The following is a 461,373-nucleotide window of genomic DNA, read 5'->3' as shown; positions in this document are numbered from 1 at the left end:
CCGCCTACAAGGTGATGCCGATCATGGCCAACTCGGTCGTGACGCGCGAACTGACCGATGACGAGATCGCCGCCTGCGGTTTTCGCTCCACCCTGCTCACAACCGACACGCGCAAGCTGCGCTACTACTACCGCTATCTGCCCGAGAAGCGCTTGCAGATCGGCACGCGCAGCGCCATCACCGGCGGTGATGCAGACAACCCGAAGCATCTGCGCGTGGTCCAGGAGGCCATTGCGCGCAAGTTTCCGGCGCTGGAGGGTATCGAAACGCCCTTCTTCTGGCACGGCTGGATGGATATCTCGCACGACATGATGCCGCGCATCGTTCAGCCCGATCCCAAACAGCAGGTGTTCTATTCACAAGGCTATTCAGGCAACGGCGTGTCCTTCTCCGCCTATGCCTCGAAGCAGCTTGCGAACCTGATTGCAGGAAAAAGCCTGGCTGACAGCGACCTGCCGATCTTCAGCTCTCCGCTGCCGAGCCACCCGCTCCGGCCGCTTCGGCGACTTGGGCAGCACGCGCTTTATACCTACTTCTCCTTGCGCGACAAGTTTGCCTGAGCGCGCAGGGATGGCGGGTGTGTTTTGAAACCCGCCACCCGTTCGGACTAATTGGGAGATGACCACCGACATCCAGTTGTGACACCGCAAAACATGCTCCGCGAACAATAAGGCGCCAGCCGAAAAGGCGCCCCCGAGATCTCGCGGAAGTACGTCCTCAAGAGGAGACAACGATGAAAACCATAATTAGACAGAGTCCGCCCAGCAGCAGTTTGACGACGCGGCTATTCGGCGAATATGACCACACCCTGTTCTGGCCGGTACTGACGGTCTACGTCGCGATCATGGCCTGTGCGCTGCTCATGCCCGAGAGCACGGGCACATGGCTGGTGAGCATCCGGAACTTCCTGATCTTCAACTTCGGCTGGAGCTTTCTGCTTGGCGTTGGCATCACGCTGTTCTTCTGCCTGTATCTTGCCATCAGCCCCTATGGCGACCTGAAGCTGGGCAAGGACGATGCCGTGCCCGAGTTTTCGTTCGGTTCGTGGGTGTCGATGCTGTTCTGTTGCGGTCTGGGGATCGGATTCGTGTTCTTCAGCGTCGCCGAGCCCCTGACCCATCTGCACGAATCCTCTCACGTCATCGACATGGGCGCTGCCGGGCAAGCTGCTGGCATTGCCAAGGCGGTGCAGATCACACTGCTCGACTGGGGCATGCATGGCTGGGCCTTGTACGCCGTGGCGGCCTGGGCGATTGCCTTTCCCGCCTATCGCCTCGGCAAACCGCTCACCGTCGCGACAGGCCTGTACGGCATCCTTGGTGACCGTTGCAACAGCAGCATCTGGGGCCGTCTCGCCAACGGGCTTGGCATTCTGGGGACGATCGGCGGTAACGCCACCATGATCGGCCTCGGCGTTGCATCCATCAGCTACGGCATTTCCACCTTGTTCGAGATCGAACTGGGCAACTTCGGAAAGGTCATGGTCATGATGGGCGTCATCGTGGCCTATGTCGCATCGGCTGCAACCGGCGTCGAGAAGGGCATCAAGATGCTGAGCGTCGCCAACATGGTGATTGCAGGCCTGATCGTACTGGCGCTGCTCCTGTTCGGAAACGCGCCCATTCACTACCTGCTCAACCTCACCACGCAGCAGTTCGGTGACTACTTCGGCTCCATGCTGACGATGTCGTTCTGGAGCGATGCCGGCAACGTCCAGCAGCGCGAATGGCTTGGCTGGTGGGTGATTTTCTACTGGCTCTGGTACGTGTCCTACATTCCGTTCTGCGGCGGCTTCATCGCGCGCATCTCGAAAGGCCGCACGCTGCGGGAGTTCGTCTTCGGCACCACCTTTGTACCCATGGTACTGGCCATCATCTGGTTCAGCGTGTGGGGGGGCTCGGCTGGCTACACCGAGGTAAACGGCATTGCGCCCCTATGGGAAGGCGTTCAGAAGAACCCTGAGGCCGGTGTGTACATGCTGCTCAACAGCATGCCTCACGGCTGGTGGCTGAGCCTTGCGGTGCTGTTCTGCACCATCGTGTTTGCCGTAACAACTTCCGACTCGGCGTCATTCTTCGTGGCCATGCAGGTCTCCAACGGTGAAGAGAACCCGCGGGTGTCGATGCGTCTGCTGTGGGGCGTGGTGATCGGGCTGACCGGGATCGTATTCCAGCTCTCCGGTGGCTTCACCGCAATCAAGTCACTGGCGATTGTGGTCGGCGCGCCATTCTTCGTGGTTGGCATCGCCTACATCGTCTCGGTGAATCGAATGCTCCGCATGGCCAAGGCGGGGCAGATGGAGCCGCACCCCGGCCCGGAACAACAGCCTGCCGCCCCGCACCGGGGACCGGCGCAAGGCCATCTGGTGCCAAGCGTTGGCGCCGCGTCCTGACGGCCTGCAAGCCCTTCACTCCACACGCAATGCGCCCACAGGGCGCAACACGAAAACAACTTTATTCCAGGAGCAATGCTGATGACAGAAGCAGAATTGAACGATCTGTTCGACGCCTTCAACCGGCACGACATCGACGTGATCATGCCCTACTTTCACGACGACATCGTCTTTGACACCGTCTCAGGCCCGGAAGCCTACGGCACCCGGATTGTCGGCAAGGAGGCCGTCAAGGCCCAGTTCGAAGCCACCTGGGGTGCGATGCCCGATGTCCAGTGGCTCAACGGGAAGCACTACTTCGCGCAGGAACGCATCGTGTCGGAATCGACCTTCATCGCCACTCAGGCCGATGGCCGCAGACACCACGCCGACAGCGTGGACCTGTTCACGCTGAGTGACGGCAAGATCATTCGCAAGCAGGCCTTCCGCAAGAACCGGCCGCTGCTCGATCCCGCCTGACGCGGCTGCCGCGCCCGTTGCACGCAATGCGAAAACGCCCCGCTCGCCTGCATGGAGTCATCTCCCATGCAGGCGAGGGGCAAACGAACCAATCCAGCCCCATAAACGGACACGCCATGTCACACAAGTTCGAAGGCGGATGCGCTCACATCCGCACCCATTCAGATCACGCACCGATCGACAACCACATCTGCCATGGCGCCGCCACCCAGCGCGTTACCGGCCAGGCGTCGGCACAAGTCGCCTATTTCAACCATGACGAACTCGTCGTCGAGAACATCGATCTGGTCGAGCGTCAGCCTTTCGACAGCGAGGACCCATCGAACCCGCTGGTGTTCGCAACATGCCGGACGTGCAACGCACCGATCATGATCGGTGACAAGCTGGGCCGCATCCGCGGGGTCATTCCCGCACTGATGGGCTACGACGCATCGTTTCCTTCGGCGACCTATCACGCCAACAGGGGTCCGGCAGCAAGCGGGACGGCGCCGGATGACGGCCTGCCCGTCCACGCAGGCCTGCGCCCCGACTTTGTCTGGCCGCCCGAAATGTAAGGCGAACGGGCGACCGCGGCCGCCCACGAAATGCAGCATCTGACCTGATCCGCCGTATGCACCCGCATGCGGCGGTTTCCATTGCAGCGGGGCATCAACCCGATATGCAGGAAGGCTCCAGGTCGAGCCAGGCACAGAACTCGGTTGCCGCGGCCGACAGCGGTTTGTCGCTCCGCCACGTGAGGTAGTAGCCAGCATCACAGCTGATCGGTGCGTCGAAAGGGCACACCAGGAACGGCTCAAGCCTTGAGCCACTCACAAAATCGTCGTAGAGCAGACAGGCGCCGATCCCCTCGATGGCCATACTGGCCGCAATGGCATAGCTGTCGACATGGATTCGTGCCGGGTGCTCGGCGGTTTCCGGGCAATAGATACGTTTCCAGTCGAGCCACCCATTCGGCGTGCCGAGCACATCGATCAGCGCGGTCTGCTCGAAGCCGTCCGCGCTGCGAAGCTTGTTTGCAAGCGATATCGAGCAATACGGGCGCAAGATCCGGGGCAACAGACTACGCGTCTCAAACCCCGGCCAGCTGCCAGTTCCGTAACGAATCTCCAGTTCCGTGTTGGCCGCCTCGTACTCGAGGTCCCAGTTCGTCTGCAGCATGCGCACCGAAAGCTGCGGGCGGTGAGCGATGAAGCGGCCAATCCGTGGCGCGAGCCAGAGCTCGCCGAAGGTATTGTTGACGTGCAGCTCCAGCACACCATCCGCCGAGGAGCTGAAAATACTGCTCATGCCCGCGTTGAGCCGCTGCAGACCTTCCCTGACGACGTCAAGAAGCGCACGCCCCTCGGTGGTCAGCTGCAGCGAGCGCGTCTTGCGCAAGAACAGCTCCTTGCCAAGCTTGTGCTCAAGCAGCTTGATCTGCTGACTCACGGCGGACTGGCTCAGGTTCAGCTCTTCGGCCGCGAGCGAAAAACTCAGGAGCCGCCCGGACGCCTCAAAGGTACGAAGCCAGTTGAGCTGAAGGTTGCCGATATTCATGGGCCAGCGCTCCGTCTAGCAGGTTGTCTTGTTACTGCCGCTTTGGTTCTGCACTTCACGAACATCAAGCAGAAGCAACAATAAAATGGAACTTTTTGTTCCGAAATTTACTTTATGGTATTCATGGAGCAGTGTCAAACCTTCGTCACGTCCGATGCTGCTCACGGTCCGCGCGTCCCCGTGGATCCGGGCGCCCGCAGCGCTATGAATTGACTGATAAGATCCCAATACAAGGCTCTTTGCGCATCCAATCCCCGCACCCTGCAAATGGACGTCCCTCCGCACGACAGGCAGTGCTTCCGCTGCACGCACTACTTCATCACCCACGATACGGCCCTGCCTTATGGGTGCCACGCCCTGCATTTCAAGAGCCGGACTCAGCCGTGGCGCGAGGTGCTGGCTGCGTCCGGCACGCCATGCCAGTACTATTCGCCGAAGCCGTGCACAACGCGTGGCACGAAAGCATGACCTCGACCCAACACGACCACCACCGTGGCTGAACCAAGGCTGCGGCAGGTGGTCACTCAGCTGATCCCAAGCATGATCCACATCACCAGGAAACGACGATGACCCGCACTCGCCTTCTCGCACTCTGCGGTAGCGCCCGCCAGGACTCCTTCAATCGTCGCGCCCTCGCGGTGGCCATCAAGGGGGCGAAGAATGCCGGTGCCGATGTCACCTTCGTCGAACCGCGCAACTTCGTCATGCCCCTCTACGACGGCGATCTCGAAGCCAGCGAGGGTTTGCCCGAGGCGGCGGCACGCCTGCAGCGACTGTTCGCCGAACACGACGGCGTCATCGTCGCCACCCCCGAATACAACGGCTTCTTCACCCCGCTGCTGAAAAACACCCTCGACTGGGTGTCGCGTCCGCTGCCTGACGGTAGCGGCAAGCCTGGCACCATTCACCTGCGCGGCAAGCCTGCCGGCCTGATCACCGCCTCGCCCGGCGCACTGGGCGGCATCCGCGCGATGCAGCATGCGCGGCTGTATCTGTCGAACCTGGGCCTGGTCGTCGTCCCCGAGCAGGCCGCCGTTCCTGCTGCCAACAAAGTGCTCGGCGCCGATGGCAGCATCGCGGACGACCGCACCCGTGACATGCTCGAAGGCGTCGGTGCCGCCGTGTGCAATCTGGCCAACGCAATTGGCCGCAACGCTGGCTGATCCCGCCAAGCGGCCACGGCCGCGTATCACCGCCTCACGAATCGCAGGATGCGCCCCGGCGTCCTCGCGCAACCGCTGCCGCCTGCGCCAACACACCCAAACGGCCGTCGTTCCGGCAGGCGCAGAAGGCCCCTGACCAAGGATTGTGTCACCCAGAAGCCACCTCTAGCAGCCCCTCTGCATGCAGGTCGAACACCAAGAGAATGGCCTTAGCCGACGCAAGGCTCTTGCAGTGATCATCGGACGGGTAGGGGCCAGCGTCGATCATGGGGCTACCTGCTGCCGGCAATCGCCAAGCGCAGCCGTTGCCTCGCACTGAATGCCGTCCCCAAAAATCTGGCCGGTAGCGGGCTCGAAACGCGGCCGGCGCACTCACACCAGAAAGCGATCAAACTAACCCATAAAACGATATTGTTTGCCAGTAGGGCGAACGATAGAGTGGTATTCCAGCAGGCTCAGTCAAAAACGTTGCCTGCCATCCGGGACCTTCCGCCGCGGGATCCGCAGCTAACGGGAAACGTGGCATCCAAACCGCGCCACGCAGTCCCTGTCCCGCCAAACACCCTCAGGTGTTTTCGAATACAAAAAGAACCATGTCCGGCCGGCCGGGCTGCGACCGTCTGCTGGCCGCGGCTTGTGCCACCCCTGAACCGAGGAGAAAACCTTGACGATTTTCAACCCCACCACTGCGCTGCGCGCGGCCTCTACAGCCATGTTGCTGACGCTCGGCCTCAGCGCATCCGTGTACGCAGCCGGATCCCCCGCACCTGACGACAAGGGTCGTCACTTCTACGAGAAGGTCTGTTCGCGCTGCCATGAAACCGACATCGGCCCCGTGCTACTCGGCCGTGACCTGCCGCCCGCGTTCTTCACCACCATGGCCCGCTCAGGCCGGAACGCCATGCCGGCCTTCCGGATATCTGACGTCGATGACGAGACCCTGCAGGCTGTCGCGGAGTATCTGTCGAAGAGCAAAGCCAAGCCTTGATGGAGATCAAAGCCATGAACAGTATGCGACGCGAAGTACTGAAATCCATCGCCGCGGCTAGCGTTGCGATCCCTGCAGCAGCAAGCGTCCCCGCTTCTGCGGCCGGGCTGCACCGCACCGGCGCCGGCGCCTCAAGAATGACACGGGTGCTACCCGTCATCGCTGGCCTGCCACTCGATGCCGCCTTCGTGCGCGGCGTCATCACGGCAAGTGAGCGTTCGGCGGCGACGGTGGCGCCAACACAAAGCATCGGCAAGCTGGATTCTGCGGCGATCGCCGCGCTGACAGTCGCCAGTGACGGCAGGCCCACCACCATTGTCGGCCTCACCGATTCGGCCACGGCCATGCTGGTGCTCGGCCACATGCGCAGCAAGAACGCCACCGTAGTGGCCATGACCCACCACCGCCTCGCGCACGAAGCCAACGCCGCAGCCTGGGCCGCACACATCGGCGAGCTGGCCGTGGCCCAGGCATTGAGCCCTGCAGCCCTGCTCGCCGGTGCCGCCGACGACGGCGCGGCCGGTGCGGCCTACGTGCCGGACGGGATCTCCTACATGTCCTTCACCTGCGTCATCTGAACGGAGCCACCATGACCAAGTACACCATCCTGCCGAAGGACGTTTCCGAGAGCGACTTCGATGCCGCCGTCAAGGAATTCACCGCCATTCTGGGTGCCGACAAGGTGCTGACCGCCGGCGACAAGCTCCAGCCCTACAGCAAGATCATGCTGGCGGTCGAAACCGACAAGCACGCCGCCTCTGCCGTACTGCTGGCAACCACCGTCGAACAGATTCAGGCCATCGTCAAGGTCTGCAACACCTACAAGATCCCCATCTGGACGATCTCGACCGGGCGCAATTTCGGCTACGGCTCGGCCGCCCCGGTGGCGCGCGGCCAGGTCATTCTCGACCTGCGCCTGATGAACAAGATCATCCACGTCGACCCCGAGCTGTGCACCGCGCTCGTGGAACCGGGCGTGACCTATCAGCAGCTGTATGACTACATCGAAGAGAACAAGCTGCCACTGATGCTGTCCTTCTCGGCACCGTCGGCCATCGCCGGCCCGCTGGGCAACACCATGGACCGCGGCGTTGGCTACACGCCTTACGGCGAGCACTTCCTGATGCAGTGCGGCATGGAGATCGTGCTCGCCAACGGCGAAGTGCTGCGCACCGGCATGGGCGGCGTCAAGGGCGACAAGGCCTGGCAGGTCTTCAAATGGGGCTACGGACCGACCCTGGACGGCATGTTCACCCAGTCCAACTACGGCATCTGCACCAAGATGGGCTTCTGGCTGATGCCCAAGCCGCCGGTGTTCAAGCCGTTCGAGATCCAGTTCGACGAAGAATCGGACATCTCCGAGATCGTCGAGATGCTGCGCCCGCTGCGCATCGCCCAGATCATCCCGAACTCGGTCGTGATTGCAGGCACCCTGTGGGAAGCCGCCACCTGCAACACCCGCCGTTCCGACTACATCACCACCCCCGGCGCCACCCCCGACTCGGTGCTCAAGCAGATCCAGAAGGACAAGCACCTCGGGGCCTGGAACGTCTATGCCGCGCTGTACGGCACCCCGGAACAGGTCGAGGTCAACTGGAAGATCGTCACCGACGTGGTGGCAAAGTCCGGCAAGGGCCGCGTGATCACCAAGGAAGAAGCGGGCGACACCCAACCCTTCAAATATCGCTCTGAACTGATGTCGGGCGTGCCGAACCTGCAGGAGTTCGGGCTCTACAACTGGCGCGGCGGCGGCGGCTCGATGTGGTTCGCCCCCGTCAGCCAGGCCCGCGGCAGCGAGTGCGAAAAGCAGATGGCGATGGCGAAAACCATTCTCAACAAGCATGGTCTGGACTATGTCGGCGAGTTCATCGTCGGCTGGCGCGACATGCACCACGTCATCGACGTACTGTTCGACCGCAGCAGCGAAGAGGAAACCGCACGCGCCAATGCCTGCTTCAGCGAACTGCTCGATGAGTTCGAAAAGCACGGCTACGCGGTATATCGCGTCAATACCGCCTTCCAGGAGCGCGTGGCGCAGTCCTACGGCACCGTCAAGCGCGATGTGGAACGCGCCATCAAGCGCGCCCTCGACCCGAACGGCATCCTTGCCCCGGGCAAGTGCGGCATCAACATCTGAGCACGGAGAACCATCTCATGACACACACCAGCCCGCCGGTTGCCTACACCGGCTTCGACCAGCAGCCCATCGCCGGTCAGTGGCGCGCCGGTCGCTCCGAGCGCCGCCTCGCCGACACTAACCCCTTCAACGGCGAGCAGCTGACCGAAATCCAGCTCGCCAACATCGCCGACGTGGACGACGCCTATGCCGCCGCAGCCCGTGCCCAGCGTGAATGGGCTGCACGTCTGCCCGACGAACGCGCCGACGTGATCCGCCGCGCGGCCGACATTCTTCTGGCCCGCGGCGCGGAAGTGCAGGAATGGATCGTGCGCGAATCCGGCAGCACGCGCTTGAAGGCCCTGATCGAGTGGGACAGCGCACGCCGCATCATGGTGGAGTCCGCCACTTTCCCGAGCCGCGTCGAGGGCCGCATCCTCGCCGCCGGCGTTCCGAACCAGGAGAGCCGCGTCTATCGCTCGCCTCTGGGCGTGGTGGGCGTGATCAGCCCGTGGAATTTCCCCTTCCACCTCTCTGCACGCTCGATCGCCCCGGCGCTAGCGCTGGGTAACGCCGTGGTCGTCAAGCCGGCCAGTGATACGCCGATCACCGGCGGCCTGTTGCTGGCCAAGATCTACGAAGAGGCCGGCCTGCCCAGCGGCCTGCTCAGCGTCGTCATCGGTGCCGGCAGCGAGATCGGCGACCACTTCGTCGATCATCCGGTACCCAGCCTGATCTCCTTCACCGGGTCGACCGAAGTCGGCCGCGGCGTCGGCCGCCTGGCTGCCGGGGGGCGTCATATCAAGCGCGTCGCCCTCGAGCTCGGTGGCAACGCACCGATCGTCGTGCTGGACGACGCCGATGTTGCCGTGGCCGCCAACGCCGCCGTGGTTGGACGCTTCCTGCATCAAGGTCAGATCTGCATGAGCACCAACCGCGCCATTGTCGACGCCAAGGTGTACGACGCCTTCGTGGCCGAAGTCCAGCAACGCGTCGAAGGCCTGAGTTTCGGTGACCCTGCCGATCCCGCCACCGTCGTCGGTCCGCTGATCAATACCAAGCAGTGCGAGGACGTCGTCGCACGCATCGAGCGTGCGAAGCGCGATGGCGCCCGCCTGGTCGTGGGCGGCGAGGTCAAGGGAAACGTGGTGCCGCCGCACGTGTTCGCCGATGTCGACCCGACCTGCTCGATCGCCATCGACGAGACCTTCGGCCCGGTGCTGCCCATCATCAAGGCACGTGACGAAGCACACGCGCTGGAGCTCGCCAACCAGTCCGAGTACGGCCTGTCGAGCGCGGTGTTCACCGCCAATCTCGAACGTGGTGTGCGCTTTGCACGCGGCATCACGGCGGGCATGACGCACATCAACGACATGACCGTCGACGACCAGCCGAACGCCCCCTTCGGCGGCGAGAAGAACTCCGGCCTCGGCCGCTTCAATGGCGAATGGGCCATCGAGGAGTTCACCCGCGCACAGTGGATCACGCTGCAGCACAAGCCGCGCCCCTACCCCTTCTGACCGTCCGGCGGCCGTCGGCCGCCTCCCGATAGCAGCAGACCGCACTGCCTGCCGTGCCCCCACGGCAGGCAGGCGCACGCCTGTGCCTGCCGCAACCGGAAGCACCACACCCATGGAGACAGAAAATGAGAAAACTCAGCCACAGCCTCGCCGTCTGCGCCCTCGCCTGCCTGGCCACCACCGCCACCGCCAAGGAAGGCGCCGATCAGTATCCCAACGGTGCCGAAAACTGGCTCGCCGGCGCACTGCCCCCACCCGGAACCTACTACCTCAACTACTTCGGCTATTACAGCGGAGATCTGCGCAATGGCGACGGCAAGCGGGTGTCCGGCGCAAGCGCAGAGGCCTGGTTCAATGCCTTCCGCGTGGTGCACGTATCCGGGCACAGGATTCTTGGCGGCAACTGGGGCTGGTACGCCATCCTCCCGGTGGTGTCACAGAAGGTCTCGCTGGGCAGCACGAACACCGTTGCCGGCCTCGGCGACGCCACCTTCGATCCTTTCGTGATCTCGTGGCACACGGACAACTGGCACTGGGCCACGGGCATGAGCATCAACCTGCCCACCGGCCGCTACAAGGAAGGCGACCCGACGCAGAGCATCGGCGCCAACTACTGGAGCATCGAACCGCTGTTCGCGGTGAGCTACCTCAACAAGGACGGCTGGGAGCTGTCCGCCAAGTTCATGTACAACATCAAGTCGAGCAACAAGGACTTTCGCCTTGCGCCCGGCGCAGAAAAAATGGAATACGCCTCGGGCGACGAGTTCCACGTCGACTACCTCGTGGGCAAGCGCTTCGGCGCGTGGGGGGTCGGGCTTTCGGGGTATTATCTGACGCAGATCAATAAAGACAAGCTCGAAGGCCACACCTTGGCCGCCAACCCCGGTGTCTGGTCCGAGGGTCGGCGCGGGCAGGTGTTCGCGATCGGCCCGAGCGTGACCTATACCAATGCATCAGGCGTGCATTTCATCGGTCAGTGGCAGCGTGAAACCGGGGTTGAAAACCGCTTCGGCGGTGACAAGCTCTGGTTCAAGGCGATCATGCCGCTGTAGGCGACGATCCAATCCGTCGCCGGGTGCAGCATCAGGTCCTGCGCTGCACCGCACCGAACGGGGTGTGCTGCCTGTATCGCGACCATAACGGGAGACAGATGCAGCACGCCCCACTGCTCATCAACAACTGCGACGTCGCCGCCAGCGGCAATGCCACCTTCGACTGCTGCAACCCGGTGAGCGGAGAAGTAGTCACTCGCGCGGCCGCCGCCACAGTGGCCGACGCCACCAGCGCAGTCGATGCCGCTGCCGCCGCATTCACCCCGTGGGGCGAAATGCTGCCCGCGCAGCGCCAAACCCTGCTCCACACCGCCGCCGATCTGCTGATCGAACGGGCTGATCGTTTTGAACAAGCGATCACCGCCGAAACCGGCACCACGACTTCATGGGCGCGCTTCAACTGTCAGCTCGCGGCCGATATCCTGCGCGAGGCCGCGGCCATGGTCACCCACGTTCAGGGCGAGATCATTCCCTCCAACCGCGCCGGTTCGATCGCCATGATCGTGCGCCAGCCCGCGGGCGTAGTCCTCGCCTTTGCACCGTGGAATGCGCCCGTGCTGCTCGGCATTCGCGCAATCGCAATGCCGCTTGCGTGCGGCAACACCGTCGTCCTCAAAGGCTCGGAACTTTCCCCCCTGACCCACCGCCTGATCGGCGAGGTGCTGCGCGACGCCGGCTTTCCGCCAGGAGTGTGCAACATCGTGCTCAACGCACCGGCGGATTCCGGCGCCGTCGTCGAAGCGCTGATCGCCCACCCCGCCGTGCGGCGGGTGAGTTTCACCGGTTCGACCCGCGTCGGGCGCATGGTGGCGGAGCTCTGCGCCCGCCATCTCAAGCCCTGCCTGCTCGGTCTGGGCGGCAAGGCTCCGCTGCTGGTGCTTGATGACGCGGACATCGACGAGGCCGTCAAGGCAGCCGCTTTCGGCGTGTTTTTCAACCAGGGACAGATCTGCATGTCGACCGAGCGCATCCTGGTCGACCACCGCGTCGCCGACGACTTCACCGCACGCCTGGCGGAACGTGCCCGCAGCCTGACTGCCGGCGCCTCCGGTTGCCCGCTCGGCTCAATGATCAGCGTCGAGGCGGCCGAGCGCATCCGCCAACTGGTGGTCGATGCCGTGAACAAGGGCGCAGAGCTGATCGTCGGCGGCGATATTGCCGGCAGTATTGTGCAGCCGACCCTGGTCGACCACGTCACCCCCACGATGCGCCTCTACCACGAGGAAACCTTCGGCCCCATCGCCGCGGTCATGCGTTTCGACGATATCGAAGAGGCCATCTCGATCGCAAACGACAGTGACTACGGGCTGTCCGCGGCCGTGTTCGGACGTGACACCCTGCGGGCCTTCCAGATCGCCAAGCGCATTGAGTCGGCGATCTGCCATATCAACGGGCCCACCGTACAGGACGAAGCGCAGATCCCGTTCGGCGGCATCAAGGCCAGTGGCTGGGGACGTTTCGGGGGCAAGCCAGCCATCGACGAATTTACCGAACTGCGCTGGATCAGCATCCAGACCCAGCCGCAGGATTACCCTTTGTGACCGCCTGACGTGTTACCCGCCGCCGCAATCGACACCGCCCATTACCGCCGCTACATCGAGGCCAACGTGTCACTGCGCCGCTTCCCGAGCGGGCTCGGCACCCGTCGCCACGCCTTGTGGAGCGAACGCGGCGGGCTGCCGCGCGCGTTGATCCTGTTGAGTACCGGCCGCGCCGTCCTCTCCGACAGTCAGGACGAACTCGAGCTCAACGGCCCTGCGCTTGTCCTCCTCTCCGTCCGGCCCCAGCACTTCATCCGTCTCGCGGCCGGCACACCGGCGCTGGTGATGTCGTTCTCCGATGTGTTTGTGGTGGATGCCATCGGCAAGGGCGCGGAATCAGTGCCGCTGCGCTATATGGCCGAACGCCCCGTGGTATCGAGCACGGTGCAGGACGCCGACCTGTTCGAGGATGTCACGCACGCTTTTCGCGCCATCGAACGCGAGCTGGCGCGCAGCGAGGACGCCTCGTGGCGCTTTCTTACGGCACAGCTGGCCGTGATCATGATCCAGTGCTGGCGGCTCTCCGGCCTCGAAGCCGCCGGCAGGCAATCCACCAGCACCCAGGGCGCCATCCTGATGCGCTTCCGTCACATGGTCGAGCTTCACTTCCGCGAACACTGGCGCATCGCCCAATACGCCGAAGCGCTGGATATCTCACCCGACCGCCTCCACGACATCTGCGTGCGCACGCTGAAGCGCACGCCGCTCGACCTCGTTCACGACCGTCTCGCTCATGAAGCCTGTCAGCAACTCGTGCGCTCCGGCCTGAGCATCGAACAGGTCGCCGAAGATCTCGGCTTTCGCAACGCCACGCACTTCAGCCGCTTCTTCCGTATCCGCACCAACAGCACACCGGCCCGTTACCGCAACAGCGTCGTACGCAATCGCAGCGACAAAAGTGCCACGATCGAACGCAGCTTTGCCGACTGGCCCTGATCAGAGCGTCACTGCACCATGCCGCACACCCACCCGATTGAAGCGTAAGCTAGCAGGAACGTTGAGCCTGATGCCCACCAGCTGCGCACGACGGGCAAGGTCGAATCAAACATCCGCCAAGAGGTCTTTCAGGTCTGCCTTCATCACTGTGGAGATTTTCCATGGCCCATCCCCGCCGTCCCCTTCTGTGCGCAAACCTTGACGACGATCGACCTCTCCACAGCATGTTCGAGAGCCCCGGCGCGTTGGTTGCAATGCGTTTCCACGCGTCCCGCCACCCTGAGCGCTGACGCCGCAACTCACCCGACTTTGCCGCCCGTCCCATTGCCGCCAGCAGCGGCGTCATGACAACCGAGGAGTTGAACCCATGAATCAGGAAAGCATCTGGAGCGCCCGTTACCGTGACGCAGGCGACGACTACCTGTTCGGCACCGAGCCCAACCGCTTCCTCGCCCACCGGCTCGACCTGCTGCAAAGCGGGCGCACTGCGCTATCGGTGGCCGACGGCGAAGGCCGCAACTCGGTCTGGCTCGCCGAACAGGGACTTGAAGTCACCGCCATCGAAATCTCCGCCGTTGCCGTGGAAAAAGCCCGCCACCTTGCCGCTGGCCGCAAGCTCGACGTCAATTTCATTCAGGCCGACATGCTCGCCCCCGGCTGGCCGCCGGAAGACATGCACAACGCCTTTGACTGGGTCGTCGGCATCTTCATCCAGTTCGTCGGCCCCGCATGGCGCGACAAACAGTTCGAAGTCATGAAGCGCCTCACCCGCCCCGGCGGCCGCATCCTGCTGCAGGGCTACACCCCCAAACAGCTCGAATACAAAACCGGCGGACCCTCCGCGGTGGAAAACCTCTACACCAAAGACGTCCTGCGCGAAGCATTTGCAGACTGGGAGATCGAGGAACTGGTCGAATACGAAGACGATGTCCAAGAAGGAAAAGGCCACAAAGGCCGCTCTGCACTGATCGGCATGGTCGCGCGCAAGCCCGAGTAAGCCAGCCGCGCGGGGGCGGCGGCCACCCCGGTCACCGCCCTGCGCCCATCCGCAGACTCGCCTGCCCCCTACTTGCGCCCCTTGCCTTTGCGCTCAAGCTTTCGCCAGTACTGAAACTCCTCTTCATGGACCTCGATATCGAGCTCCATCACCCGCATCTGCAAGCGCTCCTGCGCGTCCGCCACGCCCTTGTTGTAGATCGCCGGACCGATCTCTTCGATAAAGAAACCCAGCAACGCCCCCGCTGCGATGTTGCCAATCGGCTCGTCCATGTTTTCGCTGAAATAGCGCTCGATTGAAGCAATCGCTTCGGCGCGGATGTCCTTGTTCAGCTCGATCGCCATATGGCCTCCCATTCGAACGCCGCCGCACGGACACCCCGGCAGCATGCGTTCACTTTACGAGTGTTGCGACAGAGCATCGTGATCCTGCGGGGAAAAGACTCATTGTGCGGACGACGCACATCCATCATGGCCGACTATTGAAGGAGGACTTGTCGGCCAGTCCGGTCGTTGTGGCATCCTTCCACTTCGGTCAGTAATGCATCGCTTACCCGCCAGTCGTCCATGAGTCGCAGTGAATTGCGGCTTCCCGATCTAATGAACCCACACTTCTAACCCATAGTGGCTATACGGATGTCAAAAGTGCCGCGCCTGGAGGAGACATTTAACCCAATTCAGGCTATTAACAGGGTGATGCAAAAGTCAGTGAACGATCCATCAAGCTGCTTGTCATAGAACCATCTCCAAACTCCTTGTACTGCAACGATGCGCGGCCAACTCGACCCCCAGTCCTCGATGTTCCATTATTTCTCGCCGGAATCGCGTGTGCCTGCCGATCATCCGCTGCGACGGGTGAAGCGTTTGGCGGATCGAGCCCTTGGTTTGATTTGCGCGGAATTGGATGCGCTTTACTCGTCGGTCGGCCGTCCGTCGATTCCGCCAGAGCGTCTGCTCAAGGCGCAATTGCTGATCGCGCTGTATTCGGTTCGCTCCGACCGGCAGTTCTGCGAACAACTCGACTACAACATCCTGTTCCGCTGGTTCCTCGACATGGATCTCGAGAGTCCGACGCTGGACCAATCGAATTTCAGCCGTCTGCGTGAGCGCCTGGTCGCCACTGACGTAGCCCGACGCTTCTTCGACGAGGTCGTCAATCTGGCCCGGAAGCAGAATCTGCTGTCCTCGGACCATTTCACGGTAGACGGCACGCTGATCGACGCCTGGGCCTCGTTCAAGAGCTTCAAACGCAAGGACGGGACCCCGCCCAATGACGGTGATGATGGCACGGGGATGGTCGACTTCAAGGGCGAGAAGCGCTCGAACGCCACGCATCAAAGCACAACGGACCCCGAGTCCCGCCTCATGAGAAAGGGCAACGGCCAGCCGGCCAAACTCAGCTACGGCGGACATGTGCTCATGGAAAATCGCAACGGGTTGTGCGTCGATATCCTCATCACCGAATCGATTCAGGCCGAGCACCGTGCGGCCCGGCAGTTGCTCACGCGAGCGCGACGCAGGCACATTCACCCCGAGACACTGGGTGCGGACAAGGGCTATCACGTGAAGGCGTTCGTCGAGCATCTGCGCGAGCATCAGATCCGTCCGCACATTGCACGCATCAAGGGTCGGAAGACACCTGGACTGGATGGGCGAACCACCCGGACCGAGGGCTACCGGGTCAGCCAGCGAAAGCGAAAGCGCGTTGAGGAAATATTCGGCTGGTTGAAAACGGTCGGCGGGTTGAGAAAAACCCGCTTCATCGGCCAGGCGAAGACCCAGATGGCGGCCTTTATTTCCGGCGCTGCATACAACCTGCTCCGAATCGCGAAATTGAGCGTTACGGAGGTAAAGGCATGAGTGCAGGCGCACAAAATAGCCTTCGCGGCCGCCGTTGCGGCCACGAAGGCTATTCGAAAGTGGCGAGAAAGCTATTTCGGAAAACGATGTCACGATGAAATTCGACCTGAACCTCAATGCTGACGCGGAATCGCCGGTTTTTGCATCATCCTGTTAAAACTGGCAGGCGGAATCGGCCTGAGTCGGTGTAATGAAAAGCATAGGTACCTCTACGAGGACCGACTGTATGCACTTGGGAAAAACCTTACACTACGCATATATAATAACTGATAACTCCTGTATGAATAATTCATATCTATGGATAATCTAAATGGCTGAAGTAAGCAAACCCTTCAGGGTGTTGTGCTTGGACGGCGGCGGAATGCGCGGGGTCTACCAGGCTGCATATCTAGCGACCTATGCCGCCCGCGTGGCCAAGGCTGATCACCCGGGGGAAAGTACGCTCGATATCGGCAGTGCTTTCGATTTGATCGTTGGCACCAGTACGGGCGGCATCGTGGCTTGCGCGCTCGCCAAGGGTATTTCCCTTCAAGACGTGCAAGATCTGTACTTGGAGTACGGTGGCAAAATCTTCCCGCACCAGTGGGCGCGAGCTCTGCCGATCATTGGTAACTACGTAGTCCGGAATCTCGGTATTGGCCTGCGATGCGGTGAAATCGCGTTACGGGAAGCGCTAGAAGCTAAGTTAGGGAAAAGCACCATCGCCGAGGTCTACGAAAAGCGTGGCATCGCGCTGGCAATCCCGACGATCGACATCAACCGGCACTCCGCTGTCGTCTTCAAGACCAGGCATCTCAGCAGGCTTAATGGCCGCGACGACCTGCGCACGCTGGTGGATGTGTGTATGGCTACTACCGCAGCGCCTATCCTGCGTTCGATGGCGAAGCTGGCTGAGCCTGGCGGAGACGGTGCGACTACTGCAACCTACGTCGACGGCGGTTTGTGGGCCAACAACCCAGGTCTAATCGGGATGATGGAGGCGGTCGAAATTCTTCATGATCTGAAAGAGCAGCGCCCTATCCAGCTATTCATGCTGGGCACGCTGCCCGCGCAGGGGGGAGAAGAAGTCTCCGATCGAGCTCGTTATCGAGCAGCCCCTGGCTGGAAGTTTGGTTTGAAGGCCATTGAGGCCGGAATGAACGCTCAGGCCGTCGGGTACAGTTACCTAACCAATAAGGTTGCTGAATTGCGCCACGACGGAAGTTTTGCTTACCGTCTGCCTGCTCAGTGTCCATCAAAGGCGCTGCAGGAGTATCTGTCTAACATGGACGACGCTCGGCCCAAATTGCTGAATGCGCTCGCACGACAAGCAATCTCTGACGTTGACTATGCATGGGCAAGCCAAGCGCAAAACCCTCACATGAAGGCCTTCCGGGCCGCGCTGTCTGAATCCCAGCCTCACGCACCTACAAATATGGAAGAGAAGCATGACTGACATCAACTGTGACGGCGACATGACTGGCTACCATCGAGACGAGGTCACCCTAGCGCTTAGCCAGCAGAAGGACATGCGCGGTCGAAGGGACAATGGCCGGGACCGTCTGCGCAAAGGCCTCGACACCGCAGGCAAGCCGCAGCCACGCGAGGTGCACTCTCAGGGCTCGTATCAGATGCGCACCATGGTGCAGGACCCTGGCAACGACTACGACATCGATGACGGCGCCTATTTCTGGTCCGAGGACCTGAAGGATGACGACGGTGTGGAGTTGACCCCGCTGGAGGCTCGGCAGCGTGTGTGCGACGCCTTGAAGTGGGACGGCCGCTTCAAACAGGAAGCTGAGGTCAAGAACAACTGCGTTCGCCAAGCTTATGCTGCGGGTTATCACATCGATGTGCCGGTCTACCGCATCGTGACGGAGAAGGACTGGGCTGGAAACGATGTCGAGAAGTACGAGTTGGCCAGCGGTAACTCGTGGCTCATTTCAGATGCACGTGCCGTCACGAAGTGGTTCAACGACCAAGTAGGCGAGCTCAACTCAGGTCAGGCCGACGGCAGCCAGATGCGGCGCATCACCAAACTGACAAAGAAATTTGCCCGGCGCGTGGATTGGAAGGCGAGCACGACCAGTGGGATCACTATCTCGAAACTCGTCGTCGACCATTTCGTGGCCAACGCGGGCCGCGACGACAAGGCGTTGCGTCAGACCTGGCAGATGATCCACTCGGCCCTGACCTTGTCAACCCAGGTTGCTCATCCTCATCCGATTGTGACGAAGAACCTGGCGGAGCAAGGCGATGACCAAGTCACGTACTTCCGGGACTGCTTAAAGGCGGCGCTGGACACCCTCAAGGTGCTCGACCGCGACGACTGCACGCGCGCGATGGCCCGTGAAGCCTGGGATAGTGTGTTCGACACGAAATTTTTCTCCAACCGGCCTGATCCCGATGCCGCCAACAAGGGGTCCAGTCTAGGTTCTATCATGACTGTCACATCGGTAGAGACCGCCCGTCGCGAGGACGGCGGCGGGCGTTTCGGCTGAATGGCGTCTGCAGAAGCTATCGCCACCATCGAAGTCGAGCTGGACCAGTGGTGTCCAGGTCACTGGCGGCGGCTCACCTTCGAGGAGATGCAACCTCACCCTCTGTCGCTGTTCTGCATAGGTTGGCGCATCGAGCTCACAGAGGGAATTGTCCGTCCACCGGCGGTGAGCCACTTCCTGCTTGTCGTCGATGGGGCGTTTCCGAATTCCCAGCCCAAGGTGCTGGCGCCCGACATGGGCAGCGACTATCGTTGGCCCCACGTCGAGCCCAAGGGACTCTTGTGTCTGCGGCCTACGTCCATCGTCGCGCCCGTTGGTGAACGTGTCCGCGCTAACCTCGACGATGCGTTGGAGCTACTCAACTGGCCAGACGACAAGTGCGTGGCCGAGTTCGAGCGCGAGTTTGGCTCGTATTGGGCTCAACAAGCCATTGCGCCGGATGGGAACCTACGACTGCTGAGCCTTGTGAAGCCGGGTGGTAAGCCGCGTCAGCTGGCCTTCCATCTAGACACGAAGCTGGGTCGAATCTTGGTAGCCGACACTAAGGTGGAGGTCAAGGACTGGCTGAGGAATATCGGTGCCCAGGCCAGTGACCAGAATATTCTGCCCGCACTTCTTCTGAAACTGCCTCGTCCATGGCAGCCCAGCGGTTTCCCACAGACCGTCGGGGATGCCATCCGCGGCATCCCCGAGGAAGCGTTGCGCACGACCTTGCTGCCCGATCGCAAGTCCCTGTTCCTTTTCGAGGCCGAAACACCTACCGGCCCAGTCTTCGCGGCGGCTCTCGCCAGCGGCGCCAAGAGCTCCAAGATCAAGAACGGGTTTCGCAGTTGGGCGCAGGTGCCCTTGGACCACATCAAGCGAGCCATGGCACAACAGCGCGTCGAGCGAGTCGTGGTTAGTCGTGTCGATGCACCATGGATTCACGGCCGTGGTCATTCGCCTGAACAAGCCGATCTGCGAGCCCGCAGAGTTGCGATTGTGGGATGCGGCGCCGTGGGTTGCGAAATCGCTGAGTTGCTGGCCAAGGCGGGCGTTGGTGAACTAACGCTGATCGATAGCGACAACTTTCTCTCCGCCAACGCTGGTCGTCACCTGCTGGGTCTCAGCTACCTGGGTTGGAACAAAGCCAAGGGTGTGGCCACCGAGTTGCAGCGCCGATTACCTCACCTGAAGATCGGCGCGATCCACCGCAACAAGTTTGAGCGTCTTACAGCGTCGGAACTCGAGAAGCTCGCCGGCGCCGACATGATCGTGACCGCAGGCCTCGACATCGAAGGCGAAGCGGCGGTAAATGCGTGGCGTCACACTCTGGACCGTCCTCCGGCTTACCTGAGTACTTGGGTTGAGGCGTACGCCATCGTCGGGCACGCCGTGCTGCTGTACGGCAAGGATGATCTCATGTCGGCCTTTGAAGCCGAACGCCCAGGTTTTCGGTTGACCGATTGGCCGTCCGGCGCAGGCGAGGTAATCGTGGAGGCTGGTTGCGGCAACGTATTCCAGCCTCATGGCGCGGTAGATCTCCAACCAACCATCGCCGTGGCGACTAAGCTTGCTCTGGATGCGCTGCTCGGGCGTATTCCAGAGTCCTGCAGGCGTGTATGGTTTGGAGACCGAGATGCCGTGGAGGCAAATGGTGGCATCGCCCGAGAAGGCTTCACCGAAGTGAACACAATGCGGCAGATTCCATGGTGACCTTGCGTCGTCCAAATGGCGGTGGTGCACATTACCTAGTCGGCCGGCTTGAATCAGTTGTCCAGCAGGTGCGGATAAGCGCTGACGCCCTGATGCATATGTATCGCTACCGGCAGTGCTCACCTTGGGCAAAGGAGGCCGGCGGCCAACTGTTCGGAACCATCAGCGCTGAACAGATTCTAGTTACTACCGCGACTGGCCCGTATGCCCGTGACGAACGGTCGCGCTACCGCTATCGATCCGACCCCGCCGCCGCCCAGCACGCCATTCTTGCTCAGGCTGAGGCTGGTCTGCTCTACCTCGGAGAATGGCACACACATGCCGAAGATAACCCCGATGCCTCGGGCTTAGACGGTGAAGCCATGCACCTGCTCCTCGCCAAGTCCCAATTGAACAGCAACGCGCTCCTAATGCTGATTGTCGGACGGAATCTCACGGTCGATAGCCTTGGACTGTGGAGCGTGACGGCAGAGCGCGTAGATCAATGGCATCTGGAATACATCATCACTTAACCCCAGAGGCCGCCTGTTCGGAACGACTTCGATAGCAGCAGGTGATTAGATCCCACACCGCCTCCTTGTCATTTAGCGGTGAGACCTTCCTGTAGAGTTTGCGAAACTTGAATTACCGGAGTGACATTGTAGTCATTGAGCAATCCGGCCTGCGACACGGAACAACTAGAGCCTATTTGCCTTGCCGTAGTTGTGAGAACGGCGACAAACTCACATAAAGCCGCCCGAGCGTTCCCACATGCCCAAGGTCGGCTTTGGCCGAGTAGCGGTCACTGCAAAGGCAGCCGATTGCGAACCGCCTTGAACCCCTACTCAATCTGAACGCTGTAAACGGCAATCCACCTCGCGAACAAGCGCTTCCGCTAATTCAATTAGCCGGGACGCCTTTCTGGCATTCCATGCAATACACACTCCCCTGAAATCGCCCCTTGTTCACCCAGCAGAACTTCGCAACCGCGTAACTCACTGCTGCAGAACACTTTACGCATTTCAGCTTCGACTCTCGACGCTCCTGGGCCTTAGGTGGCTGTTCGGCTGTCTGCACAGACTCCGCTACCGGTTGCAGTTCGGCTGCGCTAACCGGTTGCTGAGCAGGTAGGGAAACAGTTGCGGGAGGTCGTACCTCACGCGAAACTCCGAACCGCGCATGCCAATCAAACACAACAGGCTTGTGGATCGCTGCTAAACGCCGCGCGAATTCTTCGACCGTCTCACTGCCAACCACTTTGGCCAGGGTCAGCGGGTTGTTGTCCGCATCAATCGACTTGTCGATACGTGACTTGATCTGATCGTTCTTGATGATCGCATCAAGGCCGTCCAGCTTTGCCGAAGGGCGGCTGATCCGAGCGCGTTTGGAGACCAGGATCAAACTGACGAAGGTCGGCTTGATCGTAAATCCGAGTCGAGTAGGCGGCTTCACCAGCCCGGTTTTGAAAACCGACTCCAGCACGGTGATGTGTTTGCGGTTCTGCTCAATCGGGGAAGGGACGCCGTAGGCTTTACCACCATAGAACGCCGAGCACTCGCCATGCTCGTTGATTGCGATGCCCTCGGCGAAATGCTTGCTCTCGCACACCCAGAGCTCCAGAAACCGATTGACGAGCAGGTGATCGATCTGGGCAACCCGTCCTTCGCACTCGATACGCAAATCATGGATGATCATCCAGTTCTTCGAGTTGCCGTAGTGGAAGTTCAGTTCGTAAGCTGCTTCCTCTTCGCCCTTGAGACCCGCCTGAATATTGCGAATCTCCTGCTGTATGCGTTTGCGCTGATCGTCTGTGACATCAGGTCGCCCCGCGAGTGACCTGAGAACTTCGAGATCGGCATTCCTACCTTCTGCTTCCTTGATGATCATTACTTACCGATAAATGCGATATGGAAACCCAATGAGCGTATCACGGAGCATTGGGCAAGTGACTTATCTCGACTCGGACGCCCCTTCGTAAGCCAATAGGCTGTGACAGACATCACGCCTGCGCATGAGTTGGAGAGGCACTTCACCGCGCAACCGCGCGCAGATACGCCCTTGCTGCGCCCCGGACCTGCTACCGCTTCGCAACCGTCCGTCACAACACAGTAGGCATGTCGCCGACGCTGCGCATCTGCAATCAAACGACTCTGACCCCTTTGAAATTACAGCACGGCACACTTCGGAGTGTATCCATGCTGTGCGGGTGTTTTACGTCATGCACGATACATATCCCAGCCGGAACCCGCTGTTCGTACGAGGCCGATCGAGACCATGACGCGCACCCTCCTCTTCGTCGATGCCGACAACCAGTCTCCCGCGCTCGTGGCACCGCTGGCGCGCGTCTTCAAGTCTTTTGGGCGCAGCTGCACACAGGCGATCGTGGCGGGCAACGGAAAGGGTGACCGTGTGCGCGGCTGGGAGCAGGCTTTGCAGAGCGAAATACCCGGCATCGAGGTCCGTTGCCATGTGGCACCGGTGCGCAAACAATCGGCAGATGTGCGATTGATGTTCGAGCTCGCGGCCGTGCATTACGGCGAGGCAGATCCCGCGACGCTGATCGTGGTGGTGTCGCGCGACGACCTGCTGGTTGCCGCCACCGAGTACCTCGCATCGCAAGGTCACAATGTGCTGATTGCGCTCGGCGCAGCGCCAAACGCCGTTGCGCCGGTGACCGACCTGCCCCTTGTTTCTCTGCCTCTGCCCAATACCCCGGCTCCGGCTCCTGTTCCAGCGCCTGACGTACCAATCGCCCAGAACGCCAGTGCGACAAACGGTTTGGACAGGAATATCGTTGCCGCAGCTGTTGCCAGGATTCGGCAAGCGCTTGCTCCTAACAAGCAGGGGGGCTATGCCGCGTCTGCCGTAGGGCAGGTACTCTCGAAAATGGGGCACGACAAGGCGACCCGCGACAAGATCGTGCGCGCAATCCCGAACCTGAAGGAAACCGGCGTTGGCGGTGACAAGCGTCTGATCTTCTGAAACCTCAGGCTCGTACCCAGCACCGCAGCCCGGACACGAATGACGGGCAGCGACTCTCATCCCTTCTGGTACAGCGGCTCCAGCGAATCAAACGACTCTGACCCCTTTGAAACTGTTCGTTTAAGTCGTTTTTGGTAATTCGTGATGAATTTACCGGGTTTACTGAGCGCAAATCGCTACACTTTCGCCATACCTTGTCATAGCCGGCAGCGAAGTGTCGGGGGTCGTGATTGAAGATGCTTCACGCTCACGATCGAGCCCGCGCTGCCATCCAATCCGCCCTTATTGCTGTCATCGACTCCATGGGAGTACTCATGCTCAAGAAAATCAAGATTGCCGCCGCCGCCCTGCTGATTGCCGCCTCTGCATCCGCCAATGCGACCGTCGTGTCGTTCTCCGTAGACAATTACGGCCCCAGCTATGGCAGTTTTGCCGGGGCAGACACGAACGCGAACGGCATCCTTGCCCAAGACGAACTCACCTCGTTCGTGTTCGACCATCTGGTATATGGCCACCACGTAACCCTGTCGACGCTGTTTGGCTTTGGCGACTTCGATCTGGTCTCGAACACCTGGCTGGCAAATGGCTCCGGCTGGGGCACTAACGGTTCGTTCTTCAGCTGGAACGGTGGCTCCAACTCGGTTGACGGAACATGGGCGAACGTCAGCACGTCTATCATGCAACTCGATGCACGGAACAACGTGCCGGAACCGGCTACGCTGGCATTGCTGGGCATCGGTCTCGCAGGGATTGTTGCGGCCCGTCGCAAGAAATTCGCCTGACTTTTACGCGGCAGGCTTGAGAGGAGAGCGAGTAGCCCGACAAACACTTCAGCCTTGTCGATAAAGCCTCTCGAGCACCGCCCGCATATCCTCTGGCAAATACCCCCAGCCACGCTCGGCAATCCGGTCCGGAATGCCGAACAGCGCTTCTGCCACGCCGCCCGCGATGGCGGCCACGGTGTCGCTGTCGCCGCCGATCGAGATTGCGTTGCGGATGGCGTCCTCGAAGTCGGTTGCGGTGAGGGCGCACACCAGCGCCTGGGGGACGGTTTGCTGGCAGGTTTCGTTGAAGCGGTAGGTGGGGCGGATGTCGTCGACGGTGCGATCGAGGTCGTAGCCGAAGCGCTCGGTGATGGTGCTGCGGATCTCGGCGGGTGCAAGCCGCTGGCGCGCCAGGAAGATGGCCAGCGCGGTGGCTTCTGCGCCCTTGAGGCCTTCCGGGTGGTTGTGCGTGACTTCGGTGGCCGCCTGCGACAGTGCGGTGACTTGCTCGACAGTTTCTGCAAGCAGGCCGGCGGGCGAGATGCGCATTGCGGCGCCGTTGCCGAAACTGCCGTAGGGTGAGGCGTCGTCCGACTGCAGCCACTCGCCGAACATGCCGCCCCAGCCGCCGTTATGCCAGTAGCGCCGCCCCCAGTCCTTGAGCGCTTCGGCCGGCGGACGCTTGTTGATGAGCGCGTCGGCCACGGCGATGGTGCATACGGTGTCGTCCGTATAGAAGGCGCGGGCGTGAAAGAAGGGGTCGAAGGTTTTGGCGCGATGATTGTTGAACTCGTATACCGAGCCGACGATATCGCCAATGATGGCTCCCAGCATGATGTGATGTCCTTCGGTTGGGTGGAGAGGCTGTCGCATGAGCCGACGGCATGTTTAGCGCCATTATCTGCCCCCCGCAGGCTCGCCGAATGAGCCTGTATCCGGACACGAAGCAGCAGGAATCGGTCAGGCCTGCAAAGGCCGCCACCTGTCGACCGCACGATTGCACCCCGCACAGCGATAAATATTGCTTATCAGTCGATAGAAACGTTTACGCGGCTGATTGTTGCGCCGCACAACACTCTCCACTAGTATTTGAACCGTCTCCTCCACCCTCCTCCTTTGGTGTGGATTTAGCCCGAGCCCGAAAGCGCTCGGGCTTTTTTCTTTTGCGCTTCCGATCTGCGGTGTGTGGCCGCCCTGGCGCCGAGCCGGACATCGCCGCAACGCATCACTGGCGGTCACGAAAGCTGGCCTAGAATGTACCGGCACCTCCTTCCTGACCCGGATTCGCACATGCGGGCAAGGGCAAACCGATCACTGCAGGAGCATTCACATGGGCTTCATCACGACCATTTTCATCGGCCTGATCATCGGTCTCATCGCGCGCGTGCTCAAACCGGGCAACGATCAGATGGGCTGGATCATGACCATTCTGCTGGGCATCGGTGGCTCGATGGTGGCGACTTACGGCGGGCAGGTGCTCGGCCTGTATCGCGCGGGCCAGGGGGCGGGCTTCATCGGCTCGGTGATCGGGGCGGTGGTCCTGCTCGCGGTTGTGGGTGCGCTGCGCAAACGATGAGAACCCGGTGCGGCAGCCTGCTGGACTGCTGCACCGTTTCAAGCGGCTCGCGCCCGGATCAGCCGTCCGAGGGCGGGATCAGGACGAAGTTGCCGACGTGCTTTTTCTCGAGAAACTCGCGCTGTGCGTCGGCAATGCCTTCGAGCGGGAAGGTCTTGGCCACGATGGGCCGCAGTTCGTTGCGCTCGATGTAGCCGATCAGGTTGGGAAAGACCGGCTCGTCCCAGGCCGTGCACCCGATCAGCCTGAGGTCCTTGAGGTAGAAGTCGCGCATGTCGAGCGTGACCAGCGGGCCACCGATGGCGCCTGAAGACACATAACGCCCGGCGCGCTTCATGACCTTGAGCATGCTGCCGAATGTCCCCCCCGCCACGTTGTCGACGACCACATCGACTGCGTTCTCGCCGAGGCTGGCAACGATGTCGTCACCGCGCGCGATCACATGATCGGCACCGATCGCACGCACCTGGTCCATTTTTGATGCGCCCACGATGGCGGTCACCGTGGCCCCGCGCCGCTTGGCCAGCTGCACGACCGCCGAGCCCACGCCCCCCGATGCACCGGTCACCAGCACATGGTCTGCACTGCTTACCTGCGCGCGATGCACCATGTTCTCGGCCGTCCCGTAGGCGCAGGGAATCGTTGCAAGCTCGGCATCGCTCCAGCCGCTCTCCACCACAAACACTTCCGTTGCAGGCACTTTGACCCACTGGGCGAAGGCGCCGTCGAAATCGGAGCCCATCCACACGGTGTCCATCGACCCGAAGCCGTCCTTGCGCATGCACGCGCGGACGAGCACCCGCTTGCCGATGAGCGCTGCATCCACGCCTGGCGCAACCGAAGCGACACGGCCGCAGCAGTCCGTACCCTGGATGAACGGAAACGGCGTGCCCTCGTTCCAGCCACCATCGGCCCGCTCGGTGGTCTCCGCACTGGCGGTTTCCTCGGTCCTGCCGGTCACGCTGGATGAATACCAGCCCAGACGGGTGTTGATTTCCGTGTTGTTGACGCCTGCCGCCAGCACCTGCAGCAGCACCTCACCCGCGCCCAGGGCGGGAACCGGCACGTCGCAATACACCAGCTTGTCGTAACCGCCATTTCCGACGGTCACGACGGCCTTCATCGTGCGGCTCACACCCGTCGTATCAAACCGGTTCTCGCCTTCCTTTCCACTCAATTCCTTCGTCATTTGCACCACTCCATTCCAGCAACCCTCGCCTTCAGGCGCCCGGGTTCATTAGCCGTAACAGTGTCCCAGCAAAAGCGCTGCACCGCAAAAACGTAATTGCAAATGCGACCTCTTCTCATTACTATTCGATCCACTCATGCGCCGTGGCGTTGCACCTTCGGTGCCGAACACGTCCGCCATGCGACGGAAAACAACTTCAAGAGGTTAAAGATGCAAGTGCTTCGCCCCCGTGCCCTTCCCCTGTTCGCCGTTGCCCTGCTCGGCACTGCCAGCCTGGCGCATGCCGAGCGCCCCCTGAGCGTCGATGACGCGGGCACGCTCGACAAGGGTGGCGCCAAGCTGGAGGCTGGCTGGTCGAAGGACGACGAAGCCAAGGGCTACGACGCCGCCGCCGGCTTCAGCCCGATCGAGAACCTCGAGCTCGAGATCGGCTTCGGGCGTTCGCGCGATTTCGCCACCGCCGGAAACGAAGCCACCAACGGCCACGGCCTCGCACTGAAGTGGGTGCCGCTGCAATCCGAAACCGGACTGTCCGCGGGTCTCAAGTACGAGTACGGACGCGACCGTACCGAAGGCGAGTCGGCCTACGTGAATTCGCTGACCGGCCTGCTGACCTGGACCTTCGAAGGCGGCCAGAGGGTGCACACCAACCTTGGCCGTGAAGTAACCCGTGAGGATGGCGACACCGACGCCGTGAACACCTGGGGCGTGGCGGTCGATCTTCCGCTCACCGAAAGGCTGAGCTTTGTGGCGGAGACCTTTGGCAACGAGGACAGCCGTCCGGACCGCGCCGTCGGCCTGCGCTACGAGATCGTCGAAGGCGTGAAGATCTCCGCCGCAGTCGGCCACGGCAACGATCGCAGCTTCGCCAACGCCGGAATCGGCTGGGAGTTCTGATCCACCAGCGCATGCCCGACCCGGCGTCGGGCGTGCGCCCCTGTTCACGCCCCCCGACAACGCACAACGGAGCGAACCCAATGCGCCTGATCACCCTCGTTTCCGCGCTCGCCGCACTGCATTTCTCCACCGCCACGCTGGCCGCCGAGACAGTGACCGCGCCGCGCGTCCTCGCTCACTACGGCGAGCTCGTCCACGCCACCTACGCCGATGCCCATGCCGGCGCACTGGCGTTGCAGAAGGCGGTCGACGCCTTTGTCGCCGCACCGTCCGAAGCCGGACAGCTGGCAGCCCGCAAGGCCTGGCTCGCTGCACGCGAGACCTACGGTCAGACCGAAGCCTTCCGCTTTTACGGCGGCCCGATCGATGGCGAGGACGGCCCCGAGGGCAGGATCAACGCCTGGCCGATGGACGAGGCCTATGTGGACTTCGTCGAGGGTGCAAAGGACGCCGGCATCATTGCCAACCGCACGATCCCCATCGACATGGACACCCTCTCCGGCCTGAATGAGAAGGACGGCGAAGAGAACATCTCCACCGGCTGGCACGCCATCGAGTTCATGCTGTGGGGCCAGGACCTCGACGACAACGGCCCCGGCCGCCGTGCCTACACCGACTTCGTCGACGGCAAGGCGCCCAACGCCGACCGCCGCCGTGCCTACCTGAAAGTCACCACCGACCTGCTGGTGAAGGATCTCGGCGACCTGGCAGCAGCCTGGGCACCCGGCGCCGACAACTACCGCAAGGGCTTCGTCGCCGACGCGGGCAACGTCGCCAAGGTGATCTCTGCCCTCGGCATCCTGTCGCGCGGCGAGCTGGCCGGCGAACGCATCGAAGTGGCGCTCGACTCGCAGAACCAAGAAGACGAGCACTCGTGCTTCTCCGACAACACTCACCGCGACGTCGTGGCCAACGCCACCGGCATTCGCAACGTATGGCGCGGCCAGTACGTCCGCGCCGACGGCAGTGTGCTCAAGGGGCCGGGCGTGCGCGACCTGGTATCGGCGAAGAACAAGGCCGTCGCGAGCCGCGTGGATGCCCAGATCGACACGTCGGTGAAGGCCGCGGAAGCGATTCCCGCACCCTTCGACCGCGCCATCCTGGTCGGCACGCCGGGGCGCAGCAAGGTCGAGGCCACCGTCGTCGCGCTGAAGAAGCAGACCGAAGGCCTGGTCGAAGCAGCTGCCGTGCTCGGCATCAAGCGTCTGAACACCGTCGCGCCCAACTGAACGCCCAGTGACCGAGGGTGCTGACGCGGCCACGGGCTGCGGTCTGCACCCTCTCATCCGGCGCCCGCCTCCTTCCCCCTCGCTTTCTGCTTCCGCGCCCATGAAATCCAGACGCCTGCTCCTTGGTCTCGGCGTACTCGCCGCCACCGGCATTGCCTTCGCCGCCGTGCAGTCGGCTCGCCCGACGATTGGCTACGAACCGGGCGAAGAACGCCCCGGCGGCGCCACCACCACGCCCGACCACGGACGCAACGCTTTTTCATATCCGGCGGCAAACCTGTCGATGGACCGGCAGACTGCGTTCTTCATCGGCAACTCGTTCTTCAAGAAGAGCTGGGTCGGCGCACCGGCCTCGACCTCGGGTCGGGACGGGCTCGGCCCGCATTTCATTTCCCGCGCCTGTGCCGGCTGTCACGTGCTCGACGGCCGCAGCGCCCCGCCGGCGGTGGACGCCAACGGCGTCAGCACCGAGCAAGCGGTGGGCCTGCTGCTGCGCCTGTCGATCCCCGGTGACGGTGGCAAGGACGGTGTGGTGCCCGAGCCCACTTACGGCTCGCAACTGAACAATCAGGCCCTGCCCGGCATCCGCCCGGAGGCCCTGATCACCGTGAGCTACACCGAGGTACCCGGCCGCTTCGCCGACGGCACGCCCTACAGCCTGCGCCAGCCCACGTACACGCTGAGCGAACCCGGCTACGGTCCGCTGCACCCGCAGACGCTGATCTCACCGCGCATTGCCCCCCAGGTCATCGGCCTCGGCCTGCTTGAGGCCATCCCCGAAGCCCGACTGCTCGAGATCGCAGCGCGCCAGGCCGCAGACCAGGCCGGCATCTCGGGCCGCCCGAACCGGGTGTGGGACGCGGTGCGGCAGGACTGGGTCGTGGGGCGTTTCGGCTGGAAAGCCAACGTGGGCAGCGTCGCACACCAGACCGCCGCCGCCTTCAACGGCGACATCGGCATCACCTCCAGCCTGTTCCCGCACGAAGAGTGCACCACGGCACAGCAGGACTGCCGCGTGCGACTGCAGCAGGAAGCCGCCTGGCGCAGCGAGCGTGGAGAGCACCGCACCGACATCGACGACCGCTCGCTCGATCGCAGCATCTACTACACCACCACGCTCGCGGTACCCGCCCGGCGCACACCGGCCGACCCGCAAGTCCTCGACGGCAAGCGCATCTTTCATCAGGCACAGTGCGCGAGCTGCCATGTACCGAACCACGTCACTGGCGACTCGGACGCCTTCCCGGAACTGGCAGGGCAATCCATCTGGCCATACACCGATCTGCTGCTGCATGACATGGGTGAGGCACTCGCCGACAACCGCCCCGACTTTGCCGCCGACGGGCGCGAATGGCGCACCCCGCCGCTGTGGGGCGTCGGCCTGATCCAGACCGTGAATGGTCACCAGACCCTGATGCACGACGGCCGCGCGCGCGGCGTGCTGGAGGCAATTCTGTGGCACGGCGGCGAGGCGGAAGCGGCCAGGCAGCACGTGCTGGGCCTGAATGCTGCCGAGCGCGATGCGCTGGTCCGCTTTGTGGAGTCACTATGATGTTTACCCGGTTTCGTACCAGCCGTTTCGGCCTGCCCTTCGCCGGCCTGCTGTTTTCGCTTGCCCTGCCTGCCCACGCCGCCGCGCCGGCGCCCATCGTGATGCCATCGCAGTGGATGAGTGCCCTGGCCAGCCAGCGCCTTGCGCCAGGCTATCGTCACTTCGGTGACAAGGTGGATGCGCTGGCGAGCGCGCTCGCCGCAAGCTGTGAGGGTCAGCCCGCCGCAGCCGCGGCTGCCCGCCAGCGCTGGCTGGAGGCTGCGCACGACCTGCGCGAACTGAGCCCGCTGCCCATCGGGCCGGTGCTCGAGTCGCGCCTGCTGCGCCGCATCGACTTCTGGCCCACGCGTCCGGCGCAGATCGAAAGCTCGATCGCGCAGTATGCAAGGACGCCCGCCAACACCGCGCGCATCGGCCTGCCAGCGCGCGGCCTGCCTGCGCTTGAGTACCTTCTGTTCGACGCCGAACGGCCGGCGCTCGCCGACGACGGCCCCGCCTGCCGCTATGCCGTGTGGTTGGCCCGCGACACGGCTGCGGGCATCTCCGCGACCGTATCGGCCTGGCCGGACTGGATTGCCGGCCTCGCCGAGGCCGAACCCGAGCGCGAGGCACGCCTGCTCGCCGACGGCATCAACATCCTGATCGGCAGCACCGAAACCCTGCGCCTCAAGTATCTCGAAAAGCCCCTGCGCCCGCACACCGGCCCGGCGGAAACCGACGCCTGGCGCAGCGGGTCCGCACGTGCCGGCCTGATGGCGTACTTCTCCGGCCTGCGCGCCGGCCTGCAGGGTGACGAGGGCATGCCCGGGCTCACCGCAATGCTGCGCGGACGCGGACTGCTGACCCTGGCGGAGCGCCTCGACCAGCGCATCGACGCGGTGCACACGGCGCTGGCAGCGCTGCCCCCGGACTTCGCTGCCGACGCTGCACGCCCGCAGACTGACGCCCTGGTCAGCGAACTCAGCCGCCTGCAACGCCTGCTGGCCGAGGAGCTTGCCGACGCGATGAAGGTCAGCGTCGGCTTCGGAGAGAACGATGGCGACTGATCTGCAGCGCCGCCGCCTGCTGGCCGCCCTTCCCGCCGGCTTCATCCTTGCGCATCTGCCCGCGCCTGCACGTGCCGCGTTTGCCGACGAACCTGCGCTGCTCACCTGCTGGGCCGACTCGCCCTCCCGCCCGCGCCACTTCTTTGCCGGGCGCAGCACCGACATCTCCCACGCATTCGAGCTGCCCGCACGCGGTCACGAACTGGCCTGGCATCCGTCGGGCGACGGCTCCGCGGTGGTCGCCGCGCGCCGACCGGGCCGCTTTCTGCTGCGCTGGGACGTGGCCAGTGGCCGGCAGCTGGCCGCGTTCGACGTCTATGACGCCGACGAGGACATCCGCCTCGAGGGCCATCTGAGCTTCAGCCGCGACGGACGCCTGCTGTTCGCCACCGAGAGCGAACTCATCAATGGTCACGGCCGCGTGGGCGTGTACGACGCACTCACGCTGCAGCGCCTCGCCGCCTGGCCCACCGGAGGCATTGGCCCGCATGCGCTGATGCAGCTCGCCGACGGTCGCATTGCAGTCGCCAACGGCGGCATCCTGACCCTGCCCGAGACCGGACGCCTCAAGCGCAACCTGGACAGCATGGACCCGACCCTTGCGCTGCTCGACCCCGAAGACGGCCGCGTGCTCGCGCAATACCGCGTGCCGGACCCGTGGATGAGCGTGCGCCACATCGCACAGGCGGCCGATGGCCGCATCGCAGTCTCGCTGCAGAACGAAGCAGGGGATGCGGCAGACACGACCAGGGCGCGGCCACTGTTCGCCCGGCTCACGGACGAGGGCTTGCGCTACGGCACGGCAACGCCCGAGGTGCTCGCAGCCTGCGGCGGCTACGCCGGCGACATTGTCGCGATCGACGGGCCGACAGGCCCCGTATTCGCGGTGAGTTGCAGCGTTGCCGGCACGCTTGCGCTATGGGAGGCGGACGGCAGCTTCATCGGCCATCTGCCCACACCCGGCGTCTGTGCGCTGACCACCACGCGCGGGGGGCTGCTTGCCACCGGTGACGGCGGCGACCTGTGGGCAGTCGCACCCGGCGAAGCCCGCGCCCAGGCGCACTGGCCACACGCATTCGCCTTCGACAATCACGCGCGTCCGGGCTGATCGTCCACGCCTGCAGCAGGCACTCAGAACACCGACAGGCCGGTGCGCGCGACGAACATTTCAAGCGCCTTCATGCCCAGCAGCGAGTTGCCGGTCTCGTCCAGTCCCGGCGACCACACGCACAGGCTGAGCGTATCGGGCAGCACGGCCACGATGCCGCCGCCCACCCCGCTCTTGCACGGCAGGCCGATGCGGAAGGCAAACTCGCCGGCCGCGTCGTACGTGCCGCAGGTGAGCATCAGCGAGTTGATGCGTCGTGCCTGGCGATCGGAAACCAGCGCCGAGCCATCGAGCGGATGCGCGCCGTCATTGCACAGGTAGCCGATGGCCCGGGCAAGCTGCACGCAGTTCATTGCCACCGAGCACTGGTGAAAATAGAGATCGAGCACCGGCGCAACATCGTTGTCGATATTGCCGAAGCCTTTCATGAAGTTGGCCAGCGCGATGTTGCGAAAACCCGTCGCTGCCTCCGACGCGGCCACCTCCTCGTCAAACGCCACGGCTTCGCCGGACAGGCTGGAGAGCAGCGCGAGAACTTCGGCCCGCCCATCGCCGCAAGTGCTCACCAGGCGGTCGGCCACTGCAATCGCCCCTGCGTTGATGAAGGGGTTGCGTGGCACGCCGTGTTCGGCTTCGAGCTGCACCAGGGAGTTGAACGGGTTGCCCGAAGGCTCGCGCCCGATGCGCTGCCACAGGACCTCGCCCAGGTTGCGCATGGCGAGAGTGAGCGAGAACACCTTGGAGACACTCTGGATGGAGAACAGCGTCGTCGCATCGCCCGCACAGTACTCCGCGCCCTCCCGGGTGCGCAGTGCAATGCCCAGCTGATGGGGCGAGACCCGCGCCAGGGCGGGGATGTAGCTCGCCACCTTGCCGGCGCCGAGTTCGGGTTTGAGCGTGCTGACGATGTCGTCGAGTACGGGCTGGAAGTCCATCGTCCTGTCCTTGCGAGTGAGGTGCGGCAGAATGGTGCGGACGCTCAGTGCCTGGGGATACCGCTGCGCACCGTATAGACATACAGCGCCTCGACCTGTTCGCGTGCCCACGGCGTGCGCCGCAGAAACTTGAGACTGGAGGCAATGCTGGGCTCGTGATTAAAGCAGCGGATGTCGATCTGCTGCCCGAGTTCCGCCCACGTGTAGTAGGTCAGCAGTTCGTTGAGGATCTTCTCCAGGGTGAGGCCGTGGAGGGGATTATTGGGCTGCGCGTCTGCCATGGGCTTGTCTCGGATCGGGGCAGGCGAACGATAGCAGCCCCCGGGCTGCGCCCCAAGTTTTCAGCGGGCGCGCCGGAACTGACTATGCCCAGGTATCGATCACGCCACCCGCGGTTCCGGCGGGCGCCGCGGGCACGGGCGGCAAGGCCTCGAGCAGCTGCATTGCGCTCTGCTCCTGGATGTCCATGGCTTTCTTGAGCACCGACATCGACACTTCCTGCTGCAGCTGGGCCGCGGAGTTGGCACTCGCGGCGGCGGCGATGGATGAGACATCCATGTCGCACCTCCTTGTCTGATTCTGGCGAACACGCCGATACCGGGCTTAACGGCAGTGCGCAGAAGAACTTGAATCGCCCGTCACCGTGACCTTGCGCACCAAATTGGTGTTTATCCGAGTACCTTAGTCGGGATAGCACGGGTAACATGACGGAATCGTTCGCGGGCACCCTCGCCCCGCCCGCCGCCAATCGAGTCAGCCCCCGCACAATGATTCTGATCCTCAAGTCCTTCCGTTCGCTTTACTTTGCCACCCTGCTGATGCTGCTGGGCTCGGGCCTGCTCAGCACTTACCTGGCCTTGCGGGTCGCGGCAACGGCAGACGGCCTGTGGGTGGGCGCCTTGATGACGGCGAACTACGTCGGTCTGGTGCTGGGCGGCAAGGTGGGACACCGGCTGATTGGACGCGTCGGTCACATCCGCGCCTATGTGGCGTGCGCCGGCGTGGTGACGGCGGCCGTGCTCGGTCACGGCCTGACCGACTGGCTGCCGGCGTGGCTGACGCTGCGCATGGTGATCGGCCTGTGCATGATGTGCCAGTACATGGTGATCGAGAGCTGGCTCAACGAACAGTCCCATGCCGAGCAGCGCGGCCAGGTGTTTTCCGGATATATGGGCGCCTCCTATCTCGGCCTGATTCTGGGCCAGCTGGTACTGGTGGCGCACCCCGAGCTCGGCCTGGAGTTGCTGATGCTGGTCGGGCTGTGTTTTGCCTTGTGCCTGGTGCCGGTTGCCCTCACCCACAAGCTGCACCCGGCCAAGCTGCACCCGGCGCCGCTCGAGCTGCGCTTCTTCTTCAAACGCGTTCCGCTGTCGCTGATCACCATTCTGGTCGCCGGCTTGCTGATCGGCTCCTTCTACGGCCTCGCACCGCTCTACGGCACGCGCATGGGCCTGACGACCGAGCAGGTCGGTCTGTTCATGGGTAGCTGCATTTTTGCCGGCCTGCTCGTGCAATGGCCGCTGGGCTGGCTGTCGGACCGGCGTGATCGCGTATGGCTGATCAGCCGCTGTGGCGCGGTGCTGGCGGTGTTCGCCCTGCCGCTCGCAGTCTTGCCCGAGGCGCCGATATGGCTGCTGTTCGCGGCGGGCTTTGCCGTGTGCATGCTGCAGTTCTGCCTCTACCCGCTTGCGGTTGCGCTCGCCAACGACCACGTGACCGCAGACCTGCGGGTATCGCTCACCGCCATGCTGCTGCTGACTTTCGGTGTCGGCGCCAGTATCGGCCCACTCCTCGCCGGCGTGCTCATGCGCTTTCTGGGCGCCAACATGCTGTATGTCTTTGTGGCCGTCTGCGCGGCCGTGGTGGCATGGCGGGTGCAGCCCAAGCGTGCGACCCACCTGCATCAGGTCGACGACGCGCCGCTGCATCACATCCCGATGCCCGACAGCACCAGCAGCTCGCCGCTGGCCGCAGCCCTCGACCCGCGGGTCGACGAGCAGATTGCGCAAGAGCAGATGCAGCATGCCGGGCCGGAACAGCAGACGTCCCCCCCGACCGACGAACCCGTCGAGCGGCCTTCAGGCAACTGACGCCGGGCGGGTGCCCTCAGCCTACACCGCGAGACCGACTCAGAGCTGGTTTGGGGGCACGATGCCGTGGCGCTTCATGCGGCGATAAACCGTTGCACGGCACAGCCCGAGCTCAGCCGCTGCCGCAGTCACGCACCACTTGTGGCGCTGCAACGCTTCGAGCAACCATTCCCCCTCACGCTCGCTCCAGCGCGGCCCCGAGCCGGCCATGGACGACATCGCAGTCGGCGCTGGCGCCTGGGGCGCAGGCCTGTGAGCAAGTGACGGCTCCATCAACTCATCGGGCAGATCACACACCCGAATCCGTCCGCTATCGCTGACCGCCAGCGCAAAGCGCAGCACGTTGCGCAACTGGCGCACGTTGCCCGGCCAGGCATGACCGCACAGCAGGGCCATGGCCGCCGGATCGATGTCGGCTTCGCATCCCATCTCGGCCGCTTCCTCGGCCACGAGCAGGTTGATCAGGTAGGTCTTGTCCTCACGCATCCTGAGTGCGGGCAAATAGAGCGTCGCGCCACACAATCTGTAGTAGAGATCCTCGCGGAACAGACCATCGGCAATCAGCTTGCGCAGGTCACGGTGCGATGCAGCCACCACCGTCAGTCGGATCGGCTGCGCCTTGTCGCTGCCGAGCGGGGTCACCTCCTTCTCCGCCAGCACACGCAGCAGTCGCGTCTGCAGGTGAATGGGCATGTCACCGATTTCGTCGAGGAACAGGGTGCCGCCGTCAGCCTGGGCAATCAGCCCCTTCATGCCCTTGCTGCGCCCGCCGGTAAAGGCGCCGGCGGTGTAGCCGAACAGTTCGCTCTCGATCAGCGACTCGGGGATTGCGGCGCAATTGATGGCCACGAACGGTTTGTCGCAGCGATCGCTCGATTCGTGCAGGGCCTTGGCCACGACCTCCTTGCCGGTCCCGGTTTCGCCGTGCAACAGAATGCAGACCGACTTGTTGACCAGGCGCTTTGCCTGCCTGATCAGGCGCTGCATCTGCGGATCATCCCCCGCCAGGCGGTCGAGCGCGGGCGCGCTCACGTCCGGCTCGGCCATCTGCGCCAGCTCCGTCCTGCGACCGGGCGCGACGCTGGGCGAAATCACATGGGCGTAAAACACGTCGTGATCGAAGGTGGTCAGGGCCGTGCGCTCGTTCAGTAAGGCATTGCGCCCGATGCGCCATACCTCGGCACTGCCTTCGCGGAAGATCGAATCGAGCGAACTGCCCACGAGCGCGCAGGACACGCCGCGGTCACTCCCGGCCCTGAGCACGCGGCGCGCACCATTGTTGGCGCCGACAACGACGCCGTCGGCATCGAAAGCCAGCAGCATTTCACCGCTGGCATCGACCATCGGCCACGCCGCACCCAGCCGCAACACGTAGGCTTCGTGGAAGAAACGCATGAAGTTGGCGTCTTCGACCATCTTGGCGTACATCACCGTCAGCTGCAGCGCGAGGTGCTGGCTCTCGCGCGGTGAGGGTGAAGTCAGCGCGGAGATGTCGAGCACCCCGAGCAGCGCCCCGGTCGGATCGAACAGCGGTGCACTGTTGCAGGTCAGCGCGATGTGCGACGAGTCGAAGTGGTCGATCTGATGGCAGGTAATCGGGCTGAGATCGGCGATGCAGGTGCCCACCGCGCAGGTGCCTGCCCGCGCTTCGCTCCAGTCGGCACCGAGGTAGAGACCCGAGCGTCGGAGCTCTCCCTCCCAGCGGTCATTGCCGATGAAGTCCACCGTCACGCCGCTTGCATCGGTCAACAGCAACACGTAGCCGAGATCGCATACCCGCTTGTAGAGTTGCTCCATGCCCGTACGCGCCACCAGCAGAAACTCCTCGATCTGCTCCCGGTGTTCGCGCAGCTGGCTGCCTTCGATGATGTGTGCGGGCGTCGGCCGGGTGGGGTCGAGGTCGTAATCTTCGATGCAGCGCCGCCAGGAACGCTGGATCCGGTCTGCGGGTACGTCATTGTCCCGGGTCACGGACAGCACCCGCGAAATGTGATCGCGTTGAGCAAGTTGCATTGCCAATGTCTCCTCCATGCGCGCCTTTGCGGGAGAGTCCCCCAGGCGTCGGTCGTACGTCAGGCCGGTCGAACAGCCTGCGTCGTCATCTCTTCATCTTATAACATTCGTAACATTCCGCCGGCGCGCCGACGCCAGTGAGCAAAGCTGCGCAGCACGGGCAATCATGGCAGGACCTGCATCAGCGCGACGCCGCGTTCGATCACCCAGAACGAAGCGATCGCCGTACACGGCAGGGCCAGCACCCGGCCATTGGCAAAGTGTGGGCTTCGCCAGTAGCGGCGCAGCAGATAGAGCACGGGTGCCGCAACGAGCGACAGGGCGATCTGGCCCAACTCAATGCCAAGATTGAAGCCGACGATCAGCCCCGCAAGATTGCCGGCCAGACTCGCAGCGGCGTCGGTCAGCGCGAACGAGAAGCCGAAACCGTGGACCAGCCCGACGCAGAAAACCGCAGGCGCGAGCAAGGGTTTCTCGCGCCCGCTCATCACGCGCCAGCCTGCATACACGATGGACGCCGCGATCGCCACCTCCACCCCGGGCGCAAACCACGCAAGCGCATTCAGCCCGCCCAATGCGCCAGCGCACAGGGTGATCGAGTGCCCCAGCGTGAAGGCGAGCGAGGTGCGTGCAAACTGCGCAACGCTCGATGCACCGAGCACCAGCAAGAGGATGAGGAGCACATGATCCAGCCCGCCGAGCACGTGATGAACACCCCCTTCGATGAAGTTGAGGAAGCCTGGCTGCGGTTCTGCCGCCTGCGCGCCGCCACCACCTGCAGTCGCCGCCCGCGCCGCCTCGATATCGAATGTGGAGGACAGACTGCCCACGCTCTGATGACTGCCGACACTGCTGTCCTCGCGATGGATGCGCACGATGTTGACAGCACGCTCAGCCAGCTCAGGCCACTCGAGGGGACTGCCGGACAAGACCGACTGCACCCCGGGCAGCGGGCGCGGAAAGCGCAGGCGCATGCTGACGACCGCGTCAGCCAGGTCGACCGAGACATCGTCGTACACGGTCACACCATCGCCCACGTTGCGCTCGATCGCTGGCAGAAAGGTGAAGGGGTCGCGCGCAGTGAGGGTGTCTATGCGCGCCCCTTCCAGGCTGCCATACGCACCATCGATCTGCAGCGCGCGACCGAGACGCGCCTGCAGCAAGCTGGTGTCGCGACGCAGGGCGGCGCCATCCACCACAAGTTGCCCGCGCTCATCGGTGTCGAGGAAATGCGGTGGCGGCTGGCCACCACCCACCGACCAGTCGTGCGGCAGCAGCACCATGGCCAGCGGCATCTGCACATACACCCGCAGCGCGCCATCGTGCGGCACGACGTGGACGATGCGGGCCATGAAGTCCTGGAAGTGAGCCCTTGCCATGGAGCTGCAGGACAGCACCATGGCAAGGAGCAGCCAGACCAGCGTACGGCCCGCGCCGCACGCCGGCCGCGCCCTTACTTGCGCGGGTCCCACAGCCGCTCACTCGTGGTGAGTTCGTAGGCGCGCCCGTCCGGCGCACTCACGAGTTCCAGCTGCATGCCCCAGGGTGACATGAAGTAGATCCAGGTCAGCCCCTTGAGCGGCCCGTCGGCAAACAGATGGGGTTCGCCGAGGAACTTCACTCCCTGTGCCTTCATGTCTGCCATCGCCGCCTTGATATCGTCGACATAGAAGGCGATGTGATGCCCGCCGATGTCACTGTTCTTCGGCCCTTGCTTGCGCTGATCTGGCGAGGTGTATTCGAAAATCTCGAAGTTGGTACCGTTATTGCATCGCACGAGGTGGGCCACCGGAATCTCGGCCCGCGGATTGACGTTGAGGTTCTCCTTCATCCAGTCGTCCTTGAAGGGGCCAAACGGACCGATGGTGAAGAAGGCCTTGCAGCCCATCACGCCCACGAAGAAATCCACTGCCTGCTGTGCATTGGGCACGGTGAAGCCGAAGTGCTCCACGCCGCGCATGCCGGGGACGGCTGCGTGCGCGGCCGGCAAGGTAGCGGCCAGGGCAAGGGCGGCCACGCAACGACGGAACAGGCGACCACTTCTGGAGCTGTTTTCGAGAGTCATTTGAGAGATTCCTTTTCTGAATTGCATTTGTCATCACTTCCACGCGAGCGGGCTTGCCGCTGAAAAAACGGGGGCTCCTCAAGCAGGCCCCCCAAGCTCACGCGAGGAGGAAAGCGTTCATCGATTTCGTGATCCGGCGTGCGGGCAGCACCCGCCCGCCTTCTTTCTGCAGGTGCTCAGAGTTCGCGACGCTTCATCGCCCCGGCGATGTATTCCGCCTGCCGGACTGCAAGGGCGACGATGGTGAGCGTAGGGTTGGCCGCGCCACTGGAGGTGAACTGGCTGCCGTCGGACACGAACAGGTTCTTGATGTCGTGCGTCTGCCCCCATTTGTTCACCACACCATCACGCGCCTCGGCGCTCATCCGGTTGGTGCCCATGTTGTGGCTGGCCGGATAGGGCGGCATGTCGATCACGCGAGTGGCGCCGATGGCTTCGGACAGCTTGCGCCACTGGCCGAGGCCGTGGCGGCGCATGGCGGCGTCGTTGGTGTGGTCGGTCTTGGTGACGATGGGAACCGGCAGCCCGTACTGATCCTTCTCGGTCGGGTGCAGGGTGATGCTGTTTTCCTCCTGCGCGAGGTCCTCGCCGCACACCCACACGCAACTCATGTGGTCGTACTTCTCCAGTGCGGAGCTGACCTCGCGGCCCCAGCCGCCGGGTTTCATGAAGGCGGCGGCGAAGGGCAGATGCAGGGCCAGGCCTTCAAGGTGGTAGCCACCGACGAAGCCACGGTCGGGTTTGTTGGCAACCTCGTCTGCCACCACCGCACCGATATCGAAGCCGCGGTACATGTACACCGGCCCGGGATTGATGGTGAGCGCCGCCGCCGTGGTGTGGTTCATGTAGTTGCGGCCGACCTGACCCGAGGAGTTGGCGAGGCCGTCGGGGAACATCGAGGATGCCGAGTTGAGCAGCAGGCGTGGCGACTCGATGGAGTTGCCGGCAACGCACACCACACGCGCCTTCTGAAGATGCTGGCGTCCGTCCTTGTCGGCATAGAGCACGCCGGTGGCCTTGCCGCTGCTGTCATGTTCGATGCGCAGCACCATGCTCTGCGGCCGCAGTTCGGCGTGACCGGTCTCCATCGCACGCGGGATCTCCGAGTACAGCGTCGACCACTTGGCGCCGATCTTGCAGCCCTGCATGCAGTAACCGATCTGCTGACAGGCCGGACGGCCGTCGTAGGGGCGGGAGTTCGACGCGACCGGGCGCACGATCTCCTTGTAGCCGATCTTGCGCGCACCGGCCTCGATCACCTTGTAGTGGTTGTTGGGCGGCATCGGCGGCAGGCCGCTGGCCTTGGTGCCCGCCACCCCCATCTTGCGTTCGGCGATGTCGTAGTACGGCGCCAGTTCTTCGTAGCTGATCGGCCAGTCGAGCACATTGGCACCCGGCACGTGGCCGTAGGTGCTGCGGGTCTTGAATTCGTGCTCCATGAAGCGCAGCGCCAGGCCGGACCAGTGCATGGTCGAGCCACCCACGCCCTTCACGATCCACGCCGGCAGGTTGGGATAGGTTTCGGTATGGTGCCAGCCGCCGGCCGAGATGCGCTTGTCGAGCCACGAGATCTTGGCAAACATGGCCCACTCGTCGTTCTCGAAATCCTCCTGGGTGTGGTGCTTGCCCGCCTCGAGGATCACCACGTCGATACCCTGCCGGGTCAGTTCGTCCGCAAGCGTGCCACCGCCCGCGCCGGAGCCGACGATGACGACGACGCTGTTGTCGTCCTTGGAAAAGGTCTTGCTCATGTCTCTTGTCTCCGTCTGTTCTTATGGATGTGCGGGATCAGGCCTGGGGCAGCCAGTCGATATCGTCGAAACCGCGATCGACGTAGCCGCCCTTCTCCCACGACGAGCCCTCCTCGCCGAACAGCGGCCATACCGCCTTGTTGTTGTAGAAGCCGGTCACCATGTCGCCCTTGATCTTCTGGAAGAAGGCGCCGCGCTCGATCGCATACAGCAGACCCAGACGTTCGGTTTCGGTGGGAACGTCGGCATAGGGCTTGCTGAAGCTCGCCATGGCGAGGCGGTCGAGCTGGGCGACGCCGTCGAGAATCAGCTTCTTGAGCGCGGGGTCCTTGGCCGCCATCGCGTCGTAGGGCTCGATCGCGAGCATGTAGTAGCGATCCGAGATCCTGTCGTGGGGGAAGATGTCGCGCGCCATGACCAGCAGGGTCTTGCCCGGACCCGCGCCAAGCTGGGTGAAGCCCGCGGCGAGGGCATCACGCGCAGGCATCATCAGGCTGCCTGCGGACAGCGCGGTCACGCTCGCCGCCGCCACGCCAGAACCTTTGAGAAATCCGCGCCGGCTGACGGTGATCCGTTTTTCAACGACGCGCATGCCCTGCGCTGCAGGGGTGTTGCGGTGTTCGTCCTTCATGATGTCTCCTCTTGTTTTGTACTGCCTGGTCGTAACTTGGGTTTCGCGGGGTTCAGGCCGCCACGGAATGGGTTGGGAGCGGGTTGGAAAGCGGGACCGGGTGCACACCGAGCACATCGGTCAGCATCTGGTGCAGGGCCGAGGCGAAGCCCTCGACCAGCGGCGCTGACCCGAGCGCTTCCTCGCACGACGTCGTCCGACGTTCCAGCGCTGCCCTGTCTCCGGCGGGGCGGTCGAGGGTGTCGCACAGCAGCGTCCAGTCCGGGCGCGCAAGCAGGGTGCCCGAGGTGAGCAGCACCCCGTGGCGGCGGCGCAGCTGCGCGAGGCCGACGATCTTGCGACCGTCGACCACGACCTCCCACGGCGACAGGCCGCCGAAGCAGGCCCAGCCCAGGGCGGGATCTGCGGTGCTGCCACGCACGTCGGCAGGCGACAGGGCGTGTGCGGCAACACCCATGTCGCGCAGCAGGCCCGCGATCAGCACCCCCAGCCAGCGGTAGCTTGTGACCGTGCCCCCCGCCAGCAGCCGGTGGTCGGGCGGCAGCAGGATGGAAGTGCTGAGCATCCACGGCCCGGTGAGCACCGCGCCGCCACCCGAACTGCGCTGGACGAGCTCGCAACCGGAGGGACGCGAACGTGCCTGATTCAGCAGTGCCGCCTGTGAGCAGCCGAACACCACGCCCGGCGCGCGATAGGTCCACAAGCGCAGCTGCGGTTCGCGCACGGGTGCCTGGAGCAGTGCCTCATGCCAGCGCTGCTCGTCGGTACTGCTCACCATGGCAAGACGGGGCTCGGCGTCGTACATCACAGATCCGCCGACTCGATGCGGCGCGCGAGGTCGCCGAGGAAAAGCGCCGCCGGGTAACCATCCACCGCACGGTGGTCGAACACCAGGTGCAAGCCCATCATCGGTGCGATGACGACTTCGCCATTGCGCACCACAGGCTTGTCGAGCACCCGTGTCACCCCGAGGATCGCGACCTGCGGCGGATTGATGATCGGCGAGAAGCTGTCGATCGCGGTCGTGCCGAGGTTGGTCACGGTGAAGGTGCCGCGCTGGTAGTAGCCGGCACCGAGCGCCCCTGCCCGTGCACCGGAGGCGACCTGCCTGAGCGCGTCCGAAAGTGCCGGCAGGGCAAGCCCATCGGTATTGCGGATAACCGGCACCATCAGGCCGTCGTCGAGACTGACGGCGACCCCGATGTTGATCTCGGGCATGAGCTCGACCGCCTTGTCGCGCATCAGCGCGTTGAGTCGCGGATGTTCGCGCAGGGTGAGGGCAAGCGCACGCAGCACCAGTACGGTGAGCGACACCTTGTCGCCGGCTGCGGCGAGGTCGCGGCGCAGCGCCTCGCAACGGCTCACATCCACCTCGACCGAGTGCAGAACGCGCGGAATCTGCCAGCCCTGCCCCATGTTGCGGGCAATGGCGCCGCGCAACCCGGTGAGCGGAATCATCTGCGCAGCCGGCACGTCGGCTGCTTGCACAGTGCTTGCGGGGGCATTCATGATCAGCCCTCGATCACCGCAAGCACCGCGCCGCGACCGAAGGTGTCGTCGACTGCGACCTTCAGTGCGGCCACCTTGCCGCCGCAGGGGGCAAGGATCTCGTGCGTGGTCTTCACCAGCTCGGCCACGGCCAGGATCTGCCCGGCCTCGACACTGTCGCCCTCGGCCACCTGCCACTCCTCCAGCAAGGCCTCGGTTCCCTCTTCCACATCCGCCCACACGGCGTCGTCCATCACGATATCGGTCATGTGTGTTCTCGCTTTCAGTTCAGGTTGAGTTGCATCAGGTCGCGCACCGCGGCGGCAATGCCATCCACCTGCGGAATGGCAAAGTCTTCGAGCGGGCGGCTGAAGGGAATGGGCACATCGGGCACGGCCAGGCGGCGGATCGGCGCCTTGAGCTTCACGCGGTCGAGATGCTCGGCGACGATCGCCGCGATCTCGCCGGAGAGCCCGAAGGACAGGTAGTCCTCGTCGGCCACCAGCAGGCGGCCGGTCTTGGCCACCGAGCGCAGCACGGCCTCCCTGTCGAGCGGCACCAGGGTGCGCAGGTCGATGATCTCGACATCGATGCCTTCGGCGGCGAGCTTGTCCGCTGCCAGCACGGCCTTCTGCACCATCTGCGACAGGGTGACGATGGTCAGGTCGCGGCCCTCGCGCACCACCTTGGCCTCGCCGAAGGGGATGGTGTAGGGCTCGAGCGGAACGGCGTTAGTGCTGCCCTCGTAATAGGACATCCACGACAGCCCCATGATGCCCTTGTGATACATGAACACCACCGGGTTGTCGTCGCGGATCGCCGACGTCATCAGGCCCTTGGCGTCATACGCGTTGGACGGCACGACGACCTTGAGGCCGGGCACATGGGCGAAGATGCCGTAAAGACATTGCGAGTGCTGGGCGGCGTCGTTGTAGCCACCGCCGATGCCGGTGGTGATCACCACCGGGTACTTGGTGTTGCCACCCGACATGTAGGTGTTCTTGGCGAGGTGGTTGTAGATCTGGTCGAAACACACGCCGAAGAAATCCACGAACATGAGTTCGGAGATCGGCCGCAGGCCTTCGGCAGCGGCGCCGATGGCCGCGCCCATGAAGCCGGTTTCGGAAATCGGCGTATCCATGATGCGGTCGGGGCCGAACTTGTCGAGCAGGCCGGTGGTGGCGCTGAAAATGCCACCGTACTTGCCCACATCTTCACCCATCACGAACACGCGCTGGTCGCGCTCCATCTCCTGGGCCACCGCCTCCGAGATGGCCTGCGCCATGGTCAGGGTGCGGACTTTGGTTTCTGTTGTCATCGCTGTTTCCTCTCGTCGCGGGTCCGGTTCAGTCGGCAAACACGTGAAGCAGGGCTTCGGACGGTTCGGGATAGGGGCTGTTGCGGCCAAACGCATAGGCCGCCTCGATGCGCTCGCTCACGGCCTTGCGCAGACTGGCATCGCTGGCGTCGTCGAGCAGGTCGCGTGAGCGCAACAACGCGCCAAGCGCCGGGATGGGGTCGTGGGTGCGCAGCTCCTGCGCTTCGCCCTTGGGGCGGTAGGTTTCGGGGTCACCCTGGAAGTGGCCGAGGTAACGGTCGGTCTTGACCTCGATCAGCGTCGGGCCTTCGCCACGACGCGCCCGTGCAACGGCCTCACCGGCCGCACGGAACACCGCGACGGCGTCGTTGGTCTCCACCAGCACGCCGGGCATGCCATAGCCGGCCGCGCGCACGGCGTTGGATTCGACCGAGGTGGAGTCGTGCTTCTCCACCGAGATGCCGTACTTGTTGTCTTCGCACACGAAGATCACCGGCAGCTTCCACAGCGAGGCCAGGTTGAGCGCTTCATGAAAAGCGCCCTGGTTGGCAGCGCCTTCACCGAAGAAGCCGATCGCGACCCAGTCCTTGCCCAGCTTCTTCGCCGCCAGCGCCGCGCCGCAGGCCTGCGGTGCCGAAGCACCGACGATGCCGCTGCAGGAGAACTTCACCGCCGGGTCGAACAGGTGCATGTGCCCGCCCTTGCCGCGCCCCAGCCCGGTGGCCTTGCCGAACATCTCGGCGGTCATCGCGTTCAGGTCGACGTTCTTGGCAATCGCGAAGTGATGCGGCCGGTGCGCGCCAACCACGGAGTCTTCCGTCTTCAGGTGGGCACACACGCCCACTGCAACCGGCTCCTGTCCGGCGGCGAGGTGCATCTCGCCCGGCACCGGGCCTCCACCGATATCGAAGGCGAGGCCTTTCTGAATCTTGGGGGGGAGCTTGCCCTCGAGATAGACCTTGGCCATGGTCTCCTCGTACTCGCGAATCTCCACCATCTTTTCGTACATCCACAGCAACTGTTCGGATGTCGGGTCCATAGCAGGTGTCTCCTCTAAACGTCTTGTTGGCCGGCGAATCGCCGTGTTTCGCATCCGGCCCCGTCAGCGGCCGGCTTGCCCTTCGTCATCGCAAGAGCAATGCCAGGCGCCGACCGACAGCCAAAGAAACGCCTCAACACCTTGTTTTAAAAGACTTCAAGATAATTTTTTCGGCACACGTCGAAGCGCGACGGAGTCCGATGTGTCGCAGCGACAGCGACAGGTGTCGCAGCGCATTAAACGGATGTCCGCCTGGCGCTACGTGTCCTCGGCAGGGACGAGGACGGGAGATCGAACAGACTTGCCCGGTCCTCCCGAGGGTCCGCCAGCAGCCCCATGGCAACGCCAGAACGCACGCCTGTGGACGTAACGGCTGTAACGGATGTCGCACACAAACAGCGACAGCTGTCTCTGTGCGGAGACAGGAAAGAATAAATTAAGCCATTGTTTTTATTGATTAAGTTTTGTGGCAGGAAAGTTGCGTAGTGCTCGCCGTGCCTGGCTTCAACGCCTGGCACGACCGCGATGACAGTCGCAGGCCTTCGTGGCGACCGTTGCCGGAAAAATCAAAAAATCAGGAGACAAAGGATGTTCGGACTGAGCTCTTCCCCACCAGCCCCGAAACGCATGGCAGCCGCACTGGCCATGGCAGTCGGGCTGGGCTGCGGCGCACCGGCCCGGGCCCAGGTCACGTTCGACGTGATCGGCCCTCATGAATACGAACTACCGGTCGGCTTCAAACCCTTCAACGTATTCGTCCAGTACGCGACCTTCCAGGACAGCACCAGACGGTGGGACTCGCGCAGCAAACGCAAGAACACACCTGATACGGACGTCATCGTAGGTCTGTCCAAGTACGTCCATTTCTGGTCACCGGAATCGCATCCGGATATCGGCATTGCTTACGAGATCATCGTCCCGGAAGTGAGCATCCGCAGCAGCTCCAACCACACCTCATCCAGTGGTATCGGCGATCCGCTCACTGGTCCGGCGATCTGGTACAAGCCCTCCGCCAATGCCACCCTCGGCTTCCAGACCTTCATGCAGTTGCCGGTCGGTGACTCGGACGTCGGTGGCGGCGATGTGTGGAAGAACTACTCGAGCCTGTTCTGGGACCTGCAGCTCGGCAAGGTGAGCTACACCGCCGATGCCGGCTTCGTGTTCTTCGGCAAATCCACCGACGCTGACGCCACGCCCGGCACCATCTTCCATACCAACCATCGCCTGGGCTATGCCATGGGTGATGTGGTGGAACCCTTCGTCGCCCTCGACTACGAGTCGCAGGCGGCATGGACGAACAAGGCCACTGGCGCGCGCAACCCACGCAATCACGAACTCACAGCCGGTCTGGGCGTGATGTTCAAGTACTACGGCAACCAGTCGCTGACGCTGCGCTACTCCGGCGGCATCGAGGGCAAGAACCGCGCTGCGACCGACAGCCTGAATCTCAAGTACGCCTACGCCTGGTAAGCGGCCTGCGCTGCACCTGACACCGGCCCGGCTCGACCCGCGCCGGGCGCAGCCGACCACACCGGAAAATATACGGAGACATCATGAAGCCAAGCACCCGCCTCGCCCCCCTCGCTCTGTCCCTGGCCTGCGCCAGTGTCATCGCCGCAACCAGCGCCGACCCCGGCTCGGTCGACCCCGACAACTGGCCGCAGTATCACCGCACTTCCAATGCCTGGCGCTACAGCCCGCTGACCGAGATCAACAAGGACACCGTCAAGAACCTGAAGGTGGCGTGGATTCACCAGCCAGGGAATATCACCCACGGCTTGCAGGCCACGCCGATCGTGATCGACGGCGTGCTGTACTACATCTCGGCCAACAACAACGTGTGGGCGGTCGACGCTGCCAGTGGCAAGACCCTGTGGCACTTCGAGCCCAAGCTCGACCCGCTGTCAAAGCAGGTGTTCTATGCAGCGGCCAGTCGCGGTGTGACCGTAGGCCGTGGCAAGGTCTTCCTCGGCACACTTGATGGGCGCTTCGTCGCCCTCGATCAGAAAACCGGCAAACAGCTTTGGTCCACCCAGCTCACCGACCTCAAGACCCAGTACGGCGCGCTGTTCTCGGCGCCGCCGCAACTGGCGGGAGACGTCCTGTTCGGCGGTACCACCGGCGGCGATCAGCCGATCGCGGGCAAGATCTACGCGGTGAATGCGGATACCGGCAAACCGGTATGGAATTTCGAGATCATCAAGGACGACCCCAAGAGCTGGCCCGGCGACAGCGGCAAGGTCGGCGGCGGGTCGGCCTGGATGCCGGGCACCTACGACGCCGAATCGGACACGATCTACATCGGCACCTCGAACGCGGCGCCCGACTACTACACGCCGGGACGCGAGGGCGACAACAAGTACACCGCCACCCTGCTCGCTCTCGACCCCAAGACCGGCAAGCTGAAATGGCATCGCCAGGAGATTCCGCACGACACCTGGGACTTCGACTCCGCCTACGAGGCGCTGGTGGTGCAGAAGGATGGCAAGGATGTGATCGTCCATCTGAACAAGAGCGGCTTCGTGTTCGTGATGGACAAGGCTGACGGCAAGCTTGAGAACGTGTGGCAGTTCGCCGAGAACATGAACTGGGCCAAGGGCATCGACCCGAAGACCGGTGAGCTCATCGAGCCGCGGCGGCCGCAACCGGGCAAGCGCGAACTGTTGTGCCCCAACCTGCTTGGCGCACGCAGCTGGAACCACGGCGCCTACAACCCCGGCACCGGCCTGTGGTACTCGCACGGCATGGAAGTGTGCAACGAAGTGGTATCGGGCAAGGACGATCCGGCAAGCCTGCGGGCGATTTCGGCGCTCTCGCTCGGCATCGACGAGATCAAGCTGGTTGCGCCGCCGGGCGGAAAGAAGCCTGACGGCCGCCTCGATGCGCGCGACCCGCTCACCGGCAAGCTGAAGTGGAGCGTGCGCTATGAACTGCCACCACTGAGCAGCGTGCTCACCACCGCTGGCGGGCTGGTGTTTACAGGTGACATGGAAGGCCATCTGTATGCCTACGATGCCGACAACGGCAAAGCCTTGTGGCAGTTCAGTGCCGGGTCGGGGGTACGCGGTGGACCGGTGAGCTACGCGGTCAATGGAAAGCAGTACATCGTGATTCCGACCGGGCTCGGCTCCCACGCCCCCGGCTTTCTCGCCGGCGCCTTCCCCCAGATCAAGGATCTGCCGGGCGGCGCAGCCCTGATCGGCTTCACGCTCGATTAAGGCACCCGCCCATCTGCAGGGGCCGGCGATGTCGCTCGCGCCCCTGCGCAGACCATTACACCCGAACGAATGGAGTTGCACATGAACCGGAATGACCGCTCATTTGCCCTGACCGCCATGGCCCAACGCAATTCACTGGGCCTCTTCGCAGCCACCCTGCTTTCACTGTGGGCTGTCACCCCCGCCTTCGCCGTCGCTCCGCCTGCCGACAGCTCGCGCACACAGCAGGCAGCGCCCGCTCCCAGGGGCGGCGCAGTATTGCCATTCGACCTCAAGGACCCGGCCCGCATCGAGACCGGGCGCAAGCGCTTCGCAAAAACCTGCGCGGGCTACTGCCACGGCCACGAAGGAATCGGCGGGCGGGCCCCCGACTTCAAGGGCCGCACCGACCTGAGTGCCGAAGAAGCGTTCAAGACCATCTCGGAAGGACGCCAGACAGCCGACGTCATGCCGCCCTGGGGCGAGGCGTTCTCGGAAGAGCAGATCTGGGAGCTCGTGGCCTACCTGAAACACCTCGGTCGCCAGTCCGTCGATTGAGCGGCGCTCCCGGCGGACTGCGTCGCCCGGAACCCGTGGCGCTCAGCGCTTCTCACCCACGGTCACAGCGATGCTGCCCACACCGGCGACACCGCCCTCGAGGCGGTCGCCGACCTTCACCGCTCCCACCCCGGCAGGCGTGCCGGTAAAGATCAGGTCGCCGGCTTCGAGGGCGAAATAGCGCGACAGGTGGGCGATCACTTCGGGCACGCTCCAGATCTGCGAGGAAAGATCACCCTGCTGGCGGCGCTCACCGTTGACGTCGAGCCAGATCTCGCCGGCGGCCGGATGGCCGCTGCCGCTTGCCGGCACGATCTCGGAGCACGGCGCCGCGGCGTCGAAGGCCTTGCCGATCTCCCACGGACGGCCCGCTTTCTTTGCCGCGCCCTGCAGGTCGCGCCGCGTCATGTCGAGACCGACGCCGTAGCCGAACACATGCTCAAGCGCGTCTTCGGCTGCGATGTTGCGCCCACCGCGACCAATCGCGACGACGAGTTCGATCTCGTGATGAACATCGTTCGATTCGCTCGGATACGGAAACACGCTGCCCGATGCGATCAGGCTGTCCGGATGCTTGGTGAAGAAGAACGGCGGCTCGCGGTCGGGATCGTGGCCCATTTCGCGCGCGTGGTCGGCGTAGTTTCGGCCCACGCAATACACACGGCGCACCGGAAATCGCTGCGCGCTACCGCTCACCGCAACACTGGGCACGGCCGGGGCGAAGACATACTGCTCATTGTGATCGGATGACACTTCGGGAATCTCCTCGTTTCAGTTGGTACGGACGCGCTCACAGCCGGACAGGTTGCGGCCCTGTTCGCGCGTGAATGTTTTGCGGGAAGCGTTCGTGCCTCGAACCGGGTCCTCGAGCACGAACCGGATGCGACTCACGGTGCGGACCGGGGCGGATTGCGCCCCGGACTCGCCACTGCACAAGTCTATCCGCGTATGGATTCGTTTCGCACCATTTGGCGGGAACATCAGCGCGACTCTCCACTGCAAGTGGAGCACCTGGCGGCGACAAAAATGCCGCCGGACCAAACCGGACGCGAAAAACGCTGTCAGACTTTGAACCTTACGGATTCAAGACTGACACCATGCCCATCTCCCCTTTCATTGCCGCCCACGCCAGCAACCCCGACTGGCGTACCGCACTGCATCGCTGCCTGGAACAGCTGACCCGCGCTGCGAAAGCGGACGCGGGTGCTGCGCCGGTGGCCGAGTACACGCTGGGCTGGTGCTATCTGACCGACCCCTTTGCCGATGCGGCAGAAGCGATTCTCGCCGAACTCAGGCAACACCTGCCCGGAGTGAGCTGGGTCGGCACGGTCGGGATCGGCATCGCCGCCAGTGGCGTTGAGTACATCGACGAGCCCGCCATTGCCCTGATGCTCGCCCCCATGCCGCGCGCCTCCTTCAGGCTGTTCTCCGGTCGCCAGCCCTTGCCGATGACGCCGGAAGCCGGCGCGTTCAACGCCCACACCGCGCTCGTACATGCCGATGGCACCACGCCCGACCTGCAGGAGTTGCTGCCCGAGCTGGCCGAGAGGACCGCGACCGGATACCTGTTCGGCGGGCTGTCTTCGGCGCGCACCCATACCTTGCAGATTGCCGACGCGGTGCTCACCGGCGGTCTGTCGGGTGTCGCCTTTGCCGAGGACGTCGGCCTGCTGTCGCGGGTGACGCAGGGCTGCCAGCCCATGGGGCCGGCACGGCAGGTGACACGGGCCGAGGACAATAACGTGCTCACCCTCGACGGCCAGCCGGCGCTTGCCTGCGCCCTGCAGGATCTGGGGCTGGCGAACGACCTCGCTGTCGAGGAGATGGCCGAAGCCTTGTCCTCGACCCTGGTCGGACTGTGCCGCAGCAACGACGACCAAGCCTCCACGCCGGCCCGCTTCGGCCCGGACACCCTGGTGCGCCACATCATCGGTCTCGATCCCCGCGCCCGGGTGCTGGCCATCGGCGACGAGGTTGAGACCGGCGCGCAGCTCACCTTCTGCCGCCGCAACCCCGAAGCCGCACTGGAGGATGTTCGCCGCATCGCGACCGAGATCAGGGATGAGCTCGAAACGAGCAAGCAGCGCGCCGCCGGTGCCATCTACGTCAGCTGTGTCGGCCGCGGCGGCCCACACTTCGGTACGCCGGATGCAGAGCTGTCCGCCATCCGCGACGTGCTCGGCGAGCTGCCGCTGGTCGGCTTCTTTGCCAACGGCGAGATCGCGCGCGACCGGCTCTACGGCTACACCGGGGTACTGAGCGTCTTCACCATGCCGGCGTGATCTAGCGCCGGCGCGCGTACAGCCAGCCAAGGCTACCTGCAAGCAGAATCACCAGGGCGATCGTGCCCTCGTGCTGCCGGGCTTCGTCGAGCAGGTTCAACAGCGCCAGGCCAAAGGCGTAGCCCAGGCCGGTAAACAGCGATGCCCACACCAGCGCAGCCAGCAGGTTGAGTGCGACAAACTCGGCCAGCGGCACGCGTGCGATACCAAGCGCCACCGGCCCCGCGACCCGCAGGCCATAGGAGAAGCGCAGCGCGAAGATGAGCCATCGACGGTGACCGAGCAGGCGCGGACGCAGCTTCTCGACCTTGTTCGCGACCGCAGGAAAGCGGGCCAGCACGCGCTCACCGCGCCAGCGCCCAAGCAGATACCAGCCCTGATCCACGAGTGCATTCACTGCCGCAGCGAAGAGCGTGATCCCCCACCATGAAGCGTGCCCCTGGTGCGCTGCGTAGCCTGCGAGGACGACGACCGTCTCACCCTCGAACAGCCCCCCGAGCAGGACAGCCAGATAGATATGGGTTTGCAGCAGCAGGGCGAGATCAGGCATTCACACTCGACTCTGAAAGTTCAGTGCCACACCGGGGTGGATTGCCGGACCGGCATGGTGGCACAGGATCGACTGCGATAAGCTCGGACACATTCAGCCCGCCCCATCCGCAATCGCCGCAACACCGCTTATCCTGACATTCTGCCCCCAATGTGCAGTCGCGGGTGAGCCCCCCTGAAGGAAGATCCATGGAGTTCGACCCACGCCAGTTTGCCCCCGCTACCGAGCGCAATCGCCACCTAATCCTGCCCGTCCTGCAGCGCGTGCTGCCCGCCGCGGGGACGGTGCTGGAGATCGGCAGCGGTACCGGCGAACATGCGGTGTACTTTGCCCAGGCACTGTCCCACCTGAACTGGCAGCCGAGCGACACGAATCCTGCGGCGCTGGCATCGATCAGGGCCTGGACCGAGCACGCAGGCGCAGGAAGCGTCGCCGCACCGCTCGCGCTCGACGTGCGCGCGCCGACGTGGCCGCTCACCCGGGCCGACGCGCTGGTGTGCATCAATGTGATCCATTACTCGCCATGGGAAAGCACACCCGCCCTGCTCGCGGGGGCAGCACGGGTGCTGCCAGAAGGTGGCATCGTGTATCTGTACGGCCCTTATCGGCGCGAAGGTCGGCACACCGCGCCGAGCAACGAAGAGTTCGATGCCTGGCTCAAGAGTCGCGATCCGGAATTCGGTGTGCGGGATATCGAAGCGGTAGAGGCTGAAGCAGCCGCGTGCGGGCTGTGCCTCGACGAAGTCATCGCCATGCCGGCGAATAATTTCAGTCTGATCCTGAAACGTAGCTGAGCACTTCATCCGGGGGCGCAGAGCCAAGCCTGCCACCCCGGATGAAGCTTCAAGACCTGAGGGCTCAGGCCTTGGGCATGCGGCCCATCAGGTAGAACTGCTCGTTGGGCGGCGTACCGGTGAGGTGCACCAGACGGTTGCTCATGCTGAAGAACGCGGTAATCGCGCCGATGTCCCAGATGGCCTCGTCGTCAAAGCCGTGTTCGCGCAGCGCGTCCATATCGGCAGCTTCGATTTCTCCGCCACGGGTCGACAGCTTGACCGCGAAATCGAGCATCGCGCGCTGGCGCGGCGTGATCTCGGCCTTGCGGTAGTTGGTCGCCAACTGGTCGGCAACGCGCGGGTTCTTGGCGCGAATACGCAACACCGCGCCATGCGCGACGACGCAGTACAGACACTCGCTCACGCCCGAGGTGGCGACCACGATCATCTCGCGCTCGGCTTTGGACAGGCCGACATCCTTTTCCATCAGTGCGTCGTGATAGTCGAAAAAGGCGCGGAACTCGGCCGGACGATGCGCAAGCATCAGAAACACATTGGGAATGAAGCCAGCCTTTTCCTGCACCGCCAGAATCTTGTTGCGGATGTCCTCGGGCAGCTCGGTGAGCTCGGGAACGGGGAAGCGGCTGATGGAACGATCGGTCATGCGGTTCTCCTCACAAAAAACGTGCCTGTAATTGTTATAGGCGACAGAAAAATCAGGTCACTGACGCTACGGCGGCCGCGCACACTGACGCGGCCACCGCCTCCGTCACTACGGCTTGATCAGCGATTTACATCGACGACGACGCGACCGCGGATCTTGCCTTCGAGCAGCTCGGAAGCCGCCGGGATGGCATCCGACAAGGCGATCTCGTGGGTAATGAGATCGAGCTTGCTGACATCGAGGTCACGCGCCAGGCGGGCCCAGGCTTCGAGGCGGTCGGCGCGCGGGCACATCACGCTGTCGACACCGGCAAGGGTGACGCCGCGCAGGATGAAGGGCGCCACGGTGGAGGGGAAGTCCATGCCCTGGGCGAGACCGCAGGCCGTGACCACGCCGCGATAGCGGGTGCTGGCGCAGACGTTGGCCAGAGTGTGGCTGCCGACGGTATCCACCGCACCGGCCCAGCGCTCTTTGGCCAGCGGGCGGCCTGCCGCGGAGAACTGCGCGCGGTCGATGATCTCTGCCGCACCGAGCGACTTCAGGTAGTCCGCTTCCTGCGGACGCCCGGTGGAGGCCACCACGGTGTAGCCGAGCTTGGCCAGCAGGGCCACGGCCACGCTGCCCACGCCGCCATTGGCCCCGGTCACCAGGATTTCGCCCTTGTCCGGGGTCACGCCGTGGCGCTCGAGCGCCAGCACGCACAGCATCGCGGTGTAGCCGGCGGTGCCGATGGCCATCGCCTGCTTCGGCGTAAACGCTGCGGGCAGCGGCACCAGCCACTCGCCCTTGAGCTTTGCCTTTTGCGCCAGCCCGCCCCAATGCCCTTCGCCCACGCCCCAGCCATTGAGCACGACTGCGTCGCCCACGGCGATGCCGTCATGGCTGCTCGACTCGACGGTGCCGACCAGGTCGATACCCGGTACCAGCGGAAACTTGCGCACGACCGGGCCCTTGCCGGTAATCGCGAGACCGTCCTTGTAGTTCAGCGTGCTGAACTGGACGTTGACGGTCACGTCGCCCTCGGGCAGCTGTGCCTCGTCGATGTCGCTCAGCGTGGCGCGATAACCGGCGTCGTCCTTCTCGATCAGAATGCCCTTGAACATGTATTTCTCCTCCTGTGGGTGTGCTTATGCGCCGCGCGGCAAAGCCGCGAGGAAACCTTGGTAAAAACGATCCAGCGGATCGGCGTTGCGCACGAGCTTGGCTCTGAGCACCGCGCCTTCCCAGCCGATCCAGAAAAACTCGGCAAGTGCCGACGGATCGGCATCCGGCGCGAGCTGTCCGCATTTTTTCGCCGCCTCGAAGCAGGTCGCAAGACGTTGCTGCCAGTCGCAGAACACCGCTTCAAGCTGAACCCGGTAGCTCTCATTGAGCGCACCCAGCTCCTGCCCCAGGTTGCCGATCAGACAGCCGCGACGAAACTCGAAGCGCGACATGCCCGCTTTGGCGTCCGCCACGAAGGCCGAAAGACGTTCAAGCGGCGGCGTGTCTTCGTCCAGCAGCCAGCGATCCAGCTTGCGCGCAAAGTAGTTCGCGTATTGCGCAATGACGGCCGCACCGAACTCTTCCTTGCTGCTGAAGTAGTAATAGAACGACCCCTTCGGTACCCCGGCACGCTTCAGCACCAGATCGATACCGGTGCTGGCAAAGCCATGCTCGGTCAGGATCTCGGTGCCGGCGCGCATCAGTACCTCGCGGGTATGGTCGCGCGCGCCCTCCTGGCGTGGGGGGCGACCGCGTCGGCGAGCAACAGTGGCTTCAGTCATGTTTTTTATAATAGACCGGTCATTTATAAAATCAAGAATAATTTTCAAATCGCTTGAAAAAACGCATGCGCATACCCCATCGATGCTGCTACGCTCGCCGCCGCTCAATGCAAAACAACTAACCAGCGCAAAGGAAACATCCATGACCCGACTCTTCAAATACGCCCTGCTGACCGTGCTGATCGGCCTGCTCACCGGGTGTGCATCGCTGCAGTCCACCCGGGCGCCTGACGCAGATCTGTCCCGGATCAAGACCATTCATGTGCAAAAGCTGGAAGGGGAGGATGCGGACATCGACCTGCTCATCGCCAAGCGCCTGACCGCGCTGGGCTATCAGGTCACCACCAGCGCCGCCGCGCGGCCAGATCACGAAGTGGATGCTACGCTGACGTATGTGGATCGCTGGATGTGGGATATCACCATGTATCTGTTGCGGCTCACGATTACGCTGCGTGACGGTCGCGAGGACACAATCCTTGCCGTCGGCGAATCCTACCGGCCTTCGCTGCAGCGACGCTCACCCGAGGTCATGGTGGAAGAAGTGCTCGACGACATTTTCCAGCGCAAGGCGGAAGCAAAATGAAAAAGCAGCTGATAGTCGCCATCATGGCTGCCGCGGTCGCGGCAGGCTGTGCCACACCATCCACGATCGAAGGCATGGTGGTTCAACAGGCACCCACCACCAGCGCACGCAGCACCGAGGCGGTAAACGTCACGGTGATCGGTGGCAAGGACACCAGCACACTCGGTGCGTCGCAGATCTCCAGCGCCGACTTTGCCGCGGCCCTGAGTCAGTCCGTGATCGCCGCAGGCCTGTTTCCGCGTGCCGGCGACGCTGGCGCCACCGGCTACTCGCTCGAGGCCTTCATCGCCACCCTTTCTCAGCCCATGTTCGGGATGTCCTTCACCGTGGAGATGGAAGTCAGCTACAAGCTGATCGATCGCAGCACCCGCAGCACCGTGTGGGCGCAGTCGATCAAGAGCGCCCACACCGCCACTTCCGGCGACTCCCTGGTTGGCGTCACCCGGCTGAGACTGGCAAACGAAGGCGCGGCGCGCAAGAACATCGAAGCCGCCATCGCCGCCATGGGCAAGCTTCCGCTGCGCTGACAATCACCCGGCCATCAGGCGGCCCGCTGCCGCGGGTCGCTAGCGCTTGCCCCAGATGTTCTCCAGCTGGGCATCGCGGCCGCAGCCGCGACGGTAGTAGTTGTAGCGCAGCGGGTTCTTCCTGTAGTAATCCTGATGGTATTCCTCGGCCGGATAGAAGGCGGAGGCTGCGAGGATTTCGGTATGGATGCGCGACACCTTGCCGCTCTTGAGCAAGGCCTCCCGGCTGGCTTCGGCCACCGTACGCTCGGCTTCGTTCTGCCAGTAAATGCCGGAGCGGTATTGCGAGCCGACATCGCAGAACTGGCGGTTTCTTGCGGTCGGGTCGATGGTGCGCCAGAAATACTCCACCAGCTGCGGATAGCTGACGCGGGCGGGGTCGTAGACCACACGAACCGCCTCGGTGTGACCGGTATTGCCCGCACTGACCTGCTCGTAAGTCGGGTTGACCTCCTTGCCGGCGGTGTAGCCCGACTCCGCCGAGATTACCCCGGGGAGCTTCTCGAAATCGGCCTCGGTGCACCAGAAACACCCACCGGCGAAGATCGCCGTCGCGGTCGCTGCCGGGCTCGTCACCGCGCTGCCGTCGGCGGCAAACGTCATCGTCGCAGCACCACTGCCGATCAATGCAGCCGTCAGCGCAAGGGCTGCTGTGTTCCGCTTCATCGATGTCACTCCTTGAATTGATCCATGGGTTCGCTTGAGGCGGCTACTTCGCGGACGAAGGCGCTGTGCCCTGGCCCTCGCCGGTTTCGGAAGGCCTTTCGTCCGGGCCCACAGCAGGCGTATGCATGAGCGCATCGAACTCGGCCTGACCGAGATAATCGAGATCCCAGTGCGAGGTATGCGCAAGCTTCACCTCGTCCTGAATGATGCTGAACCTGCGCAGCTTTCCCGGCATGACCATGGTGACGCTCTCTGGTGAAGTTACCGGAGTGCGACCGCCGGAACAGGGCCTTCGTTCCTTTCGCCCTGACGCTGCCACCATTGTTGCCGCGACCGGCGCATCAATCTGTGCTGATTGGTGTCAGCGTTCACAGCCCTCTGCGGACGCCCGCGCTAGAGTGGGATCATTGATCACCCGCCCACGATTGCGCCACGATGCGTACTGCCACCCAACTTCTGACTGCGAGCGTGCTGCTGTTGTGCACCGTGCCCGGCTTTGCCGGCACCAGCGGAGCGGGCGGCGATGCGCCTGCGTGGACGGACGAACCCCCGGTGCTCGCACGCATGCTTGAAGACGGCTACCGCGCAGAGCGCAACCGACTGCCTCAACTGGCGGCCGACCGCTATTGCGCCGCCGCGCGCTACGGCAGCACCGAAGCACAGTTCCAGTTGGGCCGCCTGCTGCTGAAGCACCGCAGAATGGCCGACCAGCCGGACAATGCGATGAACCTGCTGGCGCTGGCCGCCCGCCAGGGCCATGAGGCCGCGCAGACCTTGCTTGCGAGTGGCAGGAATGCAGTGGCTGACATCGGCAACGACCTGCCGGACTGCCTGTACTCGGGCGAGACCGGTTCGCTCGCCGACACCGGGGCAGCAGTGCCGCATGAAGTGGTGGAACGCTTCGTCGCCTCCCTGTCGATCGAACGCCGCCGTCATGCGCGCCTGGTCCAGCGCCTGGCGCCGGGCTACGACGTCGATCCGCGGCTGGCTCTGGCCATCGTGCGCACCGAATCCAACTTCAATGCCAACGCCCGCTCGCCCAGGAACGCGCAAGGCCTGATGCAGCTGATTCCCGATACGGCCGAGCGCTTCGGCGTGCGCAATATCATGGACCCGGAGCAGAACGTGCGCGGCGGCCTGGCCTACCTGCGCTGGCTGCTGCGGCGTTTCGAGGGCGACGTGCTGATGACAGCGGCCGCATACAACGCCGGCGAAGGGGCTGTCGAGCGCTATGGCGGCGTGCCGCCCTATGACGAAACCCAGGAATATGTGCGCCGCATCATGGCGTTCTATCGCGCATCGCAGCACGAACAGCCAGCCCTCCGCGCGCTTGCTTCCGCGCCGCCTCAGGAAAGCTGAGCGCCGGCACCCTAAGCGCATGATGCTGCCCGCGTGCGCGGGCGGATCTCGTCTCCGACTTGCATTCCGCAGTTATGCGAGGGATATTTGCGTCCTCTCCAGTCAGATCGACCACCATGCGCATGGATCCACCGCTGGACAAAGCAGGAGAGGACTTGTCGGCTCAGCATGCAGCAGCCTGCTGGGAGCCGGCTTCGAACTTCATGCTGGCAGAAGGCATCGACAGTTGCCCGATTCCGATCTTCGTCCTTGATCGCAACCATGTCATTGCGCACTGGAACCGTGCTCTGGCGGCCCTGTCAGGCCTTCCTCCGGAGCGCCAGATCGGCACCCGCCACCAGTGGGAAGCCTTCTACCCCAGCGCACGTCCGACCCTTGCCGACCTTGTACTGGACGGCGCACTCGAGGACAAGGTCGGCCAGTTCTATCACGAGAAGTCCCGCCGCTCGCCACTGACGCCGGGCGCCTTCGAGGCGGAGGATTTCTTCCCGTCCATCGGCGACGGAGGACGCTGGCTGTTCTTCACCGCGGCACCGCTGCGCGACGAGTCGGGCGAAGTCGTCGGCGCGATCGAGACCCTTCAGGACGTCACCGAACAGAAGCGCGCCGAGCAGGCCTTGCGCGAAAGTGAGGCGCGTTACCGCCTGCTGAGCATCACCGACGGACTCACCGGCCTGTACAACGCCCGCCACTTTTTCGCCCGCCTCGAGTCCGAGTGCGAACGTGCAAGCCGCTACCGTCAGCCGTTGTCGATGCTGCTGCTCGACGCCGACAACTTCAAGCAACTGAACGACACCTACGGCCACCTGGAAGGCGACTGCGTGCTGCAGGCGCTGGCAAAAGTCATCTCGGACAGCACCCGCAGCGCCGACACCAACTTTCGCTACGGCGGTGAAGAGTTCGCTCTGCTGCTGCCGGGCACCGGACTGGACGAGGCGGAAAGACTGGCCCACCGCCTGTGCTCCTCATTTGCCAGCACGGCCGTGGTGCTGTCTTCAGGTATCGTGATCCGCTGCACCATCAGCATTGGCGTGTCGCAGTTTCGGCCGGGCGAGAAGCCCGCCGCTTTCATGCACCGTGCGGACCAGGGCATCTATGAAGCCAAGGACCGGGGGCGCAACTGCGTTGTTGCCATCAATGCAGATCCGCCGGGCTGAGACAGGGCACGCAAAAGGCTGCGCACATCTTGCATGGCCGGTGCTATGGCCTCACTGAGGCATGGGTGATAAAATGCGGCCTGTTTTTAGGGTTTTTGCCCTGATGCCTGTCAAGGTGCGGCTTTTCGTGCAATGTTTTTTGGCAGGCAGGCGGTCTGAAATGCTGCCTGGGGCCCAAACACGCTTTCAGCGGAACCGCTTCTGAGGCGGTTTTTTTGTGAGCGGAAAACCGTTTCCAACTTTTTGCTTTGCCTCGCGCCAGTCAAAGGATCCAGCATGTCGGTACATCGCGCCCAGAACGCCGCCCAGCGGCCCTCCCGCCTCGCCCTGCCGGTTATCGCCGTCGCTGCAGCCGTGCTGCTCGCAGGCTGTGGCCAGCAGAACAAGGTTGATCCGGAACTCACCGCGACGCTTATCCAGCCTGTCGCCAAACTCGAGGTCAAGGTCTCCAAGGTTGCCCCGGGCAGCCGCACCGGCGAGCAGATCTACAAGGCCGTCTGCGCCAGCTGCCACGACTCCGGCGCACTGAACTCCCCCAAGACCGGTGATGCCGGCGCCTGGGCGCCCCGCATCGCGCTGGGCTTTGACGGCCTGACCAGCTCGGCCATCGCCGGCAAGAACAGCATGCCCGCACGCGGCGGCGCAAGCGACCTGACCGACACCGAAGTGAAGCGCGCAGTGGCCTTCCTGGTGAACCAGGCAGGCGCAAACTTCACCGAGCCGCCGGTCGAGCAATAATCGGGGCCTGGTCCCGGAACGCAGAAGGGCAGCCGCTGGCTGCCCTTTTTTGCGCCCGCCTGCCGCCCCGACCGGCACGGCACAGCGTCAGGCGCCGGGCTTGCTGCGCGCTTCGAGCATGGCCATCAGGTTGGCCGCACGGGCGCGCCCTTCCTCGTTCGACACCGGGCCGCTCTTCTTGCGGTCGTTGATCCGGATGTCGCCCCCCATCTCGGCAATGAATCTCGAGGGCTCGCATACGCGCACCTCCTTGCCCGCCTTGCGCCGTTCGCACCAGGTGATGTTGAGGCTGCGCTGCGCACGGGTGATGCCGACATACATCAGGCGCCGCTCTTCCTCGACCTTGTCCTCGTCGATGCTGCTCTGGTGCGGCAGGAAACCTTCTTCGACGCCGATCAGGAAGACATGCGGGAACTCCAGCCCCTTGGACGCGTGCAGGGTGGCGAGCTGCACGCCGTCAAAGTCGGGATCTTCCTTGTCCAGCATCGAGATCAGCGCGATGGTCTGGGTCAGCTCGATCAGGTTCTTGCCGTCTTCCGCGCCCTTGCGTCCGAGCCAGTCGACGAAATCGCGCACATTGCTCCATTTGGTCTCGGCCTCGCGCGTCGTGCAGTGCTCGAACAGCCAGGCCTCGTAGCGGATCGCGGTCAGCAGGTCCTCCAGCAGTTGCGCCGCCGGCTCACGCGTGGCGCGGTACTGCATGCGATTGATGAAGCCGGCGAACTGCTGCACGCCTTCGAGCTGCTTCGGATTCAGGTGCTGCGCCGCTCCCTCCTCGAACACCGCGGCGAACAGGCTGATGTGACGGTGACCGGCATAGTTGCCCAACGCTTCGATCGTTGCCGCCCCGACGCCGCGCCTGGGCACGGTGATGGCGCGGATGAAGGCAAGATCGTCGTCCTCGTTCATCAGCAGACGCAGGTAGGAGATCAGGTCGCGGATCTCGGGCTTGTCGAAAAAGCTCTGTCCGCCTGAAATCACGTAGGGGATGTGCTGGTTGCGCAACTGCTGCTCGATGATCCGCGCCTGATGATTGCCGCGGTACAGGATCGCGTAGTCCTTGAAGCGGGTGCGGTTCTCGAACTTGTGCGCGGTGATCTTCATCGCCACGGTTTCGGCTTCACGATCGGGGTCGGGGCAGTTGGTGACCACGATCTGGTCGCCAATGCCGTGCTCGGACCACAGCCGCTTCTCGAACAGCTTTTCGTTGTTGGCGATCACCGTGTTGGCCGCTTCGAGGATGCGGCGTGACGAGCGGTAGTTCTGCTCGAGCTTGATCACCTTCAGCTTCGGGTAATCAACCTGCAGCAAGCGCAGGTTCTCGACGTCGGCGCCGCGCCAGGCATAAATGGCCTGATCGTCGTCGCCCACCGCGGTGAATGCGCCACGCACGCCCGAGAGCAGGCGCAACAGGCGGTACTGCGCACGGTTGGTGTCCTGGTACTCGTCCACCAGCAGGTAGCGCAGCCGGTTCTGCCAGCGTTCGCGCACCTCGGGGTTTTCGTCGAACAGCCTCACCGGCAGCGAAATCAGGTCGTCGAAATCGACCGCCTGGTAGGCACGCAGCGTGCGCTCGTACTCCTTGTACAGCAGCGCCGCGGTGGAGGCGATCTCGTTGTCGGCCAGTTGCGCGGCCTCCTCCGGCGTGATCATCGCGTTCTTCCACGACGAGATCTGCCACTGCATCTGCTTGGCGATGCCCTTGTCGTTGTCGCCGGACACGTCGGAGACGATCTGTACCGTGTCCGAAGAATCGAGAATGGAAAACTGCGGCTTGAGCCCGCAATGCACCGCTTCCTGGCGGATGATCCGCACGCCGAGCGCATGAAAGGTACACACCGTGAGACCGCCCGGCACGCGACCGCCCATCAGGTGGGCGACACGCTCCTGCATCTCCCTGGCCGCCTTGTTGGTGAAGGTGATCGCAGCGATGTTCTTTGCGCTGATCCCGCACTCGTTGATCAGGTGCGCGATCTTCTGCGTGATGACCCGCGTCTTGCCACTGCCCGCACCGGCGAGCACGAGACAGGGACCGTCCAGATAGTGGATGGCTTCACGTTGGGGGGCGTTGAGGAGGGCTGACATCTGAAGGGGACCGGAAAAGCAATGCCGCCCGGACAGGCGGCATTGCGGAAGTGTACCCCAAGCCTTGCTCGCGCGCTGCCGGCGCGATCAGGCAGGCGGCTCAGAGTGCGCCGAAGATCTTCTTCGCCAGACCGCCAACCGCACCGACCGGGTCCTTGCGGATCGCACGCTCTTCCTCGGCGATCATCAGGTACAGGCCGTCGAGCGCCTTGCGCGTCACATAGTTCTCGATCTGCGCATCCTCACCCTTCACCAGACCGATACCGGCCGCCTGACCCGCCAGCTTGTTGTACTGCCCGGACAGCTCGAGCTTGTCGGTGCTCTTCTTGACCGCCGGCAGGAACAGCTTGGTGAGCTGGTCCTGGGTCTTTTCGCGGAAGTAGTTGGTCACCGAATCGTCGCCACCGGTCAGGATGTTCTTGGCGTCAGTGACGCTCATCTGCTTCACCGCGTTGGCCAGCAGCGTCTTCGCCTCGGGTACGGCGGCTTCGGCTGCACGGTTCATCGTGGTCACGAGTTCGTCGAGGTCCTTGCCGCGCCCGGTCATGCGGATCAGCGGCTCGGCCTGGGCCAGCCCGTCGGGCAAGGGAATCTTCACCTTGTCGTTATTGAGAAAGCCGCCGTTACGGCCAAGCAGTTCGACTGCGCGGCTGGCGCCCTGGCTCAGGGCCTCCTTGAGGCCGCCCGATGCTTCACTGTCAGTGAAACCGGCGAGTCCACCTGCGGCCCATACCGGCGCGCTGATCACCAGAAACGCGAGCGTTCTAAAAAAGGTACGCATGCCATCCCCCTCCAGCCATCGTTATCAAGCGTATCAGTATGCCGCACCCGGCTTTCACTGCAAGTACGGTATTTCCCGCCCACATGAAGCAAGAGCCTTTAACTCACTCCGATCTGGGGGCGGAGGCCACCGGCACCGCTATTTCATGTATTTTCGCAACAGAGGCAAACCAATCCGCGTGATTGCCCTCCAACATAACAAGAATTTACGGGACTCTCGACAAGACCGCAGAACATGCTGAAAACGACTCTATCACTGGTGATCGTACTACTCGCAAGCTCGGCTTCCCATGCGCAGGAGCGTCTCAGCGTTGGCGGATGTGACATCCGTCGTGGCACGCTGTGTCCTAACCTGAACCTGAACGGTGCCGAACTTGCTGGCGTCAATCTGATGAACTCGCAGTTCACCCGCAGCAGTCTGGCAGGCGCGAATCTGCATGGCGCAAACCTGAGCGAGGCGAACTTCTCCAGCACCGACCTGCAAGGCGCGGATCTCGGCGAGGCGGTGATGGTGCGCATCAACCTCCGGGGTGCGCGCCTCAACGAAGCAAACCTGGCACGTGCAGACCTGCGCAATTCGATCCTGCAGAACGCCGACCTGAGGGGCGCTGACCTGACGGATACAGTGCTGGCAGGCGCCTACCTCACCAATGCGCGCCTTCAAGGCGCGAAGCTGCTGAATGCGGACATGCAGCGCGCCAACCTGAGCGCAGCTCATCTCGACGGCGCCACCCTTGTCGGCGCCGATCTGCAGGGCGCCAACTTTACCCGCGCGTCACTGATCGATGTCGACCTCACCGGCGCAAAGCTCAACGGCGCAATCTTCCGGGGCGCACGGACTACAGGCTGCATCGGCTGCCCGGACCGAGCCACCAACTGACGTAAATAAGCCCCGGACTCCGCGCAGGAAGTCCGGGGCTTTAGCAGACAATTCTGGCGACAGGCCGGAAAGCTCAGGCGACGCCGGCGCCGTGTGCCTGCTGATCGGCCCAGTAGCTCGAACGCACCATCGGTCCGCAGGCTGCGTTGCGGAAACCCATCTTCAGCGCTTCGGTTTCGAACATCTTGAACGTGTCAGGATGGACGTAGCGCAGCACCGGCAGGTGACCGCCCGAAGGCTGCAGGTACTGACCGATGGTCAGCATGTCGACGTTGTGCGCACGCAGGTCGCGCAGCACTTCGAGGATTTCGTCGTCGGTTTCACCCAGGCCGACCATCAGGCCGGACTTGGTCAGCACGTCGGGATGACGTGCCTTGAACTGCTTGAGCAGCTCGAGCGAGTAGGCATAGTCGGAGCCGGGACGGGCCTGCTTGTACAGACGCGGCACGGTCTCGAGGTTGTGGTTCATGACGTCGGGCGGCGCCTGGTCGAAGATGTCGAGCGCGATGTCCATGCGCCCGCGGAAGTCGGGCACCAGCACCTCAATGGTGGTCTTGGGCGACGCCTTGCGGGTCTCGCTGATGCACTCGACGAAGTGCTGTGCACCGCCATCACGCAGATCGTCGCGGTCGACCGAGGTGATCACTACATAGTTGAGGCGCATCGCGGCAATCGTCTTGGCCAGATCGACCGGCTCGTTGACGTTGAGCGGGTCCGGACGACCATGACCGACGTCGCAGAACGGGCAGCGCCGGGTGCAGATGTCGCCCATGATCATGAAGGTCGCCGTGCCCTTGCCGAAACACTCATGAATGTTGGGGCAGGAGGCTTCCTCGCACACTGTGTGCAGCTTGTGCTCGCGCAGCGTGTCCTTGATTTCGTTGAAGCGCTCGGCCTCGACGCCGGCACCGAGCTTGATGCGGATCCACTCGGGCTTCTTCAGGCGCTCGGCGGGCACGATCTTGATCGGGATACGGGCCGTCTTGTCGGCACCACGCTGCTTGCGAACGGGGGTTTCCATGGTCTCTGTCTCTATTGTTGGGAATTCATCAAGCGCATTGTGCCCTTCAGGGCGCCGCACTCATAGCGGGAGCATCCGCAGCCGGACTCACGGGCGGCGGCAGCAGGCGGTCGAGGTGACCGAGCAGGCGCTCACCCGCACCCGCGACGGTTTCGATCACGCCGAAATCCCGCAGCTGCACGGTCTTGAGCCCCTCGTAACCACAGGGATTGATCCAGCTGAAGGGCGTGAGATCCATGTCGACGTTGAGGCTCAGGCCATGATAACTGCAGCCATTGCGCACCCGCAGGCCAAGCGCAGCCACCTTGGCACCGTCGATATACACACCCGGCGCGCCATCCTTGCGCACGGCATTCAGCCCGTATTCGGCCAGGGTATCGATGATCGCCTGCTCCATCAGTGACACCAGCTCGCGCACCTTGAGCCGGCGCCGGTGCAGGTCGAGCAGCAGATAGACCACCAGCTGGCCGGGCCCGTGATATGTAATCTGACCGCCACGGTCGATCTTCACCAGCGGAATGCCGGCGTCGTTGCGCAGCAGATGCTCGGGAAGCCCGGCCTGCCCCAGGGTGTAGACCGGTGGGTGTTCGAGCAGCCAGATTTCATCCGGGGTGTCATCACCGCGTCCGGCAGTGAACACCCGCATCGCCTCGAGTGCCGGTTCGTACTCGACAAGACCGAGGCGCTTGATGATCACAGCACCACCTTGACCATCGGGTGCGCCGTGAGCTCGCGATACATCGAATCGACCTGCAACTGCGATACCGCACGGAAGGTGCAGGTGATCGCAAGGTAGTTGCCCTTGCTCGAGGGCCGCATCTCCACGGTCGCCACATCGAAATCCGGCGCATGGGTCAGCACGACCGCGGTCACCGCCTGGGCGAAACCATCCACCCGCGCGCCCATGATCTTGATGGGAAAGTCACAGGGAAACTCGAGCAGCGTCTGTCGGGTTTCTTGCTTGTTCTGATCATCCACTACGCATCACCGTATTCTTGAAGTCCTGATACCACGCATACATCTGCTTCCCCAGCGGGCCCGGACGGCCATTGCCGACCGCTTTGTCATCGAGCCGGGTAATCGGCAGCACTTCCTTGGTCGACGAGGTCATCCACAGCTCATCGGCATGACGCACCTCGTCTTCGAGAATTTCACGCACCTCATGCTGCAGGCCGTGGCTGACGGCGAGCTCGAGCACCACATCGTAGGTGATGCCGGGCAGCATCAGGTGGCTCTTGGGCGGCGTCAGCACCACGCCGTCCTTGACCATGAAAATGTTCGACGACGACCCTTCGGTCAGGAAACCGTCCCGAAACAGGACGGTTTCGACGCACCCCTGATCGATCGCATGCTGACGAAGCAAGCAGTTTGCGAGCAGGGCCACGGTCTTGAGGTCACAGCGCAGCCAGCGAAAATCCGCTGCGCTGACGCAGGCCACGCCTTCTTCGCGCTGATAGTCCGGCGGCGTGATCAGCTGTTCGCTCATCAGGAACACCGTCGGCCGCATCACCTTGGGAAAGGCATGATTGCGCCTGTCGTCCGCGCCGCGGGAGACCTGCAGATAGACCGACTGGTCCTCCCACACGTTGCGGTCGATCACCTCGCGAATGATTGCGGCCCACTCGTCAGGGCGATGCGGATTTGGCAGGCGGATGGAAGCCAGCGTGTTCTCGAGACGGGCGACATGCTCCTCCAGACGGAAGGGATGCCGCGAATACACCGGGATGACCTCGTAGGCACCGTCGCCGAAGAGAAACCCGCGATCCATCGGCGACACCCGCGCTTCGTCGAGTGGCTGATAACGTCCGTTCAGATAACACAGGCTCACAACATCCTCCACTACTCCCCGGTCGCTCAGAGGCTCTTGATCCACAGTACCAGCGCGTCCCAGAAGCGGCCAAAGAACCCGGCCACCGGCACGTCCTGCAGTGCCACGACAGGATATTCTCCCAGCACCTTGCCGTCGACACTGAGCTTGAGGGTGCCGATCTCCTGGCCCTTCTGCAGCGGCGCGAGCACTGGCTGCATGCTCTCGAGCGTGGCTTCGACCTTGTCAGCCTGGCCCTTGGGCAGCGACAGCACGAAATCGCTGGTGAAGCCCGCCCCCACTTCGTTCTCCTGGCCTTTCCACACGCGGAACTGCGACAGCGCCTGATCGGCGGAATAGAGCTTCACCGTGTCGAAGAACTGGAAGCCGAAGTTGAGCAGCTTGAGCGACTCCTGCGCACGCACGGTATCGGACGACGCACCCAGCACCACCGAGATCAGGCGACGCGGGCCGCGCAAGGCGGTCGACACCAGGCAGTAGCCAGCGGCGCTGGTATGGCCGGTCTTCATGCCGTCGACCGTGCCGTCCATCCACAGCAGGCGGTTGCGATTGGGCTGCTTGATGTTGTTGTAGGTGTACTCCTTCATCGAGTACAGCTCGAAGAACTCCGGGAAATCACGAATGATCGCCGACGCCAGCAGCGCGAGGTCGTTCGCGGTGGTGTACAGCGCGGGATCGGGCAAGCCGGTGGAGTTGGTGAAGTTGGTGTTCGTCATGCCGAGGCGCTTGGCTTCGCGATTCATCAGCGCGGCAAAAGCCTCTTCACTGCCGGCGATAAGCTCGGAAAGCGCCACGCAGGCGTCGTTTCCGGACTGCACGATCACGCCGCGAATCAGCTCCTGCACCGTCACCGGCTTGTTGGGCTCGATGAACATCCGCGAGCCTTCCTGGCGCCACGCCTTCTCCGACACGTTCACGGGCTGCTCCGGCGTGATGCTGCCGGACTTGAGCGCGGAGAACGTGAGGTAGGCAGTCATCAGCTTGGTCAGCGATGCAGGCTCAATACGCATGTCGGGATCATTGGCAGCGAGCACCTGACCGGTGCTGTGGTCCACCAGCACCCACGCATTAGCCGCCAGCGCCGGCGCAGGAATGGTCTGGGCGGCTGCCACAAGGGAAAACAGCGAAAACAGGAAAGCAACTAAAAAACGCATCGGAAATGACCAGGTAATTGGAAGGACGGGCGACCCGAAATTATAGGACGCTGCCGGAGAGCTGACCAAAACGGACAGTTTTTGTTTCAAGCTCGGCAAAAAATCAGCGCACGACGACGAATGGTTTCATGTTCAATGCCGCTGCGATGCGGTCGGCAGCCGAGCGAGCCTCATCGACAGAGGCGTAGGGACCGGCATGGAGCCGGAAACGGCTTCCATCGGCAAACAGCTCAAGACGATCGGCAAATGCGCTCATCTGCTCTTCAATGGTGGCACGAAAGCCCTCGGCGTTGTCGAAGGAGGCGAATGCGCCCAGCTGCAGAAACACCCCGCTTCCGGCGGAAGACAGTTGTTGCACCGGCGCAAGCGGTCGCGGCGCCACGGCCACCGCCGGCGTCACCACGGGCCGCGGCGGGTCGCGGTTGGTCAGCGGCGGCACCGGATCGGCACTGGCCACCATCGGCAGTTCGTCGGGAAGGATCTGCTCGACCTCGACTTCGGTACTGCCCTGGTTGATGTAACCGAGCTTGTAGGCGGCCGTATAGGACAGATCCATCAGGCGGTCCTTGTGAAAGGGGCCGCGATCATTGACCCGCACCACGACCGAGTTGCCGGTTGCCAGGCTGGTGACGCGCGCATAGCTTGGAATCGGCAGCGTTGGATGCGCGGCAGTCATTGCATACATGTCGTAAGGCTCGCCGCTCGAGGTGGGCTGCCCGTGGAAGCGACGCCCATACCAGCTTGCCCGCCCGCGCTCGCGATAGGGCGCAAGCTCGGTCAGGGGGACATAGTCCTGACCAAAAACGGTATACGGCCGGTTGGCAAAACGGTGCAGGGGCTCAAGCCGCGGCGATGCATCGGGCACCGCCTCGAGGTTCGACGGCGGGGTGTCGTGCGGGCCATCGTCCTTGTAATAGCCACCGCCGCGACGCCCGGACTTTGCGGACGATGCGGTTTGTCCGGCATCGGGCGTCTGTGCCTGCGACCCGGACGGGCGCACCGGCGTCTGCCCGCAGGCGGACAGCAGGAGGGTCGCCGCCGCCAGCAGCGCCGCAGTAACAGGGCCCCGGCAGGACATGGTCTCGCGCGCTGCCGCGCACGCAATTCGCATGTTGAGGATCATCGGATCAGCCTTCAAGTCTTGTTCACAAGCCTGCTGCGGTGAACGCTCATCAGGATACCTATCCCCAGACTCAGGGTTACCAGCGCGGTTCCCCCGTAACTGATGAAAGGCAGTGGCACGCCCACGACCGGCAGGATGCCGCTCACCATACCCATGTTCACGAAGGCATAGGTGAAGAAGATCATGGTCACCGCCCCGGCGAGCAGGCGCGTACCCAGCGTTGGCGCCCGTGCCGCGATCAGGAAGCCGCGCGCAAACAGCGCCAGGTAGATCATCAGCAGCACGAGCGCACCGATCAGGCCAAACTCTTCGGCAAGCACGGCAAAAATGAAGTCGGTATGGCGCTCGGGCAGGAAGGACAGATGGGTCTGAGTGCCATCCATCCAGCCCTTGCCCATGAGCCCACCGGAACCGATGGCGATGGTGGACTGGATGATGTGGAATCCCTTGCCGAGCGGGTCCTGCGTCGGATCGAGCAAGGTGCAGACACGATGCTTCTGGTAATCGCGCATCCCCACCCATTCAACGCCGGGCTGACACAGCGTGTCGCCAAAGGCCACGATGGAGCCGATGCCGACGATGCCCACAACGGCAACCGGCACGATCAGCTTCCACGTCAGGCCGGCAAAGAAGATCACGTAGAAACCGGCCGCCGCCACCAGCAGACTGGTACCGAGGTCCGGCTGCTTGACGATGAGCCCGACCGGAACCGCCAGCAACAGACCGGCGAAGATGAATTCACGCCAGCCGATGCGCCCCTCACGCTGCTGAAAGAACCACGCCAGCATCAGCGGCATCGCAATCTTCATCAGCTCCGAGGGCTGGATGCGGGTGACGCCGATATCGAGCCAGCGCTGGGCGCCTTTCGACACCTCGCCAAACAGTGCCACGCCGACCAGCAACACGACGCCCACCAGATAAAGCGGCAGGGCGAGCGACAGCAGGCGCTGGCTCGGCAGCCAGGCCGCAAACCACATCACGCCGACCGCCACCGCCATGTGCGTCATCTGCGAATCGAGTCGCTCGGGCGAGGCGCTCGACATCAGCACGAAGGCATAGCCGAAGAGTGCCGCAAGAATCAGCATCAGCACCGGATCGATCGGGCGCAGAAAGGCCTGCAGCAGCCGCAGGGGGTGGAAGCGGTTATCGCTCAATCTGCACTCTCCACCGCATCGACATCCTCCGGCGCCGGCTGGTTGGGACGCTTGCCCAACAGGTGATAGTCAATCACCTGGCGTGCAATCGGTGCCGCCGACTGCGAACCGAAGCCGCCATTCTCGACCAGCACCGCCAGGGCGATCTTCGGCTTGTCGGCGGGCGCGTAGGCGATGAACCAGGAATGATCGCGCAGACGCTCGCGAACCCGCCCCTCGACGTATTTAGACCCCTTGAGCGAATACACCTGCGCGGTGCCGGTCTTGCCGCCCGACTCATAGGGTGCGCCGGCAAAGGCTCGCGAGCCGGTGCCAACCTTGTTGACCTCCACCATGGCGCGTCTCACGGCCGCCACGTGCTCCGGCTTGAGCGGGATCTGGCGCACGGGCTCGGGCTCCACCACCCTCTTTTCCCCGGTGCGGCTGTCGATGACATGACGCACGAGATGAGGCCGGAACACCTTGCCATCATTCACCAGCGCCGCCACCGCATTGGCCATCTGCAGCGGTGTGTAGGCGTTATATCCCTGCCCGATGCCGACCGAAATCGTGTCGCCGCCATACCAGCGCTGCTGTTCCGGTTTGCGGAAGCGCTTGCGCTTCCAGGCCGGCGACGGCAATACGCCCTCGGCCTCGCCGGGCAAATCGAGCTCGGTTCTCGAGCCGAGGCCGAACTGGCCCATGAAGTTCGCAATCCCCTCGATGCCGAGGTCGTTGGCCAGCTGGTAGTAATAGGTGTTGCACGACACCACGATCGACTTGTGCAGATCCACCGTGCCGTGCCCGCCAATCTTGTCGTCCATGAAGCGGTGGCCGGCGAAGTTGAAGTAGCCCGGATCGGAGATCGCCTGACTCGGCGTGCGCTTGCCCGTCGTCAGCCCGGCCAGCCCCATGAAGGGCTTGAACGTAGACCCGGGCGGATAGGCGCTGTAGATGGCGCGGTTGAGCAGCGGGTGGTCGGGCGAATCGTTGAGGCCCTTCCAGTCCTGGGTGGAAATGCCGTCCACGAACAGGTTGGGGTCGAAGCTGGGCGCCGACACCAGGGCCAATACGCCGCCGGTGCTGGGATCGATCGCGACCAGCGCGCCGCGACGGTCGCCGAATGCCGTTTCGGCAATCTTCTGCAACTCCATGTCGAGGTTGAGCTCAAGGTCGCTCCCGGTTACCGCCGGCGTACTCGAGAGCCGCCGCACCGCCCGCCCCCCGGCATTGACCTCGACCTGCTCGAAACCGGTGTTGCCGTGCAGCTCGGCCTCGTAGGACAGCTCCAGGCCACTCTTGCCGATGTGGTCCGAGCCGCGGTAGTTGGCTACGTCGTCGCGCTCTTCGATACGCTCGACGTCACGCTGATTGATGCGCCCGATATAACCGACGACATGCGATGCGCTGGCGCCGAGCGGATAGTCGCGAAACAGCCGGGCCTGCACGTCCACGCCCGGAAAGCGATAACGCTGGGCGACGAAACGGGCGACTTCCTCGTCACTGAGGCGATTGCGGATCGGCACGCTCTCGAAGCTGCGGCTTTCTTCCAGCAGCTTGCGAAAGCGTCGGCGATCGCGCGCATCGATGGGAACAACTGCGTTGAGTGCCTCGATGGTCTCTTCCAGGCCGTTGGTGCGTGCCGGCGTGATCTCGAGCGTGTAGGCGGCATAGTTGCGCGCCAGCACGACCCCGTTGCGGTCGACGATCGTGCCGCGGTTGGGCACGATCGGCAGCAGCGCGATGCGGTTATCCTCGGCACGGGTATGAAAGTAGTCGAACTTCTGTACCTGCAGGTAGTAGAAGCGCGATGCAAGCAGGACGAAGCAGACCAGTGCGAACACCCCCGCCACCAGCACGCGCCAGCGAAAGCGTGATGAGTCCTGCTCGGGGGCATGAAATGAAATCATGTCACCGGGCATCAGATGGGCCGGTTGTCGTCACGGTCGGCAGGCTGGTACTGCGGCAGCAGGAGCAGATACATGAGCGGCCACCACAGCAATACGCCGGTGAAGCTCGACAGAAAATACGACCAGCCTGGGAACTCTGCCCCGGCAATCAGCCGCACGGCCACCATCAGCGCCTGCGAAACCAGCAGCATCGGCAGCACGTGCAGGGCCTGCTGCAAGGCCGAAAACCACATCAGCCGGCGCGCCAGGCCGTTGGCAAGGTAGGCGAGCACAACATAGGCCAGGGCATGCTGCCCCATCGCCGCGCCCTGCCCGATATCGACGAGCAAGCCGAAGAAGAAGCCCGCACCCATGCCGATGCGCAGCGGCTCGCGGATACACCAGAAGGCCAGCACCAGCGCGACCCAGTCCGGCACGCCGGGAAGGCGGCCGGTGGGCACATAGACCAGGCCGAGTGCAACCAGCAGGCTGAAATGGATGAACCACAGCCTGACCGGCAACAGGATGCGACTTGAACGATTGGTCGGCTGCATGTCAGGGCGCCGTCACAGGCCTTGCGGGCGGCACGGCGTCCTCATCCGCCGGCCGCGGCGGCGGCAGTACCTGACGCCCGAGCACCAGTACCTGCGCGCTGCGCTCGACCCCGGCCAGCGGGCGGCACATGATGCGGGCGAAGGCATCTGATTCGCGGTCAACGGACTCGATTTCGGCCACCGGCAGGCCAGGCACGAAAACACCATCCAGCCCCGAGGTCACCAGCATGTCGCCCGCCTGAATGTCGGCGGTGGCAATCACGAACCTCACTTCGAGCCGCCCCTGTCCGATGCCAAACAGCACCCCGCGCAAGCCATTGCGCAGAACCTGCACCGGAATCGCCTGATTGCGGTCGGTCAGCAAGGTGACTTCGGACTGGATCGGATACACACGGGTCACCTGGCCGAGCACACCGGCAGCGTCCACCACCGCCAGGCCGGCCTCGACCCCTTGCTGCGCGCCACGATCGAGGATGACCTTGCGTGCAAACGGATCCGGTGCGTCATACAGGATATCGGCGGCGATGCTGCGCACGCCCACACGCTGGGACATCTCAAGCAAGCCGCGCAACTGGGCGTTCTCGCGCTCGAGGAGTTCAAACCGCAGCAAACGCTCACCGCTGCCAAGCTGCTTGCGCCTCAGGTCGGCATTCTCGAGCTGCACGCGCACCAGGGTCGCAAAGTACACCGAGGCATTGCGCACGAAGTCAGCCGGTGTGGCAGCAGCCATCTGCAAGGGGTAGGTCGCGACGGACAGCCCCTGCCGCAGCACTTCGAGATAACGAAAGCGCAGATCAGCCACCAGGATCATCAGGCACAGCGAGACGAACAGCAGCAGGCGGACCAGCGGTGCCGGTCCACGATTGAAGATAGGGGGCGGTTGATGGCCGGCGAAGGTCATCCGGAACGTCCTGGTTCAGCAAGGGCCCGACGACAGCACCGTCGGGCCCTGCAGGTCAATCCGAGGTGAAGATGGAGCCAAGCTTGTCCATCTTGTCCAGCGCCATGCCGCATCCGCGCGCGACGCAGGTCAAGGGTTCTTCGGCGACGATGACGGGCAGGCCGGTCTCTTCCATCAGCAGACGGTCGAGATCGCGCAACAGGGCGCCACCACCGGTGAGCACCATGCCGCGGTCGGCGATGTCTGCGCCCAGTTCCGGCGGGGTCTGCTCAAGCGCAATCTTGACCGCAGAAACGATCTGATTGAGCGGCTCGGTCAGCGCCTCGAGAATTTCGTTCGACGAGATCGTGAAGCTGCGCGGAATGCCCTCGGCCAGGTTGCGGCCCTTGACTTCCATCTCACGCACCTCGGAGCCGGGGAAGGCCGAACCGATCTCTTTCTTGATGTTCTCGGCAGTGGTGTCGCCGATCAGCATGCCGTAGTTGCGACGAATGTAGTTGACGATCGAATCGTCGAACTTGTCGCCGCCGACGCGGACGCTGCCCGCATAGACCATGCCGCCAAGCGAGATCACGCCGACTTCGGTCGTGCCGCCGCCGATGTCGACCACCATCGAGCCGAGTGCATCCGACACCGGCAGGCCGGCACCGATCGCGGCAGCCATCGGCTCCTCGATCAGGTACACCTGCGAAGCGCCCGCCGCCAGAGCGGCGTCGCGAATGGCGCGGCGTTCGACCTGGGTCGAACCGCAGGGCACACAGACGATGATGCGCGGACTGGGCGAAAGCAGGCGCGAGTCGTGCACCTTCTTGATGAACTGCTTGATCATCTGCTCGGTGACGACGAAATCGGCGATCACGCCGTCTTTCATCGGCCGGATCGCCGTGATGTTGCCCGGCGTCTTGCCGAGCATCTGTTTGGCCGCAGAGCCCACTGCCTGAATGGTGCGCTTGGCATTGGGGCCGCCTTCGGTGCGGATGGCCACAACCGAGGGTTCGTCGAGCACGATGCCTTTGCCACGCACGTAAATCAGCGTGTTGGCGGTGCCGAGGTCGATCGCTAGATCGCTTGAAAAATAGGAACGCAGAAAACCGAACATTGGGGATTCCGAAACCGGTGAGAAGATGCGCCGCAGGGGGCCGGCCCTGAGCAGGGCCAAAGGCGATTATGATAACCTACAAACCTTTGTGGATTCAGCAGGTTTTGTTACTTCATGTCGCTTACCAATGAACAGGTCGGGCGCATCGCCCGTCTAGCCCGTCTTGCGATTTCCGAAACCGAGATCGATGCCACCCGCACGAAGCTCGATGGCATTTTCGGCCTGATCGAGCAGATGCAGGCCGTTGACACCACCGGCATCGAGCCCATGAGCCATCCGCAGGAGCTCGCCACCCGGCTGCGCGACGATGCCGTGACCGAATCCGATCGCCGCGCCGCCTTCCAGGCCGTCGCTCCGCAGACCGAGGCCGGGCTCTACCTGGTGCCCAAAGTCATCGAATGAACCTTCACGGGGCGCCCGCGACACATCATGTGCCTGCAGGGTGCATCCCGTGGCCATCCTATCAGCAAGCAGCCACGACATGATCAATGCGTCACTCTCCGCCCTGCGCAGCGCGCTGGACGACAAGCAGATTTCCAGCGTCGAACTCGCCGGGCTCTTCCTCGACCGTATCGAGGCCCGCAACCCGACGCTGAACGCCTTCATCACCATCGACCGTGAGGGTGCGCTGGCCGCCGCCAATGCCGCCGACGCGCGCATCGCCCGCGGCGAGGCCGGCCCCCTGACGGGCATCCCGCTCGCCCACAAGGACGTGTTCTGCACCGAAGGCGTGCTCACGACCTGCGGCTCGAAGATGCTCTCAAACTTCGTCAGCCCCTATGATGCGCACGTCGTGTCGCTGCTGAAGAATGCCGGCGCCGTCAGCCTGGGCAAGACCAACATGGACGAGTTCGCGATGGGCTCTTCCAATGAAAACTCCCATTTCGGCCCTGCGCGCAACCCGTGGAACCCCGGCCACGTGCCCGGCGGCTCGTCCGGTGGCTCGGCCGCAGCGGTCGCAGCCCGCATGGTGCCGATCGCGACCGGCACCGACACCGGCGGCTCGGTGCGCCAGCCGGCCGCGTTCACCGGCGTTACCGGCATCAAGCCGACTTACGGCGCGGTCAGCCGTTACGGCATGATCGCCTACGCTTCGTCCCTCGACCAGGGCGGCGCATTCGGCGCCTCGGCCGAAGATTGCGCGCTGCTGCTGTCGGCCATGACCGGCTTCGATGCGCGCGACTCCACCAGCCTCGACCGCCCGACCGAGAATTACGCTGACGCGCTTGCGCCTGCCGGCTCGGACAAGCCGCTCGCGGGCCTGCGCATCGGCCTGCCGCGCGAGTTTTTCGCCGACGGCATGAGCGACGAAGTGCGCGCCGCCATCGACGCCGCCATCGAGCAATACCGCGCACTCGGCGCCACCACGGTCGAGGTCAGCCTGCCCAACGCCAAGCTGGCCATCCCCGCCTATTACGTGATCGCGCCCGCCGAAGCCTCGAGCAACCTGAGCCGCTTCGACGGCGTGCGTTTCGGTCATCGTGCCGCCGAGTACGGCGACCTCAACGACATGTACTGCAAGAGCCGCGCCGAAGGCTTCGGGGCCGAGGTCAAGCGCCGCATCCTGGTGGGCACCTATGTGCTCTCCCACGGCTACTACGACGCCTATTACCTGCAGGCGCAGAAGCTGCGCCGCCTGATCGCCGAGGATTTCCGCAAGGCGCTGAGCGAATGCGACGTCATCGCCGGCCCCACCAGCCCGACCACCGCGTGGGCGCTGGGCGCGATGGGCGACGATCCGGTGCAGATGTACCTCGCCGACATCTACACCATTGCGGTCAACCTCGCCGGACTGCCCGGCCTGTCCCACCCCTGCGGTTTTGGCGCCGGCTCGCTGCCCGTGGGCATGCAGCTGATCGGCAATTATTTTGCCGAAGGCAAGCTGCTCGCGACCGCCCACCAGTACCAGCAGGCGACCGACTGGCATCTTCAGCGCCCCGCCGATGTTCTGTGAGAACGCAATGATCCACCGCCTGCTTTCCCGCTACCTCACACCGCTTGCAGCCACGGTGCTGATGGCCGCCTGCGCCACCCCGACGGTCTACCAGCAGGACACCGGTACCGTCATGGAGCACCCGTCCGAGGCCGGCGGCCGGCTCAAGCCGATGCCGATCCGCCCGCTCAACGTGCAGGCCGACTGCCGCTTCAAGGACGAAGTCGGCTACAGCGGAAGTGCGCTGCTTGACGTCAGCTACTCGGAAGTCAGTCGCTTCAAGGCCTCGGTCAGCGTCCCCAAGCGTGGCAGCTGCCACTTTGATCTCGCCGACTTCGAGCAGGTGCGCAAGGAGCCCCACGTCGAACTGCGCGCGCGGGACGGCTGCGTCGTGCGCATGTGGGAACAGGGCGACCAGGTCACCGTCGCCTTCGCCCAGTGCGCCAGCCGCTGCGATCGCAACACCTTTGACTATGTATGGCCCATCCTGGTGGATCGGCCGAGCGGTCGCTGCAACTGACCGCCAGCAATAACGGATACAGACATGAGCAGATCGGATTGGGAAGTCGTCATTGGCCTGGAAGTTCACGCCCAGCTCAACACCGCTTCCAAGATATTTTCCGGCACCAGCACCGCCTTCGGCGCCGAACCCAATGTGCAGGCAAGCGCGGTTGATATCGCCCTGCCCGGCGTGCTGCCGGTGCTCAACCGCGGCGCGGTCGAGCGTGCGATCCGGCTTGGCCTCGCGCTCGGCTCGCACATCGCGCCCAAGAGCGTGTTCGCGCGCAAGAACTACTTCTACCCCGACCTCCCGAAGGGCTACCAGATCAGCCAGTTCGAGCTGCCGGTGGTTCAGGGCGGCACCATCACCATCCGCGTCGGCGAGGGCGAATCCGCCTACGAGAAGACCGTACAGCTGACCCGCGCCCACCTCGAGGAAGACGCAGGCAAGAGCCTGCACGAAGACTTTCACGGCATGAGCGGCATCGACCTCAACCGCGCCGGTACGCCGCTGCTGGAGATCGTCTCCGAGCCGGACATGCGCTCGTCGGCCGAGGCCGTGGCCTATGCCCGCGCCCTGCACGCGCTGGTGCGCTGGATCGATATCTGCGACGGCAACATGCAGGAAGGCTCCTTCCGCTGCGACGCCAACGTCTCGGTGCGCAAGTGGGGCGCCGAACAGTTCGGCACCCGGCGCGAGATCAAGAACCTGAACTCCTTCCGCTTCCTGCAGCAGGCCATCGACTACGAGGTGCAGTGGCAGATCGACACCATTGAGGACGGCGGCACCATCCAGCAGGCCACCGTGCTGTTCGACCCGGACACCGGCGAGACACGCATGATGCGCTCCAAGGAAGATGCGCACGATTACCGCTACTTCCCCGACCCCGACCTGCTGCCGCTGGTGATCGACGAAGCCTGGATCGACCGCGTGCGCAGTGAAATGCCCGAACTCCCGGTGGCGATGAAGGACCGCTTCATCGCCGAACTCGGCTTGTCGGCCTACGACGCTGCGGCGCTGACCGCCTCCAAGGAAATCGCAGCCTATTTCCAGGCCGCAATGGGCGCGGCAGGCAGCACCAACGCCGCCCAGGTGGCCAAGCTGTGCGCCAACTGGATCATGGGCGAGCTCGCAGCACGCCTGAACAAGGCCGATCTCGACATCGCAGCCTCCCCGGTTACGCCCGCCCAGCTCGCCGGGCTGGTGTCGCGCATCGCCGACAGCACCATCTCCAATGCCATCGCGCGCAAGGTGTTTGAAGCACTGTGGAATGGTGAGGGCGCGAGCGCCGACGAAGTCATCGACAAGCAGGGCCTGAAGCAGGTCACCGACAGCGGCGCGATCGAAGCCATGATCGACGAGGTGCTGGCGGCCAACCAGAAATCGGTCGAGGAGTTCCGCGCGGGCAAGGAGAAGGCCTTCAACGCGCTGGTCGGCCAGGTGATGAAGGCCAGCAAGGGCAAGGCCAGCCCGGCCCAGGTCAACGACTTGCTGCGCAAGAAGCTCGCCGGCTGACCCCGCTGCACTGATGCCTGAGACGCCCGACTGCCGCCATGGCAGCCGGGCGTCTTTCATTGGCGAGGCATGTTTCGGCGGCCAGGCGAGCAACGCCCGTTGCTCGCCGCTTCGCCCTCCCCCCCGCTCCCGGATTCCTTTTCGCGCCGGGGCTGACTATGCTTCACAGATGTCATCAAGCACCGGAGCCGACATCATGCGCACCTCGTCATCCCTTCTCCTCACCTTTGTGCTGAGCACCACATGGGTCGGCACCAGCCTTGCCGAAATGCCGGCGGACATGCCCAAGCGAAAGCCCGGCCTGTGGGAGATGAAGACCTCAATGGCGGAGATGGGCGGCATGGGGCAGACCTTCAACATGTGCGTCGGCCCCCAGACTGACGACCTCATCGCGCAGCAGGACAGGGGCGAGTGCGCACAGAAATCCTACCGCCGCGACGGCGACCGTATCCTGTTCAAGGCCGTGTGCAAGGTCGAGGGCAGCACAGCCACGATAGAGGGTGTGTTCTCGGGCGATTTCGAGAACCGCTACAGCGGCGAGATCCGCAGCACCTACGCGCCGCCACTGCAAGGCATGAAATCCATGACGGTGAAGCAGGATGCGCGCTGGCTGGGCGCCTGCCGGCAGGGACAGAAGCCCGGCGACATCACGATGCAGGGCATGAACGGCATCAACGTCGAGGAGCTGATGAAGAACATGCCGCGCGCGCGCTGACGTCTGCTTCGCGCTGCCGCACCAGGCCGGTCCGGCCAAACCACAGACGACCACTCACGGGTTGAGGAAGGTCAATGCGCATCCCATTTATTCGGTACATTCTTATATGCTTCAATACTGACGATACCGGTTGAGCACAGCCGGACGCAGCGTGATGGAGACACAATCATGCCGGACCTGACAGGAGTGATCGACTGGCTGGGCGAGGATCGCAGCCTTGCGCTCGGCGGGTTGCTGATCGGCGCCCTTTTCGGCGCCTTTGCGCAGCGCTCGCGTTTCTGCCTGCGGGCAGCCGTGGTCGAGGTGGCGCGCGGACAGCTCGGCGCCAAGCTCTCGGTCTGGCTGCTGGCCTTCTCCGCGGCGATCATCGTCACGCAGCTGCTGCATCTCACGGGACGCTTCGACACCGCCAACGTACGCCAGCTCGCGAGCCAGGGCAGCCTGTCTGGAGCGCTGATCGGCGGCCTGATGTTCGGTACCGGCATGATCCTCGCCCGTGGCTGCTCCAGCCGCCTGCTGGTGCTGGCGGCAAACGGCAACCTGCGCGCACTGCTCTCCGGACTGATCTTCGCGGTCACCGCACAGGCGTCGATGACGGGCATCCTCTCGCCCGTGCGCGAAACCATCGGCACGTGGTGGACGATTGACGGCGGCAACGCCCGCGACCTCCTCGCCTACGTCGGCATCGGGCACGGCGGCGGTTTCGCCTTCGGTCTGTTGTGGTTGCTCGCAGGCGCCTGGTTTGCCAGCCGCCACCGCATCACCGCCTGGGCCTGGGCGGGCGGCCTCGGCGCCGGCGTGATGGTGGCGCTCGCGTGGTGGTTCACCTACGAGATGTCTTCGCGCACCTTCGATCCAACCCCGATCAAGAGCCTGTCCTTCACCGGCCCCTCGGCCGACGTGCTGATGCTGGTGCTGTCGCCGCCGGGCAAACTGCTCGACTTCGACCTCGGCATGGTGCCTGGCGTCTTCCTCGGCTCCTTCCTTGCCGCCCTGCTGAGCCGCGAGCTCAAGCTCGAGGGCTTTCAGGGCGGACACGCGATGCGCCGCTACATCGTCGGCGCCCTGCTGATGGGCTTTGGCGGCATGCTGGCCGGCGGCTGCGCAGTGGGTGCCGGGATCTCGGGCGCATCGGTGTTTGCGGTAACCGCCTGGGTGACGCTGTCGGGGATGTGGGCCGGCGCCAGCCTGACCGACTGGGTGATCGACCGCAAGCTCGCGCCCCACCTGCCGGCCACCGCCGTCAGCCCCTGAAACGGCGACCCGGGCAGCGCAACGCTATAATCGGAGGCATACAAAGAAAGCAGGAAATGCCTCCCCATGTGCCAGCTGCTCGGAATGAACTGCAATGTGCCGACCGACATCTGTTTTTCCTTCGCGGGTTTCCGCGCCCGTGGCGGGCTGACCGACCACCATCGTGACGGCTGGGGGATTGCGTTCTTCGAGGGGCGTGGCGCGCGCGTCTTTCTCGAGCCCTGCGCCAGCGCCGACTCTCCGGTCGCCGAACTGGTGCGCCGCTACCCGATCCGCTCCCTCAATGTCATCGCCCACATCCGCAAGGCGACCCAGGGGCAGATTCGCCTGGAGAACACCCACCCCTTCCAGCGTGAGCTATGGGGGCGATACTGGATTTTTGCCCACAACGGCAACCTGTGTGGCTACCAGCCGTCGCTCTCGGGACGCTTCCTGCCGGTCGGCTCCACCGACTCCGAGCATGCGTTCTGCCATATTCTCGATGCGCTGGCCCAGCGCTTTCCCGACGCTGCGCCCTCACCGCGCGAGTTGCATGCGGCATTGAGGACGATCTCCATCGAGATCGGGCGCCACGGCGAGTTCAACTTCCTGCTCTCCGACGGCGACTACCTCTTTGCACACAGCTCTTCACGCCTGGTCTATGTCATACGGCAGTCGCCGTTTCCGGTGGCCCACCTGTCCGATGAAGACCTCGCCGTCGACTTCAACGAGGTCACCACGCCCGACGACCGCGTGGCAGTCATCGCCACCACGCCGCTGACCGACAACGAAACCTGGCAGTCCATCCCCCCCGGCACCCTGCAGGCCTTCCATCTCGGCGCGCCTGTCGCACTTGGCGAAACCTCGACCGTCGCAGCGGAAATCGGCACCGGACTGCCTCGAAGCGCGTAAATCTTCCTTATCGGTGCAATGCAGACGCGCTAAAGTACGGGCTTGCGAGCTTGTTGCCGGATTGAGGTTGTAATGGATTGCCCACTATGCAGCAGCACCCGAGACAGGATCATCTGGCAGGACGAGTTCTGCCGCGTCATCGGCGTGGACGATGCCGACTATCCCGGTTTCTGCCGGGTGATCTGGAAGGCGCACGTTGCCGAGATGACCGATCTTCGGCATGCTGATCAAGCCCACCTGCTCGACGTCGTACTGGCGACCGAAAGTGCGCTTCGCGCCCTGATGCAGCCGGCCAAGATCAACCTTGCGAGCTTTGGCAACATGGTGCCGCACCTGCACTGGCATGTGATTCCGCGCTTCACCGACGACCGCCACTTCCCGGAGCCGGTCTGGGGGCGCGAACAACGTCCCGGCCAGCCCCATGCTGCACCCAATGCTGCCACACTGGCGTCCACGATCACCAGCGAACTGCTTGCACGCAACGCCGACTGACCACCGCCGACATCCGCATCCGGAGTTTCTATGGACTACCGCAACCCCGCCGAATGCCTGAGCCTGCTGCCAAGCCTGCAGTTGAGCAAGGTCGACGAGACCCATGCCGTACTGTCGAAGATCATCGGCGGCCTCCTCGACGCCCTTCCCGCCCCGAATCAGCATCTTGAAGTGCTTGAGGCTGCACGCCCGGTCATTGCCCGTATCCAGGCCGACATGAGCAGCCGCTACGCAGACCACCCGCTGCCACCGGACAGCGAAGAGAACGGCACCCTGCTCGAGGTCGTCAAGCTGTGGCACAACCTGGCCCGCTCGTATGCGCAGATCGCGCGCCACGACGCGCAGATGGGCACGCTCGAGGATCAGCGCGCCCTGCTTGCTCAACGCCGGGTGCACTACGCCGGCCAGGTGCTGATCGAGTATTTCCGGGCACACCGCTCCTTGCCGGCGGGACTCTGGACCGAGGTTCACGAGAGTTTTGCCGCGGCCGAGAGCACCGGCCTGCTCCGGGCACGGGTCTCGGACCCGCTCAATACCTTGTGGAAAGCCCAGAGCGCGATGGAAGCCTACATCGCCATCCTGCTGGTCGATCTTGCCAACCCGTTCGGCCGTACCGGCCATGAACTGCTCTGGATCTGCCGCTGGGCGCAGCGTTTCGCGCCGTACTGCAGCCTGGACGCCGAGACCGAAGGGCGCAAGCCGACGGTCTATGGACTCGACCTTGGCGCAGACCACGGCCTGCGTCCGCTCGGCCTCCTGAACAAGAGCATCGGCTTGCGCAGTTTTGATGGCGGCAAGCTGGCGGGCCAGATCCAGGCCGTATTCACCCAGTTCAAGCAGGGCGTGACGCCCGCCTCGCTCGGGCTTGGTGATGACTGCACGCTCGACGGCAGCGCCCGCCTGCTGGTCTCGCTCTATCGCCCGTGGGGCCTGGCCTCGGCCGGACGTCGCTTTCCGCGCCGCGGCAGCCGCGGCCAGGTCGAGCTGACCAGCGACTGGCTCGCCATCGGCTTTCACATTCAGGGCAGACTGTTCGAACAGCCGCGCAGCTACGGGCTGACCACCAGCTTCAAGAGCGACATGGCGCTGATGACCTTCGGTGAACGCGCACCGGAAGCCCCGAGCAAGCTCCACGGCGCCAATCATCGAAGCGATGCCGAGAAGCTGGGCCTGGTGTGCGAGCGCTGGAACCTGCTCGATCAGTCAGTCGGTGGCTTCCGCCTGGAGCAAAGACCGCACGCGGAGCGGCTGGAGCACCATCAGCTGGTCGGGCTCAAGCCGCTGGACGGCGAGTACTTTCTGCTCGGTCAGGTCAGCTGGCTGATGTACCGTGACGACGGGGTGCTTGAGATCGGCGTGTATGTATTGCCCGGCGTGCCGCGCGTCGTGGCAGCCCGGCCCCTCGCATCCCGCCCGGGGCAACGCGAGCCCTACCAGCAGGCCTTCCTCATCCCGGCCAACAAGGGGCTCAAGGTTGAAAGCTCGCTGATTCTGCCCGCCGGCTGGTACCGGCAGAACCGGGTGGTGGAAGTCTTCGACGGCGGCAAGAGTGCCCAGTTGCGACTGAGCAAAGACGCACTCAAGGGCGCCAATTTCGACCAGGTGCGTTTCGACGCTATCGCGCCGGAAGCGCCATAAGCCTTGCGGGGGGCAGGCGGACACTGAACACGCTGCCTTCACCCTGCTTGCTGCTGACCCTGAGCTCGGCCTGGTGGCGCGTCAGGATGTGCTTGACGATCGCCAGACCGAGGCCCGTGCCCCCGGTTTCGCGCGAGCGGCCGCGGTCCACACGGTAGAAGCGCTCGGTCAGGCGCGGAATGTGCTCCGGATCGACGCCGATTCCGGTATCCCGCACCGAGAACTCCGCGCCTTGAGCATCAACACGCCATAAGAGATCTATTTTTCCCCCCTCTGGCGTATAGCGCACCGCATTGCTCGCCAGATTGGCGAACGCACTGTGGATCTCCTTGCCGCTCCCCAGCAGCACACCGTCACCTTCCATCTGCAGCGTCACCGTGTGGCGACCGGCCGACAGCAGTTCGGTGTCCTCGCGGATCTCCTCCATCAGCTCACCGACGTCGATTCTTTCTTCTGCCGGGGCAGGAGCCCCCGTTTCCAGCGCAGACAGCGTCAACAAATCCTCAATCAGCCGCCCCATGCGGGATGACTGATCCAGAGCGAGACGCAGGAAGCGCATCACGTCCTCGCGCTCATAGTCGTCCAGACCGTCGACCAGGGTCTCGAGAAAGCCACCGATGACGGTCAACGGTGTGCGCAGTTCATGCGACACATTGGCCACGAAGTCGCGCCGCATGGTTTCGAGACGCTCGAGTTGCGAGATGTCGCGCGACAGCACCATCTTCTGGTCGTCGCCGAAGGGAATGACCTGAACCTGCAATGTCAGGCCACTGCGTCGCCCTGCTGCCATGACCAAGGGCTCGTCGTGGTAACCGGACTGGAGATAATGAACAAACTCGGGCTGACGAACCAGGTTGGTGACCGGCGCGCCGATGTCATGCGTGTGATCAAGCCCGAAGTGCTGCTCGGCCTTGAGGTTGATCCACTCGATGGTGTCATTGTCGGAGAGATAGAGCACTCCGTCCGGCATTGCCTGGCTGGCGTCGTGGAAACGCTCCAGCGCAGACGAAAGGCGTTCGCGCATGTCGTAGGACACTCGCGAGCGGCGATTCAGCTCGGCGAAAACCTGCCCCCAGCTGCCCCCTGCGCGCGGCACCGGTGTGCCAATCGGCTCCCGGCTCCACATGACGAGCCGGATCAGGTTGTGTACATGCCAGCCGAGCAGGAGCAGAACACCCAGGATGAAGGCCATCAGGCCCCCGGTCGTGCCGGCAAAAATGGCGATCACAGCCGAGACCAATGCCAGCAGACACAGCGCCGACAAAACACCGGTCCATAGATAGCGCACGGGTCGAATGATGATGCTCCCTGTTGGCCGATGCCGTTCGATTATCGCACGACGGGCGGCAGCTCTGCCTGCGCCGAAAAGCGATAACCACTGCCGCGCACGGTCTGCACCAGCGCGTCGTGACTTGAGGGCTCGAGTGCGCAGCGCAGGCGCCGGATATGCACATCGACCGTGCGCTCTTCGACGAAAACGTGATCGCCCCACACTTGATCGAGCAACTGTGCCCGCGAGTGCACCCGCTCCGGGTGAGTCATCAGAAAGTGCAGCAGGCGGAACTCGGTGGGGCCGAGCGCAAGCGCCTGCTCGCCGGCCGTCACGCGGTGCGTCTCGGGGTCGAGCCTCAGCCCCCCCAATTCAACCGGGTCCTCGGTGGCCTGCGGCGCACGCCTGCGCAGCACTGCCTTGATGCGCGCGACCAGTTCGCGCGGGCTGAAAGGCTTGGTGATGTAATCGTCAGCACCGGTTTCGAGCCCACTCACCTTGTCCTGCTCCTCGCCGCGGGCGGTCAGCATGATGATCGGGATACTCCGGGTGCGCTCGTCTGCGCGCAAGCGGCGCGCGAAGTCCATACCGGAAGCGCCCGGCAGCATCCAGTCGAGCAGCACCAGATCGGGCAAGGCATCGCGCACGATACGCTGAGCCGTCTCGGCGTCCGCAGCACGCACAACATGGTGACCTGCGCGCGCAAGGTTCGCAGCGATCAGTTCCTGGATTGCAGGTTCGTCTTCGACCAGCAGGATATTGGCAGGCATAAGCAGTGGCTCCCTTTGATGCTGCAAAGTGTATTTCAGCAATTTGAAGGTTTGATGACACGTCATCACACTGAAACAGCGCAACACGCGCCTGCTGCTACGCAGCCTGTGCGGCGTCGGCCTTGGCCGCGGGCCGAATCAGGTATCATTGACCTCCCACATTGAGGCATTCCGTGATGGCCGGACTCGACAAGGACACCCCCCTTCCCACCGCAATCACCTTGCACCGCAAGTCGCGCAAGCTCGAAATTGCGTTTGACGATGGCAGCCTTTTCGAACTTCCCTTCGAATATCTGCGCGTCTATTCGCCCTCGGCCGAGGTGCGCGGTCATGGCGCGGGGCAGGAAACACTGCAGCAGGGCAAGCGTGACGTCGATATCGCCTCACTTGAGCCGGTCGGCAATTATGCAATCAAACCCGTCTTTGACGACGGTCACGACAGCGGACTCTACTCCTGGGATTACCTCTACCTGCTCGGCCGCAATCAGGCCGAAATGTGGCAGGACTACCTCGAGCGCCTTGAGCGGGACAACGGAACCCGGGATCCGGCACTCGTCCCGCCGGCAGCGCCCAAGGGCGGCTGCGGCAGCCACCATCACTGATATCGCCATGAAAGAAAACACCACTCACTTCGGCTTCGAGACAGTCGCCGAAGAGCAGAAACAACGAAAGGTCGCCGAGGTCTTTTCGTCGGTCGCACAAAAGTACGACGTGATGAACGACCTGATGTCGTTCGGCCTGCATCGGATCTGGAAGGCGTTCACCATCCAGATTTCCGGTGTTCGCACCGGTGACCGTGTCCTTGACGTTGCTGGCGGCACCGCCGACCTCTCGCTCGCTTTCGCGCGCAAGGTCGGCGAACGCGGCCAGGTGTGGCTGACCGACATCAATCACGCGATGCTGTCGCGTGGCCGCGACCGCGTTGTCGACAAGGGCTTCTCCCTGCCCGTGGCGCAGTGCAATGCCGAAAAGCTGCCCTTTCCGGACGACTGGTTCGACTGCGTCACCGTCGCCTTCGGACTGCGCAACATGACCCACAAGGATGTCGCCCTGGCCGAAATGCGCCGCGTGCTGCGTCCAGGCGGACGCCTGCTCGTGCTCGAATTTTCAAAGGTGTGGAAACCGCTTGCACCGGTGTATGACCTGTACTCTTTCAAGCTCCTGCCGTGGATGGGCAACAAGGTCGCCGACGACGCCGACAGCTACCGTTACCTGGCCGAATCCATCCGTATGCACCCCGGTCAGGAAGAACTTAAGACCATGATGGAACAAGCTGGCCTTCAGCGTGTCGACTACTTCAACCTCAGCGCGGGCGTCGTTGCCTTGCACCGTGGTTACAAACTTTGATCAACGGAGACCCCAGAATAATGAAGCACCTCTTCCTTTCCCTGATGATGGTGATTTTCACCTTCGGCGTTGCGGCACCGGAAGCCGAGGCCAAGCGCCTTGGCGGTGGCAGCAGCTTCGGCATGAAGCGCTCGACGCCGCCCGCAGTGTCGCCCACGCGTCCGTCTGCAGCTCCTCCTGCAGCCGCCGCAGCACAGCCCCGTCGTTCGTGGATGGGTCCGATTGCCGGTCTGGCAGCCGGTCTCGGCCTCGCCGCACTGTTCTCCAGCCTCGGCATGGGTGAAGGTTTTGCCAACTTCGTCATGATCGCCCTGCTCGCGGTCGCCGGCGTGATGCTGTTCAAGTTCCTGTTCCGTCGTGGCGCTTCTCCGCAGGCCCGGGGGATGCAGTACGCCGGTGCGACTCAGGGACAAGGCGCAACGCCTTTCACTCCGCAGAACGCCTCAGCAGCACCTTCGAGCGGCGCAGCAACCAGCGGACCTGTTGCATCGTCCGCCGCATCGAACTTTGATGCCGAAGGCTTCGCCCGTCAGGCCAAGCTGAACTTCATTCGCCTGCAGACTGCCAACGATTCGGCAAACCTTGAAGATCTGCGCGAGTTCACCACGCCCGAAGTGTATGCAGAGATCAGCATGCAGATCGCCGAGCGCGGCGACGCGACGCAACGCACCGACGTCGTTGAGCTCAACGCAGAAGTGATCGAGGTTGTCGAAGAAGCTGATCGCTACATCGTCAGCGTTCGCTTCACCGGGCTGCTGCGTGAGGATGAGGCTGCAGCACCCGCTGCACTCGATGAGGTCTGGCACCTCGTGAAGCCGGTCAGCGGCGATGCAGGCTGGCGTGTTGCCGGCATTCAGCAAACCAACTGATTCCACTCACACGAAGAAACGGGGGCCCAGGCCCCCGTATTTACATGATCGACAGCCTCTTTCTCTCTGGCGCCAACCACCTGCTTGCCCAGTCTGGCTGGGCGCGCAGCCGACTGCAGCCGCATGCTGGCAAACGGGCGCGGCTGGACGTCTCCCCGGTTTCAATCGACTTCTCGATCACAGCCGAGGGGCACTTCGCTGCCAGCAGCAGCGATGAATCACCCGATGTAAGCCTGCAACTGCCGCTGAGCGAGTCTCCGCGCGCACTGAACGGTGGCATCGAAGCCTTGATGTCCCAGGTACGGATTGCAGGCAACGCAGAGTTCGCCGACGCGCTGGGCTTCGTTTTCCGCCACCTGCGCTGGGACCTCGAGGAGGACCTGTCCCGCGTCGTAGGGGATATCGCTGCACATCGTATCGTCAGCACCGGCGTTGCCCTTGGCAAGGCACAGCAGCGGCTTGCCACAAGCCTCACCGGTAACGCGGTGGAGTACCTGACCGAGGAGCAGCCGATACTGACCTCGAAGCCGATGGTCTCGACCTTCGATGATGACATCCGCGCCTTCCGCGACGCGGTGGCACGGCTGGAAAAACGCATCGACCGCCTTGGGCAGCGCGGCAAAATCGCGCGACGCTGAACAGTCACGGGAAGCGCCACGCAACTGACGGACGTAAAAAAGGCAGCCGGATCGGCTGCCTTTTTCGTCACCTCGCCGCATGCAGCGCGGCACAGTGATGCTCAGTTGCGCTTACGCAGCTTCTGAATTGCTGCGATCTGGGCGATCGCTTCGCTCAGTTCAGCCTGAGCCTTGGCGTAGTCAAGCTGGGCGCTCTGGTTGGAAAGCGCTTCTTCTGCCTTGCGCTTGGCTTCCAGTGCCTTCGCTTCGTCGAGATCCTTGCCGCGAATCGCGGTGTCCGCCAGCACGGTCACCAGACCGGGCTGAACCTCAAGGATGCCGCCAGCAACAAAGACCAGCTCTTCTTCCGCCTGATTCGGAACCTTGACCCGTACCGCACCCGGTCTGATCCGGGTCATCAGCGGCATGTGTCCGGGCAGGATGCCGAGTTCACCCGCCTCGCCAGGCAGCGCGACGAACTCCGCCAGCCCGGAAAAAATCTGCTCTTCCGCACTGACGATGTCTACGTGAACCGTCATAGCCATGGTATGTCCTCTTCAATTCCGCGCGACGGAGATCGCCGCGCGGGTGAGCGAATTACTGGAGCTTCTTCGCTTTCTCGATGGCCTCTTCGATGCCGCCGACCATGTAGAAAGCCTGTTCGGGCATGGAGTCACACTCGCCGCTCACGATCATCTTGAAGCCCTTGATCGTGTCGTTGAGGGTCACGTACTTGCCGGGCGAACCGGTGAAGACTTCCGCAACGTGGAAGGGCTGCGACAGGAAGCGCTGGATCTTACGCGCACGGCCCACGGCGAGCTTGTCTTCGGGAGACAGTTCGTCCATGCCCAGAATCGCGATGATGTCACGCAGTTCCTTGTACTTCTGCAGCGTCTGCTGAACCTGACGAGCCACGTTGTAGTGCTCTTCACCCACGACCAGCGGATCGAGCTGGCGGCTGGTGGAGTCGAGCGGATCGACGGCCGGGTAGATACCCAGTGCGGCGATGTCACGCGACAGCACGACGGTGGAGTCGAGGTGCAGGAAGGTCGTTGCCGGCGACGGGTCGGTCAAGTCATCCGCAGGCACATACACGGCCTGGATGGAGGTGATCGAACCAACCTTGGTCGAGGTAATACGCTCTTGCAGACGGCCCATTTCTTCAGCCAGCGTCGGCTGATAGCCCACGGCAGAAGGCATACGGCCAAGCAGTGCGGACACTTCGGTACCGGCCAGCGTGTAGCGGTAGATGTTATCCACGAAGAACAGGATGTCGCGGCCGTCGTCACGGAAACGCTCGGCCATCGTCAGGCCGGTCAGCGCCACGCGCAGACGGTTGCCCGGGGGTTCGTTCATCTGACCGAACACCATCGCAACCTTGTCGAGAACGTTGGAGTCCTTCATCTCGTGGTAGAAGTCGTTACCCTCACGAGTACGCTCACCCACACCGGCAAACACGGAGAGACCCGCGTGCTGCTTGGCGATGTTGTTGATGAGTTCCATCATGTTCACCGTCTTGCCCACACCGGCGCCACCGAACAGGCCTACCTTACCGCCCTTTGCGAACGGGCAGATCAGATCGATAACCTTGATGCCGGTTTCGAGCAGTTCCACGGAAGGCGAAAGTTCGTCGAACTTCGGAGCCTTCTGGTGAATCTGACGCAGCTCATCGCATTCGATCGGACCAGCTTCGTCAATCGGGCGACCCAGCACGTCCATGATGCGGCCGAGGGTGCCTTCACCGACCGGAACCGAGATACCGGCGCCGGTGCTGCCAACCTTCATTCCGCGGCGCAGGCCATCGGAAGAGCCCATCGCAATGGTACGCACCACGCCATCACCGAGCTGCTGCTGGACCTCGAAGGTCAAGCCGTCTTCGGCAAAGGAGTTGGCAGCGTCTTCGAGCTTCAGAGCCTCATAAATCTTGGGCATCGCGTCGCGCGGGAACTGAATGTCCACCACCGCGCCGATGCACTGAACGATCGTACCAGTACTCATCGTTTTTCCTTAATTCAATAATCCGTTAGACCGCCGCGGCGCCGCTGACGATTTCCGACAGCTCTTTGGTGATCGCGGCCTGGCGGGTCTTGTTGTAGACCAGCTGAAGCTCGCCAATCACGTTCTTCGCATTGTCGGAAGCAGCCTTCATTGCCACCATACGTGCGCTCTGCTCGGAAGCCATGCTCTCGGCCACTGCCTGATACACCAGCGCTTCGACGTAACGCACCAGCATTTCGTCGATCACGACTTGCGGATCGGGCTCGTAGAGGTAGTCCCACGACGTGTCGGGGGTACCCAGCTTTTCGCCGGTCAGCGGCAGCAGCTGTTCGAGCATGGGTTCCTGCTTCATCGTATTGATGAAACGGGTATAGACCACGTAGACCGCGTCGAGCTCGCCGTTCTGGAAAGCATCGAGCATCACCTTGACCGGGCCGATGAGCTTTTCAAGGTGCGGCGTGTCGCCCAACTGCACGACATGCGAAGCAACCTTGGCGCCCACCCTTTGCATGAAACCGAAACCCTTGTTGCCGATGCAGCAGGCACGGATCTCGGTTGCACCAGCGGCTTCCCATTCCTTCATCGCAGTCACGGCTACGCGCTGGACGTTGGTGTTCATGCCGCCACAAAGGCCCTTATCGGTCGTCACCAGAATCAAGCCCACCCGCTTCACCTGGTCCTTGCGGACCAGGAAGGGGTGTTGGTATTCAGTTACATTGGCCTGAGACAGGTTCGCGGCGAGTCGGCGGATCTTTTCGGCATAGGGTCGGGCGGAGCGCATCCGGTCCTGCGCTTTGCGCATTTTGGATGCGGCCACCATTTCCATGGCCTTGGTGATCTTGCGCGTGTTTTGCACGCTCTTGATCTTGGTACGGATTTCCTTACCGCTAGCCATATTCCGTCTCCGTCCGCAGCGTTAAGCCCAGCTCTTCTTGAACTCGGTGATCGCAGCGACCAGAAGCTTTTCGCCGTCGGCGTCGAGTTCCTTGGTATCGGCGATCTTCTTCACGAGATCAGCGTTCTTGGTCTTGACGAACTGCTGCAGGCCGGATTCGAAGGCCAGCAGACGCGGCACGTCGACATCGTCGAAGTAACCGTTGTTCACCGCGTACAGGGTAATGGCCATGTCCGAAATCGACAGCGGCGAGTACTGAGCCTGCTTCATCAGTTCGGTCACGCGGCGACCGCGCTCGAGCTGCTTGCGGGTTGCGTCGTCGAGGTCGGAAGCAAACTGGGCAAACGCTGCGAGTTCGCGGTACTGCGCCAAGTCGGTACGGATACCACCGGAGAGCTTCTTGATGACCTTGGTCTGGGCCGAACCACCGACTCGCGACACCGAGATACCGGCGTTGATAGCGGGGCGGATACCGGCGTTGAACAGGTCGGTCTCAAGGAAGATCTGGCCGTCGGTAATCGAAATCACGTTGGTCGGAACGAACGCGGAGACGTCGCCGGCCTGGGTTTCGATGATCGGCAGCGCGGTCAGCGAACCGGTCTTGCCCTTGACTTCACCGTTGGTGAACTTCTCGACGTAGTCGGCGTTCACACGAGCGGCACGCTCGAGCAGGCGGGAGTGCAGATAGAACACGTCGCCCGGGTAGGCTTCACGGCCCGGCGGACGGCGCAGCAGCAGGGATACCTGACGGTAGGCCCAGGCCTGCTTGGTCAGATCGTCATAAACGATCATCGCGTCCATGCCGCGGTCGCGGAAGTACTCGCCCATCGTGCAGCCGGAGTAGGCCGACAGGTACTGCATGGCAGCAGATTCGGAAGCGGTTGCGGCCACGACGATGGTGTATTCCATCGCGCCGTTTTCTTCCAGCTTGCGCACCACGTTGGCGACGGTCGAAGCCTTCTGACCGATTGCAACGTAAACGCAGAACATGTTCTGGCCTTTCTGGTTGATGATCGCATCAACCGCGACGGCCGTCTTACCAGTCTGGCGGTCACCAATGATCAGCTCGCGCTGACCACGGCCGATTGGCACCATGGAGTCGACCGACTTCAGACCGGTCTGAACCGGCTGGGAGACGGACTGACGCTCGATAACGCCCGGCGCGACCTTTTCGATCTTGTCGGTCAGCTTGGCGTTGATCGGACCCTTGCCGTCGATCGGCTGGCCCAGTGCGTTCACGACACGACCGATCAGCTCGGGGCCGACGGGCACTTCGAGAATGCGGCCGGTTGCCTTGACGGTGTCGCCTTCGGTGATTTGCTCGTATTCGCCGAGCACAACGGCACCGACGGAGTCACGCTCGAGGTTGAGCGCGAGGCCGTAGGTGTTGCCGGGAAACTCCAGCATTTCGCCTTGCATGACGTCGGTCAGGCCGTGGATGCGGGTGATACCGTCCGTGACGGAGACCACCGTACCCTCGTTACGCGACGTGGCGGCGAGCTGCAGGTTCTGGATCCGGCTCTTAATCAGGTCACTGATTTCAGAGGGGTTGAGTTGCATAGATGTATGCTCCTAGTTCTTAAGCGCAGCGGCCATGTTCGCGAGCTTGCCGCGGACCGAGGCGTCGATCACTTCGTCGCCAATGGCGATGCGGACCCCACCGATAAGCTCGGGGTCGATACTGACACTCACGTCGAGCTTGGTCTTGAAGCGGGCTTCAAGATCAGCTTTCAGCGAAGCCAGTGCGGCATCGTCAAGCGGGAAGGCTGAGGCGATTTTTGCCTCAAGGACGCCCTCATGTTCGTTCTTCAGTGCAACGAACAGGTCACGGATCTCCGGAAGCACTTGCAGACGTTCTCCTTCCACGAGTACGCGGATGAAGTTCTGCTGTTCGGCGCTCAGATCACCAGCAACTTCCAGCATCAGCTTGTTCAGCTGTTCGCCGGAAAACTTGGGATCATTGAAGAGCGCCAGCATTTCGGAGTCGGCCGCCACGGAGGCGAGCCGATCCAGCACTTCCGACCAAGGCCCCAGCGCACCTGCCCCGCGAGCCAGCTCGAAGGCGGCATCGGCATAGGGACGCGCGATGGTGACATTCTCGGCCATGACTTATTGCAGTTCCTGTTTCAGGTTGGCAAGCAGCTCGGCATGCACCTGGGTGTTGATCTCGCGGCGCAGGATCTTCTCTGCACCGGCAACAGCCAGATGGGCGACCTGGTCGCGCAGGGCTTCCTTGGCGCGCTGGGCAGCAGTGCCGGCTTCGGCTTCGGCTGCTTCACGTGCGGCGGCGATGATGCGGTTGGCTTCGGCACGGGCCTCGTCGACCAGTTGGCTCGCCTGCTTTTCAGCAGAGGCGCGCACATCACCCGCGGATTCGCGAGCCTTGCGCAGTTCCTCGACGACCTTCTTTTCGGCAAGTGCCAGGTCCGACTTAGCCTTATCCGCAGCTGTCAGCCCGTCTGCGATCTTCTTCGCACGCTCGTCAAGTGCCTTCACAATGGGCGGCCACACGAATTTCATCGTGAACCACGCCAGAATGAAGAACACAACGAGCTGAGCTATCAGAGTTGCGTTCAAATTCACTGTTCTTGGCCCTCAGGTATGTTGAGAGGAACTCGAACCGATTAAAGCTGGAACGGGTTGGCGAAGGCGAACATCATGGCGATACCAACGCCGATCAGGAACGCGGCATCGATCAGACCAGCCAGCAGGAACATCTTGGTTTGCAGGGCGTTCATCAGTTCAGGCTGACGTGCCGAAGCTTCGAGGTACTTGGAACCCATGATGCCGATACCGATACATGCACCGATGGCGCCCAGACCAATGATCAGACCGGCAGCCAGAGCAACAAAACCCAGAACGTTTTCCATGACAACTCCTTACTAAAGGTGATTGAGTTTAAAACTAGGTACTGCGAGAAAAGATTAGTGACCTTCGTGAGCCTGACCGATGTACACCAGGGTCAGCATCATGAAGATGAATGCCTGCAAGGTGATGATCAGGATGTGGAAGACCGCCCAGATCGAGCCTGCGACGACATGACCCACGAAACCGAAAACGGTTGCCGTGGAGCCGAGCAGCGCGATAAGAATGAAGATGAGTTCGCCAGCATACATGTTGCCGAACAGTCGCATGCCGTGAGAAACGGTCTTGGCAACAAATTCGATGATCTGCATTGCGAAGTTGATCGGGTACAGCAGCGGATGGCTGCCGAAAGGCGCGGTGAAGAGCTCGTGAATCCAGCCCGACAGGCCTTTGATCTTGATGTTGTAGTAGAGACACAGCAGCAGCACGCCGGAGGACATGCCGAGCGTGGCGGACAGGTCGGCCGTGGCTACAACACGCATGTAGGCGTGATGCGGATCACCACCAGCAGAGGCATACACGCCTTCCCAGATGCGCGGCAGCAGATCAACCGGCAGAAGGTCCATTGCGTTCATCAGGAAGATCCAGACGAACACGGTCAGCGCGAGCGGAGCAACGAACTTGCGCGACTCTGCGCTGTGGATGATGCCTTTGGCCTGATCCGCGACCATTTCGACCATGAGTTCGACGAACCCCTGGAAACGACCCGGCACACCCGAAGTGGCCTTGCGTGCGGCAAGCCACAGCAGGAACACGGTGAGCAGGCCAATCGAGATCGAGTAAAACATCGAATCGAGGTTGATGACGCTCCAGTCAATGATGTTCTTTTGAGCGTGACCAGTTGTGTTGAGGTGCGTCAGGTGATGAACGACGTACTCGGATGCGGTGGGTGCGTTGCCAGCCATAGTCAGGTCTTTACCAAAAATGCAAATAAATTCGCTTTCAGTGCCAGTACCAGCCCGATCAGAAGAGCGCCCCAGTGGACGTCTGCATAGACGGCAAGTACTAGCCCCAGTAATCCGACAATCGAGGCGAGCTTGATAAACTCACCTGCAACAAAGGCGGTCACAGTCGCTGTGCCGTTGCGACGTGTCGTCAGCATCAGCCGCCAGGCGAAGAACCAGCTGGGCACAACACAGGCCAGCCCGCCGGATGCGGCAGACACCGCGCCACGCACCCCGAAAAAAACGGCCGCAATGGCCGTTGCCAGAATGGTTGCGCCTAGCTGCAGCAGGACTGCCTTGTGCATCCGTTCCTCACCAAGCGGCGCGCACACAGCCGCGCCCGCCTAAAAATCCCGGCAATACTAGGGGTTAACCGTAGTAAAGTCAATTCGTGCATGTGCAAAAACAACGGCCCGGCGAATTCGCGGGTTCGACACTTATATAAGATAAATCATTGCATTCATTGAGAGATTTGATGCAGTGCACGAATATGAAAACATGAATCCGGACTATCCACGCCACATCAACCCGCCCATGCAGGACAGGTCGGCAACGGACATCCATCATAGGCCCGAATACCTGCGAGCGGTGATTCAGCGCGGCCTTTCTGGCGTGCGCTTCGACCCCTCTTCAGAACGACGCTTGGCCTGGGACGCACTCGAGCGCAAGGGCGTGCGCGCATGAGTCATCAGTTCTCTCTGCTGCACACACGGCGCTTCCTGCCTTTTTTTCTGACGCAGTTTCTCGGCGCCTTCAACGACAACCTGTACAAGAACGCCCTTGTCGTTCTGCTCACCTTTCATGCGATGCGTTACACCTCGCTGGCACCTGGCATTCTGGTGAATCTGTGCGCAGGGCTGTTCATCCTGCCCTTCTTCCTCTTTTCCGCCACGGCCGGGCAGATCGCTGACAAGTACGAAAAGAGCCGGCTGATCCGCATCACCAAACTGCTTGAGATCGGCGTCATGCTGCTGGCAAGCCTTGCCTTCGCGCTCGACGCACTGTCACTCATGCTGGCCTGCCTGTTCCTGATGGGGGCGCAGTCCGCGCTGTTCGGCCCGGTCAAGTACGCGATCCTGCCTCAGCACCTCGCGGCCGACGAACTGATCGGTGGCAATGCGCTCGTCGAATCCGGCACGTTCGTCGCCATCCTGATCGGCACCCTCGTCGGTGGCGTACTGATCAGCGTACCCGGCGGGAGCGCGTGGATCTCTGTCGCTGCCTTGCTGCTGTCGATAGTTGGCTATGTTTCGAGCCGGGGTATTCCGGTCGCACCTGCGGCCTCGCCCGCGCTGCGCATCAACTGGAACCCGCTCACCGAAACCTGGCGCGGATTTCAGTTCACAAGGCTCAACCGCACCGTATTCCTGTCGATTCTCGGCGTGTCGTGGTTCTGGTTTTACGGCGCGCTCTTTCTTTCGCAGTTTCCGGCCTATGCCAAGGATATGCTCGGCGGCGACGCACATGCCGTGGTGCTGCTGCTTGCCGTGTTCTCGATCGGCATCGGCCTGGGTTCGCTGCTGTGCGAGCGCCTCTCGGGCGGCAGGGTTGAACTCGGCCTGGTTCCGTTCGGCTCGATCGGTTTGACCCTGTTCGCCCTCGACCTGTGGTGGAGCAGCCCGCTCGCGGTCGCCGGCGGCACTCCGATGCCACTGGCTGATGTACTTTCAACGCCGGGCGTGTGGCGGGTTCTGCTCGACCTCATCGGGATCGGCACCTTTGGCGGATTTTTTATCGTGCCGCTGTACGCGCTGATACAGAGCCGCAGCGAGCAGGCCCACCGTTCCCGCATCATTGCCGGGAACAACATCCTCAATGCCCTGTTCATGGTGGTCGCGGCCGGCATGGGTGCCGGCCTGCTGGCCGCCGGCTTCAGCGTACCGCAACTCTTTCTCGTGACCGCCGTACTGAATGCTTTCGTGGCGCTCTACATCTACGCCCTGGTGCCTGAATTCGCGCTGCGTTTTCTGGTGTGGCTGCTGGTTCATACGGTGTACAGGCTCAGGACGAAAGACATTCGGAACATCCCCGCAAGCGGTCCGGCGGTCCTGGTCTGCAACCATGTAAGCTTTGTCGATGCAATGATCATCATGGCGGCATGCCCGCGTCCGGTGCGCTTCGTCATGGACCACCGTATTTTCTCCATGCCGCTGCTGTCGTTTGTCTTCCGGATCAGCGGAGCGATCCCGATCGCCCCGGCGAAGGACGATCCCGCCATGCTGGAGCGCGCTTTCGACGAGGTCGCGCGGACGCTGGAAGCCGGTGACTTAGTAGCGGTGTTCCCGGAAGGCCGGATCACCGACAATGGCGAGCTTTACCCCTTCCGCCCGGGTATTCGCCGCATTGTCGAACAGACGCCGGTACCGGTGGTGCCGATGGCATTGCGTGGCCTGTGGGGCAGCACTTTCTCGCGCAAGGACGGTCCCGCGTTGTCGCACCCGCTGCGACGCGGAATCTTCAGCCACATCGAACTCGCCGTGGGCGCCCCGGTGCCGCCTGCAGCGGCACACCCGGAATATCTGCAGCAACAAGTGAGCGCCTTGCGCGGCGACCGGCGCTGAAGGCAAAACAAGGACGATTTGATGAGTTTTTTCTGGTGGGTTGCCGCAGGTGCGATGCTCGGCCTGCTCGACGGCGTGGGTGTTGCGTTTCTCGGTGCAGTGCTCGGGGGCATGGTTGCGAGCCTGCGCAAGGAACGCACGCAGACACTGGCCCGCCATGAGAGCAGGATTGCCGCTCTCGAACGCGAGCTCGACGCGCTCAACATGCGGCTGGGCGAGGACGGCGGCACCGTGATGGCGAGGTCCTCCGCACAAGAGACTGCGACGGCGCCCGCTGCAACATCGCTTTCCGGCACAGGGCTTGAGGTCCCGGCCTCACCGGACGCGCACGGCGTCACGGGTGAATTGGGTAAAACCAACGCGCGCGTACGGCCGGCGGACTCGGATTCGGTCCAGGCCATCGACACGCCTCTGCCACAGGCGACCGCTCGCAGCAGGGATCAGGCAACGCAGATCGACCTCGACGCCCTTTATACCCGCTGCCGTGACTGGCTTTTCGGCGGCAATACGCTGGTGCGCACCGGCATCCTGGTGCTCTTTTTCGGCCTCGCCTTTCTCGTCCGCTATGCGATGGAGAACGCGATGCTGCCGCCCGAACTGCGCCTCGCCGGCATCGCCTGCGTGGGGATCGCGCTCGGAGCAGTCGGCTGGCGCCTGCGCCATGTGCGCCGCGGCTATGCGCTGAGCCTGCAGGGCGGCGGGATTGCCGTGCTCTACCTCACCGCATTTGCCGCCCTGCGCCTGTACGGAATCATGCCGGCCACCACGGCCTTCGCCGTCATGCTCGCGCTGGTGGGTGTCGCTGCCTTTCTTGCCATCCGCCAGGACGCGGCCATCCTCGCCATCATCGGCAGTGCCGGCGGATTTGCCGCCCCCATCCTGGCCTCGACCGGCAGTGGCAGTCATGTCCAGCTGTTTACGTATTATGCCCTGCTCAATGCCGGGGTGCTGCTGCTGGCCTGGCGCAAGGCATGGCGCGGGCTCAACCTCACCGGTTTCATCTTCACCTTTGCCATTGGTCTGGCCTGGGGCGCGCGCTTCTACCACCCATGGCACTTCAACACCACCGAGCCTTTCCTCCTGCTGTTCTTCCTGATGTACGTGGCAGCTGCGGTGAGCTACGCATGGAAGCAGGCCCCGGCGCTGCGCGACCCGGTCGACGGCACCCTCGTGTTTGGCGTCCCGGTAGTCGGCTTCGGTTTGCAGGCCGCACTGGTACACGGCATGCCCTACGCCCTGGCCTGGAGCGCTGCCGCCGTGGGTGTTTTCTACCTCGTGCTGGCAGCGGCGCTGAAGCGCGTCCGCAAACCCGATCTCGAACTCCTTGTCGCCAGCTTCGTCGCGCTCGGCATCGCCTTCTTGAGCCTTGCGATTCCGCTCGCATTCGACGGGCGCTGGAGCGCTGCAGCCTGGGCGCTCGAGGGCGCCGCGCTGTGGTGGATCGGCCGGCGCCAACAGCGCCGGCTGCCGGCGGCAAGCGGTCTGCTGTTGCAGGCTGGTGCGGGCGTGCTGTTTGCTGCTGACCTGGCTCAGCACAGCGGGCTGCGCAACCTGCCCGTCATGAACAGCGCTTTTCTTGGCAGCACGATGATTGCAGGCGCGGGTTTCGTCAGCGCGTGGCTCGCTGCACGCCAGCCGCAGGCATCGAAATGGTCGCAGCGGATCACGCATGCGCTGCTGGCCTGGGCATGGCTGTGGTGGCTCGGTGGCGCCTGGGCCGAGATCGACACCCATCTTGCAACCGGCTACCAGCCCTCAGCAGCGCTCGCGCTGTTCGCACTCAGCGGCGCACTTGCATGCGCGCTGGCACCCAGGCTGACCTGGCCTGGCCTGCTCAGCGCCGGCCTGCTGCCGCTCGGCGGCATGATGCTGGCACTGGGCCAGACCATTGCTTATGGTGTTCCGCCCTCGGGCTTCGGTGGCTGGCTTGCATGGCCGCTCGGACTCGCACTTCACGCCTACAGCCTGCGCGCAATCGACAGTGGCCGGCTGGACCGTCCGGTGCTCACCCTCGCCCATGCTGCCGGGGTGTGGGTGCTGGCCCTCGCCCTGTCGCAGGAAGCCGGCCTGCAACTGGCCAGCATGGCCGTCGGCAACGGCTGGCAGCTCGCCGCCCATGCGCTTCCGCCTGCACTGTTGCTGGCCGGGATTGCCCGCATGGCGCAGGATGAGAACTGGCCAATGCGGCCGTGGAAGGATGCATATCAGCTGTGGGGTGCAGGGCCTCTGGCGCTGGTGCTGGGCCTGTGGTCGCTCGGGGTCCATTCGTATGGCGACGGCAGTGCGGCCCCCTTCGCCTATCTGCCGCTGCTCAATCCGCTCGACCTGACGCTGGCGATCGCACTTGGCGCCATCGCATGGTGGCTGCGGCGGGGCGAGGCCGAAATCACCAGCGTCGCCGGCCCCTTGATCCGCCTGCAGGGCGCGCTCGGGCTGGTCGCCTTCATCGCTGCCAACGCCGCACTGCTGCGCGCAATGCATCACATGACGGGCGTCCCGTGGACGCTGTCGCAGCTCCTGGGAGACGACACCACCCAGGCGGCGCTGTCGCTGTTCTGGGCCATTCTTGGGCTGGGACTGATGCTGCTCGCCAACCGCCGCGCAAGTCGTGCGACCTGGCTTGCGGGTGCCGGCCTGATGGCAGCGGTGGTGTGCAAGCTCTTCGTGGTGGACATGGCGGCCAGCGGCACGCTGACGCGCATCGTGTCCTTCATTGGCGCCGGCATGCTGTTGCTGGTGGTGGGCTACTTCTCGCCGCTGCCGCCCAGACAGGATGGTGCGGAACAGGCCGACACCGAGGGCTGAAAACCTGCAGGCGAACGGGGCCGCATGCGCTCAGCGCAGGCGGCCGAGCAAACCATCGAGCTGGTCCAGACTGCCGAAACGAATGGTGACCTCGCCCGCGCCTTTCTTGTTGGCCTTGATCTTTACCGTTGCACCGATGGTGTCGGCGATCTCCTCTTCGAGGCGGACGAGGTCGCGATCCACGGGCAGCGCGGCTTTTTTCTGTCGCGGATTCAGCGTGTGCTGCACCAGACGCTCGGTATCGCGCACCGACAGTTGCTTGGCGGCGACCAGATTGGCAAGCTGAATCTGGCTGGCACCGTCCAGCGGCAACAGGGCACGGGCGTGACCCATGTCGATGTCACCCGCCATCAGCAATTCCTGCACCGGCTTGGCAAGGTTGAGCAGGCGCAGCAGGTTTGAGGCAGCCGGGCGCGAGCGCCCCACCGCATCGGCAGCCTGCTGGTGGGTCATGGCGAACTCGTCGATCAGACGCTGGATGCCGCCGGCCTCTTCGAGAGGATTGAGGTCTTCACGCTGGATGTTCTCGATCAGCGACATCGCCAGGGCGGCTTCGTCGGGGATCTCGCGCACCAGGCAGGGCACATCGTCCAGCCCGGCAATCTGCGCGGCCCGCCAGCGCCGCTCACCCGCGATGATCTCGTACTCATCCTCGCCGATCAGGCGTACCAGGATGGGTTGCATGACCCCCTGGGCCTTGATCGAGGCCGCCAGCTCTTCCAGCGAGCCCGGGTCCATGCGCGTACGCGGCTGATACTTGCCCGGCTGCAGCGCATCGGTGGGCAGCGTCTGCAGCTCGCCCTTGTCGGAGTCGTCTTCGCGGTTGGCGGCCAGCAGCGCATCGAGGCCGCGGCCGAGGCCTTTGAGTTTGGGTGGGCTCATGCGGTCGTCTTTGTTTTGGAGTGGCTCATTGAATGGCGGGCAGCGTCTCTCACAAGGTCTTTACGCGCTCGATCATCTCGGCGGCAAAGGCCATGTAAGCCTGCGCGCCCTTGGCCGACTTGTCGAATACCACGCCGGGCATGCCGTGGCTGGGCGCTTCGGCCAGGCGCACGTTGCGCGGCACGATGGCGGTAAACACCTTGTCGCCAAAGTGCCCCTCGAGCTGTGCCGAAACCTGCTGCTGCAGCGTGACGCGCGGATCGAACATGACCCGCAGCAGGCCGATCACCTTGAGATCGCGGTTCAGATTGGCATGCACCTTCTTGATCGAGCTGACCAGATCGGACAAGCCTTCCAGCGCGTAGTACTCGCACTGCATCGGGATGATCACCCCGTGGGCGGCACACAGGCCGTTGAGCGTGAGCAGCGACAGCGAGGGCGGGCAGTCGATCAGAATGAAGTCGTAATCGGCATCGAAGGGCGCGAGCGCATCCCGCAGACGCTTTTCGCGCTTGTCGAGATTGACCAGTTCGACTTCCGCACCGGCCAGATCGCGGTTGGCGGGAAGGACGTCATAGCCACCGGTGGATGAGTTGACGCGCACGTCGGCAAGCCCGGACAGCCCCACCAGCAGGTGATAGACGGAGGTGGTCAGGCTGCGCTTTTCCACCCCGCTGCCCATGGTTGCATTGCCCTGCGGGTCGAGATCGATGAGCAGGGTGCGCTGACCAGCCTGATGCAGGGCAGCAGCGAGATTGACGCAGGTGGTGGTCTTGCCCACCCCGCCTTTCTGGTTGGCTACACAGAAAATACGAGCCATGGTCGAGTTCAGAAGCTTCCGGTTGCAGGACGCGCACACGGTGTGCGCGTCCTCAAGTGTAGTTCAATGCGGCAGCGCAGCACGCGCGCCGGGCGTAATTTAAGCAGCATTTCCTGCAGGAATACGGCGAATGATCAGCAGGTGGCGCTCGGCATCCAGCCCCGGCACCGTGAGCGGATGCACCTCGCTCAGCGCCCATCCGGCTGGCAACACCGCAAGCTCATCGGCCGGATGCACGCCCTTCATCGCATACAGCGCACCCCCCTCGGCCACCAGATGACCCGCCAGATTGACGAAATCGGCCAGGCTGGAGAAGGCGCGCGAAATGACGCCGTCAGCCGCGCCACCCGGCAGGCGATCGGGTTGTACCTGCTCGACGCGGGCGTTGATCACGTTGAAGTTGCCCAGTTTCAGCTCGATCTTGGCCTGTTGCTGGAACGTTGCCTTCTTGTTGACCGTTTCCACCGAGCTCACCACCAGCCCGCTGCGCACGATGGCGAGCGGAATGCCGGGCAGCCCGCCGCCCGAACCGATGTCGGCGAGCTTGCCCAGATCGCCCACCCACGGCAGCACGGTGAGTGAATCGAGCAGGTGATGCGTAATGACTTCACGCGGATCGCGCAGCGCGGTGAGGTTGTAGACCCTGTTCCATTTCAGCAGCAGTTCGCCGAACGCAAGCAGGCGATCGACGGTTTCCTGCGGCAGCACAAGGCCGAGCGCCGCGATGCCCTCGTTCAGTTCGCGGGCGTGGGAAGCAAGTGCACCGCTCATGCCAGCTTCCGTCCGTCGTCGGCACGTGCAGCCAGATCGCGGCGCTTGAGCCACACCAGCAGCAGTGAAATCGCCGCCGGCGTGATGCCCTGAATGCGCCCGGCCTGGCCGATGGTTTCAGGTTTGTTGAGGTTGAGCTTCTGCTGCACTTCCTTCGACAGCCCCCGCACCTCGGCATAGTCGAGATTGGGCGGCAGCAGAGTGGACTCGGCCTGCAGCTGACGCGCCACCTCGTCGTCCTGACGGTCGATATAACCCTGGTACTTGGCCGCAATTTCCAGCTGCTCAACCACCTGCAGATCGGCTTCCGGCTGCTCCGGCGCGCCCGGCAGGCTCATCAGGGCTGCATAGCTGGTTTCAGGCCGGCGCAGCAGTTCGAAGTAGCGGTACTCGCGCTCGAGCGGCTTGCCGAACACGCGGATCTGGTCTTCAGCCGGAATCGCATCCGGGCGCGCCCAGCTCGACTTGAGGCGGGCGGATTCGCGTTCGATCGCCTCGCGCTTGGTGCAGAAGGCCGCCCAGCGCACGTCGTCTACCAGGCCGAGCTCGCGGCCCTGCTCGGTGAGGCGCAGATCGGCGTTGTCTTCGCGCAGCTTCAGGCGGTACTCGGCACGCGAGGTGAACATCCGGTACGGCTCGGCCACACCCCGCGTGATGAGATCGTCGACCAGCACGCCGAGGTAGGCCTCGTCGCGGCGCGGACACCAGGGCTCGCGCCCCTGCACCTGCAGCGCCGCATTGGCACCGGCCAGCAAGCCCTGCGCCGCGGCTTCTTCGTAGCCGGTGGTGCCGTTGATCTGACCGGCGAAGAACAGCCCGCCGATGGACTTGGTCTCGAGACTGCTCTTGAGGTTGCGCGGATCGAAGTAGTCATATTCGATCGCATAGCCCGGACGCAGGATGTTTGCATTCTCCAGCCCGCGGATGCTGCGCACGATGTCGAGCTGCACGTCGAAAGGCAGCGAGGTCGAAATCCCGTTGGGGTAGATCTCGTGCGTCGTCAGCCCTTCCGGCTCGAGGAAGATGTTGTGGCTGTCCTTGTCGGCGAAGCGGTGGATCTTGTCTTCGATCGACGGGCAGTAGCGCGGCCCCACGCCCTCGATCACGCCGGAATACATCGGCGAGCGGTCGAGGTTGGCGCGGATGATGTCGTGGGTGCGGGCGTTGGTGCTGGTCATCCAGCACGGCAGCTGTGCCGGATGCTGGCTGACCGAGCCGAGGAAACTGAACACCGGCTCAGGGTTGTCGCCGGGCTGCTCGCTCATCACCGAGAAATCGATGCTGCGGGCATCGAGCCGCGGCGGCGTGCCGGTCTTGAGGCGGCCCTGCGGCAGCGCGAGCTCCTTGAGGCGCTGGCCCAGCGATACGGCGGGAGGGTCGCCCGCACGGCCGGCCGAATAGTGCTGCATGCCGACGTGGATCAGGCCATTGAGGAAGGTGCCCGCGGTCAGCACCACGGTGGGTGCCTCGAAACGCAGGCCGATCTGGGTGACGACGCCGGTGACGCGGTCGCCGATCACGGTGAGGTCATCCACCGCCTGCTGGAACAGCATCAGGTTGGGCTGGTTTTCCAGCCGCTTGCGGATCGCCGCCTTGTACAGCACACGGTCGGCCTGGGCGCGGGTCGCGCGCACCGCCGGCCCCTTGGAGGCATTGAGGATGCGGAACTGGATACCGCCCTCGTCGGTAGCCTGCGCCATCGCACCGCCGAGCGCATCGACTTCCTTGACCAGATGGCCCTTGCCGATGCCGCCGATCGACGGGTTGCAGCTCATCGCCCCCAGAGTCTCGATGTTGTGGGTGAGGAGCAGCGTCTGCGCGCCCATGCGCGCTGCCGCCAGGGCAGCCTCGGTCCCGGCGTGACCGCCGCCGACCACGATGACATCGAAACGGGTGGGATAGAGCATGGCGCGCTCCGCGCAGTAAACCTTTTGGGAAGGGGCGAGATTCTACGCTTTCGAACCGCAAAAACCTAGCACCTGCGTTCCATGTTCCACGAAATAACCATTTTTAAACATGGTTTTATACTTCGCAGCGAGATGGGTTCCGCAACTTCGTGCCAGGCTGTCGCGTGCTCAGTCCGGACTTGATGTGTCGTCGGAAAACTCATTGGCAATGCGCTTGAACTCGTCTTCCACGGCAAGAAAAGCATCCACGATTGCGGGATCGAAATGCCCACCCCGACCGTCCCTGATGATCTCGGCAGCACGATCATGGGGAAAAGCAGGCTTGTACACCCGTCGGCTGATCAATGCATCGTAGACATCGGCCACCGCCATCAAGCGCCCCGGCAAGGGTATCTGCTCACCCTGCAAACCGTGAGGGTAGCCCGTGCCATCCCAGCGCTCGTGATGACTCAGGATCAGTTCGCGCGCAAGGCCGAGAAATGAACTGGTGCCGAGGCGTTCTTCGGCCACCTCAAGCGCCTTGCTGCCGTACAGGACATGCTGCTTCATCTCCTCGAACTCTGCCGGCGTCAGCGCGCCCGGCTTAAGAAGGATCACATCGCGCACGGCAACCTTGCCAATATCGTGCAGGGGCGCGCAGCGATAGAGCAGATCGATGGTCTCCTCGTCGAGGACCGTGCGATAGCCATCCAATTGGCTCATGTGTTCGGCGAGCACCCGGACATAGCGCTGTGTCCGCTTGATATGGCCGCCGGTTTCCGAATCGCGGTACTCAGCCAGTGTTGCAAGGGCCTCGATCGTGACCTGCTGGGTCAGGGCCAGTTCTGCGGTGCGAGCCTGGACGAGCGCCTCCAGTCCCCGTTCGTAGCGCTTGAGCGCCAGGTGGTTGCGCACCCGCGCTTTCACCACCACCGGCTCGAACGGTTTGCGGATGTAATCCACCGCGCCCAGCGCGAGGCCATTGGCCTCGTCGCCTGTCTGATCGAGGGCCGTAATGAAAACCACGGGAATATGCGCAGTCGCCGAATCACGTTTAAGCCTGCGGCAGACCTCGTACCCGTCCATGTCCGGCATCATGACATCCAGCAGAATGATGTCCGGCTGGGGCGAGGCATGGGCGATCTCCAGCCCTTTCCTGCCCGACACGGCGGCGTGCACGACGTAATCCGCGCGCAGCAACTGCCGCAGCAGTTCGATGTTCTCTGGGGTATCGTCAACAACCAGAACGCTCTGCTTGTCTGTGCATTCGATTGTCATTTCATGTACTTTTCAACGTGACCTGCTAGCGTAACCTGAATCGGTGATCCAAGGCATCGGCCAGTTCGTCGAGTACGATCAAGGCGCCCTCAAAGTCGAACGCCCGAACGCACTCGTCCAGTCTCGCCAAGGGCTCGACTTCAGATCCAAGCCGCGCCTGCAACGCATCCAGCTCCTCGACCGCGTCGGTATTGCTGGTCGCCAGCAGCTGACGCAGCCGGACAAGATGCACCTGCAACGCTTCATGGTCCAGCGGCGCTGCGGGGGCATCCGGTACCCGCACAATCCTGTCCAGGCCATCGATGACTTCCGATAGCGTGCGCTCGACCGCGGCAACACAGCGCTCGATGAGATCTCCTTGGGCCGCATGCCTGCAGGCCATCTCGAGCTCCGTCGCATCTGCGGCAAGCGCGGTCGCGCCGATTGAGGCCGAGACGCTCTTCAAGGTATGGGCCAGGCGCGTCGCCGTCGCCTGGTCTTCGTCGGCGAGTGCGGTGCGGAATCGCGCAACGAAGTCCTTCTGCCCCCGCAGGAAGAGCAGCAGCAGTTTGCGATAGGTACGCTCGTCGCCATTCGACACGGCCAGTCCCGCCGCCGTATCGATGCCCGGCAAGCTCACCGAAAACGCTTCACGCTCCTCGCTGCCAGGCCTGACATCCACCCTTGCACCGACGCGAACCTCAGGATGAATCCACCTGGCCATCGTCATGAACATCTTGGCCACATCGAGCGGCTTGTCGATCTGGTCGTTCATCCCCACGCCAATCGCCTTTTCGCGATCACCTGCCATGACATCCGCAGTCATCGCAATGACGGGCAAGTCCTTCCATCGCGGATCAGCGCGAATGGCCCGGGTCGCTTCGAAACCGTCCATCACCGGCATCTGCAGATCCATCAGCACGCCATCGAACGCCTCACGCGCCAGCCACTCCAGTGCCTCGCGCCCATCGTTGGCGATGCGGGTGGAAATCCGCGCGTTGGTCAATAGATCGGTTGCGAGCTCCTGGTTGAGCTCATTGTCCTCCACCACCAGCACATGCGCGCCCCGCAGACGTTCGATCACCGCTCTGTTCTCGGCGTCACGCATCGCCCGATGGGCTCGCACCGGCACCTTGTATCCGTGGACGCGCTGGATGGCATCGAGCAGCGACGACGGCGTCACCGGTTTTGCGATCACCTCGTCCACGGCGGCATCCGCAGGCACTTCGTCAGGATCGCGTGCGGTGACCATGATCACTTTTGGCTGCTGCTCATGAGCCCATTCGGCACGGATACGGCGCGTGCATTCCAGCCCATCCATGCCGGGCATCACCCAGTCCATGAGCACGAGACCATACGGCGTTCCGCCCCGGCACGCGGTGTCGATCTCCGCAAGCGCCTGTTCGCCGCTTGCCGCGGTGCGAACCCTGAAGCTCAGCAGCGTAAGCATGGCGCTCAGAATATCCCGCGCACTGCTGTTGTCATCGACGATCAGCACCCGCATGCCCTTGAGGTCGTCGTCCGGCTGCAAGCGCTCATCCACGGCATCGGCCCGGCAGGGCAGCGAGATGGTGAAGTGGAACTCACTGCCCTGCCCTTCCACGCTGTGCACGCCGATATGCCCGCCCATCATCTCGACCAGGTTCTTCGAGATCGCCAGCCCCAGCCCGGTTCCACCAAAGCGGCGTGTTGTGGAACTGTCAGCCTGCGTGAAGTGCTTGAACAGCTGGGCCTGCTGCTCCGGGCTGATGCCAATCCCCGTGTCGCGGACGGAAAACCTGAATGTTGCCCTCTGTGCGTGCGCAGCGACACCGGTGCCGCCGGCTTCAGGCAGTCCGGGCTCACGGGAAAGCACCTCAACCTTGAGCACGACCTCGCCAGACTCGGTGAATTTCACCGCGTTGTAGCCCAGATTGGTGAGCACCTGGCCGATTCGCAGCGGATCGCCTGCAAGCTGCTGCGGCACATCGGGCCGAACGTCCAGCAACAGTTCAAGCCCCTTCTGCTCGGCCTTCAGGCCCACCACGTTGGCAAAATCGGTGAGCACATCCTGCAGACTGAACGGCACTTCCTCGAGCACAAGTCTGCGTGCCTCGATCTTGGAAAAGTCGAGAATGTCATTGATCAGCCCCAGCAGCGATCCTGCAGAACGCTGCACCCTGACCAGATAGTTGCGCTGACGCGGCGTGAGTTCGGACTCGAGCACCAGATGCACCATACCGGTGACGACATTCAGCGGTGTACGGATCTCATGACTCATATTGGCCAGGAAGTCAGACTTGGCCGCATTCGCTGCATCCGCCGCCTGCCGGGCCTTCTCAAGCTCGATTTCTCCCTGCTTGCGGCCCGTAATATCAAGCATCGCACCCAGCATGCGAACGGGCCTGCCAGCATCGTCGGGCACGACCTGTACGATCTGTTCGACATACCGGCGCGCGCCCGTCCCCGCCTGCACGATCCGGTGTTCGAACTGCAGCCGTCGTGACGAATCGAGCCACGCGCTCTCGAGCGCTGAACGGACCCTCTCCCTGTCGTCCGGATCCACTGCATCCAGAAAGTGCGCCCAGGTCGGCGCAAGCGCATCCGGTTCAAAGCCGAAAATGCGAAACAGCTCTTCCGACCACTGTTGCCGATCATCCTTGCGCGTCCACACCCAGCTCCCCAGATGCGTCATCTCCTGCGCGCCCTCCAGGATGGTCCTGCTCTCGGCAAGTGCCTCGGTCGTAGCCGACAGTTCTGCCGTGCGCTCGACGACTCTTGTCTCGAGTTCGCTCTGTATCTTGCTCAACTCGGCAGTGCGTTCAGCAAAGCCGCGCGCCAGCGCCTCGAGCTCGTCACCTGTGCCCAGCGGAGCGCCAAGCGCCTCAGCCGCATCGTTGGAGGTGACGCGCCGGTAGAGTTCAAGAATCGGACGCGCGATGGAGTTTCCGATCCACGCCGAGACAAAGACCGCGATCAGGGTCAGCACGCCGCCCAAGAGCAACAGACGCTGCGTGACGGCCCAGACCGCCGTGTTGCGGACGGATTCGGGCACACCGATCTCGACCTCCAGCCCGAGGTCAAGAAGCAGGGGCGTACGTGCGTCCGGACGGAAGCGCTGGCTGATGTAAGACGGGCCTTCGACGTGATTGAATGCGATCAGCTCACGCTCGCCATCGATCAGACGAAAATACGCTTGCGGAAGATCAACCTGATTGCGCCTGCCGATTGCACCAAGATCGAACTCAACGACGACTGCGCCCTGCACGGTCTTGTAGAAGTAGATGGGTACTGCCACCACCAGACGGTCTGCTTCCGGCCGTATGAACAAGGCCCGCTTTCCGAGCGCCAATGCGCTGCGCAATTCGCGCGAGGCGTTGTAATCGACCACGCCGCTATCGGTCTGGAACACCGGCCGGCCGTCAAAATCGACCAGCGAAAACACCGCTACATCGCGCCCTTCAGCAAAGTTTTCCGTCAGTTTAGGCAGGTAGGTGCTGCGCCCTTGGGCATCGACGAGGCCGTTAACGACCAGCTGGTTGTCGGCAAGGCGCTCGGTGTTCTCGACCAGATACGCAATCCGCTGCTCCAGCAGTGCCTGCGTCGACCATCCCGCGCCCTGAAGCGTTTGCTGCATCTGACGTTCGATGTTGCTGTCGAGCAGCACCGCGACGAGCGCGGTCGCCAGAACCATGGTCGCGGCCACGAAGCCAGCAACCTGGAGCACCAGCCTGCGCTTGAGACTGCGCCCGAGGTGCGCGCCGGAAGACGAAGCGGATCGTTCAGTATCCATCACAGCGTTCGTCCGGGTCATTGGTCGGCACGCACGATTGCACCATTGCTCGCATAACGTGCCATATGAAAGTTCTCAACCCCCATTGCGTCGTGGCGCCGGGGCGAGAAGGCCGGCGCATACCGTCGCACCGCGCCCTCGAAGGGTGGCAGGGATTCGAGGGCGCGTTGCACCGCGGCATGCTCGGTCGTCCCTGCCTGCTGAACCGCCAATGCAAGAAGATGTACGCTGTCATACGCCTGCGCAACGGCCTGCGGCACCGGAACATCCTGGTTTGCGTCCAGCGCGTAACGGGCACGGTAGCGCTGCTCCAGCGCCCGGCTCGCGGCTCGGCTGTTGCCGACAAAGGTGAAGGTCTGGAAGAAGCTGAGATCCACCTTTGCCAAAGCCTCGCTGTTGTCGCCCCAGAAATCGCCACAGCTGATGCCCCAGTGCGATACGACGCGCGTCAGCACGCCACGCTCGGCCAGGCGCTTCACAATCCGCCCGCCCTCATCGGGCGCAGCGATCATCATCAGTACATCCGCGCGGCCTTGCTCCACCCGGGACACCAGCAGCTCGAAATTGGTCTCACCCCGATTGAAGCTCTCTGCCGCCACGAAATCGAGCCCCCGTTCCTTGAGCTGCGTGCGCATCGACTCAAGGTTGCCGCGTCCCCACAATGAGTTCTCGAACAGAATGGCCGGCCGCCGGCCATGGCGAAGTACGTGCTCAATCACGAAAGGCGCAACAAGCGTATCGGAAGCAGACACGCGAAATACCGGATCGGCCGCGCGATCCAGGGCAATCACCTCCGAGGCAGCCGCCCAGGGCACGACGAAAGGCAGCCCGGCCCGGCGCACGACATCGCCTTGTGCCACTGCGACGCTGGACTGCACGCCTCCAAGCACACCGACCACATCCGGACGGGAGGCGAAATATTCCATGTCGCTCACGCCCAGACTTGGCAAGCCCTTGTGATCGCGTGCAATCAGTTTCAGCTTCTTGCCCAGCACGCCGCCGGACGCGTTGATCTCGTCGATCGCCAGTGCCGCTCCGCGCCTGAAGCCCAGACCGGCGCTGCGACACTCCTGCGAGAGATCGGCATCCAGCCCGACGACAATTTCATCACCACGACCATACTTGCGATCAAGCAACTCCTCGGACAGGGACAGCACATCGGCGCCGATCACCTCCTCGAAAATGCCTGGAATGTGCTCGGTCGCAGCCGCAAACTGTGCCCGCTCCTGTGCGGTCAATTGATGGATCGAGACACCAGACTGCCGAATGGTCTCGAGCAGCGCCTCCTCGCGCCGACGGGTTTCGGCGCGCTCCCATGGCGTCAATTCACGCGCGGTGTCGATCAACAACTTCTGTTCGTTCGCGGACAGGCGGTCAAACACCTGCGCACTGATCATGAAGATGTAGCCCAGATACCCGTGGCTGCTCAATGTAAGGTGCGACTGCACCTCGTGCAGGCCCATGCTGACGATCGCCACCAGGGGATTCTCCTGGCCATCCACAGCCTGATCGGCCAGCGCCTGGCGGGTCGCATGAAAGTCGATCGGAATCGAATGCGCCCCGAAGGCATGGAACTGTTTCATCAGCAGGCGGCTTTTCATGATGCGGATATTCATGCCCGCAAAATCCGCGGGGCTGCGCAGCGGCCTGTTTGCGGTGAAGTGCTTGAATCCGTTCTCCCAGAAGGTGACACCGATCAGATCAATGTCGCGCAACTTTCCGAGCAGAATCTGACCGGGCTCGCCGTCGAGCATGTCGTACAGGTCTTCGCGCGCAGGAAAATAGAATGGCAGGTCTGCGTACTGCATGGCGGGCACCGACACGCTCACCTTGGCTGTCGGGATCAGCAGGATGTCGAGTTCGCCACGACGCGCCATCTCCAGCATTTGATCGTCGGTACCGAGCTGCTGGGCGGGAAAAACCTCCACCTGCAGCTGTCCGCCGCTACGCTCGGCAACAAGCGCTGCAAAGCGCGCCGCCGCCTGATGCAAGGCACTGTCTTCAGGAATGTTATGGCCGAAACGCAGCACATCGATTGCGGCAGGCGCCCCTCCATTGCTCAAGACGGGTTCGGACTCGTGGCGATACACCAGCGATGTAGCCAGGAGCAACGCGCTCAACAGGATCAATCCGATGACGGCTGCAACAGGATTCTTGAACATGACACCACTCCGGCCGGGACGGCACACGCACACCGTATCTCGCCCGGCAAAGTCCTTATCGGGGCCAAGGTTATCACTTTACGCATAGCAGTCACGGGAACATTCTCACGCAATGCAATCGATCAACCGGGGCATTGAGGGCGCACACGAACCGCCGTCACCACCCCGGCGATCAGCAAGGCAATGCCGGCCAGCGTCAGTGGCTCCGGCCAGACGCCGCGCAGGATGTAGGCGTAACTCAGCGCAGCAAGGGTTTCGAAAACGATCAGCTGACCCACCATCGCCGTGGGCAGGCGCTGGCTGGCCTGATTCCAGCACAGCGTGCCGAGCCAGGAGGCGAGCAGCGCAATCGCAAGCATCAGACCAAGAAAGAAGGCCGGCCGCGGCCCGAGCGGCATGGGAAAGCTGCTGTCGGAAAGCGCCATTCCGCCCCACAGCAATACGTAGCCCGCCAGCGCCAGCGGCAGCGTGGCCAGCCCCTGAGCCGTCGCCCATACGCGCGGGCTGCGGCCTGGATGCTCGCGCAACCAGTCCGCATTGCGGATCGGATACCAGGTCCAGCACACCACCGCGCCCAGACCGAGCACGCCCCCCAGGAGGTAGCGCCCAGAATCGGCATCGGCGTCCGCACGCAATGCGTCCAACTCCACCTGATTGACACAGGCAATTCCGACGGCGATCACCAGCAGGGGCAAGGCCAGCCGCGACCACGGCAGGCGCCCGTCCCGATCGCCGTTACGCAGGTTCGACACGATGGCGATCACCACCGGCAAGGTGCCGATCAGCATCGTCGGCAAGGGGCCGCCGGCGCGCTGAATCGCACTGGACAGAAGGAAGTAGTAAAGAAGGTTGCCGATCGCCGCCAGCTTGAGCGCATCCTTCCAGTCGGCACGCGTCAGCCGCGCCAGGCTCCGGCGGTCAATCCACGCCAGTGGCAGTGCAATCAGACCAAAGGCGAGATAACGCCCGACCACCTGCAAGGCCGGAGGATATTCCTCCAGCAGCATGGGGCCGACAAACACCAGCCCCCACAACAAACCTGCGCCGAGGGCGTACAGGACACCAAGCCACATATCGATTTTCCGCTCGAGACCCTACCGCCGCTGCATGGGCGCAGATCGCCATGTCATTACGGACGGATTCAGGCCGGCGAACATAGCATGCCAATGCCCGCAGTGACTCAGGCCGCCCCCGGCCCCAGTGGCAGCGCAGTCTTGTCGATCACCCGGCGCAGGACGAAGCTCGAGTGCACGCCCGTCACGCCGGCAATGCGGGTCAGGCGGTTGAGCAGCAGCTCCTGATAGGCGTCCATGTCGGCCACCACCACCTTGAGCTGATAGTCGGCTTCCTGACCGGTAATCAGCAGGCACTCGAGGACCTCGGGGATGGCCGCAACCTGCGACTCGAAATTGACGAAGCGCTCGGGCGTATGACGGTCCATCGAAATGTAGATCAGCGCCATCAGCGACAGGCCGAGCTTGCGCGCATCGAGCATGGCGCGGTAGCCGGTGACCAGGCCGGACTCTTCCAGCGTGCGCACCCGGCGCAGACACGACGAAGGCGACAGGCTGATGCGGTCGGCAAGGTCCTGATTGCTGATACGGCCTTCGTCCTGCAACACCTCGAGGATCTGGCGGTCGTAGCGGTCGAGCTGCATGCAATGTCTCCGATCGCGTTTCAATCGGCAGATTCTTGCATCAAACCCGAGCTCAATGCACTGATCGCGAAAAAATCACCGGCCTGACCAACTGCGACTCAGCCGGGATCACACCCTTGCCGCAGATCCCGTTCGACGGCAATGACAATAGACGAACTGCTGAACCGCACCCGAGGGCGTCGCGTGCGCCTCCCGTTCATGTGCAAGCAGTTCGAACGGTGCGCCGAACGTTGCATGCAATTCACTGGCGCTGTAGCGCATGACCGGCAGCCCGCTGCACTTTGTCGGTCCATCTTCGGCAAAGGTCGCGACGATCACGTGGCCATCGGGCTTCACCACCCGCAGTACGGTCTCGATATAGGCATGGCGTTCCTGCGCCGTGGTCAGGAAATGAAAAACAGCGCGGTCGTGCCAGATGTCGATGGATTGGCTGGGCAGACCGGCGTTCGTGATATCCGCTGCCACCCAGTTGATCGTGTGCGCAGACTCGCCGAGCCGTGCCCTGGCGACCGCGAGCGCCGCTTCCGAGAGGTCAAGCACGGTGAGTGCCGAATAGCCCTCCCGCAGCAAATCGTCGACCAGCGTCGATGCCCCGCCGCCTACATCCAGCACCGCTGCCGATCGCGGCAGGCCGGTCTCGCGGATGAGGCGAAGGGAACGCAGCGCGTGATCCTGAAACCAGCTCACGCCTTCGGCGGGAACGTCCGAGTAGACCTTCTCCCAGTGCGCCCGGGATTGCATTGACTGACCCATTGATCACCTGTCCGTGTTACATCAGATCGAGCGGGATTTTCAGGTAGCGCACCCCGTTGCTCCCCGGGGGCGGCAGATTGCCTGCGCGGATGTTTACCTGTATCGCGGGCAGCATCAGCTGCGGCAGATCCAGGGTGGCATCGCGCTGCGTTCTCATGGCAATGAACGCCGGCTCGGTGATGCCATCCCCGACATGAATGTTCTGTGCCCGCTGCTGCGCCACGCTGCTGAGGCCGCATGCCTCGCGCCCTGCCGTCGGGTAGTCATGGCACAGGTACAGGCGAGTACTGGCAGGCAGCGCCAGCAGACGGCAGATGGAGCGATACAGGGTGGCGGCATCGCCCCCCGGAAAATCGCACCGTGCCGTGCCGACATCGGGCATGAACAGCGTATCGCCGACGAACACCGTGTCGTCACCGACCTGGTAAGCAATGTCTGCTGGCGTGTGACCGGGCACGTGCAGCGCCTGCGCCGGAAGCGGACCGATGCTGAAGCACTCGTCCGCCGCAAAGAGGTGGTCGAACTGCGTGCCCTCGCAGCTGAATCCCGGCCCCAGATCATAGACGTCGTGAAAGACCTGCTGAACCTCGCGAATACGGGCGCTGATGCCCACCTTGCCGCCAAGCACACTGCGCAGATAGGCCGCGGCAGACAGGTGATCGGCATGCGCATGCGTTTCGAGCAGCCACTCGACCTTCAGCGCGCGGGCGCGCACGAAGTCGATGATCCGGTCGGCACCGCTGGTGGACGTACGCCCCGAGACCGGATCGAAACCAAGCACCGGGTCGATGATTGCGCATTCGCAGCCGGCACCGGCGTACACCACGTAACTGAACGTACCCGATGCGGCGTCGAAGAATGGCTCTGCGAGCGTCTTCACGAAGAATGTCCTGCTGATTTATGGATGTTGTGCATTGCCTTGAAGCAACGGACCGAAGGCCAACGCACGGATCAGTGGTACGAAACGCCGCACCACCGATCCGCGAACAGGCGTCGATCAGTAGGTCTTGTACGGCAGGAACTTGCCGGACATGTTGATGCTGACGCGGTCACCGGCGGGGTGGGGCTCGCGCTGAAGGTCCATCTTGAAATCGATCGCCGACATGATGCCGTCGCCGAATTCTTCGTGGATAAGCTCCTTGAAGGTCGTGCCATACACGCTGATGAGCTCGTAGAAACGGTAGATCAGCGGATCGGTCGGCACGGCAGTCGGCAGCGAACCCTTGTAGGGCACGGCCTGCAGCACGGGAATGGCCTCGGGCGGCAAGGCGAAGATGTCGGCAACAATCGCAGCCTGTTCCGCGGTGAAAGCCATCTGCCCCAGACAGGCCGAGGTCACCCACTCCTTTGCCAGGCCGATCTTTACGGCCACATCCGCCCACTTGATGCCCTTGGCAATCTTGGCGGCCACGATCATTTCGGTAACGTCATTGCGGTTCATGTGATCTCTCCTTGAGGAAACTACTGATTAACAACTTTCTTGAGCTGCGGGACCGGACGTGCGGTTTCGGGCGCCAGTGCGGCCTGTTGCTCCTCGGCCAGCCCCGGGCGCACCACCGGCGGGTGTTTCGGGTCGTACTGGGCGAGCTCGCCGCCACCTGCATAGTCCTTCGATCGATTGACGAGGAAGTCGACCAGGTGATTGCGAATCCGGTAGTACTGCGGGTCGTGATGCATTTCGGCGCGGGTGCGGTTGCGCGGCATCGTGATCTCGACGATCTCGGCAACCTTCGCCAGGGGACCGTTGCTCATCAGGATCACCTTGTCGGCGAGCAGGATGGCTTCGTCCACATCGTGGGTGATCATGAAAACGGTCTGGTGCGTGGCCTGCACGACCTTCAGCAACTCGTCCTGAATGGTGCCGCGGGTCAGCGCATCGAGTGCGCCGAAGGGCTCGTCGAGCAGCAGCATCTTGGGCTGGATCGCAAATGCGCGGGCGATGCCTACGCGTTGCTTCATGCCCCCGGACAGTTCGGCCGGCTGCTTGTGGATGGCATGCCCGAGTCCGACCATTTCGAGGTATTCGGTGCAGTGTGCTGCGATCTTCGCCTTCGACCAGTCCGGCCACTTCGACTTCACCGCAAACGCCACGTTACCGAGCACCGACATCCACGGCATCAGGGCGTGGCTCTGGAACACCACCCCACGGTCCAGGCTCGGTCCCTTGACCTCGCGGCCATTCATGATGACCACGCCGCCCGAAGCCTCTTCGAGGCCGGCAAGCACATTCAGGATCGTCGTCTTGCCACAACCCGAATGCCCGATGATGCAGACGAACTCGCCCTTTTCGATTGAAAAATGAATGTCTTCGAAAACCGGCGTACCGACTTTTCCGTCACTGGTCGGATAAGCCTTTTTCAGGCCTTCCACGCTGAGATAATGATTGGTCATGGCATCAGTCCCGGTAGGTGACCATCTTCTGCAACACACCGAAGGCGAAGTCGAGCAGCATGCCGACGAGGCCGATCATGGTGATTGCAAAGATCACGTTAGGCAGGGCGAGGTTGTTCCACTCGTTCCACACGAAATAGCCGACCCCCGTTCCGCCGACCAGCATCTCGGCTGCGACGATGACGATCCAGGCAATGCCCATGGAGATGCGCATGCCAGTCAGAATGGTCGGCGCTGCCGCCGGCAGGATGACCTGGAAGGCCTTGCGCATCGGGCCCACTTCGAGCGTGCGCGCCACGTTGATCCAGTCGCGCCGCACCGACGCGACACCAAACGCGGTGTTGAGCAGCATCGGCCACATCGAGCAGATGAAGATGACGAAGATGCCCGACACGTCCGAGTCCTTCAGCACGTACAGCGCCAGCGGCATCCACGCCAGCGGCGAGATCGGCTTGAGTACCTGGATGAAGGGGTTGAGCGCCCGCGTCATCAGCGGCGACATGCCGATGATGAATCCAAGCGGCAGGGCCACCAGGGTGGCGAGGAAGAATCCCGCGCCGACACGCATCAGCGAGTAGGCGATCTGGATGCCGATCCCCTTGTCGTTGGGGCCATTGTCGTAGAAGGGGTCGGACAGGAAATGCACGAAGGTGCGCCCGACCGCCGACGGCGTCGGAAAGCCCTCGGCCTTGCCCGCGCCTTGCCCCATCAGGGCGGCGTATTCCGCGTCGGCGGCGGACACCACTACATTGTCCGACGGCAGCGTCGCGTAATGCCAGATGCCAATGAAGCAGGCAAAGAGCACGAGCGACAGCAGTGCGGCACGAATAGGCAGGTGCTTGTTCATGGCCGCACCCCCTTGCCGCAGGGTGAAAGGACGTCTGCCCATCCGTGCTGACGGGACAGTTCCGGCGCATCCGGGCGGATGTTGAGTCGTTGCGAACTGGCTGACATGATGGTCTCTCTGTTATGGAGTGGGTCCGGCGTCACGCCCCGGCTGAAAGGCCTTTCAGGTAGGCCTCGGGCTGTGCAGGATCGAACTCCTTGCCCAGAATCATGTGCTTCTTGTAAGTCTGCGCCGGCGCCTCCAGCCCAAGCTCGGCCATGCGCTTCTTCGCATCGGTGGCGAGATACACGCGCTCGGCGATGTCCTGGTAATTCACTTCGCCCTTGATGTAGCCCCAGCGCTTCATCTGCGTCAGCATCCACACCCCCATCGAATGCCAGGGGAAGGGATCGAACGCAATCCGGTTGGGCTCGCTGAGCACATGACCAAGACCATCGGCATAGCGCCCCACCAGCACCTGCTCCACGACGGTCTGCGGCTGGTTGAGGTAGTTCGCCGGCGCGATCATCTCGGCCACGCCCTTGCGGTTCTCGGCCTTGTTGACGTATGCGGTGGCACCGATGATCGAGCGCACGAGCGCTGCGAAGGTGTTGGGGTTCTGGTTGACGAAATCCTCGGTCGCAGCGAAGGCGCAGCACGGGTGGTTGTCCCAGATCTGGCTCGTCAGCAGGTGAATGAAGCCGACCTTCTCATAGACCGCGCGCTGGTTGAACGGCTCGGCGACGATGAAGCCGTCGAGGTTTCCGGAGCGCATGTTCGCAACCATGTCGGGCGGTGCCATCACGCGCAGTTGCACATCCTTGTCCGGGTCCAGACCATGGGCGGCAAGGTAGTGACGCAGCAGGAAGTTGTGCATCGAGTAATCGAACGGGATCGCGAACTTCATGCCCTTCCAGTTGCGGGGGTCGCGATTGTTCTTGTGCTTTACATGGAGGGTGATGGCGTTGCCGTTGATGTTCTCCATCACCGGCATCACCATCGGCGCCGCGGTCGAGCCTGCGCCGAGCGAGATCGCCAGCGGCATTGGCGACAGCATGTGCGATGCGTCGAATTCCTTCGCCAGCACCTTGTCGCGCACAATCGCCCAGCCTGCCGTCTTCTGCAGCGTGACGTTCAGCCCTTCACGACCATAGAAGTCGGCGGCGCCGGCAAAGATGATCGGCGTCGCGCAGGTGATGGGCAGGAAGCCCACCGTCAGATCCTTCTTCTCCAGCGGCCCGGCCTTCTCCAGCGTCATGGCCTGGAGGTCGGAAATCGGCATCATGCTGGCAATCGCGGCCATCGCCGCATTGGCGCCAACCGCCTTCAGAAACCGGCGACGGGTCGCGTCCTGCGGGAATATCGCACGCACCAGCGCGGCTTCAACGAAATCGGTGGAGAGGCTTTCGGCCTTCTCGCCGCGCAGGCTGCGCGCGCGTGCCGCTTCGGCATCATGTTCGTGCTGGCTGCCATGCTGACCACAGGAGCAGCGACCGAGTGCGACATCGGCCGCATAGGGGCGATAGAGGTTTTCGTCTTTCATGGCTGGGCACCTTTTCTCTGGAAGGGAAAAATCTGTTGTCGTTCGAATGCTGGCGGCGTCAGGCGGCAAGGCGCTGGCGCAGGCTACCTGCCTCCAGCCTTGCCACCACCTCACCGTTGCGTCGCTGGTTCATGCGCAACATGTCGGCGGTTTCCTCGACCACCACCCACTCCCCGTCCGCGCAGGGCAAGCCATGCACCACGACCGGAAGCGATTTCGTTTTGAGCCGTATCACGGGTTGAACATGCGCATAGCCCGGGTGCTGACGGCCAAGCAGGTCATGCGCAATGGCGGCGGCCTGTTTGGCGATCGGCTCGATGAAGCGGCAGGGCATGCCGACCAGGCTGACGCAGTCGCCCAGCGCATACACGTCGCTGGCACTGGTTTGCATGCTGACCGGATCAACCACGATGCCGCGCTCGAACTCGAGCCCTGCAGCGCGCGCAATGCGGTCTTCGGTGACCAGGCCGGTTGCCGCGACAACCTCGTCGGCATCGATGCGGAGGCCGCCGGCAGTGACGATGTGCTTGCTGCCATCCGCCGCAGGGGTGACTGAAGCAACCTGCGCCGAACCAATGAATTCGACACCAAGCGCTTCAAGACTCAGGCGCAGGCGCTCGCCGGCGAGCGGCGGCAGCAAGGCCGCCAGCGGCGTGGCCTGCAGGTCGAGCAAGGTCACGGCGTGGCCGGCACGGGCAAAGTCTTCTGCAAGTTCGCAGCCCACCATGCCGGCGCCGATGATTGTAACGCGACGCTTTCCCGATACCAGCCTGGCGCGCAGCCCCGACCAACCGGCAAGGTTGTTGACCCGCCAGCACACGTCGGCAGGCAAGGCGGCAGGCAGCGCCGGACGCGCACCCTGCGCAAGCACCAGTTTCGTGAATTGAAGCGTTCCACGGGACGTACGCAACTGGTGCAGCGCGGGCGACAGGCCGACCACACAGGTGTCGGCCAGCAAGCGCACACCCAGACGCGCGGCCGCTGCAGCTGCACTTTCGCGCACCAGGTCTTCAGGCGCATGCCCCCGGCTCAGCGCAATCGACAACTCCGGCTTGTGATAGCGATCTCCGTTACAGGCACTCACCAGCGTGATTCCGATTTCGGGATCAAGCGCGCGAACCGCCTCCGCAACCGACCAGCCGGCAATGCCGGCACCGACGATGACGACACCCGCAGTGCGGGAGACCGCGACGGATGCACATGCGGGGCTCTCCATTTCGAGTCCGGCGTACGGCTCGAAATCGTTCTTCATGACGCCGCACAGCGGACACTCCCAATCGTCGGGGATGTCCTCGAAGCGGGTTCCGGGCGCCAGTCCGCTATCGGGATCGCCTTTTTCTTCGTCGTAGATCAGGCCGCAGGCGCGGCAGATGAATTGCTTCCACGCGGATGTCGATGCGTTCATGCCGGCATCTCCTCGCGCGACAGACGATCCATCTCCCAGCGCAGATGCTTGATTGCGGGGGTCACGATGGCAACGAAGTGCGCCTCGCGGATACGGCGCTGAGGCCCTGAACTCATCAGGTAGCCGCGCGCGCCCTGATGCATGAGGGCCGACTGCGACGCGCGCAGCGCGAACTCGGCACCCTGGGTGCGGGCATCGAGCACATCGAGAAGATAGTCCTTGCTTCCGTCGTAGGGCGTCAGCGCAAGCTTCGCCACCCGCGCGCCAAGCTCGTCGAACTCGGCCTGCAGTTCATCGGGGCGGTCGTGCAGGAAGCTGTTCACATGCCCAAGCAGCGGCTCCACCTCCCTCATCGAATCGATGCTGCCCTGCGCCACCCCCACCGCGATACCGGCCTGAAGCAGCACGAAGGCTGCCCGGATGCGGGCGATGAAGGGCTTGGCGGGGTCGGCGATCATGTCGTCTTCGCCAACAAAGAGGTTGTCGAGACGGACGCCCCAGGTGCTCGTGCCCTCCATGCCCGAAAACTCCGGACACGCGCGCAGCACGACGTCTTCGGTGCAACGCAGCATGAACATGATCTCGTGCGAACGGCTGCCGTCGTCACGATAGACCGCTGCAATCGCGCCACAGTACTGCCCCGGGGCAATGTGGCTGACCCAGGGCAGCGCGCCGCTCACCCGGTAGCCACCGGCCACCTTGGTGGCACGCAGCAGCATCTTCTCGATGCCGGCAAGCGCCTTCATCGGGTTGGAGAGCGCCGTCCCGCCGAAGGTCTCGCCGAGCGTGTGAGCGCGCAGCATCTCGCCAGTCAGCGCCGGGTTGCCCGACTGCTCCATGTACAGGCCGCATACATCGTGAGCCCAGGTCAGGAACCCGGTCGATCCGCAGCTGCGGCTGATTGCGCGCATCGCGTCGATGGCGAGGCCATAGCGGCAGCCGCTGTCTTCAAGGTGGGCGCCAAACGCCCCCGCCCGGCCGAGTGAGGCCATGATCTCGAGCGGATAGTGGCCTTCGTGATCGATACGGTACGCCGCATCGGACAACGGACCGTTTGCAACCGCAGTCACGCGTTCCATGACCTGTGCATCGGTCCACGACGGTTCGAACACAGATTGGCTTTCATCGGCAGGATTCATGGCTTTTTCTCCGGTTAAGGCTGGCTGGACGAGGCGTGGGGCCCTCAGTCGGCCAGGCCGATGGTGAAAGGAATCGGGTTGCGCATCGTGTTCGCGACCGGCGAGTAGTAGTTCGCATGCTTGACGATGTCGTCGAGCTCTTCGCGGCTGGCATCGCCCTCGATCACGACCTTGACCCGGATGTCCTGGAAACCCATCTCTTCGGGCTTGCGCTCCGCGCCACCGGCACCCCAGGCGGCCGAATTGCCGATGTCGGCTTCGAGAAAGACCTCGAGGCGCGACAGCTTGACCTCACGATGGGTGGCCACAGCCGTGATGCCGACACTGAGACAGCCGCCGAGCGCGGAGAGGACGATTTCGCCCGGTGCCGGTGCGGTGTTCTCGCCAAACAGGTGCAGGGGCTCATCGACCACCACCGGGTTATGGATCCCGACAAAACTCCACGAGCGGAACTGCCCCTGCATTACGGTATGAACCTTGTTGGTACCGCGGCGCTCGGGGTTCTCGCGACCCGAAGCGGCGAATTTCAACAGCCCGTCGCGATCGATCGGACGAAGCTGGGTTTTGACGGTTTGGGGATTAAGGGTCGTGGTCGTCAAGGCGTTCTCCTGGGGAATTGGACGGCGGATTTGCTACCGCACTCGGTACATCGCAAATTCGATGGACTCGACATCCCTATCGCAACGACCGTGCCAGAAGAACAAAAAACTTTTTAATTCGTTGATTTTTATCAAAACATGACGATTATTGATGTGATTGTCATCGTTTGAGCATCTGATGACAGTCACTGACATTGTTAACAATGTCGACATTTTGTGAACACTTCAGGCGCGGGCGATCGCTGTCCTTCCAGTCGGATCCATCACGCATCCAGCGCCAGCTTCTGCCAGCGATAGGCAAACTGACGCGCAGTCATGCCCAGCGCCTGTGCTGCGCGCGACTTGTTTCCCCCACACTGGGCCAGCGCCTGGCGCAACTCGGCTTCCGAATGTGATCCTGCGGGCGCGTAGGGGCGAACGTTCGGAAAGGTGCCCGAGTGCGCAGCCGCTCCTGCACCCGGAGCGGACTCGACCAGCGCCTTCGCTGCCGACACTGCTTCGCCGCTGGGCATGAATTTCTCGATGTCGGCGAGGCCAACGATCGGCTTCTCGGCCAGCAGGACGATGCGCTCGATCAGGTTCGACAGTTCGCGGATATTGCCCGGCCATGAGTACGCTTCCAGCCTGGCAATCGCCTCCTGGGTCAGGTTCACGCTGCGCTGGTTTGTCTGGTTGGCCCGGCTCATGAAATTGAGGGCCAAGGCACGAATATCGCCCTTGCGCTCCGCCAGTGAAGGCAGCCGGATGGGAATCACGTTCAGGCGATAGTAAAGATCCTGCCGGAACAGCCCCCGGGCCACCTCCATTTCGAGATCGCGGTTCGTCGCCACCACGAGGCGGACGTCAATGCGGATCTCGCGCTTGCCGCCAAGATGAGTGATCGTGCCTTCCTGCAAAGTGCGCAGCAATTTGCCCTGCATCGATAGCGGGAGTTCGCCGATCTCGTCGAGAAAGATCGTGCCCCGGTTAGCCTGCTCGAACAGTCCCTCGCGGTTCGTGCTGGCGCCGGTAAATGCGCCACGCTCGTAGCCAAACAGTTCGGACTCGAACAAGGTATCGGGGATCGCCGCGCAATTCACCTTGATGAAAGGCGCGTCGCGGCGCGGACTTGCAAGGTGCAGGGCGCGCGCAAAAAGCTCCTTGCCCGTGCCCGATTCACCCAGCAGCAGCACGCTCGCAGTCGAGTCCGACACCTTCTCCAGCTCGGAAATTGCCCGCAGCAGCGGGGGCGACGTGCCGATGATCCCGTAGCGGGCGGTCTCGTGCTCGAGGGCATGAATCAGGATCTGGTTCTGTTGCTCAAGTTCGCGGGTCTTGGCCTCGAGCATCGCCTGCAGCTGCAACAACTGCCCTGCGAGCGTGGCCAGGATGCGCAGGATCGAGAGGTCGTCGGCAAGCGCGCGGCTGCGCGTGCGAATGCGGTGACAGGCCAGCACGCCGATGGTTTTCTGCTCGATGCGGATAGGCAAGGCAATGAAGGAGACCGGCCCTGAAGGCAGACTTTCACGCTCGACCGCACGCCCAAGGAAGTTCTCGTCACGATCGATGTCCTGCACGATGATGAGCTGACCGTGCGCCAGCACCGCCCCGGTGACGCCTTCTCCGGGCAGATAACACCCGCGCTCGACCTCATGCCGGGTCAGGCCGTAGGCGTAGCGAATCCGGCTCGATTTGCCGTCATCGTCGAGCAGGACGATTCGCCCGCGGTTGAGGCCGAGCAGTTCCGACAGCAAATGCAGGGTCTCGCGCAAGACGACATCGGGCGAAAGGCTCTTGCCGACGAGGCCCATGATCTGCTGCATCAGCAGCATTTCCTGTTCGCGCCAGAACGAGGGGGAACTGTCCAGATCGGACTCGGTAGGCTGTGCTTGCTCCATTAGTAACTTCTAACACGGCTGCACGCCACAAGCCAATGCCCCGGCAGGACAGGAAGGAGCGGACACCGTCGCAGCAAGGGCGGAAATCGACCTGTCATCACGAACGAAATCACACGCGCAATGACGATCTTACACACGGAAAATCAGTGAATCCCGTCTTGAGTGCACAATATTCTGTTTCCTGCACAAAATACGAAATTTTCTTCTCCATTCAATCTGATTTTGTCCCGAACTTGCAATCGTCTGCCGCGTGCTCCTGCGTAAGATTCTCCCTATCGCCTCAGGGCTCAGACAGATCGAGGAACACGCCATGATGTTGCAGGATCCAGCCACCAAGTACCGTCCCTTTGCACCGATCCGGCTCGCCGACCGTCAGTGGCCGAGCCGCGTCATCGACAAGGCACCGATCTGGATGAGCACCGACCTGCGCGACGGCAACCAGGCGCTGTTCGAGCCGATGAACGTCGAGCGCAAGATGCGTATGTTCCGCACCGTGTGCGAGATTGGCTTCAAGGAGATCGAGGTCGGCTTCCCCTCGGCCTCGCAAACCGACTTCGACTTCGTGCGTCAGCTCGTCGAGGGCGGTCACATTCCCGCCGACGTCACCATCGAAGTGCTCACCCAGGCGCGTGAAGACCTCATCCGCCGCACCATGGAATCGGTGCGCGGTGCGCCGCGCGCCATCATTCACGTCTATAACGCAACGTCGCCGACCTTCCGCGACGTCGTGTTCGGCATGAGCAAGCCCGAAGTGATCGCGCTCGCCGTATCGGCCGTGCGCATGATCAAGCAGCTCGCCGCCGAGCAGCCTGAAACCGAGTTCATGCTCGAATACAGCCCGGAAACCTTCTCCGCCACCGAGATCGACTTCGCTGTCGAGGTGTGCGATGCGGTCACGGCTGAGTGGGGCGCGACGCCCGACAACAAGGTGATCCTCAACCTCCCGGCCACGGTCGAGGTCGCCACGCCCAATATCTATGCGGACCAGATCGAGTGGATGCACCGCAATCTCGCCCGTCGCGACAGCGTCATCCTCAGCCTGCACCCGCACAACGACCGCGGCACGGGCGTCGCCGCCGCCGAGCTCGGTCTCATGGCGGGCGCCGACCGCGTGGAAGGCTGTCTCTTTGGCAACGGCGAGCGCACGGGCAACGTGGACATCGTCACCCTCGCGCTCAACCTCTACACCCAGGGCATCAACCCGGGGCTCGATTTCTCCGATATCAACGCGGTTGCACGCACCGTCGAGTACTGCAACCAGCTCCCGATCCATCCACGCCACCCCTATGTGGGGGATCTCGTATTCACGGCCTTCTCCGGCTCCCACCAGGACGCCATCAAGAAGGGATTCGCTGCTCAAAAGGCCGGCGCCCCGTGGAACGTACCCTATCTCCCGATCGACCCGGCCGATGTCGGCCGCAGCTATGACTCGGTGATCCGGGTCAATAGCCAGTCGGGCAAGGGCGGCATCGCCTACCTGCTCGAAACCGAATACGGCATCGCCATGCCGCGTCGCCTGCAGGTAGAGTTTTCACGCGAAGTGCAGAAAGTGACCGATGCGAGCGGCGGTGAAATGGCGGCAGCCGACATCTGGGGGCTGTTCTCGCACACCTATCTCGAGACCGACACACCGGTGCGCTATTGCGAGCATCACCTGTTCGAGCATGGCGCTGCACAGGGCATCCGCCTCGTGGTCGAGATCAGCGGCACGCGGCACATGCTGGCCGGTGAAGGCAACGGCCCGATCGATGCCGCAGTGCATGCCTTGCGCACCGTCGGCATCGACGTTCAGGTACGCAGTTTCGAGGAGCGCTCGGTGGCCCCGAGCGAGGACGGCGGCAATGCGCAAGCCTGCGCCTTCGTCGAACTCTCGGGGGCCAGTGGCGGTATCGACTGCTATGGCGTCGGCATCGACACCAACATCGTCACTGCGTCCATTCGCGCCATCGTCAGCGGTGTAAACCGGCTGGACCCGGCTGCCGCCGGCAACCCGGTCGCGCAGGCAGCCTGAACGGCAACGTCAGCCCGAACACCGGCGGGCCCTCCGCGGGTGTTCGGGAACCGCATGTGCCCGGGCTCCACACCACGGGCACATGCATCAGCAGGGTGGAAACAAGGGCATCCAGCAGGCCAGGGCGTCGTCACGCGGATCCCCGCGCTCCACTGAGCCGTCCTCCAATGGCAGACGCTTTTTTGCCGCCTCCGTTTCGGCTGCCGAAAACCAGCCTTGCGACCAGCGCTGTACCTGCTCCAGAATTTCCAGACGCATTTCACACCTCCTGTCTCACAGACAAGGACACCGCGCACCACGCAAGGCGATGCGCTCGGGAACCCGCCCCAGATCGGTGCAGGCCGGCGGAAAAATGGCCTGCTGAACCGCGCCGGCAGGGCGAGCACCCTTTTCCCAAGCACCATTTGTACCAACATTTCTGCGCGCAGCGGCCGTCTCTGCCTGCGCATCACAGTACCGGCTGAGGGCTGAGCGTGACGGCCCCGCCGCGTCCGCGGCCGCCGGCACCCCGGTAACGATCTCCGGGCCACGGCCTTCCCACCTGGAACGACCGGCCTGCTTCCTGCTTTAACGGCGTGCGCCTGCGCACCCGGAACGGCGTGCGTGGCGCATTTGTGACCCCGACCATCACATACGCCGCTGCCATGCACATCCACGCCCGCGCCCTGAAGTACTTCGACATGATTCGCCGCTGCGGCTCGATCCGCGAAGCGGCACGGCGACTGCATGTCGCCTCATCGGCAATCAACCGCCAGTTGCTGCAACTGGAAGAAGCCATCGGCTCGCCACTGTTCGACCGCATGCCGGGTGGCTTGCGTCTGACCGCCGCCGGCGAGATCTTTTCGCGCCACGTCATCACCGTGCTTCAGGACGAGCACCGCATGGCGAGCGAGCTCGATGCACTCAAGGGAATCCGTCGCGGCGAGCTGTCGATCGCGGCCATCGAAGGCGTCAATGCCGACCTGCTGCCCAATGTGCTCGAGCGCATGATGAAGCGATACCCGATGCTGCACATCTCCGTGCGCCCGGCGGGTTCGGAGGTTGCCGCTGCCGCAGTCGCTGCGGGCGATGCCGACGTTGCCATCGGCTACTCGATCGAGCGCAACGAAGCCCTGCGCCAGTGCGCACTCGGCCGCTTTCGTCTGGGGGCGATCATGCCTGCCGATCACCCACTGGCCTCCAGGACGAGCGTCAGTTTTGCCGACTGCGCGCGCTACCCGCTGATTCTTGCCGGCAAGCCGCTTTCCATTCATACCCAGCTGCGTCCGCTGCTCTCGCACCACCGCAAACCCATCACCGTTCTGATGGAAAGCGCCTCGGTGGAACTGGCCAAGAGCATGTGCCTGCGTGGCGTCGGGCTGGCCTTCCAGACCCGGATCGGTATCGAGGACGAGTTGCGCGAAGGCCGCCTTGTGCATGTGCCGCTGATCGCTGCAGGACCGGTCATCTCCGACCTCGGCATCTACGTTCGTAGCGGCCGCTCACTGCCCCCTGCGCTGGATGCACTGATCCGCGTCCTGAGCGAGGAAGTCGCCCGCTGCGAGGCGGACGAGCCCACGCTCAACCCGCAAGGGCCGGCCTAATCCATGCGTGCGCACCATCATTCCGGGTGATGCCGTTTCGGCATCACCCCTGATCAAATTTGACGCTATCGGCAGCATCGGAGCGCCGCATAGGATGAATGCAACACCACTCACGATTGAGCGCGCGACATGCAGGCAACCGACTCCAACGCACTTCCGCTGATCGATATTTCGGGCCTGCACTCGCCCGACCCGGTGCGCCGCGCCGCGGTCGGCCGCGAATTGCGTGCAGCCTGCGAAAGCAGAGGGTTCTTCTACCTGTGCAATCACGACATACCCGCCACCCTGGCGGCACAGGTGTTCGACTACAGCGAGCGCTTCTTCGCCCAGCCCGTCGATGCCCGCCTCTCACTCGACAAGGCCCATTCGAGTTGCAACCGCGGCTACGAGCCGCTGCGTGGGCAGACGCTCGAAGCCGGCTCGCCACCCGACCTGAAGGAAGGGTTTTACATCGGCATCGAGCTCAACGAGGACGACCCGCGTGTGCGCAGGGGCAAGTTCAACCACGGCCCCAACCAGTGGCCGGCAGAGCTGCCGGGATTCCGCCCCACGATGGAAGCCTACTTCTCCGCGTGCCATGCGCTCGGCGCCCTGGTAATGCGCGGTCTGGCGCTGTCGCTCGACCTGCCCGAAGATCATTTCGACGATTTCACCGCAGACGCTTCGGCCACGCTGCGCCTGTTGCACTACCCGCCCCAGCCGCCAAACCCGGAGCCGGGTGAGAAAGGCTGCGGTGCGCATACCGACTTCGGCGCCATCACCCTGCTGTTGCAGGACGAGGCCGGCGGCCTGCAGGTGCGCGACACCGAAACCGGCGACTGGATCGACGCCCCACCCGTGCCCGGCGCCTACGTCGTCAACATCGGCGACCTGATCGCACGCTGGACAAATACCCGCTACCGCTCGACCGAGCACCGCGTCATCAACGCCTCGGGGCGCGAGCGCTACTCGGTTCCGTTCTTCTTCACCGGCAATCCCGACTACCTGGTCGAGTGCCTGCCCAACTGCCTTGCACCGGGCGATGCACCGCGATTCCCGCCAGTCACCGTCGAACAGCACATTGCCGAGTGCTATCGCCGCACCTATGCCTGAGGAGCACGCATGACCCGCACGATGATCCTGATTCACGGGGCCTGGCAGGGGAGCTGGTCCTTCGCCAGCTGGCGCCCGCTGCTCGCCCGTCGCGGCTGGACTGCACATGCGGTCGATCTGCCGGGCAATGGCTGGGGTGAGGAGACACCTGACGCCGCCTCGCTGGACGCCTACGTCGAACACGTCGCGGCCTGCATCGAAGAGATCGGCGAACCGGTCGTGGTCCTCGGCCACAGCGGCGGCGGCATCGTCGCCTCGCAGGTGGCCGAAGCGATACCGGAGCGGGTGGCCTGCACGGTCTATCTGGCCGGCATGATGTTGCCATCAGGCATGTCCTACGCAAGCCTCGTCGAGGTCTGCAAGGCCGAGCACCCCGAGCTCGACTTCGCCGGCGTCGGCCCCCATCTCGAATACTCGGCCGACGGGCGCTACAGCGCGGTGCCGCCCGAGGTCGCTCAGCGGATCTTTCTGCACGACTGCGCCCCATCCGATGCCCGCTATGCCGCCAGCCTGTTACGCCCCCAGGCAGAACGCGGCCGGATCATGGCGCCAAGCCTGTCGCCGAACCGCTACGGCAAGGTTCCCCGGATCTACGTCGAAGCCACACAGGACCGCTCCTTGCTGCACGCCAGCCAGCGCAAGATGCAGGCCCTCAGCCCCGGCGCCATCCGCGTCAGCCTCGACTGCGGCCACGTTCCCCAGCTGGCCGCGCCGGAGCGCCTGACCGAACTGCTGTGCACCGAACTCGAACAGCTGCTGCCCTGAACAACATCACCATAACCGCCCCAACCACAGAGGAACACTCATGAAGCCGCTTCTGAAAACCGTCGCCTCCACCCTGGTCACTCTCGTCGCCTGCAGTGCATTTTCCGCGAACGCGGCCGACAAGGTGGTTTTCCAGCTCGACTGGGTGCCCGGCGGCGACAAGTCCGCCATCTATTCCGCGATCAACCACGGCTTCTTCAAGGAAGAAGGCCTTGAAGTCACACTGCAGTCGGGGCGCGGCTCGTCCGACGCCATCAGCAAGCTTGCCGCCGGCACCTCGGATGTCGGCGTCGCGGGTATCGCCGCACTAATGACGGCTGTGGCCGAAGGCAATGCGCCGGTAAAGGCGGTGATGTCGATCTATTCCAAGGAGCCGGACGCACTGCTCACGGTCAAGGGCAGCAGCATCAAGAGCCTCAAGGATGTCGCCGGCAAGACCATCGCCACCGCCACCTTCTCGTCCTCCAACGCACTGTGGCCGGTCATGCTGCAGCAACAGGGCATTGATCCCGCGCAGGTCAAGCTGCTCAAGGTGGACCCGACCACCCTCGCCCCGATGCTGGCGCAGGGCAAGGTGGATGCGACCATCAACTGGATTACCGTCGCCCCCGGCTTCGAAGGCGTGCTCGCACAGACCGGCAAGGAGCTCGCCATCCTGCCGTGGTCGGACTACGGTCTCGACGGCTATGGCTGGAGCATGATGGCCTCGGACAAGATGATCAAGGAGCGCCCCGAAGTGCTCAAGCGTGTGGTCCGCGCGATGCGCAAGGCCTTCGACTACGCGCTGGCCAACCCCGACGCCTCCGCTGCCGACCTCAAGGCCATGGTGCCGGAAGTCGACGTCAAGCGCGCCGCCGCCGAACTCCGCGCCTCCGCACCGCTGATCAGGAACGAAGTCTCGGCCAAGGACGGCATGGGGGCCTTCGAGCCCGGCCTGCTCAAGACCACCTGGGTGTGGGTTGCCAAGTCGATGAACTACCCCGAGAACAAGATCGACCCGGAAATCCTGGTCGATCGCAGCTTCCTGCCCAAGTAAGCAGCCCTTCCGCAACGGCGTGCCGCAGTCCGCGGCACGCGCCCCCCTGGATGAAGCCGGAGAAGTCCCTGATATGGGAAACGTGATCGATCTGACCGATGTGTGTCAGACCTTCGTGTCGAAGGATGGCAGCCGCATCGTCGCGCTGCAGGACGTCGAACTGGGCCTGCGCAAGCACGAATTCGTGTCCATCATCGGCCCCTCGGGCTGCGGCAAGTCCACCATCCTGCGCCTGGTGGCGGGGTTGCTGCAGCCAACCAGCGGCACGGTCTCGATCTTCGACCGTCCGGTGACCGAACCCCGCGACGAGATCGGCATGGTGTTCCAGAAACCCACACTGCTGCCGTGGCTCAACGTACTCGACAACATCACCTTTCCGATGCGGCACAAATACGGCCGCGTCGACGACCGCGACACCGCGCGCGCGCATGCCCTGCTCGACATGATCGGCCTGCGCGACTTCGCGGGCAAAAGGCCGGGCGAGCTCTCGGGCGGCATGCAGCAGCGCGTGGCCATCGCACGCTCGCTGCTGCACGACCCCGACATCCTGCTGATGGACGAGCCCTTTTCCGCGCTCGATGCGCTGACCCGCGACGAGATGAGTTTCGAGCTGCTGCGCATCTGGAGCGAGCGCCCGAAGACCGTGGTGTTCGTCACCCACTCGATTCAGGAAGCCATCCTGCTGTCGGACCGCATCGTGGTCATGAGCGCACGTCCCGGGCGGGTTGCCGAGATCATCGATGTGCCGCTGCCCCGCCCGCGCAGCCTCGCCACCCTGTCCGACCCGGTGTTCACCGCGCTGGCCAATGAAATTCGCGTGAAGGTGTTCACGCGCAAACCGGAGTAAGGCCATGCAATCGCTGACGCGTTTTGCCGACCGCTTTGCGCCGGCCCTTGCCTTTCTCGGCGTGCTGCTCGCCTGGGAAGGTGCGTGCCGTCTGCTCGCGATCCCGATCTACGTCCTGCCACCGCCGACCGCCATTCTCGCGTCCACCGGCGAGATCGATGCCGCGCGCTGGGGGGAACATCTGTTTGCCACCATTCAGGTCGCCATCGCCGGCTACCTCGTCGCCATCCTGTGCGCGATTCCACTGGCCATCGCGATTACCGGCTCACGCCTCATGTCCCGCACCCTGCTGCCGTGGCTGATCATCATCCAGTCCACGCCGATCGTCGCCATCGCGCCCATCATCGTGGTCACGCTGGGTGCAGGCATGGTGCCGCGCGTGGTCATCACCACCCTGATCGCCTTCTTCCCGCTGGTCATCGCCACCGCCACCGGCCTCGCCTCGGTGCCGGATGAGCTGCTTGAGCTGTCGCGCTCGCTGCGCGCCAGCCGGTCGCGCGAGTACTGGCAGATCCGCATGCCGTACGCGATGCCGCATATTTTCAGCGCGCTCAAGGTGGCAATCACGCTGGCGGTGATCGGTGCGGTGGTCGCCGAATTCGTCGCCGCCGATGTCGGACTCGGCTACCTCATTCTCTACGCCACCTCCTCGTTCAAGGTCCCGATGGCCTTTGCCTCGCTTGCTCTGCTGGTGGGCTGCAGCCTGTCGCTGTACGGCATCATCGTGTTGCTGCAGCGCACGCTGTGCCCGTGGAGCCTGAGCGACAGCGGCGCAAAATGAGTCTGAGCGTCCTCCACCCCTCCACGCCGGCAGAGGCGGCGGCCGCACATCGTGACCCTGCGACGGCCTTCATCGCAGGCGGCACGGCGCTGCAGCTGAGCTGGCGCAGCCCCGCCCCTGCGCTGACCCTGATCGATGTGCTCGCGCTCGAGCCTGTGCACGGCATCGCGCTGCAGGCGGACGGCAGTCTGCGCATCGGTGCGGCCGTCAGCCTGGAAACGCTGCGCACCCACGCGACGGTGGCTGCGCGGGCGCCGCTGCTCGCCATGGCCTGTGACAGCCTGGCCGCACTCGCGGTGCGCCACCTCGCCACCCTCGGCGGCAATCTCGGCTGGCGCTTCGGCGACACCGTTGCCGCACTGCTCGCGCACCGGGCCGAAGCCGAACTGGCGGACGGCCGGCGCCAGGCACTGTCCGACCTGCTTGCCCACGACCGATTGCCGCTGATCCTCGCGCTGCACCTGCCGCCGCCGCACCCGGAAGAGCACCATTTCTACGAGAAGGTCGGGCACCGCGCCGCTTTCACGCCGGCCCGCATTGCGCTGGCCGTCGCGGTCTGCATCGGCATGGACGGCCGCCTGCAGGACACCCGCATCGGCCTTGCCGGTGCCGGCCTCAGCGGGCGCCGCCTGCTTCACGCCGAGGCCTGGCTCAACGCCTGCCAGGCTGCCCGTCTTGGCGCCGCGGACCGCGGGCTGCGCGCTGCAGTGGCCGCCGACCTCCCTGCAGACCCTGCGTCCGCCCGCCTTGCAGCCCGCATCCTCGGCGGCCGGTTCGGGCGTCTGCAGGCAGGCGACGCTGCATCTGAACCGGCGACATCCCCATGAATCAGCGTCCACACCTTGTGATTGAACACCGCGAACTGCTCGCCCGCGCCACGCCGCGCCCGGACGCGGCCGCGAAACTGGCCGCCACGCCCTTTCCCAGCGACCGCCAGCATCCGCAGGCCTTGCATGGCGCCATTCTCGGCAGCCCACATCCGCATGCACGCATCCTTGCCATCGACACCGGCGCCGCACGCGCGCTGCCTGGCGTTCATGCCGTCCTGACCGCCGCCGACGTTCCAGGCCAAGGCAGTTACGGCCTGCGCCACATCGACCGGCCGGTGCTGTGCGCGGACAAGGTGCGTTGCGTCGGCGATCCGGTGGCGATTGTCGCTGCCGACACGCCGGCACAGGCACAGGCCGCACTGGCGGCCATCCGCGTCGACTACGAAGTGCTGGCGACCGTGGACGATCCCGTGTGCGCGCTGGCTGAGGACGCAGCGCCAGTGCATGCCGGCGGCAACCTGCTGCACGCCATGACTCACGACCGCGGCGACCTTGCCGCTGCCGAAGCCGCCTGCGCACATGTGGTCGAGGCCGAATACCGCAGCCCGCGCCAGATGCACGCGTATCTCGAGACCGAAGGCGGCATTGTCGAACACGATGGCAACGGCGGCCTGATCGTCTGTTTCGGCTGTCAGAACCCCGAGCGCGACCGCCAGGTTCTAGCCGCCATCCTCGGGCTCCACCCCGACACAGTGCGCGTCGTCGGCACCCCGATCGGTGGCTCCTACGGCGGCAAGGACGAACTCACCATCCAGCCGCTGGCCGCGCTGCTGGCCCTCCATACCGGGCGCCCGGTGCGCCTGCATCTGAGCAGAAGCGAATCGGTTGACCTCGGAGTCAAACGCCATCCGATGCAGATCCGTCTGCGCACCGGCTGCGACGCTGCTGGCCGGCTGCGCTTCATGGTCGCCGACATCCTCGCCGACACCGGCGCCTACGCGACGCACGGGCCCGAAGTGCTCGATGCGGCGGTGGAGCATGTGTCTGGCCCCTACCAGTACGACGCCGTGTCCCTGCGCGGCCGCCTCGCCTATACCAACAATGGCATCGCCGGCGCCTTTCGCGGCTTCGGTGCGGTGCAGGTGCAGTTCGCACTCGAACGCCAGATGGACGTGCTTGCCGCACGTGCCGGGCTCGATCCGCTCGCGTTCCGCGCGCTCAACCTCGCAGCGCCGGACGCGCCAGGCCCCCTCGGCCAGCAGGTGCTGCCCTTCGACGGTCCCGCACGCGCGCTCGATGTGCTGCGCACCCACCCCCTGTGGACAGCGCCGCGCAGCCACACTGACGGACGCTATCACTACGGCACCGGCCTCGCCCTCGTTCATCGCAGCGACGGCTTTGGCAAGGGCGGACCGAACACTGCCCGGATCGTGCTTGGCCTCGCCGCCGACGGCAAGATCGAACTGCGCACCGGCTTCACCGAAATGGGACAGAACCTGGTCGGCGCCATCCATGCGCTGGCGGCCAGCGCGCTCGGCTGTGCCGAGGACGATGTCCGTCCCGTCATCGGCGACACGGCGCACACGCCGGACAGCGGCCCGACCGCGGCCTCGCGTGCCACCGCCGTGCTCCATCGTGCCATGCAGCAGGCGAGCACCGACTGGAAGCAGCGGATCACCGTGGCCGGCGCGCGCCTGCTCGGCGTCGCCGCGGACAGCCTTGTTCCCGCAGCGGGGGGGCTGCGCGACCATCACGGCACGCTGTGCATCAGCTACCCTGCGCTCGCCGCCGCACTGGCGCCCGCAGCGAGACCGCTGCTGACCCTCGTCATCGCTGCCGAAGAGACACCCAGCGATGTTCCCGCCGCGCACTACGTCTTTGGCGCCAGTGCCGCCATCGCCCGGGTGCGGGTTGACGCATGGACGGGGCAGACGCGCGTCGAACACATCGCGCTGCTTGCGGCGCTCGGGCCGGTGGTCTCGGCCCAGGGCTTTCTCGGACAGATGGAGGGCGGCGCGCTGATGGGCCAGGGCATGGCCACGATCGAAGACCTGCCCACGCATTCGGGCCGCTATCAGGCACGCAACCTGGACGCCTATTTCATCCCCACGCTGGCCGACGCCCCTGCAATGGAAATCATCGCCGTCGAAAACCTCCCTGACGATGACCCGGTAGGACCACGCGGCGCAGGCGAGATCAGCGTCAACGTCACCGCCCCGGCGATAGCCAATGCGATTGCCGCGGCCACCGGTTTTGCGGTGCGCAGCCTGCCGGTGAAGCCGGACGACATACTCGACTACCTGGAAAACACCCCATGAGCACCGTACGTTTCAAGCTCAACACGCAGGCAGTCAGCGTCAGTTGCGCACCCGACCGCAGGCTGCTCGACATCCTGCGTGAAGACTTCGGCCTCATTGCGGCCAAGCCCGGTTGCGGCGTCGGACGCTGCGGTGCATGCATGGTGTGGATCGACGACCTGCCTGCCAATGCCTGCCTGGTAATGGCCTTTCGTCTCGAAGGTCGCAGCGTGCGCACCTATGAAGATGTCGCGGCAGACGCCGCGAGCGCACCGGTGCGCGACGCCATTGCCCGCTGCGGCGCACTGCAGTGCGGCTACTGCACCCCCGGCCTGGCCATGACCCTGACCCACCTGCACCAGCAGACACCGCGGCCCGACCGCGAGCAGGCAGCCAGCCTGCTCAGCGGCAACCTGTGTCGCTGCACCGGCTATGGCGGCATCCAGCGCAGCATCGAGCAGCTCTTTCCCGCCACACCACCGCTTTCCGCTGACAACTCCGGAGACAGTCAATGAGCGACCAAACCGTCGTTTACCCGCCGCAAGGCCTCACGCCGACACGGGAACAGATGATCCGGCACCTGCGGCGATCCAATGAGGTCGCGCGCCGCGCACTCACCCTCGGCCACCATCCCTTCGGTGCGGTGCTGGTCGGCCCCGACCAGGAAACGGTGCTGCTCGAGCAATGCAACATCGACACCGTCAATCACGCCGAATCCACCCTGGCCCGTGTGGCCGCCACCAACTTCAGTGCGGAATTCCTGTGGGGCTGCACCCTGTACACGGCGGTTGAACCCTGCTGCATGTGCGCCGGCACCGCCTACTGGGCCAACATCGGCAGAGTGGTTTTCGGCATGACCGAACACCAGTTGCTGCAGGAAACCGGCAGCCACAGCGAAAACCCGACCATGAGCGTGGCCTCGCGCTATGTATTCGACCACTGCCAGAAAGCGGTCGAGCTGATCGGCCCGGTCGCCGAGATCGTTGACGAGACCGTCGCCATGCAGCGCGCCTTCTGGGCAAGCCGCTGACAGTGAGGGCACCGGCGCATCGATCTGGTGCGGCGCCGCTCGCATCGCCCCTGATCAGTGCTGTCAGCACGGGCGCGTGAGCGGCACCTGCCCGGTTCTGCTGCGATCCGGCCCCGCAGCCATGTGGAACGGATTCTGCTAAGCAAGACATAAGAGTAGAAGCGTTCAGCCCCCTCAGCTGCACCTGACAGGCAGCCCGAGGGTCGGTCGGAAATTGCTCTTGGAGTCGGTGCGATGCCGCATTCGGACGAATGCAGGCTGCACCGGGATTTTCTTCAAGATGCCTTGCGATGCCGACCGCAGCGAACGCCTGCCTTCCATGCCGTCGTGCGTCCAGGGCTTCAGCCGCCCCGCGGGGCACAGGAGCATGATGATGAACGCCCAGACCACGCCTTACACCCTCGACGAACTCAAACTCGAATCACGCATGGGTGCCGTCGGCACCGAAAGCCGCACTCGCGAGATCCGCCGTATCGACCTTGGCGATTTCGATCGTCGCAAGTCCGAGATTGCCGATCAGCTGTGGGATGCCGCCGTGGAGGTGGGTTTCTTCCAGCTGGTAAACCATGGCATCGACCTCGTCGAAGTGAAGCAGGCCTTCGCCACCGCCGAGCGCTTCTTTGCCTTGCCCGCCAGCATCAAGGGCAGATCACCACTGGTGAAGGGGTGCAATGCCGGCTGGGAGAGCCTGGCCCAGGTGCGTCCCTCGACCGGCACGCCGGACCAGAAGGAGTCGTACCAGATCACGCTGCCGCACATGGCCGAACTGTGGCCGGACGAGGACGCACTGCCCGGCTTTCGCACCACCATGCTGAATTTCGAGGCTCAGTGTCGTGAGCTCGGCATGAAGGTGCTGTCCTGCTTCGCCGACAAGCTCGGCTTTGACAGCGATTTCTTCACCCGCGCGCACGACCCCGCAGCGGCCGACTACCAGAGCACCCTGCGCCTGCTCCACTACTACCCCGTTGCTGCCGAGTTCAGCGACAGGCTCGGGCTGTGGCGCGCCGGCGCCCATACCGATTTCGACTGCCTGACGCTGCTGTTCCAGCAGGACGGCCAGGGTGGCCTGCAGGTCTGCCCCGGCAAGGAAGCCGACGCACAGGAATGGACGCCCGTCGAACCCGCAACCGGCGTGATCACCTGCAACATCGGCGACATGCTGATGCGCTGGAGCGACGACCAGCTGCCGTCGAATTTCCATCGTGTGCGCGATCCGCAGCCGCATGAGTACCAGGGCGACCGCTACAGCATTGCCTTCTTCTGCCAGGCCAACCGCAGCGCCGTCATCGAAGGGCCGGGCAGAAAGTATCCGCCAATCACTGCGGGCGACTACCTGCAGCAGCGCATCAACGCCAACTTCGCGAAATACTGATTCTTCAGCGCGTGCACGCTGCCAGGGAACGGACGACCTGCACGCGGTACTCACGCGTGTGGCCGATCCGGCGGCTGATGCAGCCAATGTACCAGCCCTGTTTCGAAAATGGCCGGAAGCCATGCATCGTTCGTAATACACTCCCACGATTAACCCCAATCTGGGCAGTGGATTACAAATGACGCTGCTTTGACCGGGGCAACCCAGCAGGGGAACGGACGATGGATTCATTTCAGTGGGACGAGAATTTCGTCACCGGCATAGACGAAGTCGATACCCAGCACATGGAGCTGGTACGCATCATCAACCGCATTGGCGATGCCTTGTCCAATGCGTCCGCAGCGGGCCCGGAATCCCTTTCAGACCTGATCGACGAACTCGCTGCCTACACACGTTTCCATTTTGCGGCAGAAGAGTCGATGATGGCCGCGCAGGGTATCGACCCACGACATCTCGAATCGCAGTCCCGCGAGCACGAGAGCTTCGTCGATGAGATTGTCCGTATTTCGCAGACGGAGATGACCCCCGAACTCTCGAGTCGTCTGCTCAGTTTTCTCATCCACTGGCTGGCGTACCACATCCTCGGCTCCGACCAGTCGATGGCCAGGCAACTGCGCCTGATCGGCCAGGGCCTCAGCCCGGAAGAAGCCTTGTCCGAAGATGCCCGGCTCGGCACCCGTGCCACCGAGCCACTGCTTGCGGCACTGAGCGGCCTCTTTGCCCAGGTGTCGCAGCAAAACCGCGAGCTGCACGAGCTGAACCAGACGCTCGAGGCGAAAGTCGCAGAGCGCACGCGCGAACTGGCCGCCGCCAACAAGAACCTCGAAACGCTGTCGCTCACCGATGTCCTGACCGGCCTGCCGAATCGGCGCCATGCGATGCATGTCCTCGGGCTTGAGTGGCAGGCCTCGGGTAGCCCGCTTTCGCTGATGATGATCGATGCGGACGGATTCAAGACCGTCAATGACACCTGGGGACACGAAGCCGGCGATACGGTATTGACCACGCTGGCAAGAACGCTCGCAGAATCGGTGCGCACCGACGATATGGTGTGCCGCCTGGGTGGCGACGAGTTTCTCGTGATCTGCCCCCACACGCCACTGCAAGGCGCGATGCAGCTCGGCGAAAGCCTGCGGGCGAGGGTTAATGCGCTGCGGGTCGCCGCCGGTGGTGGCGAGTGGCCGGGCAGCGTGAGCATCGGCGTTGCCTCACGCACGACCGCCATGCTCGCCCCTGACGAACTGATGCGGCGTGCAGACGAAGGTGTTTACATGGCGAAGGCACGTGGACGAAACTGCGTGGCAAGCGCCGACCTCCCCACCGGACAATCATGAGCACGCTGACACTCACCCAGTTGTATCGCTACCCGGTCAAATCCTTGCGCGGCGCGCAGCACCCGGCGCTCGACATCGGTGCGAAGGGCTTCAGCTTCGACCGCCACTGGATGGTCGTCGACGCGCAGGGACACTTTCTTACCCAGCGCCAGTTGCCGAAAATGGCACTGATCGATACCCGGATCGATGCCGCTGGCGTGCTGACGCTGAGCGCGCCGGACATGCCCGACATCACGCTGCAGGGAACGACACAGCAGCGCATTCCAGTCACGGTGTGGGAAGACACGGTAGAGGCGGCCCTGGCCGATCCGGCTGCAGACGCCTGGCTGAGCCGCTTTCTGGCGCAAGCTTGCCGCCTGGTGCAGTTCGCCGAGGATGTTCAGCGCGCGCTCGACCCCGACTACGCCGCGCCATCCGATCAGACCGGCTTTGCCGACGGCTTCCCCTTTCTGCTGATTTCGCAGGCCTCGCTAGACGATCTCAACGCACGGCTTGAGCAGCCGCTGCCGATGCAGCGCTTCCGCCCCAACCTGGTGGTGAACGGCTGCGAACCCTTTGCCGAAGACACCTGGCGGGTGATTCGCATCGGCGGGGTCGTCTTTCGCGTGGTGAAGCCCTGCGCACGCTGCGCGATCACGACAATCGACCCCGAGACTGCGCTGCGCAGCCCCGAACCCCTGCGCACGCTGGCAGGCTACCGGCGGCACAACAACATGGTGATGTTCGGGCAGAACCTGATTCACGACGGCCCGGGGCGGCTGGAAGTGGGGATGGCGGTCGAAGTGCTCGAGTAAGCCGCCCCCTTGCTTCAGTTACTGGGGCGCAAAGCGTCCGCGCAGGTAGGCGATGATTTCGTCCGACTCGTACAGCCACTTGCTGTTGCCCGCCTTGTCGGAAACCCGCAGGCAAGGCACCTTGGCCTGGCCGCCGCCGCGCACCAGTTCCTCGCGGACGCTGCCCGGGTGCTGCGCATCGCGACGTTCGATCGGCAGCGAGAGACGACGCATCTCCTGGCGCACCTTGATGCAGAACGGGCAGGTCTTGAATTCATACAAGGCCAGCATGCCGCATTCCTTATCGACCTTGCCCTGCTCTTCCGCCGGGCGTGACACGCCCTTGGGCCGGGTGATCATTTCCCACAACAGAATCATGGGTCCGATGACGAGACGCAGGGTCTTGAAGAATGCTCTGATGACAACTTTCATGATCGTTTTCCGATAGATGGCAACGCCCGCCTGGGCATGCACGACACTGCCTGCAGGCGATAAAATTCGAACAGGGCGCCGAGAATAGAGGAACACGCGGGATTTTGGTGCACTGAAATCGGCAACAGACGGCTGCCTGAGTCAACGTTTTCAGCCGGATATTCATTCACCATTCTCAGGATGATCGTTTTTTTATCGCATCAGGTGGGTTCAGCCATTGCGAGCCGCAGCCGGCGCACCAGTTCGTCCATCTGCGTTTCGTCGACGTTGCCGTAACCCAGTACCAGCCCGTTGCAGCACAAGGGCGCGTGCGCATAGTGCGACAGGGCCCGCACCCCGAGCCCGAGCCGGGCCGCACGCCGCGTCACCTCGGTATCGCGCAGCGCGGGTGGCAAACGCAGCACCAGATGCAGGCCCGCCGCGCCGCCGTCGATACCGAGTTCCGGACCGGGCTGACGCAGCAGCGCCGCACGCAGCGCACGCTGGCGCAACTCGTAGTGCTTGCGCATGCGGCGCAGATGGGAGGTGTACTGGCCACGCCGGATGAAATCGGCCAGCGCCACCTGTTCGATGCCCTGGCCGGCGCGCACGGCTTGCCCTGCGGCGTGCGCAAATGCATCGGACAGCGCCGGCGGCAGCACCAGATAGCCAATGCGCAGGCCGGGGTAGAGGGTCTTGCTGAACGTGCCCGCATACACCACCGCCGCCCCCGGCTGCAGTCCATGGAGCGCAGGCAGCGCCGGGCCGCCGCGTTGAAACTCGCTGTCGTAGTCGTCCTCGATGATCCACGCACCGGCCGCACGTGCGCCTTCGAGCAGGGCCAGACGGCGCGCGAGCGACATGACGTGCCCGCTGGGATACTGATGCGAGGGCGTGACCATGATCAGACGCGGCGGATGTGCGTGCCAGTCTGCCGCGGCCGGCGCCAGTCCGTCCTCATCGACCGCCACCGCGTGCAGGCGCAGGCCGGCCAGGCCGAGTGCGCCGCGCGCCGCCAGATAACCGGGGTTCTCCACCCAGGCGGTGTCGCCACTGTCGGCGAGCAGCCGCGCACACAGGTCCAGCCCCGACTGGGTACCGCTGGTAATGATCACCTGCCCGGGAGTGACGGCAAAGCCGCGCACGGTGGAGAGCTGTTCGGCCAGCGCGGCCCGCAGGACCGGCTCGCCGCCATACGGCGTATGACCCAGCTGGCGCGCACCCGCCTCGCGCCACGCCCGGTCCAGGCTGGCCCGCCAGCTGCGAAAGGGGAAGGCACCGAGATCGAGCGCACCGGGCGCGAAGGGCAGGATGTCGGAGTCCGGCCCGTGCTCGGGCTGACGTGAGGCTGCGGCACGCACCGACAGACCGGGCAGGGCCACGGACTCGCCGTGCGATCTGCGTGCGGACGCATCGGGCAGCGTCAGTTGCGCCACGCGGGTGCCATGACGGTCGGCCTGCAGGCAGCCCTCCGCGCTCAACTGCTCATACGCGAACAGCACCGAGTTACGCGCAATGCCCAGACCGGCAGCAAGGCTGCGGCTGGAAGGCAGGCGCGCGCCGGCCTTCAGCTGGCCGCTCAGAATGGCCTCGCGCAGCCGCTGATACAGCAGGCGCTGGCGCGGCACACCCGGCGGAAACGGTGGGGCCAGCAGCCAGTCGAGTTGCATGGTGGCTCCAATCCAAATGAATCTGGTGGCACTACTGATGGTGCCACCAGCAGCATATGCTGGACGCTCACCTCAAACAAGCGTCAGGCACCCCGACATGAACACGCCCCCAGCCCCTTCCGAGCGCACCCGCGTCAGACGCCTCCCGGCGCGCGCCCACTACGACAGCGAGACCATCAACGGCATTGTCGACGCCGCCACGGTGTGCTCCGTCGCCTTCCAGTGGGAAGGCTCCGTCCATGCCCTGCCCACCATCCACTGGCGCGAGGGCGAGCACCTCTACATCCACGGTGCCAAGGGTTCGCGCATGCTCAAGGCGCTCACCACCGGCCAGGCCTGCGTCACCATTGCGCTCGCCGACGGGCTGGTGATGGCGCGCTCGGCCATGCATCACTCGATGAACTACCGCGCGGTGGTGGTCTATGGGTGTTTCGAACAGCTTGATGAGCCGGACGCCAAGCTCAACAGCCTGCGCGCCCTGATCGAAGGCATTGCGCCGGGGCGCTGGGAACAACTGCGCCCGATCACCGGCAAGGAACTCAACGCCACCACGGTGTTGCGCATCCCCCTGACCGAGGCGTCGGCCAAGATTCGCGCAGGCGGGGTCAAGGATGATGAGGAGGATCTCGGCTGGCCGGTATGGGCGGGTGTCATTCCCCTGCAGACAGTGCGCGGCACGCCCGTTACCGAGCCCGACAGTGTCGTGCGCGATGCTCCCGCCAATGTGCTGAACCCGGCCGCGCCAGTGGTCTGATTCAGCCGCAGGAAGGCAGCGCCGGATCGAGATCGGCGGCCTGATCGACGTCGCGCAGGATGCGGTCATCGTGCCAGTCGAGCAGGCGCACGTCGGCCTCCTGCAGCAGGTCGCGCGCGCCACGGTCACCCTCCAGCGCGGCAAGACGGCGCCCCCATGCCGCACCGAAGCCGACCGGATGGCCGCGCCGGCCGCCGTGCATGGGAGCCACCACCGTGTCGGGCCGGTCGATGGCGGCGGCCACCCTGCCAACCGCGGCCGCGGGCAACCAGGGCATGTCAGCGAGCGCGATCACCCAGCCGGCAGCATCCGCACTGGCCGCCACTGCCGCCGCCAGCGCACTGCCCATGCCCTGCTCGGCGTGCGCGGTTTCCAGGATCTCGCAGCCTGCCAGGCGCAACCAGTGCACCCGCTCCGCCTGCCCCGGACGCACCACCGCGAGGCTGCCGGGCAGGGCCGCGCACAAGGCAAGGGCGCTGTGCCAGATCAGCGGACGACCATCCGCCAGGCGCGCAAGCAGCTTGTCGCGCCGCCCTTCGGGATCGAAGCGGCGGCCGTAACCTGCCGCAAGCAGGATGCCGCGCACCGTCACTTGCGGGCGCAGGCGGACAAGGCGTTTTCGGCCAGTTCGAGTGCGGCCTTGGCCTCTGCCACCGGCAGGACCCGCTCGGGCACCACACCGTTCTTTACCGCGACCAGTTCAGCCGCGATCGAGACCGCAATCTCGCCCGGCGTGCGACTGCCGATGTACAGCCCGGCCGGGCCGCGCAGGGCTGCCACCTGCGACGCGTCGAGATCGAACTCGCGCAGACGCTCGCGCCGCACGGCATTGTTGTGTCGCGAGCCCAGCGCCGCCACGTAGAAGGCAGGCGAGCGCAGCGCCTCCATCAGCGCGAGATCGTCGAGCTTGGGATCGTGGGTGAGTGCGATTACCGCGGTGCGCGCGTCGGGGCGCATGCCGATGACCACATCGTCGGGCATCTCGCGGGTGAGCACGGTGCCCGCTACGTTCCATTCCTCGGACCACTCTTCGCGCGGATCGCAGACGGTGACGGCGAAGTCCAGCGCGAGCGCCATCCTTGCGAGGCTGGCCGCGAGCTGGCCGGCGCCGATCAGCAGCAGGCGATAGCGCGGCCCGAACACGCTCACCAGGGTTTCCCCGTCGAAGCCCGTCGCCTGCTCGGGATGCGCCGGCGCCAGCGCGCTCCTGCCACTGGGCAGATGCAGGCTGCGCTCCACCAGTTCGCCCGCCGCCAGCCTGGCCAGCAAGGCGTCGAGCGGTGCCGGGTCGGCCAGCGGCTCCAGCACCAGTTCCATGGTGCCGCCGCACGGCAACCCGAAGCGGCGGGCCTCCTCGGCACCGACGCCATAGCTCACCCTGCATGCCGTTTCGGGCATGCCTTCGGCGCGCAGGCGCTGCATGAGGTCGTCCTCGATGCACCCACCCGACACCGACCCCACCGCACGTCCGTCTTCGCGCAAGGCCAGCAGCGCGCCTGGCGGGCGTGGCGACGAGCCCCAGGTGCGCACGACCGTGGCCAGCAACACCCGTTTTCCGTCTGCGAGCCATGTTCTCGCACGCTGCAGAACTTCCAGATCCAGACTATCCATGCCCTTACCCCATCTCAAATCGGTACAGAACCTGGCGCGCCCGCTTCGGCAGAAGCTGGCGGCGGTTCAGGTCGAGCCTTCCTGCAGCAAGAATCGCTCCGGGAAGGCATCCGCATCAGCCTTGCAACGGCGTGCGTGGCGGGCCCGCACTTGCACACGTGGTCGAGTCGACCGCAGCGGACGACATTCAGGCCGGGCGCCTGGTCACCGCATTGGACGAATACGCGCCGACGCTGGGCGCGGCCCATCTATACTTTCCCGGTACGCCCAACAGGCCGGCACGGCTACGGGCGTTCATCGACTACTTCCAGGCCGCCAACTCGGCACGGCGGGCGGCCTGACACCTGCCGCATGGCATCTGAACGGAGCACCGCGTGGATACGGCCGAAACAATCTGCACCTTCTGGTTTGGGACCGGTTCCGACGAGGCCGGCATCATCGCCAGTCAGTCCGCACTGTGGTGGCGCAAGCGCGACGAGGTCGACACCGCGATCCGCGAGCGCTTCGAGCACCGGGTCATCCAGGCCGGAAACGGTGAACTCGACGCCTGGCTGCAAACGCCACGCGGCCGCCTCGCCCTGATCCTGCTCACCGACCAGTTCCCGCGCAACATCTACCGCAACAGCGCACGCGCCTTTGCCTTCGACGCGCGGGCCCTGGGCTGGAGCAAAGGCGCGCTCGCCCTCGGTATCGACCGCCAGTGTCGCCCCATCGAGCGCGTGTTTCTCTATCTTCCACTCGAGCATTCCGAAGACCGCGACGACCAGGCCGAATCGGTGCGACGCTTCGAAGCCCTGGCGGCCGAAGCCGGCCCAACAGTGAAGTCGTCTTTCGACGGTTTTCTGGACTTTGCCCGCCGCCACCGCGAAATCGTGGACCGCTTCGGTCGCTTTCCGCACCGCAATGTGGCGCTGGGACGTGAGTCGACAGCCGTCGAGAAGGCCTTCCTCGAACAACCCGGCTCCCGCTTCTAGTACTGCACGCTGGCGCCTGCGCGTGACAAACCCCACCCGCCCCAATCCGGGCTGCAAGCTGCACCGCCATCGCGCAAGGGCAAAGAACGACGCCCCCATTCATATACAATCATCCTCCGCGTCACCGCCCGCAGCGGTAGTACTGACGCTTACGTCCATTCAGGAGACATATTTTGGGTGAACATGCAATGCTCACCATCGCAGCAATCACCTTGCTCGGTGGTGCTTGCCAGTGGCTCGCATGGCGCTTGCGCCTGCCCGCCATTCTCTTTCTGCTGATCACGGGCATCGTGGTCGGCCCTGGCATTGGATGGCTCAAGCCCGACGAGCTGATGGGGGAACTGCTCTTCCCCTTCGTTTCACTGTCGGTCGCCATCATCCTTTTCGAAGGCGCGCTGACACTCAAGTTCTCCGAGATCCGGGGGATGCAGCATGTCGTGCGGCGTTTTGCCACCAGCGGCGTACTGGTGACGTGGACGGTAGCAGCACTGGCAGCACGCCTGATCGCCGGTTTCGACTGGGGCCTGGCTATCCTGTTCGGCGCCATCATGGTCGTGACCGGCCCCACCGTCATCGTGCCGATGCTGCGCACTGTGCGGCCGACGGCCCGCATCGCCAACATCCTGCGCTGGGAAGGCATCGTCGTCGATCCGATCGGTGCGCTGCTTGCGGTGCTGGTGTTCGAATTCGTCGTGTCCACCGAGGCCGGTGGCGCGCTGAGCGCAACCATCCTGCTCTTCCTCGGCACCATCGCCATCGGCACCATTTCCGGCCTGGCTATCGGTTACCTCATGGGCGAGGCCCTGCGTCGCGACTGGCTGCCCAACTACCTGTTCAACGTGGCCACGCTGGGCGCCGTGTTCTGCTGCTTCGCCTTCTCCAACGCAGTGGCGGAGGAATCCGGCCTGCTCGCGGTGACGGTGATGGGCATCTACCTCGGCAACCGCAAGGGCGTGCCGATCGAAGAGATTCTGGCGTTCAAGGAAAGTCTTTCGCTGCTGCTGATCACGGTGCTCTTCATCCTGCTTGCAGCACGCCTCGACTTTGCCCAGCTCGAAGCGCTGGGCTGGGTGGTGGTCGGGGTGTTTCTGGCCATCCAGTTCATCGCCCGTCCGCTCAAGGTCATGTATTGCACCTGGGGCTCCGCCATCCCGTGGCAGGAGCGTGCCCTGCTGGCCTGGATCGCACCGCGCGGCATCGTTGCCGCGGCGGTGAGTGCGCTGTTCGCACTCAAGCTCGAACAACGGGGCGTGGATCAGGCGGCCCTGCTGGTGCCGCTGACCTTCGTTGTCATCATCGGCACCGTGGTGCTGCAGAGCCTGACGGCGGGCAAGCTCGCCAACGTGCTCAAGGTGGCCGAACCTGAACCGGCCGGCTTTCTGATCCTCGGCGCGAATCCGCTTGCACGCAAGCTGGCGCAGGCGCTCGAGCAGCAGAAGATCCGGGTCCTGCTGTGCGACACCCTGTGGGACAACGTCAGCCGCGCCCGCATGGCCGGCCTCAAGGCCTACTACGGCAACCCGCTGTCCGAACACGCCGAGGTCTATCTCGACACCACCGGCCTCGGGCGCATGCTGGCCGTCACGGCCGATGCTCACCTCAACGCACTCGCCTGCAACCGCTACAAGGGTGTATTCGGCGCGAAAGACGTCTTCGCGCTGCGGGTTGGCGGCGCGACGGGCACCAACGGCCGCAGTGACACGGCACGCGAGGGACGCACCGCCTTCAGCGACAAGGTCGGTTACATCGACCTTTCGCGCCGCCTTTACCGCGGTGCCGAGATCCGCCGCACGACCTTGTCGGAAGCCTTCACCATGGAGCACTTCCGCAACATGCATGGCGACCATGCCACGCTGCTGTTCGCGATCGACCCCAAGGGCCGACTCGAAGTCTTCTCGGCAGAAAATGCGCTGGAACCCGGCCCGGGATGGGCCGTCATGGCACTGATAGACCCCGCATCCGACAAGACTGGCGGCACCGCAACCACCGATGCGGAGAAGGCCAGCGAACCTGCAGTGAGCTGAGCGTTTGCGGATACAGGGGCGCGGCCGGCCAGTGGACACGGATCGCGCCCCTTCTCTTCATGGCAGCGGCGGCAGGCAGCATCTACACTGAGGAAGTTGTCTCGTGAAGGACGCCTTTCGGCCACCGCTATCGACTCGGAGCTGCCATGACCTCGCCGCCCCAGAAAACGGAATCCGTCTTCGCCACCCTTCCCACCGTGCTGCAAACCATCGACGGCACACTGACGGTGCCGACCGAAGACGATGAGCTTGCGATCATCGCCTATGACGGATTTCGATATCTCACCGCACTCGGCTTTGTGCGTGGCCAGCCCGCCCTCGCCCTGCTCTACGAGCTCGACATCGTGCACCTTGGCACCCAGCCGGGCAGTCGCATTACCGACTTCCGGATCTACGTCCGGCTCAAGGAGCGCGTCCGCACCGAGATCGACCACACAGGCGCGGTCGAACTGATCGCCAGCGCGCTGGCGCTTCCCGCCGCAATCGAGGTCTCTGCCGAGCAATGGGGGCAGCTGTTCCCGCAGGTGCAGCAGCAGATGCAGAACGAACTGCCACAGTGCCCGCCGTCGATCCGGGCCATCCTCCACCCCGCCCCCGAAAAACCCCATCCGTTCCACGGCGGGGGACATTCGTTCAGTCTGTAGCAGGCGGCGACATCTCGTCGCCACCGGGGAGCGTCGTCAGCCGCGCAGCTTCCTCAACTCGACCTCGGCCACGTCGACCCGCACCGTGCCCAGACCGACGAGCACGCTGGCAAGCGCCGCGACCTCATCGCCCACGGCACCGGCCATCATTGCGATGTTTTGTGCGTGCAGCGACATATGGCCCTTCTGGATGCCGGTGGTTGCCAATGCCTTCAGCGCAGAGAAATTCTGCGCCAGGCCCACCGCGGCAATGATGCGGGACAGCCTGTCGGCCGAGGCGACGCCAAGAATCTTGAGGCACGCGCGGGCGGTGGGATGGAGCTTGGTCGCTCCGCCAATCAGGCCAACGGCCATCGGCAACTCGATGGTGCCGGCCAGATCTCCTTCCGCGGTGACCTCCCAATCGGTCAGGCTTCCGTATGCGCCACGTCGCGCCGCATACGCATGGGCACCGGCTTCAACCGCACGCGTGTCATTGCCGGTAGCCAGCACCACCGCCGAAATCCCGTTCATCACCCCCTTGTTGTGGGTAGCGGCCCGGTATGGATCTGCGGCCGCAAACTGGAAAGCACTGATGATGCCGTCGCGCACCGCAGCCCCCCCGATCGCGTCGCAGGTCCACACAGCCCGTGCGCGTGCAAGGCGGCGATCGGCCAGATTGGAGAGGATGCGCAGATACACCCGGCCGCCACACCAGACCTCGATCTGGGGCGCCAGCTTTTCCGCCATGCTATTGACTGCATTCGCACCCATTGCGTCGCGGGTGTCGACGATGAGATGAGTCACCACCATCGGCCCGCCGGCCGATTCGATAATGCGCACCTCCACATCACGAAAACCTCCGCCCAGCTTCACCAGCACCGGATCACAGGCGTCGCATACCGCCTTGATCTCTTCGCGCCGCTCCAGAATGCGGATACGGGCATGCACCGGGTCGCTCACCCCTACAAGCTGCACCTGGGCAATCATCAGCGTGCCCGACATCGAGGTCACGAAACCACCGCTGTCATAGCACTGGCGCGCCGCATTACACACCGCAGCCACCACTGACGACTCCTCGGTTGCCATCGGCACGAGGATGTCCTCGCCATCGACACGCATATTGGTCGCCACGCCCACCGGTACGTTCATGGTGCCAATGACGTTCTCGATCAGGTGGTCGGCCAGATGTGGGTCAAGGTTTCCCATATTGGCGAGATGTCCGACCTCGACCGCGTCCAGTCCGCTGAAGCCGGCAACGAAGTCGAGGCGTTCGCGCGGGCTCTTCTTGTGGAAGCCCGACACGCGTGAGGTTTTCTCGGGTGTGCTCATTGTGGATGTCTCCAGTCGATTGATGGGGTCGTGCGTCAGCCGGACGCCAATGCGGGGAGCCAGGTAACCAGCCCGGGGAAAGCCGCGCAGATAAGCAGGGCGAGGATCTGCAGGTAGAGGAAGGGCAGGATGCCGCGATAGACGGTGCCCATGCCGAGATGCGGAGGCAGTGGCCCCTTGATGTAAAACAGGGTGTAGCCGAAGGGCGGGCTGATGTATCCGGTCTGGATGGTCAGCGCATACAGCACGCCGAACCAGATCTCGTCGAAGCCGAGCAAGCGCACGATGGGAAGAAACACCGGCACGGTAAGCAGGATGATGCCAATCTCGTCGAGCACGGTGCCGAGGAAAATCAGGATCAGCATCATCACGCCGAGCACCACGTACGGGTGCACGTCGAGCGTACGGATGAAATTGAGCAGCGTGTCGGCCCCACCCAGACCGGTGAAGATGGCGACATATGCCTTGGCGCCGATCGTGATCCACAGGATCATTGAGGTCGCTTTCAGGGTCTCGACCGCGGCGCCGCGCAAGCCTCCCAGCGTCAGGCGCCGGCACAGTGCGGCCGACACCATCGCGCCGAACACGCCAACTGCGGCAGCTTCGGTGGGGGTCGCGACGCCGAAGAAGATCGAGCCGAGAATCATCACGATCAACAGTGCTGGCAGGATCAGCGCTTTCAGGCTGGCAAGCTTCCTTGCCAGCGGCACGCGCTCGGTTGCCCCTGGCGGCACTGCCCCCGGTTTCAGGTAGGCAACCGCTATGATGTAGGCAATGTAGAGTGTCGCCAGCAGCAAACCTGGCATGAGGCCCGCGATCAACATCTTCCCGATCGAGACCTGAGCGGTGACCGCATAGACGATGGTCAGCACCGAAGGGGGAATCAGGATGCCGAGCGTCCCCGAGGCGCAGATCGTGCCGGTCACCAGCTTGGGGTCGTAGCCACGTTTCAGCATCTGCGGCATGGCAAGCACAGCCATCGCCGTCACCGCCGCGCCGACCACGCCGGTCATCGCGGCCATCACCACGCAGATGACAACGGTGCCGATTGCCAGCCCGCCGCGCACGCGACCGAACCACAATTCCATTGCCTCGTAGAGCGCCTCGATGATGCCCGAGCGCTGGAGGATGCTTGCCATCAGGATGTAAAGAGGGATTCCGAGCATGGCTTCGGAGTGCATGGTGTCGAACACCTGCAGCACCATCAGCACAACGGCGTCCGGGTTCCACAGCGTCACCGTCAGCAGCAGCGACAAGCCGCCCAGAACGAATGCGATCGGCAGGCCGGACAGCATCAGCAGCGTGAGGCCACCGAACATGATCAGCAGGATCAGGTTGGGCGTCATGCCTGCACCTCGTCCTCATCCGGGCGCGATGACGGCTCCCGGAACAGCAGGCACAGGAACTCCGCCAGGCTTTGCGCAGCGAGCAGGCTCACAGCCAACGGAATCGAAAACTTCACCGGCCAGATCTGCGGGTTCCAGGCCGAGAAGGAGGTCTCGCGGAACGCCCAGGACTGCATCGCAAGCGGCAGGGAGTAGTACAGCAGAATGGCGCAGAAGCAGATGATGACAAGGTGGTTGAACAGGTCCGACCTGCGCTTCCACGCGGGCGAGAGGGCGCGGTGAACGAGGTCGAGACTGACATGTCCGCCCAAGTGCAGCAGGTATGGGCCACCCAGCAGAAAATACGGGCCGAAGATCAGTGTGGCGAGCTCCATGCCCCATACCGTGGGTGCATTGAAGACATAGCGGGCCACCACTTCATACAGCATCACCGGAACGATCACGAAGGCCAGCAAGGCGACCCCCATGAACAGCAGACGATTCACTCCGGTGATGGCCTTCACGTAAAGGCGTATCACTTTGGGCACGATAATTCCCGGAACAGGTTGGGCGGGGGCCCTGACGGAGCCCCCGCAGATTCGACAGGTCAGGCGCTACGGCTTGCGCTCAGGAAAGCAGGCCGAGCTGCTTCATGAAGGCCATCTGGCTTTCCAGAATCTTCACCGCAATCGGATCGTTCTTGGTGGCTGCCTTCCACGCCTCGCGCGCCTTGACGCGCCCGGCAGCGACTTCCTTCGGGTCGAGCGAGGTCACCTCTACGCCCTTGGCCCTGAAGGCCTCGATTGCCTTGCCGTCCGACACCATGATGTGCTGACGCAGTGCAGAAGAGGTTTCGCGCGCCGCAACCGCCAGCGCGGCCTTGAACTCTGCCGGCAGACGGTCGTACGCGCCGCGGTTGGCCACGTAGCTGGTCGCGGTGGTCGGCTGATGCGGGCCGGGCATCACGATGTACTTTGCCACTTCGCTCAGGCCGGCCTCGAGGTTGGCCGACAGATCGCCACGGTCGGCGAAGTCGATCACACCCTTGTCGAGCGCCGAATAGACCTCGGCGGTGGCCATCGGGGTCACCGCAACACCGAGCGCCCCCATCACGCTCGACGCAAGACCGACGAAGCGGCCCTTCTTGCCGCTCATGTCGGCCAGCGTGCGGATCGGGAACTTCGAGTGGATCGGCTCCGGCCCATACACCGTCGGCGCAATGTAGAACAGGCCCGCGGGCGCATAGGCCTGGCGCGCGAGCTCGAGGCCACCAAGTTCGTAGAACCAGGCTTCGAACTGGTCCGGCTCGGGAAAACCGAAGGGTACCGTGCTGGTAAATGCCAGCCCCGGAATCTTGCCGGCCTCGTAACCATCGAAAGTCTTCATCAGCTGGAATGCGCCGCCGCGGACCGCATCGAATGCCTGATTCGCCGGGACCAGCTGACCCGCGGAGAAGAGCTCGATCTGGAACTTGCCACCAGTCAGCTCGGCGACACGTTTTACGAAACGCTCCTCGAATTTCTGCGGCGTGGTGCCACCGTCCCAAAGCGCCTGCATGCGCCAGGTCACCGTCTCCTGAGCCAGCGCAGGGCTACTGACAGCCATATTGGCTGCCGCGCCGACCGCGCCAATACTCAGCGCCTTGAGTGCATTCCTGCGAGTAATGACTTTCATGCTGTTTACTCCTCCTTTGGCTTCCGCCCCTTGCGGGCAGACTTCCGGGTGGCGTGAAACCACCCATGACTTGCGTAGAACACCGGCCGGGCGAAACTCGAGGTCGCTTTTTGATAGCGGGTCCGGCGTTCAATGTCTCTGATTTTTCGTTTTGCAGATCATCTACAATGAACAGGGACAGTTCAAGGGACACTTTATTGAATTGTCAAACAACTGTCCCAGTTGAATAAGAGTGACAGTTCAGGCGAAACAGCGTGAATTCCCGATGCGCTGGCACGGAGGAAGCTCATGGGACGTACCGATGCGATCATGGAAAAGCTCAGGGCTCAGATCGAAAGTGGCTTGCTCAGGCCCGGACACCGGCTGCTATCGGTTCGCGCTGCGGCGGTCGAAGCTGGCGTATCCAAGAACACCGTCGCCGAAGCCTATGACCGGCTCGTTGCCCAGGGGCTGTTGAGCTCGAAGCAGGGCTCTGGCTACTTCGTGACGAGCGGACGCAGCCTGGCCTCGGGTACGCCATCTGCGCATATTGCAGAGGCAATCGACTCTGCCTCGCTGCTGCGCGAGCAACTCGTCCGGCACTACGCCGTACGCGTCGGTGACGGCCGCCCCCCTGCGGCATGGATGGGTCGTCTCGACTTCGGGCGGCAGCTTGCTCAGCTCAAGTCCGGTCTCGACACCGAGGCCGACCACGGCTACAGCAGCCCATGGGGCTACCAGCCGCTGCGCGAACGCCTCGCACTCATGCTGATCGAGCGCTCGATTCACGCCTCCCCCGACCAGGTTCTGCTCACCTACGGTGCCAACCACGCACTCGATCTGGTCAGTCGCCAGCTCCTGGAGCCGGGCGACGTCGCGCTTGTCGACAGTCCTGGCTACTACCCCCTGTTCGGCAAACTGCACCTCGGCAAGACCCGAACCATCGGTGTCCAGCGCCTGGACGACGGCCCCGACCTCGATGATCTGGTGCGCAAGTGCGAGATGTTCCGTCCCAAGGTCTTCTTTACCCAGTCGCTCGCGCACAACCCGACCGGAAGCGCGATCTCGCTCCCGGTCGCGCACCGGCTCCTTCAGATTGCAGAGCAGTACGGCTTCTACATCGTCGAAGACGATCCGTTTGCGGACATTCTTCCGGCCGCCAGCCCGCGCCTGGCCACGCTCGATCAACTCAAGCGCGTGGTGTACATCGGGACTTTCTCCAAGACGCTCTCTGCCAACCTGAGGGTCGGCTACGTCGCAGGTGAAGCCCGGCTGATGGAAACGCTCTGTGACCTGAAAATGCTGACCGTTGTGAACACGTCCGATCTGCTTGAACGCATCGTCTTCAACATGATCTCCAGCGGTCAGTACCTGCGTCATCTGCGCCGCCTCAAGCTGCACGTCGAACAGGCTACCGAGAAGGCCATCAAGGCGGTACGGGGCGCGGGCATTCATCTGCCCTATTCCGCCAATGGGGGCTACTACCTTTGGGGCGAACTCGGCGAGGGACAGGATGAACTTGCGCTGGCACGCCGTGCCGCCAAGGAGAGCATCTTTCTCGCCCCGGGCTCCATCTTCCGGCCGGAAAAGTCCGAAGCGCCCGCTGCAATCCGTATCAACGTCGCCTACGCGTGCAACCCGCAGTTTCTGCAGTTCATGAAGACGGCACGGACCTGAAGCGCTGCACGCACTCAACCCTCCTTGCCCGGCGTGCGGTCCAGAATCTGTGGCACCAGTCGCTCGGAGAAGCCGGCGAGGAAGGACCAGAACAGGAGCTTGGCCACATCCGCACCGCTTGACGGGTAGGTTTCGGAGAAGAAGCGCTTGAGGTCCGCGGTGGTCGGGACCGGCTCCGAGAAGGGGTGGCTGGAGAAGGACGGAAACATCGAACCTTCAATCACCCCGCTGAGAAAACCGATGTACAGCACCAGCGCGAAGATGCCGCCATACACCGGGATCAGCAGGACCTGACACCAGGATTGCGACAGCAACTCCAGTTCTTCATCGCCGAACTTCCTGAGGCGCTGCTGGATACTGACGAATCCGCCCAGCAGGCCGCAGCCGAAGCATGCCCATGACACCATGAAACGCTCTTCGCGCAGCAGGGTGAGACCAAACAGGCCAACGACGAAGAACAGCGCAATCCCGGTCAGGATGATGAGCCGCCGGGTGATTCTGAGCAGTTTTTCGGTTCGGGTCATTGAGACGCGACACCGCAGGGTGCCGGATGGGGGGCTGATCCTTTCAGCATAGCCCCACCGAACCGGCTTTCAAGGCCGCGCTGGCCCGTCGGCGCTCATTCGCGCCAGAATGGCTTGTCGGCGGAAAAGCGTGCCTGCGTGCGACTGATGCCGACATCTCTCAGCACTGCGTCATCGAGACTGCGCAGCTCGCGGCGCTGACGGGCCCGGGTCTGCCATGTGCGCAAGGTGTCGTCTAGCGTACCGAGCAGGGCGGCCAGCGTGCTGCGCAAGGCGGGCAGGCGGCTGACGGGAATCATGCGGGCGTGGGTGATGGGGCTCATGGTGCGTCTCCTTCAGGGCATCGGTGATGACTGCATCCTGGCGTTCGCACGAAACACAATCCAATCGTTTTTCGGGATTCGCGTGTTCAGGAAATGTGATGGCGTCGTCGGCCGGAGTGCGCTTTACTAACACCTGAGAAACCCGCATCCGGAGTGACCGACGTGGAGCTATACCACCTGAAGACCTTCGTCACGGTGGCCGAAGAGAAGCACCTGACACGTGCCTCAGAGCGCCTGTTTACAAGCCAGCCGGCGATCAGTGCCCATATCAAGGCACTGGAGGAAGAGCTCAACCTCACGCTCTTCGACCGCACGCCAAAGGGCATGCAGCTCACCGCCGCCGGCGAGCAGCTGCTGGATCGCGCGCAGCGCACGCTGGCTGCTGCAGGCGACTTTCTGCATCATGCCAAAGGCATGCAGAACGAGCTGCTGGGCAGCATCCGCATCGGCCTGAATACCGATGCGGAATTCCTGCGTCTGGTCGAACTCCAGGCCGGTTTGCGCGCGCACTATCCACAGCTCGATCTCGAATTCATGTCCGGCCGAACGGGGAACAACATCCCTGCCCTGAGGGTCGGCAAACTCGATGCCGCCTTCGTCAGCGGCGACTGCGACGAGCCCCTGCTTGACTCCCATGTGCTGCGCGAGGAGGAAATGGCGGTGGCGGTGCCAAATGCACTGCGCGATCAGATCGCCTCTCCCGACATCCCGGCACTCGCGCGCCTGCCGTGGGTCTACACCTCGCCGGACTGCGCCTATTACCAGCTGATGCAACCGCTGTTCGAATCGCACTGCTGCATGCCGGTCAAGACCATGATGGCCGACCAGGAAGATGCCATGCGCGCCATGGTGGCAGCGGGCGTCGGGCTCGGCATCATGCGCCGCTCCGATGTCGAGGCCGCCGAGCGGGAAGGCAGGATGCACGCCTTGCCGATGAAGCTGCCCACGATCAGCCTGCGCTTTGCCTACCTCCGGAAGAGGGCGAACGACCCGATCATCCGCGCCGTCGTTTCGGAGCTTTCGACGATCTGGGGACTGGCGCCGGAGCAGCAGCGTCAGGCGGTCTGAGGCCGACCGCCGCCGCCCCGGCAATCATCACGCACATGGCTCCGACGCACCCAGATGCGTCTGCGCCGCCTCGAAATCAAACTGCTCGAGCGCGGTCATGAACGCCCCGAATCCGGAGCCAAGCGCCGAGCCCAGCAAGGCCGCGTTCTCGCCAGCCAGTTCCAGCGCCCTGCTGTCGCTGGCTGCGAGCAGCGAACGCAACTCGGTGATGACATCCGCGAGCTGTTGCGGGTCCACTGCGACCGGCGGGACAATCGACTCGGCAGCTTGAGGCTGGACACCCAGCGCACGCCGCAGCTCGATCAGGTCGCTGGCGATGCCGTCGACCAGTGCAGCGTCCGGCTCATCGCCCGCATGGAGTGCGGCCTCGATCTGCGCCGCGCGCCCCGCCACACCCACCACGCCGAGGTTCGCCGCAACGCCTTTCAAGGTATGCGCGAGGCGCAGAGCAAGCGCACGCTCGCCGGCAGCGAGCCGCTCTTTCATCTGCACGATATCGGCGGCATGTGCGTCCGCAAAGCGACTCAGCAGACTCAGGTACTTGGCCGAGTTGCCGCGCAGTGCGGCCAGACCGCGGGTAACGTCGATTCCGGGCAGGGTGGTCAGGAATGCGAGCGTCCCGCTATCGATCGCGGGCGCCTGCGCGCCCAGTGGAATGGCATGATCCGCCTGAGGCGGCAGCGGCGGACGCGCCGGCAACCATTTCAGCAGTACGCCATACAGGGCATCGGGCTCCACCGGCTTGGCAACGAAGTCGTCCATTCCGGCGTCGAGACAGGCACGACGGTCTTCCTCGAAGGCGTTCGCCGTCATCGCCAGAATGGGAATTTTCGCCCAGCCCGGCAGCGTGCGGATTGCCTGCGTCGCATCAAGACCGTCCATCAACGGCATCTGGATATCCATCAGCACCAGATCGAAGCGCGTCGCGCGCGCCTTGCAGAGCGCATCCAGGCCGTTCTCGGCGGTGTCGACGACGAGGCCGACACCGTGCAGCAGCTCAAGCGCCACCTCGCGGTTGATCTCGTTGTCCTCAACCAGCAGCAGCCGGGCACCGGCATGGCGGTGATGCAGCTCCGCTTCGCTCGGCACCGGCGGCGGCTGGTTGAATTCCGGCATGACGCCGTAGCCGCGACCCAGCATGACATCGAACCAGAAGGTGCTGCCCTTGCCCGGCTCGCTGTGCATGCCGACCTCGCCCCCCATGAGTTCTGCCAGGTGACGGGTGATCGCCAGCCCGAGGCCGGTACCGCCATGCTTACGTGTGGTGCTCGAATCTGCCTGCTCGAAAGGCTGGAACAGGCGGGGAATATTGTCCGCACTCACGCCGATACCGGTGTCTTCCACCTCGAAGCGCACCCGCAGCATGTCGCCGTGCTCCTCCAGCAATTGCGCGCGCAATTCGACCCCCCCGGTAGCGGTAAACTTGACCGCATTGCCTGCAAGATTGAGCAGGGCCTGACGCAGGCGCGTCGCATCGCCACGCAACCACAAGGGCACGCCATCACCATCCACCGACACGCTCAGGCCCTTTGCCTGCGCCGCATCGCCAATGAGGGAACGCACGTTGTCGAGGACGGCACTCAGTGCGAAATCCTGCTGTTCGAGCCGTAACTTGCCAGCTTCGATCTTGGACAGATCGAGAATGTCATTGATGATCGACAGCAGGTGGTGCGCAGCCGAGCTGATCTTGCCCAGTCGCTCCACCTCGGTCGCCCTCACGGCATCGCGCTGCAGGATGTGCGTCAGGCCGAGGATGGCGTTCATCGGCGTTCTGATTTCGTGACTCATGTTGGCCAGAAACTCGCTCTTGGCGCGGTTGGCGGCCTCCGCCTGCGTCTTCGCCGACATCAGCTCGGTCGTCCGCACATTCACCAGGTCTTCCAGGTGCGAGCGGTACTGGTCCAGCTCAACCCCGATGCGCTTCTTCTCGGTGACGTCCTCCTTCACCGCAACATAGTGGGTCACACGCCCGTCGGGCTGGCGCAAGGGCGTGATGATGGCGAACTCGACATATTCGGAGCCATCCGCACGCTTGTTGATGAACTCGCCCTTCCACGGACGCCCGTCAACAAGACCCGACCACAGGCTGTCGTAGCTGTCTTTCGACGTCTTGCCCGACTGCAGCACGCGCGGGTTCTGGCCGATGACCTGCTCACGCGTGTAACCGGTATTGCGCAGAAAAGTCTCGTTGACGTACTCGATCTCGGCATCGAGATTGGTAATGACGATGCTCTCGGGGCTTTGCTCCACGGCCTGCGCCAGTTTGCGCAACTGGGCTTCTGCCGCCTTGCGTTCGGTGATGTCGAGCACCGTAAAGGTGACGCCCTGCACCTCATCATCCGGGTTGATCGGGGTACTGCTCAGAACCACGTCGAAAACATGGCCGTCCTTGTGCTGGAAGCGCGTCTCGACTGTGCCGGTTCCCCGCTCTTCGATCTGGCGATACTTTACCGTCCCGACGAATTCGTACTCCTCGTCGTTCGGATACAGCATGCGTGAGGGCTGACCGATCAGTTCGTCGCGGGTATAACCCGTCATGTCGGAGAGCGTCTGGTTGGCCTCGATCAGGACCCGGTCCAGCACGACCCCGATCCCGGTTGGCGCCGCGCGGAACAGACTGCGCAGCTTCTCTTCGCTGCGCCGCAGCTTCTGCTCGGCACGGCGCTGACTGACGATGCGCCAGATCGTGTTGGAAATCAGCTGAACCGTTTCGACGTCCATGTCGGAATAGGGCGTTTCCTTGTTGCCGACACCGGTCAGCATGCGCACCAGTCCATCCTCAACGACCGGCACACTGATCAGACGCTCAAGATGCGCATGGCCTTCAGGCAAGCCGCGGCGCTCAGGCGCAGTGGCGTAATCGTTGAACATGACCGGTGCGCGCGTGCGCAAGGCATCGGCCCAGATTCCCGCCTGGCTCACCGGATAGTGCTTGTTGAACACCGCATGGCAATAGTGCTCAAGCGTGGCACGCGACCAGGTAACCAGTTCGATCGTCTCCTGGTCGTCGTTGACGAAGTGGATGAAGGCAATCCGGCTGCCGGTCAGCGCTTCGGCAAGCTCCTGCCCCCGTTGCAGGAAGGCCACCTCATCCAGGGTTTCCGCGATCCTTGGCAGTTCCAGAAGCGCCTCGGCACGACGCGCCTCCCGCTCAAGCGCCCCTTCGGCGGCCTTCAAGGCAGTGATGTCGGTATGCGTCCCCATCAGACGCAGGGCGTCACCACTGTTGTTGCGTTCCACCACCTGGCCCAGCGACAGGATCCAGATCCAGGCACCGCTTGCGGTGCGCTGGCGAAACTCCACCCGATACTCGGCGGATTCTCCGGCGAGGTAGTCGTCGAGCGTGTGGACAACCTTGTCGAGGTCGTCCGGATGCAGACGCGCCTTAAACGCATCCAGGGTCTCATGGAATGTGGCCGGGTCATGGCCGAGCATCTGTGCATACTCCGGACTCACCACTGATTCGCCGGTATCCACGTTCAGGTCGTAGATGCCCTGCTTGGCGGCACGCAAGGCCAGTTCCAGACGCTCATTGACCACATTGAGCGCCTTGAGCGAATCCTCTGCCTGCGCGCGCGCAGCACTGGCATCTTCCAGAAGATTCAGCGCGGCAAGCCTGGCTTCCTTCTGACGCAGCAAGGCCTGCTCGTTCTCCTGTAGACGGTGACGCTCAGTCTCAAGCAGACTGGCTTCCGTCGCCTTGCGCGCGGTGGCATCGATCACGATGGAATACAGCAGCGCCTGTTTTCCCAGATGGACAGGCCCGGTATAGACATCGACATCGCATTCCGTACCGTTTGCGCGGCGGTGCCGGAACTCGAAATGACTGCGCTGAGCGAGTCTGGCCCGCTGCATCTCCGCTCGAATGGCTTCCGGCGAGAGGGAGTTCAGATCGCTGACGTGCATGGTCTTGAGCCGCGCACACGACCAGCCGTAAAAGTGTTCGGCCGCCGGGTTCGCCTCGACGATGGCGCCATCGTCAGGGTTAATGACGAGCATCACCAGGTGGTTGTTGTTGAACAGGCTGCTGAAATGCGTCTCGCGCTGCATCATCACCCCCAGCTCACGCTGGCGCTGCAGGCGATCGATCAGCAGCAGGCCCAGCGCGAGCGTGATGAACGGGTAGAACAGCATGACTGGCAGTCCGGCAAGGCCAAGCAGCGTGCGCGCCATCTCCCATGGCAGCAGTGTCAGCGAAACGAACAGGGTCAGGTGCACCACAATGCCGAAGATGGTCAGCTGCTGCCAGCTCAGGTCGGCAAGCGACGTCCGCCACAGGCGCCGAAAGCCGAGTCCGAGCGCGCCGGAGAGCACGATCATCACAATCCCGGCCGCGGCGCCCGTCCCGCCGAGCGACAGACGGAACGCTGCTGTCATCGCCACCGCGAGCAAGGTGGGCAAGGGGCCAAAGAACAATCCGCAGATGGCCAGCAGAACCGAACGGGTATCGAAGAACACGCCCGGAATCAGCGTGTTGCTGACACCAATCAGGACGATCCCGATGACCCCGACCCCGACCCCGATGACGACGCCGGAACCGACCGACGTACTCGACGGCCAGCCCGAACGGTCACGCAACGCGAGGTCGACCAGCTGCACCAGGCTGAGCAGCAGCGCGGCATTGATGAACAGTGCAAGGCTGACACCCCCCCAGGTCGGAACAACCGCGCTCACGGCTGCGCCTCCGCCGACGCGTCCGGCATCGCCTGCGCATCGGTGCCCGCCTTGAACACGGCAAGGCTGTAGGGCTCAGGACGTCCAAGCGCCGCAGAGAGGGTGTTCACTTCGCGCTTGAGACGGATCATGTCCAGTTCCCGTCCGACCATCGCGAGGTTGAAGCGGGTGAGCTCATCATTGCTCCGGCTCAGGGCGTCCTCGAAGGTCTTGCGTTCAGTGATGTCCCGCGAGATGCCGTACATGCCGATGATCTTGCCTTTGTCGCCGTACAGGGGGCCCTTCACGGCAAGAAACACGAAGGATCCGAGCGGCGTATCGAACGCTTCCTCGTAGGTGAACACGCGCCCCTCCCGCATGACCTTCTGGTCGTTGGCCATGATCTGCCGTGCATGCTCGGCCGGAAAAATCGTCGTGTCGGTGCGCCCCAGCACCTCCTGAACCGCCTTGCCCGTCACCCGCTCTGCAGCGTGGTTGAACAGCAGATAGCGTCCCTCCAGATCCTTGGCAAAAATGGCATCGCTCGAACTGTCGGCGACCGTCGAGAAGAGCTTCAGCGACTGCAAGCGTCCATCCTGTTCGCGCTGCATCGCCTTGGCCCGCATAATCGCGCCGCGCTGGTGATAGAGAAACAGCCCGGTCAGCATCATGAAAAACAGCAGTACGCCCACCAGCGTAATCCATAGTGCATCGCGCCTGGTCAGCGCGTAGAGCTCGCTCCAGTCCATTTTCGCCAGCAGGTACCAGTCGGTTCCGTCGATCCGCTTGCCCACCGCGAACACCGCCTCTGCACGATAATCCTGGCCTTCGACGAGACCGTTTCCGGCCTCCGGCAACTGCAGGAAACGGCTTGCCATGAGCTCACTGTTCGAAAGCGGCATTCGCAGGCGCACCGCAGAATCCGTCCGGTACTTCAACTCGTTGAGGTAGAGCACATCCTCGCCGTCACGACGAAAAAGCACGATCTCGCCACTTGAGGTCGGTATCGGCCAGGCCAGCAAGTCGGTCGGGGGGAAGCTCGCGGAGTTGGAGCTCACTACGACTGCAAACCCCGGATGGCCCCGCATCGCGTCGACTGGCACGACGAGATCGAAATGGACAATGCCCTTATCATCAAGATAGGGGCCAAGATGGGCAGGCTTCCCGCTTTGAACCACCTCGCGCAACGCGGCCTGGTGTCCGGCATCCTTCCATGGCTCAAGGCCAGGGGTATTCAGGACCACATCGCCCCGATCATCGAGCAGCAGCACGCCGCTGTATCTTTCCAGTGTGCTGAACGCGCTCAGACGGTTCTGAATACGCTCACGACTCGCCGCACTGCCGGAATCGTGCCACTGGTAGTAGTCTTCAAGAAAGTTCTCGTTGCGGCTGAGGATGCGGGCATCGTCAAGGCGCTCGTCAAGCCAGTTGGTAATCTGGGTGGCCTTGAGGTTGGCAATGGCCTGCAGACGCGCAACCTCGATTTCCTTCTGCTGCTCGACGGAAATGGCGATGGCGATCACGGTCAGGACGGCGGTCACCAGCATCATGACGACGACCGGCAGCACCGGGATGCGTGCCCTTGCCACCGTCTCCTTCTCCGGGCCGTCAGGCAGACGTCCGTCTAGTGCATCCATGGCTCACACTCCGTGCATTACCTATGCGTGAAACCAGCGCGCAGCGCGCCGTCGGGTTCCGGCTCAGGCTGCCACAAGCCGGGTTCGTTCACACTGCAACCGTGACGCCGTGTCCACGTTCCGGGTCCGCATCCCGCTGTGCGATTTCGACAAGCACGTCAAAGATGTCCATGAATGCATCGGCGACATCCGGATCGAAATGACTGCCGCGTCCTGCGGCAATGATCTCCCGGGTTTCGACAAGCGACATTGCCGGCTTGTACACACGTGGCGTCACCAGCGCATCGAACACATCGGCCACCGCCATCAGCCGGGCCGAGACCGGAATCTGCTCACCCGCCAGGCCGTCCGGATAACCGCTGCCGTCCCATTTTTCGTGATGCCAGTGCGCGATCTCCTTGGCCAGGCCGAGAAAGGCCACGGGACGGGCCGCGTCGCGCTCGGCCATTTCTATCGCATTCGCCCCCATGGCGGCGTGGGTCTTCATGATCGTCCATTCGTCGGCCGAGAGCGGACCCGGTTTGCGCAGGATCTGATCCGGAATACCGACCTTGCCGATGTCGTGAAGGGCGGCGGAGCGATGCAGCAAGGTGATGTAGCGCTCGTCGAGCGTGGCCGAGAACCGCGGATGCTCACGCAGGCACAGGGCCAGCTCCTTGACGTAATTCTGCGTGCGCAGAATGTGATTGCCGGTCTCGGAGTCGCGTGTCTCGGCCAGATGGGCGAGGGCACGGATGCTGACCTCCTGCATGATGTCATTCTCTTCCAGCCGGCTCGCCACCTCTGACTCCAGCCAGGCATTCTGATTCGACAGCAGATCACGCGCCTGCTTGAGTTCCAGCTGGTTCCGCACCCGCGCCAGCACGATGGGCTGCACCAGCGGCTTGGTGAGGTAGTCCTGTGCGCCCAGATCGAGGCCGCGCAGCTCGGCTTCCACACTGTCCATCGCGGTGACGAAGATTACCGGAATATCCCGTGTTGCCCGGTCTGCGCGCAGGCGTGCAAACACTTCGTAGCCGTCCATTACCGGCATCATCACATCGAGCAGGATCAGGTCCGGAAGCGGCTCGCTGCACGCAATGCTCAGGGCCTTTTCGCCCGATGTGGCAACGCGGACCCGATAGAGCGGCGACAGCAGCGCATTGAGCACAGTCAGGTTTTCGATCGCGTCGTCGACGATCAGGAGGGTGGGTGGCTTTTGCAGCAAGATAATTGCTTACACATCGAGTCTAATGACTGAACTATCCCGGCAACCGGGCCAAATATCAATTACATAATGATCTGTTGATATCGCGCCCCCCCTGGCGCAGCAATCGGGCCGCGGTCACCGCCATGCCGGCGCCCCCGCACCGCTAGTACTTTTCGTCAGCCTTGAGCACTTCGATGCATTTGAGCACGCGCTGCGCACGCCCGGACAGCGGCCACTCGGCGCGATGCAGCAGCCATAAGGTATCGACCACCTGAGGCTCGCGCTCCACCACGCGGATCGTATCGGCACGCGCAAATGCCTTGCGCGCAAAGCGCGGAATCACGGTAAAGCCCAGGCCGCGTGCAACCGGCTCCAGAATGAGACCAATCTGATTGGTGAAACCCCTGCACGGCAGGCTGCGCACACCCGGACTGCCCGGAAAACAGCGGCTCAGCAGGCGTCCGGCCATGGCCTCGCCATCGGGGTGATCGATGAAGCCAAGGCGCACCAGATCTTCCCAGCTTTCGACCGCCGCGCCGGCGGGCACGACCAGCTCAAGCGGCTCCTGCACGAAGGGCTGAACGCTCAGGCGCGGATCGTCCGGCTTCAGAGTAACCAGGCCGAGCTCGTAACGGTTGGCCAGCACCGCCTCGATGACTTCGCTGGTTGGCGCAAAGCGCTGGCGGATGCTCAGACCCGGATGCGCGGCCTGCAGATCGAGCAGCAGCGGATACAGCGCGAGACCGATGCTGCCCGGACTGATCAGGCTGATCTCGCCGTGCTCGGCGTCGGTGCCGGACAGGCGCAGCTGCAGGCGCTGATCCGCGGTGGCGAGCTCGCGACAGTAGTCGAGCAAGGCGTGACCGGCGGGGGTCAGCTCGACGTGGCGCGGGTGGCGGACCAGCAACTGCCCGAGCGCGTCCTCCAGTCGCTTCACATGCTGGCTTACCGCGGCCTGAGTCAGGTCCAGGCGCTCGGCCGTGCGGGTGAAGTTTCCCAGCTCTGCCAGCGTGGCAAAACTGCGCAGCCATTGAGGGCTAAGCATAATGAACTCTTATCAAACCGATAACATCTGCCTTGTTCTTATTATGCCTGCGTCTGCCTAGACTACGCGCCACGTACTCAACAAGGAGCTCAGCATGTCTCAGGTCTATCCGCGCAGCTTTTCCCATATCGGCCTTTCGGTCACCGATCTCGACGCCGCCGTGAAGTTCTACACCGAAGTCATGGGCTGGTATCTGATCATGCCGCCCACCACCATTACCGAAGATGAATCCCCCATCGGCGTGATGTGCACCGATGTGTTTGGCGCCGACTGGAAATCGTTCCGCATCGCCCACCTGTCCACCGGCGACCGCATCGGCGTGGAGATCTTCGAGTTTCGCAATGCAGTGAAGCCGGAGAACAACTTCGAGTACTGGAAGACCGGCATTTTCCATTTCTGCGTGCAGGATCCGGATGTGGAAGGACTGGCCGCGAAGGTCGTCGCCGCAGGCGGCAAGCAGCGCATGCCGGTACGCGAATACTTCCCGGGCGAGAAGCCCTACCGCATGGTGTACATGGAAGACCCCTTCGGCAACATCCTGGAAATCTACAGCCACAGCTACGAACTGACCTACGCCGCAGGCGCTTACCAGTAAGCTCAGTTCCAGCTATCCCCCCAGCCGTCGAAACTGCCGCGCGCATGGAAACGGCTGGCCACCTCCGCCAGCGCCGCCGTCATCGGTGCATCGAAGGGGCTGTGGCCTGCGTCGTCGATGAAGCGCAAGCGGCTACCCGGCAGCGCATGCTGAAGCTTGCGTGCGTTGGCAGGGCGGCAAACGAAGTCGAGACGGCCGTGCAGGATGGCGACCGGCATCCCTGCCATTGCCCCGGCACAGCGCAGCGCCTCGGCTTCGCCGATGAAGCAGGCATGGGCCAGGTAATGGGCCTGGATGCGGTACTTGTCGAGCGCCACGTCGAGCGCATCGGCCGATAGCGGCTCCTCCGCCGGCGGCAGACGGCCGGGGCTCGACAGCGCGGCCTCCCATTGCATCCAGCGTTGCAGGGCCCGTGCGGCAGTCAGACGGTCCGGCGAGCGCAGCGCGTCGAGATAGTGCTGCGCGATGTCCTCCTGCCCGCTTTCGTCGAGGTAGTCGGCGAGGCGCTCCCACGCCACGGGCAGCAAGGCAGCCGCGCCGCGGAAGAACCAGTCGAGATCGTCCTGCCCGGTGAGGAAGATGCCGCGCAGGATGGCACCGCTGCAGGCATCGGGATGGCGGGCGCAATAGACCAGCGCCAGGCTCGACCCCCATGAACCGCCAAACACCAGCCAGCGCTCGATGCCGAGATGGCTGCGCAGGCGCTCGATGTCGGCGACCAGGTGGTCCGTGGTGTTGGCTGCAATCTCGCCGCGCGGCGTGCTGCGGCCGCAGCCACGCTGATCGAACAGCACCACGCGAAACAGCGCGGGATCGAGCAACTGACGATGGCGCTCGCTGCAACCGCTGCCCGGCCCGCCATGCAGGAACAGCACCGGCATGCCATCCGGCGCGCCGCACTCCTCAAAATAGACTTGATAACCGTCGCCCACGTCCACATGGCCGTGGTTGAAGGGCTCGATCGCATCGAACAGGGCGCCGGCGGTGGGTTCGTCGGCGGCAGGCGGAATGGTGGGAAGGGTCATTGTCAGATCATATCGTGCCCGGTTACGGATTGCTCGGGCTGCAAGGCTGCGTTCCGGTGCGCTGCGGACAATCTCCAGAAAATCGCTAGATGGCTTTCAAGAGATGCGCGATGCGCGCCAGCGCCCGGCGGCGCACCATGCAGTCGTGCCCTGCCATGCCGGCAGTCACGGTTCAGAAACCACACTGGAGACACGCCATGAAATGGGAAACGCCTGCAGCTTGCGATTTTCGCTTTGGTTTTGAAATCACGATGTACATCGCCAACCGCTGATGTGCCCCGGTGGGGCGGGCAGGTCGGCCGCCCCACCCACGAATGAATCGGGAGGCCGCGTGAGAATACGAGTACTCGGTGCCGCAGCTGGCGGTGGATTTCCGCAGTGGAACTGCAACTGCCCCAACTGCGACGGCCTGCGCAAAGGCAGCATCCGCGCCCAGGCCAGAACCCAGTCGTCGATTGCAGTCAGCGGCGACAACGAGCACTGGGTACTGTTCAACGCCTCCCCGGATGTACTGCAGCAGCTGCGCAGCTTCCCCGAACTTCAGCCCGGCCGCGCCCTGCGCGACACCGCCATCGCCGCCATCGTGCTCATCGATGCACAGATCGACCACACCACCGGCCTCTACATGCTGCGCGAACATCGCCAGCCGTGGCCCGTCTGGTGCACGCCCGGCGTGCGCGAAGACCTGTCGGTGGGCAACCCGCTGTTTGGCGTGCTCGGCCACTATGCCGGCATCGACTGGCATGAGGTGCCGCTGGCCGGCGCCTTCAGCATCGAGCGCGCCGCCGGCCTCGGTTTCGAGGCCCTGCCGCTGACCAGCAACGCGCCGCCCTACTCCCCGCACCGCGACCGTCCGCAGCCGGGCGACAACATCGGCGTCAGCCTGATCAACACGAAAAACGGCAAGCGCGTGTTCTACGCCCCGGGCCTCGGCGAGATGGAGCCGCATGTGTGGGCCGCGATGGAACGGGCCGACTGCGTGCTCGTCGACGGCACGCTGTGGACCGACGACGAGATGATCCGCCTCGGCGCCTCGCAGAAGACCTCGCGTGCCATGGGCCACCTGCCGCAATCGGGCGCGGGCGGCATGCTCGAATGGCTGGATCGCCTGCCCGCCACCACGCGCAAGGTGCTGATCCACATCAACAACACCAACCCGATCCTCGACGAAGACAGCCCTCAGCGCGCAAGCCTGAGCGCGCGCGGCATCGAGGTCGCTTTCGACGGCATGGAGATCGAACTGTGATCGCATTCGACACCGACAACACCATCGAACATATCGCCGACATCAGCCTTGCCGCAACGCAGGAGGCGCCGTGGTCGCCGGCCGAGTTCGAAGCCCTGCTGCGCGAGAAGGGCACCAGCTACCACATCCATCATCCCTTCCACCTGATGATGGCCGCGGGCGAGCTCACGCCAGCGCAGCTGCGTGGCTGGGTCGCCAACCGCTTCTACTACCAGATCGCGATTCCGGTGAAGGACGCGGCGATCCTCTCCAACTGCCCCGACCGCGAGATCCGCCGCGAGTGGATACAGCGCATCCTCGACCACGACGGCTACCAGATCGGCGGCCTGGAAGACGCCGGTGGCATCGAAGCCTGGATCCGGCTCGGCGAAGCGGTCGGCCTGAGCCGCGACGATGTCACCTCGCTGCGCTTCGTCGCCCCAGCCGCGCGCTTCGCGGTCGATGCCTACATCAACTTTGCCCGCCAGCGCCCGTGGCAGGAAGCCATCGCCTCCAGCCTGACGGAACTCTTCGCCCCGCACATCCACCAGCAGCGCATCGACACCTGGCCCACCCAGTATCCCTGGGTCGACACCGAAGGCCTGCAGTACTTCAGGAACCGCCTCACCCAGGCACGCCGCGACGTGGAGCACGGCCTGCGCTTCACCCTGGAGTATTTCAGCCAGAGCCGGGCGATGCAGCAGCGTGCGCTCGACATCCTGCAGTTCAAGCTCGACGTGCTGTGGGCGCTGGCCGACGCCATCATGCTCAGCCAGTGCGAAATCGAGATCAAGGGGCCGAAGGCATGAGCACCGCGACACCGGAACGCGACATGCTCGCGGCCATGCCGCGCGTATCGAAGAAATTCCGCCTGCAATGGGAAGACGCGCAGCAGGCCTGGGTGCTGCTCTACCCCGAAGGCATGGTGAAGCTCAATCAGAGCGCTGGCGAAATCCTGAAGCGCTGCAGCGGCGAGCAGACCGTGGCCGCGCTGGTCACCGACCTCGAACAGGCCTTCGACACCACCAAGCTGCAGACTGACGTGCTCGCCTTTCTCGCCATGGCGGAGCAGCAGCACTGGATCGAGTACTGACATGAACACGCCCGCAGCCCCGGAACACGCCAGCCCGCAAATCGGCCCGCCGCTGTGGTTGCTGGCCGAACTCACCTACCGCTGCCCGCTGCATTGCGTGTTCTGCTACAACCCGGTCGATTTCGCCCACCACCCCGACGAGCTCTCCACCGACGACTGGCTGCGCGTGCTGCGCGAGGCGCGTGCGGCAGGCAGCGTGCAATGCGGCTTCTCGGGCGGTGAGCCGCTGTTGCGCGACGATCTCGAAATTCTGGTGGCCGAAGCGCACAGGCTGGGCTTCTACACCAACCTGCTCACCTCGGGCGTCGGCCTCACCGAAAGCCGCGCCGCCGCGCTCAAGGAAGCCGGTCTGGATCACATCCAGCTCTCGTTTCAGGACTCCACCCGCGAGCTCAACGATTTCCTGTCGCACACCCGCACCTTCGAACTGAAGCAGAAAGTGGCCGCCATCATCAAGGCCAATGGCTGGCCGATGGTGATGAACTGCGTGATCCACCGCCTCAACATCGACTACATCGACCGCATCATCGACATGGCGGTGGAGCTGGACGCCGAATACCTCGAGCTCGCCAACAGCCAGTACTACTCGTGGGCGCTGCTCAACCGCGACCAGCTGCTGCCCTCACGCGAACAGATCGAACGCGCCGAGCGGGTCACCAACGCACGCCGCGAGCAGTACGGCGACCGCATCCGCATCTTCTACGTGGTGCCCGACTACTACGAGAACCGTCCCAAGAAGTGCATGAACGGATGGGGCAACGTCTTCCTCACCGTCACCCCCGACGGCACCGCCGTGCCCTGCCACACCGCCGCCATGCTGCCCGGCCTGAGCTTTCCGAATGTGCGCGACATGGACGTGAAGCAGATCTGGTACGACTCGGAAGGCTTCAACCGCTACCGCGGCGACGGCTGGATGAAAGACAGCTGCCGCAGCTGCCCGGACAAGGAAAAAGACCTCGGCGGCTGCCGTTGCCAGGCCTTCATGCTCACCGGCGACCCGGCGGCCGCCGACCCGGTATGCGACAAGTCACCCCATCACCACGTCGTCACCGCCGCCGTCGAACGCGCACAGAGCGGGGATCGACGGCTGCACGAAGCACCGCTGGTGTTCCGCAGCCCCGAAGAGTCGCGCAAGCGCCCGGTGCTGAGCGACTGATCTGACGCCCCTGTGCAGACATGGCCACCTTCTCCTGCAGCAGCAAGGCTTACTCGTGTCGCAGCGCCTCGATCGGATCGAGCTGTGCCGCCCGACGTGCCGGGAAGTAGCCGAACACCACGCCAATCGCCGCCGAAAACAGGAAGGACAGCAGGTTGATGGAGGGGTCGAACAGGTAGTCGATGTTCATGACGCCGGACAAGGCAATGGAGGCCGCCGCCGCGAGGAGGATGCCGATCACGCCCCCGAGGCTGGAGAGCACCACTGCCTCGATCAGGAACTGCAGCAGCACTTCGCGTTCGAGTGCGCCGATGGCCAGCCGGATGCCGATCTCGCGGGTGCGCTCGGTGACCGACACCAGCATGATGTTCATGATGCCGATGCCGCCTACCAGCAGACTCACCGCCGCCACGGCCCCCAGCAGCATGGTGAGGATGCGGGTGGTACCGGTGAGGGTTTCGGCAAGCTGCCGGGTGTCCATCACGCGAAAGTTGTCGTCCTCGTTTTCGCCGATGTTGCGGCGTTCGCGCAGCAATTTTTCGAGCTGGGTCTTGATGGCATCGACCGCATCCGTACTGCTGGCGGAGACCATCAGCATGTTGATGTCCTGGCTGCCGCTCAGCCGGCGTTGCACGGTGCGCAGCGGCATGACGATGGTGTCGTCCTGGTCCGAGCCCATCGCCGACTGCCCCTTGGACTTCAGCAGCCCGATCACCTCGCAGGCGAACTGACTGATGCGGATCTCCGCGCCCACCGGATTCTGTGCGCCAAAGAGGTTCTCGCGCACCGTGCTGCCGATCACGCACACGGCCTTGCCGGACCGCTCTTCTGCGTCGGTAAAGCCCCGCCCGGCGACCAGTTCCCAGCCCGCCGCACTGAAGTAGTCGTTGCTGGTGCCAGTCACCATGGCCGACCAGTTCCGTGCCTGATAGACCACGGTCGCCCCACTGTTCGCCACCGGCGCCACGGCTGCGGCGCCGGTGATCTGGTTGCGTATCGCCTCGACGTCGGCGGCCTTGAACTTGGCCGCCTCATCGCTGCCCGGTCCGAAGCGCTGCCCCGGGCGCACCATGAGCAAGTTGCTGCCCATGCTGGCGATCTGATCGGCTACCGAGCGCGTCGCACCGTTGCCCAGCGTCACCATGGTGATGACCGCCGCCACCCCGATCACCACCCCGAGAATGGTCAGGAAGGAGCGCATCAGGTTGCGGCGGATTGCCCGCATCGCCAGCAGTAAGGTATTCCACAGCATCAGGCGCAGGCCTCCTGCCGATGATCGCTGTCCACCCGACCATCGACGAAGCGCACCACACGTTTCGCGTAGGCGGCCATGTCCGGCTCGTGGGTGACCATGAGCACGGTGATGCCGTGCTCGCGATTGAGGCCCGCGATCAGTTCCATGATCTCCTGGCTGTTGTGGGTATCGAGGTTGCCGGTTGGCTCATCGGCAAGCAGGACCTTGGGACCGGTGACGATGGCGCGGGCGATGGCAACGCGCTGCTGCTGACCACCGGAGAGTTCGTTGGGCGCGTGGTCTTCCCAGCCCTCGAGCCCGACCTGCTTGAGCGCGGCGCGCGCAGCGGCGTGACGGGATGCTGCCGGTTCGCCGCGATAGATCAGCGGCAGTTCGACGTTCTCCAGCGCGGTGGTGCGCGACAGCAGGTTGAAGCCCTGGAACACGAAGCCGAGAAAATGCCGCCGCAGCAAGGCCCGCTGGTCGCGTGTCATGCGCTCCACGTGCACACCCTGAAACTCGTAACTGCCTGCCGTCGGCGAGTCGAGGCACCCGAGAATGTTCATCGCCGTCGACTTACCCGACCCGCTCGGCCCCATCACGGCGACAAAGTCGCCCTCGTCGACGTCAAGATCGATGCCCTTCAGTGCCTGAAACTCGGCCGCGCCGCGCCCATAGCTGCGGGTGATGCCCGAGAGCCGGATCAGCGGCATCGTGGAGCCCGTGCCGGCGCTCATTTCGCAGCGCTCACGGTTTCGGTGATCACCTGCGTACCGGCCTGGAGCTCGCCTCCGGTGATTTCGGTGAAGCGACCGTCGGTCACGCCTGTGCTCACCTCGACCGGCACCGGATTGCCATCGCGCAACACCCACACCTGCTGACTGCCCTCCTTCAGCACCACCTGCTGCTTCGGCGGACCGCCCGGCGGACGCGGCATCAGCGAAGACAGGATGCCGCCCCGCGACTTCCCGCCAGCCTGCTGCACCGGCGGCGTGAAGCGCAGTGCTGCGTTCGGCACCAGCAGCACGTCATCGCGGGTGATCGTGGTGATCTCGGCGGTGGCGGTCATGCCCGGTCGCAGGCTGAGATCGTCGTTGCTCACCTGCAGCACTGCGGGATAGGAGATCACACCATCGGAATCGGTGGCATTGAAGCCGACCCGGGTAATCGCGGCCGCAAAACGCCGTCCCGGCCAGGCATCCACCGAGAACGTGGCCTTCAGCCCGGCTTTCACCTGACCGACGTCGGCCTCGTCGACGTCCACGCTCAACTCCATCCGCGCCAGATCCTCAGCCAACGTAAACAGCGTGACCGCCTGCAGCGATGCCGCCACCGTCTGGCCCGGGTCAACGTCGCGCGCCAGCACCACGCCGTCGATCGGTGAGCGGATCGTGCCCTTGCCGAGGTTGGTGAGGTCGGTCTGCAGACTGGCCTTGGCTTCGGCGATGCTGGCGCGCGCACTGGCGACAGTGGAGTCGGCGCGTTTCACGTCGGCCTCGGCCACCTCCATTTCGATCCTGGAGGGCACCTTTCCACCCGAGAGTCGCGATACTTCACGGTAGCGGTCAAGCTTGGCCGCCGCCTCCTCCCGCGTTGCCTGCGCCTGCACCAGGCTGGCCTCGGTTACCGCCAGCGCCGCACGCGACTTGGTCACATTGTCCTCAAGCTTGGAGAGATCGAGCCGGGCCAGTACCTGCCCCTTCTTCACGCGATCGTCGTCGTCGACCAGCACCTCTGCAACCGTGCCCGACAGTTCGCTTCCCACGCTGACCTGATTGGTCGGCTCAAGGTTGCCCGTGGCCGATACCGTGACCACCAGCCCGCCGGTTTCCGCCGCCTGGGTGCGGAACTGCGGCAGGCCGGCGTCCTTGCTGGCACCGAACATGAACCACGCAAACACCAGCGCCACCACCACAAGGAGCGCAATCAGCCAGCGCTTTCCGTGCGCCTGACCACCGCCACTTCCACTGCCGGCCAGAATTGCGTTGAGGTCGGGCGCCTTCCCATTGCCGGCCTTGCCGGATACGTCATTCATGATGCGGTCCTGGTATCTTGAGCGGAATCTGTCGGCGACCAGCCGCCGCCGACAGCCTTGTAGAGCTGGATCTGTGCGCTGGCGAGCTCCCCGGTGCTGCTGGCGAGCTGGTCTTCGAGGCTGAGCAGCGTGCGCTGGCTGTCGAGCACGTTGAGGAAGTCGGTCAGGCCCGAGGCATAGCGGTGTTCGGCGATCTGCAGCGCCTCACGTGCCGAGGCCGTGGCCTGTATCAGCTGCGTGCGCCGTTCGCCGGAGTTCGCCACTGCAACCAGTGCGTTCTCGACATCTTCAAGCGCGGTCAGCACGGCGCCCTGATAGGCGAGCCGGGCCTGTTCGAGCAAGGCGTCCTGAATTTCGATGTTGGCTGCGATGCGCCCGGAGTCGAAGATCGGCGCCGAAATACCGGCCAGCAGCGATCGCGTCACCGACCCCGTACTGCCGAGTGCATCCAGGCTGAGCGCACTGAGGCCGAGCGAGCCAGACAGGCTGAAGCTCGGGTAACGTGCCGCCTCGGCTTCGCCCAGGCGCGCCGTCTGTGCAGCCGGCCTGCGTTCAGCCGCGCGTACGTCCGGGCGCTGACGCAGGGTGTCGGCCGGAATCCCCACCGCCATCGATACGACGGTCTGCGGAATGTCGGCCTCCGTCAGCCTGGAGGCCAGCTCACCCGGTGAGCGCCCGAGCAGCACCGCAAGCCGGTTCTGCGCTTCCGTCACCGCAGTGCGCAGCGCTGGCAGGTTGGCACGTGCGCTTTCCAGTTCGGTGCGCGCCTGCGCCGCGTCGAGATCGGACACCAGACCGGCCTGTCGCCGCCAGCGGGTCAGATCGAATGTTTCACCACGCGCCGCCACACTGGCCTCGGCAACCGCGAGCCGGCGCTCGCCGGTGCGCAGTTCGACGTAATTGAGCACCACTTCGGCCACCAGCGACACCCGCGTGTCACGCAGGCTCTCGGCACTGGCACCGAGATCGCCCTCTGCCGCCTCTGCCCCGCGCTTCAGGCCACCGAAGATGTCCGGCTCCCAGCTGGCGTCGAAATCCGCGCTGAAGAGATCACTCGTGGTGCCGCTGCTGCTCTCAGAGCTCGTCCTCGACCGGCTCGCCGAACCCGACGCCGTCAGCGACGGCCCCAGCGCCGCGCCGGCCAGCGTGCGTCGCGCGCGCGCCTCGCGCAGTTGCGCCCGCGCAGTCGCCAGATCGAGATTGGCAGCCAGTGCGTCGGCGACCAGCCCGTCGAGGACCGGGTCCTGATACTGCCGCCACCATTCGGCCAGCACGGTCGCGTCCGGCGCCTCCACCTCACCGGTGGCAGACCAATTCGCCGGAACGGCAGTCTGCGGCTGCTGATAGTCCGGCCCCACGGTCATGCACCCGGACAAGGTGAGCACGGCCGCCAGCGTCAGCGCAAAGCGAGTGGTACGCGATGAAGAGGAAACAGTTTCAGGGATGGGCCGCAGCCCGGCAGAGGCAATCATGGACGTTCTCGCAATGTTCACCCTGCGCTGCCCGCATCGCCAGAACGACGAAATGCAGCAGAAACGCGGGGTTTGACGCGAAAATCTTACAGCCCATATCCCCCGCGCATTGTGTTGGAATGTAGCGAATTTGTAGCGACTGACCACCACGTCACCGTGTCGCGCCGTTTTCTCCCCGGTCTTGAACATTTCACTTGCCACACACCGGCATTTCTCGTCTATAATCCGCGCCCTTCAGCACCCTTGGCGCGTCGTTGGCGCGCACTGCCCGATGAAAGTCGGCAGCGGAGCAGAAGCCCTGGTGGTGAAATTGGTAGACACGCTATCTTGAGGGGGTAGTGGCGAAAGCTGTGCGAGTTCGAGTCTCGCCCAGGGCACCAACAGCAGCAAAGAGCAGTACGACTAGAGCCAGATCACCCGCACACGGGAATCTGGCTTTTTTCATTGCAACCATCCGGAGCAGCAGATGCGAGTACAAACGAATTCGTCCGACGTTGGCCGCTGCGGCTGTGGCCGTCGCGAATACTGCGACGGCAGCCACGGCCTGACCGAAGCACAGTGGCAGGCGCTGAAGGCCAAGGAGCGTGAAGCTGCCGGACAGCAGCCTGCCAGCGCCGAACCGAAGAAAGCCGGCTAAGCGAACTTTTCCTGCTTGTAATCAATCTCGTCACGATCGTCCGCCGCTTTGGACATGAGTTCAAAGTTGATTCGCAGCAGCGGTATGTCCGTGTCGTCGGCCTGACAGGTATCCAACAATTTCTCGAGCACCTTGCGCGTCTTGCTGATGCGCGGCGAGTAGTTCGACAGCTGGATGTTCTCGGCTAGGATTGAAAACAGGGTCTTGTTGTCGGTGCTCAGCCTGGCGTAGGCCTCGAGCGCCTTGTTGTGAAGGTCGGACTCGTTCTGCACTGCGTGGTCGCCCGACAGCGCGCTTTCGGTCTTCTGCAGCCGATGGGAAAACGCGAGCTTGATGTGCTCCGGCCTGGGCAGGTTGTCGATGAGGTCGACCAGGAACAGCACCCCGCTGTTGAAGAACGAACGCTCACCCGACTTGCTGCGGGTTGCATTGGTCATCAGGAAATAGCCGGCCAGCAACACCTCGAAACTCAGCCCTTTGACGGGCTTCTGCGCCTCGTTGCGAAAATCGTCCAGCTCTGAAACATAGAGGCAGAACGGCAACAGCGGATGAATCCGGTCACTCGACTCCGAGATGGAAAGCCCGATCTCCTGCAGGTCGAGTCGCTCGGTGATCTCCATCTTCGCGTCGCCGAGCCAGTTGAGATCGTCTCCATCGCCAAAGTGCCCCTGAAAGAAGCCCTTGCGGCACGACTCCAGCAGCAGGCTGCGCCGCCCCGGCTCATGCACCGAAACGTGCCAGGTCTCGTTCACAACCGAGTACTTGAAGGCCTGATCAATGGACGAGACGAGCTGGCTGATATGCGACTTGATGTCCGCGTGGATGTCGGTCAGCACATCGGTGATCCTGTTTCTGTTCTGGGCCAGCATGTCCTGAATGTGGGCGCGCCGATGGTCGTGATCGATAAAGTTGAGCACGCCATACTTTCCCGCTGTTTCCTTGTTCAGCAGCGCATAAAAGGCTTCTTCGAAGCGATTTGCCGCAGAAACGAGCTGATTTGCCGACTGCGTGATCTCGTAGTAGTTGTCGATCAGCTGCTCGTGCAGGCCTTCGTAGTAGCTGTGCGTTTCCTGCGCCTGCTGCTTGGCTGCGATGTCCGTCGCTTTTGAAGCGATGGCGATCGCCACGTAGGCACCGGAGAAGGCGATGGGCAGCCCGAGGATCAGGTTCAGGGAATCGGAGATGCTCGACCAGCGCTCGACACTGAGAATGCCCGGCAGATCTGCACTGCTGCCGAGAAGCAGCGTGACCGCAACAAACAGTAGAAACGCAATGATCAGGAAATAGAGAATCCCGAGCCTGAAATTGCGGAAATCCGTGTTCTTCGTGTTGGCAATGAAGTTCATGATGACTTGCGGCTGTTTCTGCGCTTGATGTCGATCAGCAACTCAAGCTGCTGATCCGGATCCATTCTCGATATTTCGTGCTGGATATCCGATTTGTAGTCGATCAAGGGCAGACGCCCTTCTTCAACCGCCGCGCGCACAACCGCATCATTGGAATCGATCAGCCGGACCATTGAATGCACGACTCTCTTGATCTGCTTGATCGTGATGCTCGCGTCTTCCAGCGGCATGTCCAGAATCATCCGGATCTCGCCATCGCGATGGTCGTAATCGAAGAAGCAGAGCTTCTGCTCAAATGTCTTCCGGATCGCGACCTCAAAGAATGCGCGTCGATGTGCGGTGTTGATGCAGTTGTAGAGTTTGGGAACGATGACCTTGATCAGCTCCCCGTTCTCCTGCACCGTGAACAGAATACCGATGTAGTTGTCGCCATCCTTGTCCTTGTATTCCTTGGTCGGAAAGCCCGCGTACAGATAGCCCTCATTGGCATTGCCGCTCTCAACGGACAGCTTGTATTTCCAGCCAATTTCCTTGAAGAGTGCTTCAAGCTCCACGATTGTTGTAGCCACAGCTCAGGATTTCCCAGGTTCGTACAGTACAAAAAAGTTCAGCCCTGGCCTTGGGCTCAGGGCTGAACCTCGATTCAGTCGATCAGCAAGGATCAGATACCGGAATCGTTATCAAGCGCATGCAGTTGAGCCAACAGCTCCCGACGCTTGCGTTCCTTCTCATCCACAGCGGCGTCTGCCACGCCAAGAACGGCCTTCATTTCGGGGATCAGCGTTGCACTCTTGGCGATAACGCCCAGCATGCGCACAAACTGCTTCAGGGTCAGGTCTCCGTCTTCAATGGGGACGGAGATTGACAGGTGGTGGTCGTGATCGTCCGGATCGTATTCCCACGCCCCGATCTTGCTGCTGTAGTTCGCATTCAGCATCCAGGCCAGCAGCTTTGCACGCTTCTCTTCGCTGGCTTCGGCCACGAGGTCGTCCAGATGCTTCACCGTGCGAATTTCCAGAAGTTCGCCCTCCTCGGTCAGAAGGATGATGACCATCACCGCATTCGGCTGCTCACCAAAGGAGGTGATGATGGATTTCTCATCCCTGACCTTGTAGTTGACTTCCATCTCATCCAGATAGGATTCGATCCTGCTCAAGCTGATTGCCATCAGTGATTCTCCATTAATTGATTCAAGCTGCGTTCATCAAGAATTTCGTCGATCAGAACCTGTTCAGCCACGGCCACAATGCGTGACCAGTGCTGATTCACGAGACTGTCGGTCTGCTCGGTCGCGGCGCTTATCCATGCCGCGACCCTGCTCTCCAGCACACTCTGGAATACCGGGGATCGCGTTTTCTCCTGCAGGGCCGCGCTGTTCACGTTGTACAGCGCGTCATCCATGCCGAGCTCCCCGATCGCGAACCATGCGTACTGCATCACCTGCCTGAGATCGCCGGATGCGCCGCTGTCGAGCCCCTTCGCCCCGAACTGCTTCACCTGGGCCGCACGCCCTGCGAGCGCGACGCAACTCATCCGGAACAGGAAATCGCGGGTGTAGTCGTGCTCCTGCTCGCTGTCGTAGGACACCATGCCGAGAAAGCTGGACCGCGCCACAACCGTGATCTGCTCGATGCGGCGCTCCGGGAGCAGGGTCCGCGAGATCACCGCGTGCGCAGCTTCGTGATAGGCCGTTTCTCGCAGGCGGTCGTGGCAGAAGGCCAGATCCAGGGTTTCGCCATATTTCTGCAGGTTGATCTGCTCGATCAGATGCGCTTCGCTCAGCGTGGACAGGCCTTCACGCAGCGCGAGCAGAATCGATTCGCGCGTGATCTTCTCCAGATCCGCACCACTGAAACCGGCCGTCAGCATGATGATGCGGTCGATGTCGATGTCCGGACCGAACACCGGGTTCTTCAGCATGCGTTCGATGAACCAGCGCCGTGCATCCTTGTCGAGGTTTGGCACCTCATGATGCAGGTCGATGCGCCCGGAACGCAGGATGGCAGGATCGATCAGCTCCTTGCGGTTGGTCGCCGCGATGATGAAGATGTCGCTGTCACCGTTATTGAAACCGTCAATCTCGACCAGCATGCGGTTGACCAGCGCATCGGCAAGCGGCCCGCCCACGCCCCGGCGTGGCAGTGCATCCACCTCGTCGATGAAGATGATGGCGGGCGCATACTCCCGTGCGCGTGCGAAGAGCTTCTGAATGAACGCTTCATTGAGCAGGTCGTTACCCGAACAGGCCAGGAAGGGCAGACCGGCCTCATGCGCGAATGCCTTGGCCAGCATGGTCTTGCCGGTTCCAGGCACGCCGTACAGCAGCATCCCCTTCGGCGGCTTGATGCCTTGCGCGGCAAGCAGGGGGCGGTTCCTGACCAGATTGACGACTTCCTTCAGCCTGCGCTTGATCTGCTTGTGGCCGGCGATGTCGGCAAACGAGACTTCCGGCAGATCGAGCTGGATGCCCGACGCATCGGAGAAATCATCCTGTTTCGACAGCTTCTCGATTCTTGCCCGCGAATAGCTCAGGATCAGCCTGCTGCCGTCGATCTCGATGTCGTGATCAAAGTAGATTTTCTGGTGCTTGGTGGCGAGCTGATTCGGTACATGCTCGTAATCGAGCCCGGCAAGAAAGCTTGTGGCGGCCTCACCGAGTCTGAGTTCGACCGTTTCAACATCGACGTCCTGATGCAGGAGCAGGTAGTCGGTGACGGGGTCGAACACGTAGTCGCTCAGGCGCGACTTCAGTACGCGCGCATCGAACTCGGGGGCGAAGCCGAGTACGAGCAGCTTCACCAGCGTTTCCAGGTCATCGCACTCGACGGCAAGACCCAGCTTCTGCTCGAAGTCCTTGCGCTCCCTGTGCAACTGCTGCAGCGCGATTCTTGACAGGCCATCGAGCGATAGCCTGTTGAACAGGATGATGCTGCCCTGGGCCAGACGCGACATCATTTCGGGCGGAATCGCTGCGACCTGGTTGCCGCCCTCAATCTTGGTCTCCTGGCGGATGACCTGGAGCAATGTCTCACGCGCCTGGTGCGGGTTCTTGCGGGTCTGGCCAAGGAAGCTGCGGTTACTGTAGTAGCGGCTTCCGAGGTTGGACGTGAACACGACGATGGTGTCGCGAAAATCGATGTCCTCGTCGCTGTATTCGTCTTTCAGAAAGCCTGCAGAGAGCATCCGCAGCAGCGTTGTCTGAACCCGCGTGTGTGATTTCTCGATCTCGTCGAAGACGATGATCGACTTCGGGTGCTGCTTGACGAAGCGGGTCAGCTGCCCTTCACCCGCGCTTTCAAAACCCTTGCGCAAACCGACCAGGGCAAAGCCTTCCTTGTCGGACGGAAACTGGGCCATGTCGAAGGCGCGCACCGCATAGCCCTGCAGCCCCTGTCCAAGCAGTTGGGCCATATAGGTCTTTCCGGTGGCGGGCGGGCCGAGAAACGAGAAGATCGCACGCGGACGATTCTCCCTTTCACGCCAGGCCATGCGCATCACCGCATCACTGACCGCCTCGACGGCATCGTCCTGATCGAAGATCTGCGTCCGCAACAAGGCCTGCAACTCGCTGACGCCAGCGATCACTGACTGGTACAGACCCTTGCGCTGTTCGAGGCTGAAATGGATTTCCGTGATCTCTGAGCTGGCATCCAGCCCGCGCGCCTTGAGTCCGGCGAGAAGGCGCATCACCTCATCGGAGTAGGACAGGCGCGGACGGCTCGCCACCTGCTGCAGAAGCTCAGGCGTGAAGCGCTCGGTCTTTTCATGCGTATCCGATACGTTCAAGGCATCGAGCAGCGCCCGGTATGCGGTGTCGTCGACCGCTATGAGCGAACGGATCGCTTCGGCAAGGTGTGCAACGGAAATATGAGCCGAGTTCGACTCTCGTGCGATGTACTTCGCACCCAGCAATAGACGCCGCATGATGTACTTTCAGGCTCACGACCACGCTGGATGCAAGCGGCGCATCAAGGCAGTTTCATGGCATCCGTTATGAAGAAAATGGTGCTGTGGCCACTCCGGCCGGCATGCGCATCTGCCTCCCGAAGACGGGCAGAACATGCAAATCAGATCATCGGATTATTCGGCGATGGTGCTTGAATTCGGCCACAAGGCGGGCGAAGAATAGCAAGACGCGGCGGAGCACTCCATCACGAATTTATAGTTAATTGATTTAACTCAACAAATTCGATCAAAAACATTCTCACCAAGAATCATTAAGCACATAAAGTGTGCATTAATGCAGATTCGGAGCGAATTTCTCGGGAAAGCCGGCATACGGACAGGTCCCCGTTACGCGCCGATCCACCGGGGGCAGCAGAGCGCGCACGCGTCCGAACAGGTGCGTCAGCGCAAGCGGCGCCTCACTCGCCCGCCTCAAGCCGCAGGTAGGCACGGCTGACGTTGCCCCGGTGCAACTCTGAAAAGTTCGCGAGATGCGCGAACTGAGGCGCATCGCCCAGGGCGGCAACCGCCTGGTCCACGCCGGCCATGTCGTCCGCAAATCGCTGCACGCCCGATGCCACGAAAGCAAGGTAGTCGCCGGTGTCGCGCTGGGCACCCGCGAGATCGGTGACGCTGCCGTGACCCGGCACGACATGCACTGGCGACAGTGCCTTGATGGCCTTGAACGCGTCGAGCCAGGTGCTCACATTGCTTTGTGGCAGGACGCCAAGCAGGCGATCGACGTACACATGATCGCCGGCAAAGACGACACGCTCGGCCGGCAGCCAGACCGCCACATCGCCCGGAAAGTGCGCGTTGGCAAGATAGCGGATCTCCAGTCTGCGCCCGCCGAGTTCGAGCACGACGCGGTCTTCCGCCAGTTCGCGACTGGAGTATGCCGGCTGCGTGCCCGTGAACCGCTCCTTGAGCAGCGCGGCAAGCGCGTCTGACTCGGCAATGGCATTGGCCTTCTGCGTCGCGACCGTTCGCGACAGCGCAATCACCTCGGCGCCGCGCGACGCAAAATAGCCGTTGCCCAGCCAGCGGTGGTCCTGACTCCCGGTGTTGATGACCCACTTCACCGCTTTGCCGGTCAGTCTGCGCGCCTCCGCATCGAGCAGCTTTGCGCCTTCGAACGAGGCGCCACTGTCGATGAGGACTACGCCACCCGGCGTATCGATGACGCCAAAATTCGCGTTCAGCGCATGATTATCGTAGGTACGTCCGCCAATTTCACCGATCAGCGCAAATACCCCGCTGCCAAGCGCCTGCGACTTCAGGAGATCGGCGGCCGAGGCCGGCCCGGCAAGGACGAACAGCACCAGCAAACGCATTGCGAAGCGAAGAAACATGAACAGCCTCCAATCCTGGTCATCTGCAGCAACACGAACCGGGCACACGTGGTGCGCCCACGATGAGCACCCGATCAGCCCTTGTGGCCAACCATCATGATAAAGGGGTATTCCCGCTTCGCGTCGCCCCTGACGCACAAACTTGGCCCGGTCGGCATCCCGGATCGTGGCCCTGGGATCCAGCTGCCTCGTGACCGGCAAGATCCTCGCGGGCACTGGAAGGTGAGGTCGGATCCCCTGTGCCACATTTGGCGGATCACCGGACATGCCCCCGACTGTCAGGCTTGTCCGATCTCCCGCTTCAACGCAGCAATACCAGATCAGCGCCGTGAAACGCGGCGAAAGAGGGCATACGCGCCGCCGCCCAGCGCGCACAGGGCCGGATAGATCAGGAGGTTCTCGGCAATCAGCGGGGCGTCGCTCCCCATCAATGACACTGCGCTCATGCACAGGCCAATCAGGGCCCCCACATACACGGGTGTGGCACCGCGCAGGAACCTGCGTACAAAGGTGCTGAGCGCCAGTCCCGCCAGGGCAGCGGCCAGGAGCAGCAGCAACATCGGCCTCACGCCCAGAAACAGCGCGATACCCGCACCAATGACAAGTGGCACGAAGCGGATCGGGAGCCGGACCGTGTCATAGCCGGAAGAGGCCTCCTGCCCGAGCTGCTGGTCGGCATACCGGCGCGCCTCGCCCGCCGCACGCCCCATCGCTTCGTCCACATTCGACGGCGGTGCCGCGTGCATGCCCGAGTAGCCTTCGCGCTCGGCGCGTTGATGGTCTCTGATGCCCACTGTCTGATCCACCCATTACCTGACGACAGATGAGCCAAGCCTAGTTCGCCGCTACGGCCAATTCAAGCTCACAGGAACAAGTCGTGCTGTGGCGGAGATCGTCAGCCTTGCCACGTACCGGATTGCGCTTGTTCTCGCGTTCGCCACTGCGGGAGCGCTTTGGCGGCGGTTAGGCGCAGGTCGGCCTGCTCAGCCACAGCAGTGTGTCCGTGGACACGAACGGCTTGAGATTCTCCGGGGCTCTGGCGCGAGCCGAACGCAGCAAGCAGTTGAATGACCGGCATTGCATCGGCCTGGCAGACGACATCGTGTCCGAATGGCAGTCGCGCACGAGTGATCTTGCCAGTTTCGATGCGGCCCGAGTTGCGTCTGGCGCCGTATCGGCGATACTCGGGGGCTGACTTCAATGACACAGCCTCGGAGGGCGCAAGGCCATGAGCGACATCACCATCTTTCACAACCCCAGATGCGGTACCTCGCGCAACACGCTGGCGATGATCCGCAACACGGGCGTCGAGCCGCTGGTGGTCGAATATCTGAAGACACTCCCGACGCGAACCCAACTGGTGGAACTGATTGCGGCCAGCGGCCTGTCGGTGCGCGAGGTGATGCGCAGCAAGGAAGCGGTCTTCAGCGAGCTGAGCCTCGGTGATGCCGGTTTGAGCGACGATGCGCTGATCGACGCCATGATGGCGCACCCGATCCTGATCAACCGGCCCATCGTGGTAACGCCGCTGGGGACGCGCCTGTGCCGGCCGTCCGAGGTGGTGCTGGAGATTCTGCCGCAGGCACAGCAGGGCGCATTCACCAAGGAAGACGGACAGGCGGTGGTGGATGCGGAGGGCAATCGTGTCTGATGCACTGAACGACATGCCCAATCTGCGTGCGGATCTGTTCCGGGTGCCCGATCTGGAACAACTGTGCCCCGCACAACGCTCAACCCATGCACCGCGCATCCTGCTGCTCTACGGTTCACTGCGTAAGCGCTCGTTCAGCCGTCTGGTGGTCGAAGAGGCCGCCCGCATGTTGCAGGCCATGGGCGCCGAAGTGCGCATCTACAATCCGAGCGGCCTGCCGCTGCCGGACGACGCGCCCGACACCCACCCCAAGGTGGTGGAATTGCGCGCGCTGGCACAGTGGGCAGAGGGCATGGTGTGGTGCTCTCCGGAGCGCCACGGGGCGATGACCGGCATCATGAAGGCACAGATCGACTGGATTCCGCTCGCGGTGGGGGCAGTACGGCCCACCCAGGGCAAAACGCTGGCGGTCATGCAGGTGAGCGGCGGTTCGCAGTCGTTCAACGCGGTCAATCAGATGCGCGTGCTCGGGCGCTGGATGCGGATGCTGACCATCCCGAACCAGTCGTCGGTGGCGAAGGCCTTTCTGGAATTCGACGACAACGACCGCATGAAGCCTTCCGCCTATTACGACCGGGTGGTGGATGTGATGGAAGAACTGGTCAAGTTCACCCTGCTCACGCGGGATGCGGCCGGGTATCTGGTGGACCGCTACAGCGAACGCAAGGAAAGCGCCGAGGAACTGTCACGGCGAGTGAATCAGAAGGCGATCTGAGCCCCGGGGCGGTGCACCGATCACGAGGTGAAGCGCATGCGCGCGGGTGAGCGGGACAGTGCAATGTCCCCGCGCCCGCAGCGCGGTTTGTGCTGCAATATCCAATGACGTTAAGCTGGACCGCCAATGACACGCGCGGTATCCGGGCAGCAAACGTGCTTCGAACAAATGCGCAGGGAGATCTCAATGAAGCGGCACCTACTCGTACTTCTCACCGTCCCGGCCGTACTCATGGCCGGCTGCGCCTCGAACTCGCTGATGCAGCAGCCCGCGCTCGACGCTGCGCTGACGCAGAACGCCAGCGCCGGTCCGCTGGCGCTCGCCGAGGGCAGCGTGATGATGAACAACGACGCCGCATTCGCAGCGAAGCTGCGGCTGATCTCTGCGGCACGCGAAAGCCTCGATCTGGCGTATTACATCTTCTCCGACGACCACACCTCATCGCTGCTCAGCCAGGCGCTGATCGATGCGGCCGAGCGTGGCGTGCGCGTGCGCCTGCTGGTGGATTATTTCAGCGGCTACAAGGATCTCGACCGTTTCAGCTGGCTCGAACAGCAGGGCGGCGGCAACATCGAGGTGCGCTTCTATAACCGCCCGACGCTGGAAATCATCAAGGATGCAGCCTTCCTTACCCTGAGCTGCGCGGATGTGGGCGCCAGCGGAAGCGCCTGCGACGACGAGAAGGTGCGCGTCGTCAACAGCCACTTCGAACCCGATGCCCTCAACGGGCAGGGCTTCTCCAACCGTAGCTTTGCCGGGTCCGGCCTCTTCCTGTCCGGCCTGTACGGCAAGCACGCACAGTTGCTCGCCTATGCGGTCACGCGCGGCCAGGGCATCGACACCGAGACACTGGCCGCTGGCGCACCGGCGGCCGACGACAAGCGCACCGAGCAGCTCAAGGCGCTCGGCAAACTCTATTTCAAGGCCCGCTACATGGGCGGCGTCGAGAGCACCGTCGCCAAGCTGAAGCTCGCCTACGTGCGCACCGTATTTGCCGATCAGGTGAATCCGGTATTCGACACCGTCAACAGCTACCTGCCACTCGCGCGCCAGAACAACGCGCAGGCTCAGAAGGACTGGGATTACCTCACTGAATTCCTGCACCACAAGTTTCTGCTGGCCGACCGCAGCAGCCTGTTGCTCGGCGGTCGCAACGTGGAAGATTCCTACCACATGGAGCCGGGCCCGCTGTCGGACAAATACACCTTCATGGATACCGACGTGAGGTTGAAGCTCGAAGGGCAGGATGCAACGCTGGCCGGCACTTTCGACCGCCTGTGGCAGCTGCGCAGCATGGTGGCCTCGATCGGCGAGGTGCGCCAGCACGCGCCCAACGACCTGCTCGCCAACTTCGACGCCGTCCAGGCCGCGCAGGATGCGTGCAACGGTGGAAAGGACAGCGCCTGCGTGGATCGCGAACTCGACAAGCGCTTCGTCCCGCTTGCCAGCCGCATGCAGGCAGTCGACGCCAGTCACCGCCAGCACATCCTGCGCTATGCCAACGAATACCGCGTGGCCGACGCCCCGCCGCCGCTGCGCATTGACGACGGCGCCAGCATCCACTACCTGGAGAACCTGCCGGTCACCCAGGGCCAGCGCAGCTACGGCGTGCGCCACAACCGCGAAGTGGCCACGAACAAGCACATTCAGGCGCTGTGGCGCGCCGCGCTGCAAAGCGTGTGCGCTGCCGGAACGACCCCGCGCGAGGTGGTGTTCCACAACGCCTACCTGTTCATGCCCGCCAACCTGCTGCAGGACGTCGGCGCCATGCTCGACGGCACGCGTCCGTGCCCGGGTGTGAGCCTGTCGCTGATCACCAACTCGCTCGCGACCACTGATCTCAACGTGGTAAACCTGCTCGCGGTGTGGCAGCTCAAGGCGCTGGCCGATCACCTGCAGGAGACCGGCACTGCCGCCAACGCAGCCAGCCTGCGTTACCTGGAATACCAGCCGGTGGACAACAGCCGCCGCTCGCTGCATTCCAAGGTGATGCTGTTCGACCGGGATGTCTTCATAGGCTCGGCCAACGCCGATGTGCGCAGCCTGATGATGGACAGCAACAATGGCGTCATGATCCGTAACGCGCCGGACTTCGTCCAGGCCTACCGCGACCGTCTGCAGGCCTTGCTCGCCAGGCCCGGTTTCATTGCCGACCAGACCGCACTCATCGGCCGCGACAAGGCGGAACTGAGCGTGGAGATGAATGCGCTCGTCGATCAACTGCTGGCCCGCTATGCCGGCGACGACCGCCTTTCCGCCGAGCAGCAGGCAGACCTGAAGCTGCAGGTTCAGGACACCACACAGAAGGTGTACACGCTGTCGCGCGAAATCCTGCGCGGCAACGCCAAGGCCGCGGACGAGTTCAACGCATTGTTCAAGGCCATCTGAAGCGGGACTTCGCGGCAACCGAAGCGAGACAATGAACATCGAAACAAGCCTGACTGAGCAATGACCCGTCAGTCGAGATGGCATGACCTTAAATCGCGGGTGGCCGAAGAGTTTGGTCAGCTGCTCGCAATCAACCCGAGCAACCGGCTGTGGCAGATGCCCTTCGCCGCGGCGCTCGCCTCCGGGCTGCCACTCCTGATCGGGGCCTATTTCGGCCACATGGAGTACGGCCTGATCTCGTCGCTGGGCGGCATGGTGTTTCTGTACCTGCCTGCTACGCCGCTGTCGCACCGGATGGTGTGGGTGATGGCGTGCGGCTTCGGCCTCGCAGCGTGTTATGCGCTCGGGGTGATGAGCCACTTCTTCCCGGCGCTGATGATGTGGGTGCTCACCTTCATTGCGGTGCTGGTGACGATGCTGTGTCGTTTCTATGCCGTGGGGCCGCCGGGCAGCCTGTTCTTTGTTCTCTCTGCGGCGATCGGGGCGTACTCCCCCGGCGTGGTGCTGGATATCCCGCTCAAGGTGGGGCTGTTCGCAATGGGCAGCCTGCTGGCCTGCCTGATCGCATTTTTCTACAGCCTGTACGCATTGCGACTGCAGCCGCCGACGCCGGTGCAGCCGCTGGCGGCACCGGGCTTCGATTACGTGATCTTCGATTCGGTCGTGATTGGTGCCTTCGTGGGCATTTCGCTCGCGCTGGCGCAGGTCCTGCAGCTGGAGCGCCCCTACTGGGTGCCGGTGAGCTGCATCGCCGTCATACAGGGCATGTCCCTGCGGGCGGTGTGGACCAAGCAGGTGCATCGTATCGCCGGTACCGGCATCGGCCTGCTACTGGCATGGGCCATCCTGCTGCTGCCGCTGGACAACTGGAGCGTGTCGCTGATCATGATGACACTGGCTTTCGTGATCGAGAATACGATCGTCCGCCATTATGGCCTGGCCGTCATCTTCATCACCCCGCTCACCATCCTGCTGGCAGAAGCCGCCACGCTGGGACAGGGCTCGACGGCCGAACTGGTCCAGTCGCGCTTGATCGACACCATCCTCGGTTGCCTGGTGGGCCTTGCCGGCGGCGTGTGCCTGCATAGCCCGCGCTTCCGTGCGGTGGTGGGCGCCCAGCTGCGGCGCCTGACCCCCTCGCGCCTGCTGCGTTAGTTCAGCCCGTACATGTTGCGACCAATATCGAAGGCGAGACCGGTTTCGGCATAGTTGCCGTTGAACGCTTCGTCGAAGAACGCTTTCACCTTCGCATTCTTCAGCGCGCCGCCTTCAAAGTAGGCGTGTTCGCTGCCGACATGGGGCTGATTGGTGAAATCGACATACACCGCCTGAGGGCAGTCGAGCTTGTACGGATAGTGCCCCAGGCGCGCCTGCTGCTGCTCGCCAACCTTCATCCGTGATGCGAGCAGGGCGCTGTCGCGCTCGTTGATGGTGATATAGATGCGCCCGCGACACTGGATGCGGCCCACCCACTCGGCATGATTCTCGTTGTTGGCGTCGGCGGCCACCATCAGCACGTTGTCGAACAGCAGGCGGTTGCCCCGATACACCGAAGACTTGAGCAGGTGTTTGAACAGGTAATTGCCCATGCTGTGCAACATGATGCTGACGTTGAACGGGCACCATTTCTGCGACTCTTTGGTAAAAAAGAGATCCCACTGTTCCGCATCGATCTGCCCGGGCTTGTCCTTGTTGGCGTAGCGCGCGTTGGCCAGTGCTTCGACCCGCTTCACGTGTTCTTCGTGAATCCGGTTGAGAATGTCCTCGAGCTTGCCCAGGCAGCGGTCGAGTGCGCCGGTAGACGCCAGTGCGTCGCGCTTGTCGCTGAGGTAGCTGACCACGCCTTTCACACCGCCGCCATTGGCCGGCCAGGTGAAGGGCAGGACCTCGACGCCGTAGGTCTCCTCGATTTCTTCGGCGCGATCGAGTACGGCCTGCACGTTGTTGTTGAAGCCGTGCACAAAGAACACCAGGTTGCGGCCCTTCTGCCTGCCCTTGCCTTTGCCCTTCGGCTTTCCGCCGAGCATCTTCGGATTGACCCGTTCGACGATGCGACGGGCCACATAGGCACTTGCATACAGGGGCTTTTTCTCGCCGGTATCCGGATCGACCTCGTGCGTCAGCCCGACCTCGGCGGCCATCTCGTCGGAGATCTCGTCGGGCAGGATCCTGATCCGCCACTCCTTGCCATCACGCACCGCCTCGGCAAGGCGCAATTCGTTCGGCCCGCAGGCATTCGGATACGACTTGAATGCGTCCTTGACGGTGGTCTTGGTCTCGTCGACTTCACGATTGGTGACGATGAACATGCTCGGTCTCCCCCGGACTTGAGTCCTGTTTTTTGTCATGCACTGATGCAGGAGCGCAGCGCAAGGAACGGTGCGGCGCGCTTCTGCACTATAGCAATGTTCAATCAGGCATGACGCCCGCGGTCACCGGCAGCGGGCGGGAAGGGCTCAGAAGCACTGCTCCTCAAGCTGTTCCAGCAGGTCGAGCGCTTCCTGATCGTGATGACGTTCGAAGAGCTCGCGCACCGGGTTGACGAAACTAGCGAGCAGCAACAGATCGTCGCAGCGCACACCGGTCGTCGCGGCCCGACGTTCCTTGAACAGCTTGAGCAAGGGCTGCTCATCGGGATCATCACTCCGCAGACGGAGCAGGGTGTCCATCAGGCGACGCGCGTTGCCGTCGCAATCAATGCCCTTGAAGCTGACATAACGATCGGGTTGTGCGGCACAGCAGGGGGAGGGAGGGGTACTCATGGCGACCTGGCGGATGCGTTATCGGAGGCCACATCATCGCGCCCGCAAGCCTGCGCTGTCTGTCGCGTGGACGACGAAAAATCCAATCAGGACGGCATTCTTCCGCTTTCGCGCCAGTGCTCCAGCCGCTCCAGCTGATTCACCCGCAGCAGACGTCTGCCGCGACGCTCGAGAATACCGAGCCTGACCATCGCACTCAGCTGGGCGGAGACCGTCTGGCGGGTGCTGCCCAGCAACAGCGCAACTTCACCCAGCGACATGCCGAGCGGTGTCAGCCAGCCCTCCCCGTCGGGTGTGCCGCGCTGGCGCGTCGTCTCGGCAAGGTAGGCCGCAAGGCGTGCGCCCGCATCCTTCAGGGAAAGACGCTCGATGCGGCGGATGACGTCGTTGAGCAGCTTGCCCAGCGCACGCATCAGAAAAGGCGTCAGCCCCGGGTGATGCGCCATGCGCTCGGCGAAACGGCGTGTATCCATGGCCACAATGGTGCTTGCACCGGCACTGGCAAGATAGGCCGGTGTATGGGTACTGAAGATATCGCCAGACTCTAGGAAGGATAGCGTGATCTCGCGCTCGTCGCTGGCGAGATAGGCTCGCACGCGCCCGCTGATGACGATGAAGACCCGGTCCTGAGCGCTGCCGGGTGTAGCGATCAGTTCGCCCTTGGCGTACCTGATGTGTTCAAAGCCTGCGAGAAAACCCGCGCCGGCCTCGGAATGCAGAAATGCAAGAAACCCGGGCCGGGCCATCATGCTGGCAGGACGGTGATCAGGCGGGGGGATTTCGTGCATGGGCTCGCGTGGTACTGGCCTGGGGCCGGACGCGCCGAGAGCGCCCCGGCACGGTCCAGACCCTGAACGGCGGCGTGCGAACACCCCGCCAGATACATCCTCAGGCGGTTTTCTTTGCCTTCGGGGCAGGCGCTGCAGCGACCTCTGTCGACTCCTGAATGCTGTCGGTGATGGTCTTCAGGTTGGCCGAGGTCAACTCGGTCGCCTGCTCAGCGAGCTTGGTGAACATTTCGAGCATCGGATTCGTGCTCGGGGTGGTTTCGCCGAGCAGGGCCATTTGCTGGGTCACGACTTTGGAGATTTCCTGCTGCATGTCGGCCGTAATCTGGGTCACACCGCGAAAGTATTCCATGACCTGTTCCGTTGCCTTTGCCCCAAAGGGGCCTGCCAGATTCTGCATCTCGTTCATGTCCTTGATTTCGGTGAATGACTTGGAGGCTGCAATACCGTCCTGAAATGCCGTCTTTGCCGTCGCGAGATTCAGCGCGGAAAGGCGTTCGAGACTCGAAAGCGTGACCTCGGACAAGGTCGCGAACGCTTCGGTGCTCGTCTTCAGGGCTTTTGATTGCTCAGACGTGATCTTAATCATAATGATCTTCCTTGTGAGAGTACGTGTTTCGATGCTTCGGGGCAGGTCTGGCGCGCGCGTGAGTGCGATCCCGTCTTATTGCGAGTTTGTGGTGCGCCGCAACATGCTTTGGTCATTATGGCCGTAATCCGGCCATAGTCAATGTTTGATGCACACGCGGAGGCACTTCCCATTTACGTGTATGTCATACAGCTGACATCAGACCAGACACTGCGCCCGCGGGGCGTCCACACGGCCCACCTTACATCCCGTTTATTGCAGAATTGCCTCGGATTTGCGACATGGCGTCCAGCGAACCGGGACCTTCGAAGCAGCGGGCTCAGCGCGCGAAAGCGGGGCTGTCGACGCCGTCTTGCGCACGCCCGAGCGATTGGTATGCTGCATGAACAACACATCAGGAGACCCCGAATGAGCCAGCTTCGCCCCGAAATCACCCTCGAACTCCTCAAGCAGCGCGGCAGCGAATATCTGCCTGGCTATCTCGGAATCGAAATCCAGAGCATTGCCCAGGGTGTGCTGACCAGCCGGATGCCGGTGAAACAGCTGCACTTTGCGCCGAACAAATTTCTCCACGCAGCGAGCATCGTCGCCCTGGCCGACACCACCTGCGGTTACGGCACCATTGCCCATCTGCCGGCAGGGGCCGAATCCTTTACGACCATCGAACTCAAGAGCAACCACCTCGGCACCGTGCGCGAGGGCAGCATCGCCTGCGTGGCAACCGCCCAGCATCTCGGGCGCAGCACCCAGGTCTGGGACGCCGTGGTCACCGACGAGGCCAGCGGGCGCAAGCTGGCCCTGTTTCGCTGTTCGCAGATGATCCTGTGGCCGAAGGGCTGAACGCCGTCCATACTGAACAGGAGGATTTTGCGGAGCCTGAAATGCGACGCCACCTGACCCGAAGCAAGACCGCGCTCATCGTGATCACGCTGACACTGGCACTGTGCCAGCCGGTGTCTGCCCAGCAGCGGGAGCCGATAACAGGCGACAGGGGCAGCGACATGGTGGTGGATCTCGTCCTGGTGCGCCCGCTCGGCATTGTTGCCACGGTGCTCGGCACAGCAGGCTTCATCGTTGCCCTGCCCTTCACGGTGCCGAGCGGCAGCGTGGAGGACACCGCAAGGGAATGGATCGGTGCGCCGCTGGAATACACCTTCAACCGTCCGCTGGGTAACTTCGATACCTGCGGCGCCGACCGCCACCCCTGCGGCAGCCGCTAGCGCGACAATGCTTCGCCTTGAGCACGGCACCCGCCCACCCGATCGCGTGGCGCGTTACCATCGGTGCGGAATATCCACTGAAGTCCCTTCATGCATCTGCCTCCGCTCCAGTCGATTGTCGCTTTCGAGGCCGCCGCGCGTTGCGGCAGTTTTCTGGCAGCGGCGGACAAGCTGAGCCTGACGCCCTCCGCGGTCAGCCACCGCATCAAGGCGCTGGAAGCCTGGCTGGGCATCAAACTGTTCGAGCGCGGGCATCGCCAGATCACCCTGACCGCCGAAGGCCGGGACTATCTGGCCGAGGTGCAAAGCGCACTTGGCCGCATCGAAACCGCCAGTGCCCGCCTGCGCGGAAGCAGTAAGCACGAGCTGCGCCTGTCTGTTGCGCCCGCTCTGGGGGCGAAATGGTTCGTAGGTCAGCTCGCCGACTACCGCAGCGAACATCCGGAAGTCAGCTTCGTGCTGTCCACCGCGTCGACCCTGGCACCCGTGGCGGCCGGCAAGAGCGACCTTGGCGTGTGTTACGGCGAACCCCCCTGGCCGGGGCTGGAGGCCTACGAACTGCGCCGCGAAACGGTGTTTCCGGTGTGCAGTCCGACGCTCGCAGCGCAACTCGGCATGCCGGCCGATCCCGCACAGCTCGCCACGGTGCCCTTGCTGCGCCACCCGCTGCTCGAATGGAAACCATGGTTCACCGCGGCCGGCATCGACCGCGAAGAACCCGGCGAGGGCATGGTGTTCGAGGATGCAATGATGATGCTCGAAGCCGCTGCAGCGGGCGTCGGCGTGGCGCTTACCGTCGGTCTGCTCGCGCGCAGCTATCTGGCCGAGGGCAGCCTGGTCAGGCCTTTCGCACACCATGCCAAAGGCAAGGGCTTCTATGCCGTGCTGCGCCCGGAAGCCTACGAGCAACGCTGGGTACGGCACTTCGTGCGCTGGCTGCAGACCCGCGCTCGCAGCGAAGTATCGGTTTGAGGACCTTCGCACTCAGTTGAACGCTGTTCACCCGAACTGCCAGCGTTTTCGTTTGAGGCGCCGCACCAGCAACGGCAATCTGCTCACACCCGCCTCACTCGATCACCACACGGCCACGCACACACCCGTGCCCTGCCGCCGAAACCGATAGCCGTTTCTTCTCGTGGATCGAACACACCGCCATCACCGGTGTGCACCAACGCTCCCCGCACATGCGGCGCGGGCGTTTCCCCTTTTCGATCACACAAGGAGCACATCATGAGCATGGAAGACCGCGACGGCTGGATCTGGATGGACGGGCAATGGTTGCCCTGGCGCGATGCAAAGGTGCACGCACTGACCCATACCCTGCACTACGGCCTCGGCTGCTTCGAGGGCATCCGCGCCTACGCCACCGCAGACGGCCCGGCCGTGTTTCGTCTCGACGACCATATCGAACGCCTCTTCGACTCTGCCCACATTCTCGGGCTGGAGATGCCCTTCGACCGCGACGCCCTGCGCACGGCCTGCTGCGAAGCGATCAGCCGCAATGGCCTCGCCAGCGGCTATATCCGTCCGCTCGTCTTTCTCGGTGCCGAGAAGACCGGGATCGACCCCGCCGGCGCTGCGGTTCACGTCATGGTCGCCGCTTGGGTGATGAACGCCTACCTTGGCGACAAGGGCATGGAACAGGGCATCCGGGTGAAGGTGGCGAGCTTTGCGCGCCATCATGTGAACGTGCAGATGTGCCGCGCCAAATCGGTGTCGACCTATACCAATTCCATCCTCGCCTGCCGCGAAGCGCGTGCCGAAGGCTACGACGAGGCCCTGCTGCTCGACACCGACGGCTTCGTCGCCGAAGGGCCGGGGGAAAACGTGTTCGTGGTGAAGCGCGGCGTGATCTGGGAACCCGAGATCACCTCGGCGCTGGACGGCATCACCCGGCGCACGATCCATGCGCTGGCGCAGGAGGCCGGTTACGAGATCCGCGCCCGCCGCATCACCCGCGACGAACTCTATGTGGCGGACGAAGTGTTCTTCACCGGCACCGCGGCCGAGATCACGCCAGTGGTGGAAGTCGACCGTCGCCGCGTGGGCAAGGGTGAGCCGGGCGTAGTGACACGCGAACTGCAACGGCGCTTCTTTGCCGCCGTGCGCGGAGAAGACACGGGCCACGCCGAATGGCTGACCCGCGTCGGTTCAAGATGGCGTGCCGCCGGAGAACTGTTTCCCCGTTCCGGCGGCACGACCGGACAAACCGGTACAAGCCCCTCGATCAGGGGTAAAGACCCCGCTCGGCGCGGGCTTCGAGCACCCGGTGGCAGGCAATGATGAAAGCGGCAGTGCGCAGCGACACCTGCTTCTCGTCGGCGATCTGCCAGATCGCGTTGAAGGCGCCGACCATGATGCGCTCGAGGCGATCGTTGATCTCGTCCTCGGTCCAGAAGAAGCTGGAGAAGTCCTGCACCCACTCGAAGTAGGACACGGTCACGCCGCCGGCATTGGCCAGTACGTCTGGCACCACCAGAATGCCGCGATTGCGCAGGATGTCGTCCGCTGCCGGCGTGGTCGGGCCGTTTGCGCCTTCGACCACGATGCGGGTGCGGATGCCTTCGGCGCGCTGCGGCGTGATCTGGCCTTCGAGCGCTGCAGGCACGAGGAACTCGCATTCGAGACGCCAGAAGTCCTCGATATCGATCGCCGACGCACCGGCAAAGCCAGCAAGACTGCCCTTGGCGGCGACGTGGGCGAGCGCGGCCGGAATGTCGATGCCCGCCTCGTTCACCAGCGTGGCGGCGTGGTCGGCAATCGCGATCACGCGTGCGCCGGACTCATGGAACAGACGGGCGCCAATGCCGCCGACGTTGCCGAAGCCCTGCACCACGACGCGCGCGCCTTCGAGCGGCACATTGAGATGCCGCGCCGCTTCGCGGGCGGTGATGAACACGCCGCGACCGGTGGCCTCACGGCGCCCGAGGCTGCCGCCGAGCGCGATCGGCTTGCCGGTGACGACCCCGGTCGCGGTGCCGCCGCGATTCATCGAGAAGGTGTCCATCATGATGGCCATGGTCATCTCGTTGGTGCCGACGTCCGGGGCCGGGATGTCACGGTCGGGGCCGATGATGATGCCGATCTCCGAGGTGAAGCGGCGCGTGATGCGCTGCAGCTCGCCCTTGCTGACGCTCTTCGGATCAAGGCGGATACCGCCCTTTGCGCCACCGAAGGGCAGGCCGATCGCGGCGTTCTTGACCGTCATCCAGCCCGACAGCGCCATCACTTCATTGAGCGTGACGTCGGGGTGGAAACGGATGCCGCCCTTGCCCGGACCGCGCGACAGGTTGTGCTGCACGCGGTAACCCTCGTAGTGCGCAATCGTGCCGTCATCGCGTTCGATCGGCACATCGACAATCAGGGTGCGCTTGGGGTGCTTGAGGGTCTCGATCCAGCGCTCCAGGTCGCCCAGATAGGGCCGTACGCGCTCGATCTGCTCGACGAAGCTCGCCCACGGCTCGGGCGCAGCCGGATTGAGGTAGGACAGGCCGCCGATGCGGGCCTTGGCGTAATCGGAACCGGGCAATGCAGACATGTGCTTCTTCCGTGTGGGGAGTGAAGCACGCATTCTGCGCAGGTCAATATGGCATGCGGATGCTGTTGACTCATGCCGTCATGCGTTTGACGCATAACCATGCCAAACGGGCATGTGCTGCCTTCGATACCCGTAATCAGGCCGCAGTAGCGGGCGGCGTCACGGTCCCCAGCAGGTGTTCCCACAACTGCGCGAGTTCGGGTCGGGTGTTGGCGCGGTCGCGGTACAGGCGAACCTCCATGTCGAGGCTCCACTCCGGCCCGCCAGCCCCCACCAGATCGCCGCGCTTGAGCTCGCCACTGACTGCACTCTCCGGCAGGAAGGCCAGGCCATGACCTGCCAGCAGCATGGCCTTGAGACTTTCGGCCATGTCGGATTCGTAATGCAACGCGAGATGGGCTGGGGTCGTCGCGCGGTCGAGGATGGTGTCGACCATGCGACGCAGATAGGTGTTGGGGCCGTAACGCAGAAACGGGATCGGCGCATCCGGGGCACCAGGCAGTTGCCAGTGCCGGTCCTGCGCGACTGTGCGGGGAATGAAGGGACGCACACGCTCGACGCCCAGAGTCAGGCCCTCGAAGCGCGCCGGATCGAGCCACACCGGGTGCGACGCGTGGTGATAGCACAGCAGCAGATCGCAGCCCCCTTCGACCAGCGTCATCACCACGTCGTGGACATTGCCCGCCATCAGCCGCGTCGGCAGCTCGCCAAAACTGTCCTTGAGCTGGCCGAGCCAGCCGGGAAAAAACGCGAACGCCAGCGTATGCGGCACGGCAAAGACCAGCGCATCGCTTGCGACCGCCTGGTAGCCGCGCACTTGCGCACGCGCCGCGTGCAGACGCTTTACGAGATCGGCGGCCGGCCCCTTGAAGGCCTCGCCCGCAGGCGTGAGCCGGGTGGGATAGGTACTGCGATCGATCAGGGCAACGCCGAGCCAGGCTTCAAGCGCCCGGATGCGGCGCGAGAACGCCGGCTGGGTGACGTGGCGCTGCTCGGCCGAGCGCGAAAAGCTGCCGCTGGCGACGAGACTCAGGAAGTCCTCAAGCCATTTGAGTTCCATATGCGATTACCCGAGATTCATTGCGAATGCCGATGCGCGAAGGCTGCGACGCCTCATTCTAGAGACAAGCACGCGCACTCGCACCGAAGACTGCATTCCGCCAGCCCGCGGCCTCACGCGCCGGATCATTCACCCCCGTTTCAGCGTCCCGATATGGAATTTCGGCAGCAGTGAGTCGGCATAGGGCGAGTGCGGCCGTCCCTTGGTCTTGGTGAGATAGGCCTCGGAGGCGTCCTTGCCGCACCACGGCGTGATCACATCCGGATCGGACGGGTGCTGCGGCAGATAAGTGCTGAAATCAAAGACATCGGTGCCGAGAATCATCCAGCAATCGGTCGGACTGTTGTGGCCCGCCACCTCGACTGCAGCGATCTGGCGCCCGGCTGCCGCCGGCTTCACGTCGGCCTCGGCAGCAGGCGTCGTGAGCAACAGGCTTGCCACCCAGAATCCGCCAAGCGCAAGGCAGAACACCAGCGTGGACGAAACGAAGAGTTTGCGCATTATCGGAAATCGAACCTTTCAAAGTGGATGGAGGTGCCCGGCACGCCGTGACGGTCGAGCGACGCACGCGCAGCATCGACCAGCGGCGCCGGCCCGCACAGGTAGACGACGCGCCCGGACAAGCCCTCGATGTTGCCGAGCAAGGGGTCGAAATCGGGCGCGCCATCAGCACGGATGGTGATCAGTGTAAGCGCGCAGTCGGCCGCCGCAAGTGCCTTCAGCTCCTCAAGGTAGGCCGCATCGGCATCGCTGCGGTAAAGATAGATCAGCGTGGTCGGATGCGCGAGGCGTTCGCGCCGCAGCGCAGCCAGAAACGGGGTGATGCCGATGCCGCCGGCAATCCACAACTGGGCACTGGAATGGCGCCCGGCCAGAAAGTTGCCGAAGGGGCCTTCCAGCCGCACCAGCACGCCGGATTCGAGCGCCTGCACATGGGTCGAGCACGGCCCCAGCGCCTTGATGCCCACCGCCAGGCTGCCATCGGCGCCGATGCCGCTCACGGTGAAGGGGTGGAACTCGCCACAACCGTGGAAATGCGGGCCATCACCGAAGGCGGCAAACACGAACTGGCCCGGCACCACTCGTATCCGCGCGCCGCAGGGCTCGATCACTGCTTCGATCATCCGCGCCGCAGGCTTCACCACGCTGCGCACCCGGTAGGTATGGGCAGCAATGCCGAGATCCACCCCGAACAGGCGCCAGCACAGGGCGAGCACGGCCAGTGCCATGAAGAGCCAAAGCGCACCGGGCTCGCCCAGCAGGGCCCACACATGGAGCAGCCCGCACAGCACGCCGATGCCCGTGAGGTAATGAAGCGCACGCCAGCGCCGGTAGGGCAGATCGAGGCTGAAGGTCGTGGCGAGACCGGTCATCAGCAGCAGCAGCCCGGCCCAGCCCAGCCATAGCGGCCAGCTCTGGAACCAGGGCGCCAGCGCCCGCCATGCGAGTTGCGGCGACTGTGCCCAGGCATCGAGCGCGATGGCCAGCGGATGCAGAAGCAACAGCACATAGGCAAGCGTCCCGCTGCGATGGTGCCAGCGATACTGAACGTCGAGCCCGCCGAGGAGTGCGGCCAGCCGCGGCCCCCTGACCATCAGCAGCAGACTGCCCACCAGCAGGCCGGTGCCAAGCCAGGCCGATACGATGCCGACGCTGCGCCAGGGCGGCAAACCCTGGGGCAGCGCCCATCCGGCGCCACTCAGCGCAAGCATCAGCAGCAAGGCGGGCGCGATCATTTCATTGAGCGGGAAGCGGAACCGCGTGTTCATTTCAGCCTGCCTTCGGCACGCAACTGATCACACACGGACTGCCGACGCGGGCTCAGCACGAGGCCGGCGCGATCTGCCCTGGCCTGCAGTTCGGCATGGTGTGCTGCTACATAGGCGGAGCAGGCCTCGTAGGCGTCAAAGCCGCGCAGACGGCGCTGATGCTCGATGCGCTCGTCGGGCGTCATCAATTGCCACCCGAACACATTGTTCTCCACCGCCCGCCACGGCCCCGGATACACCGGCGCGGCATATCCGGCGAGCAGGACCAGGATCAGGAAAAGGCGACGCGGCATGACGGACTCTTTGCGATCGACGCACTGTAGACGGGGAAGCATCCAAGTTCACCATAGCCCCCACGCATCACCAGGGATATGCGTCAGATCAAGACCTTGTCGCTGAACGAGCGGCCAGTGCGACTCCGGATCCTGTGCCCGTTTGGCCGGGCTTCATCCTATCCACACAGAACTGCGCTACGCTCGGCCTGAATCGAACCGACAATCCAACAGGAGGCAGTCATGGCCCCCGAAGTTCATGGCGACGCGCCCTACTTTGCCCCTTCGCGCTTCGACGATCCGGTCGCTGCAATGGCCCGTGTAAGCGAGATCTACGACAGTGGTGTTTCCCACCTGCGCAATGCGCTGCAGCGCTTCGTGGCCGGCGACAGCGTCGGCCGTCATGTGCGTGCCTGCTATCCCTTCGTGCGCGTACGCACCGATACCGTGGCGCGCGCCGATTCCCGCCTGTCCTACGGCTTCGTTGCCGGGCCCGGAATCTATGAAACGACGCTGACGCGGCCCGGACTGTTTGCCGACTACTATCCGGACCAGTTTCGCCTTTTGCTCGAAAATCACGGTGTTTCGCTGGAGATCGGCAGCAGTACGCAACCGATCCCGCTGCACTTTGCGATGACCGGCCAGGACCACATCGAAGGTCAGCTCGATCCCGTGCAGCGCCAGCGCCTGCGTGACATCTTCGATCTGCCCGACCTCAACGCGATGGACGACGGCATCGCCAACGGCACCTACGAGCCGCCGGCGGGCGAACCCCATCCGCTCGCGCTGTTCACCGCCCCGCGGGTGGATTACTCGCTGCAACGCCTGAACCACTACACCGGCACCGCGCCCGAGCATTTCCAGAACTTCGTGCTGTTTACCAACTACCAGTTCTACATCGACGAGTTCATCAAGCTGGGCCATACCCTGATGCAGGAAAACACTGCGGATCACGGCTACAAGGCCTTCGTCGAGCCTGGCAACGTCATCACCCGCCGCGCTGGCGAGACCGCGCATCCCGGCGATGAAGCGGGCACGGCACCGCCGCGCTTGCCGCAGATGCCGGCCTACCATCTCAAGCGCAAGGGGCGCGGCGGCATCACCATGGTGAATATCGGGGTCGGCCCGGCCAACGCCAAGACCATCACCGATCACATCGCAGTGTTGCGCCCCCATGCCTGGATCATGCTCGGCCACTGCGCGGGCCTGCGCAATACACAGGAACTGGGCGACTACGTGCTGGCACACGGCTATGTGCGCGAAGACCACGTGCTCGACGAGGAGCTGCCGCTGTGGGTGCCGATCCCGCCGCTGGCCGAGGTCCAGCTCGCGCTGCAGGCCGCAGTAGCTGACGTGACCAAGCTGAGCGGCTACGAACTCAAGCGCCTGATGCGCACCGGCACCGTGGCCAGCACCGACAACCGCAACTGGGAGCTGCTGCCCTCCCATGGCGGCAACAGCAGCCCGGAGCGCCGCTTCAGCCAGAGCCGTGCGGTCGCGCTCGACATGGAGTCCGCCACCATCGCCGCCAACGGCTTCCGCTTCCGCGTGCCCTACGGCACCCTGCTGTGCGTCAGCGACAAGCCCCTGCACGGCGAGATCAAGCTCCCTGGCATGGCCAACCAGTTCTACCGCGAACGCGTCGATCAGCACCTGAGAATCGGCATCCGCGCCATCGAGCTCCTGCGCGAACAGGGCGTGGACAAGTTGCACAGTCGCAAGCTGAGAAGCTTTACCGAGGTGGCGTTTCAGTAGACCACGAACGCATCCCGAGCCTGGCATTCAACAGGCTCGGGGCCCGCGCACCAGACTCAGTACAGCGGCGTCGGCAACTCGATCACAAGCGTATTGCGATCGACGCTTCCGCCCGACAGGCAGGGAAGGCGTGCGTCATGGGGCTCGAACCCGGAAAGGCAGATTGGCCGTCGCGGCCTTGCCGCCAGCGCCCCTGACGGTGATGAACAGGCGATAGGCGCCGGGCTGCTTCGGGGCAAGAAAACTCACCTGGCCGTTGTCCGAGCCGAGGAGCGGGACATCGACCCGCGCGGGCGCAGCCTCGTTGTCGCCACCAAGGCGCAGGTCGGTGGCCTCGGCCCGCACGCTCCACTCCGTGCTCAGACGCACATCGTCGGCGCTGCGGGCGTCGACGCCGGCCGACACCCTCGCGCCCGGCGCGAACACGTCGGCCGAGATGCCCACGCCGAGAATCGTCGGCGCCCGGTGCAGGGGCGGGCGCCCCCAGGCCTCGGCCAGCGCATCGGTCATCTCGGTGAGGCTGCCGTCGGCCAGCAGCAGGCCGTGCCAGGTGGCGGTCTGCTCCTGCTTGGCGCCCCACAGGAAGGGAAACACCCCGCGTACCTGCGGTTCGGCGTGCAGGGCGGCCAGCGCCTTGCGATAGAAGTCTGCCTTTTCGCGGCTGGTGAGTTCTACCGGCGCCCCCCAGGGCTTGCGCCCGGCCTGCCACTGACCCAGCGCACCGAGTTCGGAGACGACAACCGGCTTGGTGATGCCCGCACTACGCAGGCGTTGTGGCAGGTCAAACACCGCGCCAGCATAGAGATTGATGCCGAGCAGATCGACATTGGCACAACAGTCCGCCAGCAGCTTGAGGCGGTCGAGACTGGTGTCGGCCACCACCATCATCGTTGGGCGGCCGGGGTCGAGTGTCTTCACCACCCCGGCCAACCGGTCCACCTCACGCCACGCAGGCATGGGGTCAGCCTCACCGGTTTCGACTTCGTTACCCACGCCCCAGGCAACGATCGCCGGATGGCTGCGATAGCGGCTGACGAAACGGCGGATGTCGGCCTCCTGCGCCTTTCGCGCCGCGGCATCGTCGAGGCGGAAGCCATGGCGCGGATGCCCGACCCACAGGCCCATCACCACCTTGAGCCCCAGTTCCTGCGCCGCGTCGAGCACCCAGACGTCGGACTCACGATAGACGCGGATCACGCGCGCGCCAGCCTCGGCGAGCCGGGTCAGCGCCGCACGGTCGCCCTCGAACGCCGCCCCCTGCCACTGTGGGCCGGAAGTCTGGGCGGGGGCTGCACCGGCAAACATGGACAGCGCCAGCGCAGCGGCAATGCGACGCCAGACCGCAGGGCGCAACGGAAACAGGGAGTGATCGCGGGTCGTGGACATGATGGCCATGAACGATGGAATGTGGCTGTCCGACCACGCCCCCGGCCTAAAGGTTCTGGGCGCTGCATCAAGGCAGCCATCGTGCCTGCACTCAGCGCGGAACGGCGCCGACAACTGCTCGCCCGACGCCGGGCATGTCGCCCCGAACCGGGCAGCAGACAGCGCGCGACCCAAAGTGGTGCGTTCAAGACGCATTAAGTGTGCCAGATGCGTCTTTCGATGGTGTTCAGTTCATGCCACTATTGGCCAACACCGTATCCAGCCCAACACAGCCCGCTGCTCAATGACCCAGACCACTCCCCGGCACAACCCGCACCTGAGCCTGGTCCTGCGCTCGCAGGCGAAGCTGCTGAGCGCGCGCAGTCTGCAGGAAGCCGCGACCGCACTGGCAAACGAACTCGCCACGGCCTTCAGTTTGCGTGCGGCCTGCGTCGGTGTGGTCACGGACGGCAGTGCACGCCTGATCGCGACTGCTCACCTGGCCGCCCCGGACAAGCGCGACCTGAACGACCCGCTGGTCACGGCCGCCATGGACGAAGCCATCGATCAGGCGGCTGTCGTCGTATTCCCGGAACAGAACGCCGCTGGGCTCAATGTCACCCGCGCCCACCAGATGCTTGCCCGGCGCAGCGGCACGGCCCTGTGCACGGTGCCCATCCTCGCGGAAACATCGCCGATCGGTGCCCTGCTGCTGGAACATGAACCGGACGCCGTGTTCAGCGCGGAAATGCTCGAAGCGGTGGAGCAGATCGCCGCCCTCGCGGGGCCTGTGATCGAATTGCGCCAACGCGCCGAAGCCCCGGTGTTGCAACGCGTCGGCAACGCCTTGCGCCCACCCGGCAAGGCACCGGCGCCGCGAACTCGCCTGCTCGGGCTGGCTGCGGCTGTGCTGGTGCTGGCCGCACTGCTGGTGCCCCTGCCGCACACACTGACCGCCGACGCCCGGATCGAGGGCGAGATTCAACGCGCAATGGTCGCCCCCGTAGACGGGTTCATCGAGAAGGCCTTCGTCCGTCCGGGCGACGTGGTGGAGCAGGGACAGACCCTGGTCCGGCTCGCCGATCGCGAGCTTCAACTCGAGCGCCGCAAGCTCGAAAGCGAACTGGCGCAGCACGACAATGCCTTTGCCGCAGCACAGAGCGAAGCCGACCGCGGCAAGATGGTGCTCGCCCATGCGCGCGGCGAAGAATCCGGCGCCCGCATCGCCCTGATCGATCACCAGCTTGAGCGCAGCCTGATCCGCGCACCCATGGACAGCGTGGTACTGACCGGCAACCTCGACCAGGCCGAAGGCACACCGGTGCAGCGCGGAGACGTGCTGCTGGTGCTCGCACCGCAGGCCAGATACCGGCTGATGATCGAGGTCGATGAGCGTGACATTGCGCGGGTCGCTGCCGGTGCAGCAGGGCAGGTGGCGCTGTCGGCCTTGCCCGACACCGCGATGCGCTTCACCGTACAGCGGGTGATGCCGGTCACCACCGACCGCGACGGTCGCCACTTTGTCGAGGTCGAAGCGCAACTCGACGCACCGGCCGCGGCGACCCAGCCCGGCATGCGCGGCTACGCACGCATCGAGAGCGGCACGTCGCCGCTGCTGAGCCAGCTCACACGCCGCCTGCGCGGCTGGTTCGAACTCCAGATCTGGGCGTGGCTGGGGCTGTGAACGAGGCGCTCTACAGCCCGCAATGGCACGAAGTTGCGCCCTTGCGTCCGGCCTTGCGCAGCGTGGTGCGGGCACGTCGGCTGCGAGCGCGTGGCCGTGTGTGGCATGTGCTCTCCAGCCCCGACTCGCGCACCCAGTTGCGGCTCAACGAATCGGCCTGGCGCCTGGTCGGCCTGCTCGACGGCGGTCCCGACCTCGATACCCTGTGGCATCGGCTCGTCGAACGCTTCGGTGACGGTGCTCCGAGCCAGCCCGAAGTGCTGGAACTGCTTGCGCAGCTCAACAGCGCAGGTTTCCTGAAGGCCGACGTCCTGCCCGACCTCCCCACCCAGGTGGATGAAGCCCGGCGCCGCGAGCGCCAGCAGAACCGTGCGGCGATGAGCCCGCTGTCGATGCGGGTGCGCCTGTTCGACCCCGGCCCGCTGCTCGATCGCCTGCTGCCAGGCGTCACGGCGCTGTTTTCTCGCGGCGCCTGGCTGGCCTGGCTGCTCGTGGTCGTCCTCAGTGCGCTGTATGCGGCGAGCGAGTGGTCGGTGCTGGGTGAGGCGATTGCGCAGGCCAGCGGATCGCCCCGTTTCGTGCTGATCGCCTGGATCGTGTATCCGCTGATGAAGTGTGTGCACGAACTCGCACACGGCCTCGCGATACGGCGCTGGGGTGGCACGGTGGACAGTGCCGGTTTCACCCTGCTGGTGCTGGTGCCGGTGCCCTACGTCGATGCCCGTGCCGCCAACGCTTTCGAGCGCCGCCCGCGCATGCTGGTCAGCGCCATCGGGGTGATGACCGAACTGCTCATCGCCGCGCTGGCCTTCTGGGTGTGGCTGGCCGCCGCACCGGGCATGGTCCGCGATGTGGCCCTCACTGCGTTCTTCATCGGCGCGCTGTCATCGCTGCTGTTCAACGGCAATCCGCTGTTGCGCTTCGATGGCTACTACGTGCTGGCCGACGCGCTCGACCTGCCCAATCTGGCGTCACGCAGCCAGCGCTGGTGGCATGCACGCGTCGGCCACCATCTGCTCGGCGCGCGCATGCCGCTGCTCGATACCGCAGCGGGCGAAGGCAAGTGGCTCGCCCTGTATGCGCCTGCCTCGTGGGCCTTCCAGTTCGTCGTCGGCTACCAGATCATGCGCTGGATCGGCACCATGTCGCATCTGCTCGGCCTTGCCGCCGGCGCCTTCCTGATTGTCACCCTGCTGATCCTGCCGCTTGCGCGCGCGATCGGCGCCTGGCGCTCTGCAGACATCGGCCGGGTGCAGTCGCCGGTGCGGCGCCGCCTGATCGGTGTGACGGCGGGCGCCGCGCTTTGCCTCACGCTGCTGCCACTGCCATCGGCGACAACCGTACCCGGCATCATGAGCCTGCCCGAGCAGGCCCGCCTGAGCAGCGACAGCGGCGGCTTCGTGCGCGCAATCCTGGCCCGAGACGGCGACAAGGTGAGCAAGGGCCAGATTGTCGCCCGCCTCGAAGACCCCCGTCTGCTGACCAGGGCACGGGAAGCCCGCAGCCGCCTGTCGGCTCTTGAGGCGCAGCAGTACGGCAGCCTGCTGAGCGATCCGCGCGGCGCCGGCGATCTGGCGCAGCAGATTGCGAGCGCCGAAGCGGAACTTGCCGATATCGAAGCACAAATCGATGCCCTCGACCTGCACGCAGCCACCGATGGGGTGCTCGTCCTGCCACATCAGGACGACTTGCCAGACAGTTTTCTGGCCCGCGGCCATACCCTCGGTTACGTGCTGAAGCACGATGCCTTGGCGGTACGCGCCGTCGTGCCGCAAAGCGCAGCGGCGCGCGTGCGCCAAGCCACCACAGCAGTGAGCGTGCGCCTGTCCAGCAACGCAGACGAGTCCTACCCGGCCCTTATCCGCCAGGCTGCTGCCGGCGCCGGTCATGTGCTGCCCAGCGCGGCCCTGTCCGACCGTCATGGTGGCCCCATCCCGGTGCTCGCCGCCGACCCCGACGCCATTCGCACCGCTGACGCCTTCTTCGAGTTCGACATCGCCCTCGAACGTGCCCCCTCGGCGTGGATCGGCGAACGTGCCTGGATACGTTTCGAGCATCCCAACGAACCACTCGCGGTACAGTGGGGCCGTGACTTGCGCCAGTTGCTGCTGCAATTCTTCGACGGAGCGCCGTGAGATGAGCTTCCTGCGCCTGCCCATGAATACCGCTTCACCACTGCCAGCGCCCGGATTGCGCCATGGCCGCTACCCGCAGCAGCGCGGGGGCGATGCCACAATCGGCCGTGCAACGACCCTGCTACGCCAACTGCGCAGCCTGGCCGCGCCGGGACCAGGCCGCCATCTGCAAGCAGCAAAACGCATACAGGCCAGCATTCCCGCGCACTTCGACGACGCCGAATGTACGCGGCTCCGCCAGGCGCTGCGTGGCAGCGGCCTCGACGCCACCACGCGCGAGCGCGCGCTCGCTTTCATTGCTGCGGCGGCTCACGCCACACTCGGCCTGCGGCCGCACACGGTGCAGCTGGCCGCCGCCCACGCCATGTTATGCGGCGCCTTTGCCGAAATGGCGACCGGCGAGGGCAAGACCCTGGTCGTGGCACTGGCTGCAAGCGGTGCGGCACTGGCCGGCACCCCGGTTCACGTCATCACCGCCAACGATTATCTCGTCAGCCGTGACGCCGCGGAGATGACACCGCTCTACGCACGCCTTGGGCTGCGGGTTGGCACGGTATGCGAAGGCGACGGCGTGGATGCCCGTCGCGCCGCCTACGGCGCCGACATCACCTATGTAACGTCCCGCGAACTCGCCTTCGACTACCTGCGCGACAGCGTGCTCGTGCCTTTCGAGCCCGATCGCCTGACCGAGCTGACGCGTGCCTTTGCCGAGCCCGAACGCATGGGCCTGCGGGTATTGCGCGGGCTGTGCATGGCGATCGTGGACGAGGCCGACAGCGCCTTGATCGACGAGGCCCGAATGCCGCTCGTACTCGCCAGACCTCAGACCGGAGCAAGCGATGGCGCCGCGCTCGCCGCCGTGCTCGACTGCGCACGCAGCCTGGTACAGCACACCCACTTCGGCATCGAACGCGGCAGCCCCCGCGTCGAGCTGACCGCAGCCGGTCATGCCGCCGCGGCCAAGCTGGGCAAGAACACGCGCCTGCAGGCCGCCCGTCTGCAGCAGGCGCTTGCCGCCCTCCATGTCTACGCCCGCGACCGTCACTACGTGGTCAGGGACGGACAGGTTCATATTGTCGACGCCCAGACCGGGCGGATTGCCGACAAGCGCGCCTGGTCGCAGGAGCTGCACCGCTTCATCGAACTCAAGGAGGGCTGCGCGCTCGGCACCGAAAACGTGACCGCCGCGCAGATCACCTACCAGCGCTTCTTCCCGCGCTACCTGCAGCTCGCAGGGGTAAGCGGCACGCTGCGTGAATGCGCCGCCGAACTGGCCGCCGTGTACGATCGGCAGGTGGTGCGCCTGCCCACGCACAAACCACTGCAACGCAAGCTCGGTGCGCCGCGGGTGTTTGCCGACCGTGACGCAATGTGGACCGCCTGTGTGGAACGCGCACGCGCCCTGGCCGCAGCCGGTCGCGCGGTGCTGATCGGCACCGACTCGGTGCTGGACTCGCGCACGCTGTCGGCGCGACTGCACACGGCAGGCCTGCCACATATCGTACTCGACGCCCTGCAGGATGCCGACGAAGCCGCAATCGTCGCCCAGGCCGGGCTGCCGGGGCGCATCACCATTTCCACCCGCATGGCCGGCCGCGGCACCGACATCCGCCTGCAGCCGACGGTGCGCGATGCCGGCGGCCTGCATGTGATCTGCTGCCAGCACAACAGCACTGCACGCACCGACCGCCAGCTGCTCGGGCGCTGCGCGCGCCAGGGCGACCCGGGCAGTGCCGAGCATTTCCGCGCGCTCGATGCTGACGGCGTCGAAGAATGGCTGCCAAGCCTTGCGCGCCGCCTGCTGAGGCGACACCTGAACCGAGTACCCGGCCCGGTCGCGGCCTGGTTTTTCCGCTTTGGCCAGTACCGAATTGAAACCCGTGAACGTCACCTGCGCGCAGCCATGCTGCGTGCCGAACATCTTCAGCACCGCCGCAGCGCCTACCGCGGCCCTGGACTCTAAGCCATGAACAAGATCCTCTGTTTCTCCCTGCTCACCGCCTTCGCCACGATGACCAGCGCCGCACCGCCACCACAGCCGCTGGGTTGCCTGATCCAGGCCGACCAGGTGGCGGAGCTCGGTAGCGCGGTCACCGGCATCATCGACAGCATCAAGGTGGAACGCGGCGATACCGTGCGCCGCGGCCAGGTGCTGGCCACGCTGCGCGACGCCGTTGAGCGGGCGCAGATCGATGTTGCGCGCAGCAGGGCAGAGATCGAGGCCGAAATACGCGGCGCCCAGGCCAACCTGGACCTGGCCAACGACCGCCAGCGTCGCGCCAACGACCTCTTTGCGCGCAACTTCGTTTCATCCCAGGCGGTGGAACAGGCCGATGCCGACGTGCGCATTGCCCAGGAAAAACTGCAGCAGGCGCGCGATCTGCAACGCGTGTCGAAACGCGAACTGGATCTGGCCGAAGCCCGCTTGAGCGAGCGCGTCGTACGCAGCCCCTTTGACGGCGTGGTCACCGACCGCTTCATGTCGGTAGGCGAGCGGGTCGAAGAGCGCGCGCTGCTGCGCGTTGCCAAGCTCAACCCGCTGCGGGTCGAGGTCGTACTGCCGAACACGCTGTATGGCAGCATCGAACCGGGCATGGTCGCCGACATCCGGCCCGACCTCCCGGGGCTTGACCTGATCAATGCCACGGTCACGCGGGTGGACAAGGTGCTCGACGCCGCCAGCAATACCTTCCGTGCCCGCCTCGAACTGCCCAACCCGAACAACCGCATTCCGGCCGGCGTGCGCTGCAAGGCCAGCTTCGCCAACGCCGGCGGCGCAGGCACCGAAACTGCACCGCAACCCAAGGCAACTGCGCCACGCGCCTCGAGCAGCCGTGCCGACATGTCCTTCGACACCGTGCTGACGCGGTTCAGACCGGGGCAGCAGCCACGGCCTGAGCGCCGTCTGTAAGCGGGCGCCACCGCCATGCTACGCCTGCTCACCCGTCACCTGCGCCGCCTGCTACCCGCACGCCCGCCGGCACTGCGACAGCGTCCGCTGGCCGAGCAGATGGAGCCGCGCCTGCTGTATTCGGCAGACCTCTCGCCGGCGGGGCTGTTTTCCGGCGCCGCCATGCCGGCGGCAGAGACCCGCACGCTCGACGCACCCACTGCAGACTGGCTTGCCACCGAGTCCACCCAGGATCTGAGCCGGGAACTCCTCATTGTCGACAGCGGCGTAGAGGATGCCGACGCCCTGATCGACGAACTGCGAGCCACGCGGCCCACGCTCGATGTGGTGTTTCTCGACAGCACGCGTGACGGGGTGGAGCAGATTGGCAGCATCCTTTCGCAGTACTCGAACCTCGGCGCCGTGCACATCCTGTCGCACGGCAGCGCAGGGCAGTTGTTGCTGGGCAATTCCGTACTCGACGCTGCAAGCCTGGAGAGCCGCTCCGCAAGCATCGCCGACTGGTCACTGGCGCTTGGCGCCGATGCCGACATCCTGCTCTACGGCTGCGATGTGGCCGCCGGCGAGGAGGGGCTGTACTTCATCGACCGCTTTGCACGCCTGACCGGTGCCGATGTCGCAGCCAGCACCGACCGCACCGGCGCAACAACGGCCGGCGGCAACTGGGTGCTGGAACAACGCACCGGCGCGATCGAAGCCGCCACGCTCGCCAGTTTCAGCTGGCAGGGCAGTCTCGGGGTCACGGCGGTAAGCGGTGATATCGCACTGAGCTCACCTACCGGCGGCACCCAGGATAACGTGGCTGTTGCCATGCTGGACAATGGTGTCTGGCTGGCCGTTTGGGAATCCGACACTTCTCTCACCGGAAAAGGGATTTTTGGCCGCCTGTACAACGCAGATGGAACGGCAAGGGGCGCCCAATTCACTGTTAATGGAACGACGCTCGGAGACCAGACCACGCCTGCTGTAGCAAGCGACGGGAGTGGAGGTTTCGTGGTGAGCTGGGTAAGCAACCACGGTTTCGACAAGGACGTCTATGTGCGGCGCTTCGACGCTACGGGCAACCCGTTGACCGGCGAGATTCTTGTCACCAGCGGCAATTTCGACGCGACCACTGGCGACCAGTTCACACCAAGTGTGGCCATGGCATCCAACGGCGATTTCGTGGTCGCCTGGAGCGGAAACGGTCTGGCAGACAACGAAGGAGTCTATGCGCGCCGCTTCAGCAGTAACGGAACACCCAAGGCTGAAGGCGTACTCACGGTCAATACCTTCATCTCCAACAAGCAAGTCACGCCAAGCGTTGCAATGGCCGATGACGGTCGCTTCGTCATCACCTGGATGGATGAGGGTCAAAACAAGAGAATTTTCGCACGCACTTATGACAGCTCAGCTTCGGCGGGGAGCGTGATATCGGTTCAGCAGACACGATACGGCGACGCAAAGGGACCTGACGTTGCCATGGATGCCAGCGGCAATTTCGTCGTGGTGTGGGCCGAGGTCAACATTGACTCAGGCCATGCTGTCCGCATGCAACGTTTCGGCGCCGACGGCGCGTTTAGCGGAACCCCCATCACCGTCAATACCTACACATCGAACGACCAGGAAAATCCGAGGATTTCGATGAATGCGCGTGGTGATCTGGTCATTGCATGGGAATCAAACGGACAGGACACCGACAGCGAATCGATTGTGATGAAGAGCTTCCTGAGCGGTTCGGTCACGGGCACTGAGATCCTCGTCAATGGCTACTTCAAGGACACGCAGGAAATACCGGACATCGCCCTCAACAATGCAGGTCAACTCGTCGTCGCGTGGCAGGGAGAGGCCCAGGCGGCCACCAGCGACGATGAGGATGTCTCCGCCAAGACCTATACCTGGCCCGAAAGCGCCACGGCCAATGCCGCACCGGCACTGAACACCAGCACGACGCTTGTGCTCGCGGCCATCAACGAAGACGCCCCGGCGCCAGTTGGCGCGGTGGGGTGGTCGGTCACCGATCTGGTGAGTCTCAACACTTCCGGCAGCGGTCCGCAGAACGTCAGCGACAGCAACAGCGGCGCGGTCACCGGCATCGCCCTGACCGCTGTTGACGCCACCAATGGCCAGTGGCGCTACAGCACAGACAACGGCGTTAACTGGACTCTGATCGATGCTGCCACGCTGAGCTCGACAAACGCCCTGCTGCTGGCAGCGACCAGCCAGACCCGCCTGCACTACACACCAAACGCGAACACCAACGGCACCCTGGCAACAGCGGTCAGTTTCCGTGCCTGGGACCGCTCGAGCGGCAGCAACGGCGCGCTTGCAGACACCTCCAGCAACGGCGGAACGACCGCATTCAGCACCAGCATTGGCAGTGCGAGTCTGAACGTCGTCGCAGTAAACGACGCACCCACGGTGGTCGCGATCGATCTGGGCAATATCAACGAAGATAGCGGCAGTTTCACCATTACCCAGGCCATGTTGCTCGTCGGCGCCGCGGACATCGAAGGCGACACCCTCACCGCGATCAATCTGAGCACCGCTCCCGCAAACGGTACGCTCACCGACAATCTGGACGGGACCTGGACCTACACCCCGACGGCAAACCTCAACGGCCCCGTGAGCTTCAGCTTCGGCGTCAGCGACGGCACAACCACCACCGCCAACACCGCCAGCCTTAACGTCATCGCAGTAAACGACGCACCCACGGTGGTCGCGATCGATCTGGGCAATATCGACGAAGATAGCGGCAGTTTCACCATCACGCAGGCCATATTGCTCGCCGGCGCCTCGGACATCGATGGCGATGCCCTCACCGCGATCAATCTGAGCACCGCTCCCGCAAACGGTGCGCTCACCGACAATCTGGACGGGACCTGGACCTACACCCCGACGGCAAACCTCAACGGCCCCGTGAGCTTCAGCTTCGGCGTCAGCGACGGCACAACCACCACCGCCAACACCGCCAGCCTTAACGTCGTCGCAGTAAACGACACACCCACGGTGGTCGCGATCGATCTGGGCAATATCGACGAAGATAGCGGCAGTTTCACCATCACGCAGGCCATGTTGCTCGCCGGCGCCTCGGACATCGATGGCGATGCCCTCACCGCGATCAATCTGAGCACCGCTCCCGCAAACGGTGCGCTCACCGACAATCTGGACGGGACCTGGACCTACACCCCGACGGCAAACCTCAACGGCCCCGTGAGCTTCAGCTTCGGCGTCAGCGACGGCACAACCACCACCGCCAACACCGCCAGCCTTAACGTCGTCGCAGTAAACGACACACCCACGGTGGTCGCGATCGATCTGGGCAATATCGACGAAGATAGCGGCAGTTTCACCATCACGCAGGCCATGTTGCTCGCCGGCGCCTCGGACATCGACGGCGATGCCCTCACCGCGGTCAATCTCACCGTCAGCGGCGGCACCGCGACCGGCACCCTCACCGCCATCGGCGGCGGCTCCTGGACCTATACCCCCGCAGCCAACTCCAACGGCTCCGTGATTTTCGCCTTCGAGGTCAGCGACGGCACGACCACCACCGCAAACACCGCCAGCCTGAACGTCGTCGCAATAAACGACGCACCCACGGTGGTCGCGATCGATATGGGCAATATCAACGAAGATAGCGGCAGTTTCACCATCACGCAGGCCATGTTGCTCGCCGGCGCCTCGGACATCGACGGCGATGCCCTCACCGCGGTCAATCTCACCGTCAGCGGCGGCACCGCGACCGGCACCCTCACCGCCATCGGCGGCGGCTCCTGGACCTATACCCCCGCAGCCAACTCCGACGGCTCCGTGACTTTCGCCTTCGAGGTCAGCGACGGCACGACCACCACCGCAAACACCGCCAGCCTGAACGTCGTCGCAATAAACGATGCGCCCACCGTGGTCGCGATTGATCTGGGCAATATCGACGAAGATAGCGGCAGTTTCACCATCACGCAGGCCATGTTGCTCGCCGGCGCTGCGGACATCGACGGCGATGCCCTCACCGCGGTCAATCTCACCGTCAGCGGCGGCACCGCGACCGGCACCCTCACCGCCATCGGCGGCGGCTCCTGGACCTATACCCCCGCAGACAACTCCAACGGCTCCGTGACTTTCGCCTTCGAGGTCAGCGACGGCACAACCACCACCGCAAACACTGCCGCGCTGAACATCAACGCGATAAATGACGCCCCGACCGTGAGTACTATCGGCAGTCAAAACATCACGGCCGGCGAGGGCTTTGGCCCGCTCGGGTTTGTGATTGGCGACGTGGATACGTCCGTCACCACACTGGTGGTGAAGGCCTACTCCAGCAATCAGACCGTGGTGCCGGATACTGCCGTGCAGCTCTCCGGCGGCGGCACCAACCGCACGCTGAGCGTGCTGGCAGGCCATGGCGGTGGCGCCGGCACGACCACCATCGTGATCGAGGTCGACGATGGTTTCATCACCACCCGCACCAGCTTCACGGTGAATGCCGTGTCGCCACCCGTGCCAGCGGTCGAAACTGCGCCGCCGGCTGCGCCAGAACCGGCGCCTTCACCGCCCGCCGAGCCCGTCGTCAGGGAGGAAGCATCGCGCGCCGAGCCCACAGATACGGCGGCCGAGGCGCCAGTTGCACCTGCTGCACCCGCGGCCCAGGTACTGGCTGAAGCCCCGTTGCCGCAGATCGTGCTGACCCAGGAAACAAACGACGCCGTCGCAAGCGTAGACATCGTCGAGGATGGCGCCATCGTGCCCGTCTCGCTCAGCCTGAGCGACACCGATGTGCTTGCGCTGCTTTACAGCTCTCCCGATCTGTCGGCTACGCGCACGCTGGAATCGGAGGTGAGCCGCAGCCTGCGCGAGGCCCGAATGGAGCAGGCCTTTGCCGATCTGCGCAACGCGGCCGATCAGGAAGCACGGGGCGAGCGACAGACGGTGGCGGTTGCGACGGTCACTGGGGCCGGACTGACCATCGGCTATGTGGCCTGGATCATCCGTGGCGGGGTACTCGTCAGTAGCCTGCTGACCACCATGCCGGCATGGCGCCTGCTGGACCCGCTCCCGATTCTGGGCAACTCCCGTCAAAGCGACACCGGCGACGACGACTCCCTCGAGTCCCTGGTTGACGGCACACCTGAAAACCCACCCGAGCCGGTTCATACCCCAGAGATCACGCCCGCGGCACCGGCATCCGCGCAGCAACAGGAAGCAAGGCAATGATGCGCAAACTCAGCGCCAAAGCGCATATCTCGGTCGGTCTGGCCTTCCTCGTTCTCAGCGTGCTGCTCGCGGCGAGCTTCTTTGGCATGATTCCCGACCGTGCCGCAGCGGTACGCGACGGCAGGGTTGCACTGGCCGAGGCGATCGCAGCCAACGCCGCCGAAATCGCCTCCAACGGCGAGGAGCACTGGCTCGCACCGACCCTGCGCCTGGTGGTGAAGCGTAACGAGCACCTGCTCTCTGCCGCGCTGCGCAACCAGAAAGGCGAGGTTGTTCTTGAAGTTGGTCAGCACATCGGAAACTGGACGCTTGGCAACGATGAGCGCTCTACCGACGAACAGATCCAGGTCCCCATCCTTGCAGGCAAGACGGCGTGGGGAAAGCTCGAACTGCGCTTCGAACCGATTTTCGCGCCGGGCGTCATGGGGGTGCTGCACAACCCGCTGACACAACTGCTCGGCTTTGTATTCTTCGGCTCGCTCACGGTGTTTTACTTCTACCTGCGCAAGGTACTGCGCCATCTCGACCCCTCCGGTGCGGTGCCCAGCCGGGTGCGCAACGCCCTCGATACGCTGACCGAGGGGCTGCTGGTGCTTGATCGCAAACAGACCGTCGTTCTGGCCAACCGCGCTTTTGCCGAGTTCGTCGGCCGCGAAACCAGCGCGCTGGTGGGCATGAACGCCACCACGCTGCCCTGGGTCAGTGTTGACGGGGCAGCGCTTCAAGCGGAACAACTGCCGTGGACGCTGGCACTGCGCGACGGCGAGCCTCAGGTCAATCACACGCTGCACATGCGCACCGGCGACACCGAACAACGCACCTTCCAGATCAACTGCGCGCCCGTGCTGGGCGGTGACGGCAAGCCTGGTGGCGTGCTGGTGAGTGTGGACGACATTACCGAGATCGAAGAAAACAGCATCGAACTGGAAAAGGCAAAGAACGCGGCCGATACTGCGAACCGCGCGAAGAGCGACTTCCTGGCCAACATGAGCCACGAAATCCGTACGCCGATGAACGCGATTCTCGGCTTTACCGAACTGCTGCGCCGGGGCTATTCACGGGACGACAGCAACGCCGCGCGCCACCTCAACACCATTCATTCCAGTGGCAAGCATCTGCTCGCACTGATCAACGACATTCTCGACCTGTCCAAGGTGGAATCCGGACAGCTCGAAGTCGAATCCATTGCCTGTTCGCCCTATGCGCTCGCCCACCAGGTGGTGCAGACGATGAACGTCAAGGCCGAGGAGAAAGGCCTCAGGCTCGACCTGCATGTCGATGGCAGCATCCCGGAAACCATCCTCTCCGATGCCCCCCGGATCCGCCAGGTTCTGACCAACCTGATTGGCAATGCAATCAAGTTCACCGAGCACGGCGGCGTCACCCTCACCCTGAGCCTGGACACAAGCACCGACCCGGCCCTGCTGCGCTTTGCAGTTCGCGACACCGGTATCGGGATCGCGCAAGACAAGGTCGCAGCGGTGTTCGAACCTTTCGTGCAGGCAGACAGCAGCGTACACCGCCGCTTTGGCGGCACCGGTCTCGGCCTGACCATCAGCCGGCGCTTTGCGCGCGCGCTCGGCGGCGACATCATCGTCACCAGCGTGGCCGGCGAGGGCAGCACCTTCGCCGCCAGCTTCGCGACCGGTGCGCTTGCGGGTATCCGACTGCTCGACGACGCGAGCCTGCGTCAAACCGTCAATGTCGAGCTTGCGGAGGCAGGCTCGCGCTGGGTCATGCCGGCCACGGCACGCATTCTGGTGGTCGATGACGGCGACGAAAACCGCGAACTGGTCGCCACCGTACTCGGCGAATTCGGACTCAAGCCGGATGAGGCCGAAAACGGCCAGATCGCTGTCGACAAGGCAGGTGCCAAGGCCTACGACCTGATCCTGATGGACATGCAGATGCCGGTGATGGACGGCTTTACCGCAACCCGCACGCTGCGCGCTGCCGGGATTGCCACACCGATCGTCGCCCTCACCGCCAATGCGATGCGCGGCTTCGAACAGGAGGTCATCGCGGCGGGCTGCAGTGCCTACCTGACCAAGCCGGTCGATATCGATGCCCTGCTGGCCATGGTGGCGAACGTCGTCGGCGGACACCGCGAACATGCCGGGAGCGACCAGGCAGAGCGTGTGGAGGCGGCAACGCCGGTGATCGCAGCAGACACCGGGACGACCGCGACATCGGCGGAGGCAAGCACAGCTGCGCCGATTCAGTCGCGACTCGCCAGCAAGCCGCGCATGCATGCGGTCATCGGCAAGTTTGTGGTGCGCATGCGCGAACAGCTTCCGGTGCTGGTCTCTGCGCAGGAGGGTGGAAATTTCCGCGAGCTGGCCGCCCTGGCGCACTGGCTCAAGGGCGCGGGCGGTACAGTCGGCTTCGACGATTTCACCGAGCCGGCAGCCGAACTCGAGCAGGCGGCCCGGCAGGACGACGCCGCAGCCTGCGCGCACTGCATGAACACCATCCGCGATATCGCTAGCCGTATCGCAGCGCCCGAGGGAGCGCCACCGTCTCCGGTGGAGACCGTCCCGCCACTGCCCGCGTCGTCACCGCCGCAGGCCGCAACGGACCCCACGGCCGAAGCAGCGCCCGCAATGATCCCGATTGCGGGCGAAAGCGGGGCACTGCACTCCGGGCTTGAGAGCAACCCGCGCCTGCACCGGGTGATCGCGAAATTCGTCATACGCATGCAATCGCAGATGCCCGAGTTCGACGCCGCACTTGCCGCCGGCGATTTCGGCACGCTGGCATCACTCGCACACTGGCTCAGGGGTGCGGCCGGTACCGTTGGCTTCCACGCCTTCACCGAGCCGTCACAAGAACTGGAAAATGCAGCAAAAGCAGCAGATCTGGACGGATGCAACTGTCAAGTTGCGGCGATCAGGGCACTATCCGGGCGCATGGTGGGGCCGCCCGAAACCGAGCACGCAGCATCGACCGCGCCGTGACGACGATCACGCCGGCATTCAGTTCGCATTCGCGATACCCTAGGACGAACTGAACGATGACGTTAAAGTTAAGGCAACCCAGAAGAAACCGACAAGCATCGAAATGAGCGAATTCGCCGCCCCTGAGCTTCCAGACCTGCCGACACGCGCGCCCGTGCGTGCCGTGAACGGAGATCCGATACGGCAATCCAGCATCATGCTGGTGGACGATGAAGAGATCACGCTCGACACCCTGCAGATCTTTCTCGAAGACGCGGGGTACGAGCGCTTCGTGCTGACTGCCGACGCCCGCGAAGCGATCCCCACGCTCGAGCGCGAGCGGCCGGACATCGTGCTGCTCGACCTGATGATGCCGCACGTCAACGGCTTCGAGATACTGGCCTATATCCGCAGTAATGAGCATTTCGAGCACCTGCCGGTCGTCGTGCTGACCTCCTCTTCAGACGCACCCACCAAGCTCAAGGCACTCGAAATGGGCGCCACCGATTTTCTGGCCAAACCGGTCGACGAGAGCGAACTCGTGCTTCGCGTGCGCAACACGCTTGCCGCCAAGGCCTATCAGGACCGGCTGGCCAACACAGACCGCCTGACCGGGCTGCCCAACCGGCATGTACTGGTCGATCGACTGGAATGGGCCATCAAGCAGGCAGAGCGAAACGGCCAGAGCGGCGCGCTGATGCTGCTCAACATCCACCGTTTCAGACAGCTGAACGAGGCCCTCGGCCCCGCCATGGCCGACGAACTGCTGCTTCGCGTCGCCCAGCGCCTTGAAATCGCCACCCGCGACAGCGATCTGCTCGCCGTGCTTCCCCAATCGGACAAGAATCAGGGACTGGCGCGCCTCGGCGGTGACGAGTTCGCCCTGCTCCTGCACGGAGAGCTCAGCCCGGAAACCATCGCCCGTATCGCGAGGCGCCTGCTGCGCGCGCTTGCCGAGCCCTTTCACCTGCAACAACAGGAACTCTACCTCGCGCTCAATATCGGTATCGCCATCTTCCCCGACGATGGAACCGACTCCAACGAAGTGCAGCGCAACGCAGGTATCGCGATCCGCTCACTGGAAAGTGAGCAGGCGAACCCTGAAGGCGCCTTCTGCTTTTATTCGAAGGAGCTCAACGCGCGCACGATCAGTGGTCTGGGACTGGAAAACGAACTGCGTCGTGCGCTGGAGCGCAACGAACTTGAGGTCTTCTACCAGCCAAAGTACGACGTCGTGAGCGAGGAAGTCGTCGGTGCCGAATGCCTGTTGCGCTGGAAGCATCCACAGCGCGGGTACGTCTCGCCGGTGGAGTTCATTCCGGTCGCGGAAGAAACCGGCCTCATCATCGACATCGGTCAGTATGTGCTCGAGGAGGCGTGCCGCAAGATTGCCCAGTGGGATGCGCAAGGTCTCAAACCTGGCACTCTGGCAGTGAATGCCTCGGTGCAGCAGTTCCGCCATCACTCGTTCAGGGGCGCGGTGCGCAATGCGCTGGCCACGTCCGGAATCACCCCGGCCCACCTCAAGATCGAGGTGACCGAATCGCTGCTGATGACGCAGCATGACCAGGCAACGGCCATGCTGGGCGATCTTCGGGCCCTTGGCGTGCAGCTTTCGATCGACGACTTCGGTACCGGATACTCGTCGCTGTCCTACCTGCGCAGCATGCCAATCGACGAACTCAAGATCGACCGCAGCTTCCTGACCGACGTCGAATCAAGCAAGGACAGCGCCGCCATCGTGCGTGCCATTCTGGCAATGGCGCACAGCCTCGATCTGGTGGTGGTGGCGGAAGGCGTGGAGACACAAGGCCAGCTGGCCTTCCTGCGCGAACACCGTTGCGACACCTTGCAGGGCTTTCTTTTCAGCCGCCCGCTCCCGGCACAGGACTTCGAGGATCTCCTCCGCGCCCGCCTCGGCGCCTGACCCTGAGCCAGCGCCGGGCGGCCACCCGCCGGCTGCACTCAACAGGCGATCGCCATCGCGACGGACCGTTTCACTGGAGGGCGCACAAGACGAACCGGGTGATGCACTTGCACAGGCCGGCACTTTGCCACGACCTGCGCGAGCGCGATGATGCCCGCCTCGATCTTCTCCGGTGCGATCGACGCATAGCCCAGCCGGATGAAGTGCGCGTGGTCCGGACCGGAGAAAAAGGGCTCGCCAGACTCGATCAGCACGCCTGCGTCCATCGCCTCCCGACGCAGGCGCACAGGATCGATGTCATCCGGCACTTTGGCCCAGATCGAGGCGCCCCCGCTGGGACGACGGAACTCGAAATCGGGCAGGTGACGAGTCAGGGCATCAGACAACAGCGCAGCCCGCTCCGACAGGATCGACGTGGTCCGGCGCAGGAGTGAGTCGTAATGCCCCTGTGCAATGAAGAGCGCGAGTGCGCGCTGGTTGTTGGATGGCGGATGGCGAACCATCAGGCGGCGCAGCTTTCGGGCAGCTGAAATGAGCTCCGGATTGCCCACCATGTAGCCGACGCGCAGCCCGGGTGAGATCACCTTGGATACGCTGCCGATATACACCACCTGATCGTGACGATCGATGGCCTTGAGCGCAGGCGAGGGCTGGCCGTTGTACTGGATCTCGGCATCGTAGTCGTCCTCGATGATCACCACGTCGTTTCGGGCCGCTTCCTGCAGCAAGGCGATGCGGCGCTCGGTGGACAGCGTGGCGCCTGAGGGGCAATGGTGGCTGGGGGTGCAGTACAGGTAACTCACATCCTTCAGATGACCGGGCGCCAGCGCGCCGTCGGCCTCCATCGGCACTGGCACGATGCGCGCCTGGCGCCGCGCGCAGATGTTGCGGGCGTCCATGTAGCCGGGCTCCTCGATGGCGACCCCGGTACCGGGCTTGATCAGCAGCTCGGCCAGCATGTAAAGGGCGTGCTGGGTGCCAAGGGTGATCAGGATCTCCGACGGGTGCGCGGCGATGCCCCGCCGCGGCAGCACCCGACGGATGAGCTGATCGACCAGTGCGTCGTCGTCATGCTCGATGGCGTCGGACGCCCAGTTGTGAATCTCGCCCACACTCAGCGCCAGCCGGCTGCACTCACGCCATTCGGCCACCGGAAACATCTTCGGATCGAACTGCCCATAGACGAATGGATAGGGGTAGCGCTGCCAGTCGGCCGGCTTCTCCAGCCACTTGTCCCGCTGGGGTGTAGCAGCCAGGCGTTTGCCCCACGCCACCCGCGTCGTGCTGGCTGCATTTTCGGACTGGATCGGCCCGGGTTGGGCAGCCGAACCTTGCCGGACGTAATAGCCGCTGCGCGGGCGTGCCTCGAGATAACCGTCACACACCAGTTGCTCAAGCGTGAGGACCACGGTGTTGCGGGCAACCTTCAGCATCGCAGCAAGATTTCGGCTGGAGGGCAGGCGTGAGCCACTGGCGATACGTGCATCAAGAATCGCCGCAACGATGGCACTGCGCAGCTGGCTTTGCAGCGTGGCGCCATCGCGCTCGAAGTCGGGCAGCAGCTGACGCCACATCAGGCAGCAATCCTTTTCCTGGCTTGGTTTCATGGCACCCGCTCCGGTTATGGTTCAAAGACCGTGGTTATCTGGCCCCATCGATGGAGCCAGATAAGCCCTAAGCAGATCTCGTTCCACCCCTTGGAATCCGGAGAGAATCGGCCACGCCCATGTCAATCAAGGGCTTGAAGGCACTGTGGCGGTGCGTGCCGGGCACCCGATGCACGACAATATTGCACTGCAACACCATGGAGTGCGGGGCTTAGGCACTTCGATTCGGCCCCGCCCTTTCAAGCCCGGGTGAAGAATCTGGCCCCATGGCTTGGCGCCACTGGTCCCATGACACCTCCCGGAAAACGCCGAAACCGGAGCAGAACCGGGCGCAGGCGCCGGAAAGCTGCGGTCGGAATGTAAAAAGGGGTGCCATTCCCTGCGGATGGCACCCCTTTTCGGTTTCGCCGCCGCGCGGGCGGACGAAACGAACGGCAGGAACTTACTTCAGCGCAGCCAGCGCGGCAGCGTAGTCGGGCTCATTCTTGATCTCGGACACGAGTTCGGAATGGATCACCTTGTTATCAGCGTCCAGCACCACGACTGCACGCGCGGTCACGCCGGCGAGCGGGCCCGAGGTGATGGCGACGCCGTAGTCGGTAGCGAAACCTGCGCTGCGGAAGGTCGACAGCGTCTGCACGTTGTCCAGGCCTTCGGCAACGCAGAAGCGCTTGGCGGCAAAGGGCAGGTCGGCAGAGACAACCAGCACCACGGTGTTGTCCAGGCTGCCCGCTTCGGCGTTGAACTTGCGCGTGGAGGTGGCGCAGGTCGGGGTATCGAGGCTGGGAACGATGTTCAGCACCTTGCGCTTGCCGGCAAAGGCGTCGAGACCGACATCCTGCAAATCGGCAGCGGTCAGGCTGAATGCGGGCGCAGCAGCGCCGACCTGCGGGAAACTGCCGGCCACGTCGATGGCGTTGCCGCCCAGAGTTACTGTGCTCATGTTGATGTCCTCTTCAGGGGTGGGGCTGCCGGGCTCTGTGGGTGGCGCCGGTCAGCGGGTGTAATAGCCTACACCAACGAGCTTGCCGTCGACAGCGCGAAAATAGGTGTGCTTGCTCTCGACCTTGGCGGTGGTGGGGTTGCGCCAGGCGTAATCGAGTTCGCCTGCGCCGTTCCTGCGCGCAATGTTGATCATGTCAGTAATGACTGCCTTGCCCTTGGGGTCGCGCAGATCGTGGCCATTGCGCCCGATCAATGCCGGACTCGCACCATGGGCGAGGAAACGTCCGTCCTCCATATTCACCACCAGCACGTACAGATCGTCCAGCGTGAAGTTGCCCCCGATGCGCTGAAATTCGGCCAGCGCAACCGAAGCATCCGCAGCCAGGGCTTCCGCCGCACGGTCGAGCAAATGGCGGGCCTGAGCAGCGGTGGCCCGTGGCGAATAAAAGCCGACGGCCACGATGGTATCGCCGACCTTGCGGAACAGCGTCACCTTGGGCTCTTCACGATTCTGCACCGGATTCAGCCAGCGGTACTCCACCCGGCCGCCGCCCTTGGCAGCCGCCAGATCGAGGATTTCACGAAAGAAGGCCTTGCCACTCGCATCGGTCTGTTCCGATACATTGCTGCCGATCAGGGCAGCAGAAGATCCGCCGCTGGCAAGAAAACGACCGTCGTTGGCGAGCGCGTACACATAGAGATCGCCATCGACAAAGCTGCCCTGGCGGCTGAAGTCAGTGAGGGCGTCCTGCCCCTTCGCCTCGACATGAGCGACCGCGCGTTCGAGCAGTGCGCCGGCGCGCTTCTCGTCCCAGCGCTCGGACAGACGCATTGCCTCCGTGGCCTGAGTCGGGCTCGAAGTCTGGGCGAGGGCGGGCATCGATGCAGCGCCACCCAGCGCCAGCAGCAGTGCAAGACCAAGCGCATTGCGGGTGTAAAACGACATGACGCGTCTCCTGACTATTTGAACGATTGTACGATAAGATAGAAAAAAACGCCGCCGATGTCGAGCAACATCGGCGGCGTGTGCACTTTGGCCGGCTGCGGTCAGGCTGCGGTCAGTTCGCGCGAGGTCAGGGTGTAGCGGAAAGCGGCAGGATCGAGGCTGTCGAAGCGGCCCGCTGCGTTTTCGCCCTGCGGATACATCAGGAAGGGCACGACGGGACCGGTGCTGCCCGGCAGCTTCACATCATGACCGAAGTTGTAGGCCAGCCAGTTGGTTTCCCACGCACCGAACAGCTGCTTGCGCGCCGCCACGACTTTGGCGTCGTCGAGCGCGAGTTTGCCCGGCGGCTCTTCGAGCACGACCTTGCGCACGTCTGCCGGGTCGACCGGCACCCAGCCGAAGCCCGACAGAAAGACTTCGGCGCGGCAATGCTGCGCCTTCGATACATCGCCGCTCTTGCCCAGGCTCTTGTAGCCGAAGCGCGAGTCGGCCACGCGCACGCCGTAGACGTCGCGCGACGGGAGGCCGACAGCACGGGCCAGACCTACGTAGAGGGTGTTGAGGTCGGCACACTTGCCCGACAGGTCACGGGTCTCGAGCATGGTGCGGATGTCGCCGACACCGCAGCCACGGGTCTTGGGGTTGCGGAAAGTGTTGTCCACCACCCAGTCGTAGATCGCGCGCGCCTTTTCCTCGTCGGTGCTCGCGCCACGGGTGATCTCAAGCGCGGTGTCACGCACGATGCCATCGGTCGGCAGCAGTTCGGTGGCACGGGTGTAGAGCTCGAATTCGGCCGCCGACAGTTTGATCGGGCTGGCAGCCGGGCGGCTGAAATCGGTGGCGCGGTCACGGGTGGCGAAGCGACTGACGATCTCGAGCTGCGGATTGACCGTCTCCGGCGCCCACTCGGCGTACAGCATGGAAGCACCGTACACCGGGTCGGTCTCCACCCGCATCACGCTGGCGTTGCCCTGCCACAGGTTGCCCATCGGCCGGAACCACTCGGCGGCATCAACCGACGGCAGGGGCACCCATGCGCGCAGCACGCCACCCGCCTGCTGAGGTTCGACGCGGCTGGTCAGCTCGAAGGTGCGCCAGCCGGCCTCGGGGCTGGGCGCAAACGGCGCAGCCGGGGTCGCGGGAACAGCGGCCTGCGCGGCGAGGCCGGGCATGGCCAGGGTGGCGGCAAGCGTGGTGGTCTTGAGAAAATTGCGACGGTTCATCAGTGTGCTTCCTTTCAATTCAATTGGAGTTCATTCGTGTGTCGATGCCGGCAGCCTTGAGCACGCGGGTGCGCACTGCAGCATCGCGCCAGTCGGCTTCGCCGCGCACGCGCAGCCGGGGCTGGTGCGACGTGTTGAGCACATAGGTGGTGGGGATGGTGCGCACACCCCACTGGCGGGAGATCGCCTGATCGTGATCGGCGATCACGACGAGCGTGTCGAGCAGGTGATCATCGAGAAAGCGACGGGTATCGGCTGCACGGTCGGCCACGGCAACGGTGATCAGCACCATGCCGGGCTCGGCCTCGTCGAGCTCGACCAGGGCCGGCATCTCGTCACGACACGGCCCGCACCAGCTCGCCCAGAAATTGACCATCACCGCCTTGCCCCGCACTCCATCGAGTGCCGTACGCAGAGCGGGCGGAAAAGGCGGCAGCTGGTCGATGGCCTCAAGCCCGTTCGCCTGTGCGCCGAACGGCAGCGACAGGGCGAAGGCAAGGCTGGCGAGAAAGGCCGGGCCGACGGTGCGGCCAGTCTTCACCGCAGCGGATCCGGTTCGGAATGGACCGGCGGTCTGCTGCAAATGGCAGCAGGATTCAGAGGGCTCGCACCAGGCGCGGCACGAGCGCAAACACGCCTTGTGGAGGCGTATTCAAGAAAAAACATGTTGTTGCTCCCGATTTGTCGGTTACTGCACCGGTGCGGGAAGCCGCCGGCACGCATTTATGCCGGCCCTCGCGGGCAGGCGGTTGGATGGCAGTACATAGACCGCCGCTTCGGGAAGGCCAAAAACCTGCCCGAAGCCGTAATTCTAGGAGATTGCAAAGCAATCGGGGCAGGGATCCGAAAATGGATCACCTGCCCCGACCGGTATCACGCCGCCGCACGGGCAGCCAGAAAGATGCTCAGCGCATCGCGCGCAACTTGGCGACGCGTTCCTCAGTCGCCGGATGGGTGGAGAACAGCCCGCGCAGACCGCCGCCGGACAGCGGATTCATGATCATCATCTGCGCAGTCTCCGGATGTGCCTCGGCAGCGTGCATCGGAATGCCGCGGGCGAAAGCGTCGATCTTGGTCAGCGCGCTGGCCAGGGCATCGGGATCGCCCGAAATTTCGGCACCACCACGATCGGCACCGAACTCGCGGGTGCGGCTGATCGCCATCTGGATGAGCATGCCCGCAATCGGCGCCATCAGCATGACGATGATGGAGACGATCGGGTTCGGACGGTTTTCACCATCACGCGAACCGCCGAAGAACATGCCGAACTGGGCGAGCGAGGAAATGGCACCGGCGACGGTGGCAGAGATGGTCGAGATCAGGATGTCGCGGTTCTTCACGTGCGCCAGTTCGTGCGCCATCACGCCGCGCAGCTCACGCTCGGAGAGCATGCGCATGATGCCCGAGGTGGCAGCCACCGCCGCATGCTCCGGATTGCGGCCGGTCGCAAAGGCGTTGGGCTGGTCTTCGTCGATGATGTAGACCTTGGGCATGGGCAGGCCGGCGCGCTGCGACAGATCGCGCACCATGTTGTAAAGATAGGGCGAGGAGCTCTCATCGACCTGACGGGCGTTGTACATCTTGAGCACCGCCTTGTCCGAGAACCAGTAGGCCCACAGATTCATGCCGCCGCCCAGCAGCAGCGCGATCAGCATGCCCTGCTGGCCCCCGATGGCACCACCGACGACGCCGAACAGGGCGACGATACCGGCCATCAGGATGGAGGTTTTCATCCAGTTTCCAAACATTGATCGTGTTCCTCAAGAACGTTGGGTTTGCGCGATAGATGGAGGCAATTACCGGAAAATCAAGCAGCTGCCGAATTTCCGACGGTAAACCTGTCACCCGCATTGACTGCAAAACCGCGCAGAAATTCCCCTGCGCCCATGCGTCTGCTACCGGGTCGCTGCATGGCCGTAAAGCACAGCGCAGCCTCGCCGCAGGCAATCACCATGCCGGCTTCGTCCGCCCGCAACACTGTGCCCGGCTCGCCACCGGCATCGACGAGGTGCGCAGACCAGAACTTGATCGGGGTGTCGCGCAGATGTCCCACCGCTCCCGGGAAAGGGTTGAAGGCCCGCACCGCACGTTCGATCTCCTGTGCCGGGCGCAGCCAGTCGATTTCCGCATCGGTGCGACTGATCTTGCTGGCGTAGGTCACGCCTTCGAGCGGCTGCGCCTGAGCGCGGAGCTCTCCCTCGGGCAGCAGGCGCAGGGTCTCGACAATATCGCCGGCGCCAATCAGCGCGAGCTTGTCGTGCAGACTGCCGGTGGTGTCGTCCGCGGCAATCGGCAGCACGTGCCGCATCAGCATCGGCCCGGTATCGAGCCCTTCGTCCATCTGCATGATGGTGATGCCGGTCTCGGCGTCACCCGCCTCAATCGCGCGATGGATCGGCGCCGCCCCACGCCAGCGCGGCAACAGGGATGCGTGGATGTTGAGACAGCCCAGACGTGGCAACTGCAGGACCTCGGGCGGCAGGATCAGGCCGTAGGCGGCGACCACCAGCACGTCCGGCGTGCACTCGGCAAGGCGGGCACGCTGCTCTGCCGTGCGCAGACGCTCGGGCTGATCAACATCGATGCCGTGCTTCAGCGCGACCTGCTTGACCGCGCTGGGCGTGAGCTTCATGCCGCGCCCTGCAGGGCGGTCGGGCTGGGTGAGGACCAGCGGCACTTCGAAGCCGGCGTCGATAATCGCTTCGAGCGCGCGCGCTGCGAAATCCGGCGTGCCTGCAAAGGCCACGCGCAAGGGAGGGGTCGTCGTCATCGGGTTCTCTGGCAGTCCGCGCTCAGGCGGTGATTCGGGCTTTCTTGGCTAGGCGGCTCTTGATCCGGCCCAGCTTGAGCTGCGACAGGTATTCGACGAATACCTTGCCTTCGAGGTGATCCAGTTCGTGCTGGATGCAGACGGCCAGCAGTCCTTCGGCCTCGAGCTCGAAGGCTTCGCCCTTTTCGTTGAGCGCCTTCACCCGGACGCGCTCAGCACGCGTCACCTTCTCGTAGATGCCCGGGACCGACAGGCAGCCCTCTTCACATATCTGCTCGCCGCTGCGCTCGATGATTTCAGCATTGATCAATGCCATCAGCCCGGTCTGGTCTTCACTGATGTCGATCACCACGACGCGCTTGTGAACATCGACCTGGGTTGCCGCCAGTCCGATGCCGGGTGCCTCGTACATGGTTTCAGCCATGTCCTTGACCAACTGGCGAATGGAATCGTCCACAACGGCAACTTCGGTCGCGCGCGTATGCAGACGGGGATCAGGGAAACGGAGTATTGGTAGTAGAGCCATAAATGCTTGCCGCGATAAGCCTTTAAGTGCAGAATTTCAAGCGCTTTGACATGAATGACCATGTGCTGCGCCTGACGTCGTATTGGGGTATGTCTTCTTCGACGCTCGCCGGCCATTTGCGTTCCGGGCCGGCTCGTGCCGACCCGCATCAACCGGAAGCGAGCAATGATACGAATTATATTCCCTCTCATCGTCTGCATTGCGACCCTTGTCAGCAACACTGCGGCCGCCCAGGGCGCAGAGATTGCAGACGATGCGCCGGACTCCTACACCGTCGTCAAGGGCGACACCCTGTGGGGCATTTCCGGACGCTTCCTCAAGCAGCCGTGGCGCTGGCCGGAAGTCTGGCGCATGAACCGCGACCAGATCCGCAATCCGCATCTGATCTACCCGGGCCAGATCGTGCATCTCGATCGCAGCGGCCCATGGCTCAGCATCGGCAAGCGCCTGGGGATCGACAAGCGCCTTCCGCAGATCTACGAGGAAACATTCGGCAACGAACTGCCCAGCATTCCGCTGAACGCGATCGAGCCCTTCCTGAACAAGCCGCTCGTCGTGGACGAAGCCCGTTTGCAAGGCGCGGCCACCATCATCGCGACTGAAACCAACCGCGTATTCACCGGCCAAGGCGACACGGTCTTTGCCAAGAACGTCAGCGCCGATGCGGATGTATGGCAGATCTTCCGCCCGGTCACGCCGCTGAATGATCCCATCACCGGTGAGATCATCGCCTACGAGGCGGCCTATCTGGGCGCTGCGCGCGTCACCGAGCGCAGCGATCCGGTCACCCTCGAGATCGTGGACTCGGTCGAGGAGATCGGCGTCGGCGACCTGATGCTCCCGAGCGAGCGCCCGAGCGTGTTCTCCTTTGTACCGCACGCGCCGGAGAATCCTGTCGACGGTCGCGTCATGTCGATTTACCGCGGCGTGGCTGAAACCGGCAAGCTCAACGTGGTCTCCCTCAACGTCGGTGAGCGTGACGGCCTTGAACGCGGTCACGTGCTGGCCCTGTATCGCAACCGGGGCATTGCCGAATACAAGGAAGAAGGTGTCAAGGAAACCTATCAGCTTCCCGAGAAGCGCTATGGCCTGGTGTTCGTGTTCCGCACCTTCGATCGTGTTTCCTACGCTCTGGTGATGGATTCGGACGGACACGTTTCAATCGCTGACAGCGCTCGCAAACCCTGACCGCAAACGCTCTAACGGCGGACAGCGCAGAGCTGGCCGCCTGGCTGAGACTGGCGCTGGTGCCCGGCCTGGGCCCCGAGCGCCAGCGCAAGCTGCTGGCCGCATTCGGCCTCCCATCAGGGATCTTCGCGCACAGCCGCAGTTCGATTGCAGCGGTGATCGGGGGCGAGGGCGCCGATCTGCTCCTGGCCCCGTGCGAGCGCACCGCAGTCGATGCTGCGCTGGCGTGGTCCGCAGAAGCCGGCAATCACATCCTCACGCTGGCCGACAGCGCCTATCCGCAGGCACTCCTCGACACCGCCGATCCCCCCATCGTGCTTTACGTGAAGGGCGATCCGGCACTGCTCAACCGTCCAGGGCTAGCCATTGTCGGTGCGCGTTCATCCACCGCCCAAGGCGTGGCAAACGCGGAAGCCTTTGCCCGCAGCCTGAGCGAAGCGCAACTCACCATCATCAGTGGCCTGGCCCTCGGTATCGATGCGGCAGCCCACCGGGGGGCGCTCTCGAGCGGCGAGGGCAGCACAGTCGCGGTCATCGGTACCGGCGCCGACCGCATCTATCCCGCCGGCAATGCCGCGCTTGCGCGTGAGATCGCTGCCAGCGGTGCCATCGTCAGCGAGTTTGCCCTCGGCACCCCGCCCTTGCGACACAACTTCCCGCGTCGAAACCGCCTGATCGCCGGACTGAGTCACGGCGTGCTGGTGGTTGAAGCCGCAATCGGCAGCGGTTCGCTGATCACCGCAAGACTCGCAACCGAGATCGGACGCGAAGTGTTTGCCATCCCCGGCTCGATCCACTCGCCCCTGGCGCGCGGCTGCCATCGCCTGATCCGGGAAGGAGCGAAGCTGGTCGAGACGGCCGAGGACGTACTGGAGGAGTTGCGGGGACGGGTGAGTACGCTGCCGCCCGCCCGCACACGATCACGCCGAAAAGCCGCGTCAGCGCCCCTGACCGCCCCCTCTCAGCCAGAATTGCCGCTCACGCCCGAGGCCTCGAAACTGCTCGCGGCCCTGGGTGACGAGGCCATGGATATCGACACCCTCGCGCTCCGTTGCGGCTTGACGGTCGATGCGCTGTACGCCATCCTGCTGCCCATGGAACTGGAGGCCGTGCTCGTTCGCCTGCCAGGCAACCGGTTCCAGCGCCTCCATAAAGAGGGAGCGCCCGTTCGGGACTAGTACCCGACGTTCGCGAGTGCCGCGTTGTGCGGCCTGTTGAACCGTCAAGCTCATTCCGGGAGGTCATCATGTTCGACGTTCTTGTATACCTCTTCGAAAGCTATATTCACGCCGACGCCTGCCCCGCGTCCGATCAGCTTGCCCGCAAGCTCTCGGCCGCCGGGTTCGAAGACGAAGAAATCAATGAGGCGCTCGACTGGCTCGCCGGTCTGCGCCGCGTCGCCGAAACCAGCCAGCCATGCACGCCGCCGAGCGCGGGTTCGATCCGGATTTATGCCGAAGAAGAACACGCTCAGCTCAGCCCGGAATGTCGTGGCTTCATCGCGTTTCTCGAAGCCGCTGGCGTACTCGACGCCAGCAAGCGCGAGCTGATTGTCGAGCGTGCGATGGCACTGGGCGACTTCAACATCACGTTGAACCGGCTCAAGGTCATCGTGCTGATGGTTCTGTGGCAACAGGAACAACCTGTGGATGGTCTCATCATCGACGAACTGCTATCGGGCGACGATGAAGAGTATCAGCCAGTCTTCCACTGAGTCCGGAGCGGACTCGGCGCCCTTGCAAGTCATCCGGCGGGCTCTTTATCATCCGCCGCTCTACAACCTATCGGACGGACGCCCATCGGGGTGCTCCGCAGCGGCCAAGCCGGCATGAGCAAGCAACTAATCATCGCGGAAAAACCCTCCGTTGCGCAGGATATCGCCCGTGCGCTGGGCGGCTTTACCAAGGAGAAGGACTACTTCGAGTCCGATGACTACGTATTGTCGTCGGCCGTGGGTCATCTTCTTGAACTCGCCGTGCCGGAGGAATACGAAGTCAAGCGCGGCAAGTGGACCTTTGCCCACCTTCCCGTCATCCCGCCGCACTTCGCCATCAAGCCGATCGAGAAGACCGAGGATCGGCTCAAGCTGCTGACGCGGCTGATCAAGCGCAAGGACGTCACCGGCCTGATCAACGCATGTGACGCGGGACGCGAAGGCGAGCTCATTTTCAACTTCATCGCCCAGCATGCCGGCACCGGCAAGCCAATGCAGCGCCTGTGGCTGCAGTCGATGACCGCCACCTCGATCCGCGACGGTTTTGCCAACCTGCGCGCCGCCCGCGACGTCGAAGGTCTGCGCAATGCCGCGATCTGCCGCGCCGAAAGCGACTGGCTGATCGGCATCAACGGCACGCGTGCGATGACCGCGTTCAACTCCAAGACCGGTGGCTTTCACCTCACCACGGTCGGCCGGGTGCAGACCCCCACGCTGGCCATCGTCGTCGAGCGCGAAGACCGCATCCGCAAGTTCAAGCCGCGCGATTACTGGGAACTTGAAGCCACGTTCGGCTGCAAGGCGGGCGAGTACACCGGGCGCTGGCTCGACGAGAAGTTCAAGAAAGTCGAGGGCGACGAACACGCCAACGCGCATCGCCTGTGGGACGCGGCAAGTGCCGAAGCCATTCGCGCCAAGTGCGAAGGCAAGCCGGGACAGGTCAGCGAGGAGGCCAAGCCTTCCAGCCAGATGTCACCGATGCTGTTCGACCTTACCAGTCTGCAGCGCGAGGCCAACGGCCGCTTCGGCTTCTCGGCCCGGGTCACGCTGCAGATCGCCCAGGCACTGTACGAGAAGCACAAGGTCCTGACCTACCCGCGTACCGATGCACGTGCGCTGCCGGAAGACTATGTCGGCACCGTACCTGAGGTGATGAAGGGGCTGCCGATCGAATACGCTCCCTTCGCCAACGAAATTGCGAAGAAGGGCTGGGTCAAGCCGAACAAGCGCATCTTCAACAACGCCAAGATTTCCGACCACTTCGCGATCATCCCCACCGGCGCTGCACCGAAGTCGCTGTCGGAAGCCGAGCAGAAGATTTACGACCTGGTTACCCGCCGCTTCCTGGCGGTGTTCTACCCCGCAGCCGAGTACCAGATCACCACCCGCATCACCCGGGTCGAGGGCGAAGCCTTCAAGACCGAGGGCAAGGTGCTGGTGAACGCAGGCTGGCTTGCCGTGTATGGCAAGGAAGGCACGTCGGACGAAGGCGGCAAGGACAGCAAGGAAGGCGGCGGCGCCCAGCTGGTTGCGGTGCAGCCGAACGAGACGGTGTCCACCGAGGACCTGCTGGTCAAGGCGCTGCAGACCAAGCCGCCAGCACGCTTCAACGAAGCGACGCTGCTCTCGGCGATGGAAGGCGCGGGCAAGATGGTCGACGACGAAGAGCTGCGCGCCGCCATGGCCGACCGCGGCCTCGGTACGCCAGCCACGCGGGCACAGATCATCGAAGGTCTGATCGCCGAGCAGTACATCCATCGCGACGGGCGCGAACTGATCCCGAGCGCGAAGGCGTTCTCGCTGATCACGCTGCTCAAGGGCCTCGGCGTGTCTGCGCTGACCTCGCCGGAGCTGACCGGCGGTTGGGAGCACAAGCTGTCGCGCATGGAGCGCGGCGAGCTGTCGCGCGAAGCCTTCATGAACGAGATCGCCGAGATGACGCGCGAAGTCGTCGATCGCGCAAAGAGCTTCGAGTCCGATACCGTACCGGGCGATTTCGTCACCCTGAGCACGCCGTGCCCGAAATGTGGTGGGGTGGTGAAGGAGAACTACAAGAAGTTCGCCTGCCAGTCCTGCGACTGGAGCACGTGGAAGATCGTTGCCGGCCGCCAGTTTGAGTACAACGAGATCGAGACCTTGCTACGCGAAGGCAAGGTCGGCCCGCTGCTCGGCTTCCGCAACAAGATGGGCCGGCTATTCAACGCCGACATCGTGCTCAACGAAGACAAGCAGCCGACTTTCGACTTTGGTCAGCCCAAGGAAGGCGAAGAGGCCGAACCGGTCGACTTTTCCGCTCAGGAAAGCCTCGGCAGCTGCCCGAAATGTCAGGCGCGGGTGTTCGAACATGGCATGGCCTATGTCTGCGAGAAATCCGTGGGGCCAGGCAAGAGCTGCGATTTCCGCTCGGGCAAGGTCATCCTGCAGCAGCCGATCGAACGCGAGCAGATGAGCAAGCTGCTGACCGAGGGCAAGACCGAATTGCTCAAGGGCTTCGTCTCCGCGCGCACACGACGCAAGTTTTCGGCTTACCTGGTACGCGGCAAGGACGGCAAGGTCGGCTTCGAGTTCGAGGCCAAGGCACCGAAAGCCGGCGCAGCCAAGACCGCAGCGAGCAAGACCGCCGCCACCAAAGCCAGTACCAAGAAGACGGACGAGGACGGCGAAGCTGCTGCGGCGAAGCCGGCGCCACGCAAGCGCGCGACGAAGAAATCCGCCTGACCACGACAGGACCTGTGACCGCAGGCGTGCAAGCACGCCGCCGCGCTGCAGGCCCTGTCGCTTCATCCGGGCTGTGCCGATCGCCACGATCGGGCCCGGTTCCTTGGTAGAATCGTGCCTGTTCCCGCCTCGCCCCATCGGGCCGGCGGCTTTGTTTTTTGCGGATCTCCCATGGCCGATACCCCTTTCCCGCCCGAACTGCTGCGCGATGTCCAGAAGCGCCGCACCTTCGCCATCATTTCCCACCCCGACGCCGGCAAGACCACGCTGACCGAAAAGCTGCTGCTGTTCGGCGGCGCAATTCAGCTCGCCGGCACGGTGAAGGCGCGCAAATCGGCCCGCCATGCCACCTCCGACTGGATGGAAGTCGAGAAGCAGCGGGGCATCTCGGTCACCAGCTCGGTGATGCAGTTCGAGTACCAGGGCAACACGATCAACCTGCTCGACACTCCGGGCCACGAAGACTTCTCCGAAGACACCTATCGCGTGCTGACCGCCGTCGATGCCGCAGTGATGGTGATCGACGCTGCCAAGGGTGTGGAAGCGCAGACCATCAAGCTGCTCGACGTCTGCCGCCTGCGCAACACGCCAATCATCACCTTCGTGAACAAGATGGACCGCGAGGTGCGCGAGCCCTTCGAACTGCTGTCGGAAATCGAGGAAGTGCTCAAGATCCAGTGCGCACCGGTGAGCTGGCCGATCGGCATGGGCAAGGCCTTCCGCGGCGTCTATCACCTGCTCAACGATGCCGTGCTGCGCTTTACCTCCGGCGAGGAAAAACGCAGCGACGCCGAAGTCATCAAGGACATCAACAACCCGCTGCTCGACGAGCTGTTTCCGATGGAAATCAAGCAGGTCCGCGACGACGTCGAACTGCTCAACGATGCCTCGCCCCCGTTCGAACTCGAGGAGTTCCTTGCCGGGCGTCAGAGCCCGGTGTTCTTCGGCTCGGGTATCAACAACTTCGGCGTACAGGAGATCCTGCAGGCCCTGATCGACTGGGCCCCGCCACCTCAGCCGCGTGACGCCGGCAAGCGTCGGGTGGAACCGGCCGAGGCACCGTTCTCCGGCTTCGTGTTCAAGATCCAGGCCAACATGGACCCGAAGCACCGCGACCGCATCGCCTTCTTCCGCATCTGCTCCGGGCGCTACAGCTCGGGCATGAAGGTGAAGCACGTGCGGGCAGGGCGTGACATGAAGCTGGCCAACGCGCTGACCTTCATGGCCAACGAGCGCGTGCTCAAGGACGATGGCGTGGCCGGCGACATCATCGGCATTCACAACCACGGCCAGCTGCAGATCGGCGACACCCTGACCGAAGGCGAAATCCTCGGCTTCAAGGGCATTCCGTATTTTTCGCCGGAAATGTTCCGTGCCGCACGCCTGCGCGATCCGCTCAAGTCCAAGCAGTTGCAGAAAGGCCTGCAGGAGCTTGGCGAAGAAGGCGCCATCCAGGTGTTCGAACAGGAAGGCGGGCAGATGCTGCTCGGCGCCGTCGGACAGCTGCAGTTCGAGGTGGTGGCCCAGCGCCTGAAGGATGAATACAAGGTCGATGCGATTTTCGAGTCCGCCGACATTCACACCGCGCGCTGGCTGACCTTCCCCGACGACCTTACCCGACGCAATTTCGAATACGAGCAGGCACTGCGTCTGGGCAAGGATGTGGATGGCAACATGGTCTATCTCGCCACCAGCCGCTACAACCTCGCAGTGACCATGGAAAAGTGGCCGAAGGTCGGCTTCCATGCCACCCGCGAGCACGGCCAGGTCCTCGCCTGAACCGGTCTGCACACTGAGCGATGAACACGCCCGGGCAGCACAGCACCCGCAGACTCGGTCGCATCATGTCGTGGCTGTCGGCGCTGGCGCTGCTCGGCGTGCTGTGGCTGTTCTTTGCCGATCAGGTTGATCGCCGACTCAACCCCAACCGCTACCTGGAAGTTGCGCCGGGTAGCCGCGAACTGGTGCTCCAGCGCAACCGCATGGGGCATTACGTCGCCCCGGGCACCATCAACGGCCAGCCGGTCAGCTTCCTGCTCGACACCGGCGCGACCCAGGTTTCCATCCCCGCCCATCTCGGCCCCGTGCTCGGGCTGCAGGCGGGCGCGCCGGCACAGGTGATCACGGCCAACGGCAACGTCACCGTGCGCATGACCCTCATCGACGAACTCGCGCTCGGCCCCTTCGTGGCCCGCCAGATCCGTGGCGATCTCAACCCGGGAATGCGCGACGACCAGATCCTGCTCGGCATGAGCGTGCTCAAGCACCTCGAGTTCGTGCAGCGCGGGGATACGCTGATCCTGCGGGCGCCGGAATGAGCGCATGAGGATCCGGAACAGTCTCGTCCGGAAGTATTTTCTGGTGTCCCTGCTGGGCGCCGTTTTGCCAATGGTGCTTGTATCGGCGCTCTACGACCGCTACGCCAGCGCACTGCTCGAACAGATCACCGGCGAACGGCTGTCGGCTCAGCTGGCATCGACCGCAAGCCGGCTGAACGCGTTTTTCGACGTTCGCGTCTATCAGATCGAAACCCTGTCCAATCATCCCGCACTTCCCCTGCTCGCGCAGGCCCCTCTGACCGGGCTCGATACCGAAATCGACGCCTTGCTGCGCATCGAAGCCGATGTCCCGGACCTCTACGGCATCCTGATGTTCGGTGCATCCGGACAGCTCAGCAGAATCATCGCCGGCCAGGCCGCTTCCGGCGCCCCCTACTGGAGCGATCTTGCCTTCGATGTGGCCACCCTGCCGGTCACACCTGCATCGGGTGTGGATGTAATCGGGCCCGTCGTACCGGCAGATGGTGCCTCCGGCTGGTTCCTGATGCGACAGTCGCTGCGTAACCTCAACAATGGTGACCATGCGGGCAGCATCGCCTTGCATGTGCGCCTGGCATCGGTAACGGAATTGCTCGGCGGTGCCTCACTTGCCGGCATCCTGCAGCCGGTGCTGAAGACCCCGGCGGGCATCTTCAACGTCGTGGGCCAACCCGTCACCCCCAGTCGCCAGATGGTTGCGGGCCCCGAGGTGTTGCCAGGCTGGCAACCGATGCTGGTCGTCGATCCCGACCAGCTGATCAAACCCTTCAAGACCGCACGTCACGGACTCTACTTCGCCAGCATCACCGCGCTTCTCGTCATCATCGTGCTGTTCGCGCGCCTGGCCGGGGGCCTGAGACAACGGGTCGAACCCCTCACTGCAGGTGCGGAAGCCGTATCGACGGGGGACCTGAATTACCGCATCAAGGTGCTGGGCGATGACGAGATCAGTCTCGTGGCAACCAGCTTCAACAGCATGGCGAGCAAGTTGCAGGAAATGTTCGAACGCACGGTCCGGGTGGAACGCCTCGCGGTGCTCGGCGAATTCGCGACCGGCGTTGCACACGAGATCCGCAACCCGCTGGCGACGATCAAGACGACCGTGCAGGCGCTGGCCCGAAGCGAAAAGAACAACGAGCGCCTCGAACTCCTGGAGGACGTCGGTCGCGAGATCGACCGCCTGAACCGTGTCATGAGCGATCTGCTTGAGTTCGGCCGTCCGCGCCCGCCCGATTTGCAGGCGGTCTCCGCGCGCGCCCTGCTCAGCCGTCTGTATTCCCTGATGAACCCTTCGACCCTTCAGGCGAGCATTAATCTGGAGGTGGCCGAAGATCAGGATCATGTCACTTTTCATGCCGACGAAGACCAGGTGATCCAGATTCTCGTCAACCTGATCCTGAATGCGGTTCAGGCAACACCAGCGGGCGGTTCGGTCAGGCTTCAGGTCGCACGCACCGGTCCGTCCGAAGCCGCGATCGAAGTACGCGACACCGGCACCGGCGTGGACGAGGCCGTTCTCGCCCGAATGGCCGACCCGTTCTTCACCACCAAGCCCAAAGGCTCGGGCCTCGGCCTGAGCATTGCGCGGCAACTTGCCGAATTGCAGGGGGGCCGGCTCGAGTTTTTCAGCACCTTGGGAGAAGGAACAATGGTAAGGCTCACCCTGCCAACACAAGGGGACACGCTTTGAGTGCAGTACTGATCATCGACGACGAAGCCGCCTTGGTACGTTCGCTGAGTTTTGCGCTGAAGGAAGCCGGATACACTCCGCACAGCGCACACAACGGTGTCGAAGGACTGGAGGCCACAGCCCGGATCGCACCCGATGTAGTGCTGCTCGATCTGCGCCTGCCGGACCTTTCAGGCATGGAGGTGCTCGAGCGTTTGCGCGAGCGCCAGCCGGATTTGCCGGTGGTCATGATTTCGGCGCACGGCGATACCCGCGCCGCGGTTCAGGCGGTGAAGCTTGGCGCTGCCGACTACCTGAGCAAGCCCTTCGAACTTGATGACCTGTTCCACGTAATCGAAACGGTGCTCGACAAGAAGCGCATGCGCAGCGAACTCAGCTTCCACCGCGAGGCCGCACTCGGGTCGGGATCACTCATCGGCGACAGTCCCGCGATGCGCGAGCTCGATCAGACCGTGCGCCGCGTCGCCACCAGCAGTTCTGCCCGCGTGCTGTTGCTGGGCGAGTCCGGCACCGGCAAGGCACTCGTCGCACGCGCCATTCACGCATGCAGCCAGCGCGCCGACGGCCCCTTCATCGAGGTGAACTGCGCTTCGCTGCCGGAGCAACTGATCGAGGCCGAGCTGTTCGGTGCGGAGAAGGGCGCCTACACGGGCGCGCATCAGAAACGCACCGGACTCGTCACCCTGGCCGGCAACGGAACGCTGTTCCTCGACGAGATCGGCGAACTCCCCCTCGCATTGCAGGCGAAGTTCCTCCACTTTCTCGAGGACGGAAGCTACCGCCCCATTGGCTCCGGAAGGGCGCTGAATACGGATGTGCGGGTGGTGGCTGCGACCAACCGCGACCTGGCCGAAGAAGTGAGCCGGGGGCGATTCCGCGAAGATCTGTATTACCGGCTCAACGTCATCCAGCTCCGGATACCGCCCCTGCGCGATCGGGGCGACGACATCATCGAACTGGCAACCCACTTTTGCCAGCGCTATGCGCGCGAGGAAGGCAGCACACCGATCCGGCTGTCAGACGAGGTGCGGGAGATCTTCCTGCGCTATCCATGGCCGGGCAATGTTCGCGAACTGAAGAACACCATCGAGCGGCTCACCATCCTGACGCCCGGACGCAGCATAGTGCCTGCCGACCTGCCAAAGGAGATGACTGTCGGCACGGCGAGTCCGGACGCGGACACACCTGCAGAAAAGGAAAAACCGGCGTCGGTGGGACCCATCACCGGCCAGCTGGCAGAAGCCGAGCGTCAGTTTGTGGAAGCGGCGCTCAGTGAAGCCGGCGGTCAGAAAGGCCGCGCTGCAGACATTCTCGGCATCTCGCGCCATGCGCTGAAACGACGACTGCAGCGGCTCGGCCTGTAAGCGAGCGCAATCCGCTCAGACACGCGCGCACGGCGAGCGGAATCCGCTCATAAAGCGCTCACGTGCGCGCTTCGAGCTCGCATCAACTCGATCACCCCCCCCTTGAACCCCAGCATCCATGCCCCCTGGCGATCAAATCGCCGGGCTGGCATGGGCTTTGCTGTTATTGAACCAAAGTCGTAAGGATGCGTGCATCCGAAACGACATCGAGAGGAGACACCGTCGTGACCCAGTTCCATACAGGGCGCCGTTTTGCAGCCCGGGCAGCATGTTCACTGCTGGTACTTTGTGCCGCGGTCGAGCCGTTGACCTCGTGGGCTCGAGTGGAGCTTGGCGCGCCTGCCGGCAAGGCAGACGCCACGATAGGCTGCATGTTCCCGATGACCGGTCGCGCAGCGATCTACGGTCGCGACAGCATTGCCGGGATGAAGCTGGCACTTGCCGACCTTGCCCGCGATGGCACCCCTGCACCGGCGCTGCGGGTGCTGATCGACGACACCCGCTCGAAAGCCTCCTATGCGGTGCGGATTGCGGAAGATTTCATCCACCGCGATGGCGCCCGTTTTCTATGTGGCATGGTCAGCTCAGGCGTAGCCCATGCGGTGAGCCAGACCGCCCAGCGCAACCGGGTGATCATGGTCGGCACCGACCACGCGTCATCGCGCCTCACCATCGAAGCCTTTCACAAGTACTACTTCCGGGTGTCGAACGACTCCTACACCTCGATGGCGGCCGGTGCCCGCTACCTTGCAGAACTGCAGCGCAAGACCGGCTGGAAGCGCCTCGCGTTCATTGCCCCCGACTACGACTACGGTCACGTCTCGTGGATCGACCTGCGCAGCAACTTCGAGCGACTCGGCGTCAAGTTCGACCTGGTCGGCATGTTCTGGCCCAAGCTCTATGAGCCGGACTACTCCCCCTACATCGACGCGCTGCAAAAGGCCGAACCCGAGATCGTCGTCACCGCGCTGTGGGGCGGAGATTTCATCGCCTTCATGAAGCAGGCGGCAAGCACCGACTTTTTTGACCGCACCCGCCTCGCGAACTTCGATACCGGCGCCAATTACGAGGTCATGGTCGCGCTCGGCGACAAACCGCCAAAAGGCCTGATCGTCTCCGCCCGCCATCACAACAACTGGCCCGAGAGCGAACGCAACCGCCGTTTTGTAAACGATTTCCACAAGGCCGAAGGCCGCTTCCCGACCTATGCAGCCGAAGGCGCATACAGCGGAATCATGATGATCGCGGCAGCGATCAGAAAGGCCGGCAGCGCGACGGACACGGATGCCATCGTGGCAGCGCTGGAGGGGCTGCACCTGCAGCTACCTGAAGATCCCGACGGTTTCACGTCATATATCGACCCAGACACCCACCAGATCGTGCAGATGCAGGCCGTCGGCGAAGTCGTGCCGGACGACCGCTTCCCGCCCGCACGGGTCATGGTCGGCAACTGGACCGTATATCGGGCGGAAGACCTTTCACCGCCGCCCGCCCTTGTCCGCGAACGTCGCTCCCGAGCGGCAGGAACGGCGGATTACTTTCCGTAGAACAAAGCTTTACCCAAGGAGGCAACACCAGATGAAAAGAACAAAATCGTATCTCGCACCCACCGCCCTCGCACTTGCCGCGGCCATCGGTTTTTCGGCGCCGGTCACCGCAGCGGAAAACGGAAAATTCCGTGTGGGTATCGTGACCTTCCTGTCCGGCGCGGCTGCTGGCCCGTTTGGCGTACCGTCGCTCAACGGCGCCAAGCTCGTGATCGATGCCCTCAATGAAGGCAAGGTGCCGGCGCCCTACGGACTGAAGGGCATCAATGGTCTCGAGATCGAAACCGTCATCGTCGACGAGAATGGTGGTGCAAGCAAACAGGTGGAAGAGTTCCGCAACCTGGCCGAGCGTCACAAGGTTGATGCCGTCATCGGCTATATCTCGTCCGGCGACTGCCTGGCCATCGCGCCTGTGGCGGAAGAGCTGAAGCTCACGACGGTACTGTTCGACTGTGGCACCTCGCGCCTGTTCGAGGAGAACAAGGCCCCCACCTACGTTTTCCGTACCGGCCTCGATGCCGCCATCGACAACATCGGCGCAGCGCGCTATCTCATCGATACCGGGCGCAAGCTCGAGTCCGTGGCCAGCATCCAGCAGAACTACGCCTGGGGCCACGACTCCTGGGGCGATTTCTCGGCTGCCATCAAGCAGCTCAAGCCCGGCGTCAAGGTCACCACCGAGCAGTTGCCCAAGCTCTTCCAGGGCCAGTACGGTGCCGAGATTTCCGCGCTCAGCGTCAGCAAGCCGGACGTGATCCACAGCAGCTTCTGGGGCGGCGACATGGAAGCCTTCGTGCTCCAGGGCAACGCCCGCGGCCTGTTCGACAAGCGTACGGCCGTCCTGACCTGTGGCGAATCCGCACTCGACCGCTTCAAGGGCCAGGCTCCCAATGGCCTGGTGATCGGTGCACGTGGTCCTTTCGGTGCCTTCGCACCGGAAAACACGCTGAGCACCTGGTTCCGCACCGCTTATCGCAGCAGCGCGGAAATGGACCCGACCTATCCTGCATTCAAGATGGCACAGGCCATCCTGGGTCTGAAAGCAGCTGTGGAAAAGGCAGCGGGCAAGCCCGGCGTCATTCCGGCCAAGGAAGAAGTGGCCCGCAGCTTCAAGGGTCTGACCTTCGAGTCCGTGTCGGGCACCGTGCGCATGGCGCGTGCCAACGGTCATCAGGCGCTGCAGGGCATTGCCTACGGCGAATACAAGTTCGATGCAAAGTCGGACAAGGCCACGATTGCCAACGTGAAGTCCTACAGCGGCGAATGCGTGACCCCGCCGGACGGCACCAGTGCAGCCGACTGGATCAAGGCCGGCTTCCCCGGTGCGCAGTGTAACTAAGCCTGCGTGACCTGCCCCGGCGGAGCCATTCCGCCGGGGCCTCCTTTCCGTGTTTTCCCCTCTCTCATCGGAGCAATGAGCATGACGACGCTCTATGCAATTCTGATCGACGGGATGATCTACGCCTCATGGTTGTTCATGGTGGCGGCGGGTCTGACCGTGATCTACGGGGTGATGCGCATCCTGAACATGGCACATGGCAGCTTTTACTCCATCGGTGCCTATACGGGTGCATCCCTCGTTGGCTGGTATTTCTCCGGCGCAGAAGGCGCGCCCTACTGGAGCTATGCCTTGTTGCTGGGTGCCGCGCTGGTGTCTGGCGTGGTGGTGGGTCTGCTGATCGAGCAAGGCCTGCTGCAGTTCATGTACAAGCGCGACGAGATCCTGATGGTGATCGTCACCTATGCCCTGCTGCTGATTCTGGAAGATGCCACCAAGCTCATCTTCGGCGTCGACCCCTATTTCACCTTCCAGCCCTACAGCCTGCTCGGCCGCAGCGAGATCGGTGAGCTGACCTTCGCCAATTACGACCTCGCACTGATCGCCGTTTCGGCCGTGATCGGTGCCGCCTGCTGGCTCACGCTGAACCGGACCCATACCGGAAAAGTCCTGCGCGCGGTGATTCAGGATCGCGAGATCGCAATCGCCATGGGCGTGAACGTGAAGTTGATGTTCGCCGCGACCTTCGTGGTCGGTACCACGCTGGGTGCGATCGCCGGCGCACTGACCGCACCAGCGATCTCGGTGTCGCCCGGCATCGGCGTCGAAGTGATCGTGCTGGCGTTTGCCGTCGTCGTGGTCGGCGGTCTGGGCAGTATCGAAGGTGCGATCGTCGGCGCCCTGCTGGTCGGGATCACCCGGGCAGCGGCGGTACACCTCGCACCACAAATTGAACTGTTCGTGATCTACGGCGTTATGGCCCTGGTGCTCGCGGTGCGGCCACAAGGCCTGTTCGGACGCGATCTGGCGAGGAAAATCTGATGTTCAAACTCGATAAAACAGAAATCTGGCTGGTCGTGTCGGCACTCGTGCTGGTTGCGTCCGCCTTCCTGCTGCCGAGCTGGCTGACCTTCATCCTGACCCTGGCCCTGGCCAAGGGACTGGTGGTGCAGGGCGTCGTGATCCAGATGCGTGCCGGTCTGGTCTCCTTCGGACAAGGGCTCTTCTTCTGCATCGGCGGCTACAGCGTCGGCATGGGCGGAGCCTTTCTCGGTATCCACGATGCATTCGTGCTGATCGGCCTCGGGGTTGCAGCCTCAGTGGGCGTGGCCGCGATCCTCGGCTTGCTGATGACCCGCTATCGCGACATCTTCTTCGCGATGCTCTCGCTGGCGCTGTCGATGATCCTGTACGGTCTCATCGTCAAGAACCAGGCTCTGGGATCGACCGACGGTTTCAACGTCCATGACGTCTCCTTCCTCGGCTGGATGCCTGCGGGCGAAGATCAGAAACTGGTCATCTTCGTGCTCACGGTCCTCGTTGCCGGCGGTATCGCGATCGCGCTCAACCGTTACATGAAATCGGGACTGGGCGGCGTCAACGAGGCCATCAAGGAGAACGAGATCCGGGTCGAGTTCCTCGGCCTCTCCCCGCGCTGGATCCTGTACGCCAATTACCTCTTTGCCGCCGGCATTTCCGCCGTGGGTGGCGCATTCACTGCGCTCGCCACCGGCCATGTCGACCCCGAAATGGCGTTCTGGACCACCTCGGGCGAGTTCGTCTTCATCGCCCTGCTCGGCGGCACTTCGCATGTGGCCGCGCCCTTCATCGCCGCCGTGCTGTTCGCGCTGGTGCGCACCTATGCGCTCGAACTGGCACCGCATTCGTGGCAGATGATCCTCGGCTTCGTGCTGCTCGCCATCATCGTCTTCCTGCCCAAGGGCTTGTGGAGTCTGGTCGCCGAGAAACGGAGGGCTGCGGCATGAGCACCATTCTCGAAACCCGCGGCCTGAATCGCAGCTTTGGCGCGGTGACGGCTGCACGTGACCTCAATGTGCAGATCGAATCCGGCGAAGTCGTCGGCGTCATCGGCTCCAACGGCGCCGGCAAGACCACCTTCATCAACATGGTGACCGGCTATCTGCCACCTTCGTCGGGCGAGATCCTGTTCGAGGGCAAGTCCATCGTCGGCAAGAGCACACGCGAGATCATCCGCAAGGGTATGACGCGCTCCTTTCAGGTGGCGCAGCTCTTTCCCGAAATGACCGTGCTCGACAACCTGCTGATTGCGCTCGTCGCGGCCGAGGGGCCACGACCGTCCTTCTTCAGCGGCCTTCGCAGCAAGTCCCGGGTCGCAAGGGCCGACGAGATCCTTGAGGAATTCGCCGTCCAGCAATACCGCGACGCCATCGTCAGCGCAGTGCCGCAGGGCGCACGCAAGCTGATCGACATCGCCATGGCCCTGATCGGAAAGCCCCGCATGCTGCTGCTCGACGAACCCACCAGCGGCGTCAGCGTGGAAGAGAAGTTTCCGCTGATGGACACGGTGATGCTTGCGGTTCGACGCCACAAGGTGACGGTGCTTTTCGTCGAACACGACATGGAGATCGTCGAGCGCTACGTCTCGCGTGTACTCGCGTTCTACAGCGGCGAAATCATCAGTGATGGCGCGCCCGCCAAGGTGTTTGGCGATGCCAAGGTGCAGGAACTCGTCATCGGTCACGGCCACGGTCGCAAGACCGAAGACAAAGAGAGGAGCGCGGCATGACGCTGAATATCAGGGGACTCAACGTATCCATCGACAGCATTCCCATCCTGCGCGACGTTGAGATGGAAGTGCCCAAAGGCGCCATGATTGGTCTGATCGGACGCAACGGCGCGGGCAAGACCACGCTGATGCGCAGCATCATGGGCCTGCTGCCCATCGAGTCCGGCGCCATCCGCATCCACGACCAGGACATGAGCAAGGTGGCCGGTTACAAGCGCGCCGGGCTCGGCGTGAGCTATCTCCCGGAAGACCGCCGCCTGATCCCGCAGCTCACCGTGGAAGAAAACATCCTGATGCCGGCCTGGGCAAACGGGATCAAGGACGCGCCTCAGCGCCTGGCATGGATCTACGAGCTGATGCCCGAAGTGGCGGAGTTCCGGGAGCGCCGCGCGCTGCAGCTCAGTGGTGGTCAGCAGAAGCTGGTGGCCCTGGCGCGCGCACTGATGCCCGGAAGACGCCTGCTGTTGCTGGACGAACCATTCGAAGGCGTCGCGCCGGTGCTCTCGCGCCGGCTGACCGAGGTCATCGCAAGCCTGGGTAATGAAGGCTTGTCCGTGGTGCTTTCCGAATCCGACGACGTCCATTCTGCCGACCTCGTCGACCGCAGTTATCGCATCGAACGCGGTGTGGTCGAAGCCGCCTGATTCCGCCTCAAGGAGAAAAGAATGACGAATTTCGTGTTTGAAACCACGCCCCGGATCGTGTGCGAAACAGGCGCTGCAGCGCGTCTTGGCGATCTGGCAAAGGAACTCGGCATGCGTCACGCGATGATCGTGACCGATCGCGGTCTGATCGAGGCCGGTGTGCTGAATTCTGCACTCGAAGGCTTCAAGTCGGCCGGCGTTGCCACCACCGTATTCACCGACGTGCTGGCCGATCCACCTGAGGAATCGGTGCTGAGCGCAACCGAGGCCGCCCGCGCCGCCGGGGCAGACGGCATTATCGGCTTTGGTGGCGGCAGTTCGATGGACACCGCAAAGCTTGTCGCCCTGCTCGCAGGCGCCCCCCAAACATTGACCGAAGTCTATGGGATCGGGCTTGCCCGTGGTCCGCGCCTGCCGCTGATCCAGGTACCAACCACGGCCGGTACCGGCTCGGAAGTCACGCCAATCGCCATTGTCACCACGCCGACGCAGGAGAAGAAAGGCGTCGTATCGCCCATTCTCTACCCCGACATCGCCGTTCTCGACGGCACGCTGACCGTCGGTCTGCCGGCGCGGGTCACCGCCATGACGGGCATCGACGCCATGGTGCATGCGATCGAGGCCTATACCTCGCGCCACAAGAAGAACCCGCTGTCGGACAGTCTTGCAGTGAAGGCGCTGGAACTCCTCTATACCAATATCCGCAAGGTGATCGCCGACGGCAGCGACCTGCCCGCACGCTCGGCGATGCTGCAAGGCTCGCTGCTGGCAGGCATGGCCTTCGCCAACGCACCGGTTGCAGCGGTGCACGCCCTGGCCTACCCGCTGGGCGGGCATTATCACGTGCCACACGGCCTGAGCAATGCGCTGGTACTGTCACCCGTGCTGGCCTTCAACCGCAGCGCGGCGGAAACGCCCTACGCCGAGCTGGCACAGGTCATCCTGCCCCAGCGCAACTTTGCCAACGCCGCAGAAGCGGCCGACGCCTTCATCGAGGCCATGCGCACCTTGGTCGGCGAAATGCCGTTCGAGCAGCGCCTGAGCGAAGTCGGCGTCGGTGCCGATGACCTCGACATGCTCGCACGCGACGTCATGAACATTCAGCGCCTGCTGATCAACAATCCGCGCGACGTGACCGAAGCCGACGCACGCGCGATCTACGCCTCGGTACTGTAAGGATTCGCCAATATGTCATCGAAGGAAGAAACCCGCGCCGCCTACCCGCATATTCAGGCGATCACCACGCGCTGGATGGACAACGACGTTTATGGTCACGTGAATAACGTCCAGTATTACAGCTACTTCGACACGGTCGTGAATCAGTGGCTGATCGAGCGCGGACTGCTCGATTTCCAGAACAGCGAGGTGATTGGTCTTGTGATCGAAACTTCTTGCGCCTACTTCAGCCCAATTGCCTTTCCCGACGTGGTTCAGGCCGGCCTGCGCGTTGCCCGCATCGGCAACAGCAGCATTCGTTACGAAGTCGGCCTGTTCCGCAATGACGAAGACACGGTTTCAGCCGCCGGTCACTTCATCCATGTATATGTCGATCGCAAAACCAACCGACCGGTGCGCGTACCCGATGCAATGCGTGAAGCACTGGCCGAAATCCAGTCAATCCAGACCAATAACTGACATTCAATAGGAATGAACACAATGACACTCGCACTCAAAGACCCGAGCCTGCTCCGCTCCAGCTGCTACATCGACGGCGAATGGGTCGCTGCCGACGCCGGCGCCACCATCACCGTCACCAACCCCGCCACCGGCGAGACCGTCGGCACCGTGCCCAAGATGGGCCAGGCCGAAACCCGCCGCGCCATCGAAGCCGCCAATGCCGCCTGGCCCGCATGGCGCAGCCTCACCGCTGGCGCGCGCTCGAAGATCCTGCGCCGCTGGTTCGAGCTCATGCTCGAGAACCAGGACGACCTCGCCGTGCTGATGACCTCAGAGCAGGGCAAGTCGCTCACCGAGGCCAAGGGCGAGATCGGCTATGCCGCCTCCTTCATCGAGTGGTTTGCGGAAGAGGGCAAGCGCATCTACGGTGACGTGATCCCCGGTCATCAGCCCGACAAGCGCATCGTCGTCACCAAGGAGCCGATCGGCGTGTGCGCCGCGATCACGCCGTGGAACTTCCCTTCCGCGATGATCACCCGCAAGGCCGGACCGGCGCTCGCCGCCGGCTGCACCATGGTGCTCAAGCCCGCCAGCCAGACCCCGCTGTCCGCACTGGCGCTGGCCGTGCTGGCCGAGCGCGCCGGCATTCCGAAGGGCGTGTTCAGCGTGGTCACCGGCTCGGCCGGCGAGATCGGCGGCGAACTCACCGCCAACCCCATCGTGCGCAAGCTCACCTTTACCGGCTCCACCGAGATCGGCATCAAGCTCGCCGCGCAGTGCGCGCCCACGATCAAGAAGCTCTCGCTCGAGCTCGGCGGCAACGCGCCCTTCATCGTCTTTGACGACGCCGACCTCGACGCCGCCGTCGAAGGGGCGCTCGCCTCCAAGTACCGCAACAGCGGCCAGACCTGCGTGTGCGCCAACCGCCTGCTGGTGCAGGACGGTGTGTATGACGCCTTCGCCGAGAAGCTCGCCGCTGCCGTGGCCAAGCTCAAGGTCGGCAACGGACTGGAAGCCGGCACCACCCAGGGCCCGCTGATCGACATGAACGCGGTCGAGAAAGTCGAAGAGCACATCGCCGACGCGCTGTCCAAGGGCGCCCGCCTGATGACCGGCGGCAAGCGCCATGCGCTCGGCCACACCTTCTTCGAGCCCACCATCCTCGCCGACGTGACCCCGGCCATGAAGGTCGCCAAGGAAGAGACCTTCGGCCCCGTCGCCCCGCTGTTCCGCTTCACCGACGAGGCTGAGGCCATCCGCATGGCCAACGACACCGAGTTCGGCCTCGCCGCCTATTTCTACGCGGCCGGCATGAACCGCGTGTGGCGCGTCTCCGGTGCCCTCGAATACGGCATCGTCGGCATCAACACCGGGATCATCTCCACCGAAGTCGCCCCCTTCGGCGGCATGAAGTCCTCCGGTCTCGGACGCGAAGGTTCCAAGTACGGCATCGAGGATTACCTCGAAATCAAATACCTGTGTATGGGCGGCGTGCAGTAAGGAGACCCAAATGACTGATTTCGTATTCCGTGCCCCGCCACGGATCATCTCCGAGATCGACGGTCTCGAACGCCTCGGTCAGCTCGCGCAGGAGCTGGGGATTAAACGACCGCTGCTGGTTTGCGACCAGGGGATCGTCGCCTGCGGCATCGCCGGTCGGGCAAGCAGAGTCCTCGCTGCGGCGGGACTGAAAGCCGCGACCTTCGATGCCGTCCTTGCCGATCCACCGGTGGAGATGGTGCGCAAAGCGGTGGAAGCGGCGAGAGCCGCCGAGGCCGACGGCGTCATCGGCCTCGGCGGCGGCTCCTCACTGGATACCGCAAAGGTCGTGGCCTTGCTGGCGCATTCGACACAGACGATCGAAGAAATCTACGGCGTCGACATGGCCACTGGCGGCCGCCTGCCGCTGATTCAGGTACCGACCACGGCCGGTACCGGCTCGGAGGTCACCTGGGTGTCCGTCATCACCAACGAGAATGGAGAGAAGAAGGCCGTCTATACGCCCCAGCTGCTGCCCGACATTGCCCTGCTCGACGCCGGACTGACCGTGGGCATGCCACCCAAGGTCAGCGCGGCAACTGCGCTCGATGCGATGGTGCACGCCATCGAGGCCTACACCAGCCGCACGCGCAAGAACCCGGTTGCTGACGCCCTTGCACGCAAGGCACTTGAGCTGCTCTCACGCAACCTGCCCCTCGTTCTCGAGAACGGTCAGGATCTGCAGGCGCGTTCGGCCGTGCTCGAAGGCGCGATGCTGGGTGGTATGGCCTTCGTCAATGCTTCCGTTGCGGCCATCCATGGTCTTGCCTACCCGCTTGGCGCGCGTTTTCACGTCCCTCACGGGCATTCCAACGCCCTGGTGATGGGGCCGGTACTGCGCTTCAATCTCAGGGCTGCCACAGCCGCCTACGCGGAGCTGGCGCGCTGCGTGCTCCCGGGCCGCAGCTTTACGTCCGCAGCAGAGGCCGCAGAGGCTTTCGTCAGCCGCATGGAAGAGATGGCCGGGTATGGTGGGCTGGAAACCCGCCTGAGCCAGCTGGGGGTTAGCGAAGCCGACATTCCCGGTATGGCCGAAGAGGTGGTGACCCAGATTCAACGTCTGATCGCCACCAATCCTTGCGACATGAACCAGGAAGACGTCACGGCGATTTATCGATCGATTCTGTAGATCGATTTTCCGTGTTCGACAAGAGGGGAGGATCCGATGGATTCCTCCCCTTTTTTACGTCCAGAGCGATGACCAGCCGCATCGAAAATGTACGAAAAACAGCATGTATAAGCTGTTATTCAGACACCGTGCAGATTGTGGATAAGTTGAGTAAACAACACTGGAGAAAATTTCATCAACAAATGATCCTGTCGTTTACCAGGGTGCTGTGCACACGTTTACGAGACAGTCAATAGACTGTTTTGTATGGGTAAAAAGTGCTTATCCACAGATTTCGGGTCACTATAATCTTTATAGTCTTTTAAATCTTTAAATACTGTGTACACCCTTTGAACACCCCAAAAAAAAAAAAAAAGCGCCGCCGCAAATGCGACAGCGCTTTGACCTGCTCTTGGGCTTACGCCCTCGTGTCCACTCAGAACGGTGGATCACCTGCAGCTGACTTCGTTACTGCCGAATGAATCTCCGTTGTGGCTTCCTGCTTCAACTCGCCACCCAGTGCTTCAACAACAGCAGGCAGCAACTGCCCAAGCTCGCCGGTCATCAGGGCAAACTCGGCGTTGAACAGCGCCTCTTCGTCTTCGGCCTGACCGTCGATCTGGTCGCGCACCACGTCGAGGAAATCGATGCGCTTGATCTCGAGCTTGTCGGTCAGAACGAAACTCACGCGGTCGTCAAAGGTCAGGGCCAGACGTGTCGGCAACTTGCCGGCCTCGAGGTGCCCCTTGATCTCGTCGCCTTCGAGCGGATGACGAACGTAACGAACAGCAGCCTTGTCTTCGGTGACCGAACGCAGTTCGCAGTCCTGGTCGATGCTGAAACCTGCTGGCGCTTCGTTGCCTGCAAGCCAGTCGGCCATTGCCGACACCGGCGAGCGTTCGGTGCGCACCAGCGTCAGCGGGAAACTGTCGAGGCAGTGACGCAGTTCTTCGATGACATCTTCCGCGCGGGCCTGACTTGGCGCGTCCACCGCCAGCCAGCCGCCAACCGGGTCGATCCAGGCGTGAAGGCGACGACGACGGGTAAAGGCGCGTGGCATCAGTTCCTGTGCGACCTGTTCGCGCAGATCCTTCATCTGCTTGCGACCGAGTTTGAAGCCTTGCTGGTCGGCCATTTCCGCTGCGCGTTCGTCGGCTTCCTGCTTGACCACGGAGGACGGCAGCAGACGATGTTCGAAACCAAGGGAGATCAGCCACTGGCCACCCACTGCATGGACCAGAACTTCGTTACCCAGGGGCGAGAGCCAGCCGCGACTCTCCATGTCCTGGCTGCCGCACGGGTTGAAGGGCTTCTTGGCCAGTTGCTCTTCCAGTTTCTCGATGCTCATGTCCCACCCTGCGGGCAGGCGATACAACTGCAGGTTTTTGAACCACATGATTTATTTCCTGATGTGAACGAAAAAGCGCCCGCTGCACCCGCAACGGACGCCGGATGGAATGGATTATTGCAGTCGTCCCGACTCGGCGATCATGCGGATCACCTTCATGGTGTCGATGTCGGACTGATGATAGGCGGAGCGAACGATATCGGCATACTTTGCCTCTTCGCTGCCGTTGGCTTCCGGCAGGCTGGTCGAATAGACGAAGCGCAGAAAGAGCATCCCGGCCTCGGGCTCTTCGATACTGATCGTCAGTTTGCCGCCCGCGTGCTCTGCCGTGGCTTCGGATTCGAAGCTGATCCACTCGAGTTCGCTGAAGAGCACCCGGTCTCGAATGCTGACCTGTCCGAAATTGAGTTCGCGCAGGAGTTCGCCCTCCTTGCGTTCGAGGATGGTGCAGCGCTCAAGTCCGGGGAGAAACGCACGTGAATCCTCGGCGCGGCACAACAGGCCGAACCAGACTTCTTCGCGGCTAAGCACGGTAAGCAGCGGATTGGCGAGGTCATTGACCTCGATCAGATGTTCGAATTTCAAAAACGGTCTCCTTGCCGGTCAGGCTGTCAGTTTACCCCGACGCAGCCGATGGTCGCAGCGCTGCTGCCCGTCCTGACGGAGATGGGATGAAGCGCAGGCGGCATCCGCGATACCATGCCAGCCATGCAAATCGAACGACTTCTCCACTCCCAGGGTTTTGGCAGCCGCAAGGAATGTCGCGCCCTCGTCCGTGCCGGGCACGTCAGTGTTGCCGGTGTTCCGTGTGACGACCCTTTCGCAGACTATGAACCCGGCGGCAGCGATGGTGTTCCCGGGCTCGAGTTCACGATCGGCGATCAGCCGTGGCAGTTCCGCGCCGAGGCTTACCTGATGCTGCACAAGCCGGTTGGCTACGAATGTTCGCTGAAACCGACTTTTCACCCCTCCGTTTTCAAGCTGCTGCCGCCACAGATGCTGCTGCGCGGTGTGCAGAGCATCGGCCGACTCGACCAGGATACGACCGGGCTGCTGCTGTTTTCCGACAATGGCAAGTTCATTCACTACTGGAGTTCGGGCAAGAAGCGCACGCCCAAGGTCTACGAGGTCACGCTCAAGCACGAAGTGACGCCCGAACTGCTCGCGGCGCTCCTTGCCGGGGTGCAGATGCATGACGAACCCGCACCGGTTGCGGCAACGGCCTGTGTTCAGACCGGTTCGCATACGCTGCAGCTCACCCTGTGCGAAGGCAAGTATCACCAGGTCAAGCGCATGATCGGTGCAGCCAGCAACCGGGTGGAAGCCCTGCACCGCAGCCGTGTTGGCGGACTCGAACTCGATGCGCAGCTGGCGCCGGGTGAATGGCGCTGGCTGGAAGCTGCCGACCTTGAGCAGCTCAACAACTATTCCTGATTGACCCGCAGGCGGTCCTGGGTTCCGGCAGGTGTTTGCCGGACTCGGACCGCCTTTTTGTTTGAGCTTTTGTTTGTTGTTTACTTTATTAAATATAAAGATAAAGAAGTAAACAGTGGACCAAAATCTGTGGATAACTCGGATAGCGCCTGCTGCAGTGCAAGATTCGCGGTCTGATAAGCAGGTTGATAAACCCCCTAATCAGCTGTGCATGAAATGTCCATGCTTTTCCGGCCATTTCCTTCCTAAGCCTTTGTCCACATCCTTTCCCGCTTTAATCCCCCGACTTGTTCACGACGATGACCGAAAACGCGCTTCTTCCCCCGCCTGACTACGAGATTTTCTGTCAGGTTGTGGATAACTATGGGGATATCGGCGTCTGCTGGCGACTTGCGCGTTCACTCGTGCGCGATCACGGCTTTCGGGTGCGACTCTGGGTGGACGACTTCGTCGCGTTTTCGCGCCTGTGTCCGGTGCTTCGCACTGCAGTGCAGCAGGCGGTGGTCGAGGGCGTCGACATCCGGCAGTGGACGATGCCGCTCGAGCGGCTTGAGCCGGCCGCTGTGGTCATCGAGGCCTTCGCCTGTACCTTGCCCGAGGCCCACGTCGAGGCGATGGCTGCACGGCCTGTGGCGCCGGTCTGGATCAACCTCGAGTATCTGTCGGCCGAGGACTGGGTGAGCGGTTGCCATGGTCTGGCTTCGCCCCATCCGTCACAGCCCTTGACCAAACACTTCTTTTTTCCCGGTTTCGATGCCGCCGGTGGCGGGCTGTTGCGCGAGACCGGGCTGATTGCGGCCCGTGACGGCTTTCTGCAGCAAGGCGGGCGGGCCGCATGGCTGGCGACGAACGAGGTTGCACTTCCTGGCGCGGATACGCTGATCGTCTCCCTGTTTGCCTACGAGCAGCCGGGGCTGACGAATCTTGTCGAGATATGGGCGCGGAGCAGCCGCCCGGTGCTGCTGCTGGTGCCTGAAGGCCGGGTGCTGGGCGACCTGGCGCGGGCCTTTGGTGTGCACGGGCTGAGTGCGGGTGCGCGACTGCGCAAAGGCAGTCTCTCGCTCGCCGTGTTGCCCTTCACCGACCAGGACGCTTACGATCGCCTGCTGTGGGTGAGCGACCTGAATTTCGTGCGCGGCGAGGATTCGTTTGTGCGTGCGCAATGGGCGGGCAAGCCTTTCGTCTGGCACATCTATGCGCAGGACGACGAGGCGCACTTCGACAAGCTTGATGCTTTTTTGCAACGCTATCGTGCGGGTCTGGACCCGGCGGCCGCCGGGGCGCTCGTAGCGTTCTGGCATGCCTGGAACGGTCGCGGAGTGCCTGCTGCCGCGTGGTCTGCGTTTGCCGAAGCCCTTCCCGTGATCGGTCCACACGCGGAAAACTGGGGTCTGAGCCAGGCGGCGATGCCGGATCTGGCGGTGCGTCTGACGCAATTCTGCAACCACATAGTCGACGCGAGAGGGTAGAATCGCGCGCTTTCGTATCGGGTTAGCGTCTACGGTCGCGCCGCATCAAGTTCAGGACACAGCATGAAAACCGCACAGGAACTCCGCTCGGGCAACGTCATCATGGTCGGCGCCGACCCGCTGGTGGTACAGAAATCCGAGTACAACAAGTCCGGCCGCAACGCTGCGGTCGTGAAGATGAAGCTCAAGAACCTGCTGACCGGCGCGCCGTCGGAGTCGGTTTACAAGGCTGACGACAAGTTCGAAGTGGTCCAGCTCGACCGCAAGGAAGTGACCTACTCCTACTTCGCTGATCCGATGTACGTGTTCATGGACGCCGACTACGAGCAGTACGAAGTCGAAGCCGAAAACATGACCGACGCGCTCAAGTACCTCGAAGACGGCCTGGCCTGCGAAGTGGTGTTCTACAACGGCAAGGCGATCTCGGTCGAGCTGCCCAACGCCGTCGTGCGCGAAGTGGAATACACCGAGCCGGCCGTGAAGGGCGACACCTCGGGCAAGGTCATGAAGCCGGCCCGCATCAAGACTGGTTTCGAGCTGCCGGTTCCGGCCTTCGTCGAAATCGGCGACAAGATCGAAATCGATACCCGCACCGACGAATACCGTGCTCGCGTGAAGTAATTTGCACCGATCCAATGCAAGGGGCCCTCACGGGCCCTTTGTTTTGGTCAATACGGGAAGTATCTGACAGAATTTTCCTGTCAGACGGTGCAAGCTTAAATTCGCCCAAATGCATGAGATGAGACTGATGAAAACCCTGCTGGCCGCGATGGCCGCTGCAAGCACCCTTTTTCTCGCCGGTTGTAGCGAGGACAAGCCGGCCGACAAGGTCGAACAATCTGCCAGCGAGGCGGTGGACGCCGCCAAAGAGGCGATCGAGAAAGCCGGTGAAGCAGCAGTAAAGGCAGGAGAAGCCGGCAAGGCCGTCGTCGAGGCCGTGACCGAGCAGGCTGCAGAGCAAGCCGAGACTGGCAGCGAGAAGGCGGCTGAGGTCGTCGAATCGGCGGGTGAAACCGCACTCGACGCCAAGGAAGCCACCGAGCAGGCCGCAAGACGCATTGCCGATGCCACCCTGGAAGCGGCAAAGCGGATCAAGGATGCGGGCAAGGGCGTCGTTGATGCAGTGCGTAACAAGCCCGAGGAAGTGCCGCAGGTACCGCAGGAAAAGCCCGCGGAATAAGCGCTACTGGCGCATTCATGCGCCGCTGACACCCGGACCGGATCGGGCTGATCCGGTTTTGCCGGGCGCGTTCGATATGATTGTGATGGCTGCTTGAACCTATCGTCCTGGGATGGGGTCTGCAGCCTACAATGACCATCTTGCGCCCCTCCAGCAGCCCAGCCATGCCCGACCTCAAAGACAGCATCCGCATTCGCGGCGCACGTCAGAACAATCTCCGCAATCTCTCGCTCGACCTGTCGCTGAACCGCCTCACGGTGGTGACCGGCGTATCCGGTTCGGGCAAGTCCTCGCTGGTGTTCGACACCTTGTACGCAGAGGGGCAGCGCCGCTACGTCGAGACCTTCTCGCCCTACGCGCGGCAGTTTCTCGACCGCATGGATAAGCCTCAGGTCGACCGCATCGAGGGCGTGCCGCCGGCCATCGCGATCGATCAGACCAGCCAGGTGCGCACCTCACGCTCCACGGTCGGGACCATGACCGAGCTTGCGGACCACTTCAAGCTGCTCTACGCCCGCGCCTCGCATCTGCACTGCCGCTGCTGCGGCAAGCCGGTCAAGCGTGACTCGGTCGACAGCATCTGTGAGGACCTCGGCCGTCGCGCTGCGGCTGCAGGCGATCCGCGACTGATGGTCTGCTTTCCGCTCACCGTGCCGAAAACCTACAGCGAGGCCGAGATCACCGCGCTGCTCAACGCACAGGGCTATACCCGCATCCATCGGCGCGAAGAGGGTGTGGATGCCGATGTGCTGCAGGTCGTGCAGGACCGCTTCCGCTTCTCGGCGGCCGAGCCCTCGCGTCTGGCTGAAGCGCTGGAAGCGGCACTCCGTCTGGGCCATGGCCGCTTGCGGGTGTTTGCCGCCGGCGATGGCGAAGAGGCTGAGTGGCGCTATTCGCAGGGTCTGCATTGTGCCGACTGCGACATCCATTACAGCGATCCGACCCCGGGCCTGTTCTCCTTCAATTCGCCGATCGGGGCGTGCGAGACCTGTCGCGGGTTCGGCCGTGTCATCGGGGTGGATTTCGGCCTGGTGATCCCGGATGAATCAAAGACGCTCGCCGAGGGCGCGATCAAGCCGTGGCAGACAGAGAGCTACCGCGAGTGCCAGCAGGATCTGGCAAAGATGGCGAAGAAGGCCGGGGTGGCGATGGACGTGCCCTTCCGCGACCTGCCACCGGAACACCGGCAGTGGGTGCTCGAAGGCGACGCCAAGTGGAAGAACTGGGACAGCTCATGGCCGCGTTACTGGTACGGGGTGCGCCATTTTTTCGTCTGGCTCGAGACCAAGGCCTACAAGATGCACATCCGGGTGCTGCTGTCGCGCTACCGCAGCTACACCGAATGTCCCTCCTGCCACGGCGCGCGCCTCAAACCCGACGCCTTGCTGTGGCGCTTGCCCGTTTCAAAGGGGTCAGAGTCGTTTGATCTGACCGCTCGATCAAACGACTCTGACCCCTTTGAAAAAAGAGGGTTGGCGATCCACCAGCTGATGGCGATGCCGGTCGATCGCATCCGCGAAGCCATCACCGCACTTGAGCTGCCCGGTGTGGCGGACGAGGCCACCGAGCTGGTGCTGGGCGAGATTCGCAGCCGGCTGACCTATCTGTCCGATGTGGGGCTGGGTTATCTGACGCTCGACCGGCAGTCGCGGACGCTCTCCGGCGGCGAGGTGCAGCGCATCAACCTGACGACGGCGCTCGGTACCTCGCTGGTGAATACGCTGTTCGTGCTCGACGAACCTTCGATCGGCCTGCATCCGCGCGATATCGGCCGCATTCTGGGGGTGATGACGCGGCTGCGCGACGCGGGCAACACGCTGGTGGTGGTCGAACACGATCCACAGGTCATGGTAGCGGCGGACGAGTTGCTGGAGATCGGGCCCGGCCCTGGCGAGCGCGGCGGCAATATCGTCGCCCGCGGCACGCCGGCGGAGATCACCGCAAATCCGGATTCGGTCACCGGTCCCTGGCTTGCGGGCAGAAAACGTATCGATGTGGAGCGTCCATCGCGTCCGGTCGATGCCGCGACGCCGCATCTGACCCTGATCGGCGCACGTGAGCACAATCTGCGCGGAATCAGCGTGTCTTTCCCGCTGCAGCGCATGACCTGTCTGACCGGGGTGTCGGGTTCGGGCAAGTCGAGCCTGATCCAGGATGTGCTCTATCCTGCGCTGGCAAAGCATTTTGGCGAGGCGGTGGACACGCCGGGCGCCTTCGACGGACTGGAGGGCGTGGACGGACTGCGCGGTGTGGTGATGGTCGATCAGTCGGCCATCGGCAAGAGCTCGCGCTCCAACCCGGTCAGCTATGTTGGCGCCTGGGATCCGATACGCAACCTGTTTGCCGCCCTGCCCGAGGCCAAGCAGCGCGGTTATTCGCCCGGCACTTTCAGCTTCAACGCCGGCCACGGGCGCTGTCCGACCTGCACCGGTTCGGGCTTCGAGCACGTCGAGATGCAGTTCCTGTCCGATGTCTGGCTGCGCTGTCCGGATTGCGACGGCAAGCGCTATCGCCCTGAAGTGCTTGAGCTGCAATGGCGTGGCCATTCCGTGGCTGATGTACTGGAGATGACGGTGCGCGAGGCGCTGGGCTTCTTCGCCGATCAGCCCAAGGTGCTGGCGGCGCTCGCACCCCTGTCCGACGTCGGCCTCGATTATCTGCGTCTGGGGCAGCCAGTGCCGACGCTGTCGGGTGGTGAGGCGCAGCGACTGAAGCTGGCCGGCCATCTGGCAAGCGCGGCGCAGAAGAAGGGCAGTCGTGCGTCGAAAGCTGTGGATAAGGCTGTTGGCAAGTCCGTGGATAAGGCGGTGGACGCTGCGCCTGGTCTGCTCTTCCTGTTCGACGAACCGACGACCGGCCTGCATTTCGAAGACGTCGCTACCCTGCTGGGGGCGTTCAACAAGCTGCTCGAAGCGGGCAATTCACTGATCGTGATCGAGCACAACCTCGATGTGATCGCAGCGGCCGACTGGATCATCGACCTTGGCCCGGAAGGCGGCGAAGGGGGTGGCGAAATCGTGGTCGAGGGCAGTCCGGAGCAGGTGAGGGCACATCCCTCATCTCACACCGGGCTTGCGCTGCGCGAGTATGCGGAAGCGCTGGCGCGCACCCGCGCTGCACCGGCGATGGTGGCCGAAGCGCCGGTGGCCTACCGTGCGCTGACGGCACCGGCGATCGAGATTCATCATGCGCGTGAGCACAACCTGAAGAACATCAGCGTGTCGATTCCGCGCGACCGCTTCACCGTGGTCACCGGCCTGTCGGGCTCGGGCAAGTCGACACTGGCGTTCGATATCGTGTTTGGCGAGGGCCAGCGCCGCTATCTGGAGTCGCTCAACGCCTACGCGCGCCAGTTCGTGCAGCCGTCGAGCCGACCGGATGTCGACGGCGTGTTCGGTATTCCGCCCACGGTGGCGATCGAGCAGCGCACCAGTCGTGGCGGGCGCAAGAGTACGGTGGCGACGTTGACCGAGATCCACCCCTTCCTGCGTCTGATGTACGTCAAGCTCGGCACGCAGTATTGCCCGGACTGCCAGGTACCGGTGACACCGCAGAGCTTCGAGGCGATCGTCGCCCAGATTCAGCGCGAACTCAGAGGTGCATCGGTTGAAGTGCTGGCGCCGCTGGTCACCAACCGCAAGGGTTTGTACACCGATCTCGCCAAGTGGGCCCGCGGCAAGGGCCATGCGCAACTGCGGGTGGATGGCGAATATCTGCCGACCGCAAAATGGCCGCGGCTTGACCGCTACAAGGAGCACTCCATCGAACTGCCGCTCGGAATGGTAGTGGTGCAGCCGGAACACGAGGCGACCTTGCGCGAGTTCGTCGGTGCTGCGCTGGAGCATGGAAAAGGCGTGCTCAAGGTGCTGCGACTTGTTTCAAAGGGGTCAGAGTCGTTTGATCCCCTTGATCAAACGACTCTGACCCCTTTGAAACTATCAAACGACTCTGACCCCTTTGAAATTACGTTTTCGACGCTGCGGGCGTGCCCGAGTTGTGGGACCGGCTTTCCGGAGCCTGATCCGCGTCTGTTTTCCTACAACGCCGAGCATGGCTGGTGTCCAAAGTGCTTCGGGACGGGGCTGAAGACGGCGGCGCGGGTGGAAGATCCGGATGCGCTCGACCTTGGCGATGCGGAAGACACAGTCAGCAGCGATGAGCCCTGCCCGGCGTGTGAGGGTGCGCGACTCAATCCGGTCGCGCGTGCGGTGCGTTTCCGTGACCGCGGCCTGCATCAGCTGGCGAAGCTGGCGGTGAACAAGATTGCGGACTTCTTCGGCGAACTGGTATTGAACGAGCGTGAAAACGACATTGCGCGTGACCTGGTGAGCGAAATCCGCGGTCGCCTCGATTTCCTTCAGCATGTGGGACTGGGCTACCTCGCGCTCGACCGTGCCGCACCGACGCTGTCCGGTGGCGAGGCGCAGCGCATCCGGCTGGCGGCCCAGCTGGGCTCCAACCTGCGCGGGGTGTGCTACATCCTCGATGAGCCCACGATCGGCCTGCATCCGCGTGACAACCGCCTGCTGCTCGATACCCTGGAAGCCTTGCGCGACCGTGGCAATACCTTGCTCGTGGTCGAGCATGACGAGGACACCATCCGCCGTGCCGACCACGTCATCGACCTCGGCCCGGGTGCCGGCGTGCGCGGTGGCCGGGTGGTGGCTGAAGGCAATGTGGCGGCTTTGCTGGCTGCACCGGAGTCGGCCACCGGTGCCTGCTTCCGCAATCCCTTGCAGCATCCGATGCGTCCGCGGCGGCCGGTGGCGGCAGACCACCCGGCGATCCGCATCGAGGGTGCCAGCCTGCACAACCTGCGCAACATCGATGCAAGCATCCCGCTGGCCCGGCTCACCGTGGTGACCGGGGTGTCGGGATCGGGCAAGTCATCGCTCGCACGCGATGTGATTCACGCCAATCTGCGCGCGCGGCTGGGCGATCCTGAGGCGGTGCGGGCGCGACGCCGCGGCAAGGCACAGCCGGAAGAGGTGGATCAGACGCTGGTGGGCTGTCGCAGCCTGGAGGGCTGGCAGCAGGTCGGTCGGGTGCTCGAGGTGGATCAGACTCCGATCGGCAAGACCCCGCGCTCCTGCCCGGCGACCTATGTCGGTTTCTGGGATGCGATCCGCAAGCTGTTTGCCGATACCTTCGATGCCCGCACCCGGGGCTGGAGCGCATCGCGCTTCTCCTTCAACACCGGTGCCGGTCGCTGCCCCTCATGTGACGGGGCCGGGCAGACCACGGTGGAGATGAACTTCCTTCCCGACGTGAAGACGTCTTGCGAGGCCTGTGGCGGTGCCCGCTTCAATCCCGAAACGCTGTCGGTACGCTGGCGCGAGAAGACGGTGGCCGAGGTGCTGGCGATGCCGGTGGACGAGGCGGTGGGCTTTTTCGCTGCCCACCCGTCCATCGCCCATCCGCTGCAACTGCTGCAGGACGTGGGTCTGGGCTATCTGACCCTTGGCCAGCCCAGCCCGACGCTGTCGGGTGGCGAAGCGCAGCGCATCAAGCTGGTGACCGAGCTGTCCAAGGTACGCAACCGGCCGGGCGATGCCGCTGCAAGCGGTGGTGTGCCCCTGCCTGCCGATCGTCACACCCTGTACGTGCTCGACGAGCCTACGGTCGGCCTGCACATGGCTGATGTGGACAAGCTGATCCATGTGCTGCACAGGCTGACCGATGCCGGGCACACCGTACTGGTGATCGAGCACGACCTCGATGTGATGGCCGAGGCCGACTGGCTGATCGATCTTGGCCCAGAGGGTGGGGATGGCGGCGGACAGATCGTGGCCGAAGGGCCGCCCGAGGTCGCGATGGACAATCCCGCATCGCATACCGGCCGCCACCTGGTGGAGTTTCTCGCTGCACGGTGCGGCACTGCGGAACCGAAACCAGCCTGATCCGGTCCCTGAAGGCATAATGGATAGTCGTATTGCAGGGATGGTTTTATGAGCAAGCAAGTTGTGCGGGTGTGGGATCTGCCGACCCGTGTCTTTCATTGGGCGCTGGTGGTGCTGACCGCCGGTGTGTTTGCCAGCGGGCTGATCGGTGGCAACCTGATCGTGTGGCATGGCCGTCTGGGCGTGGCCATTGCCGGTTTGCTGGCGTTTCGTCTGGTCTGGGGCGTGCTGGGTTCGACCTATGCGCGTTTTGCGCACTTCGTGCCGGGACCGGGTCGCATCAAGGCGTACCTGAGCGGTCAGTGGAAGGAACCGGGTCACAATCCGCTTGGGGCGCTGTCCGTGCTCGGCTTGCTTGGCATCATGATCTTTCAGGTGGTGAGCGGGCTGGTGGCGAATGACGATATCGCCTTCGAGGGACCGTTGTATGCGATCGTGAGCAAGAGCACCAGCGACTGGATGAGCAGTCTGCACCGGCAGAACATCTGGATCATCGGCGGTCTGGTTACGCTTCATGTGCTGGCGATCCTGTACTACGCACACGTCAAGAAGGACAACCTGGTGAAGCCGATGATTACCGGGGTGAAGGAGTTTCCCGAACCGGCGCCCAGGCCCGCACAAGGCGGCGGACTGGTGTCCTTCGTGGTGGCGCTGTCCATTGCGGCTGCGACAGTGTGGGTGGCGACGGGTGGGCTGGTTTCGCCACCTCCCCCGCCGCCGCCACAGTCCGTACCCGCCTGGTAAAAACGAAAAAGCCGCAGAAATGCGGCTTTTTCAGTTCTGCGTTCCTGACGAGCGCTTACTCTTCGCGGAACTTGTCGTGACAGGCCTTGCAGGTCTTGCCGAGGTCGCCAAATGCAGTCTTGACTGCAGCGGCATCGCCACTGGCGGCTACTTTTGCCAGGTTGTTGGCGGCGCTGTTGAAGTCACCCGCGAGCTTGCCGACTTCCGGCATGTTCTGGAACAGCTCTGGTTTGACACGGGTTTTCTGGTCTCCGATCGCTTTGTCGGTACCCGGGCCGTAAAGTGCGCCCATGCCCGAGTTGGCGATGCCGGCGATGGCATTGGCGGCCGCAGTGACCTGGGCTGCGTCGTAGGTGCCTTCGAGGTTGTTCTTGATCTTGCCCATGTTCCAGCTCATGAAGCTGTATCCGGCCTTGCGGAACTTGATCTGATCTTCCGGTTTAACCTGGGCCGACGCCATGGTGGCGAGCGACAGTGCGACAATACCGAGTGCCGCGCGGGCGATGGATTTCTTCATGTGTGACCTCTCAGGTTGATGATGGATGATGGATGATGGAATTCGGATACGGACCCCGTGCTCGGACAGGACCTGAATACCTTGGTTCCCAGTATTTATCAGGGTTACATGATATTCGTATCAGGTGACAAATCAATACCGGTGCCACGTGCCAGGCATTTCGTGCGAAGAAATTGCTAAAGCTTTGCATCAGGTCAGCCGATGTTTCAAGTGACTACAGAATGCGCCCGGACCTCGGGCACACAGGCAAGGAGAGAATCATGCGTCGTCTAGCCGACACGCCGATATGGGTGCGCCTCACCGGTGCAATCTGGCTGATGCTTGTGATTGCGTGGGGCAGCATGATCGTGTGGGAGACCCGCGTGAATCGCGATACCGCAATCAATCAGGCGCGTGACTTTGCCAGTTCGGTCAACGAGATGACCATGGCAGGGCTGACCGGCATGATGATCACCGGTACGGTGGCGCAGCGCGACGTGTTTCTCGACCAGATCAAGGAACTGTCTTCGGTGCGCGATCTGAAGGTGATTCGTGGCGAAGCCGTGAGCAAGGTCTATGGGCCGGGCACCTCTGCCGAGACGACGCTGGACGAGGCCGAGAAGAGGGTGATGGCGGGCGGTCCGGCGATTCTTCAGGTCGAGAATGACGACCAGTATGGAGAGCACCTGCGGGTGGTGATCCCGTCTGCGGCATCCAAGAACTATCTCGGCAAGGATTGCACGCTTTGTCACCAGGTCGATGTGGGAACCACGCTCGGTGCGGTGAGCATGCGGGTCTCGCTCGACAAGGTGAATGCCGCGGTGACCGACTTCCGCAACGAGAGCATCCTGTTCGCTTTCCTGGCGTCGCTGCCGCTGGCTGCGTTCATCTATCTGTTCATCCGTCGTTTCGTGACCCGGCCGTTGTCGCACATGACCGAGAGTCTGGCGGAGATTGCCCAGGGTGGCGGTGATCTCACGCGCAGGCTCGATGCACCGGGTCAGGATGAGATTGGTCGTACGGCTGAGACCTTCAACCGCATGATGGCCACGATTGCCGATCTGGTTCGTCAGGTTGGCGCCTCGGCCGAGGCAGTCACGGGCTCGGCACGCAACCTGGTGACAGGCGCCTCGCAGCTGGCCGAAGGTTCGCACCGGCAGAACGACAGTTCGATGGAAGCGGCCAAATCGGTTGATGAACTCAACGTCAAGATTCTGCACATCGCTGAAAGTACCGAGGCGGTGCGCGTACGATCCCGCGACAGCCTTGCCCGTTCGCAGGAAGGCCAGCGCAGTCTGGGAGAGTTGATCAGTGAAGTTGCACATGTCGAAACTGCCGTGCAGCACATGGCGGAATCGGTGGGTGCCTTTGTCGATTCGACGCGGGCCATTACCAGCATGACGCAGGAAGTGCGCGAAATTGCCGAGCAGACCAATCTGCTCGCACTCAATGCAGCGATCGAGGCTGCGCGTGCCGGTGAGCAGGGTCGGGGTTTTGCGGTGGTTGCAGACGAGGTGCGCAAGCTGGCAGAGAAATCTGCGCGCTCAGCGGGTGAAATCGACACCATCACCCACGAGATCAGCCGGCAGTCGGTTTCGGTGCAGGATTCCATTGCCCGCGGTCTGAGCCATCTCGAGTCCAGCCGTCATGCCGCCGACGTGGTGTCGGGCGTACTGGTTGCAGCCAATGCGTCAGTCAGCGATGTGGGCGAAGGTCTGGACCGGATCGCGACCGCGACCGAAGATCAGCGTCGTGCCAGCGAGTCCGTCACCAGCAGCATCGACGAGATTGCCGGCATGGCGCGCGACAACAATGCGGCGATTGAGCATACGGTCGGTGCGGCGCGCGAGATGGAGCAACTGGCGTCGCGCCTGCAGGAGTCGGTATCCCGCTTCAGGGTGTGAGGGGCTTGATAGCGGCCGGCTCGACCCGGTTGCGCCCTGCCGCCTTGGCGCGGTAGAGCGCCTCATCCACCGCGATGAAGAGCTCCCGGGCGTCTCGGCCGTGCTCGGGACAGGAGGCGATGCCGAAGCTGGCGGTGACCTGCTCGAGCGCATCGATGCCCTCCCATGGATGTGCGGCCAGCAGATGGCGCAGGGTTTCGATGCGGTGGCGCAATTGTTCGAGGTTGCTGTCCACGCAAATCAGCATGAACTCTTCTCCGCCCCAGCGGCAAAGAAAATCCGAGCGCCGGATGTGTTTTCCGAACAGCTGCGCGACGCCGGCCAGTACCTTGTCACCACACTGGTGCCCGTGGGTGTCGTTGATATGTTTGAAGTTGTCGAGGTCGAACAGGCAGATGCCGAGTGGCACGCCGAGACGTTCGCAAAGCCCGAGCTGGGTGTCGAGCACGATTTCGGCTTCGCGGCGGTTCAGCAGTCCGGTGAGGCTGTCGTGCGATGCGAGTTGCTGCAGGCGGAGTTCCAGGTTCTTGCGATCGGTGATGTTCTGCACCATGCCGACGACTCTCGAGGGGCGGCCGTTTTCATCACGTTCGCAGATCCTCCCGCGGTCATGCACCCACAGATAGTGTCCGTTGCGGTTGCGCAGGCGGTATTCGGCCTCGTAGCGCTCGCGCTCGCCGGCAAGGTGCTCGTCGAGGACCCGGCCAACCATGCCGGCATCGTCGCGATGGATATTGTCGGTCCAGCTCGACAGCGTGGGCTCGAGTTCGTCCGGTCCGTATCCCAGCATGCGCTTGAGCTGGGGGCTGAAAAAGACCTTGTCGCTGCTGATTTCCCAGTCCCATAGCCCGTCGCTGGCCTCGTTGAGTGCGAAGCGAAGCTGGGCATCGCGCGCGCTCAGGTCGCGTTCGAGTTGCGTGCGCAGCGTGATGTCGCGTGCGACCGACAGGAAATACTCGCGATTGTTGAACTGAAAGCAACGGGTATGCACCTCGACCGGTATTTCTCGACCGAGCCGATGCCGATGGCAGCCGATGAAGACATAAGGGGCACGCGCCCGGATCTCGGCCGCAATACTGAGCCACTGCTCCGGGCCGATGACATCTCTCTGCAGGCTGAGAACCGAATGGTCGAGCAGGTCTTCCGCGCGGCTGTAGCCGAGCCCGGACCAGGCCTCGCGATTGCAATAGACGATGCTTGAGCTCGCGGGATCGATCAGGAAGACGCTGTCGGGCAGCGCATCGAAGACCGCTTCGAGAACGGTGTGTGAATTGTCGGCGTTGGCAAGCGGCATCGCATACCCCGTTCGTACGGGGATCCTGTCCAGTAGCGAAGCATAATAAACGCATCGCAGACGTGGGTATATCGCTTACGTTCTGATCGATACGAAAGCGTCTTCGGAAACTGCAGAAAGAGGCGGGGGCGGCAGGTGGCCCGCTGCATGCCACCGCCGCCGTGCCTGCTTATTCCATGCGGACCGGTACGAAGATGCGTGCATCACCGCGCTGAATCAACAGCGCAAAGCGCTTGCCTGCGCGGTTCAGGTACTGACGGAACTGTTCGACCGTATTCACCTGCTGATTATTGATCGCCAGAATCACGTCGCCGCGTGAGAGTCCGGCGCGTGCGGCGGGGCCGGTGACGCCTTCGATAACGAGGCCGCCGGGAACGCCGACCTGGGCGGCTTCCTGGCTTGTCAGCGGCCGCGCCTTGAGGCCGAGCTTGCCGGTGGTACTTTCGCTTCCGTCCTGTCTGGTATTGGCGCTGAGGTCGGGATTGAGCTCGTCGAGAACCGCGCTTACCTCACGATTCCGGCCGTCACGCCAGACATCGAGTTTTACCTTGGTTCCGGGCCGCTTTTCGCCAATGATCCGCGGCAAGTCCGCAGAGTCAGCGACGCGAATGCCGTCCACACCAAGTACGACGTCGCCCGCCTGCAGACCTGCCTTGTCGGCAGCGCTGCCAGGGTCGACGCTGGCGATCAGTGCACCGCGCGCGTCCGACAGGCCGAAGGACTGAGCGAGCTCCTTGTCCACGCCCTGGATGGCAATGCCGAGACGGCCACGCTGCACCCGGCCATGGGCGACGAGTTGGTCCTTCACCTTCATTGCGACGTCGATCGGGATGGCGAAGGAAATTCCCATGAAGCCGCCCGAACGGGAATAGATCTGGGAGTTGATGCCGACCACCTCGCCGCCGAGATTGAACAGCGGGCCGCCGGAATTGCCCGGATTGATCGCGACATCGGTCTGAATGAAGGGGACGTAGTTTTCATCCGGCAGGCGGCGCGCCTTGGCCGAGATGATGCCTGCGGTCACGGTGTTGTCGAAGCCAAAGGGCGAGCCCATGGCCACGACCCATTCGCCCACGCGGGCGCGATCGGGGTCGCCGATGGTGACCACCGGCAGGTTCCTGGCCTCGATCTTGAGCACGGCGACGTCGGTACGCTTGTCGATGCCGACGACCTTGGCCTTGAACTCGCGCTTGTCGATCAGACGTACGGTGACTTCTGCACCATCTTCATCAACGACATGGGCATTGGTCAGTACGTAACCATCGGCACTGACGATGAAGCCGGACCCGATGCCACGGCTGATTCGTGGTGCGCCACCCGGTTGCCCGGGCATGTTGGGCATGGGCACACCGAAGCGGCGCAGAAAGTCGTAGAAGGGGTCGTTGGCAAAGGGATTGTCATCGTTTCCGAACTTCTGCTCCTGAACCACGCTGATGTTCACAACGGCGGGGCCGACCTGTTCGACGAGGTCGCCGAAGTCGGGAAGTCCGAACCGGTTGGCGCTGACCGCAGCTGTTACCGGCGCGGCCTGGGTTGTCGAAACGACTGTTCCCTCGGGTAGAAAAGCGACGAGGGCGAGCGCCAGCGTAGTGGCGACGAGGCTGTTTCTCATGGGCATTCCTGTGTTGTGGAAGGCAAATCGACCTTGGGTTGACGCACAAGACCGCGCTGCGTTCCCGCTCGAGATCGTATTCCCGATATGGGGCCGCAGACGCTGCCGATCAAGTCCCGCGCGCTCATGGCCTAGAATCGTGTGCGCACGCTGAGGTAGATCTGCGGTTCGATCGGGTTGGCGGCCTTGCTGCCGCGGTACTCGGGCAAGCGTTCGACCGGTCGATGCACCAGTTCCTGATGGCCGCCGAGCAGATTGATTCCGCTGAGGCGGAACTCCACTGTCCGGTTTCCCAGTCGCAGGCTGCGGGCGAAGCTCAGGTCCAGGGTGGTGTAGGCGTCAACCTTGAAGCGTTCGCTGCCGGCATAGCCCGTACCGGCTTCGGACGGGCCCATACGCAGGACACTGAGGGTGGAATGCCAGGCACCGAAGTGCTGCAACCAGGTCAGGCTTGCGCTGTAGGGTGCGACGGTGGCTTCGACGGCAGGGTCGGCAGCGCTGGCCCGGATCATCGTATGGCTGAAGATGAGGTCGGCATCGGCCCACGGCTGTGCGCGCAGCTGGTACTCGACACCGGTGAGCCGGATTGCATCCCTGCTGTTGGTCCAGCGTGTGCCACCCATGATGCGCTGAAAGAAATTGGGATCGGCAAGGATGTTGTCGGCGGAGGTCAGCGCTGGCGGCAGCGCTTCACGCACGATGTAATCGCGAATGTGCTCGTGGAACAGGCGGACATCCAGATTGCCCCTCACTTCGGGCAACATGCGGATAAATCCAAGCTCGAAGGCATCGATGCGTTGCGGTTTCAGCTCGGGATTGCTTTGATGACGCTGCTGCAGCAGACCGTAGACAGGGTGAACGACGCGCGTATCGGCGTCGCGTTCAAACAGCGAAGGCTGGCGCCATGCCCGGGAGTACCCCGCTTTGACGGTCGTGACTGAATCCGGCTGCCAGTTCAGAAAGAGGCGTGGCGCCAGTCGCAGCTTGTCGCCTTCGATCCGCTCCACCATGGTGCCGACGTTCCACAGCCAATGTGGCGCCATCCGCCATTCGGCATTGCCGAAAATGCGCCATTCCTGCTGGCTGCGGGTGTGCCTGTCGCTGAACAGTGCCTCCGCCTTGAGTTCATCGCGCCGCCATTCCAGTCCCCATACCAGCTGCAACCGGTTCGAGGTGCGCAAGCGGTGCTGCAACTCGATGTTGTCGCGCTGGCTGTCGCGATCCTGATTCACGTCGACGAGAATTCTCGGTGCGGCAAGCAGCGCGGCACGCAATCCCGGGTAGGCGCCCAGTGTTCCGTCCAGATTCCTGTGCGAGTCGACGGACCAGGATTCGCGTGCGCTTTCGCTATTGTGGTACCACGACAGCGACCATTCTTCGTCAGGCGTCGGGGTGTGCTGCCAGCGTACCTGAAGGTGGCTGTTCTGATGGTAGGCGGTGCGAGGCTGACTGCCGTCGAACAGCGTGCCTTCATGGCCGGTACCCCGACGTCCATCGCTGAACCCGCCAATGACGGTGAGTTCGTCGATATTGCCAAGGCGGATGTCGCTGCGCAGATTCAGGGTGTCGATCCGGCGACCGTCCTTGAGGTTTGCCGAGCCGTCGTCCTGCTGGTGGCTGGCGGTGATGCGCAGGCCGAGCGGGCCGTCGTGGGTCACCATGCGCGCGCTGAGATCGGCGACGCCCTGAGTGCCGAGTGTGACGCCGACCGTGCTGCTTGCCTCCGTAGCGGTATGCCGGGTGATGATATTGACCACGCCGAGAAAGGCATTGGATCCGTACGCGGCGGAATCGGACCCGCGTACGACCTCGATGCGATCGATATCCTCGATGCTGATGCCCAGTGCGCCCCAGTCGGCCCCACCGTAGAAATAGGGCGAGTACACCGAGCGCCCGTCGATCAGTACCTGCATCTGGTTCGGGAAATCGTTACCCAGGCCGTGGTAGCTCACCCATTGATCATTGCCGCGTTCCTGCGCGACCTGCATGCCTGGCACCAGTCGCAGCAGGCGGGCGATGTCGCGGTATCCGGTCGCCGCAATGAGCCCTGCGTCGATCACGCTGATTGTGCCCGGCGTATCCTGCATGGGCTGAGGAAGGCGCGAGACGGTGAGGACGACCGGCAGGGGTTCGAAGAAGGGGTCTTCGCTGACGTCGTGGAACGCCAAGGCGGTTGCAGCCGGCGCAGTGAGCAGGCATCCTGCCATGTATCGGGCGATGAGTCGGATCTTCATCCACTTCATTTCTTGTTTCTTGATATGCGCCAAAGTATATAGTCATCCGATGGATGAATTATGCATATTATATAGGCGATTACTACGTTTCCGTCCTTGCTCGCCTCGTCCGCCCTGCGCACGCTTTCGGTAGAAAAACACCATGACGCTGACCGACCTTCGATATCTCGTTGCACTTGCCCATGAACGTCATTTCGGACGTGCGGCGGAAAAATGCCATGTATCGCAGCCGACCCTGTCGGTAGCGATCAAGAAGGTGGAGGAAGAGCTCGGGATCCAGCTCTTCGAGCGCAGTGCGTCCGAGGTGAAGATTACCGAAACCGGCCGGCGCATCGTCGCCCAGGCAGAAAAGGTCATGGTCGAGGCCAGCCAGATTCACGAGATTGCGGCTGCGGGCAAGGACCCCCTGGCTGGGCCGCTGCGCGTTGGTGTGATCTATACCATCGGGCCCTACCTGCTGCCGCGGCTGATTCCGCGTGTGCATCAGCTGGCACCGCGCATGCCGCTGATCATCCAGGAGAACTACACGACACGGCTGGCCGAAGCGCTCAAGCGTGGCGAGCTCGATGTCATCATTATCAGCCTGCCTTTCGAAGAGGCCGGCATCGTGACCCAGTCGGTATATGACGAACCTTTCCGGGTGCTGCTGCCGTCGAGCCATCCCTGGGCTGCACACCGGACGATCGATGCCGAGCATCTTGCGGATGATCAGCTCCTGCTGCTTGGTTCCGGCAACTGCTTTCGCGATCAGGTGCTTGAGGTGTGTCCTCAGTGCCGCAATGTGGGTGGTCTGCAGCGCACGCTCGAAGGCAGCTCACTGGAAACCATCCGCTACATGGTCGCGACCGGCCTTGGTGTAACCGTGGTGCCGAGTTCGGCTGCGGACGAACTCGACGCGCACAACCCTCTGGTCGCGGTCAGACCCTTTACCCAGCCGGAGCCGTCGCGACGGGTTGCGCTGGCCTGGCGGGTGACCTATCCCCGCAGTGGTGCGATCGACATTCTGCGCACCGCAATTTTCGAGAGCAGCCTGCCCGGTGTGCGACCGGTCGGTCGTCTTCCTTCGCTCGACGTTGCATGAGCGCTTGCGCGCTGCAAGCGCATTGCATAGCCCTGTCCGATGTCGCCGATACCGAGTTTCAATTAGATGGATGCCCGGGAACCGCCTAGTATTGAGCTGTGAAGGGTGCAATGTGGCCCGTTGATGAACAGCCCCGAGACAAGGAGTGATGACATGGAAATGGATATCGGCATCAGCAAGAAAGAGCGCGCAAAGATCGCAGACGGTCTGTCCTGTCTGCTGGCCGACAGCTATACGCTGTACCTGACCACGCACAATTTCCACTGGAACGTGACCGGCCCGATGTTCAACACGCTGCACCTGATGTTCGAGGCGCAGTACACCGAACTGGCGCTGGCCGTGGATCTGATCGCGGAACGCATCCGTGCGCTCGGTTTTCCGGCGCCCGGCACCTACCGCCAGTTTCAGAAGCTCACCAGCATGAAGGAGCCGGAGGGCGTGCCGAGTGCGGAAGACATGATTCGTGCGCTGGTGAAAGGCCAGGAAGCCGTCGTCAAGACCGCCCGCAGAGTGGTGCCGCTGGCCGACAAGGTGAGCGACGAAGCCACACTCGATCTGCTGACCCAGCGCATGCAGATCCACGAGAAGAACGCCTGGATGCTGCGCAGTCTGCTGGAAAAGTGACAGCACTTAGCAGTGCTGCAGTAAATGAAACGGGCCCGCGTGGGCCCGTTTCATTTGTGCGTCAGCCGATCATCTTGCCCGGCAACCAGGTCACCAGACCCGGAAACACGTAGAGCAGCACGACGGCCAGTGCCATCAACAGGAAGTAGGGAATGGCATAGCGGGCAATGGTGGTGATCTGCCGCCCTGTCAGCCCCTGCAGCACGAACAGGTTGAAGCCGACCGGTGGCGTGATCTGCGCCATTTCCACCACGACGACCACGAAGATGCCGAACCACAGGGGGTCGATGCCGGCAGACTGGATGGTCGGCAGCAGTACCGCCATGGTCAACACCACGATGGAGATGCCGTCGAGAAAGCAGCCCAGCAGGATGTAGAACACGGCCAGTGCCACCAGCAGCATGCCCGGGCTGAGGCCGAGCGAGCCGATCCATTCGGCCAGATGCCGAGGCAGGCCCATGTAGCCCATGGCCAGGGTCAGGAAAGCCGAACCGCCCAGGATCAGCGCGATCATGCAGTACAGGCGGGTGGCGCCCATCAGCGCGGCGATGAAGCTCGCCTTGCTGAGCGACTTCTGGCTGGCGGCAATGATCAGGCTGCCGATCACGCCGATGGCCGCGGCTTCGGTCGCGGTGGCAATGCCGCTGTAGATCGAACCCAGCACGCCGCCGATCAGCAGCACGACCGGGATCAGGTTGCGCGAGGCGGAGAATTTCTCCAACAGGCTTGTCTTCAGGTCAGCAGGTGGGATGCGCTTGCTGTTGAGCAGCGACCACAGGATGACCCAGCCCATGAACAGCGACGCGAGCAGGATGCCGGGCAGCACGCCACCGACGAAAAGCTTGGAGATCGACACGTCGGCGGACACGCCGTACACGATCATGATGATCGAGGGCGGAATGAGCAGGCCGAGCGTGCCGGCACCGGCGAGCGTGCCAAGGATCATCGACTCCGGATAGCCACGGCGGGTGAGCTCGGGCATCGAGATCTTGCCGATGGTGGCGCAGGTGGCGGCCGACGAGCCGGACACCGCTGCGAACAGCGTACAGCCGATGATGTTGGTGTGGAGCAGACGGCCCGGAAGGCGCTCCAGCCAGGGCGCGAGTCCCTTGAACATGTCCTCCGAGAGCTTGGTGCGAAACAGGATCTCGCCCATCCACAGGAAGAGTGGGAGTGCGGTCAGGGTCCAGCTCGAGCCGGCGCCCCAGATCGCGACCGCCATGCCGTCGCCCGGTGGTCGCGGGGTAAAGCCGAGCATGCCGAGAATGCCGATGGCCATCAGGGCCAGGCCGATCCAGACGCCGCCGGCGAGAAGGACGAGCATCAGCCCGATGAGCAGGGCCGCTATGGTCAGTTCCATGATGTTTCTCTCATTCCATGCGGACGGCTTCGTTGCCCGCGCTGGCGAGGCGCCGCGGAGCATGGCCGAGGGTGGTGAGGATGAGGTCGTCGAGCAGGGCGATCACCAGCACGACGGTGCCGATGGCCATCGACAGTTGCGGAATCCACAGCGGCGTCGCATCGATGCCCTGAGAGACATCCTCGAATTCATGTGATTGCCACGCCAGACGCACCGCATACCAGGCGAGTGTCATGGCAATCGTGGTGGCCGCCGCGAGCGAGAACCACTCCAGCACCTTGCGCAGGCGTGGCCCGACGCGCTCGATCACCAGGCTTACGCGGATGTGTTCGCCGTGCTTGAAGGTGTAGGCAAGAGCGAGAAAGCCGCACGCGGCCATGCAGTAGCCGGCATAGTCGTCGGTGCCACTCAGGTAGATGCCGAGCGGGCGACTGAAAATGCCGGCCGAGACCATGACCAGGGTGGCAACCATGCCGATTGCGGCAAGCGCACCCGACAGGCGGTAGAGGGAATCGAGCAGTGCTCGCATGGCGGACTCCGGACGAAAAAAATGGCCCGGCGTGCCGGGCCAGATCGGATTGTTGCTTACTTGGCCTTGCGGTAGGCGTCGAGAATCTTCTGGCCGTCTGCGCCGGTCTTCTCCAGCCACTCGGCGGTCATCTTCTCACCCACTTTGACGAGGTCTGCACGCAGCACGTCGGAAGCGGGGAGCACCTTCATGCCATTGGTCTTGAGCTGGCCGATATACCAGGCAGTCTTCTCTTCCGAGAGCTTCCATCCGCGCGTCTCGGCCGCAGCCGACGCCTTGAGCACGACTTCCTTGGTGGCCGGATCGAGTGCATCAAAAGCCTTCTGCGAGACGAACACGACGTTCTTCGGCAGCCAGGCCTGAACGTCGAAATAGTAATCGAGCTGCTCCCAGCTCTTGGTGTCGTAGCCGGTGGACGATGAAGTGATGTTGGCGGATACCACGCCGGTGGACAGGGCCTGGGTCAGATCGGCGGCCTGTACGGTGACGGGTTGTGCCGACATCAGTTCGATCATGCGGGCAACGGTCGGGCTGTAGGAGCGGATCTTGATGCCCTTGAGATCGGCCATCGAGGTCAGTGCGGTCTTGGAGTAGATGCCTTGCGGCGGCCAAGCCACCGAGTACAGCAGCTTCAGACCGTTCTTGGCCAGGCGGGCTTCGACGGCATCGCGCGAAACCTTCCACAGTTTCTGCGATTCGGCGTAGCTGGTGGCGAGGAAGGGGACGGTGTCCAGCGCATAGAGCTGGTCTTCGTTGGCGAGGCTGGACAGCAGCACTTCGCCGATCTGCGCCTGGCCGCCCTGCACCGCGCGCTTGATCTCGTTGGACTTGTACAGCGAGCCGTTGGAATGCACGGTGATCTTGAGTTTGCCTGCACTGGCCTTGGTTACTTCATCGGCAAACTGCTGGATGTTCTCGGTGTGAAAGTTGGCGACCGGATAGGGCGTCGGCATGTCCCACGTGGTCTGTGCCTGAGCGGCAGACGCCACGCCGAATGCGGCGAGCGAGCCAAGCAGTGTGCTGAGGATGCGGTGCTTCACATTCATCTTGATGTTCTCCGGTGAGGGGACTGAAGGATCGAATTTCCGGGGGCGAAGCCAACGCATGAACCACGATGATCGAAGTCAGCGTTGTTGAAAGATTGGGATTTCATCTATAAATTGTCAAGAATTCGTAAACGAAATGTGAGGAAAAAATGCCCAAGCAACTTGTGCCGCTGGTCGGGCAGGATTGTGGTCGAATTGTTTCCTCCCAGCATCTGGTGTCGCCGAAATCGCCCGAACTGTCCGAGTTCGAGTTCGGGATGATCATTGCCTGGCACGCCTTTTCGCGCTGGATGACACGCTGCATGACCGCTGCCGGGGTCAAGGACATGACGCCGATCGACGTGCTGGTGCTGCACCACGTCGCCCACCGCGACAGCGAAAAACGCCTCGCCGACATCTGTTTCGTGCTCAACGTCGAGGACACCCACGTGGTGTCCTATTCCCTGCGCAAACTCGCCGCGCTCGGCCTGGTACAAAGCAGGAAACTGGGCAAGGAAGCCTTTTTCGCAACGACCGACTCCGGACGCGAGGTTTGCGCGGCTTACCGCGACGTCCGTGAAGCCTGCCTGATGCCCGGTTTCACCGGCAGTGCCGAAGACAACGCACAGATCGGTGATCTGGCACGCCTGCTTCGCACCCTTTCGGGGCGCTACGATCAGGCTGCACGCGCAGCGTCGACATCCGCTCCCTGACAAAGCAAGGAACAAGCCCGTGAGCATGTGTGTGCTGGATGCAGGTGATGCTGCCTTTACCGTCGAGTTCGGCGATGCAATCGACCCGGATCTGCTTGCCGCAGTGAATGCGCTCGATGTCGGCATTGCACGCCTGCAGGCCGAGGGCGGTCTGCCCGGTGTGATTGAGACCATGCCGACCTTTCGCTCGCTCACCGTGTTCTTCGACCCGCTGCAGACCGGGCGCGAGATTCTGCTCGAAGCCTTGCGCCCGCTGTTTGCAGCGAGCGGGCACAGCGGCGGCGACAATGGCCGGCTGTGGCATCTGCCGGTGTGTTACGAGGGCATCTTTGCGCCGGATCTGGCCGAGACCGCGCGCAGTCTGGGGGTCAGCGAAGACGAAGTCGTGGCGCTGCACAGTGGCAGTGAATACCTGGTGTATATGCTGGGTTTCCTGCCCGGTTTCCCCTTCATGGGTGATCTGCCCAAGGCGCTGCGCCTGCCGCGCCGCCCGGAGCCGCGGCTGCGCGTCCCTCCCGGCAGCGTGGCGATCGCGACCGGGCTCACCGCGATCTACCCGTGGGAGAGTCCTGGCGGCTGGCATCTGCTCGGGCGCTGTCCGGTCAGCCTGTTCGACGCCGGGCGCGAATCGCCCTCGCTTCTGGCCGCGGGTGACCATGTGCGCTTCGTCCCGGTCTCGATGGCCGAATACGAGCGCATTGAGCGCTCGCTCAAAGCAGGTGAAATCGAGCCGCAACACTGGCTCACGAGTCCGAGGGCGGAGGATGCGGAGGTGTTGCGATGAACAGCCCGGCCGCTCTCGAGATCGTTTCACCCGGTGCCTATGCTTCGGTACAGGACATCGGGCGCAGGGGCTTCCGCCGTATTGGTGTGCCCTGGGCCGGCGTGCTCGACCCCCGGCTGATGCGCATCGCCAACGCACTGGTCGGCAACGCCGGCACCACGCCGGTCATCGAATGCTTTGACGGCGGCCTGCAGGTCGTCGCGCGTGGCGCCGCCGTGCGCGTGGCGGTGGCGGGCGATGCCGTGATCGAGATTGAGTGCAAGGGAGAGCGCAAGGCCCTGCCGGCGTGGCGCTCGGTCACGCTGGCCGATGGCGAGATCCTGCGTATCCGTCGCATGGGCAGCGGCCGGATTGCCGTGCTTGCGCTTGAAGGGCTGGCGCTGCCGCAGGTGATGGGCAGTGCGTCGACCTATGCGCGTGCCGGGCTTGGCGGCGTGGACGGTCGCGCGCTTGTCGCCGGCGTGCGTCTGCCGGCGCAGGCCGCAAGCGGTGGCGAGCGCATCCTGGCGCAAGCGCCTGTAGTCGACGAGCGCCCGATTCGCGTCGTCGGTGGTCCGCAGGCTGAGCATTTTTCGGCGGAGGCATTCGAGACCTTTCTGGGCAGTGATTACCGCGTGACGGCCGAGGCCGACCGCATGGGCGTGCGCCTCGAGGGACCAGTGCTCGGACACCTCGGCGCGACCGAGATCGTGTCCGATGCGACCGTGCCGGGCTCCATTCAGGTACCGGGCAAGGGCCAGCCCATCGTGCTTCTGGCCGATGCGCAGACAGCCGGAGGCTACCCCAAGATTGCGACCGTGATCGGCAGCGACATCCCCCGGCTTGCGGCCCGTCGTCCCGGACAGACGCTGCGCTTTGCCGCTGTCAGTGCGGCCGAGGGCGAGCGCATCGCACGCGAAACCGAAGCCCAAACGCTCGCCCTGCTTGCCGCAATTTGTCCCTTTGCCGCAGAGGGCGTCGACGAAGCGGCCCTGTATTCCGCCAACCTGGTGAGCGGCGTGGTGCATGCGCTGTCACCCGAGTACCGACCGCTGACCGCGGTCGACGACTGATCTGGAGCCCGACATGAAGATCAACCTCAATGCCGACCTCGGCGAATCCTTCGGCGCCTGGAGGATGGGCGAGGACGAGGCCCTGCTGCAGGTCGTGCGCTCGGCCAACATCGCCTGCGGCTTTCATGCTGGCGATCCGCTGGTGATGCGTAATACGGTGCGCACGGCCCTTGCCGCCGGCGTGAGTCTGGGCGCCCACCCGTCCTATCCCGACCTGCAGGGCTTCGGCCGGCGGCCGATGAAGATGGCCCCGAACGAGCTCGAAGCGATGGTGATCTACCAGGTCGGGGCGCTGGCCGGCATGGCCGCTGCAGAAGGCGGGCGTGTGACCCACGTCAAGCCGCATGGCGCACTCAACAACCAGGCCTGCGAGGACGCGACACTGGCCGATGCGGTGGCGCGCGCCGTGCGTGCCATCGACCCCGGGCTGATTCTGCTCGCGCCGGTGCTGTCGGAGCTGTACAAGGCGGGTGAACGCGCCGGGCTGAGGGTTGCGGCCGAGATCTTTGCCGATCGCGCCTACACCGACGCCGGCATGCTGGTGCCGCGTGGCCAGCCCGGCGCCGTGATTCACGACCACGACGAGCTCGTTGCTCACGTGCTGCGCATGCTCGACGCCGGTGGCGTGGTGTCGCAAAGCGGCAAGGTGCTGCCGGCCGTCATGCACAGCATCTGCGTGCATGGCGATACGCCGGGCGCGGTGGACAACGCGGCCAGACTGCGCGCCGCCCTCGAGGCGGGTGGTCGCGCAGTGGTGAGCTTGCCCGAGGCGCTCTAAGGCGCTGGCGTTCAGGCCCTGGTTTCGACCGGGGCTGAGATTTCGGCGCTGTAGGGCTCGCGCAGATCGACCGGTTTCGCTGCGCCCTTGCGCAGGCGGATGTTGAGCATTTCCACCAGCACCGAGAACGCCATCGCGAAATAGATGTAGCCCTTCGGCACAGGGTGACCAAAGCCCTCGGCGATCAGCACCACGCCGACCACCATCAGGAAGGACAGCGCGAGCATCTTCACCGTCGGATGGGTGGAGACGAAATTGCCGATCGATTCGGCGGCGACCATCATCAGTGCCACGGATGCCACCACGGCGGCAATCATCACCGGCAGGTTATTGACCATGCCGATTGCGGTGATGATGGAGTCGAGCGAGAACACCATGTCGATCACGATGATCTGCAGGATGACCGCTGTGAAGGTGGCCTTGACCGCCGACGAGGCTTCGCCCTCCTCGCCTTCGAGCAACTGGTGAATCTCGGCTGTGCTTTTCCATACCAGGAACAGGCCGCCACTGATCAGGATCAGATCGCGCCCGGACACGCCGTGGTCGAAGAGCTCGAACATGGGCGTGGTGAGACCGGCCAGCCAGGCCAGCACCATCAACAGCCCGATGCGCATGAACATGGCGAGAAAGAGCCCCAGGCGGCGGGCGAAGGCGCGCTTCTCCGGTGGCAGTTTGTCCACCAGGATGGAGATGAAAATGATGTTGTCGATACCCAGCACCAGCTCGAGCACGGTGAGCGTGAGAAAGGCAATCAGCAGTTGCGGATCGGTGAGGAATTCCATCGTGGCGCCAGTAGAGTGATGCGCACACATGTGCGCGAAGCCTCTAACGCGCGACCGGTCGTTCAGGTTGATTGGTATTCATTGCGGTAAACGACAAACGCCGCTTGCGTTATCAGCAAGCGGCGTTTGTCTGCTTTCAATCAGCGCAGGTTTCAGGCCGAAGCGATGACTGCGTCGATGGCGGCGGCGAGGATGTCCAGACCTTCGTCGAGCACGTTCTGCTCAATGGTCAGCGGCACCATCAGACGCAGCACGTTGCCGTAGCTGCCGCAGGACAGCAGCAGCAGGCCGCGCTTGAGCGCTTCGGCGATGATGGCCTTCACCAGTTCAGGCGCCGGGCGGGCGTGGTCGCCGTCGTGGAAGAATTCGACCGCGACCATTGCGCCGAGACCGCGCACATCACCGATGCTCTTCTGCTTGGCTGCGACTTCACGCAGACGGGCCTGCATGTGCTCGCCGATGTCGGTGGCGCGCTGGCACAGGTTCTCGGATTCGACCACGTCGAGCACGGCAAGCGCTGCTGCGCAGGCCATCGGTGCGCCGGCGTAGGTGCTGCCGAGGCCGCCCGGGTTGAGCGCATCCATGATGTCGGCGCGGCCAACCACGGCAGCGATCGGGAAACCGCCGCCGAGGCCCTTGGCCATGGTGATGAGGTCGGGCACGACATTGCTGTGCTCCATGGCGAACATTTTGCCGGTACGGCCGACGCCGCTCTGGATCTCGTCGGCGATCAGCAGGATGCCGTGCTTGTCGGCCAGTGCGCGCAGACGCTGCATGAACTCGGCCGGTGCGGGGTAGTAGCCGCCCTCGCCCTGGACCGGCTCGACGATGAAGGCGGCGACGCGCTTCGGCTCGATGTCGTTCTTGAACAGCAGCTCGATGCCGTGGATGGCGTCATCCACGCTCGTGCCGTGCAGTTCGCAGGGGTAGGGTGCGTGGTAGATCTCGGCCGGGAAGGGACCGACGCCGAGCTTGTAGGGGTCGATCTTGCCGGTGAGGCCGAGCGTGAGCAGGGTGCGGCCGTGGAAGGCGCCGTTGAAGGCGATCACGCCCGGACGACCGGTGAAGGCACGCGCGATCTTGACCGCGTTCTCGACGGCTTCGGCACCGGTGCTGACGAAGAAGGTCTTCTTCGGCGCATCGCCGGGGGCCAGTGCGCTGAGGCGCTCGGCCAGGGTCAGGTAGCCGTCATAGGCCACGACCTGGAAGCAGGTGTGGCTGAAGTGGGGGATCTGCTCCTGGGCAGCGGCGATCACCTTGGGGTGGCAGTGGCCGGTGTTGACCACGGCGATGCCGGCAACGAAGTCGATGTAGCGACGGCCTTCAACGTCCCAGATCTCGGCGTTCAGGGCCTTGGATGCGAACAGGGGGTGAGCCTGGCCGACGCCGCGCGGCAGGGCCGCGGCGCGACGCGCCATCAGCGCGCTGTTGGTTTGTCCTGCCGGCAGGGTGGTTGCGTTCATGCTGATTCTCCTAGGGTATTGTTTTGGCGACGCTGCTTACTGCACGCCGCCCATGCACAGGTATTTGATCTCGAGGTAATCCTCGATGCCGTACTTGGAACCTTCGCGTCCGAGACCGGAGGACTTCATGCCGCCGAAGGGGGCGACTTCGGTGGAGATGATCCCGGTGTTGATGCCGACGATGCCGTATTCGAGGGCACCGGAGACGCGCCACACGCGGTTCATGCCGGCCGCGTAGAAATAGGCGGCGAGGCCGAACTCGGTGTCGTTGGCCATGCGGATGGCCTCGGCCTCGTCGGTGAAGCGGAACAGCGGGGCGACGGGGCCGAAGGTCTCTTCCTTCGCCACTTTCATGGCCGGGGTCACGTCGGCGAGGATGGTGGGCTCGAAGAAGGTGTGGCCGAGCGCATGGCGCTTGCCGCCGGTCATCAGGCGGGCGCCCTTGGACAGCGCGTCGGCGATGTGCTCTTCGACTTTCTCGACCGCGTTCATGTCGATCAGCGGGCCCTGGGTGGTGCCGGCTTCCAGTCCGTTGCCAACCTTGAGCTTGGCCACGGCAGCGGCGAGCTTCTCGGCGAAGGCGTCATACACACCGTCCTGCACCAGCAGGCGGTTGGCGCACACGCAGGTCTGGCCGCTGTTGCGGTACTTGGAGGCGAGCGCCCCTTCGACGGCGGCGTCGAGGTCGGCGTCGTCAAAGACGATGAAGGGGGCGTTGCCGCCGAGCTCGAGCGAGAGCTTCTTGATCGTGGGCGCGCACTGCGCGGCGAGCTTGATGCCGATCTCGGTGGAGCCGGTAAAGGTGAGCTTGCGCACGATGGGGTTGGCGGTGAGTTCGCCGCCGATCTCGCCGGCCGAACCGGTGACCACGCTGAACACGCCCTTCGGAATGCCGGCGCGCTCGGCCAGCACGGCCAATGCAAGTGCGGACAGCGGGGTCTGGCTGGCGGGCTTGAGCACCATGGTGCAGCCGGCAGCCAGCGCCGGTCCGGCCTTGCGGGTGATCATCGCGGAAGGGAAGTTCCACGGCGTGATCGCGGCGCACACGCCGATCGGCTCCTTGGTGACGACGATGCGCTTGTCGGGCTGATGACCGGGGATCACGTCACCGTAGATGCGCTTACCCTCTTCGGCAAACCACTCGATGAAGGAGGCGGCATAGCCGATCTCGCCCTTGGCCTCGGTGAGCGACTTGCCCTGCTCGGAGGTCATCAGCACGGCGAGGTCGTCCTGGTTCTCGAGCATGAGCTCGAACCAGCGGCGCAGGATCTTGGAGCGCGCGCCGGCGGTGAGGCTGCGCCATGCGGGCCAGGCAGCGTTGGCCGCCTCGATGGCGCGGCGGGTTTCGGCCTGGCCCATCTTCGGCACGGTGCCGACGGTCTCGCCGGTGGCGGGGTTGGTGACGGTGATGGTGGCGCCGGCGTCGGCAGCGACCCATTCGCCGTCGATGTAGCAGCTGGAGCGGAGCAGGCTCGGGTCTTTGAGGGTAAGGGGCATGGTGTGTTTCCGGTTGGGGAAGTCGGGATCAGGCGCGCTTGCCGCGGATGCGTTCATTGCGGCGGCGCAGCCATTCGAGGGTGACCAGCATCAGGGTGGACAGCAGGATCAGGATGGTGGCGACGGCAGCAATCGCGGGGCTGATGTTCTCGCGGATGCCGGAGAACATCTGCCGTGGCAGCGTGGTCTGCTCGGGGCTGGCAAGGAAGAGCGTGACCACGACTTCGTCGAAGGAGGTGGCAAACGCAAACAGGCCGCCGGAGATGATGCCGGGCGCGACCAGCGGCAGCGTGACCTTGAAGAAGGCGACGACCGGGTTGGCGCCGAGGCTGGAGGCGGCGCGCACCAGGTTGAAGTCGAAGCCCTGCAGCGTGGCGGTGACCGTGGTCACGACGAAGGGCACGCCGAGCACAGCGTGGGCGATGACCAGGCCGGTGTAGCTGCCGGTGAGGCCGAGCGGGGCGAAGAAGATGTACATCGCCACGCCGACGATCACCACCGGCACCACCATGGGTGAAATCAGGATTGCGGTCAGCAGCGCCTTGCCCGGAAAGTCGGCGCGGACCAGGCCGATCGCCGCCAGCGTGCCGAGCACCATGGCCAGCAGGGTCGACAGTGGCGACACGATCAGGCTGTTCATCATTGCCTGCTGCCACTGCCCGGAGCTGAAGATCTCCTCGTACCAGCGCATCGAGAAACCGGCCATCGGGTACATCAGGAAGGTGTCGGCGTTGAAGGACAGCGGCACGATGACCAGGATCGGCAGGATCAGGAACAGCAGCACGATGCCGACCAGGCCACGCAGGCCGTAGTGCCAGACACGTTCCAGCGGGGATGCATAGGGTTGCAGCATCTGTATCTCCTCAGCGCGGCTTGACCAGCTTGACCCGGGTGGGGCCAAGGTAGCGGGCATAGATCATGTAGAGCACCAGCGTGGCGGCGAGCAGGACGGCGGAGAGCGCGGCAGCCATGCCCCAGTTGATGGTCTGGTTGGTGTAGAAGGCGATGAAGTAGCTCACCATCTGTTCCTGCGGGCTGCCCAGCAGTGCGGGGGTGATGTAGTAGCCCATGCACATGATGAAGACGAGCAGCGCGCCGGCGCCGATGCCGGGCAGGGTCTGGGGGAAATACACTTTCCAGAAGCTCTTGAACGGCGGGCAACCGAGCGAGATCGCGGCACGGACATACACCGGCGAGATGCCCTTCATCACCGAGTACAGCGGCAGAACCATGAAGGGCAGCAGGATGTGCACCATGGACACATAGACGCCGATACGGTTGAACAGCAGCTGCATCGGCGCATCGGTGATGCCCAGTCCGATCAGTGCCTTGTTGATCAGGCCCTCGTTCTGCAGCAGGATGATCCACGCGGCGACACGCACCAGCACCGAGGTCCAGAACGGCAGCAGCACGAAGAACATCAGCATGTTGCTTTGCTTCGTCGCCAGCTTGGCCATCAGGTAGGCGACCGGGAAGCCGAGCACGAGGCACAGCCCGGTCACGATCAGGCTCATCCAGAAGGTGCGCATCAGCACGTTCACATAGACGGCCTCTTCCGGCGGCGCGGTGACGATGTCGCCGTCTGCATTGATGCTGCGGTCGATGGCCGCGAGCAGGTAGAACGGTGTGGTGGCGCTGCCCGAGCGGCGGATGGCCTGCCAGATTTCGGCCTCGCCCCAACGTGCGTCGATGTCGATCAGCGCGCTCTGCGAGCTTGCCTCCGCAGGCAAGGGGAGCTTGCGCGCGGTTTTCATGATCAGGCTGCGGTAACCGGTTTCCTCACGGTTGAGGCGCTTGGCGATCTCGGCAATCGCCGGGCTGCCCTTGGCGGACTCCAGTTCCTCTGCCAGCGCGGAGAAGGCCGCTGCGGAGGGGAGGTCCTTGCCATCCCACGCCTTCAGTTCGCGCAGCGTGAGTGGCAGGTTTTCATGAACTTCCGGGTTGTCCACGCTGCGCGTCAGCAGCGATGCGATCGGCCACACGAAGGCCACCAGCAGGAAGACGGCGAGGGGCAGGATCAGGGCGCCGTACAGGAGCTTCTTGCGCATCTCGGCACGGCGCAGGCGCTTTTTCAGCGACGGCGCGGATGCGGCAGGGGCGACCAGCGCATCAGCAGTGTTGGAGGCAGCAGTCATGGCAGTTTCCGGTCTGTTCAGGGGCATGCAGGGGTGGCAGTTCCGCACCGGCCAGGGAGGGGAGCCGGTGCCGCACTGTCACTGGGTGCTTAGCGTGCAGCCCAGGCGTTGAAGCGCTGCTCGAGGTCTTCACCGTGCTCGACCCAGAATTCGGTGTCGGTGGCGAAGGCGCCCTTCAGGTTCTCGGGTGCGGTCGGCAGGTCGGCTGCGACCTTCGGATCCATGCCGCTCACAGCCTTGGCGTTGGTCGGGCCGTAAGGAATCTCGGCGGAGAAGACGCGCTGGTTCTCAGCCTGGCTGGCGAACTTGATGAAGCGGTAGGCCTCGTCACGCTTCGGCGAACCCTTCGGGATGGCCCACGAATCGACGTCGTAGATGCTGCCGTTCCACACGATCTTCAGGTTCTTGCCTTCCTTCTGCGCGGCGGCGATACGGCCGTTGTAGACCGAGCTCATCACCACGTCGCCCGACGCGAGCAGCTGCGGCGGCTGTGCACCGGCTTCCCACCACTGGATGTCGCCCTTGATCTGGTCGAGCTTCTTGAACGCACGCTCGACGCCCGCCTTGGTGCCCAGCACCTTGTATACGTCGTCGGCCTTGACGCCGTCGGCCAGCAGTGCGAATTCGAGGGTGTACTTGGCGCCCTTGCGCAGACCGCGCTTGCCGGGGAATTTCTTCACGTCCCAGAAATCGGCCCAGGAGGTCGGTGCCGTCTTGAGCCTGTCGGCGTTGTAGGCCAGCGCGGTCGACCACACGAAGATGCCGACGCCACATTCCGAGACGGTCTTCGGCAGGAATTCCGACTTGGCGCCGACCTTGCTGTAGTCGATCTTCTCGTACAGGCCTTCTTCACAGCCGCGCAGCAGTTCGGGCGATTCGACTTCCACCACGTCCCAGGTCACGTTGCCGGCTTCGACCATGGCCTTGATCTTGGCCTGTTCGCCGTTGTACTCGCCCGGGGTGACGTTACCGGCCTTGGACGCGGCAAAGGGCTCGTAGAAGGCTTTGACCTGGGCCTTCTGATTGGCACCACCGAACGAGATCACGGTGACATCGGCGGCCGCGCTACCGGCCATGACCAGTGCTGCGGTGGCGATAGCGCCTTGAATCAGGGACCTGCTGAGCTTCATTTTCATGCTGACTCCTTGTAATGCAGTGGGTGTGGTGTGTCTCAGGCTGCCGGCAGGGGCTCGAGCGCACGCATGTGTGCCGCGTCCATGCCGATGCGAATCCGGTCTCCGCTCCTGAGCGAATGATCGAGATTGGAGATCGGGGTCTTGATGGTGAAATCGTGATTGCCACACAGGTCGACGCGAATGCGGACCTGATCGCCGAGGTAGATGAACTCCTTCACCACGGCGTCGAGGAAATTGGCGCAGCTGTTGGCCGATTCGTCGAGCACGACGCGCTCGGGGCGCACTGATACCAGGGTGCGGTCGCCGGTCGACACATTGCCGGTGCGGGCGCGGATCAGCGTGCCGCAATCCAGGCGCACATCGCAGTGGTGACCCTCGATGCGCTCGACCTTGCCGACCAGTGCATTGTTTTCGCCGATGAAGTTGGCGACGAAGGCGTTGGTCGGCTCTTCGTACAGGCGCTCCGCGGAGTCGATCTGCTGGATGATGCCCTTGTCGAATACCGCGATGCGGTCCGACATGGTCAGCGCTTCGCTCTGGTCGTGGGTGACGAAGACCACGGTGACGCCGAGGTTCTGCTGGATGTGCTTGATCTCGAGTTGCATCTGTTCGCGCAGGTTCTTGTCGAGCGCGCCCAGTGGTTCGTCCATCAGCACCAGTTGCGGCTCGAACACCAGTGCGCGGGCCAGGGCGATGCGCTGCTGCTGGCCGCCGGAGAGCTGCTGCGGGTAGCGGCTGCCGAAGCTGCCCAGTTGCACCATGTCGAGTGCGCGTTTGGCCTTGGCATCCACTTCCGCCGCCGGCAGCTTGCGCACCTTGAGCGGGAAGCGCAGATTGTCCAGCACGCTCATGTGCGGAAACAGGGCGTAGTTCTGGAACACCATGCCGATGTTGCGCTTGTGCGGGGGCAGCTTGTTGATGATCTGCTCTTCGAGGCGGATCTCGCCGCTGGTCGGGGTCTCGAAGCCGGCCAGCATCATCAGGCAGGTGGTCTTGCCCGATCCGGAAGGGCCGAGCAAAGTGAGAAATTCGCCGCGCCGGATGTCGAGGTTCAGATCGCGGACAATCAGCGTCTCACCGTCATACGACTTCTGCACGTTGCGGAAGCTGACGTGGGGCGCGGAAGCATTTTGGTTCGTCATCCTGTCCTCATTTGTTGGCAAGCAGCCTTTGTCCATGCTGCTGGATGGGTCGAATTCGTGTTGAAGCTATGCTAGGCGATAAAATCGGATTATGTATGAACCAATTCAGTAGATATTGCTGGGTCCAATTTTTGGTGCGGTGCAATGGATAACCGACTGAGCTGTGAAGTGATCGTGCAGGCTTTTGGCAAGCAGACGGCGACGACGAGCAGTCGTGCACGGCTGTACCTGAGCATTCGGGAGGCGATTCTGACGCGCAGCCTCGATGCCGGAACAGTCGTGCCGCCGACCCGTGTGCTGGCCGAAGAGCTCGGTCTGGGCCGCAATACCGTGGTGCGGGCGTATGACCAGTTGCTGGTCGAGGGCTACCTCGAGAGCCGGGTCGGATCGGGGACTTTCGTGTCCGACGCAGTCAGTCAGATTGCCTCGCCACAGCCGCCGCGACGCCTGGTGGGTACGCGCCAGGAAGGCATGTCGCGGCGCGGGAATGCGATCGCCGGCAAGGCGCTGAGCAGTCGCGTACAGTCGGGTGCCTTCATGCCCGGCCTGCCGGACGTGGGGCATTTTCCCTTTCCCACCTGGCGCAGGTTGCTGGCAAAGCAGATGCGGCGCGAGCAGCGCCATCTGGCGCAGTATGGCTACGGCGGCTACGGCCCGCTGAAGATGGTGCTGGCCGATTACCTGAAGGTGACACGGATGATGTCGTGCTCGCCGCGGCAGATCCTCATCCTCAACGGCTCGCATCAGGCGCTCGACCTGTGCGCGCGCATGCTGGCCGATGTGGGCGATACGGTGTGGATGGAGGACCCCGGCTACTGGGGCGCGCGCAACGTGCTGTCCGCGGCCGATCTGCGCATACACCCGGTGCCGGTCGACGACAACGGCATCAACCCGCGCGAGGAAGACTGGCTCAAGCCGCCGCGCATGATCTTCGTCTCGCCTTCGAGCCAGTATCCTACCGGTGCGGTGCTGTCGCTGGAGCGACGCCTGCGCCTGCTCGAGTTCGCCGAGCGCCACCGCACCTGGGTGATCGAGGACGATTACGACAACGAAGTGCGCTACCACTCGCACCCGGTGGCTTCGCTGTTCGGCCTGTCCACTGCGCAGCGGGTGATCTATGTGGGCACCTTCAGCAAGGTCATGTATCCGGGGCTGCGACTTGCCTATCTGGTCGTTCCCGAAGACCTGATCGAGCCATTTACGGTGGGCAACGCCGAACTCTACCGTGAGGGTCGAATGCTCGAGCAGGCGGCATTGGCTGAGTTCATCGAGGGCGGCCATTTCACTGCACACATCCGTCGCATGCGCGGTATCTACGAGGAGCGGCGCGACTGCCTGCGTGACCTGCTCGAAGCGAAACTTGGCGATTCGATCACCTCGCTGGGCGGCCTGGCCGGGCTGCACCTCCCGGTGCGTTTCAACTTTCCGATCGACGATGTACAACTGGCCTCGGATGCCCTGCGCGATGGTGTGGTGCTGCGTGCGCTGTCGCTGTACTCGATCGCCGCCGAGAACCGGCTGCTGGGGATGAATCTCGGCTTTGCGGCCATTCCGGTCGAGCAGATCGAAGCGCCTGCACTCAAGCTGGTGCGCCTGATCGAAACCGAGCGGAAGCGTCGCGGTTGCGGCTGACTGCAGCGGCGCGCGCGATCACCGCGACGGTCGGGCACCGCATGCTTGCGGTTTGAACGTATTGTGCAGGTGCACACGAAACGGCGAAGATGGCTGACAATCAGGAGATTCATGCAGCCACGCGGCTCAGCCCGCCAAACGCACCGGGATCAGGACATTGCGACTCAAACCTCAACATCTTCAGCCTGTGATCATGGCGGGCATCATGGCCTTCCTGATGACCGCGATCATCACCTGGCTCAATCTCGGTTTTCCGCCGGACTTTTTTCTGCGCTGGGTCAAGGCCTTCATCGTGGCCTGGCCGCTGGCTGCGATTGCCGCCTTCATGGCGATTCCGATTGCGCAGCGCGCGACAGTGAAGATTCTTGCCTGGCTGGCGCGGTGAGGCGGGATTCATGACAGATTTTCTGGCGGTCCTGAGTTTTTCATTCTCCGTCACCGGGCCGATCTTCATCATTCTCGGGCTCGGCATCTGGCTGCGCCGTACGGGCATGCTCAACGACGGCTTCATTGAGGGCGGTTCGCGAATTGTCTTCTCCATCGGCCTGCCGGCGGTGCTGTTCCTCAGCATCAGCAAGACCGAGTTTGGCGAGGCGACCAATCTGGCGCTGATCGCCTTCGGACTGATCGGTACTTTTCTGGTCTTTCTGCTGCTGGAGTGGGTCGCGGCACGGTGGGTGGAGCCAGCGGAAGACCGGGGCGTGGTGGTTCAGGGCGGGTTCCGCTCGAACATGGGGATCATTGGCCTCGCCTACTGTGTCAATGCCTATGGTGATGCCGGTCTGGTCGCGGCAGCGCTCTATCTGGGGCTGGTCACCATTCTCTTCAACGTTCTGGCCGTCGTTACCCTGAGTCGGTCGCTGCACCGGCGCCAGGGCACAGGACGGATGGTGAAGGGAATCGTCACCAACCCGCTGATCATCGGCATCGTGCTCGCCCTGCCCGTATCCTGGCTGCAGATTCCCCTGCCCAAGGTCGCGGTGCAGTCGGCCCAGTATTTTGCCGACCTCACCCTGCCGCTGGCCCTGTTGTGCACCGGCGCGACGCTCAATTTCCGCAGCCTGCGTCTTGAAATGAGCAACACCTTGCTGGCGGCGTCGAGCAAGCTGGTGCTGGTGCCGCTGCTCTTTGCGCTGGGCGGCATTGTGGCGGGCTTCCGCGGCGTTGACCTGGGCGTGCTGTTGCTGATGTCGTCGGCACCGACGGCCGCAGCGAGCTATGTGATGGTGCGTGCGATGGGCGGCAATTCAGTGCTCGCCGCCAACATCATCGCCCTGACCACGCTGGGCTCCATCCTTTGCACCAGCATCGGGATCGTGGTGCTGAAAGGCCTGCAACTGATGTAAAGCGGGCAAGGGCCTGATGCTGACGAACAGGGCATGAAGCCAGAGGTTCGACGCTATATGCAGGCTTTTGGGGCAGTGTTAGATTTGCCTCATTGCGGGCTGTCGCTTCTCGATTGGTCTCGATTGCCGGACCAGACGTGGGGCGTGATACTTTGCTCGTTCTGCCTGGAGATGCTGTTTCATGGCGCGATTCCCATCAAGCGTTCTTGCCGCCTGTGTGAGACGACCGCTGCGATCGATCCGAATCGTGGTCGGTCTTGGCTGCCTGTTTGTGCTTGCGTTTCTGTGGCGCGACCTGATCCTGGCTCAGGACGCGGCCGAGGCGGGCGAGCGCGAGCGTATCCGGGCCGAGGCGGCAATGCAGGCGCGTGCAGCAGGCGACTCGATTCAGGCAACGATCAACAGCTTCGACTTTGTTCTGCGCAGCGCCCGCGAGGCGGTTCTTGCCGGACCGAAGCCGCTCGACGTGCTGGGGCGGATCGTCACCGAATCGATTGCGCAGGACCTCGTCATTCAGCTGTTCCATATCGATGATCAGGGGTTTCCGTCGTACTCATCGCTGGGGCCGGTGCGGACGAATTTTCTGGGTGACCGGGCCTATTTCAGGTCGCTCGCCGGGGCCACCGAGGACAGGCTCGTGGTCAGCGATGTGGTGCTCGGGCGCCTGTCCAACAAGTGGAGCATCCAGTTTGCGCGCCGGGTGACGGGTGCCGACGGGGCGTTCAGGGGGGTGGTCTCGCTCGCGGTGTCTCCCGACGCCTGGGTGGCCAAGCTGAAGTCCTTCGAGCTTGGTCAAAGCGACCTCTTTGCGGTACTTAGTGCCGATGGTGCCTATCTGATGCGAACGCTCTACGGCGGTGGGTACTACGGCAAATACGTGCCGCCTGACAGGCCCTTCCTTCTGCACCCCGAGCAGATGGAAGGTGATTACGTCACGTCGGGTGCGCTCGACGGGATAAACCGGCAGTTTTCCTGGGTTCGCCTGCCTTCGGGGCTGATTGTCGCCATGGGTATCGGGCTCGACGAAGCACTGGCACCCGTTCAGAGGCTCAATCACCAGTCATTTTTGCGCGCGCTGGTATTGAGCAGTCTGTTGCTGCTGGCCAGCGCTGCACTGGTGGTTGCACTCGGCCGCTACGAAAAGGTGGTGGAGGCTTCGCAGGAGCGGGAGGCGCACTATCGCAGCGTGTTCGATAACATGGCGGAAGGCATCATGGTGGTCGACGCCCATGAGCGGATTTCCGGCATCAATCCCGCGTTTACTGCGATCACCGGTTATGGGCTGGATGAAGTCGTGGGGCGCAGTCCGGCCCTGCTGTCGCCGAGCGTTCCGGGGGCGCGCAACCTGGGTACGATCATCGGTCGTCACCCCGCCGGCAGCTGGGACGACGATTTCGACGGGCTGCGCTGGAACGGCGAAACCTATACCGGCCACGTAACGCTTTCCGTGGTGCGTGGCACGGACGGCAGGATGGCGAATCGAATCGTGCTGCTCGCCGATGTCACCGAGCGGCGGCGCAAGGACGAGGAAATCTGGCGTCAGGCCAACTTCGACATTCTCACCGGCCTGCCCAACCGGGCCTTGATGATGGACCGCCTCGAACGCATGATCAGCCATGCGCGGCGTCATCCGTCGATGGTGGTGGTGCTGTTCGTCGATCTCGATCGCTTCAAGCCGGTCAACGACAACTTCGGGCACGACACCGGGGATCTGCTGTTGTGCGAGGTGGCGCGCAGGCTCGAAGCCCTGTTCCGGGACGAGGATACGGTGGCGCGCATGGGGGGCGACGAGTTCGTGGTGCTGATGCCGCGCAACGCCGACAAGGCGGCGGTTGAGGCAACGGCGACCAAGATCGTCGAGAGCCTGTCGCGGCCGTTCCAGATCGGCGATCAGGCGCTCGAAATTTCCTGCAGTGTCGGGATTGCGCGTTTCCCTGACGACGGCGACACCGCGGCGGTGCTGCTGCACAAGGCGGACGTTGCCATGTATCGTGCCAAGGAGATGGGGCGCGCGACCTGGAGTACCTGAGTCACTGCGGCGGTGTGTGTGCGTCGAGAGCGGGCGGCTGAGGCGGCAGTCTTGCCCCTGTGCGCGATGTGCGGCATGGTTGCGGGCTTGAGCCCTGCCTCGCCTGTGCGGAGTGCGATGGCTGCTATTCCTGTCCCGGAGAACATCGATGGCTGACCAGACCCGGCATGAAGCGCCTGTGTCCGCCGCGGATGCAGGGGCGAAGGCGGATGTGAGCGCGGGCGAGGGCTGCGCCCGGGCACAGATGGCTTCGTATGCGCGTCGCCCATTGCCGCTGCCGGCTGCGGGAGGCGGGCGTCTGTACCGGCTGTTGCGGATCTGCCGGCAATGGTTCGGCACCGGGCGCTGACGCAGCGATCCTCCCCCTGTTTTCCAGCTTGAGCAGGGGGCGGGGAATCTTTACCGTCGCTTTCAATCTGACTGTTGAACCTATCATTGACCGGCAGCCCTTGCTGCCCGAGGAACTCCATGTATACCGACAAGAGCCGGGCGAATTTCTTCCAGCAGTTCTCGCGTTCGCCTGCCCAACCCCGCACCCTGTTGCAGAAGGCGGTGGCGCTCGTTGCCACCGTCGGCCTGTTTGCCGTTGCCCTGATGTTTTCGGTGTTTCTGTTCGCGGTCGTACTGACCGTCGGCGTGGCCGCCTGGGGCTATCTGTGGTGGAAGTCGCGCGATCTGCGCAAGCAGATGCGCGAGCAGCAGGGCCGCGATTCGGCCGCAGAGGGCCTGGTGATCGAGGGCGAGGTGATTCGCGAAGTGGACCCGCGTGAAGGCGACCGGCCTTGAGCGCCGGTTTGCGGATGGCTGGGCGATCCCTGCGCCAGCACCTTTCGGGCGCAGGCCTGAAGCGTGCCGCCCTGCTCCTGCTCAGCGTTGCGGCGCTGAGTGCATGCACGTCGGTACCGGATGGGGTGACGCCGGTGTCACCCTTCGAGCTCGATCGCTATCTCGGGCGCTGGTATGAAATCGCGCGTCTCGACCATTCCTTCGAGCGCGGGCTCAGCGACGTGACTGCCGATTACCGCCTGCAGGCGGACGGCAGCGTCGAGGTGGTCAACCGTGGTTACGATGGCAAAAAGGCCGAGTGGCGTGAGGCGGTGGGCCGGGCCGTCTTTCTCGGCGAGCGCGACGTCGGCTCGCTGAAGGTATCCTTTTTCGGGCCCTTCTATGGTGGCTATCACATTGCCGATCTCGATCAGCCGGGCTATCGCTGGGCGCTCGTCACCGGGCCCGACCGCGACTACCTGTGGATTCTGGCGCGCACCCCCGAACTCCCCGCCGAGGTGCGGGAGCGTCTGGTGAGCAAGGCGAGTGCGCTCGGCTTTGATACGAGCAAACTGATCTGGGTCGAGCACAAGCCGCTCGATGTGTCGGCGCCGGCGCGCGCATCGGCACACTGAACGCATTCAGTGTCCGGTTCGCGTCACAGACCGAATTCAACCCACAGCGGGTAGTGGTCGGAGACGCGATACGACACCGCACTCTTGCTCAGATCGAGCTCCCGGTACACGAACGGCAGAAAATCAACGTAGCCACCGCGGCGGTAAGTCATGTTGAGCTGGGCCTTGCCGTCGTCGCCGGTGAACCACGCGACCTGATCGTAATGCTTGTTCGTTGAGGAATTTTCCGCGCGGGTGAAGATCGAGCGCGGCACTGCGTCGAGATCTGGCGGCGTCGTCAGTCCGGTCGAGGTGAAGGCCTGCCACAGCGGGTCGCCGCGGCGGTCGATGTTGAAGTCGCCAAGTGCGATCAGGCTTTGCGACCAGGCGTTGGTGTTGTCTGCCCACTTGCGCATCCAGCGCGCAATGCCGCGCAGTTCCGGAATGCGGCCAGCGGCGCTCGCCCCGTAGGTGACGTGCAGGGTGGCCAGGATGAAGGTGGCCGGCCCGGAGCGAAAGCTGACTGCATAGGGTGTGCGGGCAAACTGGCGTTGCAGTGCGTCGGGCCGGATCTCATCCAGCCACTCCTGAGGCACTACCAGTTCGCAGGCGAGCCCTGAGAGCTCCACCCTGCGGCGGTCGAACAGGTAAGCCATGCGCTCGCCGTTGCCCTGCGGGCCCGCAGTCACGTCGGTCATCAGGAAGGCCCAGTTCGGGCCCAGCCATTTCATCAGGTCGCGCAAGGCCCTGAGATCGCCTTTGAGCTCCTGCAGCGCGATCACGTCAAAGCGCCGGACGATCTCGCCAATCGCCAGCAGTCCGCGCAGATCGCGCTTGGGGGAGTCGTGTTCGCCCGCGGTCCATTCCCGGGTGAGCGAGGCGAAGCCGCGGATGTTCCAGGTCGCGATCAGCAGGTTTTCATCCAGACGCTTTGACGGAATCACGTCGTCAAGATGCGCGTGCAGGGCGGCGATATCGGCCTGGACGGCAAGTGGTGGCAGATCGTCGAGTTGCGGCATGACTGCTTCTCCAGGCGCAAAGCCGCGGTGCGGGACGGCGCCGGGCATGAATCGGATGCTGCACCGCGCGTAGCGCCTGCCGGCGTGCTTCGCGGGCGCCGACGGGTCTATCCGGGCTGCTGCGTTAAAGCTAGTCCACAGGGTGGGGGATTCAAGCGCCCGCTTCCGGCCTGCTCAGGATTGCGTCATGGACGCCAGTGCCCGGGTAAGGCTGGCAGCATCCAGATCCGCGTAGCGCGGTGGGTGCTGGCCGCACCACAGCGGCGAAAACGCGCCACTGCCAAGCGCCTCGGCCGCGGCACGCAGTGGCGCGATGGCAGTCGATGCCAGCGGAAACGCTGGTGCAGCGCGGCACAGGGGCCCCAGCTCGGCGATGAAGCGATTGACGATGCTGCGTGCTGGCCGGCCGCTGAACAGGTTGGTGAGTGCAGTGTGCGCGGCATCAGGGCTTTGCAGCGCAGCGCGATGAACGGCGCTGGTGCTGGCTTCCGGGCACAGCAGGTAGGCGGTGCCGATCTGCACCCCTGCCGCCCCGAGCCTCATCGCCGCAGCCACACCTTCGGCGTCGGCGATACCGCCCGCTGCAATCACCGGGATATCGACTGCCCGCACAATGCGTCGCACCAGGGCGAAGGTGCCGGTTTGGGTCGTGATGTCGTCGCTCAGGAACATGCCGCGGTGGCCGCCGGCCTCCAGCCCCTGCGCGATCACCGCATCGACCCCCGCAGCCTCAAGCCATTGCGCCTCCTCGACCGTGGTTGCCGAGGACAGGACCTGTGTTCCCCAGGCCTTGATCCGTGCGAGCAGCGTCGGGTCCGGCAGGCCGAAGTGGAAACTGATGACGGGGGGCTTGAAGGGTTCGATCAGATCGGCTGTCGCAGCGGTGAAGGGTGCCCTGCCGGCGGCGCTCGGAATCATCTCCGGGTCGATGCCGAATTCGGCGTAATAGGGGGCGAGCGTGGCCCGCCATGCCTGTTCACGCTCGCTGCTGTGTTCGGGTTGCGTGTGGCAGAAGAAATTGAGGTTGTAGGGCCTGTCCGTGCCCGCCTTTATCGCCTGCAGTTCCTTGAGCAGCGCATCCGGGGTGAGCATTGCGCAGGCCAGTGATCCCAGTCCGCCCGCGTTTGACACGGCAATGGTGAGCGCGCTGCCCTGCACCCCCGCCATCGGCGCCTGAATGATTGGCAACGCCGTACCAAGGTGTGTCTGCTCTGTCATGCCGTTCTCCGCAAAAAATGTGGCGAGTGTTTGCCTGAGGCGCAGCGCGCTGCCATCTTCCTGACGCCGCGCTCAGTCGTAGGTTGTGCCGTCCTTGTGCGCAAACTCCCAGCGGCCGTCACGCCGTGTGGCCTGGATGTCATCGTCCGGGTAGACGACGCTGTCGCCCGCTGTACGGTCGCCGATTTCCAGATAGACCACATCGGCGTCGCCCGGATTGGCGAGCTGGTGTGCGTCGCCGCTTCCTGCCCTGAAGCCGGCGCACATGCCAGGTGCGAGGCGGGTTTCGCCGGCGTTGGTGTGCAGCACGGGATGGCCTTCGAGAATGTAGATGAACTCATCCTGCTTCGAGTGCGAATGACGCAGCGCGGATACCGCACCGGGCGGCAGACGGGTGAGGTTGACGCCGAAGTTCGACAGTCCGAAGGCATCGCCGAGCGCACGTTTCTCCCGCCCTGCCATGCGTGCTGCAAACACCTTCGGGTAGTTCGACAGGATCGCACGCAGCGGCACGTCCGCTGCAGGCAGGGCAACAGGGCTTGTGGGCTTCATGGTCGGCTCCGGATTGAATTCAGTTCAGTGCTGCGAGAAAGCGCGCACGGGCAGCAGCCAGCTCTGCCCGCGCGGTCTCGTCGGCGAGGCGCAATGCCATTGAATGATAGGTTTCGAACGCGGCGAGCACCTTGTCGGCATCGAGCGTGCGCGATTCGGCCGGTGGCAGTGGCGAGGGCTCGCCTGCCACCGGCTTGAGTACGGCAAACTTGGGGATGAAGTGCTGGCCGCCCTTCTCCGCGGCTGCGGTCATCGGGCCGGTCTTGGTGAGGACCATGCCCTTGTATTCGAAGCGGGCGCCCATCGGGATCTGGTTGAGTTTCATTCCTGTACCCCGCGGAAAAGCCGTCATTCTAGAGCAGCCGCAGGCTGCTAAGATCGGTCCGATACTTGACTATTCGAACGGGGCGTTTTCGCATGACTGCATTCATCATCGGGCTTCTGCTGTTCTTCTCCACCCATTCGAGCCGGATCTTCGCCGAAGACAACCGTAATCGCTACATCGAACACTACGGCATGATGAAATGGAAGCTTGCCTATTCCATCGTGTCGCTCATCGGCTTCGTGCTCATCGTGTGGGGCTACGGGCAGATGCGCATGGACCCCGTCGTGCTGTGGGTGCCGCCGATGTGGACGCGCCACCTTGCCGCCCTGCTCACCCTGCCCGCTTTCGTGCTCCTTGCCGCCGCCTACGTGCCCGGAACGCTGATCAAGGCCAGGATCGGTCATCCCATGGTCGCCGGGGTCAAGCTGTGGGCGCTGTCGCACCTGATCGCCAACGGCACCCTGGGCGATGTGCTGCTGTTCGGCAGCTTCCTGGCATGGGCGATCATGGATTTCGTCAGCTCCCGCAAACGCGACCGCGCACAGGGCTTGGTTCGTGAAGGCAGGATCGCGCGCGACGCCGTGGCGCTGATCGTGGGCCTGGTGGGCTGGTTCGTGTTCGTGCGCTATCTGCACCTGTCGCTGATCGGTGTGGCGCCGTTCGCCTGAAACCGGACCCCGGGTCTGGCGCGCTTGCGGCCGGCCCGCTCACGGGGGCGACAGCTCCGGGGAATGATCCGCGGGGTGTGTCGCCCGGTACATCTCCGCCTGGGCAAGCAGCCAGCCTGAAAAGCGCTGCACGGCGGCGCGGTCCTGCCGACTCTCCGGGCACGCCAGGTAGTAGGCGAGGTCCTCGGTCAGGATGATGTCGAAGGGCGCGACCAGGTCGCCCGAGGCCAGTTCGTCCAGCACCAGAAAGCGCGGTACCAGCGCAACGCCAAGGCCCGCGCGGGCCGCTTCGGCCAACAGCGAGAACAGTTCGAAGCGCGGCCCGCCAATGGCTTCGACCGCCGTGACCCCGGCCGTTTCGAACCAGCGCCGCCACGCATTGTGGCGCGCGGACTGATGGAGCAGGGGGAAACATGCCAGCGCGGCGGGCTCTTCGCACGCTTGCTGCCGCAACAGTGCGGGCGACATCACCGGAATCATTTCTTCGCCGAACAGCCAGGTGCTCGTTGCCCCGGGCCACACCGACTCGCCGAAGTGAATCGCTGCATCGAACACGGTGTCGTTGAACAGGAACTGATCGGACCGTGTCGTGAGGTTGAGGGTGATGCCCGGGTTGCTGCGCTGGAAGTCGGGCAGGCGCGGGATCAGCCAGCGCGCAGCGAAGGTCGGAATCACCGCCAGTTCGAGCACGTCGCCGGCGCCGCGGTGGGTCATGATCGACACCGTGTCGCGCTCGAGCCGGTCGAGCCCGTCGACGACCTGCCTGAAGTAGAGCTGCCCGGCCTCGGTCAGCGAGATGCGCTTCTTGATGCGGTTGAACAGGCGCACGCCGAGATCATCCTCCAGCACTGCCACTTGCTTGGACACTGCACTCTGCGTCAGTGACAGTGCATCGGCCGCACGGGTAAAGCTGAGGTGGCGGGCGGAGGCCTCGAAGGCTGTCAGCGACTCGATGCTCGGTATGCGGCGACGCATGGTTCATTCCTGTAACTCATGATCTTCGTATTCTATTTCGTTTGAAAAGGGATTGTACTGCGACAAGAATGGCGCTCCTTGGGTTCTGCAAGTCATTGTTTAACAGAAACATTTGTGTAAATACTTTTCTTTGAGAAGTGTTTGCAAGCAGCGCTCGCGATTACATTTGATTTCACATTCAGGAGCAAAACTATGCAAGTTGCCGCCAACGCCCTTAACGCCGACATGTCCCAGATCAATGCCATTCGCTCGTTTGCGCTGGCCGCTGCACAGACGGCGCCGTGCACGTCGATGACGCCGGACTGCGCCGAGCGCCCCGAGCTGATCGATGTGGTGCAACTGGGTTACAACTGAACGACTGCAGACCCATGATGCGCAACCCGGCATCCGGGCTTCCCGCGTCGGGACTCAATCATTCCCGTGCGCTGGCGCTTGCCGCGGAGCGAGGTGGTGCTGAGGGCGTGCGGCCGTGCTCTGGGTCCGTCACGCAGCCGCGCCGGATTCGGAGAGGGTGATCGCGTTGCGTCCGCTTTGCTTGGCGTGGTACATCGCGGTATCCGCATTGCGTGCAAGACTGATTGAATCCTTGCCGTGATCGGGATAGATCGCGATTCCGAGGCTGGCTGAAATCGAGAAGGTATTGTTTTCGATTGAAAACGGCTCGCCGAGTCGGGTCCGGATCTTCTCTGCAACCCGCAAGGCATCGCCGGCATGGTGCACGTGTTGCAGCAGCACCACGAACTCATCCCCGCCGAGACGTGCGGGAATGTCTGATTCGCGCACGGCCTGGCGCAGGCGCTGGCTGACCTCGAGCAACAACAGGTCGCCGATGCGATGGCCCATCGTATCGTTCACTTTCTTGAAGTGGTCGAGGTCGATGAACATGAGGCCGAAGCGGCTTCCCTCGCGACGCGCGGTGGCGAGTGCGACGCTGACATGTTCGTCGAACAGGACGCGATTGGGCAGATCCGTGAGCGCATCGTGCTGCGCCATGTGGCGCAGGCGCTGCTCGGCCTGCTTGCGCTCGGTGATGTCGGTGAAGGACACCAGCATCATGTCCTCGAGCCGGTCGGCATTGATCAGGACATCGCGCATCGACCCGTTCTTGCACAGGATGCGCGATTCCATGCCCTCGGCGCTTTCCCTGGGGATCGTACCCACGGCCATTTCCCACGGCAGCGTCAGGTTGCGCCGGGATTGTTCGTCGGGATAGGACAACTGCTCCCAGGTGCCGAGGTCGGGGATCTCGTCGAGGCTGTAGCCGAAAATGCGTACGAACTGCCGGTTCAGGAACACGATCTCGGCCTTGCTTCCGAGCGTGCAGCACGCAATCGCGGTGGGGATGTTGTCGAGCATCTTGCGCATCCGCTGTTCGCTGACCTTCAGCTGTTCTTCGGCGTACTTGCGCGCGGTGATATTGCGACTGACGCCGTGGACTTCCTGCTTGCCCGTTCTCTGATTGCGCGCCTGGGTCATGACAACCTCGGTCCAGACCGTCGAGCCATCCTTGCGCGTCTTTCTGACTTCCTCGGTGACCGTATTGCCGAGCGCCGTGTCGCCCGCCGCCAGACAGCGCACCTGAGCTGCAATCGTCGGGGTCAGGGCGCTCTCGATGGGTAATGCCATGATCTCGGCGGGCGCGAACCCGAGCTGCTTGACGATCGATGGGCTGACGTAGCGCAGGCGCTGGGTCTCCGCGTCGAGCACCCAGACCACGTCATCGATGTTTTCGGTCGTGTTCTGGTAGCGCTCGGTGCGGAGCTGAAAGCGGTGGTGCGCATAGATGATCAGAATGCCGATCAGCGAGAATGCGACGATCCTTGCGATATGGGCCGGGTCGTCGACGCGCAGCGATTGCAGGGGCGCCATGAAGAACCAGTCGGCAAGCACGATGGACAGGATCAGGGCGATGGTGCCGCCCGAACGTCCCCCGATCCAGCTGCTGACGACGAGCGCGGGATAGAAGAGTACGAAGGCAAGCGGCTCAATCGAGGTCCACAGCCGGAGCTGTAGCGCGAGCGCCAGAAACGGCATGAGAATGGCGAATGCCAGTGCGAGATGACGACGCGAGAATGCTTCGGAAGCAGGCATTGGATAGGTGTCGTCTGTGGGGCGTGCCCTGGATGGTACACGGACTTTCCGGCAACAACGTAGCTGTCTTGTACGCCCTTGGTAAGAGGCTGTTACGCGGGCGCGCATGCAGGCATCCGGGGTGAGCCGTCACCCGGGTGCGCTGGCGGAATGGACGACGCGGTTGCGGTCAATGAATATTGTTTGCACTATGTCGGCGTCAACGAAACGAGTGTTGTGATGAAGTGTTCTGCCTGCGGAGATGAGGTCCGGTCCGATGCCCGTTTCTGCAGCCATTGTGGCGCGCGCACGAAGGGTGTCGCGAACACGGGCGTTTCGCCATACGAGCTGCCGTGGGATGGGGGGCAAAACGCCTTCGACACGCCCGATTTCCACGCCGAAGACACGATCATCCCCGACTTCATGCCGCCGACCCCGGCACCCTCCGACACGGCGGACGATGTGTTTGCGGGCGTCGCGGACACCGCGGCCCCGGGCGCCGGCGCAGTGACGGGAAATGCTGCGGCCTCCACCGGGCGCAGGCGCGTTCTGGCTGCCGCGCTCCTCGTGCTGCTGCTTGCAGCCGGCAGTTTCTATTTCCTTCGTGGTGGGGACGAAGCACTTGTGCCGGCACCGGCGACCGTAGTGGCCGTGCAGCCAGCCGATGTTCCGGCTCAACCCGAGGATCAGGCTGAGGCCGGGTCGCCTGCAAAGGCAGAGGAGATTGTTGCGTTGGCGCCGCGTGTGTCGACGGACGAGGCTTCGGCACAGTCTGAAGTGGCGCCGGCTTCGCCGCCGGATCCCGTTGTCGAGCCCGCAAAACCCGAGCCCAGGACCAAACCGACGGAGACCGTGCAGCGCAAGGCAGCGCCTGCGCAACCGGCGCCCGCTGCGCGGTCCGCTCCGGCGCGCGCATGGCTGGCGGCGCTCAAGGCGGACCTGGCCGCATGCGACGCAGAGTCGTTCTTCCCGCGCATTGCCTGTCGCGAAAAGGCGCGCTGGAAATACTGCGCGCCAGACCACTGGAATACCGTGCCCGAATGCGAGGTCGACAGCAGCAAGCGCTAGCGCAGGGCCGGGTGGCCTTGCACTGTGGCGTTCAGGGCTTGAGGCGGTAGCCGGTGCGGAAGATCCAGGCGACGGTCACGATGCAGGCGATGAGGAAAAACAATGTCATTGCCAGACTGAGTGCCGGGCTCACATCGGCAATGCCGTAAAAGCTCCAGCGAAAGCCGCTGACCAGATACACCACCGGATTGAACAGCGTCACCGTCTGCCAGAACGGCGGCAGCATGTTGATCGAGTAGAAACTGCCGCCGAGGAAGGTGAGCGGGGTGACGATCAGCATCGGCACCAGCTGCAGCTTCTCGAAGCCGTCGGCCCAGATGCCGATGATGAAACCGAGCAGGCTGAAGGTGACGGCGGTCAGTACCAGGAACATCAGCATCCACAGCGGGTGCTGGATGGTCAGGGGCACAAACAGCGCCGCAGTGGCGAGGATGATCAGCCCGAGGATGATCGACTTGGTGGCCGCAGCGCCCACGTAGGCAATGACAATCTCGAGATAGGACACCGGCGCCGACAGGACTTCGTAGATGGTGCCTGTGAAGCGTGGAAAGTAGATGCCGAACGAGGCGTTGGCGATGCTCTGCGTGAGCAGCGCCAGCATGATCAGGCCGGGCACGATGAAGCTGCCGTAGCTCACCCCGTCGACCTGTGGAATGCGCGAGCCGATGGCGGCGCCGAACACCACGAAATACAGCGAGGTGGAGATCACCGGGGAGATGATGCTCTGGGTCAGCGTGCGCCGGGCGCGGGCCATCTCGAAGCGGTAGATGGCATTGATTGCGTGCAGGTTCATCGCTCTTCCTTCACCAGATCCACAAAAATATCCTCAAGCGAACTCTGGGTCGTGTTCACGTCCTTGAAGGTGATGCCCGCAGTAGCAAGGTCGCGCAGCAACTCGGCGACCCCGTGCTGCGCACGCTCGGCGTCGTAGGTGAAGACCAGTGCATGACCGTCTGCAGCGCGCTCGAGCCCGTAAGCCGCAAGGGTTTCGGGAATGGTGTCGATGGCCTCCTGCAGTTGCACGGTGAGCTGCTTGCGGCCCAGCTTGTGCATCAGCGTGGCCTTGTCTTCCACCAGGATGATCTCGCCACGGGTGATCACGCCGATGCGGTCGGCCATCTCCTCGGCTTCCTCGATGTAGTGCGTGGTCAGGATCACGGTGACACCCTGCTTGCGCAGTTCGCTGACCAGCGCCCACATGTCGCGGCGCAATTCGACGTCCACGCCCGCAGTGGGCTCGTCCAGGAACAGCACCCGGGGTTCGTGTGACAAGGCCTTGGCAATCAGCACGCGCCGCTTCATGCCGCCCGACAGCGTCATGATCTTGTTGTTGCGCTTGTCCCATAGCGACAGAGAGCGCAGCACCTTTTCGATGTAGGCCGGATTGGCCGGCTTGCCGAACAGGCCACGGCTGAAGCTCACGGCCGAGAACACGGTCTCGAAGGCTTCAGTGGTGAGTTCCTGCGGCACCAGTCCGATCAGTTCGCGCGCCGCGCGGTAGTCCGTCACGATGTCATGGCCACCGACCTTCACCGTGCCGGTCGATGCATTGACCAGCCCGCACACAATGCTGATCAGCGTTGTCTTGCCGGCGCCGTTGGGCCCCAGCAGCGCGAAGATCTCGCCCTGCCGGATGTCGAGGTCGACGGTCTTGAGTGCCTGAAAACCGCCTTCGTAGGTCTTGGATAGATTGGAGATGGAGATCATTGTGGTCATGGCACTTACCATACCAGAGCGTTGGGCCGAGGGTTCCTGCGGATTCGTCCGGCCATGCAGACGGATTGGTGGCTTTGGGGCCGCGAGCTCCTTCAGCCTTCGCCCGCCAGTGCGCGCAGCTTCGCCAGTTCGTCTGTGTCGATCGCAATACCGATGCGCACGGATTCTGCGCGCTGGCGGTAGCGGCGATCACCGGGCTGGCGCGTCTGGCCTGCGTCCAGCATCGCGCCGACCAGCGTTTCCGTGCGCTGTGCGAAATTGCTGCCGGTACCCTTTGACGGATCGATCACGATCAGCAGCTCGCCGGTCCACGGTGTCTTCGCACCCGGATGCTGCGACCAGTCGAAATCGAAGGAGAAATTGCCGCCCGTCAGCGCTGCCGCGAGCAGTTCGACCATCATCGACAGCGCCGAGCCCTTGTAGCCGCCGAATGGCAGCAGTGCGCCACCGTCGAGAATCGCGGCGGGGTCCCGGGTCGGCTCGCCGTTGCGGTCAACGCCATAGCCTTCGGGCAGGGTGTGGCCTTCGCGCGCGGCAATCTGCACATCGCCGTGGGCAATGGCGCTGGTGGCGAGGTCGAACACCAGCGGGTTGGCACCCGCGCGAGGCGCGGCGAAGGCGATCGGGTTGGTGCCGAACAGTGCCTTGTGGCCGCCATGGGGTACGACGCAGGCCATGCTGTTGACGAAAGCCAGGGCGACCAGCCCTTCTTGTGCGAAGGGTTCGACGTCCGGCCACAGGGCCGCGAAATGGTGGGAGTTGCGGATCGCGAGCAGCGCAATGCCGTTGTGCCGGACTTTCTCCAGCAGCAGCGGGCGGGCGGCTTCCAGTGCGGGCTGGGCGAAGCCATTGCCGGCGTCCACGGCCACATAGCCGGGTGCGACATCCTCCACCTGCGGAACCGCCTTGCCATTCACCCAGCCACTGGCCAGCGTGGAGAGGTAGCCCGGGATCCGGAAAACGCCGTGGCTGTCAGATCCGTCGCGTTGCGCACTGGCGCAGTTTGCCGCAAGCACCTTTGCCACGTCGTCCGAGGTGCCGTGACGCACGAAGATCCGTGCCAGGAGGGCTTCGAGCTCGGAGAAAGGGAGAAGGGTCTTGCCGGTCGGTGTGGTCATGTCCTGTTTGCCTGGGCATCAATATCAGCGATCAACATTCTACGCATAAAGCGGAGGCTGCCTGCCAGACGGCCAGATTCGCCTCTCGCGCCGGCATGTGCAGGCCGGTTTCTGCAACGCCCTGCACATGCACCATCCCCACGCATAAAAACATCGCACAATCCATTAAACTACCGGGTTTCGCTCGATCCTTCGCTCGGTACGGGGATTACGTCATTCAAAGCTCGGGGGCACCCATGATCTCGGTTGAAAAAATCGGTGGCACGTCAATGTCGGCATTCGGAGATGTGCTGCGGCACATCATGTTGTACGACAAGACGCGCATTTATGGCCGTATCTATGTGGTGTCGGCCTATTCGGGTGTGACCAACCAGTTGCTTGAGCACAAGAAGACGGGCGAGCCCGGCATTTATGCGCTGTTTGCCGAGCGCAAGGACTACCACGGTGCGCTGAATGGCCTGGCCGTGAGCCTCAAGAAGCTCAACGCGGGTTTCGCCGAACTGGGCCTGCCGCTGGATGTGGCCGATGCATTCGTGGATACGCGTATTGGCGAAGCCAGGAAATACCTTGATGCCATGCACCACGTGCTGGCCAGTGGTTACCTGAGCCGCGAGAACGTGCTGCTGGCGGCACGCGAGGTGCTGGCATCGATCGGCGAATCGCACAGCGCATTCAACGCGGTCGAGATGCTCAAGGCTGCTGGAGTGAATGCGATCCTGCTCGATCTCGCAGGTTTCCATGATGACGAGGCTCTGACCATCGACCAGCGCATCAGCAACAGCTTCAAGGACCTTGATCTGGCGAACAACGTGGTGGTGGCCACCGGCTACACCAAGGGGATCGAGGGCATCATGCGCGAGTTCGACCGCGGATACTCCGAGGTCACGTTCAGCAAGATCGCGGTGGAAGTGAGACCGGCCGAGGCCGTGATCCACAAGGAGTTTCACCTTTCGTCCGCCGACCCCAACATCGTCGGCCTGGAAAACGCAGTGATCGTGGGCGCCACCAACTACGACGTGGCCGACCAGCTGGCCGATGTCGGCATGGAGGCCATTCATCCCAAGGCGTCCAAGCCGATGGAACGGGCCGGCATCCCGATCCGTCTCAAGAACACCTTCGAGCCCGAGCATCCCGGTACGCTGATCACCAAGGATTACGTCGGTGAGCGCGCCCGCGTGGAAATCGTGACCGGCAGCGACAAGGTGACGCTGGTGGAGATCCATGACCCGAGCATGGTTGGCACGGTGGGCTTCGATCTCGGCATCCTGGAGATCTTCCGTCGTCACGACGTGTCCTACATCCTCAAGGCCACCAACGCCAATTCGATCGCCCACCTGCTGTGGGAGAACTCGGTCACGCCGGCGCTGATCGATGAGCTGGAGACCACTTACCAGGTGGTCTCCATCAAGCCGAGCGCCATCGTGTGCACCATCGGTTCGAACATCAGCATCCCCGGCGTACTCGCCCGCGCTGCTCAGGCGCTGGCCGAAGCCGAGGTGAACGTGAACTGCGTGTCGCAGACCCTGCGTCAGGTGAACATGCAGTTCATCGTCGAGCGCGAGGACTACAAGAAGTCGATCATCGCGCTGAACCACTCGCTGTGCGTCAATTCCGGCACACCGGTGCCGGTGGCGTAATCCATCGAGGGGCAGCCGGACTGACAGGTCTGCCCCTCTCGCAAGCGGAACCGCACGCCTGCGCCAGCAGGTTTCAAGCGCGGCGCGACGCTTCTGTTGCCAGTATTCAGCGTCCCCGCGAACTGGCTGGCTGAGAGGCGGCTTCCGGTTGGCGAGGCACGCTGCGGTATGCAATCGCAAGTGCGGCTGCGAGAAGGAGCGCTGCGACTGCGAAGGTGAGCCGCATGCCGAGCGCAACGGATGCGGGAGATGCGGTCGTGATGTCGGCGCTTCCGGAGGCCAGCGCGAACACCGCACCCATTACCGACGCACCAGTGACAAGGCCGAGATTCCGCGCCAGATTGAGCACGGCGGACACCACGCCGCGCTGGTTCGGGCCGGCATCCTTCATCACCGAGGTGTTGTTGGCCGTCTGGAACAAGGCATAACTTGCGGTGATCACCACAAGAGGCGTGATGTAGCCAGGGATGCCGAGTGTGAAGGGGACGATGGATAGCGCAAGCGATCCGCTTGCCATGCCGATCAGTCCGAGGCTGGAAACGCCTTGCGCGCCAAAGCGGTCGGCGATGCGCCCGGCAGGGGCGGCGGTCAGTGCGGCAACGAGCGGGCCAACCGACATGACCAGTCCAACGGATGCCGCCCCGAGTCCGAGTGCGCGTGCCAGATAGAACGGCCCGACAACCAGTGTCGACATCATGACCGTCGATACGATTGCGCTCGTGGCGAGGCTGCTGCTGAGGCTCCGGCTGCGGAAGAGCTCAAGCTGAAGCAGCGGGAATGCGGTCTTTGATTCGACACGCACGAACAAGCAGATCCCGGTCGCTGCGATCAGCAACAGCCCCAGTGTGTGCAGGCCGAAACCGCCGCGGCCTGTTGTCATTGCCAGCGCGTAGGCCGCGAGTGCCAGCGCGAGCAGCAGCGTGCCGATCACGTCGAAAGTGGGGCGCCCGGCACCGGTGTGTGCGAGTTCCCGTGGCAGGTAGCGATCGGTGAGTACGAGCGCCACAATGCCCAGCGGCAGGTTGATGAGAAAGATTGCCGGCCAGCCGTAGCCGTTGATCAACAGGCCACCGAGCGATGGCCCGAGTGCGGTGCCGATTGCTGACATTGTTCCGAGCAGGCCAATCACGCTGCCGGTCCTCGCCTTCGGCGCGATCTCTCCGACGATGGCCATGGCAAGGGCCATCATGATGGCGGCGCCAAGGCCCTGAAGCCCGCGGGCAGCGATCAGCATCGGCAGCGAGGTCGCGATGCCGCACAGGCCTGAGGCAACGGTAAACAGCGCGATTCCGACCAGTAGCAGGCGTTTGCGGCCAATGAGGTCGCCGAGCCTGCCGACGCTCACGATCAGGGTCGTGATGGCGAGGAGGTAGGAGAGGACGATCCATTGCACCGCCTGAAATGACGCATTGAAGGCTTCCGCGAGGTTCGGCAAGGCAACGTTGGCGATGCTGGTGCCAAGTGAGGACAGCAATACCGATAGCGACAGACTGACGAGCGCGCCACGGACCGGGATTGCGGCTTTCGTCGGGTCCGCAATGGAAGAAACACGTTCAGTTTCGATTGTTTTCATGATGAGCCCCTGTTGTCGGCAATGCCCGCTATTGGCATGTCGAAATCGTAGAACGCTCAGTTGCATGGCGGAAGACGCAGCATTTGCACTTTAATGTTGCGTTTGACGCCATATATCGACCGGCCGCTGCTATGCTTGATTGATGTCGAAACCCGATCTGAATCTGCTTGTCACCCTCGACGTCCTGCTGGCCGAGGGCAGTGTGGCGGGGGCTGCAAGGCGACTGAGGCTGAGCCCGTCCGCGATGAGCAGGGCCTTGGCGCGGTTGCGCACGGTGACGGGCGATCCACTGCTGGTCAGAGCGGGGCGGGGTCTCGTCCCTACGCCGCGGGCGGTCGAACTGCGCGAACGGGCCAGCCAACTCGTGCAGGATGCCGAGGCAGTGCTGCGCCCGGTCGAGAAGCTCGATCTCGGGCGCCTGGTCAGAACCTTCACGCTGCGGACCAGTGAAGGCTTTGCAGAGACGTTCGGCCCGGCGCTAATCGCGCGCGTCCGCGACGAGGCGCCCGGAGTGTGCCTGCGCTTCGTGCACAAGCCCGACAAGGATGGCAGGGCCCTTCGCGACGGATTCGTCGATCTTGAAACTGGCGTGGTGGGAAAATCTGCGGCACCGGAGCTGCGTGTGCAGGCCTTGTTCAGGGACCGTTTCATCGGCGTGGTGCGTGCGGGGCACACGCTGAGTCAGGGTGAGCTCACACCGCTGCGCTATGCGAGCGCCGCGCATATTCTTGTTTCGAGGCAGGGGCTCGACAAGGGGCCGATCGATGAGGCGCTGACGGAACTTGGCCTCGAACGAGAGATTGTCACGATTGTCAGCGGCTTTTCCACTGCGCTGGCCCTGGCACGGGCTTCGGATCTGGTCGCCAGTGTCCCCGAACGCCATACCGGTGGCCTGCGCAGCGGTATGTTCAGTTTTCCCTTGCCCGTTCCGCTGCCGGAAATTTCGGTTTCAATGCTGTGGCACCCACGGCTGGATGCCGAGCCGGCACATCGGTGGTTACGTTCCTGTGTCAGGGATGTCTGTGCGGCGCTGCGCTGAATGCTTGAGTGACTGCGGACTGGCATCAAACGGCATCGAAGGCGGCCGCCGTTCTGTCGGCCGCCGGCTCGGCGCGGATCTGCGGCAGGAACTGCGGATACTCGCGCTGGATGAAGTCGAGCATCCCTTCGCGGATGCGGCAGCGCAGATCCCATGCCTTGGCCGCATCCGGTGCGCTCACCAGGGCACGCAACTGCACCGCGCGGTCGCTTGCGTCGACCACCTGCAGGAGCTGTATCCGGCTGTCCCACTCCGGGGCGAGCTTGCACAGGCGTTCGAGTTCGGTGCGCAGGGGCGCGAGCGGCATGCGGTAGTCCACCCACCAATGGACTGAGCCGATCAGTTGCGAGCTGTCACGGGTCCAGTTCTGAAAAGGGTTCTCGATGAAGTAGTTGAGCGGCACCACCAGGCGGCGCTCGTCCCACACCCGCACCACCACGTAGGTGCTGAAGATCTGCTCGATCCAGCCCCACTCCTTTTCCACGATTACCACGTCGCCGATGCGTATCGGCTGGGTCAGGGCGATCTGCAGGCCAGCCAGCAGGTTGGCCAGCACCGGGCGTGCGGCGAAACCCACCACCAGCCCGGCCACACCGGCCGAGGCCAGCATGCTGGCACCGATCTGGCGCACGGCGGGAAAGGTCATGAGCATGGCGGCGGCGCCCACCGTGACCACCAGAAACCCGGTGATGCGGGTCAGCACCCGGGTCTGGGTTCGTACCCGGCGCGCCTGGTACTCGTCCTCGATCTTGCTGCCGCGATAGTCGTCGAGCACACCGGCCCCGACGCCATGCACCGCACGCAGCGCGGTCCAAGTGAGTGCGCCGATGGTAAGCAGCACCAGAAGTTGGTGCGCCGGGCCCACGCCGGGGAGTTCGGCCGGCAGGCCTTCAAGCCCGAGCAGGGCGCCGAGCGCGAGCATGGCCCAGCGCATCGGCATGCGTGTCCCCCGCACGAAGGCCTCGCCCACCGTACTGCCACGGACGAATCGGGCCAGCGCAACGTAGATCAGGCTGTGTGTCGCCAGCGCGAGAGTCAGCGCCAGAGCCGCTGCGACCAGGCTACCCATCCAGGGACCGATGCGGCCGTCGAGCCAGGCTTCGAGTGATTGCGGGTCGGGAATGTTGAGTTCGTTCATAAGCGCCTCATGTCCTGTGGCGACAGTTTGCCGCAATGCACAAGGTAAGGGGGCGATGCGGTCAAATGGTTCCGCTGCACGCCGGGCAATCCTGGCTGTGATCCGCCACGCCGACAAATATCAGAAATCGACCGGCGCCCCCTTCCATGTACCGGGTTTCGGCCGTGCGCGACGAAGGGCAACGCCAGCCTCGCACCAGCCCTCGCAGGCGTTGCGCCCGGGCTGCCGACGGAAGAAGTTCAGCAGTCCCTTGCACTTCGCGTAGCGGTGAAAGAAACGCAGGATGAAGTCGCGTGCCGATGCGCTTGGAGGCTGTACGCTGCAGACGAGCTTGTCATCCTGCATCCCCCTGTCGGTCAGGGTCACTGCGCCCCAGGCCTTGACCCGCACGCGCGTGCCTTGCGCAAGCCTCGGCCCCAGCACCAGCGCATCGAGCAGATCGCCCTCAAGGCCCAGCAGGTCTGGCACCGAACCGTAGTTGAAGGGACATGGCAGCGGAGAGATGAAGTCGAGCTGCCCCGACGATCCGCGCTTGATGAAGCTGCCCCGCGGAATCTCGATTACCACTTCGAGCTCGGGCGGTGCGGACGCTGCCTGCTGAGTGTCGGGATCAGTTCGTCCTGGAGGGTTCATACCGCAAGTGTAGATGCGAAAACCTGACGCGCTTCCTGCCGGACGAGGATACAGGTCTGCGTGGCGGCCGGTCATGCTGATTCCGCGTCGGGTATGACCTGGCGCGCTGAGGTGAAAAAAGGGCGGGGAACCGCTTGCCGGATCCCCGCCCCTCGTGACGCTCTGCCAGTAATTGACTGGCAACTTGCCAATTTATGGTCGCCGCTACAAAACCTGTAGCGAAGGGCATAAATTGGCAGAGCCCTCCTCGATTTGCGCGGCTTCTCAGGAGGTTGCTAAGCAAAATTTGGCAGAGATGCAGGCATAAATTGACAGACGCGAAAAGGACGCCTGACTGCGTAAAAAATGTATAAAAAATAGATACTTAGAAGTATACTTTTTGTGGAAGAAATTTCAAGTTTAACCTTAGACTGTTGCGGCATCCCGATGCCTAGTTGCTGCCTCGCTCGTTGAGTTCCCTGATGAGCTTTTCTCGCGCAATCGGGTCTCGCGGAACCAACCCCCACCATGGATCGAAAACGAGTAGTGAGTTACCGCTTTGCATGGGTGACTCCGACGACGCTTGCAACACTGGCGGGACGCGCGGCTTCACTCGTGGAGGCGCTGGGCTTTGGGGTGCTGTATCCGTGGCTTCGTGGATGTGTGTTGGTTCATAGGGCTCATCTTTGACCGCGATATCCAAGTGTAACCATCGTCGGATGCCGGGGTCGAGGACAACTAGTCCCCTGAGTGTTGCAGTGGTCCAACCTGCACGTTGGCGACGGTAGGCGCTAGACAGGTCGATCTCAACGGTGGGTATCCCTGTCCGAGTGATTTCTGCGCATTTGTCATCGCCGCATCGGTGCGTCACTGTGATTTCAACGTGTAGGACGGTAGATTCCGAGCGCAGTACGACGTCTGGGCGTTGTCCGTGCCATCGTAGTTCGTCGGGTAAGAGCGCCTCCTCGTACAGCGTAGGCTCGAACTCAAGCGGGAGAAGTAGTTGACGCTCGTCGGCGAGGATTTGTTTGGCCATCCGGTGAAGCGCAGTCTCTTGCCCCGTTCCACAGCTTCGGCCGCGATGAGCAAAATGGTGAACGCGGTGAGGGCCTTTTTTGGCGATCAATGGGGCTTTACACGCTGGGCAGAAGCAGCCACAGGGGAGCCCGCGATCGACTTCCCTGATGGAGCGCATCCGCCCCTCCGAGTCCATGCCGAAATCTAGTGTGCGGTCGATCGATCTAGCCATGATCGGCCTCTGCGCGAAGTTCGTCTGAAACGATGGCGCGAAACTGATGAAACACAATCCAGTTCTGGTACTGGCCTTCCCATCGTCCTCTGTTCCGACAGATGGGCTCGACGATGGCTCGGATAGGGTCGTTGCACGGATGCCAGACAGCCATGTCACCCGATGGGAGCGGGCGTAGATGGATCGGAACACCATGAATATGCAGAATGACGACGTTCGACATGACCTTTCTCCTTGCGTGATGGGAGAGGTCAGGTTAGGTGCTCAAACCCTTGTAAATGCTGGACGCGGCCGGTATTGGAACGGTCTCCGGACGGTTCGCTGCTAGACTATTGGCATTATTTACGGGGTGTGAGAATGAGTGATCTCTCGGATGGAGCTGTTGAGACGGCTGAGCCCAGTCCTGCCGAACTTGTTCGCTACGCTGGCTGGTTTCAACGCTTCATCGATCCGGACCGGAACGCGGACTACAGGGGCGTTCCGTGGGATGTCTTCAGGGGCCTCTTGATTCAGCATTCGGCTGACTGGAAAGACGGAACCCCTGCTAACCCAGTAGCGACGAAGGAGCTCTGGTCGAGCGTCGTTGAGGGGAGGGGCGAAAGCGCAGCGGCCGTGGACGGAAGCAAGGCGCGCAAGAGACTGAATGATCACTGGTCGGAACTCGAAACGATGTTTCGCGAGCTCGTCGGGCGGTTTTCGGCGGGCGCAGTAAAAGAAGGTTTTGACGGGCTCCTGTGGCCTGTCAAAGATCGCTCGCCAGGTGGTCGCAGTGCGACGTATCGGCTGGAATGGCGTCCGGTCGGTGCGACAGTCGAACAGCCAACGCTACCAGCGACTTACAGCGAGCTTCCCTTCGTGCTGCGTTATCACGAAGACAAGTCCAGTCTTAGATTCTCGTGGCTGGGGCGGTTATTCTTTCTTCCGCTCTTTTTCAGGCGGCAAAGCGAACGGGCTGTGCGGGTGGACGGACGCAGACGGTACGTTCCTGCACTGGCCCTCGGGATGCTTGCGCTCATGACCGGGCTTTTGCTGCTACTTGCGCTTGCGACGACTACGTCTTCAGGGCTGAACTGGACGCTGATGCTGATGTCCGCTGTGTTCTACTGGGTTCTGCTTCATCCGTTGGCCCGCCTCTATGACCGAAAAGTCATTATGGCGTCGCCGCTCTTCTACCCATTCAAGGAACGTGACTGTCAGGTTGAACTTACATGGGACGACGACGCGGCCGAGAACAATCGTACGTACGGATATAACCTGAGGCTTGTCAGATACGCGGCAGAATGCCCCCTGTGCGGCGCTAAGGTTTGGGTGAATGATGGCAAGCTCGAATTTTTTGATCGTCTTGTTGGCCGGTGTACTGATGAGCCTGGGGAGCATGTGTTCAGTTTCGACCACCAGCTCCTGTCGGGCTATTGGCTACGAGCGCCGCGCCGCTAGGAGCGTTTGTACGTGTTTTGGGGCGAGCCACAGGTTGTGTGCATAGCCTCCGCCATGCGCCCTGTCCCTAGGGCGATTTGCCCCAGCAAGTGGCGTTGTTCAGGATCCTCTCATCTCTCCTGTTTAGCTAATCCCAGTGGAGTTCATTGCCCACAGGGGGCTTCGCTCTGGGCGGGTGAGGTACGAGCTTTGGCGGTCAGAGGGGGAAGAGGGGTTGATGCACTTTTGCACGCGGAAGTTAAGCGATGCTCCACGCTTAGCTCGTTCATGAGATCATAGAACAGGATTCGTAGCGACCGCGTCCGTTTATCCCAAGGTGATAAATTGCGCGTATCCTCCCCAGTGATTCAAGTCCAGGAAACACTGCGGAAGCATAGAGGCAGCATACTTTAGCGATGTAATTTATGTTTATTGATTTGTAGATTACATGTTCTGGCGGTATTGCAACGAGAGCTCGTGCAGAGGACATCAGTCAGGATATCGCGCCAACCTTAGACAAATTATAAATGAGCATTACTCAGCATTCTAAAGACTGCGAGCTTGTCATTGGCCTCGTGGCACCCATAGGGGTCAATCTAGACGATGTGAAGAATCGTCTAGATTCACTGTTTTCTCAGTTTCGCTATGAGATGAACTGGATTCACCTCAGTAACCTCTGCGAGCCATACGTCGACGGAGCCCAAGCTGAAGCTCCCTGTACCGAGCTGGAGAGGCTTGATCGGGGTATGAATAACGGGAAGAGTTGCCGGGAAAGGTTCCAGAGAGGAGACTTCTTTGCTCTTCTTGCTATTAATAAAATTAATGAAGGGCGAACCAGTACGCCAATTGAGCCGCGACCGAGGACTGCGCACGTTATCAGATCGTTAAAGCATCCCGACGAAGTTGAGACACTGCGCCGCACTTACGGGGATGGTTTTTTCTTGCTCGGGGTCTCCTCGAGTGTCAAGACACGGAAACATTATCTTAAAAATGTAAAAGGTATTCCCGAGGCAGAGTTGGAACGTCTTATTGATCGTGATGATCGCGAGGCCGGCGATTTTGGCCAAAGAACTAGAGATGTTTTCCAGATGTCGGACGCTTTCGTAACGACCGACGATATTGAACGGCTTTCAGATCAATTATCTAGAATACTGGATTTACTTTTTTCAGCTCCCGTAGTTCCTCCTACTGCTGATGAGTACGCCATGTTTCTTGCGTACGCGGCATCACTACGATCTGCTGATCTTTCGAGGCAGGTTGGTGCTGTGATTGCTAACAAGAAAAATGACATTGTCTCAACTGGGGCAAATGATGTTCCTAAGTTCGGCGGCGGTCTTTACTGGCCTGGCAAAGATGATCGACGTGACTATGTAAAGAAAGAGGACTACAACGAAAAAGAAAAGAGAGATATCACACTTCGGATTATGAAAAAGCTGAAACCAGGATCTAGCGATTCGGACGAAGATCTGCTGGCGGAAGGCCTAAAGGCACTCAAGGATACCGGACTTCTCGGAATTACCGAGTATGGAAGGGCTGTTCATGCTGAAATGGAAGCCTTGCTTTCGGCTGCTCGAAACGGGATCGCTATCCGAGGTGGTACTCTTTATTCAACGACCTATCCGTGTCACAACTGTGCCAAGCACATCGTGGCGGCCGGAATCAAAAAGGTGAAATTCGTTGAGCCTTACCCAAAGAGCTACGCTATAAGAATGCATAGTGACTCAATTGAGTCGAATGGTGAAGGACGCAAGACCAAGGTCCTATTCGAACCGTTTGTTGGGATTGGGCCACGTAGGTTTGTTGATCTATTTTCTATGAGTTTAAGCAGCGGACGAAACATAGTAAGAAAGGAAAACAGCCGTTTGATCGAGTGGTCGAGGGAGACTGCCGAGCTTCGCGTTCCAATGGCTCCACTTTCGTACTTAGAGGCAGAGGTCAGCCTCGTCAGTGAACTTTCTTTGGTTGTCAGTTCTCAGGAGAAAAATGATGAAACTTAACGCGAATTTTGAACGAGCTCGTACTCTTTCGGAGAAGTGGCCTGAATGGAAACGCTCCTACGAACTCACTAAGAACTCCGTACATAGTTCCACTCACCCTCCGAGAGATTTTGTAGCAAAAAGCGGTCGAGATGAGCGAGATGTGGAGAGTAAGGCTGTTGGTTCCGAGGCAACTAGGAATCGGGTAGCCTGAACTTCGTAGATAGCCGTTCGTCTGACATCACAAATCGCTAATAAAAAAGGCTCCCTAGGGAGCCTTTTTTATTAGCATTAACGCTATCACCCGCTACGAATCTAGCAATGACCACAAGTTGGCCGAACCCTATGAATTCCCCTGGATTCCATTTAGACCGTAGATCGGCATTGCGTTCTAGCGCTTAAGCGAGTAAATATTTATTGTGAACCGTAAGAATGCGTGGAGGAAATGTCGTTATGATTTACGATCAATCACAAGTCGCCGAATCGCTTTCTTCTCAACGTCACGCGCAATGTACTGAAGCGTGCGGCGAGCAAAGGGGTGAGCAATGACGTTCCGCTACGTCAAACGTCGTCCCCCTTTTGTTACATTGCCACGGCACAAACGCAGGGAAGCTGTCATTCGCCTGAACGGCGCGATGTGCCGCAATGCCGGAAGGTTCGGCGGACGCTTCGATAGCAGTCTCGCCCTGGACGATCCGGGTCGTCCGGATCTGTACAAGCAAAGTTTTCACTTCTACTTTCCCGGCACCCAGCGGTTCACGATCTGGAATGCAAATGTCGTAACTGCTCGAAAAGCTTTTTGGCAAAAAGCACACGACATTGCGTACAACCGTGTTGCGGGCATGCTGAATACGGAAGAGCTAGAAATGAACTTTAAGTTGCAGTTCGAGGCAGCGGAGCGCTCAAAGACGGGGAAAATCCTGTCGTACAAACTCGCAGAGCGCCACGAGATGCGTTTCGAACAATTCGGTGGATTGACGTTCGATGAACAGCTGCAAAAACTGGAAGCAGAGATCGTCCGCAACGAACCCCCTGTAGTTCATGAATCGTTTCTGCTAGATCGCAGCTACGCTTACGGTATCGGCGTTGACATCGTGCTTGACGTCGACGTGATTGATCAAGCAGCCATCGAAGCTGCGATTGATCGGTTCATGGCTATCGGCGAGAAGGATTGGGTAGCTCATGAACCTGTTCCCCGTGATCGGTTGCCTGCCGTGAGTGAATCCGAGGCGTTGGCGACTGTCCAGTTCCCACCGTAGTAGTCTTGGAATGCTTCAGGCCGTTAAATAGGGTGGGCAAATTACCTTGGAAGCTGTTGCTACGTGATTTATCGGTTCGATCATCGCAAGTTCAAGGGTGGATCGACACTTTGCAGCGGACTACTCCTGAGCTCCGGGGGCACGCCAGGTTTTCGGTAGTGCCCTACTAACTATTGGTCTCATTGTGCGACCGCTCAGCTGATTAGCCGTGCGAGATCAGCCATCGCAATCAAGCCGCCCCGTTTTGTTCCTGACGCCAAGAGACACTGTCCGTGAATCGTGATGCCCATCGAAACAGCTTTCTGTGACATTGCTGAGGCCTTCGTTCCGAGCGATCGCGCTAGATCGGAGATCGGGATCCACTTCCGCCGAAAATCCGCTAGTGCCGCGTTCGACACTACACGTGTGGCTCGGCCGTGTATCAGCGTCTCAGTTGCGCTCAGGTATCCGTTATTTGTCCAAAAAGACAGGGCTTCATACTTCCAGCCGGTGATACTTTCCAGTTTCGTGAGCGTAAGTCCATCGGATAGCGCGACCGAACCGAGAATTGGCATAACCTCCGACTCGGAGAATCCGAAACCGGAGAGTTGGCCGGTGGTGTCTTCTCGGACAGGGCACAATGTTCCGTCACCGATGGCCTGGTAGAGCCGCAAAATTGCACCCGCATCTGTTGTGCGCCGTCCATTTAGCTGCGATAGCGTCAGTACCGAGTCGTCGTTGCTCGGCCGGACGCGCGTGTTGAGCTGTGCTGCGAACTCAACGATGCTTTGAGTACGAATGGGGCCCCCTTTTAGATAGCAGCCTTTCCAGTCTTGGTCTGCTTCAACGAGCTTGGCTTTTACGAGATAGTTGATGGTCGCGGGCGGAACCGCGAACGTTTCCGCTGCTTCTGAGACGGACGTCCATTCCGCACGCTCACGGACGATGCGTTCAACTTCAGCGCGTTCGATGAGCGCGAGTGTGTATGAAGGGCCCTTACGTGTTGTGTGTGATGAAACGTTACCTCGCTGAATCGCGACTCGAAGGTGTTCGCGTGTTGTGCCGATCAGCCTTGCGGCCTCTGTCAGTGCGAAGTAGCGCTGTTTGCGGTCAAGCGAAGGTGTGAGTCCGTTCTTTCCGCGTAGGTTACCCTCGAATTGATCAATCACTGCGTTTGAGAAAGCCTGCCAGACGGGTGCGAATGCGCTCGGATTAAGACATTGACGGGACAGATTGATGTACCAAGCGCCAAGTCTTCCAGTCAAATTGAATACGTTTGGATTCCCTGCCTGAAGTCGGTCACGCACATGTTGTTCGAACCTGCCCGGCCAGCTCTCAAGCATTGTCGCGACCGGTGTGAGTAGCGCAATGGCCTCATTGATGGTTTTCGGAACCGCAACTTTGCCGCGTCGGGTTTGTTGTGCCGAGTCGAAACGCACTGCGAGCATGTAGAGCAAATCTGCAAGGCGTAGATAGTCGGCCTCGGATCCCAGCTCGGTGGTACCGATAATGTCGCGCATGTCGCCAGCCAACCGCGCACTGATCCACAGATGCCCAAGAGAGGCTGGCTGAGTGTGGGCCTCTCGCAGATCGAAACCGCATCCGCAAAAAGCGATATCGTGTCGCGATTGTTGCAGCTCAACGCCGCAATTTGGGCAGTGATCTAACAGCGTTGTCCCATGTTCCGGACAAGCTGTGATGAGTGCATGTCCCCACACGCGGCGAACATATGCTCCGGACTGAAGGCACGAGGGGCAAACCGGATCGCTTGTCGTGCGTGCGAACTGCGGGTCTGAGACGCAAACCGGTTTATCGTCGGCTGGGACAAACGCCTCTAACCAGGCAGGGTCTAGTCCGAGCGCGGTTGCCAGGATTTCTCGCTCGGCCAGCACAGCGCGCACGGACGGTTTTACACCGCACGCTCGCAGCAAAGCTTTCCAACTTGAGTAGCCGTTCTTGAGCGCGAGCCGACGCATGTACCCGATCGCGCTTTCGTCGTGTTCATGGGTAAAGAGATCAAGCAAAGCGGTCATCGATGAACCGCCCCAGCGTGATGTCGAATCTGCGCGAGTTGAACCTCCGGGCTGTATGACGGGAGACAAAAATCATATCGATTGAGTTCGGCACACAATACTTGTAACAAGTGTTCGTCGTAGAGAACGTCTTGCTGGAACGGCTTTATCGATCCGTTTCCCGGGAGGTGAAGCCGGTTTGTTGTTGCTTTCAGCGCATCAATCGTGATTTTCCCATGTTCATCAAGCTGGCGAGTAAGCGCTTTAAAGAAGTTCGCCAGCAGACCCACATGCCCGGCGCTGGCAGCGTAGAGGTGCCGCACGAGCGAATCCGTTGTTAGTTTCACATCGAGTGTGCACTGGTGGTCCGAAAAAACGGAGAGAAAAGCGCGGACGCATCCGGCGAAGTTCTTGCGATCACTTGGGATGTCCCACCGGTACGGCGAGAAATCGAAGGGCGCAGGCGTGCGATTGCGCAACTGTTCATTCGTTTCTAATAGCTTAATGAGTCTGTATAGCCCGGACAGCAGGATCGACACGTTAGTTTGCTGACTAATATCTTTGATCCAATCGGAAGCTTGCCGTGGAGGGATCTTGCTCCCAACGTCGACTAAGTGCGACGCTTCATCAAATAAGATGGTGTGCGTACCGACAAGTTTGAGCTGAACATTCATCATTTTGACGAGTTCGGTGGCACGCGTTCGCCCGGTCGGGAGCGGTACGTTCAATGCTTGCATGACACTTAGCGGTAAATCCTTCGGGGCGATACCTGTCGGAATCGGTACATAGAGCACAGGTACAATTAAACGCCCTGCTTCACGGCGTGCGCAGTAGTCGCGCTCGCGCGCGAACTCGCGAAGAACTTCTGTTTTTCCGCAGCGCGAGGGGCCGACAATGAAGTCGATTTGCGGGTCAAGTCCGTCTTTGCGGCTGCGCAACAGATCGCCGATCCGCTCGTACGCGTCTTGAAACCTCGGATGATGGATTACCGTTTTCTCGACTGCTGCCCGAAGTGTGTTCTGAAAGTTCACGTACTCGTCCCCCCGCTTTTTTGCGTAGGACGTTTTTCAACTGAGAAAGTCGGAATTGAGTCATCCGTAATGAACGAGTCGTTCGAGTCCGTTTGAGCACCCGATTCGCGAGCGGCTCTCGGGATGGGTGTGGTGTGTGCACGATCAACTGCGGCCGCAAGTTTTAGTGTGTCCCGGATAGCTTTCTGCTCTTCGCGATGTCCTTTCTTTCTCCCACCGGAATGTCGTACAGGTGCGGCAAGGCTCGCTTGAGCGAGATCGAGTTCAAACTGCTTGGCAACTGCAGGTAGTGGGCCTGCGAGCCCACGAACATGGTTTCGCCGCGCTTTCGCTTCAGAGAACGAAAATGCAGGCGTCTGTTCCGTCACTTCTGCATTGACGAGCATTATTAGCTCTGCCGTATTCTTGTCCGGTACGTACACAAATCGGTAGTCTGAAGGGTTGTACCGCACAGTGACGTCCGCGTTTGGACCGTATTGCCCGATCAGGATTGCGAGGTTATCGCCCCGGAAACGAAATCCATCGATCGATACGCCCGTCTTGTTACTCAGCGACGCGGTGCGCGTCAGAAAGCGGATCTGCACCCACGATTCGCGGTTCGGCGGGAGTGGCGTTGGAAAGTGTTCTTCGGCCATTTTCCAGCGTTGGGCCGGCGTGACCCCCATATTTTGATCAAGTAAATAGTCAGCAGTGATGAATCGTTCGATGCTCTGATGAATCCAGCGCTCAAAGAAGAAGCGGACGATCCAGCGCTCCAGTTGCTCTAGCGTCATTAACTCGTCTTTCTTCGCTTCCTCCGTACGTGCTCCGTCCTCGCCCTCAAATCGAGTAAAGCCAGGAAGGCCTTCTAGCGCAATCTTTAGACTTTTATGAAGTCGTTCAACGAATGGCTTCATGTGGCCGGAATGAGCGGGCGCGCGCGTGATGTTGATTCCAAGGGTATTGAGTTCGTTGATTCGTTCAGTGCGGTTTTCGGAGCCATTATCAAGGTGAAGATCAAGAAACTGTCCGCACGGGTCGAGTTCGCAGTTAATGCCGAGTTGATCGAAGCGCTTCTTCTTCGAGAACAGTCCTACTTCGATGCACTCAAGGGTATCCTCCGCAGTGACCGGAGTTGGCACCAAGCGCCAACCCAGCGGCACGGAGGAGTAGCAGTCGACAGAGACCATGAGATATGGATTTTGCAGAATGCCTTCGGCCGTTTTAACAAGCACAGGAAGATGAACCGTATCTTGTTCGACGCGGTGCATTGGCGCACCCGGAACTATCCGATTCTTAGCAACGGCTTTCGCTGAACGAGCGATACGTGGATCGAGTCGCTTGTAGTCAAGATCGGGGTTCCAGTGCGCAACAACAACATTCTTTATGAGTTCGCGGCTCAGAGTCTTGTCTTGCGGAATAAGTCCCCGCTGAATGGCAACTGACGTCAAGTGCTTTGCGAGCCCATTGATCTGGATTTTCGATTTCTTAACCGCATATACCGCTTCTGTAGCGCTGAGGATCAGCTCTTTTACGCTCTCGCTGTAGCGGGGCACATGATTACCCCGCGCTGCATACGCTGGGATTAGTTTGAGCGGATTCTCTGCACCATCTCGCAGGATCCGGTATGCCGTGCGCTCAGAGCACATCATCTTTGTCGATCCGTCCCCCGTTTCGATGGTGGTTCCTTGCAGTGCACGGATTGCTTCGGCTGCACTCGACCCGTTTCGCATCAAGGCTTTCAGGCGATCTAGAACGGCTATATTGAATTGCTGCCGACGACGCGCCTTCGGATTGTTTGTAAGATCAACCGTTTCGCCGGTAATCGGATTCACTGAAATTCGTTTCCAGTTTCCGTTCGACAACTCGCATCGTAGCGCTGCGATGGTCGCGTAATGACGACCACCGGTGCTCTGGTTCATAAGCTCTACACGTTCAGAATCGCTCTGAATCGAACACACTGAATAGATCCCGTCGGGGGTCAGCAGCTTCTCATCTCGTCGAAGATAGCTACTCATGATTTGAACTCCAGGGGGAGCAGTTCAAGGTGAGTGATGCTTCCCCCGGCGACCGTGACCAAGGTATGGACGTTGAGACACTCTTCGTGCAAGTTGGCGCTCAAAAGACCATTCAGAACGAAGTACGCTGCGGTGCGCATGTTGAGACCGAGCGCTTTCATTGTGTGTCCCAGCGGTGCGGAGGTGTCACAAAGCAGGGTGTCGAGCTGCCCCGATAGATCTTCTGGAGTCAGCGTTTGTGGATCGCGGTTTTTCTCGGAAGATAGAACTGAAGCGTTAAAAACAAGTGGTGAGGTTTGCTCGTAGCGAAATGCAATAGTCAGAAATCCGTGCCCACGCGTTTTCAGGATTGCTTTCGCTTTCTCGACTTTGCTGATGTAGCACATGTCGCCCGGATATCGCACATCCTTTACCTCAACGACGATGCGTTGGCCATCGGCCAGTTGCAGCAAAAAATCTGGTGTGTAATCACGCTGTGTGGCGTCGACGCGTACTCGCGTGCATCGAGCGATTTCGAGCTCTTCGCGGGAGGTATAAAGCGCGCCGCTATGCACATCAACCGTGAAGGGTTGTGGTTGAAGTGCTACGACCCTTGGATCGAGGTCTGCGAGTTGCGCAACCGTTCTTTCGTTCGGAGACTCTGCAGCAATAATTCCGCCGGCTTTCCTGCAATTATAGAAAACAGCCTGGCGACCACCGATTCGCCCGAGCGTCCGATTTCCTTGAATGACATTACGTGGTGCAGATGATTTCCTTTTTTGGTTTGGCATGGTCCTGTTCTCTAATTGAGATCGCAATCTAATTCAAGAGAAAAGGAATTGCAAGACGTGAAATGAGCGATAGATCGGAATTGCGTGCCTTCTTAGATCGAAATTGTCTCGTAGATGTGTCACTTCTAAGGATAAAAATTGATCTTCCCGAAATGATGTTGCGGTGCGAAAAATTTATTAAACACTCATTAAAACAATGGCTTGAGAAGGTTTTTGTGTCGCATTCATAGTTGCGTCAGAAATTCCTAGAAGGAATTGTGTTGGGCGCAAAGATGGGCGAAGAATAATTCGGATAGCACTGCGTTTTCCAGGCGAAAAACTCGGAAAATTATTGGGAGGCGTTCTCGAAAGCTCGTGATCTCGTTCGGCGCGCGGGGCGCTGGACGCTCGGGAATTGCGTAACGCTCATTGCGCGCAGGGCACGGCTTTGGCCCCATTAGTAGGGTGATGCTAAAGTCCGTGAACGATCGGAAATGGCTTTGGCATAGAAGCGTCTCCACATCCCTCTTATGGCAACGACGCGCGGCCAACTCAATCCCCAATCCTCTATGTTTCACTTTTTCACGCCGTAATCGAGTGTGCCGGCCGATCATCCGCTGCGACGGGTGCAGCGTTTGGCAGACCGCGCTTTTGGCGTAATTTGTGCGGAGTTGGATGCGCTTTACTCGTCGGTCGGTCGGCCATCGATTCCGCCGGAGCGTCTCCTCAATGCGCAATTGCTGATCGCGCTGTATTCGGTTCGCTCCGACAGGTAGTTCTGCAGGTAGCTCGATTACAACATCCTGTTCCGCTGGTTGTTCGATATGGATCCTGAGAGTGCGATGCTGGACCAGTCGAATTTGAGTCGGCTGCGCGAGAGCTTGGTGGTAACCGACGTGGCCCGGCGCTTCTTTGATGAAATGGTCAATCTGGCCCGCAACCAGAACTTGCTGCCTTCCGACCACTTCGCTGTGGACGGCACGCTGATCAATGCCTGGGCCTCGGTCGAGTGCGTCAAACCCAAAGACGGCACCCCGCACAAGGACGGCGATGACGGCACTTGGATGGTCGACTTCAAAGGCGAGAAGCGCTCGAACTCTACGCATCAAAGCACGACAGATCCCGAGTCCCGGCACATGCGATAGGGCAACGGCCAGCTGGCCAAGCTCATCTACGGCGAGCATGTGATAGTGGAGATCCGCAACGGCCTGTGCGTCGATATCCTCATCACTGATTCGACTCATGCCGTGCGCAGTGCTGCGCGGCAGCTGCTCACTCGTGCACGCCGACGGCACATTCATCCCGAGATGCTGAGTGCCGACAAGGGCTATACCTGAAGGAGTTCCGGGCATTGAACTCTAGAAGATGGCGCCCGCGAAACATCAGATCATTAGCAGTCGGTCTTTCGGTCAGTACATCTATGAACTGTCCGAGCTGAGAGAAGCGGTGGCGAGCTACACTGGCAAGACTGCCGGCCCAGCATTCGATGGCGGGGGCGATACGGGTGTTTATCCGCACAAATACGTTCAAACAGAACGCGCCTCAATACCAGCGTACGGTCACCATCCCGCTGCCCGAGCCGAGCGCAGACACGCGCGTGCTCACCCGTTGGGCGGCTGTGATTCTTGAAATTATCTACAAGTCGGGCTTCGCCTATCAGAAGGCAGGGGTGATGCTGTCGGAACTGCGACGCAGGAACAGCATTCAGAGAAGGCTCTTTGCTGCGTCAGGTGCAGATGAACGCTCGGAGTCACTCAGGCGTGTGATGGATCAGATCAACAGTCGGTCGGGGCAGGGCACCTTGAAGCCTCTGGTGACAGGATTGGACCCCGCATGGCGAATGCGGCGGGATCAATTTTCACCCGCGTGGACAACCAACTGGAACGAACTTCCTGTGGCGCTGGCCCGATAAAGGGCGGTAAGCGTAACCTCACCCCATGTGCGCGAACTACCGACCCTCCAGCAACGAAGAACTGAACTGTTTTCTACTGCAACCGCCAGATTTTGAGTATGGCGAGGCCGACCCCGGTTCCATCGTTCCAATTGTCAGCAACTTCGCACCGCGAATGTGGGTACCTGCCTGCTTTGGCCTGGTGCCCAAGCGGGCGAAGGACGCGAGGATCGCCAGGTCCACTTACAATGCCCGCGCCGAAACGGTTGGGGAGAAACCGTCGTTCAGGGATGCCTAGCGACGTGGACAACTCTGCATCATCCCGGCGAAGGAGATCTACGAGCCGTGCTACGAGTCAGGCAAAACTTTTCGGTGGCGCATCGCCAGAAGGGATGGCAGGCCCATGGGTGTTGCAGGCATCTGGACTCGTCGCGAGGAGGCAGGAGAACTATCTGAGCGGTCGATGTCGATGCTAACGATCAATGCCGATGGAGACCCGGTAATGCAGCGGTTTCACAAACCAGAGGATGAGATGCGCTCGGTGGTGATTCTGCCGGAAGACTCGTGGAGGAACTGGTTGGGGGCAAAATCAGAGCAGGAGGCGCGCAAGTTGCTGCAGCGCTATCCGGCGGACGGGTTGAGTGTGACGGAGGCTACGAGATAGAGGTACGCGTCAGTATTCGAGCTAACTGCTTGCTTGTGGCGGGCAGATTAGGCCTGCCGAGAACCAAACATCTGATGCGAGAATTCTGGGGTGCGGTTGGAAGGGGAAAACTAATTGCATCGCGCTTCCATTAATAATGCCAAACGGGTACAAAGCACAAGGGCAGGATTCATCGATAGCCGGATACGTGCGATGATTCGCCCCTTTGTTTTCTCACGGCGTCTCAACGGAAGGCAATGCTCAATCGGATTGCTTTTCCTTTGGCACGTACATCGCGGAGTTGCTTGGTGTGAGTGGGGTCCTGCCTTGTTCGCAGATCGGAACAGGGACTCTTCGCGTCCCTCGATTACGCTGTCAGTGTAGGTGAAGGTGTAGGTTGACGAATTTGAGCTGTCGCGTTGGTGGGCCGCAGAGTATGAGGGTCGAGGCAGAACATTGACGTCTTGCCTACGACTAGTTTTGACCGCTTTATCTGCCGGTCGAGACGCAATTTGGAGCTTTGAAGTGAAAACGATTTCTTGCGTGGACCTTTTCTGTGGTGCGGGAGGACTGACGCACGGTTTCGTCCTCGAAGGGGTGCCGGTGGCCGCTGGGATCGATCTAGACCCTGCATGCCGTTTTCCCTATGAAGCCAACAACAAGGCCAGATTCGTTGAGCGTGACGTTAGTAAGGTCTCTATAGAAGAGCTGAAAGGGCTGTTTGGCGATGTCGACCTTACGGTTCTTGCGGGCTGTGCCCCGTGCCAACCCTTCTCAACCTACGCGCAACGATATGAGTTAGATGGCAAGGACGGTAAGTGGGGCCTGTTGTATGAGTTCGCGCGTCTAGCGGAAGGAGCAAAGCCTGATGTCATTACCATGGAGAACGTACCCACCGTTGCTAAGCACGAGGTGTTTCGTGATTTTGTCGAAACGCTAAAACGCATTGGCTACAGCGTCTGGTTCGATGTCGTTGACAGTTCTCGCTACGGTGTACCGCAGATGCGACGACGTATGGTGCTGCTTGCATCAAGACTTGGTGACATCAAGATGATCGATCCAACTCACGAGAAACCGAAGACGGTGCGCCAGGCGATTGGTCGTTTGCGCCCTCTGAGTGCGGGTGAGGCCGCTCCGAGGGATAAGTTACACGTCACTTCGGCGTTGTCTGAAAAGAATCTCAAACGAATTAAGGCATCGAAGCCTGGCGGCACATGGCGTGACTGGCCGGATGATCTGGTCGCCGACTGTCATCGAGCCGAAAGCGGACGTACATACCCAGGCGTTTATGGTCGTATGGAGTGGGACAAACCTGCCCCCACTATGACTACACAATGCTACGGCTTCGGTAATGGCCGTTTCGGGCACCCTGAGCAGGATCGAGCGATCTCGCTGAGAGAGGCCGCGCTCATACAGAGCTTCCCACGAGGCTATACTTTCGTTCCTCATGACGGAGAGGTAAGTTTTACGATTCTAGGTCGGCTTATCGGCAATGCGGTTCCTGTCGATCTGGGTCGTGCTATCGCACGAAGCATCAGGACCCATCTCGCATCGGGACCCGCGCTACGGTGAAGTGAAGAGCGTTTCCTTACGTTACTTGACCGAACCCGAATGCTGCGTTCTGGCACAGTTTGAGAAAGGCGAGTCGATCCGGTACGCAGACACCTATTCGAGACTGCTTGATGTCAATTGGATGGTTCTGCGATTCTGGTAACACTGGCTACCAATTGCTGCAGCGGAAGTCATCGCACTGACGGTGACCGCAGGCCGAGCGCTTCGCTGCTCACCTTCTGTTGGTGCGCGTAAGAACAGTTCAACTGGATAGGTGGAAGACCGCATGGAAATTTCGAACGCACAGATTAGCCAGGCCTACCGTGCCCGCCCTGAACCCGGCCAACTGGTAGAAGTCAGGCGACGTCAGTGGGTCGTTGCAGAAGTCATCTCTTCCAAGCTGACATCAGCCTCTGCGCAACAGAATGCCGTGACCCTCTCATCCATCGACGAGGATGGTCTAGGTGAGGAGCTTGAGGTCATCTGGGAGATCGAGCCCGGCGCGCAAATTATTGAGCGTGCAGGTCTGCCGTCAATTACTGGCCAGGATGACTCCAACACCCTCGACGCTTTTCTTGATGCGGTTCGCTGGGGTGCTGCCACCAATGCCGACCGAGGTTTTCTGCAGGCTCCTTTCCGCAGTGGCGTCAGCATTGAGGACTTCCAGCTCGACCCACTGGTGCGTGCCATCGACATGGCCCGCGTCAATCTGCTCATCGCCGACGACGTCGGCTTGGGCAAGACCATCGAAGCCGGTCTCGTCATCCAGGAGATGTTGCTGCGGCACCGTGCCCGCACCGTCCTGATCGTCTGTCCTGCATCGCTGCAGGAGAAGTGGCGCGTCGAGATGCTGGAAAAATTCGGCCTTGATTTCAGAGTCGTCGACACAGCCTACATCAAGCAGTTGCGTCGAGAGCGTGGCATCCACGCCAATCCGTGGACTTCCCACCCACGTCTGATCGCGTCCATGGACTGGGTTAAGAGCGGCGAAGGACTGCGCGCCATGCGCGACGTCCTGCCCGCACACACCAGCTACCCGCGCAAGTTCGACATGCTGGTCGTCGATGAAGCACACAACATCGCCCCAGCTGCCGGTGCGAACTATGCGCTGGAGAGCCAGCGCACACGTTTCATCCGTTCCATCAGTCCACACTTCCAGCATCGCCTGTTTCTGACTGCCACCCCTCACAACGGTTACACCGAATCCTTCACTTCGCTGCTGGAGTTGCTGGACGACCAGCGTTTCGCTCGAAACATCCTGCCCGATGAAAAGCAGTTGGGTCAGGTCATGATCCGCCGCCTCAAAAGCGATCTGGTCGATGCCGAAGGCAAGCCGCTCTATGCACAGCGCGTGTTGCAAGCGCTGCTGGCCTCGTACTCCCCACAAGAACGCGCCATTCACCAAACACTGAACGACTACTGCGCGAGCCGCGAACAGGATGCCGAAAAAGTGGGCAATGCATTCGGCACGTCGTTCGTCAACCAGTTGCTCAAGAAGCGGCTCTTTTCTTCTCCCGCCGCTTTCGCATCCACCCTTGAGAAGCACGTTGCCAGCCTGGCCAATGGTAGCCAGCGCAAGGACAAGGATGCGATGGCCGACCGCATTTTGCGCAAAGCCATCCTGCGGGTCGAAGAAGACTACGCCAACGACCAGGAGGTCGAAAACGCACAGTCCGAGGCCGTCGAAGAAGCCTCACGTCGTGCGCAACCGCTGACAGCAGCGCAGCAACAAATGCTGAACGAGTTGCGATCGTGGGCACAGACGGCCAAGAACCAGGTCGACGCCAAAGCCAAGGCGATTCTCGACTGGCTCGCCATCAATCTCAAGACCGACGGTCAGTGGAATGAGCGCCGGGTCATCTTGTTCACCGAATACCGCACTACCCATCAGTGGATGCACGAGATCCTCGCCAGCCATGGTTTCGGTGGTGATCGACTGGCGATCCTCCATGGCGGTATGCCGCAGGATGAACGCGAGAAGGTCAAAGCAGCCTTCCAGACTTCGCCCAAGGATTCAGCGGTGCGCATCCTGCTGGCCACCGATGCCGCGTCCGAAGGTATCGACTTGCAGAATCACTGTAACTGCCTCATCCATCTGGAAATCCCATACAACCCCAACGTGATGGAGCAGCGCAACGGCCGTATCGACCGGCACGGTCAGCGCCAGAAAGAGGTCTTGATCTGGCACCCCGTCGATGGCGGAGAACAAGGCAAAGCAACAATTGGCGGTCACGGCGACGACATCATCCGGGCACTGCGCAAACTCGAATCCATGCGGGCGGACATGGGCAGCGTCAACCCAGTCATCGCGCCGCAAATGTCGGGGCTGATCGAAGGCTCGCTCAAAGACCTCGATACACGCCTCGCTGAAGCCAAGATTGCCAAGGCCCGCCGCTTCGTGCGCGCCGAGCGTGAACTGAAAGACCGCGTCGCCAAGCTGCACGAACGGCTCCTGACCACGCAGCAGGATTTCCACCTCACGCCAGAGCACATCCTGATGGCGGTCAAGACGGGGCTTGTGTTGGCAGGGCGTCCGCCGCTTGAGCCTTTTCCCTTGGTCGATGCCCCAGCAGGAACTGTATTCAAGATGCCCGCGCTGTCGGGCTCGTGGGCTCGATGCCTCGAAGGGCTGCGCCACCCCCACACACTGCAAATCCGGCCAATCACCTTCGATCACGCCGTCGCCACCGGGCGTGACGACGTGGTGCTGGTTCACCTGAACCACCGACTGGTGCAGATGTGCCTGCGCTTGCTGCGCGCTGAGGTCTGGGCGCAAGACGATGTGAAGAAGTTGCATCGCGTCACGGTGCGTTCGGTGCCAGACGCCCTGATCGACGGGCCTGCCGTGGTCGTCATCTCGCGGCTGGTCGTCACTGGCGGCAATCATCATCGCCTTCACGAAGAACTGACGGCAGCCGGTGGGTATCTGGGCGATAAATCCTTCCGTCGTGAGGAAGGCGTCACCAAAGTCCAGCAATGGCTGGATCAAGCCAAACCGCTGACAGCCCCAGACTCTCTGTTCGATGCCATCCGTGTGCGTTTCGACCGTGCGCAGAGCGCCATCCTGCAGGCGGTCGACGCCCGGTCGAAAGACCGGCTCAAATTCCTGACCAACACCCTGCAATCCCGTAAGCAGCAAGAAGTGGCCGACATTGGCACCGTGCTTGATGAGCTTGAGAAAGCCATCCAGTTTGAGCTGAAAAAAGATCAGCAACCAACCCAGCTTTCCCTGTTCTCGGAAGATGAACGAACACAGCTCAGGCGCGATACCGCCGCACTGGAAGCGCGTCTTGCCCGCATTCCGGCCGAGCGCCAGCAGGAGGCTGAAGCCATCGAAACCCGCTACGCTAAACTCAACGACCGCACCTTCCCTGTCGCCGTGATCTTTCTGGTGCCTGCATCTGCCGTTCAGGGAGGTGCCGCATGAGTGCTCCCAGCGTGCATGATGATTGGCTGTCGCTGATCGAGATCTCTGGCCCCTTCCTCGCAGTTCCCGTTCTCAAGGAAGCCTTTCCGCAAGGGCTGGAAGAGCTGGATGCCACCAAGCGCAAACGTCTGCGTCAGGCCTATGAGGAATGGCGCGAAGCGCTGGAGTTGGAAGATGCGCAGTTCGCCGAGTTGCACACGGCCTGGATCGACGAAGTGCTGTCGCGCGGTCTCGAACTCGATGAAGACGGCAAAGGCGACGTTCTCAAGCGCGCCGATTGGTGCGCCACCAACCTTCAAGCTAACTTGCCAGAACATGGCGTGACGCTGTCGCCGGATCTTGCGGTGATCGATGAGCAGCGCGCCAATAAACCGCTGCTGCTGGTCCAGACCTATGCACAGGAGATCGATCTCAATGCGACCCTGAAGCAAGACGGCTGGGCCGCCACGCCCGCCGATCGCATGGTGCAATTGTGCCGTTCACTGGGTTGTCGCCTCGGGCTGGTGTCCAACGGTGAGCGCTGGATGCTGGTGGATGCTCCCGTGGGTGCCGTCAGCACCTTTGCCAGTTGGTATGCCCCCATCTGGAGCCAAGAGCCCATCACCCTGCAGGCCTTCGTGCATCTGCTCGGCATTCGGCGCTTCTTTGTCGATGAATCCGAACAACTGCCTGCGCTGTTCGATCGCTCCCTGAAGTTCCAGGACGAAGTCTGAGGTAGGTCGTCAATCGTGGAGTCCAACGGATTAAGCTGCCATCTGTTTTGCATAGTACTGCTGACTGAAAGCGGCAGGTGAGAGATAGCCAAGGCGTGCCTGCTTGCGTATGCGGTTGTAAAAGATCTCGATGTATTCGGTGATCTCACGCCTCGCCTGCTCGCGGGTGGCATAGGATTGGTGATGGACCAGTTCGTTCTTCAGAGAACCCCAGAAGCTTTCCATCGGGGCATTGTCCCAGCAGTCCGCCTTGCGACTCATTGATGCGCGCATGCCGAATTGCCGCAGCGATGTCTGATAGGTGTACGCGCAATACTGACTGCCGCGATCCGAATGGTGAATCAGCCCTTTGGTCGGTCGCTTCGCGACGACTGCTCGGAATAATGCTTTCGTAACCAGCTCTTTGGTCATCCGCTCAGCCATGGCGTAGCCGACCAATTCGCCGTTGAACAAATCCTTGACGCCAGCAAGGTATAGCCAGCCCTCATCGGTCGCAATGTAGGTGATGTCGGCCACCCAAGCCCGATTGGGCGCTGCCACATCAAATTGACGATCCAGCAGATTAGGCGCCAGCGGCAGTGAATGATTCGAATTCGTTGTCGCCTTGAATTTGCGTTTCTGCTTGCAACGCAGTCCCAGCTTTGTGCGTAACCTTTTGATGCGATACACGCTGGCCGGGATGCCGTGATCCGCAAGATCTGATTGCAGGCGTTGTGGCCCGTAGGTTTCTCGTGTGCGTCGATGCGCAACCTTGATCTCGGTCTCCAGGTGCGCATTCTCTTGCGCCCGTAACGAGGGTGGGCGTTGGCGCCAGGCGTGATAGCCGCTCTCCGAAACACTCAGCAGCCGGCACATCACCGCCACAGGGTGGTGTAGTCGCAGTTGGTCAATCTGTGCGTACTTCACCGCGACTCCTTCGCGAAATACGCCGCACATTTTTTTAGCAGATCGCGCTCCAGCTTCACTTCCGCCAATTCCTTGCGCAATCGCGCCAGCTCAACTTCCGTCTCTGTCGGCAACCGTTGGCCTTGCCCCACTTTGGCAAGCTTGCCCGCACGCGAGGCCCTGACCCAGTTGCCAAGACTGCTCTTCGGCACCGAAAGGCGCTTGGCCGCTGCATCCACCGAAAGCCCTTCTGCCTCCACCAACTTCACTGCTTCCGCCCGAAATTCCGGCGTGTAAATCCCTTTCGGCATCCGTTCCATGTGCGTCCTCCGTTCGTGCAATTTTACAAAACGTTGGACTCCATTTTTTTCAGCCTACCTCAGTCACTGATGCACTCGGCGAACAAGTGCGCCGCGCCGTCGAAGTGTTGATCCAAACGCTCGACAAGGCCGATCAGGATCGCAACCGCGAGCTGCTGCACGACGTCAAGGAACCCGAGCTGTACGAGGCCGCGCTCACGGTGATGATGCGCTTGGTGTTCCTGCTCTCCGCCGAGGAGCGTGGCCTGCTTTTGATGGGCGACGAACGCTACGAGGCCAACTATGCGCTCTCCACCTTGCGCATGCAGTTGCGCAAGGAATCCGAAGAAATCCTCGAGCGCCGCTGGGACGCGTGGTCGCGCTTGCTGGCGATCTTCCGCGCGGTGTTCGGCGGCATTGAGCACGAGAATCTGCGCCTCCCGGCACTGGGCGGCTCGCTATTCGATCCCGACCGTTTCCCGTTCCTCGAAGGTCGGGCCAAAGGCTCCAACTGGCGCAGCGATGCCGCCAAGCCACTGCCCATCGACAACCGCACCGTGCTGCTGTTGCTGGAGGCCATTCAGCAATTCCAGGGTCGCACGCTTTCATACCGCGCACTGGATGTCGAACAGATCGGTTACGTGTATGAAGGTCTGCTCGAGCGCACCGTCAAGCGCACCGATGAAGTCACATTGGAACTGGATGCCACCAAGAGCGCCAAGACACCATGGGTAAAGCTGGCCGAGCTGGATTCGGCGCGTTTGGATGGCGCTGCGCGGTTGGCCGAGTTGCTGCAAGAACGCTCTGGCAGTTCTGCCAGTCGGGTGCGCAATGATCTGGCCAAGCCCGTCGATGACACCTTGGCGGATCGCCTGCTGACCGCTTGCCAAGGCGATACCAAACTCCGCGATCGCGTCAAACCCTATGCCCATCTGCTGCGCACCGACCCATGGGGCTATCCGCTGGTCTATCCCGCAGGTGCCTTCATCGTCACCACCGGTTCCGACCGCCGCGAATCCGGCACCCACTACACCCCGAAATCGCTGACCGAAGCAATCGTCGCCGAGACGCTCACGCCAGTGGCCTATGTCGGCCCGGCAGAAGGAGCGCCGCGTGATCGCTGGGTGCTGAAATCTCCCGCCGAACTGCTCGACCTCAAGATCTGCGATCCGGCCATGGGTTCGGGAGCCTTCCTGGTGCAGGCCTGCCGCTGGTTGTCTGATCGCCTCGTCGAGGCATGGTCACTGGTCGAGACAACGGGCAAAACCGTGAGCGTGGATGGTGAAGTTCTGGATGCCGGAGTGGCCAAGGAGCCTCTACCCCGCGACGGCGAGGCGCGCACGGTGATCGCGCGCCGCCTCATCGCCGAGCGCTGTCTGTACGGCGTCGATTTGAACCCGCTCGCAGTCGAACTGGCAAAGCTATCCATCTGGCTGGTGACGCTGGCCAAGGAGCGTCCTTTTGGCTTCCTCGACCATAACTTGCGCAGCGGCGACAGCTTGTTGGGCATTCACCGGCTGGATCAGCTCACCGAACTTTCAATGACGCCAGCCCGCCAGGGCCAGCTACGTCTGTTTGGTCAGAACATTAAAAAGGCAGTGCTTGAGGCTATTGAACTGCGCTCACGCCTTCGCACCACACCCATCCGCGACATCCGCGACGTGGAAACCATGGCATATCTCGACGCCGACGCACGCAGCAGGCTCAAAGTGCCAGAATGCATCGCCGACGCGTTCATTGGGGAAGTGTTCGCGGCGGGCGGCAGTGGCGCGAAACTCGAAAACGCACTTGCTTCGTTGAGCGCCCATGCCGAGCAGGTGGCTGGTGGTGATCAGGAATCACTTGCGTCGATGCGTCGAACAGTCGCCATCACTCTTTCTGCCGACCTTCCTTTCGGAAGACCGGCACGACAGCCATTTCACTGGCCACTCGAATTTCCAGAAGTCTTTGATTCTTCTGCACCGGGATTTGATGCGACTCTTGGAAATCCTCCGTGGGGCGCCTCGCTATCAGAAGCAGACACTCAACATCTGAAGAGAAGTTATCCAAACTCCGCCTACAAGCTGATTAATTCGTTCAAGTTCTTCATTGAGCGAATGGATCAGATCACCGCCAATGCAGCGAAGACGTACTCGTTTCTTGTTCCGTCCAGCCTGCTCGAACATATTGGGTGTAGAGATAACAGGGCGCTTTTGCTGAGTCGCTCACCAATCATGTTCATTGATTGTGGAGACGGGATGTTCAACGGCGTAACGCAGTCCTGCTGCTTCGGAGTTATCAATAAGCGCGCTGCCTCGGACGAGCATCCTGTAGTCCTTGGTACGTTTGAAGGGTACTGCAAGACCGAAGCAACACGGCGGGATAGCGACTGGACCGTCAAGACAATCCAGGAAATAAAAGGACGAAAAAACTCCGTCCTCAGCCACGGTGCCGATGTGAAGCACATCAACAGCGGCGCGTCCGTGCCGCTGGTCGAGTTGGCCGATGTTTTTGATAGTGGCATTGATTATTCGAGGGCGGCGCTAGGAAATGCTGTCTTCTATTCAGATCAGGCTGCGGAAAATCTCTCCGACTACAAAGTCCTGCGGGGTAGGAATATCGGAAAATATTCGTTGGAGTTTGAGGGAATATGGCTCCGCAATAACTGGAGGGACATCCAGCAAGAACACATCGCAACTGATTCAAAAAGTCGCCTCAAGGTCAACGAGAAGGCTTATGTTGTGTCTCCCAAGATACTTGTCAGACAAACAGGCGATCAGATCATCGCCACTGTGGATACCGGCCGTTTCTTTCATCAAAAATCCCTTCTTTGCATCATCCCCAAGGCCGGGGTATCCGCATACTTCCTCTGCGCTATTCTGAACCACCCCAAGATGACTGAGATCTATCGGGGCATGACCATGCAGTCTGGCAAGGTGTTTTCTCAGGTCAAGAAGAATTTTCTGGAACAGCTACCGATACCTTCTTCATTCGACCCCAGCCAGAAAGAACGCATTGCAGGACTTGCTGAAAAGCTCATCAATACCCATGACCAAGATGACAAGGCAAAACTATTGGCTCAACTTGAAAATGAAGTAGTCAAAGGCTTTGTTGAAAGTGAAGCAGCGATTCTTCAGTCCACGCTCCGAGACACCCATCACGAGGAGATGCAATGACTGCACTCTCCGCCGATCGCCCCAGCTCAAACCCGCAGGACGATCTGTTCGGGCACGCACCGTTCGCCGAAAGCCTTGCTAATAGCATTTGTCGCTACCCGGGCAATGATGGCTTGGTGCTGGCCCTCTATGGCCCGTGGGGTTCGGGGAAATCCACTGTACTGAGCTATGTAGGGCACTTCCTGGAACAGCGCCCGGAAGCTGAACAGCCTGTCATTGTGACCTTCAATCCATGGTGGTTCTCTGGGCAGGAAAACTTGGCTCGGGCCTTTCTGGGTCAGCTGCAGGCCGTACTGCCTGCCAAGAATACGAAGTTCAAGAAGTTGGGCGATCTGCTCGGAAATTTTGCCGAAGGGGTTGGTGGCCTGATCGACCTGAGCGGCATGACCGGCGGTGCTGGCAGCAAGATTGGCAAGTTGATCGGCATGATCACCAAGCGCAAACCGAAAGATGTGCCAGCGCTCAAATCAGAGATCAGCCAGATTCTGCGGGATGCACAAACTCGGATTTTGGTCATCATTGATGACATCGACCGGTTAACGCCCGAAGAAACTCGTCAGCTATTCACCGTCATCAAGGCGTTAGCCGACTTCCCCAACGTCGTCTACTTGCTCGCCTTTGATCGCGAGGTCGCTGCACAGGCCATCGAACAGCAGAGTGGTATGCCGGGCGAGCGCTATCTGGAGAAGATCATTCAGGTTCCGTTCGAGTTGCCACCGGTCGATCGGGTGGCTTTGCGGGCAGCCTTGTTCAAGCGCCTCGATGAGATTCTTGGTGACACCCCAGACGGTCTGTTCGATCAGTCCTATTGGACGAATGCCTTCCACGATGGCATTGATCCGCTGATTCAGGTTCCGCGTGATGTCGTCCGTTTCACGAACACATTGGCCGTGACCTATCCGGCGGTACGCGGCGAAGTGAACCCAGTCGACTTCATCGCACTAGAGGCGCTTCGCGTCTTCCAGCCCAGCCTGTACGACGTCATCCGCACGAATCAGGACAAGTTCTCAGGCCACAGTCGCGACAACCGGTATGACGGCGATCAAAAAGCGATAGCAGCCTTCCACGAGCAATGGGCGCAAGCACTGCCAGAGTCGCTGCGTTCGAGCACAAAAGCACTGCTTGAACGCATTTTTCCGAAAATTGGACAAATGGGCTACGGAGCCGATTGGTTGACGCAATGGCGGAGGAGTCTTCGCGCTTGCCATCCCGATGTGTTCCCCACTTACTTCCGAATGACCGTTCCTCCTGGCGCAGTCCGCCGCAGCGAAATGCTGACGCTATTGAGCTTGGCAGAAACGCCAGCCGCATTGGGCGATGCGCTGGTTCAAGCTACGAGTGAGAAGCGCCCCGATGGCCTGTCAAAAGCACGGGCTTTGCTTGAACGGCTGATGGATCACGTTGAAGAGGACATCCCCGATGAGCACATCCCGGTGGTCATCGGTGTGCTCTTTGATGTCGGCGACTCGCTTGTGCTCGACAGCGATGAACGCGGTTCCTTCGATTTTGGCAACGAATCACGCGTCACACGCGTGGTGTATCACCTTCTCAAACGAGTCGACCGAACGCAGCGGCATGACCTGCTCAAGACTGCTATAGACCAAGGCCGTTCCCTCGGAGTCCAGCGCTATTTGATTGCAGCACTGTCCGACGAGGTTAAGAAGGAGTCCGAGGGTGGCGAAGAGGCGCTGGTTGACACAGCCACACTTGATGATCTGAAAGTCTGCTGGCTTAACGGCTTGAAAACTAAACTCAGTCAGAGCGAATTGCTGGCGCATTCGCAACTTGCTCGCCTATTGGCCGCATGGTGTCTCTGGGGTGACAAAGCCGAAGCAAAGGCATGGTGTGAAGCAGCCACTTCTAAAAATGATGGTCTTCTGACCTTCTTGACCAAATTCTGCTCGCACACGCGCTCGCAGACGGTGGGGGATTGGGCCGTGCGCCTCCAGCCACGCTTGAATCCCGCTTGGCTGGGTCAATACATCGATACCACAGCATGCGCGCAGCGCTTGATAGACCTGCGGCAGGCAGGTGCCATTCCGAACACGGCAATCGAAGCCGTTGACCAGTTTCTGAAAGAGTTCGAGATGCTCAAGGCTGGCAAGAATCCTGATGGCGTTGGCGCATTTGATGATTGACGGGGAGCACGCATGACAGATAACAACAAACCTAGCAAAGCGCCCAATGCATGGATCGCCATTGATCATGGCCTTGCTGCCGATCTCACGCTGGCACCGTACACACTGCGGCTGAAGGGTGAGCGTTCGCTGTACCAAGCCATCGCCGATGACGATTGGGTGTTGATCCTGAACGCTGCTGGCCACATCACGCGGGTCGGGCGGGTACTGCGGGTTCGTTCCGATCTGGAGACCACCACACTCTACTTCGACCGCATGCTGTTGGTCGATCCGGCTGTTCCGATTGGCCTTGTATCGCTCACCCCGCCTTCGTCCGGCAGCGTTGGCCGAATTCAATGGACGGACTTTCTGGAGTCACTCCCCAAGGCGTTGCACAAGACCATCGCCGAAGTGCCGACCATCGAGGATCAGGCCTATATCCGCGAACTGCTGCAACTGGCGGTGATGGACGACTTACTCGGGCCCGCTGGCGGCCCTCGTGAACGCATCGTTGACATGGGTGTGCGGGATCGCTACCTGGTTGGCAAACTGGCCCCACGTGAGGCCGCACAGGGCGGTATCGAGGGACTGGACGGGCCACTGGCCAATGACGACGCCGAAGAGCCTACGGAGGCCAAGGTTCCCGGACGGCACGAGCCCGGTGCGGAGTTTGGAACGGCCACCGGGCGTGTGGAGCCGGAATCGGATTCGGCTGACGAGATCGATGCCGCCAGCAACCAGTCTCTGGTGCCCAGCAGCCTCGGCATGACCTTCTGCGTGGATGGTGACGCCGACCGGATCGAGATCGAAGCGCGCTGGGGTCGGTATGAGCGCAGCGACGAGCACGAGATATTCCGCACCCGCAAGAACAAGGAAACCGGTGCCGAGGTGCAGACCAAGGCCAAAGTCTGGCAACGCATTCCCTGTGGCGGCAAGATCGTGCTGCCGCTGACCGAAGGCGTGATTCCACATCAGGCACCCGACAGCGAGTTTCCCGAAGTGCGCGTGCAGGGCTCCATCCGGGCCAAGAATGCCAATGGCGATCGGCTGGTCACGCTGTTTCTGGTGAACGCACAGGAAGAACCGGACACCAACCGCGATACGGCATGGGTGTTCCAGCCCGAGCTGATCGTTCGTTCGGAGAAGGATGCCGCCAAACGCGCCATCTTCCGGCGCAGGCCGGTGCTGGATGCCGACGGAATGGACCCGGAGCGCGAAGCACTGGAGATGATCTACCGTAACCGCGTCGAATTCGCCGTAGGCCATGGCGTTGCCGTCCATGCCGAAACCGCAGACGACGTGACGCTGGCCACCGAGGTGCGCACCACGGTGATGCCACAGTACGAGGTGCAGGTAACGGAGACACCCGGCCTCGATCCATCCGATCGCCCGGCGATGCGCGAGATGGTCAGCAGTGGCTTGCTGGATATGCAGCGATTGGCGACCTTGGACATCGATCCGCTGGTCGATGCCTTGAGCATGCTGACCAAGGACTACGCCGCGTGGATCGATGAACAGCGCGCTCGCGTCGGGGCTGAAGTGACCGGCTACGACACCCAGTCGCAACAAGCGATGGACCGTTGCCAAGAGATCCACTCACGCCTGCAGCAGGGTATCGACACGCTGAAAGCCGATGAGAAAGCGCTTGCGGCCTTTCGCTTCGCCAACCGGGCGATGGCCACGCAACGCGTGCGCAGCCAATATGCGCTGGCCATGCGCCGGGGCGAAGATGTCACCCTCGACAAGTTCGATGTGCTGAAGAACCGCAGCTGGCGTCCATTCCAGTTGGCGTTTCTGCTGCTCTCGATTCCATCACTGGCCGACCCGAGTCATCCGGATCGCGTCCAGCCCGTCGAGGCCTATGCCGATCTGCTGTGGTTCCCCACTGGTGGCGGTAAGACCGAGGCCTATTTGGGCGTTGCGGCCTTCACCATGGCTATTCGGCGCATGCAGGGCAATCTCGGCGGCTACGACAGCTCACGCGGTTTGGCCGTGATCATGCGCTACACGCTGCGCCTGCTGACGCTCCAGCAGTTCCAGCGCGCCACGGCATTGATTTGCGCCATGGAAGTGTTGCGTCGAGAGGCGCTGGACAAGGGTGATAAATCCCACGGCACGGAGCCCTTCACCATCGGCCTCTGGGTTGGCAACAAGGTGACACCGGGCACGACCGAGGACAGCCACCGCGCCATCGAGGATGTACGTAACCCGGGCAAATACAACGCCGGAGCGGCATCGCCCGCGCAGCTCACCAGTTGCCCATGGTGCGGCTCGGAAGTGGCCCCCGGACGGGATGTGGAAGTCGACAAAGGCTCTGGCCGCACCTTCGTCTACTGCGGCGATAAGAAAGGCCGCTGCGACTTCTCCAAGGGCAAGTCCAGCAAGCAGCCCCATCCGGGGATTCCGGTGCTGGTCGTGGACGAAGAGATCTACCACCGCCCACCCAACATGATGATCGCCACCGTGGACAAGTTCGCCATGATGGCGTGGCGTGGTCAGGTGCGCACACTGTTTGGTCGCGTGGGGCAGGAATGCGAGCGCCACGGCCTGCTTTGGCAAGGAGCCGATTGCAATGGCAATCACCAAGCGGGCAAGGGCTTTCCTTCCTCGAAGGTGAAGGCCATCAACCCGATACGTCCGCCCGACTTGATCATTCAGGATGAGTTCCACCTGATCAGTGGGCCGCTGGGCACCATGGTGGGCTTGTATGAGACAGCCGTGGATGAACTGTGCGGCTGGACGCTTGATGGCAAGACGGTCAAGCCGAAGATCATCGCCTCTACGGCAACGGTGCGCAAAGCCAAGGAGCAAGTGAACAACGTCTTCATGCGTCGCGTTTCGGTGTTTCCACCGCACGGTCTGGACGTGGAAGACAACTTCTTCTCGGTGCAACGCCCGATCGAAGAAAGGCCGGGACGGCGTTACCTCGGGGTGTGCTCGCCCGGCAGTTCGCGACCCGCGATGCTGATCCGCGTGTACACCGCGTTCCTGACGGCAGCACAGGAGCTGTTCGATCACTTTGGCGAGCCTGCCGACCCGTACATGACCATGGTCGGTTACTTCAACTCCCTGCGTGAGCTGGGCGGCATGAAGCGGCTGGCAGAGGACGATGTGCAGACACGTTCCTACCGTGTGCAGATGAGCATGGTGGAACGGCCCGCACTGGCACAACGCAGCATCAGCAACATTCGCGAGCTGACGTCGCGGGTATCGAGTCAGGACATTCCAAAGTACCTCGACAACCTGGAGGTCAAGTTCAAGTCCGAGTTCGACACTGCCACCGGCAAGTATGTGACCCGCTGGCAGGAAGGTGACACGCGCGCCATCGATGTGGTGTTGGCGACGAACATGCTGTCAGTGGGTGTCGACGTGAACCGACTCGGCCTGATGGCCGTGAACGGACAACCCAAGGGCACCGCCGAATACATTCAGGCCACCAGCCGTGTCGGGCGTTCTTTCCCGGGCTTGGTCTGCACGGTGCTGACCTGGGCCAGACCGCGTGACCTGTCGCATTACGAAACATTCGAGCATTACCACGCTACGTTCTACAAACACGTCGAGGCGCAATCGGTAACGCCATTCTCGCCACGCGCGATGGATCGTGGCCTGACGGGGTCGCTGTTGAGCCTGATGCGTCTGGAGAACGACGAATTCAGCCCGAACGAAGGCGCTGGCCAACTGAGTATGTCCAATCAGGCCGAGATCATTGATGCCATCAAGGTATTGGCGACTCGCGCGGGCAATGTCGCCGAAGACAACGCGCGTAAGCAGTTGGCCGAGACTGAACTGAAAGAGCGCGCCGACGAATGGGCGAAAGAAGTCAGCAAGGGTGGACGCATCTTGGCCTATGAGAAACGTGGCCCCGAAAAAGACAAGACCGTTGCATTGATCAAGTCCCCAGGACTTCAAGCCTGGGACAACTGGACCGTGCCGATGTCGATGCGGGAGGTCGAGCCCGGCGTGCGTCTGATCATGAATACGAGCCATATCACGGACGATCACGATTGGAAGCCTCGTCCCGCAACGAAGGATGAGGATTGAACATGATCATCAACAACAAAACGCCAGTCGGCGAAGTACGCCCCAGCCAATTGCTGTGGACTTATGGCCCCGGTGCGCTGATCGACCTGCCCAGCCTTTCCGTCGTAACGCTCGGTATCGACCGCTGGGAAAAGGATCGCTGCCAGCCGATTCAAGAGGCGAGGCTGCTCGCTGCCGTTCGAAAGGTTCTGGGAACGCAGGTCGAAAACTTGCGGATGCCGCCATTCCAGAAAAGCGAACTCGTCGATGTCTGGTCTGCCGAGGCCAATATCGGCGTTCCCGTCCGGCCATTCCCGCGCTGGATGCGCTGCGTGAAATGCGGCCTGCTATCGCCCTTTGATGCCGGTCTGTTCGAGATCAAGGAGAACCGCTTCAGGCCGGAGCGAACCCGCTTCGTTCACAAAGGCTGCCGTGGTTCCAAAGGCGACCAACCGGCCAAGGATGCCGATGCTGTCCCCGCCCGTTTTCTGCTGGCCTGCCGCGACGGGCACCTCGACGATTTCCCTTGGCACTACTTCGTCCATGGTGGCAACAGTTCGTGCAAGGGCACGCTGCGTTTCTTCGAGAGCGGCGCATCGCTGCAAACCGAAAACCTGTGGGTGAAGTGTGATGCCTGTGGTGCATCGAGAAGCATGGCGCACGCATTCGGCAAGGCAGGCAAAGAGAATCTGCCGGGTTGCCGAGGGCGTCATCCCCACTTGGATCACTTCGAGAATGAATGTGATGAAGAGGCTCGCGCAGTTCTGCTGGGGGCCACGAATAGCTGGTTCCCCATCACGCTCTCGGCGCTCGCGATTCCTCAGACCAAAGACCCGCTCAGTCAATTGATCCAGGATGGCTGGGAGTTTTTCGAGGATCTCGATTCCGAAGCCGAGGTGTCGGTGACGGTGAAGACCTTGAAGAAGACCGGGGCGTTGCCTGGAATCGACAAGTACGCTGCAGCCGCGATCTGGGCGGCCATTGAGGCGCATCGCTCCGGTGGCGGGCAGGAGGTCGTGGGTGAGGCCGACATCAAAGGGCCCGAGTGGGATGTGCTGACCGAGGCCAACCCGCCCACGGACTACCCGCACTTCATGAGCAAGAAGGTCGGCACGCCACCGGGACTCGGTGGCCATATCAGTCGAGTCTTGCTCCTCGAGCGTTTGCGCGAGGTGAATGCGCTGCTGGGTTTCACTCGGGTCGAAGCCCCCGAAGAGTCTGGCGACCCCAGTGAGCGTCCGCAGATGGCCAGCCTGTCACGCAGCAAGCCGGATTGGGTGCCGGCCAACCAGGTTCATGGTGAAGGGATCTTCATCCAGTTCGATGAGGCTGCGCTCGTCAAGTGGGAAGCTCTGGATGGCGTGAAGAAGGTCGACCAGATGCTCCGTGGTGGTCATAGGGGATGGCGCAATTCGCGTCATCTTGACCCGAAGGAAGGCTACCCCGGCATTCGCTATGTAATGCTGCACACCCTTTCTCATTTGCTGATTCGTGAACTGGCGCTGGAGTGCGGATACAACGCTGCGAGCATTCGGGAGCGCATCTATGCCGATACATCGGGCGACAGCCCGCAGGCGGGTATCCTCATCTATACCGCAGCAGCAGATTCTGACGGCACGCTGGGTGGCCTTGTCGACCTCGGGAAGCCAGAAAACCTTGGTCGCCTGCTGGAGCAAGCATTGAATCGTTCGAAGATCTGCTCATCAGATCCGCTTTGCTCGGAACATGACCCCGAAAAAGACCGCTCATTGCATGGGGCTGCTTGCCATGCGTGCTCTCTAGTGGCGGAGACCTCTTGCGAGCGGGGCAATCGCTATCTGGATCGATCGCTGCTCATACCAACACTCGAACGCGCCGACGCTGCTTTCTTCAAGGGGTTCTGACATGGATGAACTCTTGGATGCCATTGCAGCCTTGGTCTCTCTGGTCTCACCTGAGAAGGTGCAGGCCATTGCCGCCCGCGTTCGTCGAACTAGTGCCAGCAAGGCTGCGACGGCTTTGCCGAGTGTGGTCGGAACTCCGCTGGCCAGCACCGTTGTCGAGCAGCTTGCGGCAGCCTGGCAAAACACCAAGGTTGGTTCAGACGAACTGGCATCAATGCTTATCGCTGCCAGTCACGTTTACGCCAAAGCCGCGTCTGAGCAATCCACCGAACTCGTGTGGACGGGCCCAACGACGCCGTTCGTATCGGCGCGTAGAACAGAGCAGGCGCTGCTGCAGGTCATCAACTCAGCAGAACAGTCGTTGTTCATTACCAGCTTCGTGGCCTACGACGTGTCCACCATCGTCAAGGCCCTGAACGCGGCGAATGATCGCGGTGTGACCATCTCAATGCTACTCGAGTTGTTTCAAGATCATGGTGGCAGCATCACTTTCGACGCGATAGGCAAAATGAGGACTTTGGTTCCGGCCGCCAATCTCTATGCCTGGCGCGACAAGGCCGACCCGTTTTCCGACGGCCGCGTCCACGCCAAAGTTGCTGTCGCAGACGGCAGGATGTGTTTCATCACCAGCGCGAACCTCACCGGGCACGCAATGGAAAAGAACATGGAGGCTGGTGTGCTGATCTCTGGCGGGCGCATTGCAAAGCTGCTTGATGAACACCTGCGCTCACTCGTCGATACGAAAATAGTCTCTGTTGTGTGAAGCTGCTCCGTATGATTGTTATCCGTAAGTTGCGGGTAATTGAGGACGATGTGAATGACTTAGGAGGCCAGCATGTCACTCATGCCGAATTGCGCAAACCTGCGCCACCTTCTTCAAGGCACCCCTCGCCTCCTTATGTCTTTCGGCAACTTTGGCACGGGTCATTTAGGGGCGTAGATAGCTCGCTTAACCTAGATCAGTACTTCGTGGGTCGTCCGTTGGCCCTCAGAGGCGCGGGCGGCGCTAAGTCGGATGTCTTAATACGATGACGTCTCCGGAACTCAGAAGCCTTATTGTCTGCTGTTTCTACGCAATTTTTAGCATGGAAAAAGGCGGGGAATCCTAGTGGATTCACCCGCCTCTCGCGACCGTCTGCCAGTTTATGCCCGGCAAATTGCCAGTTTATGGTCGCCGCTACAAAACCTCAGATATCGATGTTCTGCGCGTACAGCGCATTGCTCTCGATAAATGCCCTTCTCGGCTCGACGTTGTCGCCCATCAGCGTGGTGAAGATTTCGTCGGCGGCGATGGCGTCGTCGATCTGCACGCGCAGCAGGCGGCGCACCGCCGGGTCCATGGTGGTTTCCCACAGCTGATCGGGGTTCATTTCGCCCAGACCTTTGTAGCGCTGCTTGCTCAGGCCGCGTTCGACTTCGGACAGCAGCCAGGTGATGGCGTCGGCGAAGCGGACGATGGGCTGACGCTTTTCGCCACGGCGGATTTCGGCGCCGGCACCGATGAGGCCGGCGATGGACTCGCTGGCGTTACGGATGGTGCGGTAGTCGCCGGAGACGACGAAGTCGTGCTCGACCCAGCCGAACTTGCGGTTGCCGTGGTGCAGGCGTTCGATGGTGAGGCGCCAGCCTTCGGACTCTTCGTGGTATTCGGCGTAGATCTGCAGGTCTTCCGGCAGATGGGGCTGAATACGGGCGGCGGAGTCGCGCGCAGCGGCTTCGTCCTCGAGGCTGACCGGGAGGTCGTGCGCGAGCATGGCCTGCAGCACTTCGGGGTCGATGTAGCTGGCGAGGCGGCGGATGACGGCTTCGGCCAGCAGGTAGCTGCGGGCGAGGCCGCCGAGGGGCTCGTCGGTGATCAGGTCGGCGTCTGCGCGCGGCAGCAGCACGGCGCCTTCGAGCGCGAGCTTGAGCAGGTGGTTGTTGAGCTCGTGGTCGTCCTTGATGTACATCTCGCTCTTGCCGTGCTTGATCTTGTACAGCGGCGGCTGGGCGATGTAGATGTGGCCGCGCTCGACCAGTTCGGGCATCTGGCGATAGAAGAAGGTGAGCAGCAGGGTACGAATGTGGGCACCGTCGACGTCGGCATCGGTCATCAGGATGATGCGGTGGTAACGCAGCTTCTCGGGCTTGTAGTCGTCCTTGCCGATGCTGGTGCCGAGCGCGGTGATCAGGGTGGCGATTTCCTGGCTCTGCAGCAGCTTGTCGAAGCGGGCCTTCTCTACGTTGAGGATCTTGCCCTTGAGCGGCAGGATGGCCTGGAACTTACGGTCGCGGCCCTGCTTGGCCGAGCCGCCTGCGGAGTCACCCTCGACCAGGTAGAGTTCGCACAGGGCGGGGTCTTTTTCCTGGCAGTCGGCGAGTTTGCCGGGCAGGCCGACGCCGTCGAGGATGCCTTTGCGGCGGGTCATGTCGCGCGCCTTGCGGGCGGCGTCGCGGGCGCGGGCGGCTTCGACGATCTTGTTGCAGATGGTGCGGGCGTCGAGCGGGTTTTCGAGCAGGAAGTCGGTGAGCTTGTTGGCGACCACTTCTTCCACCGCCGGACGGGCCTCGCTTGAAACCAGCTTCATCTTGGTCTGGCTGGCGAACTTGGGGTCGGGCATCTTGACCGACAGCACGCAGGCCAGGCCTTCGCGCATGTCGTCACCGGTGATGTCGACCTTGGCCTTCTTGGCGATCTCGTTTTCTTCGATGTACTTGTTGATGACGCGGGTCATCGCTGCACGCAGGCCGGTGAGGTGGGTGCCGCCATCGGCCTGCGGGATGTTGTTGGTGTAGCACAGCACCTGTTCGGCGTAGCTGTCGTTCCACTGCATCGCGACTTCGACCGACAGTTCGGCATCGTGGCCGGCGCCGGTGGGGATGCGGGTGGTGCCGGCGGCGTAGAACACCGTGGGCTGCAGCACGGTCTTGGTGCGGTTGATGTACTCGACGAAGCCCTTCACGCCACCGGCGAAGGCGAAGTCTTCTTCCTTGCCGGTGCGCTGGTCGAGGAGGCGGATCTTCACGCCGTTGTTGAGGAAGGACAGCTCGCGCAGGCGCTTGGCGAGGATGTCGTAGTGGTACTCGATGGTGCCGAAGATCTCTTCGTCAGCCAGGTAGTGCACTTCGGTGCCGCGCTTGCTGGTGTCGCCGATGACCTTGAGCGGGCTGGTCTCGATGCCGTTGACGACATCGATGAGCCGGTCCTGCGGCACGCCGCGGTTGAACTCCATGAAGTGCTTCTTGCCGTCGCGGCGCACGGTGAGGCGCAGCCACTTGGACAGCGCATTCACGCACGACACGCCCACGCCGTGCAGGCCGCCCGATACCTTGTAGCTGTTCTGGTTGAACTTGCCACCGGCGTGCAGCACGCACATGACGATTTCGGCCGCCGAGCGCTTGGGTTCGTGCTTGTCGTCCATCTTGACCCCGACCGGGATGCCGCGGCCGTTGTCGGTGACGGAGATGGAGTTGTCGGCGTGGATGGTGATGACGATGTCGTCGCAATGGCCTGCCAGGGCCTCGTCGATGGCGTTGTCCACAACTTCGAACACCATGTGGTGCAGGCCGGTGCCATCGGAGGTATCGCCGATGTACATGCCGGGGCGCTTGCGAACCGCCTCCAGGCCTTCGAGCTGCTGGATGCTGGTTTCGTCGTAGTCTTCGTGCGCGATTGCGGACGCGGTGGGCAGATTTTGCGGTTCGGACATGGTCATCTCGGGTGATTCATAAAGAACGTGCCCCCGGTGACGGGGGCAGCGAACCCGGCCAGGCCGGGTTCATGGGGAAGCGACGCGCTTGCTTCAAATGCGCATCGGCATCACGACATACTTGAACTGCTCGTTGCCAGGCAGGGTGATCAGCGCGCTGGAGTTGCCGTCGTTGAAACGCCATTCGATGGTTTCGGACGACAGGTTGTTGAGCACGTCGAGCAGGTAGGTGACGTTGAAACCGATGTCGAGCTTGTCGCCCTGATAGTCGATTTCGAGTTCTTCCTGCGCTTCTTCCTGCTCGGCGTTGGAGCTGACGATGCGCAGGGTGCCGGCTTCGAGCACCAGGCGCACGCCGCGGAACTTCTCGTTGGTGAGAATGGCGGCGCGCTGCAGCGAAGACAGCAGGGTCTGGCGCGGCAGGGTGACGAGGCCGGGGTGGTTCTGCGGAATGACGCGCTGGTAGTCGGGGAACTTGCCGTCGATGAGCTTGGTGACGAGTTCGATGGCGCCAAAGCGGAACACCGCCTGGTTGCCGGCAAGGATGACTTCGAGCGGATCGTCGTTGTCAGCGAGCTGGCGCGACAGTTCGAGCACGGTCTTGCGCGGCAGGATGGTTTCGCAGCGCTGGTTGACCGGGGCTTCGAGTTCGCTGGCCGCGTAGGCGAGGCGGTGACCGTCGGTGGCGACCATGCGCAGCTCGTTGCCGTCGGCGATCAGCAGCAGGCCGTTGAGGTAGTAGCGGATGTCCTGCTGCGCCATGGCGTAGGCGACCTGGGCGAGCTGACGCTTGAAGGTGCGCTGCGGCACGCTGAAGCGGGTGGCGTCGCCATCGGGCAGGTTCATGCGCGGGTAGTCGGCGGCGGGCAGGGTCTGCAGCTGAAAGCGGCTCTTGCCGGCCTTCACCGTGAGGCGCTTGTCGTCAAGGGTGAGATTGACGTCGGTGTCGGGCAGTGCGCGCAGGATGTCCTGCAGCTTGCGCGCGGCCACGGTGATCGAGACGTCTTCACCCCCGGCATTGCCGGCGGTGGTGGTGCGGATCTGGATTTCGATGTCGGTGGCGAGCAGCGTCAGGCGGTCGCCCTGCTTCTCGATCAGCACGTTCGACAGGATGGGCAGGGTGTGGCGCTTTTCGACGATGCCGGCCACGGACTGCAGCGGGGCGAGAAGCGCATCACGGGTGGTGTTGAGCAGGAGCATGGCGTCAGTCTGGTCAGAAAATTGATCGGAAAGTCATTGCTGGCTCAGCCCCGCAGGACCTGGGTGAGCACATGAACATCGTGGTTGAGCTGGTGGTCGCCGAGGCGCAGCTCGGTGATGGTACGACAAGCATGTAGCACGGTGGTATGGTCGCGGCCGCCGAAGGCTTCGCCGATCGCGGGCAGCGACATCGGGGTGAGCTCCTTGGCCAGCCACATGGCGACCTGGCGCGGACGGGCGATGACCCGGGTGCGCTTCTTGGAGTGCATGTCGGCGATCTTGATCTTGTAGTAGTCGGCGACGGTCTTCTGGATGTGTTCGATCGACAGCTGACGGTTGTGCGCGTTGAGCAGGTCCTTGAGCGCGTCCTTGGCCACTTCGAGCGAGATGCCACGACCGTGGAAGCGGGCGTAGGCCACGACCTTGTTGAGCGCGCCTTCGAGCTCGCGCACGTTCGAGCGCAGGTTCTTGGCGATGAGGAAGGCGACGTCGTCGTCCACCGCGACGCGCAGGGCTTCGGCCTTCTTCTGCAGGATCGCGACCCGCATTTCGAGTTCGGGCGGCTCGATCTGCACCGTCAGGCCCCAGTCGAAGCGCGAGATCAGGCGATCTTCCAGCCCCTGGATGTCCTTGGGGTAGGTGTCGCAGGTGATGACGATCTGCTTCTTGGCTTCGGTGAGCGCGTTGAAGGCGTGGAAGAACTCTTCCTGCGTCCGGTTCTTGTTGTTGAAGAACTGGATGTCATCGATGATCAGCATGTCGAGCGAGCGGTAGTAACGCTTGAACGCATCGAAGCTCTTTTGCTGATAGGCGCGCACGACGTCGGCGTAGTAGTCCTCGACGTGCACGTAACGCACCACTGCGCGCGGGTTCTGGCGGAACACCGCATTACCGATGGCGTGCACCAGGTGGGTTTTGCCCAGGCCGACGCCACCGTATACAAACAGCGGGTTGTACGAGGTGCCGGGGTTCTGCGCCACCTGCATGGCAGCGGCGCGGGCCAGATCGTTGGCACGCCCGGTCACCAGGGTATCGAAGGTGAAGTCGGCGTTGAGGCGGGTCTTCTCGTAGGCAAGTTCGGCGCCTGACAAGGGTTCGGGCGACGAACTGCGAATGATCGCCGAGGGGGCCGCCTGTCGCGGCTGTGCCGGTGCGCTGTCTGCCGCCGCCGGGCTGCTTGCGCTCCCCGGTGTCTCGGCGAGCGCTGCGCCGGCAGCCGGCGCCGCATTTGCCACCGGCTTGACCGGCGTGCGTGCCGCGCCGGGTGCAGGCAGCTGCAGGTCGAGTTGCAGGGGCACGCCATGGAATTCTTCGCCGAGCTCGCCGATTCGACGCAGGTAACGCTCACGCACCCACTGCATCACGAAGCGGTTCGGGGCGGTCAGGGTAAGCGTGGGTCCGCCGTCCGCAGCTTCGCCGCAGACGACCTGAAGCGTCTTGATCCAGGTATTGAACTGCTGTTGAGGCAGTTCCTGTTCAAGATGGGCAAGGCAGAAGGGCCAGAAATCCTGATTCACGGAAGGGACGGTTTGTGTTTGCGGCACGGGTCTCGAATGCATACATGCCGCGCCTGCAACACGAGGCGTAGCGGGAGCGACGGCCTTAAGGCCTGTTCTGGGAATAAGCCCGTCGGCGTCAGCACGGAAAAGCGCTGAGTCGTGTGCCGGCGGGTTGGTCAAGAGCGCAATTCTACCCGTCGACGCGAGACTTATCCACAGGCATGCGCATTGAAGTCGTGGAATCGTCGCTGGAGGCTGGTATCCCGAGGGATGTGAATTCCTCTTGACAAACAGGGGGCTATCACATTAAATATATCGTTTGACCTTACCACTGGCAGCCGATCATGAAACGCACTTACCAACCCTCCGTCGTTCGTCGCAAGCGCACCCACGGCTTCCTGGTCCGCATGAAGACCCGTGGCGGTCGTGCGGTCATCCGTGCCCGTCGCGCCAAGGGCCGTCATCGCCTCGCCGTCTGAGGTGATTGACCCCTCGAGCGCTGATCAAGGTTTTCGCAGCGCTCACAGACTGCACAAAACGGATGAATTTTCATCCGTTTTTGCTTTTCGGCGTGCCCTTCGCGGCCGATTCTACATGCTGCATTATCGGCCCAACGGGCTCGACACCGCCCGTCTGGGTGTCGTCGTGGCCAAGAAGCTGGCAAAGCGGGCCAATGTACGCAATCTGGTGAAACGCATCGCGCGCGAAATTTTTCGGCGCCAGCGTACCGACACGCCTGCGTGCGATCTGATCGTGCGTCTGCATGCGCCTGTGGCAACTGCAACGCGAGCCGAGCTCAATCAGGATCTGCTGCAGTTGCTGTCGCGCTTGCCGCGTTTGTGAGCATCGGGCCGTCGATCATGCATGGTTCTTTTCGCCCCGGGGTCAGATTGATGCCGGGCCGCGCTTGTTTTTCTCTCAGGGCGGGTATCATTCCGTTCCCTGACTAACGACCGTACGACCACGAACCCGATGGATCAACGTCGCCTCATCCTACTCCTGGTTTTCTCCCTTTCCCTGGTCATGCTGTGGGACGGGTGGATCAAACATAACCAACCCGCCGCGCCGGCACCTGTTGCCGCCGCCGCCAACTCCGGGGGGGCTTCGGTTCCCACGCCAAGTGCGCTCGCCGCGCCTGGTGCATCGGCACTGCCCGCAACTGCGGCCGCTTCGGCTGCGCCGACGGTGCGTGTGGTCACTGACCTGATGCGTGCCGACGTGTCCGCCGAAGGCGGCAGCATCGTCCGCCTTGAGTTGGTGAAACACAAGTCCACCGCCGATCATGAGCGTGGCTTCCTGTTGTTCGACAACGGCGAGGTTCATCGCTACTCGGCCGAGTCCGGCCTGATCGGTACCGACCTCCCCAATCACCGTACGGTGTTCGCGCTGCCCGAAGGCGAACAGGTGATGAAGGACGGCGAGGACACCCTGGTGCTGCGCCTCGAAGCGCCGGAGCAGAACGGGGTCAAGGTCACCAAGCTGATGACCTTCCATCGTGGCAGCTACCTGGTGAATGTCGATTACGAGATCGCCAATGGCAGCGGCGAACCCGTCTCCGGCCATGCCTACTTCCAGCTCACGCGTGATGGCGAGCCGGCAGAGCAGGTGCAGGCCTTCGGCGTGACAACCTTCACCGGCCCGGCGTTCTACACCGATGCGGCCAAGTTCCAGAAGGTTCATTTCGAGGAGATCGCCGAGGGCAAGGCCAAGTTTGCCAAGACCGCACCCGATGGCTGGGTGGCGATGGTCCAGCATTACTTCGTCAGCGCCTGGTTGCCTGAGGTCGGTGTCGAGCGTGAGTTCTTCGCCCGCAAGGTTGCCAATGGCCTGTACTCGGCCGGCGTGATCCTGCCGGTCGATGCGATTGCACCGGATGCGAGCGGTACGGCGGAGTCCCGCCTGTATGTCGGCCCCCAGGAGCAGGACAAGCTGCAGGACATCGCCCCCGGACTCGATCTGGTGGTCGACTATGGCTGGCTGACCGTGATTGCTGCCCCGCTGTTCTGGGTGCTGTCGTGGCTGCATGACATGCTCGGCAACTGGGGCTGGGCCATCATTCTGGTGACGGTCATGCTGAAGTTGCTGTTCTTCCCGCTGTCCGCAGCCAGCTACAAGTCGATGGCGAAGATGCGCGTTCTCGGCCCCCGCATGCAGCGCATGAAAGAGCTGTACGGCGACGACAAGGCCAAGATGCAGCAGGAGATGATGAATCTCTATCGCACCGAAAAGATCAACCCGCTCGGCGGTTGCCTGCCGATTCTGGTTCAGATCCCGGTGTTCATCGCGCTGTACTGGGTGCTGCTCGGTAGCGTGGAGATGCGTCAGGCGCCCTGGCTGGGCTGGATTCAGGATCTGTCCGCCAAGGACCCGTACTTCATCCTGCCGGTCATCATGGGTGCTTCCATGCTGATCCAGATGAAGCTCAACCCGACGCCGCCGGATCCGCTGCAGGCCAAGGTCATGATGGCAATGCCGATCGTGTTCACCTTCATGTTCCTGTGGTTCCCGTCCGGTCTGGTGCTGTACTGGGTTGTGAACAACATCCTGTCGATTGCACAGCAATGGCAGATTACGCGGATGATCGAGAGTGCCAAGGCCGGCAGCAAGCCCGCCTGACACCATCGCCGCGATTGCAACGGCGCCGGGCCGAGGAGGTGTCGGCGTCGTTCGCGTTTCCGGGGCGGGACTTGCGCCATTTGCGCGCGAACTGACCGGACGCGATCCCCAGCCCCGGCTTGCGGCTTTTAGCCGCTTTCTTGGGGCGAAGGGCGAGCCCATCGACGAAGGGCTCTTGATTTACTTCCGTGCGCCCGCGTCGTTTACCGGCGAGGACGTGATCGAACTGCAGGGCCATGGTGGACCGGTCGTGATGCAGATGTTGCTCGATCGCTGCCTTGCACTGGGCGCGCGACTGGCCGAGCCCGGTGAGTTCACCCGGCGTGCCTTTCTCAACGGCAAGCTCGATCTGGCCCAGGCCGAAAGCGTGGCAGACCTGATCGAGGCTTCTACCGCCGCCGCCGCGCAGTCGGCCGTTCGTTCTCTGTCCGGCCGCTTCTCGCAGGAAATCCATCTTATCAAGGACGCGTTGATCGACTTGCGCATGCTCGTCGAGGCGACGCTGGACTTTCCCGAAGAGGAAATCGACTTCCTCGAAAAGGCCAGGGCCCTGCCGCGTCTGGCCTCGATTCGCGAACAGCTCGAAGGTGTGCTTGACCGTGCACGTCAGGGGGCGCTGCTGCGCAGTGGCCTCAACGTGGTTTTGGCGGGCGCGCCGAACGTCGGCAAGTCGAGCCTGCTCAATCAGCTCGCGGGCGAGGATCGTGCGATTGTCACCGAGGTGGCCGGCACCACCCGCGACGCCTTGCGCGAAACCATACAGGTCGAGGGCATTCCGCTGCACATCATCGATACGGCGGGCTTGCGTGATACCAGTGACGTGGTGGAGCGCATCGGCATCGAGCGCACCCGGCGCGAACTCGAGCGTGCCGATGTGGTGCTGCGCCTCGTCGACGCCGGTCGGCCGGGCGAAACGGAGGGCGGCACGGATATCGATTTGGATCTTCTTCCTGGCGTCGAATGCATCACCGTGATCAACAAGATCGACTTGTGCGATCTTGCCCCGGAACGGACTGAGCACGACGGTCGAGTCGAACTGCGCGTTTCGGCACGGGATGGCCTGGGGATCGATCTGTTGCGCAAGGAGCTTCTGCGGGTGGCGGGGTGGCATGCACATGGCGAAGACGTGATTCTTGCGCGCGAACGTCATCTGCTGGCGTTGCGAGCGGCGCTTGGGCATGTGCGCCTGGCGGCTGATCAGCTTTCAGCGCTTGAGCTTTTTGCCGAAGAGTTGCGACTCGCCGGAGAGCGACTTGGCGAGATTACGGGAGAGTTCTCGGCTGACGATCTCCTGGGGGTGATCTTTTCGAGGTTCTGCATCGGAAAGTGACCGCCGTGCATTCATGATGCGCATGGCATCATGTGCTGCGGCATGCTGCGCATTTCCCGCTTTCCGGCTTCGGCCGCGGTATGCGCGGTGTTCGCCTCCTTCGTTCCTTTTTTCCGATTGGTGATCCATGACCCGACCCGATCCGTTCCTGCGGCCACTGCGTCATGTCGACGATGCGAATCTGGTCGTCGCTGACGTCGAGGCGCTGCTTGCACAAGCGGGCCTGAGTTTTCGGCAGGCACCACCGGTGCCGACAACGTGTTGCGGACGAGGCTGTAACGGCTGCGTGTGGGAAGGCTACTTTTTCGCTTTGCGTTACTGGCGAGAGCAGGCGGCGGAAGTGCTGGCGAGCGCCGCTGCCCGGACTGCTGTCGCGCGTGTGCGACCGGAGACTGAATGATGAACTGGAGTCCGGACCGATATCTCGGTTTTCACGATTTGCGTTTGCGTCCGGCACTCGACCTCATGGGGCGAATCTCCATGACGCCGCCTCGCACCATCGTCGATCTTGGCTGTGGTCCCGGGAATGTGTCTGCGCTGCTGTTGCAGCGCTGGCCCGATGCGGATCTGACAGGAGTTGATCAGTCGACCGAAATGCTGGAGCGCGCTCGCGCGGAGATCCCGCGTGCGCAATGGGTCGAGGCAGATATTTCATGCTGGTATCCGGATGTACCGGTCGACCTGCTGTTTTCAAACGCGGCCTTGCATTGGGTCGGAGATCACCCGGCCCTGTTTGCGCGACTGGCGGCGATGCTTGGGGCTGAGGGCGTTCTTGCGGTGCAGATGCCGGCAAACTTCTCGGCGCCATCACACCGCTTGATCCGGGAGCTTGCGGCCAGCTCCGAATGGGCGGGCGTGTTTGAAGGGGTGCGAATGGGCGAGGTGCTTGAACCCGACGCATATCAGTCGCTGCTTTCGGCGCACTTCGGTGAAGTCGATCTGTGGGAGACAAGCTATTACCAGCGACTTTCCGGAGAGCATGCCGTTTTCGAATGGCTGGCGGGCAGTACGCTGGTTCCGTACTTTGATCGCCTCAGTGAGGCGCAAACGAGAGCGTTTGTTTCGCGGCTGAAACCGATGCTGGCCTCGGCCTATCCTGTCCGACCTGATGGTTCGGTGCTTTTCCCTTTCAAGAGGCTGTTCATGCTTGCGCGTGGGCCTGTACATCGTGTTCCACGTGAAACATGTTAATTGATTCGAATAGTCTGTATCTGGTTCTCGCTATAGGTGCGTTCTGCGCAGGGTTCATCGACGCTGTCGTCGGCGGTGGAGGGTTGGTACAGATTCCGGCTCTGTTTGCGGCTTTTCCTTCGGTGCAGCCCGCCGTGCTCTTTGGTACGAACAAAGTCGCCAGCATCATCGGTACAACGAGCGCAGCCATCCAGTATGGTCGTCGTGTAACCATACCGTGGCGCATCGCCTTGCCGGGGGCGGTCGCCGCGCTGATCGGATCCTGGTACGGCGCAAAGGCCGTGGCCTATATGCCGCCGACAGTGTTGCGTCCCCTCATTCTCGTTCTGCTGATTGTGGTCGCCGGCTATACCTTCATGCGCAAGGATCTTGGGTCCATCTCGCGTGAGGGGCCGCATGATCTCCGGGCGACCCTGACCGCTGCTTCGATCGGACTCGTGCTGGGGTTCTACGACGGATTCTTCGGGCCAGGGACCGGCAGCTTTCTGATCTTTCTGTTCATCCGTTTTCTCGGCATGGACTTCCTTCGGGCGTCGGTCACGGCGAAGATCGTCAACGTTGCAACCAACTTCGCGGCCATCGCCTACTTTGCAAACAACGTCGAGATTCTGTGGAAGCTCGGGCTGCTCATGGCTGCGTGTAATCTTTGCGGCGCTGTCGTAGGCTCACGCACGGCACTTCGTCATGGAACGGGATTTGTGCGTAAGATGTTCCTGGCGGTCGTATCAGTCCTGATCACAAAGCTTGCATACGACACACTTGCAGCCTTGTAGTGCGACGTGTTTCACGTGAAACACGGCGTCAAACGCGAGAGAATGACTCGAACCGTACGAGCGACTTTCAGTTGCCCCTTCGAGTGAAGGTGCGCAGACGCCGCCGCATGCAACAGTCCGGCATTGCCGCTACCATTCCTTGAGAGGGCCGAAGCCTTGCCGGCCGAGGCTCAGACCATCCATCGAAACAAGAAGACCACTGTGAATCGTCGTACCCAAACCCGCAGCCCCTCCAGCAACCCGCATGACCGGCGAGGCTTGCCCGCGCGTGAAGCGTCCCGGCCCAGCCTGCCACAGGACAGCCTCGCCTATGCGTTGAAACAGGCCTCCACTCTGGTAGCGGGCGTCCTGGAGGGTGGCAACCTGACCGACGGCTACGAGGCCATGCTCAGTGCCAATCCGAGTTGGCCGGACGCTACCCGTGGTGCGGTCCGCGACCTCACATGGTCCACCTTGCGTGATTTCGGTCGAGGTGACGCAGTGTTGCGCCACTATCTGCACAAACCCCTGCCGAGCTACCTCCATGCCTTGCTCCTGGTAGCGCTGTACAGGCTGGAGCAGCGGCCGGCGCAATCGCACACGCTGGTCGATCAGGCCGTGGAGGCAGCTGCCGCCGAGGTGCCTGCGCTCAAGGGCGTCATCAACGGGGTGCTAAGGAATGTCCTGCGCGAGACCATGAAGCTTGAGGGCTGGCGCGACGCGGATATCGAAGCACGCCACGCCTGTCCGCAATGGTGGGTCGAGCGCGTAAGGCGGGATCATCCCGCAGACTGGGAAGCCATTCTCCAGGCCGGCAATCTGCACCCCCCGATGTCCCTGAGGGTGAACACACGTCGTACTTCCACCGCCGACGTGCTTGCTGCATTGGAGGGCGCCGGAATCAACGCACGCCGGCTGGAGAATGATGCAATCCTGCTGGCGCAACCCGTCCCTGTACATCGTCTGCCGGGCTTTGCAGAGGGGCTGGTCTCGGTGCAGGATGCCGGGGCGCAATGGGCGGCGCAATGGCTCGATGCACGCAATGGCGAGCGGGTGCTTGACGCCTGTGCAGCGCCTGGAGGCAAGAGTGCGCACATGCTTGAACGCGCCGACATCGATCTCATCGCCCTCGAACTCGATCCATCGCGGGCTGCGCGTGTGCGGGCCAATCTGGATCGGCTCGGACTCGATGCGCACATCAAGGTTGCTGACTGTCGGCGCCTGAGCACCTGGTGGGACGGGAAACCGTTTGACCGCATTCTTGCCGACGTGCCGTGTTCCGCCTCCGGCGTGGTCCGCCGTCACCCCGACATCAAATGGTTGCGCCGAAACGAAGATATTCCGCGCTTCGCCGCGCAGCAGGCAGAAATACTGGATGCACTTTGGCAGACGCTGGCGCCCGGTGGCACAATGCTCTACGTGACATGCTCGGTATTCGACGAAGAGAATCGTCGCCAGATCGATGCATTTCTTGCCCGCCATCCGGATGCCGAAACGCATGCCATTGACGCCAGCGCCGCGCGTTCCCTGCCACCGACTGCAGACCATGACGGCTTCTACTATGCGCGCCTGCGCAAACTTCGCTAGTCTCTTTCGCCGGCTTTTTCTGATGCTGGCGCTGGTGTCGCTCTCGGCCTTCGCGGCCGACGACAGCAGGATTACCTTTGCCGAGATTGTGCCGGGGGAGGGGGGCTATGTACTGAACGCGGATATCGAACTCGATATCAACTCACGACTGACCGATGCCATTACGCGTGGCGTCGCGCTCCATTTCGTTGCTGAACTGGTGGTCGAGCGGCCGCGCTGGTACTGGCTGAACGAAGTCGTGGTGGAGCGCGAGCTCAACTACCGCATTTCGTACCACGCCATCACGCGCAGCTACCGGCTGTCGATGGGCGCTTTTCATCAGAGCTTCGACAATCTCGATTCCGCACTGCTGACCATGCAGCGCATCCGGAACTGGCAGATCGCTGGCCCCGATGAACTCGCGCCCGGCGTATCGCATGAGGTATCGCTCCGCTTTCGTCACGATACCGCGCAGTTGCCCAAGCCCTTTCAGGTCACCGCAATCGGCAGCCGCGACTGGAATGTCGGCACCGAGTGGTTGCGCTGGACCTTCCTGCCCGGGGCGGCGACGTCCCGATGAAACGCGTTGCGCTCGCGATCATTGCCGCCATTGCAGGCATATCGCTTTATCTGCTGACCTCGGCCAGCGCGAATTCCGACCTGTTCGCCGATCGTTATCCCTATCTGCTTGCGCTCAATGGCGTGGTCGCAGTGGGTCTGGCCGGGCTGGTCGGCGTCCAGTTGCGCTCGCTGTGGCGGGAGTACCGCGCCCGCAAGTTCGGTTCCCGGCTCAAGTACCGGATGATGATGATGTTCGCGCTGATGGCGCTGCTTCCCGGTCTGGTCGTATATGCCGTGTCGCTGCAGTTTGTCGTGCGCAGCATCGAATCCTGGTTTGACGTTAGGGTCGACTCGGCGCTTGAAGGGGGTATCGCGCTTGGGCAGAACGCGCTCGACTATCTGGTGAGCCAGGTCAACACCAAGGCCGGCGACATGGCGCTCGACCTTGAGAGTTTCGAGACGGTGTCGCCTGCAACACTCAACCGTCTGCGCGAGACCGCGGGCGTGAGCAACGCCACGGTGCTCGCGCCCAATGGGCAGGTTGTTGCCACCGCCAGTGACGGTGGCGTCGCCCTGCTGCCCGATCTGCCCTCCTCAGCGCAGTTGCGCCAGGCTCGGCAGAGCCGCAGCGTCAGCACGGTCGATAGCCACCCGGACGGGCGACTGGTGATCCGGGTCGTGGTGCCGATCCCGACGCGCTCAATTCTGAACGAGCCCCAGCTTCTGCAGCTGACTCAGCCCGTGCCGGATACCTTTTCGCGCCACGCAGAGGCCGTACAGGAGGCTTATCGGGACTACCAGCAGCTCACCCTTGGGCGGGATGGTCTGAAGCGCATCTACAGCCTTACATTGACCCTCACGCTGCTGCTCGCACTGCTCACCGCGATGGCGGTTGCCTTCGTGCTGGCGCGCAGACTGGCCGCCCCCCTGCTGATCCTGGCTGAAGGTACTCAGGCCGTGGCACAGGGCGACTATCGCCCCCGCCAGGCTCTGCCGGCGCGCGACGAACTCGGGGTCCTTACACAATCCTTCAACCAGATGGTGCGTCAGCTTGAAGATGCCCGTGCGGCTGCGGACCGCAACCGTGCGGCAGTCGAGGCCGCCCGCGCCTACCTGGAAAGCGTACTCGCCAACCTGTCCACCGGGGTGCTTGCCTTTGCCGGCAATGGCACCCTGCGCGCGGCAAACCGCGGTGCGATGGATATCCTTGCCGATGACCTTGCCGGTTTCGAAGAAATCGCACTAGCCGACTGGGTGCATCACGAGGTGTTCCGCGATGCGCTGCTCGAGGGCTTTGCGACGCACGAGAGCGACTGGCACGAGCAGATCGAGATCCCCTCGCCTGACAGTACGCCGCTGACCCTGCTGGTGCATGGTTCCCGCCTGCCGGAAAGCACTGGGGGCGGTCTGGTGGTCGTGTTCGACGACATCACCCGGCTGGTCGATGCGCAACGCACCGCTGCGTGGGCCGAGGTGGCCCGGCGCCTGGCGCACGAGATCAAGAATCCGCTGACACCGATCCAGCTCTCGGCCGAACGCCTGGCGCTGAAGCTTGCAGACCAGCTCGACGATAACGGCAAGGCGATGCTCGAACGCGCGACCCGAACGATCGTGAATCAGGTCGAGGCCATGAAGAATCTGGTCAATGCCTTCAGGGACTACGCGAGATTGCCCGCTCCGGAGCTGGTTGCCCTCGACCTTGCGGCGCTGATGCGCGAGGTGCTGCACCTTTACGAAAGCGCTGCGGTGCGCATTCGCCTGCAGGTGGGGGAAGACTTGCCCAAGGTATTGGGCGACGCATCGCAGATTCGCCAGATTATTCACAATATGCTGCAAAATGCGCAGGATGCGGTGCTCGGCAAAGACGACGCCGAGATCACGCTGCTTGCGCGCGCTGACGGCGACCGGGTCTTGCTGGTCTGCCGTGACAACGGCCCGGGTTTCCCGGCCGAGATTCTCGCCCGTGCCTTCGAGCCCTATTTCACCACCAAGTCAAAGGGAACCGGACTCGGTCTGGCAATGGTGAAAAAGATCGTGGCTGAGCACGGGGGCGAAATACGAATTGCCAATCGCGACATCGGCGGAGCCGAAGTACGCATTCGTCTGCGGACGATCCTGACAAACGGTGAACACTGAACCATGGCCAAGCTACTCATCGTTGATGATGAAATGGGAATCCGGGAATTGCTTTCGGAGATCCTGCGTGATGAAGGGCACGACATCCAGCTCGCGGAGAACGCGGCTGCGGCGCGCGCTGCGCGCAATGCAGAGCGCCCCGACATGGTCCTGCTCGACATCTGGATGCCCGACACCGACGGCATCACACTGCTCAAGGAATGGTCGGCCAACGGCCAGCTGAACATGCCGGTCGTGATGATGTCCGGCCACGGCACCATCGACACGGCGGTCGAGGCGACCCGCATCGGCGCCATCGACTATCTGGAAAAGCCGATCGCATTGCAGAAGCTGCTGGCCTCGGTAAAGCGCGGCCTGCAGCGCCCGGTCGCAAGTGGCGCGCCGGCACCGCTGACGCTCGCGGCCTTTACGCGCTCTGCGCCGCTGCGCGAGCTCAAGCGGCGGATCGAGCAGATCGCGGACAGTTCGAGAGTGCTCCTGCTGCGCGTCGGTGGAGGCAGTCTGGCCGAACTGGTCGCGCGCAGCCTGCAGGCTGGTGGCGCACCCTGGCTCGACCTCACGGCGGTCAATGTGCCGCTGGACATCAACCAGCTGCAGGCGAGCCAGGGCGGGCTGCTGTATGTCGCCGAGCTCGCACGATTGTCGCGTGCGCAGCAGAAGAATCTCGCCTTCGCGCTCGAGCGCCTTGACCGCTACGACCTGCGTCTGGTGGTGGCGACCGAGCGCAGTCACGATGCACTGCTTAGCGAGGGCTGGGACGAGGCCGTGCTCGACCGCCTGTTCGAGATCAGCCTGGCGCCACCGGCAATGAGTGACATCCGTGACGATCTACCCGAGCTTGCAGCACAGGTGCTGCTGCATCTGGTCGAAGCGAACGATGTGCCGCTGCGCCGGTTTTCCACGGCTGCGCTCAATCACCTGCGCACGCACAGCTGGACCGGAGGCTATGGCGAGTTGCGCGCCGCGGTGAGGTCGCTGGCGCTGGCAACGCTCGAAGAGGAGATCGGCCTGCCCGAAGTGCGACGTCTGCTGGCGCCCAACCCCGATGCGGCAGCAAGTGCAATTCCGCTCGATCAGCCGCTGCGTGAAGCCCGTGAGGCTTTCGAGCGCATGTACTTCGAGCACCACCTCAGGCTGGAGAGTGGCAACATGACCCGTCTTGCCGAGAAGACCGGGCTGGAGCGCACGCACCTCTATCGCAAGCTCAAGCAGCTGGGCCTGCAGGCCGGTCGGCGCCACGAAGAAAACTGATGCTTAAGGGATAGACCACGTGGGCGCGACGGTTGGCGTATCGATACGCAGGTTGCTGCATTGCAACATTCTGTTTCGTGTCGATGAAACACCGCGTAGAATCGGCCGCTCTTGCGTTCATCTGGGGCTATCCCGTTGAAAGTCATCATTCTTGGTGCCGGCCAGGTCGGTGCGTCGGTTGCTGAAAATCTGGTATCTGAAGCCAACGACATCACCCTCGTCGACACCAGTGCGGACTACCTCGCGGAATTGCGCGAGCGGCTGGAAGTACGCACGGTGTGCGGGAACGCTGCGTCGCCGTCCGTCCTGCGCGAAGCGGGCGCGGAAGACGCCGATCTGCTGATCGCGGTGACGCAGTCGGACCAGACCAACCTGTGCGCCTGCCGCGTGGCCAAGGCCTTGTTCAATCTGCCCACGCGGATTGCGCGCCTGCGCTCGACCGACTATGTCGACCACCCCGAACTCCTCGACGAAAACAACTTCGCGGTCGATTTCTCGATCTGCCCCGAGCAGATCGTCACCGATCACATCAAGCGCCTGATTGCCTTTCCCGAGGCGCTGCAGGTGCTGGATTTTGCCGATGGCGTGGTCAGCCTGATCGGTGTCCGTGCGTTCGAGGGCGGCCCCCTGGTGGGGCATCCACTCAAGGCGCTGCGCTTTCACCTGCCCAACGTCGAGGTGCGCATTGCCGCCATCTACCGCAATGGCGAGCCGATCATTCCCGAGGGCGACACGGTGATCGTCCCCGGCGACGAAGTGTTCTGTCTGGCGGCGACCGTGCATATCCGGCAGGTCATGCGGGAACTGCGCCGCACCGACAAGCCCATGCGGAGAATCATGATTGCCGGCGGCGGTAACATCGGCTTCCGCCTCGCACGCTCGATCGAGAACGACTATCACGTCAAGATTCTCGAGGTCGACAAGCGCCGGGCCGAGATGCTGGCAACCCAGCTCAGCCATACCCTCGTGCTGCGGGGTGACACCACCGACGAGAAGCTGCTCGAGAATGAGGGGATCGACGAGACCGATCTGTTCGTGGCGCTGACCAACGATGAAGAAGACAACATCATGTCCGCTTCACTGGCCAAGCGCATGGGCGCGCGCCGCACGCTGGCGCTGATCAATCGCAAGAGCTACGTCGACCTGGTGCAGGGCGGCCCGATCGACATCGCGATCTCGCCCGCACACACCTCCATTGGATCGCTGCTCGCGCATGTGCGTCGTGGCGATGTGGTGGCGGTCCATAGCCTTCGCCGCGGGGCCGCCGAGGCGCTCGAGATCATTGCGCACGGCAAGCCCAAGGACTCCAAGGTGGTGGGGCGTCGCATCGACGAGATCACCCTGCCCAAGGGCGCGACGATTGGCGCGATCGTGCGTGACGAACGGCGTGGTGGTGACGGCAAGGTGATCCGGCGGATGGTGATCATTCCCCACCACGACACGCTGATCGAGAACGAGGATCACGTGATCGTGTTCTGTACCCACAAGAATCTGGTGAGCAAGGTCGAGAAGCTGTTCCAGGTCAGCTTCACCTTCCTTTAAGTTCATGTACTCGTCTCCGGTGCGCGCCTACTACCCTGCCCTCAACGCGCTTGGCCTGATCATCGTGATCTTCGCCTTGCTGATGCTGTTTCCGTTGTCGGTTTCGTTCTGGCTCGACGATGGCGCGACCATGGCCTACGATCAGGCGATCGTGGTGACCCTGCTGTGTGGCGCGCTGCTGTGGCTGGGGACGCGCGGGCGTCGCCGCGACCTGCGGGTGCACGACGGTTTTCTGCTGGTCGCGTCCACCTGGGTGGTACTGCCGGTCTTCGGCGCGCTGCCCTTGCTGGGCTACCTTCCGCACCTGTCTCTGGTCGACGCGTACTTCGAAGCGGTATCGGGCCTGACGGCGAGCGGCGGGACGATCCTCACCGGGCTGGACGACCTGCCGACCTCGATCAACCTGTGGCGCACCTTCATGCACTGGATCGGCGGCATGGGGGTGATCGTGCTGGTGGTCGCCATTCTGCCTCTGCTCGGCATCGGCGGCCGGCAGTTGTTCAAGGCCGAGGTGCCCACGCCGATGAAGGAGAGCAGTCTCACGCCCCGCATCGCGGAGACGGCCAAGGGCTTGTGGCTCACCTACATCCTGCTCACCGTCGGCTGTGGCTTCAGCCTCTGGTTCGCCGGCCTGGAAGGCTGGGATGCGGTCATCCATGCGTTCTCGGTCGCGGGGCTGGGCGGCTTTTCGAGCAAGGACGCCTCGCTCGGACACTTCCACAATCTCGATGTGGAAATGGTGGCCATGGTGTTTGCGCTGGCTTCCGCGCTCAACTTCGCCACCCACTATCTGGCCTTGTCGCGGCGCTCGCTGCTGCCCTACTTCCGTGACCCCGAGATTCCCTTCTTCTTCGCAGTCCTGATCGTCAGCATCCTGCTGCTGACGTTCTACCTGATGCAGTTCAACGTGCACGCCGACCTGGCCACCACCTTGCGCTATGTGTCCTTTCATGTGGTGTCGATCTCCACGTCGCTGGGTCTGGCGACCTACGATTACACGCTGTGGCCGATGTTCGCGCAGATCTGGGTGCTGTTCCTGGGGAGCTTCATTGCGTGTTCGGGTTCGGCCGGCGGCGGGATCAAGATGATGCGGGCGATCATCCTGTACAAGCAGGTGTTTCGCGAGATCATCCGTTCGCTCCACCCCAATGCGGTGCGCCCGGTCCTGATGGGCAAGCAGCCCGTCTCGGAGGGGATTCTTCACGCGGTGCTCGGCTTCAGCTTCATGTACATGGTCAGCATCGTGTCGCTGACCCTGCTGCTGTCGGCCAGTGGCCTCGAACTGATCACCGCGTTTTCGGGGGTGGTGGCCTGTCTCAACAACACCGGTCCGGGGCTCGATGCCGTGGGCCCGGCCTCCAACTATCAGTCGCTCAATGATTTTCAGACAGCGGTGCTGTCGTTCACGATGATCCTGGGGCGGCTCGAGATCTTCACCTTGCTGGTGGTCATGACGCCGGCATTCTGGCGCCGGTAAGGGCTCCTGCGCACGCGCATCGGGGCGCCGTGACGACCCGCCGCGCACAGCTCTGGCGCGTCGTGATGGCGCGCTTGCGGGGCGGCGTTTTCTGCTGTCCTGCCTGCGTCCGCTACCTTCTCGGGTTGCCAAACTGACGGTGCTCAACCCATCCGGGCCCGTGACAGGCGATAATCACGCCTTGTTGCCAATCGGCTGGAAAAGAGGACTCGACGTGAGCCGCCCTAAGAACGACACTTTCCTGCGCGCCCTGCTGCGCCAGCCCACCGAATACACGCCCGTGTGGCTGATGCGCCAGGCCGGACGCTACCTGCCGGAATACTGCGAGACGCGCAAACGCGCGGGCAGCTTTCTGCAGCTGTGCAAGAGCCCGGCCATGGCCTGTGAAGTCACGCTGCAACCGCTGGCACGCTATGACCTTGATGCCGCGATCCTGTTCTCCGACATCCTGACCGTGCCGGACGCGATGGGGCTGGGGCTCTACTTCGCCGAAGGCGAGGGCCCGCGCTTCGAACGCCCGCTGCGCGAAGAGTGGGAGATCCGCAACCTGTTTGCACCCGATCCTCACGTCGAGCTGCAGTACGTCATGGATGCCGTGGCCGAGATCCGTCGCGCGCTCGACGGCAGCGTCCCCCTCATCGGCTTCTCCGGCAGCCCGTGGACGCTGGCGTGCTACATGGTCGAAGGCGGTTCGTCGGACGACTATCGCAAGGTCAAGAGCATGGCTTACAGCCGGCCTGACCTGATGCACCACATCCTGAGCGTGACTGCCGACGCGGTGGTCAAATACCTCAACGCCCAGATCGAAGCGGGCGCCCAGGCCGTCATGGTGTTCGACTCCTGGGGCGGGGTGCTGTCGGAGGCCGCGTACAAGGAGTTCTCCCTGCCCTATCTCGAAAGAGTCGTGTCAGGCCTGATTCGCGAGCGCGATGGCGAGCGTGTGCCGAGCATCGTATTCACCAAGGGCGGCGGACTGTGGCTGGAGTCGATTGCCGGTATCGGCAGCGACGCAGTCGGGCTGGACTGGACCATGGACATTGGCCGCGCCCGACAGCTGGTGGGCGACAAGGTGGCCTTGCAGGGCAACCTCGACCCCAACGTGCTCTTCGCACCGCCAGAGGTTGTTGCAGCCGAAACCCGCAAGGTGATCGACGCCTTCGGTGCCCATCCTGGCCACGTCTTCAACCTTGGTCATGGCATTTCGCAGTTCACGCCGCCGGAGAATGTGGCGGTGATGGTCGATACGGCGCATGAACACAGCCGCATCGTGCGCGCTCAAGGCTGAGCGAGCGCTTCCTGACGGCGCCGGGAGGGGTAACTTCGCTTACTACTTCCGGTGCATGTCAACAAAAAAAAGTGGGTTTTTCGCTTGACTTATGCACACGGAAGCCATTTGGGTAAAAATATTCACCGAAATAGTGCGGATATGCAGTAAATTTCACAACGCGTTGATTTATATGAATAAAAACTTTCCACTATGTTAAGGCAAAGTGACAGAAGTGCTTGTTTCACGCTGGTTTCAGCCCGATTTACCCTGGTTTCCCACAAAGTTATCCACAGCTTTTGTGGACAAGACGAAGGGGTGGTTTAGGGGCAAGTGTTTAGCGCTGTTTTTCGCGTATCGGCTTCAAGTTTCAACGCTAAACAACTGAAAAAAAAGAACTATTCAGAATACATCGCTATTCCCCATGCCGATCATACGCGTTGCATTACCTCTTCCGATCCCACAACTCTTTGATTACATTGCAGAAGATGCAGTTGATTCGGATATTGGCCGGTGCGTGCGCGTGCCCTTCGGACGCGGGGAAAAGAGCGGATTGATCGTTTCCTTGCCCGCCGAGGCGGATATAGACCGCAGTCGCCTCAAGGTGGTGAGTCATGTTCAGCGTGAGGTCCCGCCCCTCCCGGCCGACTGGCTCGAACTCGTCGGTTTCGTTGCGCGCTACTACCACGCTCCGCTGGGCGAAGTGGTGGCCCTGGCGCTGCCGCCGGGCCTGCGTCGTGCGGACGGGGTGAGTGGAGACGATGTCGACCCCGTGCTCGAGCTGTCCGCTGCCGGCCGCGTGGCACTCACCGAGGCGCGGCGTGAGAGCCGGGCGCTGACGCTGCTGCGGGCGACGGACGCGCTGGGCGGGCCCGCGCGGCGCAGCGCGGTGCGGGCGCTTGAGGCGGGGAGTGCGGTGGGCGACCTGATCCGGCGCGGCTGGCTGGTGCCACGTGACGATGGTGGTGGGCGGCATCTTGCTGCCGGACGGCCTGAATTGACCGTGGAACAGGCCGCGGTGATCGATACCGTGGTCGCTGCCGGCACCGGCTTCCAGGCCTGGTTGCTCCACGGGGTGACCGGGAGCGGCAAGACCGAGATCTATCTGCGTCTCGCTGAGCGGGCGCTGGCGGCTGGTGAGCAGGTGCTGATGCTCGTCCCCGAGATTGCCCTGACGCCCCAGCTCGAGAACCGGGTGGCGCAGCGCTTTCCGGCAGCCAACGTGGTCAGCCTGCATTCGGGGCTTGCCGAAGGGGCGCGCTCGCGTGGCTTCGTCCAGGCCTTGAGCGGCCATGCGGACATCGTACTCGGCACCCGGCTGTCGGTGTTTGCCCCCCTTCCCCGTCTTGGCATCATCCTGGTCGACGAGGAACACGACGCCTCGTACAAGCAGCAGGAGGGGGTCCGCTATTCGGCACGCGATGTCGCCGTGTGGCGGGCGCGCCAGCGCGCTGTGCCGGTGCTGCTCGGCTCGGCGACGCCGTCGCTGGAGAGCTGGCAGCATGCCGGCAACGGGCGTTACGGTCTGCTGCGCCTGACGCATCGTGCGGTGGCGACGACCCTGCCCAAGGTACGTGCGGTGGACATCCGGCGCATGAAGCTCGACGAAGGCCTCAGCCCGGCCCTGCACGCGGCCATCTCCGAGCGTCTGAAGCGTGGCGAGCAGAGCCTGGTCTTCATCAACCGCCGCGGCTATGCGCCGGTGCTGTCATGTCCGGCCTGCGGCTGGGTGAGCCGCTGCCCGCACTGCTCGGCCAACCTTGTCGTGCATCTGGCCGATCGGCGCCTGCGTTGTCACCACTGTGGCTGCGATGGCGGGATTCCGCATGCGTGCCCGAGTTGTGGCAATCAGGATATCCAGCCCTTCGGTCGCGGCACCCAGCGCATCGAAGCCAGACTGAACGAGCTTTTTCCCGAGGCCCGCGTGCTGCGCGTGGATCGCGATGCCGCGCGTACCCGCGCGCAATGGGAGGCGCTCCTCGACAAGATCGCTGCCGGCGAGGCAGACATCCTGGTCGGCACCCAGATGATGGCGAAGGGGCACGATTTCCCCAAGCTCACCCTGGTTGGGGTCGTCGGGGCAGACTCCTCGCTCCATGCGGCTGACTTTCGTGCGCCAGAGCGGCTCTTCCAGCAGCTGATGCAGGTCGGGGGGCGCGCGGGGCGGGGAAGCCTGCCGGGCGAGGTGCTGATACAGACCGAGTACCCGGGCCACCTGCTCTATCAGCACCTCGGGCGCCATGATTTCGACGCCTTCGCGAAGATGGCGCTGGATGAGCGCAGGGTGGCCTGCTTCCCGCCATTCACGCACCAGGCCATGTTGCGGGCTGATGCACCGGCGCTGGCGGATGCGGTCGAGTTTCTGCAGCACGCCCGTCGTCTGGCCCAGTCGTGTGCGCCCGAAAACCTGCGCCTGTTCGATCCGGTGCCGATGCGCATGTCCAGGCTTGCGCGCCGCGAGCGGGCACAGCTGCTGGTCGAGGCGGACAGCCGTGCGGATCTGCAGGGCTTTCTGGGGCAGTGGATGACAATGCTTTACGCCCAGCGCACGCCACGGGAACTGCGCTGGCAGCTCGATGTGGATCCGCTCGATGTCTGAGCGTGCGCAGTCATTGGCGTGAAACGTCGGCGGCCCCCACCCGGGCCAGCATGCTAGCGGGCTTCAGTGCCCGCAGGCCACAACCAGGCTGCGCCGCGCACGCCGGACGAGTCGCCATGACGGGCCGGTCGCAGCCGGGTGAGGATCTGATCGGAGAAGACGTGTTCGGCCCAGCGTGCCGGCACATTGGCATACAGTCGCTCGAGCCTCGACAGGCCGCCGCCGAGGACGATCACGTCGGGGTCGATGAGGTTGATCACCGTGCCCAGCGCGCGTGCCAGCCGCGCTTCATAGCGCTGCAGTGTGGCCTCGCTGGCCGCATCCCCCGCCACCGCTGCGTCCGCAATTTCATGGGCGCTCAGTCCGCCGCCATGGCGGCGTGCGTGATCGGCGGCAAGTCCGGGGCCTGAGAGATAGGTTTCGATGCAGCCGCGCCGGCCGCAATAGCACGGGGGGAGCGGTAGATCCTCGGTGGTGGGCAGCGGCAGCGGGGAGTGCCCCCACTCGCCGGCAATGCCGTTGGCTCCCGCAAGAAGACGACCGCCCACGACCACCCCGCCACCGACGCCGGTACCGATAATGACGCCGAACACCGTTTCCGCCCCGGCGCCTGCGCCGTCGGTGGCCTCGGAAACGGCAAAGCAGTTGGCGTCATTGGCGAGCCTGACCTCGCGCTCGAGCATGGCCTCGAGATCGCGCCGCAGCGGGCGTCCATTGAGACAGGTCGAGTTGGCGTTACGGATGCAGCCCGCCATCCGCGACAGCGAGCCCGGCGTGCCGACCCCGACACTGGTGCGCTCGCCCAGTCTGGCCTCGGCAAAGCCGACCAGTTCGACCAGGGTCTCCAGCGTGGCGCGATAATCCCCCTGAGGCGTCGGAACGCGCCGGCGCAACAACTCGCGGCCGTCGCCGGCAAGGGCAACGATCTCGATCTTTGTGCCCCCAAGGTCGATCCCGAGCCGGATCATGGCTTAGTCGCGGCTCATGCGTTCGATGCCGTTGCGGTACAGTTCCAGCGCCTCGTCGCGGCAGGTGGCACTGATGCCGAGGTCGTGCACCAGGCCGTCGTCCAGCCCGTAGCACCAGCCATGAATGCTGACGTCCTGCCCCCGCTCCCATGCCTCGCGCAGCACTGATGTCTGGCTGATGCTGACGACCTGCTGCATTGCGTTGAGTTCGCACAGGCGGTCTACCCGGTCGGCGTGATCCTCGATCACGTTGAGCAGGCTCTCGTGGCGGTCGCGGACATCCTGAACATGGCGTAGCCAGTTGTCGGTGAGGCCAATCCGGTTGTCATTGAGGGCGGCCTTGACGCCGCCGCAGCCATAGTGGCCCACCACGAGGATGTGCTTCACCCGCAGCACTGCCACTGCGTAGTGAATGACGGACAGTGCGTTGAGGTCGGTGTGCACCACCACGTTGGCGATGTTGCGATGGACGAAGACTTCGCCCGGTGCAAGGCCGATGATCTGGTTGGCCGGCACGCGGCTGTCCGAACACCCGATCCAGAGGTATTCGGGCGACTGCTGGTTTACAAGTCGGGCGAAGAACTCTGGATCCTCGCTGTGCATGCGGTCCGACCAGTCCTTGTTGTTCTTGAAGAGGGGGTCGAGTTGATGGCTCATTCGTTGGTCCTGACGGAAAGTGAGCAATGAAATATGCTCATAATTATGAATTACTTGCGGTCTCCCCGCCACCGGGCAGGCTTGCCGTCTTTATCCTTTCCCGGGGCGGGATGCTCCCGAATGCCATCTGGTGTGTCTGGCACGGGTACGGGAAATCACCATATGCCGAGCTCGACGAGTTGTTTGCTCGCAGCTTCCGACCAGCCGCGGTTGGCCGCCGGGCTTGCCGGGCTGGGGTGCAGGATGCGACCGAAGCGCAGGCCGGCAATGTCACCCAGCGCGCCCAGCGCACGCTGTTCCGCCCACACGCCGATGCCGATCACCCACTCCGGCTCCAGGGTGTCGACCAGGCGGCGCAGGTGTGCATCGCAGGCTGACAGCAGTGGGCGTTGTTCGTGGGCCGGCAGCTTGTCCGGCGTGAGGTTGCGGCCGTCCTCGAAGAAGGCGAGCGGGCAATAGTTGGCAACGAAATGATCGGCGAAGAAGGCATCCGGGGTGCCGAAACGGTCGCGAAACAGACCCCACAGCCGTTGCCCGCTGACCTCGGAGCGCTTGCAGGCAAAGCCTTCAACCGGGCGTTTCGGGTTGGTCTGTGCAGGCTGGCCGACCGGGCCTTCGAGCCCGAGCCAGTCGCGTGCGGTGCTGATCTCGCCAAACGGCACGCCGATCTGCGCCATGCCGAAGGGGCCGGGGTTCATGCCGATGAACACCACCCGTTTGCGCCCCTCGCCGTAGCGCCTGAGGTAGTTGTCGTGAATCTCGCCCGCGTAGTCGAGCGGGTTGTAGACATGCGTGACCGGCGCTGCGAAGCGCATCCCGTCGACGGTGGCGGAGAGTTCGTGTGCGGCGGCAATCAGGGCGGAGGCAGTCATTGCGGTTCAGAGAATGAGTTTGAGGATGTAGAGCGCAGCCATGCCGGCGCCGATCGTGGCCAGTACGCTGCCGCTGCGCCAGGCGACCAGCGCAGCGATCAGTGCAGCCCAGGGTTTGGGCGCATCGAGCGCGATGCTGACAGCGCCGGCGTCGATGAAGAGCGCACTCGCCGTCAGGGCGGCAAAGCTGGCCGGCGCGATATGTCGGCACAGGGCATGGAGCCAGCCCGGCAGGCGATCGCCCGCGAACAGCCCGATCATGGCGTAACGGTAGAAAAACGTGACGGCACCGACACCGACCACCAGCGCGATCAGCGCAAGCGTGCTCATCATGCCTGCTCCCGACGGCGTGCCGTCCACACCCCGGCACCGAGCCCCGCAAGGATCGCAAGTACCAGCCCGAGCTTGAACGGCAGTGCGGCGAACAGCAGTACGCCGCCACCGGCTGCAAGCGCCGCGGCCTGACCGGGGCGCTCGCGCAGCAACAGGGTGAGCAGGGCGATGAAGGTCAGCGGCACCGCAAAATCGAGCTCCCATGCGGGCGGAATCGCTGCGCCGAACACGAGGCCGAAGGCGGTGGACAGCTGCCACGCGAACCAGAGCGTGAAGCCCGCGCCGAAGAAGTACCAGTGGCGCAGGTCGAGGCCTTCGGCAGGCGGCCGCGCCTGGTAGCGCAGCACGGCAACAGCGTAGGCCTCATCGGTCAGCAGGTAGGCCAGCAGCATGCGCCAGCGCCTGGGCAGGTGGCCGACGTAGGTGGCCATCGAGGCGCTGTACAGCAGGTGGCGCAGATTGAGCAGCCCGGAGGTCAGCGCAGTGGGCAGCATGCCGGCGCCGGCTGCCAGCATCTGCACGATGACCAGTTGAGCTGCACCCGCAAACACCACTGCAGATGCGAGTTGCGCAAGCCACGCGGGGATGCCGGCCGCCAGTGCGGAGATGCCGTAGAGGATGCCGAAGGGCACGGCACCGAGCAGCAGTGGGGCTTCATCGCGGCAGCCGGCCAGGAACTCGCGCAGTGCCGGACGATTCATCGCCCGCCTGCTCCCGGCGCGTCGAGCGCCACGTTGGCAGGCAACTGATCTCCGTTCCACGGTGCCACCTTGATCAACAGCAGCATGCCCGGGATGGCGAGGAAGAAACACAGCCAGAAAAAGCTGTACCAGCCCATCGATTCCACCAGCCAACCTGCGGTGGCATTGATGAAGGTGCGTGGCACCGCCATCAGGCTGGTGAACAGGGCAAACTGGGTCGCGGTATAGGCCGGGTTGGTGGTACGGGCCATGAAGGCGACGAATGCCGTCGTGCCCAGTCCGGCGCCGACCGCCTCGCCCGCAATCACGGTGGCGAGCACGGCCAGGCGGGCGGCGTTGGATTCGCCGGGTCCGAACCATGCCATCCACACGAAGCCGAGAATGGTGACGAACTGCACCACGCCGAACAGCCACAGCGCGCGGTTGATGCCGATCTTCACCATCCAGATGCCGCCGAGGATGCCACCGATCACCATCGGCCACAGGCCGGCATTCTTGGCAATGATGCCGATCTCGGTCTTGGTGTAGCCCATGTCCAGATAGAAGGGCGTGGCCAGTGCGGTGCACAGCGAGTCACCCAGCTTGTAGAAGAACAGGAAGGCCAGTACCAGCAGCGCAGACTGCACGCCATGGCGACCGAAAAACTCGCGAAACGGCTCGACGACTGCGTCGCGCAGGGTGCGCGGGCTGCCGGCCGCAGCGAAGGGCTCTTTCACCGACAGGGTCATGAACAGGCCGGGCAGCATGAAGGCGGCGGTGACCATGAACACCGTGCTCCAGGGCAGGTGATCGGCGAGGATCAGCGACAGCGACCCCGGCACCAGCCCCGCAATACGGTAGGCGTTGACGTGAATCGCGTTGCCCAGGCCGAGCTCTTCGTCAGGCAGGATCTCGCGGCGGAAGGCGTCGAGCGCAATGTCCTGGGTGGCCGAGAGAAAGGCAAGGGTGGCGGTGAGGCCGATCACCAGCGGCAGGTGATCGACCGGCGACAACTGACCGAGCCAGGCAATCGAGGCCACGAGGCCCAGCTGCGACACGAACATCCAGCTGCGTCGTCGCCCCAGCCAGGGCAGCAGGCCGAAGCGGTCGAGCAAGGGAGCCCACAGGAACTTCCAGGTGTAGGGAAACTGAATCAGGGCAAAGGCGCCGATGGTCTTGAGCGACAGACCTTCGGTCTTGAGCCAGGCCGGCACCAGATTCAGCAGCAGGTAGAGGGGCAGCCCCGAGGCAAAGCCGGTGAAGATGCAGATCAGCATCCGGCGATTGAGCAGGGTGTTCAGCCAGGCGGGGCGGGAAAGGGGCACGGGCGGCTTTGGCTTGATCGAAGCTGCGATTATCCCAGATCGGCGGCCTCAGGGGCGGGCGTGCATGGAATCAGCGTGTTACCGCGCCCTTGCGGATCAACGCCTCGATTTCGTCCGCCGGCAAGGGTTTGCTGAAGTAGTAGCCCTGCAGTTCGTCGCAACCCAGTTCGTGCAGGCGCGCGACCTGGGTTGCGGTTTCCACGCCTTCTGCGATCACCGACAGACCCAGGTTGTGGGCCAGTGAGACCGCGGCGGTCACGATCGCGGCGTCGTTGGCATCGGTCTCGATGTCGGAGACAAACGAACGGTCGATCTTGAGGTGATCGAGCGGGAACAGCTTGAGGTAGGACAGTGAGGAGTAGCCGGTGCCGAAGTCGTCGATCGCGATCTGGACGCCGAGCTGCTTGAGGCGCGTGAGCAAGGCGGCGGCCTCGTCGGGTTTCTCCATGATCGAACTCTCGGTGATCTCGAGTTCGAGCAGATCCGGGCGCAGCTTGCTGCGCGCAAGCGCATCGGCGACACGTCCGGTAAGTTCGCCCGCGCGCAGCTGCCTTGCGGACAGGTTGACCGACATGCGCAAGGGCGGCAATCCGGCTGCCTGCCATTGCTGCGCCTGAGCGCAGGCGGTATCCAGTACCCAGTTGCCAAGTTCCACGATGAGGCCGGTTTCTTCGGCGATGGGGATGAAGCGGACCGGCGGGATCAGCCCGTCGACCGGGTGGCGCCAGCGCAGCAGGGCTTCGACGCCCTTCAGTGTGCCCTTGGCCGCGCAGTACTGGGGCTGGTACCAGAGTTCGAACTGTTGTTGGCGGAGGGCCTGGCGCAACTTGCGTTCGAGTTCGATGCGCTCCATCGCGCTGCGGTTGAGTTCCTCCGCGTAGAACTGGAAGTTTGCACGGCCTAGCGACTTGGCGTGATACATCGCGGTATCGGCGTTGCGCATCAGGGCGGAGGTGGTCTCGCCATCGCAGGGGAACAGGCTGATTCCGATCGACGGTGTGGTGTGCAGCAGGCTCTCGCCCACGGTATAGGGCAGGGAGAGGCGGTCCAGGATCTTGGCGGCGGCGTGAGCGGCGTCGTTCTGGCCGTGAATGCCCTGCAGGATCACCACGAATTCGTCCCCGCCGAGGCGGGCAACGATGTCGCTTTCACGCACGGTCTCGCGCAGCCGTTCGGCGACCTGCACCAGGAGCGCATCGCCGACATGATGGCCAAGCGAATCGTTGATGGTCTTGAAGCGGTCCAGATCGAGAAACAGCACTGCGAGCGGCTGCGCGTTGCGGACTGCGGTCGCGATCGCCTGCTGCAGGCGCACACCGAGCGAGAAGCGGTTGTCCAGCCCGGTCAGGGTGTCGTGATGGGCGAGGTGCTTGATCGCCGCTTCGGCGCGCTTGCGCTCGGTGATGTCGGAGAAGATCGCGATGTAGTGGGTAGGCGGCGCGCCTGCCGCATCGCGCACCACGCTGATGCTCAACCAGCGCGAATAGGTCTCGCCATTGGCACGGATACCGGTGGTTTCGCCCGCCCAGAAGCCGCTGGTTGCGGTCGCTGCCCACGGGGTATCGTGCCCGGACTCCGCTTCGTCCTGATCGGGAACGAATACCTCGCCGACGATGCGGTTGCCTGCAAAGCCAGAGATCACCTCGTGTGCCGGATTGACCGACAGCACGCGGTGCTCGCCGTCGGTGATCACGATGGCTTCCGGACTGTGCTCGAACACCTTGTCTGCGAGCTGCAGGCGCTCTTCGGTTCGACGGCGCTCGGTAATGTCAGTGTAGATGGTGACGAAGCCGCCGTTGCCGACAGGCCGGCCCTGAATGTCGAGCACCATCCCGCCCGGGCGGAGGCGCTCGAAGTGATGGGGCTCGCCACGTCGCGCGCGCTCGAGCAGTTCGCGGGTAATCTGTTCGGGGTCGCCCGGACCGTACTCGCCGCGCTCGGCATTGAAGCGCAGCAGGGATTCGAGGCTGGGGAGCCCGGCCGCAAAGAGGCTGTCGGGGAAGTCGAGCAGGCGCCGGAGCTGATCGTTGCAGGCAACGACCTGCAACTCTTCATCAATCAGCGAGACGGCGCTCGGAATGTTGTCGATGATGGTGCGAAGGGTCTCGTTCTTGCGCGCCAGTTCCTCCTCGGTCCGCTTGCGTTCGGTGATGTCGGTATAGGTGGTGATGAAGCCCGCCACCTTGCCATCGAGCCACAGCGGCTCGCCGATCACGAGGTGCGAGCGTCCGCTGGGTTTGGTGCGCTCGATGCAATGCGGCTTGAACTCCTCGGCCAGCGCGCGTCGTTCGCGCACCTTCTCGAACGGGTCGCCCGGACCGTAGTCGCCGCGCTGGGCGGCCACCATGATCAGCTCGTCGAAGCCGACATCCTTGACCACGATTTCGGGAGGAAGCTCGAGTATCTCAATGAACAGCGCATTCCAGTACTGCAGCCGCAGATGCTCATCGAAGACACTGATCCCCTGCGGGAGATGGTTGACGATGGCGGTGAGGTAGGCGGTCTGGCGCTGAAGCTCCAGCGCAGTGTTCTGCTGCGCGGTGATGTCCTGCACCGTGCCGATCGCGCGCAGCGGTCTGCGGTTCGCGTCGAGCTCGATCCGCAATTCGTTGTGGAAGTAGTGCACGGTGCCATCGGGGTGGATCACCCGGTAGGAGAAGGCACCGTTCTGGCCCGAAGCGTAGGCGGCCTTGAGGGTCGAGGCGAGCTGTTCTCGATCGGCAGGATGAACACGGCGCATGAATCCTGCGTAGCTTGCCGGCTCGTCGTCCGGAATGCCGATCAGCTCGCGGGTCTGCGGCGACCACCACAGGTGATCCTGCTTCAGATGGCGCTCCCACCGTCCCAGCTGTGCCATCGACATGGCTCTTTCGAGTTCGTCGCGCAGGGCTTCCGCCGTGTCGCAGCGGGCGGATTCGGCCGCGAGTGCCTTGTCGCACGCGCTGCGCGCCTGTCGCCAGAACCTGCTGACGGCAAGCGCAGCTGCCAGCAGCAGGCTTGCCAGCACGATCGCTGCGATAAGTGACTGCGCCCGCAGGCTGCCGAGTATCGTCGAGCGATCGATCTGGCTCAGAACGACCCAGTCGGTGCCGGTAATCCGGCCTGCCGCGGCCTGAACCGCGGCGCCGCCGGTTTCGAGCGTGCCGCTGTGTGCCGTGGCCGATGCCAGGCTGGCCCGCAGCAGGGGCTGGTCTGCGGGAATTGGCGCCTGCAGTGTGTGGGTACGCAGGTTCGGCTCAAGCGGGATGAACTGGGTTCCAGCATCCATCAGCAACAGGTTGCGTTTTCCCGGGCGGGATCCGAGCCGTCGTTCGAGCATGGGAAACACGTGGTGTTCGGGCCGGATGCGCAGCACGATCGACTGCACCGTCCACTGCTCGTCGGGCTTTGCCACCGGGACCACGAGGTCGATGTAGCTTTCGCCGTTGCCGTCGTATTGCAGCTGGCTGAGCGCGGGTACGCTGTTTCCGAGGGTCTGGGCAATCAGCCTGCGTGATTCCGCCGAGACAGAAAACGGCTGGCCCGTCGCAAACAGCGGACGTGCCCCGGCGTCGAGCACCAGGGCCCCGGCGTAACCGAATACCTCGACATAGCCGTGGAGCCAGTAGCGGATGTCTGCGTTCGACAGGTTCCCGGTTTCGCGAATCTCGTCCTCCAGCCGTGACAGTGCGAGCCGGTTCCTGCGCAGCACCTCCCCGTCGCCGATGCGTTCGGCACGCCAGCGCACGATGTCCTCGCTCAGCAACTGCGCAGTCATCTGCAGTTCGGCGTTGGCTTCGCGCTCCAGCCCGTCCGCCTGATAGGCGTAGAAGACCGAAAGCGCGATTGCGAACGCTGCCATGAGAGCACTTACAGCGGCGAGCAGCGGACGCGGCAAGTCGTGGCGCGAAGGAGGAGATGGATTCTGGCGGGGGAAAATGACGCGGGTCTCGATTATGGTTGTGCGCATTGATGCAGTCGTTCCGGAAGGGAACGAGCCGAGATTCTGACAGCCACCTCCTATGCAAACAACCTTGCAGTGCAGCGGGGAAAGTCCTGAATAATTCCACGTTTACACAATTCGATACGTTCCTTGCACTTCCCTCCGAGTGCGACAACAATGCGGCCACAACATAAGTCCAGACCAAAGGAGGAGGCCGGCATGTCGCAAACCGTGATCGTGTCATTCGGCGAAGACCGCGAGTACGAGTTTCTCGTTCACGAAGCGGACGTGGCCGGGATGGAAAGGGATCAGGCCCGTAGCTGGTTGGCGAAGGAGTTCGAGGATCTCGAATGCACCCCGTCCAACCCCATGGGCAAGATCCTGGTGCTGGACATGATCCTCAACGTTGCAAAGTACGGCGGCGAGCATCGTTTCGAACAAGGCGGGGACTGGGCGAAGAAATTCGCCGCCGTCACCGCGGTCGTCCTCGCACGACCGGTCATGAGAGTGGATGTGAGCAACTTCACTGTCGGCTGACAGCGTTTTTGCGCCGTGTGGCGCACTGCAAAAGAACACGGGTTTACGGGTAGGAGACGACTGCGCTTGACCGGCTGACCAACAGGCCGGAAAGTGCCAAGAACCGCTCTGGCAAATATTTGCCAGAGCGGTTTTTTTTCGTCTGAATCCGTGTGCTCTGACACTAGGTAGTTTCCCTAGAGGCATTGCAATCACTGAGATTCGCTCTAATACTAAGGATGCAGACGGGCAACAATGCTGCAATGCACGAGTCATTTTTGGTGCATCTGAAGCCCCGTTTTGGTGCCTCGTCCAACTGCCTGAAACGCAATGATTCGCTAAGGAACATTGCGTGTCGGCAAACCCTGTGTAATCTCTGGAGATGTCGTATGAAAGCAGTCAAGACTACCCTCGCACTTGTCGCCGCAACTGCTGCACTAAGTGTGAGCACTCAGGCAAGCGCCGGCTCGACGCTGGATGCCGTGATGAAGAAGGGCTTCGTACAGTGTGGTGTCAGCGATGGCCTGCCCGGCTTCTCCTACACCGATGAAAAGGGTCAGTTCAAAGGGATCGACGTCGATGTCTGCCGCGCGGTCGCCGCTGCCGTTTTCGGCGATGCAAAGAAGGTCAAGTTCACCCCGCTGACCGCAAAGGAGCGCTTCACCGCCCTGCAGTCGGGTGAAGTCGATGTGCTGTCGCGCAACACCACCTGGACCAGCTCGCGCGACTCGGCGATGGGCCTGAACTTTGCCGGCGTGACCTATTACGACGGCCAGGGCTTTCTGGTCAGCAAGAAGCTCGGTGTGAAGAGTGCCAAGGAACTCGACGGTGCGGCCGTGTGTATTCAGGCTGGTACCACCACCGAGCTCAACCTGTCGGACTATTTCCGTTCGACCGGCATGAAGTACACCCCGATCAGCTACGACAAGTCCGACGAGACCGTAAAGGCGCTTGAGGCCGGCCGCTGCGACGTGCTGACCTCGGACCAGTCCCAGCTTTACGCGCAACGCATCAAGCTCGCCAACCCGGAAGGCTACGTGGTACTGCCTGAAGTGATCTCGAAAGAGCCGCTTGGCCCCGTCGTTCGCCAGGGCGATGAGGAATGGTTCGACATCGTGCGCTGGACCCTGTTCGCGATGATCAACGCCGAAGAGGCTGGCCTGAGCTCGAAGAATGTGGAGCAGGAAGCCAAAGCCTCCAAGAACCCGGACGTGCGCCGTCTGCTGGGTGCCGAGGGCGAGTTGGGCAAGGATCTCAAGCTGCCCAAGGACTGGGTTGTGCAAGTCGTCAAACAGGTTGGCAACTATGGTGAAATCTTTGACCGCAACGTTGGCGCAGGCAGCGAGCTGAAGATCTCGCGCGGCATCAATGCACTGTGGAACAAGGGCGGCCTGCAGTACGCACCGCCGGTACGCTAAGCCGGATGGCCACCGTCGCAAGGCGGTGGCCATACTCTTGTTTACAAGGACGTTTCCATGCAAAGTGATGCGCCCAAGGCTGCCGCTCCGCGGGGATCGCTGCTGACCGACCCCAAGGCCCGTGCCTGGACCTTTCAGATTCTCTCCATCCTCGTCGTCATCGGCGTCGGCTGGTACCTATTTCACAACACTCAGCAGAACCTTGCCAATCGCGGCATCACCTCTGGCTTTGCCTTTCTCGACAATTCAGCCGGCTTCGGCATTCTGCAGTCGCTGATCGAATATACCGAGCGCGACAGCTATGGCCGGGTGTTCGTCATCGGCCTGCTCAACACCCTGCTGGTGTCGGTGCTGGGCATTTTCTTCGCTACGGTGCTCGGCTTTCTTCTCGGTGTGGCGCGCCTGTCGCCCAACTGGCTGATCAACAAGCTGGCCACCGTCTATATCGAGATCTTCCGCAACATTCCGCCGCTGCTGCAGATCTTTTTCTGGTATTTCGCGGTGCTGAGGGCAATGCCCTCGCCACGGCAGAGTTACAGCTTCGGCGAAGCGGTGTTCGTGAACATCCGCGGTGTGTACCTGCCGGCGCCCGAGGCCGCGGGCGGACTCATGCCCTTCCTGATCAGTCTGGTCATCGTGATCGCAGCCTGGATCGGGCTTGCGCGCTGGTCGCACCGTCGTCAGGAGGCAACCGGGCAACGTTTTCCCCTGCTGTGGGTCTGCCTTGCCTTGCTCGTGATCGTCCCGGGCATGGCCGCAATGCTGTTCGGCAAGCCCTTCCACTGGTCCTTCCCTGAGCTGACGGGGTTCAACTTTGTCGGTGGCTGGGCGGTGATTCCCGAACTGGTCGCGATCACCTTTGCGCTCAGTATCTATACCGCAGCCTTCATCGCGGAGAACGTGCGTTCCGGCATCCTCGCGGTCAGCCACGGTCAGACTGAGGCGGCGCGTTCGCTCGGCCTGCGCTCGGGGCTCATCCTGCGCCTGGTCGTCATCCCGCAGGCCATGCGTGTGATCATTCCGCCGCTGACCAGCCAGTACCTGAACCTGGTGAAGAACTCCTCGCTTGCCGCCGCCATCGGTTACCCGGACCTGGTGTCGCTGTTCGCCGGCACGGTGCTGAACCAGACCGGACAGGCGATCGAGACGATTGCCATCACGATGTCGGTGTATCTCGCCATCAGCCTGAGCATTTCCATGCTGATGAACTGGTACAACAAGCGTATCGCCTTGGTCGAGCGCTAAAGAGTCGAGCTCATGAGCACACATACTTTCAAACCGAGTCTTCCGCCGCCGAACATGTCGGTCGGCGCCATGGGCTGGATCCGGGCGAACCTGTTTCCGAACTGGTTCAATTCCCTGCTCACCCTTTTCGCGCTCTATCTGGTGTGGATCACGATTCCGCCCATTCTCAACTGGGCGCTGATCAGTGCCGACTGGGTCGGCGACAACCGTGAAAGCTGCACCAGTGGTGGCGCGTGCTGGGTGTTCATCAAGGTGCGCATGTCGCAGTTCTTCTATGGCTTCTATCCGGAGGATCTGCGCTGGCGCGTCAACCTGACGGTGTTGCTGGCCATCGTGGGTGCGGCACCTCTGTTCCTCAAAGCCATGCCGAGGAAATTGCGTTACGGCGCGGCTTTCCTGCTGGCCTACCCGGTGCTTGCCTACTGGCTGCTCCATGGTGGCTTCCTCGGCATGTCGCTGGTGGAAACCAGCAAGTGGGGCGGCCTGATGCTGACCCTGGTAATCGCGGTCGTCGGTATCGCGGGCGCCATGCCACTGGGCATTCTGCTGGCACTCGGACGGCGCTCGGACATGCCGGTGGTCCGCGTGATCTGCGTCACCTTCATCGAGTTCTGGCGCGGCGTACCGCTGATCACCGTGCTGTTCATGTCCTCGGTGATGCTGCCGCTGTTCCTGCCTGAAGAGGTGAACATCGACAAGCTGCTGCGGGCGCTGATCGCGGTCACGCTGTTCGAGGCCGCTTATGTGGCCGAGGTGGTGCGGGGTGGCATGCAGGCGATCCCGAAGGGACAGTACGAGGCCGCCGGCGCGATGGGCCTGGGCTACTGGCGCATGATGGGCCTGGTCATTCTGCCGCAGGCTTTGAAGCTGGTGATTCCGGGCATCGTGAACACCTTCATCGCGCTGTTCAAGGACACCAGCCTGGTGATCATCATCGGCTTGTTCGACCTCTTCAACAGCATCCACCAGGCCACGGTCGACCCTGCGTGGCTCGGCTTCGCGACAGAAGGCTATGTATTTGCGGCCCTCATGTTCTGGATTTTCTGTTTCGGTATGTCCCGCTATTCGATGCACCTCGAGCGCAAGCTCGACACGGGCCACAAGCGTTAGGAGTTTAGGTAATGAGTGAAGCCAAAATCAAGCATGCGCTCGGTGACAAGGAAATGATCCGCATCGAAGGCATGCACAAGTGGTACGGCGAGTTCCACGTGCTCAAGGACATCAACCTGAGCGTGCGGCAGGGCGAACGCATCGTGCTGTGCGGCCCGTCCGGTTCGGGCAAGTCGACGACCATCCGCTGCATCAATCGCCTTGAAGAGCATCAGCAGGGCAAGATCATCGTCGATGATGTCGAACTCACTTCCGACCTCAAGCATGTCGAGGCCATCCGCCGCGAAGTCGGCATGGTGTTCCAGCACTTCAACCTTTTCCCTCACCTCACCGTGCTGGAAAACTGCACGCTGGCGCCACTCTGGGTGCGCAAGACGCCCAAGCGTGAGGCGGAAGAGATCGCGATGGAGTACCTCAACCGGGTGAAGATTCCCGAGCAGGCGCACAAGTACCCGGGGCAGCTTTCAGGCGGTCAGCAGCAACGGGTGGCGATCGCGCGTGCCCTGTGCATGAAGCCCAAGATCATGCTGTTCGACGAACCGACCTCGGCGCTCGATCCCGAGATGGTCAAGGAAGTGCTTGATACCATGATCGGACTGGCTGAAGACGGCATGACGATGTTGTGCGTCACCCACGAAATGGGCTTTGCCCGCACCGTGGCCGACCGCGTGATCTTCATGGACAAGGGCGAGATCGTCGAAGAGGCCGAGCCCGAGGTCTTCTTCTCCAATCCGAAGTCGGAGCGCACCAAGCTGTTCTTGGGGCAGATCCTGAACCACTGATCGAAACAGACGAAAAAACGCCCCGCCATTGCACCGGCGGGGCGTTTTGCATTTCACGGCCCGGATCCCGCGATCAGTCGCGTCCGAGGCGATACACCGCCATGCTGCCGAGGAAGTTCGGCTCGTCCACCACTACCTTGCCATCGTCGAAGGCCAGGCGTTCGCGCACGGCGATACCGTTCATTTCGCACAGCGCGTCGAAGTCGGCGATCGTGAAGAAGCGCACGTTGGGCGTGTTGAACCACTGGTGCGGCAGGCTCTCGGACACCGGCATGCGGCCGTTGATGATGCTCTGGCGGTGACGCCAGTAGCCGAAGTTGGGAAAGCTCACCACGGCTTCGTGGCCGACACGCAGCATCTCGGCGAGGATGCCCTGGGTGTTGTGCATCGCCTGCAGCGACAGGCTCATGATCACGTGGTCGAAGAAGCCGTCCTCGAAATCGCTCAGGCCCTTGTCCATGTTGGCCTGAATCACATTGACGCCGTTCTTCACGCAGGCCAGCAGCTTGTCGGGGTCGTTCTCCACCCCGTAGCCCTGCACCTGGCGGACGTCGATCAGGTGCTTGAGCAGGCTGCCGTCGCCGCAGCCGAGATCGAGTACTTTCTCGCCCGGCTCGATCCACTGGGCGATGACTTCATAGTCATAACGGTAGGCAGCCATGCTTATACCTTGATGCGGTCGAACCAGGCGGAAAGCACCGCGTGGTATTGGGGTTCATCGAGCAGGAATGAGTCGTGACCGGCTGCGCAGTCGATCTCGGCGTAGCTGACGTTGCGCCGGTTGTGCAGCAGGGCGTAGACGATCTCCCTCGATCGCGAGGGCGAGAAGCGCCAGTCGGTGGTGAAGGACACCACCAGGAAGTCGGCTTCGGCGCTGGCCAGGGCGGCGGGCAGATTGCCCGCGTGGGCGAAGGCGGGGTCGTAGTAATCCAGTGCCTTCGTGGTCAGCAGATAGGTGTTGGCGTCGAAGAAGCCGGCAAACTTGTCGCCCTGATAGCGCAGGTAGGACTCGATCTCGAACTCGACGTCGTAACTGTAGACCGCCTTGCCGTGACGCAGGCTGCGACCGAACTTCTCTCCCATTGCGTCATCGGAGAGATAGGTGATGTGGCCGATCATGCGCGCGAGCTTGAGCCCGCGTACCGGCACCACGCCGTGATCGTAGAAGTTGCCGCCGTGAAAGTCGGGATCGGTGAGAATGGCCTGGCGCGCTACCTCGTTGAAGGCGATGTTCTGCGCCGTGAGCTTGGGGGCCGATGCAATCACGGCGGCGTGAGCGACACGGTCGGGATACTGCAGCGTCCAAGACAGCGCCTGCATGCCGCCCAGGCTGCCGCCCACGACGGCGGCAAAGCGCTTGATGCCGAGCCGGTCTGCCAGACGGGCCTGGGTGTCGACCCAGTCTTCGACGGTGACGAAGGGAAAGGCCGCGCCCCAGGGCTTGCCGGTGGCCGGGTTGATCGAGCTCGGTCCACTGGAGCCGAAGCAGCTGCCGAGGTTATTGACGCCGATGACGAAGAACTTGCGCGTGTCGAGCGGTTTGCCCGGCCCGACCAGGTTGTCCCACCAGCCCAGGCTGTCGGGGTCGTCTGCGTAGCGCCCGGCGACGTGGTGCGAGCCTGACAGTGCGTGACAGACGAGCACGGCATTCGACGCGTCGGCGTTGAGCGTGCCGTAGGTTTCGTACACCAGGTCGTAGCTCGGCAGCGAGCCGCCGCTGCGAAGCGGCAGGGGCGTTGCAAAGTGGGCCGTCTGCGGCGCCACGATGCCGACGGATTGCGGTTGGATCATGGTCGGTGTCTGCTAAAAACAAAAAAACCCAGCCGGCTGAAAAACGCGGACTGGGTTGCCCTCGCTTTAGCCGTATTTATTAAGCGCCCGCAAGCTATGGATCAAATCGGCGCTAAGTGCTGCGAAATTAGCGCGCGTGCCTGCAAATGTCAAACCGGGTGCTTTCCGTTGTGGCCAGTGGTGGGGCTTGTGGGGCGGGGCAGCATGCCGGGCAGACGTTCGCGGCCTTCGGCTTCCCGGCTGGAAGGTACTCATCGGGGCGGCGATGCAAACTCGCCCGATGAGGCCGGGCTCAAACATGCATCGCCTTGTTTCCCCGCTGAGCACCTTCCAGCCGGCGCTCTCGACAGCCCGTCACACTGCCCCGCCCCACAAGCCTTGCCATTCCTCAGCAATCGCAGCGAGTCCCGTGTGGCCTGCGTGGTAAAATCGCAGGCCTTGAACCCGCCACCTCATCCCGCATGATCAGCATCATTCTCAACGGTCAGCCCGAAACCCTGGACGACGGTCTCACGGTACTTGCCCTGCTCGAGCGGCGGGGGCTCGTTGGCAAACGTCTCGCAGTCGAGCGCAACGGCGACATTGTGCCGCGCGCCCGCCATGGCGAAACCGCGCTCGCCGACGGCGACCGCCTCGAAATCGTGGTTGCAGTCGGGGGCGGCTGAACCTTCCTGATCCCGAGCACGTCATCTACAGTCAGTGCGCGGCGCGACAATTTTGATCTTCCTCTACAGGTCCCAACATGATCAACGATCCCCTGGTGATTGCCGGCAAGGCCTATGGCTCCCGTCTGCTGGTCGGAACCGGCAAGTACAAGGATTTCGCCGAAACACGCGAGGCCATTGATGCCAGCGGTACGAACATCGTCACCGTGGCGATCCGACGCACCAATATTGGCCAGAATGCGGACGAGCCCAACCTGCTCGACGCCCTGCCGCCCGATCAATTCACCATTCTGCCCAACACCGCCGGCTGCTATACCGCCGAGGATGCAGTTCGCACACTGCGTCTCGGTCGCGAGCTGCTCGACGGGCACGCCCTGGTCAAGCTGGAAGTGCTCGGTGATCCGAAATCGCTGTTTCCGAACATGCCGGAAACGCTCAAGGCCGCCGAAACCCTGGTCAAGGATGGCTTCGACGTCATGGTGTACTGCGCCGACGATCCGATTCAGGCCAAGATGCTGGAAGAAATCGGCTGCGTGGCCATCATGCCGCTGGCGTCCCTGATCGGTTCCGGCATGGGCATCCTCAATCCGTGGAACCTGCGCCTGATCATCGACAACGCCCGCGTGCCGGTGATCGTCGACGCCGGTGTCGGCACCGCGTCCGATGCCGCGATCGCGATGGAACTGGGTTGCGACGGCGTACTGATGAACACCGCCATTGCCGCGGCAAGCCAGCCCGTGCTGATGGCCAGCGCCATGAAGAAGGCGGTCGAAGCCGGCCGCGAGGCCTTCCGTGCCGGACGCATGCCGCGCAAGTTCTATTCGGCTGATCCGAGCTCGCCGACCACGGGGCTGATCGGTTTATGAGCGATACACCAGAGCGGGTCGAGATCATCGGCCAGGACAGCCCCGAGCACCGTTTTTCCAGCCGCAGCATCCGCAGCTTCGTGCTGCGCCAGGGGCGGATGTCGGGTGCTCAGCAGCGCTTCATGGACGACATGCTGCCGAAAATCGGCGTGCCCTACCAGGCTGCGCCGATCGATCTCGATGTGGTGTTCGGGCGCAAGTCACCGAAGATCCTCGAAATCGGCTTCGGCATGGGCGAGACCACGGCAAGGATCGCCGCGGCAGCGCCCGGGACGGACTTCCTTGGCATCGAGGTGCATACACCGGGTGTTGGCGCACTATGCAAACTGGTGTCCGAGCAGGCGCTCGGCAATGTCCGTATCATGCAGCACGATGCGGTCGAGGTTCTGCGCGACATGATTCCCGATGGCACGCTGGCAGGTGTGCATGTGTTCTTCCCCGATCCGTGGCGTAAGGCGCGGCATCACAAGCGCCGCATCATCCAGCCCGATTTCGTCGCGCTGGTGGCGACCAAGCTTGCACCCGGTGGCTATCTGCACTGCGCCACCGACTGGGAGAACTACGCGCACTGGATGCTGGAAGTGATTGCCGCCGAGCCTGCGCTCGAAAACACGGCAGACGGTTTTGCACCGCGACCGGACTACCGGCCGCTGACGAAATTCGAGAACCGTGGTCTGAGGCTGGGGCACGGGGTGTGGGATCTGGTGTTTCGTCGACGCGGCTGATGGCCGACAACAAATAGAGAGGCAAGGTCGTGATCGGTGGCATGTTCAGGTTTCTGGGGCGGGTGTTGAGAACGCTGTGGCGTTCGCTGGACCTGCTGCGTCGCACGGTCTTCAACCTCTTGCTGCTGGTGCTGCTCGGGGCGCTGCTGATGACCTTCTTCCACCCCGAACCGCAGGTGCCGGACGGCGCGGCGCTGGTGCTACGCCCGTCCGGCGCGCTGGTGGAGCAGACCACCTTTGAGGAGCCACTGGCCTTGCTCAGCATGCGGGGTGAGGATGGCGGGCAGACCGTGCTGCACGATCTGCTCGAAGTCGTGCGCGCCGCCCGCAATGACAGCCGGATTTCAGCCCTGGTGCTCGAGACCGACGACCTCGAGGCGGCCAGCCTGTCCAAGCTGGCCGAACTGCGCGCAGCCATTGCCGACTTCAAGGCCACCGGGCGCCCGGTGCTGGCGCGCGGCGAGCGCTTCACCCAGGGCCAGTACTACCTGGCCTCGATTGCCGACGAGGTGCAGCTTGCGCCCGACGGCTTCGTGCTGCTGCGCGGCCTGTCGCGCTATTCGACCTATTTTCGCGGTGCGCTCGATGCACTCGGGATCAAGGTCCATGTATTCCGAGTGGGCGAGTACAAGTCCTTCTCCGAGCCCTTCACCCGCAGTGACATGTCCGACGAGGACCGCAGCGCAACCCGCGATCTGCTCGACGGCCTGTGGGCGCATTTCCGCACCGACGTGGCCGCTGCGCGCAAGCTCGCGCCCGAGGCGCTTGATGGCTACATCGTCGGCTACCGCGATGCGCTCGCTGCAACCGCCGGCGACACTGCCGAAGCCGCACGTCGTGCAGGTCTGATCGACCGCTTTTCGACCCCCGACGAGTGGCGGGACCAGCTTGCCGAGCGCTTTGGCACCGATGCTTCGGGCAAGGACTTCCATCAGATCGATGCCGGCGCCTATCTCGCCGTCGTGCGCGGCGCGGAGAAGTCGGCTGCCGACAAGATCGCCGTGCTGGTTGCGCAGGGCGCAATCGCGGACGGCGAGCAACCGCCCGGTGTGGTCGGCGGCGATACCTTCGCCCGCATGATCCGCGAGGCACGCGAAGACGATGCGATCAAGGCACTTGTGGTGCGTATCGACAGTCCCGGCGGCAGCGCCTGGGCCTCCGAGCAGATCCGGCGCGAACTCGAACTGACGCGCAAGGCGGGCAAGCCGGTCATTGCCTCCATGAGCTCCGTGGCCGCATCCGGTGGTTACTGGATCGCGGCCGGCGCCGACGAGATCTGGGCGGCCCCGGGCACCGTCACCGGCTCGATCGGTGTGTTTGCGATGTTCCCCGAGTTTGCTGAACCGCTGCGCCGGCTCGGGATCACCGTCGACGGCGTGGCCACCGCGCCCCTTGCCGGCGCACTCGACCCGCGCCGGCCGCTCGACCCGGTGGCTGCCGAAGCCATGCAACTCGGTATCGAGCATGGCTACCGGCGCTTTCTGCAGGTCGTTGCCGCCGCCCGCAACATGAAGGAAGACGAGGTCAATCAGGTTGCACGCGGCAGGGTGTGGACCGGTCAGGCCGCGTTCGAGCTTGGTCTGGTGGATCAACTCGGCGGTATCGAGGCGGCGATCGCAGCGGCTGCGCAGCGTGCCGGCCTCGAGCGCCACTCGTTGGTGTGGCCATCGGTCGGGCTGACGCCTGCGCAGATGGTGATGCAGCGCTTCCTGAGTTTCAGCGGTCTCGCAGGGTCTGGCAGTCCGGCGAGCAGCGGGCCGGTGGCGCAGATGCTGAATCGTCTGCAGGCCGAGACCCGCGACCTGCTGCGCTGGAACGATCCGCAACACGTTTATGCCCATTGCCTGTGCGAAGCGCCCTGACCCGTTTCTGATGAATTTCGAAGGTGCCGTGTCCGGATTGACCGAGTGATTCGGCATGGTGCGTTCGTTGTCTGTAAGATAAGCAGTTGCTGATATAAATCTGGAATCAGACCTTGGCGCCCGATGAGCCCGGCCCCAGTGCATTCGGCCGGACGCGGCGGTGAGGTCTGTTCCACGACCGGACCCCCATCCATGCGCCGTCGCTTGCTTCCGCTCGTCATCATTCTCGCCGCCATCGGCGTCTTTGTCCTTCTCAAATCAACCCGTCCTGCACCCCCTGCCGTCGAGGTCCGCGAGCGCGTGTGGCGGATCGAGGCCAGTGCCAGCGTGCCGGTTGAGGCCAGGCCCACGCTGGTGCTCTACGGCCGGATCGAGGCACCGGACCGCCTGAGGGCGGCGGCGCCGGTGTCAGGTCGCCTGCTTGAGGTGCTGGTGCGCGATGGCGACCGGGTGGCGGCCGGCACGGTGCTGGCACGACTCGACCCGCGTGACCTGCAGCCGCGGGTGGCGCAGGCGCGCGGTGATGTCGATCGCGAACGCATCCGCCACCGCAGTGATCTTGCCGCCATCGAGCAGGAAAAGGCCTTGCTGGCACTTGCGGAGGCCAAGCAGGCACGCTTCGAGAAACTCAAGAATGCCCGACTTGGCGCAGAGAGTGCCTATGACCAGACCCGCGAGGAAGTGGCGCGCGTTCGCCTGTCGCTGACCCAGCGCCAGCAGGCGATCGCCGAACATCCTGCGCGGCTGTCGCAGCTGCAGGCAAAACTGGCCGAAGCCGAACGCGACGCGCGCCGTGGCGAGATCGTTGCGCCCTTCGCTGCGCGCATCGGCAAGGTCGAAGTCGCCGCCGGCGATCAGGTGCAGCCCGGTCAGGCGCTGCTCAGCCTCTATGCGTCGGACGCGCTCTTCCTGCGCGCGCGCGTTCCCGCGATTTACGCCGAGGAACTGCGCATGGCGCTGGTGCGTGGTGAGCAGTTGCAGGCCACGGCCGACTTTGGTGCCGCCACCATCCGTGCCCGGCTGCAGCGCATCAGCGGCGAAGCCGACGCCCGTGGTGTGGATGTGTTGTTGCGCATCGAGAACGGGGCCAACCTGCCGGTCGGCGCCTTCGTCAATGCCGTGCTCGAGCGTCCGCCGGTGGCGGATGTACTGGTCCTGCCCTTTGCCGCGCTGCATGGCGGGGACCGCATCTACGCGGTACGCGACGGACGCCTGGCAAGTCTGAAGGTGACGCGCGTCGGCGAGCGCCGCGAGGGCGATGACGTGCAGCTGCTGGTGCGCGTGCCTGATGTCCGCGCGGGCGAGCCGGTGATGCGTACGCACTTGCCCAATGCCATCGATGGTCTTGCGGTCGAGGTGGCTGCACCATGAAACAAAAGGGTGTGCTCGCAACGCTGGTGCGTCACAAGGTGGCGGCCAACGTCCTGATGCTGCTCGCCTTCATCATCGGCGTGATCGGCATCACCCGGATGAACGTGCAGTTCTTTCCAAGTTTCGAGCTCGACATCATCTCGGTGCGCGTGGTGTGGAGCGGCGCCTCGTCCGAAGACGTCGAGATCGGCATCACCACGCCGCTGGAAGAGCGCCTGAAGACCATCGACGGTCTGAAGAAGATGACGTCGACCTCGGCGCAGGGTGTCTCCAGCATTACGCTCGAACTGCATGAGGGAACCGAGCCCCTGCAGGCGCTCGATCAGGTCCGCCAGCGGGTGGACGAGTTCCGCAACCTGCCGCGCGACGCCGAAACGCCGCAGGTCAGCCGGGTCTCGCGTTACGACCAGATTGCCCGCCTGATGATTCGAGGCAGCAGCGTCGAGGAACTGCGGCCCTGGGTGCGACGCTTTGAGAGCGAGTTGCTCGCGGGCGGCATCGACCGGGTGACGATCACCGGTCTGCCCGAAGAGCGCATCGCCATCGAACTGCCGTCCGCAGCCCTGCAAACGCTGGGCCTGTCCCTGGTCGACGTCGGTGATCGGGTGGCGCAGATTTCCCGCGACGTGCCGGCCGGGGTGGCGGGCGAGCAGGATGGTGCGCGCGAGATCCGCGGCCTCGAGCAACGTCGCGATGCGCTGGCTTTCGATAATCTGGCGGTCGTCAGCGATGGCGGGGGACGCATCACGCTTGGCGAACTTGCCACCATCACGCGTGAGCCGCGCCCGGGCTCGCTGGCGCTGAGCGAGGGCGGCGATGTGGTGGTCGAGATGCTGCTGCAGCGGGCCGAGAGCGGCCATTCGCTGAAGGCGGCGGAAGCCTTCGACGCCTGGCTGCAGAAGACGCGTCCCAGCCTGCCGGCCTCGATCAGGCTCGAAGTCTTCGATGCGCAATGGGAGCTGATTCGCGACCGTATCCAGTTGCTGATCAACAACGGTCTGTCTGGTCTGCTGCTGGTCGTGCTGGTGCTCTATGTCTTCCTGCCCGCGCGGGTGGCGTTCTGGGTGATGGTCGGTATTCCCACCGCCTTTCTTGGCACCCTGGGACTGATGATGGTGTTCGGCGGCACGATCAACATGATGAGCCTGTTTGCGCTGATCATGGCGCTGGGCATCATCGTCGACGATGCCATCGTGGTCAGTGAAGATGCCGACACGCACCGCAGCATGGGTGAGGGGCCGGAACAGTCTGCGCTGGGCGGCGCGCGACGCATGCTGCTGCCGGTGCTGGCAGCGTCGCTCACCACGGTTGCAGCCTTCATTCCGCTGATGATGGTCGGTGGCATCATCGGCAATATCCTTGGCGACATTCCCTTCGTCATGATCATGGTGATCCTGGCCTCGTTGCTCGAGAGCTTCCTGATTCTGCCGTCCCATCTGAAGCATGCTCTGCAGGGCGCCGCCTCGCGCAAGACCTCGCGTTTGCGGGAGCGGCTGGACAATGCCTTCACGTCCTTTCGCGACGGCCCCTTCCGTCGTGCAGCCACGCTTGCGCTCGACTGGCGTGGCACGACGGTCGCGATCACGCTGGCGACGATGGTGCTTGCCATCGGCCTGCTGGCAGGCGGGCGCATCAACTTCGTGTTCTTCCCGACCCCGGAAGGGCAGATGGTGTATGCGAATGCGACCTTCGTAGCCGGTACGCCGCGCGCGCAAACGGCGGCCTTCCTTGCCGACATGGAGCGCGCCCTGCTCGAAACCGAACGCGAACTGGGCGGCGGTCTGGTGCAGACCGCGGTATCGCGACTCGGCAGCACGATTGTCAGTGCGGGTGGGGGCGAGCCCAAGGGCGATCAGCTCGCCTCCATGATGGTCGAGCTCAGCCCGCCGGATGAGCGGACGGTGCGCAACGAACGCTTTCTCGCCACCTGGCGCAGCAAGCTCGTCGAACCGCCCGGGCTCGAACTGCTGACCTTCAACTCACGCCAGTCCGGCCCGCCCGGACGCGATCTCAATGTCCGCCTGACTGGTGGCAACGCAGAATCGCTGAAGGCTGCCGCGCTCGAACTCGCGGAAACCATCAAGAGCATAGACGGTGTGAGCGAACTCGAGGACGACATGCCCTTCGGGCGTGAGCAACTGGTGTACCGCCTGACGCCGGCCGGCGAAGCGCTCGGTCTGACCACCGAAAGCCTCGGTCGCCAGCTGCGTGCGGCGTTTGACGGTCATCTTGCGCAACTGGTGCAGGTCGGCCGCGACGAGCTCGAAGTGCGGGTGCTGCTCCCGCGTGATGAACGCGAACGCCTCGATGTCTTCGAGCGGCTGACCGTCAGCCTGCCGGATCGCAGTTTTGCGCCGCTGGCCACGGTGGCGAGCTGGGAATCGCGACGTGGCTTCGAGGCCCTGCGTCATGCTGACGGCAGGCTCGCGGTCGAGGTGTCCGGGGAGATTGATACCGATCGCAGCAACGCCGATGCAGTGCAGGCCGAACTCCGGCGCGAGGCCTTGCCGCGTCTGGCAGAGAAATACGGCCTGAGCTACAGCTTCGAGGGGCGCGCCGCAGACCAGCGCGAGACCATGAACGACATGCGCAACGGCCTGATACTTGGGCTCGGTCTCATCTACCTCGTGCTGGTGTGGTCCTTCGCCTCATGGAGCTGGCCGCTGGTGGTGATGTCGGCGATTCCGCTCGGCCTCGCAGGGGCCATCTTCGGCCACTGGCTGCTGGGCCTGGACCTCACCATCCTGTCGATGTTCGGTCTCTTCGGCCTGTCGGGCATCGTGGTGAACAACTCCATCATCCTCGTCAGTCTGTTCAAGGATCTGCACCACAAGGGCGCCAATGTGCACGACGCGCTTGTCGGCGCGGCCTGCGGACGCCTGCGCGCAGTGCTGCTGACCTCGCTCACCACCATCGGCGGACTGATGCCGCTGATGTTCGAGGGCTCGCTGCAAGCCCAGTTCCTGATCCCGATGGCCACCTCGATTGCGTTCGGGCTCGGCGTGTCGGCGGTGCTGGTGCTGTTCTTCGTGCCGGCACTGCTGTCGCTGCTGGAGAGCTTCAAGGGCTGGGTGGCGGGCTTGATGGGGCGTACCCCTGATCCGGAAACTGGCCTCAGCGCCTGAACGCCTGAGGTGCCAGCGCAGGGCGATCGGCTGTGCCTGACTTCAGGGCGCAGTCGATCATGAGCAGGTGCCGGTCGGGCCGGTGTGTGTTCAGGTGCCGAGCATGGTGACCACGAGCTCGCGCGCGTGGCCTTGGCTGCGGTGTTCCCACAGGAAGATGCCCTGCCAGGTGCCGAGCAGCAGCTTGCCGCCCCCGACCGGCACCGTAAGTGCGACTTCGGTCAGTACGCTGCGCGCATGGGCGGCCATGTCGTCATCGCCCTCGAGGTCGTGGCGATAGGCCGGGTCGCCGTCGGGTGCCCAGCGCCGCGCCAGGGTTTCAAGGTCACGCCGCACGTCGGGATCGGCGTTCTCGGTGATCAGCAGCGCACAACTGGTGTGGCGCACGAAAACGTGAGCGACACCGGTGTCGACGCCGCTGGCGGACACTGCTTCGGCCACAGCAGCAGTAATGTCGGTCATCCCGCGGCCACGGGTGCTGACCGTGAGGCGGGCCTGGCGGCTCACGTCCGGCGCTTCCACACCGTCAGTTCGGACAGCGTGTGCTGATGCTTGCGCAGGGTTTCGCGGATGACGAAAGGCACGGCTTGCGGGCCCTGTACGAGTTCGAATTGCGCGCCGAGGATGTCCTTCAGGCCGTCGAGCGTGGTCCACGACTCGCCATCCTTCTTGAACCCACCGATCCACTCTTCACGTTTGGTGTGCTCCTCCAGCCAGGTATAGGGGGACGCCAGGATCAGCAGGCCACCCGGATTCAGCCGGTGCGAAACGTCCTCGAGGAAGCGGCGCGGGCTGTAGAGGCGGTCGATCAGGTTCGCGGCGAGGATGAGGTCGAAGCCGGTGTGGATGTCTTTCAGGTTGCAGGCATCGCCCTGCCAGAATTCGACACGGTCTGCGGTGTCGGCGAGGCCAAGCTCGTCCAGGCGACGCTCGTGGTAGCTGACCAGTTCGCCTTCGTCGGGCAGGGTGTAGCGCAGGCTGCCGGTTTCGGCGAGCCTGGCCCCGGCCTGGATGAAGCGCGCCGAGAAGTCGATGCCGACCACACGTTTGAAGGCGCGGGCAAGCTCGAAGCTGGCGCGGCCGGTGGCGCAGCCGAGATCGAGCGCCCGTGCGACGCTGCCATTGCCCAGCCGCTTGTGAGCGTCGATGGCAATATCGGCCAGTGCCTTGGGAAAGTTGGGTACGCCGAAGACTTCGTCACCGTAGTGGAACTCGGCGTACTGGGACAGCAAGGTATCGGTCTCGTACGAGGAGGCCGGATTGAGGACGGGCGCGTCGGTGACCACGTAACGAAAGCCGGCATGCTGGAAGAAATGGCGGCGGAAGGCGTAACGCGAGGCGTGGCGCGACTCGTTGCCGGTGGAGATCCAGCTGCCGCCCTTGATGATGTTGTGGCGATCGTCGAAGGTCGGCGTGGTGAAATCGTCGTAGATCGGGTGAACCTTGAAGCCGTCGAATGGGTAGATCGCGGTTTCGCACCATTGCCAGACGTTGCCGACGACGTCGAACAGGTCGCCGTGGGCGTGTGTCGTGACCGGACAGCTCGATGCGCCATGATCGAGGTGCAGGTTGGCCTGCGCCGGGGCGTTGTGCGGCACGTCAGAGAGTCCGGCGTGGTCGTAGATGCGGTTCCATTCGTCTTCGGTGGGAAGGCGCACCGGCTGACCACTTTCGCGCGCCTTCCAGCGGCAGAAGGCCCGGGCTTCGAGGCAGTTGGTTTCGACCGGCCAGTCCCATGGCATCGGGACCTCCTCGGTCATCAGGCGCAGTTTCCAGCCGCCACCGTCCGGTATCCAGAAGGTGGGGTGTTCAGCACGGGCAAAACGCTTCCACCCCAGGCCTTCCTCATCCCACAGGCTGTCGTCCGCGTAAGCGCCGGCATCGACGAAGGCGCGGAATTCGCCATTTGATACCAGGTAGCGCGCGGCCTTGAACGCAGGGATCTCCGTCTCGTGACGACCATACTCGTTGTCCCAGCCGTAGATCGGCTCGTCAGCATCGCGTCCGAGCCTGACCTGCCCCGCCGGGATCGCGACCAGCGTGTTCTCCGGCGCTGTGCCGTGCCTGGTGGTGTGCTGCCAGTCAGCATGCGCCTTGACGTACTTCAGGGCGTGCTGGCGGATCAGGACGGAGGAGGTTTCGAGGTGAATGCGTTCATGCTCGATGCCCATGAGCACGGCCCAGAACGGATCCTCCCAGCCGATTGGCAAGCTGAAGGGCGTCTCCTGGATCACCTGGTCGACGACCGCACGTACCTGAAGGCGATAGTTGGCCACTTCGTCCACGCTTGGCCAATCGTAGCGGGCGTCGTCGAGATCGTCCCAGCTCATTTCATCAACGCCGACCGCGAACATCGATTCCAGGCGCGGATCGATGCGCTCCTCGATCAGGCCTGCGAGGATGAACTTGTTGATGAAGAAGGTGGCGGTGTGGCCAAAATAGAAAATCAGCGGGTGACGCAGGCTGATGGCTTTGGTGGTGTAGGCCTCTTCATTGGCGAGCACTTCGAACAGGGATTCGTAGCGGTCGAAGGTGGCGTGAAAATAGGTGAGGATCTCGGCACGCTTGGCTTCGACGTCGGCGCCCGAAAGCAGCGGGGTGCGTGGGAATAGCGAATTCATTCGGGCATTCGGCATTGTCGGTATGGATTGGACTTTGAGTGATTATGTTTGCGGGATCAAGCGCAGCTGCGGTCGCGGCGTGTTGGCAGGGCGTGCCTTGCCGCTGCACCTGGCAGAAACCTTAGTCCAGCTCTCTCAGGTCTGACACCGCCTCATGCCCGAAGGCGTCGGATAGCACATGATTGACCAGTTGCAAGGCGCACCGTTCCGCGCTGTTGAGCTGGCCCTCGCGCTTGAGTGCTTCGAAGCGGGCGCGCTGGGGGAAGGCCGCCTCCGATGTGGCGCGGATTTCGCCCTGCATGTCGGTGTCGATCACGCCGGGTGCAATGCTGCTGATTTTCAGCCATGGCGGCGCTTCGAGTGCGACTGCGCGCGCATGATGGTCGAGCGCGGCCTTGCTCGCGCAATACACACTCCAGCCGGCATAGGGCTTGCGCGCGGCGCCGCTGGAAATGTGCACGATGCGGCGTGCGCGTTCGGCACTCCCTCCCGCGGCGAATGCATTCGCCAGCGCAAGCGGCGCGGCAATGTTCAGGCTCACGGCCTGCAATACACGGGCGGTGGATTGGTTGCCGAGCAGGCCGACGGGTTGAAGCAGCCCCGCATTGTTGATGAGCAGCGCTGAACCTTCGTCGGCCAGAAAGCGTTTGAACCGGCCACCGGAAAGCCAGGCGTCGAGTGCAGGGAGCTCGGACAGGTCCAGCGCTTCTTCCTGCAGCAGGGCAGGAAAGCGGACGGCAAGATCGGCGTTGCCGTGACGTGCAATACCAAGCACCCGGATGCCGCGCTTGAGCAGGTTCTCCGCAATTGCGGCCCCCAGTCCGCGGCTGTGTCCGGTAACAATGGCGCGCATGCTCGCTCCTGTCATTAAAGTCTGATTGTGGGCACCAATGGCGGTCGGGATCAAGTCTGGGATGAATGAACATAGACCGTTCTTGCCGCGGCTTTGCGCCGACTTGCCCGAACGAAACCACGACGCGCACAATCCCTCTTTGACGATTCTCTGCTCATGAGCGCTCTTCAACCCTTCCATGTCCTGTTTCTGCTCGCGGGCGGCGCGGCCTTGCTGGCCTTGCGCGCGGGCGTCCGCTACGCGATCCGTGCCGGTCTTGCTGCGCCTCGGGTTGCTGAAACTGCGGGCCCGGAGTCGCTTGGCCTGACCTTCTCGACCGCGCGCATCCCGACCGCCAATGACAAGCATCTGCATGCATGGCTGATACCGTCCAAAGCCGGTGTCGACCTTGCAGGCACGGTCATCGTGCTGCATGGCTGGGGCGGCAATGCGCAGATGATGCTGCCGCTGGCGCAGCCGCTGCATGAAGCCGGGTTTGCAGCCTTGTTCATCGATGCGCGCTGCCATGGGCGCTCGGACGACGACAGCTTTGCCTCGCTGCCGCGCTTTGCCGAAGACGTAGCAGCCGCCTGCGACTGGCTGGCCGCGCGCCCCGGATCAGGCGGTGGTCGCGTCGCTCTGCTGGGCCATTCCGTCGGCGCCGGTGCGGTGCTGCTGGCCGCGACCCGGCGCAGTGAGGTGGCAGCGGTCGTCAGCGTGTCGGCCTTCGCCCATCCAGCGGACATGATGCGCAGCTGGCTCGCGAGCAAACGCATCCCGCGCTGGCTGGAGGCCTACATCCTCGACTACGTGCAGGCGACCATCGGTTTTCGTTTCGACGACATCGCGCCGGTCGCCAGCATCGCACGCCTGCATTGCCCGGTGCTGCTTGTGCATGGCGAGCACGATGACGTGGTGCCGGTCGCCGATGCCTCGCGCCTGCACGCGGCGCGTGCACACGACAGGGTGGATCTGCTCACGCTGCCGGGGGATCACGAGTCCTTCGAGGATATGGCGGGAGAAATGAAGACCATCATCGCCTTTCTGCAGTCCGCACTGCCGCCGACTGCCAGCGATATGGCTGCAACACCCGCGGATCATCGATTTCGGGCGTGAGCTCCAATGATTCGACTTTAGTCATAGATATCAGATGTTTCGGGGCAGGCTTCGTGGCATCATTGGCACCATTCCAACTCCTTGAGGGAAAAGCGTTCTCGCCATGGTCATCGACCTGAAGGATTATTCGCTGCCGCAGCTTCGTGTGCTCGGCAGCCGCATTGAAAATGAAATCCGCCGCCAGCAGCTCAACAGCAAAGCGATATTGCGGCGCAGGCTGTCTTCGCTGGCCCGCGATCACGGCCTGACGCTCGACGAAGTGCGTAGCGACAAGGCCGCCGAGAAGATTGTCGAAGCACCGTCGAGCATCGCACAACGGGCTTCCGCGCGTGTGCAGGTGGCGGCGAAGTATCGTCACCCGAGCAATCGCGAACTCGCTTGGTCGGGCCGCGGCCGGCAGCCGCACTGGGTCAAGGCCTGGCTGGCCAACGGCGGCTCGATGGATGCGCTGGCGACTGCCGCCGAGAAGATGGCACCGCGCAACTTCCGCCTGCAGCAACTGTAAGGCGACGCACTTCGGCGCGCGGAAAGGCGTCGGGCGTGCGTTTGCGCATCTCACCTGCATTGCCAGGTGTGCGAAACTGCGGCCCCGCCCATCCTGTCTGTCATCGCCATGCGCTTTCTTCATACTGCCGACTGGCATCTCGGTCGCGTCTATCACGGCGTCTCGCTGCTGGAAGACCAGGCCCATGTGTTGCGCGAATTCGTGCGCATCGCCGCCGAGCTGCGTCCCGATGCCATCCTGATCGCGGGCGACATCTACGATCGTTCGGTGCCGCCTGCCGATGCGGTGCGCCTGCTCGACGAGGTGCTCACCGAACTGGTGTCCGGCCTCGGCATTGCGGTGGTCGTGATCGCGGGCAACCACGATGGCCCCGACCGGCTGGCCTTCGGTTCCAGCCTGCTGACCCGGGCCGGGCTGACGGTATGCGGGCCGGTGAGTGCACAGGTGCAGCCGCTGATGCTGCGCGATGCGGATGGCGAGGTCGCGGTCTATCCCCTGCCCTATGCCGAGCCTGCGCTGGTGCGCGCAGCGCTGGGCGATGACACGATTCACGATCATCACGCCGCGCTTGCGGCGCAACTGGACGCGATCCGGTCAAGCCATCCTGCAGGCGTGCGCGCGGTCGTGGTGGCACATGCCTTTGTGCTCGGCGGCAGCGAATCGGAGTCGGAGCGGCCGCTGACCGTGGGCGGCACCGGCGCTGTCGATGCAAGCGTGTTCGAGGGCTTCGACTACGTCGCGCTCGGGCATCTGCACCGGCCGCAGCGCGCCGGCAGCGATCGCGTGCAGTATTCCGGTTCGCTGCTCAAGTACTCCTTTGCCGAAGCCGGGCATCTCAAGTCGGTCAATCTGGTCGAACTCGACGGCGCCGGGCAGTGCCGTGTGGAGCAGATCGCACTCAAGCCGAGGCGCGATCTGCGCATTGTCGAAGGCACGCTCGACGACATCGTTGCCGGGGCTGCCGACGATCCCGGCCGCGCCGACTACGTGCTCGCCCGCCTCAGCGACAGCGGCGCCCTGCTCGATGCGATGGGCAAGCTGCGCTCGGCCTATCCCAATGCGCTCGCCATCGAGCGCCCGGCGCTGCACGGCGAAGGCGAAGGACGGGCGGCGGAGGATCACCGGCGCGTCAGGATCGACACGCTGTTCGCCGGTTTCTACACCGAGATGACGGGCCAGGCGCTCGATGAAGCCGGTTCCGCAGTGCTCGCCCGTATCGTCGATGAACTCGAACACGAAGGGCGCCACGCATGAAGCCGCTCAAACTCATCCTGCAGGCCTTCGGACCGTTTGCCGGCCGCGAGGTGATCGATTTCACGCTGTTGCCGGCGGGCTCCCTGTTCCTGATCTCCGGCCCCACCGGCGCGGGCAAGACCTCGATTCTCGACGGCATCACCTGTGCGCTCTATGGCGACACCTCGGGTGGAGAGCGCAGTGCGCGCGAGATGCGCAGCCATCATGCTGACCCGGCGATGCTGACCGAAGTCGAATTCGAGTTCGCGCTCGGCACTGAGCGCTACCGGGTGCAGCGCACGCCCGAGCAGGAACGCCCGGCGCAGCGCGCGACCCGCAGCGGCGACAGCATGGTGAAGGTGCCGGCCAAGGCTGCGCTGTTCCGCTTCGATGCGGCAGCGGACGGCGATGGCTGGGTGCCGATGTCGAGCAAGAGCACCGAAGTCACGCAGGACGTGACCAGGCTGCTCGGTTTCGAAGCCGAACAGTTCCGTCAGGTCGTTCTGCTGCCTCAGGGCCAGTTCCGCAAGCTGCTGGCCGCCGGCTCCGGCGAGCGCGAGAAAATCCTCGAAACCCTGTTCGGCACCATCGCCTACAAGCGCGTGCAGGATGCGCTCAAGGCCGAGGCCGCCGCCTTGAGCAAACGTGCCGAGCGCGCCCGCATGGAACGCCAGATCCTGCTGGAGCAGGCCGGCGTGGACTCAGCAGAAGCCCTTGCTGCCCAGCGCGAGGCGCTCGACGAGGCCTTGCGCGCGCTGGAGGAAGACGAGAAACGAGCACGTGAGGCAGATCTTCAGGCCCGCAGTGTCTTGCAGGCCGCGCGGGCGCTCGACGCCCGTTTTGTAGAGCGTGAAGCGGCAGTCACGGCCATGCAGTCGCTCGATGCGCGTCAGGCGGACGCGGATCGTCAGCGCAGCCGTCTCGGCATTGCGCGCAAGGCCTTGCAGGTGCTGCCGGCCGACCGTTCTCAGAGCGACGCACGGCAGCAGGTGCAAGGCGCCCGTGAGGCGGTGGCGACGTTGTCGCTGCAGGCGGGCAAGCTTGCCGAAGCGCTGCGCGCGGCGGCTCAGGCGCTGGCCCACGAGAACGCCGACGCTCAGGTCCTGGCACGTGAGGCGGCCCAGTGCGAAGTGTTGCGGCTGGAGGGGCTGGCAGAAAAGGTGGAGCACCTGGCGCGGGCCGAGGCCGGGTTGCAGTCCGTGCAAAAGCTCAGGGCTGAGGCGGATGCGGCGCTGGCAGCAGCGATGAAGGACGCGGAAGCACTCGGCACCCGCCGGCTTGAACTGGCCCAGCGGATCGAGGCGCTGCAGCCACAGGCGGCGGGCGTCGAGGCACTGGGCCTGCGACTCAAGCAGGCGGAGCAGCACGAACGCGCGCGGATCAACCTGGCGCAGCAGCAGCGCAAGCGCGACGGCTTCCACAGCGCCGAAGTCACGCAGCAGCGCGTGCTGGATCAGGCAACGGCCGCCCGCGACAGCGCACGGCAGGCGTTCGAGGCGCTGGATGCCACCTGGCGCCAGGCCCAGGGCGCGATCCTCGCCCATCACCTGCATGAGGGCGCTCCCTGCCCGGTGTGCGGCAGCGCCGAACATCCCGAGCCTGCCCGTTTCGACGGTGAGTTGCCGACCGAAGCCGCGCTGAAAGCTGCGCGTGAAGCCGTCAGTCGTGCCGAAAAGGCCCACGACGGCGCGCGCACCGCCTTCGACACGGCATCGCGGCAAACTGCAATCGCGCAGGCCGAGGTCGATGCGCTGCAATCGGCGTTGAACGCGAGCGCTGGAGACGACGGGGCGGTGCCGGATTCGGTCGCCACGCTGCGCGAGCAGCTGCAGGTGGCCACTGCCGCACAGACCGAGCTCGCCCCCGCACGCTCGCAACTCGCCACGCTCGAGGCCGCGCAGCTGAAAGCTGCAGCGATGCTGGACGAAACACGTGCGGCGGTGAGCAAGGCCGCAAGCGAGGAGCAGGGGGCACGGCAAGTCGTCGAGGAGCGTCGCGCAGCGGTTCCCGAGCCCTTGCGGGAGCCGGCCGCGCTCGGCGCCGCGCTGGAGCAGGCCCGCGCCCGGCGCCAGACGCTCGAGCGCGCGCTGAGCCAGGCGCAGACTGCGCACGGCAAGGCCGTCAGCGAAGATGCCGCCCTGCGTGCCCGTCAGGAAGAGCTGGAGAAGGCGCTGACTTCCGCCACACGGCGCGAGGCCGATGCGGCAGATGGTTTCACCACCGCGCTTGCGGCCACGGGGTTTGCCGACGAATCCGCCTACCGCGAAGCGCTGCTTGAACCGGCCGCGATCGACACGCTGGCGGCCGAGCTGAGCCGCTTCGACGAGGACTATGCCGCGGCACGCGAGCGGCGCAAGCTCGCCGAGGCTGCGATCGAGGGGCAGCAACGACCGGACCTCGTGGCGCTCGACGCGATGGCGAGTGCGCAGCGCGAGCGGCTGGATGTCGTGCTGGGCGAACTCGGCCAGCGCAAGGCCGAGCTCGACAAGATCATGCTCAGCCAGAAAAAGCTGGCGGAGATCGCTCGCGAAACCGGCAGCATCGAAGCGGAATACCGTGTCGCCGGTCATCTGGCCGCGATTGCCAATGGCGAGAACGGGCGCAATCTGACCTTCCAGCGTTACGTGCTGGCGGCCCTGCTCGACGACGTGCTGCGTGCGGCCTCCCTGCGTTTGCGGGCAATGAGCCGCGGGCGCTATCTGCTGCAGCGGCGCGACGAAGTGGCGGATGCGCGACGTGCGGCCGGCCTCGACCTCGAGGTGATGGACGACTACACCGGTCGTGCCCGGCCGGTGAGCACGCTGTCGGGGGGCGAGGGCTTCATGGCCTCGCTGGCGCTGGCGCTCGGTCTGTCCGACGTGGTGCAGGCCTACGCCGGCGGCGTGCAGCTCGACACGCTCTTCATCGACGAAGGCTTCGGCAGCCTCGACCCGGAGTCGCTCGACATGGCGATGAAGGCCTTGATCGACCTGCAGCAGCGCGGCCGCATGGTGGGTGTGATCTCGCACGTCGACGAAATGAAGCAGCAGATCGATGTTGCAATCGACGTGGAGCAGGGAGTGAGGGGAAGCAGGGTGCGCATCCGGGCGTGAGCCGGCTCACGCATGATGCCGGCGCAATACGTTGTTGCAATCGCTTGCGGAACCGGCTCACCGTGAAAGCCCTCTGAAACGGTTCTTAAACAACCATAACGAGAGGTGATGCGATGAGCACAGACACCCTGACACATTTCATTCGAACTTCCGCCCGCTACCTCGGCGTTCCGCCGCGTGACGTGCAAACTGCCGCCTGACCCGGCGTCCGCCGTCCGGAGCCGCCCGAACCGCTAGTGTGCGGGCGCGACCGCCGGAATCTCGACCCGCTCCTGACGCATCAGGAGCGGGTCGGGTGGGGGCTCAAGATAGAGGGCTCGCAGCAGATTGCCCTGCATGATCGCCGCCAGGCGAAAATGCCCCATCTCCTGAGTGCGCGCCCAGATCACCGCCTCACCCTCCGACGCAAAGTCGAGCGATTGAACCGCCTGACCTCCTCCGTACCATGCCTGCAGCGACTCGAAGAAGGCGACCTTCCACGCCGAAGTGCCGGTCTCATCCATGTCATGCGCTCCGTGCGGGGGTTTGAGTGAGCTTCGATTGACGGCCTTGTGCGTCGTTCCATCGGGGGCGCATTTCGGTAACGGGAACGATTCTCGTCGGGCCCATTCAAAGCCGCCATGGATACCCTGACACATGCCCTTTCCGGCGCGCTCGCCGGACGTCTGCTTGCACGGCGCAAAGGTGTGGCGGGTGCGCTGCCGCCGCCTGTCTGGCAGGCCGTTGCGGTCGGCACGGCTGCCGCCACATTTCCCGATCTGGATTTCGTGCTCGGATTCGTCTCCGAGCTGACTTACCTGCGCGGGCATCGCGGCGTCACCCATTCCCTGCTGCTGATGCCGGTGTGGGCCCTGCTGGTCGCAGCGCTGATGGCCGGCCTGTTCCGCCTTCGACGCGGGCGCGAGGGCGCAGCGAGCTGGCGTGCCTTCTACCTGATCGCCTGCTCCGGCATCTTCATCCACATCCTCGGCGACCTGATCACCCAGTTCGGCACCATGATTCTGGCGCCCTTCTCGGACCGGCGCTTTGGCTGGGGAACGACCTTCATCATCGACCTCGGCTTTACCGGCATCATCCTTGCCGGATTGCTGGCAAGCGCGCTCTGGCGTCGCAGCCGTGTGCCCGCCGGGCTGGCACTCGTGGTGCTTGCGGGCTGGGTGGGGCTGAGCGCATCGGCGCGCTCAGACGCGATTGCGTTCGCGCGTGCCCACGCCACGGCGAACGATATCGACATCGTGAGCGTGGATGCGGTGCCCCGACCGGCGTCGCCGTTCAACTGGACGGCCGTGGTGTTCGATGGCGAGCGCTACCATTACGCCCACATCAATACCCGGCGCAGCGAGCCGCTTGAGGTGGCCGAGAGCGACAACTTCATTCGCCGTCTGTCGGCGGCCTATGTGCCGCTGTCGATGGCACAGTGGACGGTGCGTCCGGTGTTCGGCAACGGTGACGCCAGCGCCATTGCGCGCCAGGTATGGGACGAGGACAAGTTCGCCTTTTATCGCTGGTTTGCGATGTTTCCGATGCTCGATCAGGTTGAGCCCGCCGCTGGCGGCGGTGTTTGCGTGAACTTTGTCGATCTGCGTTTCGAGACGCCGGGACGCGATGGCGTGCCCTTCCGCTACGGTCTGTGCGGTGGCGCATCCGAGGGCTGGCGGATCTTCGAGCGCGTCACCGGCGGCCGCAGGTGGATCGGGGAGTGAGCCGGGTGCCACGGCCCTGATGTGAGGCACCGCGCAAGCTTGCGCGGTGCCGGATCGAACGCTTACTTGCCGCCGGGGACCGTGCCCTCGACGCCTTCCAGGTAGTAACTCATCGCCAGCTTGTCCTTGTCGCTCATGCCCTGTCCGGCTGCGACGATTTCCTTGCCGGCCTGGTCACGCAGCGGTCCCATGAACACCGGGCGGCTGCCGTCGATGATGCCCTGACGGCGTTCGGCCACCAGTTGCTTCACGTCGGCCGGCAGCATGTCGCCAAGACGGCCGAGGTCGATTGCACCCTCCTTGAGTCCGTACCAGACCTGTTGCTGCGGCTTGAAGCTGCCTTCCAGCAGTTCGCCGACCACCTTGGTGTACCACACGCCCCAGTTGATCTCGCTGGCGGCCAGCTGCGCTTTCGGGCCGTAGGCGTGCATGTCGGAATCCCAGCCGAAGGCATAGGCGCCCTTCTCCTGCGCGGCCTGCAGCACGGCGGGCGAGTCGGTGTTCTGCATCAGCACGTCGGCACCTTGCGCGAGCAGGGTCAGCGCAGCCTGGCGCTCCTTGCCGGGATCGAACCAGGAATTGACCCAGATGACGCGGGTGCTGGCGGCCGGGTTCACGCTGCGTGCGCCCAGCGTGTAGGCGTTGATGTTGCGGATGACTTCCGGAATCGGGTGTGAGCCGACCACGCCGAGCTTGCCGGACTTGCTCATCTTGCCGGCGACGACGCCGGCCAGATACGCGCCCTCGTAGGTGCGGACGTCGTAGGTGCCCAGGTTCGCAGCCGTCTTGTAGCCGGTGGCATGCTGGAAGCTCACTTTCGGGAACTGGCGCGCCACCTTGAGCGTGGCATCCATGTAGCCGAAAGAGGTGGTGAAGATCAGACCGTGTCCGTCCTGCGCAAGACTGCGCACGACGCGCTCGGCGTCCGCGCCCTCGGCCACGCTCTCGATGAAGGTCGTCTTCACCTTGCCCGGGAAGGCGGCTTCGACGGCGCGCCGGCCAAGATCGTGGGCGAAGGTCCAGCCCGCCTCGCCGACCGGACCGACATAGACGAAGCCCACCTTCAGTGGCCCGGTGCTCTGAGCATTTACGGCCGAAACGGGGAGCAGTGTGGTGGCAGCCAGCGCTGCGCTCCACTTGAGGACGGTACGACGGTCAGTCATGTGTGAACTCCGGCAGGTGGAAGAAGTACGGGGGTCAGTCTTCGGGCAATGCCTCGATGCGCGCCAGCCAGGGGGTGCGCTCGGCGTCGCCGACAAAGCTCGCTTCAAGGCTGTTGCGCGCGATGCGCTTGAGCTCGGCACGGCTCAAGTGCAGGGCTTCGGCGGTGGCTAGAAAGTTCTGGCCGATGTAGCCGCCGAAGTAGGCGGGATCGTCGGAGTTGATCGTGACCTTCAGCCCGGCATCGAGCAGTTGCTTCAGGTTGTGGCCCTGAAGCGTCGGGAAGACGCACAGCTTGATGTTCGACAGCGGGCAGACAGTCAGCGGAATCTGTTCGCGCACCAGGCGTTCGACCAGCGCCGAATCTTCGGCCGCGCGCACGCCATGATCGATGCGTTCGACCTTGAGCAGATCCAGGGCCTCGACGATGTAGGCGGGCGGGCCTTCCTCGCCGGCGTGGGCGACGATGTGCAGACCCAGTTCGCGGCAGCGTGCAAAGAGGCGGGCAAACTTGGATGGCGGATGACCTTTTTCGGAGGAGTCGAGGCCGACGCCGTGAATGCGCGAAACATGCGGCATGGCCTGTTCCAGCGTGGCAAAGCCTTCTTCCTCGCTCAGGTGGCGCAGGAAACACAGGATCAGGCGCGAACTGATGCCGTACTGCACGCGGGCTTCGTCGCCCGCGCGTTCAAGGCCGTCTAGCACCGTTTCGAAGGCGACGCCGCGTTCGGTGTGGGTCTGGGGGTCGAAGAACAGCTCTGCATGCACCACTCCATCCGCGTGAGCGCGGGCGAAGTAGGCCATGGCGAGTTCGTAGAAGTCCTGCTCATGGATCAGTGCAGCGGCACCGGCGTAGTAGAGGTCGAGAAAGCTCTGCAGGTCGGAAAACGCGTAGGCGGCGCGGGTGGCCTCGACGCTCGACCAGGGCAGGGTCACGCCATTGCGCTGCGCCAGCGCGAACATCATCTCGGGTTCGAGCGAGCCCTCGATGTGCAGGTGAAGCTCGGCCTTGGGCAGGGCGCGGATATAGGTTTCGAGGTCCATCGCGATCTCCAGTTCGGGATTGAGCCGGCTTCGCGGTGATGCTGCACTGCCGCAGAAATCGTCAGGACGATCATAGTGCGGGTGCCCGGGGATGCGCGAAGCCAACTGACAATACCGATCATAAAGCGAAGCGGATAAGGCAGTGTGGCCTCGGGCAGAGTCAGGCGGGCGGACTGGCCGCGAATCCCGGACCCGTGATCAGACTCCGCACGACGGACTGAAATGCGTCGGCGAACTGGTCGGCATCAAGGTCGGGGTTGCGCACGCTGCGTGCCAGTACGCCTTCGAACATCGTGGCGAGAATTTCGACCATGTTGGTGATCGTCTCATCGTCGGTGCTCAGTCCTTTGGCGCCTCGCGCCAGGCGCAGGATTTCGGTGATGTTTTCATTGCAGCACTTGCTGGCATTGCGCACGATGACCGCGATCTCGGGATTGCGCGACGCTTCTGCGAGGATCTCGAGTTTGAGCACGGCCTTCCCGCGCTCAAGGTTCTCCTTCACGCCTTCGGCGACGCCATCGATCATGGCTTCAAGGATGTCGTCGGCGGCACGCCACGTGGCGCTGAGCGTCAGCAACTCATCAAGATCATGCGCGACGATGGCGGCAATGATCGCTTCCTTGTTCTCGAAATAATGATAAATATGCCCTGCGCTCATGCCGGCGGACTTGGAAATCTGCGAGATGCTGGCACCATGGAAGCCGTGAGCACGAAAGCAGTCGGAAGCCGCAGCAAGGATCTGGGCTCGACGCGCTTCAGCGCGTGAGCAGTCTGCTGGCGTATGCGCTTCTGCGTTCATGACGTGTCTCCGATGTGTAATGAGAATGTGTTTTAACTGCTTGCAAGGGTAAAAAGCTTAACATAGAATGAGCGTTCAATCTAGAATAACCATTCTACCTTTGGTGAATCTCCGTCTTACCCGGGCGGGCATTGGCACCACTTAAATTTTCACGAGGCTCGTCCATGCAGAACCGCCCCCAACTGCTTTTCAAAACACTTGCCGTGGCGCTGGCTGGTGCCACCATTCTCGCGTCCTGCAGCGGCGGTGAGCAGACTGGTCAGGCAGGCCCTGCGGGCGGTCCGCCGCCGGCTCCCACTGTTGGCGTGGTCGTTGCCGTGGCCGAATCGGTGCCCCTGGTGAGCGAATTGCCGGGTCGTACGGCGCCTTACATGGTCGCCGAGTTGCGGCCGCAGGTTACCGGGATCGTGCAGAAGCGCCTGTTTACAGAGGGTAGCGAGGTCAAGGCCGGTCAGACCCTGTATCAGATCGACGCCTCCGCCTATCGCGCATCCCACGACAGCGCCAAGGCCAGCCATGCGCGTGCCGAGGCCAATCTTTACAGCGCGCGTTTGAAGGCCACTCGCTACGCAGATCTGGTGAAGATCGAAGCCGTGAGCAAGCAGGCCAACGACGATGCGGTCGCTGCTCTCAAGCAGGCCGAGGCCGATGTTGCTTCCGCCCGTGCAGCGGTCGAGGCTGCCCGCATCAATCTTGATTTCACCAGCGTCACCTCCCCGATCTCGGGGCGCATCGGACGCTCTGCCGTGACCCCGGGGGCGCTGGTCACCGCCAATCAGGCGACCGCGCTGGCGACGGTACAGCAGCTCGATCCGATCTACGTGGACCTGACGCAGTCGAGTTCAGAACTTCTCGGTCTGCGGCGCGCAGTAGAAGCCGGCAAACTCAAGAGTTCCGGCTCGAAAGGGGTGCCGGTCCAGCTCGTGCTAGAAGATGGCACTCAGTATGCGGCCGAAGGCAAGCTGGCCTTTTCCGAAGTCACGGTCGACCCCGGCACGGGCAGCGTTACCTTGCGTGCGGTCTTCCCCAACCCGAAGGGTGAATTGCTGCCCGGCATGTACGTGCGCGCAAAGCTCGCGCAGGGCGAAGCGGACAACGCCATTCTGGTGCCGCATGCAGCCGTGAGCCGCGATCCGCGTGGCAATCCGATGGTGATGGTGGCCGGCGCCGAAAACAAGGTCGAGGCGCGCATGGTCACGACCGCGCGTTCACTGGGCGACAAGTGGGTGGTGACTGATGGCCTCGCGGCGGGCGACCGCATCATCGTCGATGGCCTGCAGCGCATCCGCCCGGGCGCTACGGTGCAGCCGCAGGAGGCCGGTGCCGCAGCACCGGCTGCTGCGCCGGCGGCGAAGTGAGGGGCTGAATAATGGCTCGCTTCTTTATCGACAGGCCCATCTTCGCATGGGTGATTGCACTGGTCATCATGCTCGCAGGGGCATTGTCCATCCTTGAGCTTCCGGTGTCGCAGTATCCGGCGATCGCGCCTCCGGCCGTCGTCATCAACGCCAAGTATCCGGGTGCGTCCGCGCAGGCGGTGGAAGAGTCCGTGACCCAGATCATCGAGCAGAAGATGACCGGGCTCGATGGTCTGCTTTACATGAACTCGTCCAGCGATGCGTATGGTTCTTCGGCCATTACGCTGACCTTCGACGCCGATACCGATCCCGACATCGCCCAGGTGCAGGTGCAGAACAAGCTGCAACTCGCCATGCCCCTGCTGCCGACAGCGGTGCAGGCGCAGGGCGTTCAGGTGGCGAAATCCGCACGCAACTTCCTGATGGTGATCGGTTTCGTCTCGCCTGAGGGCAAGCAGGATGGCGTCGACCTGGCGGACTTCGTGGTGTCGTCGGTGCAGGATTCGCTGTCGCGTGTCACTGGTGTCGGCGAAGTGACCGTGTTCGGTTCGCAGTACGCCATGCGGGTGTGGCTGGCACCTGAAAAGCTCAACAACTTCAAACTCACGCCTGCTGATGTAAAGGCGGCGATCCAGGCCCAGAATACCGAGGTTTCGGCCGGTCAGCTGGGGGGCACGCCTGCATTGCCGGGACAGGGCTTTACCGCTTCCATTACGGCTCAGAGCCGCTTGCAGACCGTTGAGCAGTTCGAAGCCATTCTGCTGCGCACCTCCGCTCAGGGGGGTGAGGTTCGCCTGAGCGATGTGGCACGGGTGGAAATCGGGGCCGAGAACTACGGCACCGTGGCACGCTACAACGGCAAGCCGGCTGCCGGTGTCGGCATCAAGCTGGCGGCAGGCTCGAACGCGCTCGAAACCGCGAATGCGGTGCGTGCCAAGCTCGACCAGATGAAGCCCTACTTCCCGGACGGGATTGACGTCGTCGTGCCTTACGACACCACGCCTTTCGTGCGGATCTCGATCGAGGAAGTGGTCAAGACCCTGATCGAAGCCGTGGTGCTGGTGTTCCTGGTGATGTACCTGTTCCTGCAGAACCTGCGTGCGACGCTGATCCCGACCATTGCAGTGCCAGTGGTGCTGCTCGGTACCTTCGGTGTGATGGCCGCCTTCGGCTTCTCGATCAACACCCTGACCATGTTCGGTGTTGTGCTTGCCATTGGTCTGCTGGTTGATGATGCGATCGTGGTGGTAGAGAACGTCGAACGGGTGATGAGCGAGGAAGGTCTGTCGCCCAAGGAGGCAACGCGCAAATCGATGCGCCAGATCACCGGTGCACTGGTGGGTATTGGCCTGGTGCTGTCGGCGGTGTTCGTGCCGATGGCCTTCTTCGGCGGCTCGACCGGCGTGATCTATCGCCAGTTCTCGGTCACCATCGTGTCGGCCATGGCGCTGTCGGTGCTGGTCGCCATCGTGTTTACCCCCGCGCTGTGCGCGACCATGCTCAAACCGGTGGAAAAAGGTCACGACATTGGCGAGGGCGGCATGTTCTCGGGCTTCTTTGGCTGGTTCAACCGCATGTTCGACCGCAACACCCGGCGCTACGAGTCGGCGGTGGGCGGCATTCTCAAGCGTAGCCTGCGCTTCATCGCCATCTACCTGGCGATCGTGGTGGTGCTCGGCTTCCTCTTCGTGCGCATGCCGACTTCCTTCCTGCCCGAAGAGGACCAGGGAGTGATGTTCAACCAGATCATGCTGCCCGCAGGAGCGACGCAGGAGCGCACGCTCGAAGTGCTGAAGAAGGTGGAAAAGCACTTCCTCGAGGATGAGAAGGACACCGTGAAGGCGCTGTTTACCGTGGCCGGTTTCAGCTTCGGTGGCAGCGGCCAGAACATGGGTATCGGTTTCGTGAACCTGAAGAGCTGGGATGAGCGGACCGGGCCGGGCATGGGTGTGAAGGCCATCGCCGGTCGGGCCATGGGCGCGTTTTCGCAGATCCGTGAGGCAATGGTGTTCGCATTCGTGCCGCCGGCGGTGATCGAACTCGGTACTTCGAACGGCTTCAACGTTCAGCTTCAGGACCGTTCGGGTCTCGGCCACACGGCCCTGGTGGCAGCACGTAACCAGTTCCTCGGCATGGCGGCGCAGGACAAGCGTCTGGTCGGCGTACGTCCGAACGGTCAGGACGACACGCCTGAATTCCGCCTCGAGGTTGACCACGCCAAGGCAGGCGCGCTGGGCATCTCGGTTGCTGACATCAACGATATGCTGGCAACCGCGTGGGGTGGCAGCTACGTGAATGACTTCATCGACCGTGGCCGGATCAAGAAGGTCTACGTGCAGTCCGACGCCTCGGCACGGATGACGCCCGAGGACATGGACAAGTGGTTCGTCCGCAACGACAAGGGCGAGATGGTGCCGTTCTCGGCTTTTGCCACGGCGAAATGGACTTACGGTTCGCCGCGTCTGGAGCGCTACAACGGACAGTCGTCGATCGAGGTGCTGGGGCAGGCTGCGCCTGGCCTGTCATCGGGTGAAGCGATGGCTGCAGTCGAAGAGATCATGACCAAGCTGCCCGCAGGCATCGGCTACGAGTGGAGCGGTACCTCGTTCGAGGAACGTCGCTCGGGCTCGCAGGCTCCTGCGCTGTATGCCTTGTCACTGCTGGTGGTCTTCCTCTGCCTGGCGGCGCTGTACGAGAGCTGGTCGGTACCGTTTGCGGTGATGCTGGTGGTGCCGCTCGGCGTGCTCGGTGCCTTGCTCGCGGCGACCGGTCGCGGGCTGTCGAACGACATCTACTTCCAGGTGGGTCTGCTGGCGACCATCGGTCTGTCGTCGAAGAACGCCATTCTGATCGTCGAGTTCGCCAAGGCGGAGATGGAGGCGGGCAAGGATCTGATTACCGCGACGCTGACTGCGGTGCGGATGCGTCTGCGTCCGATCCTGATGACCTCGCTGGCTTTCGGTCTGGGCGTGTTGCCTCTGGCCATCAGCACCGGCGCGGGTTCCGGCAGCCAGAACGCGATCGGTACCGGTGTGCTCGGTGGCACGATCGCCGCCACCGTGCTGGGCATCTTCTTCGTGCCGCTGTTCTACGTTGTGATCAAGCGCATTTTCAAGGACAAGCCGGTGCAGCCTGAGAATCATGTTGCGGCAGCGCCGGAGGAACGGACATGAACACCCTTCGTAGCCTGACCCTCGCTGTTTCAGCGACTCTGCTTGGTGCGTGCACGACGCTCGCGCCGGATTACCTGCGCCCGGACGCACCGGTGGCCTCGGCCTGGCCGGGGCAGACCGAGGCGGTTGCAGCCCCTGTCGCGGTGGCCGATATCAGCTGGCGCGACTATTTCGCCGATGCGCGCTTGCGCGAGCTGATCGGGATCGCTCTGGAGAACAATCGCGACCTGCGTGTAGCGGCGCTCAACATCGAGAAGGCGCAGGCGCAGTACCGCATTCAGCGGGCAGCCCAGTTCCCGTCAGTAACGCTCGATGGTGGCCAGAGCGCGTCGCGCACACCGAGCGACCTGACCTACAGCGGCGAATCCACGATCTCGCGTCAGTACTCCACGACCGTCGGAATCTCCGCGTGGGAGCTCGACTTCTTCGGGCGGGTGCGCAGCCTGCGTGACCAGGCGCTGGAAACCTACCTCGCTACCGAAGAGGCCGGGCGGAGCGCACAGATCAGCATCGTGGCCGAGGTCGCCAACGCCTGGCTCACGCTTGCGGCCGACCGCGAACTGCGGGACCTCGCGCGCGAGACCTGGCAGACGCAGCAGAAATCGGTGGATCTCACCCGTCGCAGTTTTGAGGCCGGTGCAGTTTCCGCGCTCGATGTGCGTCAGGCGCAGAGCGCAATGGAGCGCGCCCGCGCAGACGCGGCGCAGTATGCGTCGCAGGTGGCAAAAGACGAGAATGCGCTCGCCGTCCTCACCGGAGGGCAAGTTCCGGCCCGTTTGTTGCCGGAGAAGCTGGTCGATGCGGTGACCGCGCTTGCCGAACTGCCGTCAGGCATTCCGTCCGAGGTGCTGGTGCGTCGTCCGGACGTGCTGCAGGCCGAGCGTGCCTTGCGTGCGGCCAACGCCAACATCGGCGCAGCGCGCGCAGCCTTCTTCCCGAGCATTTCGCTGACGGCAACGGCGGGCACGACGAGTGCTACGCTCGACGGACTGTTTCAGGCCGGATCGGGGACCTGGACTTTCGTGCCCCAGCTCACGCTGCCCATTTTCAACGCAGGGGCGCTCAGTGCCAGCCTGGATGTGGCCAAGGTACAGCGCGAGATCCAGGTGGCGGAATACGAGAAGGCCATCCAGAGCGCCTTCCGTGAAGTGGCGGATGCACTGGCCGAGCGCGCCAACCTGGGCGAGCAACTCGACGCCCGGCGCAAGCTGGTCGAGGCCAGTACAGAAAGCTATCGCCTGTCCGATGCGCGCTACCGTAACGGCATCGACAGCTATCTTGTGCTGCTCGATGCGCAACGTTCGCGGTATGCTGCAGAACAGGAGCTGATCGCTGCGCGTCTGTCCGAGGCGGGTAACCGGGTTGCGCTATACAAGGTGATGGGTGGCGGCTGGCAATAACGTGGTGTAATTCCGGTAATAACGCCGGCTGGCAGCGCTGTTTTGCGGAGTATGTCGCAACAATTCCCGCTTTACGGTATGGTCTCGCCCTGCCAGTCCGGACGTATGCCGAACAAGGAATCTCAACATGAACGCAACCACTACTCCAGCCCTTATGACCGAGGCCGAAATCCTTGCTGCGCCCGAGTCGGATTACATGTCAGCACGTCAGCTGGCATTCTTCCGGCACCGTCTCCAGACCGAGATGGATCAGCTGCTTGAGAACGCGCACGAAACCACCACCCACCTGCAGGACAACGAGGCTACGCCCGACCCCTCCGACCGCGCCAGCGTCGAGGAAGAGCACACCCTCGAACTGCGCGTGCGGGACCGCGAGCGCAAGCTGCTGAAGAAAATCGGCGAAGCCATTGCCCGCATCGATGCCGGTGAGTATGGCTGGTGCGAGGAAACCGGCGAGCCGATCGGCATCGGCCGTCTGCTGGCTCGCTCCACCGCCACCCTGTCGCTCGAAGCCCAGGAGCGCCGCGAGAAACTTAAGAAGATGCATGGCGGTTGATTGCGGCCTGCTGTCCGGGACGCAGACATCGTGTCTGCGCCCTGGTCAGACTGCCCGATCCGATTCCACCTGATGCGCTGGCTACTGCGCGGCCTGATCCGCGGCTATCAGCTCTTCATCAGCCCCCTGCTCGGGCCGCGCTGCCGTTTCTACCCGACGTGCTCGCACTACGCGCTCGAGGCCATCGAGACCCACGGCGCACTGAAGGGCAGCTGGCTGGCCTTGCGCCGGCTGTTGCGCTGCCATCCATGGAGCGCCGGCGGGGTCGATCTCGTGCCGCCTGTCTGCTGCAAGGATCATCCCCCGCACGAAACGCATACGCACCGGCACTAGGAGCCGCAGCGTGAATCCTGCCGCGCCGCTTTCCGCACTTGAACACCGCTGGCTGGCCGAACTTGTTCGCCGCCACGAATCCCGCCACGGCCGTCTCGAAGATGCGGTCGAACTGGCGGAGGCGCGCCGCGCCCCTCCCGATCTCGAAACCCGCATTTGTCGTCGCGCCGAACTCCTCGGTACACGCGAGGGCTGGCGCGATGCCATCCTGCGCTGGCATGGTCGTGCGCGGCTGATCCTCGCCTTCGCGTGCGTGCTGGCGCTGGTGCTCGGTGCGGGCACGGCAGCGGCCGTGCTCGGCGATGGCAGCCGGCCGGTCAACGTGGTGTGGGCGCTGGGCGGTCTGCTCGGCGTGCACCTGTTCAGCCTCCTGCTGTGGCTGCTTGGCACGCTTGTGGCCGGCCGCGGACGGACGCGCGGCGGCAGTGCGCTGGGCACGGTGTGGCTGCGCCTGGTCAGCGTGTTCGACCGCAGTCCTGCCGCGGCCGAGCTGCCGCTCGCGCTGGGGGGGCTGCTCGCCCGCGGCCGCCTCGCAAGCTGGGGGCTGGGTGCAGTCAGTCATCTGTTGTGGTTCCTGGCCCTTGTCGGCGCCGCAGCGGGTTTGCTGGGCTTGCTGGCGGTGCGTCGCTACGGCTTCGTGTGGGAAACCACCATTTTGCCCGGCGACGCTTTTGTCTCACTCACCACTCTGCTCGGTGTCCTGCCCGGCCAGCTGGGCTTCCCGGTACCGGATGCTGCACAGGTGATCGCCAGCGGCGACGCCGTCATGGCGGACGAAGCCGCGCGTCGCGCGTGGTCGGGCTGGCTGCTGGGCTGTGTGCTGGTGTATGGCGTGCTGCCAAGACTGCTGCTCGTGCTGGCTTGTGCGCAGGGCTGGCGGTATGGCTTGAGTCGCCTGCAGCTGGATCTGGCGCTGGCCGATTACATCCGTCTCAAGCCACGGCTGTTGCCCGACAGCGAACGTATCGGTATCAGCGATCCCGCGCCGGCACGGATGCCACGACCGGGACGCCATGGACACGCCGCTGCGCAAACCGGTGCTGCGGTCATGGTGGCGCTCGAACTTGGCGCAGATCTGCCCTGGCCGCCGGTCGGCTGCGAAGGATTGGCTGCCGATGGCGGCCGTCTCGATAGCCGCGACCAGCGTCGTGCGGCCATCGCTCGCTTCGGTGCGACGCCGCCGGCACGTCTGCTGATTGCAATCGACCCGCGACTGACGCCGGATCGCGGCAGTCTGGGCCTTGTCGCCGAGCTTGCCGACCACGCCGGTGAAACCCGGGTATGGGCGCTGCCTGTGCCCGATGGCGGTAGCGGTCGCCTGAGCTTGTGGCAGGATGGGCTGTCTGGCCTTGAACTCGATGAGGGCGCGTTGATGGCGGATCAGGATCAGGTGCGAGCATGGCTGGGAGCGGCAGTATGAGCGCATTGCTGCGCGTGGCTGTGGTCGGTCATACCAACACCGGCAAGACTTCGCTGCTGCGGACTTTGGCACGCGATGCCGGCTTCGGGGAAGTCTCGGATTCGGCAGGTACCACCCGGCATGTCGAGGGCCTGCGGCTGATGGCTGACGATCAGCCGGTGGTCGAGCTCTACGATACGCCGGGCATGGAAGATGCCATCGCCCTGCTCGAATTCATCGACGAACTGGTCGCGCCGGGTGAGCGGGTCGACGGCCCCGATCGCATCAGCCGCTTTCTGGCCACTGCCGAGGCGGGCGCGCGTTTCGAGCAGGAGGCCAAGGTGTTGCGCCAGTTACTGGCGAGCGATGCGGCGCTGTATGTGGTCGATGCCCGCGATCCGGTATTGCCCAAGCACAAGGACGAACTCGCCCTGCTCGCCAGCGCCGCCCGGCCCTTGTTGCCGGTGCTCAACTTCATCGCCTCGCCGGCGGCGCGTGCCGACGACTGGCATGCGGCGCTGGCGCGTCTTGGCCTGCACGCAGTCGTGCGCTTCGACACCGTGGCACCCGCGGTCGATGGCGAGCGACGCTTGTTCGAGACTCTCGCTACCCTGATGCACAGCCACCGCCCGGCGCTTGAAGCGCTGATCGCCGACCGCGAGGACGAGGCGGAATCGCGTCGCCTGAGCGCGCGCCGGCTGGTGGCGGAACTCCTGATCGAGCTTGCAGCTCGCCGCGACGTGGTCGATGCCGATGACGATGCGGCGCTGCAGGCCGCTGTCCACAGCTTGCGCGAGACGGTGCGCGCACGCGAGCAGGCCTGCGTCGAAGCCTTGCTGCAGCTCTACCGCTTCCGCCCCGACGACGCGCGTGCTGCCGAGTTGCCGCTGGCCGACGGGCGCTGGGACGACGATCTGTTCAATCCCGAGACCCTGCGCCAGATGGGCATTCGTCTCAGCACCGGGGTGGCGGCAGGGGCTGCGGCTGGGGTCGGGATCGACCTGATGACCGGTGGTCTGACGCTGGGGGCTGCAGCAGCGCTCGGCGCGGTGGCCGGTGGCCTGTGGCAGACCTTCGGCCACTACGGTGAGCGCATTGCAGCCCGCCTGCGCGGTCATCACGAACTCACCGTGGACGACGCCATCCTCCGTCTGGTCGCGCTGCGTCAGCGGCAGCTGCTGATTGCGCTCGAAGGCCGTGGCCATGCGGCGATGACGCCGATCGAGCTGCCGCAGGCGGTTTCGCCCGAGTCCGATCCGGACAGTGCCGACTGGCGCGAAGGGCGCCTGCCCGACCCCTTGCTGCAGGCACGGGCGCATCCGGAGTGGGCACATGAAGGCGACGACGACAGGGACGAAGCCGAGCGCAGCCTCGCCGAGTATCTGGTCTGAGGTTTTGAGTGCAGTGCCCGGAGATGCGTGGGATCAGGCCTGGTCCGGTGCCAGTACGGCAGCGGCGCGTTCCGACGCGACGAAGATCACCTTCATCGTGGCACGGGTGGCGCCGACGAAGAGCTTGCGCATCGTCAGCTCATCGAGCGCCTCGAAGTCGATCTCGGTAAAGATCACGCACGGGGCGGACTGGCCCTTGAAACGATAGACCGAATCGATCAGCAGTTCGCCCTCGCTGTATTCGGCTTCGCCGAACAGGTCGTAACGACCATGGAAGGCGCGCAGGCGGTGCGGGCCGAGGTGGGTGAGCGGGGTGAAGCGTGAATACTCACGGCCGCGAAAGCTGATGATGGCGATCATGTCGCGCCGGAAGCCGAGGCCGATGGCACGGGTGATGGCGCGCTTGGTGGCCTCCATCAGGCCGGTCTCGTCGTGCCAGCTCATCACTTCCGGTTCGCTGTCGGCCACCGGACTGCCGGCAACGATCGGCGTAGGCAGGGGCAGGCGGTCGTTGAGCAGTTCGAGCACATCGGCTGGTGTGCGGTAGTTGGTGTCGGCGGTGAGCCCGGCCCATCCGGGCAGTTTTACCGGTTCGCGGCCGTACAGGTTCTGCAGCGGATCCTCCAGCCACCAGGCGCGGCCTTCGGGCGTGAGCAGGGCGAGCAGGCTGTCGCGCCAGGCATCGGTGAAATCCTGGCCTTCATCCACGATCAGCTCGTCAAAACGCCAGGCTGGGTCCCTGTTGCCGTTGGCGAGCAGTGCGGCGAAGTCCGTTTCCATGCGGCGGAAGCGGTCTGGTGCCGAAAAGTCCGGCGTGCGGCCGGCGGCGCGCAGACGGCGGTCGCACAGTTGGTGATAGGTCGCGACCTCGCCGCCGGGCGGTACGACGCGCGAAAAATGGTCTGCCAGTGGCCGGTTGTAGCACACGTAGAGCGGGCGGCGACCGGCGTGCAGGGCATCAGTGTAGGCCGCCAGCGCGAGCTGGGTCTTGCCGCTGCCGGCGGTGGCGGTGACGCGCAGTCGGTGCGGATGCAGGCTGATACGGCGCGCCCATTCGGCCAGCCCGCCTGACAGCCGCGTGGTCAGTGCGACCGCCTGACCGGCGAGTGCCTGCACGTCCGGCACCAGTTCCAGCAGTTCGGCGAAAAAGCGGTGCAGAGCATGGCGATGAGCGGCGTTGCTGGCCTTGGCCGCATCGTGCTGCGGCCCACACAGGTCGCGGACGATTTCGAGCAACTGGGCGCGGCGGCTTGCATCGACGATGCGGGCCGGGTCGAGCCCTGCCGTTCCCGGTTGGCGTACGGTGTAGTCGGGGCAGTAGAGGAGGGTATCGAGTACCGGCTCGGTGCCGTCGAGCAGCGGTCGCAGGCGGGCGCGCAGGGCATCCGCAGTGCGCGCAAGGTCCAGGCTGATGTCGCGGTTGCGGCGCTTGCCCGGGCGCAACAGGCCGTTGGCGCTCTCGTCGAGAAAGCCCGACTGCTGTTCGATCAGCAGGATGCGTCCGTCCGGGCCGAGAATGACGAAGCCGATCTCGCCAAACACCGCGTACTGTCCTTCGGCGCGGGTCCAGTGCAGACCGTGGTAGATGTTGAATTCGTGCGGCAAGCCTTCGGCCAGCAGCGCCAGGGTGGCCAGTTCGCGGCCCTGCGCACCGTTCGCGGGCAGATGCCGCCAGCCTTCGGGGTGGACGCGGGCCATCTTCAGCATGGTGTGTGGCCCGGAGCGGAGGACAAAACGAGGGTGACGGTCATGTGCGGGTTCAGTATGCGTGCGGGCCGGGTGCGCCGATGGCGCAACTTTGGCACAAGTCCCGCTGCCGTGCCCATGGTCGATGCGCTATGCTCGTTGGCCGCGGGGCGGATGCGTCATCCCCTGCCCCCAGTTTCGTTACGGAACCGCCATGGAAACACTGAAAGTCTTCATCACCCTGCTCGCCCTGATCAATCCCTTCGGTGCGATCCCGATGTTCCTCAGCCTCACCGCCACGCAGACACCGCCGCAAGTGCGCGGCACGGTGAACACCGCATCCATCGCGACCGCCGTGGTGCTGGGGGTGTCGGCCCTGTTCGGGCAGACGCTGCTGAGCGTGTTCGGCATCTCGATCGCTTCGCTGCAGGTGGGCGGGGGCATCCTGCTGTTCGTGCTTGCGTTCAGAATGTTCAATGCCGAACCTACCCGCGCCCGCACCACGCCCGAGGAAGCACACGAGGCAGCCGAGCGTTCGAGCATTGCGGTCGTGCCACTGACCATTCCGCTGCTGACCGGTCCGGGTACCGTGAGTACGGTCATCATCTATTCCGAGCGCGTGCAGCACTGGTGGGAGATGGTGACCCTGGTTGTGATCGGCCTCGTCATCGGTGGTGTGGTGTGGGGTACGCTGCGCCTCGCCGGCCCCATCAGCCGGCTTGCCGGCCAGACCGGGCTCAACATCATGACCCGTCTGATGGGTCTGGTGCTGGCTGCGCTCGCGGTGGAGTTCATCGCCGTCGGCGTGCGTACGCTGGCTTCGGCCTGACGTCCGAGACCGGCATGAACCCCGAAGACCTGCGTCTGCTCGTCACCCGCACGATGCCCTTCGGCAAGTACAAGGGACGGCTGATTGCCGACCTGCCGGGCAACTACCTCAACTGGTTCGCCCGCGAGGGTTTCCCCAACAGCGAAATCGGCCGCCTGCTCGCGCTGATGCAGGAGATCGATCATAACGGGCTGTCGGACCTGCTGAAGCCCTTGCGCGAAATGCCGAAGTAGCGCCCGGCGCTTGCGGCTGGATGACAGACGCGCGCCGCTCCGCCATCATTCACCGGCTCAGCCCTGCCCACTCGACATGTTCTCAATCGCTTTCTCCAATCGCTTCGAAATCCTACTCGATACCCTGCTCGACCGGCTTGCCGAAGAGCAGCCGGGGCCGTTCGGGCTGCGTGAGGTGGTGGTGCCGAGCAGTGCGCTGCGGCGTCAGGTGGAACTGGCGATTGCGGATCGCGAGGGCATCTGTGCCAATGTCGATTTTGGCTACCTGGCGCAGTGGCTGTGGACGCAGATCGGGCATGTGGTCGAGGTGCCTGCGCGCTCGCCGTTTGCACCGGCGCTGCTGGCGTGGCGGGTGTTTGCGCTGATCGATGCCGATACTGAGGCAGGCGCCTGGGTGGCGGCGCATCCGCGGCTGGCGCACTACCTGCAGGGAGCGGATGCGCGCATGCGCTTCGAACTGGCGGAACGCATCGCACGCGTGTTCGACCACTACCTCACCTATCGGCCGCAGTGGCTGGAAAAATGGGCTGCGGGGCAAGCTGCCGGGCTGGGCCAGGCAAGCGAGGCGGAGGCTGCCGACGAGGCCTGGCAGGCCGATCTGTGGCGGCGCATCCGTGACGGACTGGCGCTGCGGCAGACGCATCCGGCTGCGCTCTTCCTGAGCCGGGTGGCGAGGATGGACGACGCCGAACTCGCCACAATCGGCCTGCCAAAAACCGTGCATGTGTTTGGCCTGCCGACCCTGCCGCCGCTGTATCTGGACATGCTGCGCGAGCTCTCGCGGGTGGTGGATGTGCGTCTGTACGTGCTCAACCCCTGCCGCGAGTTCTGGTTCGAGATCGTCGATGCACGCAGGCTGTCGTGGCTTGCCGCACGTCAGGAAGACATGTTTCACGAAACCGGCAACCGCCTCCTCGCAGGCTGGGGGCAGCAGACCCAGGCGCATATCGGCTTGCTGTTCGAGGGAGAGCATGCGGTGGTCGAGGACGTGGCCTTCGATCCGCACCCGGGACGCCATCTGCTCGCACGCCTGCACAACGCGATACTCGATCTTGAGGACCTCGAACCGGGCAGCATCAGCCTGCCCGCGGGCGATCGCAGCATCGAACTGCATGTCTGCCATTCGCGCACCCGCGAACTCGAAGGGCTGCACGACCGCCTGCTTGGCCTGTTCAAGGGGCCCAATCCGCCGCGGCCAGACGAGATTGTGGTGCTGACCCCTGATCTCGACGCGTGTGCGCCGCTGATCGAAGCGGTGTTCGGCACGGCGCCCTTCGCCCGGCGCATCCCGTGGCGCATTACCGGCCTTGGCGGTACGCAGGAAAACCCGGTGGCGCAGGCGCTCGACCGTTTGCTGGCGCTGGTGGCGAGCCGTTTTCCGGCGAGCCGTGTGTTCGATCTGCTGCAGCAGCCGCTGGTGGCGGCGTGCTTCGGGCTGGGTGAGTCCGAGCTCGAAACCGTTCACGACTGGATGCGGGCGGCGGGTATTCGCTGGGGGCTGGATGCGGCGCAGGCCGAGGCCGCCGCGGCGCTGCCGCTGCACACGCTGGAAGAGGGCCTGCACCGATTGTTTCTGGCCTGGGCGGGAGGCGAAGCCGCACATGCCGCACCTTTTGCCGGACGCATCGCTGCTGGCGCGCCGGAGGGCAGTGCCGGACTGGCGCTGGGGCGTTTCTGGCGCTACGCCGAGACCTTGCAGCGACTGCGCGACAGCCTGTTGCGCACGCACGATGCAGAGGGCTGGCGTCAGGCCTTGCTCGGTGCGCTCGAGGCCATCGTCGGCGAGGCTGCCGAACAGGCGGAAGCGGTGCGCGAGGTGCGTGCCGCAATCAATGCACTGACCGATGACATGGGTGCCGGCCATCCGGCGGGCAGGGTGGCGCTCGACGTCGTGCATCCCGCGCTCGCGGCGCGGCTGGACGACCCGGCGCGCGGCGGTGTGCCCGGCGGGACGGTCACCTTCTCCGCATTGTCTTCGCTGCGCAGCCTGCCTTACCGCGTGGTGTGCGTGATCGGGCTGGATCAGGGCGCCTTCCCCGGCAGCGACCGTCCGGCCGAGTTCGACCTCATGGCAGCCCGCCCGCAGCGCGGTGATCGTCAGCGCCGGCTTGATGACCGCAACCTGTTCCTCGACGTGGTGCTCTCGGCGCGCGATGTCCTGCATCTGTCCCATGTTGGGCGCAGCGTGCGCGACGGCAGTCCGCTGCCGCCCTCGGTACTGGTCGACGAACTGCTCGACGCACTTTCCACGGCGTGCGCCGAAGATGCGTCGCAGCCCGAACAGCTGGCAGCTGCCCGGCGCCGGCTGACCGTATCCCATCCGCTGCAGCCCTTCTCGATCGAATATTTCGTTGCCGACGCCTCGCCCGATGCGCGCCTGAGCAGCTTTCACGAGGACTACGCGGCCGCGCTCGCTGCCCGCTTGCGCAGGGCGTCCAGCCTTGCACAGGCGGTACCGGACAGTGCGTGGGACGAGGCCGACGAAGACGGAGAGGGCGAAGAGAGCGAAGGCGACACCACTCCTTCAGTGCCGCAGCGCCCCTTCTTCGAGACCCCGCTGCCTGCGCCGGAAGCGGCCTGGCGCGAGGTCGGCCTGGAGCAATTGATCCGCTTCTTCCGCAATCCTTGCCGCAGCCTGTTGCGCGACCGTCTCGGCCTCGACCTGCCCGAGGCCGACGAGGAACTGGAGGATGTCGAGCCCTTCCTGCCTGACTGGCCGGGACAGCAGGCGCTGGCTGCACGACTGTTGCCGGCCCTGCTCGCACGCGACGGGGCGGCGCAGGCCGCGGAGGGGGCACAAGAGGCACTGCTTGAGCTTGCGCGTGCCGGTGGCGAATATCCTGCCGGCGTGCTCGGTGCAGCGGCCCTGCAGCGCGAAGTCAGCGTGCTCGACCACTACGCACGGCAGGTTGCGGCGGCCGTGGCGAGGCCGCTGCCAGCGCATGTCTGTACCCTCGAGTTCGACCTTGCGGCCGACGGCAAGCCCGAGTGCTGGCGTCTGAGCGCGGCCTTTGGTGACCTGCATGCACAAGGCTTGGTGCGCCACCGTTATGACGACACCCGACCCGCAGACTACCTCGCCGCCTGGCTTGCCCACCTGATGCTGTGCGCTGCGCCGGCGCCGGGTGTGGCCTGCGAAACCCTGGGGCTTTCGCGCGACGGGGCCTTCCGTCTGCATGCGGTCACGCCGGATAACGCAAGGCGGCTGCTTGCCGACTTGCTGGCGCTTTACAGGCAAGGCCTGAGCGCACCCCTGCATTTCTTCCCGAAGTCGGCCTGGGCCTTCATCTTCAATGACGAGAGCGCTGCCAAAGCGAGGTTGAAGTGGAGTGGTGGTCAGCGTGCCGAATACGGCGAAGCGCAGAATCCCGCGTACCGACTGGCCCTGCGCGGTCTCGGAGACCCGCTGGACGAGGCCTTCTTCGACATTGCGCGGCGGGTGCTTTCACCTCTGCGTGCGCACCTGGAAGACGGAAGGCTCGGGCTGATGCCAGGCAAACAGGCTTGATGCCTGCGCGGGACGAAGCGCAGGCACTGCCACCGGTATAATCCTAAGTTGTCCTTGTTCCAGGTATCCATTGTGTCCGACCGCCTTTCCGTTCTGCCCCAGTACCTTCTGCCCAAGCAGGCGCTTACCGTGTTGGCGGGAAAGCTGGCCGGCGTGCGTGCGGGTGGGCTTACCACCCGCGTGATCAAGTGGTTTGTCGGCCGCTACGGGGTCAACATGGACGAGGCGGCCAACCCGGATATCGGCAGCTATCCGAGCTTCAACGAGTTCTTCACCCGGCCCTTGCGCGACGGTGTGCGGCCGCTTGCCGAGGCCGACCTGATCAGCCCCGTCGATGGTGCGATCAGCCAGTTCGGTCCGATCGTGCGCGACCAGATCTTCCAGGCCAAGGGCCATGCCTACTCGACCACCGCGCTGGTCGGTGGCGACGCGGAACTGGCGGCAGGCTTCGAGGACGGCAGCTTTGCCACCCTCTACCTCAGCCCGCGCGACTATCACCGCATCCACATGCCTTGCGATGGCCGCCTGACGCGGATGATCTACGTGCCGGGCGAGCTGTTCTCGGTCAACCCGACCACCGCACGCGGTGTGCCCGGACTGTTTGCACGCAACGAGCGTGTGGTGTGCGTGTTCGAATCGGCTTTCGGCCCCTTCGTGCTGGTGCTGGTCGGCGCCACCATTGTCGGCAGCATGGCCACGGTGTGGCACGGTGTGGTGAATCCGCCGCGCTCGGCGAGCGTGCGCGAGTGGCGCTACGAAGATCAGGACATCCCGCTCAAGAAAGGCGAGGAAATGGGACGCTTCCTGCTCGGCTCCACTGTGGTGATGCTGTTTCCGAAACCGAGGGTGAAGTTCAACCCGGCGTGGGCGCCCGGCGCGGCGATCCGCATGGGCGAAACCATGGCCGCGCTGGCAACGGCCTGAGCCTCACTCCGCCGCCGTTCTCGCGCTCATGGCCCCGACCGACATCGACCTCGACGTTTTCAGCTGTTCGCTCGACGGTATTGGCCTGATCGAGGCCTCGGCGGGCACGGGCAAGACCTGGAACATCTGCGGGCTTTACCTGCGGCAACTGCTCGAGCGTGACCTGCAGGTGGGGTCGCTGCTGGTGGTGACCTTCACCAAGGCCGCGACCGCCGAGCTTTCCACCCGCATCCGCGACCGCATCGTCGACACCCTGCGCGTGCTCGACGGCGGCGATGCCGGGCCAGACCCTTTCGTGCCGCAGCTGATCGCCACCGTCAGCGCGGCCGGCATCGACCACGCGCTGATGAGCCAGCGTCTGCGCCATGCGCTGCAGACCTTCGATGAAGCGGCGATCTTCACCATCCACGGTTTCTGCCAGCGCGCCCTGGCCGACACGCCCTTCGCTGCGGTGCTGCCTTATGCAGTAGAGCTGGTTGAGGACGACAGTGCCTTGCGCCTCGAAGTGGCGCAGGACTTCTGGCGTCGCGAGATCGCGAGCGGCGCATTGCCGCCAGTGCTGGTCGAACTGCTGGTGCAGCGTGGCGACTGCCCGGAGACGTGGGCCGCACAACTCCGGGCGGCGATGGGGCGGCCCCTGGCGCAGGTGCGGTGGGACGAGGCGCCCGCGCAGAATGAACTGGATGCAGCCTGTGATGCGCTGGTGCTCGCCTACGATGAGGCCGTCGCGCAGTGGGCGGATGCAGATGCGGCAATGGCGGCGCTCGGCGTCGCCCTCGACGGCCTGAACAAGAACAGCTACAAGCCCGAAACCGTCGAACGTGCGCGCCAGCAATGGGACGACTGGCTGGGTGCCGGCAATGCGCTGCACGCACTCCCGGCCGAAAAGGATCGCAAGTTGCATCTGCTGGCAGCCGAAACCCTGAGCGACAAGACCACAAAGGACGGTCTCAAGCGCGGCATTTCGCCACCGCAGCACGACTTTTTCGACGCCGCTTCCGCCCTGCTCGAAGCGCGCGCGCGTGCCGAAGAAGGGCTGGAGGCGGCGCGCCTGCAACTGCTGCGCCGCTTTCTCGAACACGGCGCGGAGGATTTGCGCCGGCGCAAGCGCGAGCGCCGTCTGATCTCCTTCGACGACATCCTGTGGAATGCCTACGAAGCCCTGCATTCGGGCACGCAGTCGTGGCTGGCTGCGGCGCTGCATGCGCGCTACCCGGTGGCCCTGATCGACGAGTTCCAGGATACCGATCCGCTGCAGTTCGCCATCTTCGATCGCATTTACCGCCATGATGGCCGCCACGGCAGCCTGTTCCTGGTGGGCGACCCCAAGCAGGCGATCTACAGTTTTCGCAGTGCCGATCTGTTCACCTATCTCAGCGCGCGCGACAAGGCCGATACGCGCTACAGCCTGGGGCGCAACCAGCGCTCGATTCCGACGCTGATCGAAGCATGCAACCGGCTGTTCGGCGCCAATCCGGCAGTGTTCATGCTGCGCGGGCTCGACTATCGCGCGGTCGGCAGCGGCGAGCGCAAACGTGCGCCGCTTGAGGATCAAACACATTCCGGCACCAGCCCTGCCGCCTTGCGGTTGTGGCGTATCCCGCGTGACGAGGCGCAGGAGGGCGAAGAAGGCGGCGACCGCCTCCCGCGTGCGGTGGCGATGCAGCGTTCGGCGGCGGCCACTGCGGCCGAGATTGCGCGCCTGCTGGCGGCGGGCGCCAGGGGAGCGGTCCGCATCGGTGATCGCGGTCTGGCACCGGGCGACATCGCGGTGCTGGTGCGCAGTCACAGCCAGGGCGCGCGGATGCGTCAGGCGCTGGCACGCATGGGGGTGGTGAGCGTCGAGTTGTCGCAGGCGAGCGTATTCGTCACCGAGGATGCGGAAGAGCTGGAGCGGGTGCTGCTGGCGATCAGTGAGCCGGCGCGCGAGCGTCGGGTCAAGGCCGCGCTCGCCACTACGCTGATGGGACGCGATGCACTCGCGCTGGCGGCACTCGCCGACGACGAAGCGGCACTGCTCGACGTGCTCGACCGCTTCGCCGCCTGGCGCGACGCCTGGCTGCGCCACGGTTTCGGCGTGATGCTGCGGCGCTGGATGGCCGATGATGGCGTGGCTGCGCGACTGCTGGCGCGCGACGACGGCGAGCGTCGTCTGACCAATCTGATGCATCTCGCCGAATTGCTGCAGCAGGCGGCGGGCAGCGCGTCGCCCGAAGTGCTGCTGCGCACGCTTGCCACCCGGCGTACCGACGGCAGCGGTGGCGAGGCCGCCCAGTTGCGCCTGGAGTCGGATCGCAACCTGGTGCAGATCATCACCATCCACCGCGCCAAGGGGCTGGAATACGGGGTGGTGTTCTGCCCCTTCCTGTTTGACGGCTATCCCTCCAAGGGCGACAGCGGGCCGATGCGTGCCTGGCATGACGACGATGACCAGTTGATCCTCGACTACCGCATGGCCTCGGCTGCGGACAAGGAGATCGCTGCTCGCCAGCAGCGCGAGCGCCAGGCCGAGGACATGCGCCTGATCTATGTCGCGCTGACGCGGGCGGTGCATCGCTGCTACCTCACCGTCGGCTGCTACGCCACCATGAGCTTTGGCCGCCCCAGTTACAGCGAGGGCGCCCGCAGTCTGCTCAACTGGATGGTGGCTGGTGCCGAACATGGGCTCGAGAAGTGGTGCGAGGCAAAGCTCAGCCCGGCCGAGGTCGATGCGCAGTGGCGCAGCCTTGTCGGTCGCAGTGTGCTCGACGGCAAGCCGGTCATGGCGCTCGAGGATCTGCCCGATGGCAGTGGCGATCCCCTGGCGCCGGCCGAGGCGGGCGGTCGTACGCCGCGGGCGCAGCGCCCGCCGCAGATTCCGTCAGGCTGGCGCATGGGCAGTTTCAGTGCGCTGATTTCGGGTGCATCACATGAATCCGCGGCACTCGACCACGACGCCCGCATTCTGCCGCAGCTTGCGCAGGCAGACGACGAGACGGCCGCCGAGGCTGACGCTGGCGTGTTGCTGCCGCCCGCGGCAGACGACATCCTGCGCTTTCCGCGCGGGCCGGCCGCGGGCGATTGCCTGCACGCCGCGTTCGAGAACGTCGACTTCACCGATTCCGGCACCTGGGACGACGCCATTGCCGCCGCCCTGCGCGCGCATCCGCAGCCCGCGGCGAATGCGGCCGAGGCCGAGCGCCATCCGCGCATGCTGCGCCACCTGCTCGAAGACGTGCTCGCCACCACGCTGGTGGACGAGGCCGGGCGGGCGCCGCTGGTGCTGTCCCGCATTCCGAAGAAGCAGCGCATGGTCGAACTCGGCTTCCAGTTGCCGGCACCGCAACTGTCGGCGGTGCGCCTGAATGCCTGGCTGGCGGACAAGGGCTACCGCATGCCACGGCTTGGGTTCTCCGATCTCGCCGGCTACCTCAAGGGCTTCATCGACCTGGTGTTCGAGCACGATGGCCGCTTCTGGGTGTTGGACTGGAAGTCCAACCATCTCGGCGAACGCCCTGCGGATTACGGGCCCGCCGCGCTCGAAGGGGCGATGCAGTCACATGGCTACCACCTGCAGCATCTGCTCTATACCGTCGCGCTGCACCGCCATCTCGCACGCAGCCTCCCGGACTACGATTACGACACCCATTTCGGTGGCGTGCTCTACCTCTTCGTGCGTGGGGTGCGTCCGGGCTGGCAGGCGGGTGGCCAGCCCGCCGGCGTTTTCCGCCACCGTGCGCCGCGGCGGGTGATCGAAGCGCTCGACGATCTGCTGGCGGCGCGGGCGACTGTGGACGGAGTGGCGCACTGATGGCTGCAATGGATTCGATGCCGCAGTTCGACCTTGCCGAAGGCTTTGCGCGCCATCTGCAAGCCTGGGCGACCACGCTCGGTGCGCCGGCAGCCGCCTGTGTGGTGTTGCCTGCGGCAGCGCGTGCTCTTGCGCGGGCGGCGAGCGAGGGCGATGTGTGTCTGCCGCTGGCGCAGCTCGCGCAGGATGAAGCCATCGCCTGCACGCCTGGCGAACTGCGCGCAAAGCTGCTCGAAAGCGGGGTGACGGTGCTCGCTGCGCCGCTTCCACCCGTGAACTGCGCGCATCCGCTGGTGCTCGACGTCGACGACCGCCTGTACCTGCGGCGCTTTTTCGATCTCGAACAGCGCCTCGCGGCGGCGCTGGTGATGCGTGTCCGCGCGCCGGCCCAGGCCGTGCCGCCCAGCTTGCGCACCACGCTCGACAAGCTGTTCAAGCCGCGATCAACGCCGGGGCCGGACTGGCAGAAGCTGGCAGTCGCGCTCGCGCTGCAGGGGCGGCTGACGGTGATCAGCGGCGGGCCGGGCACGGGCAAGACCACCACGGTGGCGGCCCTGCTCGCCTGTCTGCTGGAGCTCACGCCCACGCTGCGGATCGCGCTCGCCGCACCCACCGGCAAGGCGGCGGCACGCATGCTCGAAGCCCTGCGCGCCCGCGCGGCGGACATGCCGGCGAAGCTGCGCAAGCGCCTGCCGGCCGAAGCCCACACCCTGCACCGCTTGCTGGGCGTCACCCCGCTTGCCGGGCGTTTTCGTCATCACGCCGGCAATCCGCTGGCGGTCGATGTGCTGGTGGTGGACGAGGCCTCGATGCTCGATCTCGCACTCGCGGCCCGGGTGCTCGACGCGCTGCCGCCCGATGCCCGTTTGATCCTGCTCGGCGACAAGGACCAGCTCGCTGCGGTCGAGGCCGGCGCGGTGTTTGCCGAACTCTCCTCGGCGCGTGTCTTCAGTGCGCGCACCATCGAACAACTGGCGCTGCTGACCGGCACGCCGGCGCAGGCGCTGGCGGACTTGCCGACTCCTGTCACGTCACCGGCGCTGGCCGACAGCGTGGTCTGGCTGACCGAGAGCCACCGTTTCCGCCAGGACTCCGGCATCGGTCGACTCGCGGCCAACATCAACGCCGGCGAGGGGGTTGCGGCACTGGCCTGGCTGCGTGGCGGCGAAGACCCCTCGGCACGCTGGATTGACGATGAAGGTACCCGCCTGGGCGACGCCACGCTGGCGGCGATGGAAGCCGGCTACGCCCCTTATCTGGCGGCCTTGCGCGCGCCTTTCGCCGACACACCGGCGCGTGTGGCAGCGGCTTTTGCGGCTTTCGACCGCTTCCGCGTGCTGGTGGCGGTGCATGAGGGCGGGCGCGGGCTGGTTGCACTCAACGCCCATCTGGAGCGTGTTTTGCGCAGTGCGCTGGACTTGCCGGCAGAGCGCGGCCCGGGTCATGCATGGCTTGGACGGCCGGTGATCGTGCTGCGCAACGATGCGCTGCTCGGCCTGTACAACGGCGACATCGGCCTGTGTCTGCCGGACGACAGCGGTACGCTGATGGTGTTTTTCCCGCAGCCGGGCGGCAGTTACCGCTGCATTGCACCCTTGCGCCTGCCGGTGCATGACACCGCCTTTGCGCTGACAGTGCACAAGAGTCAGGGCTCGGAGTTCGAAGAGGTGTTGCTGGTGCTGCCGGCAAAGCCGGTACGGGTGCTCACCCGCGAGTTGCTGTACACCGGCGTGACCCGCGCGGCGCGACAGGTCACGCTGGCGGGGCCGGCGCGGGTGTTTGCAGCCGGCTGCGGGCTGCGGACGGTGCGCCTCAGCGGGCTGGCGGCGCGGATGTCAGCGCAGCCATGAGGGTGTTCAGATTGTGGCGCATCATCGCCACATAGGTAGGTGCCGGACCGGCGGCGGTCGATAGCGCGTCCGAATACAGCGTGCCACCCATCACTGCACCGCTTTCGGCGCGGATGCGCTCGCTCAGGCGCGGATCGCTGATGTTCTCGACGAAGATCGCCGGCACTTTCTCCTTTCTGAGCTGGCGAATCAGCTGTGCCACGCCTTTTGCCGTGGGCTCGGCATTGTTCGACACGCCAACTGGTGACAGGAATTGCACATCGTAGGCATGGGCGAAATAGCCGAAGGCCGCGTGCGAACTGACCACCTTGCGGCGCGCTGCTGGCAGGCTGCCCAGCGCCTTGCGGATCTCGGCATCGAGCGCCTTGAGTTCGCCCTGATAGCGCTCGGCATTGGCGCGATAGTGGTCAGCGCCCGCCGGGTCAACCTCGATCAGTGCCGCGGCGATATTGCTGACGTAGCGTTGTGCATTGCCGACATCCTGCCAGGCGTGCGGGTCGATGCCTGCCTCTTTTCCGTGTCCGTCGTCATGATTGTGGCCGTGATCGTGCTTGTCTGCGGCCATTGCGATGGTCTTGATGCCGGTGCTGCCGATCACGATCGGACCCTTGTAGCCGCCCGAGCGTGCCAGTCGGGTCATCCAGTCGTCGAAGCCGAGGCCGTTGGCGACGACCAGCTGCGCGCTGCCGATACGACGTGAATCCGATGGGCGCGGCTGGAAGCCATGCGCATCTTCGTCCGGCCCGACCAGTGTCTGTATTGTCACCCGGTCGCCACCGACCTCACGGACCATGTCACCAAGGATGCTGAAACTGGCGGTGACTTCGATCGGTGCGGCATGGGCCGCGCCCATGCTCAATGCGAAGGTGGCAAGCAGGGTGGTGGTAAGGCGTGACAGCGACAGCATGAGGACTCCGAGGGGTTCAGGATTCGAGGTGTTTTCGGATGGGCAGGCGTCCGGCCAGCAGACCGCCGGGCGCGGCAAGCAGCGAGCCAAAATAGACCAGACCGCACATCAGCACGATGGCCGGGCCGGCCGGAACGTCGGCATGGAAGGAGAACAGCAGCCCGGCGATGCTGCTGGCAAGCGCGGACAGGCTGGCGAACAGCAGCATCGCCGGCAGATTGCGTGTCCATAGCCGGGCGGCAGCAGAGGGCAGGATCATGATGCCGACCGCCATCAGCGTGCCCAGCGCATGGAAGCCGCTGACCAGGTTGAACACCACCAGCAGCAGAAAGCCGTAGTGCGCGACCGGCGACAGGCGGCTGACCGCGCGCAGGAATGAGGGGTCGAAACACTCCAGCACCAGGGGCCGGAACAGCAGTGCGAGACCGAACAGGGTGAGGCTGGTGATGCTGGCGATCAGCAGCAGCGACTGGTCGTCCAGTGCCAGCACCGAGCCGAACAGCACATGCAGGAGGTCGAGATTGCGCCCGCGCAGCGACACGATCATTACGCCCGCGGCCAGCGACAGCAGATAGAAGGCCGCGAGGCTGGCGTCTTCCTTGAGCACCGAGGCACGGGTGACGAGTCCGGCAGCGAAAACCACGACCAGGCCGGCCAGGATGCCGCCGATGGTCATCGCGCCGAGCGACAGGCCGAAGGCCAGGTAGCCGAGCGCCGCACCGGGCAGGATGGCGTGGCTCATCGCATCGCCCATCAGGCTCATCCGCCGCAACAGCAGGAACACCCCCACCGGCGTGGCGCCGAGCGACAGCGCGAGGCAGCCGGCAAGCGCGCGGCGCATGAAGCCGAAGTCCGCAAAGGGCGCAAAGAGCAGTTCGTTAAGGCTCATGCGGCCTCCGCCACATGGCACTCGGGCGCGTTGTCGTCGAAGGCTTCTGACAGATGACGGGCGCGGGCGAGCAAGGCGTCGGTCATGACCTGTGTGGTCGGACCAAAGGCGACGAGCTCGCGAGCCAGCAGCAGGCAGGTGGAGAAGTGCCGCCGTACCTGCTCGAAGTCATGCACCACGGTGAGTACGGTGCGGCCTTCGGCATGCCAGTGCAGGATCAGGTGAACCAGGTCTTCAACGGTACGTGCGTCGATCGCGGCGAAAGGCTCGTCGAGCAGGATGATCGGTGCGTCCTGCAGGATCAGGCGGGCAAAGCGCGCGCGCTGCAGCTGTCCGCCAGACAGCGAGCCAATCTGGCGTGCTTCGAATCCGGACAGGCTGACGGCCTCGATGGCATTCTCCACCCGGTGACGCTGGGCACGGCTGAGGCCGCCGAAGGGGCCGATCTCGCGCCACAGCCCCATCGCCACCATGTCGAACACCGATACCGGAAAGCTGTGATCCATCTCGCTGCGCTGGGGCATGTAGGCAATGCCACCGCGGGGCAGATCGGGCAGGTGGATGTGGCCGCCGATCGGGCGCAGCTCGCCTGCGAGGCCCTTGAGCAGGGTGGATTTACCCGCGCCGTTGGGGCCGACGACGGCGACCAGCGCACCCGCGGGGATGTCTGCGCTCAGGTGGTGAATGGCCGGGTGGCGCTCGTAGCCAAGGGTCAGGTTCTCGAAGCGGATCAGGGCTGGCATGGAAGCGTGCATGTCAGTTCACTGCCCAAAGGACGGCCAGCCACAGCAGCGCGGTGGCGGCGGCAGCGATGCCGAGACGCAGCCCGAGGCTGCTGCCGAGCGGGCTGATGCGCGGTGGGTGGCGGGACGCCGAGTGAGCATGCGAGTGAGAGTGTGAATGGGCCATGTCGGTGGGTGCATCGCTGACGCACGCCTGGAAATGTTTGATAGCGGAGGCGGAGTGTTGAGCTGCGCTCAGTCTTCGTCGGTCGTTTCGGGTGCAAGGCCATGAAGGCCACAGGTGGCACATGCGCCGTGCAGCACGAGCTCTGCACGGTCGAGCTGAAAGCCGTCGGGCAGGTTGACGCTCGGAGAAGGCTGAAGGCCTTCAAGGCAGATCACCTGGCCACAGCGGTCGCAGTGGAAGTGCGCATGGCGATGACTGTGCGGGCGCACCATCTCGAAGCGCCAGGCACGATCACTGCCGGCAATGCGCCGAGCGATGCCTTGTTCGACCAGCCAGTCGAGGGCGCGATACAGCGTGACGCGGTCGTGCGGGATGTCGATTGCGGCCAGTGCGGCGCCCAGCTCCTCGTGCGACAGTGGCTGGGCGCTGTCCTGCAGCGCTTTGACGACCGCAACCCGGGTGCGGGTGACGCGGCCGCCGTGGCGGGTGATCAGCTCACGTGCGGCGTGCTCTGGCTGCGGAGAGGTCGGTGCGTTTGATGAAGTGCGCATGCGCTTGTTGCTGTTTGCGATCGGTATTGCAACATTGTAGCATTAGCGCGCCCGGTCGATTGCACCTCATTTTTCGACCGCCCTGCATTCACGCCTGATGGAGATTTCATGAAACAACGTACTGTCGCGCTGGCCATGTTGCTCAGCGCGAGCACCGCCTTTGCGCAGCACCTGCCTCACGAGCATGGTGTGGCAGAACTGCGGGTGGCGATTGCCGGCAACACCCTGCAGATCGAGTTCGAGAGCCCGCTCGACAATCTGGTCGGTTTTGAACATGCGCCACGCTCCGATGCCGAGCGTATGGCACTGGCGCAGGCAGAGGTGATTCTGAAGGGCGTCGAACGCATCGTGACCCTGCCCGCGAAAGCAGCATGCGCGGTGCTCAGGACCGAACTCGAACAGCCCTTCGCCGAGTCATCCGCCGGCAACGACAGTGGTCATGCCGAGATGAGCGTCGTCCACACCTTGCAATGTGCGACGCCAAGCGCGCTCACCGGGCTGGAGGTCAGACTGTTCGAGCAGTTTCCCCGCATTCGGGAGATTCGGGCCGAGCGTGCTTCGCCCCGTGGTCAGGTGGCGGCGAAGCTGACACCGAAGCAGCGCATGCTTTCATTGTGAGCGCGGCCGCGGTCGAACTGCGCGATCTGCGTCTGCGCTGGCCGAGCGCCGGCGCGGACTGTCTTGCCATAGACCGTTTCGAACTTGGGGCGGGTGAGCGGGTGTTTTTGCAGGGACCGAGCGGCAGCGGAAAAAGCACCCTGCTGGCGCTGATCGGCGGCGTGCTTGCGCCGACCGCGGGATACATCTCGGTGGCAGGGCAGGTGCTCGGCGCGCTGTCATCGTCGGCCCGCGACCGTTTTCGCGCGGATCACATCGGTTTCATCTTCCAGCTCTTCAACCTGCTGCCCTATCTGTCGGCCCGCGACAACATTCTGCTGCCCTGCCGCTTTTCTGCTGCCCGGCGCGAGCGCCTGCAGCGCGCCGGATGCACGCCGGACGAAGAGGTGCTGCGCCTGGCCGAACACCTTGACCTGCCGCCCGAGCTGCTTGCGCGCCGCGCGTCCGAACTCTCGGTGGGCCAGCAGCAGCGGGTGGCTGCGGCGCGCGCCCTGATCGGCGGGCCGGGTCTGGTGGTCGCCGATGAGCCCACGTCTGCGCTCGACGCAGACCGTCAGGCCGCATTTCTCGATCTGCTGCAGGGCGAGTGCGCTGCCAGCGGGGCGGCGCTGCTTTTCGTCAGCCACGATCCGCGCCTGTCGGCACGGTTCGATCGGGTGCTGAATCTTGCGGACATCAATCATGCTGCTGGCGCAGGAGCCGGGTCATGAGTCCGATCTGGCATCTGGGCTGGCGCAGCATCGCCAACCGGCGTCTGTCGGTCGCGCTGACGGTGATCGCGGTGGCGCTGTCGGTGGCAATGCTGATCGGGGTCGAGCGCGTTCGACACGACGCCCGCGAGGGATTTGCCCGCACCATTTCCGGCACCGACCTCATCGTCGGCGCACGTGGCGGGCCGGTGCAATTGCTGCTGTACTCGGTGTTTCACATGGGCAATGCCACCAACAACATGTCGTGGCAAAGCCTGCAGCAGATCACGGCCTTGCCGCAGGTGGACTGGGTGGTGCCGGTCTCGCTCGGTGACTCGCATCGCGGCTTTCGTGTGCTCGGCACCACGCCAGCCTTTTTCGAGCGCTATCGCTACGCGCAGGATGAAACCATCGCCTTCGCGGCGGGCCGTTCGTTTGCTGTGGCGCCCGACGGGATCTTCGAGGCGGTGGTGGGTGCGGAGGTGGCCGCGCGCTTTGGCTATGCCGAGGGCCAGCGCATCGTGCTCAGCCACGGCAGTGGGGGCGGGGTGAGCTTTTCCGATCACGCCGACAAGCCCTTCACCATCGTTGGCGTGCTCAAGCGCAGCGGCACGCCGGTGGATCGTTCGGTGCTGGTGAGCCTGGAGGGCGTCGAAGCCATTCATGTCGACTGGCAGGCCGGCGCACCGATCCCCGGCGTGCACATTGCACCCGAGCAGGTGCGCAAGTTCGACATTGCGCCGAAGACGGTTACCGCTGCGCTGATCGGTCTCAAGAATCGGGTGACGGTTTTCAGGGTGCAGCGCCAGATCAACGCTTTTGCGGCCGAGCCGCTGACGGCGATCCTGCCCGGTGCGACCTTGCAGGAGCTGTGGTCGCTGGTCAGCGTGGCCGAGCAGGCCTTGCTCGCCGTGTCCGCGCTGGTGGTCGTGGTCGGACTCGCCGGGCTTGTTGCGGTCATGGTCGCCAGCCTGGGCGAGCGCCGGCGCGAGCTGGCCATCCTGCGCGCCCTGGGTGCCGGGCCACGGCAGATCCTGGCGCTGCTGATGCTCGAAAGCATGTCGCTGGCCCTGGCCGGGATCTTCATTGGCCTGGTCGTGGTCAATGTCGGCACTGCTGCGCTGTCACCCTGGCTCGCGGCAGAATACGGGCTGCATGTCGGCATCAGCTGGCCGTCGACGGCGGAATTGAGTTTGCTGGGGGCCGTGCTGGCCGCCAGTGTGCTGGCAAGCGTGGTGCCGGGTGTGCGGGCCTATCGCTATTCGCTGGCCGATGGCATGACGATCAGGATCTGAATATGAATTCCATGAAGTGGGTGATTGCCGCAGTGGTGGGCACGCTTGTGCTTGCCCCGCTGCCGGTGCTGGCGCAGAAGGCGGGCCAGGATGGCTACCAGGTCGGGCAACGGCTCGGCCAGACGGGCAAGGCAGGGGCCGGGCGTTTTCGTGAGATCAGCTGGGACGACCTCATCCCGGCCGACTGGAATCCGGAGAAGTTCTTTCTTGATCTCAAGCTCAACGATCTGCAGGACAACGATCCGCGCGCAGCCGAGGTGATGCAGAAGATCCGCGAGGAATGGGATCGTGCTCCGCTGGTGCAGCGCTTCAACGGCGAGCGCATTCGCATCCCCGGCTTTATCGTGCCGCTGGAAACAGACGGCAAGACCATCCGCGAGTTTCTGCTCGTTCCTTACTTTGGCGCCTGTGTACATGTGCCACCGCCGCCGGCCAACCAGTTGATCCATGTGATGCCTGACAAGCCGGTGAGCGCCAAGCTCGACATGTTGCCGGTGTGGGTGAATGGGGTGCTGAACGTCGCCCGCTTCGAGTCGGATCTGGGTAACGCGGGTTACCAGTTGCGCGCCATCACGGTCGAAGAATACAAGGAGCCGATGCCCAAGTAGTACGGCAGGGTCGGGCTAGGCACCGGCCACGAGTGCAGCTAACTCGCGGTTCAGCAAGTCCGCATCGCCAAGATTGAGGGCGAGCAGGCGGCGCAGATGGGTGATACTGTCGAGGTCGATCTCGCGGCATGTCAGGCCAAGATGGCGGCCCTCGGCGTGTGCCAGATTGCCTTCCATGCGGATGACGGTGCGCGTGTCGCCGAGCGTGATTTCGAGCAGGCAGCGCTCGTCCAGCCGGAGAGCGGGCAGGTTTCCGTCGAATGTCAGCAATGCGCCTCTGAGGGAGAGGTCGAGCACGGCACAGTTTAGTTCGCGGTCGGCAACGAGCAGGCGGGCGCCGCTGCTGAAGCGAATTCGGGAGTACTGCCGGCGTTGCTCGCTCATCGTCCTTCCCCGTGATCAGCCCGGCGGTGGGTGAGAGCGGACATTCTGCGGCGTGCGAAACGTGGCGGCAAGCACGTTGGCACGTCATTTGACCCAAATTCCCGGTTTTTTCGTGTGGTTTTTGCCGGTGTTATTCAAGTATCCGGTTATCCGTCGCCAATCCTGTCTAAAATCGGTCCATTGATCAATGCCTAATTTGGGGAATGCGTGACCGATTCAAGACAAGGTGGCGCCGGCGCGACGCCGATGACGGATACGCAAGCAGGGGCAGACGACGCTGCGGGGGCGACGGACCCGCGTCTGATTGACGATGCCCTGCTGGGCTGTCTGTTGCTGGTTTCGCGCGGACATGGCGCCGCCCTGACGCCGGATGCACTGCTGTCCGGCCTGCCGCTCGAGAACGGCAAACTCACGCCCTCGCTGGTGCCGCGTGCGGCCCGTCGCGCCGGACTGCATGGGCGTATCGTCAGTTGCACGCTGGACCGGATCAATCCGGCGCTGCTCCCGGCCATTCTCCTGCTCGACGACGAGCGTGCCTGCGTGCTTGCGGCCTGGTCGGCGGATCGCAGCGAAGTCGAGGTCGTCTTTCCCGAACTCGGCGAAACCACCGTCACCATGTCGGCGGCCGAGCTTGCCGCCCGCTATGCCGGCCATGCCATCTATCTGCGCCCCGGTTTCCGCTTCGATGCCCGTGCACCCGGCGTGCGCAAGACGCGCGAGGGTCACTGGTTCTGGAGCGTGATTGCCGAGAACCGGGCGCTGTACCGCGACGTGTTGCTGGCGGCGTTCATGATCAACGTGTTTGCCGTGGCGATGCCGCTGTTCGTGATGAACGTGTACGACAGGGTCGTGCCCAATCACGCCACGGACACGCTGTGGGCCTTGTCCATCGGTGTCTTCGTCGTGGTAACGGCAGACCTGGTGCTGCGCACGATGCGCGGGCATTTCGTCGATCTTGCCGGCAGTCGCATCGACGTGCGCCTGTCCAGTTTCATCATGGAGCGGGTCCTTGGCCTGCGCATGGAGGCGCGGCCCACGTCTGCGGGCTCGTTCGCGGCCAACCTGCGCGCGTTCGAGTCGGTACGCGATTTCATCAGTTCGGCCACGGTGGTGGCGTTCATCGACCTTCCCTTTGCCCTGCTGTTCCTGGCGGTGATCGGCTGGATCAGCTGGCAGTTGCTGATCCCCTTCGCCATCGGCGTCGTTGTGCTGCTGGTGTACGCAATGACGGTGCAGGGGCGGATGCACGAGTTGTCTGAAACCACCTACCGTGCCGGTGCTCAGCGCAATGCCACGCTGATCGAGGGGCTGGTCGGGATCGAGACGATCAAGGCGCTGGGCGGCGAATCGGCGATCCAGCGCAAATGGGAGAGCAGTGCTGCGCTGCTGGCCCGCGTCGGCGCCCAGTTGCGTCTGCTGTCGGCCACCACGACCAATGGTGCGCTGTGGGTTCAGCAGTCGGTGAGTGTGGCCATCATCCTGATCGGCGTGTATCTCATCGACGAACGCCTGCTGACCATGGGCGGCCTGATTGCCTGCTACATGCTGTCTTCGCGCGCGATGTCGCCGATCAGCCAAGTGGCGGGACTGCTTGTGCAGTATCACACTGCTGCCACTGCGCTGCACTCGCTCGATGAGCTGATGCAGCGCCCGGTCGAGCGCCCCGAGGACACCAGCTTCGTCAGCCGTCAGGGGCTCAAGGGCGATATCGAGTTCCGCGACGTAAGCTTTTCCTATCCCGGCGAGGACACCCTGGCTCTGCGCAACGTCTCGCTGCGGATCAAGCCCGGCGAGCATGTGGCCATCCTGGGACGTATCGGCTCCGGCAAGACCACGCTGGAAAAGCTCATTCTAGGCCTCTACCAGCCCACCTCGGGGGCGGTGCTGGTGGATGGCATCGACCTGCGCCAGCTCGATCCGGCCGAACTGCGCCGCAATATCGGCTACGTGCCGCAGGATGTGACGCTGTTCTACGGCTCGCTGCGTGACAACATCGCGCTGTCGGCGCCGCTGGCAGATGACGCGGCCATCCTGCGCGCAGCACAGATTTCCGGCGTGCTCGAATACGCCAATGCGCATCCGCGTGGTTTTGACATGCTGGTGGGCGAGCGCGGCGAGTCGCTCTCGGGCGGTCAGCGTCAGGGCGTGGCGATTGCACGCGCGGTCATCAGCGATCCCCCCATGCTGTTGCTCGACGAGCCGACTGCTTCGATGGATCACTCCAGCGAGGAGGCGGTGAAGGGCCAGCTGCGCAAGTATGCCGAAGGCCGTAGCATGATCGTGATCACCCATCGCACCTCCCTGCTCGACCTCGCAGATCGCATCATCGTCATTGATGCCGGCAAGGTGGTGGCTGACGGACCCAAGGCCCAGGTGGTGGAGGCCTTGCGTCAGGGCCGGATCGGGAGGGCCTTGTGATGAGTGACAACAAAGCCGGGGGCGGCGGCGTCCAGGAACGTGCGTTCAAGGGCATCGGCAAGGTGTCGGCGCAGGTGGACAAGCGCGCGCGACCGTTCTCCGAACGCCTGTTCGGCCGGTTTGCGCCGCCCGAGCGTGAAGACAAGCTCGACTGGGCGGGTGACGCCGACTGGGCCCGCCTGCAGCAGGAGCCCCTGCGTGCGCGCATGCTGTTGCGTGGTGTGGCGGCCGTGGTGCTCATCCTCCTTGTGTGGGCCGCCTTTGCGCCCATCGACGAGGTCACCCGTGGCGAGGCCAAGGTCGTGCCGTCGTCCCAGTTGCAGGTCATTCAAACCGTCGACGGCGGCGTCGTCGAAGAGATGCCGGTGCGCGAGGGGCAGATCGTCAACGCCGGCGACCTGCTGCTGCGTATCGATCCGACACGCTTCGTGTCTTCCCTGCTGGAAAACCGCGCGCAGTACTTCGCCCTGCAGGTCAAGGCTGCGCGGTTGAAGGCGCTCACCTCCGGCACGGCGATGACGGTTCCGCCAGAGGCCGAACGTGAGGTGCCGGATATCGTTGCCCATGAGCGCCGTTTGTACGATTCGACCCGCGCCGAGATGGAGGCGCAGCTGTCGATTGCGCGTCAGCAACTCAACCAGCGCGAGCAGGAACTCAATGAAGTGCGTTCGCGGCGCGAGCAGGCTGGCCGCTCCTTTGATCTGGTACAGCAGGAGCTGACTGTCACCGAGCCGCTGCTGGCGTCCGGTGCAGTGTCCGAAGTCGATCTGCTGCGCCTGCGCCGCGACGTCTCCCGCCTGCGTGGCGAGCGCGATCAGGCTTCGTCGCAGATCCTGCGCATTCAGTCGGCAATCAATGAGGCGAACGGCAAGATCCAGGAGGTTGAACTCAATTTCCGCAACCAGTTGCGCAACGAACTCTCGGACACCATGAACAAGCTCGGCAGCCTGTCCGAAGGCAGTCGCGCGCTGGAAGACAGGGTCAAGCACGCCGAAATTCGTTCGCCGGTGCGCGGAACCGTGAAACGTCTGCTGGTGAGTACCGTCGGCGGCGTCGTGCAACCGGGCAAGGAAGTGGTCGAGATCGTTCCGCTCGACGATGCGCTGATCCTCGAGGCCAAGATTACGCCCAAGGACATTGCATTCCTGCGTCCCGGCCAGAATGCGGTGGTCAAGTTCACTGCTTATGACTTTGCGATTTACGGCGGTCTCGATGCCGTCGTGGAGCAGATCTCGGCCGATAGCGTGACCGACGACAAGGGCAATGCCTTCTACATCGTTCGCGTGCGCACGCTCAAGAGCAGCCTCGGTGAAAACCTGCCAATCATTCCCGGCATGGTGGCCGAGGTCGACATCCTTACCGGCAAGAAGACGGTACTTTCCTATCTGATCAAGCCCGTAATCAGGGCCAAGGCCAATGCCTTGACGGAACGATGACAAAGCATTTCTTTCTGAGCCCGGATCGTCAGCTTCTGCCGCGCTGGCAGGAGGCGTTTCCGGAGGCTGTCGCGGTGGCCGCCGTGCCCGTGGGTCATATTCACGACGATTCCAGCATTCTGTGGGTCAGCACCCGCGTGCCCGGCTGGCGCGAACAGCTGGTACAACAACGGGGCGATGCAGGCATCCGCAGCGTCGTGATCTCGGGCACCCCTGACCAGGCCGAGGGCCTGCAGGCCCTGGAAGCCGGTGCCCGGGGCTACTGCCATGCCTTTGCCACGCCTGCGATGCTGCGCGAGGTGGCGGTTGTCGTGCTTCACGGCGGCCTGTGGGTGGGGCCCGAGCTCATGGCGCGGGCGATTCGTGCCACCAACGCAGGCGGGGCCGCGACAGACCTGTCTTCGGAGCAAGCCCTGGCGTGTCTGACCGAGCGCGAGCGCGAGGTCGCGCTCGCTGTCGCGCGCGGGCTCACCAACAAGGAAGTCGCTGCAGCGCTCGCCATCACGGAGCGCACGGTCAAGGCCCATCTGTCAGCCATCTTCGAGAAGCTTGCGGTGCGCGATCGCATGCAACTTGCGTTGAAGATGTCCAGCCACGCAGGCGCGCTTGCCCCCTGAGCGTGAGCTAAGTCACGGCTTGTCCACTGGTCCAATAGAGGCGGGGAACGCAGCCCGATAAGGTGTCTGCCATCGAACCCGTTTCCCGATGCGCAGCTTTGGCGCACGGGGCAGCAGATCAGGAGAGCAGAACATGGCAAGCGCAAAGGCAGTCGCAACCGTCGTCAGTATCACCGGCAAGGCAGAGGCCAGGGACCAGGCGGGCAATCTCCGCCTGCTCAAGGTTGGCGACGCCCTGCTCGAAGGCGAGACCCTCGTGACCGCAGCCGGTGCTCGCGCCGAGCTCCTGGTGGTTGCCGACGGCAGCATCGTTCCGGTCGGTGAAGACCAGGCCGTCCTGATCTCAGCCGACCTTTCCGAGTCCACCCGTCCGCAGGCCAATGAAGCGCAACTGGCTGACGGCACCATCCAGCAGGTCATCCAGGCCCTCAACGACGGCACCAACCTCGACGACGTGCTCGAGGATCCGGCCGCCGGCCTGACCGGTGGTGGCGGTGGTGACGGCAATGACTTCGTACGTCTGCTGCGGATTACCGAAGGTGTCGATCCGATCGAGTTCGAATTCGAAGCATCGACTGCAGTTGTGCCGCCTGAACTGCGCGCTACCGGAGACGAAACCGATGAAGCGCAGGCGGTGACGACGACGGCTGAGACTGAGACGCCGGTTACGGGCACACCTGTCAATGCTGCCCCCGACACGGCGGCCACCAGCGCCAGCGGCGCGGAAGACGCGGCGGGCATCCCGGTGAGCCTGTCGGGCAGTGACGTGGATGGCACGGTGGATTACTTCGTGATCAAGACACCGCCGGCCAACGGGACCCTGTTGCTCAACGGTGTGCCGATCGATGGCACGACCCAGATCCCTGCCAGCGGCAACGCGGCCGCGATCACCTTTGTGCCGACTGCGAACTGGAACGGCGATACCAGCTTCACCTACGCCGCGGTGGATAACGACGGCCTGGAAGACAGCACCCCGGCCCTGGCCGAGATCACGGTTACCCCGGTCAACGACGCCCCCGACACGGCGGCCACCAGCGCCAGCGGCGCGGAAGACGCGGCGGGCATCCCGGTGAGCCTGTCGGGCAGTGACGTGGATGGCACGGTGGATTACTTCGTGATCAAGACACCGCCGGCCAACGGGACCCTGTTGCTCAACGGTGTGCCGATCGATGGCACGACCCAGATCCCTGCCAGCGGCAACGCGGCCGCGATCACCTTTGTGCCGACTGCGAACTGGAGCGGCGACACCAGCTTCACCTACGCCGCGGTGGATAACGAAGGCCTGGAAGACAGCACCCCGGCCCTGGCCGAGATCACGGTTACCCCGGTCAACGACGCCCCCGACACGGCGGCCACCAGCGCCAGCGGCGCGGAAGACGCGGCGGGCATCCCGGTGAGCCTGTCGGGCAGTGACGTGGATGGCACGGTGGATTACTTCGTGATCAAGACACCGCCGGCCAACGGGACCCTGTTGCTCAACGGTGTGCCGATCGATGGCACGACCCAGATCCCTGCCAGCGGCAACGCGGCCGCGATCACCTTTGTGCCGACTGCGAACTGGAGCGGCGACACCAGCTTCACCTACGCCGCGGTGGATAACGACGGCCTGGAAGACAGCACCCCGGCCCTGGCCGAGATCACGGTTACCCCGGTCAACGACGCCCCCGACACGGCTGCGACCAGTGCCAGCGGCGCGGAAGATGCGACGTCGATCCCGGTGAGCCTGTCGGGCAGTGACGTGGATGGCACGGTGGATTACTTCGTGATCAAGACACCGCCGGCCAACGGGACCCTGTTGCTCAACGGTGTGCCGATCGATGGCACGACCCAGATCCCTGCCAGCGGCAACGCGGCCGCGATCACCTTTGTGCCGACTGCGAACTGGAACGGCGATACCAGCTTCACCTACGCCGCGGTGGATAACGACGGCCTGGAAGACAGCACCCCGGCCCTGGCCGAGATCACGGTTACCCCGGTCAACGACGCCCCCGACACGGCGGCGACCAGTGCGAGCGGTGCAGAAGACGCCGCCTCGATCCCGGTCAGCCTGTCCGGTAGCGACGTTGACGGCACGGTGGATCACTTCGTGATCAAGACGCTGCCGCTCAACGGCACGCTGCTGCTCAACGGCAACCCGGTCGCCGTGGGCACCGAGATCCCAGCCACCGCCAACGGTGCCACGGTCACCTTCGTGCCGAACGCGAACTGGAACGGCGAGACGAACTTCACCTACGCCTCGGTCGATGACCAGGGTCTGGAAGACAGCACCCCGGCCACCGCCACGGTGACGGTGAGCCCGGTCAACGATGCCCCCGAAACCGCCGCGACCAGCGCGAGCGGCGCAGAGGACGCCGCCTCGATCCCGGTCAGCCTGTCCGGTAGCGACGTTGACGGCACGGTGGATCACTTCGTGATCAGGACCTTGCCGCTCAACGGCACGCTGCTGCTCAACGGCAACCCGGTCGCCGTGGGCACCGAGATCCCGGCCACCGCCAACGGCGCCACGGTCACCTTCGTGCCGAACGCGAACTGGAACGGTGAGACGAACTTCACCTACGCCTCGGTCGATGACCTGGGTCTGGAAGACAGCACCCCGGCCACCGCCACGGTGACGGTGAGCCCGGTCAACGATGCCCCCGAAACCGCCGCGACCAGCGCGAGCGGCGCAGAGGATGCCGCTTCGATCCCGGTCAGCCTGTCCGGTAGCGACGTTGACGGCACGGTGGATCACTTCGTGATCAAGACGCTGCCGCTCAACGGCACGCTGCTGCTCAACGGCAACCCGGTCGCCGTGGGCACCGAGATCCCGGCCACCGCCAACGGCGCCACGGTCACCTTCGTGCCGAACGCGAACTGGAACGGTGAGACGAACTTCACCTACGCCTCGGTCGATGACCTGGGTCTGGAAGACAGCACCCCGGCCACCGCCACGGTGACGGTGAGCCCGGTCAACGATGCCCCCGAAACCGCCGCGACCAGCGCGAGCGGCGCAGAGGATGCCGCTTCGATCCCGGTCAGCCTGTCCGGTAGCGACGTTGACGGCACGGTGGATCACTTCGTGATCAAGACGCTGCCGCTCAACGGCACGCTGCTGCTCAACGGCAACCCGGTCGCCGTGGGCACCGAGATCCCAGCCACCGCCAACGGCGCCACGGTCACCTTCGTGCCGAACGCGAACTGGAACGGTGAGACGAACTTCACCTACGCCTCGGTCGATGACCTGGGTCTGGAAGACAGCACCCCGGCCACCGCCACGGTGACGGTGAGCCCGGTCAACGATGCCCCCGAAACCGCCGCGACCAGCGCGAGCGGCGCAGAGGATGCCGCTTCGATCCCGGTCAGCCTGTCGGGCTCGGATCCGGACGGCACAGTCGATCACTTCGTGATCAAGACGCTGCCGCTCAACGGCACGCTGCTGCTCAACGGCAACCCGGTCGCCGTGGGCACCGAGATCCCAGCCACCGCCAATGGCGCCACGGTCACCTTCGTGCCGAACGCCAACTGGAATGGCGAGACGAACTTCACCTACGCCTCGGTCGATGACCTTGGTCTGGAAGACAGTACCCCGGCCACCGCCACGGTGACGGTGAGCCCGGTCAACGACGCCCCCGAAACCACTACGACCAGCGCGAGCGGCGCAGAGGATGCCGCTGCGATCCCGGTCAGCCTGTCGGGCTCGGATCCGGACGGCACAGTCGATCACTTCGTGATCAAGACGCTGCCGCTCAACGGCACGCTGCTGCTCAACGGCAACCCGGTCGCCGTGGGCACCGAGATCCCAGCCACCGCCAATGGCGCCACGGTCACCTTCGTGCCGAACGCCAACTGGAATGGCGAGACGAACTTCACCTACGCCTCGGTCGATGACCAGGGTCTGGAAGACGGCACCCCGGCCACCGCCACGGTGACGGTGAGCCCGGTCAACGACGCCCCGGACACCGCGGCGACCAGCGCGAGCGGCGCAGAAGACGCCGCCTCGATCCCGGTCAGCCTGTCCGGTAGCGACGTTGACGGCACGGTGGATCACTTCGTGATCAAGACGCTACCGCTCAACGGCACGCTGCTGCTCAACGGCAACCCGGTCGCCGTGGGCACCGAGATCCCAGCCACCGCCAACGGTGCCACGGTCACCTTCGTGCCGAACGCGAACTGGAACGGCGAGACGAACTTCACCTACGCCTCGGTCGATGACCAGGGTCTGGAAGACGGCACCCCGGCCACGGGCGTGATTACGGTCACCCCGGTCAACGCCGCGCCGACAGCGACCGATGGCGCGGTATTCGGCGTCGAGGATACGGCTTACGTATTCTCCTGGGCCGACTTCAACGTCACGGATGCTGATTCAGATCTGGCATCGCTTGGCATTCAGGTCACTGTGTTGCCTGAAGATGGAGTGCTGCAGGTCTTCTCGGGTGGCAGTTGGCAGGATGTGACGCTGAATCAGACGATTTCGCAGGCCGATATTGCAAGCGGTAGCCTGCGCTTCGTCCCTGCCGCTGATGAGTCGGGCAGCGACGTCTTTGGCGGGACTGGAGTTGGTAACAAAGAGGCTGATTACGCGCGCTTCTCGTTCAAGCCAACCGACGGCAGCGATCTCGGTGCCGAAAAGAGCCTGTCGATCGATATTGAGCCGATCGCCGATGCAGCATCGTTCACGGTCGCGCTTGGAAGTCCGGTACAGGTTACCGTTTCGCAAGGTACACCAGTGAGTGGCGCACTGACGAGTTCGAACTTGTTCTCGACGTCGGGCGTGACGGTTGGCGCTGCAAACGTTGACCCGTTGACCGGGCAGCTGACGTCCGTATCCGCTTCGAACGTCTATGTTGGGGGGGGAAAGATCGGTGCGACAGGGACACACCCCGGTTCCGTGACGCAGATCGGATACAGCTATGAGCATGACACGTCCGAGCAGCTTGTTTTCAAGTTCGACTATGCGCTGACCAGTGCCACGGCGTCATTCTCGAATCTGTATGAGAAAGACAACGGTGTTGCAGGCCGGTCGGAGCAGGGAATTTACGAGCTGTACAGCAATGGCGTACTGGTCGCGAGCGGGACGTTCGTTGCTGCTGCCAACAAGAACACGGGTTCGGTGACGATGTCTGTTTCTGGCGGCGGGACGTTCGACACCGTCGTGTTCAAGGCTCAAAGCGGTTATGCACAAGGGCCGGGCGTCGAAACCGGGGACGGGAGCGACTATTTCATCACCGGGCTCACCTACGTGGGTACCACACAGCCAGTGCTGGAGACGCGCTATCCGATCGACATCTCCGTGCTCGCGCAGGACCAGGATAACTCCGAAGCCTTGTCGAGCCTGAGCATGAGCGGCATTCCTGCAGGTTCGGTTTTGCGCGATGGCAGCGGAAACGAATACTCATCCTCGTCTGCAGACGCTGTGCTCAGCCTTGCAGGCTGGGATACATCGACGCTGACGGTTACGCCGCCGAGCGGATCATCCACGGATTTCGCGCTGCAAGTGAGCGCCAGTTCGGTCGAGCCCAACGGCGACACCGCGCTGTCGGTAAAGAGCTTCACGATCATCGTTGGGACCGCAGACACTGTGGCGCCGGGCAGCGAGCTTGTGGGTGCCGCGGGCGACGATCTGTTGTCGGGCGGTTCCGGCAATGACTCCTTGCGGGGTGGTGCGGGCAATGACAGTCTGCTTGGCGATCTCGGCGCCGACACCTTCGTCTGGAAGCTCAACGATGGCGGCACGGCAGGGAACCCCGCGGTGGACACCGTTGGTGACTTTACCGTCGGCATCTATGACGGTACCGGCACCGCCGACCGTCTGGATCTGGCCGATCTGCTTAAGGACGAAAGCAGTGCAACGATCGACAACTTCCTGAGTGTCGAGCAGGTTTCTGGCAATACCGTGCTGCATGTCAGCAGCAGTGGCGGTTTTGCGGGAGGGTACTCGGCGGGCGCGGAGGATCAGACCATCGTGCTGGAGAATGTGACCTTCGACAGTGCGCTGAGCAGTCATGACATCATTAATCAGCTCATCACCAATAATCAGCTTCTGATCGACAAATGATGCAGCAGTCTTTTTCCGGAGGATGGATGCGTGTTCGTAAGGCGTGATGAAGCGGGACGCATCGTGTCTGCCAGCCTTGAGGCTGATGGCGCGATCAGCGAGTGGGTTGAGGATGGCGAGCCGGAGCTGCTGGCTTTTGGGCAGGGGGAGGCGAGCGATGCCACCCTGACGGCATCCGACCTGAGACTGGTCCGGGTGCTGGAAGATATCGTCGATCTGTTGATCGAGCGTGATGTCATCCGCTTCACCGACTTGCCCGAACAGGCGCAGGCGAAGCTCATGGAGCGCAAGTCCTTGCGCGCCTCGATGCGCAGCGGACTGAATCTGCTGGGCAACGGGGACGATGGTGGCTTGATCTGAACCCGCAGGGGGACGGGCCTTTGGGCTCGCCCCCCTTTTTCCGTTCTCAGCGGATGCCGGGGCCGGTCATGGCATCAAAGCCCACATCGCTCAGCATCGTGACGGCTTCAGGGTGATCAACACCTTCTGCGATCACGGTCAGGCCCAGAGCGTGCGCCAGCATGCACAGACTGCGGGCGAAGGCCTGATTGCCGCTGTTGCCGTCCAGGTCGCGCAGCAGTGAAGCGTCGACCTTGAGGTAGTCGAGGCCAAGGTCATGCAGGTCGCCAAGCGCGTTGAAGTTCGGGCCGGCATGCTCCAGGCCGAGCTTGCACGCCAGCGGCTTGAGGGCGAGACAGAAGGTGCGGAACTCGGCCTGATTGCGTGCAGCGTCCTGTTCCGGGACCTCCATCCACAGCAGCGGCGCCTCGTTGGGCGCCATCTCCAGTTGATGCAGCAGATCGGCCAGGAAGCCGGCGTTGCGGATGGCATGGGACGAGATGTTGACCGCGACGGCCTGACCGGTGCTGCGAATGAGTTCGAGTGCAGCCCTTACCACCGCGGCGTCGATGTGCCCCATCAGTTCGAGGCGTACCGCCCATTGCATGAAATAGGCGACGCCGCGCCACTCGCCATCGAGCCGCAAGCGCAGCGGCGCCTCGACGTGCAACAGTGCGCCATTGCCATCCCGTACCGGGTAGGTTTCAAGGCGGAGTTCATGCTGATCGAGCGCTCTGGAAATGAGCTGATGCCATTGCGACTGGTCGCGCTGAGGCTGCGTCAGGCGCACCCAGGCGTCGAGCTGAACCGCCCGCCCGCCAGCCAGTTCGGCTTCGGCCAGCGCCGTATCGGTGCGTGTCAGCACCGTCGGCAGTGCTTCGCCTGGAGAATACAGGGCGGCTGCGATGGGCAGGGCGATGGCTGCGTTGTCACCCCCCGATGCGTGTTTTTCAGCCACCTCGTGCAGGGCTTTGACGAGGCCTTCGGTCCATAGCGGAAGATAGGCGACGCCAGGGGCCAGAACGGCAAGGTCGGTCCCGTTCAGGCGCCCTGCGATCCATGTCGGCTGCTCGCCGATCTGGCTGCGGATGGCATCTGCAAGCGCGCGCAGCAGGGCGTCGGCGAATTCGCGGCCGCGGGTGCGATTCAGGTCGGAGAGATCGCCCACGCGTGCGATCAGCAGTGCGCCGCCGGTCGGTGCATCATGGTCGACGAGCTGCGCACCGAGGACGTTGAGGAACTGCCGGCGCTCGAACAGTCCGGTCAAGGCATCCTCCTGGGTTTGCTTGCGCAGGATTTCGAGACGCCGGGCTTCGTCCACCAGCATCAGACGCACGCGGTCGGAGAGCGCATTCATTGCCCGCACCACGACCCGCAACTCGGCGGTGGCGGGCTCGGGCGTGGTGACGAAGCGGCGCTCGCCGATGGCCTCCGCCTGCCCCACCAGCTTGCGCAGCGGCGCGGTGATGCGACCAAGCAGCAGACTGCCAACGACGCCGGCTGCGGCCGCCATGATGGCGAACCACAACAGCATCTGCCGAATGCTGTGCCACAGCTCGGTGTAGGCGTAGCTGGTCTGGCTTTCCAGCGTCAGGGTGGCGAACTGCTGCCAGCCGTCCTGCACGTGCGCCATACCGGGGTGGGCCTCGATCGCGGCGAGGCGTACGAACCAGGCTGGGACGTCGTCGAGACGGGGCTCGGCAGTGCGTTCAACCAGGATGTTGCCGTCGGGCCCGACCAGGCGAATCACGCGGTAGTGTCCGGCATCGAACTGCGCGGCAACCTGCAGCTCGACGGTGACCGGATCCTTCGGCATCTGCGACAGTGACAGTGCGAGCGCAGTGGCGTTGTCGACGTTTTTCACGTTGAGTTGCTGTTCGAGGTAGCGCTTTGCCGCCAGCGTGCTCACCACCAGGCTGCCGCCAAGGGATAGCAGGGTGACCATGACGATGGCGATCCAGAGTTGCTTGATCAGGGACATGGACGGGGTGCTCCGGGAAATTTCGGGTACGTGTTCATTTCAGGCCTTCGCTGCGCATGCGCTCGAGTACATCGCGCCAGCGTGACAGACGGGTAGTGGGGTCGGCGGACGAGGTGCTGGTGCCGCCCACCCACAGCCCTTCGTTGTTGAAGCTGAAAACCGGAAACAGGTCGGGGCGCCTGCCGGCTGGCCGGATCTCGCCAATCAGGTTGTCCAGCACCAGCGGCTCGGCACTGGGTGTTTCGAAATAGCTGAGCACCATGTGCGCCTGGGTGATGGTGCTGTCGGCGGCGCCGATGCGGGCGCGCACGTACACAAGCCGTAACTTGTCGGCAGGAACCTCGAGCAGGCGCAGACTCATGTACTTCGCGATCGAGAAATCCTCGCAGTCGCCTGCGTCGCGACCGAGTGTCTCCAGCGGTGTGGCCCAGTAGTCCGATTGCTTCCAGACAACGATGTCGTCCTCGAAGCGGATCCGGCGGTTGAAGAAGGTGTTCACTCGTGCAAGCTTGCCCGCTTCGTCCAGTTCCCGGGCTTCGTTGATCATCCGGCGCCACGCAGCGACGGCCTCGCCGCCCTGTGCGCCATAGCGGGTCAGCGCAAGCGTCTGCATGTGATCGAGATCAGGTGCCGCCGAGCACAAACCGATCGCGACCGTGAGCATGAGCAGTGTCCGTTGCACCGCACGCCGGCATCTGCCCAGAGGCTGGCAGGCAGATAGCGGGAGTCGGATGAACAGGGGCATTGGTGCTCAAGGAGTGCTTGTGCCTGCATTATCCGGAATCGGGACGTCTTGTGCTGTTCTTGTGACGGCGACAATTCAGGTTTTTTCGGGGGGAATCCGCCCATGCTAATGCGCTGAGAGCCTTTCGAAAGGTGCTTTCAGCGCCGATTCTTCAAACATTCGTTGAATTATGCGCATTGTGCGATGCGTCAACCCGTATATGATTCTCTCTGCTCAAGTTGGGCTGTGCGAAGCGCCAACCATTCAATATTCAGAAGTGTCGGAGTTTCCATGAAACGAATTCGTACCCTGGTCTCACTTGCGGTCCTGGCGAGCCTGCCCGTTGCAGCGGCTGCGTCGGCGCCCGAGCCGCTGCGTGATGCTGCGCGCAAGGCCGTGGTGAGCAATCCGGAGGTTCAGGCACGCTGGCACGCGTTTCGTGCGGCGGGCGCCGACCAGGATGCCGCGCGGGGTGGCTACCTGCCGCAGGTTGATGTGACGACCAGCATTGGCCGTGAAAGCCAGAAGCGCCCGGGCAGTTCGACGGATCACTACACGCATAGCAATGCCACGCTGTCGCTCAACCAGATGGTGTACGACGGCTTCTATACCCGCAGCGAGGTATCCCGCCTCGGCTATGCCCGTCTGGCCCGATACTACGAAATCATCGACGCCTCCGAGTCGGCTGCGCTCGAGGCGGTACGCGCCTATGCCGACGTGCAGCGCTATCGCGACCTGGTTGCGCTGGCAAAGCAGAACTATGTCGAACACAAGCTGGTGTACGACCAGATCGCAGAGCGCGCCGGGGCCGGTGTCGGCCGCCGGGTGGATCTCGAGCAGGCGACCGGGCGTCTGGCGCTGGCAGAGTCCAACCTGCTGACCGAAGTGTCCAACCTGCACGATGTCAGCAGCCGCTATCAGCGCGTGGTGGGCGAATTGCCGGCCGACGCTCTGCCACCGATGGGCGACAAACTCGGCGTTGAGGGTATTCCGCCGAGTGCCAGTGATGCCTTGCGTGAAGCCTTCAACACCAGCCCTTCGCTCAATGCCGCAGTCGAGAATGTGCGTGCAGGCCAGGCTGCGATCGAAACCCGCCGTGCGGCCTACCACCCGCGGGTGGACCTGCGCGCCAGCCAGGCGGTCGACCGCAACCTCGACAACCTTGACGGGCGTTCGCGCGATGGCGTGGTGGAACTGGTGCTGACCTATAACCTGTTTCGCGGCGGGTCGGATGACGCCCGCATTCGGCAGGCTGCCGAATCGCTGAACCAGGCCAAGGATCTGCGCGACAAGGCGTGTCGCGATCTGCGGCAAACGGTGGCGATTGCCTACAACGACGTACAGCGAATCCAGGAGCAGTTGCGTTATCTCGATCAGCATCAACTGTCGATCGAGAAAGCGCGCGAGGCCTACCGTCGCCAGTTCGACATCGGTCAGCGCACCCTGCTTGACCTGCTCGATACCGAAAACGAGTATTTTCAGGCCCGCCGTGCCTATACCAATGCGCGCTACGACGGTCTGACCGCCGAAGCTCGCACCCTGTCGGGGATGGGGCACCTGATGCGCGCGCTCGATGTGGCACGCGAGGACTTGCCAAGCGCGGTCGATGCAGGACAGGACCGCGACGGTATCGACCCCGCCACCCTGTGCCCGCCCGATGCGCCGGCTGCGCTGCAGATCGACAAGGCCGCGCTGCTGGCCAAAACCCTGAAGGAATTGGGCGCCGCAAAGTAAGGCGATCTCCGGTCCGCAGCTGCAGAACAATCGGCGTAGTGCTGGCCCGGCTCACATAGAATGGCGCAATCGCTCCCCGCATTGCGCCATTTTTTCGTCCGATGAACGCTGCCGACTCCCCTTCCGACCGCCTTCCTGATGCTGACGCGCAGGCGGACCGGCACGGCGCTGCGCCACAGCGGGTGGTAAAGATCCGGCGCGACTACAACACCTGGGTCGCCAACGAAACGCTCGAGGACTACGCGCTGCGCTTCACCCCGCGCAGCTTCCGCAAGTGGTCCGAGTTCCGCGTCGGCAACACCGCGTTCGGCGCGGCGTCCTTTCTGGTGCTCGAAGCGGTCGGCGCGACCATGCTGGTCAGCTACGGCTTCATCAACAGCTTCTGGGCCATCCTCGCGATCGGCCTCATCATCTTCCTCACCGGTCTGCCGATCAGCCTCTATGCCGCGCGCTATGGCGTAGACATGGACCTGCTGACCCGCGGTTCCGGTTTCGGCTATATCGGCTCGACCATCACCTCGCTGGTGTACGCCTCCTTCACCTTCATCCTGTTCGCACTCGAAGCGGCGATCATGGCCTATGCGCTCGAGATGGCGCTCGGCATTCCGCCAAGCTGGGGCTACCTGATCTGCGCGCTGGTGGTGATACCGCTGGTCACGCATGGCGTGACCGTGATCAGCAAGCTGCAGACCCTGACCCAGCCGGTGTGGCTGTTCCTGCTCGCGCTGCCCTTCTTCTTCCTGCTGCGCGAGGAGCCGACGGCGCTGGCCGGTCTGTGGCAATACCCCGGCGTCGACGGGCAGGGCGGGGCATTCGACTTTCACCTCTTCGCGGGCGCCATGACCGTCGGCATCGCGCTCATTACCCAGATGGGCGAGCAGGCCGACTACCTGCGCTTCATGCCGGCGCGCACCGCAACCAATCGCTGGCGCTGGCTGTTCGGCGTGGTGCTGGGCGGGCCGGGCTGGGTGCTGATCGGCGTGGTCAAGATGCTGGGCGGCGCCCTGCTGGCGTGGATGCTGTTGCGCAATGGCATGGCGCCGGACAAGGCCGTCGATCCCAATCAGATGTATCTGCTCGGTTTTTCTGCGGTGTTCGACAGCAGCCTGTGGGCGGTGGTGGTGACGGCGCTGTTCGTCATCGTGTCGCAGCTCAAGATCAATGTCACCAACGCCTATGCCGGCTCGCTGGCGTGGTCGAACTTCTTTTCGCGGCTGACCCACAGCCACCCCGGGCGCGTCGTCTGGGTGGTGTTCAATATCCTGATCGCCCTGCTGCTGATGGAGATGAACGTGTTCCAGGCCCTTGGGCAGGTGCTCGGGCTGTATTCCAACATTGCCATTTCGTGGATGATCGCAGTCGTGGCGGATCTGGTGATCAACAAGCCGCTCGGCTTGTCGCCACCGGGCATCGAGTTCAAGCGCAGCCACCTGTACGACATCAACCCGGTTGGCGTCGGCGCCATGCTGATCGCCTCTGCGCTGTCGGTGAGCACCTTCATCGGCCTGTTCGGCCCCGGGTTGCAGCCCTATGCGCCCTTCGTGGCACTGGTTGTGGCCCTGCTGACCTCGCCGCTGATCGCTTGGCTGACCAAGGGGCGCTACTACCTCGCGCGGACGCCCGAGCCGGTGAACACCGGTGGCAAGGCCTGGGTGGCGACCCGCCAGTGCTGCATCTGCGGGCAGCACTTCGAGCCCGAGGACACCAGTCATTGCCCGGCCTATCAGGGCACGATCTGTTCGCTGTGCTGTTCGCTCGATGCGCGCTGCGAAGATCAGTGCAAACCCCATGCACGCCTGTCAGTGCAATGGTCTGAGCTGCTGCAGAAACTGCTGCCGAAATCCCTGTTGCCCTATCTCGATGCAGGGCTCGGTCACTATCTGTTGCTGATGATCGGAATCACCGCCTTTCTCGGTCTGCTGCTCGGCACGCTCTACTACCATGAGCTGATCGCGCGCAGTGTCGACCTGGCCGCCGGCTATCCCGGGGAGATGCTGCGGGGCGATCTGAAGGGCGTACTGCTCAAGGCCTTTGCCGCCCTGTTCCTGATGGGCGGTATTGCGGCGTGGTGGATGGTGCTGACGCACAAGAGCCGGCAGGTGGCGCAGGAGGAGTCGAACCGCCAGACCCGCTTGCTGATGGAAGAAATCGAATCCCACCGCCGTACCGACGAGCAGCTGCAGAACGCGCGTCGCGTGGCGGAGCAGGCCAATCAGGCCAAGAGCCGCTACGTCACCTCGATCAGTCACGAATTGCGCACGCCGCTCAACAGCATCCTCGGCTATGCGCAGATTCTCGACGGTGACGAGGCCATCCCGCCGCAGCGACGGCAGGCGGTGAGCGTGATTCGCAGGAGCGGCGAGCACCTGCTGTCGCTGATCGAGGGCACGCTCGACATTGCCCGAATCGAGGGCGGAAAGTTTGCACTCGAGATGCGACCGCTGGCCTTCGCCGAGTTCGTGCGCCAGCTGGTGGCCATGTTCGAGCTGCAGGCGCGCAACAAGGGGCTCGGCTTCCACTTCGAGATCGTTGGCACGCTGCCGGAGTTCGTGCGCGCCGACGAAAAGCGTCTGCGCCAGATCCTGATCAACATCATCGGCAACGCGGTGAAATTCACCGCGCGCGGCACGGTTCGCGTGCGCCTGACCTACCGCCGTGAGATGGCCTTGTTCGAGGTCGAAGACAGTGGCCCCGGCATCGCTGCAGACGAGATCGCGCATGTCTTCGAGCCCTTCGCCCGCGGCAGCAGTGCCCGCGGCAGCACGACGACGGGCACCGGGCTGGGGCTGACGATCAGCAAGATGCTCACCGACCTGATGGGGGGTGAGCTCACCGTTGACAGCCAGCCCGGCGCCGGCAGCGTGTTTCGCGTCCGCCTCTTTCTGCCGCAACTGCACGACGCGCAGGCGGCGGAGGTGCTGCCGCGCGTTCAGCGCATTGGCTACAAAGGTGTGCGGCGGCGCATTCTCACGGTGGATAACGAGCGTGTCGACCGCGAACTGCTGGCGAATCTGCTCGAGCCACTCGGCTTCGAGGTCGGTCAGGCCGAGTCCGGCTATGACTGCCTCGAACTGGTGCCCCATTTCCGCCCCCATCTGATTTTCATGGACCTGGCGATGCCCGGCATCGACGGCTGGGAAACCATCCGGCGGCTGCGCGCAGCCGGGCTCGACGAGGCGCCGGTGGCGATCATCTCGGCCAATGCGTTCGACAAGGGGCTGGATCACGATGTCGGGATCGGCGCGGAGGACTTCATCCTCAAGCCCATCCGCGTGGAGGAGCTGCTCGACTGGATCGGTCGCCGCCTGCAGCTCGAATGGGTGTGGGCAGATGCGCCGGCCGCGGCTGCGGAAAGCGTGCCCACGGTCGAGGTGGAACAACTGGTGCTGCCCCCGGCCGCCGAGCTGCGGGCGCTCGACGAGTTGATCGAATTAGGCTTCCTGCGCGGTATTCTTGCCCGGCTGGCTGATATCGAACGCATGGCACCCGAGTATGCCGAGTTCGTGCGGGTGCAGCGCGAACTCGCGCGTCAGTTCCAGTTCGACGCCATGCGCGAAATACTGTGTCGCAAGGACTTGCCGGAATCATGAGCCCATCTGCCCTGAGTGCTGCTGACCCCGCTGCTGCAGGCATCGTGCTGATCGTGGACGACGTGCCCGAGAATCTCGCGCTGCTGCACGATGCGCTCGACGAAGCCGGCTATCTGGTGTTGGTCGCCACCAATGGCGAGAGCGCGATTGCGCGTGCGCGCCAGAGTCTGCCCGATGTCGTGCTGCTCGATGCGCTGATGCCCGGCATGGACGGTTTCGAGGTTGCCCGGCGGCTCAAGGCCGATTTTGCGACCCGCGCGATCCCGCTCATCTTCATGACAGGACTCACGGAAACCGAGCATGTGGTCGCGGCGTTTGCCGCCGGCGGCGCCGACTACGTGACCAAGCCGATCAAGCCCGCCGAGGTGCTCGCCCGCATTGCTGCCCATGTACAGAACGCGCGTCAGATGAAGCAGGCCCGCAGCGCCCTCGATGCCTTCGGCCAGGCAACGGTCGCGGTGCGAGCAAGCGATGGGCGCCTGGTATGGCAGACCCCGCTGGCACGCCAGCTGATTCGCAGCTGGTTCGAGCCCGGGCGCAGCGAGCCAAGCGAGATTGCACCGCCGCGCCTGCTCGACTGGATCATGGCTGCCGAACTCGCGCGGCGCGAGCGTCGTGAGGTGCCCGGCCTGGTGGCGAGCGAAGGCGCACGTCGCCTGCTGGCCTCGTTCCACGATCAGACTGGCGACGAAGAGTGGCTGGTGGTGTTGCGCGAAGAGAACGACGCCAGCGCGATCGAGGCCCTGATTGCAGCCTTCCGCCTCACCGGGCGCGAGGCCGAGGTGCTGTACTGGGTGATCCGAGGCAAGACCAATCGCGACATCGGCGACATTCTCGGCACCAGCCCGCGCACGGTGCACAAGCACCTCGAACATGTGTTCGAGAAGCTTGGCGTCGAAACCCGCACGGCCGCAGCGTCGATGGCGATGGCAAAGATCCGCGCCGCGAGCGAGGGTGCCTAGCGGACGATGGCCGCCGCGCACCCTTGAGCGGCACGGGCGTCAGCGCATCGTCACCAGTTCTTCCGCGCTGGTCGGGTGGATGGCCACGGTAGAATCGAAGTCGGCCTTGGTGGCGCCCATCTTGATCGCCACAGCGAAGCCCTGCAGCATCTCATCCGCGCCTTCGCCGATGATGTGGCAGCCGACCACGCGCTCCTCTGCGCCGGCGCACACCAGCTTCATCGCGGTTTTCGGCTTGTGCTCGGTCATCGCGTTGTACATGCCGGTGAAGCGGGTGGTGTAGACCTTGACCGTTTCGTGTTGCTTGCGCGCCTCGTCCTCGGTGAGGCCGATGGTGCCGATCGGCGGATGGCTGAAGGTCACCGTCGGAATGTTGTCGTAGTCGAGTCTGGCGTCGGCTTCACCCTTGAACAGGCGGGCCGCGAGCTTGCGTCCTGCGGCGATGGCCACCGGCGTCAGTTCGGCGCGGCCGGTAATGTCGCCAATGGCATAGATGCCCGATGTGGACGTGTTCTGGCAGGGGTCGGTGACGATCACGCCACCGGCCTCGGCGGTAATGCCGGCGTTGGCAAGGTCGAGCCGGTCGGTATTGGCCTCGCGGCCGATGGCCCAGATCAGGGTATCGACCTCAAGGTCGAGCTGATCGCATTCAACGCGCAGCGCGCCGCTCTGGGTGCGCTCGACCGAACGTGCCTGGGTGCTGGTCAGGATGTTCACGCCATCGTCCTGCATCTGCGTCATCAGCTCTTCACGCACCATCGCGTCAAAGGGCCGCAACAGCTGCTCGCCACGCACCAGCATGGTGACCTTGCTGCCGAGCGCATTGAGCACCCCGGCGAGCTCGACCGCAATGTAGCCGCTGCCAACTACCGCAACCCGTGCGGGCAGATGGTCGAGGGTGAAGAAACCGTCCGAGGTGATGCCGAGGACGGCGCCCGGAATCTCGGGTACCGAGGGCCGTCCGCCGGTGGCGATCACGATGTGTTCGGCGCTGTAGTGCTGACCATTGACCTCAACGGTGCGGCCATCGACAAAGCGTGCGAAGCCGCGCACCAGGCTGACACCGGCTTTTTCCAGCATGTTGGCGTAGATGCCGTTGAGGCGGTCGATGTAGGCGTCGCGCGAATGCTTCAGCGTGGCCCAGTCGAATGAGGTCTGGCCAACGGTGAAACCGTAGCCCGGTGCGTCTGCCAGGGTCTGCGCGATGCCGCCGGCGTACCACATGACCTTCTTCGGCACGCAGCCCACGTTCACGCAGGTGCCACCCAGGCGACCGCCTTCGATCAGCAGCACGCGTGCGCCATATTCCGCCGCCCGTCTCGCAGTGGCGACACCGCCGCTGCCGCCGCCGATCACCAGATAGTCGTACTCGTTCATGCCCGTCTCTCCTGTATGTGCAGCGGATTGGTCGCCGCTGACCGTCTTGTCCTTACAGTATCAAATTCTGTGCCGGCATGAACGCGGATGCCGGATCCGTCGAGGCTGTTTTCATCCTGCATCAGGTCCGCAGGGCATCTTCTGGTATACCGCTTGTCGACTGACCGGCGGCTCTGAAAGTCCGCCGGTATTCATGGAGAGTCATTGCGTGTTTCGTCTGTTTGAAAAGCTGGTCGACCCCTATCCCGAGGCTGCACCTTCCTCGCCGCCGCGCGGCTTCTTCGCCTTTCTGTGGGCCGGCACCACCGGTCTGCGCCCCTTCATTGCCGGCATGACGCTGCTCACGGCCACCATCGGCGCCTTCGAAGCCCTGCTGTTTGCGATGCTCGGGCGGGTGGTGGACTGGCTGGCAAAAGTGGAGCCGGCCAGCCTGTGGGCCGAAGAGGGGAGCACTGTCCTGCTGCTTGCGGGGATCATCGGCGGAAGCATCGCGCTGGTGGCCTTGCAGACCATGCTCAAGCACCAGACCCTGGCGGGAAACTTTCCGATGCGGCTGCGGTGGAATTTCCACCGCATGATGCTGGCCCAGAGCATGGCCTTCTATCAGGACGAGTTTGCCGGGCGGGTTGCGGCCAAGGTGATGCAGACCGCACTCGCGGTGCGCGACACCATCCTGATCCTCACCGACATCCTGGTGTTCGTCACCATCTACTTTGTCACCATGATCGTGGTGGTGGGGGGCTTCGACAGCTGGCTGCTGCTGCCCTTCATCGGCTGGCTGGGCTGCTATCTGCTGTCCCTGTGGTGGTTCGTGCCGCGCCTGTCGAAGGTTTCGCGGTCGCAGGCGGACGCGCGCTCGCTGATGACCGGCCGTATCACCGATGCGTACACCAACATCGCGACGGTAAAGCTGTTCTCCCACGCCGGGCGCGAAGCCACGCATGCGCGCGGCGCGATGCAGGAGTTTCTGCACACCGTGCATGCGCAGATGCGGCTGGTGAGCAGCATCGAGGTGGTCAACCACACCCTGAGCATGGGCCTGATCATGAGCACGGCAGGCGTTGCGCTGTGGCTGTGGACGCAGGGCGCGGTGGGTGTCGGTGCGGTGGCGGCCGCAACTGCGATGGCGCTGCGGCTGAATGGCATGTCGCACTGGATCATGTGGGAGATGGCGTCCCTGTTCGAGCATGTGGGCACGGTGCAGGACGGCATCAACACCCTGGCCCGGCCTCATCAGGTTGTGGACCGCCCGGATGCGCAGCCGCTCAAGGTCAGCCGTGGCGAGATCTGTTTCGAGCAGCTGAGCTTTGCCTACGGTGCGACTGGCCCCCTGGCTCGGCGGGTGATCGACGACATGAGCCTGGTGATCCGCCCCGGCGAGAAGATCGGACTGGTCGGGCGTTCCGGTGCGGGCAAATCCACCATCGTCAATCTGCTGCTGCGTTTTTATGATGTCGAGCAGGGGCGCATCCTCATCGACGGGCAGGACATTGCGCATGTGACCCAGGACAGCCTGCGCGCCCAGGTCGGGATGGTGACGCAGGACACCTCGCTGCTGCACCGCTCGGTGCGCGACAACATCCTGTACGGACGCCCGGATGCGACCGATGAAGACATGATCGCGGCGGCCAGGCGCGCCGAGGCCCATGACTTCATCCAGACCCTGACCGATCCTCACGGGCGCACCGGCTACGATGCGCATGTCGGCGAGCGCGGGGTGAAGCTCTCGGGCGGTCAGCGTCAGCGCATCGCGATTGCGCGCGTCATGCTCAAGGATGCGCCCATCCTGCTGCTGGACGAGGCCACGAGCGCGCTCGATTCGGAGGTCGAGGTGGCGATCCAGGCCAGTCTGTACCGCCTGATGGAGGGAAAGACAGTGGTGGCGATTGCGCACCGCCTGTCGACCATTGCCGCGATGGACCGTCTGGTCGTGCTCGACAAGGGGCGCATCGTCGAGGAAGGCGACCATCGCAGCCTGATGGCGCAGGGCGGACTGTATGCGCGACTGTGGTCGCACCAGAGCGGCGGCTTCCTCGGCGAAGAGGCCGGTGACGAGGTCGCGGACGAAGTCGTGCAGGCCGCCTGAGTGCGGGGGGCGAAACGATGAAATACCTCAGCGGCTATCCCGAAGCCCTCCTTGCCCAGGTTCGTCAGCTCATGGAGCAGGGCAGGCTGGCGGATGTGCTGGCGCAACGCTACCCGGTGGCGCACGCGGTGCGCACCGATAGCGCGCTCTACGACTACGTGACCGGGCTCAAGCAGGACTTCATGCGCAAGGCCGCACCCCTGTCGCGGGTGAACTACGACAACAAGCTGCATGTGGTGCGCCATGCGCTCGGTACCCACACCAGCATCTCGCGGGTACAGGGTGGCAAGCTCAAGGCCAAGCGCGAGATCCGCATCGCCAGCGTGTTTCGCGACATGCCGCCGGAGTTCCTGCGCATGATCGTGGTGCACGAGCTCGCGCACCTGAAGGAGAAAGACCATGACAAGGCCTTCTACCAGCTGTGCGCGCACATGGAGCCGGCCTATCACCAGCTTGAGTTCGACCTGAGGGTGTACCTCTGTCATCTGGATGCGGGTGGCCAGCCGCTGTGGTCGGCCGGCCCGGAAGCGCCCGCACCCTAGCTCGGGTACGGCGTTCCGGCAGCGGACTTACCAGCGCAGATCCTCGATCGCATCCACCACCATGCCGGTACCGATCGCGATCAGCAGGATGTCGGCTGCAACGCGCACGTAGCGATGACCCGCCGGTGGCGCGCCGATCTCGATCACGATGGCCGGCGGCAGGTCGTAGAAGACGACATCGCGCGGCAAGGGACGTCCCTTCGACCATTTCCTGGCCAGTCCGGGGGGCATGCAGCCGTTCCCCTTTTTGCTCAGCCCGGGCGGGCAACGCTTGCTGGAATAGGTCTGGCGGTAGTAGTTCTGGATGACGACCCGATCGTGGTCGTGATCCCGGAATCGATGGTTGCTCGAGCGTTCACGACTGTCGTACCTGCGGTCGTCACGTCGATCATCACGCCGGTCGTCGCGGGGGCTGCGGTCATACCGCTCCTCGCGCGATTGCGATCTGGTCTCGGTGCGAGCCTTGTTGCCCTTGTCGCGCTGCTCGTATTTATCCTTGCTCTTGTCCTTGCCGGCCCATTCGGGCTTTTCGGCAAAGCCGGGGGCGCTCAGCAGCAGGCCGAGTGCGAAGGTGGCCAGCAGGCGACCCTTGATCATTCCATTCGTCATGCTTTACGTCCTTGATTGACGAGGTCCTGATCAGGGCGCGCTGCAGCGCTCTGAAGCGCCTATATCGACCTGACCTTGACCTTTTTGCCCTTGATCTTGCCGTCTGCCAGTTTGCGTACGGCCACGGATACGATATCCCGGGCAACGGCCACATAGGTGTAAGCATCGGTGACCTGAATCTTGCCGACCTGTTCGCGGGTGAAGCCGGCTTCGCCGGTGAGTGCGCCGAGCACGTCGCCGGGCCGGATCTTGTCCTTGCGCCCGCCGAGGATCTGCAGGGTTGCCATCGGCGGCAGCAAGGGGGCGTCGCTGGTCGTTTCGAGCTCGTCGAGCCTGTGCCATTCGGGCTCGAACTTCTGCGCCTCCGCGATGGCGGCGATGCGACGCTGATCGGCGCGACTGGCCAGACTCAGCGCCCAGCCGTTCTCGTCTGCACGTCCGGTGCGGCCGATACGGTGCACATGGATCTCCGGGTCGGGGGTGACGTCGACGTTGATCACCGCCTCCAGCCCGGCGATATCCAGGCCACGGGCGGCGACGTCGGTTGCCACCAGCACCGAACAGCTGCGGTTGGCAAATTGCACCAGTACCTGGTCACGCTCGCGCTGGTCCAGCTCGCCATGCAGGGCAAGGGCGTGGATACCGTGTGACTGCAGCACCTCGAGCAGGTCGCGACATTGCTGGCGGGTGTTGCAGAAGGCCAGGGTGCTGACCGGGCGGTAGTGCTGCAACAGCTTCACCACGCCTTCAAGGCGCTGTTCATGCTCGACTTCGTAGAAGCGCTGGCGGATCTTGCCGCTGTCGTGCTGCTCCTCGAGCTTCACCGTCTTCGGCTGGCGCAGGAAGCGGGCCGCCAGACGTGCAATGCCGTCCGGGTAGGTGGCGGAGAACAGCAGGGTCTGGCGGTGCGGCGGGCAGGCGTCGGCAACGGCGACGATATCGTCGAAGAAGCCCATGTCCAGCATGCGGTCAGCCTCGTCCAGCACCAGGGTGTTGAGGGCTTCGAGCCTGAGCGTGTCGCGCTGCAGGTGGTCGAGCAGGCGCCCCGGCGTGCCGACAACGACGTGCGCGCCGTGCTCCAGGCTGTTGATCTGTGGACGGATCGGCGAGCCGCCACACAGGGTCAGCACCTTGATGTTCTCGGCCGCGCGCGCCAGGCGCCGGATCTCCTTGGCGACCTGGTCGGCCAGTTCGCGCGTGGGGCACAGCACCATGGCCTGAACCCGCGTGCTGCGCGCATTGAGCTTGCCCAGCAGCGGGAGGGCGAAGGTGGCCGTCTTGCCGCTGCCGGTCTTGGCCTGTGCGATGAGATCGTGCCCACCCAGCGCCAGCGGCAGCGCCGCAGCCTGGATTGGCGTCATCGTGAGGTAGCCGAGCTGGTTCAGGTTGGCCAGGACTTCGGGCGCGAGGGCAAGTTCGGCGAATGCAGGCGCAGCAGAGACGGGTGCGTCAGGGGCTGCGCCGTCTTCGGGAGTGTCAGGTGTCGAGTTCATACCGGATTATACGGTGCTGCTGATACGAGACTCGAACCGGCGCGTATGCCCCGCGCCACACCAACAAAAAAGGCACCCGGAGGTGCCTTGAAAGCGGGACCTTGCAGCAAGGTCAGAAGCGGTAGCCGACGCCGATGCCGAGGGTCAGGGGGTTCAACCCGAGCTTGCCGATCTTGCCGCCATTGAGTTTGACGTCGGTTTCCATCTGAATGTACTTGGCATCGATATTCAGAGACCAGTTCTTGTTCAGCATGTAATCGGCGCCGACCTGGGCGACCAGGCCCATCGTGTTGGCGTCCACCGAGACCTTGCCCAGAGCGGTGTCGAAGCTGCGGTCGGTAAACATGGTGAAGTTCACACCCAGACCAACATAGGGCTTGAAGGCGCCGAGTTCGGTGAAATGGTACTGAACGAGGAGTGACGGCGGCAGGGCATCGACGCTGCCGATTTTGCCCAGCGCGGAGGTCTTGATGTCGACTTTCTGCGGGTAGGTCAGGACCAGTTCTGCAGCGATGTTCTTGGTGAAGAAGTAGCTGATGTCGACTTCAGGGATCCAGCGATTGTCGGCTTCTACCTTGCCAACGCCGACATGCTGAAGGTTGTCGCCATTGTCGTTGTCCCAATCCAGGGACACGGCACGGGCGCGAACCATGAAGCCGCTTTCGTCTGCAAAAGCGGCACCGGAGGACAGGATACAAGCGGCAGCGAGGATCCCGACGGCGATATTCTTTTTCATCTTTACTCCCTAGTAGTGACAGCAGAACTGAAACGCGACGAATGCTACTGCCGTGGGATTTAAGCGATTTTGACCGAAGTCAAAATAACCATGTTTTCGTAGTGGTTTTATGGGCTGCGCACCCTGTGCGCCATCTTGCGTAGTCCCCGAAAAGTCATCCCTCCCTCCCTGGCCTGCGCGATGGGGGCGGCAAGCAAGGAGCCGATTCATGGTGTGCACTGGCGAAAAACTTGCTGACGACGGGCGCTTTTTCCGCTCCTCGTTGTCCATGTTCACTCGGGCACAGTGGCAGTTGCGCCGAGGTATGGCTGGAGCAGTTTTCCATGGGCGGATCGACGAGGAGGTGGGACATGAAAACGTTCGCGAAATCTCAGGTGTGGCTGGCCGGGCTGGCGCTGGTCATTGGCATGTTCGTGGCTCAGGCCTCACTCGCGCATCACGGCTGGGCGTGGGCGACGGACGTGGAGTTCGAGCTGACCGGCACGATCACCAAGGCACGTCTGGGCAACCCGCACGGGGAGTTGAATGTCGCCGTCAAGGATGAAAACTGGGTGGTTGAAGTCGGGCAGCCGTGGCGCAACGAGCGCGCCGGCCTTAGCGACGAGATGCTCGGTGTTGGCCGCGTCATCACGGTGCATGGTCACCGTTCGTCCAACCCTGAACAGCGCGTGATGAAAGCCGAACGCATCATCATTGACGGCAAGAGCCACAACCTCTATCCGGATCGCAAGTCCTGAGTCTTGAGCTGCGCCCATGATCGACACCTGCCTGCTTACCCTCGAGGGATCGGTGCTTGCGCGCGCGCTGCGGGCTTCGATGTGGGTCTACCCGCTGGTCAACGCAGCTCATATCCTCGGGGTGGCGCTGCTCGTCGGTGCCATCGTCCCGCTCGACCTGCGCTTGCTCGGCGCGTGGCGCGCGCTGCCACTGGCGCCGCTGTGGCACGTGCTGACGCGTACCGCAGCATTCGGGCTGATGCTCGCCGCGGGCGCCGGGGGGTTGATGTTCATCGCGCGAGCCACCGAGTACGCGGCATCCGGCTTGTTTCTGGCCAAGATGGCGATCGTCGGTGTGGCGACGGCCAACGCACTGGCCTTGCGCACGACCGGACTTGATACCTTGCTGCGTTCGGAAACCGCAGCGCCTAAGCTGCCCGGGCGGGTGCGCTTCGCAGCGCTTGTGTCGCTGCTGGCCTGGCTGGTGGTGGTGCTGCTCGGGCGTCTGGTGGGGTATTCGTAAGGCACGGTCTTGCCCCGCCTACGCAATCTTGCGTATTCCTGTTCCAGCGGTGAATCCCTAATCTGGCATTGCAGCGCAGCAATGCGCTCCTACTACCGATTACTGGGAGACCCACATGCAGACTCGTCGCAGCTTCATCAAGGCACTGGCCCTTTCCGCTTCCATTGCAGCGATCGGCGCGCCGATTGGCGCACATGCAGCCGACACCATCAAGGTCGGCATCCTGCACTCGCTCTCGGGCACGATGGCCATCTCCGAGACCGCGCTGAAGAACGTTGCGCTGATGACGATCGAAGAGATCAACGCCAAGGGCGGCGTGATGGGCAAGATGCTCGAGCCTGTGGTGGTCGACCCCGCTTCCAACTGGCCGCTGTTCGCCGAGAAGGCCCGCCAGCTCGTGGCGCAGGACAAGGTGGCCGCAGTGTTCGGCTGCTGGACCTCGGTGAGCCGCAAGTCGGTGAACCCGGTGTTCAAGGAGCTCAACGGTCTGCTCTTCTACCCGGTACAGTACGAAGGCGAAGAGCTTGAGAAGAACGTGTTCTACACCGGTGCTGCCCCCAACCAGCAGGCCATTCCCGCCGTGGAATACCTGATGAGCGAAGAGGGCGGCTCGGCCAAGCGTTTCGTGCTGCTCGGCACCGACTACGTGTATCCGCGCACGACCAACAAGATCCTGCGCGCCTTCCTCAAGAGCAAGGGCGTGGCCGAGTCGGACATCATGGAGGACTACACCCCCTTCGGCCATTCCGACTACCAGACCATCATCGCCAACATCAAGAAGTTCGCGTCCGAAGGCAAGAAGACGGCGGTCATCTCGACCATCAACGGCGACTCCAACGTGCCCTTCTACAAAGAACTGGGCAACGCTGGCCTGAAGGCGACGGACGTGCCGGTGGTGGCGTTCTCGGTGGGTGAAGAAGAGCTGCGCGGCGTCGATACCAAGCCGCTGGTCGGTCACCTTGCCGCCTGGAACTACTTCATGACGGTGAAGAACCCCGAGAACGATTCCTTCATCTCCAAGTACAAGGCCTGGGCGAAGAAGAACGGTGTGCCGAACGCCGACACCGTGGTCACCAACGACCCGATGGAAGCGACCTACGTCGGTATCTACATGTGGAAGCAGGCGGTCGAGAAGGCCAAGAGCACCGATACCGACAAGGTGATCGCTGCGCTTGGCGGCCAGACCTTCAAGGCACCGTCGGGCTTCACCCTGACCATGGACAAGACCAACCACCACCTGCACAAGCCGGTCTACATCGGTGAAGTGCGCGCCGACGGTCAGTTCGACGTGGTGTGGAAGACGAAGTCGCCGATCCGTGCCCAGCCCTGGAGCCCGTTCAT

General features: G+C 63.3%; 393 protein-coding genes, 1 tRNA gene and 2 pseudogenes (2 of these 396 running past the window's edge). 217 read left to right on the top strand and 179 right to left on the bottom strand.

The window, feature by feature from the left end; translation table 11 throughout:
* The 4 genes from CEW87_RS06985 to CEW87_RS06970 form a co-directional block, all read left to right on the top strand.
* On the top strand, positions 1 to 560 hold the end of the coding sequence (locus CEW87_RS06985) for an NAD(P)/FAD-dependent oxidoreductase (RefSeq protein ID WP_108972041.1). The gene continues 817 nt to the left of window position 1, outside the view; 560 of the gene's 1,377 nt are visible here — the last part of the coding sequence; its start codon lies off the left edge, out of view; the stop codon is at positions 558 to 560.
* A 173-nt stretch (positions 561 to 733) separates the two neighbouring features.
* Entirely contained in the window at positions 734 to 2,392 is a 1,659-nt protein-coding gene (locus CEW87_RS06980) for a BCCT family transporter (protein ID WP_108972040.1), read from the top strand.
* A gap of 81 nt (positions 2,393 to 2,473) precedes the next feature.
* Positions 2,474 to 2,851 carry a nuclear transport factor 2 family protein gene (locus tag CEW87_RS06975; RefSeq protein ID WP_108977003.1) on the top strand — a complete coding sequence of 126 codons (378 nt, stop codon included), beginning with the start codon at positions 2,474 to 2,476 and terminating at the stop codon, positions 2,849 to 2,851.
* Between the two features lie 116 nt (positions 2,852 to 2,967).
* The gene (locus CEW87_RS06970; protein ID WP_108972039.1) at positions 2,968 to 3,405 is read left to right on the top strand and encodes a hypothetical protein; all 438 of its coding nucleotides are present in this window, start codon (positions 2,968 to 2,970) and stop codon (positions 3,403 to 3,405) included.
* Positions 3,406 to 3,499: 94 nt separating this feature from the next.
* Here the strand turns inward: CEW87_RS06970 and CEW87_RS06965 are convergent, their stop codons facing one another.
* Complete coding sequence (locus CEW87_RS06965) at positions 3,500 to 4,387, bottom strand: LysR family transcriptional regulator (protein ID WP_108972038.1); 888 nt, start codon at positions 4,385 to 4,387, stop codon at positions 3,500 to 3,502.
* 566 nt (positions 4,388 to 4,953) lie between these two features.
* On the opposite strand from CEW87_RS06965, the gene CEW87_RS06955 reads away from it, so the two are divergent.
* From CEW87_RS06955 to CEW87_RS06915, 9 genes are all read left to right on the top strand, one after another.
* Positions 4,954 to 5,550 (top strand): NADPH-dependent FMN reductase, encoded by a 597-nt coding sequence (locus CEW87_RS06955; RefSeq protein ID WP_108972036.1) that lies wholly within the window; start codon positions 4,954 to 4,956, stop codon positions 5,548 to 5,550.
* Positions 5,551 to 6,214: 664 nt separating this feature from the next.
* A complete protein-coding gene (locus tag CEW87_RS06950; RefSeq protein WP_108972035.1) occupies positions 6,215 to 6,538 on the top strand; it encodes a c-type cytochrome in 324 nt (107 codons plus the stop codon).
* 14 nt (positions 6,539 to 6,552) lie between these two features.
* The gene (locus CEW87_RS06945; protein ID WP_159098104.1) at positions 6,553 to 7,116 is read left to right on the top strand and encodes a hypothetical protein; all 564 of its coding nucleotides are present in this window, start codon (positions 6,553 to 6,555) and stop codon (positions 7,114 to 7,116) included.
* An 11-nt stretch (positions 7,117 to 7,127) separates the two neighbouring features.
* On the top strand, positions 7,128 to 8,675 hold the full coding sequence (locus CEW87_RS06940; RefSeq protein WP_108972033.1) for an FAD-binding oxidoreductase: 1,548 nt from the start codon (positions 7,128 to 7,130) through the stop codon (positions 8,673 to 8,675).
* 17 nt (positions 8,676 to 8,692) lie between these two features.
* Positions 8,693 to 10,174, top strand: a complete 1,482-nt coding sequence (locus CEW87_RS06935) for an aldehyde dehydrogenase family protein (RefSeq protein WP_108972032.1) — start codon at positions 8,693 to 8,695, stop codon at positions 10,172 to 10,174.
* 125 nt (positions 10,175 to 10,299) lie between these two features.
* On the top strand, positions 10,300 to 11,226 hold the full coding sequence (locus CEW87_RS06930; RefSeq protein ID WP_108972031.1) for a SphA family protein: 927 nt from the start codon (positions 10,300 to 10,302) through the stop codon (positions 11,224 to 11,226).
* 98 nt (positions 11,227 to 11,324) lie between these two features.
* Entirely contained in the window at positions 11,325 to 12,767 is a 1,443-nt protein-coding gene (locus CEW87_RS06925; RefSeq protein ID WP_108972030.1) for an aldehyde dehydrogenase, read from the top strand.
* Positions 12,768 to 12,776: 9 nt separating this feature from the next.
* Entirely contained in the window at positions 12,777 to 13,703 is a 927-nt protein-coding gene (locus tag CEW87_RS06920) for a helix-turn-helix domain-containing protein (RefSeq protein WP_108972029.1), read from the top strand.
* Between the two features lie 367 nt (positions 13,704 to 14,070).
* The gene (locus tag CEW87_RS06915) at positions 14,071 to 14,700 is read left to right on the top strand and encodes an SAM-dependent methyltransferase (protein WP_108972028.1); all 630 of its coding nucleotides are present in this window, start codon (positions 14,071 to 14,073) and stop codon (positions 14,698 to 14,700) included.
* 68 nt (positions 14,701 to 14,768) lie between these two features.
* Here CEW87_RS06915 and CEW87_RS06910 read toward each other — a convergent pair whose 3' ends face one another.
* Positions 14,769 to 15,044: a DUF2164 domain-containing protein gene (locus CEW87_RS06910; protein WP_108972027.1), complete on the bottom strand. Its 276-nt coding sequence runs from the start codon at positions 15,042 to 15,044 to the stop codon at positions 14,769 to 14,771.
* Positions 15,045 to 15,467: 423 nt separating this feature from the next.
* On the opposite strand from CEW87_RS06910, the gene CEW87_RS06905 reads away from it, so the two are divergent.
* The 5 genes from CEW87_RS06905 (at position 15,468) to CEW87_RS06885 (ending at position 21,246) form a co-directional block, all read left to right on the top strand.
* Positions 15,468 to 16,559, top strand: coding sequence for an IS5 family transposase (locus tag CEW87_RS06905; RefSeq protein WP_108971474.1), 1,092 nt, complete (start codon positions 15,468 to 15,470; stop codon positions 16,557 to 16,559).
* A gap of 310 nt (positions 16,560 to 16,869) precedes the next feature.
* The gene (locus CEW87_RS06900) at positions 16,870 to 17,994 is read left to right on the top strand and encodes a patatin-like phospholipase family protein (RefSeq protein WP_108972026.1); all 1,125 of its coding nucleotides are present in this window, start codon (positions 16,870 to 16,872) and stop codon (positions 17,992 to 17,994) included.
* Complete coding sequence (locus tag CEW87_RS06895) at positions 17,987 to 19,039, top strand: cyclic GMP-AMP synthase DncV-like nucleotidyltransferase (RefSeq protein WP_108972025.1); 1,053 nt, start codon at positions 17,987 to 17,989, stop codon at positions 19,037 to 19,039. Before CEW87_RS06900 ends, CEW87_RS06895 begins: the two co-directional genes overlap by 8 nt.
* On the top strand, positions 19,040 to 20,734 hold the full coding sequence (locus CEW87_RS06890; RefSeq protein WP_108972024.1) for a ThiF family adenylyltransferase: 1,695 nt from the start codon (positions 19,040 to 19,042) through the stop codon (positions 20,732 to 20,734). It begins immediately after the preceding gene.
* Positions 20,728 to 21,246, top strand: coding sequence for a Mov34/MPN/PAD-1 family protein (locus tag CEW87_RS06885; RefSeq protein WP_159098103.1), 519 nt, complete (start codon positions 20,728 to 20,730; stop codon positions 21,244 to 21,246). Before CEW87_RS06890 ends, CEW87_RS06885 begins: the two co-directional genes overlap by 7 nt.
* Positions 21,247 to 21,613: 367 nt before the next feature.
* On the opposite strand, the gene CEW87_RS06880 is transcribed toward CEW87_RS06885, so the two are convergent.
* The gene (locus CEW87_RS06880) at positions 21,614 to 22,600 is read right to left on the bottom strand and encodes a nuclease-related domain-containing protein (protein WP_108972022.1); all 987 of its coding nucleotides are present in this window, start codon (positions 22,598 to 22,600) and stop codon (positions 21,614 to 21,616) included.
* 387 nt (positions 22,601 to 22,987) lie between these two features.
* On the opposite strand from CEW87_RS06880, the gene CEW87_RS06875 reads away from it, so the two are divergent.
* Both CEW87_RS06875 and CEW87_RS06870 read left to right on the top strand, forming a co-directional pair.
* Positions 22,988 to 23,695, top strand: a complete 708-nt coding sequence (locus tag CEW87_RS06875) for an NYN domain-containing protein (protein WP_108972021.1) — start codon at positions 22,988 to 22,990, stop codon at positions 23,693 to 23,695.
* Between the two features lie 314 nt (positions 23,696 to 24,009).
* Positions 24,010 to 24,477: a PEP-CTERM sorting domain-containing protein gene (locus tag CEW87_RS06870; protein ID WP_159098102.1), complete on the top strand. Its 468-nt coding sequence runs from the start codon at positions 24,010 to 24,012 to the stop codon at positions 24,475 to 24,477.
* Positions 24,478 to 24,525: 48 nt separating this feature from the next.
* On the opposite strand, the gene CEW87_RS06865 is transcribed toward CEW87_RS06870, so the two are convergent.
* Complete coding sequence (locus CEW87_RS06865; protein WP_108972019.1) at positions 24,526 to 25,293, bottom strand: ADP-ribosylglycohydrolase family protein; 768 nt, start codon at positions 25,291 to 25,293, stop codon at positions 24,526 to 24,528.
* Positions 25,294 to 25,789: 496 nt separating this feature from the next.
* Here CEW87_RS06865 and CEW87_RS06860 point away from each other — a divergent pair, with 496 nt between their 5' ends.
* Positions 25,790 to 26,035 carry a GlsB/YeaQ/YmgE family stress response membrane protein gene (locus tag CEW87_RS06860; protein WP_108950138.1) on the top strand — a complete coding sequence of 82 codons (246 nt, stop codon included), beginning with the start codon at positions 25,790 to 25,792 and terminating at the stop codon, positions 26,033 to 26,035.
* 58 nt (positions 26,036 to 26,093) lie between these two features.
* Here the strand turns inward: CEW87_RS06860 and CEW87_RS06855 are convergent, their stop codons facing one another.
* Positions 26,094 to 27,224, bottom strand: a complete 1,131-nt coding sequence (locus CEW87_RS06855) for an alcohol dehydrogenase family protein (protein ID WP_199917140.1) — start codon at positions 27,222 to 27,224, stop codon at positions 26,094 to 26,096.
* Positions 27,225 to 27,434: 210 nt separating this feature from the next.
* On the opposite strand from CEW87_RS06855, the gene CEW87_RS06850 reads away from it, so the two are divergent.
* From CEW87_RS06850 to CEW87_RS06830, 5 genes are all read left to right on the top strand, one after another.
* A complete protein-coding gene (locus CEW87_RS06850) occupies positions 27,435 to 28,121 on the top strand; it encodes a hypothetical protein (RefSeq protein ID WP_234421698.1) in 687 nt (228 codons plus the stop codon).
* Between the two features lie 80 nt (positions 28,122 to 28,201).
* Complete coding sequence (locus tag CEW87_RS06845; RefSeq protein WP_108972018.1) at positions 28,202 to 29,350, top strand: imelysin family protein; 1,149 nt, start codon at positions 28,202 to 28,204, stop codon at positions 29,348 to 29,350.
* 100 nt (positions 29,351 to 29,450) lie between these two features.
* A complete protein-coding gene (locus tag CEW87_RS06840) occupies positions 29,451 to 30,902 on the top strand; it encodes a di-heme oxidoredictase family protein (protein WP_108972017.1) in 1,452 nt (483 codons plus the stop codon).
* Positions 30,899 to 31,948, top strand: coding sequence for an imelysin family protein (locus CEW87_RS06835; RefSeq protein ID WP_108972016.1), 1,050 nt, complete (start codon positions 30,899 to 30,901; stop codon positions 31,946 to 31,948). Before CEW87_RS06840 ends, CEW87_RS06835 begins: the two co-directional genes overlap by 4 nt.
* On the top strand, positions 31,938 to 33,056 hold the full coding sequence (locus CEW87_RS06830) for a DUF1513 domain-containing protein (RefSeq protein ID WP_108972015.1): 1,119 nt from the start codon (positions 31,938 to 31,940) through the stop codon (positions 33,054 to 33,056). The genes CEW87_RS06835 and CEW87_RS06830 overlap by 11 nt, the downstream gene beginning before the upstream one ends.
* 23 nt (positions 33,057 to 33,079) lie before the next feature.
* Here the strand turns inward: CEW87_RS06830 and CEW87_RS06825 are convergent, their stop codons facing one another.
* The 3 genes from CEW87_RS06825 to CEW87_RS06815 form a co-directional block, all read right to left on the bottom strand.
* Positions 33,080 to 33,991, bottom strand: coding sequence for a glutaminase (locus CEW87_RS06825; protein ID WP_108972014.1), 912 nt, complete (start codon positions 33,989 to 33,991; stop codon positions 33,080 to 33,082).
* 44 nt (positions 33,992 to 34,035) lie between these two features.
* On the bottom strand, positions 34,036 to 34,272 hold the full coding sequence (locus tag CEW87_RS06820; protein WP_108972013.1) for a VF530 family DNA-binding protein: 237 nt from the start codon (positions 34,270 to 34,272) through the stop codon (positions 34,036 to 34,038).
* An 82-nt stretch (positions 34,273 to 34,354) separates the two neighbouring features.
* Positions 34,355 to 34,549 (bottom strand): YjfB family protein, encoded by a 195-nt coding sequence (locus CEW87_RS06815; protein ID WP_108950131.1) that lies wholly within the window; start codon positions 34,547 to 34,549, stop codon positions 34,355 to 34,357.
* A gap of 146 nt (positions 34,550 to 34,695) precedes the next feature.
* On the opposite strand from CEW87_RS06815, the gene CEW87_RS06810 reads away from it, so the two are divergent.
* Entirely contained in the window at positions 34,696 to 36,081 is a 1,386-nt protein-coding gene (locus CEW87_RS06810; protein ID WP_199917139.1) for an MFS transporter, read from the top strand.
* Positions 36,082 to 36,120: 39 nt separating this feature from the next.
* On the opposite strand, the gene CEW87_RS06805 is transcribed toward CEW87_RS06810, so the two are convergent.
* The 10 genes from CEW87_RS06805 to CEW87_RS06760 form a co-directional block, all read right to left on the bottom strand.
* On the bottom strand, positions 36,121 to 38,094 hold the full coding sequence (locus tag CEW87_RS06805) for a sigma-54-dependent Fis family transcriptional regulator (RefSeq protein WP_108972012.1): 1,974 nt from the start codon (positions 38,092 to 38,094) through the stop codon (positions 36,121 to 36,123).
* A gap of 164 nt (positions 38,095 to 38,258) precedes the next feature.
* A complete protein-coding gene (locus CEW87_RS06800; RefSeq protein WP_108972011.1) occupies positions 38,259 to 39,446 on the bottom strand; it encodes a HupE/UreJ family protein in 1,188 nt (395 codons plus the stop codon).
* A gap of 101 nt (positions 39,447 to 39,547) precedes the next feature.
* A complete protein-coding gene (locus CEW87_RS06795) occupies positions 39,548 to 40,159 on the bottom strand; it encodes a VOC family protein (protein ID WP_108972010.1) in 612 nt (203 codons plus the stop codon).
* 176 nt (positions 40,160 to 40,335) lie between these two features.
* Complete coding sequence (locus CEW87_RS06790; protein ID WP_108972009.1) at positions 40,336 to 41,910, bottom strand: GMC family oxidoreductase; 1,575 nt, start codon at positions 41,908 to 41,910, stop codon at positions 40,336 to 40,338.
* A gap of 37 nt (positions 41,911 to 41,947) precedes the next feature.
* Entirely contained in the window at positions 41,948 to 42,541 is a 594-nt protein-coding gene (locus CEW87_RS06785) for a twin-arginine translocation signal domain-containing protein (RefSeq protein ID WP_234421697.1), read from the bottom strand.
* 52 nt (positions 42,542 to 42,593) lie between these two features.
* On the bottom strand, positions 42,594 to 43,346 hold the full coding sequence (locus CEW87_RS06780; RefSeq protein WP_108972008.1) for a lipoate--protein ligase family protein: 753 nt from the start codon (positions 43,344 to 43,346) through the stop codon (positions 42,594 to 42,596).
* Positions 43,346 to 44,050, bottom strand: a complete 705-nt coding sequence (locus CEW87_RS06775; RefSeq protein ID WP_108972007.1) for a 2-oxo acid dehydrogenase subunit E2 — start codon at positions 44,048 to 44,050, stop codon at positions 43,346 to 43,348. The genes CEW87_RS06780 and CEW87_RS06775 overlap by 1 nt, the downstream gene beginning before the upstream one ends.
* A gap of 2 nt (positions 44,051 to 44,052) precedes the next feature.
* Complete coding sequence (locus CEW87_RS06770) at positions 44,053 to 44,298, bottom strand: lipoyl domain-containing protein (RefSeq protein WP_108972006.1); 246 nt, start codon at positions 44,296 to 44,298, stop codon at positions 44,053 to 44,055.
* Between the two features lie 14 nt (positions 44,299 to 44,312).
* Positions 44,313 to 45,347 (bottom strand): alpha-ketoacid dehydrogenase subunit beta, encoded by a 1,035-nt coding sequence (locus CEW87_RS06765; RefSeq protein ID WP_108972005.1) that lies wholly within the window; start codon positions 45,345 to 45,347, stop codon positions 44,313 to 44,315.
* A gap of 28 nt (positions 45,348 to 45,375) precedes the next feature.
* Complete coding sequence (locus tag CEW87_RS06760; protein WP_108972004.1) at positions 45,376 to 46,386, bottom strand: thiamine pyrophosphate-dependent dehydrogenase E1 component subunit alpha; 1,011 nt, start codon at positions 46,384 to 46,386, stop codon at positions 45,376 to 45,378.
* A 588-nt stretch (positions 46,387 to 46,974) separates the two neighbouring features.
* Here CEW87_RS06760 and CEW87_RS06755 point away from each other — a divergent pair.
* From CEW87_RS06755 to CEW87_RS06745, 3 genes are all read left to right on the top strand, one after another.
* On the top strand, positions 46,975 to 47,856 hold the full coding sequence (locus CEW87_RS06755) for a transporter (RefSeq protein WP_108972003.1): 882 nt from the start codon (positions 46,975 to 46,977) through the stop codon (positions 47,854 to 47,856).
* Between the two features lie 83 nt (positions 47,857 to 47,939).
* On the top strand, positions 47,940 to 49,604 hold the full coding sequence (locus CEW87_RS06750) for a pyrroloquinoline quinone-dependent dehydrogenase (protein WP_108972002.1): 1,665 nt from the start codon (positions 47,940 to 47,942) through the stop codon (positions 49,602 to 49,604).
* 81 nt (positions 49,605 to 49,685) lie between these two features.
* Positions 49,686 to 50,141, top strand: a complete 456-nt coding sequence (locus tag CEW87_RS06745) for a c-type cytochrome (RefSeq protein ID WP_234421696.1) — start codon at positions 49,686 to 49,688, stop codon at positions 50,139 to 50,141.
* Positions 50,142 to 50,183: 42 nt separating this feature from the next.
* On the opposite strand, the gene CEW87_RS06740 is transcribed toward CEW87_RS06745, so the two are convergent.
* Positions 50,184 to 50,894: a fumarylacetoacetate hydrolase family protein gene (locus CEW87_RS06740; protein WP_108972001.1), complete on the bottom strand. Its 711-nt coding sequence runs from the start codon at positions 50,892 to 50,894 to the stop codon at positions 50,184 to 50,186.
* Positions 50,895 to 51,238: 344 nt separating this feature from the next.
* Here CEW87_RS06740 and CEW87_RS06735 point away from each other — a divergent pair, with 344 nt between their 5' ends.
* Positions 51,239 to 52,423: an FIST signal transduction protein gene (locus tag CEW87_RS06735; protein WP_108972000.1), complete on the top strand. Its 1,185-nt coding sequence runs from the start codon at positions 51,239 to 51,241 to the stop codon at positions 52,421 to 52,423.
* 1 nt (position 52,424) lies between these two features.
* Here CEW87_RS06735 and CEW87_RS06730 read toward each other — a convergent pair whose 3' ends face one another.
* Positions 52,425 to 52,973 (bottom strand): DedA family protein, encoded by a 549-nt coding sequence (locus tag CEW87_RS06730; RefSeq protein WP_108971999.1) that lies wholly within the window; start codon positions 52,971 to 52,973, stop codon positions 52,425 to 52,427.
* Between the two features lie 188 nt (positions 52,974 to 53,161).
* On the opposite strand from CEW87_RS06730, the gene CEW87_RS06725 reads away from it, so the two are divergent.
* Entirely contained in the window at positions 53,162 to 53,767 is a 606-nt protein-coding gene (locus CEW87_RS06725; protein WP_108971998.1) for a DUF938 domain-containing protein, read from the top strand.
* Between the two features lie 64 nt (positions 53,768 to 53,831).
* Here CEW87_RS06725 and CEW87_RS06720 read toward each other — a convergent pair whose 3' ends face one another.
* The 3 genes from CEW87_RS06720 to CEW87_RS06710 all read right to left on the bottom strand — a co-directional run bounded on the left by CEW87_RS06720 (position 53,832) and on the right by CEW87_RS06710 (position 56,323).
* Complete coding sequence (locus CEW87_RS06720; RefSeq protein ID WP_108971997.1) at positions 53,832 to 54,413, bottom strand: peroxidase-related enzyme; 582 nt, start codon at positions 54,411 to 54,413, stop codon at positions 53,832 to 53,834.
* Positions 54,414 to 54,532: 119 nt separating this feature from the next.
* On the bottom strand, positions 54,533 to 55,516 hold the full coding sequence (locus CEW87_RS06715; protein WP_108971996.1) for an MDR family oxidoreductase: 984 nt from the start codon (positions 55,514 to 55,516) through the stop codon (positions 54,533 to 54,535).
* A 24-nt stretch (positions 55,517 to 55,540) separates the two neighbouring features.
* Positions 55,541 to 56,323 (bottom strand): TetR/AcrR family transcriptional regulator, encoded by a 783-nt coding sequence (locus CEW87_RS06710; RefSeq protein ID WP_234421695.1) that lies wholly within the window; start codon positions 56,321 to 56,323, stop codon positions 55,541 to 55,543.
* On the opposite strand from CEW87_RS06710, the gene CEW87_RS06705 reads away from it, so the two are divergent.
* Together CEW87_RS06705 and CEW87_RS06700 are read left to right on the top strand one after the other, a co-directional pair.
* Positions 56,322 to 56,762, top strand: a complete 441-nt coding sequence (locus CEW87_RS06705; RefSeq protein WP_108971994.1) for a hypothetical protein — start codon at positions 56,322 to 56,324, stop codon at positions 56,760 to 56,762. The genes CEW87_RS06710 and CEW87_RS06705 overlap by 2 nt on opposite strands.
* Entirely contained in the window at positions 56,759 to 57,289 is a 531-nt protein-coding gene (locus CEW87_RS06700) for a hypothetical protein (RefSeq protein ID WP_108971993.1), read from the top strand. Before CEW87_RS06705 ends, CEW87_RS06700 begins: the two co-directional genes overlap by 4 nt.
* A gap of 39 nt (positions 57,290 to 57,328) precedes the next feature.
* Here the strand turns inward: CEW87_RS06700 and msrA are convergent, their stop codons facing one another.
* Together msrA and CEW87_RS06690 are read right to left on the bottom strand one after the other, a co-directional pair.
* Positions 57,329 to 57,955: a peptide-methionine (S)-S-oxide reductase MsrA gene (gene msrA / locus CEW87_RS06695; RefSeq protein WP_108971992.1), complete on the bottom strand. Its 627-nt coding sequence runs from the start codon at positions 57,953 to 57,955 to the stop codon at positions 57,329 to 57,331.
* A gap of 43 nt (positions 57,956 to 57,998) precedes the next feature.
* Positions 57,999 to 58,196, bottom strand: a complete 198-nt coding sequence (locus CEW87_RS06690) for a hypothetical protein (RefSeq protein WP_108971991.1) — start codon at positions 58,194 to 58,196, stop codon at positions 57,999 to 58,001.
* A gap of 194 nt (positions 58,197 to 58,390) precedes the next feature.
* Between CEW87_RS06690 and CEW87_RS06685 the strand changes: the two genes are divergently transcribed.
* From CEW87_RS06685 to CEW87_RS06675, 3 genes are all read left to right on the top strand, one after another.
* Positions 58,391 to 59,314 (top strand): lytic transglycosylase domain-containing protein, encoded by a 924-nt coding sequence (locus tag CEW87_RS06685; protein ID WP_108971990.1) that lies wholly within the window; start codon positions 58,391 to 58,393, stop codon positions 59,312 to 59,314.
* A 155-nt stretch (positions 59,315 to 59,469) separates the two neighbouring features.
* Positions 59,470 to 60,471 (top strand): sensor domain-containing diguanylate cyclase, encoded by a 1,002-nt coding sequence (locus CEW87_RS06680; RefSeq protein ID WP_159098101.1) that lies wholly within the window; start codon positions 59,470 to 59,472, stop codon positions 60,469 to 60,471.
* A gap of 276 nt (positions 60,472 to 60,747) precedes the next feature.
* Positions 60,748 to 61,209 (top strand): c-type cytochrome, encoded by a 462-nt coding sequence (locus CEW87_RS06675; RefSeq protein ID WP_108971988.1) that lies wholly within the window; start codon positions 60,748 to 60,750, stop codon positions 61,207 to 61,209.
* A gap of 87 nt (positions 61,210 to 61,296) precedes the next feature.
* Here CEW87_RS06675 and CEW87_RS06670 read toward each other — a convergent pair whose 3' ends face one another.
* Together CEW87_RS06670 and CEW87_RS06665 are read right to left on the bottom strand one after the other, a co-directional pair.
* Positions 61,297 to 63,294, bottom strand: coding sequence for a UvrD-helicase domain-containing protein (locus CEW87_RS06670; RefSeq protein WP_108971987.1), 1,998 nt, complete (start codon positions 63,292 to 63,294; stop codon positions 61,297 to 61,299).
* Between the two features lie 100 nt (positions 63,295 to 63,394).
* The gene (locus tag CEW87_RS06665; RefSeq protein WP_108971986.1) at positions 63,395 to 64,075 is read right to left on the bottom strand and encodes a DUF4197 domain-containing protein; all 681 of its coding nucleotides are present in this window, start codon (positions 64,073 to 64,075) and stop codon (positions 63,395 to 63,397) included.
* 234 nt (positions 64,076 to 64,309) lie between these two features.
* Between CEW87_RS06665 and CEW87_RS06660 the strand changes: the two genes are divergently transcribed.
* The gene (locus tag CEW87_RS06660; RefSeq protein WP_108971985.1) at positions 64,310 to 64,954 is read left to right on the top strand and encodes a pentapeptide repeat-containing protein; all 645 of its coding nucleotides are present in this window, start codon (positions 64,310 to 64,312) and stop codon (positions 64,952 to 64,954) included.
* Between the two features lie 73 nt (positions 64,955 to 65,027).
* Here the strand turns inward: CEW87_RS06660 and lipA are convergent, their stop codons facing one another.
* The 11 genes from lipA to CEW87_RS06605 form a co-directional block, all read right to left on the bottom strand.
* Complete coding sequence (gene lipA / locus CEW87_RS06655; RefSeq protein ID WP_108971984.1) at positions 65,028 to 65,975, bottom strand: lipoyl synthase; 948 nt, start codon at positions 65,973 to 65,975, stop codon at positions 65,028 to 65,030.
* A 46-nt stretch (positions 65,976 to 66,021) separates the two neighbouring features.
* On the bottom strand, positions 66,022 to 66,672 hold the full coding sequence (lipB, locus tag CEW87_RS06650; protein ID WP_108971983.1) for a lipoyl(octanoyl) transferase LipB: 651 nt from the start codon (positions 66,670 to 66,672) through the stop codon (positions 66,022 to 66,024).
* Positions 66,669 to 66,953 carry a YbeD family protein gene (locus CEW87_RS06645; RefSeq protein ID WP_108971982.1) on the bottom strand — a complete coding sequence of 95 codons (285 nt, stop codon included), beginning with the start codon at positions 66,951 to 66,953 and terminating at the stop codon, positions 66,669 to 66,671. The genes lipB and CEW87_RS06645 overlap by 4 nt, the downstream gene beginning before the upstream one ends.
* Positions 66,946 to 67,803, bottom strand: a complete 858-nt coding sequence (locus tag CEW87_RS06640) for a D-amino acid aminotransferase (RefSeq protein ID WP_108971981.1) — start codon at positions 67,801 to 67,803, stop codon at positions 66,946 to 66,948. The genes CEW87_RS06645 and CEW87_RS06640 overlap by 8 nt, the downstream gene beginning before the upstream one ends.
* A 26-nt stretch (positions 67,804 to 67,829) precedes the next feature.
* Positions 67,830 to 68,957 carry a D-alanyl-D-alanine carboxypeptidase family protein gene (locus CEW87_RS06635; protein WP_108971980.1) on the bottom strand — a complete coding sequence of 376 codons (1,128 nt, stop codon included), beginning with the start codon at positions 68,955 to 68,957 and terminating at the stop codon, positions 67,830 to 67,832.
* A 103-nt stretch (positions 68,958 to 69,060) separates the two neighbouring features.
* A complete protein-coding gene (locus CEW87_RS06630) occupies positions 69,061 to 70,035 on the bottom strand; it encodes a septal ring lytic transglycosylase RlpA family protein (protein ID WP_420094138.1) in 975 nt (324 codons plus the stop codon).
* Positions 70,036 to 70,091: 56 nt separating this feature from the next.
* The gene (gene rodA / locus CEW87_RS06625) at positions 70,092 to 71,234 is read right to left on the bottom strand and encodes a rod shape-determining protein RodA (protein ID WP_108971978.1); all 1,143 of its coding nucleotides are present in this window, start codon (positions 71,232 to 71,234) and stop codon (positions 70,092 to 70,094) included.
* The gene (mrdA, locus tag CEW87_RS06620) at positions 71,231 to 73,123 is read right to left on the bottom strand and encodes a penicillin-binding protein 2 (protein ID WP_108976993.1); all 1,893 of its coding nucleotides are present in this window, start codon (positions 73,121 to 73,123) and stop codon (positions 71,231 to 71,233) included. Before mrdA ends, rodA begins: the two co-directional genes overlap by 4 nt.
* Positions 73,124 to 73,134: 11 nt before the next feature.
* The gene (gene mreD, locus CEW87_RS06615) at positions 73,135 to 73,656 is read right to left on the bottom strand and encodes a rod shape-determining protein MreD (protein WP_108971977.1); all 522 of its coding nucleotides are present in this window, start codon (positions 73,654 to 73,656) and stop codon (positions 73,135 to 73,137) included.
* Between the two features lies 1 nt (position 73,657).
* A complete protein-coding gene (mreC, locus tag CEW87_RS06610) occupies positions 73,658 to 74,557 on the bottom strand; it encodes a rod shape-determining protein MreC (protein ID WP_108971976.1) in 900 nt (299 codons plus the stop codon).
* 55 nt (positions 74,558 to 74,612) lie between these two features.
* On the bottom strand, positions 74,613 to 75,656 hold the full coding sequence (locus CEW87_RS06605; RefSeq protein WP_108950089.1) for a rod shape-determining protein: 1,044 nt from the start codon (positions 75,654 to 75,656) through the stop codon (positions 74,613 to 74,615).
* 114 nt (positions 75,657 to 75,770) lie between these two features.
* Here CEW87_RS06605 and gatC point away from each other — a divergent pair, with 114 nt between their 5' ends.
* The 9 genes from gatC to CEW87_RS06560 all read left to right on the top strand — a co-directional run bounded on the left by gatC (position 75,771) and on the right by CEW87_RS06560 (position 84,596).
* Positions 75,771 to 76,058 carry an Asp-tRNA(Asn)/Glu-tRNA(Gln) amidotransferase subunit GatC gene (gene gatC / locus CEW87_RS06600; RefSeq protein ID WP_108950088.1) on the top strand — a complete coding sequence of 96 codons (288 nt, stop codon included), beginning with the start codon at positions 75,771 to 75,773 and terminating at the stop codon, positions 76,056 to 76,058.
* A gap of 79 nt (positions 76,059 to 76,137) precedes the next feature.
* The gene (gatA, locus tag CEW87_RS06595) at positions 76,138 to 77,610 is read left to right on the top strand and encodes an Asp-tRNA(Asn)/Glu-tRNA(Gln) amidotransferase subunit GatA (protein ID WP_108971975.1); all 1,473 of its coding nucleotides are present in this window, start codon (positions 76,138 to 76,140) and stop codon (positions 77,608 to 77,610) included.
* A gap of 7 nt (positions 77,611 to 77,617) precedes the next feature.
* Positions 77,618 to 78,109, top strand: coding sequence for a hypothetical protein (locus CEW87_RS06590; protein ID WP_108976991.1), 492 nt, complete (start codon positions 77,618 to 77,620; stop codon positions 78,107 to 78,109).
* A gap of 24 nt (positions 78,110 to 78,133) precedes the next feature.
* Positions 78,134 to 79,606, top strand: coding sequence for an Asp-tRNA(Asn)/Glu-tRNA(Gln) amidotransferase subunit GatB (gene gatB, locus CEW87_RS06585; RefSeq protein WP_108971974.1), 1,473 nt, complete (start codon positions 78,134 to 78,136; stop codon positions 79,604 to 79,606).
* Between the two features lie 196 nt (positions 79,607 to 79,802).
* Positions 79,803 to 80,321 (top strand): DUF3617 domain-containing protein, encoded by a 519-nt coding sequence (locus CEW87_RS06580; protein ID WP_159098100.1) that lies wholly within the window; start codon positions 79,803 to 79,805, stop codon positions 80,319 to 80,321.
* Positions 80,322 to 80,489: 168 nt separating this feature from the next.
* Positions 80,490 to 81,575 (top strand): YeeE/YedE family protein, encoded by a 1,086-nt coding sequence (locus CEW87_RS06575; protein WP_108971972.1) that lies wholly within the window; start codon positions 80,490 to 80,492, stop codon positions 81,573 to 81,575.
* Between the two features lie 66 nt (positions 81,576 to 81,641).
* The gene (locus CEW87_RS06570) at positions 81,642 to 82,466 is read left to right on the top strand and encodes a class II glutamine amidotransferase (protein WP_108971971.1); all 825 of its coding nucleotides are present in this window, start codon (positions 81,642 to 81,644) and stop codon (positions 82,464 to 82,466) included.
* A 72-nt stretch (positions 82,467 to 82,538) separates the two neighbouring features.
* Positions 82,539 to 82,958 (top strand): HIT family protein, encoded by a 420-nt coding sequence (locus CEW87_RS06565; RefSeq protein WP_108971970.1) that lies wholly within the window; start codon positions 82,539 to 82,541, stop codon positions 82,956 to 82,958.
* A gap of 30 nt (positions 82,959 to 82,988) precedes the next feature.
* Positions 82,989 to 84,596 (top strand): hypothetical protein, encoded by a 1,608-nt coding sequence (locus tag CEW87_RS06560; protein WP_108971969.1) that lies wholly within the window; start codon positions 82,989 to 82,991, stop codon positions 84,594 to 84,596.
* Here the strand turns inward: CEW87_RS06560 and phoR are convergent.
* Together phoR and phoB are read right to left on the bottom strand one after the other, a co-directional pair.
* A complete protein-coding gene (gene phoR / locus CEW87_RS06555; RefSeq protein ID WP_234421694.1) occupies positions 84,574 to 85,884 on the bottom strand; it encodes a phosphate regulon sensor histidine kinase PhoR in 1,311 nt (436 codons plus the stop codon). The genes CEW87_RS06560 and phoR overlap by 23 nt on opposite strands.
* Before the next feature lie 41 nt (positions 85,885 to 85,925).
* A complete protein-coding gene (gene phoB / locus CEW87_RS06550) occupies positions 85,926 to 86,636 on the bottom strand; it encodes a phosphate regulon transcriptional regulator PhoB (RefSeq protein ID WP_108971968.1) in 711 nt (236 codons plus the stop codon).
* A 176-nt stretch (positions 86,637 to 86,812) separates the two neighbouring features.
* Here phoB and CEW87_RS06545 point away from each other — a divergent pair, with 176 nt between their 5' ends.
* The 4 genes from CEW87_RS06545 to CEW87_RS06530 are packed head-to-tail and all read left to right on the top strand — an operon-like array spanning position 86,813 to position 89,490.
* Entirely contained in the window at positions 86,813 to 87,238 is a 426-nt protein-coding gene (locus CEW87_RS06545) for a gamma-butyrobetaine hydroxylase-like domain-containing protein (protein WP_108971967.1), read from the top strand.
* Between the two features lie 7 nt (positions 87,239 to 87,245).
* Complete coding sequence (gene ubiE / locus CEW87_RS06540; protein ID WP_108971966.1) at positions 87,246 to 87,983, top strand: bifunctional demethylmenaquinone methyltransferase/2-methoxy-6-polyprenyl-1,4-benzoquinol methylase UbiE; 738 nt, start codon at positions 87,246 to 87,248, stop codon at positions 87,981 to 87,983.
* 20 nt (positions 87,984 to 88,003) lie between these two features.
* Positions 88,004 to 88,852: a Tim44 domain-containing protein gene (locus CEW87_RS06535; protein WP_108971965.1), complete on the top strand. Its 849-nt coding sequence runs from the start codon at positions 88,004 to 88,006 to the stop codon at positions 88,850 to 88,852.
* A 44-nt stretch (positions 88,853 to 88,896) separates the two neighbouring features.
* A complete protein-coding gene (locus CEW87_RS06530; protein ID WP_108971964.1) occupies positions 88,897 to 89,490 on the top strand; it encodes a ubiquinone biosynthesis accessory factor UbiJ in 594 nt (197 codons plus the stop codon).
* 101 nt (positions 89,491 to 89,591) lie between these two features.
* Here CEW87_RS06530 and CEW87_RS06525 read toward each other — a convergent pair whose 3' ends face one another.
* Genes CEW87_RS06525 through CEW87_RS06485 form a run of 9 tightly spaced genes read right to left on the bottom strand, consistent with a single transcriptional unit; the run spans position 89,592 to position 96,476 of the window.
* Complete coding sequence (locus CEW87_RS06525; RefSeq protein WP_108971963.1) at positions 89,592 to 90,014, bottom strand: F0F1 ATP synthase subunit epsilon; 423 nt, start codon at positions 90,012 to 90,014, stop codon at positions 89,592 to 89,594.
* A gap of 52 nt (positions 90,015 to 90,066) precedes the next feature.
* Positions 90,067 to 91,467 carry a F0F1 ATP synthase subunit beta gene (gene atpD / locus CEW87_RS06520; RefSeq protein ID WP_108971962.1) on the bottom strand — a complete coding sequence of 467 codons (1,401 nt, stop codon included), beginning with the start codon at positions 91,465 to 91,467 and terminating at the stop codon, positions 90,067 to 90,069.
* A 25-nt stretch (positions 91,468 to 91,492) separates the two neighbouring features.
* Complete coding sequence (gene atpG, locus CEW87_RS06515; RefSeq protein ID WP_108950074.1) at positions 91,493 to 92,362, bottom strand: F0F1 ATP synthase subunit gamma; 870 nt, start codon at positions 92,360 to 92,362, stop codon at positions 91,493 to 91,495.
* A gap of 21 nt (positions 92,363 to 92,383) precedes the next feature.
* Positions 92,384 to 93,922, bottom strand: a complete 1,539-nt coding sequence (gene atpA, locus CEW87_RS06510; protein WP_108950073.1) for a F0F1 ATP synthase subunit alpha — start codon at positions 93,920 to 93,922, stop codon at positions 92,384 to 92,386.
* A 12-nt stretch (positions 93,923 to 93,934) separates the two neighbouring features.
* Positions 93,935 to 94,468, bottom strand: coding sequence for a F0F1 ATP synthase subunit delta (locus CEW87_RS06505; protein WP_108950072.1), 534 nt, complete (start codon positions 94,466 to 94,468; stop codon positions 93,935 to 93,937).
* A 3-nt stretch (positions 94,469 to 94,471) separates the two neighbouring features.
* Positions 94,472 to 94,945, bottom strand: a complete 474-nt coding sequence (locus CEW87_RS06500) for a F0F1 ATP synthase subunit B (RefSeq protein WP_108950071.1) — start codon at positions 94,943 to 94,945, stop codon at positions 94,472 to 94,474.
* 41 nt (positions 94,946 to 94,986) lie between these two features.
* The gene (gene atpE, locus CEW87_RS06495) at positions 94,987 to 95,232 is read right to left on the bottom strand and encodes a F0F1 ATP synthase subunit C (RefSeq protein WP_002925444.1); all 246 of its coding nucleotides are present in this window, start codon (positions 95,230 to 95,232) and stop codon (positions 94,987 to 94,989) included.
* Between the two features lie 54 nt (positions 95,233 to 95,286).
* Positions 95,287 to 96,132, bottom strand: coding sequence for a F0F1 ATP synthase subunit A (gene atpB, locus CEW87_RS06490; protein WP_108971961.1), 846 nt, complete (start codon positions 96,130 to 96,132; stop codon positions 95,287 to 95,289).
* A 2-nt stretch (positions 96,133 to 96,134) separates the two neighbouring features.
* A complete protein-coding gene (locus CEW87_RS06485) occupies positions 96,135 to 96,476 on the bottom strand; it encodes an ATP synthase subunit I (protein ID WP_108951451.1) in 342 nt (113 codons plus the stop codon).
* Between the two features lie 193 nt (positions 96,477 to 96,669).
* Between CEW87_RS06485 and CEW87_RS06480 the strand changes: the two genes are divergently transcribed.
* The 3 genes from CEW87_RS06480 to CEW87_RS06470 are packed head-to-tail and all read left to right on the top strand — an operon-like array spanning position 96,670 to position 101,537.
* Positions 96,670 to 96,855, top strand: coding sequence for a hypothetical protein (locus tag CEW87_RS06480; RefSeq protein WP_159098099.1), 186 nt, complete (start codon positions 96,670 to 96,672; stop codon positions 96,853 to 96,855).
* On the top strand, positions 96,852 to 98,732 hold the full coding sequence (locus CEW87_RS06475) for an MFS transporter (RefSeq protein WP_108971959.1): 1,881 nt from the start codon (positions 96,852 to 96,854) through the stop codon (positions 98,730 to 98,732). Before CEW87_RS06480 ends, CEW87_RS06475 begins: the two co-directional genes overlap by 4 nt.
* A 21-nt stretch (positions 98,733 to 98,753) precedes the next feature.
* Complete coding sequence (locus CEW87_RS06470) at positions 98,754 to 101,537, top strand: DUF2339 domain-containing protein (RefSeq protein ID WP_108971958.1); 2,784 nt, start codon at positions 98,754 to 98,756, stop codon at positions 101,535 to 101,537.
* A gap of 30 nt (positions 101,538 to 101,567) precedes the next feature.
* On the opposite strand, the gene CEW87_RS06465 is transcribed toward CEW87_RS06470, so the two are convergent.
* From CEW87_RS06465 to CEW87_RS06375, 19 genes are all read right to left on the bottom strand, one after another.
* Positions 101,568 to 102,419, bottom strand: a complete 852-nt coding sequence (locus CEW87_RS06465) for a ParB/RepB/Spo0J family partition protein (protein ID WP_108971957.1) — start codon at positions 102,417 to 102,419, stop codon at positions 101,568 to 101,570.
* Between the two features lie 49 nt (positions 102,420 to 102,468).
* Positions 102,469 to 103,239, bottom strand: coding sequence for a ParA family protein (locus tag CEW87_RS06460; RefSeq protein WP_108971956.1), 771 nt, complete (start codon positions 103,237 to 103,239; stop codon positions 102,469 to 102,471).
* A 99-nt stretch (positions 103,240 to 103,338) separates the two neighbouring features.
* Positions 103,339 to 104,010, bottom strand: coding sequence for a 16S rRNA (guanine(527)-N(7))-methyltransferase RsmG (gene rsmG, locus CEW87_RS06455; RefSeq protein WP_108971955.1), 672 nt, complete (start codon positions 104,008 to 104,010; stop codon positions 103,339 to 103,341).
* Entirely contained in the window at positions 104,007 to 105,917 is a 1,911-nt protein-coding gene (gene mnmG, locus CEW87_RS06450) for a tRNA uridine-5-carboxymethylaminomethyl(34) synthesis enzyme MnmG (RefSeq protein ID WP_108971954.1), read from the bottom strand. Before mnmG ends, rsmG begins: the two co-directional genes overlap by 4 nt.
* A gap of 168 nt (positions 105,918 to 106,085) precedes the next feature.
* Positions 106,086 to 107,174: an HD-GYP domain-containing protein gene (locus tag CEW87_RS06445; RefSeq protein WP_108971953.1), complete on the bottom strand. Its 1,089-nt coding sequence runs from the start codon at positions 107,172 to 107,174 to the stop codon at positions 106,086 to 106,088.
* Positions 107,175 to 107,199: 25 nt separating this feature from the next.
* Positions 107,200 to 110,925 (bottom strand): response regulator, encoded by a 3,726-nt coding sequence (locus CEW87_RS06440; protein WP_159098098.1) that lies wholly within the window; start codon positions 110,923 to 110,925, stop codon positions 107,200 to 107,202.
* Between the two features lie 17 nt (positions 110,926 to 110,942).
* Positions 110,943 to 113,087: a DctP family TRAP transporter solute-binding subunit gene (locus CEW87_RS06435; protein WP_108971951.1), complete on the bottom strand. Its 2,145-nt coding sequence runs from the start codon at positions 113,085 to 113,087 to the stop codon at positions 110,943 to 110,945.
* A 122-nt stretch (positions 113,088 to 113,209) separates the two neighbouring features.
* A complete protein-coding gene (locus CEW87_RS06430; RefSeq protein WP_108971950.1) occupies positions 113,210 to 114,160 on the bottom strand; it encodes a DMT family transporter in 951 nt (316 codons plus the stop codon).
* A 107-nt stretch (positions 114,161 to 114,267) separates the two neighbouring features.
* A complete protein-coding gene (locus CEW87_RS06425) occupies positions 114,268 to 114,744 on the bottom strand; it encodes an Lrp/AsnC family transcriptional regulator (RefSeq protein ID WP_108971949.1) in 477 nt (158 codons plus the stop codon).
* Positions 114,745 to 114,852: 108 nt separating this feature from the next.
* Complete coding sequence (locus tag CEW87_RS06420; protein ID WP_234421693.1) at positions 114,853 to 115,497, bottom strand: class I SAM-dependent methyltransferase; 645 nt, start codon at positions 115,495 to 115,497, stop codon at positions 114,853 to 114,855.
* 16 nt (positions 115,498 to 115,513) lie between these two features.
* Positions 115,514 to 116,377, bottom strand: coding sequence for an MBL fold metallo-hydrolase (locus CEW87_RS06415; RefSeq protein ID WP_108971948.1), 864 nt, complete (start codon positions 116,375 to 116,377; stop codon positions 115,514 to 115,516).
* A gap of 117 nt (positions 116,378 to 116,494) precedes the next feature.
* Positions 116,495 to 116,938: a cyanase gene (gene cynS, locus CEW87_RS06410; RefSeq protein WP_108971947.1), complete on the bottom strand. Its 444-nt coding sequence runs from the start codon at positions 116,936 to 116,938 to the stop codon at positions 116,495 to 116,497.
* 20 nt (positions 116,939 to 116,958) lie between these two features.
* The gene (locus CEW87_RS06405; protein ID WP_108971946.1) at positions 116,959 to 117,888 is read right to left on the bottom strand and encodes an ABC transporter ATP-binding protein; all 930 of its coding nucleotides are present in this window, start codon (positions 117,886 to 117,888) and stop codon (positions 116,959 to 116,961) included.
* A 4-nt stretch (positions 117,889 to 117,892) separates the two neighbouring features.
* A complete protein-coding gene (ntrB, locus tag CEW87_RS06400) occupies positions 117,893 to 118,735 on the bottom strand; it encodes a nitrate ABC transporter permease (RefSeq protein ID WP_108976985.1) in 843 nt (280 codons plus the stop codon).
* Between the two features lie 139 nt (positions 118,736 to 118,874).
* Complete coding sequence (locus CEW87_RS06395) at positions 118,875 to 120,257, bottom strand: CmpA/NrtA family ABC transporter substrate-binding protein (protein ID WP_108971945.1); 1,383 nt, start codon at positions 120,255 to 120,257, stop codon at positions 118,875 to 118,877.
* Between the two features lie 58 nt (positions 120,258 to 120,315).
* A complete protein-coding gene (locus tag CEW87_RS06390; protein WP_108971944.1) occupies positions 120,316 to 121,662 on the bottom strand; it encodes an FAD-dependent oxidoreductase in 1,347 nt (448 codons plus the stop codon).
* Positions 121,659 to 122,801 (bottom strand): acyl-CoA dehydrogenase family protein, encoded by a 1,143-nt coding sequence (locus CEW87_RS06385; RefSeq protein ID WP_108971943.1) that lies wholly within the window; start codon positions 122,799 to 122,801, stop codon positions 121,659 to 121,661. The genes CEW87_RS06390 and CEW87_RS06385 overlap by 4 nt, the downstream gene beginning before the upstream one ends.
* 44 nt (positions 122,802 to 122,845) lie before the next feature.
* Positions 122,846 to 123,400 carry an OsmC family protein gene (locus tag CEW87_RS06380; protein ID WP_108971942.1) on the bottom strand — a complete coding sequence of 185 codons (555 nt, stop codon included), beginning with the start codon at positions 123,398 to 123,400 and terminating at the stop codon, positions 122,846 to 122,848.
* Positions 123,401 to 123,663: 263 nt separating this feature from the next.
* Positions 123,664 to 125,277 carry a sigma-54 interaction domain-containing protein gene (locus CEW87_RS06375; RefSeq protein WP_199917138.1) on the bottom strand — a complete coding sequence of 538 codons (1,614 nt, stop codon included), beginning with the start codon at positions 125,275 to 125,277 and terminating at the stop codon, positions 123,664 to 123,666.
* A gap of 310 nt (positions 125,278 to 125,587) precedes the next feature.
* On the opposite strand from CEW87_RS06375, the gene leuA reads away from it, so the two are divergent.
* Positions 125,588 to 127,288, top strand: coding sequence for a 2-isopropylmalate synthase (gene leuA, locus CEW87_RS06370; RefSeq protein ID WP_108971941.1), 1,701 nt, complete (start codon positions 125,588 to 125,590; stop codon positions 127,286 to 127,288).
* A gap of 87 nt (positions 127,289 to 127,375) precedes the next feature.
* Here the strand turns inward: leuA and CEW87_RS22360 are convergent, their stop codons facing one another.
* Positions 127,376 to 127,546, bottom strand: coding sequence for a hypothetical protein (locus CEW87_RS22360; protein ID WP_159098097.1), 171 nt, complete (start codon positions 127,544 to 127,546; stop codon positions 127,376 to 127,378).
* A 356-nt stretch (positions 127,547 to 127,902) separates the two neighbouring features.
* On the opposite strand from CEW87_RS22360, the gene CEW87_RS06365 reads away from it, so the two are divergent.
* From CEW87_RS06365 to CEW87_RS06300, 13 genes are all read left to right on the top strand, one after another.
* Entirely contained in the window at positions 127,903 to 128,871 is a 969-nt protein-coding gene (locus CEW87_RS06365) for a LysR family transcriptional regulator (RefSeq protein ID WP_234421692.1), read from the top strand.
* A gap of 129 nt (positions 128,872 to 129,000) precedes the next feature.
* Positions 129,001 to 129,963, top strand: a complete 963-nt coding sequence (locus tag CEW87_RS06360) for an isopenicillin N synthase family dioxygenase (protein ID WP_108971940.1) — start codon at positions 129,001 to 129,003, stop codon at positions 129,961 to 129,963.
* Positions 129,964 to 129,972: 9 nt separating this feature from the next.
* Positions 129,973 to 130,728, top strand: a complete 756-nt coding sequence (locus CEW87_RS06355; protein ID WP_199917137.1) for an alpha/beta fold hydrolase — start codon at positions 129,973 to 129,975, stop codon at positions 130,726 to 130,728.
* Positions 130,729 to 130,768: 40 nt separating this feature from the next.
* Positions 130,769 to 131,764 (top strand): ABC transporter substrate-binding protein, encoded by a 996-nt coding sequence (locus CEW87_RS06350; protein WP_108971939.1) that lies wholly within the window; start codon positions 130,769 to 130,771, stop codon positions 131,762 to 131,764.
* A 73-nt stretch (positions 131,765 to 131,837) separates the two neighbouring features.
* On the top strand, positions 131,838 to 132,611 hold the full coding sequence (locus CEW87_RS06345) for an ABC transporter ATP-binding protein (RefSeq protein ID WP_108971938.1): 774 nt from the start codon (positions 131,838 to 131,840) through the stop codon (positions 132,609 to 132,611).
* Between the two features lie 4 nt (positions 132,612 to 132,615).
* Complete coding sequence (locus CEW87_RS06340; protein ID WP_108971937.1) at positions 132,616 to 133,392, top strand: ABC transporter permease; 777 nt, start codon at positions 132,616 to 132,618, stop codon at positions 133,390 to 133,392.
* The gene (locus tag CEW87_RS06335) at positions 133,389 to 134,219 is read left to right on the top strand and encodes an FAD binding domain-containing protein (RefSeq protein WP_108971936.1); all 831 of its coding nucleotides are present in this window, start codon (positions 133,389 to 133,391) and stop codon (positions 134,217 to 134,219) included. Before CEW87_RS06340 ends, CEW87_RS06335 begins: the two co-directional genes overlap by 4 nt.
* The gene (locus CEW87_RS06330) at positions 134,216 to 136,480 is read left to right on the top strand and encodes a xanthine dehydrogenase family protein molybdopterin-binding subunit (RefSeq protein ID WP_108971935.1); all 2,265 of its coding nucleotides are present in this window, start codon (positions 134,216 to 134,218) and stop codon (positions 136,478 to 136,480) included. The genes CEW87_RS06335 and CEW87_RS06330 overlap by 4 nt, the downstream gene beginning before the upstream one ends.
* Positions 136,477 to 136,974 (top strand): (2Fe-2S)-binding protein, encoded by a 498-nt coding sequence (locus tag CEW87_RS06325; protein ID WP_108971934.1) that lies wholly within the window; start codon positions 136,477 to 136,479, stop codon positions 136,972 to 136,974. The genes CEW87_RS06330 and CEW87_RS06325 overlap by 4 nt, the downstream gene beginning before the upstream one ends.
* Complete coding sequence (locus CEW87_RS06320) at positions 136,971 to 137,489, top strand: nucleoside deaminase (RefSeq protein ID WP_108971933.1); 519 nt, start codon at positions 136,971 to 136,973, stop codon at positions 137,487 to 137,489. The genes CEW87_RS06325 and CEW87_RS06320 overlap by 4 nt, the downstream gene beginning before the upstream one ends.
* A gap of 373 nt (positions 137,490 to 137,862) precedes the next feature.
* Positions 137,863 to 138,861 (top strand): isopenicillin N synthase family dioxygenase, encoded by a 999-nt coding sequence (locus CEW87_RS06310; RefSeq protein WP_199917136.1) that lies wholly within the window; start codon positions 137,863 to 137,865, stop codon positions 138,859 to 138,861.
* A 221-nt stretch (positions 138,862 to 139,082) separates the two neighbouring features.
* Positions 139,083 to 140,195 (top strand): GGDEF domain-containing protein, encoded by a 1,113-nt coding sequence (locus tag CEW87_RS06305; RefSeq protein ID WP_108971930.1) that lies wholly within the window; start codon positions 139,083 to 139,085, stop codon positions 140,193 to 140,195.
* Positions 140,192 to 140,989 carry an MOSC domain-containing protein gene (locus tag CEW87_RS06300; RefSeq protein WP_108971929.1) on the top strand — a complete coding sequence of 266 codons (798 nt, stop codon included), beginning with the start codon at positions 140,192 to 140,194 and terminating at the stop codon, positions 140,987 to 140,989. Before CEW87_RS06305 ends, CEW87_RS06300 begins: the two co-directional genes overlap by 4 nt.
* Before the next feature lie 18 nt (positions 140,990 to 141,007).
* On the opposite strand, the gene CEW87_RS06295 is transcribed toward CEW87_RS06300, so the two are convergent.
* Positions 141,008 to 141,400, bottom strand: a complete 393-nt coding sequence (locus CEW87_RS06295; RefSeq protein WP_108976977.1) for a glutaredoxin family protein — start codon at positions 141,398 to 141,400, stop codon at positions 141,008 to 141,010.
* Positions 141,401 to 141,600: 200 nt separating this feature from the next.
* The gene (locus CEW87_RS06290; protein ID WP_108971928.1) at positions 141,601 to 143,049 is read right to left on the bottom strand and encodes a PLP-dependent aminotransferase family protein; all 1,449 of its coding nucleotides are present in this window, start codon (positions 143,047 to 143,049) and stop codon (positions 141,601 to 141,603) included.
* A gap of 97 nt (positions 143,050 to 143,146) precedes the next feature.
* Between CEW87_RS06290 and CEW87_RS06285 the strand changes: the two genes are divergently transcribed.
* A complete protein-coding gene (locus tag CEW87_RS06285; protein ID WP_108971927.1) occupies positions 143,147 to 143,803 on the top strand; it encodes a pyridoxamine 5'-phosphate oxidase family protein in 657 nt (218 codons plus the stop codon).
* A gap of 1 nt (position 143,804) precedes the next feature.
* Here CEW87_RS06285 and CEW87_RS06280 read toward each other — a convergent pair whose 3' ends face one another.
* Both CEW87_RS06280 and CEW87_RS06275 read right to left on the bottom strand, forming a co-directional pair.
* Positions 143,805 to 144,395 carry a nucleotidyltransferase family protein gene (locus CEW87_RS06280; RefSeq protein WP_234421691.1) on the bottom strand — a complete coding sequence of 197 codons (591 nt, stop codon included), beginning with the start codon at positions 144,393 to 144,395 and terminating at the stop codon, positions 143,805 to 143,807.
* Positions 144,392 to 145,414 carry an XdhC family protein gene (locus CEW87_RS06275; protein ID WP_108971925.1) on the bottom strand — a complete coding sequence of 341 codons (1,023 nt, stop codon included), beginning with the start codon at positions 145,412 to 145,414 and terminating at the stop codon, positions 144,392 to 144,394. Before CEW87_RS06275 ends, CEW87_RS06280 begins: the two co-directional genes overlap by 4 nt.
* 158 nt (positions 145,415 to 145,572) lie before the next feature.
* Between CEW87_RS06275 and CEW87_RS06270 the strand changes: the two genes are divergently transcribed.
* The 4 genes from CEW87_RS06270 to CEW87_RS06255 all read left to right on the top strand — a co-directional run bounded on the left by CEW87_RS06270 (position 145,573) and on the right by CEW87_RS06255 (position 149,056).
* On the top strand, positions 145,573 to 145,755 hold the full coding sequence (locus CEW87_RS06270) for a hypothetical protein (RefSeq protein WP_159098096.1): 183 nt from the start codon (positions 145,573 to 145,575) through the stop codon (positions 145,753 to 145,755).
* A gap of 33 nt (positions 145,756 to 145,788) precedes the next feature.
* Entirely contained in the window at positions 145,789 to 146,388 is a 600-nt protein-coding gene (locus CEW87_RS06265; RefSeq protein ID WP_108971923.1) for a DUF924 family protein, read from the top strand.
* A gap of 173 nt (positions 146,389 to 146,561) precedes the next feature.
* The gene (locus tag CEW87_RS06260) at positions 146,562 to 148,412 is read left to right on the top strand and encodes a cation:proton antiporter (protein ID WP_199917135.1); all 1,851 of its coding nucleotides are present in this window, start codon (positions 146,562 to 146,564) and stop codon (positions 148,410 to 148,412) included.
* A 146-nt stretch (positions 148,413 to 148,558) separates the two neighbouring features.
* On the top strand, positions 148,559 to 149,056 hold the full coding sequence (locus CEW87_RS06255; RefSeq protein WP_108971921.1) for a hypothetical protein: 498 nt from the start codon (positions 148,559 to 148,561) through the stop codon (positions 149,054 to 149,056).
* 36 nt (positions 149,057 to 149,092) lie between these two features.
* Here the strand turns inward: CEW87_RS06255 and CEW87_RS06250 are convergent, their stop codons facing one another.
* The 4 genes from CEW87_RS06250 to dctP form a co-directional block, all read right to left on the bottom strand.
* Positions 149,093 to 150,367, bottom strand: a complete 1,275-nt coding sequence (locus CEW87_RS06250) for a hydroxymethylglutaryl-CoA reductase, degradative (RefSeq protein ID WP_108971920.1) — start codon at positions 150,365 to 150,367, stop codon at positions 149,093 to 149,095.
* Positions 150,368 to 150,402: 35 nt separating this feature from the next.
* Positions 150,403 to 151,713 carry a TRAP transporter large permease gene (locus CEW87_RS06245; protein WP_108971919.1) on the bottom strand — a complete coding sequence of 437 codons (1,311 nt, stop codon included), beginning with the start codon at positions 151,711 to 151,713 and terminating at the stop codon, positions 150,403 to 150,405.
* On the bottom strand, positions 151,710 to 152,240 hold the full coding sequence (locus CEW87_RS06240) for a TRAP transporter small permease subunit (protein WP_199917134.1): 531 nt from the start codon (positions 152,238 to 152,240) through the stop codon (positions 151,710 to 151,712). Before CEW87_RS06240 ends, CEW87_RS06245 begins: the two co-directional genes overlap by 4 nt.
* A 79-nt stretch (positions 152,241 to 152,319) precedes the next feature.
* Positions 152,320 to 153,366 (bottom strand): TRAP transporter substrate-binding protein DctP, encoded by a 1,047-nt coding sequence (dctP, locus tag CEW87_RS06235; RefSeq protein ID WP_108971918.1) that lies wholly within the window; start codon positions 153,364 to 153,366, stop codon positions 152,320 to 152,322.
* 288 nt (positions 153,367 to 153,654) lie between these two features.
* Here dctP and CEW87_RS06230 point away from each other — a divergent pair, with 288 nt between their 5' ends.
* A complete protein-coding gene (locus tag CEW87_RS06230) occupies positions 153,655 to 155,022 on the top strand; it encodes a PLP-dependent aminotransferase family protein (protein WP_108971917.1) in 1,368 nt (455 codons plus the stop codon).
* Positions 155,023 to 155,036: 14 nt separating this feature from the next.
* Here the strand turns inward: CEW87_RS06230 and CEW87_RS06225 are convergent, their stop codons facing one another.
* A complete protein-coding gene (locus CEW87_RS06225; RefSeq protein ID WP_108971916.1) occupies positions 155,037 to 155,546 on the bottom strand; it encodes a hypothetical protein in 510 nt (169 codons plus the stop codon).
* 95 nt (positions 155,547 to 155,641) lie between these two features.
* Entirely contained in the window at positions 155,642 to 155,869 is a 228-nt protein-coding gene (locus tag CEW87_RS06220; RefSeq protein WP_199917133.1) for a DUF1127 domain-containing protein, read from the bottom strand.
* Between the two features lie 162 nt (positions 155,870 to 156,031).
* Here CEW87_RS06220 and CEW87_RS06215 point away from each other — a divergent pair, with 162 nt between their 5' ends.
* Complete coding sequence (locus CEW87_RS06215; RefSeq protein ID WP_159098095.1) at positions 156,032 to 156,937, top strand: LysR family transcriptional regulator; 906 nt, start codon at positions 156,032 to 156,034, stop codon at positions 156,935 to 156,937.
* A 27-nt stretch (positions 156,938 to 156,964) separates the two neighbouring features.
* Here CEW87_RS06215 and CEW87_RS06210 read toward each other — a convergent pair whose 3' ends face one another.
* The 4 genes from CEW87_RS06210 to CEW87_RS06195 form a co-directional block, all read right to left on the bottom strand.
* Entirely contained in the window at positions 156,965 to 161,611 is a 4,647-nt protein-coding gene (locus CEW87_RS06210; RefSeq protein ID WP_108971913.1) for a PAS domain S-box protein, read from the bottom strand.
* Positions 161,608 to 163,227, bottom strand: a complete 1,620-nt coding sequence (locus tag CEW87_RS06205) for a cache domain-containing protein (protein WP_108971912.1) — start codon at positions 163,225 to 163,227, stop codon at positions 161,608 to 161,610. The genes CEW87_RS06210 and CEW87_RS06205 overlap by 4 nt, the downstream gene beginning before the upstream one ends.
* 88 nt (positions 163,228 to 163,315) lie before the next feature.
* Positions 163,316 to 164,434 (bottom strand): HD domain-containing phosphohydrolase, encoded by a 1,119-nt coding sequence (locus CEW87_RS06200; RefSeq protein ID WP_199917132.1) that lies wholly within the window; start codon positions 164,432 to 164,434, stop codon positions 163,316 to 163,318.
* 145 nt (positions 164,435 to 164,579) lie between these two features.
* The gene (locus CEW87_RS06195; protein WP_108971910.1) at positions 164,580 to 165,461 is read right to left on the bottom strand and encodes a LysR family transcriptional regulator; all 882 of its coding nucleotides are present in this window, start codon (positions 165,459 to 165,461) and stop codon (positions 164,580 to 164,582) included.
* Between the two features lie 94 nt (positions 165,462 to 165,555).
* On the opposite strand from CEW87_RS06195, the gene CEW87_RS06190 reads away from it, so the two are divergent.
* A complete protein-coding gene (locus CEW87_RS06190) occupies positions 165,556 to 166,056 on the top strand; it encodes a lactoylglutathione lyase family protein (RefSeq protein ID WP_108950028.1) in 501 nt (166 codons plus the stop codon).
* Positions 166,057 to 166,058: 2 nt separating this feature from the next.
* On the opposite strand, the gene pip is transcribed toward CEW87_RS06190, so the two are convergent.
* Positions 166,059 to 167,081: a prolyl aminopeptidase gene (gene pip / locus CEW87_RS06185; protein ID WP_108971909.1), complete on the bottom strand. Its 1,023-nt coding sequence runs from the start codon at positions 167,079 to 167,081 to the stop codon at positions 166,059 to 166,061.
* A gap of 197 nt (positions 167,082 to 167,278) precedes the next feature.
* On the opposite strand from pip, the gene pqqA reads away from it, so the two are divergent.
* The 5 genes from pqqA to pqqE are packed head-to-tail and all read left to right on the top strand — an operon-like array spanning position 167,279 to position 170,555.
* Positions 167,279 to 167,353, top strand: coding sequence for a pyrroloquinoline quinone precursor peptide PqqA (gene pqqA / locus CEW87_RS22880; protein WP_106408400.1), 75 nt, complete (start codon positions 167,279 to 167,281; stop codon positions 167,351 to 167,353).
* Between the two features lie 59 nt (positions 167,354 to 167,412).
* Complete coding sequence (gene pqqB / locus CEW87_RS06175; RefSeq protein ID WP_108971908.1) at positions 167,413 to 168,327, top strand: pyrroloquinoline quinone biosynthesis protein PqqB; 915 nt, start codon at positions 167,413 to 167,415, stop codon at positions 168,325 to 168,327.
* A gap of 41 nt (positions 168,328 to 168,368) precedes the next feature.
* On the top strand, positions 168,369 to 169,115 hold the full coding sequence (pqqC, locus tag CEW87_RS06170; RefSeq protein ID WP_108951443.1) for a pyrroloquinoline-quinone synthase PqqC: 747 nt from the start codon (positions 168,369 to 168,371) through the stop codon (positions 169,113 to 169,115).
* Positions 169,112 to 169,399, top strand: a complete 288-nt coding sequence (gene pqqD, locus CEW87_RS06165) for a pyrroloquinoline quinone biosynthesis peptide chaperone PqqD (RefSeq protein WP_108971907.1) — start codon at positions 169,112 to 169,114, stop codon at positions 169,397 to 169,399. Before pqqC ends, pqqD begins: the two co-directional genes overlap by 4 nt.
* Position 169,400: 1 nt before the next feature.
* Positions 169,401 to 170,555, top strand: a complete 1,155-nt coding sequence (pqqE, locus tag CEW87_RS06160; RefSeq protein ID WP_108971906.1) for a pyrroloquinoline quinone biosynthesis protein PqqE — start codon at positions 169,401 to 169,403, stop codon at positions 170,553 to 170,555.
* A 49-nt stretch (positions 170,556 to 170,604) separates the two neighbouring features.
* Here the strand turns inward: pqqE and CEW87_RS06155 are convergent, their stop codons facing one another.
* The 4 genes from CEW87_RS06155 to CEW87_RS06140 are packed head-to-tail and all read right to left on the bottom strand — an operon-like array spanning position 170,605 to position 175,296.
* Positions 170,605 to 171,807: an ABC transporter permease gene (locus tag CEW87_RS06155; RefSeq protein ID WP_108971905.1), complete on the bottom strand. Its 1,203-nt coding sequence runs from the start codon at positions 171,805 to 171,807 to the stop codon at positions 170,605 to 170,607.
* Entirely contained in the window at positions 171,807 to 172,526 is a 720-nt protein-coding gene (locus CEW87_RS06150; RefSeq protein WP_108971904.1) for an ABC transporter ATP-binding protein, read from the bottom strand. Before CEW87_RS06150 ends, CEW87_RS06155 begins: the two co-directional genes overlap by 1 nt.
* Positions 172,523 to 173,824, bottom strand: coding sequence for an efflux RND transporter periplasmic adaptor subunit (locus tag CEW87_RS06145; RefSeq protein WP_108971903.1), 1,302 nt, complete (start codon positions 173,822 to 173,824; stop codon positions 172,523 to 172,525). The genes CEW87_RS06150 and CEW87_RS06145 overlap by 4 nt, the downstream gene beginning before the upstream one ends.
* Positions 173,821 to 175,296 (bottom strand): efflux transporter outer membrane subunit, encoded by a 1,476-nt coding sequence (locus CEW87_RS06140; protein WP_108971902.1) that lies wholly within the window; start codon positions 175,294 to 175,296, stop codon positions 173,821 to 173,823. Before CEW87_RS06140 ends, CEW87_RS06145 begins: the two co-directional genes overlap by 4 nt.
* A gap of 295 nt (positions 175,297 to 175,591) precedes the next feature.
* On the opposite strand from CEW87_RS06140, the gene CEW87_RS06135 reads away from it, so the two are divergent.
* Both CEW87_RS06135 and CEW87_RS22355 read left to right on the top strand, forming a co-directional pair.
* Positions 175,592 to 175,676, top strand: a tRNA-Leu gene (locus tag CEW87_RS06135).
* An 86-nt stretch (positions 175,677 to 175,762) separates the two neighbouring features.
* Positions 175,763 to 175,933, top strand: a complete 171-nt coding sequence (locus CEW87_RS22355) for a hypothetical protein (RefSeq protein WP_159098094.1) — start codon at positions 175,763 to 175,765, stop codon at positions 175,931 to 175,933.
* On the opposite strand, the gene CEW87_RS06130 is transcribed toward CEW87_RS22355, so the two are convergent.
* The 6 genes from CEW87_RS06130 to CEW87_RS06105 form a co-directional block, all read right to left on the bottom strand.
* Positions 175,930 to 177,279, bottom strand: coding sequence for a hypothetical protein (locus CEW87_RS06130; RefSeq protein ID WP_108971901.1), 1,350 nt, complete (start codon positions 177,277 to 177,279; stop codon positions 175,930 to 175,932). The genes CEW87_RS22355 and CEW87_RS06130 overlap by 4 nt on opposite strands.
* Positions 177,276 to 177,848, bottom strand: coding sequence for a hypothetical protein (locus CEW87_RS06125; protein ID WP_159098093.1), 573 nt, complete (start codon positions 177,846 to 177,848; stop codon positions 177,276 to 177,278). Before CEW87_RS06125 ends, CEW87_RS06130 begins: the two co-directional genes overlap by 4 nt.
* A 92-nt stretch (positions 177,849 to 177,940) precedes the next feature.
* Positions 177,941 to 178,447: a YbjN domain-containing protein gene (locus CEW87_RS06120; protein ID WP_108971899.1), complete on the bottom strand. Its 507-nt coding sequence runs from the start codon at positions 178,445 to 178,447 to the stop codon at positions 177,941 to 177,943.
* A complete protein-coding gene (locus CEW87_RS06115; protein WP_108971898.1) occupies positions 178,447 to 181,203 on the bottom strand; it encodes an AAA family ATPase in 2,757 nt (918 codons plus the stop codon). The genes CEW87_RS06120 and CEW87_RS06115 overlap by 1 nt, the downstream gene beginning before the upstream one ends.
* 440 nt (positions 181,204 to 181,643) lie before the next feature.
* Positions 181,644 to 182,576 carry an MBL fold metallo-hydrolase gene (locus tag CEW87_RS06110; RefSeq protein ID WP_199917131.1) on the bottom strand — a complete coding sequence of 311 codons (933 nt, stop codon included), beginning with the start codon at positions 182,574 to 182,576 and terminating at the stop codon, positions 181,644 to 181,646.
* 320 nt (positions 182,577 to 182,896) lie between these two features.
* Positions 182,897 to 183,370, bottom strand: coding sequence for a hypothetical protein (locus tag CEW87_RS06105; protein ID WP_108971897.1), 474 nt, complete (start codon positions 183,368 to 183,370; stop codon positions 182,897 to 182,899).
* 434 nt (positions 183,371 to 183,804) lie between these two features.
* Here CEW87_RS06105 and arsC point away from each other — a divergent pair, with 434 nt between their 5' ends.
* From arsC to CEW87_RS06080, 4 genes are all read left to right on the top strand, one after another.
* Positions 183,805 to 184,227 carry an arsenate reductase (glutaredoxin) gene (gene arsC, locus CEW87_RS06095; RefSeq protein WP_108971895.1) on the top strand — a complete coding sequence of 141 codons (423 nt, stop codon included), beginning with the start codon at positions 183,805 to 183,807 and terminating at the stop codon, positions 184,225 to 184,227.
* Positions 184,205 to 184,942, top strand: a complete 738-nt coding sequence (arsH, locus tag CEW87_RS06090) for an arsenical resistance protein ArsH (protein WP_108971894.1) — start codon at positions 184,205 to 184,207, stop codon at positions 184,940 to 184,942. Before arsC ends, arsH begins: the two co-directional genes overlap by 23 nt.
* Before the next feature lie 186 nt (positions 184,943 to 185,128).
* Positions 185,129 to 187,330 (top strand): phospholipase D-like domain-containing protein, encoded by a 2,202-nt coding sequence (locus CEW87_RS06085; protein WP_199917130.1) that lies wholly within the window; start codon positions 185,129 to 185,131, stop codon positions 187,328 to 187,330.
* A gap of 60 nt (positions 187,331 to 187,390) precedes the next feature.
* Positions 187,391 to 188,485, top strand: coding sequence for an FUSC family protein (locus tag CEW87_RS06080; protein ID WP_108971892.1), 1,095 nt, complete (start codon positions 187,391 to 187,393; stop codon positions 188,483 to 188,485).
* Here the strand turns inward: CEW87_RS06080 and CEW87_RS06075 are convergent.
* From CEW87_RS06075 to CEW87_RS06060, 4 genes are all read right to left on the bottom strand, one after another.
* A complete protein-coding gene (locus tag CEW87_RS06075) occupies positions 188,482 to 189,639 on the bottom strand; it encodes an alpha/beta hydrolase (RefSeq protein WP_108971891.1) in 1,158 nt (385 codons plus the stop codon). The two genes, CEW87_RS06080 and CEW87_RS06075, sit on opposite strands and share 4 nt — an antisense overlap.
* Before the next feature lie 147 nt (positions 189,640 to 189,786).
* A complete protein-coding gene (cowN, locus tag CEW87_RS06070; protein WP_108971890.1) occupies positions 189,787 to 190,092 on the bottom strand; it encodes a N(2)-fixation sustaining protein CowN in 306 nt (101 codons plus the stop codon).
* An 86-nt stretch (positions 190,093 to 190,178) separates the two neighbouring features.
* Positions 190,179 to 190,880, bottom strand: coding sequence for a Crp/Fnr family transcriptional regulator (locus CEW87_RS06065; RefSeq protein WP_108971889.1), 702 nt, complete (start codon positions 190,878 to 190,880; stop codon positions 190,179 to 190,181).
* Positions 190,881 to 190,980: 100 nt separating this feature from the next.
* Positions 190,981 to 191,469 carry a phasin family protein gene (locus CEW87_RS06060; protein WP_108971888.1) on the bottom strand — a complete coding sequence of 163 codons (489 nt, stop codon included), beginning with the start codon at positions 191,467 to 191,469 and terminating at the stop codon, positions 190,981 to 190,983.
* Between the two features lie 408 nt (positions 191,470 to 191,877).
* Here CEW87_RS06060 and CEW87_RS06055 point away from each other — a divergent pair, with 408 nt between their 5' ends.
* The 4 genes from CEW87_RS06055 to CEW87_RS06040 all read left to right on the top strand — a co-directional run bounded on the left by CEW87_RS06055 (position 191,878) and on the right by CEW87_RS06040 (position 194,972).
* Positions 191,878 to 192,309: a PaaI family thioesterase gene (locus tag CEW87_RS06055; protein ID WP_108971887.1), complete on the top strand. Its 432-nt coding sequence runs from the start codon at positions 191,878 to 191,880 to the stop codon at positions 192,307 to 192,309.
* Between the two features lie 41 nt (positions 192,310 to 192,350).
* Positions 192,351 to 192,689, top strand: a complete 339-nt coding sequence (locus CEW87_RS06050) for a hypothetical protein (RefSeq protein ID WP_108976971.1) — start codon at positions 192,351 to 192,353, stop codon at positions 192,687 to 192,689.
* A gap of 90 nt (positions 192,690 to 192,779) precedes the next feature.
* Positions 192,780 to 193,661, top strand: coding sequence for a LysR substrate-binding domain-containing protein (locus tag CEW87_RS06045; protein ID WP_108971886.1), 882 nt, complete (start codon positions 192,780 to 192,782; stop codon positions 193,659 to 193,661).
* Positions 193,662 to 193,919: 258 nt separating this feature from the next.
* Positions 193,920 to 194,972 carry a branched-chain amino acid transaminase gene (locus CEW87_RS06040; protein ID WP_108971885.1) on the top strand — a complete coding sequence of 351 codons (1,053 nt, stop codon included), beginning with the start codon at positions 193,920 to 193,922 and terminating at the stop codon, positions 194,970 to 194,972.
* Here CEW87_RS06040 and CEW87_RS06035 read toward each other — a convergent pair.
* From CEW87_RS06035 to CEW87_RS06015, 5 genes are all read right to left on the bottom strand, one after another.
* A complete protein-coding gene (locus CEW87_RS06035; protein WP_108971884.1) occupies positions 194,917 to 196,227 on the bottom strand; it encodes a Glu/Leu/Phe/Val family dehydrogenase in 1,311 nt (436 codons plus the stop codon). The genes CEW87_RS06040 and CEW87_RS06035 overlap by 56 nt on opposite strands.
* A 136-nt stretch (positions 196,228 to 196,363) precedes the next feature.
* Positions 196,364 to 197,287, bottom strand: coding sequence for a LysR family transcriptional regulator (locus CEW87_RS06030; RefSeq protein ID WP_108971883.1), 924 nt, complete (start codon positions 197,285 to 197,287; stop codon positions 196,364 to 196,366).
* 129 nt (positions 197,288 to 197,416) lie between these two features.
* Entirely contained in the window at positions 197,417 to 197,788 is a 372-nt protein-coding gene (locus CEW87_RS06025; protein WP_199917129.1) for a cytochrome b5 domain-containing protein, read from the bottom strand.
* Positions 197,788 to 199,056 (bottom strand): ferric reductase-like transmembrane domain-containing protein, encoded by a 1,269-nt coding sequence (locus CEW87_RS06020; protein ID WP_199917128.1) that lies wholly within the window; start codon positions 199,054 to 199,056, stop codon positions 197,788 to 197,790. Before CEW87_RS06020 ends, CEW87_RS06025 begins: the two co-directional genes overlap by 1 nt.
* A complete protein-coding gene (locus CEW87_RS06015) occupies positions 199,053 to 199,349 on the bottom strand; it encodes a hypothetical protein (protein ID WP_108971881.1) in 297 nt (98 codons plus the stop codon). Before CEW87_RS06015 ends, CEW87_RS06020 begins: the two co-directional genes overlap by 4 nt.
* 222 nt (positions 199,350 to 199,571) lie before the next feature.
* Between CEW87_RS06015 and CEW87_RS06010 the strand changes: the two genes are divergently transcribed.
* On the top strand, positions 199,572 to 201,083 hold the full coding sequence (locus tag CEW87_RS06010) for an AMP nucleosidase (RefSeq protein WP_108971880.1): 1,512 nt from the start codon (positions 199,572 to 199,574) through the stop codon (positions 201,081 to 201,083).
* Between the two features lie 135 nt (positions 201,084 to 201,218).
* Here the strand turns inward: CEW87_RS06010 and CEW87_RS06005 are convergent, their stop codons facing one another.
* Positions 201,219 to 202,388 (bottom strand): glycoside hydrolase family 2 TIM barrel-domain containing protein, encoded by a 1,170-nt coding sequence (locus CEW87_RS06005; protein ID WP_108976967.1) that lies wholly within the window; start codon positions 202,386 to 202,388, stop codon positions 201,219 to 201,221.
* A gap of 364 nt (positions 202,389 to 202,752) precedes the next feature.
* Between CEW87_RS06005 and CEW87_RS06000 the strand changes: the two genes are divergently transcribed.
* The 7 genes from CEW87_RS06000 to CEW87_RS05970 all read left to right on the top strand — a co-directional run bounded on the left by CEW87_RS06000 (position 202,753) and on the right by CEW87_RS05970 (position 219,231).
* Entirely contained in the window at positions 202,753 to 204,132 is a 1,380-nt protein-coding gene (locus CEW87_RS06000) for an HlyD family efflux transporter periplasmic adaptor subunit (protein WP_159098092.1), read from the top strand.
* Positions 204,117 to 206,267 carry a PqqD family peptide modification chaperone gene (locus CEW87_RS05995; RefSeq protein WP_108971878.1) on the top strand — a complete coding sequence of 717 codons (2,151 nt, stop codon included), beginning with the start codon at positions 204,117 to 204,119 and terminating at the stop codon, positions 206,265 to 206,267. Before CEW87_RS06000 ends, CEW87_RS05995 begins: the two co-directional genes overlap by 16 nt.
* Position 206,268: 1 nt before the next feature.
* Positions 206,269 to 208,230: a hypothetical protein gene (locus CEW87_RS05990; RefSeq protein WP_159098091.1), complete on the top strand. Its 1,962-nt coding sequence runs from the start codon at positions 206,269 to 206,271 to the stop codon at positions 208,228 to 208,230.
* 3 nt (positions 208,231 to 208,233) lie between these two features.
* The gene (locus CEW87_RS05985) at positions 208,234 to 209,178 is read left to right on the top strand and encodes an efflux RND transporter periplasmic adaptor subunit (protein ID WP_108971876.1); all 945 of its coding nucleotides are present in this window, start codon (positions 208,234 to 208,236) and stop codon (positions 209,176 to 209,178) included.
* 15 nt (positions 209,179 to 209,193) lie between these two features.
* Positions 209,194 to 214,368 (top strand): cadherin-like domain-containing protein, encoded by a 5,175-nt coding sequence (locus CEW87_RS05980; RefSeq protein WP_108971875.1) that lies wholly within the window; start codon positions 209,194 to 209,196, stop codon positions 214,366 to 214,368.
* Positions 214,365 to 217,325: a response regulator gene (locus tag CEW87_RS22925; RefSeq protein WP_108971874.1), complete on the top strand. Its 2,961-nt coding sequence runs from the start codon at positions 214,365 to 214,367 to the stop codon at positions 217,323 to 217,325. The genes CEW87_RS05980 and CEW87_RS22925 overlap by 4 nt, the downstream gene beginning before the upstream one ends.
* 103 nt (positions 217,326 to 217,428) lie before the next feature.
* Complete coding sequence (locus tag CEW87_RS05970) at positions 217,429 to 219,231, top strand: putative bifunctional diguanylate cyclase/phosphodiesterase (protein ID WP_108971873.1); 1,803 nt, start codon at positions 217,429 to 217,431, stop codon at positions 219,229 to 219,231.
* Positions 219,232 to 219,269: 38 nt separating this feature from the next.
* Here CEW87_RS05970 and CEW87_RS05965 read toward each other — a convergent pair whose 3' ends face one another.
* From CEW87_RS05965 to def, 8 genes are all read right to left on the bottom strand, one after another.
* Positions 219,270 to 220,838, bottom strand: a complete 1,569-nt coding sequence (locus tag CEW87_RS05965) for a PLP-dependent aminotransferase family protein (RefSeq protein WP_199917127.1) — start codon at positions 220,836 to 220,838, stop codon at positions 219,270 to 219,272.
* Between the two features lie 442 nt (positions 220,839 to 221,280).
* Positions 221,281 to 221,781, bottom strand: a complete 501-nt coding sequence (tpx, locus tag CEW87_RS05960; RefSeq protein ID WP_108971871.1) for a thiol peroxidase — start codon at positions 221,779 to 221,781, stop codon at positions 221,281 to 221,283.
* A 51-nt stretch (positions 221,782 to 221,832) separates the two neighbouring features.
* Positions 221,833 to 222,729, bottom strand: a complete 897-nt coding sequence (locus CEW87_RS05955) for a cache domain-containing protein (RefSeq protein WP_108971870.1) — start codon at positions 222,727 to 222,729, stop codon at positions 221,833 to 221,835.
* A 101-nt stretch (positions 222,730 to 222,830) separates the two neighbouring features.
* Complete coding sequence (locus CEW87_RS05950; RefSeq protein ID WP_108971869.1) at positions 222,831 to 223,952, bottom strand: transglutaminase-like domain-containing protein; 1,122 nt, start codon at positions 223,950 to 223,952, stop codon at positions 222,831 to 222,833.
* Between the two features lie 19 nt (positions 223,953 to 223,971).
* Entirely contained in the window at positions 223,972 to 224,493 is a 522-nt protein-coding gene (locus tag CEW87_RS05945; protein WP_108971868.1) for a TlpA disulfide reductase family protein, read from the bottom strand.
* Positions 224,494 to 224,857: 364 nt separating this feature from the next.
* Complete coding sequence (htpX, locus tag CEW87_RS05940; protein ID WP_108949997.1) at positions 224,858 to 225,700, bottom strand: zinc metalloprotease HtpX; 843 nt, start codon at positions 225,698 to 225,700, stop codon at positions 224,858 to 224,860.
* A gap of 59 nt (positions 225,701 to 225,759) precedes the next feature.
* Positions 225,760 to 226,722 (bottom strand): methionyl-tRNA formyltransferase, encoded by a 963-nt coding sequence (gene fmt / locus CEW87_RS05935; RefSeq protein ID WP_108971867.1) that lies wholly within the window; start codon positions 226,720 to 226,722, stop codon positions 225,760 to 225,762.
* 22 nt (positions 226,723 to 226,744) lie between these two features.
* Positions 226,745 to 227,248 (bottom strand): peptide deformylase, encoded by a 504-nt coding sequence (gene def, locus CEW87_RS05930; RefSeq protein ID WP_108971866.1) that lies wholly within the window; start codon positions 227,246 to 227,248, stop codon positions 226,745 to 226,747.
* 165 nt (positions 227,249 to 227,413) lie between these two features.
* On the opposite strand from def, the gene CEW87_RS05925 reads away from it, so the two are divergent.
* The 18 genes from CEW87_RS05925 (at position 227,414) to CEW87_RS05840 (ending at position 248,762) form a co-directional block, all read left to right on the top strand.
* The gene (locus CEW87_RS05925) at positions 227,414 to 228,436 is read left to right on the top strand and encodes a LysM peptidoglycan-binding domain-containing protein (RefSeq protein WP_108971865.1); all 1,023 of its coding nucleotides are present in this window, start codon (positions 227,414 to 227,416) and stop codon (positions 228,434 to 228,436) included.
* A gap of 59 nt (positions 228,437 to 228,495) precedes the next feature.
* Positions 228,496 to 229,614, top strand: a complete 1,119-nt coding sequence (gene dprA, locus CEW87_RS05920; protein ID WP_234421688.1) for a DNA-processing protein DprA — start codon at positions 228,496 to 228,498, stop codon at positions 229,612 to 229,614.
* A 68-nt stretch (positions 229,615 to 229,682) separates the two neighbouring features.
* On the top strand, positions 229,683 to 230,150 hold the full coding sequence (locus tag CEW87_RS05915; protein ID WP_108971863.1) for a DUF494 family protein: 468 nt from the start codon (positions 229,683 to 229,685) through the stop codon (positions 230,148 to 230,150).
* 114 nt (positions 230,151 to 230,264) lie between these two features.
* Complete coding sequence (locus tag CEW87_RS05910; RefSeq protein ID WP_108971862.1) at positions 230,265 to 232,868, top strand: DNA topoisomerase III; 2,604 nt, start codon at positions 230,265 to 230,267, stop codon at positions 232,866 to 232,868.
* Between the two features lie 171 nt (positions 232,869 to 233,039).
* Complete coding sequence (locus CEW87_RS05905; RefSeq protein ID WP_108971861.1) at positions 233,040 to 234,647, top strand: peptide chain release factor 3; 1,608 nt, start codon at positions 233,040 to 233,042, stop codon at positions 234,645 to 234,647.
* Between the two features lie 20 nt (positions 234,648 to 234,667).
* Positions 234,668 to 235,186 carry a retropepsin-like aspartic protease family protein gene (locus tag CEW87_RS05900; protein WP_108949990.1) on the top strand — a complete coding sequence of 173 codons (519 nt, stop codon included), beginning with the start codon at positions 234,668 to 234,670 and terminating at the stop codon, positions 235,184 to 235,186.
* Positions 235,187 to 235,190: 4 nt separating this feature from the next.
* Positions 235,191 to 236,876 carry a sensor histidine kinase gene (locus CEW87_RS05895; RefSeq protein WP_108971860.1) on the top strand — a complete coding sequence of 562 codons (1,686 nt, stop codon included), beginning with the start codon at positions 235,191 to 235,193 and terminating at the stop codon, positions 236,874 to 236,876.
* Positions 236,873 to 238,240 carry a sigma-54-dependent transcriptional regulator gene (locus tag CEW87_RS05890; RefSeq protein WP_108971859.1) on the top strand — a complete coding sequence of 456 codons (1,368 nt, stop codon included), beginning with the start codon at positions 236,873 to 236,875 and terminating at the stop codon, positions 238,238 to 238,240. The genes CEW87_RS05895 and CEW87_RS05890 overlap by 4 nt, the downstream gene beginning before the upstream one ends.
* A gap of 371 nt (positions 238,241 to 238,611) precedes the next feature.
* Positions 238,612 to 239,787 carry an ABC transporter substrate-binding protein gene (locus CEW87_RS05885; protein WP_199917126.1) on the top strand — a complete coding sequence of 392 codons (1,176 nt, stop codon included), beginning with the start codon at positions 238,612 to 238,614 and terminating at the stop codon, positions 239,785 to 239,787.
* Positions 239,788 to 239,818: 31 nt separating this feature from the next.
* Positions 239,819 to 241,126 (top strand): ABC transporter substrate-binding protein, encoded by a 1,308-nt coding sequence (locus tag CEW87_RS05880; protein ID WP_108971857.1) that lies wholly within the window; start codon positions 239,819 to 239,821, stop codon positions 241,124 to 241,126.
* A gap of 81 nt (positions 241,127 to 241,207) precedes the next feature.
* Complete coding sequence (locus CEW87_RS05875) at positions 241,208 to 242,107, top strand: branched-chain amino acid ABC transporter permease (RefSeq protein ID WP_108951433.1); 900 nt, start codon at positions 241,208 to 241,210, stop codon at positions 242,105 to 242,107.
* Entirely contained in the window at positions 242,107 to 243,051 is a 945-nt protein-coding gene (locus CEW87_RS05870) for a branched-chain amino acid ABC transporter permease (protein ID WP_108971856.1), read from the top strand. Before CEW87_RS05875 ends, CEW87_RS05870 begins: the two co-directional genes overlap by 1 nt.
* Complete coding sequence (locus tag CEW87_RS05865) at positions 243,048 to 243,833, top strand: ABC transporter ATP-binding protein (RefSeq protein ID WP_108971855.1); 786 nt, start codon at positions 243,048 to 243,050, stop codon at positions 243,831 to 243,833. Before CEW87_RS05870 ends, CEW87_RS05865 begins: the two co-directional genes overlap by 4 nt.
* The gene (locus CEW87_RS05860; protein ID WP_108971854.1) at positions 243,830 to 244,477 is read left to right on the top strand and encodes an ATP-binding cassette domain-containing protein; all 648 of its coding nucleotides are present in this window, start codon (positions 243,830 to 243,832) and stop codon (positions 244,475 to 244,477) included. Before CEW87_RS05865 ends, CEW87_RS05860 begins: the two co-directional genes overlap by 4 nt.
* Positions 244,478 to 244,498: 21 nt before the next feature.
* A complete protein-coding gene (locus CEW87_RS05855) occupies positions 244,499 to 245,653 on the top strand; it encodes an iron-containing alcohol dehydrogenase (RefSeq protein WP_108971853.1) in 1,155 nt (384 codons plus the stop codon).
* A gap of 12 nt (positions 245,654 to 245,665) precedes the next feature.
* Complete coding sequence (locus CEW87_RS05850) at positions 245,666 to 246,112, top strand: acyl-CoA thioesterase (RefSeq protein WP_108971852.1); 447 nt, start codon at positions 245,666 to 245,668, stop codon at positions 246,110 to 246,112.
* Between the two features lie 21 nt (positions 246,113 to 246,133).
* Complete coding sequence (gene gabD / locus CEW87_RS05845) at positions 246,134 to 247,594, top strand: NADP-dependent succinate-semialdehyde dehydrogenase (protein WP_108971851.1); 1,461 nt, start codon at positions 246,134 to 246,136, stop codon at positions 247,592 to 247,594.
* Between the two features lie 10 nt (positions 247,595 to 247,604).
* Entirely contained in the window at positions 247,605 to 248,762 is a 1,158-nt protein-coding gene (locus tag CEW87_RS05840) for an iron-containing alcohol dehydrogenase (RefSeq protein ID WP_108971850.1), read from the top strand.
* A gap of 415 nt (positions 248,763 to 249,177) precedes the next feature.
* Here CEW87_RS05840 and CEW87_RS05835 read toward each other — a convergent pair whose 3' ends face one another.
* Together CEW87_RS05835 and CEW87_RS05830 are read right to left on the bottom strand one after the other, a co-directional pair.
* On the bottom strand, positions 249,178 to 250,137 hold the full coding sequence (locus tag CEW87_RS05835) for a recombination-associated protein RdgC (protein ID WP_108971849.1): 960 nt from the start codon (positions 250,135 to 250,137) through the stop codon (positions 249,178 to 249,180).
* Positions 250,138 to 250,203: 66 nt separating this feature from the next.
* Positions 250,204 to 250,674 carry an SRPBCC family protein gene (locus CEW87_RS05830; RefSeq protein WP_108971848.1) on the bottom strand — a complete coding sequence of 157 codons (471 nt, stop codon included), beginning with the start codon at positions 250,672 to 250,674 and terminating at the stop codon, positions 250,204 to 250,206.
* A gap of 114 nt (positions 250,675 to 250,788) precedes the next feature.
* Between CEW87_RS05830 and CEW87_RS05825 the strand changes: the two genes are divergently transcribed.
* The 6 genes from CEW87_RS05825 to CEW87_RS05800 all read left to right on the top strand — a co-directional run bounded on the left by CEW87_RS05825 (position 250,789) and on the right by CEW87_RS05800 (position 260,816).
* Positions 250,789 to 251,523, top strand: coding sequence for a 16S rRNA pseudouridine(516) synthase (locus tag CEW87_RS05825; protein ID WP_108971847.1), 735 nt, complete (start codon positions 250,789 to 250,791; stop codon positions 251,521 to 251,523).
* 299 nt (positions 251,524 to 251,822) lie between these two features.
* Positions 251,823 to 252,992 carry an elongation factor P maturation arginine rhamnosyltransferase EarP gene (gene earP, locus CEW87_RS05820; RefSeq protein WP_108971846.1) on the top strand — a complete coding sequence of 390 codons (1,170 nt, stop codon included), beginning with the start codon at positions 251,823 to 251,825 and terminating at the stop codon, positions 252,990 to 252,992.
* 63 nt (positions 252,993 to 253,055) lie between these two features.
* Complete coding sequence (efp, locus tag CEW87_RS05815) at positions 253,056 to 253,613, top strand: elongation factor P (RefSeq protein ID WP_108949974.1); 558 nt, start codon at positions 253,056 to 253,058, stop codon at positions 253,611 to 253,613.
* A 127-nt stretch (positions 253,614 to 253,740) separates the two neighbouring features.
* On the top strand, positions 253,741 to 254,172 hold the full coding sequence (locus CEW87_RS22350; protein ID WP_159098090.1) for a hypothetical protein: 432 nt from the start codon (positions 253,741 to 253,743) through the stop codon (positions 254,170 to 254,172).
* Between the two features lie 164 nt (positions 254,173 to 254,336).
* Positions 254,337 to 260,072, top strand: a complete 5,736-nt coding sequence (gene uvrA / locus CEW87_RS05805; RefSeq protein ID WP_108971845.1) for an excinuclease ABC subunit UvrA — start codon at positions 254,337 to 254,339, stop codon at positions 260,070 to 260,072.
* 48 nt (positions 260,073 to 260,120) lie between these two features.
* On the top strand, positions 260,121 to 260,816 hold the full coding sequence (locus CEW87_RS05800; RefSeq protein ID WP_108971844.1) for a cytochrome b/b6 domain-containing protein: 696 nt from the start codon (positions 260,121 to 260,123) through the stop codon (positions 260,814 to 260,816).
* Positions 260,817 to 260,871: 55 nt separating this feature from the next.
* On the opposite strand, the gene CEW87_RS05795 is transcribed toward CEW87_RS05800, so the two are convergent.
* Positions 260,872 to 261,333 (bottom strand): c-type cytochrome, encoded by a 462-nt coding sequence (locus tag CEW87_RS05795; RefSeq protein ID WP_108971843.1) that lies wholly within the window; start codon positions 261,331 to 261,333, stop codon positions 260,872 to 260,874.
* 260 nt (positions 261,334 to 261,593) lie between these two features.
* Here CEW87_RS05795 and CEW87_RS05790 point away from each other — a divergent pair, with 260 nt between their 5' ends.
* The gene (locus CEW87_RS05790) at positions 261,594 to 263,216 is read left to right on the top strand and encodes a methyl-accepting chemotaxis protein (protein ID WP_108971842.1); all 1,623 of its coding nucleotides are present in this window, start codon (positions 261,594 to 261,596) and stop codon (positions 263,214 to 263,216) included.
* On the opposite strand, the gene CEW87_RS05785 is transcribed toward CEW87_RS05790, so the two are convergent.
* The 3 genes from CEW87_RS05785 to CEW87_RS05775 all read right to left on the bottom strand — a co-directional run bounded on the left by CEW87_RS05785 (position 263,206) and on the right by CEW87_RS05775 (position 268,356).
* Entirely contained in the window at positions 263,206 to 264,510 is a 1,305-nt protein-coding gene (locus CEW87_RS05785) for a sensor domain-containing diguanylate cyclase (RefSeq protein ID WP_108971841.1), read from the bottom strand. The genes CEW87_RS05790 and CEW87_RS05785 overlap by 11 nt on opposite strands.
* A 169-nt stretch (positions 264,511 to 264,679) precedes the next feature.
* On the bottom strand, positions 264,680 to 266,122 hold the full coding sequence (locus tag CEW87_RS05780; protein WP_108971840.1) for a DegQ family serine endoprotease: 1,443 nt from the start codon (positions 266,120 to 266,122) through the stop codon (positions 264,680 to 264,682).
* Between the two features lie 131 nt (positions 266,123 to 266,253).
* Positions 266,254 to 268,356: a TonB-dependent receptor plug domain-containing protein gene (locus CEW87_RS05775; protein ID WP_234421687.1), complete on the bottom strand. Its 2,103-nt coding sequence runs from the start codon at positions 268,354 to 268,356 to the stop codon at positions 266,254 to 266,256.
* Positions 268,357 to 268,498: 142 nt separating this feature from the next.
* Here CEW87_RS05775 and CEW87_RS05770 point away from each other — a divergent pair, with 142 nt between their 5' ends.
* A complete protein-coding gene (locus tag CEW87_RS05770; protein ID WP_108971839.1) occupies positions 268,499 to 269,437 on the top strand; it encodes a hydrogen peroxide-inducible genes activator in 939 nt (312 codons plus the stop codon).
* Between the two features lie 153 nt (positions 269,438 to 269,590).
* Complete coding sequence (locus tag CEW87_RS05765) at positions 269,591 to 270,061, top strand: Dps family protein (RefSeq protein WP_108971838.1); 471 nt, start codon at positions 269,591 to 269,593, stop codon at positions 270,059 to 270,061.
* Positions 270,062 to 270,122: 61 nt separating this feature from the next.
* Here the strand turns inward: CEW87_RS05765 and CEW87_RS05760 are convergent, their stop codons facing one another.
* From CEW87_RS05760 to CEW87_RS05750, 3 genes are read right to left on the bottom strand one after another with little or no spacing between them, the layout of a single operon-like run.
* Positions 270,123 to 271,421, bottom strand: coding sequence for a TRAP transporter large permease (locus tag CEW87_RS05760; RefSeq protein ID WP_108971837.1), 1,299 nt, complete (start codon positions 271,419 to 271,421; stop codon positions 270,123 to 270,125).
* A 10-nt stretch (positions 271,422 to 271,431) separates the two neighbouring features.
* On the bottom strand, positions 271,432 to 271,950 hold the full coding sequence (locus CEW87_RS05755; protein ID WP_108971836.1) for a TRAP transporter small permease: 519 nt from the start codon (positions 271,948 to 271,950) through the stop codon (positions 271,432 to 271,434).
* Between the two features lie 56 nt (positions 271,951 to 272,006).
* Entirely contained in the window at positions 272,007 to 272,996 is a 990-nt protein-coding gene (locus CEW87_RS05750; protein ID WP_108971835.1) for a TRAP transporter substrate-binding protein, read from the bottom strand.
* A gap of 149 nt (positions 272,997 to 273,145) precedes the next feature.
* Between CEW87_RS05750 and CEW87_RS05745 the strand changes: the two genes are divergently transcribed.
* The 4 genes from CEW87_RS05745 to CEW87_RS05730 are packed head-to-tail and all read left to right on the top strand — an operon-like array spanning position 273,146 to position 276,302.
* Complete coding sequence (locus tag CEW87_RS05745; RefSeq protein WP_108971834.1) at positions 273,146 to 273,688, top strand: winged helix DNA-binding protein; 543 nt, start codon at positions 273,146 to 273,148, stop codon at positions 273,686 to 273,688.
* Between the two features lie 25 nt (positions 273,689 to 273,713).
* Complete coding sequence (pxpB, locus tag CEW87_RS05740; protein WP_420094137.1) at positions 273,714 to 274,472, top strand: 5-oxoprolinase subunit PxpB; 759 nt, start codon at positions 273,714 to 273,716, stop codon at positions 274,470 to 274,472.
* Positions 274,469 to 275,524 (top strand): biotin-dependent carboxyltransferase family protein, encoded by a 1,056-nt coding sequence (locus CEW87_RS05735; RefSeq protein ID WP_108971832.1) that lies wholly within the window; start codon positions 274,469 to 274,471, stop codon positions 275,522 to 275,524. Before pxpB ends, CEW87_RS05735 begins: the two co-directional genes overlap by 4 nt.
* Before the next feature lie 13 nt (positions 275,525 to 275,537).
* Entirely contained in the window at positions 275,538 to 276,302 is a 765-nt protein-coding gene (locus tag CEW87_RS05730; protein ID WP_108971831.1) for a LamB/YcsF family protein, read from the top strand.
* Between the two features lie 11 nt (positions 276,303 to 276,313).
* On the opposite strand, the gene CEW87_RS05725 is transcribed toward CEW87_RS05730, so the two are convergent.
* From CEW87_RS05725 to CEW87_RS05695, 7 genes are all read right to left on the bottom strand, one after another.
* Positions 276,314 to 277,084, bottom strand: a complete 771-nt coding sequence (locus CEW87_RS05725; RefSeq protein ID WP_108971830.1) for a TerC family protein — start codon at positions 277,082 to 277,084, stop codon at positions 276,314 to 276,316.
* Between the two features lie 152 nt (positions 277,085 to 277,236).
* The gene (gabT, locus tag CEW87_RS05720) at positions 277,237 to 278,547 is read right to left on the bottom strand and encodes a 4-aminobutyrate--2-oxoglutarate transaminase (protein ID WP_108971829.1); all 1,311 of its coding nucleotides are present in this window, start codon (positions 278,545 to 278,547) and stop codon (positions 277,237 to 277,239) included.
* Positions 278,548 to 278,583: 36 nt separating this feature from the next.
* Positions 278,584 to 280,044 carry an NADP-dependent succinate-semialdehyde dehydrogenase gene (gene gabD, locus CEW87_RS05715; protein ID WP_108971828.1) on the bottom strand — a complete coding sequence of 487 codons (1,461 nt, stop codon included), beginning with the start codon at positions 280,042 to 280,044 and terminating at the stop codon, positions 278,584 to 278,586.
* A 28-nt stretch (positions 280,045 to 280,072) separates the two neighbouring features.
* On the bottom strand, positions 280,073 to 280,897 hold the full coding sequence (locus tag CEW87_RS05710; protein ID WP_108971827.1) for an ABC transporter permease: 825 nt from the start codon (positions 280,895 to 280,897) through the stop codon (positions 280,073 to 280,075).
* A 10-nt stretch (positions 280,898 to 280,907) separates the two neighbouring features.
* On the bottom strand, positions 280,908 to 282,179 hold the full coding sequence (locus CEW87_RS05705) for an ABC transporter permease (protein ID WP_108971826.1): 1,272 nt from the start codon (positions 282,177 to 282,179) through the stop codon (positions 280,908 to 280,910).
* A gap of 89 nt (positions 282,180 to 282,268) precedes the next feature.
* Complete coding sequence (locus tag CEW87_RS05700) at positions 282,269 to 283,315, bottom strand: ABC transporter substrate-binding protein (RefSeq protein ID WP_234421686.1); 1,047 nt, start codon at positions 283,313 to 283,315, stop codon at positions 282,269 to 282,271.
* A 35-nt stretch (positions 283,316 to 283,350) separates the two neighbouring features.
* Positions 283,351 to 284,457 (bottom strand): ABC transporter ATP-binding protein, encoded by a 1,107-nt coding sequence (locus CEW87_RS05695; protein ID WP_108949957.1) that lies wholly within the window; start codon positions 284,455 to 284,457, stop codon positions 283,351 to 283,353.
* A 144-nt stretch (positions 284,458 to 284,601) separates the two neighbouring features.
* On the opposite strand from CEW87_RS05695, the gene CEW87_RS05690 reads away from it, so the two are divergent.
* The 7 genes from CEW87_RS05690 to CEW87_RS05660 all read left to right on the top strand — a co-directional run bounded on the left by CEW87_RS05690 (position 284,602) and on the right by CEW87_RS05660 (position 290,864).
* A complete protein-coding gene (locus CEW87_RS05690; protein WP_108971825.1) occupies positions 284,602 to 286,089 on the top strand; it encodes a PLP-dependent aminotransferase family protein in 1,488 nt (495 codons plus the stop codon).
* A 193-nt stretch (positions 286,090 to 286,282) separates the two neighbouring features.
* On the top strand, positions 286,283 to 286,474 hold the full coding sequence (locus tag CEW87_RS05685; RefSeq protein WP_234421685.1) for a DUF2798 domain-containing protein: 192 nt from the start codon (positions 286,283 to 286,285) through the stop codon (positions 286,472 to 286,474).
* Between the two features lie 10 nt (positions 286,475 to 286,484).
* Positions 286,485 to 287,435, top strand: a complete 951-nt coding sequence (locus tag CEW87_RS05680; RefSeq protein ID WP_108971823.1) for an AEC family transporter — start codon at positions 286,485 to 286,487, stop codon at positions 287,433 to 287,435.
* A gap of 181 nt (positions 287,436 to 287,616) precedes the next feature.
* Entirely contained in the window at positions 287,617 to 289,464 is a 1,848-nt protein-coding gene (locus CEW87_RS05675; protein WP_108971822.1) for a diguanylate cyclase domain-containing protein, read from the top strand.
* Positions 289,465 to 289,612: 148 nt separating this feature from the next.
* Positions 289,613 to 289,813: a hypothetical protein gene (locus CEW87_RS05670; RefSeq protein ID WP_108971821.1), complete on the top strand. Its 201-nt coding sequence runs from the start codon at positions 289,613 to 289,615 to the stop codon at positions 289,811 to 289,813.
* 119 nt (positions 289,814 to 289,932) lie between these two features.
* Positions 289,933 to 290,250, top strand: coding sequence for a hypothetical protein (locus tag CEW87_RS05665; protein ID WP_108971820.1), 318 nt, complete (start codon positions 289,933 to 289,935; stop codon positions 290,248 to 290,250).
* A 14-nt stretch (positions 290,251 to 290,264) separates the two neighbouring features.
* Entirely contained in the window at positions 290,265 to 290,864 is a 600-nt protein-coding gene (locus tag CEW87_RS05660) for a lipocalin family protein (protein WP_108971819.1), read from the top strand.
* Positions 290,865 to 290,887: 23 nt separating this feature from the next.
* Here CEW87_RS05660 and CEW87_RS05655 read toward each other — a convergent pair whose 3' ends face one another.
* The 4 genes from CEW87_RS05655 to CEW87_RS05640 form a co-directional block, all read right to left on the bottom strand.
* The gene (locus CEW87_RS05655; RefSeq protein ID WP_108971818.1) at positions 290,888 to 291,862 is read right to left on the bottom strand and encodes an endonuclease/exonuclease/phosphatase family protein; all 975 of its coding nucleotides are present in this window, start codon (positions 291,860 to 291,862) and stop codon (positions 290,888 to 290,890) included.
* 174 nt (positions 291,863 to 292,036) lie between these two features.
* Positions 292,037 to 293,080, bottom strand: a complete 1,044-nt coding sequence (locus tag CEW87_RS05650; protein WP_108971817.1) for an NAD(P)H-dependent flavin oxidoreductase — start codon at positions 293,078 to 293,080, stop codon at positions 292,037 to 292,039.
* A gap of 72 nt (positions 293,081 to 293,152) precedes the next feature.
* Positions 293,153 to 293,632: a cupin domain-containing protein gene (locus tag CEW87_RS05645; protein WP_108971816.1), complete on the bottom strand. Its 480-nt coding sequence runs from the start codon at positions 293,630 to 293,632 to the stop codon at positions 293,153 to 293,155.
* Positions 293,633 to 293,651: 19 nt separating this feature from the next.
* Entirely contained in the window at positions 293,652 to 293,957 is a 306-nt protein-coding gene (locus tag CEW87_RS05640; protein WP_108971815.1) for a hypothetical protein, read from the bottom strand.
* Between the two features lie 92 nt (positions 293,958 to 294,049).
* Here CEW87_RS05640 and CEW87_RS05635 point away from each other — a divergent pair, with 92 nt between their 5' ends.
* Positions 294,050 to 294,625, top strand: a complete 576-nt coding sequence (locus tag CEW87_RS05635) for an NnrU family protein (protein ID WP_108971814.1) — start codon at positions 294,050 to 294,052, stop codon at positions 294,623 to 294,625.
* A 39-nt stretch (positions 294,626 to 294,664) separates the two neighbouring features.
* Here CEW87_RS05635 and gcvA read toward each other — a convergent pair whose 3' ends face one another.
* Positions 294,665 to 295,600, bottom strand: a complete 936-nt coding sequence (gene gcvA, locus CEW87_RS05630; RefSeq protein WP_108971813.1) for a transcriptional regulator GcvA — start codon at positions 295,598 to 295,600, stop codon at positions 294,665 to 294,667.
* Positions 295,601 to 295,792: 192 nt separating this feature from the next.
* On the opposite strand from gcvA, the gene CEW87_RS22345 reads away from it, so the two are divergent.
* Complete coding sequence (locus CEW87_RS22345; protein WP_159098089.1) at positions 295,793 to 295,954, top strand: hypothetical protein; 162 nt, start codon at positions 295,793 to 295,795, stop codon at positions 295,952 to 295,954.
* Positions 295,955 to 296,083: 129 nt separating this feature from the next.
* Here CEW87_RS22345 and CEW87_RS05625 read toward each other — a convergent pair whose 3' ends face one another.
* The gene (locus tag CEW87_RS05625; RefSeq protein WP_159098088.1) at positions 296,084 to 297,691 is read right to left on the bottom strand and encodes a diguanylate cyclase domain-containing protein; all 1,608 of its coding nucleotides are present in this window, start codon (positions 297,689 to 297,691) and stop codon (positions 296,084 to 296,086) included.
* A 219-nt stretch (positions 297,692 to 297,910) separates the two neighbouring features.
* On the opposite strand from CEW87_RS05625, the gene CEW87_RS05620 reads away from it, so the two are divergent.
* A complete protein-coding gene (locus CEW87_RS05620; protein WP_159098087.1) occupies positions 297,911 to 298,738 on the top strand; it encodes a zinc ribbon domain-containing protein in 828 nt (275 codons plus the stop codon).
* A gap of 31 nt (positions 298,739 to 298,769) precedes the next feature.
* Here the strand turns inward: CEW87_RS05620 and CEW87_RS05615 are convergent, their stop codons facing one another.
* The 3 genes from CEW87_RS05615 to CEW87_RS05605 all read right to left on the bottom strand — a co-directional run bounded on the left by CEW87_RS05615 (position 298,770) and on the right by CEW87_RS05605 (position 301,572).
* Positions 298,770 to 299,531 carry an ABC transporter permease gene (locus tag CEW87_RS05615; RefSeq protein ID WP_108971810.1) on the bottom strand — a complete coding sequence of 254 codons (762 nt, stop codon included), beginning with the start codon at positions 299,529 to 299,531 and terminating at the stop codon, positions 298,770 to 298,772.
* Positions 299,528 to 300,454, bottom strand: coding sequence for an ABC transporter ATP-binding protein (locus tag CEW87_RS05610; protein WP_108971809.1), 927 nt, complete (start codon positions 300,452 to 300,454; stop codon positions 299,528 to 299,530). The genes CEW87_RS05615 and CEW87_RS05610 overlap by 4 nt, the downstream gene beginning before the upstream one ends.
* A gap of 92 nt (positions 300,455 to 300,546) precedes the next feature.
* Positions 300,547 to 301,572 (bottom strand): Ldh family oxidoreductase, encoded by a 1,026-nt coding sequence (locus tag CEW87_RS05605; RefSeq protein ID WP_108971808.1) that lies wholly within the window; start codon positions 301,570 to 301,572, stop codon positions 300,547 to 300,549.
* A gap of 269 nt (positions 301,573 to 301,841) precedes the next feature.
* Here CEW87_RS05605 and CEW87_RS05600 point away from each other — a divergent pair, with 269 nt between their 5' ends.
* Positions 301,842 to 303,209: an aspartate kinase gene (locus CEW87_RS05600; RefSeq protein WP_234421684.1), complete on the top strand. Its 1,368-nt coding sequence runs from the start codon at positions 301,842 to 301,844 to the stop codon at positions 303,207 to 303,209.
* Between the two features lie 106 nt (positions 303,210 to 303,315).
* Here the strand turns inward: CEW87_RS05600 and CEW87_RS05595 are convergent, their stop codons facing one another.
* Positions 303,316 to 304,782, bottom strand: coding sequence for an MFS transporter (locus CEW87_RS05595; RefSeq protein ID WP_108971806.1), 1,467 nt, complete (start codon positions 304,780 to 304,782; stop codon positions 303,316 to 303,318).
* A 142-nt stretch (positions 304,783 to 304,924) separates the two neighbouring features.
* On the opposite strand from CEW87_RS05595, the gene CEW87_RS05590 reads away from it, so the two are divergent.
* Positions 304,925 to 305,821, top strand: a complete 897-nt coding sequence (locus tag CEW87_RS05590; RefSeq protein ID WP_108971805.1) for a LysR family transcriptional regulator — start codon at positions 304,925 to 304,927, stop codon at positions 305,819 to 305,821.
* Positions 305,822 to 305,846: 25 nt separating this feature from the next.
* Here the strand turns inward: CEW87_RS05590 and CEW87_RS05585 are convergent, their stop codons facing one another.
* The 4 genes from CEW87_RS05585 to CEW87_RS05570 all read right to left on the bottom strand — a co-directional run bounded on the left by CEW87_RS05585 (position 305,847) and on the right by CEW87_RS05570 (position 309,043).
* The gene (locus CEW87_RS05585; protein WP_108971804.1) at positions 305,847 to 306,959 is read right to left on the bottom strand and encodes a mechanosensitive ion channel family protein; all 1,113 of its coding nucleotides are present in this window, start codon (positions 306,957 to 306,959) and stop codon (positions 305,847 to 305,849) included.
* 120 nt (positions 306,960 to 307,079) lie between these two features.
* Positions 307,080 to 307,667 (bottom strand): inorganic diphosphatase, encoded by a 588-nt coding sequence (locus CEW87_RS05580; RefSeq protein ID WP_234421683.1) that lies wholly within the window; start codon positions 307,665 to 307,667, stop codon positions 307,080 to 307,082.
* 355 nt (positions 307,668 to 308,022) lie between these two features.
* The gene (locus CEW87_RS05575) at positions 308,023 to 308,766 is read right to left on the bottom strand and encodes a competence protein CoiA family protein (RefSeq protein WP_234419089.1); all 744 of its coding nucleotides are present in this window, start codon (positions 308,764 to 308,766) and stop codon (positions 308,023 to 308,025) included.
* A gap of 46 nt (positions 308,767 to 308,812) precedes the next feature.
* Positions 308,813 to 309,043 (bottom strand): hypothetical protein, encoded by a 231-nt coding sequence (locus CEW87_RS05570; RefSeq protein WP_108971802.1) that lies wholly within the window; start codon positions 309,041 to 309,043, stop codon positions 308,813 to 308,815.
* A gap of 134 nt (positions 309,044 to 309,177) precedes the next feature.
* Here CEW87_RS05570 and CEW87_RS05565 point away from each other — a divergent pair, with 134 nt between their 5' ends.
* The 3 genes from CEW87_RS05565 (at position 309,178) to CEW87_RS05555 (ending at position 313,471) form a co-directional block, all read left to right on the top strand.
* Complete coding sequence (locus tag CEW87_RS05565; RefSeq protein WP_108971801.1) at positions 309,178 to 310,257, top strand: hypothetical protein; 1,080 nt, start codon at positions 309,178 to 309,180, stop codon at positions 310,255 to 310,257.
* Between the two features lie 506 nt (positions 310,258 to 310,763).
* Positions 310,764 to 312,233, top strand: coding sequence for an anti-phage dCTP deaminase (locus CEW87_RS05560; protein ID WP_108971800.1), 1,470 nt, complete (start codon positions 310,764 to 310,766; stop codon positions 312,231 to 312,233).
* 524 nt (positions 312,234 to 312,757) lie between these two features.
* Positions 312,758 to 313,471: a hypothetical protein gene (locus tag CEW87_RS05555; protein ID WP_234421682.1), complete on the top strand. Its 714-nt coding sequence runs from the start codon at positions 312,758 to 312,760 to the stop codon at positions 313,469 to 313,471.
* Positions 313,472 to 313,665: 194 nt separating this feature from the next.
* Here CEW87_RS05555 and CEW87_RS05550 read toward each other — a convergent pair whose 3' ends face one another.
* The 4 genes from CEW87_RS05550 to CEW87_RS22340 are packed head-to-tail and all read right to left on the bottom strand — an operon-like array spanning position 313,666 to position 319,260.
* A complete protein-coding gene (locus CEW87_RS05550; protein ID WP_108971798.1) occupies positions 313,666 to 315,483 on the bottom strand; it encodes a TniQ family protein in 1,818 nt (605 codons plus the stop codon).
* Entirely contained in the window at positions 315,480 to 316,493 is a 1,014-nt protein-coding gene (locus CEW87_RS05545) for a TniB family NTP-binding protein (protein WP_108949917.1), read from the bottom strand. The genes CEW87_RS05550 and CEW87_RS05545 overlap by 4 nt, the downstream gene beginning before the upstream one ends.
* A complete protein-coding gene (locus CEW87_RS05540; protein WP_108971797.1) occupies positions 316,490 to 318,490 on the bottom strand; it encodes a Mu transposase C-terminal domain-containing protein in 2,001 nt (666 codons plus the stop codon). Before CEW87_RS05540 ends, CEW87_RS05545 begins: the two co-directional genes overlap by 4 nt.
* Positions 318,487 to 319,260: a hypothetical protein gene (locus tag CEW87_RS22340; RefSeq protein WP_159098086.1), complete on the bottom strand. Its 774-nt coding sequence runs from the start codon at positions 319,258 to 319,260 to the stop codon at positions 318,487 to 318,489. Before CEW87_RS22340 ends, CEW87_RS05540 begins: the two co-directional genes overlap by 4 nt.
* 578 nt (positions 319,261 to 319,838) lie before the next feature.
* On the opposite strand from CEW87_RS22340, the pseudogene CEW87_RS05530 reads away from it, so the two are divergent.
* The 6 genes and pseudogenes from CEW87_RS05530 to CEW87_RS05505 all read left to right on the top strand — a co-directional run.
* A pseudogene (locus CEW87_RS05530) lies at positions 319,839 to 320,570 on the top strand (transposase); the annotation flags it as partial.
* 173 nt (positions 320,571 to 320,743) lie between these two features.
* Positions 320,744 to 321,151, top strand: a complete 408-nt coding sequence (locus CEW87_RS05525) for a DUF4113 domain-containing protein (RefSeq protein ID WP_234421681.1) — start codon at positions 320,744 to 320,746, stop codon at positions 321,149 to 321,151.
* Between the two features lie 25 nt (positions 321,152 to 321,176).
* Positions 321,177 to 321,794 (top strand): annotated as a pseudogene (locus tag CEW87_RS22960) (SOS response-associated peptidase).
* A 504-nt stretch (positions 321,795 to 322,298) separates the two neighbouring features.
* Complete coding sequence (locus CEW87_RS05515) at positions 322,299 to 323,345, top strand: DNA cytosine methyltransferase (protein ID WP_108971794.1); 1,047 nt, start codon at positions 322,299 to 322,301, stop codon at positions 323,343 to 323,345.
* Between the two features lie 265 nt (positions 323,346 to 323,610).
* On the top strand, positions 323,611 to 326,751 hold the full coding sequence (gene drmD / locus CEW87_RS05510; RefSeq protein WP_108971793.1) for a DISARM system SNF2-like helicase DrmD: 3,141 nt from the start codon (positions 323,611 to 323,613) through the stop codon (positions 326,749 to 326,751).
* Positions 326,748 to 327,464 (top strand): hypothetical protein, encoded by a 717-nt coding sequence (locus CEW87_RS05505; protein WP_199917125.1) that lies wholly within the window; start codon positions 326,748 to 326,750, stop codon positions 327,462 to 327,464. The genes drmD and CEW87_RS05505 overlap by 4 nt, the downstream gene beginning before the upstream one ends.
* A 30-nt stretch (positions 327,465 to 327,494) precedes the next feature.
* On the opposite strand, the gene CEW87_RS05500 is transcribed toward CEW87_RS05505, so the two are convergent.
* A protein-coding gene (locus CEW87_RS05500) for an IS3 family transposase (protein ID WP_108971792.1) occupies positions 327,495 to 328,669 on the bottom strand; the annotation gives its coding sequence in 2 pieces (ribosomal slippage) (positions 327,495 to 328,408 and positions 328,408 to 328,669; 1,176 coding nt in all).
* Between the two features lie 86 nt (positions 328,670 to 328,755).
* Between CEW87_RS05500 and CEW87_RS22555 the strand changes: the two genes are divergently transcribed.
* From CEW87_RS22555 to drmC, 5 genes are read left to right on the top strand one after another with little or no spacing between them, the layout of a single operon-like run.
* Positions 328,756 to 331,803, top strand: a complete 3,048-nt coding sequence (locus CEW87_RS22555; protein WP_108971791.1) for an Eco57I restriction-modification methylase domain-containing protein — start codon at positions 328,756 to 328,758, stop codon at positions 331,801 to 331,803.
* A complete protein-coding gene (locus tag CEW87_RS05490) occupies positions 331,800 to 333,941 on the top strand; it encodes a KAP family P-loop NTPase fold protein (protein ID WP_108971790.1) in 2,142 nt (713 codons plus the stop codon). The genes CEW87_RS22555 and CEW87_RS05490 overlap by 4 nt, the downstream gene beginning before the upstream one ends.
* 12 nt (positions 333,942 to 333,953) lie before the next feature.
* Positions 333,954 to 337,961 (top strand): DISARM system helicase DrmA, encoded by a 4,008-nt coding sequence (gene drmA, locus CEW87_RS05485; RefSeq protein ID WP_108971789.1) that lies wholly within the window; start codon positions 333,954 to 333,956, stop codon positions 337,959 to 337,961.
* 2 nt (positions 337,962 to 337,963) lie between these two features.
* A complete protein-coding gene (drmB, locus tag CEW87_RS05480; protein ID WP_108971788.1) occupies positions 337,964 to 339,823 on the top strand; it encodes a DUF1998 domain-containing protein in 1,860 nt (619 codons plus the stop codon).
* A gap of 1 nt (position 339,824) precedes the next feature.
* On the top strand, positions 339,825 to 340,586 hold the full coding sequence (drmC, locus tag CEW87_RS05475) for a DISARM system phospholipase D-like protein DrmC (protein ID WP_108971787.1): 762 nt from the start codon (positions 339,825 to 339,827) through the stop codon (positions 340,584 to 340,586).
* 424 nt (positions 340,587 to 341,010) lie between these two features.
* Here the strand turns inward: drmC and gyrB are convergent, their stop codons facing one another.
* The 3 genes from gyrB to dnaA form a co-directional block, all read right to left on the bottom strand.
* Positions 341,011 to 343,512 carry a DNA topoisomerase (ATP-hydrolyzing) subunit B gene (gene gyrB, locus CEW87_RS05470; RefSeq protein WP_108976959.1) on the bottom strand — a complete coding sequence of 834 codons (2,502 nt, stop codon included), beginning with the start codon at positions 343,510 to 343,512 and terminating at the stop codon, positions 341,011 to 341,013.
* A 93-nt stretch (positions 343,513 to 343,605) separates the two neighbouring features.
* On the bottom strand, positions 343,606 to 344,712 hold the full coding sequence (gene dnaN / locus CEW87_RS05465; protein WP_108949907.1) for a DNA polymerase III subunit beta: 1,107 nt from the start codon (positions 344,710 to 344,712) through the stop codon (positions 343,606 to 343,608).
* Positions 344,713 to 344,756: 44 nt separating this feature from the next.
* Positions 344,757 to 346,229 carry a chromosomal replication initiator protein DnaA gene (dnaA, locus tag CEW87_RS05460; protein WP_199917124.1) on the bottom strand — a complete coding sequence of 491 codons (1,473 nt, stop codon included), beginning with the start codon at positions 346,227 to 346,229 and terminating at the stop codon, positions 344,757 to 344,759.
* A gap of 326 nt (positions 346,230 to 346,555) precedes the next feature.
* Between dnaA and rpmH the strand changes: the two genes are divergently transcribed.
* From rpmH to CEW87_RS05385, 15 genes are all read left to right on the top strand, one after another.
* A complete protein-coding gene (gene rpmH, locus CEW87_RS05455; RefSeq protein WP_002926183.1) occupies positions 346,556 to 346,690 on the top strand; it encodes a 50S ribosomal protein L34 in 135 nt (44 codons plus the stop codon).
* A 49-nt stretch (positions 346,691 to 346,739) separates the two neighbouring features.
* Positions 346,740 to 347,054, top strand: a complete 315-nt coding sequence (rnpA, locus tag CEW87_RS05450) for a ribonuclease P protein component (RefSeq protein ID WP_332871114.1) — start codon at positions 346,740 to 346,742, stop codon at positions 347,052 to 347,054.
* Positions 347,055 to 347,183: 129 nt separating this feature from the next.
* On the top strand, positions 347,184 to 348,827 hold the full coding sequence (gene yidC / locus CEW87_RS05445) for a membrane protein insertase YidC (protein ID WP_108971785.1): 1,644 nt from the start codon (positions 347,184 to 347,186) through the stop codon (positions 348,825 to 348,827).
* Positions 348,799 to 350,157: a tRNA uridine-5-carboxymethylaminomethyl(34) synthesis GTPase MnmE gene (mnmE, locus tag CEW87_RS05440; RefSeq protein ID WP_108971784.1), complete on the top strand. Its 1,359-nt coding sequence runs from the start codon at positions 348,799 to 348,801 to the stop codon at positions 350,155 to 350,157. The genes yidC and mnmE overlap by 29 nt, the downstream gene beginning before the upstream one ends.
* A gap of 127 nt (positions 350,158 to 350,284) precedes the next feature.
* Positions 350,285 to 350,557, top strand: a complete 273-nt coding sequence (locus tag CEW87_RS05435) for an oxidoreductase-like domain-containing protein (RefSeq protein WP_108971783.1) — start codon at positions 350,285 to 350,287, stop codon at positions 350,555 to 350,557.
* Positions 350,558 to 350,685: 128 nt separating this feature from the next.
* Positions 350,686 to 351,348 carry a methyltransferase domain-containing protein gene (locus tag CEW87_RS05430; protein WP_234421680.1) on the top strand — a complete coding sequence of 221 codons (663 nt, stop codon included), beginning with the start codon at positions 350,686 to 350,688 and terminating at the stop codon, positions 351,346 to 351,348.
* Entirely contained in the window at positions 351,342 to 352,121 is a 780-nt protein-coding gene (locus CEW87_RS05425; RefSeq protein ID WP_420094130.1) for a sulfite exporter TauE/SafE family protein, read from the top strand. Before CEW87_RS05430 ends, CEW87_RS05425 begins: the two co-directional genes overlap by 7 nt.
* Before the next feature lie 288 nt (positions 352,122 to 352,409).
* On the top strand, positions 352,410 to 353,687 hold the full coding sequence (rsmB, locus tag CEW87_RS05420) for a 16S rRNA (cytosine(967)-C(5))-methyltransferase RsmB (protein WP_420094136.1): 1,278 nt from the start codon (positions 352,410 to 352,412) through the stop codon (positions 353,685 to 353,687).
* A gap of 22 nt (positions 353,688 to 353,709) precedes the next feature.
* On the top strand, positions 353,710 to 354,246 hold the full coding sequence (locus CEW87_RS05415; protein WP_108976955.1) for a DUF4390 domain-containing protein: 537 nt from the start codon (positions 353,710 to 353,712) through the stop codon (positions 354,244 to 354,246).
* Positions 354,243 to 356,363, top strand: a complete 2,121-nt coding sequence (locus tag CEW87_RS05410) for a sensor histidine kinase (RefSeq protein ID WP_108976953.1) — start codon at positions 354,243 to 354,245, stop codon at positions 356,361 to 356,363. Before CEW87_RS05415 ends, CEW87_RS05410 begins: the two co-directional genes overlap by 4 nt.
* 3 nt (positions 356,364 to 356,366) lie before the next feature.
* Positions 356,367 to 357,614, top strand: a complete 1,248-nt coding sequence (locus CEW87_RS05405; protein ID WP_108971781.1) for a sigma-54-dependent transcriptional regulator — start codon at positions 356,367 to 356,369, stop codon at positions 357,612 to 357,614.
* Positions 357,615 to 357,749: 135 nt separating this feature from the next.
* Positions 357,750 to 359,156 (top strand): Trk system potassium transporter TrkA, encoded by a 1,407-nt coding sequence (gene trkA / locus CEW87_RS05400; protein WP_108949900.1) that lies wholly within the window; start codon positions 357,750 to 357,752, stop codon positions 359,154 to 359,156.
* Between the two features lie 19 nt (positions 359,157 to 359,175).
* Positions 359,176 to 360,633, top strand: coding sequence for a TrkH family potassium uptake protein (locus CEW87_RS05395; RefSeq protein ID WP_108951417.1), 1,458 nt, complete (start codon positions 359,176 to 359,178; stop codon positions 360,631 to 360,633).
* A 214-nt stretch (positions 360,634 to 360,847) separates the two neighbouring features.
* Positions 360,848 to 361,918 carry a uroporphyrinogen decarboxylase gene (gene hemE, locus CEW87_RS05390; protein WP_108971780.1) on the top strand — a complete coding sequence of 357 codons (1,071 nt, stop codon included), beginning with the start codon at positions 360,848 to 360,850 and terminating at the stop codon, positions 361,916 to 361,918.
* A 403-nt stretch (positions 361,919 to 362,321) separates the two neighbouring features.
* Positions 362,322 to 364,496 (top strand): primosomal protein N', encoded by a 2,175-nt coding sequence (locus CEW87_RS05385; RefSeq protein ID WP_108971779.1) that lies wholly within the window; start codon positions 362,322 to 362,324, stop codon positions 364,494 to 364,496.
* A gap of 53 nt (positions 364,497 to 364,549) precedes the next feature.
* Here CEW87_RS05385 and CEW87_RS05380 read toward each other — a convergent pair whose 3' ends face one another.
* The 7 genes from CEW87_RS05380 to CEW87_RS05350 all read right to left on the bottom strand — a co-directional run bounded on the left by CEW87_RS05380 (position 364,550) and on the right by CEW87_RS05350 (position 373,172).
* Positions 364,550 to 365,464: an ROK family protein gene (locus CEW87_RS05380; RefSeq protein ID WP_108971778.1), complete on the bottom strand. Its 915-nt coding sequence runs from the start codon at positions 365,462 to 365,464 to the stop codon at positions 364,550 to 364,552.
* Between the two features lie 3 nt (positions 365,465 to 365,467).
* Complete coding sequence (gene can / locus CEW87_RS05375) at positions 365,468 to 366,121, bottom strand: carbonate dehydratase (protein WP_108971777.1); 654 nt, start codon at positions 366,119 to 366,121, stop codon at positions 365,468 to 365,470.
* Between the two features lie 155 nt (positions 366,122 to 366,276).
* A complete protein-coding gene (locus tag CEW87_RS05370) occupies positions 366,277 to 366,993 on the bottom strand; it encodes a uracil-DNA glycosylase family protein (RefSeq protein WP_108971776.1) in 717 nt (238 codons plus the stop codon).
* Between the two features lie 6 nt (positions 366,994 to 366,999).
* Positions 367,000 to 367,326, bottom strand: coding sequence for an AzlD domain-containing protein (locus tag CEW87_RS05365; protein WP_234421679.1), 327 nt, complete (start codon positions 367,324 to 367,326; stop codon positions 367,000 to 367,002).
* The gene (locus CEW87_RS05360) at positions 367,323 to 368,027 is read right to left on the bottom strand and encodes an AzlC family ABC transporter permease (protein ID WP_108971774.1); all 705 of its coding nucleotides are present in this window, start codon (positions 368,025 to 368,027) and stop codon (positions 367,323 to 367,325) included. The genes CEW87_RS05365 and CEW87_RS05360 overlap by 4 nt, the downstream gene beginning before the upstream one ends.
* The gene (locus tag CEW87_RS05355; RefSeq protein ID WP_108971773.1) at positions 368,024 to 369,331 is read right to left on the bottom strand and encodes an AmpG family muropeptide MFS transporter; all 1,308 of its coding nucleotides are present in this window, start codon (positions 369,329 to 369,331) and stop codon (positions 368,024 to 368,026) included. The genes CEW87_RS05360 and CEW87_RS05355 overlap by 4 nt, the downstream gene beginning before the upstream one ends.
* A 70-nt stretch (positions 369,332 to 369,401) precedes the next feature.
* The gene (locus CEW87_RS05350; RefSeq protein WP_159098085.1) at positions 369,402 to 373,172 is read right to left on the bottom strand and encodes an EAL domain-containing protein; all 3,771 of its coding nucleotides are present in this window, start codon (positions 373,170 to 373,172) and stop codon (positions 369,402 to 369,404) included.
* A gap of 300 nt (positions 373,173 to 373,472) precedes the next feature.
* Here CEW87_RS05350 and CEW87_RS05345 point away from each other — a divergent pair, with 300 nt between their 5' ends.
* The 5 genes from CEW87_RS05345 (at position 373,473) to CEW87_RS05325 (ending at position 378,324) form a co-directional block, all read left to right on the top strand.
* Entirely contained in the window at positions 373,473 to 373,790 is a 318-nt protein-coding gene (locus CEW87_RS05345; RefSeq protein ID WP_108971771.1) for a hypothetical protein, read from the top strand.
* A 368-nt stretch (positions 373,791 to 374,158) separates the two neighbouring features.
* Positions 374,159 to 375,187, top strand: a complete 1,029-nt coding sequence (locus CEW87_RS05340; RefSeq protein WP_108971770.1) for an amino acid ABC transporter substrate-binding protein — start codon at positions 374,159 to 374,161, stop codon at positions 375,185 to 375,187.
* A 57-nt stretch (positions 375,188 to 375,244) separates the two neighbouring features.
* Positions 375,245 to 376,432: an amino acid ABC transporter permease gene (locus CEW87_RS05335; protein ID WP_108971769.1), complete on the top strand. Its 1,188-nt coding sequence runs from the start codon at positions 375,245 to 375,247 to the stop codon at positions 376,430 to 376,432.
* Positions 376,433 to 376,444: 12 nt separating this feature from the next.
* Complete coding sequence (locus CEW87_RS05330; RefSeq protein ID WP_108971768.1) at positions 376,445 to 377,542, top strand: amino acid ABC transporter permease; 1,098 nt, start codon at positions 376,445 to 376,447, stop codon at positions 377,540 to 377,542.
* A gap of 53 nt (positions 377,543 to 377,595) precedes the next feature.
* Positions 377,596 to 378,324, top strand: a complete 729-nt coding sequence (locus CEW87_RS05325; RefSeq protein ID WP_234421733.1) for an amino acid ABC transporter ATP-binding protein — start codon at positions 377,596 to 377,598, stop codon at positions 378,322 to 378,324.
* A 73-nt stretch (positions 378,325 to 378,397) separates the two neighbouring features.
* Here the strand turns inward: CEW87_RS05325 and metW are convergent, their stop codons facing one another.
* Both metW and metX read right to left on the bottom strand, forming a co-directional pair.
* On the bottom strand, positions 378,398 to 378,985 hold the full coding sequence (gene metW / locus CEW87_RS05320; protein WP_108949887.1) for a methionine biosynthesis protein MetW: 588 nt from the start codon (positions 378,983 to 378,985) through the stop codon (positions 378,398 to 378,400).
* Positions 378,986 to 378,987: 2 nt separating this feature from the next.
* Positions 378,988 to 380,115, bottom strand: coding sequence for a homoserine O-succinyltransferase MetX (metX, locus tag CEW87_RS05315; protein WP_108949886.1), 1,128 nt, complete (start codon positions 380,113 to 380,115; stop codon positions 378,988 to 378,990).
* A 461-nt stretch (positions 380,116 to 380,576) separates the two neighbouring features.
* Here metX and thiS point away from each other — a divergent pair, with 461 nt between their 5' ends.
* From thiS to CEW87_RS05285, 6 genes are all read left to right on the top strand, one after another.
* A complete protein-coding gene (gene thiS / locus CEW87_RS05310; protein ID WP_108971766.1) occupies positions 380,577 to 380,780 on the top strand; it encodes a sulfur carrier protein ThiS in 204 nt (67 codons plus the stop codon).
* Positions 380,781 to 380,860: 80 nt separating this feature from the next.
* Positions 380,861 to 381,646, top strand: coding sequence for a thiazole synthase (locus tag CEW87_RS05305; RefSeq protein ID WP_108976949.1), 786 nt, complete (start codon positions 380,861 to 380,863; stop codon positions 381,644 to 381,646).
* Positions 381,643 to 382,371 carry a tRNA (guanosine(46)-N7)-methyltransferase TrmB gene (gene trmB, locus CEW87_RS05300; protein ID WP_108971765.1) on the top strand — a complete coding sequence of 243 codons (729 nt, stop codon included), beginning with the start codon at positions 381,643 to 381,645 and terminating at the stop codon, positions 382,369 to 382,371. The genes CEW87_RS05305 and trmB overlap by 4 nt, the downstream gene beginning before the upstream one ends.
* Before the next feature lie 41 nt (positions 382,372 to 382,412).
* Positions 382,413 to 384,233, top strand: coding sequence for a signal peptide peptidase SppA (gene sppA / locus CEW87_RS05295; RefSeq protein ID WP_234421677.1), 1,821 nt, complete (start codon positions 382,413 to 382,415; stop codon positions 384,231 to 384,233).
* A 192-nt stretch (positions 384,234 to 384,425) separates the two neighbouring features.
* Positions 384,426 to 385,604 carry an efflux RND transporter periplasmic adaptor subunit gene (locus CEW87_RS05290; protein ID WP_108971763.1) on the top strand — a complete coding sequence of 393 codons (1,179 nt, stop codon included), beginning with the start codon at positions 384,426 to 384,428 and terminating at the stop codon, positions 385,602 to 385,604.
* Positions 385,601 to 388,729, top strand: coding sequence for an efflux RND transporter permease subunit (locus tag CEW87_RS05285; protein ID WP_108971762.1), 3,129 nt, complete (start codon positions 385,601 to 385,603; stop codon positions 388,727 to 388,729). Before CEW87_RS05290 ends, CEW87_RS05285 begins: the two co-directional genes overlap by 4 nt.
* A 90-nt stretch (positions 388,730 to 388,819) precedes the next feature.
* Here CEW87_RS05285 and CEW87_RS05280 read toward each other — a convergent pair whose 3' ends face one another.
* From CEW87_RS05280 to CEW87_RS05270, 3 genes are all read right to left on the bottom strand, one after another.
* Positions 388,820 to 389,236, bottom strand: coding sequence for a secondary thiamine-phosphate synthase enzyme YjbQ (locus CEW87_RS05280; protein ID WP_108976947.1), 417 nt, complete (start codon positions 389,234 to 389,236; stop codon positions 388,820 to 388,822).
* Positions 389,233 to 391,350: a 5-histidylcysteine sulfoxide synthase gene (gene ovoA / locus CEW87_RS05275; RefSeq protein ID WP_108971761.1), complete on the bottom strand. Its 2,118-nt coding sequence runs from the start codon at positions 391,348 to 391,350 to the stop codon at positions 389,233 to 389,235. The genes CEW87_RS05280 and ovoA overlap by 4 nt, the downstream gene beginning before the upstream one ends.
* A 121-nt stretch (positions 391,351 to 391,471) precedes the next feature.
* On the bottom strand, positions 391,472 to 392,203 hold the full coding sequence (locus tag CEW87_RS05270) for an SDR family oxidoreductase (protein WP_108971760.1): 732 nt from the start codon (positions 392,201 to 392,203) through the stop codon (positions 391,472 to 391,474).
* 156 nt (positions 392,204 to 392,359) lie between these two features.
* Here CEW87_RS05270 and CEW87_RS05265 point away from each other — a divergent pair, with 156 nt between their 5' ends.
* The 4 genes from CEW87_RS05265 to CEW87_RS05250 all read left to right on the top strand — a co-directional run bounded on the left by CEW87_RS05265 (position 392,360) and on the right by CEW87_RS05250 (position 398,128).
* Entirely contained in the window at positions 392,360 to 393,298 is a 939-nt protein-coding gene (locus tag CEW87_RS05265; protein WP_108971759.1) for an alpha/beta hydrolase, read from the top strand.
* Between the two features lie 103 nt (positions 393,299 to 393,401).
* Positions 393,402 to 393,803, top strand: a complete 402-nt coding sequence (locus CEW87_RS05260) for an H-NS family nucleoid-associated regulatory protein (protein ID WP_234421676.1) — start codon at positions 393,402 to 393,404, stop codon at positions 393,801 to 393,803.
* Positions 393,804 to 393,911: 108 nt separating this feature from the next.
* Positions 393,912 to 395,057, top strand: coding sequence for an exonuclease SbcCD subunit D (locus tag CEW87_RS05255; protein ID WP_108976943.1), 1,146 nt, complete (start codon positions 393,912 to 393,914; stop codon positions 395,055 to 395,057).
* Entirely contained in the window at positions 395,054 to 398,128 is a 3,075-nt protein-coding gene (locus CEW87_RS05250; RefSeq protein ID WP_108971758.1) for an AAA family ATPase, read from the top strand. The genes CEW87_RS05255 and CEW87_RS05250 overlap by 4 nt, the downstream gene beginning before the upstream one ends.
* Positions 398,129 to 398,361: 233 nt before the next feature.
* On the opposite strand, the gene CEW87_RS05245 is transcribed toward CEW87_RS05250, so the two are convergent.
* Positions 398,362 to 398,631, bottom strand: coding sequence for a hypothetical protein (locus CEW87_RS05245; RefSeq protein ID WP_108971757.1), 270 nt, complete (start codon positions 398,629 to 398,631; stop codon positions 398,362 to 398,364).
* Between the two features lie 117 nt (positions 398,632 to 398,748).
* On the opposite strand from CEW87_RS05245, the gene CEW87_RS05240 reads away from it, so the two are divergent.
* Positions 398,749 to 399,831 carry a metal-dependent hydrolase gene (locus CEW87_RS05240; protein ID WP_108971756.1) on the top strand — a complete coding sequence of 361 codons (1,083 nt, stop codon included), beginning with the start codon at positions 398,749 to 398,751 and terminating at the stop codon, positions 399,829 to 399,831.
* 62 nt (positions 399,832 to 399,893) lie between these two features.
* Here CEW87_RS05240 and CEW87_RS05235 read toward each other — a convergent pair whose 3' ends face one another.
* The 3 genes from CEW87_RS05235 to CEW87_RS05225 all read right to left on the bottom strand — a co-directional run bounded on the left by CEW87_RS05235 (position 399,894) and on the right by CEW87_RS05225 (position 402,835).
* Positions 399,894 to 400,994, bottom strand: a complete 1,101-nt coding sequence (locus CEW87_RS05235) for a BMP family ABC transporter substrate-binding protein (protein ID WP_108971755.1) — start codon at positions 400,992 to 400,994, stop codon at positions 399,894 to 399,896.
* Between the two features lie 34 nt (positions 400,995 to 401,028).
* Positions 401,029 to 402,036, bottom strand: coding sequence for an adenosine deaminase (locus CEW87_RS05230; RefSeq protein ID WP_108971754.1), 1,008 nt, complete (start codon positions 402,034 to 402,036; stop codon positions 401,029 to 401,031).
* Between the two features lie 160 nt (positions 402,037 to 402,196).
* Entirely contained in the window at positions 402,197 to 402,835 is a 639-nt protein-coding gene (locus tag CEW87_RS05225; RefSeq protein WP_108971753.1) for a TetR/AcrR family transcriptional regulator, read from the bottom strand.
* A 164-nt stretch (positions 402,836 to 402,999) separates the two neighbouring features.
* Here CEW87_RS05225 and CEW87_RS05220 point away from each other — a divergent pair, with 164 nt between their 5' ends.
* The 7 genes from CEW87_RS05220 to CEW87_RS05190 all read left to right on the top strand — a co-directional run bounded on the left by CEW87_RS05220 (position 403,000) and on the right by CEW87_RS05190 (position 412,445).
* Positions 403,000 to 404,193 (top strand): efflux RND transporter periplasmic adaptor subunit, encoded by a 1,194-nt coding sequence (locus CEW87_RS05220; protein ID WP_108971752.1) that lies wholly within the window; start codon positions 403,000 to 403,002, stop codon positions 404,191 to 404,193.
* Positions 404,194 to 404,204: 11 nt separating this feature from the next.
* A complete protein-coding gene (locus CEW87_RS05215; protein WP_108971751.1) occupies positions 404,205 to 407,366 on the top strand; it encodes an efflux RND transporter permease subunit in 3,162 nt (1,053 codons plus the stop codon).
* A complete protein-coding gene (gene adeC, locus CEW87_RS05210) occupies positions 407,363 to 408,766 on the top strand; it encodes an AdeC/AdeK/OprM family multidrug efflux complex outer membrane factor (protein ID WP_108971750.1) in 1,404 nt (467 codons plus the stop codon). Before CEW87_RS05215 ends, adeC begins: the two co-directional genes overlap by 4 nt.
* A 127-nt stretch (positions 408,767 to 408,893) precedes the next feature.
* Complete coding sequence (gene dksA / locus CEW87_RS05205; RefSeq protein ID WP_108971749.1) at positions 408,894 to 409,322, top strand: RNA polymerase-binding protein DksA; 429 nt, start codon at positions 408,894 to 408,896, stop codon at positions 409,320 to 409,322.
* Positions 409,323 to 409,394: 72 nt separating this feature from the next.
* A complete protein-coding gene (gene yidD / locus CEW87_RS05200; protein WP_108949868.1) occupies positions 409,395 to 409,655 on the top strand; it encodes a membrane protein insertion efficiency factor YidD in 261 nt (86 codons plus the stop codon).
* A 10-nt stretch (positions 409,656 to 409,665) separates the two neighbouring features.
* On the top strand, positions 409,666 to 411,075 hold the full coding sequence (locus CEW87_RS05195) for a DUF2868 domain-containing protein (RefSeq protein ID WP_108971748.1): 1,410 nt from the start codon (positions 409,666 to 409,668) through the stop codon (positions 411,073 to 411,075).
* Positions 411,072 to 412,445, top strand: a complete 1,374-nt coding sequence (locus CEW87_RS05190; RefSeq protein WP_108971747.1) for a GTPase/DUF3482 domain-containing protein — start codon at positions 411,072 to 411,074, stop codon at positions 412,443 to 412,445. Before CEW87_RS05195 ends, CEW87_RS05190 begins: the two co-directional genes overlap by 4 nt.
* 33 nt (positions 412,446 to 412,478) lie before the next feature.
* Here CEW87_RS05190 and CEW87_RS05185 read toward each other — a convergent pair whose 3' ends face one another.
* Positions 412,479 to 414,143, bottom strand: a complete 1,665-nt coding sequence (locus tag CEW87_RS05185; protein ID WP_108976941.1) for an ATP-binding domain-containing protein — start codon at positions 414,141 to 414,143, stop codon at positions 412,479 to 412,481.
* A gap of 202 nt (positions 414,144 to 414,345) precedes the next feature.
* On the opposite strand from CEW87_RS05185, the gene CEW87_RS05180 reads away from it, so the two are divergent.
* The 6 genes from CEW87_RS05180 (at position 414,346) to recD (ending at position 425,265) form a co-directional block, all read left to right on the top strand.
* Positions 414,346 to 414,960, top strand: coding sequence for a MarC family protein (locus CEW87_RS05180; protein ID WP_108971746.1), 615 nt, complete (start codon positions 414,346 to 414,348; stop codon positions 414,958 to 414,960).
* Positions 414,961 to 414,974: 14 nt separating this feature from the next.
* Entirely contained in the window at positions 414,975 to 415,193 is a 219-nt protein-coding gene (locus CEW87_RS05175) for a DUF3820 family protein (protein ID WP_108971745.1), read from the top strand.
* A 76-nt stretch (positions 415,194 to 415,269) separates the two neighbouring features.
* Positions 415,270 to 418,701, top strand: a complete 3,432-nt coding sequence (recC, locus tag CEW87_RS05170) for an exodeoxyribonuclease V subunit gamma (protein ID WP_108971744.1) — start codon at positions 415,270 to 415,272, stop codon at positions 418,699 to 418,701.
* Between the two features lie 72 nt (positions 418,702 to 418,773).
* Complete coding sequence (asd, locus tag CEW87_RS05165; RefSeq protein ID WP_108976939.1) at positions 418,774 to 419,625, top strand: archaetidylserine decarboxylase; 852 nt, start codon at positions 418,774 to 418,776, stop codon at positions 419,623 to 419,625.
* A gap of 28 nt (positions 419,626 to 419,653) precedes the next feature.
* Positions 419,654 to 423,415 carry an exodeoxyribonuclease V subunit beta gene (gene recB, locus CEW87_RS05160; RefSeq protein WP_108971743.1) on the top strand — a complete coding sequence of 1,254 codons (3,762 nt, stop codon included), beginning with the start codon at positions 419,654 to 419,656 and terminating at the stop codon, positions 423,413 to 423,415.
* Positions 423,415 to 425,265, top strand: a complete 1,851-nt coding sequence (gene recD / locus CEW87_RS05155; protein ID WP_108971742.1) for an exodeoxyribonuclease V subunit alpha — start codon at positions 423,415 to 423,417, stop codon at positions 425,263 to 425,265. Before recB ends, recD begins: the two co-directional genes overlap by 1 nt.
* Here recD and CEW87_RS05150 read toward each other — a convergent pair.
* From CEW87_RS05150 to CEW87_RS05135, 5 genes are all read right to left on the bottom strand, one after another.
* Entirely contained in the window at positions 425,228 to 426,172 is a 945-nt protein-coding gene (locus tag CEW87_RS05150) for a metal ABC transporter solute-binding protein, Zn/Mn family (RefSeq protein WP_108971741.1), read from the bottom strand. The genes recD and CEW87_RS05150 overlap by 38 nt on opposite strands.
* Positions 426,173 to 426,188: 16 nt before the next feature.
* The gene (locus CEW87_RS05145) at positions 426,189 to 427,061 is read right to left on the bottom strand and encodes a metal ABC transporter permease (RefSeq protein WP_108971740.1); all 873 of its coding nucleotides are present in this window, start codon (positions 427,059 to 427,061) and stop codon (positions 426,189 to 426,191) included.
* Positions 427,058 to 427,816, bottom strand: a complete 759-nt coding sequence (locus CEW87_RS05140; protein ID WP_108971739.1) for a metal ABC transporter ATP-binding protein — start codon at positions 427,814 to 427,816, stop codon at positions 427,058 to 427,060. Before CEW87_RS05140 ends, CEW87_RS05145 begins: the two co-directional genes overlap by 4 nt.
* A 1-nt stretch (position 427,817) precedes the next feature.
* A complete protein-coding gene (locus CEW87_RS22330; protein ID WP_159098084.1) occupies positions 427,818 to 427,970 on the bottom strand; it encodes a hypothetical protein in 153 nt (50 codons plus the stop codon).
* 68 nt (positions 427,971 to 428,038) lie between these two features.
* A complete protein-coding gene (locus tag CEW87_RS05135; RefSeq protein ID WP_108971738.1) occupies positions 428,039 to 428,521 on the bottom strand; it encodes a Fur family transcriptional regulator in 483 nt (160 codons plus the stop codon).
* A 108-nt stretch (positions 428,522 to 428,629) separates the two neighbouring features.
* Here CEW87_RS05135 and CEW87_RS05130 point away from each other — a divergent pair, with 108 nt between their 5' ends.
* The 4 genes from CEW87_RS05130 to CEW87_RS05115 are packed head-to-tail and all read left to right on the top strand — an operon-like array spanning position 428,630 to position 431,731.
* Positions 428,630 to 429,139 (top strand): DUF2796 domain-containing protein, encoded by a 510-nt coding sequence (locus tag CEW87_RS05130; protein ID WP_108971737.1) that lies wholly within the window; start codon positions 428,630 to 428,632, stop codon positions 429,137 to 429,139.
* Positions 429,136 to 429,849 (top strand): ABC transporter ATP-binding protein, encoded by a 714-nt coding sequence (locus tag CEW87_RS05125; protein WP_108971736.1) that lies wholly within the window; start codon positions 429,136 to 429,138, stop codon positions 429,847 to 429,849. Before CEW87_RS05130 ends, CEW87_RS05125 begins: the two co-directional genes overlap by 4 nt.
* On the top strand, positions 429,846 to 431,123 hold the full coding sequence (locus CEW87_RS05120; RefSeq protein ID WP_108971735.1) for an ABC transporter permease: 1,278 nt from the start codon (positions 429,846 to 429,848) through the stop codon (positions 431,121 to 431,123). The genes CEW87_RS05125 and CEW87_RS05120 overlap by 4 nt, the downstream gene beginning before the upstream one ends.
* A gap of 2 nt (positions 431,124 to 431,125) precedes the next feature.
* Complete coding sequence (locus CEW87_RS05115) at positions 431,126 to 431,731, top strand: DUF3299 domain-containing protein (RefSeq protein WP_108971734.1); 606 nt, start codon at positions 431,126 to 431,128, stop codon at positions 431,729 to 431,731.
* A gap of 15 nt (positions 431,732 to 431,746) precedes the next feature.
* Here CEW87_RS05115 and CEW87_RS05110 read toward each other — a convergent pair whose 3' ends face one another.
* Positions 431,747 to 432,115 carry a PilZ domain-containing protein gene (locus tag CEW87_RS05110; RefSeq protein WP_108971733.1) on the bottom strand — a complete coding sequence of 123 codons (369 nt, stop codon included), beginning with the start codon at positions 432,113 to 432,115 and terminating at the stop codon, positions 431,747 to 431,749.
* 246 nt (positions 432,116 to 432,361) lie between these two features.
* Between CEW87_RS05110 and CEW87_RS05105 the strand changes: the two genes are divergently transcribed.
* The 5 genes from CEW87_RS05105 to CEW87_RS05085 all read left to right on the top strand — a co-directional run bounded on the left by CEW87_RS05105 (position 432,362) and on the right by CEW87_RS05085 (position 442,980).
* Positions 432,362 to 434,533, top strand: a complete 2,172-nt coding sequence (locus CEW87_RS05105; protein ID WP_108971732.1) for a type I secretion system permease/ATPase — start codon at positions 432,362 to 432,364, stop codon at positions 434,531 to 434,533.
* On the top strand, positions 434,533 to 435,969 hold the full coding sequence (locus tag CEW87_RS05100; RefSeq protein WP_108971731.1) for an HlyD family type I secretion periplasmic adaptor subunit: 1,437 nt from the start codon (positions 434,533 to 434,535) through the stop codon (positions 435,967 to 435,969). Before CEW87_RS05105 ends, CEW87_RS05100 begins: the two co-directional genes overlap by 1 nt.
* A complete protein-coding gene (locus CEW87_RS05095) occupies positions 435,966 to 436,586 on the top strand; it encodes a response regulator transcription factor (protein ID WP_108971730.1) in 621 nt (206 codons plus the stop codon). The genes CEW87_RS05100 and CEW87_RS05095 overlap by 4 nt, the downstream gene beginning before the upstream one ends.
* A 133-nt stretch (positions 436,587 to 436,719) precedes the next feature.
* Positions 436,720 to 442,620 (top strand): retention module-containing protein, encoded by a 5,901-nt coding sequence (locus CEW87_RS05090; protein WP_159098083.1) that lies wholly within the window; start codon positions 436,720 to 436,722, stop codon positions 442,618 to 442,620.
* Positions 442,621 to 442,650: 30 nt separating this feature from the next.
* Positions 442,651 to 442,980, top strand: coding sequence for a tryptophan synthase subunit beta like protein (locus tag CEW87_RS05085; protein WP_108971728.1), 330 nt, complete (start codon positions 442,651 to 442,653; stop codon positions 442,978 to 442,980).
* Positions 442,981 to 443,026: 46 nt separating this feature from the next.
* Here the strand turns inward: CEW87_RS05085 and CEW87_RS05080 are convergent, their stop codons facing one another.
* Together CEW87_RS05080 and CEW87_RS05075 are read right to left on the bottom strand one after the other, a co-directional pair.
* Positions 443,027 to 444,940: a LapD/MoxY N-terminal periplasmic domain-containing protein gene (locus CEW87_RS05080; protein WP_108971727.1), complete on the bottom strand. Its 1,914-nt coding sequence runs from the start codon at positions 444,938 to 444,940 to the stop codon at positions 443,027 to 443,029.
* Positions 444,941 to 444,974: 34 nt separating this feature from the next.
* Positions 444,975 to 445,604, bottom strand: a complete 630-nt coding sequence (locus CEW87_RS05075; protein WP_234421675.1) for a transglutaminase-like cysteine peptidase — start codon at positions 445,602 to 445,604, stop codon at positions 444,975 to 444,977.
* Positions 445,605 to 445,955: 351 nt separating this feature from the next.
* Here CEW87_RS05075 and CEW87_RS05070 point away from each other — a divergent pair, with 351 nt between their 5' ends.
* The 3 genes from CEW87_RS05070 (at position 445,956) to CEW87_RS05060 (ending at position 451,950) form a co-directional block, all read left to right on the top strand.
* Complete coding sequence (locus CEW87_RS05070) at positions 445,956 to 447,398, top strand: TolC family outer membrane protein (protein WP_108971726.1); 1,443 nt, start codon at positions 445,956 to 445,958, stop codon at positions 447,396 to 447,398.
* Between the two features lie 101 nt (positions 447,399 to 447,499).
* Complete coding sequence (locus CEW87_RS05065) at positions 447,500 to 450,988, top strand: ATP-binding protein (RefSeq protein WP_108971725.1); 3,489 nt, start codon at positions 447,500 to 447,502, stop codon at positions 450,986 to 450,988.
* A complete protein-coding gene (locus CEW87_RS05060) occupies positions 450,985 to 451,950 on the top strand; it encodes a response regulator transcription factor (protein ID WP_108971724.1) in 966 nt (321 codons plus the stop codon). Before CEW87_RS05065 ends, CEW87_RS05060 begins: the two co-directional genes overlap by 4 nt.
* A gap of 39 nt (positions 451,951 to 451,989) precedes the next feature.
* Here CEW87_RS05060 and gorA read toward each other — a convergent pair whose 3' ends face one another.
* Positions 451,990 to 453,327 (bottom strand): glutathione-disulfide reductase, encoded by a 1,338-nt coding sequence (gene gorA / locus CEW87_RS05055; RefSeq protein WP_108971723.1) that lies wholly within the window; start codon positions 453,325 to 453,327, stop codon positions 451,990 to 451,992.
* 208 nt (positions 453,328 to 453,535) lie between these two features.
* Between gorA and CEW87_RS05050 the strand changes: the two genes are divergently transcribed.
* Together CEW87_RS05050 and CEW87_RS05045 are read left to right on the top strand one after the other, a co-directional pair.
* The gene (locus tag CEW87_RS05050) at positions 453,536 to 455,413 is read left to right on the top strand and encodes an ABC transporter ATP-binding protein (RefSeq protein WP_199917122.1); all 1,878 of its coding nucleotides are present in this window, start codon (positions 453,536 to 453,538) and stop codon (positions 455,411 to 455,413) included.
* A gap of 17 nt (positions 455,414 to 455,430) precedes the next feature.
* Positions 455,431 to 455,955 (top strand): M48 family metallopeptidase, encoded by a 525-nt coding sequence (locus CEW87_RS05045; protein WP_108971721.1) that lies wholly within the window; start codon positions 455,431 to 455,433, stop codon positions 455,953 to 455,955.
* Between the two features lie 27 nt (positions 455,956 to 455,982).
* Here CEW87_RS05045 and CEW87_RS05040 read toward each other — a convergent pair whose 3' ends face one another.
* The 3 genes from CEW87_RS05040 to CEW87_RS05030 form a co-directional block, all read right to left on the bottom strand.
* The gene (locus CEW87_RS05040; RefSeq protein ID WP_108971720.1) at positions 455,983 to 456,564 is read right to left on the bottom strand and encodes an RcnB family protein; all 582 of its coding nucleotides are present in this window, start codon (positions 456,562 to 456,564) and stop codon (positions 455,983 to 455,985) included.
* Between the two features lie 59 nt (positions 456,565 to 456,623).
* Entirely contained in the window at positions 456,624 to 458,057 is a 1,434-nt protein-coding gene (gene dbpA, locus CEW87_RS05035; protein WP_108971719.1) for an ATP-dependent RNA helicase DbpA, read from the bottom strand.
* Between the two features lie 112 nt (positions 458,058 to 458,169).
* Positions 458,170 to 458,793, bottom strand: a complete 624-nt coding sequence (locus CEW87_RS05030) for an OmpW/AlkL family protein (protein ID WP_108971718.1) — start codon at positions 458,791 to 458,793, stop codon at positions 458,170 to 458,172.
* A gap of 350 nt (positions 458,794 to 459,143) precedes the next feature.
* Here CEW87_RS05030 and CEW87_RS05025 point away from each other — a divergent pair, with 350 nt between their 5' ends.
* The 3 genes from CEW87_RS05025 to urtA form a co-directional block, all read left to right on the top strand.
* On the top strand, positions 459,144 to 459,530 hold the full coding sequence (locus CEW87_RS05025; protein ID WP_234421674.1) for a DUF6152 family protein: 387 nt from the start codon (positions 459,144 to 459,146) through the stop codon (positions 459,528 to 459,530).
* Positions 459,531 to 459,546: 16 nt separating this feature from the next.
* Positions 459,547 to 460,032: a hypothetical protein gene (locus tag CEW87_RS05020; protein WP_108971717.1), complete on the top strand. Its 486-nt coding sequence runs from the start codon at positions 459,547 to 459,549 to the stop codon at positions 460,030 to 460,032.
* Between the two features lie 115 nt (positions 460,033 to 460,147).
* Positions 460,148 to 461,373: the 5' portion of an urea ABC transporter substrate-binding protein gene (urtA, locus tag CEW87_RS05015; RefSeq protein WP_108949837.1), read on the top strand. 31 nt of this gene lie beyond the right edge of the window; 1,226 of the gene's 1,257 nt are visible here — the first part of the coding sequence; the start codon lies at positions 460,148 to 460,150; its stop codon lies off the right edge, out of view.

The sequence above is a fragment of the Parazoarcus communis genome, from assembly GCF_003111665.1.
Classification (GTDB): Bacteria; Pseudomonadota; Gammaproteobacteria; order Burkholderiales; family Rhodocyclaceae; genus Parazoarcus; species Parazoarcus communis_B.
Note: the sequence above shows the minus strand (reverse complement) of the source record. Positions and strands in the feature narration are given on the sequence as shown.

Excerpts from the sequence above, each read along its gene's own strand:
- CEW87_RS06980 (WP_108972040.1), top strand. The coding sequence starts at position 734 with ATGAAAACCATAATTAGACAGAGTCCGCCCAGCAGCAGTTTGACGACG.
- CEW87_RS06975 (WP_108977003.1), top strand. The coding sequence starts at position 2,474 with ATGACAGAAGCAGAATTGAACGATCTGTTCGACGCCTTCAACCGGCAC.
- CEW87_RS06970 (WP_108972039.1), top strand. The coding sequence starts at position 2,968 with ATGTCACACAAGTTCGAAGGCGGATGCGCTCACATCCGCACCCATTCA.
- CEW87_RS06965 (WP_108972038.1), bottom strand. The coding sequence starts at position 4,387 with ATGAATATCGGCAACCTTCAGCTCAACTGGCTTCGTACCTTTGAGGCG.
- CEW87_RS06955 (WP_108972036.1), top strand. The coding sequence starts at position 4,954 with ATGACCCGCACTCGCCTTCTCGCACTCTGCGGTAGCGCCCGCCAGGAC.
- CEW87_RS06945 (WP_159098104.1), top strand. The coding sequence starts at position 6,553 with ATGAACAGTATGCGACGCGAAGTACTGAAATCCATCGCCGCGGCTAGC.
- CEW87_RS06940 (WP_108972033.1), top strand. The coding sequence starts at position 7,128 with ATGACCAAGTACACCATCCTGCCGAAGGACGTTTCCGAGAGCGACTTC.
- CEW87_RS06935 (WP_108972032.1), top strand. The coding sequence starts at position 8,693 with ATGACACACACCAGCCCGCCGGTTGCCTACACCGGCTTCGACCAGCAG.
- CEW87_RS06930 (WP_108972031.1), top strand. The coding sequence starts at position 10,300 with ATGAGAAAACTCAGCCACAGCCTCGCCGTCTGCGCCCTCGCCTGCCTG.
- CEW87_RS06925 (WP_108972030.1), top strand. The coding sequence starts at position 11,325 with ATGCAGCACGCCCCACTGCTCATCAACAACTGCGACGTCGCCGCCAGC.
- CEW87_RS06915 (WP_108972028.1), top strand. The coding sequence starts at position 14,071 with ATGAATCAGGAAAGCATCTGGAGCGCCCGTTACCGTGACGCAGGCGAC.
- CEW87_RS06910 (WP_108972027.1), bottom strand. The coding sequence starts at position 15,044 with ATGGCGATCGAGCTGAACAAGGACATCCGCGCCGAAGCGATTGCTTCA.
- CEW87_RS06905 (WP_108971474.1), top strand. The coding sequence starts at position 15,468 with ATGCGCGGCCAACTCGACCCCCAGTCCTCGATGTTCCATTATTTCTCG.
- CEW87_RS06900 (WP_108972026.1), top strand. The coding sequence starts at position 16,870 with ATGGCTGAAGTAAGCAAACCCTTCAGGGTGTTGTGCTTGGACGGCGGC.
- CEW87_RS06895 (WP_108972025.1), top strand. The coding sequence starts at position 17,987 with ATGACTGACATCAACTGTGACGGCGACATGACTGGCTACCATCGAGAC.
- CEW87_RS06890 (WP_108972024.1), top strand. The coding sequence starts at position 19,040 with ATGGCGTCTGCAGAAGCTATCGCCACCATCGAAGTCGAGCTGGACCAG.
- CEW87_RS06885 (WP_159098103.1), top strand. The coding sequence starts at position 20,728 with ATGGTGACCTTGCGTCGTCCAAATGGCGGTGGTGCACATTACCTAGTC.
- CEW87_RS06880 (WP_108972022.1), bottom strand. The coding sequence starts at position 22,600 with ATGATCATCAAGGAAGCAGAAGGTAGGAATGCCGATCTCGAAGTTCTC.
- CEW87_RS06875 (WP_108972021.1), top strand. The coding sequence starts at position 22,988 with ATGACGCGCACCCTCCTCTTCGTCGATGCCGACAACCAGTCTCCCGCG.
- CEW87_RS06870 (WP_159098102.1), top strand. The coding sequence starts at position 24,010 with ATGCTCAAGAAAATCAAGATTGCCGCCGCCGCCCTGCTGATTGCCGCC.
- CEW87_RS06865 (WP_108972019.1), bottom strand. The coding sequence starts at position 25,293 with ATGCTGGGAGCCATCATTGGCGATATCGTCGGCTCGGTATACGAGTTC.
- CEW87_RS06860 (WP_108950138.1), top strand. The coding sequence starts at position 25,790 with ATGGGCTTCATCACGACCATTTTCATCGGCCTGATCATCGGTCTCATC.
- CEW87_RS06855 (WP_199917140.1), bottom strand. The coding sequence starts at position 27,224 with ATGACGAAGGAATTGAGTGGAAAGGAAGGCGAGAACCGGTTTGATACG.
- CEW87_RS06850 (WP_234421698.1), top strand. The coding sequence starts at position 27,435 with ATGCAAGTGCTTCGCCCCCGTGCCCTTCCCCTGTTCGCCGTTGCCCTG.
- CEW87_RS06845 (WP_108972018.1), top strand. The coding sequence starts at position 28,202 with ATGCGCCTGATCACCCTCGTTTCCGCGCTCGCCGCACTGCATTTCTCC.
- CEW87_RS06840 (WP_108972017.1), top strand. The coding sequence starts at position 29,451 with ATGAAATCCAGACGCCTGCTCCTTGGTCTCGGCGTACTCGCCGCCACC.
- CEW87_RS06835 (WP_108972016.1), top strand. The coding sequence starts at position 30,899 with ATGATGTTTACCCGGTTTCGTACCAGCCGTTTCGGCCTGCCCTTCGCC.
- CEW87_RS06830 (WP_108972015.1), top strand. The coding sequence starts at position 31,938 with ATGGCGACTGATCTGCAGCGCCGCCGCCTGCTGGCCGCCCTTCCCGCC.
- CEW87_RS06825 (WP_108972014.1), bottom strand. The coding sequence starts at position 33,991 with ATGGACTTCCAGCCCGTACTCGACGACATCGTCAGCACGCTCAAACCC.
- CEW87_RS06820 (WP_108972013.1), bottom strand. The coding sequence starts at position 34,272 with ATGGCAGACGCGCAGCCCAATAATCCCCTCCACGGCCTCACCCTGGAG.
- CEW87_RS06815 (WP_108950131.1), bottom strand. The coding sequence starts at position 34,549 with ATGGATGTCTCATCCATCGCCGCCGCCGCGAGTGCCAACTCCGCGGCC.
- CEW87_RS06810 (WP_199917139.1), top strand. The coding sequence starts at position 34,696 with ATGACGGAATCGTTCGCGGGCACCCTCGCCCCGCCCGCCGCCAATCGA.
- CEW87_RS06805 (WP_108972012.1), bottom strand. The coding sequence starts at position 38,094 with ATGCAACTTGCTCAACGCGATCACATTTCGCGGGTGCTGTCCGTGACC.
- CEW87_RS06800 (WP_108972011.1), bottom strand. The coding sequence starts at position 39,446 with ATGGCCCGCATCGTCCACGTCGTGCCGCACGATGGCGCGCTGCGGGTG.
- CEW87_RS06795 (WP_108972010.1), bottom strand. The coding sequence starts at position 40,159 with ATGACTCTCGAAAACAGCTCCAGAAGTGGTCGCCTGTTCCGTCGTTGC.
- CEW87_RS06790 (WP_108972009.1), bottom strand. The coding sequence starts at position 41,910 with ATGAGCAAGACCTTTTCCAAGGACGACAACAGCGTCGTCGTCATCGTC.
- CEW87_RS06785 (WP_234421697.1), bottom strand. The coding sequence starts at position 42,541 with ATGAAGGACGAACACCGCAACACCCCTGCAGCGCAGGGCATGCGCGTC.
- CEW87_RS06780 (WP_108972008.1), bottom strand. The coding sequence starts at position 43,346 with ATGTACGACGCCGAGCCCCGTCTTGCCATGGTGAGCAGTACCGACGAG.
- CEW87_RS06775 (WP_108972007.1), bottom strand. The coding sequence starts at position 44,050 with ATGAATGCCCCCGCAAGCACTGTGCAAGCAGCCGACGTGCCGGCTGCG.
- CEW87_RS06770 (WP_108972006.1), bottom strand. The coding sequence starts at position 44,298 with ATGACCGATATCGTGATGGACGACGCCGTGTGGGCGGATGTGGAAGAG.
- CEW87_RS06765 (WP_108972005.1), bottom strand. The coding sequence starts at position 45,347 with ATGACAACAGAAACCAAAGTCCGCACCCTGACCATGGCGCAGGCCATC.
- CEW87_RS06760 (WP_108972004.1), bottom strand. The coding sequence starts at position 46,386 with ATGGACCCGACATCCGAACAGTTGCTGTGGATGTACGAAAAGATGGTG.
- CEW87_RS06755 (WP_108972003.1), top strand. The coding sequence starts at position 46,975 with ATGTTCGGACTGAGCTCTTCCCCACCAGCCCCGAAACGCATGGCAGCC.
- CEW87_RS06750 (WP_108972002.1), top strand. The coding sequence starts at position 47,940 with ATGAAGCCAAGCACCCGCCTCGCCCCCCTCGCTCTGTCCCTGGCCTGC.
- CEW87_RS06745 (WP_234421696.1), top strand. The coding sequence starts at position 49,686 with ATGAACCGGAATGACCGCTCATTTGCCCTGACCGCCATGGCCCAACGC.
- CEW87_RS06735 (WP_108972000.1), top strand. The coding sequence starts at position 51,239 with ATGCCCATCTCCCCTTTCATTGCCGCCCACGCCAGCAACCCCGACTGG.
- CEW87_RS06730 (WP_108971999.1), bottom strand. The coding sequence starts at position 52,973 with ATGCCTGATCTCGCCCTGCTGCTGCAAACCCATATCTATCTGGCTGTC.
- CEW87_RS06725 (WP_108971998.1), top strand. The coding sequence starts at position 53,162 with ATGGAGTTCGACCCACGCCAGTTTGCCCCCGCTACCGAGCGCAATCGC.
- CEW87_RS06720 (WP_108971997.1), bottom strand. The coding sequence starts at position 54,413 with ATGACCGATCGTTCCATCAGCCGCTTCCCCGTTCCCGAGCTCACCGAG.
- CEW87_RS06715 (WP_108971996.1), bottom strand. The coding sequence starts at position 55,516 with ATGTTCAAGGGCATTCTGATCGAGAAGGACGACGCCGGTTATCGCGCC.
- CEW87_RS06705 (WP_108971994.1), top strand. The coding sequence starts at position 56,322 with ATGACCCGACTCTTCAAATACGCCCTGCTGACCGTGCTGATCGGCCTG.
- CEW87_RS06710 (WP_234421695.1), bottom strand. The coding sequence starts at position 56,323 with ATGGATGTTTCCTTTGCGCTGGTTAGTTGTTTTGCATTGAGCGGCGGC.
- CEW87_RS06700 (WP_108971993.1), top strand. The coding sequence starts at position 56,759 with ATGAAAAAGCAGCTGATAGTCGCCATCATGGCTGCCGCGGTCGCGGCA.
- msrA (WP_108971992.1), bottom strand. The coding sequence starts at position 57,955 with ATGAAGCGGAACACAGCAGCCCTTGCGCTGACGGCTGCATTGATCGGC.
- CEW87_RS06690 (WP_108971991.1), bottom strand. The coding sequence starts at position 58,196 with ATGGTCATGCCGGGAAAGCTGCGCAGGTTCAGCATCATTCAGGACGAG.
- CEW87_RS06685 (WP_108971990.1), top strand. The coding sequence starts at position 58,391 with ATGCGTACTGCCACCCAACTTCTGACTGCGAGCGTGCTGCTGTTGTGC.
- CEW87_RS06675 (WP_108971988.1), top strand. The coding sequence starts at position 60,748 with ATGTCGGTACATCGCGCCCAGAACGCCGCCCAGCGGCCCTCCCGCCTC.
- CEW87_RS06670 (WP_108971987.1), bottom strand. The coding sequence starts at position 63,294 with ATGTCAGCCCTCCTCAACGCCCCCCAACGTGAAGCCATCCACTATCTG.
- CEW87_RS06665 (WP_108971986.1), bottom strand. The coding sequence starts at position 64,075 with ATGCGTACCTTTTTTAGAACGCTCGCGTTTCTGGTGATCAGCGCGCCG.
- CEW87_RS06660 (WP_108971985.1), top strand. The coding sequence starts at position 64,310 with ATGCTGAAAACGACTCTATCACTGGTGATCGTACTACTCGCAAGCTCG.
- lipA (WP_108971984.1), bottom strand. The coding sequence starts at position 65,975 with ATGGAAACCCCCGTTCGCAAGCAGCGTGGTGCCGACAAGACGGCCCGT.
- CEW87_RS06635 (WP_108971980.1), bottom strand. The coding sequence starts at position 68,957 with ATGCGTTTTTTAGTTGCTTTCCTGTTTTCGCTGTTTTCCCTTGTGGCA.
- CEW87_RS06630 (WP_420094138.1), bottom strand. The coding sequence starts at position 70,035 with ATGTCCTGCCGGGGCCCTGTTACTGCGGCGCTGCTGGCGGCGGCGACC.
- mrdA (WP_108976993.1), bottom strand. The coding sequence starts at position 73,123 with ATGATTTCATTTCATGCCCCCGAGCAGGACTCATCACGCTTTCGCTGG.
- mreD (WP_108971977.1), bottom strand. The coding sequence starts at position 73,656 with ATGCAGCCGACCAATCGTTCAAGTCGCATCCTGTTGCCGGTCAGGCTG.
- mreC (WP_108971976.1), bottom strand. The coding sequence starts at position 74,557 with ATGACCTTCGCCGGCCATCAACCGCCCCCTATCTTCAATCGTGGACCG.
- CEW87_RS06605 (WP_108950089.1), bottom strand. The coding sequence starts at position 75,656 with ATGTTCGGTTTTCTGCGTTCCTATTTTTCAAGCGATCTAGCGATCGAC.
- gatC (WP_108950088.1), top strand. The coding sequence starts at position 75,771 with ATGTCGCTTACCAATGAACAGGTCGGGCGCATCGCCCGTCTAGCCCGT.
- gatA (WP_108971975.1), top strand. The coding sequence starts at position 76,138 with ATGATCAATGCGTCACTCTCCGCCCTGCGCAGCGCGCTGGACGACAAG.
- CEW87_RS06590 (WP_108976991.1), top strand. The coding sequence starts at position 77,618 with ATGATCCACCGCCTGCTTTCCCGCTACCTCACACCGCTTGCAGCCACG.
- gatB (WP_108971974.1), top strand. The coding sequence starts at position 78,134 with ATGAGCAGATCGGATTGGGAAGTCGTCATTGGCCTGGAAGTTCACGCC.
- CEW87_RS06580 (WP_159098100.1), top strand. The coding sequence starts at position 79,803 with ATGCGCACCTCGTCATCCCTTCTCCTCACCTTTGTGCTGAGCACCACA.
- CEW87_RS06575 (WP_108971972.1), top strand. The coding sequence starts at position 80,490 with ATGCCGGACCTGACAGGAGTGATCGACTGGCTGGGCGAGGATCGCAGC.
- CEW87_RS06570 (WP_108971971.1), top strand. The coding sequence starts at position 81,642 with ATGTGCCAGCTGCTCGGAATGAACTGCAATGTGCCGACCGACATCTGT.
- CEW87_RS06565 (WP_108971970.1), top strand. The coding sequence starts at position 82,539 with ATGGATTGCCCACTATGCAGCAGCACCCGAGACAGGATCATCTGGCAG.
- CEW87_RS06560 (WP_108971969.1), top strand. The coding sequence starts at position 82,989 with ATGGACTACCGCAACCCCGCCGAATGCCTGAGCCTGCTGCCAAGCCTG.
- phoB (WP_108971968.1), bottom strand. The coding sequence starts at position 86,636 with ATGCCTGCCAATATCCTGCTGGTCGAAGACGAACCTGCAATCCAGGAA.
- CEW87_RS06545 (WP_108971967.1), top strand. The coding sequence starts at position 86,813 with ATGGCCGGACTCGACAAGGACACCCCCCTTCCCACCGCAATCACCTTG.
- ubiE (WP_108971966.1), top strand. The coding sequence starts at position 87,246 with ATGAAAGAAAACACCACTCACTTCGGCTTCGAGACAGTCGCCGAAGAG.
- CEW87_RS06535 (WP_108971965.1), top strand. The coding sequence starts at position 88,004 with ATGAAGCACCTCTTCCTTTCCCTGATGATGGTGATTTTCACCTTCGGC.
- CEW87_RS06530 (WP_108971964.1), top strand. The coding sequence starts at position 88,897 with ATGATCGACAGCCTCTTTCTCTCTGGCGCCAACCACCTGCTTGCCCAG.
- CEW87_RS06525 (WP_108971963.1), bottom strand. The coding sequence starts at position 90,014 with ATGGCTATGACGGTTCACGTAGACATCGTCAGTGCGGAAGAGCAGATT.
- atpD (WP_108971962.1), bottom strand. The coding sequence starts at position 91,467 with ATGAGTACTGGTACGATCGTTCAGTGCATCGGCGCGGTGGTGGACATT.
- atpG (WP_108950074.1), bottom strand. The coding sequence starts at position 92,362 with ATGGCTAGCGGTAAGGAAATCCGTACCAAGATCAAGAGCGTGCAAAAC.
- atpA (WP_108950073.1), bottom strand. The coding sequence starts at position 93,922 with ATGCAACTCAACCCCTCTGAAATCAGTGACCTGATTAAGAGCCGGATC.
- CEW87_RS06505 (WP_108950072.1), bottom strand. The coding sequence starts at position 94,468 with ATGGCCGAGAATGTCACCATCGCGCGTCCCTATGCCGATGCCGCCTTC.
- atpE (WP_002925444.1), bottom strand. The coding sequence starts at position 95,232 with ATGGAAAACGTTCTGGGTTTTGTTGCTCTGGCTGCCGGTCTGATCATT.
- atpB (WP_108971961.1), bottom strand. The coding sequence starts at position 96,132 with ATGGCTGGCAACGCACCCACCGCATCCGAGTACGTCGTTCATCACCTG.
- CEW87_RS06485 (WP_108951451.1), bottom strand. The coding sequence starts at position 96,476 with ATGCACAAGGCAGTCCTGCTGCAGCTAGGCGCAACCATTCTGGCAACG.
- CEW87_RS06480 (WP_159098099.1), top strand. The coding sequence starts at position 96,670 with ATGAATCCGGACTATCCACGCCACATCAACCCGCCCATGCAGGACAGG.
- CEW87_RS06475 (WP_108971959.1), top strand. The coding sequence starts at position 96,852 with ATGAGTCATCAGTTCTCTCTGCTGCACACACGGCGCTTCCTGCCTTTT.
- CEW87_RS06470 (WP_108971958.1), top strand. The coding sequence starts at position 98,754 with ATGAGTTTTTTCTGGTGGGTTGCCGCAGGTGCGATGCTCGGCCTGCTC.
- CEW87_RS06465 (WP_108971957.1), bottom strand. The coding sequence starts at position 102,419 with ATGAGCCCACCCAAACTCAAAGGCCTCGGCCGCGGCCTCGATGCGCTG.
- CEW87_RS06460 (WP_108971956.1), bottom strand. The coding sequence starts at position 103,239 with ATGGCTCGTATTTTCTGTGTAGCCAACCAGAAAGGCGGGGTGGGCAAG.
- rsmG (WP_108971955.1), bottom strand. The coding sequence starts at position 104,010 with ATGAGCGGTGCACTTGCTTCCCACGCCCGCGAACTGAACGAGGGCATC.
- mnmG (WP_108971954.1), bottom strand. The coding sequence starts at position 105,917 with ATGCTCTATCCCACCCGTTTCGATGTCATCGTGGTCGGCGGCGGTCAC.
- CEW87_RS06445 (WP_108971953.1), bottom strand. The coding sequence starts at position 107,174 with ATGACAATCGAATGCACAGACAAGCAGAGCGTTCTGGTTGTTGACGAT.
- CEW87_RS06440 (WP_159098098.1), bottom strand. The coding sequence starts at position 110,925 with ATGGATACTGAACGATCCGCTTCGTCTTCCGGCGCGCACCTCGGGCGC.
- CEW87_RS06435 (WP_108971951.1), bottom strand. The coding sequence starts at position 113,087 with ATGTTCAAGAATCCTGTTGCAGCCGTCATCGGATTGATCCTGTTGAGC.
- CEW87_RS06430 (WP_108971950.1), bottom strand. The coding sequence starts at position 114,160 with ATGTGGCTTGGTGTCCTGTACGCCCTCGGCGCAGGTTTGTTGTGGGGG.
- CEW87_RS06425 (WP_108971949.1), bottom strand. The coding sequence starts at position 114,744 with ATGCAGCTCGACCGCTACGACCGCCAGATCCTCGAGGTGTTGCAGGAC.
- CEW87_RS06420 (WP_234421693.1), bottom strand. The coding sequence starts at position 115,497 with ATGGGTCAGTCAATGCAATCCCGGGCGCACTGGGAGAAGGTCTACTCG.
- cynS (WP_108971947.1), bottom strand. The coding sequence starts at position 116,938 with ATGAACCGCAATGACGTTACCGAAATGATCGTGGCCGCCAAGATTGCC.
- CEW87_RS06405 (WP_108971946.1), bottom strand. The coding sequence starts at position 117,888 with ATGACCAATCATTATCTCAGCGTGGAAGGCCTGAAAAAGGCTTATCCG.
- ntrB (WP_108976985.1), bottom strand. The coding sequence starts at position 118,735 with ATGAACAAGCACCTGCCTATTCGTGCCGCACTGCTGTCGCTCGTGCTC.
- CEW87_RS06395 (WP_108971945.1), bottom strand. The coding sequence starts at position 120,257 with ATGAAAGACGAAAACCTCTATCGCCCCTATGCGGCCGATGTCGCACTC.
- CEW87_RS06390 (WP_108971944.1), bottom strand. The coding sequence starts at position 121,662 with ATGAACGCATCGACATCCGCGTGGAAGCAATTCATCTGCCGCGCCTGC.
- CEW87_RS06385 (WP_108971943.1), bottom strand. The coding sequence starts at position 122,801 with ATGAATCCTGCCGATGAAAGCCAATCTGTGTTCGAACCGTCGTGGACC.
- CEW87_RS06375 (WP_199917138.1), bottom strand. The coding sequence starts at position 125,277 with ATGGAGCAAGCACAGCCTACCGAGTCCGATCTGGACAGTTCCCCCTCG.
- leuA (WP_108971941.1), top strand. The coding sequence starts at position 125,588 with ATGATGTTGCAGGATCCAGCCACCAAGTACCGTCCCTTTGCACCGATC.
- CEW87_RS22360 (WP_159098097.1), bottom strand. The coding sequence starts at position 127,546 with ATGCGTCTGGAAATTCTGGAGCAGGTACAGCGCTGGTCGCAAGGCTGG.
- CEW87_RS06360 (WP_108971940.1), top strand. The coding sequence starts at position 129,001 with ATGCAGGCAACCGACTCCAACGCACTTCCGCTGATCGATATTTCGGGC.
- CEW87_RS06355 (WP_199917137.1), top strand. The coding sequence starts at position 129,973 with ATGACCCGCACGATGATCCTGATTCACGGGGCCTGGCAGGGGAGCTGG.
- CEW87_RS06350 (WP_108971939.1), top strand. The coding sequence starts at position 130,769 with ATGAAGCCGCTTCTGAAAACCGTCGCCTCCACCCTGGTCACTCTCGTC.
- CEW87_RS06345 (WP_108971938.1), top strand. The coding sequence starts at position 131,838 with ATGGGAAACGTGATCGATCTGACCGATGTGTGTCAGACCTTCGTGTCG.
- CEW87_RS06340 (WP_108971937.1), top strand. The coding sequence starts at position 132,616 with ATGCAATCGCTGACGCGTTTTGCCGACCGCTTTGCGCCGGCCCTTGCC.
- CEW87_RS06335 (WP_108971936.1), top strand. The coding sequence starts at position 133,389 with ATGAGTCTGAGCGTCCTCCACCCCTCCACGCCGGCAGAGGCGGCGGCC.
- CEW87_RS06330 (WP_108971935.1), top strand. The coding sequence starts at position 134,216 with ATGAATCAGCGTCCACACCTTGTGATTGAACACCGCGAACTGCTCGCC.
- CEW87_RS06325 (WP_108971934.1), top strand. The coding sequence starts at position 136,477 with ATGAGCACCGTACGTTTCAAGCTCAACACGCAGGCAGTCAGCGTCAGT.
- CEW87_RS06320 (WP_108971933.1), top strand. The coding sequence starts at position 136,971 with ATGAGCGACCAAACCGTCGTTTACCCGCCGCAAGGCCTCACGCCGACA.
- CEW87_RS06310 (WP_199917136.1), top strand. The coding sequence starts at position 137,863 with ATGAACGCCCAGACCACGCCTTACACCCTCGACGAACTCAAACTCGAA.
- CEW87_RS06305 (WP_108971930.1), top strand. The coding sequence starts at position 139,083 with ATGGATTCATTTCAGTGGGACGAGAATTTCGTCACCGGCATAGACGAA.
- CEW87_RS06300 (WP_108971929.1), top strand. The coding sequence starts at position 140,192 with ATGAGCACGCTGACACTCACCCAGTTGTATCGCTACCCGGTCAAATCC.
- CEW87_RS06295 (WP_108976977.1), bottom strand. The coding sequence starts at position 141,400 with ATGAAAGTTGTCATCAGAGCATTCTTCAAGACCCTGCGTCTCGTCATC.
- CEW87_RS06290 (WP_108971928.1), bottom strand. The coding sequence starts at position 143,049 with ATGCAACTCGACTGGCTGCTGGCCCCACCGTTTCCGCCGGGTGTGCCG.
- CEW87_RS06285 (WP_108971927.1), top strand. The coding sequence starts at position 143,147 with ATGAACACGCCCCCAGCCCCTTCCGAGCGCACCCGCGTCAGACGCCTC.
- CEW87_RS06275 (WP_108971925.1), bottom strand. The coding sequence starts at position 145,414 with ATGGATAGTCTGGATCTGGAAGTTCTGCAGCGTGCGAGAACATGGCTC.
- CEW87_RS06255 (WP_108971921.1), top strand. The coding sequence starts at position 148,559 with ATGACCTCGCCGCCCCAGAAAACGGAATCCGTCTTCGCCACCCTTCCC.
- CEW87_RS06250 (WP_108971920.1), bottom strand. The coding sequence starts at position 150,367 with ATGAGCACACCCGAGAAAACCTCACGCGTGTCGGGCTTCCACAAGAAG.
- CEW87_RS06245 (WP_108971919.1), bottom strand. The coding sequence starts at position 151,713 with ATGACGCCCAACCTGATCCTGCTGATCATGTTCGGTGGCCTCACGCTG.
- dctP (WP_108971918.1), bottom strand. The coding sequence starts at position 153,366 with ATGAAAGTCATTACTCGCAGGAATGCACTCAAGGCGCTGAGTATTGGC.
- CEW87_RS06230 (WP_108971917.1), top strand. The coding sequence starts at position 153,655 with ATGGGACGTACCGATGCGATCATGGAAAAGCTCAGGGCTCAGATCGAA.
- CEW87_RS06225 (WP_108971916.1), bottom strand. The coding sequence starts at position 155,546 with ATGACCCGAACCGAAAAACTGCTCAGAATCACCCGGCGGCTCATCATC.
- CEW87_RS06220 (WP_199917133.1), bottom strand. The coding sequence starts at position 155,869 with ATGAGCCCCATCACCCACGCCCGCATGATTCCCGTCAGCCGCCTGCCC.
- CEW87_RS06205 (WP_108971912.1), bottom strand. The coding sequence starts at position 163,227 with ATGGATGCACTAGACGGACGTCTGCCTGACGGCCCGGAGAAGGAGACG.
- CEW87_RS06195 (WP_108971910.1), bottom strand. The coding sequence starts at position 165,461 with ATGCTTAGCCCTCAATGGCTGCGCAGTTTTGCCACGCTGGCAGAGCTG.
- CEW87_RS06190 (WP_108950028.1), top strand. The coding sequence starts at position 165,556 with ATGTCTCAGGTCTATCCGCGCAGCTTTTCCCATATCGGCCTTTCGGTC.
- pip (WP_108971909.1), bottom strand. The coding sequence starts at position 167,081 with ATGACCCTTCCCACCATTCCGCCTGCCGCCGACGAACCCACCGCCGGC.
- pqqD (WP_108971907.1), top strand. The coding sequence starts at position 169,112 with ATGAGCACCGCGACACCGGAACGCGACATGCTCGCGGCCATGCCGCGC.
- pqqE (WP_108971906.1), top strand. The coding sequence starts at position 169,401 with ATGAACACGCCCGCAGCCCCGGAACACGCCAGCCCGCAAATCGGCCCG.
- CEW87_RS06155 (WP_108971905.1), bottom strand. The coding sequence starts at position 171,807 with ATGCTGTGGAATACCTTACTGCTGGCGATGCGGGCAATCCGCCGCAAC.
- CEW87_RS06150 (WP_108971904.1), bottom strand. The coding sequence starts at position 172,526 with ATGAGCGCCGGCACGGGCTCCACGATGCCGCTGATCCGGCTCTCGGGC.
- CEW87_RS06145 (WP_108971903.1), bottom strand. The coding sequence starts at position 173,824 with ATGAATGACGTATCCGGCAAGGCCGGCAATGGGAAGGCGCCCGACCTC.
- CEW87_RS06140 (WP_108971902.1), bottom strand. The coding sequence starts at position 175,296 with ATGATTGCCTCTGCCGGGCTGCGGCCCATCCCTGAAACTGTTTCCTCT.
- CEW87_RS22355 (WP_159098094.1), top strand. The coding sequence starts at position 175,763 with ATGCGAGTACAAACGAATTCGTCCGACGTTGGCCGCTGCGGCTGTGGC.
- CEW87_RS06130 (WP_108971901.1), bottom strand. The coding sequence starts at position 177,279 with ATGAACTTCATTGCCAACACGAAGAACACGGATTTCCGCAATTTCAGG.
- CEW87_RS06120 (WP_108971899.1), bottom strand. The coding sequence starts at position 178,447 with ATGGCAATCAGCTTGAGCAGGATCGAATCCTATCTGGATGAGATGGAA.
- CEW87_RS06115 (WP_108971898.1), bottom strand. The coding sequence starts at position 181,203 with ATGCGGCGTCTATTGCTGGGTGCGAAGTACATCGCACGAGAGTCGAAC.
- CEW87_RS06110 (WP_199917131.1), bottom strand. The coding sequence starts at position 182,576 with ATGTTTCTTCGCTTCGCAATGCGTTTGCTGGTGCTGTTCGTCCTTGCC.
- arsC (WP_108971895.1), top strand. The coding sequence starts at position 183,805 with ATGAGCGACATCACCATCTTTCACAACCCCAGATGCGGTACCTCGCGC.
- arsH (WP_108971894.1), top strand. The coding sequence starts at position 184,205 with ATGCGGAGGGCAATCGTGTCTGATGCACTGAACGACATGCCCAATCTG.
- CEW87_RS06085 (WP_199917130.1), top strand. The coding sequence starts at position 185,129 with ATGAAGCGGCACCTACTCGTACTTCTCACCGTCCCGGCCGTACTCATG.
- CEW87_RS06080 (WP_108971892.1), top strand. The coding sequence starts at position 187,391 with ATGACCCGTCAGTCGAGATGGCATGACCTTAAATCGCGGGTGGCCGAA.
- CEW87_RS06075 (WP_108971891.1), bottom strand. The coding sequence starts at position 189,639 with ATGTTCATCGTCACCAATCGTGAAGTCGACGAGACCAAGACCACCGTC.
- cowN (WP_108971890.1), bottom strand. The coding sequence starts at position 190,092 with ATGAGTACCCCTCCCTCCCCCTGCTGTGCCGCACAACCCGATCGTTAT.
- CEW87_RS06065 (WP_108971889.1), bottom strand. The coding sequence starts at position 190,880 with ATGCACGAAATCCCCCCGCCTGATCACCGTCCTGCCAGCATGATGGCC.
- CEW87_RS06060 (WP_108971888.1), bottom strand. The coding sequence starts at position 191,469 with ATGATTAAGATCACGTCTGAGCAATCAAAAGCCCTGAAGACGAGCACC.
- CEW87_RS06055 (WP_108971887.1), top strand. The coding sequence starts at position 191,878 with ATGAGCCAGCTTCGCCCCGAAATCACCCTCGAACTCCTCAAGCAGCGC.
- CEW87_RS06050 (WP_108976971.1), top strand. The coding sequence starts at position 192,351 with ATGCGACGCCACCTGACCCGAAGCAAGACCGCGCTCATCGTGATCACG.
- CEW87_RS06045 (WP_108971886.1), top strand. The coding sequence starts at position 192,780 with ATGCATCTGCCTCCGCTCCAGTCGATTGTCGCTTTCGAGGCCGCCGCG.
- CEW87_RS06040 (WP_108971885.1), top strand. The coding sequence starts at position 193,920 with ATGAGCATGGAAGACCGCGACGGCTGGATCTGGATGGACGGGCAATGG.
- CEW87_RS06035 (WP_108971884.1), bottom strand. The coding sequence starts at position 196,227 with ATGTCTGCATTGCCCGGTTCCGATTACGCCAAGGCCCGCATCGGCGGC.
- CEW87_RS06030 (WP_108971883.1), bottom strand. The coding sequence starts at position 197,287 with ATGGAACTCAAATGGCTTGAGGACTTCCTGAGTCTCGTCGCCAGCGGC.
- CEW87_RS06025 (WP_199917129.1), bottom strand. The coding sequence starts at position 197,788 with ATGCGCAAACTCTTCGTTTCGTCCACGCTGGTGTTCTGCCTTGCGCTT.
- CEW87_RS06020 (WP_199917128.1), bottom strand. The coding sequence starts at position 199,056 with ATGAACACGCGGTTCCGCTTCCCGCTCAATGAAATGATCGCGCCCGCC.
- CEW87_RS06015 (WP_108971881.1), bottom strand. The coding sequence starts at position 199,349 with ATGCCGCGTCGCCTTTTCCTGATCCTGGTCCTGCTCGCCGGATATGCC.
- CEW87_RS06010 (WP_108971880.1), top strand. The coding sequence starts at position 199,572 with ATGGCCCCCGAAGTTCATGGCGACGCGCCCTACTTTGCCCCTTCGCGC.
- CEW87_RS06005 (WP_108976967.1), bottom strand. The coding sequence starts at position 202,388 with ATGTTTGCCGGTGCAGCCCCCGCCCAGACTTCCGGCCCACAGTGGCAG.
- CEW87_RS06000 (WP_159098092.1), top strand. The coding sequence starts at position 202,753 with ATGACCCAGACCACTCCCCGGCACAACCCGCACCTGAGCCTGGTCCTG.
- CEW87_RS05990 (WP_159098091.1), top strand. The coding sequence starts at position 206,269 with ATGAGCTTCCTGCGCCTGCCCATGAATACCGCTTCACCACTGCCAGCG.
- CEW87_RS05985 (WP_108971876.1), top strand. The coding sequence starts at position 208,234 with ATGAACAAGATCCTCTGTTTCTCCCTGCTCACCGCCTTCGCCACGATG.
- CEW87_RS05980 (WP_108971875.1), top strand. The coding sequence starts at position 209,194 with ATGCTACGCCTGCTCACCCGTCACCTGCGCCGCCTGCTACCCGCACGC.
- CEW87_RS22925 (WP_108971874.1), top strand. The coding sequence starts at position 214,365 with ATGATGCGCAAACTCAGCGCCAAAGCGCATATCTCGGTCGGTCTGGCC.
- CEW87_RS05970 (WP_108971873.1), top strand. The coding sequence starts at position 217,429 with ATGAGCGAATTCGCCGCCCCTGAGCTTCCAGACCTGCCGACACGCGCG.
- CEW87_RS05965 (WP_199917127.1), bottom strand. The coding sequence starts at position 220,838 with ATGAAACCAAGCCAGGAAAAGGATTGCTGCCTGATGTGGCGTCAGCTG.
- tpx (WP_108971871.1), bottom strand. The coding sequence starts at position 221,781 with ATGAGCACAGTAACTCTGGGCGGCAACGCCATCGACGTGGCCGGCAGT.
- CEW87_RS05955 (WP_108971870.1), bottom strand. The coding sequence starts at position 222,729 with ATGTCGTTTTACACCCGCAATGCGCTTGGTCTTGCACTGCTGCTGGCG.
- CEW87_RS05950 (WP_108971869.1), bottom strand. The coding sequence starts at position 223,952 with ATGAACCGTCGCAATTTTCTCAAGACCACCACGCTTGCCGCCACCCTG.
- htpX (WP_108949997.1), bottom strand. The coding sequence starts at position 225,700 with ATGTTTGGAAACTGGATGAAAACCTCCATCCTGATGGCCGGTATCGTC.
- fmt (WP_108971867.1), bottom strand. The coding sequence starts at position 226,722 with ATGACGACGACCCCTCCCTTGCGCGTGGCCTTTGCAGGCACGCCGGAT.
- def (WP_108971866.1), bottom strand. The coding sequence starts at position 227,248 with ATGGCTCTACTACCAATACTCCGTTTCCCTGATCCCCGTCTGCATACG.
- CEW87_RS05925 (WP_108971865.1), top strand. The coding sequence starts at position 227,414 with ATGATACGAATTATATTCCCTCTCATCGTCTGCATTGCGACCCTTGTC.
- CEW87_RS05915 (WP_108971863.1), top strand. The coding sequence starts at position 229,683 with ATGTTCGACGTTCTTGTATACCTCTTCGAAAGCTATATTCACGCCGAC.
- CEW87_RS05910 (WP_108971862.1), top strand. The coding sequence starts at position 230,265 with ATGAGCAAGCAACTAATCATCGCGGAAAAACCCTCCGTTGCGCAGGAT.
- CEW87_RS05905 (WP_108971861.1), top strand. The coding sequence starts at position 233,040 with ATGGCCGATACCCCTTTCCCGCCCGAACTGCTGCGCGATGTCCAGAAG.
- CEW87_RS05900 (WP_108949990.1), top strand. The coding sequence starts at position 234,668 with ATGAACACGCCCGGGCAGCACAGCACCCGCAGACTCGGTCGCATCATG.
- CEW87_RS05895 (WP_108971860.1), top strand. The coding sequence starts at position 235,191 with ATGAGGATCCGGAACAGTCTCGTCCGGAAGTATTTTCTGGTGTCCCTG.
- CEW87_RS05885 (WP_199917126.1), top strand. The coding sequence starts at position 238,612 with ATGTTCCCGATGACCGGTCGCGCAGCGATCTACGGTCGCGACAGCATT.
- CEW87_RS05880 (WP_108971857.1), top strand. The coding sequence starts at position 239,819 with ATGAAAAGAACAAAATCGTATCTCGCACCCACCGCCCTCGCACTTGCC.
- CEW87_RS05875 (WP_108951433.1), top strand. The coding sequence starts at position 241,208 with ATGACGACGCTCTATGCAATTCTGATCGACGGGATGATCTACGCCTCA.
- CEW87_RS05870 (WP_108971856.1), top strand. The coding sequence starts at position 242,107 with ATGTTCAAACTCGATAAAACAGAAATCTGGCTGGTCGTGTCGGCACTC.
- CEW87_RS05865 (WP_108971855.1), top strand. The coding sequence starts at position 243,048 with ATGAGCACCATTCTCGAAACCCGCGGCCTGAATCGCAGCTTTGGCGCG.
- CEW87_RS05860 (WP_108971854.1), top strand. The coding sequence starts at position 243,830 with ATGACGCTGAATATCAGGGGACTCAACGTATCCATCGACAGCATTCCC.
- CEW87_RS05855 (WP_108971853.1), top strand. The coding sequence starts at position 244,499 with ATGACGAATTTCGTGTTTGAAACCACGCCCCGGATCGTGTGCGAAACA.
- CEW87_RS05850 (WP_108971852.1), top strand. The coding sequence starts at position 245,666 with ATGTCATCGAAGGAAGAAACCCGCGCCGCCTACCCGCATATTCAGGCG.
- gabD (WP_108971851.1), top strand. The coding sequence starts at position 246,134 with ATGACACTCGCACTCAAAGACCCGAGCCTGCTCCGCTCCAGCTGCTAC.
- CEW87_RS05840 (WP_108971850.1), top strand. The coding sequence starts at position 247,605 with ATGACTGATTTCGTATTCCGTGCCCCGCCACGGATCATCTCCGAGATC.
- CEW87_RS05835 (WP_108971849.1), bottom strand. The coding sequence starts at position 250,137 with ATGTGGTTCAAAAACCTGCAGTTGTATCGCCTGCCCGCAGGGTGGGAC.
- CEW87_RS05825 (WP_108971847.1), top strand. The coding sequence starts at position 250,789 with ATGCCAGCCATGCAAATCGAACGACTTCTCCACTCCCAGGGTTTTGGC.
- earP (WP_108971846.1), top strand. The coding sequence starts at position 251,823 with ATGACCGAAAACGCGCTTCTTCCCCCGCCTGACTACGAGATTTTCTGT.
- efp (WP_108949974.1), top strand. The coding sequence starts at position 253,056 with ATGAAAACCGCACAGGAACTCCGCTCGGGCAACGTCATCATGGTCGGC.
- CEW87_RS22350 (WP_159098090.1), top strand. The coding sequence starts at position 253,741 with ATGAAAACCCTGCTGGCCGCGATGGCCGCTGCAAGCACCCTTTTTCTC.
- uvrA (WP_108971845.1), top strand. The coding sequence starts at position 254,337 with ATGCCCGACCTCAAAGACAGCATCCGCATTCGCGGCGCACGTCAGAAC.
- CEW87_RS05800 (WP_108971844.1), top strand. The coding sequence starts at position 260,121 with ATGAGCAAGCAAGTTGTGCGGGTGTGGGATCTGCCGACCCGTGTCTTT.
- CEW87_RS05795 (WP_108971843.1), bottom strand. The coding sequence starts at position 261,333 with ATGAAGAAATCCATCGCCCGCGCGGCACTCGGTATTGTCGCACTGTCG.
- CEW87_RS05790 (WP_108971842.1), top strand. The coding sequence starts at position 261,594 with ATGCGTCGTCTAGCCGACACGCCGATATGGGTGCGCCTCACCGGTGCA.
- CEW87_RS05785 (WP_108971841.1), bottom strand. The coding sequence starts at position 264,510 with ATGCCGCTTGCCAACGCCGACAATTCACACACCGTTCTCGAAGCGGTC.
- CEW87_RS05780 (WP_108971840.1), bottom strand. The coding sequence starts at position 266,122 with ATGAGAAACAGCCTCGTCGCCACTACGCTGGCGCTCGCCCTCGTCGCT.
- CEW87_RS05775 (WP_234421687.1), bottom strand. The coding sequence starts at position 268,356 with ATGAAGATCCGACTCATCGCCCGATACATGGCAGGATGCCTGCTCACT.
- CEW87_RS05770 (WP_108971839.1), top strand. The coding sequence starts at position 268,499 with ATGACGCTGACCGACCTTCGATATCTCGTTGCACTTGCCCATGAACGT.
- CEW87_RS05765 (WP_108971838.1), top strand. The coding sequence starts at position 269,591 with ATGGAAATGGATATCGGCATCAGCAAGAAAGAGCGCGCAAAGATCGCA.
- CEW87_RS05760 (WP_108971837.1), bottom strand. The coding sequence starts at position 271,421 with ATGGAACTGACCATAGCGGCCCTGCTCATCGGGCTGATGCTCGTCCTT.
- CEW87_RS05755 (WP_108971836.1), bottom strand. The coding sequence starts at position 271,950 with ATGCGAGCACTGCTCGATTCCCTCTACCGCCTGTCGGGTGCGCTTGCC.
- CEW87_RS05750 (WP_108971835.1), bottom strand. The coding sequence starts at position 272,996 with ATGAATGTGAAGCACCGCATCCTCAGCACACTGCTTGGCTCGCTCGCC.
- CEW87_RS05745 (WP_108971834.1), top strand. The coding sequence starts at position 273,146 with ATGCCCAAGCAACTTGTGCCGCTGGTCGGGCAGGATTGTGGTCGAATT.
- pxpB (WP_420094137.1), top strand. The coding sequence starts at position 273,714 with ATGTGTGTGCTGGATGCAGGTGATGCTGCCTTTACCGTCGAGTTCGGC.
- CEW87_RS05735 (WP_108971832.1), top strand. The coding sequence starts at position 274,469 with ATGAACAGCCCGGCCGCTCTCGAGATCGTTTCACCCGGTGCCTATGCT.
- CEW87_RS05730 (WP_108971831.1), top strand. The coding sequence starts at position 275,538 with ATGAAGATCAACCTCAATGCCGACCTCGGCGAATCCTTCGGCGCCTGG.
- CEW87_RS05725 (WP_108971830.1), bottom strand. The coding sequence starts at position 277,084 with ATGGAATTCCTCACCGATCCGCAACTGCTGATTGCCTTTCTCACGCTC.
- gabT (WP_108971829.1), bottom strand. The coding sequence starts at position 278,547 with ATGAACGCAACCACCCTGCCGGCAGGACAAACCAACAGCGCGCTGATG.
- gabD (WP_108971828.1), bottom strand. The coding sequence starts at position 280,044 with ATGCCCCTTACCCTCAAAGACCCGAGCCTGCTCCGCTCCAGCTGCTAC.
- CEW87_RS05710 (WP_108971827.1), bottom strand. The coding sequence starts at position 280,897 with ATGCTGCAACCCTATGCATCCCCGCTGGAACGTGTCTGGCACTACGGC.
- CEW87_RS05705 (WP_108971826.1), bottom strand. The coding sequence starts at position 282,179 with ATGACTGCTGCCTCCAACACTGCTGATGCGCTGGTCGCCCCTGCCGCA.
- CEW87_RS05700 (WP_234421686.1), bottom strand. The coding sequence starts at position 283,315 with ATGAAAATGAAGCTCAGCAGGTCCCTGATTCAAGGCGCTATCGCCACC.
- CEW87_RS05695 (WP_108949957.1), bottom strand. The coding sequence starts at position 284,457 with ATGACGAACCAAAATGCTTCCGCGCCCCACGTCAGCTTCCGCAACGTG.
- CEW87_RS05690 (WP_108971825.1), top strand. The coding sequence starts at position 284,602 with ATGGATAACCGACTGAGCTGTGAAGTGATCGTGCAGGCTTTTGGCAAG.
- CEW87_RS05685 (WP_234421685.1), top strand. The coding sequence starts at position 286,283 with ATGGCGGGCATCATGGCCTTCCTGATGACCGCGATCATCACCTGGCTC.
- CEW87_RS05680 (WP_108971823.1), top strand. The coding sequence starts at position 286,485 with ATGACAGATTTTCTGGCGGTCCTGAGTTTTTCATTCTCCGTCACCGGG.
- CEW87_RS05675 (WP_108971822.1), top strand. The coding sequence starts at position 287,617 with ATGGCGCGATTCCCATCAAGCGTTCTTGCCGCCTGTGTGAGACGACCG.
- CEW87_RS05670 (WP_108971821.1), top strand. The coding sequence starts at position 289,613 with ATGGCTGACCAGACCCGGCATGAAGCGCCTGTGTCCGCCGCGGATGCA.
- CEW87_RS05665 (WP_108971820.1), top strand. The coding sequence starts at position 289,933 with ATGTATACCGACAAGAGCCGGGCGAATTTCTTCCAGCAGTTCTCGCGT.
- CEW87_RS05660 (WP_108971819.1), top strand. The coding sequence starts at position 290,265 with ATGGCTGGGCGATCCCTGCGCCAGCACCTTTCGGGCGCAGGCCTGAAG.
- CEW87_RS05655 (WP_108971818.1), bottom strand. The coding sequence starts at position 291,862 with ATGCCGCAACTCGACGATCTGCCACCACTTGCCGTCCAGGCCGATATC.
- CEW87_RS05650 (WP_108971817.1), bottom strand. The coding sequence starts at position 293,080 with ATGACAGAGCAGACACACCTTGGTACGGCGTTGCCAATCATTCAGGCG.
- CEW87_RS05645 (WP_108971816.1), bottom strand. The coding sequence starts at position 293,632 with ATGAAGCCCACAAGCCCTGTTGCCCTGCCTGCAGCGGACGTGCCGCTG.
- CEW87_RS05640 (WP_108971815.1), bottom strand. The coding sequence starts at position 293,957 with ATGAAACTCAACCAGATCCCGATGGGCGCCCGCTTCGAATACAAGGGC.
- CEW87_RS05635 (WP_108971814.1), top strand. The coding sequence starts at position 294,050 with ATGACTGCATTCATCATCGGGCTTCTGCTGTTCTTCTCCACCCATTCG.
- gcvA (WP_108971813.1), bottom strand. The coding sequence starts at position 295,600 with ATGCGTCGCCGCATACCGAGCATCGAGTCGCTGACAGCCTTCGAGGCC.
- CEW87_RS22345 (WP_159098089.1), top strand. The coding sequence starts at position 295,793 with ATGCAAGTTGCCGCCAACGCCCTTAACGCCGACATGTCCCAGATCAAT.
- CEW87_RS05625 (WP_159098088.1), bottom strand. The coding sequence starts at position 297,691 with ATGCCTGCTTCCGAAGCATTCTCGCGTCGTCATCTCGCACTGGCATTC.
- CEW87_RS05620 (WP_159098087.1), top strand. The coding sequence starts at position 297,911 with ATGAAGTGTTCTGCCTGCGGAGATGAGGTCCGGTCCGATGCCCGTTTC.
- CEW87_RS05615 (WP_108971810.1), bottom strand. The coding sequence starts at position 299,531 with ATGAACCTGCACGCAATCAATGCCATCTACCGCTTCGAGATGGCCCGC.
- CEW87_RS05610 (WP_108971809.1), bottom strand. The coding sequence starts at position 300,454 with ATGACCACAATGATCTCCATCTCCAATCTATCCAAGACCTACGAAGGC.
- CEW87_RS05605 (WP_108971808.1), bottom strand. The coding sequence starts at position 301,572 with ATGACCACACCGACCGGCAAGACCCTTCTCCCTTTCTCCGAGCTCGAA.
- CEW87_RS05600 (WP_234421684.1), top strand. The coding sequence starts at position 301,842 with ATGTCGGCATTCGGAGATGTGCTGCGGCACATCATGTTGTACGACAAG.
- CEW87_RS05595 (WP_108971806.1), bottom strand. The coding sequence starts at position 304,782 with ATGAAAACAATCGAAACTGAACGTGTTTCTTCCATTGCGGACCCGACG.
- CEW87_RS05590 (WP_108971805.1), top strand. The coding sequence starts at position 304,925 with ATGTCGAAACCCGATCTGAATCTGCTTGTCACCCTCGACGTCCTGCTG.
- CEW87_RS05585 (WP_108971804.1), bottom strand. The coding sequence starts at position 306,959 with ATGAACGAACTCAACATTCCCGACCCGCAATCACTCGAAGCCTGGCTC.
- CEW87_RS05580 (WP_234421683.1), bottom strand. The coding sequence starts at position 307,667 with ATGACCGGCCGCCACGCAGACCTGTATCCTCGTCCGGCAGGAAGCGCG.
- CEW87_RS05575 (WP_234419089.1), bottom strand. The coding sequence starts at position 308,766 with ATGCGCTCCATCAGGGAAGTCGATCGCGGGCTCCCCTGTGGCTGCTTC.
- CEW87_RS05570 (WP_108971802.1), bottom strand. The coding sequence starts at position 309,043 with ATGTCGAACGTCGTCATTCTGCATATTCATGGTGTTCCGATCCATCTA.
- CEW87_RS05565 (WP_108971801.1), top strand. The coding sequence starts at position 309,178 with ATGAGTGATCTCTCGGATGGAGCTGTTGAGACGGCTGAGCCCAGTCCT.
- CEW87_RS05560 (WP_108971800.1), top strand. The coding sequence starts at position 310,764 with ATGAGCATTACTCAGCATTCTAAAGACTGCGAGCTTGTCATTGGCCTC.
- CEW87_RS05555 (WP_234421682.1), top strand. The coding sequence starts at position 312,758 with ATGACGTTCCGCTACGTCAAACGTCGTCCCCCTTTTGTTACATTGCCA.
- CEW87_RS05550 (WP_108971798.1), bottom strand. The coding sequence starts at position 315,483 with ATGACCGCTTTGCTTGATCTCTTTACCCATGAACACGACGAAAGCGCG.
- CEW87_RS05540 (WP_108971797.1), bottom strand. The coding sequence starts at position 318,490 with ATGAGTAGCTATCTTCGACGAGATGAGAAGCTGCTGACCCCCGACGGG.
- CEW87_RS22340 (WP_159098086.1), bottom strand. The coding sequence starts at position 319,260 with ATGCCAAACCAAAAAAGGAAATCATCTGCACCACGTAATGTCATTCAA.
- drmD (WP_108971793.1), top strand. The coding sequence starts at position 323,611 with ATGGAAATTTCGAACGCACAGATTAGCCAGGCCTACCGTGCCCGCCCT.
- CEW87_RS05505 (WP_199917125.1), top strand. The coding sequence starts at position 326,748 with ATGAGTGCTCCCAGCGTGCATGATGATTGGCTGTCGCTGATCGAGATC.
- CEW87_RS05490 (WP_108971790.1), top strand. The coding sequence starts at position 331,800 with ATGACTGCACTCTCCGCCGATCGCCCCAGCTCAAACCCGCAGGACGAT.
- drmA (WP_108971789.1), top strand. The coding sequence starts at position 333,954 with ATGACAGATAACAACAAACCTAGCAAAGCGCCCAATGCATGGATCGCC.
- drmB (WP_108971788.1), top strand. The coding sequence starts at position 337,964 with ATGATCATCAACAACAAAACGCCAGTCGGCGAAGTACGCCCCAGCCAA.
- drmC (WP_108971787.1), top strand. The coding sequence starts at position 339,825 with ATGGATGAACTCTTGGATGCCATTGCAGCCTTGGTCTCTCTGGTCTCA.
- gyrB (WP_108976959.1), bottom strand. The coding sequence starts at position 343,512 with ATGTCCGAACCGCAAAATCTGCCCACCGCGTCCGCAATCGCGCACGAA.
- dnaN (WP_108949907.1), bottom strand. The coding sequence starts at position 344,712 with ATGCTCCTGCTCAACACCACCCGTGATGCGCTTCTCGCCCCGCTGCAG.
- rpmH (WP_002926183.1), top strand. The coding sequence starts at position 346,556 with ATGAAACGCACTTACCAACCCTCCGTCGTTCGTCGCAAGCGCACCCAC.
- yidC (WP_108971785.1), top strand. The coding sequence starts at position 347,184 with ATGGATCAACGTCGCCTCATCCTACTCCTGGTTTTCTCCCTTTCCCTG.
- CEW87_RS05435 (WP_108971783.1), top strand. The coding sequence starts at position 350,285 with ATGACCCGACCCGATCCGTTCCTGCGGCCACTGCGTCATGTCGACGAT.
- CEW87_RS05425 (WP_420094130.1), top strand. The coding sequence starts at position 351,342 with ATGTTAATTGATTCGAATAGTCTGTATCTGGTTCTCGCTATAGGTGCG.
- CEW87_RS05415 (WP_108976955.1), top strand. The coding sequence starts at position 353,710 with ATGCTGGCGCTGGTGTCGCTCTCGGCCTTCGCGGCCGACGACAGCAGG.
- CEW87_RS05410 (WP_108976953.1), top strand. The coding sequence starts at position 354,243 with ATGAAACGCGTTGCGCTCGCGATCATTGCCGCCATTGCAGGCATATCG.
- CEW87_RS05405 (WP_108971781.1), top strand. The coding sequence starts at position 356,367 with ATGGCCAAGCTACTCATCGTTGATGATGAAATGGGAATCCGGGAATTG.
- CEW87_RS05385 (WP_108971779.1), top strand. The coding sequence starts at position 362,322 with ATGCCGATCATACGCGTTGCATTACCTCTTCCGATCCCACAACTCTTT.
- CEW87_RS05380 (WP_108971778.1), bottom strand. The coding sequence starts at position 365,464 with ATGATCCGGCTCGGGATCGACCTTGGGGGCACAAAGATCGAGATCGTT.
- can (WP_108971777.1), bottom strand. The coding sequence starts at position 366,121 with ATGAGCCATCAACTCGACCCCCTCTTCAAGAACAACAAGGACTGGTCG.
- CEW87_RS05370 (WP_108971776.1), bottom strand. The coding sequence starts at position 366,993 with ATGACTGCCTCCGCCCTGATTGCCGCCGCACACGAACTCTCCGCCACC.
- CEW87_RS05365 (WP_234421679.1), bottom strand. The coding sequence starts at position 367,326 with ATGATGAGCACGCTTGCGCTGATCGCGCTGGTGGTCGGTGTCGGTGCC.
- CEW87_RS05360 (WP_108971774.1), bottom strand. The coding sequence starts at position 368,027 with ATGAATCGTCCGGCACTGCGCGAGTTCCTGGCCGGCTGCCGCGATGAA.
- CEW87_RS05350 (WP_159098085.1), bottom strand. The coding sequence starts at position 373,172 with ATGGCAGCGTTCGCAATCGCGCTTTCGGTCTTCTACGCCTATCAGGCG.
- CEW87_RS05345 (WP_108971771.1), top strand. The coding sequence starts at position 373,473 with ATGTCGCAAACCGTGATCGTGTCATTCGGCGAAGACCGCGAGTACGAG.
- CEW87_RS05340 (WP_108971770.1), top strand. The coding sequence starts at position 374,159 with ATGAAAGCAGTCAAGACTACCCTCGCACTTGTCGCCGCAACTGCTGCA.
- CEW87_RS05335 (WP_108971769.1), top strand. The coding sequence starts at position 375,245 with ATGCAAAGTGATGCGCCCAAGGCTGCCGCTCCGCGGGGATCGCTGCTG.
- CEW87_RS05330 (WP_108971768.1), top strand. The coding sequence starts at position 376,445 with ATGAGCACACATACTTTCAAACCGAGTCTTCCGCCGCCGAACATGTCG.
- CEW87_RS05325 (WP_234421733.1), top strand. The coding sequence starts at position 377,596 with ATGATCCGCATCGAAGGCATGCACAAGTGGTACGGCGAGTTCCACGTG.
- metW (WP_108949887.1), bottom strand. The coding sequence starts at position 378,985 with ATGGCTGCCTACCGTTATGACTATGAAGTCATCGCCCAGTGGATCGAG.
- metX (WP_108949886.1), bottom strand. The coding sequence starts at position 380,115 with ATGATCCAACCGCAATCCGTCGGCATCGTGGCGCCGCAGACGGCCCAC.
- thiS (WP_108971766.1), top strand. The coding sequence starts at position 380,577 with ATGATCAGCATCATTCTCAACGGTCAGCCCGAAACCCTGGACGACGGT.
- trmB (WP_108971765.1), top strand. The coding sequence starts at position 381,643 with ATGAGCGATACACCAGAGCGGGTCGAGATCATCGGCCAGGACAGCCCC.
- sppA (WP_234421677.1), top strand. The coding sequence starts at position 382,413 with ATGTTCAGGTTTCTGGGGCGGGTGTTGAGAACGCTGTGGCGTTCGCTG.
- CEW87_RS05290 (WP_108971763.1), top strand. The coding sequence starts at position 384,426 with ATGCGCCGTCGCTTGCTTCCGCTCGTCATCATTCTCGCCGCCATCGGC.
- CEW87_RS05285 (WP_108971762.1), top strand. The coding sequence starts at position 385,601 with ATGAAACAAAAGGGTGTGCTCGCAACGCTGGTGCGTCACAAGGTGGCG.
- ovoA (WP_108971761.1), bottom strand. The coding sequence starts at position 391,350 with ATGAATTCGCTATTCCCACGCACCCCGCTGCTTTCGGGCGCCGACGTC.
- CEW87_RS05270 (WP_108971760.1), bottom strand. The coding sequence starts at position 392,203 with ATGCGCGCCATTGTTACCGGACACAGCCGCGGACTGGGGGCCGCAATT.
- CEW87_RS05265 (WP_108971759.1), top strand. The coding sequence starts at position 392,360 with ATGAGCGCTCTTCAACCCTTCCATGTCCTGTTTCTGCTCGCGGGCGGC.
- CEW87_RS05260 (WP_234421676.1), top strand. The coding sequence starts at position 393,402 with ATGGTCATCGACCTGAAGGATTATTCGCTGCCGCAGCTTCGTGTGCTC.
- CEW87_RS05255 (WP_108976943.1), top strand. The coding sequence starts at position 393,912 with ATGCGCTTTCTTCATACTGCCGACTGGCATCTCGGTCGCGTCTATCAC.
- CEW87_RS05250 (WP_108971758.1), top strand. The coding sequence starts at position 395,054 with ATGAAGCCGCTCAAACTCATCCTGCAGGCCTTCGGACCGTTTGCCGGC.
- CEW87_RS05245 (WP_108971757.1), bottom strand. The coding sequence starts at position 398,631 with ATGGATGAGACCGGCACTTCGGCGTGGAAGGTCGCCTTCTTCGAGTCG.
- CEW87_RS05240 (WP_108971756.1), top strand. The coding sequence starts at position 398,749 with ATGGATACCCTGACACATGCCCTTTCCGGCGCGCTCGCCGGACGTCTG.
- CEW87_RS05235 (WP_108971755.1), bottom strand. The coding sequence starts at position 400,994 with ATGACTGACCGTCGTACCGTCCTCAAGTGGAGCGCAGCGCTGGCTGCC.
- CEW87_RS05230 (WP_108971754.1), bottom strand. The coding sequence starts at position 402,036 with ATGGACCTCGAAACCTATATCCGCGCCCTGCCCAAGGCCGAGCTTCAC.
- CEW87_RS05225 (WP_108971753.1), bottom strand. The coding sequence starts at position 402,835 with ATGAACGCAGAAGCGCATACGCCAGCAGACTGCTCACGCGCTGAAGCG.
- CEW87_RS05220 (WP_108971752.1), top strand. The coding sequence starts at position 403,000 with ATGCAGAACCGCCCCCAACTGCTTTTCAAAACACTTGCCGTGGCGCTG.
- CEW87_RS05215 (WP_108971751.1), top strand. The coding sequence starts at position 404,205 with ATGGCTCGCTTCTTTATCGACAGGCCCATCTTCGCATGGGTGATTGCA.
- adeC (WP_108971750.1), top strand. The coding sequence starts at position 407,363 with ATGAACACCCTTCGTAGCCTGACCCTCGCTGTTTCAGCGACTCTGCTT.
- dksA (WP_108971749.1), top strand. The coding sequence starts at position 408,894 with ATGAACGCAACCACTACTCCAGCCCTTATGACCGAGGCCGAAATCCTT.
- yidD (WP_108949868.1), top strand. The coding sequence starts at position 409,395 with ATGCGCTGGCTACTGCGCGGCCTGATCCGCGGCTATCAGCTCTTCATC.
- CEW87_RS05190 (WP_108971747.1), top strand. The coding sequence starts at position 411,072 with ATGAGCGCATTGCTGCGCGTGGCTGTGGTCGGTCATACCAACACCGGC.
- CEW87_RS05185 (WP_108976941.1), bottom strand. The coding sequence starts at position 414,143 with ATGGCCCGCGTCCACCCCGAAGGCTGGCGGCATCTGCCCGCGAACGGT.
- CEW87_RS05180 (WP_108971746.1), top strand. The coding sequence starts at position 414,346 with ATGGAAACACTGAAAGTCTTCATCACCCTGCTCGCCCTGATCAATCCC.
- CEW87_RS05175 (WP_108971745.1), top strand. The coding sequence starts at position 414,975 with ATGAACCCCGAAGACCTGCGTCTGCTCGTCACCCGCACGATGCCCTTC.
- recC (WP_108971744.1), top strand. The coding sequence starts at position 415,270 with ATGTTCTCAATCGCTTTCTCCAATCGCTTCGAAATCCTACTCGATACC.
- recB (WP_108971743.1), top strand. The coding sequence starts at position 419,654 with ATGGCCCCGACCGACATCGACCTCGACGTTTTCAGCTGTTCGCTCGAC.
- recD (WP_108971742.1), top strand. The coding sequence starts at position 423,415 with ATGGCTGCAATGGATTCGATGCCGCAGTTCGACCTTGCCGAAGGCTTT.
- CEW87_RS05150 (WP_108971741.1), bottom strand. The coding sequence starts at position 426,172 with ATGCTGTCGCTGTCACGCCTTACCACCACCCTGCTTGCCACCTTCGCA.
- CEW87_RS05145 (WP_108971740.1), bottom strand. The coding sequence starts at position 427,061 with ATGAGCCTTAACGAACTGCTCTTTGCGCCCTTTGCGGACTTCGGCTTC.
- CEW87_RS05140 (WP_108971739.1), bottom strand. The coding sequence starts at position 427,816 with ATGCACGCTTCCATGCCAGCCCTGATCCGCTTCGAGAACCTGACCCTT.
- CEW87_RS22330 (WP_159098084.1), bottom strand. The coding sequence starts at position 427,970 with ATGGCCCATTCACACTCTCACTCGCATGCTCACTCGGCGTCCCGCCAC.
- CEW87_RS05135 (WP_108971738.1), bottom strand. The coding sequence starts at position 428,521 with ATGCGCACTTCATCAAACGCACCGACCTCTCCGCAGCCAGAGCACGCC.
- CEW87_RS05130 (WP_108971737.1), top strand. The coding sequence starts at position 428,630 with ATGAAACAACGTACTGTCGCGCTGGCCATGTTGCTCAGCGCGAGCACC.
- CEW87_RS05120 (WP_108971735.1), top strand. The coding sequence starts at position 429,846 with ATGAGTCCGATCTGGCATCTGGGCTGGCGCAGCATCGCCAACCGGCGT.
- CEW87_RS05115 (WP_108971734.1), top strand. The coding sequence starts at position 431,126 with ATGAATTCCATGAAGTGGGTGATTGCCGCAGTGGTGGGCACGCTTGTG.
- CEW87_RS05110 (WP_108971733.1), bottom strand. The coding sequence starts at position 432,115 with ATGAGCGAGCAACGCCGGCAGTACTCCCGAATTCGCTTCAGCAGCGGC.
- CEW87_RS05105 (WP_108971732.1), top strand. The coding sequence starts at position 432,362 with ATGACGGATACGCAAGCAGGGGCAGACGACGCTGCGGGGGCGACGGAC.
- CEW87_RS05100 (WP_108971731.1), top strand. The coding sequence starts at position 434,533 with ATGAGTGACAACAAAGCCGGGGGCGGCGGCGTCCAGGAACGTGCGTTC.
- CEW87_RS05095 (WP_108971730.1), top strand. The coding sequence starts at position 435,966 with ATGACAAAGCATTTCTTTCTGAGCCCGGATCGTCAGCTTCTGCCGCGC.
- CEW87_RS05090 (WP_159098083.1), top strand. The coding sequence starts at position 436,720 with ATGGCAAGCGCAAAGGCAGTCGCAACCGTCGTCAGTATCACCGGCAAG.
- CEW87_RS05080 (WP_108971727.1), bottom strand. The coding sequence starts at position 444,940 with ATGTCCCTGATCAAGCAACTCTGGATCGCCATCGTCATGGTCACCCTG.
- CEW87_RS05075 (WP_234421675.1), bottom strand. The coding sequence starts at position 445,604 with ATGCTCACGGTCGCGATCGGTTTGTGCTCGGCGGCACCTGATCTCGAT.
- CEW87_RS05070 (WP_108971726.1), top strand. The coding sequence starts at position 445,956 with ATGAAACGAATTCGTACCCTGGTCTCACTTGCGGTCCTGGCGAGCCTG.
- CEW87_RS05065 (WP_108971725.1), top strand. The coding sequence starts at position 447,500 with ATGAACGCTGCCGACTCCCCTTCCGACCGCCTTCCTGATGCTGACGCG.
- CEW87_RS05060 (WP_108971724.1), top strand. The coding sequence starts at position 450,985 with ATGAGCCCATCTGCCCTGAGTGCTGCTGACCCCGCTGCTGCAGGCATC.
- gorA (WP_108971723.1), bottom strand. The coding sequence starts at position 453,327 with ATGAACGAGTACGACTATCTGGTGATCGGCGGCGGCAGCGGCGGTGTC.
- CEW87_RS05045 (WP_108971721.1), top strand. The coding sequence starts at position 455,431 with ATGAAATACCTCAGCGGCTATCCCGAAGCCCTCCTTGCCCAGGTTCGT.
- CEW87_RS05040 (WP_108971720.1), bottom strand. The coding sequence starts at position 456,564 with ATGACGAATGGAATGATCAAGGGTCGCCTGCTGGCCACCTTCGCACTC.
- dbpA (WP_108971719.1), bottom strand. The coding sequence starts at position 458,057 with ATGAACTCGACACCTGACACTCCCGAAGACGGCGCAGCCCCTGACGCA.
- CEW87_RS05030 (WP_108971718.1), bottom strand. The coding sequence starts at position 458,793 with ATGAAAAAGAATATCGCCGTCGGGATCCTCGCTGCCGCTTGTATCCTG.
- CEW87_RS05025 (WP_234421674.1), top strand. The coding sequence starts at position 459,144 with ATGAAAACGTTCGCGAAATCTCAGGTGTGGCTGGCCGGGCTGGCGCTG.
- CEW87_RS05020 (WP_108971717.1), top strand. The coding sequence starts at position 459,547 with ATGATCGACACCTGCCTGCTTACCCTCGAGGGATCGGTGCTTGCGCGC.